The following is a 461,373-nucleotide window of genomic DNA, read 5'->3' as shown; positions in this document are numbered from 1 at the left end:
ATGGAAGATGAAGATTCCAGAAAATGAGTATTTGCAGCTAAATCATAATTAAAAAATAAAATTATTTGAGGTGTTGTTATGTTTAACATTATAATAGGTTTTTTTTTAATTTTAATTTTTATAATAATCTTTGTAAAGTTGACACACTTTGTGGGTTCAGGAATTTTTAACTATATACGTAAAATCTTTAAATAATTTAAATAAATTTAATTTTATCCATGAAAAATGCACCTTCGAATATTAGATTTTTTATCTAACATCTGGGGTGCACTTCATTTTTGCCTATTGTAATGATTTAGCTATTTGTTTCGAAATGCATTTGTCAAGTGAAAAATTTAGTGTAACATAGACAATTTTGCAAAATACCTTATTATCAAGACGATTATTTTATATTAATTCTTTTAATATAAAATCAAGTATTATTTATTATTCATCCATGATATTTTTAAATCCTTATCCCTTTATCCTTACTCATCCTTGAATCCTAATCATAATATATATGTATTTAGTAAATTCCCCAAAAACCTTGAAATTACAGCATTTATATGGATTTTTAAGCGACAAAAATTACTTCAGGATACTGTGAAAAGGATGTACGGATTATGGATTAAGTGCATTCCCTGTATACTCTCCTAAACCCTTTCACCTTATAGAGATTACTTTACAAAAATATCTTATTAAAATTTGATTTAATTCCTAGTAATCCTTATAATGTGAAAAATTTTTTGAAAGGATGAGTTTTATGAGCCAAAATTTATACATAAAAGATTTCAAGAACCTGAAAGTATGGCAGGAATCAGCAGAATTAGCAAGTGAAATATACAAAATTATTAAGAAATTCCCTAAATTTGAAACCCATATAATTGTATCTCAACTTCTAAGGGCGTGTACTAGTATTTGTGCCAATATCGCAGAGGGCAACACACAATTATATAAAAGCAGAGAATACTACCACTACAATCTCGCACTTGGAAGTGCAGGGGAGACCTGTAACTTCCTTGCCATAGCCCTGATGAATGAATATATTACAAAAGAGGAATATGATGCCCTGGAACTAAGACTTATTGAAATTATCAAAATGCTGTATGGGTGTATCAAAAAACTGGAACCTGAGCCAAGTAACGAGTTAAAGGATCCTACTATGGGTTGATTTAATATTACATAAAAATGAGCCTGTAGAATATAGCATTGTACCTATATATTTTATAGGCTCATTCATATAATATCATTTTTTGCCTTTACTATCCCTTAAACAAATGCTTGTTTACTTTTCTTTTGACAGCGTCAAAACAACAATTTCTGGATGGTTGAAAAGGCTTTGGGGAATGATACTGTTTCCAAGCCCCCTGCTTACAATCATAGTGCAGTTCCCTCTTTTATATTCTTCTTATGTATATTGAGGGAAAAAATTCTGATTAGGCGCAATTAATCCGCCTATAAACGGAAGCCTTACCTGCCCTCCATGAGAGCATATTCAGATAAAACTAATATACCTTACTTATTTCACCATAATGTATAAAAAGACCGCTTGATTGAAGTTAATCCTTTTTCTCAAGACCTATAAGAGAAATTAATAAGCCAGAAAGCGCTATTAAATATTCAATACCACCAAGATTAGAATTAGGGTCAACTGCAATTATTCCTCCGAATAAAGTTATATTTATTCCTAAAAGCATTACTTTAAAACCTGAAGCACCCTTCTTTAATCCATGAACAATAAAACCTACAATCAAACTTAATACAACTAAAAATATCGTTGTCGATAGAACATATTTCATTTCACAAAAACTCCTTCCTATAATTTATAATATACTACTAGCAGGTATGAATTTCTATCATAATTGCATTGAATTGTATGATATATCTTAAAAACTTTGTCTTATATAGATTTGAAACATAAACCTTTTTTCTATTGCCCATTTAAAAGTTCCTTCAATATTGCTTTAGATTCCTGCGGAAGTATTTTAATAAAGTGTTCCAGTCCGATGTTGTATACAAGGGCAATTATCATATTTTCCCGTTCTCTTAAATCCCCCAGCGCCTGTCCATCAAAGAGTTCCAATTTGTTTTCGTATGGAGTATACTGAGCCCACTGCTCACAAGTGAGCCTCTGTGGTTCTTTAAGAGGTATTAGTTCTTCCTTATCTTGTGGCGGCATAAAATATTCAAGCGCATTCTCTACCCATTTTATAAAGTCCCGCTCTTCTGGAATTTTACCGCCATTTTCTGCTATTTGCTGATTTACAGTATCCTCTGCTATTTTTCTAATATTTTCTTTGCCATCAAAAACCCGCAAAACAGCACTCTCTGGCAACTCAATAGTCTGTAACACTTGTTTTATACTAAAACCCATTTCTTTTAATTTCTTTACAATTTGCAATGTACAAGACATCTCCCCTACTAACTTACCTATTTTTCTTGCTTCTTCATGCATATCAATTCCCATATGCCCATCCCATTTCTCTTTTATATTTTGTAAGCATAACTGTTACTGCTTTGGCTTACCTTTTATATTACATCATGAGATTTGCAGCATCTTCCATCCGCTGCCTATAAAATAGATTGAAAATGCTATAATAAATATGCCCAACAATAAAATAATCCAGCGATACACTGCATCACTTATCATTTCTTGCCTCTGTAAAATGCTGTGGATATTGCTGTATACCATACAAAGTCCGATAAAATATGTCCTATAAAAAAGAACAAAACACCAATTAACCCTGAAGTATAAGACTGTCGTATTGATTCCATCCCCGTTGACGCCCACCAGAGAATGAAGTATGGATTAGTAGCGCTTACAAGTGCTCCTTCTAATACAAGATTTCTCATACCTGCACTATTCCCTGCTCTTTGATTCTCCAGAAAAACTGATTTATTTATACCAGACTTTATCATTTCATACCCCATCCATGCAAGAAAAGCACCGCCAAATAATCCGATAAGTCCTGCAACTGTCGGATTAGCGAAGAAATCTTTAAGCCCGAATGTCATGATAACAATTAGTATAAGTTCCAGGATTCCATGTCCTAATACTGTCAAAGGGCCTGCTGTCCACCCTTTTTTAAGGCTGCCGTCAATTGTAACCCCCAACATAGGCCCAGGCATCATTGCTCCTGAAAAACCTATTAAAAATGCACTAATGAAAATCCCCCACAGAATCATGTTAATTAACCTCTCTTATAGCCAAAATACCTTGCTGTCAACATCGGCTTCTCTTTTTTAATATCCATGCCCATGAACATAATAACGATAAATTTTCATTATTACTTTAATTTCATTTTAATAAAATTTTACCGTTTATGAAAGCATTATTCTGTTTAAGAACTAACTTTATTATTATAGAATCAACTTTATTATTATAGAATTGACTTTATTATCATAGAACTTACTTTATTATCACAGAGCAAACTTTATTATTTCATATACATCCCCTTAATCCTTATCCCAAAAAATCCTTGCCATTAACTATGTATATTTAAAATAAACTCCACCCACACCCCTCAAACCCTTGATTTTCCTATATCCTAATTTCTACCAGATAATAAAGTCCGCTCTAAAATCTCATATTTTTATCCCATTTATTAACACTTTTTCCTTAATCCTTGTACTAATTTTTAAAATAAAGTCGGTTCCAAATAGGGATGTTTTGAAAGGAAAATAGGGATAAGTTTCATGAGGTAAGGTTTAAGGTTTTATTCCATCCTTTCAGTTGCTATATCAATATTATCTTCAATACTTTCCTCAATCCCTTTAAAATCAATAGTTTGAAGGCTGTAACCAATAAAAATTCTAATCCCTTAACCCTTACACCTTAGCCCTCTCCCCCCTACAAAAAAGCAAACCCCGCAGCAAATCAGGAGTTATCCTGCATCTACTGCGAGGTCTTAGAATAAACTTTATTTTTATAGAGCCAAGTTTATTATCATGGATTGGAATTTATTGTTTATATACACAATGTCAAGTGCCTAGTACCTATTCACTCTGTTGAACAATATCATACAATTACTGTACAACATAAGAATATTGTGACAGAAATTAATTTTTTCTTTATATTATATTGTTACTCCATAATAAACTCTTCTATATTCATAATATCTTGACCATCAAAAGTAAAACAGACAATAAAAGGCATAAGATTCTTAATTCTTTCAAATTCAGTATAACCGAATTCTTTATTAAAATAGTTTATTATTGTACTTAAAGCAGTACCATGGGAGCCTATAACAATATTCTCGTCTGCATTTTCTTTAAGTATATGCATAAGAGCCTTTATATTTCTCTTTTGAACCTCATTTAAACTTTCTCCTTCAGGTAATTTATAATCAAAATTAGTCCACTGCTCTTTTGCAAATTTATCAAAATCCTCTATCCATGTATTACCTATTTTTCTTTCTCTAAAATCGTCAATGACATTAATTTCTAAGTTTAAACTTTCTGTAAAATCCCTTATTGTGTCGATGGCTCTTTTATAAGGACTTGAAAATGCTTTCGTAATATTTTTATCTGATAAAAATTCTGTTACCTTTTTACAGTCATTTATAGCATCTTCAGTAAGTGGCCGCATTAAATCATCTTTAATTGAAAAGTCTGGTTTAGCATGTCTTACAAAATATACTTTTGTCATATAATTTCCTCCAATTCAAATATATTGTTTTTCTCAAAGCCCATAATTATATTTGGAGCATTCCTGTAATAAAAAAATATAAGATTTTAAATAAAAAGTACCTCCTGATAAAATACAAGATGTCGATTGTTCATGAACACGACTCTCAAATAACAAGGAGGTACCTAATATGAAGTATAACCAAAATTTAAAGATATTGCAAATAACAGAAAAGACATTAATTGTAGGTGTAGACATTGCTAAAGAGACACACCACGCAAGAGCTTTTGATTTTAGAGGAATAGAATACGGTAAGCGTATTGAATTTAGCAATGACAGTGATGGAATGGAAAGATTCTTTAAATGGGCTGCAGAGATTATGAATAAAAGCAACAAAGAGCATCTGATGGTTGGTATGGAACCAACAGGCCATTATTGGCTCTGCTTTGCACAGTTTCTTAGAGATAAGAGCCATAAGGTGGTACTGGTAAATCCATTTCACGTAAAGAGAAGTAAGGAATTTGATGATAACTCGCCAACTAAAAATGACAGGAAAGACCCTAAGACAATTGCAATGCTAATTAAAGATGGAAGATATGTTGAACCTAATATACCTGAGGGTATATACAGCGAGCTTAGAATTGCAGTGGACATAAGGGAAAGGCTTACAAAGGACTTAAATAAGATAATGAACCGGGTTGCAAGATGGCTTGATATATATTTCCCTGATGTATATTTAAAATAATCTCCACTCCACCCACACCCCTCAAACCCTTGATTTTCCTATATCCTAATTTCTACCAGATAATAAAGTCCGTTCTAAAATCTCATATTCTTATCCCATTTATTAACATTTTTTCCTTAATCTTTGTAATAATTTTTAAAATAAAGTCGGTTCTTTTCAGGGGCAAGTTGAAAGGAAGAAGGGATAATGTTGCATTTTCTCATATCCTTTTTCTAATTCTTTTTATCCATCGTGGTATCAATATTTCAATCAATATAATAATCAATACTTCTCTCAATCCCTTTAAAATCAGTACTTTCAAGGCTGTAAACATCATAATATTTTAATGCAATATCTATTCTCCTTGACCCTTACACCTTATCCCTGTCTACCCTCCCAAAAAGCAAACCCCGCAGCAAAACAGGAGTTATCCTGCATTTACTGCGAGGTTTTGGAACGAACTTTATTTTTATAGAGCGAAGTTTACTATCATGGAGTGGAGTTTATTTTGTATATACATAGTTGGACCTTGGAATAAGGGTTTAGGTTCAAGTTTCTCTCATTATATATAGCGTAGGTTCAACACTTAACGCATAAGCATTCAGGTAATACCTGAATTACATACATTGATTATGAAATAATAACCTCTTTTACTTTTCCATCTTCAAATTCATTATAGGTATATCTTCGTATTTTTGATTTTGTATTACCATATCTTACAAATTTAAATTCATAGAATTTATCTCTTAGAAAACTAAACTTTCTCTTAAACAATTTGGCCACATTGTAATTTGCAGTAGTGAAGAATATTTGAGTTCCATTTGATATAGCCATTTCTCTTAAAAAATCCAATAGCCCAAGGATATTTAAATCATCAATATTTGAAACAGGTTCATCAAGTAATATAAATTTAGGCACGGTTCTCATACTTATATGCAACTTAAAAAAGATAGATATTACAACTGCCGTTCTCTGTCCTGCGCTCATTAGATATATAGGCACTTCAACTTCAACATCATTTATCTTTCTATATCCAACAATTTCCCCTTTTTCATTCAAAGCAAGTTTATCGAACTCTCTCGGTGAATGTAGACTTATAAATAAATCACTTATGTCACAAATATTTTCCCTGATAAATTCTTCCGCATATTGTGAAGATAGTTTTAGACTATTTAAAACACCGATTGCATGTATACACTTTTCAATTTGTTGTTTCTTTAACCCAATTTGTTGCTTTAATAGTTCTAATTTCTCGGTATCTTCTTTTTGCTTAATAGTATTGTTAACTTTATCAGTAACCATTGAAACTTCATCTAATATTGTCTGTATAAAGTTTCTAACCTTTGTTATAGAAGTATTATTTTCAATACAAATATCATTTTCTTCAATTTCATCAGCAAACTCCTTTAAAATATTGATTTTGGATTCATATGCATCTAGTAATTGCAAATCTTTTTGTAAAGTCTGCTTATTTGTTTCCTCTTCGTTAATCTTTCTTTTTTCATCTTTTATTAAATTTTTTAAATTATCTATTTTATGTTGTAAATTCTCTTTTTTAGTCAGATTCTCTTTTAGTTTTTCTTCCAGGTCATTTTTTGCAAAAGTAATTGTCTCTAAAGTCAGTTTACTATCTTTAGTACCTGCCATATTATTAATATAATCCAGGGCACTCTTTATAAAGTCGTAATTATATCCTGCTAATTCTAAACTGCTTATATCGTATTCCAACTTCCTTAATTGTTGTATATTTACATCTAGTAATCTTAATACTTCATTAACCGCCTGTATCATGTTGTCATTACATCTGTTATTGGGGCAGGTGTTATTTTCCAACAATCTGTTCTCAACAATAAATTTAAAGGCATCATATAGATTATTAATGTATTGTTGTTGAGTAGTGTAATATTCAATTTCTTTATTAACTTTATTCAATTCCTTGTCAACAGCATCTTTTTCCTCAATTAATTTTTTATAGTAAGAATCATCCATTTTTATTTCTTTGTCTATTGCTTCTAGAAACTTTTCTTTAGTGAAAAAATCAGTGCCACATAATGGGCATCTTGTGCTATTACTTCTTTCGTTAAAATATCTCATACCTAATGCTTTTACTTGGATAATTATATTATCTATACTATTCTTTTTTGCTTCCTCAATTTTTATCTTATCACAAATGTTTTTCATTTCTTTTCCCAACTCATCTTTTCTCTTTGACTTTTCAAGTATAAGCATTTCTAAATCATCAAGACTTTTATCAATTATCTGCTCATTAGAAAGATGTCCCCATGTATCTTTAAAGTAACTTAATACGCTGATTTTTTGCTTTAGATTAACTTTTTTATGTTCTAACTCCAATAGTAAATTACATTTTTCAATATCCTTAATTTCTAATACATAATTGTTTAACGTGTTTACTTGATTTTGTGTATCCTCAATAACTCCATTTATTAAAACATCATCACTTATGGCTTGTTGTAATTCATCAGATAGTTTATTAATAACACTATTTATGTTAATTATATTTTTTTCAATTAAAGCGAATTTTTCCTCTAAACTGCTTCTATTTCTCGTAATTCTATCAAGACTATCATTTATATCCTTTTTTGAATCAATCTCTCCACTTTCAGACAAGAAATTTTCCAATAACATTTTTATCTTAGCCAGTTTAGTATTAAGTTGCAGCAACCAATTTGATACTGAATATAAATTTGTTTCATCTTCTACTCTTTCGAAACATAACTTAACTTCGCTTAATAAATTATAAAGTGATTCCAATCTAATCTGGATACTACTACTATCAATTTTTTCTAAGAGTTTAACCTCATCTTCAAGACTGTTTATTTCACTTTCAATAGAGGCTTTCTCCTGCTCAAACTTTTCCTTATAAGTTAACCAATTTTTTTCTATTGTTTTAGTACTTTCACCATAAATTATTTTGCTAAATTCTTCACTATAATTAGGCTGCTCCCCTAAGAAACAAAATGAAAACGTATCCTCAAACGAATAGTAATTATATTGATGAAATGCCTTATTTAATTTTTCTTTTTGCCTTGTTCCCTGTCTATTTTGATAAAAGCGACTCTCTCTTGACTTTCTTTCTCTAATATCATTAGGGATATGTACTGTTTCATCGCCTTCCATTTGTAATGTAATATCACTCTTTAAATCGTTGTAGTAAATATCATTATCTATTTCACCTGTGTTGTTTTTTCTTATTTGCCCTGTCATTACTAATTCTATTGCCTCAAGTATAGAAGTTTTTCCACTTCCATTAGCACCGAAAAGTAAATTAACATCTCCAAATTCAAGTTCTGTATTTAAACCGAAACAATGTGGGCGAAACTGTTCAGTCATTTTTAACTGCTTAATTTTATATAAAGAATGTGTCTTATTTTCTTCATTACTAATTAAAGTTAAATCATAATTGTTTTCACTTTCAACATTCTTGCCTTTTAAAAAAACATCTATTTTATACTTTGAATATGTATCAAGACAAAAAGTCATTCCGTTATCATTTAGTTCTTTATACCAATCATCAATGGGGTCAACAATCTCTTTAGTACTATCCCCTGTGATAACCTTGCCAACAGGGATGAGTTTATTAAAATGCATCTCATTAATTACTAACTTTCGGGCATATTTCTCATTTTTCTCAAACTCAACTAACTCTTCTGATGAAATTTTCTCATATTCTTCGCTTAGTAGCACACATACAAGGTATAGGTTCCAACTCAAATCACCCTCTAATTCAAAAAATATTGGCTCAAGACATTTTTCCTCAATAATTTTTTTATACTGCTCTTTATCAACAATATACTTTTTGTATTGAGAATAGTTTAAGTAAATAAAAATATATTTACTAACTACTTTCTTTTTATATGTATAATTTGCAACAACTACATCAAACTCTACATCCAAGGGATAGTTATTTTCACACTCTAATCCACTTTTAGTAATCAACTCTTTTAATTCCATAATCCTCACCTCAGAATTGATGTTTCATCTACCATACGGTCAGACGAAGTTATTTCTGTCTTATATTCGGGATAACTAATAATTTGTGTTGTCCCCCTCTTTTGGGTAAACACACAAACATATGTATTTGTAATAAATTTACGGATTTCATTTTCTCTTCCCTCAGAGGTTAATTCGTTTATTATATCCATGTTCAGTTCGGCATGTTTATTTTTCTGCTCTTCTTTCATCTTACTACTTACTTTCTTTGCATCTGTTTCGTAAGGTACGTAAGATACTATAGCCTTTGCTCTTACATTATTATCTTTAGATACAAGGTTAAAAATACAATCCTCTAATGAAAACATATGTGAGCGAACCAAATCCTTCATATAAGGAGGAAGTTTTCCTGCTTTTAGAAGGTTGACTAATATATTAAAATGATTTATTAGTTTTAATCTTTGTTCCTCGCATTCATCATCAATATGTATACTAACAATATTACATACTTCATTATCTACTATAGCCAATTGGCCTTTTTCTAAATCTTTTTCTAAATATCCAAGACATACTCCAAAAAATATATCTCTATTTTCTTTATCTGCTCTTAAAGGGAAATTATAATCTATTTCATCTTCCCTTACATCGAGTAATTCCCTTAAATTATTATCTTTCCTTATATAATCCTTCTCTATTAAGTATCTTCTATCTTTCGCTTCATATACTTTATTAACTGTCACATCTTGCTTAGGTTGTGCAACACTAGGTCCAATTCCCTTAGGCTTTTTTATAGTAAGCAAGTGAATAATTTCGTTTTTTAGGCAATACCACACTTTTAATTTATACCTGTTAAAGTATCCAAAGCCTAATCCTTTACTATAATTATGCTTTCTTAAATCCTTTTGCTGTTCTAACCAAGTATTACCTGCATCTTTAACATATATGCAAGACCAAGGATTTATAATACTTAAGGTTGTATCTGCTTGAGGGTTATTTCTATTAATTAACCTGGTACCATATGCCCAATTAGCGGTAATATAAATCAAACTATCGCATTCAATATTACTATAAAGAATATACTTCAAACTACAAAAAGTGCTATTTCTTGGTTTATCGTTGAGTTGAGGATGTAATAAAATAACATTTTCATTTCCATTATTTATGTTATCTAATGAAATATATCTGAAATTAAGTGCATCAGCACAGATTATCGTACATAGTTGATTAGGGCATTCTTTGCCAAATTTATAAACAATATTACCAACGCTCATTCCCATCCCTTCACAAAGCAAATCTCTATCAGCCATTATTTGAGTCTTTAATTGTGGTAATATACATATACTTCCATCAGTAAGCATAAAAACATAAATTAAGGCATTAACAAAATTCTTTATAGTTGCAGTTTCAACAGCAAGTCTTATAACTTTTGCGCCTAATTCTTCAAACCTGTCAAGATATCGTAAGAAATCATAATATTTTGCGCCTTGGCAACATAGGCACCAAATTTTTCCTAAACTTGGTTTTAAAGATTCTGAAGTATCTGAAATTATTTTTGTAATTAAATCTAGGGAAATGCAATATTCTGGAGTTATTAGTATATCAACATTCTCATATTTCGCTTTTTTAATCAAATCTTCACATAATTCGTTAAATGTTTCATCACAAATGACAGGCCCATTAGTCTCATCATATTCGAACTCACCACAAAATTGTGGACGCAGCAAAGTAAAAACATAAGGATTTCCATTACATACATCAAATTCTGGACATACTGGACCTATCTTTTCTGCAATTATATCTTCAACATATATAAACTTATCGTTCATTAACCCAAGACCCCTTATCTAATGTACAATGTTGGATTCAATAACATTATAATCCAATAATCATTTTATTTCCAGTTGTAAATACAACACTATAAATTCATAGAAAAATATAATGCAAAGTCTTTATACTATTTCAACTCTTTATAAGGCTTTTATTTGTTAAATAACCATAAATACTGCAATAATTCAACCTAATATCGGTCTAAATAATGTAAAAATTATCAAGTTTATCCCATGATAAATTTCTCACTACAGTCTCTTTAAGTCTGTTAGATATTCCTCCCTAATTCCAGCCTTCCTCATTATTCTCCATAATTGCAATTCTTGTCCCTCTTTTTCTAACTCTCGAACTGCCCAACAAATCCTCCTTAATCGGAAATCATGATTAGTCTCTTTAACAGAATCCAGATATGCCTTTGTCTTTGGAAGTTTATCTAAATGTTTTTCAAGCAAGCCTCTTATGCCTAATCTACTCCCAACTAAACTAACAGTAATTTTTTCAGGCTTTCCATCTGAATTTAGTATCTTATCAACAATTTCTTTTACCTGAGACAATATCACATTATCCCTTTGGTTCCAATCTACTCTGGTGTTGACAGCATTAGTCACTTTTTTATCAGGCGAGTTCTGGTTTAACCACTCCCTGTCATTCCTATAAAGCCATGCAAATAAAGCCTTATCTATCTACCGTAATTGCGTTTTCCCCATCTCTGGATATTGCTTTCTTAATTCCTTCTACTTTTCTCTGTAGTAATTCCTGTCCAAATTCATTGAAGAATAACTGTTCCTATCATTATCACATTCACTATCGGTCTCACTCCGCTTTTCCCAGTAAGTAGTTAACCCAAGTTTTCGGGCATACTTCTTGACCGTATTAGCGTCTACGCCTAATAACCTCGCTGTTTCTCTTAAACTCAACTTTTGGTTTACTAATTCTTTAAGTCTCTCCTCCCACACTTGCCCAAATTTTTTTATCCTTCCAAACCTATATCTTGCATCCTCAGATTCATCTGGTCCACTTCTTGTATAAACAAAACCGCAAGTACAAGAAAAAGTCCCAACAGGACATTTCAAATCCGTACTGTATGAGACTTTTAAGTCAGAAACAACTGGTTTTAGGTAGTGGTCTACCTGCATTCAGGCAAGGCCATGGTCCATCCCCAAATGGCTTACATTCCATTTTTTTATAAAATAAATCAGGAAGAGAAATACCAAGAAAACGGGACAAAAGCAAATGTCTGATAGGATGAGCAGTCTTGTTTTTCTTTCTTATCATATCCATTAGCCAATTTGAATCGTTATCGATATCAACCCTGGACTGAACAATATAATAATCAATAAACTCTTTTATAAACTCCTTTTGATGCACTTTTCCGTTTGAAGTTGCAAATCCCATTTCCATCATCTTTGCAAGATACTGCTCTTTATACCATTCTATATCTCTCTTTTCAAAGTCGCTGTTAAGCAAAACCTGAGCATCCTCTGCGAGCCTAATCAGTTTTTCAAAAACATCATCAGAGTAGTTGATAACAATATCGGGTTCTACACAGTTCTCCTCGCCAGCAGTCTTATATTCGTGTTTATTATATCCCCTGATAGGCACCTGGCTGTCATATAAAGGAACATGATGTTTTGGACATATCAGTACCCCAGGAATTTGATGAACCCTATGCCAGTATAACTCTCCATACTGTAATTTATCTTCTTTAGCACATACAGGGCAGAACTTAAAATATTGGTTTAATGTAACGGAACTGGCCATAATTCCAGTTCGGCTGTATATGCTCCCTCCGTTATCCCCTTTCATTGATTCAAAAACTTGTTCTGCACGTTTTGGAGGCAAAAAGGCAGAGTAGAAAGGAAAAAGTGTATGGCTTTTTATGAGAAATTCTTCTGTATATCGGGAATTAAGGGGCATATTATTAACAAGGTTCTGTATATTGGAGGGCAGGTCCATCACCGCTGTTACGGAAGTTGAACCGAAAAGGTCTTCCATTGTCGCCTTATAACTTGTATTTCCGCTCCGCACATGGTACCTTGCAAGGACGCTGTATAATACTTCATCCTCATAAGGCACAGGAAAAAACGTCATCATTTTGTGCTACACCGCCTTGAAAAAATCATTTTCCACTTGCCTGATAAGTCCTTTTTCTTTTAACGATTCATAGGCTGATTTTTTATTTCTCCTGCCTTCTTCCACAATAAACCTTATATCATTTTCATCCATCTTCTTTGCTTTACTCTTTTCCCTTTGTTTTGGTTTATCATTGGTTGATATCATCTGCACAGCCTTTATTACAATCTCTGAGACTTCAAGTTCTTCTTCACTATCGAGAACCTGCTCTACTGCTTTTTGAGCCTTTTTTGCATCAATATTTAAGTCTAATAATTTTATAATCGCCTGTTCCTTCCTGGAAAGGTTCACTTCCTTTTCTTTTTCCTTCTGCTGCCTTTGGAGCATCTTCATCCTCATATCCCAGTCTAATGACTGTTTGCTTTTGTCCACAAATCCCAGAAAATCAATGTCTACAGTACAAATATCCTCATACTTGGCGATTTCTTTAATGTTTCCTGTTTTTAAGGCTTCCAGCATGGGGCGAACCAACTTTAAATTATCCTTTGCAACCTGCTTAATCAGATTTACAGTAATATCCTCCCTGCCTGAGAGGATTGCCCGTATTTGGGACATAGCATAAAGTTTTACCGCAATGTCAATGATGCCCTGTGACTCTTCATAAATTACATCGTTTAATTCAGGTGTTAAAGGTACTTCCTTTTTGGTCCACTGATAGTCCCAAAGTGCATTGATTAGCAGTTCCCAACTTTTATCTTTACTCAGCCTCTCCCAAATCATATCCCCTTGACCGCTGCCGCGCCTTGCCTGACGGAATTCTGATTGTAGAACCGATAATGCTTTTGTGGTGCCAATAAGTATGACAGGTACACCAATGGTATTGACAAGGGTTACAAAAAAGTTAAGCATCTTCTCATCCCCACCGCTTTTTGCCCCATTTAAATGCTGAATCTCGTCTATGACCAATACACCCAGCCCTGTATTTCTGGCTATCTGGGATATGATAGAGAGCATATTGTCTACGGTTTTCCTACCTACCCCAAACTTCTTATAATAGTCTGTACCCAACAGGTCGTCTACTTTATGGAAAAACTCTATGCAGAGACCCTTCAAGGAACCGTCAAATGGGCAGTCTAACTTCAGCCAAACCAGTTGGTACATACTAAAATTGATATTCTTATATTGTGAATGAACAATTATCTGAGGAAAAAAGGGATAATACACGGTTGATAGCCGTTGTCTTGCCCATTCCACTTACCCCTATCATCGTGAAACCCGCTGCTGTAATCCTGAAGGACTCATTGCTGCTTAATTCCCATTTGTTGGCTTTGTATCGCCTTATATCCATCCTGAAGACTTTCAGCATAAGAAGGTTTAAATGGGTTACGTGCCAGGTATCCCTGCCTTATAACCCTGCTCACCCTGCTCTCAAGGTTAAGGTGAATACCAAGCGGCTGGAAACACTGGAACAACCGCTGAACCATATGGATGCGGTAGTGGCTTTCCAATTGCCTTTCTTCTGGGTTATAGTGCGGATAAAGTGCAAGTTTCTCTACTATTTCTTCCTGGGAATAAATTGGTGGTAGTGCTTCAATAAATGGATTCCCACTATATTCAGGAATTAATTGTTTCTTGTATTCCGCAATTACAGCATTAGAACCATTAGGTATTATCACTTTATTCATGGATTTTCTTTAAAGCCTCCTTCTGTTTCCTTATTAAAAGGTCTATCGTACTATTCTCATCTGACTGTTCCTTCTGCTTTGTCCTATTAAACGATATAACTTCTGCGTTATTTCCTATATCTTTTTTATCCAGTTCAAAGCCTTCCTTTCCTCTATTTATCATCTTTTCAAGCCTTTTATTATTTCTAATGCCTTTTTTACGCTTCGAATCGCTTTCATTTGACTTTTCTTCTTTAAAGGATTTCTCTGCCTCTTTTGCAATATTTTCAATCTCAGCAATTAAATCAACCTTAGCCTGCAGTTCCTTATCTTCTGCCATTTTTATTTGAAGTTTCTCCTCCTCAAGAAGGTATTGAATTTCCTCAAAATTTTTATCCTTATACCTGTTTTGATGTTCCAGGAGAAAACATTTTTCAAAGTCCATACCATTTTGGTCCTTAATATAAATAAAGTTCATATTGCGGGGGTCATAAGATACACCAATTTTCCATGTCCCTTTATTCCTCGCCTTCTCAAACCATCTCTCCCTGAGAGTCTTGGAAGAGGCATAATACAAGCCCTTAAATTTTATTCCTTTTGCAGTTACTGTTGCCGTATCTGAAGGCATAAGATTTAGTTTAACGATATCCTCTGGTACGCTTCGTAATTTTCCTGCACGGTTTACAATTCCCCAGTTCCATATTTCCCGTGGGATGCATTCTACTTCATCAGCAACCATCATCTCTTCCCTGTCATAATTTTTAAGGTAATACTGGTTATTATGGTACAGGGCACATTTGATAATAATCTGTGTAAACTGGTAAATATCCAGTTTGGCATCTAGTCTGTAATCCCTGTCGCCCCGCTCTCTCACATCTGGGTTTACAGTACTAGGCAAAAGTGGTTTTACTCTTAAATTGGTTACTCTAAAGTGCTGTTCAATGACTGCTTTCCAATCTGCCCTATACGGGGGAGTATTCTGTACTTTTATATGTAAGGAATTTATGATGTTTTCAACATTCTTGCCTTCAAGTTCCCCTCTGTCCGCCAAAATAGCCTCTGGAAGATGATGGACTGGCCAGTCCTTTTCTTCAATATCTATTCCATACTCCCTGCAAAAGGCAACTTTGTCGGATGCTGCATTAGCCAGAGCCATCATGGCTCCTATCCAACTGGGACCCTCTAAACCAACATAAATACCAACAACCATTCTGCTGAAAACATCTATAACCCCATAAATCACTGGTCTTCCAATTATCCAGTTCCTGTTAAAACGGCTCACAAGATAAATATCGCCTACAGTTGCATCGATTTGATAGATGCTTCCTGGCGCAATGGCTTCTGAAGTTGAACTTCCCAGAAGAGGTCTGTGCTGCTGCTCATATTTTTTACTGCTCTGTCTGGATGTGATTTGTTTTTTATAGTTCATATTTTTATAGTACCAATAACGAAATTGTGCATATGTAGGTACATCACCCATAGGTTTTATGATAGGAACTTTTATGCCGTTTTCTATTTTGAATTCATCGCTGAAAAATTCTTTCCTCATCAGTTCATATGCAAGTTTAAGAGTATTTTTAGTACCTGTGTGATAGTTATTTATTGATAGCGATATTAAATATCTTTTTAATTTCTTCATCTACATTGATTCCATCACCCATCAGTTCCGCATTTTTCCGTCTGCGCCCACGCTTTTTATCTCCTGCCCGTCTTTCTTTACCTGGGCCTCCGCATAAATAGTAGTCTGGAAGCAAAGCGTTCTTTATTTTCCCTCTCTTCCAGAATCTTTTAAGATAATTTAAAACAGTTTTTTCATGTAGGTGATAAATAGACGAGGCTTTTAAAACAAGTTCCCTCCGTCTTTCTTATCAAAGATAGCAGGTTCAAGTGTAACGAGTTCCTTAATAACTTCCCATGCTTTATCACGTATTTCTCTTGATTTCTCTGACAATTCTTCTTCATCAACAACCTTAGCAAATGGGTCGTTTTCCAATATAAATGCAATCCCCTGCCCTATGCCTTCTTCAATATCAGAAATACTTCTTGGAAAAGGACTTTCATTTAAATGTATGTTTATAACGTATGCAAGATTTTGCTGTCTATCAAGCCATAAAATCCTTTCCACGCTTTCTTTACCATTATCCTGAACCCACTTAATTAGTGTATTTACTGCTATCAAAGTACCCCCACCCTTTCTGGTAAACTTTGTTGTACAATTTCTATACTTTGGGTCGAATCATTGAGGTCGATTTTCTTATTCATGTCCACCATTATTCTTTTAAGAGCAATTAAACGCTTGAATATATACACCCCTGACCCTGTGTCTAAATTAAACAGCCTATCAAATTGGGTAGTAAAATCTCTAATCGAAGTACTGCTTCCCGCCAATTTTTCAATAAAAGCATTGCAGTAATAGTCTGCTTCTTCATCTGTAAATCCTCTTTCATCAGTAGGATATAAGGATGAGTGAATCCATTCGATATTCTTTGCTTTAACTACTGGAATCTCTTTTTGTGTTACTATTCCCCAATCAATGTTTTGGCTCTGCCAGTATCTTCTTTCAATTTCCAGCCTTTCTAGGGCTGTCTTTCGTTCAAGTTCATAATCCGCTTTAAGACTTCTTGCAAGATACTCTATTTTGCCGTTTGGTTTTTTCAAAGTGATTAAAAATGATGTAGATAAAATATAGGGCGTTCCTATATCTTTATCTTTAAATAAGTGAAAGTTTAAACCAGCCTTATTTTCTATCACTTCTTCACAGTTAAACAAAGGATAGTGCTCCCTGATATCTAAAACATCATCTTCCCATTCAAGTAAATAAAAGTATCTTGTCTCTGTATCCGTAAAAAAGTGATGTGTTCTTTTTGTTTTCCATCCAAATATACGTGTAACCCTTCCTTTAGAAGGGAAGTCCTGGACAGTAAGCCAGGGCTTGTAGTCTTTTCCTTCTCCCTGCCCCCTGCCCTCCTGTATCCATTTATTTAATTTATTTTCATCCCAACTTATATTTCTTTTAGCCATGCAAACACCTCCGTAAGTTAGGGATTAGAGTTTAGGAATCAAGGGTTATGGTAAAAGTATACAGGCAATTAATTTCTACTCATTTTTTTAATCCAGAACTGTTGTTCCTTACCCCTTCTCCCTTTATTCTTCTATCCTCTAAAAAACAAAAATGCCACTGACAACAGTTGAACACCTCTGAGAGTGTCTGTGTCAATGGCACTTAGTCCATTCCTTTATCCTACTCTATTATATCATGGACCAACTTTATTTTAAACGTTAAAATCAGACTTGATTACATTACGTATTGTTGGTTAAATTCTCTTTAACTAAAAATATTGGAGGTATTTTATGAAACACAGCATTTTTAGAACTTTAAAATTGCTTATCTTAGGAAATATATTTTTAATCCCCTTCTCCATTGTTGTAGAAAACCTTATCATACGTTTAATTATCGGCTCTGCAGCAGGTATTTCATTTATTATGCTTCTATCCTTTATTACCAAAATTGAGGCTATATACACAAAAGACAAAAAGTATTAAGTTAAAAGGCATTAGCAGAATATTATTCCCTAATGCCTTTTTTCTTGGTTTAGTGAATAGTATTATCTGTAATTTTGCAGTTCTTTATAAAATCCAAATATACTTTTATCTCATCCTCATCTAGCATCTCATAAATGTTTTCAATATATTCGTAAAACTCTTGATATGACTTTAAAATATATGGCTTCATCTTTGTTTTCAAGTGCAACATGGAATAATTGCAATATACTAAGTCCCACAATACCAGAAATTCTGCTATAGTTGTTTCAAATATAACTTCCTTCTTCTTATATGGCTCGGCCATTAAGATAAACAGTTTAGTCATTATCATTTCCGTATTATTGATATTAACCGCAAAGTTGTTTACGACTTCCTCCTCGTAACTTAGTATTTCATAGTGTCTATTTACCTGTTGTAGCAAAAGCAATAACAGTTTCTTAGGAATCCTAATCTCAATACTTTCCTCATTAAATTTCGTATAAACTTCTTCCGCCTTCAAAACCATATTATAAGCCCTCCCTATTATTATGAAATCCCTGTTTATAGAACTTCACTATAATTATAAAGAGGGCTATATGCTCCTTTCAAGTTTCTCAACTTATTCAAAATAAATATGCGGGACGCACGATATATTTGTTCATATAAAATTAGAAGTAAATCTGTATTTATATCCATATTAGAGATACTTAGGATAAAATCTACTTTTATATTAGCGTTATCATTTAAAATAATGTGTAAATGCCAATAGAAATTGGTTCTTTCCAAAGCTAGTTGAAATCTAATAAATGCATGATATAATAGAATGGTAAGAAAATTAGAAAAGAGGACTCTTAGATGGATGAATTTATTAAGATGCTGGATAAAAATTTAGAATATAAAAGCCATGAAATAATTGATGATACTATATATATCAAAGTGGAATCAAATAGAAAAGAATTAAAATGTCCTTTCTGTTGTCAAACATCTACAAAAGTTCATTCACATTATAAAAGAAGCTTTCAGGATCTTCCGATACAAGGCAAGAAAGTTATAGTTATTCTTAATAATAGAAAAATGTTTTGTACCAATCCGGATTGTCCAGTATTGTAAAGACTATATTATGAAAACTTTAAATCAAAAAGTTTCCGTGCCTTTACCTTTTATTCCAATGAAAAATGCTGATAAAACAGATACAATGAAAAATTCTGCAATTATTAATAAAAAGCTTACCTTAAAAGAAAAATATGAAAGAATAAATCTTCTTCTAATAAAAGGTTATAAAAAATCATACATATGCAAAAAATTAAACTTAGATTCACGCACATTTGATAAGCTAATAAATATGACAGATAAAGAAAGAGAAAAACTGTTTCAAACAAAAATGATGAAAAAGCACGAAGAAACTGTTGCAAGGAAACAAGAAAAAATTGACAAAGTACAAGAAATGTTCAAACATGGTTATTCAAAAGCAGCAATAGCAAGAGAAATAGGAATTGACAAACGTACAGTAAACAAATATCTTGATCCTAACTACTCTGCAGTGCATGCATCATACGGAGTCAAAAAACCAGGTAAATTAAGTCCATTTATAGATGAGATAAATTGTTATATTGAGCAAGGATATACATCAGCAAATATTGATGAGATAATTCGTAAAAAAGGTTACAATGGTTCTATTTCCAGCATACGTCACTATATTAGCGAATGGAAACATCGTTACAAAAAGGAATATGATAAAGATAAATCTAATGATAATGGAGACAAAATTAGCGAACAAATAGAGCGCAAAAATTTAATAAAGTTGCTGTATAAGCCTATCGAGGAAGTAAAAATGATTACTCAAGAGCAATTGGATAGAGTATGTAATGAATATCCATTTTATGCAAGTATATATCATCTTGTAAATGAATTTAGGGAAATACTATTAGAGAAAAATATTAGTAAATTAGAAGAATGGATAGATAAAGCCGATTCGTTAAAAATTCACGAAATAGAAAGTTTTGTGAAAGGGCTGGTAAAAGATATAGATGCTGTTAGAAATGCAATAATATATGATTTTAATAATGGTCTTGCGGAAGGCAGTGTCAATAAGCTTAAAGTAATTAAAAGAATTATGTATAGAAGGTGTAGCTTTGATACGCTAAGAGCTAAAGTGCTTTTGTCTGAACATATGCACAAAATCAACTAACTATGGAAAGAACCAAGGATATATTGACTTTTACACTTTCACCGCAGAAAATTACTTGCAAAAAACTTCTATTATAATTTGACTTTTAACTATCCTTCTATATAATGTGAGAAACTTAATTTGAAAGGTTGGTTTTATGGAACAGAATTTTTATATAAGAGACTTTAAAAGCCTGAAAGTATGGCAGAAATCAGCAGAATTAACAAATGAAATATATAAGATTACTAAAAAGTTTCCGAAATTCGAAACTCATATAATTGTATCACAACTACTCCGTGCCTGCACAAGCATATGCGCCAATATCGCTGAGGACAACTCACAATTATATAAAAGCAGACAATTCTACCATTACAATCTCAGCCTCGGCAGCGCAGGTGAAACCCGCAATTTCCTTGCCATAGCCCTGATAAATGAATATATTACAAAAGAGGAATATGATGTTCTGGAATTAAGACTAATCGGAATTATCAAAATGCTGCATGGATGTATAAAAAAACTGCAATCTGAATCTGGCAGTGAATTAAATGATGCTTCTATGGTCTGATTCAACATTACATAAAAATGAGCCTGTAATAGCGTTATAGTGATATATTTTACAGGCTCATTTAAAAAAAAGATATTATTTTATATGGTCATATCCCACTACAGGCTAAATAAAGATTTTAATACAAAAATATAATTTTTAACAGATTAGAACTCCCTTTTTCGATAGAATTTCAAAGAAAACATATATGAGATAATAAGTAACAAAATCATTATAGCAAATATTTCAATTGCTATCTGCATATCCGATTGGTTGCTTAAAAACTGCAAGATTCCTTGAAAAAATGCTTTGTTTTTATTTTCTATCAATTCAGGCACAAGTATTCCGCTCCCAATGAATACCCCAAAAAATAAAACAAAATTAACAATTTTAGATTTTATGTATCCCACTTTAAAAAATATAGGAAAATATATCCCACTAACTAAAATTAAAGCAAATAGAGTTCCTATAGTGCCTTCAAGCGATACAGGATATACTTTAAAAGGCAGTTCCAATATTTTTATGATACCTGTGAGTAAAATATAATATACAACCGCAATTGCTGCAAAAATAAATGTTGAAAGATATCTCGCAATTACTATAGTATTTCTGTTTAACGGCAGACTGTTTAATAGAATATCTGATTTATTTTTGTCATCATAAGCACAGGCCGACTGAACCATAATATATGAAAACGCAATAACACTTGCTGAAAACATAGGACTTCCAACCTGTTGAAAAGACAATATCATAATCATTATATAGACTATCCCCAAAAAGAAAGTCCTTTTTTGTATTAATATATCCTTTAGAATTAAATTAAACATTTTATACCCTCCTTGCATAATAGAGCATTATATCATCAAGAGACGGTTTATCAATAATAACCCTGTCTCTTAGCATCCTTTTTACCTGCTGCCTGTTTTCTGTAAGTCCCTCAAATCCAAACTGGTTTTCTTTTATTCCAATAAAATACTTCCTTACATCAGCATTAAGTATTTCTTTTGGTCCTTTGACCAATCCGTGCTTTTCAAAGATATCATCTTTGGGACAAGAAAACACAATACTTCCATTATTGATAAATGATATGTAATCCGCTATCTTATCCAAGTCGGATGTAATATGGGTTGAGAAAAATACGCTTTTATTTTCATCTTGTATAAGCAAGGTTAGTATATCCAACAGTTCACTCCGTATAATGGGGTCAAGCCCTGAAGTTGGCTCATCCATTATTAGCAACTCTGCATCATGCGATAATGCAACGGCAATGGAAAATTTCATTTTCATTCCTTTCGATAATTCCTTTATCTTTTTTTTAGAAGGCAGGGAAAACTCCTTAATGTATTTATTGAATAAACTATCATTCCAGTTTTTGTAGAAAGGGGCTATTACTCTTTTCATTTCCATAACAGTTAGTTCTTCATAAAAATAGTTTTCATCAAATACAAATCCGATTCTGTTTTTCACTTCTTTCTCATGCTTAATATTATCCAGTCCAAATATTTTAATTTCCCCATCATCTTTTTTAAGCAAATTCATAATAAATTTTATGGTTGTACTCTTTCCTGCCCCATTTGGGCCAATAAAGCCCATAATATATCCTTTTTCCAAAGTAAAATTTACATTTTTTAGAGCAAAATCTTTGAACTTCTTTTTTAAATTTTTTACTTCTAAAACAGGTGCCATGTTATACCTCCTCATAAAGTATTTTTAACATTTTCTGCATTTCTTCGAGAGACAACTCAATAGACCTACCCGCATCAACTGCTTCTGCCAATTTTTCTTCAACAATTTTTAAGCGCATTTCTTTTAGCAGTTCTTTGTTTTGAGCCGCCACGAAAGAACCTTTACCTTGTACTGTTACTATGTAGCCATCATTCTCCAATTCTTCATATGCTTTTTTTGTGGTAATGACGCTTATCTGCAGGTCTTTGGCCAGACTCCGTATAGAAGGAAGCATCTCATTCTCTGCAAGTTCTCCTCTGATAATCATATTCTTAATCTGTTTGACAATCTGTTCATAAATCGGCTCCTGTGAAGAGTTAGAAATAATAATATTCATCTATGGTCTCTTATCCCTCCCGCATATAAACTATGTATAAATATTATGGTGTATATATACATCATATACACTTATGTTATTTTTGTCAATACAAATGATAAATTAAAAATCATGTCATACTGCCAACCATCTTAAAATCTTACCTTCCTTACCTCAGCCCTATTGCTATAGTTACTTCCATTTAAAAAAATGAACCCATAAAGTGTTTAACCCCTATATTTTACAGGCTCATTTATAAATAATCCCATTATTTTCACTTTTGCTATCTCTTAAACAAATATTTATTTACTTGTCTGCCATGAACATGTCCAGATAAAACTAATATACCTTACTTATTTCACCATATAATATATAAAAAGACCGCTTGATAGAAATTAATCCTTTTTCTCAAGACCTATAAGAGAAATTAATAAGCCAGAAAGCGCTATTAAATATTCAATACCACCAAGATTAGAATTAGGGTCAACTGCAATTATTCCTCCGAATAAAGTTATATTTATTCCTAAAAGCATTACTTTAAAACCTGAAGCACCCTTCTTTAATCCATGAACAATAAAACCTACAATCAAACTTAATACAACTAAAAATATCGTTGTCGATAGAACATATTTCATTTCACAAAAACTCCTTCCTTTAATTTATAATATACTACTAGCAGGTATGAATTTCTATCATAATTGCATTGAATTGTATGATATATCTTAAAAACTTTGTCTTATATAGATTTGAAACATAAACCTTTTTTCTATTGCCCATTTAAAAGTTCCTTCAATATTGCTTTAGATTCCTGCGGAAGTATTTTGACAAAATGTTCCAGCCCGATGTTGTACAAAAGGGCAATTATCATATTTTCCCGTTCTCTTAAATCCGCCAGCGCCTGTCCATCAAAGAGTTCCAATTTGTTTTCGTATGGAGTATACTGAGCCCACTGCTCACAAGTGAGCCTCTGTGGTTCTTTAAGAGGTATTAGTTCTTCCTTATCTTGTGGCGGCATAAAATATTCAAACGCATTCTCTACCCATTTTATAAAGTCCCGCTCTTCTGGAATTTTACCGCCATTTTCTGCTATTTGCTGATTTACAGTGTCTTCTGCTATTTTCTTAATATCTTCTTTGCCGTCAAAAACCCTCAAAACAGTACTCTCGGGCAACTCAATAGTCTGTAATACTTGTTTTATACTAAAACCCATTCCTTTCAACTTCTTTACAATATGCAGTGTACAAGACATTTCTCCTGTTAACTGACCTATTTTTCTTGCTTCTTCATGCATATCAATTCCCATATGCCTTTTCCCTCCCTAAAGTTCATAAGCCGCAATATATAAAAAATGCAGTATTAAATATTAACTGCACTTATTTCATGGATAACCCCTTGTCTATTGCCTCCTGAATTATTTTGTGACAGCATTTCCCTAAGGGGTTATTCTTTTCACATTGGCTGTTTTTCATCGCCCCTGTGATTTCTATAATATCTTTAACTGTTTTTGCACCATCTTTTATTACGGCATCTATTACTTGTTCCTCTGTAACCTTGCTGCAGTAGCAGGCGTAATTAGGATTAGCATCTTTTTTAAACCATATAGGTAGTTTTCACTTGCTGCTTTTCAAACTTAACATCTGATTGTGGATTATAATAAACAACATCACATTCTTCATTTACACATATATAATAATCCATATCTCCGACCGATTCTGCAAGGGTATCAACTACCAAATGCCTGATTGTAATATTTTTTACTTTAATTCCTGATGTTTTACATACAGGACATATATCGTCATTTTCTATTTTATGAGATGTCTCTTTTCCACCACAGCGACAGCAATTATTTATTTTTTCATTTATCATTTTTCACTTCCCTCTCTTATACCAAATTTTTATTATAATTTTAATTTCTATTGTGTATAACTGTCATTTGGTCCTACTTTTTATTAATTCAATAATCGGATTTATTGATTTTTTATTTGTCCAGTCAACAGGATGTTTATAGCATGCAAGCATTCCTTTTTCATCATCAGTAAGTTCATCAGGCTTCTTATGCTCCAGTTTTTTCTTAAGAAGATACATTAAAACCTTATCAATTGGATTTAACTTCTTATAATTGAAGCCACCCCGCAAGTGGAAGAAATGAACTCTTTCCTTCATTTCTTCAGTAAAATTATTATTTTTAATATCGTCTATTGCTTCAGGATATACTGGAGACGCACCTACAGAAAACACTATCACTTTTCTATCTTTTAATTTGTCGAAGTTCTTTTTTATGAGTGAGATACCCAAAATACCAGCAGCATACAACGAACCGCCATAAACAATTGTATCATATTTGAGAATGTCGTTTAATGTAATTTTAGACCTTTCAAATAAATCCGCCTTGACTTCATCTGCAATCCACTGTGCATAGCGTTGTGCACTGCCATATTTTGATTTGTAAATAACAACTACTTTATTACTGTTATCTTCCATAATTTTAACCCCCTTACCAATTAAGTTTTCAGATTAAAACAAACACAAATAATAGTCTTAATCTTCATAAGAGAAAATAACTCAACAATGCAATTGCCGCATCATGTAAGCCATGTGCTACCGATACGGATACTGTTGAGCAGTTTTTCATTTTATACTTTGAAAATCCATAAAACAGTCCCAATATTGTTGTCATTATCACTTGCAAAACATTGCGTCCGTTTGGAAAGTGCCATAATCCAAATAATAATGACGAAAAAATTATGGCGAATAAATCAGATTTTGTTGCTACCGCTAACCTTTGTATGAAATAACCTCTAAAGATAAACTCTTCTCCAAAAACCACAATAAAAAATCATAAATAAGATAAAATAGCAATACCCAAATAGAGGAATATTTAATACTCAATACATCCTCCTTGCTAAATCCAAAAAATAACGGCAAAACAACAAAGGAAATAGTTATACAAAAAATAAAAAAAACAATCTTCAACTGCTTTCCAATATTGTCTTTTGTATACCCTAATTGCGTGAAAGGGATTTTCCTTAAAATAATAATTAGAAACGGAATTGCTGTCACAACTACATATACCAGTAATGTAATTATTATTTTTGTTGGAATGTCTCCTCCCAGCGATACAATCACTGTGCTAAATCCAGCAATAATTAAAGCAGTTATATATACAAATGCTAATTCAAACCATATACCAATCTTTTTTCTCACTTTATCGCCCCCAATAGCATCTTCCAGCCGCTGCCTATAAAATATATTGAAAATGCTATAATAAATATGCCCAACAATAAAATAATCCAGCGATATACAACATCACTTATCAGTTTCTTGCCTTTGGAAAATGCTGTGGAAATTGCTGAATACCAGACAAAGTCTGATAAAACATGTCCGATGAAAAAGAAAAATACACCAATTAAACCTGAAGTATAAGACTGTCGTATTGATTCCATCCCCGTTGACGCCCACCAGAGAATGAAGTAGGGATTAGTAGCACTTACAAGTGCTCCCGCCAATACAAGATTTCTCATGCCTGCACTATTCCCTGCTCTTTGGTTCTCCAGAGAAACTGACTTATTTATACCAGACTTTATCATTCCATACCCCATCCATGCAAGAAAAGCACCGCCAAATAATCCGATAAATCCTGCAACTGTCGGATTAGAGAAGAAATCTTTAAGTCCGAACGTCATGATGATAATTAGTATAAGTTCCAGGATTCCATGTCCTAATACTGTCAAAGGGCCTGCTCTCCACCCTTTTTTAAGACTGCCATCAATCGTGACCCCTAACATAGGCCCAGGCATCATTGCTCCTGAAAAGCCTATTAAAAAAGCACTAATGAAAATTCCCCACAAAACCATGTTAATTAGCCCCTCTTAGTCAAAAGTAAACCCTTAATCTTTACTTTATCATCTTTAACATATTATTGACTTCATCTATGCTAAATTCTTCAGGGTCAAATGAACCTCCTACCCATTCAAGCATGGATTCATGCTCTGGATGCTGCGGGTCTTGGATTGCTTCAAGAAAGTTTTCATATCTCCATGGCCCCCCTACATCTTCAGGCGGGCAATTTCTTTTACCACCGATACATACTGGATATTTAACGCCTTCTTCTGGGTCAAGCACCTTCTCAACAACAATGTCATGCCTCCAATTATCACCAAAATCATAAACATATCTGAATTTATCCTTGGGCGCAAAGTTCATACTGCTTACCTTTACCCTTTTTGCACTTTTTACTTCATATCTGCTACAAAAGTCCCAATCATCATCTTTTTCCCCTATAATTATATCTCCCAGATTGAACTCATAAAGGTGGGATTCAAACCATCCCATTGCATACTGGATTATCCTGTGGAGTTTATAAAATGTGATGTCGTCTCTAACCAATACCCTCCTCCAGACAGGAGGCTTTACGTCTTTTAATGTTATTTTCAACTGAAGAATTTTCATACCCTCACGGCTCCTTTTACTTGTATTGATGCACTTCTATTTTATCATTTCTCTATATTCTGCAATAGTAAAAACAATATCCTATTATCATTATACATTAATATTTATTTATCCAAATACCTTACTATAAATATCGGCTTTTATTTTTTAATATCCATGCTCTGAATCCTGATAATAAATTCCCGTTATAACTTCAATTTTATTTTGATAGAATTTTGCTACTTATGAAACAAGCATTCTGCATTTGTAATTCTTAATCTTTATCCTATTTTCATACCCCTTTATAACCTTTCAATGACATAACTTCATTATTCCAGGACCAACATTATTTCCATGGAAGCAACTTTATTATTACAGAACTGACTTTATTATAATAGAATCAACTTTATTATCACAGAGTCAACTTTATTATTTTATTGACTTTTCCTTATTCCTCATCCAAAAAATCCTTGTCACTAACTATGTATATTTAAAATAATCTCCACTCCACCCACACCCCTCAAACCCTTATCCCTTCTTGCCTTGAACCTATTTCCCTATTTCTTTCCAGATAATAAAGTCCACTCTAAAATTCCATATTTTTATCCCATTTATTAACACTTTTTCCTTAATCCTTGTAATAATTTTTAAAATAAAGTCAGTTTTAAATAGGAGCAAGTTGAAAGGAAAAAGGGATAAGGTTGCATTTTCTCATATTGTTTTTCTAATGCTTTTTATCCATCCTGGTATCAATATCTCAATCAATATAGTAATCAGTACTTCTCTCAATCCCTTTAAAATCAGTACTTTCATGGCTGTAATCATCATAATATTCTAATGCAAAATCTATTCTCCTTAACCCTTACACCTTATCCCTGTCTACCCTCCCAAAAAGCAAACCCCGCAGCAAATCAGGAGTTATCCTGCATCTGCTACGGGATTTTGTAACAAACTTTATTATCATAGAGTCAACTTTATTATTATGGAGTGGAGTTTATTTTAGTTATATAACAACAGAACCTTTCCCATGTGTCATTCTACGGTTACGCTTTTTGCAAGGTTACGAGGTTTATCAACATCGCATCCTTTTTCAACTGCCATGTAGTAGGCTAAAAGCTGCAGCGGTATTACTGTGATTATAGGAGCTACTTCTTCCATCGTCTTCGGTAAATATATGACTTTCTCGACGATTCCTTCTAATTGCTTATTTCCTTCCATTGCAAATGCAAGTACGTAGCCGCCTCTTGTTGTTACTTCTCTTATATTGCTGAGCATCTTCTCAAAAAGGTGTTCCTGTGTTGCCAATGCAATGACTAATGTGCCATTTTCAATCAATGCTAATGTTCCATGTTTTAATTCACCTGCTGCGTATGCTTCTGAATGTATATATGATATTTCTTTAAGCTTTAAAGATCCTTCCATAGCGACAGCGTAGTCAAGACCTCTTCCCAAATAGAATACGTCTTTCGTATTAAAATGATTTGATGCAAATTCTTGAAGCTCATCTTTGTAATTCAATATGCGTTCTGCCTTCTCAGGAAGTTTCTTTAACTCATCGCAGATCTGTTTTGCATATTCTTTTTCTATAGTACCTTTCTTTAATGCAAAGTCAAGTGCTATAAGGTACAGTGCTACAAGCTGTGTCGTATATGCTTTTGTCGATGCGACCGCGATTTCTGGACCTGCCCATGTATAGATTACATCATCTGCTTCTCTCGATATAGAGCTTCCTACGACATTTGTTATGGCAATAACCCTTGATTCATGTCTTTTTGCTTCTTTTAATGCTGCAATCGTATCAGCCGTCTCACCAGACTGGCTTACTACTATTGTAAGGGTTTTTTCGTTTATTATCGGATCTCTATATCTAAATTCTGATGCTATATCTACTTCAACAGGTATTCTTGCAAATTTCTCTATAGCATATTTCCCGACAACACCTGCATGATATGCTGTACCACATGCTACTATGAATATCTTTTCTATTTTATCAAGTTCGTCCTTTGTTATTTTTACTTTATCAAGGATTATCTCATCATCATTTACTATTCTTCCTCTTAAGGTGTCTTTTATAGCGTTTGGCTGTTCATGTATTTCTTTTAACATAAAATGTTCATATCCGCCTTTTTCTGCCGCTTCTACATTCCATTTTACTTCATAAACAGATTTTTCTACATTTTTGCCAAACTCGTCTATAACTTTGACACTGTCTTTTTTTATTATCGCAATTTCTTTATCATCAAGAAAGAATACTTTCCTCGTATGCTTTAATATAGCAGGAACATCCGAAGCTATGAAGTTTTCACCTTCCCCAAGACCTACTATAAGTGGGGCATCCTTTCTTGCAGCAACTATCATATCTGGATGGTCTTTTGAGAGAACACCAAGCGCATAAGAACCCTCTATCCTATCGAGGACTTTCATAACTGCCTCTACAATGTCCCCTTTATAATAGTACTCAAGAAGATTTGCAACAACTTCTGTGTCTGTCTCTGATTTAAAAGTATACCCTTCTTCTATAAGTCTCTTCTTCAATGGTAAATAATTTTCTATTATACCGTTATGGACAACGGCTATTATCCCTGATTGTGATAAATGTGGGTGTGAATTTATATCAGATGGTTCTCCATGTGTTGCCCACCTCGTATGTCCTATTCCAATAGAACCATAAAGATTTTCCTTCTTTAATGCCTCTTCAAGTACGCTGATTCTGCCTTTTGATTTCTTTATACTTATATTTCCGTCATTTAAGACAGCTATACCGGCAGAGTCGTACCCCCTATACTCGAGTTTTTTAAGACCTTCAATCAATATTGGCGTCGCCTGTTCATCACCAATATATCCAACAATTCCACACATAGTAAATCTCCTCTCGATATTTTATATATTTAATTTTCCCTGCTCGAACCGCTCTATGCCAGTGGTCACCCATGGTTTTTCCGGTTCTCTATCGATCGCAGGAGACCGCAGGGCATCCGCCGAAATCTCGATAAACCCTGTCCTCGTCAACTTAAAGTTTCCTTTAAGCCCAGGCGCTTCTATTTAGTTGTCAGTGTCATGGGCATTCCCCCTTTCAATGATTATACTTACTCTTAGGTATTACTTAAAGGTCTGAGATTCTTCGCTTCACTAAGAATAACATCAGAGAAGTATCCTCCTAAATTCGGATTCTCCCTTTTGCTCAGAATAACATATATAAGTTGCATTTTATAATTAATCAGGAAGTGTACTAATATACTTCCTGTATTAATAACAATATTAGTTCAACTTCTTTTCGATTAAACTTGCCAATTCCTTCGCCATTGTTTCAATTTTTTCTTGATCTTTTCCTTCAACCATTACTCTAACGAGTGGCTCTGTTCCTGACGGTCTTATTAAGACACGGCCTTCACCTTTCATTTCATCTTCTAATTTCTTTATTTCCCTCGCTATGACTTCATCATCCATATAATTATGCTTAAGTTCATTTTTTACTTTTGCGTTTATCAGTACCTGTGGGTATGATACCATACTTCCGGCTAATTCTGAAAGATTCTTGCCACTTAATTTGAGTAATTCCGCAACTTTTAATGCAGTAATCTCGCCATCTCCTGTTGTATTGTGGTCAAGAAATATTATATGACCTGATTGCTCGCCACCTATTGAGTAACCGTTTCTAACCATTTCCTCCAATACATATCTGTCGCCGACTTTTGTTTTAACGACATCTATGCCATTTTGCTTAAGTGCGATATCGAGACCTATATTGCTCATTACAGTAACAACTACTGTATTTTTATTAAGTTTACCTATATTCTTTAGATGTATACCACACATTACTATTATATGGTCTCCATCAACAATGTTTCCTTTTTCATCAACGGCAATTAGTCTATCTGCATCACCGTCAAATGCAAATCCTACATCAGCGCCGGATCCTGCAACAATCTCTTGCAATTTTTGAGGATTTGTGGAACCACATTTAACATTGATTTTCTCACCATTCGGCTGTGCACCATACAATATAACATCTGCACCGAGTTCATTAAATAATACCGGTGCAACAGTGCTACTGGCACCATATGCACAGTCAAGAACAACTTTCAATCCTCTTAAGTCACAATTTATCGTGGATTTTAAAAATTCGATGTAGTCTCTTTGTGCGCTTGTATTTTCCTTGTAAATCCCAACACCCATTCCTGTAGGAATCGGTAAATCGATTTTTTCCTTTATAATCTTTTCTATTTTGTCTTCCATTTCATCTGGAAGCTTATAACCATCTTTATTAAAAAACTTTATTCCATTGTATTCGACAGGATTATGTGATGCTGAAATAACGACACCTGCATCCGCATTGTATAACCTCGTAAGATATGCAACAGCAGGTGTTGGTATTATCCCTGCACTTATAACTTCTGCACCTACCGATGTAAGTCCTGCTGTTAGTGCACTCTGCAGCATATCACCTGATATACGGCTGTCTCTTCCTATCAAAATTTTGGGCCTCCTCGTGCCCTCTGTTAAAACAAAGGCGCCGGCTCTTCCAAGCTCGAAAGCGAGATGTGGTGTTAATTCCTTATTTGCAACACCTCTCACTCCATCTGTTCCGAATAATCTCGCCATACAATCCATTCCTTTCACCGTATTTATGACTGAAAAATTCACACGACAATATTTTAACACAATAAAACGTACAATTCAATTTAAGTTATATATTATATAATATGCCATAAAAAACCTCTTTTATTTTTTCATAAAATATCATATACTATTATACGAACAAAAGTTTTGAGAACATTAGTTCATTGGGGTGCTTATATATGAGGAACATTCTTCACGTCGATATGAATGCTTTTTACGCTTCATGCGAACAGTCAAGGGATAAGAGTTTAAAAGGTAAACCAGTACTCATTGCCGGCGACCCTTCAAGGCGCCATGGAATTGTCCTTACTGCTTCATATGAAGCAAGGAAATATGGGATAAAAACGGGTATGGCTAATTGGCAGGCAAGTGTGCTTTGTCCTGATGCAATATTTTTAAAGCCCGACTTCGATAGCTATGTACAGTATTCCATTAAAATGATAAATATTTTAAAAGAATTTTCTCCTTTGGTAGAGCAATTTTCCATTGATGAAGCATGGGTTGATGTTACAGGTTGTGAAGGCTTATTTGGAAATCCCATTGATATTGCTCATAAGATACAAAACAGGATTAAAGACACCCTTGACTTGCCGTGTTCCATAGGTATTTCGGAAAATAAGCTTATCGCGAAAATGGCATCAGAATTAAAAAAGCCTATGGGAATCACATTTCTTCCCATAGACAAAGTAAAAGATGTCCTATGGCCTCTTGACATTGAAGAACTTATGTGGATCGGACATGCGAGGGGAAAAAAATTAAAAAGTCTCGGCATAAATACGATTGGAGACTTAGCACATACTCCCATTACCTTCCTTTCGGATCTTTTTGGAAAGTGCGGGCGCGATATATATTATTTTGCAAATGGCATTGACCTAAGTCCTGTAAAACCTTATGCTATAGATGCCAAATCTTTTGGGAATACTATTACACTTCCGAGAGATTATACAGATATCGAAGATATCAAAAGAGGTATGCTTTCACTTTCTGAAATGGTAGGTTCCCGCATGAGAAAGCAGAACTTCATGGGAAAAACAGTAAGTATAACCGTGAAGGATGCCGATTTTAAGACATTGACCCGATCTCAAACAATTGATTACACAGTTTTGACAGAAGATATCTTTGATGCCGCTATGAAGCTTTTTACGGAGAATTACGGCTTGAGATTTAAAATAAGAATGCTTGGTGTAAGCATATCGAACCTTGTGAAAATCGACCGGGATATTCAATTAAGCTTATTTCAGAATTTGAGATATGAAAAGCTAAAAAAACTCAATTATGCAGTTGATATGATAAGAGATAGATATGGATTTGACAGTATTTCACGAGGGTTAATCCTATCAGGTGAAAGGGTAAAGCAAATTGCGCCCTTATCAGGCATGAAAAATTTTGATCCGAGAGCACACAGTTATTTTGAGCTTTAATATTCTTTATGACAGTATTTCTAATATCGTGTTTATCTTATCCAATGTTGCTGTTGAACCTCTTTTGATACATTCTTCAGCGAGATTGAATTTGTACCACTTCATATCCCTCATATCTGGTTTTATTATGACTATATCATCTGTCATATTCTTTACATAAAAATACCTCTCCGTATCTTCATCGGCAAGTTCTAAGGATTTATATGTATATCTTATTACTTCGGGAATCCTACTTTTTATATTTTTATATATGTCCATATTTCTTCTCCTCTTATTATATCTGTAGCAGTTACGGCAAATGATATCTTAAGTTCTCTATCACGCACTCCTTCATATCAAATAGTTTTATGCTTCAATGAGTTTTTTTACCTTATGCATAACTTTATCTTTCAATGTTTCTATTGATTCATTTTTTGGCAATGACATATCTGGATATATGGCACTTCCTATTTTGACAGATATTTTTCCTTCACCAAGTTTATATTTGCCTAACGGCATTATATCATATGTGCCATTTATTCCTATAGGAACTATAGGTCTTCCAGATTTATATGAAAGGTACATAGCACCTTTATAACCTTCCTTTAGTTCTCCATTTGGTGAGATACCGCCTTCCGGGAATAATGCTATAGAATACCCCTTATTTAAGACATTAAGTGCCCTTTTTATAGCATTTATATCCGCCGATTTTTTCTTTATCGGTATATTACCTGTTGTTATCAATATATAATTTAAAATTGGTATCTTATATAAGTCCTCACTGGCAAGAAAGATGACTTTCCTATTTAGTGCATCAACTACAGCAATTGGATCTAAAAGGCTTTGATGATTCGCCACAAATATACAGGGTTCATCTGGAATCCTGTCTTCGTATATCACTTTAAAGCTGTAAAATAACATAAATAACATGGCTGTTAATATTTTTATAAAATAATATAAGAACATTTATATCACCCCTATCTATAATAGATATTTTTGTCAAAAATGTTCTATTTATGCCCAAAAAAATAACCTCCATATAGGAGGATTATTAATTTTAATTTACTCTATAATTAATTCCGAGTTTATAAAATCTTTCCCTTTATTATATGCCAGCATATTAATTGGTATAAGATTTTCTTTTAGTATTTTTCTAAGTGCATTCATTATTACTTCTTCAGTGACTATATTCTTAGTCATCATTATTGCCCCGATCACAACTATATTGGCAGTCTTTAAATTTCCAAGCTGATTTGCAATATCATTCACAGGTATTCTATATGTCAATATCACTGTATATGCATTTATAAATTTAAATTCACTTTTAGGTTAAAGGTTGAAAAAAACATTTATTTTGCACTTTATAGAAATTAATGTCTATACTACCCTATGTAAAATAAAAAAGGCTATGAAGCCTTTATTTAATGCATTTACGGTATATTTACACTTAAAGTATTTGGACTAATCTTTGTTATTTTTAAGTTTAGATCGGTCGTAACATTGACATTTGCATTTTGCTTACCCGAACTTAAATTCGATATATCGATAGATGCATTGAAGTTATCCGCTGTAGTATTATTGACTACACTTTCAAGTCCTTCAACAGAAATGGTAATTGATGAATTATTAAGTGTTACATTTCTATTATTTGTATCTTTTACTTCAATATTTGTCAATGTTATATCTTTCGTTATTATTTTCTGAATGTCAATATAGACTTTTGCCGTAGAATCTTTTACAAGGCTTACACCCTGTGGCAGGTCAAATTGAACATTTTGTGTAAGTGAGTGGTTCAATCCTGTAATATCAATCTGCTTTGTATTGATATTCTTTATACCATTTAAAACCGCATCTTCCCCTGTCACATAGACATATTCTGGTAGAACATTAACAGCTGCAATATCATAACCATTTTGAGGTTTCCCAAAAATTTTAGCATTTACAGGCACCCTTATGGCTCTGTTTACAGCAATTCCTACGTCAACAAATTTAGGATCTATATTGATTCCCTTAACTTCATTGTTATCCCTATCAACAGCTACGGCAGGTACAGATATCTTTACATCCTTTGTTTTATTTGACATATTCACTTGTGCAATGACATTTTTGACTAAGTTTATTTTGCTCTCAGGCCCACTAATTACGACTTCACCAGGTGTGGAAATTGCCGGCTTCATCGCATAACCATCTGCTACATTGCCACTCACTTTGACACTGACTGGCATCTGTACCTTTGCAATATTATCGATATCTATTTTAATTTCAGAAGGGTTAGCAGAAACAAACGTGATATTCTTTGGAATAGAGCTAATTTCAACCGGAATGACATTCGTACCCTTTGTTGTAACTCTGCTTAAATCAGCTTGTACTTGGATATCAGATGACCTTATACCCATTATATCACTGCGCCTCCCCCTAACCTTAACTGTCACTGTATAATTTTTATTGTCAATTAATGTAAGTCCTTTCTTTTCAAGTGTATTAACATTAACTATATTAACGGGAATATTGCCTATATCAACTGTTATCTCTGGGTTTTTTTCCCCCATAACATAAAGCCATAAAACAAATGCAAGGACAACCGAAAGAATCTTTATGGTTATATTTTTATTCAGCACGTTTATTCCCCCATTTTAACCAATTAGACGCTTTGCTCTCTTTAGCTTTAAACATACTCAAAAGAACTTCTTTTAAGGTCTTTATATCAAGATGCCTTGATATTCTTCCGTTTTGAGCTAATGATATCGTACCAGTTTCTTCAGATACTATGACAGAAACAGCATCGGAAACTTCTGTCACACCTATGGCAGCTCTATGTCTTGTACCAAGTTCTGTACTTAAGTTTTGGTTATCTGTAAGTGGCAGAAAACATCCCGCCGCCATTATCCTGTCACCCCTTATTATGACTGCACCATCATGCAGTGGCGTATTTGGTATAAATGTATTTATCAAAAGCTCACTGGATATCTTTGAATCAAGGGATATACCTGTTTCAATAAGCTCGTTAAGTCCGGTATTTCTCTCTAAAACTATAAGTGCACCTATTTTTGACCTTGAAAGAAATTGTACAGCATCACATATCTCAATTATGACATCTGTTATGTCCTGAACTTCATCATTGATGATGAAAAAATTTCTTCTTATAAATTCGCTTCTGCCAAGTGATTCAAGAGCACGCCGTAATTCCGGCTGAAAAACTATCAAAAGCGCTATTACGCCAACTGTCATAGCATTGCTTAATAAATAATTTACGGTTCTAAGCTGTAGCCATTCGCTTAATTTCGTTAATATTATGAGTATTATAATTCCTTTAAAAAGCTGTTCAGCTCTCGTCTTTCTTATGACTAATATAAGGCGATACATTACATATGCTATGATGGCAATGTCTATTATATCGTTGATTTTCATCGTTTTTATTATTTCTATAAGTCCGCTTAACAAAAAAGCTCACCCCCCGAAGCAAATTATAAATCTAATTAATTGTAGTACTTATTTATAATAATTATACAATACTAGATGATAAAATCCTATAAACTTTGTGTTTTCTAATATAATCTTAATTCCACATACTTTACAATAAATAAAGAAAGTCATAGAATGACAATCATTCTATGACTTCTACCATAATATTGCTTTCTTCAACTCGTTTAATAAGTGGGTTTATTATATCACCATGTAATAGTACATCAAAGGCAGACCTCAGAGATTTACCAACAATTATCTCAGTGATATCGTTTTCCCTGGCGAATTCAGCTAATGTATCGGAAATCTTTTTGCCTACTAAGATAGATACTCTCCCACCTCTCTTTTGTGCCATTTCAAAAAGCTCGAGCAAAATCCTGTGTTCTTTTAAATCTTTGTATATATCGTTATTTTTGTTTACATATACAACACAAAATTCTCCATCTGTTTCCTTAGCTCTTTCAGCTCCTCTTTCAACAAGCCTGCGGCAACTTTTCTGGGGCGTCACGCAAACCATTATTCTGCTCTTTACCCCAGGCTCGTAACTTAAAACCATCAGCAAGCCTCCTATCAGGAGAAATAATTACTTCACTAAATATATTATATATTTAAAAACACATTTATGTCAATCATCGTTTAAACTAATATAATCCTATTAAATTTCTTTTGCTTTGAGATTCTTATTAAGGTAATTCTTTATATATTCAACATCACTTTCAGATGGAATCAAATTTCCATATACCAAATCATTATATATTTTTGTCACCTTGTCAAAGTCGCTAAATCCAGCATCTATTACCTTCTTTTGATATTCTATAGGTGTCTCATTATCATATTTTTTCAATCCTCTTTTTGTAAGTCTCTTTAATATCTTGTTGTAGTAATAGACATATGCAGCTTTACTTGATTCTAAATATTTCTTGAGATAAAAATACCTGTGAATTGCTATTGTCATCGTAAGTATAGCAACTATTAGCATTATCAAAATCGCAATGTATATTTTATTAAGAGGCTTTTTGCTGCCTTGTTGAGCCTTACTTTCCATATTACCATTTTTTATATTATTTTGATTTTCCTCAGTCTTCGGTTTATCGACATTACTTGTGCTATTGTTTGTTTGAGCCATAGAAGGAATCCCAAGATTTACATTTGATGATGTCGAATAAGTTTCTGAATAAATAGCCGTAGGTTCAAACGTGATCCAACCGTAATCTTTAAAGTAAACTTCTACCCATGCATGTGCTAATGACGCCTTAATATCGTAATTATTGCCAAATAACGGTGGCGCTGGCATCTTAAAACCTACAACATATCTTGCAGGAATTCCAATCGTCCTCAGCATAACAACCATTGATGATGCAAAATATGTGCAGTATCCCTTTTTAAGATCAAAGAGAAAATAGTCGACAAAATCTCTTCCCGGTGGTGTTGGCGGCACATCTAAGTCATATGTGTAAGTATTTCTTAAATATTGCTCAATAGCTTTTACTTTGTCATAATCTGTCTTTTTATCCTTCGTAAGATCTTCTGCTAATTTTTTTACTCTTTCTGGTAAATTTGAAGGATACTGCAGATACCTTTTAGTTCTTTGGTCAACAACTGTATTTGAATTTTCAAGGTCCTTAGCATTTATGTTAGGCTTATAATATTCAACAGTATATGGCTTTTGACTGTTTTTTACCTTTGCTATTAATGCTAATGTATTCACATCGTATAAGTTATCAACACTTACATGGTACGGCTGCCATGGTGAAAAGATTATATTCGTATTCATAGAAACAGGATAGATCTCCATCTTTTTAATAGTATATTTTACATTATAAGAGAAAGTCGGCAAAAGATAATTGCCGTCACCAAGTACATGGGAAATCTCCTGGTTTGTCCATCTATTTGATGTATACGTGTCAAAAACTTCTCCTCTTAAATATGTGCTTTCATCAGCTTTTACCCTCATTATAATTTGATCACCTAAGTTCGCTGGGCCACCTAAATCTTGTGAGAAAGATATAAAGTTTGCGTTTGAAAAAGCACTTGCATTGCCTTCTCCTATGCCATTTCTCCATGTTTTTGTAAAGGGAAATAAATCATAAAACTTATCGTTTAATGCCTTCCATTCTACTGGCTCAAACCCCTTCGGCATTGCATATGCGATAGCAGAACTTATTGATGAAAAAATCATAGCTATAATCAAAAGATTTACAACTGCCGCTTTGCCATTGCCTGCTTTTTGGTAGTATTTTAGTGACATATTAACAAAACATACGGCAACATAGAATACTAAGTAGATATACGCTTTATCGACAAAATTATACCATTGGAATATCAAGATTCCCATACCAACAAGCATTGTTAAAAAGTGGCTCTTAATGATGTTGTTTAATAGCGAAATAATCAATGCTATAAGGACACATGTAAGTATTATGGTAAATAATAAATATTTACTTGTTAATCTATCAAAACCATCAGGCCAATTTTTCTCGCTCATATACACTGTTAGCCAATTTACGAACTGGTCAATATATATTACAGCATGTGCCAGCAATTCCTTTTTAACGTAAAACAGGTATGCATCGATAAATATAAATATTGTCAATAATATTATTATGATTTGAGGCCTTTTTAATAGGAAGGTTATGATAGCTGTGAATAAAGAGCATAAGAATATAATGTCATATATGCTGACATTGAAGTTCAACCCATTAAATATCGACAGTGTAAGTATAACAGACAATATAATCGATATAAGGTATTCAAATATATTGAACTTCTTTTTTGTTGGTACTCGCATCTTTAACTCCCCACTGAATAAATTTTACATTTAATTTTTCTAATTTGTCTCTTAATCTTTGATCAATAAGATTTTTATCTGTATAAAATATCATCAGGTCTCTATGAATTCTAATATTTGATAGCCCATTGATGGTACTATCATCAACATGTGGTGTTATAATAGCTATCGTCGAATCATATGGTATGCTTTTAAGACATCTTATAATAAAGTCATTAAAATCATAGCTGAAAACCGGAAATATTGAAAGTGTAGATGTCTTAAATATATCAAAATCCTTTATGCTTTTACCTCTAATGAGTATCTTTCTTGTCTCATAATCCACAAGATTTACTGGTACGTCATTAATAAGACAATATTTTGCAAGTGAGAGCATACACTCTGCACTTCTTTCATCAGTCACACCGTTATAATCATCAGCATAATGTGCTTTATCCAAGTCCCATAGCATATAGACTTCATTTGATGCGGTATATTCATATTCTTTCACGTACAATTTCTGTTTTTTTGCCGATATTCGCCAATGCACTTTCTTTAAGCTATCACCATCAACATATTCACGCAAATTGGATAAATTCGTATAATCTTCATATGACCTATTCTTTACCTCTGTGTTTCCGATCGCGGTCATCGCCGGTAATTTAACTGCGATATTGTATATAAACGGGTATACCGTTATTTTATGATTTGTTTTAAATGTTTTTTTAATTTCAAGGATTCCAAAGGGGTCCCTGATTTTTACCGTTACAGGACCAATTTTATAGATACCCCTTCTTTTGCTTTCAAAAATCCTTTTTACCGCCTTTTTACCAAATGGCTTCAAATTAGTTGTCACAGGTAAAAGCCCTGGATTTTTGTCATCTACAACTATAAATAATATATGGAAAAAACCTTTGTTCCTCAATTTTATCTTATATTTTAGTTTCTCGCCGACATGTGTAACATGGTTTTCTACATCAATATGAAGTTTTACAGATGCGCTAGCTGCCAAAATGTATAAAAGACAAAGTAATAAAAGGGATGAAAGTGCAAAAAAAATGTAATAAATAATTTCTCCACCTGTAAATAATGCAAATAAAAAAGATGCTATTGTCAATGATAAAAGATATATAAAATTACGCATATTTTTTTACCACCGGTACTTTCGTCGTACTTAAGATATCTTCTATTATGCTTTTTTCATCTAAGCCATTTAATTTTGCTTCATTTTTTAATATTATTCTATGTGAAAGAACCGGTACACTTAGATTTTTAACATCATCAGGCAAAACATAATTGCGCCCTTCTATATATGCTTTTGCTTGGGATGCCTTCATTAGATTTATAGCAGCTCTTGGACTTGCTCCCAAAAGGACACTGTTTAAATTTCTTGTATTATTGACGATTGAAATTATATAATTGAGGATACAATCATCAATATACACGGATTTTGCCTCATTCTGCATCTTCTGTATTTCTATTACCGATACAATCGGTTTAATCTCATCTAATGGATCAGACGTTTCGAATCTCTTTAATATTTCTACTTCATGTTTAAGGTCCGGGTAGCCAAGATTGACTTTCATCATAAATCTATCCAGCTGTGCTTCAGGCAATCTAAATGTGCCGTCATATTCTATAGGATTTTGTGTAGCTAATACCATGAAAGGCTCTGGCAATTTATACGTCGTACCATCGACAGTTACCTGCTTTTCCTCCATTGCTTCAAGTAGACTTGACTGTGTCTTAGGTGATGTCCTATTTATCTCGTCAGCAAGCAATATCTGACTCATTATTGGGCCTGGTTTGAATTCAAATTCCCCATTTGCAGGATTATATATAGATACGCCAATTATATCAGATGGTAAAAGATCTGGCGTGAACTGTATCCTTTTAAAGCCGGCGTTTATAGTTTTTGCCAGTGCTTTTACTAAAGAAGTTTTCCCAACACCTGGCACATCCTCAATAAGAACATGTCCACCAGCAACGAGTGTAATAAGGATAAGCTTTATTTCTTCTGTTTTACCTATTATAACTTTGTTTATGTTATCTATTATTTTAACTATGGTTTCCATAATACCTCCCGTATTATAATAGATTTGATATTATTTTCCTCCAATATTTATATTCTAACCAAAATCTATTATCTCATTACTATAAGTATACAAAAAAAAATCTCCTTAAACAAGGAGAGAATGAAGGTAAATTATGAACTTTCTTTAAAATATCTCAATATCCCTTTGTATATTGCCCATGCAACCTTATATTGGTATTTATCATCATTTAATAACCTTTCTTCTTCAGGGTTTGACATGAAACCGCATTCCACTATTACAGCAGGCATTTTTGCATGTCTCAGTATGAAGAATGTGCTGGTCTCTTTTGCCATCCTTTCATTATTTGTATCAAGTGTTTTCTTAAGTTCATCCTGGATTATTTCTGCGAGAAGTTTGCCTTTTTCGGAGTTCTTCTGATAAAATACCTGTGCTCCTTTATATTGTGACTCTGGAAAACTATTTAAATGTATGCTGATAAAAATATCGCCTTTTACATCATTACCAGCATATACTCTGTTTTTTAAGTCTTTCATTAGATTGCTATCTGAAAGTGTATCGTCCTCTCTAGTCATAAGTACTATTCCACCGCTCTCCTCTATCAAATCCTTCAGCTTTGTTGCTATTGCAAGATTTAATTCATCTTCGTCTTTCCCACTTTTCCCTGGTTTCCCGGGGTCATTTCCACCATGGCCGGCATCAATTATTATGATTTTATTCATAACAGGAATGTAAGTTAATGTTTCAATTGATTTATTTAAAACATTATTTAAGAGAATTAGGATAAATAATACAAATGCCAAAATCATGTATTTATTGATTCTCATATACATTTCTCCCTTAATCTATATCATTATAAAATATTCAAATAATAATATAACTATGTCACCATAAAAACTAAATAACATATTATGAATAGAGAAAGGGGGAAATAATATGATTACCTTAGAGTTTACGTATGTTGTACAATCTGGTGATACATTATTTTTAATTGCGAAAAGATTCAACACTTCCGTCGATGCTATCATATCAAGAAACAATATTGTAAATCCATCACTTATATACCCTGGCCAAATATTAATAATACCAGTAAATGGTATATACTACACGGTAATACCAGGTGACAGCGTTTATTTAATAGGGCAACAATTTGGCGTACCTTATGAACCAATAATTTATGTAAATAACATAGTATATCCTTATACAATATATCCGGGACAGGTTTTATTTATACCTAGTGCGGCAGAGCCGGTACCACCTACGCCGCCAACACCACCTACGCCATGTCCATTTTATTATGTCATAAATCCCGGTGATACACTATGGGACATAGCAAATAGATTTGGAGTTTCACTCGATGCTTTAATAAGAGCAAATTATTTGGTAGATCCAAACTTGATTTACCCTGGCCAAACAATCATTATACCATGCCCATCAACACCATCACCAATGCCAGGTGCTCCAACACCTATGCCAGGAACTCCTATGCCTTCACCGGGAACTCCTACACCTACGCCTGGTACACCATTTCCAATGCCACCTGTCACAATACCAATTCCACCGACAACTGGCAGGATGGTTTATATCGTTAAACCTGGTGATACCATCTACACAATTGCAACAAAATTTAACACAACTGTTGATGCTATCTTAAAAGCTAATCCAGAGATAAAAGACCCTTCATTAATTTATCCAGGTCAAAAAATTGTGATACCGGTTATAAAAGAAGATGTTAAAGATGTTGATATGGCAAAAACACAAGAAGATGATATAAACAAAGATGAAACAAAGAGAAAAGAAGATACATCTTTCGAAAATAACAAAAATAATGATACATCAAATGAAAAATAAAACCACCCAAAATGGGTGGTTATTTTTATTCCTCCATACTATCTATATATCTTTCTGCGACATATGCAGCAATTGCTCCATCTGCTGTAGCTGTTACGACCTGTCTTAAAGTTTTCTTTCTTATATCTCCTGCAGCGAAAACACCCGGTACATTTGTCCTCATATCTTCATCCGTCAGTATATAACCATATTCATCTGTATTTACGATACCTTTTATTATCTCAGTATTTGGGCTTAAACCTATTGCAACAAACATTCCATCTACTTTTAAAGAATTTTCCTCATTTGTCTTAACATTTTTTAGTTTCAAGCCTTCTACGCCATATTCGCCTTGTATGTCTGTTACAACAGTATTCCATATAAATTCTATCTTGGAATTTGCAAAAGCTCTATCTTGAAGGGTTTTAGATGCCCTTAACTGATCTCTTCTATGGATAACATAAACCTTTTTTGCAAATTTCGTCAAATAATTGGCGTCTTCCATTGCCGTATCACCGCCGCCTATGACAGCAACGACTTGGTCCTTATAAAATGCTCCATCACATGTTGCACAATAAGAAACACCAGAGCCTCTAAATTTCTTCTCTTTTTCAAGTCCAAGTTCCTTAGGCGTTGCGCCCATTGCCAATATTATAGACTTAGCCTCGTATGTTTTTTTACCGGTGTTGACTTTCTTTACCTTTCCGGTAATATCAAGCCCTACAACTTCTTCATTATATATTTGAAGGCCATATCTCTTTGTCTGTGCCTCCATCTTATTAATAAGGTCTGGGCCGCTAATATCTTCATAGCCAGGATAGTTTTCTATTTCATATGTTGTAACTATCTGACCTCCAAGATACATCTTCTCGATCATAGCTGTATCAAGCTTTGACCGACATGCATAAAGTCCTGCCGCAAGTCCTGCCGGACCACCACCAAGAATAATTAAATCGTACATAAAGATCACTCCTTAACAATAATAATGGAAGTAGTAATACTACTTCCATTATTATATCATATTTTTTTGATTTTACATCATACCTACTGGTTGCCTAAATTTGTTTTTTGCTTCCTGTATATCCTGTGGTTGTGCTGGTTTTACTGCATACCAGCCTCTTTGGTTTATGGCATTCCAAACTTGCTTTTGCTCCTCAAATGTTGAATTTAAGGCATTTATAAAATCTCTTTTGATATTATCATTTGCAGCTTCAATTGCAGCATGTGATAGAGTTACAATCGCAAGCTTGTAATCTCCAAGCACACCCATCATAATATCTTTATCTGTCATGCCCATATTATTTGGCATATGTATACCTCCTTAACCAAGATTTCTTACCATTGAATTGAAATTGTTTTGGCATCTGCTTGACAGATTCTGACATAGCGCCTTTAATTGTTGGTCTTGAAGCCTTGTAGCACAATCACTCAAACATTTTGCCATATGTTCTTGAAGTGAAAGTACATCATCAAGGTACATTAATTCTTTACTTGTTATTTGTGGCAATTCAATTCCTCCTTTCATATAGTTCAAATATAATATGTGCACATGCAAAAAAAATATACGACATTATGTCGTATATGTAGATTTATTTTATGTATCCTTTTTTCTTTAATTTATCAATATGCTCATTAAGCTTTTCTTCTATATTTATACTGTATTGTTCTTCAAGCACAAACATCATAGATACAGCCACTTGTGCAACATCCAAAAGCTCCTCTGAGATTTTCTCGGCTATATCCTTATTGGTCATTTTTACATTTTCACCGTTTAAACCTCTAAATTTGCCTATGACTTGCGCTAATTCACCAGCTTCTTCCATAAGCTTTAATGCAGTAGACTCAAGAGACGGTTTAAGATTATTTAGTCGTGGTAAGCTTATCTCTTTATACTTTGTCTCCATATCAACACCACCTTATGACTGATTTCTTCTGGCAAGAAAACCCGTAAATTCAGGTGTTATCTCTTTTATGATGTCAAGCATTTTGTATGAAATACTTCTTATATCCCATTGTGCTTCAGGTGTGCATCTTAAGTTTGCAAAATGGTCAAATGCCCATAAATCAGTGTCCATCATTATAAGCCTCTTATGTGCATTCGTAACGGTATACGGGCATAACCTCGGTGTTTTTTTGCGCAATTCATTGTATAAGTCTTCAGATGCTTTTATCGCATTTTCAAGAAGTTTAGTGCATCCCGAATTTTCTATATTTGGTGGAATTGTATATCCATTCTCTATAGTTGGCTTAAAAGCATTAAAATTAATCATCCTATGTCTTAGCAATTGATGCCAACCAGCTTCACTTACCATAATCTGAAATTTATACCTTATAGCTCTAAAGGGTTCAATTAAATGGTCATACTGATTTATTTTAGATACAGCGCTATTGACAATATCCATTTTTTCTTCCTTTGATAAATTCTTTATAGCTTTTTCTATAACTTTAATAGGCTTACCTGTATAAGAAAATAAGACATGGCTTATCAATACATCAAGTGGCTTCATATCACTATTTTTGCCTGTATAATCAATAAGCTTAACATCATCTCTTTCGGTTTCATTGCTATATTCATAACTTTGTGCTATATCTTCAAGTTTTTTGTTCACTGTCATTTGATATTGTGATGGGCTCAAATGCCTCATCATACTCGGTGCAATCTTTTCAGCCTCATTAATTATATTTTCGGCTAATAGTTTAGCTTCTTCTGTCTCGTGTGCAAGCAACTTTCTTATAATATCTTGTAGATCAAGAGCATTTAAGGCAACTGCAAAGCTTGTCTTTGTCGACAATAAAAGGGCGTATCTTGCATCTTCAAACGCAATCTTGCTTATTTTACTATTATATGCCTTTTCACTCTCGTTTTCTTTTCTTTTAACAACTTTTTTAAGATAATCTTTCAGTCTCTCTACAAGTGCCTCATATGTATCAAATGAAATATTCCACACTTTTATGAATTTCTCTTTTAGCTCAGGATAATCTTCAAGTTCAGGAGGTATAATAAGTTTATCCCTTGTAGGCCTTTGATACCTTTGACTCCATTCAATAAAAGATGGTCTTTTATTCATTAATTCGATATCGCCTGAAAGATACCTTGAAACATCTTCTATGCATAAGTGCATCAAATGCTGTTCAGCTATTGAGGAATGGCCGAATTTTTCTACCCATTTTTCGTGAAATGCTTTGGCTTTTTGTATAGCTACATCCATAGGAAAATCAGATGATGTCACAAAATCGTTTATGTCTAAGTCGCCTGATGTTAAGGATTCTAATATATTTAACCTCCAACTGGTATCTCTTCTACTTACTTTAGAATTTATAGGTGGTATAATAAATTCCGGTAGTGAATGTATAAAGTAGACAGAGCCATATACATTTGTCACGAACCGTTTTAAAAGTTTCTCTTCACTTTCTGTGAGTTTTTTCATCAGCATAATAAAACTCCTCTCACTTAAAAAATCATCTATAATTATATCATATTAATTGAGAACTTTATATTAATATCGAAAAAAGTCATAAAATGCCGCTCGATATACAAGAAGAAATATGATTTTTTTACCGTAAGTGTATAGGGTATTTATAAGGTTCAATCTATTTATATTTGAGTTTGATTGCATAAAAATAGAATTGAAAAAGAGCTTGATAAATCAAGCCCCTACAAAATTCCTACGGATATCTTACAAATTTTAATTTTCATCGATAATCACAGATTATAAAAAATGGTGACCCATCCGCGATTCGAACGCGGGACACCCTGCTTAAAAGGCAGGTGCTCTGCCGACTGAGCTAATGGGTCATAATGGTGGAGGGAGATGGATTCGAACCAGCGAAGGCGTCAGCCAACAGATTTACAGTCTGCCCCCTTTAGCCACTTGGGTATCCCTCCACGCTATTAATTTAATCATCTATTAACGTCGACTTTTATATTTTATTATAAATCGACGATAATGTCAAGTATTAAGAATTCAAAAATGTCATATTATACTTCCAATCAGACTTACATTTATAAGTGGAACTTTAATGTAAGTTATTTAATTTTTAGACAAAAATTTTATTACAACTAAATTACCCACAGATAAATGATATATTCAATTTAAAAACAGTTTTTGTATATTGACATTACTTCTTTCAATGATAATTTATAAGGATCTACTTCGAAGAGAGACCCCATAGTATCAATAGCATTCTTCGATAATTTTTCAATCTCATTTTCCCTAACTCCAAAGTTTGATAAGTTTAAATCTTCCATGCCAATATTCTTAATCAATTTTTTAAGTCCAGTTATAAAGCATTGTGCCTGTTCTTGTTTGGTACTGCCTTTTATCTCTTCTCCCATTGTTTTAGCAATGTCTATAAACCTATCAGGAACTTTAGATGCCATAAAGCTAAAATACGATACTGAAAGCATTATAAGGCCAGCACCATGTGGTACGTCAGGATGAAACGCACTTATAGCGTGTTCCATTGAGTGATGAGAAATGCATGACGATAAAGATTCTACTATACCTGCCGCTGTACTTGCCCAAGCCAATGCTGTGCGCGCTTCAATATTGCTTCCATCCTCAACTGCCTTTGGAAGATATTCTGTTATAAGACTGATAGATTGAAGTGCAAGAACATCGCTAGCAGGCTGATTGACATTAGCAAGATATCCTTCTACTGAATGGAAGAAAGCATCCATTCCCTGATATGCAGTAAACTTTGGCGGAATTGACACCATTAATTCCGGATCAACTATGGAAAGTGTTGGATATGTATATCTACATCCAAACCCAATCTTTTCATTAGTTTCTGTCTTGGTTATGACAGCCCATGGGTCAGACTCGGTACCCGTACCTGCCGTTGTAGGTATTGCAACTATAGGTAAAGCTCCATTTTTTACCTCCATACCTTTTCCACTACCGCCAGATACATAGTCCCAATAATCACCGGGGTTCTTTGCCATAACAGCAATTGCCTTTGAAGAATCTATAGTACTGCCACCGCCTAGACCTATAATAAAATCACAACCATTTTCTTTAGCTATTTTTGCACCTTCTGCTACATGATCCGATATAGGATTTGGTAAAATCTTATCATATACAGCATACTCAACACTATTTTGCTTTAGATAATCAATAACTCTATCTAAATAACCATGCTTTCTCATAGAGTTTCCGCTTCCAATTACTATTAGGGCTTTCTTTCCTGGCAAAGTGAGTGATGCCAATTTTTCCAATTTGCCAGGACCAAAAACTATCTCTGTAGGCATAAAATATGTAAAATTAGACTTCATGCAAATACCTCCTTAAATTTGTTTTTTTGTTTTATATGCTGTTACAATTTAATAGTTTAATTGTTGTCTATTTTAATTATGATATTATTAAAAATAAAAGTCAATAAAGAATTGATATTAATTAGTGCTAAATATTAATTTATCAAATTCCACAGTAGCACTTCATATTATTCATAATGAAGTGCATCTATTGGCTTTAATCCAGCTGCCTTGTTTGAAGGATATATACCAAAAAATAGCCCTATTAATAGAGAGAAGGAAAATGATAGTATAATCGTAGAAAGCGACGGTTTTACAGTCATATTCATAAAATGCCCTAGTAAATACGTCGCTAAAAATCCAAATAATATTCCAACTATGCCTCCAACTCCACTTATCGTCAATGACTCTATTATAAACTGCAATAGTATGTCTTTTTTCTTAGCACCTAGAGCCTTTCTTATGCCTATCTCCCTTGTTCTCTCTGTTACAGATACAAGCATTATATTCATAATGCCAATACCACCAACGATTAATGAGATACCTGCAATTCCTCCCAGCATCATTGACATTGTATTGCTGACACTATTCATAGTTGATAAAATATCTGATTGATTCATAATCCTATATGCATTTGTATCCCCTTTAAATATGTTGTTTAGCATATTTTCCACGTGATACTGCGCTATATTCACATATTGCTCAGAAGAAGCACTCATATATATTTGCGTTATTCCTCTGTTTCTTTGAAAAACAAACATTGTCTTTATTGGGATAAAAATTGAGTCATCGTATGAATTGGATATTGATGATCCACCTGATGCAAGTACTCCTATTACAGTGAAATTATTTCCATCCAGCTGTATTGTTTTACCTACTGGGTCAGTAAACCCAAATAGATCACTTGCAACATTGCTTCCAATTACGGCTACCTTCTGCCTCATCATATTGTCTATTGATAGTATAAATCTCCCTTCTGCTAATTTAAGGTTTCTTAATGACATGTAATTTTCATTTACGCCATTTATACTTTCCTCATATGATTTATCACCGTACTTTGCATATGCATTTCCGCTCATTATCGGTGATATTTTTGAAATGTAGGCTGAATCCCCTATCGACATGGCTTCGTCATATGACAGGGAATTATCCATACCTCTACCCATTATTGATACCATTATTAAATTTGATCCCATGCTTTTAATCTGTGATGTTACTCCTTCTGTAGCACCTTGTCCTAGGCTCACTAACCCTATAACAGACATGACACCTATCACAATTCCAAGCATTGTCAGGAATGACCTTAATTTATTGTCAATAATACTTTTTAATGACATTTTAATTGCTTGCATCAGACCCATTATATACACTTCCTTCTATTCATATATTTTACCATCCATGATTCTTATTGTTCTTTTTGCCTGATTAGCCACATTGATATCGTGTGTTATCAGAATAATCGTATTACCCCTGTCATTTAATTCTTTTATAATTTTCATGACTTCTTTACCACTTTGGGAATCGAGATTTCCTGTTGGCTCATCAGCTAAAATTAGATGTGGATTGTTCGCAAGGGCTCTTGCAATTGCAACTCTTTGCTGTTGTCCACCCGACAATTCGTTTGGCTTGTGATGGATTCTTTCTTTCAGCCCGACCATAGTTAATAGTTCCACTGCTCTATTATATCTTTCTTTTGCTGGAATACCTTTGTAAATCATCGGTAGTTCGACATTTTCTAATGCCGATAATTTTTGAAGGAGGTTAAAGCTTTGAAATATAAAACCTATCTCGTTTGATCTCAATTCGGCTAATTTATTATCATTTAACTTACTTGTGTCATAACCATTTAAAAAATATTCACCGGATGTCTTAACATCTAGACAGCCTATAATGTTCATTAATGTAGACTTGCCTGAACCAGAAGGTCCAACAATAGAAACAAACTCTCCTTCATCGACGTTCAAATTGATATTGTCAAGCGCTTTAACTATGTTATCACCCATTTTATATATTTTTGAAAGATTTTTTATAACAATCATATTTATACCTTCCATCATTTTGTATTCCTATTTCCACTAGATTGTTGCTTTACCATAAAACCAGCTCCACCAGATCCGTTGCCAAAACTTCTATTTTCAAAACCTCCATTGCCGAATGCTCCATTACTAAATCCACCACGATTATTTGTACTACTTGTCACACTAGCACCTGATATTAAGACTTTATCACCTTCGTTTAATCCGCTCAATATTTCTATGTATTTATCATTATACAATCCAGTCTGCACTTGTCTTATATTATTCCTTGTTCTGCCATTATTTTTAGAATTATTTTCATCGTATAATACTACATATTTATTATTCACATTTGTTTGAACTGCTTCAATCGGCAATAACAAAGTATTATTTTTTTCAGCAACAATAATTGATACATTCATAGTCTGACCAAGTTTAAGTTTATCTGTATACGGCAGTGATACAGTTACATCATACGATGCTACATTGTTTTGTATTGTCGGTATTGATGATATTTCTGTTACAGTGCCATCAAAAGTCTCCCCAGGCAAATCATCTGTTGTGAGTGATGCCTTTTGTCCTATCTTTATTTTATTTATATCTACTTCATCAATAGGTACATCTATTGAAAAGCTGTCATTATTGACTATAACTGCTGTCTCAGCTTGATTAGAAACAGATGAAAGATTACTTATAGTTGTATTACTACTGCTACTATTATTGCCAGAATTAGCATTGCTGGAATTAGAACTAGCACTACCATTAGAACTATAATTTGAACTACTTTGACCGGATAGCTTATCACCTTCATTGATATTTTGTGATAACAATATTCCATCAATTGGCGAATAAATATTCAGGGAATTTATCTGGTTTTGAATCTGATCATAATTATTCTGAGCCTGTTGCAACTTTAAATTGTCATTTTTGATTTGAATGTCATTTACATTACTTGTTAATGTAGCAATAAGAGTTCCTGCATTTATCTTTTGTCCTTCTTTTACATTTATGCTTGCAATTGTACCTTGTACTGATGATGTTATTGTATTTGTATTTTTAACACTTAATGTACCATCTTGAATCGCTCTCTCTGGTCCTTGATCAGTATATACTGTCACTTGAGCCTTAACCCCGTCAGTTAGCGCTCCAGGATTCTTTAAACCCACCGTAACATAGTAATATATTGCTCCATTTACTGGTATACCTTGTGCTGAAACATCTGTCACATTTCCCTTGATTGTTGCATACGAATTGTATAAATAAATATCAGCACTTTGCCCCACTTTTATATTATTTATTTGTGAACCATTAAATGGCACCTTAATTGTTGCATTAGAATAATCTGTTATAACGGCTATTGCTGTACCTGAGTTTACATCTTGGCCTACTTTGACGTTTATGCTATCTACAATACCTGAATATGCCGATACTATATTTTGTTTTGATATAGCGTCATTATATGTCTTTGTATCGTTATCAAGCTGTTCCTTTGCAAGCTCTAAATTGATTGAAGCATTTTGAAGTTGTTGATTTAAATCATCATCTTCAATTTGATAAAGCAATTCCCCTGCTTTTACTTTATCTCCAATTTTATGATAAACTTTTTTAACAACGCCATTACCTTTTAACGTTATTATTCTTTTATTTGTATCAAGATTACCAGTTCCATCGACGTGCATTGATATATTACCTCGTGTGACTATTATATATGGTGTTCGAGTTGTTGTAGCTGAAGATTTTTTTCTTTCAAAATATATAGTAGCACTTATAATAATAATTATAATGATACTAATAATTACGATGTATTTTTTTTTCATATCAATACCATCCTTTCACTGTGCAAAGCACATAATATAATTATAATAATTATACATAATAATTTCATCAAATAATTAAACAATTTGTTAACTTTATGTGGCAAAAATAAATCAATTTTGTACTTGATTAAACTTTATTTTCATGTTATATTATATAAGTGAAATGCTGGCGTAGCTCAGTCGGTAGAGCAGTTGATTCGTAATCAACAGGTCAAGGGTTCAAGTCCCTTTGCCAGCTCCATATTTTAAAATATCAACAAACTCTTTGATTGCGAGTTGAAAAAGTAGAGAAGATAAATTTATGTTGTAAAAAAAGGGCTGTTGCAAAACTACTTTAAAATAGTTTGCAATACCCCTTTTTAATGTAAAAAGGCTGTATAAAAATGAAAAAACAATCATGAAAATATATGTAATTCATCTGATTTTCTATGATTGTTGAGTTTTAGGCGCACTTAAATAAGCCTTGGGCTTTCTGTAATTTTTTTCTTCAAATCTCAGGCTATTTTTATTCCATGAAGGTGCTTTTCACATCTCTCATTCTGTATTTTTGCATGCAGTTTGTTTACATCGTAGGAAAAACATAACAGCATAAACTCCGTTTTTACACTGTTTTTCCCACGTGTTAAAAATCTATTAAATTGGTAATCATTTTTTAGAACTCCAAAAGCACCTTCTACCTGTATTGAACGATTAACTCTCAGGAGAATTCCCTCCTCAGATGTGATATTCTCATAAGATATTTGTCGCTTCTCTACAAATGTTTTTGATACTTGCATCTTTCGGTTGCCTCGTGCTTTTGTACATTTTGATTTATATGGACAATTGTTGCAGTCTTCACATTCGTATACAGTAATTTCTGAACGGTAACCACTTGCTGAAGTCCTATAAATGATTCCAATTGGTCTAAGTTGTTTTCTATTGTGGCAGGTATATTCATCTTTATCTTTATCATAAACCATGTTTTCACGCTTACTAATATCATTTTTAAAACTTTTCTTCTTCCACTTTTCATATGTCTGCGGCTTTATGTAGTATTTTTGATTTTTTTCTTCCAAATACAGATAGTTTTCTTCACTCTCATATCCAGAGTCCGCTATGATATTTTGATATTTGTTTCCTAAATTTGATTCCATATCATTTAGAAATGGAATAAGGGTAGTGTTGTCAGACCTGTCCTGAAATATACCAACACCAGTGACATACTCACTTTCAACCCCAATCTGCACATTGTATCCTGGCTTTAATTGAGAGTTGTTCATGTGGTCATCTTTCATATGCATAAATGTTGCATCTGGATCAGTTTTAGAATAACTATTCCTTCCATCCAATAATTGATTGTGTGTATCATAGTTCTTTTGACGTTCGTAAAACTTCTCTAGCTCTTCATTAAATTTTTGGAGTTTTGACTTGCGTTTCCCTATACCATGAACAAATTCTATCTGCTCTTCTTCTTTTTTCTTTTTAAGATAGTCAATTATCTTTTCTATGTCATCCAATAAAGTTTCTTTAGTAACAGTAAAATTAGTCATATACGTAAGATTAATTGATTCTATGCAAGATTGTATTTTTGTAAACATCTTTGCCTGATTTTTATTAATAGCCTTTTTCCATACAAATGTATAGCGGTTAGCATTGGCTTCAATCTTTGTACCGTCTACGAAGAGATGCTCAAACTTTACTTCACCTATTTCATGGAGATGCTGTACCAACTGATAAAACAAATCTTCCATTGCATCGGCGAGATATTCCTTGCGGAATCTGGCAATAGTAGAGTGGTCAGGTGCTTTGCTTCCTTCAAGCAACCACATAAAATTAATATCCCTTTTGCATGCACTTTCTATCTTTCTGCTGGAATAAATGTTATTCATGTAAGCATAAGTTAATACCTTAAACAGGATTTTTGGCTCTACTGCAGGTTTTCTTCCAGTGAAAGAATATGCCTTGTACAACTTTTCGTAATTCAATCCCTCCAATATTTGGCTAAGCAGGCGAACCGAATCATCCTCTGGTATTAACATTTCACAATTTAATGGAAGAACTAATTGATAACATCCATTAAATTGTGTATAATTCTTATTGTATAATTTACTTTTTTTCATAACTTAATTATACAGTAATTGCAGGTTCCAAAGAACCTGCAATTTTTTTTTGCGTATAAAAAGAGACTGATGCACTATGACCTATTCAGTCAGTTGTGCGACAGCCCCTTATTGTATAATTAAGTTATGCATGTATATGCTAATATAAAAGTGAGCCAAAAAGTGGCTCTGTGCTTACGAATCCCTCCAATGGTACTTTATCCTATATTTTTTAAAATAGTAAAAGTTTCTTTGAGACTTGATATATAAGGCTTTTAAGTACTTTGTTAAGAAATTAAAATTGCTTAAAATAACTTAAGATTTTTTTAGTTCTCATACATTTCGCATACATAAAAATATATTTATTTCAAAAATCAATTTGTCCTAATTCATCAATTTTTTTATCTCCTCTTTTGATAACTCTGTAATTTCTGCTATTCTATCAATGTCCATACTTTCTTTTAATAATTTTTTGGCAATTTTTATACTTTTTTCTTTTTCGCCTTTTTTAATACCTTTTTCTATTATCATTTTGTACGTTTCTGATTCTTCAATCCTAAACATTCTTACCACCTCCATAAAAGCTTTTTCGATAACTTCTCTTTTATAAACTATACCTGACAATATTTCAGCCTTAAATGCTATGTCTTTCTTTTTGTTTATGTCTACAGGAATATTTTTTATAGCTTCAACACATCTTTCCAGATATTTTTCTCCTTCTTCTTTCCTTCTATTTTTGTCCATCAATGGAAGAAGCGAATATAAATCATAATAATCTGTTTTTATAACATCAGTATATTTCAGGTCACCAACACTTATTATTCTGTATCTATAGTTTAATGCGTTTTGTTCTCCAAAGTCGTAGCTTAAGCTATTTGCCATTTTTACATTGTCTTTTCCTATATAAACAACTATCTGATATGGTAAGAGATTATGCTTTTACATTATCTCAAGCGAATATCTTAGCATCCTATAAGGCATTTTTCCGTCATTTTCTGATTGAAATTCAATGTGCACAGCGACTTTCCTTTGTCTGTAGTACATTTGAATATCATGTCGCTGTCTCTTCTCTCAACTCTTGCAAATTCAATATTAAGTTCATCAATCTTTGTATATTGCAATCCAAGAAAATAACTCATTATGTCATCAGCCATATCAGAAAAAATATTTTTCATCGTTATATCGTATTTTTGTGCCATTTTTCTTCCTTCCATTTCTCTTTATCTCACCTTTATTATATCATATGAATATAAAAAATACAGATTATTTTTTTTTTAAGAAATTTACTCAATTATATCATCGGCAAAATTTAGGATAGCAAATTTATAATTTCTTCTTTTGAAGGCATAGATCGCATAGCTCCTCTTCTTGTAGTTATAATTGATGCTGCCGCATTGGCAAATGTCAACATATCCTTCAATGAGGATTCAGTAAGGTTATCCAAGCCATGCTCTAATACATAATTTAAAATACAGCCACAAAAGGTATCCCCTGCTCCAGTTGTGTCAATTGTATTTTCTTGAATAAAGCCAGCTTTTTCAACAGAAAGCCCTTTGTAATAAGCTTTACTCCCATATTTACCCATAGTAACTAAAATTAATTTAATACTATAATTTTTCAGAAGCGATTTTACACCTTCTTCAATGGTTTTACAATCCGTTACAAATTCCAATTCATCATTGGAAATTTTTAATATATCGCACTGACTCAGTCCATATTTTATCATATCCTTAGCCATGTTCAAAGATCTCCAAAGAGGAGGCCGTAAATTAGGATCAAAGGAAATTAATAGATTATTATATTTTGCAATTTTTAAAGCTTTTTCAGTAGCTTTCCTTATACCAACATCAGTCATAGATAAAGTCCCAAAATGAAATATTCTAGCTTTTTTAATAATTTCTTCTCTAATTTCTGATTCATTTAACATCATATCTGCTCCTGGTTGCCTATAAAATGTAAAGCTTCTATCTCCATCCGGCGCAGTATGAACAAAAGCTAATGTTGTATTTACTTCATTATCTATTACTAAATTATCAGTACCTATACCAATTTCTTCTAGGGTTTTTTTCAGTAAAATACCAAACTGATCATTTCCTACCTTGCCTATAAATGAAGTCTTTTTCCCTAAATTATGTAACATAGATAATACATTACAAGGCGCCCCACCAGGATTTGCTTCAAACAACTGATTTCCTCGTTCACTTACTCCATTTATTGTAAAATCTATGAGTAATTCTCCTAATGCAACTACATCCAATTCTCTATCATCCATAATTTTACACCTCTAAAAACAATATAAATTATTATAAATTATTTCATAACAGTTTTCATTCCCCAACTATATAATTTTCTAATAGCTACAGTTCCATTTTTAGCAACTATATAATTTTTATTTTGATTATTTCCTGCAAATATATTTCCAGAATGATTATTCTGATAATTATCAGTAAACACTTCAATAGAGCTTTGATCTGAAAAGATGTGAATATCTAATATATTTTTGTTATTAAGCTTTAACGTACTTCTTGATATACCAGTGCTCCAGTCGTCTGAATTATTTCTATTAAAAGTCAATTCCGATTTCTTTAAATCAAATGTAATTACCGTTTCTTTAACATCAGAACATCTCAACAGTAATTGGAAACTTTCTGCTGTTGTTTTTCCTAAATCAATCTCTATTTTTAATTCATATGCAACTCCATCTCCAGCATGGATTTCGTACTTTTTATATTTCACTTCTATATTTTCTACTTTATTTTCATCATACCGTAGCTGTTGAAATTCTTCTACAGGGATAAACATTAATGTATTATCTTCAAGCAGTTTTACTTCTCTTGGAATTCCAAAAGATCCGCACCAGTTTTCTTTAAAGGTTGGTCCCCAATCTTTCCACCAAGGCATCCAATCCCAAGCATTTGCCCAGCCTACAATTATTCTTCTGCCTTTGTTATCTAAAAATGATTGTGGAGCATAGTAGTCAAAACCCCAGTCAATTTCACCAATAGTTGAATAATTGAATTTTCCTGTTTTGTAATCCATGTCGCCTACCAAATATACTGTTTTACGTTCGTACAGCCCCATTGGAGAGAACATTAAAACGTGCTTATCTCCTATTTGAAAGAAGTCTGGGCACTCCCACATATATCCAAATTCTCCACGACTTTCAGCTAGCACATTAATAAATTCCCAATCTTTTAAATTCAGTGACCTATATAAAAGCGCCTTTGCTAGGTTATCTTTTTGAGCTCCACAAACTAAGTAAAAATAATCTCCATGCTTCCATATCTTTGGATCTCTAAAGTTCGCCTGATCATATCCATTAGGAGCAGTTATTATTGGATTTTTATCATACTTATCAAAATGAATACCATCTTCACTATAAGCTAGACATTGTGTTTGTACAAATCCATCGCCATAGTTGGTTGTCCCAGTATATAGCAAATACAGTTTACCATCATGTTCAATAGAACTACCTGAAAAGCAACCGCCTTTTTCATGATTATCGTAATGTTCACTAGGAGCTAAGGCAATAGGTAAATATTCCCAATGAATCATATCATAACTTACTGCATGTCCCCAGTGCATTGCACCCCAGCAAGTGTCGTATGGATTATATTGATAGAAAAAATGATACTGATTATTAAAAAATATTAAACCATTTGGATCATTCATCCAGCCTTCCTCAGCCATAAAATGATATCTTTGTCTCATCTTCGCATTATTTATAAGAGGCCTTGCCATTTCAATAGCTCTCTGAGCTTTTTCTATATTTTCTAGATGTAATGTTTTTGACATTTTACTCCTCCCAAAGAAATAAATTGTTTTAGTTTAATTCATAAGATTTTCTTAACATTTGTTCCACTTAGTCATCTCGCCTATAACTGTCTCTTAATTTTTTTGCAAATTCTATATTTAATTTTGATTCACGTCTTGCTTTATTTTCTTTTATTCTAAACTGCTCTTCTCTTACGGGTTTATATGTTTCCCAACGTTTTTGGTAAATTTCAAGAGCCTGCTTCATCTCTTCTGTCAAAGGAACTTCCGGCGGCATCCTATTCGGCAAAGCAGGAACTACAGGAAGTCTTTTTTCTACTGGTAGAATTGTTAACGGTTTAGAAGTAGGCAATGTTTGGTACCAGTATGCTGTAGAGCTCCAATCATCAGACAGATGATTCGCATGACCGTGCTCAATAGTTACCTTTAAGCTCTTTTCAAAACGAACAGGATCTAATAAATGAAATCTGTAAGATACATGAAATCCATCTGTATCTCCTTCATGTACAATCGTGCCAAAGAAAGGATAAGCGTTTCTTTGCATTCCCCATGCATGGTTAAAATAATCTTCTGTTCCAGTTCCATTTAAACTTGGATATTCTTCTCCATCAATGAAGAACATATCATCTCCTTCACCCCACCAGCTTCCCTGAAAGTGCCTTACAGTTAAATTGCAACCAACATAATGACCTGTTCCTTCTGTTTCCAAAATTACGTAATTTCCATCGCCCTTTAAGTTAGCTACTCCATTTACCTCTGGCGAATTTACTTGAATATTTGGTCCCCAACCATCACATGGATTTTCTCTTCTCCATGATGCATGGAAATAAGCAGTATCGTTATCTAATGGCTCTTTATACATTTCATAATCAATATTAAAATATAAAATAAATGGAAGCTCATTTTCATTGATAATTTCAATCTTAGCCTTTTTGTTAAATGGCATTGGGAAGTAACAGGATACTGAACAAGGTGCTCCATATTTTCCAGCTTCCTCAGGTTTTAAAGATACATTAAATGGCAGTGATGAAAAGTTGCCTGGATAAGAATTTCCGATACAGAAAAAATCCCCAAACGGTGCCAATACACTTGGTGTATTCTGATCGTCCCATGTAATTTTAATCAGTGCTTTTCTGTAATAAAAAGGATCATAGTCATCCCAAATAACACCTAAAGCAGGGTGAATTTCCATAACCGGCGCTGCTTTAGCAGTTAGTTTTGGATCAAGTATACTTGGAGCTTTTATTCTTCGGCAAGAAGATGTCATCCAAATATGTGTAATGCAGCCTGGTCCCTCAATTTCACCTAATGTTATACTTTCACCAGCCGGAATCTCCCAATAATCTTGATTTCTACCACTATGGTCCCAACTTGACAATCTACCATTTCTAGCTTTTTTAATTTTTGTTAAATCCTTAAACATACCTGATAAGTTACTCATTTTTATTCTCCTTTCTTAGTATGGTTTTGTTATATTCTACCCTTTTATTGCACCGGCAGTTATACCGTCTATAATATTTTTTTGTAAAATTCCATAAAAAACCAGCTGAGGTATAATTATCATAACGCTAGATGCAATTATTCCTGCGTAATCGATATTGTATTTACCTTTAAAGAATGAAGCACCTAAAGATAACGTATAGTCCTCCGGTTTATGAAGAATAACTGATGCAAATGGAAACTCATTCCATATATATAAAACATTAAATATTACAACAGTTGCAATTACCGGCTTGGCCATTGGCACGATTACTTTAATGATTAATTGCCATAAGCTACATCCATCTATTATTGCTGCTTCATCTATCTCTAATGGAAGAGATTTTAAATATCCCACAAATAATAATGTATTAAATGAAATAGAACTTGCTATATATGGCATAACTAATCCCATCTGTTCTTTCAAATGTAAAATTGTATTTATTCTATATACTGGGAATAGCAAAATAAATGGTGAAATTGTTAGTCCACTTATCAAAAATCCATAAATTATAGATTTCAACTTTTTGTTTTGAAATGTCATTTTTGATAAAACAAAAGAACTTGAAAATGTTATTGGTAATTCAATTATCATTGTTACAACAACTATGAAAAAGGTATTTTTATAAAGCTGTAAAAAATCCAAAGTCTCAATCGCATGTTTAAAATTAATAAGGCTTAAACTCTTTGGTAAACCCAATGGATTAGCAAAAATCTCTGAATTTGATTTAAATGACATTAAAAACATCCATAAAAATGGAAGAATTACTAAAAAGGTAACAATCGTTAATAGTATATATTTATAAACTTTTGGCTGTAATTTGATTTTTGTTTTTATTGCTGATGCCATTTTCTATCCTCCTATTTTTCTTTACCACTTGTCACCTTCGAATACACACCAGTAATTATTAATGAAATAATAAATGTGAATGTCGCAATAGACATGCCATAGCCATATTCTCCATTAGTAAATGTTGTTGCATAACTGTAGGTAACTAAATTTTCTGATATATGATTTGGTCCACCATTTGTCAATTGTTGTACAATCTCAAATATTTTAAATGTTCCAGTAATAATCAAAATTGCTACTGTTGAAATGGTTGTTTTAAGCATTGGAATTGTTACAAATATCAACTTTTGACAACTTGATGCCCCGTCTACTTTGGCAGCTTCAAAAACTTCTTCAGGTATCATTTTCAATCCGGCCACAAAAATTGTGGCCAGATATCCTAATTGCTGCCAAAAGTAGATAAATGCAACAGAATATGGTGTTAAAGTTTTTCCACCAATCCATTCAGGTGCGTATTTCCCAAGCCCAATAGCATTAAAAATATTATTGATTAAACCTATTTTGGGATCAAGGATGAAAACCCAAATAATACCTACAATTATTGGTGCAATAATTGCTGGTGAGAATATAAATGCTTTAGCAATTCCATTAAATTTAAGCTTTTCATTTAATAAAAGTGCAACAGCGAATGCGCCAAACATCAACAATAGGAAATCTGCTACAAATATGATCATTGTATTTTTTAACGAATTCATAAAAATTGGATCATTAAATAGCCTAATATAATTATTTAAACCTACATATTTAGCCATTCCTATTCCTGTATAATCCGTGAAACTATACCCTACAGCAACTCCAATTGGTGCGATCATATATATAATGTAAATCAATATGGTTGGTACTAACATTAAAATCATGTATCTTTTTTTGCTCAGCCAATACATTGGGGTCACTCCTTTTTTGAAAATTCCTATTGTTGCTTTAATATCGCATCAAGTTTATCTAATGCTTGATTTGTTGTATATAGCCCTAGCATTGCCCCATACATTGAATCATACAATTGTGCTTGAACAGCTTGATCTAATACTAAATCCGGTTGTGCCATTGGGCTTTTCCATGTTGGGTCCTGAAGGGCTTCCACAAGTTGTTTGAATGCATACTTTCCACTCATATCTACATCTACTTTATAATTAGTAGCAGGTATTACTGAACCAGCATATGATATTTTAGCAGCCTCAGGACCATAATAGAAAGCAAGGAACTTATAAACAGCATCTTTCTTAATTCGGTCTTTACCAACTTTAGCACTCACACATAATGGTGCAGATGGAACATCCATTTTTACTTTTTGATTGTAACTTGAATCTGAAAAAGTTGGTCCCCACCAGAAACCTACATTCTCACCTAGCTTTTCATCAATAGCAGCCGCATCCCACATACCAGAATCGAACATTGCTGCTCTACCTGCTAAAAATTCTTCCTTAGCCTGGAAATATGTCATAGTCGAAGCGTTACTTGGAAATGCTCCATTCTTTCCTAACTCAACTAATTTGTCAAAGAACTTTACGAAATCAGGATTATTGAATTTTGCTTTTCCTGCTAAAATATCATCAATTTTCTCGAAGTATCCATATCTCTCTAGAGCAATTAGAAAGGCCCAAACACTATAAGGATCCTTTGCTCCTTGTACAATTGGTACAATTCCCTTACTCTTCAATACCCTTACGTCATTTAACAGCTCTTCATAAGTTGTACCATTTGTAGGAAATTTTAAACCATTCTTTTCAAAGATTGATTTGTTATACCATATTCCTGTTACTAGCGCCTGATAAGGTAATCCATATTGAACACCATCAGAATTAAAAGCTTTTTTCATGTTATCATTTAATGCTGCAGAAACATTTGGATATTTATTTAAAAAATCATTTAAATCCAATAAATCCCCTGCTTTGTTTAGTTGTGGTGCTACAGAAGAATCCATCCAAAAAATATCTGGTAATTCGCCAGCTTGCGCAGCAATTTTCATATTCTGAACGTGTGTATCTTTATCACTTCCTTGAATCTTTACGATAATATCAGGATTTCGTTTCATAAACTCTTGCACAATATTCCAAGTTACAGGTTCTTGTTTTTGTGTATCTGCAACGTGCATTCCAAGAGTAATTGTTATTTTCCCATTTTTACTCGTTGACTGCTTAGTGGTATTACAGCCGGTTAATATAGAAAAAACTATAACCCCTATTAAAAACATTGCTAACAGTTTTTTAATTTTTTGTTTCATGATAATACTCATTCCTTTCATTTTGTTTCATAATTTTACTCCTTTTTGAGAGTTGTTTATGTTAAAAATTACTCACCATATCTGCTGTGGCATGGATGTTTACGAAAAGCTCTTTGTAGCTGACATTACTATTACTGACCCCAACAATGTTACCACTTATGTTAAACGGCGCTTCTCTACTTTTAACTCTGACCTTAATAGGTTAAAAGATTGGCTTCTAAGTTATAGTTGCTTCGAAGTCTAGGTAAGTATTGAATACATATCTAATCCTAAATATCTCCGTGCTATTAAAGGTCAAAAAAACGATGATAAGAATGCTGCTTGAATTGCTGATTTATTCAAATTCATTTAGTCAAATATTTGATACGAATTAAGGGATGATCAATCAGTCAAGATAAAGGTTTGTAGAAAACACTATGATTTTATTAGCCAATGTTTCTGACTTAAATAAAGCTATTTCACAGTTGGCTAAACATCATCAAGACTTATTTGATAACGCTGTTACTCTTCCCGGCATGACCGAAAAATCGGCAATTTAATGTTATCGCTGAAATTGACACAGACATTGGTTTTTAAATCCGATAAACACCTTGGCTCATGGGCTGAGCTTACTCCACAAAACATCGAAAGTGCAGGTTAGAAGAAATCAGTCCATGTTTCTAGAGCAGGGGTTTACTTAAAACCATTTCTAATACAGTGTGCCAATGCAGCAATTAAGGATAAAAAGAATCCTTATTTTAAGTTTAAATATGACCGTATTAAAAAGCGCCGCGGCTATAAAAGTGCAATTGTTGCTATTGCCCGGATGATGCTTACCTGTCTCTATCATATGTTTTTGAAAAATAAACCTGTTCAATGCTACTGACACTGATTATTCAAACATATCTGAAAAGCTTTATCAAAAACATAAACAGCAGTATATTAAAAACGCTATTATTCTTTTAGAAAAGGAAGTCAGTACCATTATTCCTTCAAAAATAACTTAGTACATTTGTATATTCCATTATTCGTAATTTAAGCAGTATGGTGATCTTTTTGGTGTGCTCAGATTTCAAAATTTTACTTTCACACTAAATCCCATTTCTTTTTATGAAACCCGTTCCACATTCGTGCTAATACAACTTTTTTAAAATAATCCTTACCTTGTGGAGATTTTAAAAAATATTTTAAACCGTTTTAAGTATTTTAGATATTTTTTCAAATGTGGTACCGGTTTCTTATATGTTACAATATATCTTTTTAGTGTTTAAAATTCCTTAAACTGTTCCTTTAATACACATAACACATTTTTATTTTATCATCTTTTAAGTATTTACTATAATTATTCATATTTTATAATTCAATTTTTGCATTTTTAATTTATTATCTTACGTAGTTTCCCCTTCGCGTAACTCAACATCTAATACAACCCTTTTCTTCTTATACACTTTACCATTTATCAAATCCGATACTAAGTGTACACATTCCCTTGCAAGTTGATCAATTGGCTGTACAATTGAAGTTACCGTTGGTGTTACAATTTCTGTAACATATGTTCCGTCATAAGCTACTATTTTCACATCTTCCGGTATTCTTTTACCTTTTTTGATTGCTTCTTTTAAATAGCTTATTGCCAATAAATCTGTTCCAAAGACACCATCAATTTCTGGGTGTTTCTCAAACATTTGATGTACTACTTTTTCGAAGTAAGATTCATCAAATCTGTTCCATTCTAACTCATAAGAATAAACATGTATATGTTCATCCTCCATTACTCGCTTAAAAGAAATATGTCTATCATGAGACGGTGTTTCAACTGCTAATGACCCCTGGAACTGAACTACACATTTGCAGCCACTTTCAATTAATTTTTTTGCCGCCATTTCCCCCCCACGCTTATGATTTGCTCCTACAACCGGTATATTCTCGCCTAAATATCGGTCTAACGCTACAATGGGCTTATTAATTTTTAGATATTCCTCAATTTCCAATGAATGAACTCCAGTAATAATCCCATCTACTATATGCCGATTTAGCATATCCAGATATTCCAACTCATAATTTTGCTCTTTTATTGTATTGCAAATCATAGTTTTAAACCCTGCTTCATACAGTTCCATTTCCACGTACTTTACAAACTCCGAAAAAAAAGGATGCGAAATATCAGGGACTAAAACAGCTACAATTCCTGCCTTTTTGTGGAATAAATTACGAGCTAGTTCATTAGGTGTATAATTTAAATCTTTCATTGCTTTGAGCACTTTTTTTCTAGTATCTTCAGATACATATCCCTTATCGTTTAAAACTCTAGAAACTGTCGTTGCACTAACATCTGCTTTTTTAGCTACATCTCTAATACTTGCCACTATTTCCCCCCTTCTGTGTATTCTATTAATTTTCTGCAAAACTTCAATAAACTCTACAATATTGAGGTTTTGCAATATATTTTTAAAGGATCTCCATCATTTGAATAACATATATTCTTTTCATAAACGGAGATTTCCTCTAAAAGCATTTTAAATTGTTAAATGTCATCAAGCCATTTTCTGACATTCAGCACAATCTTAAAGAAAATAAGCCTCGTTTTATTAAACCTTTTCTTAACTTTCAAAAGCTATCTTTAACTCACTCGAAATCATTTTAAATTATAAAATATTAGTTTTATCAAAACAAATCTTATATTCGCAAATTCTTTCAACATATTAGTTTTATTATAAATCTAAAATTTGCGATTCTAAGCATCTGCAACTTTAAAAAACTTTCGACTTAATCAATATTAAGTTTTAAATAAATCATAATTTTATTCTTTCCAAAAATCTTACAAACTTCTAATCTATTTATGTAATCCCTTGTTGATTTTATTATATATTATTTTATTTATTAAGTCAATAGTTAATCTTAAATTTTGTAATTATTCTGTGATAAGCCTTCATATAAAATTCATTGACCATGTTATATGCTATTTATTGTTTTCCTCTAAATTTATTCTTCAAAATAATCAGTATCAAGACGTTTGATTTCATAAGTTTCTTGAATTGATACACCCACGTTGAAATCAATCATAAATTCCGCTAATTGATATCCATCTATTAAAATTATTTTTTTACTTGTCAATCTTTTTGCATACTCCATAACATCTTCTGAAAATTCAGCAAATTCCTGATATTCTCTGTATTTCATAAGGTACTTCGAATTTATATTTATGTGATTTTCTTTTAATAATTCTTGTCCTCTTTGAGGAAATTCTATGAGACACGCATTTTTTAAATAATTTTTTGCCCAACCTAATCGATTATAGAATACTTTTGCACCGCCCTGAAGTTTTTTATTTAGTTCTTCATCAGTTAAACCAAATTCTTTTGCAAGCTTTTCTTCACAATATTTATTATTATACAGCTTATTATCAGATATTAACTTTAAAAGAGGAAGCATAATTTCTTCATAATTTTATGATATTAAAAGTAATTAATCTGGTATATTTTTTAAATTATTAAGATCTTATTTTAAGGAGGTTTATTATATGAGCAGGCAATGAGGTTCAGTTAAGGAAATCATAAAAGGTAAAAAATATAAAATAAGCTTCTATATTGGACTAGATGCCAATAGAAAAAGGAAATATCACATTGAAACTATTGAGTGTAAAAATAAAGCAGAAGCACATAAATATTCATCAAAAAAACTAGTTGAATTTGATACAGGAAAATTGCCACTAGACGAATCAAACATAATTATAAGAGATTATCTCGACAAGTGGCTTGAAACTAAAAATTTCTCACTGGCATTAAGTACTTATAACAACTTTAATTTTTGAAAAATGTATGAAAACTATAATTCAATTAAAATAATTAATATACACTGCAAAGCTTATTTAAAATAAAAAAAGCTTCAACATATTGTTGAAACTCCTATTTCCTGCTGGTGCCTCGAAGTGGAATCGAACCACTGACACAGGGATTTTCAGTCCCTTGCTCTACCGACTGAGCTATCGAGGCGTATGTATGATAATGGCGACCCAAAAGGGGCTCGAACCCTCGACCTCCAGCGTGACAGGCTGGCGCTCTAACCAACTGAGCTATTGGGCCGCAAATATATTAAATTTATGGTGGGCCTTCAGGGACTCGAACCCCGGACCAATCGGTTATGAGCCGACCGCTCTACCAACTGAGCTAAAGGCCCTTATTTTTTTGGTGACCCCGACGGGATTCGAACCCATGTTACCGCCGTGAAAGGGCGATGTCTTAACCACTTGACCACGGGGCCACATATTGGCTCCTCAGGTAGGGCTCGAACCTACAGCCTACCGGTTAACAGCCGGTTGCTCCACCATTGAGCTACTGAGGACTATTTTAAATCCGGCAGCGACCTACTCTCCCGCAATAGCAGTACCATCGGCGCTGGAGGGCTTCACTTCCGTGTTCGGTATGGGAACGGGTTTTTAACCTCCGCTATTGCCACCGGAAATCTTCTGTTCATTTCTTTGCATATATGTTGATTCTTCTCTTAGAATATATTATTTCCGTTCGCAAATTGTGTTTTCTATATACTTTCGGCTCACTTCGTTTGTTCGGCTAAAGCCGTCTATGCGTTGTGACGTCTTTTGACGCCTCACTGCACTTCGTTCGCCGAGTATATTACGAAAACGCAATTAATCGCTCTCTCCAATAATATTTTCTTCTTTGGATTCTTCACATATATGCTTTTTCTAAATGAACTTTGAATACTGCACAATGCTTCTTTGGTCAAGTCCTCGACTTATTAGTACCGGTCAGCTCAAAGTATTTCTACTCTTACACCTCCGGCCTATCTACCTCGTCTTCTTCAAGGTGTCTTACTCCCTTTCGGTTTGGGAAATCTTATCTTGAGGTGGGTTTCACGCTTAGATGCTTTCAGCGTTTATCCCTTCCGAACTTGGCTACCCAGCTGTGCGTACGGCTACGCAACTGGTACACCATCGGTTCGTCCACCCCGGTCCTCTCGTACTAAGGGCAGCCCCTCTCAAATTTCCTACGCCCGCGACGGATAGGGACCGAACTGTCTCACGACGTTCTGAACCCAGCTCGCGTACCGCTTTAATGGGCGAACAGCCCAACCCTTGGGACCTACTTCAGCCCCAGGATGCGATGAGCCGACATCGAGGTGCCAAACCTCCCCGTCGATGTGGACTCTTGGGGGAGATCAGCCTGTTATCCCCAGGGTAGCTTTTATCCGTTGAGCGACGGCAATCCCATTCTCTACCGCCGGATCACTAAGCCCGACTTTCGTCCCTGCTCGAATTGTTTTTCTCACAGTTAGGCTACCTTCTGCCTTTGCACTCTTACGCGCGATTTCCTTCCGCGCTGAGGTAACCTTTGGACGCCTCCGTTACTTTTTTGGAGGCGACCGCCCCAGTCAAACTGCCCGCCTGTCAGTGTCCATATGCCGGCTTACGGCTCCTATGTTAGAATTTCGGTAATCTCAGGGTGGTATCCCAACGTCGGCTCCAGATAGGCTTGCGCCCATCTTTCTCTGCCTCCCACCTATCCTGTACAGGGATTACTAAAATCCAGTGACAAGCTGCAGTAAAGCTCCATGGGGTCTTTCTGTCCTGTCGCGGGTAACTCGCATCTTCACGAGTACTACAATTTCACCGGGTCCCCCATCTAGACAGCGCCCAAGTCGTTACGCCTTTCGTGCAGGTCGGAACTTACCCGACAAGGAATTTCGCTACCTTAGGACCGTTATAGTTACGGCCGCCGTTTACTGGGGCTTAAGTTCTATGCTTCTCCGGCACTCAACTCTATCTACTAAGAGTTTTTACTTTTGGCTATTCTTTCTTTTAACCATCTTCTTGCGTTATGAGATTCTTTTAATTGTTTTTCTCTTTTTATTGCATCTTCTTTCGCTTTGTATGCTTCATAATAAATTATTTCCCATTTATGCTCTTTTGTGTACTTGTTTAATCCTTTATTATGTGCCTCTACTCTTTTTCGTAGATTCTCTGAATAGCCTGTATATATGCCTCCTTTTTCATTCTTTATTACATAGACATAATACATCTTTTTCACTCCTAATAGGTATAGTTGAGTGCCGGATAACATTTCCCCTTAACCTTCCAGCACCGGGCAGGCGTCAGCTCCTATACTTCGTCTTTCGACTTAGCAGAAACCTGTGTTTTTGGTAAACAGTCGCTTGGGCCTCTTCTCTGCGGCCTTTCGGCACTCCTTCTCCCGAAGTTACGGAGTCTTTTTGCCGAGTTCCTTAATGAGGGTTCTCCCGCTCGTCTTTGGATTCTCTCCTCGCCTACCTGTGTCGGTTTGCGGTACGGGCACCTTTATCCTCGATAGCAATTTTTCTCGGCAGCCCCTTTGAAACTTCGCCTTTCGGCTCCCCGTTACAGCTCTTATGGTATGTGGTACTTCACTCACATCCCTTTTCGTCGCTGCTTGGACGTGCTCTACCAACCGCACGCTTTTCTTATCTCGCTGCGTCCTTGCTTCTCTTTTATCGGATATTGGTGGTACCGGACTCATTACCGGTTGTCCATCGCCTACGCTTTCGCCTCGGCTTAGGTCCCGACTTACCCTGGGCGGATTATCCTTCCCCAGGAATCCTTAGGCTTTCGACGGTAAGGTTTCTCGCCTTACTCTCGTTACTTATACCGGCATTCTCTCTACTGTATTGTCCAGATTCGCTTCCGCTTATCCTTCCCCCTATACAGTACGCTCCCCTACCATTTTTCATCCGAAGCTTCGGTGTCATGTTTTAGCCCCGTTTATTTTCGGCGCAGGATTTCTCGACCAGTGAGCTATTACGCACTCTTTGAATGTATGGCTGCTTCTAAGCCAACATCCTGGTTGTCTTGGAAGTCCTACTTCCTTTCCCACTTAACATGCTCTTTGGGACCTTAGCTGTCGGTCTGGGCTCTTTCCCTTTTGACCACGGATCTTATCACTCGTAGTCTGACTCCCAGGTATCAATATGGCATTCGGAGTTTGATAGGGTTCGGTAGCCTTTTTGGCCCCTAGCCCATTCAGTGCTCTACCTCCATATTTACTCCCTGAGGCTAGCCCTAAAGCTATTTCGGGGAGAACCAGCTATCTCCGAGCTCGATTGGAATTTCTCCTCTACCCACAATTCATCCCATGACTTTTCAACGTCAACGTGGTTCGGGCCTCCACCAGATCTTACTCCGGCTTCACCCTGATCATGGGTAGGTCGCACGGTTTCGGGTCTATGATATGCAACTTCCGCCCTTTTTAGACTCGCTTTCGCTTCGGCTCCGCTTTCGCTTAACCTTGCTGCATATCTATAACTCGCCGGTCCGTTCTACAAAAAGTACGTGGTCGTCTGGCACTCAACCGGACACGCTAGTTCTTTTTTCTCCTCCCTAACATGTTCAGTTGAGTGCCAGACTTCCACTGCTTGTGGACATATGGTTTCAGGTTCTTTTTCACTCCCCTCCCGGGGTTCTTTTCACCTTTCCCTCACGGTACTTTGCGCTATCGGTCACTTAGGAGTATTTAGCCTTGGGAGATGGTCCTCCCGTCTTCCCACCGGGTTGCCTATCCTGTGGTACTCTGGATCCCACCTTGGTATCTTTCTTTCGCCTACTGGGCTTTCACCGTCTTTGGCCGGCCTTTCCAGGTCCGTTCGGCTTCGTCCGATACTCCTTTTGCGTGGTCCTAAACCCCATCACCATAGGTGATGGTTTGGGCTCTTTCCTGTTCGCTCGCCGCTACTTGGGAAATCGATTTTTCTTTCTTTTCCTCGCGCTACTTAGATGTTTCAGTTCGCGCGGTCTCCCTTCCTCATGGCTATGTGTTCACCATGGGATGCTTAAGTATTACCTTAAGCGGGTTTCCCCATTCGGATATCTCCGGATCTCTGCCTGCTTGCGGCTCCCCGGAGCGTTTCGCCGCTCGCTGCGTCCTTCTTCGGCTCTAAGTGCCTGGGCATCCACCATACGCCCTTTGTAACTTGACCTTCTCTTTTTTATACATCGCTTTTCTTTGGAAAATTATTATTAACGCTCACAAATTCCGCTTATCTAATATATCATCGGTTCTCTTCGCTTGTTTGGCTAACGCCGTCTATGCGTTGTGACGGCTTTCGCTTTCGCTCATACGCCAAACTGCGCTACGTTCATCGTGATATATTACGAAAGCTTCATTAATCGTTCGCTTTTAATAATATTTTCCGGACAATGTATATCGGTTCTCATTGTAACTCGTTTTTCTCGTTACCCTTTTTTGCATTGTGCAGTTTTCAAGGTTCACTTATATCATGGTGGGCTTAGATGGACTCGAACCATCGACCTCACGCTTATCAGGCGTGCGCTCTAACCACCTGAGCTATAAGCCCATGGTGGAGATGAGGAGATTCGAACTCCTGACCCCCTGCTTGCAAGGCAGGTGCTCTCCCAACTGAGCTACACCCCCATAACCATGCTGAGGGTTTAACCCTCAAAACTGAACAGTGAGATATGCTCATTGTAATTATTATCGTTCGACAAATTGTGCTTTCTATATACTTTAGGCTCCTTACGCTTGTTCGGCTAACGCCGTCTATGCGTTGTGACGGCTTTCGCTTTCGCTCATACGCCTCACTGCGCTTCACTCGCCTAGTATATTACGAAAGCGCAATTAATCGTCTCTCTCTTAATAATTACAATTCGCCTTTTAATACTTTTTGTAGGATTTTCTCCTTAGAAAGGAGGTGATCCAGCCGCACCTTCCGATACGGCTACCTTGTTACGACTTCACCCCAATCATTTACCCCACCTTCGGCAGCTGCCTCCTTTCGGTTAGCTCACTGACTTCGGGTGTTGTAAACTCTCGTGGTGTGACGGGCGGTGTGTACAAGGCCCGGGAACGTATTCACCGCAGCATGCTGATCTGCGATTACTAGCAACTCCGTCTTCATGCAGGCGGGTTGCAGCCTGCAATCTGAACTGGGACCTGTTTTTTGGGATTCGCTCCGGATCGCTCCTTCGCTCCCCTTTGTTCAGGCCATTGTAGCACGTGTGTAGCCCAGGGCATAAAGGGCATGATGATTTGACGTCATCCCCACCTTCCTCCGTGTTGTCCACGGCAGTCTCGGTAGAGTGCCCGTCTTTACGCTGGCAACTACCAACAGGGGTTGCGCTCGTTGCGGGACTTAACCCAACATCTCACGACACGAGCTGACGACAACCATGCACCACCTGTCTCACAGCTCCTCTTACGAGGCACTCGAGTATTTCTACTCGATTCTGTGGATGTCAAGCCCTGGTAAGGTTCTTCGCGTTGCTTCGAATTAAACCACATGCTCCGCTGCTTGTGCGGGCCCCCGTCAATTCCTTTGAGTTTCAGCCTTGCGGCCGTACTCCCCAGGCGGGATACTTATTGCGTTAACTCCGGCACGGATGATTCCTCACCCACACCTAGTATCCATCGTTTACGGCGTGGACTACCAGGGTATCTAATCCTGTTTGCTCCCCACGCTTTCGCACCTCAGCGTCAGTTCAAGTCCAGAGAGCCGCTTTCGCCACTGGTATTCTTCCTGATCTCTACGCATTTCACCGCTACACCAGGAATTCCGCTCTCCTCTCCTTGACTCAAGCTATATAGTTTCAGTTGCATCCCCTCGGTTAAGCCCAGGTTTTTTACATCTGACTTATATAGCCGCCTACGTGCTCTTTACGCCCAGTAATTCCGGACAACGCTCGCCCCCTACGTATTACCGCGGCTGCTGGCACGTAGTTAGCCGGGGCTTTCGTATGGTACCGTCATTTCTTTCTTCCCATACTATTGAGCTTTACGACCCGAAGGCCTTCTTCGCTCACGCGGCGTTGCTGCGTCAGGGTTCCCCCCATTGCGCAATATTCCCCACTGCTGCCTCCCGTAGGAGTCTGGACCGTCTCTCAGTTCCAGTGTGGCCGTTCACCCTCTCAGGCCGGCTACCCATCGTTGCCTTGGTGGGCCTTTACCTCACCAACTAGCTAATGGGCCGCGGACTCTTCCTTTAGCGGATTTCTCCTTTCTTCACAAGATGATGCCACCTCGTGACATTATCCGGTATTAGCACCCCTTTCGGTGTGTTATCCCGGTCTATAGGGTAGATTGTCCACGTGTTACTCACCCGTCCGCCGCTAAGTAAATACCGTAGTATTTACTCCGCTCGACTTGCATGTGTTAGGCACGCCGCCAGCGTTCGTCCTGAGCCAGGATCAAACTCTCATGTTTAAATCCTTACCTCTTTTTTATTCTCTGGCTTTTTCTCTCACTGTTCGGTTTTCAAGGTTCAACCTGTCGCATCTATTAGCGACTTTTATATAATATCAAATTTTATTCATTATGTCAAGTATTTTTTATTACTAACTTTTTGGTAATTATTTAGTATTTAAAAAGCACTGTCTAATTTATGTGTCACTCTCGCAACGACAGGTATTAATATACCACGATTTTTCTGTCATATCAAGCAATATTATGTCTTATTAAAGCTATTTATCGGCGATTAATACTAAGATATATTCATTATACACAAGTTTACTACTTTTTACTCATTTATATGATTAATTGCATTTAATTCTGATGTAAAAAATTAAAAAGTTAATAAAAAAGAGCGTATATAACGCTCCTTTTATCTTTTTGAGAATTGTGGTGCCTTTCTCGCTTTCTTGAGACCGTATTTTTTTCTTTCCTTCATTCTCGGGTCCCTTGTCACAAAACCAGCTTTCTTTAATACCGGCCTTAATTCATTGTCTGCTCTCATCAGTGCTCTTGTTATACCAAGTCTTATTGCACCTGCTTGGCCTGTCAGTCCGCCACCTTGAACTTTTACATATACATCAAATTTATCTATGTTTTCTGTTAATATCAAAGGCTGTTTAACTGTGTATTTCAATGTGTCCATACCAAAATATTCGTCAATAGTTCTGCCATTTATTATAATATTTCCTTTACCAGGTATCAACCTTACACGTGCAACAGATGTCTTTCTTCTACCTGTACCAAAAAATTGAATTGAAGCCATCCTTTATTTTCCCTCCTTATATATCAAGTTTTTCTGGCTTTTGTGCCTCATGATTATGTTCTGGACCAGCATAAACTCTAAGTTTCTTAATCATTTTCCTACCAAGCTTATTCTTTGGAAGCATTCCACTTACTGCTCTAATTATTGCTTTTTCAGGTTTTGTCTTCATAAGTGTCTTATATTGTATTAACTTCAAACCACCCGGATGTCCTGTATAGTATTTGTATTGCTTTTGTTCTAATTTTTTACCGGTTAAGACAACTTTGTCAGCATTTATCACTATTACATTATCACCTGTATCTACACTTGGTGAATAAATTGGCTTGTTTTTTCCTGATAATATCTTTGCAATTTGACTTGCAAGTCTACCAAGGACTTTGCCTTCGGCATCTATTACATACCATTTTCTTTCTATTTCATTCTTTTTTGGCATGAATGATTTCACTTAATTTACCTCCTTAAATCACATAAACTACAATAAACGGGGCATAACTTTACATAATATTATTTTAATCCACGTCACCTTGCATGTCAATAGTATATTTTTAATAAATACAGCCCTTGTGGTGGTGCAGTTTTCCCCGCCATATTTCTATTTTTTGATTCAATAATATTTTTAATTTCAATTGGCTCTATCTTACCTATTCCAACATCAACTAATGTTCCTACTATTATCCTTACCATGTTGTACAAAAAACCATCAGCTTCTATTTCAAATTTTATAATATCCTCATCTTTTTCTAAACTTATTTCAGTAACAGTCCGTATTGAATCCTTCACAGGGCTTCCACTGGCTTTAAAAGCTGAAAAATCATGTGTCCCTTTAAAATAGCATAAAGAATTTTTCATTTTTTCCAAGCTTAATTTATAGCTTACATGCCAACTATAGTTTCTTAAAATGGGCGACTCAAATTTACGATTAAATATTATATATCTATATCTTTTGCCTTTTGCCGAATATCTAGAATGAAAATTATCTTCAACATCTTTAGCACTTTTAACTACTATATCATCTGGAAGAACACTATTTATCGCATATGGTAGCTTTTCTACAGGAATTTTTGTTTTTGTTTTAAAATTAGCAACCTGATATAGAGCATGTACGCCTGAATCGGTTCTACTAGAACCAATTAAATTTACATTTTCACTTGTTATTTTATTTATCGCCTTTGTAATTATCTCCTGTACTGTTAAAGCATTTTTTTGGTACTGCCATCCATGATAATTCGTACCATCATATTCAATAACTAACATAATATTGCGCATTTTTTCAATAACCATTCTTAAATTCACCATAACCAAAACCTATTCCATATAAGCACCGCTACTAGCAAAACTGTTATTGTAATAGCAGTATAATCTATGTTCCCTACTTTAAGCTGCTTCAATTTCGTCCTATTGATGCCGCCTCTATAGCACCTTGCTTCCATAGCAATTGCAAGTTCATCTGCTCTTCTAAAAGCGCTTATAAATAATGGCACTAATAAGGGAACTAAATTTTTAGCTCTTTTTATAATATTCCCACTTTCAAAATCTGCACCTCTTGCAATTTGAGCCTTCATTATCTTATCAGTTTCTTCAAGCAGTGTAGGTATAAACCGTAGTGCTATTGTCATCATCATCGCCAACTCATGTGATGGCATTCCAATACGCTTAAAAGGGTTTAAAAGACTTTCAATGCCATCTGTTAATGATATTGGTGATGTTGTAAGCGTAAGGAGTGATGTACCTATTATTAAGAATATAAGTCTAAGACCCATAAATAAAGCTAATCTAACTCCATTTGAAGTTATCTTTAGCGGACCTATTGATGCAAGTAATGTCCCACCAGGCGTAAAAAACATATTTAAGCCCACAGTCAAAATAAGTATTATTAAAATTGGTTTTAATCCTTTAAAAATATAACTTAACGGTATTTTCGATACATAGACACTTGCAAGGATAAATAATACAATAAATATATAGCCTGAAAAATTTGTTATTATAAATAATGAGACAATAAATATTATTGAAAGAATAATTTTTACTCTAGGGTCTAATCGATGTATAAAAGTATTGCCAGGTATATATTGACCAATTGTTATATTCTTAAACATCTCTCTTCCCCCTAAGATACTCCAAAATGTATTTTTTTGCCTCATCTACTGTCAATAAGTCATCTGGCAAATCAATGCCATGTCTTTTAAGACTTCTCATTAAATAAGTTATCTGGGGTATACCTAAACCAATTTCTTCTAATCTCTCGACGTTTTTAAATACCTCTCTTGGCGTTCCTATTAACTCGACTTTTCCTTCATGCATAACAATTATTTTATCTACAAGCTTTGCTATATCTTCCATGCTGTGTGAAACAAGTATAGTGGTCATTTTGTATTTTTCGTGAATCTCTTTTATATTTCCAAGTATTTCATCTCTTCCGCGAGGATCAAGTCCTGCCGTTGGTTCATCAAGTATTAGAACTTTTGGCATCATTGATAATACTCCGGCTATAGCTACACGCCTTCTCTGACCACCAGACAACTCAAATGGAGACATATCTTTTATTTTAATGTCGAGCCCAACAATCTTCATCGCCTCAAATACCCTATCTTTTATTTCTTCTTCGCTTAGACCTAAATTTGATGGTCCGAATGCAATATCTCTGTATATAGTTTCTTCAAAAAGTTGGTGTTCAGGGTATTGAAATACGAGTCCGACTTCTCTCCTTACATCTTTTAAATTTTTTTCATTTGTTATATCGATACCATTTATAATAATCTTTCCTGAAGACGGTTTTAATAGTCCATTTAAATGTTGTATAAGCGTTGATTTGCCTGACCCCGTATGACCTATGATGCCAACAAATTCATTATCCTCTATTGTAAAACTAACATCCTTTAATGCTTCTGATTCAAATGGAGTTCCCTCATTATATACAAATGAAATATTTTCTACTTGTATTGACATATAAACCTCACCATCTCATCGACCGTTAAAATTTCAGTGGGTATATCTATTCCATCTTGCCTTAATTTAAATGCCAATTCAGTAACTTGTGGTACATCAAGTCCTAATCTCTTTAGCTTTGTTACCTCCCTAAAGACTTCTTTAGGCGTACCATCGAGCGCTATATTTCCTTCATCCATAACAATTACTCTATCAGCAAGAACGGCCTCTTCCATAAAATGTGTTATTAGAATAATTGTAATACCATCATCTTTGTTCAATTTCAAAATGGTATTGATAACTTCTTTTCTCCCCATAGGATCGAGCATTGCTGTTGGCTCGTCTAATACTATACATTCAGGTCTCATGGCAATAATACCTGCTATAGCTATCCTTTGCTTTTGTCCGCCTGATAACATATGTGGTGCATAATCTTTGAATTTAGCCATATCAACAGCTTCTAAAGCATGATCTACCCTTTTTCTGATTTCTTTTGGCTCAATGCCTAAATTTTCAGGTCCAAATGCCACATCTTCTTCAACAATAGTTGCAACCAACTGGTTATCAGGATTTTGAAAAACCATGCCAGCCGTTTGACGTATATCCCATAGATGTGAAGAATCCTTTGTATTCATTCCCTTAACAAATACATTTCCTTCATTTGGTATCAGCAATGCATTAAAATGTTTTGCAAGAGTAGATTTTCCTGAACCATTATGGCCTATAATTGCTATAAACTGCCCAGCTTTGAGCTCTATATTTAAGGAATTCAATACAATCTTCTTATCATTTCCATTATCTACATCATAGCTAAAAGTAAGGTCTTCTGTCTTTATTATATTTTCCATCTGGACACCTTCTTTATTTAAACCTCAATGTATAAGGTTTAATAAACGTATTTATATAAAATAGGAGTTAAGTCTAAATGATAACTTAACCCCTTTGAGTCTATACAAGTTCTATAATAGCAAGCGGTGCTGCATCGCCTCTACGAGGACCAAGTTTTAATATCCTTGTATAACCGCCATTTCTTTCAGAATATTTAGGAGCGATTTCATCAAATAATTTTTTAACTACTGTTTCATCTGTAAGATATGCTAAAGCTTGTCTCCTTGAATGCAAATCTCCCTTTTTTGCAAGAGTAATCATTTTTTCTGCAATACTTTTTACTTCTTTTGCTCTTGTTTCTGTAGTTTCCATTCTGCCGTAATTTAAAAAGCTCGTTGTAAGATTTCTAAGCATTGCTCTTCTTTGGTCATGTGGTCGACCGAGTTTTCTGTATCCCATTATCTGCCCTCCTTACTCTTCACTCTTTTGCAATGATAGTCCTAAAGCTTTTAATTTTTGTTCTACTTCTACTAAGGATTTCTTCCCAAGATTTCTTACCTTCATCATTTCTTCTTCTGTTTTTTGTACAAGGTCTTGTACAGTATTAATGCCGGCCCTTTTTAGACAATTATAAGACCTTACAGACAGATCCAATTCCTCTATTGTCATATCAAGAGGCTTATCAGCTTTCTTTTCGGGTTTTTCAACCAATACTTCCATATCATTATAGTTGTCTGCAAAAGATGTAAATAAATTAAAATGGTCTATAAGTATTTTGGAAGCTAAGCTAATTGCTTCTTTTGGGCTTATTGTCCCATTTGTCCATATTTCCATAGTAAGCTTGTCATAGTCTGTCACCTGACCAACACGAGTATTCTCTACATTATAGCTTACCTTTTTCACAGGAGTGAATATTGAATCAACCGGTATTATACCTATCGGTTGATTTGGCTCTTTATTTTTATCTGATGGAACATATCCTTTACCACGTACTAATTCAATTTCCATATTGAGTTTAGCATTATCACTTAATGTAGCAATATGGAGATATGGATTCATGATTTCTACATCTCCATCCGCTATAATATCACCAGCAGTAACTTCTCCCTTGCCTTCAGCCTCTATTCTTACAATCTTAGGTTCATCAGTGTAAAGTCTAACAGCTAAATCTTTTAAGTTTAATATAATCTCTGTTACATCTTCCTTTACTCCAGGGACTGTTGAAAATTCATGTAACACACCATCAATTTTTATCGTTTTTGCCGCCGCACCAGGCAATGATGATAAGAGAATACGCCTTAGAGAGTTACCAAGTGTTATTCCGTAACCACGTTCAAGTGGCTCAACAACAAATTTCGCATATGTTTCATCATCAGATTGCTCCACAATTTCTATTTTTGGCTTTTCAATTTCAATCATCATTTAAACCCTCCTTTATTATGTTTATGAGGGTAACCGATTATTATCTTGAATACAACTCAACAATCAAGTGCTCTTCAACTGGTAAGTCTATGTGTTCTCTTGTTGGCAGAGATAAAATTTTACCCTCTATAGAATCTCTGTTAAAATCTAACCAATCAGGTATATTTGTAGATGCCTCAACATTGTTTTTAATTACTTCAAGTGACTTGCTGCTATCTTTTACAGAAATAACGTCACCGGCTTTAACTAAATATGAAGGAATGTCAACTTTTTTGCCATTTACAAGAATATGGCCATGTCTCACAAGCTGTCTTGCTTGTGCCCTTGAAGACGCTATTGAAAGTCTATATACAACATTATCAAGTCTTCTTTCAAGAAGCTGTAGTAGGTTGTCACCTGTTATGCCCTTCATTCTTTCAGCTTCCTCAAAGTATCTCTCAAATTGTCTTTCTAATACTCCATAATATCTCCTGAGCTTTTGCTTTTCTCTAAGCTGTGTAGCATAGTTTGTAAGCTTTTTTCTATTTTGTCCATGCTGTCCAGGTGCATATGGTCTTTTTGCAACTGGGCATTTCTCACTGTAGCATTTGTCACCTTTTAAAAATAATTTCATACCTTCTCTACGACATAATTTGCAAACGGATTCAGTGTATCTAGCCATTCCTGCACCTCCTTATACTCTTCTTCTTTTAGGTGGTCTGCACCCGTTATGTGGAATAGGTGTAACATCTTTTATAAGACTTACTTCTAATCCTGCAGCTTGTAATGCTCTTATTGCAGCTTCTCTTCCAGCACCGGGTCCTTTAACATAAACATCTACAGTTTTTAAGCCATGATCCATTGCTGCTTTAGCAGCTGTTTCAGCAGCCATCTGTGCCGCAAATGGTGTAGATTTTCTTGAACCTTTAAATCCTAATGTACCAGCACTTGACCATGATAATGCATTACCTGCCATGTCTGTCAATGTAACAATTGTATTATTAAATGTTGAATGTATATGTGCAGCACCACGTTCAACATTTTTACGTTCACGACGTTTTGCCGTCTTTTTAACTTTTTTTGCCATAATTTCCCTCCTTATTATTTCTTCTTCTTAGCAACAGTTTTCTTTGGGCCTTTTCTTGTACGCGCATTTGTTCTTGTCCTCTGGCCACGTACAGGGAGGCCTTTCCTATGTCTTATTCCTCTATAACATCCTATATCTATAAGTCTTTTTACGTTAAGAGAAACTTCCCTTCTCAAATCGCCTTCAACTTTATATTCTTTATCAATAATATCTCTAAGTCTTGATATTTCATCTTCTGTTAAATCTTTTACTCTTGTATCAGGATTTACTCCCGCTTTTGATAGTATCTCATTTGAGCGAGAACGCCCAATGCCATATATATAAGTCAATCCTATCTCAACACGTTTTTCTCTTGGCAGGTCAATACCAGCGATTCTTGCCATTTTTCCACCTCCTAACCCTGTTTTTGCTTGTGCTTAGGATTTTCGCAGATTACCATAACTCTGCCTTTTCTCTTTATAACTTTACATTTTTCACAAATCGGTTTAACCGACGGTCTTACTTTCATTATAATACCTCCTTATCACTTACCTCGCCATACGATTCTTCCCCTTGTAAGATCATATGGGGATAATTCCAACGTCACTCTGTCACCCGGTAGAATCCTGATAAAATTCATCCTTAGCTTTCCTGATATATGTGCCAAAACTTTGTGCCCATTATCAAGTTCTACCTGAAACATTGCATTAGGCAAAGCTTCTAAAACTTTACCTTCAACTTCGATAACATCATCCTTAGCCAAGGATATCAAACCCTCCTTATTAAATACACTTATACTGTTTTAAAGCTTTTATTAATTCTGCATTTGTAACAGTTTCTCTCTTTAATAACTTTTGTTTAATATTTTCGTCGACTTCATTATACATTTGAAGATGAATCAATTTTTTCTTTTTTGGTTTTTCAATTTTTCTCAAATCGCCGTCAGCTATAAATACATGTTTTTCATTAGCAATCCCGACAATTATAAAAACTCTTTCTTTATCTCTTCCGGCCTTTGACCGAACTATACGGCCAATTGGAGTATCCTCCATTAAATTCACCTCTTAAATTATTGTCAAAATTTCCGGCTCACCATCCGTAATTATAATTGTGTTTTCGTAATGTGCCGATGGACTGCCATCAACAGTTACAACCGTCCAATTATTGTTAATCACCTTGACATCATATCTTCCCTCATTGACCATAGGTTCTATAGCAAGGGTCATCCCTCTTCTTAATCTTGGCCCCCTTCCCGGAGGACCATAATTAGGTATCTGCGGATCTTCATGCATTCTTCTACCTATTCCATGGCCTACATATTCTCTTACAACTGAAAAACCGTATTTTTCTACATATGTCTGAATAGTATTCGATATATCTGAGAGCCTATATTGTTCGGTTGCTTTTTTAATTCCTTCAAAAAAACTTTGCTTTGTTACTTCAATCAACTTTTTTAGATTATCACTGACCTCGCCTACAGCAAATGTCCTTGCCGCATCGCTATTAAACCCATGGTAAATTGCGCCAGTATCTATACTTATAATATCGCCTTCATTGAGCTTTCTTAAACCTGGTATGCCATGGACTACTTCATTATTTATCGATGCACATATAGTTGCTGGAAATCCATATAATCCCTTAAATGCAGGAACACATCCTTTACTTCTTATATAATCTTCAGCAATTGTATCAAGTTCTTTTGTAGTAATTCCTGGCTTAATTGATTTTTCAAGTATATTTAGTACTTCTGCTGTGACCTTTCCAGCAAAGCGCATCAATTCTATTTCACTTTTTGATTTAATATATATCATTACTTGTCGTCTCCTATTAATGCCTGTATATCATTATAAACTTCATTAACAGGTTTATTTCCATCGATGTTTCGTATTAAATTTGTTTTACTGTAATACTCTATCAAAGGTTTTGTTTCATCTTCATAAACTTCTAATCGCTTTAAAACAGATTCGATGTTATCGTCAGTTCTTTGAATTAATTTTTCTCCGCATTTATCACAAATGCCTTCAATTTTTGGTGGCTTTGTAACAACATGATATGTTGCACCGCAAGATGGACATACTCTTCTTCCGCTCAATCTCTCAACTAAGGAATCTCTATCTACTATTATATTCAGAACGTGATCAATCTTTAAATTTTCATTGGCCAAAAATTTCTCGAGGGATTCAGCCTGTGAAACATTTCTTGGATATCCATCAAGAAGAAAACCATTTTTACAGTCATCCTTTGACAGCCTATCTTCTACTATTTTGTTTGTAACAGCATCAGGTACTAGTAATCCTTTATCGATATACTGTTTCGCAAGCTTGCCAAGTTCAGTATTGTTTTTTATATTGTACCTGAATATGTCACCTGTTGATATATGTGGTATTTTAAAATCATTTGTTATTCTTTCTGCCTGTGTTCCCTTTCCAGCTCCAGGTGGTCCAAGTAAAATAATTCTCATATTCTTACCCCCGAACTATCTTAAAAATCCTTGGTAATTACGCATTATTAACTGTCCTTCTATTTGTTTCATTGTTTCAAGTGCAACACCAACGGCAATTAATAACGCTGTACCACCGAAGTATAGCTGCAAACCTGTCACATTCATCAAAATTACAGGAAGTACAGCAATCGCCGCTAAAAAGATTGAACCAACAAATGTCACTCTATTCATAACCTTTGTAATGAAATCAGTAGTTGGTTTACCTGGTCTTATTCCAGGAATAAATCCACCATACTTCTTCATGTTATCTGATATTTCTATCGGATTAAATATTATCGCCGTATAGAAATAAGTAAAGAATATTATCAATAATACGTTAAGAACATTGTATATCCATCCATTTGTCCCGAGCCATTTTTGTGTAAAATCATAAAATGCCGTTTTCGGGAAAAATGCCGCTATCTGCTGTGGAAATTGTAAAAGTGAAAGCGCAAATATGAGAGGAATAACACCAGCCATATTTATTCTGAGTGGAATATGTGTTGACTGTCCACCATAAACTTTTCTACCTACCACTCTTTTTGCATATTGCACAGGTATTCTTCTTTGGCCTTCAGACATCAATATGATTGAAACAATCATAACAAGTATCGCAATTATAAATGCTATTGCGCCAAAAATGTTTGCAGTACCTGCACCGACATACTGTACTGTAGTATATATCATATTTGGTATTCTTGCAATAATACCCGCAAAGATTATGAGGGAGCTTCCGTTTCCTACTCCGCTTTCTGTTATTCTTTCACCAAGCCACATTAAAAATGATGTACCCGCTGTCAATGTAATAACAATTATCGTAAGGTTAATGAAATTAGGATCTCTAACTGCACTTCTTAAACCAATTGTCATTCCTATGGCCTGTATCAATGCAAGCACTACTGTCATATATCGTGTATATTGGGCAATCTTTTTTCTGCCCTCTTCGCCTTCTTTTGCCATTTGCTCTAAGGATGGTATTGCTATCGTTAAAAGTTGCATTATGATAGATGCATTGATGTATGGAATAATGCTCATAGCAAATATAGTGAAGTCACGAAAAGCACCACCGGATATAATATCAAAAAATCCGAAGAGTGTACCTTGCCCAAGTATATTTTGTATTTGATTTGGATCTATACCTGGAACTGGTATATGTGAACCAAGCCTAAATACTATGAGCATCAATATTGTAAAGATTATTTTTTTTCTAATATCCACAACCTTCCATGCATTGACAAGGGTTTTAAGCATTTATATCACCTCTGCCTTTCCCCCAACGGATTCAATTTTTTCTACTGCTGATTTGCTGAATTTATGTGCTTTAACAGTTAATTTTTTGTTAAGATCACCTGAGCCAAGGATCTTTATGCCATCCTTTACTTTTTTAACAAGGCCTTTCTCTATTAAAAGTTCAGGTGTAACAACACTACCATCTTCAAAATTATCAAGTAAACTTAAATTGACTATCGCATATTCTTTTTTAAATATATTCGTAAAGCCTCTCTTTGGTAAACGTCTTGTTAGAGGCATCTGTCCACCTTCAAAACCAGGTCTTACATTACCACCGCTTCTTGCCTTTTGTCCTTTATGTCCACGTCCAGATGTCTTTCCAAGTCCTGATCCTATACCCCTACCAACTCTTTTTCTTTCACGTTTCGCACCTTCAGCAGGTTTTAAATCATGAAGCCTCAATGTTTACACCTCCTATTCATTTACTTCTTCCACATTTAACAGGTGTTTTACTTTATTAATCATACCTCTTACTTGTGGCGTATCCTCCAAAACTGAACTACTTCCAATTTTATTGAGTTTTAAAGCCTTCACTGTATCAATTTGTGACCTTCCACGTCCTATTGTACTTCTAATTAAAGTAATTTTCAATTTTGCCATTTTAATCCTCCTATCCAAGCAATTGCTCAACAGGAATACCGCGCAATTTTGCAACTTCTTCTACAGTTTTCAATAATTTTAAACCTTCTATTGTAGCATAAACCATATTTGTAGAATTAGCTGAACCTAATGATTTTGTTAAAATATCTTTTATTCCAGCTGATTCAAGGACAGCACGCACTGGACCTCCTGCTATAACTCCTGTACCTTCTTTTGCTGGTTTTAATAAAACTTTTCCTGCACCAAATACTCCTACAACATCATGTGGAATTGTTGTACCTACGATAGGTACTCTTATAAGGTGTTTTTTAGCATCTTCAATGCCTTTTCTGATTGCTTCTGGAATTTCTGTTGATTTACCTGTTCCTACGCCTACATATCCTTTTTCGGCATCTCCAACTACGACCGTTGCGCTAAATCTAAAGTTTCTACCACCTTTAACAACTTTTGCAACACGGTTTAAACTTACAACTTTCTCTTTTAAGTCAAGATTTGATACATCAATACGTGCCATGATTTCCCTCCTTATTAAAAATTTAACCCGCCTTCTCTTGCAGCATCTGCTAATTCTTTTATTGTTCCATGATATATATATCCACCACGGTCAAATACTACATCTTTAATTCCCTTTTCAAGTGCTTTTTTTGCAATCAATTTGCCTACCAATTTAGCAGACTCTTTGTTAGCACCTTTTGCAATATCTTTTAGCTCTGTGTCGAGTGTTGAAGCTTGTGTTATTGTAGTGCCTTTTACGTCATCTATTAGCTGTGCATAAATATGGCTTAAACTTTTATAAACATTAAGCCTTGGTCTTTCACTTGTTCCAGATACTTTCTTCCTTACTCTTAAATGTCGTCTGTTTCGTCTCATATTTCTATCAATTTTTGATATCATCATATCACCCCTTACTTCTTACCTGTTTTACCTTCTTTTAATCTTACATGTTCACCTACATATCTAATGCCCTTTCCTTTATATGCATCAGGCTGTCTTACCTTCCTAATCTTCGCAGCCATTTCACCTACCTGCTGCTTATCAGGCCCTTTAACAATTATTTTATTTGTACCATCAACAGCGAATTCTATACCTGGTTCTTCTTCTATCTCAACAGGATGTGAATAGCCAACTGTTAAAACGATCTTTTTACCTTGTTTTGCTACACGATAGCCTACACCTACAATTTCTAAGCTCTTTTCATATCCTGTGCTTACGCCTTTAACCATATTCTGAATCAATGCCCTTGCAGTTCCATGCATAGCTCTATATTCTTTATCATCGCTGTCTCTTGTAACAATTACTTTATTATCTTCTAATTTTATATTTACTAATTTCGGAAATTCTCTCTCAAGAGTACCTTTCGGTCCCTTAACAACTACATGATTATTATCAACAGTTACTGTTACACCCTTTGGAATCTCTACAGGTTGTCTTCCTATTCTTGACACACGCTACACCTCCTATTATAAATTACCAGATATAGCAGAGAACTTCTCCACCTACTCCTTCTTTTTTTGCTTCCTTATCTGTCAAAATACCCTTTGGTGTTGATATCACTGCCATACCTAATCCGCCTAATACTCTTGGTATTTCGTTATTCCTAGCATATACCCTTAATCCAGGCTTACTTATTCTTTTTAAGCCTGATATTATTCTTTCTTTATTTGGACCGTATTTAAGCGTCAATTTTAATATACCTTGTTTTCCATCATCAATTTCTTCTACTGACTTTATAAAGCCTTCGCGAAGCATAAGCATCGCAATTGCTCTCTTTGTATTTGACGCAGGTATTTCAACTGTTTCATGTTTTACTACATTAGCATTTCTTATGCGTGTAAGCATATCTGCTATTGGATCTGTCATCTTAATACCTCCCCTCTTACCAGCTTGCCTTTTTTACGCCTGGAATTATACCTTGATGTGCATATTCTCTAAAACAAACACGACAAATTCCGTATTTTCTTATATATGCATGTGGTCTACCACAAATTTTACATCTATTGTAGGCTCTTGTACTAAATTTAGGGGTCTTTTTTTGCTTCAATATCAATGCCTTTCTGGCCATTTATATACCTCCTTTACTTAGCAAATGGCAGTCCCATAAGCTCCAAGAGTGTTTTTGCTTCTTCATCATTTTTTGCCGTTGTAACAAATATGATATCCATTCCTCTTACTTTGTCAACTTTGTCATATTCTATCTCAGGGAATATGAGTTGTTCTCTCACACCAAATGAATAATTTCCTCTGCCATCAAATGACTTCGATGGTAGTCCTCTAAAATCCCTAACTCTTGGCAATGCTACGTTAAAAAGTTTGTCAATAAATTCATACATTCTCTCGCCTCTTAATGTAACTTTAATACCTATTGGCATACCTGAACGTATTTTGAAATTTGCAATTGATTTTTTTGCTCTTGTTACAAGCGGCTTTTGTCCTGTGATCAAAGACAAGTCATTAGATGCAGCCTCTATTGCTTTTGGATTTTCCCTTGCTTCACCGAGTCCCATGTTTATAACTACTTTTTCGATTTTTGGTACCTGCATTATATTCTTATAGGAGTATTTTGCCATAAGGGCAGGTATAACTTCATTTATATATTTATCCTTAAGTCTTGCCATATTAAACCTCCTTTCCGAGCTTATAATGTCTCTCCACACTTTTTGCAATATCTAATTTTCTCACCATCACCAAGTATCTTAACACCATATCTTACGCCAGTACCACAGGTGTTACAAAATAGCATAACTTTTGAACTGTATATTGGAGCTTCCTGATGTATTATGCCACCTTGTTGCTGTGGTCCACCTGCTTTTTTATGTTTCGTCACTACATTTACACCTTCAACAATTATTTTCCCTTCTCTTGGTAAGGCCTTTAAAACTTTTCCTTTTTTGCCCTTATCTTTGCCTGAAATAACTGTAACTATATCGCCTTTTTTAACATGAAGTTTTTTTCTCTCCAATTGTTACACCTCCTTATAAAACTTCCGGTGCAAGTGAAATTATCTTCATAAAATCTTTTTCTCTTAATTCTCTCGCTACTGGTCCAAAAATACGAGTTCCCCTAGGTTGTAAATCATCTTTTATAATTACAGCCGCATTATCATCAAATCTTATATATGTCCCATCTTTCCTTGCAATACCCTTTCTCGTTCTTACTATAACGGCTTTGACAACATCGCCTTTTTTTACAACACCTCCGGGTGTTGCACTTTTAACCGAAGCAACTATTATATCACCTATATTTGAGAACTTTCTTGTTGAACCTCCCATTAAGTGAATACACATAATCTCTTTAGCACCTGTATTATCTGCAACTTTTAACAGCGTTTGAGGTTGAATCATCTTAAATACCTCCTTTCAGTCATTCTGCTTTTTTAACTATTTCAACAAGTCTCCACCTTTTTTCTTTGCTTAAAGGCCTTGTTTCCATTATTTTAACAATATCACCAATATTGCATTGATTATTCTCATCATGGGCTTTAAATTTCTTTGTTCTTCTAATTATCTTATTATACAATGGATGTCTTATCCTGTCTTCAACAGCGACAACTATTGTTTTTTGCATCTTATTGCTGACAACTTTACCTATTCTCACTTTTCTTAATGCTCTTTCCAATTTAAATCCTCCTTTCTACGCATTCAACTTACCAAGTTCTCTTTCCCTTAAAATCGTCTTAATTCTGGCTATAGACTTTCGCACATCTCTTACCCTCATAGGATTATCAAGTTGTCCTGTGGCAAGTTGAAATCTAAGGTTAAAAAGTTCTCCCTTTAAATCGGAAAGCTTCTGCATTAATTCTTCATTTGTTAAATCTCTGATCTCTTTAGCCTTCATTCTCTTCACCACCCAATTCTTCACGTTTTATAAACTTTGTTTTAATAGGCAGTTTATGCTTAGCTAATCTCAAAGCTTCCCGCGCTACATCTTCAGTTACACCTGCAATTTCAAAAAGTACTCTGCCAGGTTTAACAACAGCTACCCAATATTCCGGTGAACCCTTTCCAGATCCCATACGTGTTTCTGCAGGTTTTTCTGTCACAGGTTTATCAGGGAATATCTTTATCCAAACTTTTCCGCCTCTTTTAATATACCTTGTCATAGCTACCCTTGCAGCTTCTATCTGTATAGCTGTTATCCAACCACTTTCAAGTGCCTGTAGTCCAAAATCACCATAGCTTAATGTATTTCCTCTCGTTGCATTGCCTTTCATCCTGCCTCTTTGTTGTTTTCTGTATTTGACTCTTTTAGGCATTAACATGATTTATTTGCCTCCTTCCGCTGTTACCTGTTTCTTTGGCTGTGGCAATATCTCTCCTTTATTTATCCATACTTTGACGCCGATCTTGCCATATGTGGTATTTGCTTCTGCAAACCCATAATCTATGTTTGCTCTTAATGTCTGAAGTGGCACAACACCTTCATGATATCTTTCTGTTCGAGCAATTTCTGCACCTGCAAGTCTTCCTGCACATGATACTTTTATGCCTTTAGCGCCGAGTTTCATTGACCTTGATATTGACTGTTTCATCGCTCTTCTAAAGGATATTCTTCTCTCAAGCTGTGAAGCAATATTTTCAGCTACCAGCTGTGCATCGAGTTCAGGATTTTTAACTTCAACAATGTTTATTATGACTTTTTTATTTGTCATTTTTTCAATTTCTTGTCTCAATTCTTCGATTCCTGCGCCGCCTTTTCCTATAACCATACCAGGTTTTGCAGTATAAACATCAATCTTTATTCTATTTGCAGCTCTTTCTATTTCAACCTTCGGAACACCTGAAGTATATATCTTCTTTTTTATAAATTCCCTTATTTTTATATCTTCAATAAGCAAGTTGCTAAAATCTTTATCTTTTGCAAACCATTTTGCATCCCAATCCTGTGATATACCAACTCTTAAGCCATGAGGATTTATTTTTTGACCCATTTTATCCCTCCTTTTTTATTTTTCATTAACAACAACTGTTATGTGACTTGTTCTTCTTCTCATCAAATTGGATCTTCCCATTGCCCTTGGCATCATTCTTTTCATAATAGGTCCTTGATCTGCTACAGCTTTTTGTACATATAAATTATCTCTATCAAGTCCATAATTGTTTTCAGCATTTGCAATAGCTGACTTTAGCACTTTCTCAACGATGCCGGCTGCCTTATTAGGTGTGAATTTTAAAATTGCTAAAGCCTCACTAACGTCTTTACCGCGTATCATATTCATAACAAGGCCAGCTTTCTGTGGTGAAATTCTTATATATTTTGCAACTGCCTTCACTTCCACACTATTACCTCCTTTGCCTATTGAACTTTCGTAGACTTTTCAGTGTCTGAATGGCCATGGAATGTACGTGTTGGGGCAAATTCTCCTAATTTATGACCTACCATATCCTCTGTTATATATATTGGTACATGCTTTCTGCCATCATGTACTGCTATAGTATGGCCAACCATTTGAGGAAATATTGTTGAACTCCTTGACCATGTCTTCAGAACTTTCTTTTCGTTATTTTTATTCATCTCTTCTATTTTTCTTAAAAGTTTTTCATCAACATATGGGCCTTTTTTTAAGGATCTACTCAAAATTATAGCCTCCTTCCTGCATTACGCTTTACGACTTTTTACTATCATTTTATCTGAGGATTTCTTATTTTTACGTGTCTTATAACCTAAGGCTGGTTTACCCCAAGGTGTTAACGGTCCTGGATGTCCAACAGGAGCTTTTCCTTCGCCACCACCGTGTGGGTGATCAACAGGGTTCATAACAGAACCTCTTACTGTCGGCCTAATTCCTAACCATCTTGTTCTGCCAGCTTTGCCTATTGTGACATTTTCGTGGTCAAGATTTGAAACCTGACCAATTGTTGCTCTGCAATTTGATCTAATTCTTCTTACTTCAGATGAAGGCATTCTTATCTGCACATAATTTCCCTCTTTAGCCATAAGTTGAGCCATCGATCCAGCCGCTCTAACCAACTGCCCGCCTTTTCCTGCTGTTAATTCTACATTGTGTATAAATGTACCAACAGGAATATTATAAAGTGGAAGTGCATTGCCTATCTTAATATCGACGTTCTCACCGGATTCTACGATATCACCGACTTTTAAACCGTATGGTGCTATTATATATCTTTTTTCGCCATCTAGATAATGTATTAGAGCAATATATGCAGACCTATTTGGATCATACTCTATTGCTGCAACTTTACCTGGAACACCATCTTTATCTCTTTTAAAATCGATTATTCTATACTTTCTCTTATGGCCGCCACCGCGATGGCGAACTGTTATTCTACCATAAACATTACGTCCACCTGTTTTATTTAGGCTTACTGTAAGTGATTTTTCAGGTTTATCCTTAGTAACTTCTTCGAATGTCAAAACAGACATTTGCCTTCTTCCAGGTGAAGTAGGATTATATTTTTTTATTCCCATTGTATTCCCTCCTTAAATCACAATATTATGCCTGCAATCCTTCAAAAAATTCGATACCTTTGCTGTTCGGCTTTAATTTGATTATCGCTTTTTTATAACTGCTTGTTCTGCCGATATTTTTGCCCATTCTCTTCAACTTCCCAAGGTAATTCATTGTATAAACTTTTTCTACGTTAACACCGAATAATTCCTCAGCAGCTTGCTTAATCTGTATCTTGTTGGCATTTTTATTTACTATAAAGGTGTATTTTCTGTCCGCCATCTGGTTCATACTTTTTTCTGTTACAACTGGTCTTATAATAATATCTCTTGCGTCCATCAAGCATACACCTCCTCAACTTTATTAACTGCATCTTTTGTTATTATAAATCTGTCATATTTTAATATGTCATATATATTTAATCTATTTGCATATACTGCTTTTACATTTGGTATATTCCTTGATGATAATATCACATTTTCCTTACCTTCTGGTATAACAATTAATGCATTTTTAACATTGAAATTATTTAACATTTGAGCAACTTTCTTCGTCTTTGGTTCTTCAATATTTATATCTTCAACAACGATTATTTCATTGTCCCTGACTTTAGATGATAAAGCTGACTTTAATGCAAGTCTTTTCACTTTCTTTGGTATGTCAAAGCTATAGTCTCTCGGTTTTGGCCCGAAAACAACACCACCTTTTATCCACTGTGGTGCTCTTATACTTCCTTGACGTGCCCTGCCTGTGCCTTTTTGTCTCCAAGGCTTAATTCCACCACCTCTAACTTCGCCACGTCTTTTAGTTGAATGGGTTCCTTGCCTCTTACTTGCCATATAGCTTAATACGGCTTCATGCATAACAGGTACATTAACTTCTACACCAAAAACATTATCGCTTAATTCTATTTCACCAATTTGTTCACCATTTATATTAAAAACCGCTACCTTTGGCATCGATTTTCCTCCTTTCACTATTTATTTTTTACGGAATCCCTTATTATAAGAAGCGAGCCTTTTGTACCAGGTACCGAGCCTTTTATAAGTAAAAGATTTTTTTCTGCATCTGCCCTTATTACTTCTAAGTTCTGTACTGTGACTCTTTCATTTCCCATATGTCCAGGCAATTTTTTTCCTTTAAATGTCCTTGACGGGTCAGAACTTGCACCCATAGAACCTGGCCTTCTGTGATATTTAGAACCGTGTGCCATTGGTCCCCTATTTGCATTGTACCTTTTTACAACACCTGCAAATCCTTTACCTTTTGACGTGCCGATTACATCAACCTTATCACCAGTTGCAAATATATCAGCTTTTATTTCGGCGCCTACTTCATATGGTGTTATATCATCTAACCGGAATTCTCTTAAATATCTCTTAAAAGGTACATTTGCTTTTGTAAAATGCCCTTTTAAAGGCTTTATAACTCTCTTCTCCTTGATATCACCGAAGCCGACCTGAATTGCATCATATCCGTCGTTCTCCTTAGTCTTTTTTTGTACTACAACACAAGGTCCAGCTTCAACGACCGTCACAGGTATCAAATCATTTCCAACAAATATCTGTGTCATTCCATGCTTTTTACCAAGTATCGCTTTTTTCATCTTTTAACCTCCTGAAATCATCGGACGCTTTTGCGTCATAATTTCTTTTTTATTTAAAGTTTAATCTCTATATCAACACCGGCTGGTAAATCAAGCCTCATCAGAGCATCTACCGTCTTTGGTGTCGGGCTTAAAATATCAATAAGCCTTTTATGTGTTCTCGTTTCAAATTGTTCGCGTGAATCTTTATATTTATGTGGGGCTCTTAATATCGTTATAACATCCTTTTCTGTTGGAAGTGGTATAGGTCCTGATACTTCAGCACCTGTTCTTTTTGCTGTTTCAACAATTTTCTCAGCAGATTGGTCTAATACCATATGATCAAATGCTTTTAATCTTATACGAATTTTTTGCTTGGGCATGAATTTTCCCTCCTTCTATATAAGCATCTCATTAAACTTCATATACACTCACCCGTGTGTTTTCATCTTACATTTAAAATAAAAAGTCGCTCAACTTCATTAGTTTACCTTAAATGCAGCATCATTTCAAGACTTGACAAAACAATATTTATGTGCTAATAGAAATTCACTATTAGCACATTTTAAACTTAAGCTAGAATCTTCGAAACAACACCGGCTCCTACTGTGTGTCCGCCTTCCCTTATAGCAAATTTTAATCCTTCTTCCATTGCTATCGGTGTTATTAGTTCTATTGTCATCGTTACATGGTCCCCAGGCATTACCATCTCTGTGCCCTCTGGTAAGTCTATTACTCCTGTTACATCTGTCGTTCTGAAATAGAACTGTGGTCTGTATCCATTGAAGAACGGTGTGTGTCTTCCGCCTTCTTCTTTTGTCAGTACGTATACCTGCCCTTCAAACTTCGTATGCGGTTTTACTGAGCCTGGTTTCGCTAATACCTGTCCTCTTTCTACTTCTTCTCTTGTTACACCTCTTAATAGTACTCCTATGTTGTCTCCTGCTTCTGCTTCATCTAGTGTCTTTCTGAACATTTCTACGCCTGTTACTACTGTCTTCTTGTTCTCTTGTGATAATCCTATTATTTCTACTTCGTCTCCTACTTTTAATTTGCCTCTTTCTACTCTTCCTGTTGCAACTGTTCCTCTTCCTGTTATTGTGAATACATCCTCTACAGGCATTAGGAATGGTTTATCTGTATCCCTCTCTGGTGTTGGTATATAACTGTCTACTGCATCCATTAATTCCCATATCTTTCCGCACCACTGGCATTCTCTCTTGCCGCATCCACATTCCATCGCTTTTAATGCAGAACCTACTACTATTGGTGTGTCATCTCCTGGGAATTCATATTCGTTTAATAGCTCTCTTACTTCCATCTCTACTAATTCGATTAATTCTTCGTCATCTACCATGTCTGCTTTGTTTAGAAATACTACGATGTATGGTACTCCAACCTGCCTTGCTAAGAGTATATGCTCTCTCGTCTGTGGCATTGGTCCATCTGCTGCTGATACAACGAGTATTGCTCCATCCATCTGTGCTGCACCTGTTATCATGTTCTTTACGTAGTCTGCATGTCCAGGGCAGTCAACGTGTGCATAGTGCCTTTTTTCTGTCTCGTATTCAACATGCATTGTGTTTATGGTTATTCCTCTTGCTTTTTCTTCTGGCGCTTTATCTATTTCGTCATATGCTGTAGCTTGTGCCATTCCTTGCTTTGATAATACTATTGTTATTGCTGATGTCAGTGTTGTCTTGCCATGGTCAACGTGCCCTATTGTTCCTATGTTTGCATGGGGTTTCTTTCTTTCAAATTTCTGCTTTGCCATCTTTTTATCCTCCTTACGTTTATTTCTTTTCTAATAATTGATCAGCAATATTTTTTGGAACTTCTTCATAATGACTGAACTGCATTGTATAGGTGCCTCTTCCTTGCGTCTTAGAGCGCAGATCTGTTGCATATCCAAACATCTCTGCTAATGGAACCATTCCCTTTATTACTTTGGCCCCCGCTCTATCCATCATTCCTTCTATTCTTCCTCTTCTTGAATTTATATCACCCATGACGTCGCCCATATATTCTTCAGGTACAACAACTTCAACATCCATTATAGGCTCAAGTAATACGGCACCACCTTTCTTCATACCTTCCTTAAAGGCCATAGAACCAGCAATCTTAAATGCCATATCAGATGAGTCAACTTCATGGTATGAACCATCTACTAATGAAACTTTTACATCTACAACTTCGTATCCACCAAGAATTCCATTCTCCATTGCTTCCTGAACACCGGCGTCAACGGCTGGAATATATTCTTTTGGTATTACACCACCGACAATTTTATTTTCAAATTGATAGCCTTGTCCTCTTTCCATAGGCTCTATCTCAAGCCATACGTGACCATATTGACCACGTCCACCTGACTGCCTGATAAATTTGCCTTCTACACGAATTGGCTTCGTGATTGTTTCTTTATATGCAACTTGTGGCTTACCTACGTTACATTCAACATTAAATTCCCTTTTCATTCTGTCAACAATTATCTCAAGGTGTAATTCACCCATACCAGCTATAATCGTTTGTCCCGTCTCTTGGTCAGTATATGTCTTAAATGTTGGATCTTCCTCTGCAAGCTTCATCAATGCAATTGTCATCTTATCTTGTGCAGCCTTTGTTTTAGGCTCTATTGCAACCCTTATAACTGGTTCAGGAAATTCCATTGACTCAAGAAGAATAGGTTGATTTTCATCACACAGCGTATCACCAGTTGTTGTATCTTTTAAACCAACTGCTGCTGCTATATCACCTGTATAAACTTTGTCAATCTCTTTTCTGTGATTTGCATGCATCTGAAGTATTCTTCCTATTCTTTCCTTTTTACCTTTTGTTGAATTCAAAACATATGATCCAGCCTCTAGTGTTCCTGAATATACTCTGAAAAAGGCAAGCTTTCCAACGTATGGATCTGCCATTATCTTAAATGCTAATGCTGAAAACGGCTCATTGTCATCTGCTTTTCTCTCTATTTCTTCATCGCTGTTTAGCTTCATACCTTTGACAGCTGGAATATCAACAGGGGATGGCAGATATCTTACAACAGCATCAAGCATAGGCTGAACACCTTTATTTTTATATGAGGATCCGCATAAAACGCAAACAAGTTCATTATTTATAGTGCCCTTTCTTAATGCAGCATGTATCTCATCAGGTGTAATTTCTTCACCCTCTAAATATTTCTCCATTAAAGCCTCATCTTGTTCAGATACCGCTTCTAATAGTTTTTCTCTGTATTCTTGTGCTAAATCTTTTAAATCATCAGGTATTGCAACTTCCTCTGATACAGTTCCAAGGTCGTCTTCATATATTATTGCATCCATGTTTATCAAATCTACAACACCAATAAATGTATCCTCTTTGCCAATTGGAAGTTGTATTGCAACAGGATTTGTATTTAGTCTTTCCTTCATCATATTAATAACATTAAAAAAGTCCGCACCCATAATATCCATCTTATTAACGTATGCTATTCTCGGTACATTATATTTATCAGCCTGTCTCCAAACTGTCTCTGATTGCGGTTCAACACCGCCCTTTGCGCAAAATACTGCAACTGCTCCGTCGAGCACTCTTAAGGAGCGTTCCACTTCAACCGTAAAGTCCACGTGTCCCGGCGTATCTATAATATTAATCTTATGATCTTTCCAATAGCATGTTGTTGCAGCAGATGTGATTGTAATACCTCTCTCCTGCTCCTGCTCCATCCAGTCCATTGTTGCATTACCTTCATGTACTTCGCCTATCTTGTGAACTTTTCCTGTATAAAACAAAATTCTTTCGGTAGTAGTGGTTTTACCAGCATCAATATGCGCCATAATTCCTATATTTCTAACTTTATCTAAGCTATATTCTCTTGGCATTTATATCCTCCTTTCCTGCCCCCAAAAATACACACTACCTTATTCCTAATAGTTACCATCTGTAATGTGCAAATGCCTTATTAGCTTCTGCCATCTTATGTGTATCTTCTCTCTTCTTAACACTGGCACCTGTATTATTTGCAGCATCCATTATTTCTGCAGCCAATTTTTCAGTCATTGTTCTTCCATTTCTTTTTCTTGCAAAATCTATTAGCCATCTTATACCCAATGTCTGTCTTCTTTCCGGTCTTACTTCAACCGGCACCTGATAAGTAGCACCACCTACACGTCTTGGTTTAACTTCAAGTACAGGCATAACGTTATTCATAGCATCTTCAAATACTTCTAATGGATCTTTACCTGTCTTCTCTTTTATTATTTCAAAAGCACCATAGCATATTCTTTGTGCTACTCCTCTTTTTCCGCTAATCATTATTTTATTGATTAATTTTGTAACCTTTTTGCTGTTGTAGACTGGATCCGGCAGTACATCACGTTTTGCTACATAGCCTTTTCTTGGCATTCATTATCCCTCCTTTATCATTTAGGCTTTTTAGCACCATACTGTGAACGGGCTTGTTTTCTATTTGCCACACCTGCTGCATCAAGTGTGCCTCTTATTATCTTATACCTAACACCAGGCAAATCCTTTACTCTTCCACCTCTTACAAGAACAACAGAGTGTTCCTGAAGATTGTGACCTATACCAGGTATATATGCAGTAACTTCTGTATTATTCACAAGCCTTACTCTGGCTATCTTTCTCAAAGCTGAATTAGGTTTTTTTGGTGTTGTTGTTTTTACAACAGTACAAACACCCCTTTTCTGAGGATTACCCTTTAATGCCGGGGATGTTGATTTAAATTCAACCTTCTTCCTTCCTTGTTTGATAAGCTGATTAATCGTCGGCATCCTTACACCTCCTTCCAAATTTACAGAAGATTTATCCCCTCAAAAAGGGGATAAATCTTTTTACTTTAGTTCAGCTGCAGTAGCTGCGCCAACATCAATACCGCACATTTCGCCCAATTCCTTCATGGTGTCGACATAAATTATATTGATAGATTTAATTTTACAAACATCAATTATTTTTTTTGTAACATGTTCTTCAGCATCTCTAGCAATATACACTTTTAATGCTTTATCATTTGTTACTGCTTTTAATGTTTGTTTTGCTCCTATTACTATTTTAGAAGAACCAATCTTATTTGAACTCATTAAGTTCTTCTCCTCCCTACATGGAAGTAGTTTTTAACACACTTAAATATTTTATCATTAAGGGCATACTCTGTCAATAATTTATATTATTTTACACTAATTTCTGTATTATTGACTTCATCTTCGTCTTCTTTTTCATCTTCAGTCTCTTTAAGTGGCTTTACTACAATATTTCTATATCTCGATAAGCCTGTACCAGCTGGTATTAGCTTACCTATTATGACATTTTCCTTAAGTCCTATTAAAGGATCCACCTTTCCTTTTATAGCCGCATCTGTAAGAACCCTTGTTGTCTCTTGGAAGGACGCAGCCGAAAGGAATGAATCTGTAGCAAGTGCGGCTTTTGTAATACCGAGCAATGCTCTTACACCTGTAGCTGGCTTTAGTCCCTTTTCTTGAGCTTTTCTATTTTCTTCTTCAAACGCGAACATATCCACAAGTTCACCTGGCATCATTGATGTGTCTCCTGAATCTTCAACTTTAATTTTCCGCATCATTTGCCTTATTATGACTTCAATATGTTTATCATTGATTTCAACACCTTGAAGCCTATATACTTTCTGCACTTCCTGCAAGAGATATGTTTGAACCGCAAATAATCCCTTTATCTTTAATATGTCATGTGGATTTACAGAACCTTCTGTGAGTTCATCACCTGCTTCAATATATTGACCATCCTGCACTTTTAACCTCGAGCCATATGGTATAAGGTATGTCTTTGAAATATTATTGTCATTATCTGTTACGACAACTTCCCTTTTCTTCTTTGTTTCATTAATTTTTACAACACCTGGTATTTCTGATATTACCGCAAGCCCCTTTGGTTTTCTTGCCTCAAATAGCTCTTCAACCCTAGGTAAACCTTGTGTTATATCAGCACCGGCAACACCACCGGTATGGAAAGTTCTCATTGTAAGCTGTGTCCCTGGCTCGCCTATAGCTTGAGCAGCTATAATACCGACAGCTTCACCTATCTCAACTTGTGTACCTGTTGCAAGGTTCCTTCCATAGCACATCCTACATACACCATGTTTAGACTTACATGTAAGCAAAGACCTTATCTTTACCTTTTTAATGCCTGACATTTCTATTCTTTCAGCATCTTTTTCCGTAATCATAGTGTTTTTCTTAACAATTATTTCACCTGTATTTGGATCGATGATATCATCTAATGCAACTCTTCCATTTACTCTATCAGATAGCTTTTCTATTACTTCATTGCCTTCCTTTATCTCATTTACATATATGCCTTCATCCGTACCACAGTCTTCTTCACGAATTATTACATCCTGGCTTACATCTACTAGTCTACGTGTTAAATATCCTGAGTCGGCAGTCCTTAACGCTGTATCAGCAAGTCCCTTCCTTGCACCATGTGTTGATATAAAGAATTCAAGAACACTAAGCCCTTCTCTGAAGTTAGACCTTATAGGAAGTTCGATGATCCTTCCTGCAGGATTAGCCATCAATCCTCTCATCCCTGCTAACTGCTTAATCTGATTTTTACTACCTCTCGCACCAGAATGGGCCATCATGAATATAGGGTTAAATTTATCAAGGCTAGACATCAAAGCATCACTTACTTTTTCTGTGGTCATATTCCATGTCCTTATGACACTTTCATATCTTTCCTCTTCTGATATGAGACCACGTCTAAACTGAGTATCAATCTTTGATACCGCGTCATCAGCCTCTTTAAGAAGTATCCTTTTTTCTTCTGGTATTGCCATATCTGATACACTAACAGTAAGTGCCGCCTTTGTGGAATATCTATATCCTAATGCTTTTATTTTATCAAGAGTTTCGGCTGTTTTTGTAGGACCATGTGCTCTATATACTCTATCGAGTATCTTACCGAGTTTTGATTTATCAACAAGCGTTGATATTTCTAAATCAAACATAGTGTCAGGATTTGTCCTATCAACATACCCTAAATCCTGTGGTATTGCAGAATTAAATATCAGCTTGCCGATAGTAGTCTCTATAAGCTTTGACTTTGTTTCACCATTTACTTCTCTTGTCACTCTTACTTTTATTTTTGCATGTATGTGTATCTGGTTCAATTGGTACGCCATTAATGCTTCCTCAAAATCCTTAAATACCCTGCCTTCACCTTTTACACCATCTTCATCACCTGTTAAATAGTAACAACCAAGAACCATATCCTGTGTAGGTGTCATAACAGGTTTACCATCCTGTGGCTTCAAAATATTATTTGCAGCCAACATCAAAAATCTAGCCTCAGCTTGGGCTTCCACAGTCAATGGTACATGGACAGCCATCTGGTCTCCATCGAAATCTGCATTATATGCTGTACATACAAGTGGGTGCAACTTAATTGCTCTGCCTTCAACCAAAACTGGTTCAAATGCTTGTATGCCAAGACGATGTAATGTAGGAGCCCTATTTAAAAGGACTGGATGCTCTTTTATAACATCTTCCAATACATCCCATACTTCCGGACGTACTTTTTCGACCATTCTCTTTGCACTCTTTATATGCTGTGCAACACCTTTATCGACAAGTTTCTTCATTACAAATGGCTTAAACAATTCAAGTGCCATTTCCTTAGGTAAACCACATTGATAAAGTTTCAGCTCAGGACCAACGACAATAACAGAACGTCCTGAATAGTCAACCCTTTTACCAAGCAGATTCTGCCTGAATCTACCTTGTTTACCCTTTAACATGTCTGATAATGATTTAAGTGGTCTATTGCCAGGCCCTGTGACAGGTCTTCCTCTTCTACCATTGTCTATTAATGCATCAACAGCTTCTTGAAGCATTCTCTTTTCATTTCTTACAATAATATCAGGTGCTCCAAGGTCAAGAAGCCTCTTTAGCCTGTTGTTTCTATTTATTACTCTCCTATATAAATCATTTAAATCAGATGTTGCAAATCTTCCACCATCAAGTTGGACCATCGGCCTTAAATCAGGTGGTATTACCGGTATAACATCCAATATCATCCATTCAGGTTTATTTCCGGAATCTAAAAATGCCTGAACAACTTCAAGCCTTCTTATTGCCCTTACACGTTTCTGTCCAGTTGATTCCCTGATTTCAGCCTTTAATTCCTTTGAAAGTTTTTCAAGGTCTATCTCCTGCAATAATTCTTTTATCGATTCTGCACCCATCCCGGCTTTAAACTTATTGCCGTATTTGTCAAGATACTCACGGTATTCCTTCTCATTAAGTAGTTGCTTCTTTGTAAGATTAGTTTCACCAGGATCAATTACAACATAGGATGCAAAATATAAAACTTTCTCAAGAGCCCTCGGTGACATATCCAGTATTAATCCCATACGGCTAGGAATCCCTTTAAAATACCATATATGTGATACAGGTGCAGCGAGTTCAATATGTCCCATTCTTTCACGCCTTACTTTTGCCCGTGTTACTTCAACACCACATCTGTCACATATAACGCCTTTATACCTTACCCTTTTATATTTTCCACAATGACACTCCCAGTCCTTTGTCGGTCCAAATATTTTTTCGCAGAACAGACCTTCCCTTTCGGGTTTTAATGTCCTATAATTTATAGTTTCCGGTTTTTTAACCTCGCCCCTCGACCATTCTCTTATTTTTTCTGGCGAAGCCAACCCTATCTTCATAGAATCAAAATTTTTAAGCTCAAACAAGGAGTTTCGCTCCCTTCATTAAAAATTTTATATATCATAATCATCATCAAAGTTGTCATTTTCATTTAAATCAATATCATCAGGCTCAAAATTTAAATCATCCAAGCTATCTTTATCTTTATCATCATCATAATCATCATTATACTCTTCACCATAGTTTACATCTTCTGGAACATCTTCTCTGCCTTCTATGTTGATATTGATCGTATCATCCGGTATATCATCGTCATCTTCATCCTCAAACTCTTTTAACGCGACTTCTTGATTGTCTTCGGTTAATACCTTGACATCTAGGCATAGACTTTGCAACTCTTTAACAAGTACTTTAAAGGATTCTGGTACACCCGGTTCCGGTATATTCTCACCTTTTACAATTGATTCATATGTCTTTACGCGGCCAGTTATATCATCTGATTTAACTGTTAGGATTTCCTGCAACGTATGTGATGCGCCATACGCCTCCAATGCCCAAACTTCCATCTCACCGAACCTCTGTCCACCAAACTGTGCCTTACCGCCAAGTGGCTGCTGTGTAACAAGTGAATACGGTCCAGTAGACCTTGCATGCATTTTATCATCAACAAGGTGGTGAAGTTTAAGCATATACATATAACCAACTGTTACAGGGTGGTCAAAAGGCTCACCTGTTCTGCCATCATATAATTGTATCTTGCCATCCGGCGAGTACCCTGATTTTTCCAGCAACTCTTGGATGTCTTCCTCATGTGCACCATCAAAAACAGGTGTTGCCATATACCATCCAAGTGCTTTTGCTGCAAGTCCTAAATGCACCTCTAAAACCTGCCCGATATTCATACGGGATGGAACGCCGAGTGGATTTAAGCATATCTGAAGCGGTGTTCCGTCAGGTAAAAATGGCATGTCCTCTTGTGGCAATATCCTAGAAACAACACCTTTATTTCCGTGTCTTCCTGCCATCTTGTCACCGACGGATATCTTTCTTTTCTGCGCTATAAATACCCGAACCATTTCATTTACACCAGGTGGTAATTCATCGCCATTTTCCCTAGTATAAACTTTAACATCTACAATTATACCGCCTTCACCATGTGGAACTCTTAATGATGTATCTCTTACTTCCCTTGCCTTTTCACCGAATATCGCCCTTAATAACCGCTCTTCTGCCGTCAACTCTGTTTCACCTTTTGGTGTTACTTTTCCAACAAGAATATCACCTGCAGTTACTTCAGCACCAATGCGTATGATACCACGTTCATCAAGATCTTTTAGAGCTTCTTCACCTACATTTGGTATATCTCGCGTTATTTCCTCCGGTCCTAACTTTGTATCTCTCGCCTCTGACTCATATTCTTCTATGTGGATTGATGTAAGTGCATCTTCTTTAACAAGTTCCTCGCTAATTAGAATTGCATCTTCATAGTTATAGCCTTCCCACGGCATGAAACCAACAAGGACATTTCTGCCAAGTGCTATTTCACCAAGTTCTGTCGAAGGACCGTCGCTTATTACCTGCCCTTTTTCAACCCTATCGCCTTCATTTATAATCGGTCTTTGGTTTATGCATGTACCTTGGTTTGACCTTTTAAATTTCAGTAAATCATACTCGTCCCGCCTTCCATCATCCGTCCTAATGATAATTTTGTCAGCAGTAACCTTCTCAGCAATTCCACTGTTCCTCGCAATGTCAACAGTCCCAGAATCTCTCGCTGCTTTATACTCAATACCAGTTCCTACAATAGGCGCCTGTGGCATAAGAAGTGGTACAGCCTGTCTCTGCATGTTTGATCCCATCAAAGCTCTATTAGCATCATCATTTTCGAGGAATGGAATCATCGCCGTTGCAACAGATACCACCTGCTTTGGTGAAACGTCCATTAAATCAACTTCTTCTCTCGGGACCGATAAAATGTCGTCCTTCGAACGGACTGTTACCCTTTCATTTACGAATCTATTTTCCTCATCAAGTGGCTCGTCCGCCTGTGCAATCACATATTCATCTTCAACATCGGCGGTCATATAGACTATCTCATCAAGAACCCTACCTGTCTCTTTATCGACTTTTCTATATGGTGCTTCTATAAAACCATACTCGTTAATCCTTGCATATGTTGCAAGTGAACCTATTAGTCCTATATTTGGTCCTTCAGGTGTCTCAATAGGACACATCCTGCTATAATGTGAATGGTGAACATCTCTTACTTCCATACCTGCTCTTTCACGACTTAGACCGCCAGGTCCTAATGCACTTAGCCTTCTTTTATGTGTAAGCTCTGCAAGTGGATTTGTTTGGTCCATAAACTGTGATAGCTGGGAGCTTCCAAAGAACTCCTTAATTGCTGCAACGACAGGTCTTATATTTATAAGGTTCTGAGCTGTTATTTCGCTTACATCTTGAATTGTCATCCTCTCTCTAACAACTCTTTCCATTCTTGAAAGGCCTATTCTAAACTGATTTTGCAAGAGTTCGCCAACTGACCTTAATCTTCTATTTCCAAGATGGTCAATGTCATCAACGAATCCAATACCATTAGAGAGATTCAAGTTGTAATTTATAGATGCAATTATATCTTCCTTTGTAATATGCTTCGGTATTAATTCGTCAATTCTACGCTTTATCTCGTTTTTTATATCTTCTTCACTTGAAAAATCTTTAAGTATTTCTTTTAAAACATTTAATTGAACTTTCTCATGTATATTGAGGTCAGATACTTCAAATGGCAGAGGATATTCATTTATATCAACTGTATTATTTCCTATAATCTTTATTGTTTTTCCTTCAAACGAAATCTCTACAACATTTATGCCACAATCTTGTATCTTTTTTGCCGTCTCTCTAGAAATCTTTTGTCCTTCATCAACAATAACTTCGCCCGTTACGGGATTAACAATCTTTTTAGCAGCTTTATGATTAGCAATTCTTGAACTTAATGCAAGCTTTTTATTAAACTTATAACGTCCTACACGGGCAAGGTCATATCTTTTTGGGTCAAAAAATAAGGAATATAAAAGACTTTTAGCACTTTCAACTGTCGGAGGTTCACCTGGTCTTAATCTTTTATAGATTTCAAGTAAACCTTCTTCTTCAGATTTTGTCGTATCTTTATCAAGTGTAGCCTTTATCCGTTCATCCTCGCCAAGTAGATCTATTATCTGTGCATCCGTACCATATCCTAAAGACCTTAAGAATACAGTTATAGGTACTTTTCTAGTCCTATCAATTCTTACAGAGAAGATGTCATTTGAATCTTCTTCATATTCAAGCCATGCACCTCTATTTGGAATTACTGTCGCAAAGAATAATTTCTTACCTAATTTATCAAACTGTTGCTCATAATAAACACCAGGTGACCTGACAAGCTGACTTACAATTACACGTTCTGCACCATTTATAATAAATGTCCCTTTATCTGTCATAAGAGGAAAATCGCCCATAAATACTTCTGATTCTTTAATTTCCCCTGTATCCTTATTTGTAAGTCTTACTTTTACCCTCATAGGAGCCGCATATGTAGTATCCCTATCTTTGCACTCCTCAACAGAATATTTTGGATTATCATCAAGCTTATAGTCAAGAAATTCTAAAGACAAATTGCCACTAAAGCTCTCAATCGGTGAAATATCCCTAAATACCTCTTTTAAACCCTCATCAAGAAACCATTTGTAAGAATTTTTCTGTACCTCAATGAGATTAGGCATTTCAAGAACTTCCTCGATCTTAGCAAAGCTCATACGCTTCTTATAACCGGCATCAACAGGATGTAACATCCACTTCACCCCTTATAAATTTAAAATAAACAAAAGAGAAAACTTTTGGATAACATACAAAAAGATATAATTATTATCTACCAAAATATTATCAAATATTCAGTTATTAGCATGTTGAATATTTTATATATCGTAAATTACATAGTTCATTTTAAGTAATAAAATGACACTGTTAATGCAATATATAATATTATCACAATAGCTAAACCATGTCAACAAAAAAAAGCATTCTCTCGAATGCTTTTTTGCTTCAATTTTTATTTTTATTATTTTATCTCTACTTTTGCTCCAACTTCTTCGAATTTTGCCTTTATTTGATTTGCTTCGTCCTTGCTTACGCCTTCTTTAATTGGCTTTGGTGCACTCTCAACAAGGTCCTTAGCTTCTTTTAAACCGAGGCTTGTTACTTCTCTTACAACTTTAATAACTTTTATTTTTTCTGAACCTACTTCTGTTAAAACAACATCAAATTCTGTCTTCTCTTCTGCAGGTGCTGCTGCGCCGCCAGCTGCAGGTGCTGCCGCTACTGCAACAGGTGCTGCTGCAGATACTCCAAACTCCTCTTCAAGTGCTTTTACTAAGTCAGCTAATTCCAATACAGTCATACCTTTTATAGCTTCTAAGATTTCTTCTTTATTCATTACAATTTACCTCCATATTTTTATTTTATTAATTTAATTATGCTTGTTTTTTTTCTTTAACTGCATTTAATGCAATTACAAGACTTCTCAATGTACCAGATAATACATAAACAAGATTGTTTATTGGTGCCTTCATGCTACCAAGAGCTTTTGCAATAAGTTCTTCTTTTGATGGTAGCTCTGATAAAGCTTTGATTTCGTCAGGCCCTATCAACTTTCCGTCAACAATTCCTGCTTTTAATTCTAGTCCTTCTTTATTTTTAAGAAATTCAACGAGAATCTTTGCAGGTGTAACAGGATCTTCATATCCAAACGATACTGATGTTGGTCCTTCTAAGTATTGCTTTAAGTCATCATATCCAAGCTCTTTTGCTGCACGCCACATTAAAGTGTTTTTATACACCTTGTATTCGGAATTTGCTTCCTTAAATTTTCTCCTTAAAGCAGTATCATCTTCAACTGTCAATCCACTGTAACTGGTAAAGATGACAGATTGTGCTTTTGATAACTTGTCTTTAAATTCATTAACTACTTTTTGCTTAGCTTCCTTTGTTGTACTCAAATTTACACCTCCCGCCCTAAATATTAAAGGATCCCCCGTAGACATGAGGATCCCTATGAAGCTTTATTAAAAACCTCGGTAGGATTTATGTGTTGCCACACCTACTGTCTACGGTAAATTTTCAATTTTACTTTTAAGAGTATATCATTATTAACATACTATGTCAATATTTTTAAACTGTTTTAAGTGGATTTACTTTAACACCTGGACCCATTGTTGATGACAATACAACACTCTTTAGATATTGTCCCTTAGCAGACGCAGGTTTTGATCTTATTATAGCATCCATAATGGTCTTGAAATTTTCAACTAACTTTTCTTGTCCGAAGGATACTTTCCCAATAGGCACATGTATTATTGAACTTTTATCAAGTCTATATTCTATTTTACCTGCTTTAACATCCTTAACAGCTTTTTCAATATCAAATGTTACTGTACCTGCTTTAGGATTTGGCATTAAACCCTTAGGTCCCAAAACTTTACCGAGTCGTCCAACAACACCCATCATATCAGGTGTAGCTATCACAACATCGTAGTCAAACCAATTTTCATTCTGTATTTTCGCAACAAACTCTTCAGCACCGACATAATCTGCACCAGCAGCTTCAGCCTCTTTTGCTTTATCACCTTTAGCAAAAACCAAAACACGTACAGATTTTCCTGTCCCATGTGGTAATATAACAGTACCTCTGACTTGCTGGTCGGCGTGTCTCGAATCAACACCGAGTCTTACCGATAATTCTACTGTTTCATCAAAATTTGCTTTTGCAGTCTTTAAAACGAGATCAATTGCATCCCGTGAATCATATTGTTTTGTTTTATCTATTAATTTTGCACTTTCTAAATATTTTTTGCCATGTTTCATTTTATTACCTCCTTGTGGTATTATTTGCGGATCAACAAAACTGACCCTCCCACTTAAAATCGTAATAGCATTAGCATTTTAAAACTTTTAATGCTAATTATGATATAGTCTATTGTTCTACTTCTATACCCATACTTCTCGCAGTACCAGCAATCATTCTCATTGCCGCTTCAACATCTGATGCATTAAGATCTTTCATCTTAAGCTCAGCAATTTCTCTGACCTTTTCTTTGCTAACTTTAGCAACCTTTTGTTTATTTGGCTGTGCTGAACCACTCTCGATACCAGCTGCCTTCTTTAATAATACAGCGGCAGGTGGAGTCTTAGTTATAAAAGTAAATGATCTATCTGCATATATTGTTATAACTACAGGAATAATCAGTCCAGCTTGTTTTGCTGTTCTTTCATTGAACTCTTTGCAAAAGCCCATTATATTAACACCGTGTGGTCCAAGTGCTGTACCAACTGGTGGAGCTGGAGTAGCTTTTCCTGCAGGTAACTGGATTTTTACAACAGCAGTAACCTTTTTAGCCATATTTACACCTCCTAAACTTATGTCATATTATTGAATTTTTTGAATCTGGACAAAATCAAATTCAACTGGAGTTTCTCTTCCAAACATCGAAATTAAAACCTTAGCTTTTTGTCTGTCAAGGTAAATTTCTTCAACAACACCGATGAAATTCTCAAGAGGTCCAGCGATAACTCTAACGCTATCACCTGTTTTAATATCAACAGACGGTTGTGCTTCTTTAATACCAAGTGCTTTAACCTCCGCATCGGTAAGTGGCACTGGTTTAGAACCTGGTCCAACAAAACCCGTCACACCTCTTGTATTCCTGACTACGTACCATGAATCATCATTCATTACCATTTTTACAAGCACATAACCAGGAAATACCTTTCTGTCAACGGATTTTTTCTTGCCGTCTTTTATCTCTACAACCTTTTCCGTCGGAACTATAACTTGATGTATCAAATCCTGAAGGTTTCTATTTTCAACAGACTTTTCCAGATTCGCTTTAACTTTGTTTTCATATCCGGAATAGGTATGAACAACATACCATTTAGCTAAATTCGTTTCAGCCATTTTCGACATGGGGGGTAAACCCCGTCCTCCTTTAACCTTTTATAATTAATTTCAATAGGTAGCTAAATGCCGAGTCTGTAATGAATACTAATATAGTAAATGCAATCATGACAACGAGCACAACTTCTGTATATGTTATTAAATCATGGGGAGTCGGCCATGTTACCTTTTTCATCTCGGCTTTTATTTCTCTAAAAAACTTCCCGACTTTTCTCCTTTCATCGGCAGCCATCAAATCACATCCCTTTGTAACATGTATTTTACCTTGTCTCTTTATGCAACGTATGCTTCCTGCAGAATCTACAATATTTCATAAGCTCTATTCTATCAGGATCATTTTTCTTGTTTTTCGTGGTGTTGTAATTTCTTTGCTTACATTCTGTGCAAGCCAATGTAATCTTAACTCGCAACAATTCCACCTCCCGGAATTTAAAACTACTTAAAAACTTTATCATAAATATTAATTTATGTCAATCTTAAAACAATGTAGACTCAAAAAAAGCCAGGTAAAATACCCAGCCCTTTGTTATGACAGAATTTTCGAAACAACACCGGCTCCTACTGTGTGTCCGCCTTCCCTTATAGCAAATTTTAATCCTTCTTCCATTGCTATCGGTGTTATTAGTTCTATTGTCATCGTTACATGGTCCCCAGGCATTACCATCTCTGTGCCCTCTGGTAAGTCTATTACTCCTGTTACATCTGTCGTTCTGAAATAGAACTGTGGTCTGTATCCATTGAAGAACGGTGTGTGTCTTCCGCCTTCTTCTTTTGTCAGTACGTATACCTGCCCTTCAAACTTCGTATGCGGTTTTACTGAGCCTGGTTTCGCTAATACCTGTCCTCTTTCTACTTCTTCTCTTGTTACACCTCTTAATAGTACTCCTATGTTGTCTCCTGCTTCTGCTTCATCTAGTGTCTTTCTGAACATTTCTACGCCTGTTACTACTGTCTTCTTGTTCTCTTGTGATAATCCTATTATTTCTACTTCGTCTCCTACTTTTAATTTGCCTCTTTCTACTCTTCCTGTTGCAACTGTTCCTCTTCCTGTTATTGTGAATACATCCTCTACAGGCATTAGGAATGGTTTATCTGTATCCCTCTCTGGTGTTGGTATATAACTGTCTACTGCATCCATTAATTCCCATATCTTTCCGCACCACTGGCATTCTCTCTTGCCGCATCCACATTCCATCGCTTTTAATGCAGAACCTACTACTATTGGTGTGTCATCTCCTGGGAATTCATATTCGTTTAATAGCTCTCTTACTTCCATCTCTACTAATTCGATTAATTCTTCGTCATCTACCATGTCTGCTTTGTTTAGAAATACTACGATGTATGGTACTCCAACCTGCCTTGCTAAGAGTATATGCTCTCTCGTCTGTGGCATTGGTCCATCTGCTGCTGATACAACGAGTATTGCTCCATCCATCTGTGCTGCACCTGTTATCATGTTCTTTACGTAGTCTGCATGTCCAGGGCAGTCAACGTGTGCATAGTGCCTTTTTTCTGTCTCGTATTCAACATGCATTGTGTTTATGGTTATTCCTCTTGCTTTTTCTTCTGGCGCTTTATCTATTTCGTCATATGCTGTAGCTTGTGCCATTCCTTGCTTTGATAATACTATTGTTATTGCTGATGTCAGTGTTGTCTTGCCATGGTCAACGTGCCCTATTGTTCCTATGTTTGCATGGGGTTTCTTTCTTTCAAATTTCTGCTTTGCCATCTTTTTATCCTCCTACTTTAATAAACTCATCCACGCGTTTCTTAATTTTATGTTTAATAAAAAAAATAAAGTTGGAGCCCATGACCGGGATTGAACCGGTGACCTCCGCCTTACCAAGGCGACGCTCTGCCAACTGAGCTACGTGGGCGCTTAAACCTTAAGCATCGATTTTTAATTTTACTATAAAAATTTTAAAATGTCAATACTTAACTATTTCTCATTTCTAGATATCTTTCAAGCTTCCTTTTGACTCTCTGAAGAGCATTGTCTATAGATTTAACATGTCTTCTTAGGTCTGCAGCAATTTCTTGATATGATTTGCCATCGAGATAAGAGATAAGCACTTCCCACTCGAGGTCACTTAACATCTCTCCGATTTTATTCTCAATGTTAACGTATTCCTCCCGGTTTATTATTAACTCTTCTGGGTCTGAAATACATTCACTTGACACAACATCCATTAAAGTCCTATCGGACTCTTCCTCAAAGATTGGTTTATTAAGAGAAACATATGAGTTCAAGGGAATATGCTTCTGCCTTGTTGCGGTTTTTATAGCTGTTATTATCTGGCGTGTTATGCACAATTCTGCAAAAGCCTTAAAGGATGAAAGTTTATCACTCCTAAAGTCACGGATAGCCTTATATAAGCCTATCATTCCCTCCTGTACTATATCTTCTTTATCAGCACCAATGAGAAAATATGAACGTGCTTTAGCCTTGACAAAAGTATAATACTTATCAATAATAAACTCTAAGGCAGCTTTATTACCGTTCTGGGCTTCTTCTACAACATCGCCTTCATCCATTGATGAATATAAATTGTATAAATTAATTTGTGCCCCCGATTTCACAAAAATCGCCTCCGCTTATTAGGCCAAGTTCACATAATAATTATACATATATTGGACATTGTAGTCAAGGATATTTTAATATTATTCCGACATTTTACGTAATTTTTTTATGACATCATCACTAAGCCTTGATTCAATGCTATCTTTTTGGTTTTCTCTTATGTATAATTTCTTCTTATTCTCTATATATTTATTTAATTCTTCATATAATTCTCTTGAAGACATCCTTGTTGCTCCTTGCCCTAAAACAACCTGTTGCAAAACCCAGTCTGATGTTACAACAACCACTTTGTCATTTTTAATTAGGTGTTTAATTACACCTTCTATATAATGATCAGCGGATTCGCCTTCTTTTGTATAAACAACTTCGAGGTCATCATAAAACTCATGCTTTTGTTGACTTCCCTTGACATACATTGCATCGAAAACCAGTATTATCTTAAACCCAGTATATCCTTTGAAATTTAATAGTGTATCTATTAGTTTTTGCCTCGCATCCTCAAGGCTTTTCTTCGCTTCATATTTTAGCTCCTGCCAGCTGTTTATTATATTATAGCCGTCTATAACCATATACATTAAATCACGCCTTACTGTTCCTCTGCCTTATAGCTTCATAGATAAATAGAGAAGCCGCTACTGATGCATTTAATGAATTCATATGTCCTAACATTGGTATCTTTGTTATATAATCGCAGTTCTTTTTTACAAGTTTCGACATCCCCTCGCCTTCACTTCCTATTACAATAGCTATAGGCAAAGTGTAATCAACATCGCGAAAATCCGTCTTTGCATTTACGCTGCTTCCTACTATCCATACGCCCTGCTTCTTCAATACATTTATAGCATTATTTATATTCGAAACTTTTGCAACTTTAATATATTCTGTCGCACCAGCTGATGTTTTAACGACAGTGCTATTTACGCCAACTGCTCTTCTTTTAGGTATAACAATTCCATGCACAGAAAAGGCCTCAGCACTCCTTATTATAGCGCCAAGATTATGTGTATCTGTTATACCATCAAGTAAAAGGATAAGTGGCTTTTCATTCTTTTCTTCGGCATAATTTAGTATATCTTCAAGCTCAAAATATTTATATACAGAGCAAGATGCTAAAACACCTTGATGGTTATTATAACCTGATAATTTATCAAGTGTCGCATTATCAGTCGTCGACACTATGATATTTTTGTCCCTCGCGGCTTTTATAATCTTTGAAATATTTCCCTTCGCAGTTTTTGATACATATAGCTTTTCAATCTCATGTCCACTTGTAATTGCTTCCATTACAGGATTTCGTCCGTATATTATATTTTCATTCATCTTTTAGCCCTCATTTATATTATATTTTATACACATTTTAAGTATTTCATTTAATCTATCATATCTTCCTAAAAGATATAAATATCCTATTAATGCTTCAAATGCTGTAGCAAGCCGGTATTCGTCAATACCAGCATGCTTTGGTACGGTTGCACTTTTGACATTTCGTCCCCTTCTTATAATATCTTTTTCCTCATCATCAAATATATCATATATTGTTTTTAAAATCTTCGACTGCGATTCTGCCTTAACATATTTTACACATTCTCTGTGAATTTTATTTATTGGCCTGTTACCTTTTACTGCTATATGTGTCCTTATAAATAAATCATAAACACTATCACCTACAAAGGCCATGATTAATGGCGATAGATTCATGACTTCCTGCTTTTTAAGTACAATATTATCTATGTTTGATATATCCATTAAACTCTCTTCCACCTTACTCCATTTGGTGTATCTTCTAATACTATTCCTTGTTCTTTTAGTTCATCTCTTATTTTGTCGGCTATAGACCAATTTTTAGCCTTCCTTGCTTCTTCTCTTTTTTCTATCAATGCTTTTATTTCGTCGTCAAGCAAATCATATTTTTTATACAATATGCCAAGTACTGACGATAGTTTTAAAAATACATCCAATATATATTCTATCAATTTTTTGGGGGAATTTCCATCAATATTTGTATTGACGTCTTTTGCCATCTCAAATAAAACTGAAATGGCATCTGCTGTGTTAAAGTCGTCATCCATAGAAGATTCAAATTTTCTTTTGTAATCTTTATATTTTTCCATGTATGCTTTTTCATCATCATCTAATTCTCTATCATCAACTACATTTAAAAGATATTTTAAATTGTTTATTGTATTGCAAAGCCTTTGAAGGCCGCTTTTTGCCTGCTCTAAGAGTTCAGGGCTGTAGTTTATCGGATTTCTGTAATGCGATGTAAGCATAAAAAATCTTAGTATTTCCGGGTTATATTGTTTTACTACATCCCTTACAGTAAAGAAATTATTCTTGGATTTTGACATCTTCTCATTGTTTATATTGAGATATCCTATGTGCATCCAATACTTAGCAAATTCTGCATTATTTGCAGCTTCACTCTGAGCTATTTCGTTCTCATGATGTGGGAATATTAAGTCAGGACCACCTGCATGTATGTCAAGGGTTTTCCCGAGATATTTTGTTGACATTGTAGAGCATTCAATGTGCCAGCCTGGTCTGCCTTTACCCCATGGGCTCTCCCAGTATGGTTCCCCTTCTTTTGCAGCTTTCCACAGAACAAAATCTATTGGATTTCTTTTATCTTCATTTACTTCTATCCTAGCACCTGCTTTAAGTTCATCGATGTTCTTATGTGAAAGCTTCCCGTAGTCTTTAAATTTTGTTGTATCATAATATACATTGCCATCTATCTCATATGCATACCCTTTTTTAATCAATTTTTCAACAAAATCTATTATTTCTTTGATATTTTCCGTTGCCCTTGGGTGTACAGTTGCTCTTTTTATGCCAAGGCTATCAGCATCTTTAAAATATTCTTCTATATACCTATCAGCAAGTTCTTTAACAGTGGTATTTTCTTCATGAGACTTTTTTATAAGTTTATCATCAATATCTGTAAAATTCTGAACATAGTTTACTTTGTATCCTTTGTATTCGAGATATCTCCTTACAGTATCAAATACAATAAATGCCCTTGCATTTCCTATATGGATATAGTTGTATACAGTAGGACCGCAAACATACATATTAACAACCTTATCATATATTGGAATAAATTCCTCCTTTTTTCTCGTTAGGGTATTATAAATTTTCATCTTCATCATCCTCCATATTCTTTATATATGTTTCTAATTTTTTTATCCTTATTCTTAAGCTTCGTATCTCGTCTTCTATAGGGTCCGGCAATTTGCTATGTTCTAAGTCAACATAATATGATGCTGCAGGTTTTATCCTGATATTTTCCATTTTTACACAATGACCCGGGACACCAACAACAGTGCAGTTAGGTGGCACATCATGTAATACAACAGCACCGGCACCAATTTTTGAATTGTCACCTATATTAATTGGTCCTAAAACTTTGGCACCACTTCCTATTACGACATTATTTCCAACAGTAGGATGCCTTTTACCTTTTTCTTTTCCTGTTCCGCCAAGTGTAACACCTTGATACAATGTCACATTGTCACCTATTTCCGTCGTTTCACCTATTACAACTCCCATGCCATGGTCTATGAAAAGCCCTTTTCCTATCTTAGCGCCTGGATGTATTTCGATTCCTGTTATGAACCTGTTAAACTGCGATATCAATCTTGGAATTAAAATCAGCTTCTTTTTATATAAATAATGCGCAATTCTATGCATTATTATAGCATGTAACCCAGGATAACATAATATAACCTCTAAAATACTTTTTGCCGCAGGATCCCTTTCAAAAATAACTTTGATATCCTCCTTCAAAGTTTTAAACATATAAATCATTCTCCTTCAAAATATGCTTAGTTTGCATGTTTAATTGAGCTAAAAAAAGCCCCCCATCTTCCAGAGACGAGGGGGGCTCGCGGTTCCACTCTGATTGAGTAAACTCCACTTTAAATGATAACGGATATCCGTACACTACGAAAATAGAGTAAAGCTCATGGGTGCACTTCACATAACATATCCTGAAGCTGCTTGCAGCCGGTGACAGCTTCTCTCTTTAGGCTTCTATTATGATACTCTCCCACTCATCGCCTTTATGATATTAAATTCATAGCCTTATTAAGCCTATTTAAAATTTTCTGCTTTCCTAAAAGCGGTATGACCTTTATAAGTTCCGGTCCATGATCTTGACCTGTTATAGCAAATCTTATAGGCATGAAAAACGCTTTGCCTTTAATACCGATCTTCTTTTGCAAAGTTTTTAGTAACGTTTTTATCGCGTCTTCACTAATATCATCCGCTCCCTCTAACTCTTTTTGGAAACTTAAAAGTACATTTTTTGCATCACCTTTTAGTATTTCGCCCTTTAACTGATTGTCATAGTCTATTTCATCCACGAAAAACATTTTAGCATTATCTTTTATTTCAGCTACATAATGCAAACCATCCTTAAATAATAATACAACATCTTTTAACCATTTATACAAGTTATCATCGACAGTATCAATATATCCAGCCTCTTTAAGATGTGGTATTGCAAGGTCTACAATTCGTTCAATAGAGCTCTTTTGTATATAGTGCTCATTCATCCAATTTAATTTTTCTACGTCAAAAACAGGGTTTGCACTGTGAATCCTATTAAAGTCAAATTTTTTTATAATCTCTTCTTTTGACATTAGTTCTACATTATCCTCAGGTGACCAACTTAAAAGGGATAGAAAATTAAACATAGCTTCAGGTAAATATCCTAACTCTCTATATTGTCCTATATAAGTATTCCCATGCCTTTTTGATAGCTTTGTTCTGTCAGGACCCAATATAAGAGGTGCGTGTGCAAATGTCGGTGGAACAAAGCCTAATGCCTTATATATAAGCAATTGCTTTGGTGTATTGTATATATGATCTTCACCCCTTATGACATGGGATATCTTCATAAGTGTGTCATCAATAACGACTGCAAAATTATATGTCGGCATCCCATCTGATTTAACGATTATCATGTCACCGCCAAGTGTGTCAGACTTTATCTCTATTCTACCCTTTATCATATCATCAAATACTATTGTTTCATCATCAGGTATTATAAATCTAATAGAAGGCTTTCTGCCTTGTCTTATAAATTCTTCTTCTTGCTCCTTTGTAAGGTACCTACACCTTCCAGAATACTTCGGAATGTCTCCTTTTGCAACAGATTGCTTTCTATCTTCCTCTAATTCTTCAGGTGTACAGTAACATCTGTATGCCTTACCATCATTGATTAATTGCTCAGCATACTTTTTGTATATTGGAAGCCTCTCGCTCTGCCTATACGGCCCATACTGACCAGGTTTATCAGGGCCTTCATCCCATTCAATTCCGAGCCATTTTAACTCCTTAAATATAAGTTTTTCAAAATCCTTTGATGACCTTGTAAGGTCTGTATCTTCAATTCTCAATATTAATTTTGCGCCTTCGCTTCTTGAAAATAAATAATTAAATAAAGCCGTACGTATATTCCCAATATGGATTGCACCTGTCGGACTTGGTGCAAATCTCACTCTTTTTTCCATCTAAGCCATCTCCATCATTTGTATTCATCATTTTCATTATACAAATTTTATATCTATCTTACAATACCTTTGTAACACAAAAATAATTATTTTTAATCAATCATTACATCTTTATAATAATTTAAGATACATGTTATTATAAGAAAATTGTAAAAATTACAATGTCAATAAATATTTATTTAAAGCTTATGTATAGATTTGCCGGATACATCAAGTACAGCTTCCATCATAGCCTCAGCTGTTGTAGGATGTGCATATATTATGTCTTCAATTTCATTTACCTTAAGTCCTTTTTGCATAGCAAGGGACAATGTCGATATAAGGTCAGATGCATTTGGGCCGACTATCCATACTCCAAGGATATTATCACTGTCACCATCTGTAATTATTTTTACAAATCCTTCTGTTTCGCCATATGTTAATGCTTTGCCATTTGCTGTAAATGGGAATTTGCCAACTTTTAAATTATATTTTTGCTTTGCTTCCTCTTCAGTGATCCCTATATAGCCGATTTCAGGGTGTGTAAATATTACCGCAGGAATCTTTGAGTAATCAATTTTCGCCTCGTATCCCATTATGTTCATGGATGCAACAATCCCCTGTGATGATGCCACATGTGCCAACATCATTTTGCCTGTAACATCACCTATAGCATAGATATTATCAATATTTGTCCTCATATGCTCATCTACCTTAATTGCTTTTCTATCAAATTCAATATTTAAGTTTTCCAAACCTTTGATATCAGTATTTAAAATCCTACCTATTGATACAAAGACTTTATCAGCATATATACTTTTCTCACTCCCTTTAACATCTACAATAACAATAAGTCCACCCGACTCTTCTTTTACTATTCTTTCTACTTTAGAAGATGTGTAAATTTTTATACCTTGTTTTGTTGCACTTCTTTTTATTACTTTCCTAACCTCAACATCAACATTTGGCAGAATTTCACTCATCATCTCTACTACAGTTATTTCAGCGCCAAATTGCCTTAAAATAAATGCAAACTCCATCCCAATAATTCCGCCACCGATTATTAACATCTTTTTGGGCAATTCATTTAGACTCAATATATCATCGCTGTTTAACACATCTTCATTCTCAAAGCCTTCAATTGGCAATTTTGCAGGTTTGGATCCTGTTGCTATTATTATGTATTGTGTTTTAATAGTTATATCTTCTATATTGTTTAAAACTTTTAATGTATTTTTATCAACAAACTGTGCTTCACCTTTAATGACTTCAACATTATTTGATTTAAGTAAAAACTCAATACCTCCAACAAGGCGATCGACAATTTTATTTTTTCTTTCAACTGCATTTTTATATTGTGGTATAAAACTGCCTACTTCTATTCCAAATTCTGCCGCCCTTTTTACAAGGCTAAGAACTTCTGATGACCTTGATAAGGCTTTTGTGGGTATGCATCCTTTATTTAAGCACACCCCTCCAAGCCTGTCTTTCTCAATAAGTACAACTTTCGCTCCTAATTTGGCAGCTTTAATGGCAGCGACATATCCACCTGGTCCACCACCAATTATAGCGATTTTTGTATCTATTGTACGCTCTTTCTTGTCTAAATTTATTTCGATCATCATTTCGCCCTCCTATAATTTTTTCAATAGAGGTAGCAAACGCTACCTCATTTTTAAGTTTCTGTCAAATCATCATATGATTAACTTTAACAGTGGGAATATTTGAAAGCTCACTCGAAAATTCATTAATATATCCTTCATCCCCTCTTACATTCAATGTTATTAGCCCATTATCATTGCCGTCATCATGTATACCAAACCTTGCTAAAATATTATCACCATGCTTTGTCAGCACTTCCTGTACCTTTGGGGCAAAATCAGACCTTTTATCGACGGATATACCCATTATGTAGATTGACATAAAATCGCTCCTTGTATAATATATTTAGGTTAATAAAGGCAACCTATAATCCTTTTTTAGCTGATAAATTATACTTAAAATTGTATAATTAAGTTATTAGATAGAGTATTGTCGTTCACTCCTTGAGATTGAAAGCTCGTACTTGAAAGACTGACACCTCTGTCTGATAAACTGATTACGAATAAGTTGGATGTTGACTAACTCGATTAGTACTTCGAATGTAGAACAAGGCAGTAACGTTTATCAGTTTAGAGGAACTATCTAAAATACATTGATTATGGGTGATTAAAAATGTTTTATTTAGGTATTGATATCGGGAAAAACAATCATGTAGCTTCTTTAATTGATGAAAAATGTAAAATCCTCTTTAAAGCTTTCTCTTTCCCAAACTCTTACGTTGGTGGTGATAGCTTACTTGATAAGCTTGCTTCCTTTAACATCTCTGTTAATAATGTTGAAATTGGTATGGAAGCTACGGGCCACTATTGGTTATCTATTTATTCTTTTCTTGTTGAAAAAGGTTTTGTTATTCATGTTATTAATCCTATTCAAACTGATGGTTGGCGTAAAGGAACTGAAATCAGAAAGCGCAAAACCGACATCATCGATTCTATACTAATTGCAGATCTTATTCGCTACGGTGATTTCTTAGAAACTTCTTTAGCCAACGAAGATACTATCTCTCTTCGCAATCTTTCTCGTTTTAGAAATTACCTCATCAATTCTATAGGTGACCTTAAGCGTAAGACCGTTTGTGTTTTAGATCAAGTTTTCCCCGAATATCAATCTATCTTTTCTAATATCTTTGGACAAACGTCTAAGGAAATCTTACTCCACTTTAATACGCCGGATGATTTTGAAAATATTTCTTCTGAACAATTGCAGCAGGTTTTGTCTGAAATTACTATGAAAAAATTTGCTATGGATAAAATCAATGAAATTTCTTCTGCTGCTAAAAAATCTTTTGGTATTAAGTTTTGTTTGGATAGTTTTTCTCTGCAATTAAGATTATTAATTGAGCAAATTAATTTTATCGAAAAACAGGTCACAGATGTTGAAGAGCAGATATCAGTTTTACTTGATAAAATCAATTCTCCTATTACTACAATACCTGGCATTGGCAATGTAACAGCTGCAACAATTTTAGGAGAAATAGGAGATATTTCAAGGTTTAAAAATCCATCAAAGCTTGTAGCTTATGCCGGTATTGATGCTTCTATATCACAATCAGGAGAATATAACAGTACAAATAACAAAATGAGTAAGCGAGGTTCTCCTTATCTTAGGAAAGCTCTTTTTAGTGCTGCATTAGTTGCTTCTAATTGTGACCCTGTTTTTAAGGCTTTTTACCAAAAGAAACGTTCAGAAGGCAAACATCACCTTACAGCTATTGGAGCTGTAGCACGCAAGCTTTGCTATACTATTTGTGCTATTTTAAAAAACAACTGTGCTTATGAAGTAAAACTTCCTAAAAATGATTGTTAGTAAATCATACTAATTACATATATTTACTTTTAACTTGGTATTACCAGGTTTATTTGTCATGCATTTTTATTCACCCTCTTGGCAAAATTTTTTTATTTTTTTCTATTGACTTTTTATAGTTGGTCTTTCTGATTTATTTTTTAATTTTTTATTAATATTATACTAGTGTTTTATTAAATAAAGGCTTGATAAAAAGCCCTTACAGAAATGTGTAAAGAAACATTATAATATGTAAGCTTTTAATTGAATCAAATATTTAAGGGATTTGATAAATCAAACCCCTACATTAAGTCTTATTAATTCTTTAACTTTATCAAGAACGTCTGATACAGCAATTTCTGTGGCGGTAGCTTCTTTTCTAAGCTTTAATTCTACTATATTGTCAACGGCTTTTTTACCTACTGTAATTCTTATTGGTATGCCCAAAAGATCGGCATCATTAAATTTGACACCTGCTCTTAAATCCCTATCATCGATAACTGTCTCAATGCCTGCATTATTTAATTCATCATAAAGACTTTCAGACAAGTTTTTCTGTGCATCATTTGACATGTTTATAGGAACGATAATGACTTGATATGGTGCAATAGACATCGGCCATATTATGCCTTTTTCATCGTGGTTTTGCTCAATTACGGCTGCTATAGTCCTATTTAAACCTATTCCGTAGCATCCCATTATAATTGGCTTTTCATCGCCATTTTCATCAATATATCTAGCACCAAGTACATCAGTATACTTTGTGCCAAGTTTAAATATATGACCTACTTCGATGCCCCTATCAATTTTCAATGGGTTACCACATACAGGACATTTATCACCTTCAACTGCATTTCTTATGTCTGCAACAACATCTGCCTTGAAGTCCCTTCCATAATTGACATTTTTATAATGATAATCTGTTTCATTTGCACCAACGATAAAATTCCTTAATTCAGGTACTTCTCTATCTACAACAACATAAATGTCATTTTTTAATCCAATCGGACCGGCAAAACCTACATTAGCACCTGTTACATCTTTTACTGTCTCTTCATCAGCCATCTCTAAGTCTTGTTCATTTCCCTTTAATATGTTTATAAGCTTAACCTCGTTAACCTCTCTGTCGCCTCTTACAAGTACCGCTATGACCTTATCTTTGTGTTTGTATATCAAAGTTTTTACAAATTTATCTGCAGTCGTATTTAAAAATGATACAAGTTCATCAATTGTTTTCACATTAGGTGTATTAATCTTTTCTATTGGCTTCATTTCTTCATTGCTTTTATAGTTTACAATGCATTCTGCTTTTTCTTCGTTTGCAGCATAACCACAGCTGTCACAATATGCTATCACGGCTTCACCTACATTTGAAGTAACCATAAATTCTTTTGAATCTTTTCCGCCCATAGCACCTGAATCTGCTTCAACAACCGTATACTTTAAGCCGCACCTATCAAATATACGACAATATGCTTTATACATTTTATTAAATGAAATATCAAGGCCATCCCAATCTGTGTCAAAGCTGTAGGCGTCTTTCATTATAAACTCGCGAGACCTCATGACGCCAAACCTCGGCCTTCTTTCATCCCTGTACTTCGTCTGTATCTGATATATTGTTATAGGTAGCTGTCTATATGATTTTATTTCGTTTCGTACAAGGTCTGTAAATACTTCCTCATGTGTCGGACCAAGGCAGAATTCCCTTTCATTTCTGTCTTTTAATTTAAACATTTCCGGGCCAAAGACGTCCCATCTTCCTGATTCTTTTAAAAGTTCCGAAGGAATTATAGCCGACATCAGTAATTCCTGTGCACCAGCTCTATCCATTTCCTCCCTTACAATCTCCTCTACTTTTTTTAGAACTCTCTTTCCAAGTGGCAAATAAATATATATTCCTGACGCAAGTTTCCTCATCATCGCGGCTTTTAGCATAAGTATATGACTTGGTATTTCCGCTTCTGCCGGCGCTTCTCTCAATGTTGGTATAAGTAATTCTGATAATCTCATCGTTTACCTCCTATTATTTATTATGTTTGTATTTTATTTAATTTAAGTACAACTGTCAATAGATTTCTCTATAATGCTTACTACTGCATATGCAGAAATCCCCTCTTTTCTTCCCGTAAAACCAAGGCCTTCCTCCGTTTTGGCTTTGATGTTTATCCTATTTATGCCAATATTTAATACTTTCGATAGATTCCTTGCTATGGCATCCTTATACGGTGATATTTTAGGTTCCTGTGCAACAATTATGCAATCTATATTATTTATTAGATATTTGCCTTTTATCATATCCAAGGTCTTTTTTAAAAGAATTGTGCTATCTATATCCTTATATACCCTTTCTGAATCCGGGAAATGTGTCCCTATATCGCCAAGTCCTGCTGCACCAAGTATTCCGTCAATTATAGCATGTATCAATACATCTGCATCAGAATGCCCCAATAACCCCTTAACATATGGAATTTGTATACCGCCTAGTATTAGTTTCCTTCCTGCTTCAAGCCTGTGAACATCATATCCAAACCCAACTCTCATATGTCACACCCCTATATTTATTTCAATCTTTTATTTCAAAATTGCCTTTTCTATCGACAAATAAAACTAATTTATTTGATCTAAACCTTCTTGGAGGCCTTATCGTCTTCACAAAATGGCCCTTATTTGTATGAATAAATATGGATTTAGCTGATAAATCAGATGTTTGAAAATGGTACTCACCACTTTCATTAAATCCCATATACCAATTTACTTTTCCAAATACATTGTACTTTTTCAATTTTTGTCCTCTTTCTAAGATTAAAACTTTGTTATCTGTCAATATGCTTATAAAAGAAGCTATTTTTTCAAAAAAACTAAGCTTTGGAGCCTCTTCTAACCCGAGAATCTCCTTTAAGTATAGTATTGAAGCATTTAATATACCACCATGTCCAACATTTAATATATATTGTTTTCCTATAACACCTAATGCACTCTTTTTTAAGACCGTTCCATCACCTTTGTCATCCCTTACAACACCAATAGCAGCACCATCTGGCCAAAGCACATCGTCATTGCTCTCTTTTACTTGTATAAATTTATTAGTATATATCGTATTCCCTGAAAATACATATATATCTTGTACTCTACCATATAACTTATCAATAGAATTATTTAAATCATTGAGAAAATCGTTTTGCTCCTTCATATAAAGGATATTCTTAAATATTATCTTATTGCTTTTAATCGGATATTTAAATATATAATTCCCGTACTCACGTGATGGCATAAGGTCTTTTACAGAAGAAATGTAATTTCTTATTATCATAAGCTCATTCTTTTCACCTTTAATTTTGCCTATTGCCCATAGAAAACCTCTAAGTAGAATATTAATAAAATCCTCATCATTGTCAGGAGGAACCGCTCCACCTTCCCATGCATAGTATGCATTAGCAGAACCATAATGCGGTGTAGCCAAGAAAATAAGCTTATCTATATCGTTTTTGTAAAATCCGCTTTGAACATAACTTCTGGCAAGCAGTCCTCCCATACTGTGGCATATGACATCGACCTTATCAACTCCGTTTTTTATCTTTGCCTCATTAATCTTCGACATGAGGGTATTTATGCAATCAGGTATATTTTTCCACCATTCATAATAGCATATAAATAAATTCTTTCCTTCCGTATATCCTAATGTTTTGAGATTATCAATAAAGGGCTCATAAATATAACTTGCGGGGCCAAACCCCCATGTCTTTCCAACTAATGTAGGAACAAATATTGAGCCAAAAATTCCATGAATAAATACAAGAGGTCTCTTCATAATAACCACCTCATATAATTAGACTGCAGTATTCCTATAATAAATTATATGTGTTATGCTTACAAATGTTATTAATATTATCAAATGGTATTTAAAAGAGCCTCAGCAATAAGCAAATCTTCAGGCGTCGTTATTTTTATGTTTTTATAACTTCCTTCTACAAGCTTTACCTTTGAGCCAATCCTTTCCACAAGAACAGTATCATCTGTTCCAGAAAAACCATCATCTATGGCTTTTAAATGCGCATTATAAATAAGATTATAATCAAATATCTGAGGTGTCTGTATAGCCATAAGGTATTTTCTATCAGGGGTATTTACTACAAAATTATTGCTATCAACCTCTTTAATGGTGTCCTTAACAGGTACTGCTATTCCAACGGCTTTATATATTTTAGCTTCTTCAATGCCTTTAATTATAGTTTTTTCTTCGATTAAAGGCCTTGCACCATCATGTATTAAGACAATATCACAGGGCTTTGTCACGGCTTTAAGCCCGTTAAAAACCGATTCCTGTCTTTCACTTCCTCCTTCAACGATATTTTTTATCTTTTTAAAGCCATATTTATCTATAAATTCCTCTTTACAATATTTTAAATCAGCCTTCGATACAACTAATATTATTTCATCTATTTCCTTCATGCTTTCAAAAACACTTAATGTATAGTAAAGTATTGGCTTGGCATTTATGTTTAATAAAACTTTGTTTGTCTTAGTGCCCATCCTTTTGCCTTTACCTGCGGCAACTATAATTGCGCTTAAAAACATAATTCACCTTCTAATTATAATTATACTGGAATGATTATATCATAATTAGAAAAAATGCGCTATTTAAAAAAGATAAAAGGCACCCTCAATCATTGAGAAATGCCTTAAACATTAATTATATAACTTTTTCCTGTTCCTGTTGTTTCGGTTTTGCAAATATCATTCTTCCAGCCGCAGTCTGCAATACACTTGTAACTAAAACTTCTAATGTATCACCTATGTGTTTTTTGCCACCATCAACAACAATCATTGTTCCATCATCAAGGTATGCTATTCCCTGACCAGATTCCTTTCCGTCTTTTATAACCTGTACTACCATTTCCTCTCCCGGTAGTACCACAGGTTTAACCGCATTTGAAAGTTCATTGATATTTAATACAGGTACACCTTGAAACTCCGCTACTTTATTTAAATTATAATCATTTGTTATAACTTTACCGTTCATAATTTTTGCAAGCCTTAATAGCTTTGTATCAACTTCGGTTGCATCAACATCTTTATCGATGATCTGGACTTTTAAATCAAGCTCTTTTTGTATTTTATTCAATATGTCGAGACCACGCCTTCCTCTATTTCGTTTTAAGGAATCAGATGAATCAGCTATGTGTCTCAGTTCTTCCAATACAAAATTAGGAATAATAAGTGGACCTTCTACAAATCCCGTCTTACATATATCAAATATCCTGCCATCAATTATAACACTCGTATCAAGAATTTTTGGTGTTTCATTCACTTCAATCTTCTGTGCTTTTTGCTGTCCCATCTTTTTTACAATTGTAAATAAATTCATGAATTCGTCTTTCTTCTTAATTGAAATACTTATACCGAGATAACCAAAGAATATGCTTAATACTATGGGAATAATCTTGCCTATTATAGGTAATTGGTATATTGGTGCACTTATGAGATTTGCAAGAATTAAACCAACTATTAGGCCAAATGCCCCTATCAAGATGTCATAAATAGGTGATTTTTGAAGTGCAGCTTCAAGCCATGTTTCAAAATCTTTTCCCCATTTAATTAGTTTAGGAGAAAGAATGAAAAATATAATTCCACCTATTATCGCGCCAAGAACATAGATAATTACAGTTGTAATACTATTTAACTTCAAATTTATCAACTCTTGTAGTCCAAGCACTGCAATTGATAAATAAGATGCCTCAAATCCGAGTCCCATCCCAACTAAAGAAATTATTACTCTAACAATTTTATACAGCATATGTTCACCTCCACTTCTATTATTATCAAATATGTCATTAAATATAAGTCAATGGGGAAATTTAATCAAAATATATAACATATTTTACATGTATAGCACTTCATCAATAAAAGTATACTACTAATAGATAAACATTGTCAATTTACAAAAAATTTTCTCATGATATAATTGTTATTTCGAGTAAATATTGACAACACAGCATCTATAAGTATATAATTAAGCTAAGATTTTAAAATACGGGAGTGGGCATAACCATGAAGGATATAATAGTAGACGATCTACAAAACACAGTAGAAGAATTCCTTATTCGTCACAAAAGCATTTTGGATATTTTGACAAAAATACAAGAAAGCAGTGCCCGTGTCAATAGGGCTGTAGCAAAATCTGTTACAGAATGTGGATGCATAAAGATTAATGCACAAAAGCAGGAATTGCCCGAAGACATAAGCATAGATGATGCACATAAGTACGTAAAAACGCATATCGATGGTGAATTATGCGAAAATTGCAGGGAAGTCATAGAAACAGAAATCGGCAATAACATATTTTACTTAATCGCTATATGCAATGTACTGGGTATTAATTTTTATGACATTCTCCTTAAAAAAGATAAAGAGCTTAATACACTTGGAGTTTTTAATATGTTATGATTTTAAGTGGGGCTTTACCCCACTTATTTAAGTTTTTTTAAGCTATTTAAAACTTCTATTATATTTCTTATCTTAATGATTTCTATATCATCTATACTTTTTACTTTCATATAAGGTACAAATATTTTTTTAAATCCCATCTTTTTTGCTTCACTTATTCTTCTCTCCAAATTTCCTACAGCTCTTACTTCACCAGTTAAGCCAACTTCGCCTGTAAAGCAATAATCATTCGGCACAGGTACGTTTAAGTAGCCTGAAATAACTGCGGCAACAATGCCTAAGTCTACTGCTGGTTCTTGAATCTTCAAACCACCTGCAACATTGAGGTAGACATCTGATTGTGATAAATTAAGACCGCATTTCTTCTCAATGACTGCGAGAATTAGTACAAATTTATTGTAGTCAATACCTGTCGACATCCTTCTTGGCAAGCCAAAATTAGTATGACATATCAAAGACTGAACTTCTAAAAGTAATGGCCTTGTGCCTTCCATAGAGCTTATAACGGCTGTACCTGGAGCATTTGATTCTCTATTTGATAGAAGAAGCTCAGATGGGTTTTTGACCTCTTTCAGTCCGTCCACCATCATCTCAAAAACGCCTATTTCGTTTGTTGAACCAAATCTATTCTTATATGCTCTTAATATCCTAAATGACTGTGTTCTATCACCTTCAAAATAAAGAACAGTATCTACCATGTGTTCTAAAACCCTTGGGCCTGCTATTGAACCTTCTTTTGTTACATGTCCAATTATAAATATTGTAATTCCGTTTTGCTTTGCAAGCTTCATAAGATGCTGTGTTACCTGTCTCACCTGTGAAACACTTCCTGGTATAGTGCTGCTTTCTTCCGTATACATGGTTTGTATAGAATCGATTATCATAAATCCGGGTGATACTTTTTCTATATGCCTCTCAATATTGTTTATATTTGTTTCAGATAAAAGGTATATATCTTCTTTCCCTTTGATGATTCTATCAGCCCTAATCTTAATCTGTCTTGGGGACTCTTCACCTGAAACATAAAGTACTTTTGTAAAATTTGACATAATATCAGATACCTGTAATAGCATTGTGGACTTTCCAATCCCCGGCTCACCACCGATTAAAACCAATGACCCTTGTACAATACCGCCACCTAAGACTCTATCGAATTCACCAATGCCCGTCTTAATCCGATCTTCACCTTTTACCTCAACATCCCTCAAAAGCTCCACATTTGACATTAAGGGTTCACTTTGTTCTATTTTATTATAATTCTCAATAGCCTCTTCCACAAATGTATTCCATTCATCACAGTTTGGGCATCTTCCCATCCATTTTATGCTTTCAAAGCCACATTGTTGGCATACAAATTTCGTCTTTGTTTTCTTCACGATGTCACCGACTTTCTTAACTATACTTAACTATATTTGTATCCATTATATCATTATTAAGTAATAAAAATAAGGACATTCTCTATTGAAAGAATGTCCTTAATAATTTAGAGATTATACTTTAGAGAAGTCGAATTTGCCATCTTTTACATTTACTAATACCTTGTCACCTGCTTTAACTTCGCCTTTTAACATTAGTTCCGAAAGTTCATTTTCTACAACTTTTTGTATCGCACGTCTTAATGGCCTTGCACCATATGTGGCATCATAGCCTTCTTTTAATAATTCTTCCTTAGCATCATTTGTAAATTCTAGGCTTATATTATTATCTTTAAGCCTGCGGTTGAGCTCATCTATCATGAGGTCTGTAATCTTTCTAATGTCGTCCTTTGTTAGTTGGTGGAATACGATGATATCATCTATCCTGTTTAAAAACTCTGGTCTAAATGCTTTTTTAAGCTCTTCAAGGACATTGTCCTTCATTTTTTCATATGATGCTTTATCTGTTTCATCTTTAGGCATGAATCCCAGTGTAGTCTGTTTTTTAATCAATTGTGCGCCGACATTTGATGTCATAATTATTAGAGTATTTTTAAAATCTACTGTTCTACCTTTTGAATCCGTAAGCCTTCCATCCTCAAGGATTTGCAGTAGAATATTGAATACATCCGGATGTGCTTTCTCTATCTCATCAAACAAGACGACGGAATACGGCTTTCTTCTTATTTTTTCAGTCAGCTCTCCACCTTCCTCATAGCCAACATATCCAGGAGGCGAACCAATAAGCCTCGATACAGAGAACTTTTCCATGTATTCTGACATGTCAAGTCTAATTATAGCAGATTCATCTCCAAACATCGCTTCTGCCAATGCTTTGCTAAGCTCAGTTTTACCGACACCAGTCGGTCCTAAGAATATAAAAGATCCAATAGGTCTTTTAGGGTCTTTTAAGCCTACTCTTGCTCTTCTTATAGCCCTTGAAACAGCTTCTACTGCTTCATCTTGACCAATTACACGCTTATGAAGTATTTCTTCTAAGTGTAATAATCTTTCAGATTCTTCCTGCTCTAATTTCTTTGTTGGAATACCAGTCCATAGTGATACAATCTGTGAGATCTCTTCTGGACCTACACTTTTATCCTTAACTAAGGAGTTTTGCTGCCATTTTGATTTTAAGTTTTCCAACTGTTCCTTTATTTTCTGCTCTTCATCTCTAATCTTAGCAGCTTTTTCGTATTCCTGTGTTCTTATAGCTTCTTCCTTATCTTTATTTAGCATATTTATTTTATCTTCAAGCTCCTTAATCTCGGGTGGAGCTGTAACTGTTTTTAGTCTAACTCTTGATGCAGCTTCATCTATAAGGTCTATCGCCTTATCTGGTAAAAATCTATCTGTTATATACCTATGTGATAATTTAGCGGCTGCTACAATTGCCTCATCTGTTATTTTCACTCTATGATGTGCTTCATATTTGTCCCTTAAGCCCTTCAATATCTTTATAGTCTCTTCAACGGTTGGTTCTTCAACTGTTATAGGCTGGAATCTTCTCTCTAATGCAGGATCTTTTTCAACATATTTTCTGTACTCTTCTATTGTTGTTGCCCCTATGACTTGAATTTCACCTCTTGCAAGTGCAGGCTTTAAAATATTAGATGCATCTATTGCACCTTCTGCTGCACCAGCACCTATTATCGTATGCATTTCATCGATAAAAAGTATTACATTTCCTGCCTTTATAACCTCATTTAAAACATTTTTAAGCCTATCTTCAAATTCCCCTCTGTACTTAGTACCTGCTACCATAGATGCCATGTCTAATGTAACAACCCTCTTCCCTTTGAGGATTTCAGGTATTGTACCATTTTCTATTTCTTGGGCAAGGCCTTCTGCAACGGCTGTCTTACCTACACCAGGTTCACCAATAAGGCATGGATTATTCTTTGTTCTTCTGCTTAATATTTGTATTACCCTTTCTATCTCTTTCTCTCGGCCTATTACAGGATCGAGCTTACCTTCCCTTGCTAATTCGGTCAAGTCCCTGCCAAATTGATTCAAATTTGGAGTGTTTGTATTTTTAGCTTTTTGTGTTTTATTAGGTGCACCCGATGGTTCTTCACTAACCATTTTTACTATTTCTTCTCTAACCCTATTAAAATCAATTCCGGATTCCATGAGAATCCTTACAGCAACACCTTCGCCTTCTCTTATCAACCCTAATAAAATGTGTTCTGTACCAATATAATTTGTATTAAATCTTCTAGCCTCCGCAAAACTTAACTCTAAGACTCTTTTCGCCCTTGGAGTATATCCAACAACATCACCAGGAACATTGCCCATACCAATCAATGTTTCTACTTTGGACCTTACGTCATCATAATTTACGCCTAAATTTTTAAGGACCCTTGATGCAATGCCGTCTTCTTCTTTTATAAGCCCTAAAAGAATATGCTCCGTCCCAACATAGTTGTGATAGAGTGATCGTGCTTCTTCCTGTGCTTGATACAAAACTTTCTGTGCTTTTTCTGAAAATCTACCAAACATCGCCATATAAATACACCTCCTGTTTTATCCTCTTATTAATTTTGCTACATATTCAGCTCTCTTTACATCTCTATCATATGGCTCTAATTGCTTCCCTATTATTCTTTGTAAATTTCCCGGTTGAATATGTGTAGTCAGCTCATCAATTTTTTTAAGGTCTATATTTATGATATTAAGAACAGCCCCTAACCTTACATCAGATATAAGTCTCATAAACTCCTGTGTCGACATAACTCTTGCATTTGTAATAAGACCATAAGCTCTACCTACTCTATCTTCAATTTGTATTCTTCTTTTCTTGTACAAATCTTCTCTTGCCTGTCTCTCATTCGTAATTATTTGTTTTACTATCCCTTCTTGGTTCTCAATGATCTCCCTCTCGTTCTGTCCGAGTGTCACTTGATTTGAAAGCTGGTATATATCGCCTAATGATTGTGTTCCTTCACCATACATACCTCTTACAGTTATCCCTATCTTCGATACGGAGTTTAATATATTCCCTATTTGTCCTGTAATTGATAAAGCTGGTAAATGAACCATGACAGATGCCCTTATGCCTGTGCCAACATTTGTTGGACATGATGTAAGGTATCCTAATTTCTCATTAAAGGCATAATTTACATTTTCCTCTATGAGGTCATCTATCTTATCTGCCAAATCCCATGCATCCAATAAATTTAAACCACTAAAGAGAGTCTGTATTCTTAAATGGTCTTCTTCATTTATCATTATGCTAACACTACTATCGTTTTTAATAAGTGCACATCCATTCTTAGTGTTCTGAGCAAGGTCTGGACTTATTAGATGCCTTTCAACAAGTGATTGCCTCTCCAAAGGACTTATTTTATTCATGTCATATTCAGCAAATTGCGTTGAAAGAATAGTTTTACTATCAAATATTGCTTTTTTAATATCCTCTTTTACCTTAAGTGCATCTTTATCACTCATAACAGACGGGAAAGGAATATCCTTTAGATTCCTTGCAAGCCTAATTCTACTCGATAACACTACATCATTGTCATGGTCAAACACTTTTTTCACCTACTTTCCATACTTTTTTTCGAGTTCTCTGATTTTATCTCTAAGCTTAGCAGCCTCCTCATAAGCTTCTTCCTTTACTGCTTTGTCAAGTTTTGCCTTTAATTCTTCTATTTCTCTCTTTGCCCTTAAGATTCCACCAGTTTTTCTTGGAATCTTGCCTCTGTGGCCAATGCTACCGTGAATTCTCCTTATTAAAGGATTTAGTTCATCTGCAAAAAAGTCATAACATCTGCTGCATCCAAGCCTTCCCGTTTCCTTAAATCTATCATATGTCATACCACAATTATCGCATTTTAGCTGCTCCTCTATAAAAGAACCACCTGTATCAGGAAGAAAATTCATAAGTCCAGCTAGTAAATTTTGCACTGAAAATGGGGTGAAATTTGTAAATGGCGAAAAAGTATCGCTACTTAAAAGCCCTTCCTCCTGTGCGCAGTGTTCACATAGATTCATCTCGGTCTTTACACCATTTATTATCTGGGTATAATGTACTGTCGCAGGTCTTTCTTTACATTTATCACACAACATAATAATCACTCCTTTTTAATGATTAGAAAGTTCTGCAAGCATTACTTTTAGAAGTATTGCCCTCAATATTGGCTTTTCATACTGTGCTACGGGCAAAATTTTCTCATTTAGCACAGCTCTCATCATTGCTGCTTCCCTTTCTGTGATAAGATTATGTTCAAATAATGTATCTATATATAGCCTACTTCTGCTTTCTGTAATATTGTCGCCAATGTTGTCAATAAGCTGTGATGCCCAGTCTTTTGATACTGGCTTTTTGATTATTTTTATATAGCCACCACCACCACGTCTGCTTTCAATAATATAGCCATTTGAAAGATTGAATCGTGTCTCGAGCACATAATTTATTTGTGATGGTGCACAGTTAAAAATGTTAGCAAGTTCATTTCTCTGGATTTCTATATATTCCTTATCAGCCTCATCAATCAAGCTTTTTATAAAATCCTCAATTAAATCACTTAATCTAGCCATCCCATCACCACTTCTCTTACTTTGACTTTCTTTGACCTTCACTTATTATTTTATTTTTATTTGGCTATATGTCAATACCAAATTTCAGGCATTACGTATTATAACTATTGAATTCCGCAAATTATATCAATATATCTTAATATTTCTAAATATATCTCATTATTCCACCTTATCGTCATCTGTCTCAATTTCTTCATTGTCACGTATATTCATATAATCATCTTTACTTTTTTCTAATAAATATAAACTTTTATGCTTAGGCATTATCTTTTTTGTCTCATCATCCAATTCATTATATTCTTCATTGTTTTGACCATATATTCTATACAGCCTATGATAAAAAAGCATAAAAAAACCTCCTTTATAAATGCGTTTATACTATATTTTTAGCAAAGGAGGTTAATTCATACTTATAAATTTTTTAATTTTTTCTCTAATTCGTTTAAATCGATTTTAAGCCTTGCAACACCAGTATCCATAGCAGCTTTTGCTACATTAAGAGCAACTTTTTGAGCAACTCTTCTGTCGAAGGCTTTCGGTATTATATAGTCCTCTTTTAATTCATCATCTGAAACAAGGCTTGCTATTGCATAGGATGATTGTATTTTCATCTCTTCATTGATTTCCATAGCTCTAACCTCAAGCGCACCTCTAAAAATTCCCGGAAATGCTAGTACATTATTTATCTGATTTGGAAAATCTGACCTCCCTGTGCCAATTATTTTAGCGCCGCCATCTCTTGCTTCATCAGGATATATTTCAGGTATTGGATTTGCCATTGCAAATACTATTGCATCATGGTTCATAGACTTCACCATTTCACACGTCACAACACCTGGTGCTGATACGCCTATAAACACATCTGCGCCGAACATAGCATCTTTTAATGAACCTTTAAGCTTATCCTTATTAGTAATCTTAGAAATCATAATTTTTGATGGGTCCGAATCCTGCCTTCCATCGAAAATTATGCCCTTTCTATCGCACATAATTACATCGCCTATTCCACCATTTATTAAAAGCTTCGCGATGGCAATTCCAGCAGCACCTGCACCATTTATTACTGCTCTTATGCTTTTAAGTTCTTTGTTCACTATTTTAAGTGCATTTATAAGTCCAGCAAAAACAACTACAGCCGTCCCATGTTGGTCATCATGAAAAACAGGAATTTGAAGAGCTTTTTTGAGCCTTTCTTCAATCTCAAAGCATCTTGGTGCAGAAATATCTTCAAGATTTATGCCGCCAAAGGTAGGCGAAATATTTATGATCGTTTTTACTATCTCATCAACATCTTTTGTGCCTAAACAGATAGGAAAAGCATCGATTCCGCCAAATTCTTTAAATAAAACTGCTTTACCCTCCATTACAGGCATACCTGCCATTGCGCCGATATCACCCAGACCCAATACAGCCGAGCCATCTGTAACAACTGCAACAAAATTGCCCTTGTTTGTGTAATCATATGCAAGATCTGAATTACTATGTATCTCTTTGCAAGGCTCTGCAACACCAGGCGTATACGCTAAAGAAAGGTCCCTTGCATCATTAATTTTGACTTTGCTTACAATACTTATTTTGCCATGATTATCCTTATGTAATTTCAATGCCTCATCTTTTAAATCCATAATTATCCTCCTTAAATGTATTACATATTACAAATATTATATCTCATTATTTTAACAATATCTATTACTAAATAAATGTGATATAATAAAGTTAAAATAAGCCTCTTAAAGGGGGTTTCGATTGCCATGTTGAGGCGTAAAGCAATTTTAATATTATTCTTTATATTCATATTATCTATAATATTAACTGGATCGTACAATAAATCAGTAAATACTTATAAGAAAATACCTAGTATTTCGAATTCAAATACATCATCAAAAACTTCTTTAAAAAAATCTATTGATCCAAATACTGTGGTAAAGAATAATAAAACTAAAAATGATAATACAATTGGTTTAAATGTAACTACACCTAATAGCTTACAAAGTTCACAATCTCTGGATACACAAGAATACGCTACTGAAATTCCAGTTTTAATGTACCATCATATCTTAAAAAAATCTGAAAATAAGTTTAATGACAACGAGGCAATCATCAATGCAGAGGATTTCGAAGAAGAGATGAAAGTTTTGCATGACAATAATTACAAAACAGCTACTTTAAAAGAGCTTGAGCAATTTGTTAAGTGTAACCTCAAACTCCCAAAGAAAACTGTTGTTATAACCTTTGATGATGGCTATCTTAGCAATTACATCTATACATATCCGATCCTAAAAAAATACGGTTTTAAGGCAAGTATATTCGTTATTACCGGTAATTTAAAAAATGAATCATCGCTATTTGACCCATCGGGTATACAGTATCTAAGTTACAAAGAGATGTTGCTTTCAAGTGATGTTTTTTCCTTTGAAAGCCATACGAGGAATCTTCATGACCTTGTTGCACCAGGCAAAACTCGTTTGCTTGCAAGCAGTGACGACATTGTTATAAATGACCTCACATATTCAAGAAATCTATTGAATTCTTCGTATTTCGCATATCCATATGGACTATATACTAATCATTTGATAGACATACTAAAAAATATCGGATATACAATGGCATTTACTATGGAAAAAGGATATGTTAAGCCAAATGACAATCCTTTTACATTGAAAAGGCAATTTATAGGGCCGAAAACAACATTAGATCAATTTAAGAAGATAATTCAACTTAATAATTGACAATAAAATGGAAAGTAACATTTCTAATTATTTTTTAAAAGGTGGTACTTAAGAAAATGAGGCTTAAATATAACTTTAAGCCCCATTTTCTTATTCTTGAACTTTTTTCCTTGCTTCTATGACCTTTTCAGCCACTATAGATGGTGCCTCTTCATACCTTGCAAAAGACATCTTGAATTCCCCTCTTGCTTGTGTTAAAGACCTTAAATCTGTGGCATATTTAGACATTTCCGCTTGTGGAACTTCCGCTGTAACAACCTCTAATCCTTCATTTGATTCCATGCCGAGTATGTGGCCTCTTCTTTTATTTAAATCGCCTATGACGTCCCCCATGTATTCCTCTGGAACTGTTACTTCTACATGCATTATAGGTTCTAGTAGAACTGGACTTGCCTGCTCCATCCCTTTTTTAAATGCTAATGATGCAGCAACTTTAAAGGCCATTTCAGAGGAATCCACTGGATGATATGAACCGTCCAATAGCGTAGCTTTAATATTTACAACAGGATACTTTGCAAGAACGCCTTCTTTTATGCATTCCCTTAATCCTTTCTCAACAGCCGGAATGTACTGCTTTGGTACAGCACCACCAAATATTTTATCCTCAAATTTGAATTCTCCACCCTTATATGGTTCAAATTCGATCCACACATGGCCATATTGTCCATGTCCACCTGTTTGTTTCTTATGCTTTCCTTCAACTTTTGCTTTGCCTTTAATTGTTTCTCTATATGGTATAATAGGCTCTGTCAATTCACAAGCCACACCAAACTTGCTCTCCAGCTTCTTTGATAAAACTTCTATATGCTGTTCACCCATGCCATATACGATAACCTGACCTGTCTCAACATTTTTTTCGACTTTAAATGTCTGGTCTTCATCCTGGAGCCTTTGAAGACCATTGCTTATTTTATCTTCATCGCCTTTTGTTTTAGGCTCAATTGCTAATGCTAAATTTGGCTCAGGAAAATGAATAGGTTCAAATGTCACAGGTTTTCCTGGATCACAAAGGGTATCCCCTGTCATCGTTACCTGTAATTTTGCACAGGCACCAATATCACCTGCGATTAGTTTTTGAATCGGTATCTGCTTTTTCCCTCTTAGAAGGTAAAGCTGCCCGATTTTCTCATTGGTCTTTTTTGTGCCGTTATATATTGTAGAATCTGATGATATGCTACCAGACAGCACTCTAAAAATAGATAATTTACCTACAAAAGGGTCCGCTATCGTTTTAAAAACAAATGCGGAATAGGGCTTATTTATATCAGCAGTAACACCAAAACGACTTACCTCGTCTGGTGATGGAAGTATTTCTACAATGGTATCGAGCAATTTATCAATTGCTATATTTTTTAAACTTGAACCACATAATACAGGTAATATTTCACCTGATTTAACACCTTCTTTTAAAACATGAAGCAATTCATCCTTTGTGAGCTCTTCACCAGAAAAGAATTTCTCCATCAATGCTTCGTCGTTTTCTGCGATGTCTTCAATAAGTTCCTGTCTTATTGTCGATACATTTTCCTTCATATCATCTGGAATAGCAGTTTCCTCAATGCTATTTTGCCCGTAAACGTATGCTTTTTGTGTAATAAGATCTACATACCCTTTAAAACTTTGCTCACTACCTATAGGTAACGTCATAGGAACAACTTTGTTTCCAAACTTCTCTTTCAACTGATTTAAAGTCTTATAAAAATCGGCATTTTCTCTGTCCATCTTGTTAATATAGATTAAAGATGGTAGCTTTTCTTTGCATATTAAGTGAAATGATTTTTCAGTACCAACTTCAACGCCTGATGCTGCGCAAACAACGAGTACCGCACTATCTATAGCCTTAAGTCCACTCACAACCTCGCCAAAAAAATCAAAATACCCAGGTGTATCAAGCACATTTAACTTATTATCTTTCCATTCAATAGGAATAATTGATGTAGATATAGAGAATTGTCTTGATATTTCTTCAGGATCATAATCTGAAACTGTTGTGCCATCCTCAACACGGCCCATTCTGTCTATAGCCTTAGCATTATATAATAGTGCTTCCGTCAGTGTAGTTTTACCTGCTCCACCGTGTGAAATCAATCCTACATTCCTTATTTGATTTGTTTTATAATCTTTCATATATATCCCCCTATCTTATTGCTTATATTATTATTATTCTATATTTTTTTTTAATTTCCTTTCATATTTTAATAGGTTTTTTAAAAAAAAATCTCTGGTACTATTATCTTATACCAGAGATGGAATCTTATTCCTCAATTATACTATTTAAAAGCTTTTTTGATGCAATTTCAATTTCATCAGGCGTAGACATCGTAAGTGCCAATGAAGCAAACTCTTTCGCCCTTTCATATGTCACATTTCTTATGATATTCTTTATATTTGGTATTGAACTTGAGCTCATGGAAAACTCATCAAGCCCTAATCCAAGCAAAATCACTGCCGCAAGAGGATCCCCTGCCATTTCACCACACATAGCCGTAAATATGCCTTCTTTATGGGAGGCATCTATCACATTCTTTATAAGTCGCAATATTGCAGGATTAAATGGCTTATAGTAGTCTTTTATCTTCTCATTCATCCTATCAACAGCAAGAGTATACTGGCAAAGGTCATTTGTTCCTATGCTGAAGAAATCAACCTCTCTAGCAATAATGTCGGCAGTCATTGCAGCAGATGGAATCTCTACCATTATGCCGACTTTTATATCTTTATCATATTTGATGCCTTTAACATCAAGCTCTTCTTTCACCTCATTCAATACAGCATTAGCTTTTCTGACTTCTACAACAGATGATATCATTGGATACATTATCAAGATATTTCCATATGCACTAGCTCTTAAGAGAGCTCTTAACTGTGTTTTAAACATCTCTCTTTCATCAAGGCAAAGCCTTATTGCTCTGTAACCAAGGAAGGGATTCATTTCATCAGGCATATTTAAATACGGTAATTTCTTATCACCGCCTATATCAAGCGTTCTTATTGTAACAGGTTTACCATTCATTTTTTCTGCAACATACTTATATGCCTCAAATTGCTCTTCTTCTGTCGGGAAATCATTCCTATTCATATATAAAAATTCTGTCCTGAATAATCCTATTCCTTCCGCACCGTTATTTAATGCACCTTTAACATCCTCCGGTATCCCAATATTAGCAACGAGCAATGATTTTTTGCCATCGATTGTCATAGCCGGTAAATCTTTTAACTTTTTTAGCTTTTCAACTTTTGTCTTATATTTTATAAGTTTATCTTCATAATCCTTAAGTGTAGTCGAGTCTGGATTTATTATTACAGTTCCTTCATTGCCATCTACTATAGCGGTTTCCCCACCAATTACACTTTGTGTTACATTTCCCGTTCCAACGACAGCAGGTATTTCTAATGAACGTGCCATTATAGCTGTGTGGGATGTTCTTCCACCAACATCTGTCGCAAAACCAAGGACCATTTCTTTTCTCATAGTGGCAGTATCAGATGGTGTCAAGTCCTTTGCAATGATAATCACGTTGTCATCCAATTCTGATAAATTAATATTGACGGTACCAAGTAAATTGTTGATTATACGGGTGCCTACATCTCTTAGGTCAACTGCCCTTTCCTTTAAATATTCATCATCTAAGGACTCCATCATTGATGCATGCTGTTCTATTACTTGATTGACTGCATTATCAGCCGTTATATGCTCATTTTTGATCATATTTATAACAGCGTCAAAAAGCTCCGGGTCATTTGCTAGCATCAGATGTGCCTCGAAAATTTCAGCTTTATCTTTGCCAAATTCTTTTTCTGTCTTTTCTTTGATCTTTTCAATTTGTTCTTTTGTTAATTTAATTGCATTTTCAAATTTTGCGATCTCATCTTCTACCATAGATACATCGATATTTCGGGTATTAATTTCAGCAAATTTTTTTGTGTATAGAAATACTTTGCCTATTGCGATACCCGGTGATGCCGCAACACCTTTTAACATCTTTTTGCCTCCTTATTTTATACTATCGAATATTATAGAATAATTATAATATAAAATATTAATAATTTTCAATAGAACAAAACTATTGTTTGAAATATCTCTTTAAAAACAAATATGTACCGATCGGTATGCGACGGTTCATTAATAATTTAGATTTTGTTTTGCAAACTCATCCGGCTTATGTATTCCTTATGGAGTTTTTGTTCGTCAGGCTGGAATTTTTACCGCTGACTTCTTTCTCCACCCACCTTTAGTGGGTAACGGGTCTTATAATTGACACTCTTGTCTTAGGCTAACAGTTTGTGCTATAAACCACCGCAATAAACTTTCACAGTCAAAGCTGAGCACATACCGTGCACACAAAAAGAGGAAGAATTAACTTCCTCATTTCACATTTAGTAATTTAATTGCATCTTCTACGACAGCTTTTGCATTTTTTATCGCCTTTTGTGCTTCTGTCCTGTATATTGGCTTATCTTTAAATCTTGATTCCTCTTTCACTGGAATATCCGCCGCGAATATTACAAGGTCAGCTTCTTCTGCTTCTTTCTTTGTAATTTTATTTTCTGTACCAATAGACCCTTGGGTTTCTACTTTAATCATATGACCAAGTTCTTTCGCGGCTTTTTCTAAAGCTTCAGCCGCCATATATGTGTGAGCAATTCCTGTAGGACAAGCCGTAACTGCAACTATTTTCATTATATCATCCTCTTCCCTATTATTTTAATTTTTTCCATATAAATTATACCACAATTTAGGTAGTTATTTCCTCTTCATCTTTTTCATCAACATTTTTCTTTAAAGCATTTACTAAAAAAGCAGTTAATGCTATTCCTATTAATACAGCAATAATAAACCCTATTTTATTATCGATAACCGGAAGTACTATTGGTCCTCCATGTGGTGCATGATCACCAACTTTAAATATAGCTGCAACTGCTGCCGATACTGACGAACCAATCATAATAGATGGTATTACTCTCAAAGGATCACCTGCTGCAAACGGTATTGCTCCTTCAGTAATTCCTATTAGTCCCATTGCAAGTGCACCATATCCAGCTTCTCTTTCAGTTTTGGAATATTTTTTTGGTGCTAAAAGAGTAGCAACGCCCATTCCAAGTGGTGGTACGCATATTGCAGCTGCAATTGGTCCCATTACTGTAAACACTCCTTCTCCAATCATGGCTGTGCCAAATAAGAAAGCAACCTTATTAAGAGGACCACCCATGTCAAATGCTATCATCGCACCCATAATCATTGCTAAAACTATAGCATTACCTGTAGACATCGATTTCAGCCAATTTGTTAATCCCGCCATAGCTGCAGCTATAGGATTACCAAGTATATAAATCATTAGTCCACCAACAATCAATGACGTAAGTATAGGTATTACAAAGATAGGCATAAGCGGTCTTAAATTTTTATGAATTTTCCATCCTTTTATCCATCTCGCAATGTAACCTGCAATAAAACCTGCTACTATACCACCTAAGAATCCAGCTTTCAACTGATTCGCTAATACACCACCTACAAGCCCAGGTGCAATACCAGGTCTCTCTGCTATGCCATATGCAATAAATCCCGCAAGAACTGGCACCATCATTGAAAATGCAGCCGAGCCTATATCATTCATATTTTTAAGTACAGGATTTGTTATAACAGCACCTTTACCCGCCTGTACTCCGCTTAGTGCAATGGAAAACGCTATTAAGACACCTCCAATTACAACAATTGGTATCATGTATGATACACCTGTCATCAAGTACTCTCTTACTCTTTTTAATTCTTCCTTCATAACAAAAATCCTCCTTTTTTTAACTAACATCAATGTCATTTAAAGCCTCTAAAATTTCATCTTTTGTTACTGCTTTCTTTTAGCTTTCTACAAAGTCTTCATTCATGAGTTTTCTGGATAATTGTGATAATAGCTTTAAATGAAGATTGTTTACATTTTTGTCGGGAACCCCTAATAAAAAAATAATATTAACTGGTTTTCCATCAAGAGATTCCCATTCTATACCGTCATTTGTTTTTCCGAATACAATCATCGCCTCCTTTACTGCTTCCGATTTACCATGTGGTATTGCTATACCATTGCCAACCCCTGTTGTATATGTTTTTTCTCTATCGAATACACTTTTTGTATAAACATCAATAGAAGTGATTTTTCCTTCTTTTTTAGCAAGCTTTGAAAGTTCTATAATTGCATCTTCTTTACTTTTTGCTTTTAGATTCAGCATAATTAGATTTTCGTTTATTATCATAAATTTTCCCCTCCAAACATTTATTTAACATTCAATATTAATAAATATTATTACCACATCGTATGAGGTAACAATATTTATTAATTTAATGTCACTTCTATTTATATTATACTGCTTAATTGCTTTTATACAATAGGTTGAAACGTAATATTTTATTCCTCATCACTGTGGTAATAGTTTATTAATTATATTCGAGAAATTTCTATTTATTTCTTCCACAATTTTATTTTAGAATTTCTCCTATTATTTTGTATATTATCATTTTCATTTAATTTAAACAATAAAATTTGAGCCGTATCAGTGCCACGAAAATTTGCTTAAAAAGGCTATAATAAACATGTATAAGTATGGTATGAGTACATGAAATGTGAGTACATTTATAAAAAAAACTCAGCTGCTACAACAAACATTACAGTTATGGTTATTAAGTATGTAGAAAAATGAGAACAAAAATACCCTAAGTAAGTAGAATCATGGGAAAGAGACCTACCTGTATTATTAACATTTATGGATTGCCCAACAAGCATAATAAGTGTAATACATACAACAAATTGGATAGAAAAAACATATATAAAGTTTCGTAAAAGATTAAAGGCAATGAATAAGTTTACCTAATGAAAAAGCCATAGAAAAAATAGTTTACATGGTAATACAGGATTATAATGAAAAATGATCAACAAGGAAATTAAAAGGTTTTGCCACAGCATATACACAATTGCAAGAAATGTTTAATAAACGTTATGGTGATAATAAGTAAATTCGTAAAACCGGCTTCATATAGCATATATTTATTTTTTCTTAATTATCAAGCCTAAAATGAACTCCGCAAAGCTTCGGGCTTGTCAAACGAGAAATTAAATAAAATAGTAATCATGCCGGTTATGAATAAGTATATATCACAATATTCTGACATGTATGATATATTATTTTAATTAATAAGTTTTAACAATAATATAAGGTTTGCTTAAAAAAGTTACACAAAAAACTTGACAAAACAATAGAAATTTAGACCTCTCAATTTTCTTTCATTAACATATTTGCTATATCTTTTATGTTATTTGAATTTAATATCATATCTAAAAATTCCTTATTATCAATATTATTATATAATCTTCTGAAAAATTGATTTGCTTTATCAACGTCATTTTTTGCAATGCATATCATTAAAACAACTTTTACATTTTCTTCACCCCATTTTATAGGTTGTTTAAGCCTTGTAAAAGAAATGACTGATTTATTTACATTGTCTGGCTTTCCATGTGGTATAGAAATACCATTGCCAATATATGTTGATGAAACATTCTCTCTATACAAAACGTCTTTTAAGTATTTTTCTTTAACATAACCCTTACGATGCAATACATTTGTGATAGCTTCTAATAACTTTTCTTTATTGCTTATATACTCATTAAAATCAATTATTTCAATATCAGCAAATTTTTGATTTTTATCTTCATAAAAATTTTGAATATAATTTTCTAATTTTTTTATGTCATTTTGAGTTAATAATGGTGTAATATTTATAACTGGTTTATCATTTTCTATGGGAATAGTAGATATTATAAAATCTATGTCATCCATATTTTTATCATGCAAAGCAATTGAAGATATTATATCTTTTATTTCAATTTGCCTAAAACACCTTTCCAACCTCACAGCAAGAAGTTGAGAAGTCCCAATGCCACTTGTGCATACAACCAAAACTTTTAATGGTTTCTTTGCTCTCTCAAAGGCCGCTCCCAAATGCAATGTTATATAACCAAGTTCTTCTTCTCCTACTTTTTTACCGAGATATTTTTCAAAAACAATGCTTGTCATCCAAGCAACCCCAAATATATCTGGATAATTCTCTTTTATTTCATTTAATATTGGATTTCTTAAAGTTAATCCATACCTTAGTCTATTGATAGTCGGTTTTAAATGAAGTATCAATCCATTTAAAAGTTGATTGTCATTGCTGAAATCTATTGATAAAGCCCTTTCCGCAATTTTTATTATTTCCTTTGCCATAGTAACAGCCATATTGATATTTTCATCATTTTCAATGTTAATATTGATATTTTGTAGTTTATTCTGTTGCATTTTTGCGCCAAGAATATGCAACAAAATATACCCTATTTCTGAATCCGGTAAATTAACATCGAAAATTTCTTCAATTTCCTTTGCCATTTCTTCAGCTATCGAATATTCTTCGTTCTGCTTTAAATTTGCAAGAACATCATCTGATAATCTGATATCCTTATTATGTTTCAATCTTTCTATAGATATAGCAACATGAATTATAAGACTTATAAATGCTTCATCAGAAAATCTGAATTTAAGTTTCGATTCTGTATTTGAAACTATCTTTTCAAGTTTTTTATAATCGATATCTATCAGTTCTTTAAGCTGAATCAAAGTCTTATAATCTATTCTGCCAGTATAATCATCATATAAGAGCTCTTTAATTTCATTCTGTTCTTTATTCGCAACAATTAGACTTGCTGCAGCATTACGCCAGTCTTCTTCATTACCTGATATTTCTATTCCATAGTTAGTTTTTTTAATTAAGCTTAAATTATATTTGGATAGCCATTTCTCTACTTCTTCAAGGTCTTTGTGTATAGTTACTCTGCTAACATAAAGTTCTTCAGCAAGTTCTTTTATAGTTATATTTTCTTTGCACATAAAAAGTCGTTTTAATATATAATTTTTTCTCGCCTCAGGTGAAAAAGGTTCTATAAACTTTAAACTATTTTTTAACTCAGTATTTAAATCTAATTTTTTATTTTCAGGTCCTTCAATCATCACACCTATACCTGGCTTTTTTACGATTTTTAAACCTTTTCTGCTTACATAATGTTCTATTTTTTTAAGATCATTTCTTATGGTTTTATTGGAAACATTTAATCTTTCAGCTAACTTATTTACTACTATAGGTTCTTTACTATTTAAAAGTATCTTTATAATTTCAAACTCTCTTTCCATTTTGTTCACCTTTTTACCATATCTATTATGGTAACTTTTAAATTATTTGCTTTAACCTTTAGTTATATTATATTATACTATATAGTCCCAATAATTCAATGCTTGTAAACGTAATTTTTACTTCCACATTATAATGGTAAATATTAATCATTTAAAATTAAGTTTCATATACAGCAACCCTATCTCTTCCCTTTGTCTTACATCCAGCATATAACGCTCTATCTGCATGGCTTATGAGCTTTTCTGCAGATTCGGCTTTATGAGGATAATCTGCAACACCAGCACTTACTGTTATATAGATGTCACCACTATCTGTCTTTATTGGTTTTGATGATACTTCATATCTTATTCTCTCCGCTATAACACAGGCTTGCTCTGCAACAAGATTGGGTAAAATCACGGAAAACTCTTCACCCCCATATCTTGCTACAATGTCATCCCCTCTTACACAACCTTTAATCCTTGATGCTATTTCACACAATACAATATCACCTATCATATGCCCATATGTATCATTGATATTTTTAAATTTGTCCACATCTAACATTATCAAGCTTATCGGTGTTCTATCTTCAGATGACTTTAATATTCCATTACACAATGCTTGATCGAAAAACCTCCTATTGTAGGTTTTTGTAAGTGGATCTGTAATAGATTTTTTACTTATTTCAAAATATCTTTTAGCATTCAATATGGCTATTGCTGATTGCTCTGATAAGGCTTCCATAATCTTCAATGATTCATTATCAAAAGCATTCACCTCATTTTGAAAGACAGAAAGACATCCTATAATTTTATCTGTACTTTTAATTGGCACAACAATAGCAGAATCGTAATATTGTGAGATATCACTATCAAAATAATGCTTTTCACTTTTTAAGTTGCCTATTATAACTGATTTCCCTTCAAATATAATCTTTCCTATTAGGCCCTCATTTTTCATATATGCATCCTTAAATGCGTTTTTTGCATCATCCGCACATTTAATTTTCTGATTAACCGCAAAATCATTGTCATCTTTTATATATACAGCCATAGCAGATATAGCAACAGCTTTCTCTGTAGCATATACAATCGCATCAAGTGTTTTATCAAGATCTAACTTAGAATTTATTATCTTCACCATCTCATATAACGCATTAAGTCTCTGATTTGCTTTAAAAAGGTCTCTAAATACCTTAATAAAATATGCTAATAAGATTATCGGTATTATATGCATAATAAATAATAAAATACCGCATTTCAAATATACATTGGCAATAAATATGCCAACAGGAATCGTTATTAAATATGATATTAATTCAAGTATAGAGCTTTCATTCCAGTACTCTTTAAAGAGTACTTTCCCTTGTGCCCTTAATGCATAATACAATATGAAATAGTTTATAATGTAACTTGATAATACATAGATAATTATATACTTCAATTGACTTATGTTGAATAAACCGATTTTTCCACCTAATAATTCAAAAAGCCTCCCTGAAACGATGTATATAATTGCGAACATAGCTCCATTTAATATCCCATTTTTCAGTTTTTTCCTTATAAATATTGTCTCAATCATAATAGATGCCATACTAATTAATGTAGCAGCAACTGTTCCATATATCAAAAATGTCGCAATTGTTATTATTGGGCTTATAGAAAGTTTAATATCAGTATATCCGATACCAAAATTGTCAAGTATCAACATTGCAGAAAGAAGTAAAAGAAATAATTTTATATCTATTCTAATACCGTAATATATACATGAAAATATTAGTAATAAGAACCCTGTTAAAATTAATAATGTATTAAAAACAAGTTCTTTGTTTCTCCCCATGTTTATCCCCTCTTGGTTTAATATAGAATTATTCGATGCTAATTTAAAAAATTCTTCAATTAATTTTATTAAAATTCATATTAATGAAATTATATCATAGAGATTATTCATAATATGTCGTTTTTTGAAATAGTATTAAAAAAATTCCCCTATCTAGGGAAATTTTTTCCCTGACAGGGGATGGTTCTTTGTCCTAGTTTAAATTTATTTTAGCCGCATTTAGAGTATCCACAATTTTTGCAAACTACACAACCGCCTTCATGCTCAATTTTATTGCCGCATTCCGGACATATATGTTCATTTGCATGTACATCCTCTGTAAATGCTGCTTCTTCTAATTCGGTTTCATTGCCATTATTCCCATTTCCATTGCTGTTTATAGGTACATCGATTGGTGCGAAATGTTCTTCTTCCTCTACTTTTAGCTTCATGACTTTTTCTATCACCTTAGCAATGGCATCGGGACATGACAACACTTTTATATCTTTGTTATTAGCCATCTGTCTTAGGGTCGAATGACATCTTATGCCCTTTAACTGTTCGACAATTGACTTCGCATCTATTCCAGACCTTAGAGCTATTGATGTTAGTCTACTTGTCGCTTCAGATTGTGATGGACATCCACCGGCCCTTCCGAGATTTGTAAACACTTCACATATTCCTTCGTCATCATAATTTACTGTGATGTACAAATTCCCACAGCCAATTCTAACTTTTTCTGTTATGCCTTTTGTAATAGGTGGTCTAGGCCTTGGTACGATGTGATTGTCATTTTCTTTGTCTTTCTTATTTCCCTTTATATCTTCTTTTTTATCCTGTTTAATACCCAGATTCAGTACCTGTGTATCACGGCTACCGTCTCTATAAATTGTTACACCTTTTAATCCTAATTTATATGCAAGTTCATACACTTCTCTGACATCATCAATTGTTGCATCGTGTCTGAAATTAACTGTTTTTGAGACAGCATTATCAACATGCTTTTGGAATGCCGCCTGCATCTTTATATGCCATACAGGGTCAATATCATGCGCTGTTACAAATACTCTCTTTACATCTTCAGGAATGCCTTCTATGTCCTTTAAAGTTCCTTTCTTCGCTATTTCCCTCATCAGTTCCTCTGAATAAAATCCCCTTTTTATTGCAACTTCTTTAAATACAGGATTAACTTCTACAAGCTCAGTATTGTCCATAACATTCCTCGTCATAGCAATGGCAAACAATGGCTCAATGCCGCTGGAAGTTCCTGCTATGATCGATATTGTACCCGTTGGTGCAATCGTCGTTGTCGTAGAATTTCTGAGCTTCAGTCCATTTTCTTTGTATATGCTTTTATCATAGTACTTAAATACGCCTCTTTTTTGTGCAAGTTCTATTGATGCTTCTTTTGACTCATTATCGATAAACTCCATAAGGTGATCTGCAAACTCAACCGCTTCTTCTGAATTATATGGAATCCCCATCATGAGAAGCATATCAGCAAATCCCATGACACCAAGGCCTATTTTTCTGGTTCCTTTTGTCATCTCATCTATCTGTGGTAGTGGATATTTATTTGCATCTATTACATTATCAAGGAAGTGCACAGCATAATGTACTGTATCTTTTAATTTATCATAATCAACAATATATTTACCATCTTCCTCTTTTAGCATATTCTTTAAATTTATTGATCCTAAATTGCAGGATTCATATGGTAAAAGTGGTTGTTCACCACAAGGATTTGTCGATTCAATCTCACCTATTGCAGGTGTCGGGTTTTTCTCATTTATGCGGTCAAGGAACACAATACCTGGTTCACCATTTTTCCAAGCCATCTCAACTATTAGTTTAAACACATCTTTTGCATTAAGCTTATTTACAACCTTTTTCGTGTGTGGATCTATAAGTTCATAATCCTTGTTTTCCTCTACGGCTTTCATGAAGCCTTCTGTCAGTCCAACACTTATATTGAAATTCGTAATCTCATGATTATCCTTCTTGCATTGAATAAATTCCAATATATCAGGATGGTCTATTCTGAGTATCCCCATATTGGCACCCCTTCGTGTCCCCCCCTGTTTCACGGCTTCTGTCGCAGAATTAAATACCTTCATAAAGCTAACAGGGCCTGATGCTACACCACCAGTTGATTTTACGGTTGCACCCTTTGGCCTTAGTCTTGAAAAACTAAAGCCTGTTCCACCACCGCTTTTATGAATAATTGCTGCAAATTTAACCGCGTCAAATATCTCTTCCATCGAATCTCCGACAGGAAGAACAAAACATGCCGAAAGCTGACCCAATGGCCTTCCCGCATTCATGAGCGTCGGTGAATTTGGCAAAAACTCAAGATTTGTCATCATATCATAAAATTTTCTCTTGAGTTTTTCTGTATTAGCATTTTTATCATACTTTTTATCAATCTCAGCGATTGTCTTAGCAACTCTTTCAAAAAGGCCTTCAACAGTCTCGATCAGTTGACCGTTCTCATCTTTTGCAAGATATCTCCTCTCAAGAACCTTCTTAGAATTCTCTGTTATCTTCATATTTAATCTCTCCTCATATGTATAATACACAATATTTTGTATAGGTTATAGTTTTATTATACATCTTATTGTGTATATTTCAAATAGGCATTATCCAAAATACAATTATTTACCCAAGATTTTTACTCAAATATTTTATCTATAACATTTTATCGAGCTTATACTAGTTAAATTGAATTTTTTATTTTGCATATTAAAGTGTAGATATTCCTTTATTTATTATTTTCTGGTATATACGAATAAAAAAGGGCCTTTAATTTTATCTCCAGCTCTGATTTATTAACTTTTTTATACTTGAGATTAAAAGCATTATTAATATTATTAATCCAATTGCATAAAAAATCCCGGTATTACCGGGACAATATTTCTAAAAACTCATTAATAATTTCTTTATCATAAATCCCCTTTATGTAATCAATCCTCCAACTCTCATCGCCCTTTGCTGTAAGTTCTTTTATACTTTTTGGCCTTTCTATCCAAGTTCCTATTATATCGAAATTTTTATCCATAAAAACATATGTTGGAATCCTCGCCTTTCCATCAACATAAAATGGCTCCATATCCTCTATATGACCTTCTCTATTTAATATACTTAAGTTGATTGCATTAATATTGCAGATTTTTGCTATAATAGGTAAGCTGACTTGGCAATCAGGACACCATGTTTCAGCAAAAGCCAAAATATTATTAACCTTAGACGATTTTATTTTATTGATAACAGCAAAATCAAATAATATAGCATCGTATTTCTCTTTTAACTTCTTAGCTGCTATATCTTCACCACAATTTATAAAATCTTTGAATTTAATGCCCTTATCAAATAAACTCATCAATTCCATAATAACTGCCCTTTCTATTATTACCTATTAAAAAGCGAACCAAGCACCGTTTTAGCACTTGAAAGAGTAATGCCAAGTAAGCTTCCGCTTTTTGTCATGATTTCATCTAATGCATCTAATACTTTATCAATCTGTTCTTTAGTCACAATTAGCGGTGGTTCAAACCTTATTACATTTGGATTATTTAATGTATATGCTGTTATAATATGATGCTTATTCTGCAGTTCTCCAGCAACTAGTGAACCTAAGTATTCATTTGATAGCTTTGACACAGCACCGCCTGAAAGTTTATCGATAAAGCCACCTTCAGGCTGGTTAAATTCAACACCTATCATAAGGCCCTTTCCTCTTACATCTTTGATAAGCTTATGCTTTTCCTTTAATGCTTTTAGCTTATTCAAAAAATATTCGCCTTTTTCCTTTGCAGCATCTGGAAGATTTCTATCCATGATCAGCTTAATCACTGTTATACCTGCCGCACATGCCAATGTATTACCGCCAAATGTAGATGTATGTAAGAGACATTTTTCCATTGAACCATAGCCACGTTTCCATACCTCATCTTTTGCAATATATGCACCAATTGGCATAACACCGCCTCCGAGAGATTTTGCCACACACATAATATCAGGTACAACACCTTCATGTTCACAGGCAAACATTTTACCTGTTCTACCAAAGCCAGTCTGCACTTCATCAAATATCAGATATGATTCATATTTTGTTGTAAGTTCCCGTACTTCTTTAAGATACCCATCAGGCGGTACGATGACGCCGCCTTCACCTTGTATGGGTTCAACTATAAATGCCGCAACGTCCTTTCCCTTTAAGGCATTTTCTAAGGATTTTGCATCACCATATTCAACAGGTATTGAATCAGGCACAAGAGGTTTAAAATATTTTTGATATTTTTCACGCCCTGTGACAGATAAGGCACCTGCGGATTTACCATGAAAAGAATTATTGCAATATACAATTTTGTGCTTTCCGGATGCAATCTTTGCAAGCTTCAAAGCTCCTTCAACAGCTTCAGCACCGCTATTGCAAAAAAAGCTCCTCTTAAGATCCCCTGGTGTGATCAATGCAAGGTCATATGCCAATGCACCTGGAAAGTCATTTACAGCCGCCTGCAATATATTGGGAAGGTCTCTTACTTTTTCTATCGCATCATAAATTTCATCTGGGTTATGCCCAAGATTTAATGCGCCATAGCCTCCAAGAAAATCTAAATATTCATTGCCATCGCTGTCCCATACAGATACACCTTTTGCTTTTACAAATAGCTTATCAAACTGAAGCATAGATAGCATAGAAACAAAATTTGCATTTATGTATTCTTTGTAATTTTCTCTTACCTGATTTCTATTTAATTTTAATGCGTCATCACATGTTATGTACTTCATATTATCTTTCATCACAAACATCCTTTCTTTATGTCTATGAAAACAATGAATGAGAGTATAAATTTATCATATCTATAGACAATATAACTGATATATGCTTTAACTATTATGATGATGACAGCATTCATCACTACACTCATGTTCATCGACATACTCTATATTGTCAAGCTGTTCTTTTACTCTATTCCTTATCTCTTTTACGTATTCTTTTCGAAGACTTGCCTGTTCAAGTTTTTCATCTTCTGTTAAGCCATCTTTTTTTGATTTGTGGTATAAAAAATTTATCCTATCAATCATCTCTTTTGTTATCATATATCCACCTCAATATCAATTAATAATTATATTATATGACTTTTTTTAAAAAAAACAAAAGAGACAGTCTCAATATGACCGTCCCAAGAACTATCACTAATTTACACATGTTTAGGTTCAACAGGTAGAATTCCATTTAACTCACTATTTTTTTCTTCAGTTATGGAATTATCAAAATTCCATTCCATATATGCTTTAATCACAACTATAGGTGTCTGCTGTTCAGAATTTCCTGAGGGATTATCTATAAAAAGTTTTTCTACAAAGGATTTTGAAACACCTCGTGATGCACCAATACAGTCTGCACAATGTAAGTCATTTGCATCAATTATAGCCGTATCAACACCTGTTGCTTTCTTTATATCCTCACATACTTTATCAGGGTTTGCTGGTCCTAAAACTATGTACCTATGATATGGCGGCATTGTACCGGCAACATCGTCGATAAGTGCAACTTTTCTTCCCGCTATCTTAAAGAAAAGCCCCTTAATTTTAAACAACTTGCCTATAGCACTTATTATAGATGCGACAAAGATTATGAACAATCCTACTTCATTTATTGCACACTGCATTGCTTGAGGTGACGTCAAACTTCCATTCCTACCAGTATATCTGCACAATAACCTTGCTAAAAATCCTACCTTAACTTCCTCCGGCAAATACGCTCTCCCCTGTGTTATTGCTACAACACTTTCCGCAATGGCTATAAGGTCGCCTTTTTCGGCTATATTATTTGTATATTTCATAACAACGTCTACTATATTATCATCTTTTGTCACGATATGGGTTCTTATAGGTATTTTTCCGCATTTCAATTGGCATAACCTCCCTAAAAAATAGCTTACATTTTCTTCAATTTTATGATATATTATGCTTGTACATTATATTATATCATAATTGTGTCAATATTATGTTAAAAATATAAAAGGAGGGCCCAAATAGATGTTAAATTTTTTAACCAACATAAGACTTGACTCAAATGCGGAAAATCCTTGTATAAAAGGTAATAAGAGCATTATTGGCTTTGACTTTTCATCAAGTATCCCAGAATATCAAATAAAAAATGAAGCAAATGATTATATAATCACATTTAATGATGTTTCATTAAATATGCCGGAGGGTCTTTATAAAGACGATGATGGTATAATAAAGAGTGTTTTGATTAAGGGACAACAAAATAGAATAGACGTATGTATTAAATTGTCACATAAATCAGAGTACGAAATCGAGACCATTAATGGTATACCATCTAAACTCAATTTCTACATCGACAGGACACCACTTATAGGTATTTTAAAAGGCAAGAGGATTCTAATAAACCCTGTCTATAAAGAAACAACAAAGAGCCCGACAAAACTAATGCCACATGTTCCAATGAAGGGTATATCAAACAAACTTAAAACGTTGCTATCACTTTTAGAAGCATATGCAACTATCACGTGGAAGGATTCCTACAATGATAATATATTAAATGGGGATTTCAGTGGCGATATGCTCATTAACTTGTATACTGAGGCTTCTTTAAAAAATGAGAGCGGTTTTAAAGTGTATTATTCAAAAGATAATAAAGAATCAAAAAGATTTGCAGAAATATTAAATAAAACTATTGAGGGAAAGTCCCCCCTGCGAAACCTTGGAATATTCCCAAAGGAATACAATTATAAAAATAAAGATATTTTAATTGTCACAATAGTACCTGCAATCGAAAACAACAGGCTTGATGATGCACATTTAAGAGACATAGACTACAGAAGCAAAATTGCACAGGCGGTTTTTAACGGTATAATAGAATATTATAGTTAACCTTTAAAGATATATAACAGTATACAATTATAGCTTTATTTCAACTTCATCTTTTATGTCTATGTAGTTCTCTTTGACATCACAGCAAAATGCATATGCTTCAACACCAGTATTCACAGCATCCCTTAGGGCATCTGTGAATTTTTTATCTGTTTTTATATTTGGCGTAAAATATTCTATATCATCCATCTGTATAAGAAAGACTACTGCTGCTCTCATGCCGTTTTCCTTAACTTTTTTAAGTTCCATCATGTGTTTTGTGCCTCTTTCTGTTGGTGCATCAGGAAACATTGCAATACCATTCTCCTCAAGTGTTACGCCTTTTACCTCTATATAAAAAATTTCATTATCATTTAAAAGCATTATATCAAATTTGCTGTTTCCAAATGTCTTTTCTCTTTCTATGATATCATAACCTCTAAATTGACTTATCTTTTCACCCTTTATATTTTCTAAAACTACCTTATTAGGTACTTGTGAATCAATTGAAATCAATCTTTCACCTTTATATACAAATTCTATCTCATATGGAGTCTTCCTACCAGGTTTTAGTCTTTTTTCAAGTATGACAGTAGCACCTGGTATAAATATCTCTTTGCACCTACCCGTGTTTGGAACATGTGTAAGTGTTACTTCACCATCTATATCAACATATGCTTCAAATCTATTTATCCTTTTTATAAACTTTCCTTTTATAATGGGATTTTTTATAACCATTAAAACGCCAAACCTTTCTTAACGTTGATATACATTAAGTTTGTCAATCTTTATGATAAACGTCATTAGAAGTTATCTCCGCAAAACTTGTTGGAGTCTCCCATAATTTAATCTTATAAAGTTCATATCTTTCACTTTTTAATTCCGGTTTTAACTCTTTCCACATCCATGTGATTATATTTTCACATGTCGTATTAAACCCAAAAACCTCATTAAGGTAATGATGGTCTAATTTATCTATTATGACTTTATTTACAATATCCTTAAGAATCTCAAAATCTATCACCATTCCTTCATCATCTAATTCACCCTCAACTGTAACTTCAAGCTTGTATGTATGACCATGTAAATTCTCACATTTTCCATTGTATTTCGTAAGATTATGAGCACTATCAAATGTGAATATTTTTGTTACCTTCATGTTTATTCCACCTTATACCAATCTTTTTTATACAATTTAACACCATCTTTATCAGGCAATGCATTTATTAATTCTTCTACCTTTACATCATCTTTAGTAATATTGGGATTTATGTCCTTTAAAGGTATAAGCACGAATGCTCTTTCCCACATCCTTTGATGTGGTATGATTAAATCATTATCATTTAAAGATTTAGCGCCATACAATAGTATATCAATATCAATCGTCCTTGGCCCCCACCTTATAATCCTTTCTCTTCCGAGGCTATTCTCTACAGAGTTTATTGTATTTAAAAGTTCATGTGGCGATAATTTTGTTTCTACAAGAATAGCTATATTTAAAAATTTTCCTTGCTCTTTATAACCAATAGGTTCAGTCTCATAAATTGGTGATACACTTTTAATAACCATAGACCTTTTTGAAAGTTCATAAAGTGCCTTTTTTAGATAACCTTCTCTATTCCCTATATTGGAACCAAGTGATAAATATACATCTGTCATCTTACAATCGCATCCGTCATCATTGCAACGCGGTGCATCTCTTTAACATCATGCACTCTTACAATATCAGCACCTTTTACAATGCCAACTGAAACAGTTGCGGCAGTGCCTTCGACTCTCTCGCCGACATCAAGGTTTAGGACCTTGCCTATCATTGATTTCCTTGATGTGCCGAGAAGTATAGGAAGTCCAAGGCATTTAAGTTCATCAAGCCTTTTCATTAAAGTCAGATTATGTTCAAGGTTTTTGCCGAAACCGATTCCTGGGTCTACCATAATATTCTCATTTTTTATACCAGCTTTTAGTGCAATGTCTATACTTTTCTCCAAGAATTTTATAACTTCCTTAACAACATCATCATATTCTGCCACATCTTTATTGTGCATAATGACAATACCTGCACCATAGTCTGCAACAACTCTCGCCATATCATGGTCTCTTTGCAATCCCCAAATATCGTTTATAATGTGTGCCCCTATCTTCAAACACTCTTCTGCAACATTTGATTTCATTGTATCTATTGAAACTATAGTTTCAGTATTGGAGCATAGGTTTTTAACAATAGGCATAATTCGCTTTAATTCCTCTTCAGCTGATACAGGTGTATAACCTGGCCTTGAGGATTCGCCACCAATATCGATCATATCAGCTCCATCTTGAATCATCTTTAAAGCTCTTTCAATACCTTTATCAAGTGTATTGTACATACCACCATCTGAAAAGGAATCAGGTGTCATGTTCAATATACCCATTATATATGTTTTCTTACCTGTCTCAAGTGTTTTATCTCTCATTTTCAAAATACCTATTGGCATTTAATCATCCCTTTCTAAATTGCATTAAATTATATTCTTAAATAAATATAACAAAAACAATAAAATACTATCATGTAGCATTATTTCGCATTAATAAGCAACATCACTTCTTCTCTTGACCTTTGATCTGTTTTAAAGATACCCCTTAATGCAGATGTTACGGTCTTTGCTCCAGGCTTTTTAATCCCTCTCATCGTCATGCATAGATGCTCTGCTTCAACAACGACAACAACGCCAAGCGGATTTACCGCTTCCATGATGGTGTCAGCAATTTCACTTGTGAGTCTCTCTTGAAGCTGCGGCTTTTTTGCTAGTATATCAACTATTCTTGCAAGTTTTGATAGGCCTAGAATAGTACCTTTTCTTGGAAGATATGCCACATGGGCAACTCCCATAAATGGAAGTAAATGATGCTCACACATAGAATACATAGGAATGTCTTTTACCAAAACTATCTCTTGATGTTCATCTTCTTTAAAAGTCTTTATTACATCCATTACATTAGTATGTAAACCTGAAAATATCTCTTCATACATACGTGCTACTCTATCAGGTGTCTCTTTAAGTCCTTCTCTGTCGGGATCTTCACCAATAGCTTCTATTATGTTCCTAACAGCTTTTTTTATTTTTTCTTTATCAATCATTGTTACGCTCCTTAAATTTAGAAATACATTGTATCATATCAATATATCTTTTTTCAAATATGTGTGCAAGTATAATGAAAGCTTTGTAAAAACTCATGTATACTCTTAAAATCACTATTTTATCGCAAATACATAAAACCGCATAAAATTCAGTACCCCTATTATACCATAAATAAACTAAATGACTACTAAGCACATCGGTTATGCACAAATAAAACGGTTCATATGAACCGTTTTATTTATCATTTTCTAAGATCTGATTATTTTTCATTTTCTACCTCATCTTGCTCTGTCTTTGGCTTCATTGTCGGAAAAAGTATGACATCCCTTATGGAATATGCATCTGTCATGAACATTATAAGCCTGTCAATGCCTATGCCAAGCCCACCTGTTGGAGGCATGCCAACTTCAAGTGCATTAATAAAATCATCGTCCATCATATGTGCCTCTTCATTGCCTGCTTCCCTTTGCTTTAACTGCTCTATAAATCTTTCTTTCTGATCTATCGGATCATTTAATTCTGAAAAGGCATTAGCAATTTCTCTTCCATAGATAAATGCCTCAAACCTTGATGTCAATGCTGGGTTATCATGTTTTCTCTTAGCAAGGGGCGATATCTCTACAGGATAATCTATAATAAATGTCGGCTGTACAAGATATCTTTCACACAGTTCATCAAACACGAGTGCAATAACATCGCCTTTTTTCATACCGTCTTTTACTTCAAGGCGATTTTTCTTAGCAATCTCAATTGCTTCTTCATCTGTTGCTACCTTGTCAAAATCTATATCAAGGAATTCCTTTATAGCATCAACCATAGAAAGCCTTCTCCATGGTGGTGTTAAGTCTATTTCTGTCCCTTGGTATATAATCTTTTTGCTGCCATTGACCTTTTCTGCCACATATGCAAATAAATTTTCTGTTATATCCATCATGCCATGATAATCAGTATATGCCTCATATAATTCCAAGAGAGTAAATTCCGGATTGTGCCTTATATCCATGCCTTCATTTCGGAATACCCTTCCCATTTCATAGACTTTTTCCAATCCTCCGACAATAAGCCTCTTTAAATGAAGCTCTAAAGCGATTCTCAAATACATATTAATGTCAAGCGCATTATGATGTGTAATAAATGGCCTTGCAGCAGCACCGCCTGCAATAGTATGAAGAATCGGCGTCTCAACTTCTATAAATCCTCTATTATCAAGAAACTCTCTTATAGCTTTTATAATAGCAGTCCTCTTTATAAATGTTTCTTTTACATCCGGATTTATTATAAGGTCAACATATCTTTGTCTATACCTTAAATCAGGGTCTTTAAGGCCGTGCCATTTATCTGGCAAAATCTGGAGGGACTTTGATAAAAGCTTAAAATCTTTTACTCTTATTGTTACTTCACCGGTTTTTGACTTAAATACCTCTCCCGTAACGCCTATAATATCTCCAATGTCGAGTATCTTAAATATCTCGTAATTTTTTTCACCTAGTATATCAAGCTTAAAATATAGCTGGATTCTGCCATCCCTGTCCTGCAAGTCAGCAAAAGATGCCTTCCCATGACCCCTTTTAGACATAATACGACCAGCTATAGTTACCATCTTGCCTTCATAGTTATCGTAATCGTTTTTTATGTCCGATGTCATATTAGTCCTGTCAAATCTATCTATCCCGTATGGCTCAACACCAAGATTCTTAAGCTCATTTAGTTTATTTCTTCTAATCTGCAGTAGCTCATTAAGATTTTCACTGTTATTAACATCATTTGTATTCGTCATACTATTCCTCCAAATTTTTATTTGTGTATTTCAATTACTTTAAGTTTTATAATACCAGCTGGAACCTCAACAGTGACAGTTTCTCCTACCTTCTTGCCTATTAGTGCCTTTCCTATAGGTGATTCATCTGAAATCTTATTATTTACCGGGTCTGCTTCAGTCGATCCTACTATCGTGTATTCTACGTTTTCTTTGAATTCTTCGTCATAAACCTTAACTGTGCATCCGACACTAACCTTATCAACTGTTATGTCTTCCTCATCGATAACTTGTGCATTCCTTAGCATAGCTTCTATAGTTGCAATTCTTCCTTCAACAAATGCCTGCTCATTCTTTGCTTCGTCATACTCTGAATTTTCACTTAGGTCACCAAATGCACGTGCCTGTTTTATCTTCTCTGCAACTTCAGGCCTTTTAACAGACTTTAGATAGTCTAATTCTTCCTCTAACTTTTTTAAACCATCATAAGTCAAGATTACTTGCTTTCCCATATTGTCAATCTCCTTTATAAAAATTTTGTATTTCATTCTATGTTATATACGTATTAATTATGATAATATTAATACACAAGCACTGCATCAAGCAGTGCTTGTGTCTATATTTTTATGTGGAATATTATAAAACAGTTTACAAATAAAGTCAAGTATCAAACAGCACTGAATTTATTTTCTTTTAACCTTCTTATAGCATTTTTCTTGACATTTTCTATTGTTTCTTGTGATACAGCCCTCTCAAAGCTTCTAAATCCTCCAAGCTTGAAACCGTGCTTTTTTGCAAGCTTTGCTATTGTATCAACCTGTTCTACTGTTAAGTCTCTTCCAAGTGAATAATTCTCAATTCTACCTTCCATAGCAAGTATCATGGTTTCTGCCATACATGCATAACTTGTTTTAGGAGGAAATCCAAAATTAAAGTGAAAGTCAACATCGCCAGGTACTTCTACAACACCACCTTCTATGACGAGGACATCATTTCTCGCATCAGCAACTTCCTTAGAAACATCCCTCGGCCTTGCAACATCACATACTACAGCACCAGGTTTTAAATATTCCGGTTTTATTACAGTGTCAACCGCACTTGTCACCGTTACAACTATATCAGCGCTTTTCAATGCTTCTTTGACATCAGAGGTGACCCTTGCTGCCATTCCAGTTTTTGTCATGAGGTAATCCTTAAAATTTTCAAGCCTTTCTTTATTTCTGGCAACTAATGTCATATACTTAGCATCCCTCGATAGTATCTCTGCGCAAACCTTGCCGATTGAACCTGTCGCACCGATTACAACAACTTCAGAATCCCTTATATCTTTTCCCATCATTTCAGCCGCTTTTTTCGTTCCCTCAATAGCTGTGGCAATTGTATAGCTGTTACCAGATGTTACCGCAATATTTAAATTTTTTGCGACAGTGATACCTGCGTCACCGACAACAGATGTCAGTGCACCTAGTCCTACGATCTCGGCACCTAGCTTTTCGGCTATCTTGCCAGCTTTTACTATTTTTTTCAACACATATTCTTCAGGTAGACTCATCATTTGGTCTGATATAAGTGGTACAGCTACGAAGTACCCTTCTGTTTGAGCAAATTTACTTTTAACACCGGTAATCTCAGATACTTTGAGTGGTGGAAGCATCCTTGTAAAACCTTCCACAATCTTTCGTGGCAATTTATTCATAACCTTAAATTTTCTGCTAACATCTTCATATTCAATCGGGTGTATTATAAATGCAAATCTATGCATTAAATATCATTCCTTTCATAACTTTTGTAATATGGACAATTCTTTTTAATATTTATTAACCCTTAAACTGTTGCTTTCTCATTCAAATGTTCTATCCATGGTTCAAATCCAATTTTATCAAGCAAGTCATTGTAATCATCAGGTGTCATTTCATCTTGCTTTTTCCCTGCGAGTGATATCAAAACGCCTTCCATGACATTAGTACCGAAAGATCTACCATTTAAATTTGGTGTCGTTGTTATCAATAGCTTTACCCCTCTTTCTTTAAGCATCTTTACATCATCTTTTGTGACAGTATTTGTTACAATTATCTTATCCTTCATATTTTCTGGCATGTATTTCTTTATATATAGATAATCACCTGCTATTATGTCCGCATCATTGTAAAATCTTGCATATTTTTTGCTATTTATCGAAAGCTGCTTATCCCCTGTCGGGTATAGCATCTCAAATGGCATCTTTACAATGATAGGTGCGATAATAGCAGCTAAACCATATAAAAGCTTCAATGAATGTAGTGGAATGGGAATGCCAAGAGCAAATATAATGTCACCCATTGTAAGATTAGCACCGTACTCATAAAAGGCTTGTGTCATTCCAAATCTGTCCATCGCACTTACTATAAGAACTTTTTTACCTTCTATATTAACTATATTATTGTCATGAATATATTTTATTACCCTCCTCTCAAGGGTATTCTTTAAACCTGAACCATCAACAATTGGTGACTTTTTGGCCGCATTTTTTAGCGGCACTGCATCTTTTATGACATACCTTTTTGTCCCCGCATATAGATAAAGGTCAATCCCACCCATACCAAAGGCATCCACTTTTCCATCTAAATCTTTAATAAGTTCTATTGCCTTTTTCATATCACCATCTGTGCCAATTCTTTCAATTATAAATTTCTCACCCATTATTTCCGTTTCAACTTTGTTGTTTCTGGTTGATGAGCCAACGCTTACACTCACTATCCTCTTCATAGAAATCATCTCCTTAAAGTATTTAAAATATCCATTATCAATTGCGGTTTTACAAAAACATCTTCAGTAAGTGGTGAGTGACCAATATCAATGCAAATGACTTCCCTGTCAAAAATAGCCTCAATGAGCTTAGTTCTTTTGTCAGAACCGAGAAAAATCACCGTATCATATGACTGTATTTTTGCAATAAGGTCCATAACTGTGTTAAATAATTCCACACCCGTCATCTTATCTGCTATTCCAAGTCTTTCTTTCTCGGACAATAGTAATGTAAAATCGACACCGTAATCTTTTAATAACTTATCAATCTCCTCTTTATTCTTTATCGGAAAGCCAACAACGGCAATACTGCCTCCCTTCCTTACTTCACCTATATTTTCAAGCCTTGATATAAAACTTCTATCAACTTTAAATTTTGTCGCGGTTTCCTGCTGAGAAAATCCGTTTACCCTCATCTCTATCATTTTATCAATTGTATTATGTAGCTTTTCGAGATTTATAGTCTTTTCACCTATCTTAACAAAATTCATGATCTATGTTTCCTTCCTTTTTACACAGGTTATCATTTTTATATCCGAGCTACCTCAGGATACAATCAAATGAAGCTTAATAAATTTATTGTGCACAAAATGTGCTCATGTTGAATATAATTTTACTACTTCTTGGCATATATTTCAAGAGGTTTCTTAGATACAATGGTAAAAGGTGGAATTTGTGCAGCTTTTTGTCCACCAGCACTATTTGCCCCAAATATTTTCAATTGGTTTAAAGAGCATCTCAATAAATTTATTTGCAGGTGTTATGGCAACATTAAAAACCACAAGCAAATTTAATGTATATCCTATTGCAATCAGTATAAAGAAGACAACAACTTCCTTTGTTTTTTTCTGCTTCAAGAGCCCCGGAACTTCTATCAATGATATCACAATAAAAACAACAGTTACACCCAAAACTTTAAGCATAATATCATCCCTTTTCTATGCGCAAAAACCACATCTTATATTTTTATCTCGGCGTTATAGGTTTTGATGTCAGACCAGACCTTCTTATTACAGCCTTAACACTTACATTTATTTTTACATTAGGGTATATATCATCCCATTTATCTTTAATCTTTTTCCATGCTTTAGGATCTGATTTATGAAGCTTATCACTAAATCCAACAGTATCAACTTTATACTTTTTCTGTATTGTATTTAATGCTGTTTCTATCCTTTCTTTTATCTTGTCCTCCTGAAGTTTTTGGAGTTTTTCAATCATTTTAGGATCTGTAAGGTTATATTTAACTTCCTGTTCAACCATATTTGATTCTTCATATATCTTGACATCAAAAGATACTTTATCACCATTTACATGTGGTATTATATCTGCTTTTGACCTTGATATAGTAAATGTCGTATGGGCCTTTTCACCATTAGGTCCTCTATCAAGTACAAGTGACGCATTTTTTATTAAATTTGTCATCCACATTATACCTTTTGTTTCCTCTTCATCTAAAAAACCAATCATCTTGTCATTCTTAAAGGCAGAAGCACCTAAAAATCTCGCATATTGAGGCTTGCCATTTTTTTTTATTATCTCTAATCTTCCAACAATAGGCTGTTTTTTTTCTGTTTCTAGCGTCTCTATAAGGTAGTTTATATCGCATACGTAGCCTGATGAAGTATTCCTCTGGTTTTGTATCATGCCAAGGATTTCCCTATATGGATATTTTTCAATTCCCCTTGAAAGCTTCATAAGGTCATCAAGTGTGCCACCTGTTACAACAACCAAAAAAGATGTCCTTCTAAACTCTGGATTTCTTGTTATAAAATCTAGCATTTCGTAGATACCAGACTTAGCAAGGTTCTCCCCTATAAAAATTATTTCATTGTGTTGGAGAAAAAGGTTTCTTGAAAGCTCTGTATTGAAATTAGAATATGCTTTTGCAAAATCTACACCTTTTGAGTCGTATACTTCATATGGCTTTCCTGCACCGCCGCCTCCGCCGCCTCCACCTCCACCGCTTCCACCAGCCAATCCAGCTAAAGCACCAGGCTTTAAAACCTGGATAGTAAGATCTGTCATACCATTTTTATCTCTATCAACACCTATACCTTGAACAAATGCAAGTTCATTGATTTCTCTTTTATCCCAGCAACCTGTCAAAAGAATAGAAATAATTATTATAACTAGAATTAATTTTTTCATAGCAAACCTCCATTGAAACATGTTTTATATTAGTTTTTCGTATATTTCTGTCTTTTGACATTCTTGTTAACGATCTGACGTGGTCTTAGAATCTTTGCCCACCATGGTATTCTTATAAATACATCGTTAAATTCTCTTGCATTGCTTGGTGCAAGTGGTGATAGATATGGCACACCAAAGGATTCAAGTGATGACATATGGGCAAGTATCATCATAAGTACCATGATTATGCCGAAAAATCCCAGAGTACCAGCAGCTACAAGCATTATAAATCTTAGAAGTCTAAAAGTTATAGCAACATTAAAAGCCGGTATTGAAAATGATGCTATACCTGTCATAGCAACGACGATAACCATTGCAGCAGATACAAGTCCTGCCTGAACTGCCGCTTGTCCTATGACAAGTGCACCTACTATGCTTACGGCTTGACCTACTTGCATAGGAAGCCTTATTCCCGCTTCTCTTAAGATTTCAAAGAAAAACTCCATAAAAAATGCCTCCAGGAGAGCAGGAAATGGTACACCTTCCCTCTGTGCTGCAACAGAAATAGCTAGTGGCGATGGTATCATTTCCTGGTGGTATGTCACGGCAGCTACATATATCGATGGAAGCAAAAGTGACAAAAACATCGATGCAAGTCTCAATATTCTAAGCAATGTTGAAATAAAGTACCTTTCATAATAGTCTTCTGCAGATTGAAAAAATTGAACAAAAACAGTCGGTACAATAAGTACATTCGGTGAACCATCAGATATTATCGCCACCCTTCCTTCAAGTATCTCTGCCGCGACCTTATCAGGCCTTTCAGAATGCTCCACTTGTGGAAACGGTGAAAAAGGATTATCTTCAATGAATTCCTCAAGATATCCGCTATCAATAATTCCATCTATATCAATTTTATTAAGCCTCTTTTTGACTTCGTCTACTACTTCATTCTTTGCAACATCTTTGATATATGCAATTGCGACATTTGTCTTCGTATATTTACCAATTTTCATACTTTCTATTATAAAATTAGGGTTTTTTATTCTCCTTCTTAGCATGGAAGTATTAATCCTCAACGTTTCAACAAAGGCTTCTTTCGGGCCTCTAACAGTCGCTTCGGAAGTAGGTTCGCTAATGCTTCTTCCTTGCCATCCTCTAGTACTTATTATTATAGATTTTTCAACCCCATCAATAACAAGAGCCGTGTCACCATCAAGTACGCTATCAATAATATCACCAATTTTGGTTTTTTCTTTTATGTCAGCGGTTGTAATAAAATAATCCCATAATGATTCATAAACTTGCTTTTTGGTTAATGCACTTCCATTCAGTTTTCTTGTTTCTATAATAATAGGTTCTATGATATTATCATTTATTACCATCTTATCAACCATTCCATCGAGACACATTAAAAAGCCTTTTATTTTTTTATCTCCTATACTGAATTCACGGAATATCATATCGCTATTTGCCTTTAATATTGTCCTAAATATGTCTATATTTTTATTTAAATCATCATATAATAACATTTCTTTATATTGTTCCTGTAAATCATTAATTCTTTCTCTCATAAAACCATCTCCAAAAATTATTATTCCTAAAATGCAATTAGAATATAATATTATTTTAAACAAATAATATCTATAGATATCTATTTTTTAGGAGAAAGATATGTTCAAAAATTTATTAAATCTAGAATCCGCAGTAGAAAAAAATATTTCTATAAAACAGTTTATTTATCTTATAATTACAATAGTTTTATCAACAGCTACAATTTTTTTACCATCAATTGTGGCTGCGAAAGCTGCACAGGATTCATGGATATCTGTATTTATTGCAACTGCATTTAGTATCCCAGTTTTTTTTCTTTATTATAAACTAGCTTACATGTTTAAAGATAGAATAATTTTTTCATATATTGAAGATATATTAGGTGGCTTTTTGGGAAAAATTGTATCTTTTTTATATCAATTGTTTTTTTTGCATATTGCAACTATAATGCTTCGTGAACTTATAGATATAATGAGAGCAGCATTTATGCCTAAGACACCACCTATTGTATTCTCTATTGTTACAATGATTGTAGTAGCATATGCTGTAACAAAGGGATTCATCGCGATTGTAAGAATGAATGAGATAATATTTCCTTTTGGTATGGCACTTTTAGGTTTCGTTATTTTTTTCTCACTACCATATGTAAAAATGGGAAATTTTCTGCCAATACTAGAATATGGGATAGTCCCGCCTATAAAAGGTTCTATCCCATTAATATCATGGATGCTTGAAAGTGTAGTCCTCCTTGCCATTTTCCCACATATCTCCGATAGCAAAAAAGCTTTTAAAGGTGGTATAATCGCTCTTTTATTAATCTGCTTCGCACTTCTACTTGGTGTATTTGCAATTGGTATTTTTGGTGCTAAAACGACGGCAGATTTTAAATTTGCTGCACTTGAAATGACTCGTATAATAAGATTAAGCAATTATTTTTCAAGGCTTGATTCTATAATAATGGCTATATGGATAGAAGGGATTTATCTAAAGATAACTATATTTACATATATAATTTCGAAGGGTTTTGCAGAAACATTAAAATACTCTGATTATAGATATGCCGTACTTCCAATCGTTACAATTATGGTTCCGCTTTCCATTCTTATATCTTTAAATATCGATGAACTATATAATTTCATGGATAGAATATTCCCATATGAAATGTTTGTTTTTGAAATTTTTCTTCCGCTTTTCATCTACTTCATAGCGAAAATTAAAAAGCTGGACAAAAACAATAATGTCCAGCGAAAAACATAATCATACTCATTCAATATTTCTCTCATATATAATCCTTAAGCCTTCCATTGTAAGCATATCATTAACAGTATCTATAACTTTTGCCTCCTGTGATATAAGCTTTGCGAGGCCACCTGTTGCAACAACATAAGCGTCTTTGGCATACTCATCTTTCATTCTTCCAACGATATATTCAACCATACCTGCATGCCCGTATATTATGCCTGCTTGCATGCTCTCAACGGTGTTTTTGCAAATGACCTTATCTGGTTTTATTAACTCTATCTTTGGAAGCTTCGCCGTCCTCTGAAACAATGCATCTGCTGAAATTATAAGTCCCGGTGCTATAGCGCCGCCTAAGTATTCACAATTTTTCGATACGGCACAAAAAGTAGTAGCTGTTCCAAAGTCGATAATGATGACAGGACCACCATAAAGTTCATATGCAGCAACGGCATTTACTATCCTATCTGCACCAACTTCCCTCGGGTTGTCATACTTTATATTTATTCCCGTTTTTATGCCTGGTCCTACTATAATTGGATATACATTAAAATATTTTATTGTCATGGCTTCAAGTGTATGCATAATCGGTGGGACGACAGAGGATATTATGGCGGCATTGATGTCTTTTAAATGTATATCTTTGTATTCTAAAATTTGCTTAATAAGGATGCCATATTCGTCAGATGTCTTTGCTTTATCTGTTGCGATTCTAAATGAATAAACTAATTTTCTGCCATCGTACACGCCAAGTACAATATTTGTATTTCCTACATCATAAACTAAGAGCACTTAAATACATTCCTTTCTTAATTGCTTTTGATTAATGTTAAAGCAGGCATGTGCCTGCTTTTTTACTTTAATATTTTCTTTACAGATTTAACGACAATTGTTGTAAGAACAACAGCTATTATGATTTCAAAAATTGTATTCTTTAATACAATAAGTAATGCAGCTTGAAGTGGCAAATATCTCATAAGTACAGCAAGTCCTAATACGCCAACGGTATTTGTAAGTGTTCCAGCTGCAGCTGCTATACCTGCACTTTTCGTCATCTTATAAATATAATATGTAACGATACCTATTAAAAGTCTTGGAACTATTGCTATAATTGGATCTGCAAAAAGTGGAGTATTTTGCCTTACAAAGCTTGATACACCGAATATAAGACCTATAAACGTACCAACATAAGGGCCTTCAAGAATAGCGCCTATTATTGTAGGTATGTGCATGGTAGTTGCATTAGCAATCCCGAGCGGTATATATCCTAGTGGTGTCGTTGACATTATAATAGATATAGCTGCAAGCATACCTGCAACAGTAATCTGCTTAATTGAAAGCTTCGATATCATTTTTTACACCTCCAATCCAGTTCCATAATAAGGATACCGGTCGAAATATATTATTTTATCAATTAAAGTCCAGCTCAATTTGATGCCGGCAAATTTATTTTACCAAAAAAAGCTTACCATATCAATATAATTTAGGAATTTTGATTTATCAAACTTTTATTAATACCTATGCAAATCTATTTGACTAATATTTCTAATTACCCCTCATTTTAAGGTAATAAGTATATCACCTGTATTTACGGATGTACCTATTGTTACATTAATTGTCGCTACAGTACCATCAGTTGGCGCCATAATCTCGTTTTCCATCTTCATAGCTTCAAGGATCAACAATACATCACCTTTTTTTACAAATTGTCCTTCGCTTACCTTTATGTCAAGTATAGTTCCAGGCATGGGTGCATTTATCTTACTTGCACCTTCTGGTAGAGGCTCAATCTGTTTTTGAGCTTTTTCTGGCTGTTTCACAGCCTCATGTTTTGTTGTATCAGTTATATTGGTCTTATGTTCAACTTTCGGTTCAAGACTTGTTTTATTATTAGATTCATCGCTTTTTAATTCTTCGACTTCAACATCGTATCGCTTTCCGTTGACAGTAACTATAAACTTCTTCATGTTTTTTCCTCCTATCTTGAATTCATTTGTTCAAATATACCAGCTTTACGCCACTCTGGCATATTATCTTGTATTCTTTTTATTGACTTCACCTTAAATGAGCCAACATCTTTATATGCTGCATAAATCGCTGCTTCTATCACCGCGACAATCTCCTCATTTTCCATTTCTTCGCTTATCGTCTCTTCATTTTCAGGCTTTCTAATATATTGTGAATTTGGTCTATCTATAGGTAAACTGACATTATTATTTTCATTTTTGCTTCCAGAAAACACCTTAAGGCTTTTTGCCAAATATGCGTGCAAAATTAAAACTATAAAAACTATTGTCATTCCCAATATCGTGTAAATCAATCCATTAAGTAAAATATTTAGCGTATTCATGTCAACACCACCTTAAACAGGGAAGTTTCCGTGTTTTTTTGCAGGCCTTGATTCCCTTTTGCTCATTAGCATGTCAAATGCCGATATTAAGCGTGGTCTTGTTTCCGACGGTATTATTACATCATCAACATAGCCCCTCGCTGCAGCCCTATATGGATTTGCGAAATTGTTTCTATACTCTTCGATCTTTTCCTCTCTAGTTTTGGCTGGGTCCGAAGATGCCTTTATCTCATTTTTGAATACTATGTTTGCAGCCCCATCAGGCCCCATAACAGCTATTTCCGCTGTTGGCCATGCTAATACAATATCAGCACCTAAATCTTTGCTACACATTGCAAGGTATGAACCGCCATAAGCTTTTCTAACAATTAATGTTACCTTAGGCACAGTTGCTTCCGAGTATGCATAAAGCATTTTTGCCCCATGTCTTATAATGCCACCGTATTCTTGGTTTGTTCCAGGCAAGAATCCTGGTACATCAACTATATTAAGTAATGGTATGTTAAATGCATCACAGAACCTAATAAATCTTGCTGCTTTATCAGATGCGTTTATGTCAAGGCATCCAGCTAACATCTTCGGTTGATTTGCTATAATTCCTACGGTTCTGCCGTTTAACCTTGCAAATGCTGTTATTATATTCTGTGCATATAATGATTGTGATTCAAAGAATACTCCATCATCAACTATTTCTGATATGACACTCTTCATATCATATGGCTTATTAGGATTATCCGGCATTATATCCATCAGTTTTTCTGATAATCTATTTATATCATCATTTGATTCATATTGCGGTGGATCCTCTAAATTATTTGATGGTAAATAGCTTAACAATGTTTTTACCATATTAAGACACTCATCATCATTGGCCGCTCTAAAATGTGCAACACCACTTTTTATGCTATGTGTCATGGATCCACCAAGGTCTTCTGCTGATACTTCTTCACCCGTGACTGTCTTGATTACCTGCGGACCAGTTATGAACATCTGGCTCGTCTTATCCACCATGAATATAAAGTCTGTTAAGGCAGGTGAATAAACAGCACCACCAGCACTAGGTCCCATTATTACCGATATCTGCGGTATCACGCCAGAAGCTAAAGTGTTTCTTAAAAAAATGTTTCCATAACCTGATAATGCATCAACGCCTTCTTGTATTCTCGCACCACCTGAATCGTTCAAACCAATTAAAGGTGCTCCCATTTTTATTGCCATATCCATGACTTTTGTTATCTTTTTGGCATGGTATTCGCCAAGGGAACCGCCAAGAACCGTAAAGTCCTGTGCATAAACATAGACAAGCCTTCCATTTATTGTCCCATAGCCTGTTACAACACCCTCACCTGGAATCTTTTCCTTCTCCATACCAAAGTCATAACACCTATGTTCGACATATGAGTCTATTTCTACAAAACTATCTCTATCTAAGAGCTTTTCTATTCTTTCTCTTGCGGTAAGTTTGCCCTTTTGATGTTGCTTTTCTATTCTTGTCTCACCGCCTCCGGCCTTTACAACATCTCTTCTTTTACGAAGGTCTTCAATTTTGTCTTCTATTGACATTTATTTACCTCCTTTTCTAATTACACCATTAAAAATTAATATATCATATTATGACCTAATAATAAACCTTTTTTACGTATTTTTTACTCATATTAATGTACACCTAACATTGCTAACATTATTCCACCTGCAATGGCAGTTCCAAACACACCTGCAAGATTAGGCCCCATTGCATGCATTATAAGAAAGTTGTATGGATTTTCTTTTATAGCAACAGAATGTGATACTCTTGCTGCAATCGGAACAGATGCAATACCTGCGGATCCTATCAGTGGATTTATTTTCCCACCTGACAATTTATTTAATAACTTTGCACCTAGTATACCACCAGCAGTACCCGTCATAAATGCTACAAGTCCAAGCAAAATAATCATAAGAGTCTTTATAGTCAAAAATGTTTGAGCATTCATAGTTGAACCAATAGAAATTCCTAATAAAATTGTTATGACGTTCATGAATTCTCCGCTTGCAGTCTTTGCAAGTCTATCGACAACACCAGATTCTTTTAAAAGATTTCCTAACATAAGCATAGTTATAAGTGGTGCAATAGGTGGCAGTAACAAATCTATTATAACAGTAATAATGATCGGAAAGACGATTTTCTCGACCTTTGAAACAGGCCTTAGTTGTTTCATCATTATCTGTCTCTCACTTTTTGTTGTCAATAATTTCATTATTGGTGGTTGAATCAAAGGCATCAAGGCCATGTATGAATATGCCGCAACAGATATCTGTGCCATTAGGTATGGTGCAAGCTTCTGTGTTACGTATATTGCCATTGGTCCATCTGCACCGCCTATTATACCGATAGCACTTGATTCCTGTATAGTAAATCCAAGGGCTTTGGCGCCAATCAATGCGATAAATATCCCTATATGTGCAAAAGCTCCTAAAATCATAAGGCTTGGATTTGCAATCATTGGTCCGAAATCTGTCATAGCACCGACGCCAAGGAAAATAAGGGGCGGATATATAACCTTTTTAACACCAAGATAAAATAAGTTTATTAATCCTCCGGTATTCAATAAATCTGTAGAAGGAAGATTTGCAACAATACATCCAAATCCGATAGGCAAAAGTAAAAATGGCTCATACTTCTTAACTATTGCAAGATAAATAAGAACCATGCCTATTAATATTAAAAATATATTTCCCGCTGTAAGATGTACGAGTCCAGTCGATTGAAGCATAGATTTTAATAATTTTAATATTATCATTTTTTATCTTCCTTCCTGTTAAAAATTCTTATAAATTTATTAATTATAGGAAATAATTTTAAAACCCATCCTATTAGGGTTAAAAAAACAATTAATAATACCATGTCAAGCACAGATAAGTACAATGCCCCATATAGATTATCAGGTATCATAAAATAGCCTCCTTTAAAATTTTTAATTTTATTTTATTTATATTGTTATTTATTATGTTCTTTAAAAAGCTACCTTTTAGAAATAAAAATTATCTTTTCACATCACATAATCTTGTTACCTAAAATCACACATTGATCCCTCCTCATTAAAAAATTAAAAAACGGCTTAAAGAGAGTCTCCCCCCTTCAAGCCGCACATTATCCGTTTATGTAGCAAAAGGTAATTTTGCTGCAACAGATAAATAGGCTATTCTATCTCACAATATTTTGTGTTGCACATCTTCAATGCCGCTATTATTGCCTTTTTGGCTTGGCCAAAGTATTGTTTTTCAAATATTGATATAATATCATCGATATTGTGTATATTCTTACCGATAACAGCCATTTTGAAAAAAGATTTGCCAGCACTTGTCGCCAATGTACAATCGGCATCTTCTATAATTCCACTTTTTGAATGTACAATAAGGCCGACAGCCAAGACTGTATATAGCTCCCTTGCAGTTATGTCATCAGGAAGCTTTGCATAACCTGTAATAAAATATTTATCCTCAACCACTTCTACACATCCTTGGACATATTAATAACAATTCATATTCTATATTTGTTTTATCACTTTTAACAATGTTAGTCAAGTTTGTAAACACTTAATCTTTTCAGTTATTTCGCCTACTATAGATTCTAATCCAAAATATCCCTTCTGCATCTTCAATTTTGATATTAATCCTAAATATTGCTTAAGTGTCCCCATGATTATAACTTGCGACTTATCAATGCTCATATTTACACATCCTCGCTCAATTGCGGCCTCACCGCCTAAAGCCAGCATCTCTTGTTTTATTATATTCGCAGCTGCAGGATGTACATCATACAATTTTATTACGCTAAATAAAGCCTTTGGAGCCATAATCGATATTGACACATCTTCAATATTTAATTTCTTAAGTTCCTCTTTTGCGTCTTTGATATTATCAATTTTTAAAACTTCACTTCTCATATTAAAATAGGCCTACTATTTTGCCCTCCTCATCGATATTCATTCTCTCTGCCGCAGGATGTTTTGGAAGTCCAGGCATCGTCATGATATCCCCAGTCATTGCAACTATAAATCCCGCGCCTGCAGAGATTTTTAATTCTCTGACAGTTATATTAAAGCCTTTTGGTCTTCCTAAAAGATTCGGATTATCTGACAAAGAATACTGGGTCTTTGCTATACATACAGGCATGTCATTAAGTCCTAATTCATCTATATTTTTAATGTCCTTAAGTGCTTCCCTTGTGTATACCACACCGTCTGCGCCATATATTTCCTTCGCTATAATATCAATCTTTTCTTTAATTGGCACATCGGCATCATATAAATTGTGAAAATCCGATGGCATATTACAAGCGTCAATTACCTTTTTTGCTAAATCAATCCCACCATTGCCGCCTTTTCCCCATACATCTGCAAGAGCTACTTCAACTCCGATATTATTGCAAACTTCCTCGATATATGCTATTTCTCTGTCAGTATCAAATGTAAATTTATTTATTGCAACAACTACAGGTATTCCATATTTTTTGACATTTTCGATTTGTTTTACCAAATTGCCAATGCCTTTGCTCAATGCATCAATATCTTCTACTTTCAAGTCATCCTTTTTTAGTCCGCCGTGCATTTTAAGGGCCCTAATCGTTGCTACAATAACTGCTGCATTAGGCTTTAATCCTCCAAAGCGACATTTTATGTCAAAAAATTTCTCAGCTCCAAGGTCTGCACCAAAACCAGCCTCTGTGACAAGATAATCTGCAAGTTTTAGCCCATATTTTGTCGCCATAATGCTATTGCAACCATGTGCAATATTTGCAAAGGGTCCACCGTGTACAAAAGCAGGTACATTTTCAAGTGTTTGTACAAGATTTGGCTTTATCGCATCTTTTAAAAGAAGCGTCATAGCACCATCGGCTTTTAAATCCTTTGCCGTAACTGGCTTCCCATCTTTATCATAGCCTATAATAATCCTGCCGATTCTATCTTTTAAATCTATCAAATCTTTTGCTAAACATAAGATAGCCATTATTTCAGATGCAACTGTTATGATAAAACCATCTTGCCTTGGGTATCCGTTTATTTTGCCACCAAGCCCAACAACTATCTCTCTTAATGCCCTGTCATTCATGTCCATTGCCCTTTTCCATGTTATCCGCCTTACATCAATATTAAGCTCATTTCCTTGGTGAATATGGTTGTCTATCATGGCTGACAAAAGGTTATGTGCCGTTGTTATAGCATGCATATCACCTGTGAAGTGCAGATTAATATCCTCCATCGGTACAACCTGCGAATATCCACCGCCTGCTGCACCACCCTTTATCCCCATGCAAGGTCCTAGGGATGGCTCTCTTAAGGCAATTGCAACTTTCTTACCGAGTCTATTTAATGCTTGTCCGAGTCCAACAGTAACCGTTGATTTGCCTTCACCTGCAGGGGTTGGATTTATAGATGTGACTAAAATTAGCTTCCCATCTTTATTTTCCTTAATTTTGTCCCATATCTTTGATGAAATCTTTGCTTTGTATTTACCATAGTACTCTAAATACTCATCATCAATGCCTATCTTTTTCGCTACCTCTCCTATAGGCAACATTTTAGCTTCCTGTGCAATCTCAATGTCTGTCTTCAAAAAAAATCACCCCAGATATTTTAATCTTTTAATGGTTGTAAATAAATTTTTACTATTGTACCAACACCTTTTTTACTCAAAATTTTTATATTGCCACCATATGTGTCAAGTATGTTTTTACAGACGGATAAGCCAAGCCCCGTTCCGTCTTTTTTGGTTGTAAAAAGTGGCATCATAACCTTTTTTAAATCTTTTTTGTCTATTCCGCAGCCATTATCAGCTATTCTTATTATAACCTTATTTATATAAGAATTAAATCTTGTTGTCAAATATATTTTACCATCTTTGTCTATCGCCTGAAGGGCATTTTGAAAAATATTTAAAAGGATTTGTTTCAATTGATTGTAATCCATCTTAATCAGCGGTGTATTATTTAAATCTTTTATAATCTTCACATGGCGCTGAATGGCCTCTGCATCAATCAACAACATATATTTCTCTATTGCATCATTTAAATCAATTTTGTCATCACTTTTGCTATTTTTTACAACGCCAAGGTAGCTCATTGTAAGGTCTATAATCCTATCTGATTCATTTAACATCGACTCAAAATAGGTATGATTATCCTTATATTTCATCTGCATAAGCTGTAAAAAGCCCTTAATAGATGTAATGGAATTTTTTATCTCGTGTATCAAAGATGCGGCAAGTCCCCCCATTAAATTGTACTTCTCACTCTGTTCAATAATCTCACCCAATTTTATCTTTTCTGTGACATCTTTTAATATGAGGCATTGTAAAGAATCGTCGTATGTATTAGCTATTTCTATAGATAAATGATACTCATTGCCATCATCTTTTACTCTATATATCATCATTCCTTTATTTAGAATCTCATCAATATCAATATTTGAATCTAATCTTTTTATTATTTCATTAATATTCCTCTTAAAAGAATTAGAATAATTAGTCCTTACGAGCTTCAACGCAGCTCTATTCATATATTCTATATTTTTATTTTTATCTAATAAAATTATCCCTGTATCGATCAAATCAACTATTCTAAACCTTTTATAAAGTGTATTAAGGTATATATTAACATCATAAGTTGTTTTACAAGTGTATTTAATAAATTCTAAAAACTCTATGATACAGATTTTATTGCCATTTTCGTCATCTAAATAATTATCAATCACCTTAAATTTAATATCAAAACCGTATTTTGAATTTAAGTTTAATTCAAAAATGTTTTTGCCTACTTTTCTAGCATCACAAAGAAGAACATTATTAAAAAAAGAATTATAATTATTTATAACTTCATCTTCGTAGAAACCTAAGAATCTCAACAAGAATTTATTAATGTATATGACATCATTTTTAAAGTTTTTAATAATAATAAATTCATGTGATGAATTCACTAAATCATATAGCCAACTACCCTCAATATCCTCAAAATTCTCTATCGATTTTGTCATTTCTTCCATGATGATTCCTCTTTTCTTTTGTTGAAATATAAAGCCTTATTTAACTGAAATCTCTACGAAGAAGAAGTTATTAAATAGTAGCTTTTTATTTTGCATATTGCTGAAAGTAATAAATTTTGATATGAATTCTTCATATGCAAAATAAAATAGACAGCAAAAATATAGATACACCTTTATTATTATTTGACATAAATATTAAAAATCCTTCTTTTTTTGACAAATTATTTTCTGAAAAAATAAGTTTTTAAATATTTTGTATAAAAAAGGGCATACAAAACAAAACTTATTTTGTATACCCTTATTACTATGCTTGTTCAATTCCTTCGCTATCGTTAATATTTTCCCCATTAAAATATTTCTCAAATTCTTCGGCATTAAGTTTCTCTTTTACCATCAATGCTTGTGCAACCCTGTGTAATTTGTCTATATTTTCTTTTAAGAGCGTTTCTGCCTTTTTATAGCATTCATCAATGATCTTCTTCATCTCTTTGTCTATGTCATATTGGACTTCTTCACTGTAATTACGTGTTCTGCCTAAGTCACGCCCTATGAATATTTCATCATTATCTGTCCCGAATGTCATTGGGCCCAATTTTTCGCTCATGCCGTATTCTGTTACCATCTTTCTCGCTATACTTGTAGCTCTTTCAATGTCGTTTTGCGCACCTGTTGATATATCATTCAAAATCAAGCTTTCTGAAACACGGCCGCCTAATAAATGTACTATCTCGTCCATCATTTCTGATTTTGACATGTAGTATTTATCTTCCTCAGGCAATAGCATCGTATATCCACCAGCTCTACCTCTCGGAATGATCGTCACTTCATGGACCGGTGGTGTATTTGGAAGAAGTTTTGCAACAACAGCATGACCCGCTTCATGGTATGAAACAAGTTTCTTATCCCTCTCAGATATTACTCTACTTCTCTTTTCAGGTCCTGCTATTACCCTTGTTATGGCTTCCTCTAATTCTACCATGGTTATTTGTCTTAAGCCCTTCCTGGCTGTCAAAAGTGCGGCTTCGTTCATTAAATTCTCAATATCCGCACCTGTAAAACCAGGTGTACGCCTTGCTAATACCTTTAGTGATACATCTGGCGCAAGTGGTTTATTTCTTGAATGGACTTTTAATATTTCTTCTCTACCTTTAATATCCGGTACGCCAACCGTTACGTGTCTATCAAATCTTCCCGGCCTTAAGAGCGCCGGATCAAGTATATCCGGTCTATTTGTTGCAGCTATAACGATAATGCCTTCATTAACGCTAAAACCGTCCATTTCCACAAGTAACTGATTAAGGGTTTGCTCTCTTTCATCATGGCCACCACCAAGACCAGCACCTCTATGACGGCCTACCGCATCAATTTCATCGATAAATATTATACATGGAGAATTCTTTTTAGCTTGTTCAAAAAGATCCCTTACTCTTGATGCACCTACACCAACAAACATCTCAACAAAGTCAGAACCACTTATACTGAAAAATGGTACACCTGCTTCACCAGCAACGGCTTTAGCTAATAATGTTTTTCCTGTACCAGGCGGTCCTACAAGCAATACGCCCTTTGGTATACGTGCACCTAACTCTAAAAACTTCTTTGGGAATTTTAAAAACTCTACTATCTCCTGAAGTTCCTCTTTCTCTTCATCGGCACCTGCAACATCATTAAATGTAACCTTCTTCTTCTCATCCGTAACCATTTTTGCTCGGCTTTTACCAAATGACATGACTCTGTTGCCGCCACCGCCTTGTGCCTGCTGTATAAATACATACCACAATACAATGAGTACAACTACCATAAACAGAGTTGGCAATAAAGAATACCACCACGGTGTATTTTGAGGTGGTTCACTTTTTACGGAAATCTTATTTGCTTCGATATATGGCGTTAATAATTGCATAAACGACGATATATCTGGTACATTGCTGTTAAATGCCGTCCCGTCTTTCAAAGTCCCCGTAATAGTCGTTCCAGATATTGTCAGCCCCGAAATATTTTCTCTTCTCACCTGACTATAAAGTTCTGTAACATCAATAGTTCTCGGTTGTTTTACATTATCAGTATATAATTGTACAATTGCATATAAGGCGATTATTATCAGTATCCAAATAACGATACCTCTGATCGTTTTATTCAAATATGGCCCTCCCTTCAAAAAGCCCTATTACTTAATTAATAATACCATATAGGTTATAAAAAAACAAATTTCAACTATATAATTCCGGTTTTAAAACACCTATAAAAGGAAGATTCCTGTATTTTTCATCATAGTCAAGGCCATAACCAACGACAAATTTATCCGGTATTTTAAATCCTGTATAATCTACTTTTACATCTGTCTCTCTTCTTTCAGGCTTATCCAATATTGTGCAAATCCTTAAGCTATTGGGCTTTCTGCCAAGCAGCGTCTTTCTTAAATATGCTAATGTTAATCCGCTATCAATTATGTCTTCTACAATAAGTACATCTTTTCCCTCGATGCTTATGTCAAGGTCTTTAATAATTTTTACAATACCTGATGAGCGTGTAGAACTTCCATAGCTTGAAACAGCCATATAATCAATTGAAAGAGGTAAATCTATGCATCTGGAGAGGTCTGCCATAAAAGTAACAGCACCTTTTAATACTCCTATAAGCATTAAATTTTTTCCTTCATAGTCTTTTGTAATTTCCTTACCCATTTCTGCAGTCTTCTCTTTTAGCTGTTTTTCCGTTATTAAAACTTCATCAATGTCCTTTTCTAAATTTTCCATCATTCTTCCTCCTTAATTATTTTTAATGTATTCGATTGAAAGTACTCTTTTAGTTTTTTCATTGACTTTGTATTTATCAGACATCCTATATCCTACGATCCACACAATACAATTTCCTATTGCAAGAAGCGGTATCGTATCACGCATCTCTCTTGGCACTTTTTCATCAATAAAATATTCTTTAAGTGTCTTAGTACCTTTCATGTTTAAAGGCGAAATAACATCACCTGTTTTTCTTTTTCTTATTATTACATCGTCATTAATCATATCCATATCAAACAATTTATGATATTTTCCTGTATCAAGTTGACCTACATCTTTGATATCTATAACTTTCGTTTTAAAAGTTCCAAATCTAGATGCGTTTGTTATGCCCGGAATTATGAGTTTTACCTCGATATCCCCCTTATTTTCTGGCTTCCTCTTTCTGAATATAAGATTATTATAGCTTTTTATTACTTCAATTTCAAAGGGCATATCAATTTTTGATGAAGTCTGTTTATCCATGAGCTTAAGCACATCTTCAACATGTTTGTATGTCAAGCCATTTATATCACCCTTTATAGCTTTATATGCCATTCTTATAAGCCTTTTTTTTAATGCATCATGTACTTCTCTAATCCCATCTATATTTAGTAAAAGGCCTTCTTTATTATATGTTGAAATCTTCTTAAATATTTTTTCACATTCAATATTTAGATAATTATCATCATCAGTAATTATCTGTGATGTTCTATATAGATTTTCAACTATGTCTATATTAAAATTCTTTTCAATAAATGGTATTAATTTCAGTCTAATTCGATTTCTCCTGTATATATCCTCATTGTTTGTACTATCTATAACAGGTTTTAGATTTTTTGACTCCAGATACTTTAAAATCTCTCTTCTATCAGTTTCAATCAATGGCCTTATTATATTCCCATTAACAGGTTTAATGCCGATGAGACCCGTAGTACCAGAACCCCTTAATATATTTAAAAGAATTGTCTCTGCAACATCGTTTTTATTGTGGGCAACAGCTATTTTATAAGCATTTTCCTTTTTTAGTATGTCAAAAAATGCCTTATACCTTATTGTGCGCCCAGCAGATTCCTCTGATAGTCCATTTTCCGCAGCATATTTTTTGACATCCACCTTAAATAAAAAAAATGGGATTCCCATCCCTCTACATGTATCTTCTACAAACGCCGCGTCACAGTCGGCTTCCTGCCCTCTTAGCATATGATTTACATGTACTACATATAACTTAAGGTTGTAGTCCACCTTAATTTCATATAATAAATTAAGAAGGCACAATGAATCAGGACCACCTGATACACCTACAACAATACTATCATTTTTCCTAATCATATTGTATTTTTTTATTGTTTTAATTACACTATCAATCATCAATATCCCCTACAAAGCTACTATCAATAGTATTAAAAATATAACACCTGATGCAAAAAGCATATTATTCAAAATAAACGACACTTTTTCATTGAAGCAACAGTTCTTAAGGTTAATATATAACCTATTTAAATCATATGTACCATTTAAAGCTTTCATTATAACTATATAATAATTTCCAAGCCTCTTTTTTGAGTTTCTAAGTATTTGAGCTATTGAATACATGTCATGTCTAACTATTTTCCCCATCACAAGGTATATAAATAACATTCCGACTTCAAATGATAGATATCCCGAATCAGCCTTTCTGAATCCCATTGACCAGCTTGCTCTATCAAAATCCGGTGTAAATTCTTTGATGCCTTCATTTCCTTTTACCGTTGAGCCATAATCAATGAGTACAAGCCTTTTATTTCTTTCATCCATCATGATATTTGATGGTTTAAGGTCCGTATAGTATATGCCAACTCTTTTAAGTGATAAAAGCATATTAGTAACATCAGCACATATAAATGCGGCATTTTCTGCACTTACACCGCTTTTTATTAATCTTCCGAGGTCATAACCCTCTATATATTCAATTACTATATAATGATATAAAGTATTATACAATATTATATCATCCAAATCAAATACTGTTGGAACGAAATTATAATTTTTAAGCATATTAAGCATTTTATGCTCTTTTGTAATACTTATTAGATTATCACATATTTTTAGTGCGAATTTATAATTATTTATATCATGTACTAGAAAAACATTTGCCACACCGCCCCCGCCGAGACTTTTGTCGACTATATATATATTACCATTATAGATGCCTTTTACTGCAGTACCCTTTTTAAGCATTTATACAATGTGCCTTATTGAAAAAATTTCCTTCTTAAAAAGCGATGTGGCTCTTTCAATGGCAGGTGCTGTAGGAGTATTGCCGCCTGGTTTTATATTATTAAGGCTTAGCTCTATATCAAAAGCATTTGATGTAAAAGGACAAACTACCCTCGTATAATCACCATTTTCACCAGGAAAACCGATTAAGCCTATTTCACTTTTACCTTTTCTAACTTTAAAGGTATTTAATAGATCTTTAATACTGCCTTTAGCTTTTTTTAGTTTATTACACATGCTGCCGCTTAAATCAAGTAAAATAACGCATCTAAGGTCTAAAGTGTCTGATAGATTTTCAATAAAATCAATAATTTGTGTCCTTAAAGCTGGATGCAATTCCTCTATACTCTTACCTATAATTGACCTTAATTCATTGTTTATAGTTTTACTCAAAGTCATTTCAATAGATTTTTGAGTAACCATCGTTAAAGATTTAATAAGCTTGTCAGAATATATGATGTCATATATTCCACCGCCATTATTTGCTATAGCTTTTATTTCTTTTTCAGATATATTTTCATCATCTACAATACCTATTGCACTAACTGTGATGCCTTTCTGTCTCGCGTACAATGCTGCAATTGCTGGATTACCACCTACATTTGACTGGCCGTCTGTAATAACAACAATCTGCTTTAATAAAACTTCGGACATAAATATCCCTCCATAAGCATTTTTAATTATTGTTACCAACTTATAGAAGGATTATTCAATTCTATATATGTCTCTTCCATATCTTTGTAACAAGCACCGTCATATCATCTTTTGGTATATTGTTGCAGAGCTCCAAGCATTTCTTCATGATGGTCTCCGCCATATCCTGTGGATTCCTTATATCTAAGTCCTTTAAAAACCTTGAAAAGTTTGCCTCCTTGTCGCCTTCAAAAGAGTCAAGTACACCGTCTGTAGCAAGGATAACAAAATCTCCGTCTTTTAATTTTCTTTCATGTACGTCTGCATCGACATCTTCTAAGATGCCTATGGGTAGTGAACTTGATTCAATGACATCGACATCTTTCCCGCTCTTTATAAAAGTAGCAGACGCACCAATCTTTATAAATTCAGCATCGCCTGAAAACAAATCGATAAAGGATATATCAACTGTAGAAAACATCTCTTCTGCAGACCTTAAGGCGAGGATAGAATTCAAAGTCTGGACGATAAGGCCTTTGTCAAATCCCGCTTCAATAAATCTCTCTAAAAGCGATATTGTTGTACTGCTTTCAGATGCCGCTCTATAACCAAATCCCATACCGTCACTTAATGCAGCCATGTATTTCCCGCCTTCCAATTCCATAAACGAATATGTGTCACCAGAAATCTTATTTGTATTTTTATTGACTTTGCTAATACCGGTCGAGACTTGATAGCTTTCCGCCCTCGTAAGTGTCAGTGTACACCTTCCTTTAGCATTGATAGAGCAAAGGGTATTCTTCCTCTCATACTTCTCACCCATAATCTCTGATACAGCCGGAATTACCTTTCTCTCACATTCTTTTGCGGCATAACATGCTTTTTTGTATATCTTTATAACAACATTGCCATCACCTGTATCATAAACAATGACATCTTCAACGGGAATACCACGTTTATCAAGTTCTACCATGATATGCTGTTCAAGTTCGTCTTTGAATGTAATATTCATGCTTATATCATCGGCCATATTTGATATTGCTGTAGATATACCCTTTAGCTGATTTGATACAATGTTTTTTGCATCTTTTAACCTCTCTCTCCACTGCATGTTGATCTTATACAACTGCAAATTGTGCTTTGTACAATTAAAAAGTTCCGGAAACTTTATACATTTCTTATAAAGCTTATTATTTTCTATACTGCCGCTCCCCTCAAGGTTTTCTACCATCTCAAACATACTCTTATATGTAAAATAAAAATCTTTATCCCAGCATGTTTTATACATTGCACAATCTGTACATGTTTTATTCGCAATCTCTTCAAAAAGATATGATATATCTTTATGATCAAGAATCCTTTCATTGGCCTTTTTAAAACTCTTGCCAAGCTCGTCAAAAACCTCAGAATACTCCTTTAATTTATCTGTGACAACTTCCTTTAATTTTACGCTATAATTCCTTTCACTCAAATCTTTATTGCCTTTCACTATAAATAAAAGCTTGTCCAAATACTTTTTAGGCACTGCAAGAAATAAGGCAGATGCCAATGCCAGATCATATGGATTTATGAGCAATTTTGTTGAGGCATTTATATAAAATGTCATAATAGCGGTAGCTACTAAGAAGCCTAAGACAATTCCAAGTCTATTTAGCTTTTTCATGCTTCCAGATAGCAAACCTGCAAAACCATAGAGTCCAACGGATGTTGGTGTTTGCAATAATGAAAGGCTACCAAGTAATCCAATCGTTGTTCCAACGCTTGTCCCAGTTCCGACACCACCTATATAAGAACTTAGTAAAATGACCAAGATACCAACAGCACTATTTAGAGTGAACTTCCATAGCATAATATTATTAAGCCCCAAGATTATAAGTCCTATCAATATACATAATGAGATAATCTCTTCATTTGAGATTACCTTTCTATTTGTTCTGTTCAAAAGGGATATAGCCTGGTTAAATATAAATACCATAAGCATTGCAACTATCGATTCATAAAATGTCGTCATAATGTCAAAAAGGAGAAATCCGTATGCTTTACTATAGATAATACCTATAGTAAATAATGATAAAAAAGTAATAATTGAAACTTTAAAGATATTTTTACTTTTTACCTTAAATAAAGTTTCTAAAAATAAAATCAAAATAAAGACAAAAAGATATTTTGTGCTATTTACATTAGTAAGTGTCAATGTACCTAAGTAAATTCCAATTCCCGCTATAAAATACTTTCTTCTAAACATGATTAAAACTGCAAAATAGGCCACACCGAAAGGAAGCAAATTTTCGAGAATCTGTGCTCTTCCTATTATGAAACCTATTAATGTAAAAATTATTGCATTTATGATAAACCTAATGTTGCCATTCTGTGTTTTTGTATTGTTTTCCTTTTTTGCAATCCTGCTGTATGGAAGGATATCAGTATTTTGCATTTTTTACCACCACCGTTACTTTTTGACATGATTATAGCATCATGTAATAGGAATAATTTGTAAATTTGTGGTGCAAGAAATAATTTTTTAGCGACATAATCTTTAAGAAAAATAAAAAAAGCTACAAAAGATTGTAGCTTTTAAATTTGAAATCATATGTAATTTTGGTGACCCCGACGGGATTCGAACCCATGTTACCGCCGTGAAAGGGCGATGTCTTAACCACTTGACCACGGGGCCAGAACAAATCATATTTTATCATATTTTGTAGATTTGTCAATTAGTAATTTTTACCTAGTGTAATTATTCTGTGATAATGTCATATTGAATTTATTCTGATAAAATGTCATATATGAGAGAAGGAGATATTCAATATAACTCAAAAAGAAATAACTCGTCTTAGAGTTATCAATCAAACTATTGATAAAGTCATAATCATCAGAGAAGCTGCTGAGCTTCTGGGCTTCAGTGAACGCCAAGTAATTAGGTTAAAAGGAGGGGTTTTAAAAGAAGGACCAGCGTTCATAATTCACAAAAATAGAGGCAGGAAGCCTCAGCACGCTCTTTTGGATGAAATCAGAACTAGAATTGTTGAATAAAGCAATCGAAGTATCAAGAGGCTAATTTCATGTATTTTTCTGAGTTGCTGGAGGAACATGAAAATATTAAACTGAGTTATTCAACAATATATAGGGGCTTGACTCAAGAGGGTATTAAAAGCCCTAAAAAACATCGTAAGCGTAAATCTCATCATCGAAGAAAGAGAAAACCTCAAAAGTAATGCTGGTTCAGATTGATGCTTCTCCGCCATGAGTGGATCATAGGTGGTAAATCATTTACTCTTCATGGAGCAATAGATGACGCTACTAGTGAAATACTTGCCTTTTTCTTTGCTCCAAATGAATGCATGGAAGGGTATTTTGAAATCATAAGACAAATAGTTAAAACCATGGTATTCCAATGAGTATATACTGTGACCGTCACACTATTTTTGTCTCTCCTAATGATAGTAAGCTATCTATAGAAGAACAATTAGAGGGAAAGACAATTAATCTTACACAGTTTGGAAGGGCCATGGATGAACTTGGAATTTATATTATTAAGGCTAATTCTCCACAAGCTAAAGGCCACGTTGAAAAGCTATGGGATACGCTTCAAAACAGGCTTCCTGTTGAATTTAAGATTCATGGGATTGACACTATGGAAGCTGCTTATGCCTTTTTATCGCAATTTATTGTTGCTTATAATAAAAAGTTTGGTGTTGAACCTGAAAATCCTGAACCTGCTTTTAGGCCACTTGATTCTAATATTAACCTTGATTATATCTTATGCGTAAAGGAGGAACGTACTATCATTGAAGGGTCTGCTTTTTCTTACAAGGGTAAGTATTATCAACTTATCAAGAATGGTAAAAAAGGCTCCAGCTATGCCCAAAGCTAAACTTACTGTTTTAAGCAGTTCTAAAATAGGCTTAAAAAGCTTTGTGTGCTGATGTTATATTGATACTTTGCTTCTTGATGAACGTCCGAAAAAAAGAATCTTCAAAATCATCTAAAGAGAAAGCTGTAAAACGGACTATAGTAAAGCCAAGTGCCGATCACCCATGGCGACAAACACAAAAGAAGAAGCCTAATTGCGCGTATGAAGAAAGCGATCGTGAGATCGTTGAAATGCTTAATCAGCTTTTCAATTCTACGCGTACATGGGCATAGAAAAATATTGTCATATATTATGATACTTGCTTTGATGGTATTTATCAAGGCTTAATTTTCTATGCCCTTTTTTAAAATACCTTTAATTTTATATCACTAACCAGCCTTGCCATAGCAGCATATGAAAAAATTCCTAGTTTCAATTCTTATTTTGTTATCATAGTTCCTAATGCTACAACTAAAATTTAAAGCATACCGTAGAGATGACATTTTTTACTAAATAAATTTGTTCTTTTTTAGGTAACATTTTCACAGACTATTGAGACTTTTCTTTTCAATCTTTTTAGAAATCCTATATAAATAGAGCTACTTGTTTGTAACAAGTAACTCTATTTATATTATGCATTTATTTTATTTAATTTTTCTACCAATTCCATTACATTATCTAAGACTTTTTTCTCTGATATATTTATTATTTTTTTATTAACTATACTTTCTTTTCCATCTATTACAACTCTACTAATTGCATTTGGTTGCATAGAATAAACAATATTATTTATTATAGAACTATTAGGAGAAAAAATTGGTTGTAAGGATAAATCTTCTAAGTCTATTCCAACAAAATCCGCCATATAACCTGGTTTAATTTTGCCTATTGGCAAACCTAAAACTTTTCCTCCTTGTTCAGTTCCCATTTTAAATACTTGCTTTGAATCAATTATTGTTGTATCTAATTTATTAATTTTTTGTAATAATGATGTCATTCTCATCTCTTCGAAAACACTAATGCGATTATTACTACATGCACCATCGGTCCCTAATCCAATTGTCATATTATTTTTTAATAACTCAGGAATATCCGTAATACCATCTGCTAAAAACATATTACTAGATGGACAATATGCCAAATTAACTTTATTCTTCTCTAATAATTGCAATTCATCTTTGCTTAACCAAACGGCATGAATCGCTACCATTCTTTCGTCTAAAATCCCGAATTTGTTTAGAAGTTGTATTGGTCTTAATCTGTATTTTTTTAGTATATCATTAACTTCAAACATTTCTTCGGCAACATGGATATGAAAATGTGTATCTAACTCTTTGGCCAAATTATATCCCGCTTTTATCATATCGATGGATGCCCCATGGAGACTATGGGGAGCCGGTGATATTGTAATCATTGCATCACCTTGATATTTTATTGCCAAATATTTTGTATTTTTAACTGCCTGATCTACTGTTTCTTGATAACCTTTAGGTGCTCCATTCCAATCATACATAGCTCTAGCAAGAACCAAGCGAATACCAGTATCCTTAGCAGCTTTAATTATGGCTTCATCACTATTTATCCCATTATTATGTAAATAAAAGAAATCACATACAGTCGTTACACCATATTTCATCATTTCTGTAAATGCAAATAAGGCACACTTGTAAATATCATCATCACTAAGGTAAGGTGAATACTTATATAAAGCAAGATCTCGCCAAACTAAAAATGGTTTATCATCAGCGATACTCCTTAATATACTCTGAAAAGAATGATTATGCGCATTTACAGTACCAGGTATCATAACAAGTTTGTCCCAATTAATTATTTTTGCGTCCGTATATTTATATTTTAATAAGTGAAAATCATTAATTTCGCTTATAATACCATCTGATACAAAAACACCACTATTTCTAATAAAGCCTCTCTCTGTTAGCAATAATTCGGGTTTATATATAATTTTCATTATTGATCTAGCTCCTCATCTAATATAAGAATCGTCTCTAATAATGTATTTGCCGCTTTTATAATATCTTTATTCTTTGTACTTTCCTCCGGACAATGGCTTTTTCCATCAACACTTGCTACAAATAACATTCCGGTCTTAGTAATATCACTCATATGAACCGTATCATGTCCCGCCATACTAACTATTTCTTCAAAAGGTTCATTCATTTTGTATAATGCTTTTTTCATTGCGTCTATAACTGTATTATCCATTTTAACTTCTCTTTGTTTTAATATCGTTTTATTAATTATTTTTACCTTTCTTTCTGTCTCGACATATGAAATACACTCCATAAGTTTACTGTATATTATTCTTGCTAATTCATGATTTGGTGTTCTATATTCCAGTATCATTTTTACATTGCCTGGTATAATATTTACTGAACTAGGTTCAATTACTAAATGCCCTATAGTACCTACAACATAATCATTCTTAAAACTTTTAATTATTCTTTCGAATTTAAGACATATAATTGACGCGGCAATTAAAGCATCGTGTCTTTCATCCATAGCAGTTGTACCGGCATGATTTGACTCACCTATAATTTGTAGAGCTTCTCTATATATTCCTGTTATTTCAGTAACAACACCTACGGATAAGTCCTTTTTAAATAATTTATTTCCTTGTTCAATATGACATTCTATAAAAGCACTTACATCTTTTGTAGACTTTTTTGCAAGGTCTAAATTGTTGATATTACCACCTAATTTAGATATAATATCTTTTAACCAAATGCCATTATTGTCTTTTATATCCTTAATATCTTTTTTGTTCAATTTACCTGCAACGACACGGCTACCTAAAGTTGATAAATTAAATTTATTTGGTTCTTCAGATGCAAATGATACTACCTTTAATGGATGTCTTAAATTAATCTCTTTTTCTTTAATAATTTGTATAACTTCGGTTGCAAGAATAATGCCTAGGGCCCCATCATATCTTCCGCCATTCAAAACCGAGTCATGATGTGACCCTATAATAATAGCAGGTAAATCTAAATTCTCATTTAAGCATCCCCATAAATTTGATATGGGATCTATTATTGTCTTTATTCCTATATCTTTTTCCCAAAGGTTCTTAATCCAATTTCTTGCCTTTATATCAGATTCGCTACCAAAACATCTATCAATCCCTCCATTCTCATTTACACCAAACTGTGATAATATTTTTAACCTTTCAAATATCCTATTACTATTAACTGTTAATATATTTATTGAATAATTATTCAATTTAACTCCTGCCTTTTTTATTTATTTTTGTAAACAACTGCTCCCTTTTTTATTACAGTATCAACAATATTGATTCCAGTGCAATAAGGTAAAAAATTATAATTCGGATATTTCAAAATAACTAAATCACCTTGCTTTCCTTTCTCAATGCTTCCCACTAATTTTTCTCTATCAACTGCAGCAGCACCATTTAATGTTAATGCTGTCAATACTTCTTCAACTGACATATTCATATATATACATGATATAGCAATTATTAGCGGAATAGAATTTGTAAAACAGCTTCCAGGGTTAAAATCACTTGCAAGAGCTACGGCACAACCCTCGTCTATCATTTTTCTTGCATTAGCATATGGTTTATTAAGACAAAAAGCAGTTAAGGGCAATAAAGTTGCTATAACTTTATTTTTTGATAAGGATCTTATACCATCATCAGAAGCATTTAATAGATGATCAGCAGATACAGCATTTAATGATCCTGCAAGCTCGGCTCCACCAGAACTAGTAATTTCGTCAGCATGAATTTTTAATTTTAAGCTATTCTTTCTTGCATTAATAAGTAATTTTTCTGATAAATTAATTGAAATAACATCTTTTTCACAAAATACATCACAAAATTCTGCTAGTTTATATTTTGCTATATATGGAATCACATATTTAATAATATAATTTATATAATCGGCATCTTTTCCTTCATATTCTTTTGGTATAGAGTGTGCTCCTAAATAAGTTTCGACAATATCTATTGGATGATTTTCATTTAATTCCTTCATAACTTTTAATTGTTTTATTTCTGTATCAAAATCAAGTCCATACCCACTTTTACCTTCAACCGTTGTTATACCAAATGAAAGCATGTTATTCAATCTTTGATATCCTAACTTATATAATTCAGTAAAAGAGGATTCTCTTGTTTTTGATACGGTATTTTCGATTCCCCCGTGATTTTTCATTATTTCCATATAACTTATACCATTTATTCTAGACATAAATTCTTTTTCCCTATAACCACCGAAAATGAAATGAGTATGTGAATCAACAAAACCAGGAATAACACATTTACTTTTTGCATCGATAATATTAGAACTTCTTGTATTGTATTTATCTAAAATGTAATCTGTTTTTCCAACATCAACTATATTACCATTCTTTATTATAATTGCACCTTTATTAATAATTTTAATATCTTTCATTTCTTTACCATATTTAGCTTCTTTACCAACGGGCGTTGCAATTGTCGCATTTATTATAATTAAATCATCCATTATTGTTCTCTAAAATAGTCATTTACAGACCTTTCAATCAATTCTTCGTCAGCTAAATATGGTAATGTTATTTGAGATGATTCTTTATATGATTTGTTAAATGAAATGGCTGTTTCAATTGAATGTTCGTTTCGTGCCCAACTTCTTCTAGAAACGCCACCAATTACATCCCACATGATTGCGGATTTTATAATATTATCAATTCTTTCACTTCCATCAAGCACAAGTCCAAATCCACCATTTATAGCTTTACCTATACCAACTCCACCACCATTATGAAGTGTGACTAGACTCATACCTCTTGCAGCATTACCAGCAAAACATTGTACTGCCATATCAGCCATCACGTTACTACCATCCTTGATGTTTGCTGTCTCTCTAAAAGGAGAATCAGTACCACTAACATCATGGTGATCTCGGCCAATCATTACTGGACCAATTTCCTTATTTCTCACCATTTCATTAAATTTTAATGCAATTTTTATTCTTCCTTCTGCATCTTGATATAATATTCTTGCCTTTGTTCCTACAACTAGGTTATACTTCTCAGCATTTTTTATCCAATTATAATTATCTCTGTCTTGATACCTTCTATTTATATCAATGCAGTCCATGGCAGCTTTATCAGTTTTAATTAAATCTTCATTCTTTCCGCTTAAACATACCCATCTAAATGGTCCATAACCATAATCGAATAATTGTGGACCCATTATATCTTCAACATATGATGGCAAAATAAAACCGTCTTTTTCATCTACACCATTTTTTGATATTTCTTTTACTCCTGCGTCATATACGGCTTTTAAAAACGAATTGCCGTAATCAAAAAAATATGATCCACGATTAACACACTGTTTAATTAATTCATAATGTTTCCTAAGGCTTTTATTTACTAGATTTTTAAATAATTCCCTATCTTCACTTAAAAGCCGCGTTCTTTCCTCAAAACTTATACCTTGTGGGCAGTATCCTCCTTCATATACAGCATGACATGAAGTCTGATCAGATAAAAGATCTACTTTAATATTATTTCTTACCACATATTCTAGTAAATCAACAACATTCCCGTAATAAGCTATTGAAATTGGTTGCTTATTTTTTAAATATTTTTCTGCAATATTAAATATTTCATCAAGATTTGATGAAACCTTAGATACCCATCCTTGTTTAAATCTTGTGTCTATTCGTGATTTATCAACCTCAGCAATAATTCCTACTCCATTTGCTATTTCAATTGCTTTAGCCTGAGCACCACTCATTCCGCCAAGTCCAGAACTTATAAATAAATGTCCTCTTAAGTCACTATTATTGGGAATATTTAATTTTAATCTTCCTGCATTTAATAGTGTATTGTATGTTCCATGAACAATTCCCTGCGGTCCTATATACATCCAACCACCAGCTGTCATCTGACCATAGTTTGCCACTCCCATCTGTTCTGCAATTTCCCAGTCATCCATATTATCAAACATACCTACCATTAAACCATTAGTTATTATAACCCTTGGAGCATCTTCTTTTGTTTTAAATAAACCCAAAGGATGTCCTGACTCAATAACAAGAGTTTGATCAGATTCCATTGCTTGTAAATACTTTTTTATAAGTCTATATTGCATCCAATTTTGACACACACTCCCTGTTTCACCATATGTAACTAGTTCATATGGATATAAGGCTACATCGAAATCTAAATTATTATCTATCATTACCTGAAATGCCTTACCTTCAATGCATTTACCAGGATATTCATCAATTGGCTTGCCATAAATTCTTCCTTCAGGTCTGAATCTATATCCATATATTCTTCCACGTGTAGTTAACTCTTCTAAGAACTCGGGGATAAGTTCTTTATGATATCTTTCAGGAATATATCTTAATGCGTTTTTTAAAGCAATCTTCGTTTGACTTTTATTAAGCCTAAAGCCTCTATCTGGGGCTCTTCTTACTCCCTCTACAAACTTCGGCATTTTTGGCAATTCTTCATCCAATGATATTCTCATCGCTTTTGAAATTATATTATTAATATCCATTTTTATCCTCTCCTTTTTTACTTTTTACTGTTAACAAAACTGTCATTAATTAATGCTTCAGTTTCTGGTCTATTGTTTATTAGTTTTTCTTTATACCAGAAATCTATTGCTTTTGATGTAACTTTACGTATTAATCCAGGATTTTCTTTCGTACCAAAATATTCTTCATTTTTCTTTTTATCATAAAATTCTACGTCCGGTAATGTATTCTCGAAATCCTTAACAGATTGATTCATAGCTTTAGCCATTATCTGATTACCTTCTTTTGGATGATTTTTAATAAAATCTAATGCATCAAACCAACCATTAACAATATTTTGTACCAGGTCTGGGTGATTTTTAATAAAATCTTTACGAAAACCAAGTGAATCAACGATGAGACCAGGAGTCTCCTTACTTGATATCAATACATGACCAAAATCTGTTTGTTCTGCTTTTGTAAGCCATGGTTGCCATGTGACTGCCGCGTCTACTTTCCCAGAAACGAATGCCGATCCTGCATCACCAGCACTCATATTAATTGCTTTAACATCTTTTAACTTCATTCCGTTTTTATCTAATAAGTATAAAAACCAGAAATAACTGGCACCTCCACTCATATCTATAGCAACAGATTTGCCTTTTAAATCGGCAAATGTTTTAATACTTTTTTTTGCAACTACACCATCTCCTCCGAAAGAAGTATCCAAAGCTAATACTTGTTCTACTGGAATTCCTGCAGCGGCCGTCATAACATGTGTATCAACGGTAGTAACAAACCCTTGAATTTTATTTGCAGCCATAGCAGTTCTTCTGTCCGTAGCACTTTGTATAGTTTCCAATTTGACATTAACACCATCTTTTTTGAAAATACCTTTTTCACTAGCAACATAAAGTGGTGCGAAACCTACCCATGAAGAAACACCTATTTTTACAACTATATCTTTATTTTTATCTCCTTGATTTGAAGCCGTACTTTTACTGCTATTACATGAAGTTAAAAGGAGGGATATTATTAGAAGAATAGATATCACTATTATACTTTTTTTCATTTTTTATTCACCCTTTCTTAAATAAATAATTTTTATTAGCAATAGATTTTAATCTTTTGAACTATTTTACTAAATCTTCAATTTGTTCGCCTTTTAAAGCTTTAACAACATTATTGACAGCTCTTATTTTTAATTCTTCAATAGATTCCTTAGATAAATACGATATATGAGGCGTTACAAGAATATTTTTACATTTAAATATCCCCTCTCCAATTTTAGGTGGCTCGTTTTCTACAACGTCTAATGCTGCACCAGCAATTGTCCCATTTTCAACCGCTTGAATTAAATCATCTTGTACGATGACACCTCCTCTCGAAGTGTTTATTATAATAGCTGTATTTTTCATCAACTTAAATTCTTTCATTGAAATTAAAGCTTTTGTTTCCTCATAATATCTTGTATTAATGCTAATATAATCTGCATTCTTAAGTCCTACTTCTAAATCGACCCTTTTTACATTATATTCCTTTATTATATTATTACTAACATATGGATCATAAACTATAACATTTAAGTCTAAGGAATTAGCTTTTTTCGCTACTAATCGTCCAATTCTTCCAAATCCAATTATAAAAAGGGTAGAATTTTTTATCCGTCTATTTAAATGAGTTATTGCTTGAGCACCCCATTGTCCTTTCTCCAAACTATTGAATGCCGTATTATTCAATTGTTTGTTAAAGTAATAAATACACGCAATCACGTAATCCGAGACATCCTCAACACAATAACCGGGAACAAAAGTAACTTTTATATCTTTAGATTTTGCGGCATTTATGTCAACTCTATCATATCCTCCTCCATATATTGAGATAACTTTACAGTTTTTTAAAGCTTCTATTGTTTCATTTGTTATATTTACATATATCTGACACAAAATGGCATCTGCATATTGTCCAAATTCATTTAAATCTTTATGATAATTGTTTTTTGAGTGTTTAATCATACAGTCGGGAAAGTTTTGCCTTAATAAATTCTCTTCGATATCGTAATTAGACCATTCTTCATCAATTATCCATATTAATGGCTTCACATTATCAACTCCAAGTTTATATTATTAATTTTAATATTTCATGCTCCTTATACTTTCTTCTCTTATTAGATCTACTGCAATTTTTTTATATTTTAAAAAGCTTGTTGATGTTTTTACCTGATAATTTCTTGGTCTATCTAAATTTATATCAATAACTTCTTTTATTTGACCAGGACGAGAAGTCATAACAAATACCCTGTCTGCCATAAAAATTGCTTCATCTACATCATGTGTAACTAAAATTATCGTTTTTTGTGATTTTTGCCAGAGATTTAATAATAATTCCTGCATTAAGCTACGAGTTTGCATATCTAGTGCGCCAAAGGGTTCATCCAGAAGAATTATTTTTGGATCGTTAGCTAAAGCTCTCGCAATAGCTACCCTTTGCTTCATCCCTCCAGAAAGAGATTTGGGAAAAACATTTTCGAACCCTTTTAATCCTACAGCATTGATAAATTCATGTGCTATTTTTTTTCGTTCATTAGGATTTATACCTCTTTCTCTAAGTCCATACTCTATATTTTTTTCAACAGTCAACCATGGAAATAATGTATATGATTGGAAAACCATACCTCTGTCAATTCCTGGTCCTTTTATTTTTTTACCGTCTAATTTGATATAACCTGTGGAAGGCTCAATAAGGCCTCCAATAATTCTTAATAATGTAGATTTTCCACATCCTGATGGGCCAAGAATTGAAATAATTTCTTTTTCTTTTACTGTAAAATTTATTTGTTCTAATGCTTCTAAGGATTTCATATGTGTATTAAATGTCTTTTTAATATTATAAACTTCCAAATATCCGCTGTTATTGTCCATTAATATTCATCTCCTAGTATAATATATTTGTAACAAAGTTACATGATTTACATCAAATCGGGAGTTAATACATCGAACAATAATTTAATATAGCTTTTCTATGTTCGGATTTATTCCAATACTCAACTTCCATGTTATGCATATCTTCCCTTAAATTACTTTATATGTCACATCTTAAAAGTCATTTAAGTTGTTTTTAAATAAATAATTTGGGATATCCTTTAAGCCGGTATAGACTTAAGCTTTAACTTTGTGTACAATCTTCTCTGAATAGAGGATAGATGTATCACCTCCTGGGAAACCATCTGGATGGTCTATACCTGTGGCTGAGCTAGTTTTATTCCATTTAGTGAGGATTAATGTTTCGGCTGGTTGGGAGCGGCTTTCCGGGATACCCGCGTCACATGCAAGGAATTATCCCATTTTCGTAGTAAGTTCGGCTCTTAATTGAGTTTGTTTGTTATGCCCTTTTTTGCAAAGTAAGAAGTTTAAATTTTTCTCTAAAACCTATTGACTTTTACTAGCTGGTCTTTATATCTAACATTAGATCCATGGAAATAGCCTATTGTAAAGATATTTAAAAAAATAATCAAATAAAAGTCCAATTAACCCAATTACTACAATTCCAACAAAAATTTCTGATGTACGAAGCATCCTCTGAGCATTAATAATAACATAACCTATACCAGAAGAAGCACCAACTAATTCCGCAACGATTATATATGTCCATGCCCATCCTAATATTAATCTCAGTGAATCAATAATTGCAGGTAAACTGGAAGGTAATATTATCCTCCATAGCACAGAAGATTGCGAAGTCCCAAGTGTATATGCCACATCTAATAAATCCTCTCTTACATTTCTAATAGTAGTTGAAATCATTAAAACTAATTGTGGAAAGCTCCCAATAAAAATTATTGCTATCTTTTGTACTTCATTAACACCAATCCACAATATAAATAAAGGGATAAATGCTGATGCCGGTAAGTAACGTACAAATGACATTAATGGCTCTAAAAATGCCTCTATAGGTTTGTAAGTACCAATTAATATCCCTAATGGAATTGCTATTAAAGCCGATATTAAAAAACCCATCAATACACGAAAAATTGTAATTCCTATATCATGTATGAAATTAAATTCTGTGAAAAGTCTTATAGCAGCTTGAATTGTTTCCGTAGGAGTCGGCAAAAAGATTTTGGGAACTAAACCACTATACGATAAAATAGACCATAATATAAAGAATATAACGAAACTGCTACATCCTATTATAAAATAATTTCGTTGTTTTAATGCAGCTTTAGGATTAAAAGCTTTGCCTAATTTCATCATAAATGTAATTGGTTCGGCTTTTATATCATCACTATACATTCCCTTATACCTCCTAGTATAATATATTTGTAACAAAGTTACATGATTTACATCAAATCGGGAGTTAATACATCGAACAATAATTTAATATAGCTTTTCTATGTTCGGATTTATTCTAATACTTAACTCCCATATTATGCATATCTTCCCTTAAATTACTTTATATGTCACATCTTAAAAGTCATTTAAGTTGTTTTTAAATAAATAATTTGGGATATCCTTTAAGCCGGTATAGACTTAAGCTTTAACTTTGTGTACAATCTTCTCTGAATAGAGGATAGATGTATCACCTCCTGGGAAACCATCTGGATGGTCTATACCTGTGGCTGAGCTAGTTTTATTCCATTTAGTGAGGATTAATGTTTCGGCTGGTTGGGACCGGCTTTCCGGGATACCTACGTCACATGCTGGGTTGTTTACTCACTAAATAGAATGGATACTCTTATTCACTTTTACTTAAAGGAGTTGTTGCTTAATGAATTTTTTGCCTAATTATATTAGTGTTGGTATTGATGTTGCAGCTGATTTTAGCTGGTTTTGCATCTTGACGCCTGATGGAAAGGAGTTTAAAAAGCCATTTAAAGTTGAACACGATAATTCTGATTCCATGAAGAATGCTGTTCTGACAATTAAAAAGGCAGAAGAGCAATTCTCCATGAAATCTAAGATATTTCTGGAGTCTACGGGAATCTACCATTTCCCACTCTTCTGCCACCTAAAAGAATTAGGATTTGAGGTTTTTGTTATTAATCCTCTTATTACTAATTCTAACAAAAATATTGGCATAAGAAAAGTAAAAAATGATAGATTTGATGCAAAACGTATTGCTGCTATTGGTTATTCGCCTGACACCAAAGTTTCTGTTATGCCCGCTGAGTTAATTTTATATCTTAGATGTTTATGCGAGAGTACTATAGCCTTGTCGATAATCGTAGTTCTTATGTGAATAAGCTTAAAGCTCAATTGCATATTGTTTTTCCTGGCTTTTGCAAGGTTTTTTCTGATATTACTGGTGTTACGGCTGTTGCTGTGTTAAAGAGATTCCCAACGCCAGAAGATGTTATAAATGCCCAACCTGATGAAATTATTAAGCTTATCTCATTATCATCAAGAAAAGGCTTAAACTACGCTAAAGCTAAGTATGATAAACTATTTAAAGCTGCTAAAAATGCCTTAAATTTCAGGTATAATTTATCTTCTGTATATGATGTACTTAAAATCAATGTCTATCTTATTGAAGAATTTGATAAAAAGATTAACCTGATATTATCTGAAATCAAAGCATTTGTGGATAAAAATAAGTCTGAGAAATTTGTGCAGCAAATTTATTATCTTGATTCTATACCTGGTGTAGGCTTTCTTTCAGCGGTTACTCTTATGTGTGAAATAGGCGATTTTTCAGCATTTAGCAAACCCAAGCAGCTTTTTGCATATTTTGGTGTAGATCCTTCTCAATGAATCTGTGCATTTTAAAGGTACTGACAATAAAATGTCCAAAATATGATTATTATCAGAAAAAGAAAGAATCTAAACCTAAAAAGGTGGCTCTTGGAGCAATTATGCACAAGATTTCAGACATTGTATTTGCTGTTCTAAGAGACAATAAGCCTTTTGTAATAAAGACGCCTGATGAACACAAATTACAATATCAGAACATTCATAAAGCTGCTTAAAGTTTTGCATTATGCCTGGAAATAACGATTAAGCTCTATTAAGTTTTCAAAGTTCGGCTCTTAATTGAGTTTGTTTGTTATGCCCTTTTTGCAATGTAAAAAGTTTAAATTTTTCTCTAAAACCTATTGACTTTTACTAGCTGGTCTTTAAAAATAACTCTTATTAGTTTTGTTTTGTTAAAGATATTATTTCGTTGTAAGCATCAACTTCAATAATATCTCCATTTTGCAAAGTTTCATAAAATTCTTTATCTACTTTGTCAACCATTGGCATCTCCATAATAATTGAACTAGCAACTAAAACGGGATCTGGATATTTTATAATGAGTGCCTTTGGTGCTGTTCCATTTAAGCTCAATTGGTACATTCCATCAGCCTGAACAACAGAACTAGCTTTGCCACTTGGAAAAACAAGTATTTTCCCCGATATACACTTACCTTCAAGATCATGATTTTTTTCAATAACAATACCTGTTTTTGGTTCTACCAAATAGAAGCAAAAATCATCTTTTGATATAATAACTTCACCTTTTGCTTTCCCTTCTGAAATTTTATGGCATTTAAATTTTAATGTTTTTATATTCATCATATCTCCCCCTTTAAAGCAGCATCAACACATTCTGGTAATCTTCTTATAACAAATGTGATATTCCTTCTTTTGGTATAATAAGCACATTTTGGAGAATCTGTAACACCTCTCTTCCCATACAAAAAATTCCAACATGGCTGATCCATGCAAGTATCATCCACAATATCACCTCCCGCTTCATTTATTATCTGGAGGTAACCCATTCTCTTGGCTAATTCCTTTGTCAGGAAGGATGTCATGATCCATAATTTAACAGCTAGCTTTTTTCCTGCTATTTGCCTAGCTACTTGTCCAACTTGATTAATAGTAAAATGTGGACATCCAAATAAAGCAAAATCAATTTTTCCTCCACTTTCTGAAATAGTATCTTGTATTGACCTTAAATCATCATCTGTAACTGTTACAAATTTCTTTGGTTTATCACCTTTAAAAGCATCATCTAAAGTTTTTGCTTCTGGTGTAATTCCAACAATATGAAACATTGATATATTTCCAGCAGTGTTTAGTTGAGCTCCTAAATTCATCAAAGATTCATTTGATATAATTGAAGGTAAACCAACAAAAACTGGTGTTTTGAATCCTATCTTTTTGGGTAATAAATATCCTAAAAGTTGATAATCAAATTCATCCTTAATATTTGCTTTTACATCAACCAAAACCTGACCTTTCCTATTATTATCAATTAAAAATCCATATAATGGTGTTCGACCTGTTATAGAAGCACATAAAGCACTTTGAGCTGATTCTCTATTCGTTCTCGCTCCATATACTGAATTTATAAAAGGTGTTGCACTAGATTCAGAAAATGCTGTTATCTCCCCAAATCTTGGTATGTTCTTTTCTAAATACGGTGTGCAATTATATGTTAAAGTTGCTCCAATATCTTTATAAACTTGTCGTGTACGCCTTATCATCTTTTCGTCTTCGATAGAAATATCCGTTAAATTTTTAAAATACTCTAAATTAAACCCGGGATTTACTGTAGGCGAAATTTTACACTTTGCCCCAGCCTTTACTAATTTCTCAGCAAACCATAAATCGGCTTCCTGATTGCTTAAAGCTACATGTGCACGAGAAATTGGTACCATTTTTTCAGCACCTAATGCATCGCCAATAGCCACTTGTATTTTCATTGCTAGCGCAGTACCTTCACCATATTTACCATAAAGCATATCTTTCTCTTCATCAGTAAGAGTCATATATTTAACCTCCAATACTATAATTTTAAATAAAAAAGATGCCTTTCATTTTTAAATGAAAAGCATCTTTGCTTTATCTTAATAAATAATTTTATTATTATTTTTTAAAAAAATTACATAATATTAAGAAATTTTTACTAATCCTCAGTAAAATAAATATTGTTTTTTTGTTCATACTCATCAATTTCTTTAAATCTTTCATCAATTTCTTTTATTCCCTTTGCAACATCACGTAGTAATAAATTAAAAAACAACATTGGTGTACTATAAACATCAAATATTGATATATTTGTAATTGGAACAATTATAATCGGATTTGCAAAATTAATAACTGGCGAAAACATTCTATCCGTAATAGCTGCAACAGAAAAGCCCTTTTTACCCAATTCGTCTAATTTATTAATTAATATGTTAGGATACCTTGGAAATATTATTGTAATAATTTGGGTTTCTTTAGGGTTTAGTAAATTAATACTATCCCATAAAGATGTTCCCGGTGTAACACAAGTAATGCCACCTCTTATTTTATTTAGTATATAAAATATATAGGGTAATAGAGTTGCAGACATCCTTGCAGACAATAGAACTAAATTTTTAGCATTAATTATTTTTTTAACTAATTCTTTATATGATTTTTGGTTAATTATATATTTTAGCTCGTCAGCATTAGTCTTTTCACTATTAATTATATCTATTATACCCTCGTCATTATTTATATATTTCAACCTTTCTGGTGTTGTAATTTCTTGTCTAACATATTCTTTCAAATGTCGCAAAAAATCACTATAACCATGGTAGCCTAATAAAGTACAAAACCTAGAAATACTAGCTTGGCTAATATTTAAATCTTTTGCTACCTCACTTGCAGTCATAAATGTTACATGTTTATAATTTTCTTTAAAATAATGTGCGATTTTTTTAAAAATAGGCGATTTTTCTGAAACTAAAAATAAATTCTTCTCAAACTCTTCAATACTATTAATATTTGATTTTACTTTTATAACTTTGGTTACCTCCTTTAAATACTATTAAATAATATTTAAGCTAAAGTAATTTAAAATCTAGCAATTAATGAATCCATTCTTTATGTAATATATTTTGAATGTTCTTATTCTTAATTATATCACTAAAATATTATTTGTCAATAGAAAAATATAAATTGTGTAATTATTCTGTGATAATGTCATATCCCCAATTTTGCAGCAAATTTTTATGTAATGTAATCCGAAACCATTTATTCTACTAATGATTTCGGGTATTTTTATTTTAAAATTTTGTCAAATTTTAATGTCGTTTTCTAGAGGATTGTGGTATAATAAAAGAGTAATTCTTTGATATCACAAGACTGTAGAGGTATTTAATTTTGTATCTAAAAAAAGTACAAACCATAAAACAGGAAGAACCTATTTGTCAATTGTTAACAGTTATTATGATAAGCAAACAAAGCAATCTCGCACAGCCACGGTTCGCTCTATTGGTTATCTGGATGAACTTGAAAAAGAATATGATGACCCAATTGCATTTTTTACTGAAGAAGTTCGAAAAATGAATGAAAAGAATAATGACAAGAAGCTTCCTGTTAATCTCCAAATTGCCTTAAATGAATCTATGAATTCTAATTACAACGCTCGCAAGAATTTTGGCTATGCAGCTTTGATAAAATTTATCATGAACTTGAAATAGATAAATTCCTCAGAAACAGACAACGGCACTCAAAAGAAGAATATGATGCAAATGCTATTATGAAACTTCTGGTATTCTCACTCTTGCTTTATCCCGCTTCAAAGAAAAAGACTTATGAAAACAGAGATATATTCTTTGAAAAATTTGATTTCTCTTTGGATGATATATATAGGTGTCTTACTCTGTTTAACAAACACAGTGATTCTCTTCAGCTTTGGTTACATGAGCATATTAAAAACCAGTATAATCGAAATACAGATTTGGTTTACTATGATGTCACAAATTATTACTTTGAAATAGATGAACAGGATGATCTGCGTAAAAAGGGAGTTTCAAAAGAACACCGTCCAGATCCAATTGTACAGATGGGCTTATTCATGGACACAAATGGTATGCCTATTACATATAAGCTTTTTCCTGGTAATGCGCCTGATAAAACTACTTTGATTCCAGCTTTAAGCAGGATCCAACGAGAATATTCTTTAGGTAGAATAATTATTGTAGCAGACAAAGGATTAACTACTGGAGATAACATTTGGCATATTTTATCTGCTAAAAATGGATATGTATTAAGTTATTCTGTTCGTGGTGCAGATAAAGATTTTCAGGATTATGTTCTTGATGAAAATGGATATATTAACAAAGGTAATGGTTTTAAAATTAAATCAAGACTTTATCCTAGGGAAATTCAAGTGACTGCAACGAATGGTAAAAAGATAAAAAAGGTAGTACATGAAAAACAGGTTATTTTCTATAGTCCTGAATATGCAGCAAAGGCCAAGCAAGATCGTGCTGCTGTACTAGCTAAAGCAATGGACCTGATTAAAAATCCTGGAAAGTATAATAAATCTATATCTTATGGTACAGCCAAATATGTGAAAAACCTTACATTTGATGCTGATACAGGTGAAATATCTGAGAACGTACATCAAAGCTTGACTTTTGACGAAGAAAAATTACGTGAAGAAGAAAAATTCGACGGTTATTATGCTATTGTTACAAGTGAATACAAAGAGGTACCTGAGAAAATCATTGAGATGTACCGTGGACTTTGGAAGATAGAAGAGTCCTTCAAGGTAACAAAAAGTGATTTTGAGAGTAGGCCAGTTTATTTATCGTTGAAGGAGCATATTGATGCTCATTTTCTGACATGTTTTATAGCTCTTGTAATTGTAAGGATACTGGAACACAGATCGAAGGGCAAATATTCAGTAACAGAAATGCTTGAAAGCTTAAGTAAAGCATCTTGTAGTCATGTTAAGGAGAACTATTATCTTTTTGATTTTTATAATGATGTACTTGAAGATATCGGAAAAGAGTTAAACATTGATTTTAGTAAAAAGTTTATGACACTTGGAGAGATTAAAAAAATTTTAGGAGAAACGAAAAAAAGTTAATTTTCACTACATCTTTGGGACAAATTTAAAAAGCCCGAAACCCTTTATTTTAAAGAGGTTTAAGGCTTTTTTTATCTCTTTTTGCTGCAAAAGTCAGGGTATTTATCAAGGCTTAATTTCCTATGCCCTTTTTTAAAATACCTTTAATTTTATATCACTAACCAACCTTGCCATAGCAACATATGAAAAAATTCCTAGTTTCAATTCTTATTTTGTTATCATAGTTCCTAATGCTACAACTAAAATATAAAGCATACCGTAGAGATGACATTTTTACTAAATAAATTTGTTCTTTTTTAGGTAACATTTTTACAGACTATTGACATTAATAATTTTTACCTAGAGCTAATTCATTACCTTTACTGAGAATTTCTATAGCAGATTTTACATCCATCTCTATATTTTTTGCCATATATATCACCTCAAGTACATTTTAAAGCGTCTCTATGGCTTTTTTTAATTTTTCTGTTACAACATTAGCGACATCTTTTAACTCGTCATTGTCTATCATGCCTATTACCTCCTCAGGATTTATTGCCGATACAACTGTTTTGCCATTATCTTCATATACAATTACATTACATGGTAGCATAAGTCCTACAATAGGTTCTTTTGATAGTACTTCATATGCATGATTTGGATTGCAGGCACCGAGAATTACGTAATTTTTAAAGTCTTTATTAATCTTTTTCTTAATAGTCTCTTTAAGATTAATTTCAGTAAGAACACCGAATCCAACAGCTTTTAAAGCCTCTTTAACCTTAGTTATGGTCTCCTCAAATGAATAATCTACCTTTTTTGTTATACCCAATTCCATAATAATCACATTCCTTTCTTATTCCTGTATTTACACCCTATATAGCATTCCCGGTTTATCTTAGAATAATTACACTTATTCTCCCTTTTGAAACCCTTTGGAAATCTAATGTCAAATTCCATTTCAAAAAATTTTACGGCCTCCTCTATGGAAATTCTTGTACATTTTTTACAGCACCTAGCACCACCAGCTTCTCCAATTCTTTTAAGCGCATTTGCTACCGCTAAATGGGCTTTCGAGCGTTTTAAAGGTGTATAAGGTGTAGCTTTATAAATAACACTAATAGCAACGCCAACACCTACGCCTGCACCACATGCACCGTAATATCCGCACACACCACCAGGTACTTCTTTACCTCTATTAATTGTTTCAATTATATCATCGTCAGATGCCTTTCCTGTTAAATTTTTATATGCAGTAACAATTGCAGCTGGCACCAATGCATGGTGTTCTGGTCCATGCATTGGTATCCTACTATCAGCCATTATATTTTCAACTATTTCCATAGGATCTCTTGATTTTGTATTAAGACAATATTCTTTTATTACTTCAATGCCGTCCTTTGCGTGACAACTGTCGCAGACGTAATGCCCATCCATACAGTGGGCACGAGTTAATTCTTCTATACCACAGTACTCGCATTTTTTCAAAACCGGCTTTTCTAAATAAATAAGCGGCTTTCCGCATACCATGCAGTTTTCCATATATTTTTTCTCGCAGCACTCCATAATTATCTCCCTTCATACAAATATAGAAATTGATTAGTGGCGGTTTTCCATCCAACGTTTTAGAAAATTATATTACATACCCGCTTTTAACTTATAATTCTGATATATACCTTTCTGCATTTATCGCTGCTACAGCACCATCACCTGCAGCTGTTACTACTTGCCTTATTTTTTTATCTCTAATATCACCAGCAGCAAAAACGCCTTTTACATTTGTCATAAGGTCATCATCGGTCTTTATATAACTATATTTATTTAAATTTAGTACACCTTTAAACAAATCTGTTTTAGGTGTAAGACCAATATATACAAATGCACCATCAACTGAAACATCATTCAGAACTCCAGTCTTGAGATTTTTATATGTTAGGGACTTTAACATTCCATCACCATTGGCCTTTATGACATGTGATTCCCAGATAAAATTTATTTTAGGATTAGAAAAAGCTTTATCTTGTAATATGTTTGATGCTTGAAGATTATCAAATTCGTGTATTACTGTAATTTTATCAGCAATCTTTGCAAGGTACAATGCTTCCTGGATTGCAGAGTTTCCTCCACCAATTACTGCCACATGTTTACCTTCATACATTGCACCATCACATATAGCACAGTAGTGGATGCCTTTACCTCTAAATTCAACTTCACCTTCTGCAGGAAGCTTTCTCGGCTGTGCTCCCATAGCAACGATAACTGCCTTTGAATAATATATCTTATCTTCTGTCCTTACGTATTTCTCGCTATCCGTAAGATTTATCTCAAATACTTCTTTCAAATCATCTATCTTCGCACCAAAGCTTTCTGCTTGCTTTCTCATATTATCTGTCAATTTTTTCCCTTCTATTTGCCCGTCTGTCCCTGGATAATTCTCTATAAAATAGGTATTTGCCGTCTGTCCTCCTGTTATACCCTCTTCTAAAACTATAGTATTGAGATTTGCTCTTGCTGAATAAAGTGCTGCTGTTAAACCTGCAGGACCACCACCCATTATAAGAACATCACACTCAACCTTTTCGGGTTCTTTATCAAGAAGTGAGAAACCTATTATACTCTCAATTGCTTTGCGTAAATCGGGTTTTGATATATAGCCGTTTAATCTTTTCCCAGTTTCTTTACCATCTTTAAAAAATACCAATGTTGGGCTTCCTTTAACACCAAGGCTTAATGCGAAATCTTTATTCCCTTGCCTATATATTTCAATAAAATCCATGTATTCACCATATGCTTCGGCTAATCTATGAAATATAGGCTTCAGTTGAGCACATGGTGGACAATCTGTCGAATAGAAATCTACAACGATCGGCCTTTTTGATTTTAATACAACTTCATCGAAGTCATTGGCATTAATCTCTCTTACCATAATTATAACCTCCTAATTTTCAAATCATTATAAGAACATATTTGAAAGATTTATAAAAAATTTTCTATTCATATCTGCAGAGCTAAATTACCGATAATAAATCATCTTTGTAATATTCAATTCCCAATTTATATAGTTTTTCAATATCTCTACAGTCTGTTGACAATACACTTCCATTCTTCTCATTCGCAACAACGCCACACCCACCACCACATACAAGGCTTACCGGGCATTCCTTACACTGTGGAATATTTAGTATATTTCTTTCTTTCCACAAACTTAACTTATCGTCAAAAATCTCTCTTTCAGGATAAAACGTACCGAGCCTGTAATCCTTTCTTCCACAGCTAGCAGTACAACCATAAATATCACCATATAAATCATAAAGCCATTCTTTTTTACCCGCAGGACATGTATCAAATGTCGGAGTATACATCGTACCTGAAATTACTGCATTTCTTATCCCTTTAAATTCTGGTTTATGAAATTTCTTTAATATGGGATATTTTTCAGATAACCTAACAAATGTAGCCCACTGTTCTACTTGTGTCATAAGGCTTTGATGATTTAGAGAACATTCAAATAATTCATAATTTCTGCCTACCTGCGTTTTAAATTTATCAGAAGGTAAATCGAGATAACCTTTTTTGTCAAGAATAACCGCAAGTTCTGGTAAATATTCATAATTGTCCTTATCAACAACAACCCTTAAATTTACTGGTATATTATTTTTTATAAGACTATCCATCCCTTTTAATATTTTTTCAAAGCTATCTCCACCACCTAATAACCTTCTTCTTTTATTATGAATGCCTGGTGGTCCATCAAGAGTTACTTGTATTTCCTTTATATTTGCTTTTTTTAGAATATCCATATATTCTAATAGATTGTATCCATTTGTGACCGCAGCAATTTCATATCCTAATTCACTGCTTTTATTGATAATATAAGATATTATTTCTTTTTGTTCTTTTGTATCTATAAATGGTTCGCCGCCGAATAAAGTAATATACGGTTTTACTTTCTCTCTCCCAAGCCTTTCATTTATATCATCAAAAAAGGCATCAACAGCATCAATAGTTATTAAATCCTTTTTACCAGGTATACCCCTTTCATAGCAGTAAATACAAGAAAAATTGCAACCGTATGTCGGAACAAGCAAAACCTGTGTAGGAGATTCTTCCATGATGTTTTTAAATTCTTCATATGCTTCATTTAGCCTTAAATCTTCGTATTTTTTGTCTTCGTATATATATCCTCTATCAATTACATAATCTAAAAAATCAATGTCTTTAATATTGCTTCCTGATTTTATTTTATTTAATTTATCTATTTCATCTTTTGAAGCAATATCAAAGCTACCCGATAATAAATTTAATAAAATGTAACTTTTTAGCTCTTCACTAAAAGGCAAAATCATGTTATACTTACTAAAGTACAATAAAATCACTCCTTAATTTATGCGGTAGATAATCTACCGCATCTTTCAATCATGGCAGCCAACTACAAGCTTTGAAGATTTTGAGCAGCACTGTGCAACAGTATTCTTTTGCGTACAGCAGTTTTCTGCTTTATTTGTAATTGCCTTCATTCATATCACCTCCTTTAATTAGCAAAAATAATTTTATTTTTTGATGCCTTTTATTGTTATACTTGCAACAAGATAGCCTTCTTTTTTATATTCGCGCCTTTTTAAATATTGAACTTCTCTAAATCCGGCATTTTTGATCGCCTTAATATAATCTTCCTCAGGTATCGCACCACCGAAGCAATCTGCCCATGCATTTGGATCATTTATTATTTCATCCGGAAGTTTATCAATTGATACAACATCAGATACGATAAATCTACCACCATCTTTTAATACCCTATGTATTTCTCTATACACTTTTTCTTTATCTTTTGCATGATTTATAACACAGTCACTTATGACTGCATCAAATTTGTCATCAGGAAGTGGTATGTTTTCAACATCACCTACGATAAATTCAGCATTTTTTATATTGTGATTCATTCTACTTTTTTCTGCTTCATCTATCATCTTTTTTGTCAAATCAAGCCCTACTGCAACGCCATTTTCACCAATTATTTGTGCAGCATTTAAAACGTCGTTCCCTCTTCCACAGCCAAGGTCAAGGACATTCTCACCTTCTTTTAATTCGGCAAGTGTGATATTTTTACCGCCACAACTTAAATTATCTTCATCATTTGCTAATTTCTCATATCTACTTATGATGTTTTCTTTTATATTCATTGAGTCACCGCCTTGTAAATTTCTTTATTTCAATTTTAAGCATTACAACCCCCATATGGAGGGGTGGTACTTTTACAAAAAGTATACCACATAAATTATTTAATGTAAATATTAAAAATCTTTTTTAACATTTATAACACATGAAAAATTTGGCTTGAATCTTATTTATAATAAACATTTAAATGTGGGATATTACTAATGGAGGTGTTTTTATGAAGATCACTGCTGTTTTGCCAAGGCAAGACCAAGCTAGTGCACTAGTTGATACGCTTAAAAAAATGGGCTTTGATAGAAAAGATATGATTATAGCAGTAAAAGATATGGACTTCATGGTTGACAACACAATAGACCTTAAATCAGAAAGAGAAGGCTTCGGCGAAAGGAAGCCATATACTGATTTTTATCTTGATGATGCAGAATCAGGCATTTTAGTAACATTAGAAGCTCCCAAAAAAGAACTATCTAAAATTAGAGAGACAATGGAACAATGTGGGGCTACCAACGTAATCCAGGATTAGTATAAATGTTGGACAGGAATAGCTATTCATTTGAAACTGAAAGAATAATTCATCCCTGTCTCAACTTTTTTACTGTAATAGTTTGTACCCCATACACCGATTAGTATCATTATGCCGCCAAGTATGTGAAACCAGTAGAAGCTTTCATGCCTTATAAAGACTCCTGCGATAACAGATATAACCGTTGTAAGATTTGCAAAAACCGTTGCCTGACTTGCCGGAAGCTTTGATAGAGCAAAATTATTTAATATGTATGCAATAACTGATGATGCTACACCAAGGTATAATACTGGAATATATACATTGTAATTAGCTATATCAATAAAATAATGATCAATACTGTTATTTACAATTCTTTCCGCAATATCAATTACATTGAAAGATATTGCACCGAACCACATCATGACAAAGGTTATCTCAATTGGTGTAAAGTTTTTTGAGGATTTTCTCGACAATATGCTGTAAAACCCTGCTGATAAAACCGCACCCAATAAATATACAAATCCAATTAATTTTGAATTGCCACCTTCCATACCATTCAATAAAACAATAATAGCAACACCTAAAACAGATAAAATAATAAATAATACCTGATAAATAGACGGTCGTTCTTTCAGAAAAATTGCAGCAAATATTGTCACAACAACAGGTATCAATGCTATCATTAATCCCGATTGTGATGATGTAGTGTTTTTTATGCCATATGTCTCAAATATAAAATAAATTACCGGCTCGCATAGTGACAGCAATACTACAGATGTCAAATTTTTTCCTTTGTAATCTAATTTAATAAGCCTCATCGCCCATAAAACAGTCATTACAATAGCAGCCGCTAAAAATCTGTATGCAATTAAGTCCATCGGTTTTACAATTTGAAGCCCGATAGATGTAAACATAAAAGAAAATCCAAATATTGTTGATGTCGTAATAGCTGATAAATACGGAATGTAATTTTTAAGCCTCATCATTTAACCTCCAATTCTTATCTCTTTTATTTTTCTTTTTTTATTATGTATAAAATAAATAACAAAATTATAGAATGAAAAAAGTCTTTTGTTTTACTAAGACACCATTATTAATTATATTACACTCATTATTAAAATCATAGTTTTATGTATTGCATACATGTTCATCATATAGTATACTATGTACAAATATGAAGGGAGTGTTTCTACATGGATGTACAAAAGGCTATAATATCCGTTATTGGCGTTGACAGAGTTGGAATAATCTATTCTGTTTCGAAATTATTAGCAGAAAGCAATGTAAATATCCTCGATATTAGCCAGACAATTTTGAAGGATATTTTTACTATGATAATGATAGTTGATTTAAGAAAGTCAACAAAAGAATTTGGTATTCTAAAACAGAATCTTAATAAGCTCGGCGAAGAGATGGGAGTTAAGATCGATATCCAGAAAGAAGATATCTTTAGAGCTATGCATAGACTTTGATGTAAAAAGGATTTGATAAATCGAATTCTTAACACAATGCAATACATATGACGTGTTTTGAAAGGGATGATATAATTTGGGATTTGCATTTGACGAAATAAAAGAAACCATCCGAATGGTTCAATCAGAAAAGCTCGATATAAGGACAATAACGATGGGAATTAGTTTGAGAGATTGTACGGGCAATGACGCCAATACCATATCAAGAAAAATTTATGATAAAGTGACAAAAAGAGCAGAAAATTTAGTTAAAGTAGCGGAAGACCTTGAATCCGAGTTCGGTATCCCTATTGTTAATAAGCGTATATCTGTTACACCTATAGCAATTGTGGCAGAAAGTCTTAAATCAACCGATGATTTTGTTAAAGTAGCAGCATCGCTTGATTTTGCTGCTAAAGCTGTTGGTGTAAATTTCATTGGAGGCTATTCAGCACTTGTACACAAGGGCTTTACAAATGGTGATATAAATCTTATTAATTCGATACCAAAAGCACTTTCATCAACTGAAAGAGTGTGTTCATCTGTAAACCTTGCGACGACTAAAGCAGGCATAAACATGGATGCAGTAGCTTTAATGGGAAAAATAATAAAAGACACAGCAGAGCTTACAAAAGAAAATGACGGTATAGGTGCTGCCAAGCTCGTTGTGTTCTGCAATGCACCTGAAGATAACCCCTTTATGGCAGGAGCATTTCACGGCGTCGGCGAAGGAGAATGTGTCATAAATGTCGGTGTTAGCGGACCAGGTGTAGTTCTCGCGGCATTATCAAAGCTTGACAAAAAATCAGATTTCGGTCAAATATCTGAAACAATCAAGAAGACATCTTTCAAAATAACGCGTGCTGGTGAACTCATAGGACGTCTTGCTGCAGAGCGACTAGGTACATCATTTGGAATACTTGACTTATCTTTGGCTCCGACTCCAGAAATAGGTGACAGCATAGCAAACATACTTGAGTCAATGGGGCTTTCAAAATGCGGTTCACATGGAACTACAGCAGCACTAGCCCTTTTAAACGACGCTGTAAAAAAAGGCGGTGTCATGGCATCATCATACGTTGGAGGCTTAAGCGGTGCATTCATACCTGTAAGTGAAGACGCTGGAATGATAGACGCTGTTGAAGCGGGTGCCTTATCACTAGAAAAACTAGAAGCCATGACATGTGTATGCTCTGTAGGCCTTGACATGATCGCAATTCCGGGAGACACACCTTACGAGACCATATCAGCCATAATAGCCGACGAAATGGCAATAGGCATGATAAACAAGAAGACGACTGCTGTAAGAATCATTCCAGCTCCCGGCAAAAAAGAAGGTGACCACGTAGAATTTGGCGGTCTTTTAGGCCATGCACCTGTTATGAAAGTAAACAGCTTCTCACCGAAAGATTTCATAGAAAGAGGCGGAAGAATCCCTGCACCACTTCACAGCTTAAACAATTAATGATATAATATAGGCAAATTTAAAAAGAACATATTACAAATAGAAGTACAATACATTATATGTTTGGGTAGGGGATAGTGTTTGTAGTGATAAAAAAAGCCCAACGGCATCCGTCAGGCTTTTCCTACAAAGTATATGTTAAGCATATCTCAAAACTCCGTCATCTGAAAATACAAATTTCTGTCCATTAACATAAAATGGTCTTGAAGTATCTATCCCCATTTTATCCAAACCTGTTTTGATTTTTTCATACACGTCATGACTTAACGAAGCCATTGGCATTTGGCCATTCGCTACACGTATTAAGCAGTCTACTGCACCGCCTATTTTGGTTAAATAATCATATTCTTCTGGTCCCCCTAATTTATATATAACATTTTGTTGATTCTTTTCAACTTTCCAAAGTTGAGCGACTTGTTCTTTCGTTAATTTTGACATGTCAGGGAATCCGTATTTATCAACAGCATAATTTATCATCTGATTTATATAATCCGTGATTCTTTTGCTATAATCACTGCCTATCGGATTTGAACCCCAAAACATGCTAATAGAACTATCACCAACATGCAATACAACATCCTGCCCAGAATATTCACCAAGGCTTACTGTGGTTCCGGGTGTTAAGTTAATAGAATTTTCTTGAACTTGTGCTGATTCAATAGCTTTTGAATTTGTGTATGTTGTACCTAAAAAATTCAAAGGGTTAAATTCACTCACGTCGTAATATACATTTTTAAGCTGTTTAGATTCGTCGTTTAGACTCTCTGCATATAAACTGTCTTGTGGCGCAAAGTTAGGCATTCTTTTGTTAACTTTATTGCCTTGGTAAATTATTGATGCATACGTATTATAAGCTTCTACTCTCAAAACATTCACCTCCATATTTTTTAAAGGGGATATACCCTATTATTTAAACAACATATCCTCATCTTACACAAATATATTTTGTTTTCATTTGATTTTTTATATTTTAGTACGATTTACACCGCATTTTATATATCGGCACATTAGCGTAAATACCTACACTGTCATTGAATAATATATTTATACGCGAAATAAATATTCGGAGTCCATTTTGCGGTTGGAGTAAAAAGATGTTCTATTCCAGTTGAAATACCCCATTGTTGTTTTACAGATAAAGTATTTTCAGGAATATTTAGAACATAATCCAATCCTGGATAAGTTTCATATCGAACTCGTGTCTGTGGTGAATAAATGTATTTATGCTGTCCTGACCAACTTCCAACACCAGTACTATCGATCTGTATATACTGTACTACGGCTGTGTCTGGGATACTTGTGTCATTGCTTAAATCAAATATCTGATATGGTAAAATTGTACCTACATTACTAGATGTAAAATTAAATGTCATATTTGTTGACCTCCATCCTGTTGTCCCGTTCTGCCATGCATCTCCTACAAAAAGTTTATAATTCGCATTGTCATCGTATCCACTATAAGGTACTACGACAACATACCATGTTCCTGTTGTTTGTACCTGTATATATATCCTTTCATCGCTATTACCAGAATTTTGTGACGCTGCATAATTGAAATTAGGATCGAATACATATAAATCATAATCACAGCCAGCAGGAATATCTTTAAGTAAAAATGCAACTATTTGATTAGGATCAGAACTAGCATTCAAATATATCTTATACCAGTCCTCATCGCCTACGGTATCAATATTTGCAAGTATATACTGGTTATATGAAATGGATTTAGCACTGTCAGAATTATTGTTTGGTTCATACGGATCTGTTAAAGCTTGAGACACAACACTATTCATTTCATTTTTAGAGTTTACCGCAATTTGAAGTCCTTTCTTTATAGTCTCAATGTTTACACCTTTTGAAAGCTGAGCATTGTCACTTACTTCTGATAATTCAAATTTAAATTTAGCAGTAGTATCCGTATCAAAGTTTAACATTGATGTAGGCAATTGCTCCACATTTTGTGTTTTATTTTCGCTCGCAAACGCTGATAAATTCGAGCTAATTATAAGCACTATAGTACAAATAACCGCTAATAGTTTTATAAAAAAATGCTTCATAAAAAAACCTCCTAAATTTTTATTGACATCCAAAATTTTATGGTACACGCATTTAGACTATAAAGCTCTATACTTATCGCGCAAAAACACATTTTGAAAATCAAATTGCAAGTATTATAATCATTGTATTTTGAAGGTTTTCTTAAATCTTTAATGCATTGTTAGGCTTTACTTTTGATGCCCGAGAGCTTACCGGTAATTCTCTTAATAATTATAATAGACTATTACATAAATTTGTCAACTGTCCAAAAGTACTAATTTTTTATGTCACAAAATACGGTTCAGATGTGTTTATATTATGTAAGTCTCATGTGGGAGGTGTTCAAAATACCAGATTCATTCAAAGATATCTTTGAAAAATACTACAGTAAGATCTATCGACAAATAGCTCTTATTATAAACGATGAAGATAAAGCACAAGACATTGCGCAGGAAGTCTTCATCAAATTGATTAAAAACCCTCCCCACAATGATGAAAATATAGGAGGCTGGTTATCGAAAGTGGCTATTAATCAAGCACTAAACTTCATCCGCTCAGAAAAAAACCTTAAATCAAGGGAATTAAAAGTATCTCAGTTTAATGGCGATTTTATATCACCTGAGGACATAGCAATTGAAAAAATAGAGATAGACAAAGTTAGAAAAGTTTTGTCTAAAATGGATAGACGAGATATGCTTTGTCTCGTGCTGAAACACTCAGGATACAATTACGAGGAAATTTCCATATCGCTTGGAATAAAAAAATCATCTGTCGGAACAACAATAGCAAGAGCACACAAAAAATTTAAAGAGCTTTATGAAAAGGGGGTGTAGCACATGTGCTTCGATGAAGGGACACTGCAATCATACTTAGACGGTGAAATAGATGATTCACTAAAAGAACAGATAAAAAAGCATCTTGATACGTGCAAAAAGTGTTCAAGTAAGCTTAATGAGCTTAAAAATTTAAATAGCTTTTTAGATAAAGCCTTAAAAACAAGTTCTATCGATCTCAATGAAGCATGGCAAAATCTGAATAAAAAGATCAATAAAGAAGAAAGAGGTGTATTCTATATGTTTAAAAAATACAAAAAGTATGTGGCAGCAGCCGCTGCGGTAGCTGTAATCACAGCATCTATAGCATTGCCACCTATACAAAAAGTAGAAGCAGAGATATTGAGCCTATTTAGACTCAACAACTTTAAAACTGTCACAATAACACCTGATGATATACAAAATATCAAAAATAAATTTTATCAGACTGGAAATAAGGATATCGACTTAAAACAATACGGTGATATAAAAGTAATTGGTGGTGATAATTCTAAGGAATTTAATAAAGACAATTTAAATGAAATAAAATCTTATGTTGGCTACAATTTTAAAATCCCTCAAGATGTGGACAGCTTCAAAATAAGAGACAGCATTTATGTGGAAAAAGGTCAAACTGTTGAATTTAAATTAAATGTAGATAAGATAAATAATCTAATAAAGACATTTGGAGGAAATAAGCTGCTGCCAGAGAACTTAAATGAAAAGACATTTAAAATAATTTTAGGCAATAGTGTGCATATATCTTCTACAGATAAAAATGAATCAGATTCTCCAAAAAATATAAGCTACGGACTTGATATAATGAAAACCCCTGAAATAATCGTACCTGAAGGTGTCGATATTGAAAAAGTCAGAGATGCCGTCATCAACATGCCATTCATTCCAGACGACATTCGAAATCAAATAGCCAGCATAAAAGACTGGAAAACCACAATACCATTTCCTGTGTCAGATACAGATGATATAAAAGACGTTACTATAAACGGCAGTAAAGGAATTGTAATATCAAAAAAATTCCAAGGTTCCGATATTTTAGAAGTATATTCAAATCTTGCGTTAAATAATAATGGTGTAATATATTTGTTCAGTGGAAACAATATTTCACCAGACGAGCTTATAAAAATAGCAGAATCAATGAGGTGATGAAATGATACTGGAAACGCAGAACCTTACAAAACAGTTTGATGGTAAAGGCGGATTTAAAGATGTAAATATATCTGTTGATAATGGTATGGTTTTTGGATTCCTTGGCCCAAATGGCGCCGGCAAAAGCACCTTTGTAAAAACTATGGTGGGGCTTTTATACCCCACCTCTGGTTTTGCATGGATTATGGGAGAACCTATTGGTACTATTGAATCAAAAAGAAAAATCGGATTTTTGCCTGAAAACTTCAAATATTACGGCTGGATGACAGGTAAAGAATTAATGAAATTTCATGCAGAATTATACAAAATGAAAAATCCAGATAAAAAAATCGAAGAACTTCTCGAGCTTGTTAAGCTTAAAGGACATGAAAACAAGAAAATAAAGAACTATAGCAAGGGTATGCAGCAGAGGATCGGCCTTGCCATAGCTCTTTTAAATGACCCAGAAATAATTTTTCTTGATGAACCAACCTCTGCACTTGACCCAGTTGGCAGAATTGATGTTAGAGAAATAATAAAAAGATTAAAAGATAATGGTAAAACAGTATTTTTAAACAGCCACCTTTTAAGTGAAGTTGAAATGGTATGTGATGAAGTCGCAATTATAAACCACGGGCATGTAATAGCAGATGGAAAGCTTGAAAACTTGTTAAGTAAAAACACTTATGTAGAGATGGTTATATCAGATTATAATAGCGAATTAATCGAAAAGATATCTAACTTAGCGTATGACACTGTATTTAAAGATGGCAAACTTACATTTAAAGTAAAAGATAAAGATAGTATTCCTAAGATCGCAAAAACTGTCGTAGATTCCGGAGCAAAACTGTATCAATTGGATTCAAAAACAAGTTCATTGGAAGATCTATTTATAAATATAGTTGGAAAGGATGAGGATGTATGCTGACAATAACGAAATACACCATCAAAGAGATGATTAAAAAGCGTGCATTCCTCCTAATTGCAATACTTACAGTAGGATATCTTTTTATTTATGGCTATGGATTGAGTTTAGCTTTTCATAGCAGCAGTTCCTTTATAGGCAATGTACCAGACATAGGCAAAATTTTACTTGCATCACAGCTTCTCTCTGCAGGGCTTTATTTTTCAAATTTTATAATCGCATTTTTGATAGTACTTACATCTGTAGGTGCCGTGTCAGGCGATGTGGAAAGTGGTGCTATATATGCTTTACTGTATAAACCTCTAAAAAGGTATGAATACGTACTTGGCAAATTTATAGGGCTTGGCATAATCATCACTGTATACAGCACATTGTTGTTTCTTTCAGTAATAGGGCTTAATATCGTTTTTGGCACGAAAGTATACTTAGGATTAGGAAACGTCTTCCGTGCATTATTCTTTTTTGACCTTGGTCCAGTAGTCCTTTTATCCTTAGTAATCGCTTCAAGTTCAATAATGTCAACTGTAAATACAGGTGTTTTAGCTGTAATGACATACGGCATCGCAATGATAGGAGGCATACTCGAACAAATGGGATCATTTTTCACAGATGCGACAAGTCAAGGTCTTTCAAATGTTGGTATTATCACAAGCTTAATTTTACCTACAGATGTGATATTTAGAAAGATGAATGTAGAACTTCTTACTCAAAATACAGGCTTAAGCTTTCTTGCACAAGGGCCCTTTGGCGGTACTTCACAGCCAAGTCCTATTATGTTTGTGTATATCATCTTCTACGTTTGTTTTTTGCTGTATTACGGAACAAAGAAATTTGAAAAAAGAGATTTGTAATGTGGACATTAATAAATAAAAAAATTAAATTTTGGAGGGTAAAATTTATGAAAAGTATACTGTCTGTTGAAAAAGGATGTGAAGAATTAATTAATTCATACGGAGAGTCATTACTCATAAATGTAAGCCCAAATATAAAGTTCTTTGATAAAGTACTGTCTAATGAAGAACTTGCAATACGTAAAGACAAAAATAAGCACATAATCTCAATAATAGAAAATTTAATAAGGAAAAATCATATATATGACAACTTAGTAAAAAAAGGTTATTTTTTTATAATATGCGATACAGATGGTTATGTGGTTAAGTTAATATATGATGAACAGCTAAAAAATTACTTTGATGCATTGCACTTTACGGAAGGTATTAGCATGAGACTTAAAGATTGCGGTACAAATGCAATTAATTTAGCAATAAAAACGAATAAGCAAGTTGAAATAAATGGAAAAGATCATTATTGCAGATTATTCAGTAATTGGTACTGTACTGCAGCACCTATCATAGATTACTACAGTGAAAAAATAATTGCATACATTGACATGACTGTAGTAAACAAATCATACAACAAACTACGAAATATTATATTAAGTAATATCTCAAATTATATTGAAGAAATAATTATGTATAGACATGAGATTTATACTACTATCAACAGTAGACTAAGTCTATCAGATAAATTGATTTTAACATATTTAGCAAATGGCTTGAATAGGAAAGAAATTATTAAGGAAATGAATATATCTGAAGCTACATTAAGAAGGTATATTGAAAAATTAAAAATCAAGTTAAAAGCACAAAATGATATTGTTTTAATTTTAAACGCCATAAATGCCGGTATTTTAGATACTTGTGGAAATATACTGTAATAAAAATAATCACATTTTTGAACGAAATCGCTTAAACTTACGACATAGTTCGACATATATTGATAAAAAAATCGGCGAATTCAATAACTTCTCAACTGCATGATTAGAATATATAATATTAATTGAACATATGAATGGCCATTCTGAGTTCAATAATAGTTGAAGGGATGGTTTAAATGAAAAAGTTAGTATCAATTTTGCTATGTTTAGTGTTACTTATGTCAACATCGGTTGCACTTGCATCGGATAATTTAAATAAAAGTACTGCAGATTCTATAATAACTGTTAATCCGCAGAAAGGAGATGTCCGACCGAACAATGCTAATTCCATTGAGCCTCAAACAGCATATAATTATTCAATACCTAACTTCTACCTAGTAAAAGGCGAAGTGGCTTGGACGACGCAAAGTGGAATTGGCTTTTATTCTGATGGATCAGATCTTCCATTTTATGAGGACGATTTCCATATTTCTTTTAAGGCAAGTGGAAATCCCGTTAATTTATTCTTAGGTGTATACAAAATAGATGACTATGTAAACCACAGGACTGAAATAGAAAAAGATCCGACAAAATATGTGATTAGTTATAGCATTATATATTCTGCTGGTGATCATAAAGTAAATTTTATGAATTTACCAAAAGGAAAATATGTATTTCTTTGGAAAAACATGAATAGCAGTAATTCTCGAATTGATATAGCAAATGCCGTACTAACTAGTTATTAAATTGTTTAATTTATGTTTCATTTTACAAAAATAGCAGATAAGAAATAACGGATATTTCTTATCTGCCTTATTTTAATACCATAAATACATAGAAAGGAAATTAATTTATGATTAAAAAACATAGAACTGCATTAATAGGAATAGGATTTGCTGTTGTTATAGTATTGTTGTCCATATTCCCAAATACGGGGAATTTTTTAAACAATTTAAGAGCATATGATTACCAGACTGATTACATATCACCTGACTATTTTGATAAAATAATGTTGCAATTATCTGAAGATGGAAATAAATATATTGATCTCAAACAATTAGGGTATTTAAAGGTAAATAAAGATAATAAAGAAAAAAAATATGAATATAAACTAAACGATTTATACAAGCTCAAATCTGACGTAAATTATAATTTCAAACTGCCACAGGAAAATAACATTCTGAGCGATCTTAATAAGATAGAAAGTAGTATTTATGGAAATCAAATAATCGAATTTAATTTAAATATAGATGCTATTAATAAACTTATAAAATCATATAAAAGCAATAATGTATTCCCAGAAAACTTAAAAGGTAAAAACTTCAGAATAGATTTTTATAAAATAGTATATATTCACATGGATAATAGTAATGAATATAATTTTCCGGGTTCAATAACTTTTAGCCTTGAAATTAGAAAAATTCCAAAAATAGACGTTCCAGCTGGAGTTGATAAAAACAAAGTTAAATGCGCTGTATCAAGTTTGCCTTTTTTACCGTATTATTTACAAAGCCAAATCGCGAGTACAATAGATCTAAAAAATTTATTAGACATACCAGAATCAGCAAAAAGAGAAAAACTGGATTACACCACAATTAATAAAAATAAAGGTATTATAGTGTCGTACTATTTAAAAGATGCAAATGCTTTAAATAAAGACAAAGAAAAAAGCGTAAAATATCTCCAGATAGTCTGGATAGAAGATGATATTATATACCAAATGGAAGCAAAAGGCATTTCAGAAGAACAATTATTAAAAATAGCAGAATCAATGAAGTAATCCCAATCCTATTGCGATTATCTCAGCTATATTCATCATCAAAAAGTTTTTGACAGACAGTGGAAATGTATCTTTCTTTGTCTGGACTTTGTAAAATTTTCTTATGTTTTTATTCACAGGCACAAACGTCAACAACACAATAAGCGCCAATAAAGGCAGCACCTTTAAAACTACAAGAACCACAATGTCAATGTATGAAATATAATATTAAGGGGCTGTTGCAAAACTACTTTAAAGTAGTTTGCAATACCCCTTTTTAATGTAAAAAGGCTGTATAAAAATGAAAAAACAATCATGAAAATATATGTAATTCATCTGATTTTCTATGATTGTTGAGTTTTAGGCGCACTTAAATAAGCCTTGGGCTTTCTGTAATTTTTTTCTTCAAATCTCAGGCTATTTTTATTCCATGAAGGTGCTTTTCACATCTCTCATTCTGTATTTTTGCATGCAGTTTGTTTACATCGTAGGAAAAACATAACAGCATAAACTCCGTTTTTACACTGTTTTTCCCACGTGTTAAAAATCTATTAAATTGGTAATCATTTTTTAGAACTCCAAAAGCACCTTCTACCTGTATTGAACGATTAACTCTCAGGAGAATTCCCTCCTCAGATGTGATATTCTCATAAGATATTTGTCGCTTCTCTACAAATGTTTTTGATACTTGCATCTTTCGGTTGCCTCGTGCTTTTGTACATTTTGATTTATATGGACAATTGTTGCAGTCTTCACATTCGTATACAGTAATTTCTGAACGGTAGCCACTTGCTGAAGTCCTATAAATGATTCCAATTGGTCTAAGTTGTTTTCTATTGTGGCAGGTATATTCATCTTTATCTTTATCATAAACCATGTTTTCACGCTTACTAATATCATTTTTAAAACTTTTTTTCTTCCACTTTTCATATGTCTGCGGCTTTATGTAGTATTTTTGATTTTTTTCTTCCAAATACAGATAGTTTTCTTCACTCTCATATCCAGAGTCCGCTATGATATTTTGATATTTGTTTCCTAAATTTGATTCCATATCATTTAGAAATGGAATAAGGGTAGTGTTGTCAGACCTGTCCTGAAATATACCAACACCAGTGACATACTCACTTTCAACCCCAATCTGCACATTGTATCCTGGCTTTAATTGAGAGTTGTTCATGTGGTCATCTTTCATATGCATAAATGTTGCATCTGGATCAGTTTTAGAATAACTATTCCTTCCATCCAATAATTGATTGTGTGTATCATAGTTCTTTTGACGTTCGTAAAACTTCTCTAGCTCTTCATTAAATTTTTGGAGTTTTGACTTGCGTTTCCCTATACCATGAACAAATTCTATCTGCTCTTCTTCTTTTTTCTTTTTAAGATAGTCAATTATCTTTTCTATGTCATCCAATAAAGTTTCTTTAGTAACAGTAAAATTAGTCATATACGTAAGATTAATTGATTCTATGCAAGATTGTATTTTTGTAAACATCTTTGCTTGATTTTTATTAATAGCCTTTTTCCATACAAATGTATAGCGGTTAGCATTGGCTTCAATCTTTGTACCGTCTACGAAGAGATGCTCAAACTTTACTTCACCTATTTCATGGAGATGCTGTACCAACTGATAAAACAAATCTTCCATTGCATCGGCGAGATATTCCTTGCGGAATCTGGCAATAGTAGAGTGGTCAGGTGCTTTGCTTCCTTCAAGCAACCACATAAAATTAATATCCCTTTTGCATGCACTTTCTATCTTTCTGCTGGAATAAATGTTATTCATGTAAGCATAAGTTAATACCTTAAACAGGATTTTTGGCTCTACTGCAGGTTTTCTTCCAGTGAAAGAATATGCCTTGTACAACTTTTCGTAATTCAATCCCTCCAATATTTGGCTAAGCAGGCGAACCGAATCATCCTCTGGTATTAACATTTCACAATTTAATGGAAGAACTAATTGATAACATCCATTAAATTGTGTATAATTCTTATTGTATAATTTACTTTTTTGCATAACTTAATTATACAGTAATTGCAGGTTCTTTGGAACCTGTAATTTCTTTTTTGTGTATAAAAAGAGACTGATGCACTATGACCTATTCAGTCAGTTGTGCAACAGCCCCTTTTATATTTAATGTGAAGAAGAACGAGGTGCCCTTATTTATTTCGCTTTCAAAAAAGTATTTACTTCCATGCAAATCAAGGATTTCTTTTACTATCGCAAGTCCAAGTCCTGTACCTGATTGTTCACCCTTATAAAATTTTTTAAAGATATTTTGAAGGTCTTCTTTGCTCATACCTTTACCTGTGTCAGATATCTTAATTTTTACATATCCATCATCTTGCATTGAAGTAATTGTAATAACCCCTGAATCCTTTATGCTTTTTATAGAGTTGCTTATGATATTTATAAAAACTCTTCTTATTAATTCCTTATCAGCATTTACCATTACATCAATATTATCCATTTTGATATTTATATTTTTTTCGCGTAATAATGGTTCAAAGCTATTTACTACTTCCTCAACTAAACTTTTCAAATTAAATGATGATATGTTCAATTTAATAAGACCCGATTGAAGTTTTGATAGCGATAAAACATTATCTATCATCTTTGACATCCTATCAACTTCTTTAATCATAGTATTTAAATATGCATCTCTTTTATGTTTATCATCACCATAAAAATCTAATAACATTTCGCAATAACCTTTAATAAGACCAAGGGGCGTTTTTAGATCATGGGTAATATTAGCTATTAAATCCTTTCTGAATTTTTCGGCCCTATTGAGATTTACCGCCATATCATTCATTGATGCTGCTAGGTCTTCTATTTCATCACTTGTTTTTAAATCTATTTTTACATTAAGGTTACCTGAAGCAATGTCATGTGCTGCCTTTTTTAAATTATTAATCGGTTTTGTGAGTTTTTTTGACATGATAGATGATACAATAATTATTATAATAATAGAAATCAATAGAATAAGGAAAAATTCCTCTTTAAATATTGCAGCGGTATCAGTAATTATAGACATAGGTATACTCATTATTAATTTTGCACCTTGCGATTTATAAGTAAATGAATTAATAACAGCAAGGTATTTTACACCAAGTACCGGATGAGTAAATTCTATGACACTTATTTTTTTATCAGTATTTAAATAAATTCTGGGAATCCCCAAGCCGCCACCTGGACCATTTCCATGCGATCCTAATATTATATTACCTTCGTCAGTTATTACCGAAACTTTGGCATTTGATTCGTCAATAAGCTCATTTATGGTTTTATCATTGTTTTTGTTAATTGAATTTATAATTTTAGAACTATAACTTTTTAACTGGTTAACTTTATAATATGTATATATTTTTTCAATAAATACAACCTGTGATAAATAGAACAATAAAAATATCAATCCTGTTATTATTATATATGTCATAAACAATTTTCCCCTGATGCCTTTCAAATTAATCACCACCCAATTTATATCCATATCCCCAAACAGTTTTTATCAGATCTCTTTTTTTTCCGAGTTTTTCTCTTAATTGTTTTATATGTGTATCTACTGTTCGCAAATCACCATAGAATTCATAACCCCAAACATTATTAAGGCATTTCTCCCGTGTTACAACTTTCCCTATGTTTTTTGCTAATAAGCTTAAAAGATCAAATTCTTTTGGTGTTAGCTCTATTTTTTTCTTATCTACATAAACATCCCTTGAATCTAAATCAATAGTTATGCCTGAATATGATATAGTACTATTTGGCTCTTTACAGTTTGATCTTGATAAAATAGCCTTTATCCTTGCCACAACTTCTCTTGGACTAAATGGTTTAACAACATAATCATCTGCTCCAAGGTCAAAACCTAAAAGCCTGTCATATTCTTCACTGCGGGCAGTTATCATCATTACTGGTACCTTTGATGTTTCCCTTATTGTTTTTAAAACATTCCATCCACTTATATCTGGAAGCATTACATCAAGTAAAACTATATCGATAGAATTATTTTTAAAAATATTTATGCCTGTTTTGCCATCTTCAGCAAAATATACTTTATAATCATTATTTTCAAGATATGTTTTTAATATATCCCTCATACCTTCTTCATCTTCAATGACCAGTACTTTTTGCGGCATTTTTTACACCTCCAATTTAAGTTTACAAATTTTTTAAATGATTTACAATATGACAAAAAAATCCTCACAAAATCCTCACATTTTCATTAAAAATGTATCATATTTAAAGGATAAAATAAAAAATGTAAGATAAATAAATTTTGAAAGGAGATGTTTTTATGAACATCAAAAAAACAATTGCATCATTACTTATAGGAAGCATTCTTTTAACAGGAATTGCTGCATATGCAGGAACTGCAAATGAGAATACAACACAAAAAACACAAGTAAATTCATCTTATGTACCGCCGAGATATGGAAGGACACAAATGGTTGATTTTCTCTCTAACCTCTTAGGAAAGACTAAAGAAGAAGTACTAAAACTTCTCGACTCCAACAAAACATTAGCACAAATAGCCGTAGAAAATGGTGTAAAATTAGAAGACTTCAAAAAGGCTATGCTTCAAGAAAGAACAGATTATATCGATCAAATGGTTAAAGACGGTATTTTAACAGAAGAAAGAGCAAAAGAAATTAAGGACTTGCTAAAGAAAAGAATAAATGCATGTGATGGCACAGGAAATTGTGGAGCAGGACTTGGTATAGGATATGGAAGAGGCAATGGATTTGGCAGAGGACGTGGAGCAGGTTTAGGCCGAAATATACAGTAGCATAAAACAAAAGCATTTACTTCCATTTAATAATTTATTGAAGAATATTATTTAATGGAATGGCTTAATTTATTAAGCCATTCCTATTCCATGCAAAAACAAGAACTGTATATGAGTTGAATTAATTTATAATTTCTTTGTTGCTTCATAACTTGCTTAAATAATAATTACATGATGAAAATGTAACAAGAGGTTTTGTTGGCATGATAGAAATTGGTAATTTTGTGAAAGCTTAAATATAACTTATTTTAAGCAATGTTTCTCATTTTTATTTTATATTTATTTTTAACTTATTAACAAAGTTTTCAACCATCAATTTTATATCTATAAATATAATATAACTAAAGATCAAACCTCTACATCAGCACGATCTATTAAAAACTAAAAAATTAATGATTACCTAATACAGCTGGTAATGATACTAAGAAAATCCGCAATACAGCTAAAATATTTAAACTCACATTGGCCATTTCATTATTATATGCAATTAATACAATATTTATGCATATATATGAATAAATATCGACAAAAACACTATGACAAAGCCCATGAAAAGGCCGGAAAAATTTTCTCTGAGCGGCATCCTTGATATAGGTATAGGGCCAAATGAATACAAAATTCCTACTAGGAAAGATAACATGCCGATAAATAAAACAACTATACTCGTATGAAGAAATAATATAAAACCTGATATGGATGCTATCGCTAAAAGAATAAAAATTACAGCTACTACAGTCGATTCTTTTAAATTATCTCTTACGACTGCATTATGCTTTTCATAATTTTATACCAGTGTGTCTTGTTTGCCTTCTTATATATAATTGTTAATTGCTGTCGTTGCCATATCAAATGAAAACAATGATATAAACATATATAAGAAATTCATAATATTAAATCTATGAAAACCGTATCTAGTATAAAGACTGTACCGAGTGCAAATGGTGTTACATTAGCAACTTTTGTTTGAATCTTTACCAATTTTAAAAAGCTTTTTAACTTCATCTTATTTCATTCATCTTTTTATTGCGTATTTAATTTTATTTTAGCATCAAAATAATTAATAAAATATCAAAATCTCTAATTATCTCAAATTCTTCAATCCTTCTATGCAACAACCATATCCTTTCCAAGTGCAATTACAGCATATATCATCCATAGCCTCTTCTGTCATTAATAGCTTTATTTTGTCCAAAACATCATCATATTTCATCAAAGTATTAGGTTTTATTTCAAGGATATTAAGTACACTGTCATCCATTTCCTTTATGCTACCTTGATGATGTTCATTTTTGCACTTCCCATCAATATTGTTTGGACATTTCTCGCAAATGTTATCCACACTATCCACAAGCTTTATCAACATATCTTGTTCGTTATTTAGCTTTTTAATGATGTTGTTCATATTATTAACAAAGTATTCATCATATCCATATCCTCTAAAACCTAGTATACATAATAGATGATGCCCTCTTATAAGCATTTATTTATTCTCCTTCAAAATAAAATGTCATTAAATTTAAATAATAAAATAATACACAATGATTATACTACATTATGAGGAGTGATACTATGATAAGAAAAAGCAAAAAATACTCTAAAGAACCAATAGAAAAACATGAAACAGCTTCATGGGCTAATATAAAAGAGACAACAGAAAAAGCAAATGTACCTATACCAAGTGAAATGGAAGTTATAAATGCAAAAAAATGGGTCGACGAAAACGAAAAATAATCAGCAAAAAAGGCACATCCTCCAATATTGGAAGATATGCCTTTTTTTCATTGTGCAAGGGTTTTGTACCTTTCGTAGCGCTCTTTTGCATTTTTCTCTGCTTCATCAAACATTTGCTGTGCTTTATCAGGAAACAATGTTGCAAGTGATGAATATCTAATTTCGCCTTTGATGAAGTCTTGATATGATGCTGTCGGTTCTTTCGAATCAAGTGTAAATGGATTTTTACCTTGTTCTCTAAGTTCAGGATTGTACCTATATAGATGCCAATATCCCGCTTCAACAGCCTTTCTTTCTTCAGCAATGCTAGTTCCCATGCCGGATTTTATACCATGGTTAATGCACGGTGCATATGCAATGATAAGTGATGGACCTTTGTATTTCTCTGCTTCGGCAATTGCCCTAATCGTGTGGTTCATATTTGCACCTAGTGCTATTTGTGCAACATATACATAGCCATAACTTATAGCCATCATGCCAAGGTCTTTCTTCCTTGTCTTCTTACCTGCCGCAGCAAATTTTGCTATTGCTGCTGTTGGAGTAGATTTTGATGATTGTCCACCTGTATTTGAATATACTTCTGTATCAAGTACAAGCACATTGATATCTTCACCAGAAGCTAATACATGGTCAAGCCCTCCAAATCCTATATCATATGCCCAACCATCACCACCTATTATCCACTGTGATTTCTTTACAAGGTAATCTTTCATATCATAAATATCTTGTATAATCTTATTTCGTTTAAAATCCTCATGACAAATAATATTTATTATCTTTGCAGATGGAAGCTCAGAGTCTTCACCATTATCCATGTTTTCTAGCCACTCGTAAAATGCTGCTTTAAGTTCATCAGATATCTGTGTATTTAAAGCTTGACTTATTAAATCTGCAAGCCTTTCCCTTATCTGTTTATTCGCAAGGTATATCCCATACCCATATTCAGCATTGTCCTCAAAAAGTGAGTTTGCCCATGCAGGTCCTTTACCTAGGTTATTTGTTGTATACGGTATAGATGGTGCACTAGCACCGTATATGGAAGAACATCCCGTCGCATTTGCTATTATCATTCTATCGCCAAATAGCTGTGTCAAAAGTTTGATATACGGTGTTTCACCACAGCCCGGACATGCACCATTAAATTCAAATAGTGGTTTAACAAATTGGCTTCCCTTAAGCATTGTCTTTTCCATGATATTGTCTTTTGGTTTTAGTTTAATTGCATATTCCCAATTATCAGCCTGACTCTCTATTTCTCCTTCTGCCGGCATCATTACAAGTGCTTTTCCAGGTGCGGGGCATACATCTGCACAGTTTCCACAGCCCGTACAGTCCAATGGACTTACCTGTATGCGGTACTGAAATGCTTCAAGCCCTTTGCCTACCGCCTTTTTAGTCTCAAACGTTTTGGGAGCATTTTTAACCTCATCGTTATTTAACAAAAATGGACGTATAACGGCATGCGGGCATACAAATGAGCACTGATTGCACTGTATACATTTTTCAATCTGCCACTGTGGTATCATGACAGCAATTCCACGTTTTTCATACGCTGTCGTACCTGTTGGGAATGTGCCATCCTCCATGCCATTAAATGTGCTTACCGGTAAATCATCGCCTTCGTTTTTCGCCATAGGCCTTTGTATTTTCGTGACAAATGCTGGCTCATCTTTGGCAAAATCCTCATCAACTGAAGTTGCCCATGATGTCGGAACATTAACTTTTTTAAGCGACTCAAGGCTTCTATCGACAGCCTTTATATTCATATCAACTATGTTTGGGCCTTTTCTCCCATACGTCTTTTGAATAGATTCTTTTAAATATCTTATAGCATCTTCAAATGGTATAATATTTATAAGTCTAAAAAATGCTGTCTGCATAATCATATTTATTCTACCGCCAAGTCCTACTTCCCTTGCAATTGATACTGCATCAATTATATAAAAATTAATATTGTTTTTTGCAATATACTTCTTCATTGATGCTGGTAACTTCTCATCAAGCTCTGACTCTGTCCAAGGACAGTTTAATACAAAAGTACCGCCTTTTTTTAACCCTTTTAATAAGTCATAATTATATATAAAGGATTTGTTGTGGCATGCAATATAATCCGCATTGCTTACCAGATAGCTGGATTTAATCGGTTTATGTCCAAACCTTAAATGGGATATCGTTGTACCACCTGATTTTTTACTGTCATATTGAAAATATCCCTGTACAAAAAGGTCTGTATTATCGCCGATAATCTTTATTGCAGATTTGTTCGCTCCAACTGTACCGTCTGAACCAAGACCCCAGAATTTGCAGCTTATTGTACCCACCGGTGTTGTCTCAATTAGCTCTCCTATCTCAAGAGATGTTTTTGTGACATCATCTTTTATGCCAATTGTAAATCTATCAAGCGGTTTATATTTTTTAAGATTCTCATATACGGCTATAATTTGTGATGGCGTTGTATCCTTTGAGCCAAGCCCATACCTTCCACCTACAATCAAAGGCTTATTTGGCTTATCAAAGAATACCTTTGATACATCTAAATATAGTGGCTCACCAATAGATCCTGGTTCCTTTGTTCTATCTAGTACTGCAATTCTTTTAACTGTGTTTGGAAGAACACTGAAAAAATATTTTTCAGAAAACGGCCTGTATAAGTGAACTTTAAGCAATCCTACCTTTTCTCCTAGTCCTGATAGATAATCAATAGTCTCCTCAATCGTCTCACATACAGATCCCATTGCTACAATTACATATTCTGCATCTTTTGCCCCATAATAATCAAACGGGTGATATTCTCTCCCCGTTAATTCTTTAATTTTTTCCATATATTCTTCGACTATATCTGGTATCTTTTCATAAAACTTATTTGATGCTTCTCTGCCTTGAAAGTATATATCCGGGTTTTGAGCTGTTCCTCTTATAACGGGATGTTCAGAATTTAACGCTCTATTTCTGAATTCTTTCAATGCTTCATAGTCTACAAGTTTTTTTAGATCTTCATAATCTATAACTTCAATTTTTTTAATTTCATGAGATGTCCTAAATCCGTCAAAAAAGTGCAAAAAGGGAACTCTTGATTTAATTGCACTAAGGTGTGCAATACATCCTAAGTCCATAGCTTCCTGTACACCATTTGATACCAGAAGTGCAAATCCAGTCTGTCTTGTCGCCATAACATCTTGATGATCACCAAAGATAGATAACGCATGTGCTGAAACTGCACGAGCGCTTACATGAAATACGCCAGGCAAAAGCTCACCGGCTATTTTGTACATATTCGGTATCATAAGTAATAATCCCTGTGATGCTGTATATGTAGTCGTTAATGCACCACCCTGAAGTGAGCCATGTACAGCACCAGCAGCTCCAGCTTCTGACTGCATTTCAACAACCCTAACTGGTTGTCCAAAGATGTTCTTTTTGCCATGTGCCGACCATTCATCGACACTTTCAGCCATCGGTGATGACGGCGTAATCGGATATATTGCTGCAACTTCTGTAAATGCATATGATGCATATGCAGCAGCACCATTTCCATCCATTGATTTCATATTATTCGGCATAAAAAAATCCTCCTTTTTATTTTTCTAAAACTATTATTCCTTAATGGAATATTGTAATACATTTTATACATATCTTTTACATATCAACTATAAATGTAAAATATTAATTTTTAATATGTACTTAATACTTCTCGAAAGCATTTAGTACTTTGTCGAAAATATATTTTTAAAGTCTAAAATACTTTCATTACAAACCATTGACATATTTTTCTTATGGATTATAATTAATTTGTAATGAGTAAGTACTCACATTCTTCGGAGGGATGATTAATGGATAATGATCAAAAAAGTACAGAAGAAAAAATTTTTGAATCAGCAGTAGATCTTTTCTGCGAGAAGGGCTTTGACAGAACTACAACTAGTGAAATAGCAAAAAAAGCTGGTGTCGCAGAAGGTACAATTTTCAGGTATTTCAAGACTAAAAAAGATATTCTATCGTCAATCGCTTCAAAGGCAATGGATATTTTAACGAATATCTTGGTTATAAAACCTATTAATAAGATTATTAAAAGCAATAAAAAAGAAGAAGAGATAATGTACGAAATTTTAAGAGATAGATATGATATCATAACAAGAAACTTCTCAATAATAAAAATCTTAGGAACTGAAGCGATGACAAAAAAACAGTTAAGGGATAATATTGTCAAGGCAATTCCTTTAAAGGCAATCAAAATGGGTGAGAAATTCTACAAAGCCGGTTTTGAAAGAGGAGTTTTTCGTGAATTACCCCCACGTGCAGTCGTGCGCTCATTTGTTGGCTCACTTTTTATGCTGATTGCCGAGCAGCAGTTTCTCCCTGATGACTATAAATCAAAAGATGTCGATAAAGAGCTTAGAACAATTGTTGATATATATATGAACGGTATAAAAAAGAAAGGAGAATAAATCATGAAACGTATTTTAATATCTGTGTTAATAATTTTTTCACTGGCATTTATTTTTGCAGGATGTTCTACAAAAGCTTCTGATATCAATACTTATACAGGAACAATAGAGTCTTCGACTGTCAATATTCAGCCTGAAATTGCTGGCAGAATAATAAATCTCTATGTAAATAATGGTGACACAGTTAAAAAAGGTGATAAAATTGCTTTGCTCGATGTGAGCCAGTATAAAGAGCAAGCTAGAACAGCAAAAGATGCCCTCGATATAGCGAATATAAAATATAATACTATTAAAAAAAGCAATACAATGGAAGCAGATATAGCAAAGTTAAATGTTGACCAAGCTCAATCAGCTTATAATCTAGCTAATTTAATGATAGAAAAAGGCACAATAACATCTCCTATTGATGGTATTGTTACAGATATAAATTTAAACAAAGGAGAAATGGTTGTACCTGGGAGTAATATTGCGCAAGTATCTGATTTAAATAATTTATATATAAAAATATATGTACCGGAAAAATATTTAAGTAAAGTATCATTAAATAAAGATGTCACAATTAAAGTTGATTCTATTAATAATTCAATTAAGGGTAAAGTAATATTTATAGCATCGGAAGGAGAATTTACACCTAAAAATACAGTAACAAAAGCTTCAAAAGAAGACATTGTATTTGAGGTTAAAATCCAGATTAAAGACCATATAAACAATTTGAAACCCGGAATGTTAGCAGATGTGACATTATAGGGGTGTGATATAGATGAAATATGTTATAGAATTAGACAATCTTACAAAACGTTTTGAAAATATCACCGCTGTCGAAAAACTGTCATTAAAGGTCCCTTCTGGTACAATTTTAGGGCTATTAGGGCCAAACGGCTCAGGCAAGTCAACAACGATAAGAATGATATGTGGAATATTAAAACCTACCTCTGGAAAAGGAATGGTGCTTGGTTACGACATAGAAAGGGAAAGTGAAAAGATTAAAAGCTCTATTGGATATATGTCGCAAAAATTCAGTCTTTATGAAGATTTGACAGTTAAAGAAAATTTGGATTTTTATTCAAGCATATATGGTCTAAAAAAAGATGAAAGGCTCGACAGAGAAAAATATATTATAGATTTGATGGAATTAAATAAAAGGGAAAAACAATTAGTTTCTACACTTTCTGGTGGATGGAAACAAAGATTGGCACTCGGTTGTGCATTACTTCATAACCCAAAGCTTGTTATACTCGATGAACCAACATCGGGTGTTGACCCCGTTTCAAGAAGATTGTTCTGGGATATCATTAAAAAACTATCATCTGAAGGCCTTTCTGTTCTTGTTACTACACATTACATTGAAGAGGCTGGGCAAAGCGATTATATTGCATTTATGTTTAACGGTCATCTTATGACATATGGTACACCACATGATATTGTCATGGAGAATAATTTAAATAATCTTGAGGATGTCTTTATTAAGTATGTAAATGAGCATGGTGGTATTGATAAATTGTAATGAAAGGATGGTGTAAATGAACATATTAAGACTTTTAGCTATTATAAAAAAGGAATTTATACAAATAAAAAGGGATAAGCCGAGTTTAATCATATCTGTAGTAATGCCTTTAGCAATGCTTTTTCTCTTTGGCTATGCCGTTTCAACAGAAGTCGATCATATACCAATGGCAGTTTTAGACCAAAGCAAAACACAGGAAAGCAGAGCTTTTATTGATGCATATAAAAATTCATTGTATTTCGATCCAGACTTTTATGTAAATAATATTAATGACCTTAATGCACTCCTTGATAAAGGTACAGTTAGAGCAGGTTTAATTATCCCGCCTGGTTTTTCTATGTATAATAATAAATCAGCGCAGGTATTATTGAAAATTGACGGTTCAGACCCTACAACAGCAAGAACAGCTTTATCAAGTGGGATAATGGTTTCACAATATTTTTCAAGTAAAAATTTGCAAAACGAACTATCTAAAAAAGGTTTAAAATTGCCAGATTCAGGGATAGATATTAGGACAAAGGTCGAATACAATCCAGATTTAAATACATTAATTTTTACTATACCGGGACTTCTAGGATTAGTAATGCAGAATATCACGATAATATTAACAGCTTTTTCATTGGTTAGAGAAAAGGAAAAAGGTACGATGGAACAGCTTATTGTCACACCCATAAAATCAGCAGAATTAATGATAGGAAAGCTTATACCATATGTATTAATCGGATATGCAGATTTTCTTATGGTCCTGGCATTAAGCATGTACTGGTTTCATGTCCCTGTAAACGGCAATATATTTTTGCTTTTACTGCTGGGCTTTGACTTCATAATATGTGCACTTGCAATCGGTATGCTTATATCAACAGTTGCCAAGACGCAAACACAGGCAATGCAGGGTGTTTTTATGATATTATTGCCTACTATAATATTATCAGGCTTCATATTTCCACGTGAACAGATGCCCTTAATTATAAGGGCAATAAGCAATATCATTCCATTAACATATTTTCTAAATATATTGAGGGGAATTATAATAAAAGGCGTAGGTGCAGATATAATTTTAAATCAAATCATTATATTGACAGCAATGGGTCTTATGCTATTAACATTAGCAGTATTAAGATTTAGAAAGAGACTTGATTAAAATTTTAAATTATTATGTAGACAATGTTTTTTAGATATGTTATCCTGACTTTTGCAGTAAAAAGGGACAAAAAATGCCCATAACCTCTTTAAAATAAAGGGTTTTGGGCTTTTTGCTTTTGTCAAAGATTCATGGTGAGATCAGAACTTTTTTGTCTGTGCTAAAGATTTTTTTATTTCCCCAAGACTCATAATTTTTTTTCTAAAATCAATGTTTAACTCTTTTCCAATATCTTCAAGAGCATTATTACAAAAATCAAATAAATAATAATTCTCTTTGATATGACTGCAGCATGCCTTACCAAGACTTTCAAGTATTTCTGTTACCGAATATTTGCCTTTCAATCTATATTCTAATATCCTTACAATTACAAGTGCTATAAAGCATATCAAAAAGTGAGCATCAATATGCTCTTTTAGCGACAAATAGACAGGTCTACTTTCAAAATCACTTTTCGTTACTTTGAAGGATTCTTCTATCTTCCAAAGCCCACGATACATGTCAATTATTTTTTCAGGCGTCTCTTTGTATTCACTGGTCACTATAGCATAATAGCCATCAAATTTTTCTTCTTCACGTAATTTTTCTTCGTCAAAAGCCAAATGCTGACGCACACTCTCGGATATTTCCCCTGTATCAGCATCAAAAACAAGATTCTTTACATATTTAGCTGCACCATATGATATAGATTTATTGTACTTCCCAGGATTTTTAATCATATCCATTGCTTTAGCTATTGAAGCAGTACGATCTATCTTGGCTTTAGCTGCATATTCAGGACTATAGAAAATAACTTGTCTCTCATCTACTACCTTTTTTATTTTTTTGCCATTCGTTGCAGTTACTTGAATTTCCCTAGGGTAAAGTCTTGATTTGATTTTAAAGCCATTACCCTTATTAATATATCCGCTTTCATCAAGAACATAATCCTGAAAATCTTTGTCTGCACTACGAATAGAATAACTTAATACATAGCCGTTCTTAGCTGATAGAATATACCAGATATTATCACCAGTAGTTAATCCTCTATCTGCTACAATAATTATTCTACCTAAAGAATATTCTCGTTGGATCCTGCTTAAAGCTGGAATCAAAGTAGTTTTATCAGGCACATTACCAGGAAAAAGCTTATATGTAATGGGGATACCATTGGTATCCATAAATAATCCCATCTGTACAATCGGATCCGGTCTGTGTTCTTTAGAAACTCCTTTTTTACGCAATTCATCCTGCTCATCAATTTCAAAATAATAGTTAGTAACATCATAGTAAACCAAATCTGTATTACGATCATACAAAGATTTAATGTGCTCATGAATCCAAAGTTGTAAAGCTTCACTATGCTTGTTGAAAAAAGTAAGACATCTATAAACATCATCCAAAGAAAAATCAAATTTCTCAAAGAATATATCTTTATTCTCATAAGTCTTTTTCTTTGAAGCAGGATACAATAAGCGTGAGAATACAAGAAGTTTCATGATAGCATTAGCATCATATTCTTCTTTTGAGTGACGTTGTCTGTTTTTTAGAAATTTATCTATTTCAAGCTCATGATAAATTTTACTAAAAGCTGCATAGCCAAAGTTTTTACGATTAACAGAGTTAGAAGGTATCAACTCATTTTTAGCAATAGTAAACGTAAGATGAGCATTTTCAGATAATCTTTGTTCCTCTAACTTTTTCGCTTCGTGAGTAAAAAATTCAATAGGATTCTCATACTTTTTTTCCAATTCATCAAGGTAACCAAGAGATTCAATGGTTACAGATCTTGTGGTTTTGGTATTTTTATCCCAATAATTATGAACAATAGATAAGTATGTACGGCCAGTTTTTTTATTTGTAGCTTTTCTAAGATACATAGTAGCATCGCTCCCCCTTTAATACTAATTATAACACAATAATCCAGAAAAATCCATATAAAAATGACAAAATTTTAAAATAAATTTACCCGAAATCATCAGTGAAATTAATGGTTTCGGGTTACGTTACATAAAAATTTGCTGCAAAACTAGGGCAATGGGTCTTATGCTATTAACATTAGCAGTATTAAGATTTAAAAAGAGACTTGATTAAAATTTTAAATTATTATGTAGACAATGTTTTTTAGATATGTTATAATCTTTGTAGTTTAATAAGACCCTTTAAATTTAGTCCAGCGAGGCTAAAAAGGAGGAGCGGAATATTTTTATATCCTCCTTTGGAGGGTTTTTTTATGCCGAAAATTAAAAGGAGGTTATAAAATGAAAGACAAAGTTTATGGTATTCAGGATGTTCCACCAATTAATCAATCAATTCCACTGTCATTTCAGCACGTTTTTGCGATGTTTGGTGCAACAATATTAGTGCCGCTTCTGACAGGACTCGATCCTGCAGTTACATTATTTACATCAGGACTTGGTACATTGATATTTCATCTTATAACAAAAGGAAAGATACCAGCTTATCTTGGCTCATCTTTTGCCTTTATAGCACCAATAATTGCAGCTACAAAGGCATTCGGTGTAAGAGGTGCTTTTACAGGTATGATTGCCGCTGGCCTTGTTTATGTAGCAGTTTTTGCAATAATAAGCGTTACAGGAATTAACTGGATCGAAAAGATATTACCGTCTGTTGTAGTAGGTCCAGTCGTTATGATAATAGGTTTAAGCTTAGCACCAACAGCTATAGGTGAAGCACAAAAAGATTTACCGACAGCACTTGTTACAGCGGCATTAGTCATAATTTTTAGCATGTTCGGCAAAGGCTTTATTAAAGTAATACCAATCCTCCTCGGCACTATAGGAGGATATCTATTTGCAATAGCAAGAGGTCTTGTAGATTTTGGGCCTGTTGCTAAGGCATCTTGGATAGCACTGCCCAAGTTTTCATTTATGATAGGTCATTCACCTGTCCTTGCATGGGGTGCAGTGACGTTAATAGCACCACTCGCATTCGTTGCAATAATTGAGGATTTAGGCCATGTGCTTGTAATAGGGAATATCGTGGATAAAGATTTAGTAAAAGACCCCGGTTTCCATAGAGTCATGCTTGGAAATGGTCTTGCAACGTCAATCGCGGCGTTATTCGGTGGACCACCAAGCACAACATATGGCGAAAATATTGGTGTTCTTGCTGTGACAAAAGTCTACAGCTCAAGAGTCATAGAAGGAGCTGCAGTCATAGCAATACTTTTAAGCTTTGTACAAAAAATCGGTGCTTTAATACAAGTTATCCCTCAACCTGTTATGGGCGGTGTAACAATAATACTCTTCGGTATGATAGCTGCAGCTGGTATAAGGACATTGGTAGAAAATAAAGTAGATTTTTCAGACAGCAGAAACTTAATAATAGCATCAGTAATTCTGACACTTGGTGTTGGTGGAATTAAGATAGGTTCCGGTAACTTCATATTCGAAGGTGTTGGACCAGCAACATTGGCAGGGATACTTCTAAACCTTGTATTACCTAATTTGAAGTTAACAAAATCGACACCTAAAGATGAGAAGGTAAAAAATGCAAATGTAGGCAATAGTAATATTGTAAGTGAAGTTTAATAGATTAAAACTTAGAGAAGTGTTCATTTATGTGTACTCTACATGGATTAGTATTTATGTTACGAAAAAGTATAACCGTCAACCGGTTATACTTTTTTGCTCATGCTTTGTATTCCTTTTAAGTTTAAAATATAGTTCATTTCAAAAACGGCCGCTTCAATTAACTTATCTATTTCTTCGTCAGAAAGCATATTACCTGTTATTTTCTTTAATAAATTAAAAACTTCTACTTTTTTATCCGCTCCATTTCCAGATCCAAATTCCTGCTCTACACCTCTTACAAGCATCTTTGCAATATCAAAATACTTCTTTGTCTTTTCAGTTCCTATTTTTGCATATAAAAAATTTATAAAGTATCCAAGTGCAACCATTATTACAAGTTGTACGCCGGCAGTCAATATCGTCATTATAAGGTCTCTCATTTCTTATAACCTCCTATTAATTTTAATATAACTGATGCAAAGTCCTTCCATTTTACATAGCTTTCAGGATCATGGTAATCATTTATTAAACCACCTTGATGTAATTTTTCAATATCATCGGAAATACTTACTCCTTGTAATCCAAGAAAATTAAAAATACCATTTGAAATAGCTGTAGCAAAAAGATTTGGTTTATTTACAAGTAAATTTACATCTTCAAAGTGTGTTATAAATCCCGTTTCAATTAATATTGCAGGCATATCTGTATGATGAAGCACATAAAAATTTGCTGTCTTCGTACCTCTATCAATTGTATTTAACATCGAAACAATCGATCTTTGTATAGATACTGCCAATTTTGCCCCGATGATACTTCCGGGATATGAGTATGTCTCTGTACCTTTCGCAGAAGTGTCTTTAAAACCATTGCAATGGATAGATATAAAATAGTCTGCTTTATTTTTATTTGCTATATCACACCTTTCCTGTAGCCCTAATGAGATATCTTTATCTCTTGTCATGATAACATTGATATTTTTGGATTTTACAATATCTTTTAATTTAAGTGATATATTTAAGTTTATGTCCTTTTCAAGAAAATTATTGCCTACAGCTCCGCTGTCGTTTCCTCCGTGCCCGGGATCTAAAACTATTAGCATATAAAATACCACCTTCCTTTATATATATAATCATCATATATAATATGTTAAAAAGTGAAAAAAGTTATATATTGAAAAAAGCTAAATAAAAATAACGGATATATCCTCAATAGAATTATATACCCGTTATCGTTAATAATTTTCACAAATTTAAGTTATTTTTAAAACATTACAGCTTTAGTTAATTTTTTAAATTTCTATTTATTACATCCCACAAATTAAAGTCAGGCAGCTGGCCTTCCGTAATCGTTCCAATCCTCCAAGTTGATTAGTATCACCCAAAATTGGATTTATTGTATTTTTCTACCGAGAAACATAGCAGATAACTTTGTCCTGCTTTTATCTATGATTTGCTTTACAGCTTCATATCCATCTGGTAATGATATTAACACTTCCATCTTTACCTATACCAAACCAATTTGTAGAAACTTCGGAGAAACTCGTAGTTCTTATTGCGCACTGAGAATATGACCTCACTGCTATAATTTACTGCAACTCCGAGCTTTTCAAATATGTCTCTATAATGAACCATAGTCCTGCTGTTTTGAATAACTGCAGACTAGGTAAAATTTATTAACTGCCCATCAATATAAACTTTTACCCCTTGGTCAGTAAATATATTCATTGGAATTAAACCAATTAAAAGAATAATGATAACAGCAAATTTTATGATATTTTTAATCCGTTTTACTAAATAGTCATCTCGATTATCTTCTTTCATATTATCCGTTAATCTAATTTCTTTCGGTTTTATCAACATTTTCTAAAAGATACTCCAAGATTCTCAATGTGCTGTTCAATTTTTTCCCTCATCTCCGGAATTATTATTTTAATCATCTTTTCACCTTCTCTTTATTTTCTTAACCTTTTACTTTCTTACGCGGCGGCAGTATTACGACCGCTTTAGTTACCTCGCCCAATTTTGCCAGCGCCTTTTAAATCATATCCTATATAAGTAATTTCATTATTATTTGCAAATTCGCCTCTAATATTATTAGCCCAAAAAGACCCTAATTCTGTAAATACTATATTCTTATCATCTATGATAATAAAACCATCTTCTTGTAACTGTAGTAATAATTTTTATACATATCTATTGCGCTTATTCCGCATTGTTGAATACTTTTAGATAAATTACATTTAATTAACCTTAATGGCATTAGCATAAATCTTCTTAATATTTAATCATCATCACATTGGTGTTAATGGTTTGTTATCAATAAAAATGTAGTAATCTGGCAATTCATAACTTTTCATATTTGCTTTCCAATATTCTTCTAATTCTTGAATAATAATATTTGATTTATCTTTAGTAACAATAAATGCATAAACTTTATCATTTGTATAAATATTTTTTAATAACACAAGTATCTATGCAACATTGATTATTTAATATTTTTTCAATATCATATGTAAATATTACATATGACGATTTTTTGATTAAATCACTTTTTCGGCCTAAGACCCTTAAACAACCGTTATCAGTAATGTACCCTACATCATTTGTCATAAACCAACCACAATCTTTATGTATGGGTTAAACACCTTTTTCATCTAAATAGTAATCTGCGATAGATGGACTTCTACACACAATATCCCCAATAAATATATCTTGATATTTTTGTAAATTAATAATTTTGATTTCAGTATTGTCTACGGGTGGACCAACTGTACATGACCACTCTTCTATATTCGATGATAACCTTACTAAAGCTAATACTCCTGCTACCTCGGTCATTTCCTAAAAATACTTTAGATTTTAGTGAACCCATCCTTCTTAAAAAATTTCTGTTGGAAGTTGATATACATACTTCATCATCACCAATAAGCCCTTTGCCAATGTTAAAACAGATGTGTTCCATATAAAATCTGGTTTGATAATCTTTAGCAGAAGCTGTAATAATAGGCAAAAATAGAAAACAATCCTGACGCAATATTTTAAGAGATTATCCATCATCATAATCTAGATATATATTCTACTTATATAGCTGTTGCCAACAATAGCAAGAGGCCAAACTTGATATATTTGGCAGTATATTGTTGGAGTTATTTGAACTTGCCGGTTATGAAGAATTGGGGGAAAAATACTGAAATATTTGTAAGAATAAATAACCCGATGACATTAAGACGTTTTGCAATCCAAAATTATTTTAACTTGATTTTGACTGAGATTGAAATGAAGAGAAAAAGGCCTCAGGAAGTGCTTATAGAATTTATGAGCAGCAATTTATCTGATGAAGAAAGATATAACGTAATTAAAAATGATTTTCTGGGTAGAGATGATGAAGTAACTAGACTCTTAAAATAAAAAGAATGAAGCATAGAGATGGTTTATTTGCTTTCTTTTTTGGAACCTAATAGGAGATTATGTCGTACCAAGGTAAGAACTTGAAAAAGTAAATGAACTGTCACCAGATGTATGAATTTTGTCGTCGACCTCCAGTAGTGCAAAAAGTGTTGGTGAGCGACGACATTTTTTATAATTTTATTTTTTAAAAAATTATCGACTTTACTATATTTTGTGGTATAATCAAGTTAAACAGACTGACAAGCAACAGAAGTTTGTATAAAGTTAAATGCTTTTGTAAAGCCTTTTAAATGAGTTTTTAGCCTACCTATCAGGAATTGAAACAAGACTATTTTAAAGACAAAAAGATTAGAGAAAGTCAGTTTTTAGCCTACCTATCAGGAATTGAAACCAAATTAACGATATTAATACTAATATCAATACTTTAACGTTTTTAGCCTACCTATCAGGAATTGAAACTAACGTATTTGAGGGTGGAAATATGAAAGTTGATGACGGTTTTTAGCCTACCTATCAGGAATTGAAACTCCAAAAAAGATAAATCTAAATTATAAGTATTTATTTGTTTTTAGCCTACCTATCAGGAATTGAAACTGATAACAGATGGCATGTTCACATGCACATGCTACGTTTTTAGCCTACCTATCAGGAATTGAAACTTTTAAAAGCATACGAAAAACACCAAATATTTTATTGTTTTTAGCCTACCTATCAGGAATTGAAACACAATCGCTCTAATCTGCCTATCGAGCATCCTATCATGTTTTTAGCCTACCTATCAGGAATTGAAACTATATAAAGCTTAAATAAGCCTTATATCATTTTAAAAGTTTTTAGCCTACCTATCAGGAATTGAAACATAGAATTAGAAAAAAAGAAGTTTCATTAGAGGAATGTTTTTAGCCTACCTATCAGGAATTGAAACTAGTAAAATGGAACTTGTATAATTTAATAGGTGTTTCGTTTTTAGCCTACCTATCAGGAATTGAAACCTATACCTTCATTAATACAATCCTTTTTTGCTATCCCGTTTTTAGCCTACCTATCAGGAATTGAAACTTTATAGATTCGCTTTTTTCATAATTATTATTACTGTTTTTAGCCTACCTATCAGGAATTGAAACAAAGTTTTAAGGCTCTCTATGCAAGGCTTAGAGAGGTTTTTAGCCTACCTATCAGGAATTGAAACTTTTACAAACGTGTAAAAGATTATTTAGCATCTTTGGTTTTTAGCCTACCTATCAGGAATTGAAACCTTTATCAATTTGTTCAAGTCTGACCCTATCAGGCAGTTTTTAGCCTACCTATCAGGAATTGAAACAAATTTATTCTATATTGATACGTTCTGTCATATTTGTTTTTAGCCTACCTATCAGGAATTGAAACGTATCAAATCTCTCCTCAACATAGTAAATTGTCCAGGTTTTTAGCCTACCTATCAGGAATTGAAACTTTTTTTGGGACGTAGGACGGCCCGTGGCAATTGAAAGTTTTTAGCCTACCTATCAGGAATTGAAACCAAAACAATATAGGGCAGCAAGATGTTAATAATACAAGTTTTTAGCCTACCTATCAGGAATTGAAACCGTCTTGTAAAAAAAATTCTAATCTTGCAGGGTTCATGTTTTTAGCCTACCTATCAGGAATTGAAACTTGTTTCCTTCGTAGTTCCTTCGTACGGATTTCGTAGTTTTTAGCCTACCTATCAGGAATTGAAACAACATTTCAGGGTAATTAACGTTCTTGTATGAAATGTGTTTTTAGCCTACCTATCAGGAATTGAAACAAAAATGTTGGGAAATAAACTAACTGTTGATGAAATGTTTTTAGCCTACCTATCAGGAATTGAAACCCATATCATTTATACAATATTCCTATTCCTCGTCTTGTTTTTAGCCTACCTATCAGGAATTGAAACTACGCTTCAAACCCTTCTTCTGGGTTTGTATAATTTGGTTTTTAGCCTACCTATCAGGAATTGAAACTACTCTTCTCCATCTGTGGGTAAAACGTTAGGGCGGTTTTTAGCCTACCTATCAGGAATTGAAACGTCTATAAAATATCCCGCATCAATAAGCTCATTTTCTGTTTTTAGCCTACCTATCAGGAATTGAAACTGGCATCTAAAAATCTTAAAAAAGACTCTTTTTTAGGTTTTTAGCCTACCTATCAGGAATTGAAACTACTCTTCTCCATCTGTGGGTAAAACGTTAGGGCGGTTTTTAGCCTACCTATCAGGAATTGAAACGTCTATAAAATATCCCGCATCAATAAGCTCATTTTCTGTTTTTAGCCTACCTATCAGGAATTGAAACTTAAAATGATTCAAAAAGTAATTGGGAATAAGTTAAGTTTTTAGCCTACCTATCAGGAATTGAAACTAAGCTCTTATTTGGTCATCAGTCCAAATATCCGTTGTTTTTAGCCTACCTATCAGGAATTGAAACGAGCATGACGTAAATCATGCTCTTTTAAGAGGGTTTCGTTTTTAGCCTACCTATCAGGAATTGAAACTTATAGCTAATGTATTACATATAGTCATTGAAGCTATGTTTTTAGCCTACCTATCAGGAATTGAAACGGAGACAATATCCCGCCTCCCTTTTTATATACAGCGCGTTTTTAGCCTACCTATCAGGAATTGAAACTAAGAATGACCTATAAAAATATGCTGTGCTTTTGGGTTTTTAGCCTACCTATCAGGAATTGAAACTTTTCTGCTATCTCCATTCTTAAAGCCTGTTCTGCAGTTTTTAGCCTACCTATCAGGAATTGAAACTGCTTGTAATTGTGTTCCACAAATTTGTGAAAAAGCTGTTTTTAGCCTACCTATCAGGAATTGAAACAGGAATTAGCATTGTGGATGACAAGGAAAATACTTGGTGTTTTTAGCCTACCTATCAGGAATTGAAACCCAATTCAAAAAAATTGCAGAGAAAAAAGACGTAAGCGTTTTTAGCCTACCTATCAGGAATTGAAACGAACAAATTGGAATTCCATACTGCAAATTGCTGAAAGCGTTTTTAGCCTACCTATCAGGAATTGAAACAAGATGTTAATATTTGTATTATGTATTCTAATTTCGTTTTTAGCCTACCTATCAGGAATTGAAACCAGATGACAATATAATCGACTATAAGCCAGAACTAAAGTTTTTAGCCTACCTATCAGGAATTGAAACATTACATCTGTTAAATCGTATCCATCCTGCAATGTTAAGTTTTTAGCCTACCTATCAGGAATTGAAACATTTATACCTATATTGATATTTACTTTTGCTTCTATGGTTTTTAGCCTACCTATCAGGAATTGAAACTGGTGATTATGACTCCATTGTGTACTGGCAAGATGATGTTTTTAGCCTACCTATCAGGAATTGAAACAAGAAATCTTCGTTGTCTACACTCCAAATATGCAGCGTTTTTAGCCTACCTATCAGGAATTGAAACGCACTATCCCTATATCGTGTTCGCTTATACCTGCTTGGTTTTTAGCCTACCTATCAGGAATTGAAACTCCTTTTTTAATCTTCTTAACATTATCAGCTTTAAGTTTTTAGCCTACCTATCAGGAATTGAAACCGGAGTAGGATGGGGATTTGTTAGCATCGAATACCAGTTTTTAGCCTACCTATCAGGAATTGAAACCAGCAATAGGATGTTCATCTGTACATGTTATTTTATTGTTTTTAGCCTACCTATCAGGAATTGAAACCAAAGTCAATAGTTTTTATAATTTTTTTAAAAAATTTTGTTTTTAGCCTACCTATCAGGAATTGAAACAATTAGGTTTTGAAGGTAATACAATAGTAACAGAAAACGTTTTTAGCCTACCTATCAGGAATTGAAACAATAGATGGATTATTATATTCGATGGGTGCAAAAACAAGTTTTTAGCCTACCTATCAGGAATTGAAACGGATATTGAGTAATATCATATCCTGCCTTTTTAAGCTGTTTTTAGCCTACCTATCAGGAATTGAAACGAAGTAGTCCTCCCCCTCAACCTTCTTAATGAAGTAGGTTTTTAGCCTACCTATCAGGAATTGAAACAATACCTGGATGGATGATATAAACGTGGTAATCGTGAAGTTTTTAGCCTACCTATCAGGAATTGAAACCCTCTTTGAAATTATAGTTGAGTTGCTGCTTGTTCGTTTTTAGCCTACCTATCAGGAATTGAAACTTACATACCCTTATTAATTCACCATTAACGCTTTCCGTTTTTAGCCTACCTATCAGGAATTGAAACTAAATATTAGAGTAGGGGGTCATAATCTAACACCACCCGTTTTTAGCCTACCTATCAGGAATTGAAACTTTCCTCCTTATTTTTTTCTTATAAAACAATAACAGGTGTTTTTAGCCTACCTATCAGGAATTGAAACAAGATTACTCTTAATTTTTATGAACGAAAATTTTATCGTTTTTAGCCTACCTATCAGGAATTGAAACTTACATACCCTTATTAATTCACCATTAACGCTTTCCGTTTTTAGCCTACCTATCAGGAATTGAAACTTGCTTAAATCAATCTCAACCCTCCCTTCTTCCCAAAATGTTTTTAGCCTACCTATCAGGAATTGAAACATGCTGTGTGTCGATACTGCTACACTATTATAAATACGTTTTTAGCCTACCTATCAGGAATTGAAACCTTAAAAACTTCTATTTCATCGATCGCAAAACTTCTGTTTTTAGCCTACCTATCAGGAATTGAAACAATTCCTTAGCTTCTTCACGTCGGCTATTAAATATAGTTTTTAGCCTACCTATCAGGAATTGAAACTACTTTCCTGTCCAAAGAAGTAATTCAACCCTGTCAAAGTTTTTAGCCTACCTATCAGGAATTGAAACAAGATGACATCGCCGAGAAAAAAAACTGGAAAGGCGACGGTTTTTAGCCTACCTATCAGGAATTGAAACACTGCTAGTGTCAATTTCATTCCTTTTTTAAGTGTTCTTGTTTTTAGCCTACCTATCAGGAATTGAAACAAGGCTTGAACGTAATCTTTGTCTGGTGATGATAAAGTTTCTAGCCTACCTATCAGGAATTGAAACATATTCTCAGAATGAATAAGATTATTAATTTCTTTAGTGTTTTTAGCCTACCTATCAGGAATTGAAACGATAATCTAACTTCTATAAATTTTATTTCAATACCTTGTTTTTAGCCTACCTATCAGGAATTGATGAAAATGATAAAATAAGAATGTACGAAAAGTGGAAAATAAAAATGTACAAATTTGTACATAAATTTGGTATCCTTCTGTTCGTAGGAGGGATACCAGCAATGAAAAATCTATTAGGTTAAATTAGCATATTAAAGGCTATGGAGATAAAACCTAATTTTTCAGAGATAGCAAGGGAATATGGAGTAGACAGAAGAACTGTTAAAAAGTATTATGAAGGATATGAAAGCAAACCAAAAACAAGAAACAAACAAAGCAAATTAGACAAATACTACGATGAAATAAAAGCAAAACTTGAAATAAAGGGGGTTACGGTAAAGGGAGTATACGAATACTTTGTTTCTAAAAATTATGATATTGGAACATATTCTAATTTCAACAAATATGTAAATCGAAAAGGCTTGAAACCTGCTAAAAAAGTAAGTGGTCATCCACGATTTGAAACTCCTGCGGGAAAGCAAGCCCAGGTAGATTGGAAAGAAGAGATAAAATTAGTTTCTAAATATGGAGAAGAATTCATTTTTAATGTTTTTAACTATAAGCTTGGATATTCAAGATATTGCTACTTTGAATATAGGAAAGCAAAAACACAACAAGATGTAATTGAATGCTTGATAAACGCTTTTAAAGCTACAGGAGGCGTTCCAGATGAAATACTTTTTGACAAAGGGATACAACCTATAATATTATTCCAAAAAGAAAAGGCGTATCTATCTCCTCTGCCAAGTAATGATATCATAGAAGGTTATATGAACTTCGAACAAAAAGCAACTGTCCATAAAGATTCTATGATATATTACAAAGGTAGTAGATACTCAATAAATAAAACTGTAACTCTTAAAACAGTAGAAAATGAGTTACATGTATATTTTAACACAGACTTGATATCTGTCCATATATTAATTGATAAAAAGATAAATTATCACGAATCTCATTATAAAGAATTAATGGAATATCTTATCAAAAACAAAGAGGACATTGAACAAATATGCACAAACAATTGTTAAACAGTAAGATATCACATCCTGAAAAATAGAGATTAATTAAGCTGACTTATCCTAAAAAGTATAAAGATTAAACAATCACTAAACAGAGTTTTTACTTAAAAATTTACATTATACAATCTATAAGATCATATTATTCTAAAATCATATACATATAGCTTTAAGTATATCCATTTTTGGGTTTTACGCTTTTTGGGTAAATGCCATCTTGAATGTACCTTCTCCCCCGGATTGAACCGGGAGAAAGTTGTTTTATGGCACCAATCCTCTCCAAAGTGCTCAGGTTGCACCCCTGCATTTCCCTATCCCCTCCGGAGAAGAAGATACACTCATATATCCAATTATTCTGTAATATTTATATCACTTTGAGCTCTAAATACTAGCTCACCATTTATAGTTTTTTGACTTTCTTTAGCTCCTAATATCATTGACATTTCTGCAAGTAAATTAATTTTTCTTAAATATCCATTTGTGCTTGAATATATTAATTCAATTGCGTCATCAGTAAATATTGTTTCATTGCATCCTGCACATTTTAATCTGGATGTTATATATTCTTTTGTTTCATCTTTGTTTAAACCCTTAAATGAATAATTTAAAACTATTCGCTGCCTTAATGCTTCATGGGCTTGTCTATTCAACTGTATTATTAATTGTGTCTGTCCAGATAATATAAGTAATGCATAATTTTTTGTGTCCATTGTGTCTATGTTACCCTAAAAGTACCCCAGTATTTCAGTTGAAAAATCCCCCACATTAAGATAAAATTTCCCTCATGTAATAAAATACATGAGGGAGTAGTGGAGTTTAATCAATTGTTAAACAAGCAAGAAATCATATTATCATATATAAGAGATGGTAAATCTCAAAGACAGATATCTAGAGAAACTGGTATTGATAGAAAAGTTATTAGAAAATATATTAAAAAATATGAAGAAAAGAGAAGAGACTTGATAAATGAATGGAAAATAGATGGAAATACAGATATTCAAGAGATTATTGATGACATAATTGAGAAACCTAAGTACAATATCGAAAACAGGCATAAGATAAAGTTAACTGAGGAAGTGATAAATCGCATAAAATTTTATCTTAGAGAAAATGAGCAAAAAAGGTATTTAGGACAGTCCAAACAACAAAAAAAGAAAATTGATATATATAATGCCTTAAGAGAAGAAGGCTATGACATCGGTTATACATCCGTTTGTCAAGCAAAAAATGAAATATTAAATGACCAAAAAGAAGCATATATAAAGGCGGAATATCAACTTGGAGATGTGTGTGAATTCGACTGGGGCGAAGTCAAATTATTTATAAAAAGCGAGTTAAAAACATTTCAGATGGCGGTATTTACAAGTGCCAAAGGCAATTACAGATTTGCAAAACTTTTTCCAAAACAAGATACTTCATGCTTTCAAGAAGCACATGTATCATTCTTTGAAGATATAAAAGGCGTTTATCATACTGTAGTATATGACAATGCAAAAGTTATGGTTAAAAAATTTGTAGGAAGACCAACTATAAAAAGTCAATAGAAAAAAATAAAAAAATTTTGCCAAGAGGGTGAATAAAAATGCATGACAAATAAACCTGGTAATACCAAGTTAAAAGTAAATATATGTAATTAGTATGATTTACTAACAATCATTTTTAGGAAGTTTTACTTCATAAGCACAGTTGTTTTTTAAAATAGCACAAATAGTATAGCAAAGCTTGCGTGCTACAGCTCCAATAGCTGTAAGGTGATGTTTGCCTTCTGAACGTTTCTTTTGGTAAAAAGCCTTAAAAACAGGGTCACAATTAGAAGCAACTAATGCAGCACTAAAAAGAGCTTTCCTAAGATAAGGAGAACCTCGCTTACTCATTTTGTTATTTGTACTGTTATATTCTCCTGATTGTGATATAGAAGCATCAATACCGGCATAAGCTACAAGCTTTGATGGATTTTTAAACCTTGAAATATCTCCTATTTCTCCTAAAATTGTTGCAGCTGTTACATTGCCAATGCCAGGTATTGTAGTAATAGGAGAATTGATTTTATCAAGTAAAACTGATATCTGCTCTTCAACATCTGTGACCTGTTTTTCGATAAAATTAATTTGCTCAATTAATAATCTTAATTGCAGAGAAAAACTATCCAAACAAAACTTAATACCAAAAGATTTTTTAGCAGCAGAAGAAATTTCATTGATTTTATCCATAGCAAATTTTTTCATAGTAATTTCAGACAAAACCTGCTGCAATTGTTCAGAAGAAATATTTTCAAAATCATCCGGCGTATTAAAGTGGAGTAAGATTTCCTTAGACGTTTGTCCAAAGATATTAGAAAAGATAGATTGATATTCGGGGAAAACTTGATCTAAAACACAAACGGTCTTACGCTTAAGGTCACCTATAGAATTGATGAGGTAATTTCTAAAACGAGAAAGATTGCGAAGAGAGATAGTATCTTCGTTGGCTAAAGAAGTTTCTAAGAAATCACCGTAGCGAATAAGATCTGCAATTAGTATAGAATCGATGATGTCGGTTTTGCGCTTTCTGATTTCAGTTCCTTTACGCCAACCATCAGTTTGAATAGGATTAATAACATGAATAACAAAACCTTTTTCAACAAGAAAAGAATAAATAGATAACCAATAGTGGCCCGTAGCTTCCATACCAATTTCAACATTATTAACAGAGATGTTAAAGGAAGCAAGCTTATCAAGTAAGCTATCACCACCAACGTAAGAGTTTGGGAAAGAGAAAGCTTTAAAGAGGATTTTACATTTTTCATCAATTAAAGAAGCTACATGATTGTTTTTCCCGATATCAATACCTAAATAAAACATTTTTAATCACCCATAATCAATGTATTTTAGATAGTTCCTCTAAACTGATAAACGTTACTGCCTTGTTCTACATTCGAAGTACTAATCGAGTTAGTCAACATCCAACTTATTCGTAATCAGTTTATCAGACAGAGGTGTCAGTCTTTCAAGTACGAGCTTTCAATCTCAAGGAGTGAACGACAATACTCTATCTAATAACTTAATTATACAATTTTAAGTATAATTTATCAGCTAAAAAAGGATTATAGGTTGCCTTTATTAACCTAAATATATTATACAAGGAGTGAAAAAGAACCAACAAAAGGACTTTTAAAACTATCAATATATTACTGCTTTAAATTTAGATTTTGCAATACATATCGAGGCAATGAAAAAGGACACGTTGAAAGAAGCGTAGAATTTATAAGAAGAAAGGCATTTTCTAATAAAGACTACTTTGACTCATTGGAAGAAGCTAATAACTATCTTTATGAAGTATGTAAAAAGCTGAATAATACAAAAAACTATTTAAAAGACAATAAGTCACCTGCAGAGATACTTGAAGAAGAGAGACCGTATTTGCTGCCGCAATTACCACCATTTGATGCAGCAAGATGTGAAGACTTGCGGGTAGATAAATATTCAACAATAGTTATAGACTCATGTCATTATTCTGTACCTGATGCTTATGTCGGTAAAATCATATTTACAAAAATATATTCGCATAAAATACTTTGCTATTATGACAATGTAAAAATTGCCGAACATGAGCGAATATACGGATTTAACGAATGGTCAATAAAAATAGAGCACTACTTGAATACACTAAAGAAAAAACCTGGGGCCCTGCCTTCAAGCACAGCGCTTAAACAGGCAGACCCAAGGTTGCAAAATATCTACCATACCTATTATACCACCAGGGAGAAAGAATTCATAGATCTCTTGCAATATGTAGGTATAGTAGGTATGCAAAAAATACTTGATGCTATTGAGAAATTGAGAAAAATAGATCCAATTGATATTACAACAGATAAAATAAAAATAATATGCGAAAGAAAGGTTGATGAATATATAGAAAAGACAAAAACAAATAATGAAATAGAAGATAAATCAAAAGAAATGCTGAAAGAATTCGGCAATTTAATACCTAAAGAGGCCGAAAATTTCAAAGAGGAGGCCGTCATTTAAAATGAATAAAAAAGAAATATTTTAGAGAAGATACAAAAGATGCTGCAGCAAGAGATATAAGCTATGAAGAATACTTATACGGATTGCTCCAGAAAGAATATGATCTAAGACAGGAACATGCGAAAGAAAATCGTATAAGACTAGCTAATTTTCCATACAAAAAATATCTAGAAGACCTAAAAGTAGAGTATCTACCAGATGATGCGAATAGAAAATTAAAGATATTAAGTTCACTTGAATTTATTAAGAATGGACAAAATGTAATACTTGCAGGAAATCCAGGTACAGGCAAAACACATATAGCAATAGGACTAGGCATAAAAGCTTGTTTAGCAGGATATAGAGTACTATTCACAGCAATTCCAACTTTAATAAATCAATTAAAAGAAAATAGGTCAGAGAGAACATTACATACTTTTGAAAACAAATTTGCAAAATACGATCTTGTGATAGCGGATAAACTCAGGTTTATCTCTTTTGATAAAGAAGGGTCTGAGTTTTTATTTACAAACTTATCATTAAGAGCAGGAAGAAAATCAACGATAATAACAACAAACTTATCATTTGAAAGGTGGGCTGAAATATTCCAAGACCCAGTTATGACAGCAGCGATGGTAGATAGACTAACACATAAAGCCTATTTAGTAAATATGAATGGAAATTCATATAGACTTAAAGAAACGGAGGAATGGATAAAGAGTCAGAATATTGCTTAATTTTTTATACACTAAGTGGAGGAAAATTCGATTGAAATTTGGAGTATTTTTCACTTGACAAATGCAATGGATAAAGTTAAATTATTTTGCTTTTTATAGCACTTTTTATATTGAAATAATTTGCTGTATAACAAGATGCTGGAATACAAAAGTAATCTGAGTTTGTTGCTTCATTATTTTTAAATATATGTTCTTCTGACTGGGAGTGGCTTGTAAGCCTTTCTTTTCATTCTTCCCACCAGATCTTCTAAATTGCTGTTTAAAGTACATGTCATATTCACCTTTTGTGATTTTATCTATGCCTGGCACTTTTCTCGCACCTATATCTATTTGCTTTTCTTTTAATTTCTCTTCATTGATATAATATACGAGTGTTTGTAGTTTGTCATTTGGATGTTTTGCTACAACTTCGGCTATCCTCGTTAGTTCCGTTTTCATCTTTATTGTGCCTTCAATGTGTAAGATGTTTCTCTTTAAAGGTCGATGATATGTTACAGCCTTCCCTCTGCTGGCATTACCCAGCTTCATCAGCACTATACTGTAATCCAACTCCTTGCTAACCATCCAACTTACTTGTTACTTGTGTTTTGGACTTGTAATGTCGTACCCTCTTCGGGAGCTTGCAGAGCCTTCCGAATTCCCTAGTGCTAATATTGTATAGCATACCAAGGCCTACGGCCCCGAGGAAGTTCTATTATTCTTGCCATAATAACTAATAGAATTCTGTCTTTAGCTCATCCCAGAGCATGGGCCTTCCCAATTGAAATTTCGTAGCTCAACACCTTCAATCTTTCGATTTTCAGCCTATTATCTTCTCTACCTACACTTAATATTCGTCGCCATATATCGCCCAATACTAAGTACGGCTGCTGGTTAAACTTTATCAAGCTAGATTCACATCCACTTTAGCACCTAAGCTTTGCTCCGCGCACAAAACCATCCCTGAGTTAAATATTATTTTAAAATTAGATTAACTGTATCTCCAATCGAAAAACGATCATATACATTTTCAATTGCATTTATATATTGATCATATGCTTTTACCGTAACTAAAAATTCTTTTCCTTGATATTGTATATTTGTTATTCTTCCCTTGATACCAACACCATTTCTTTTTATTTTGAATTGTTCTGGCCTAACTGGGTATATAGCTTTATTGCGGAATTCTTCTGCTATGTTTTCCCCATTCCATTTTATTTCTTTATTTAAATCGGGTATAAATATATCATTCGTCCAATGACCTTTTATTAAATTTGCTTTGCCAACAAATTTCGCAACAAATTCATTTTGCGGATTAGTATATATTTCTTCTGGATTTCCAATTTGTTGAATCTTTCCATCCTTCATTACAACTATACGATCAGCCATAGCCAATGCTTCTGCCTGATCATGTGTAACATATATTATCGTTGTTTTGGTAATATCATGTATTTTTTTTATTTCTTTTCTCATATCAATTCTAAGCTCTGCATCTAGACTGCTTAGAGGTTCATCCATCAAAAGAAGGGATGGTTTCGGTGATATTGCTCTTGCTAGAGCAACTCTTTGCTTTTGCCCCCCAGATAATTGATATGGCTTTCTGTCATATAAATTCTGCAGTCCTACAATATTTAAAACTTCGTCAGCTCTTTTGTTTATATCTTCTTTTAAATCACTCGTTATAAATTTATGGTACCTTAACGGGAAAAGAATATGCTCCTTCACATTCATATGAGGCCATAATGCAAATGATTGAAATACCATTCCTATATTTCGTTTTTCTGGTGGTTCCGAGTAAGACTTATTTGCAACAAGTTTGTCATTTATTCTTATTTCACCAGATGTAGGTACATCAAAGCCAGCTATTAATCTCAATAATGTAGTTTTACCACAACCAGATGGCCCTAATATTGCTAGAAATTCTCCCATTTCAACTGATAATCTAATAGAATTTAGTGCCGTAAAGTCGCCAAACTTTTTTAATAAATCATTAATTTCTACCATCATGTAATATCACCCTTCTATTCCAAAAACGCTGTATAAAAAACAAAAATAAACTACCAATTACGATTAACAGTAATACAAAACTCGAAAATGCCGTTGAATTCGTAGTATATCCGCCTTGTTCAAAATTAAATATAACTACACCGATTGTTTCTGATCCGCTTGACCATAAAAGAGATGATACAGTCAACTCAGTTAACGACGTAATAAATACTAAAAAGGCTCCACTTAATATGCCCGGTAAAATCAATGGAAGTAATATTTTACGCCATTTTATTAATTGATCTGCACCGCAAATTGAAGCGGCCTCTTCAACGGATGTATCAACTTGTAATATTGCTGTTATGCTTCCTCTTACTTGTAATATCATAAATCTTGTTATATATGCTATAAATAATATCTTTATGGTCCCATATATCCCGGGATTCCAACCTGGTAAAGGCTCCATCCAGCTTAATATAATAGATAAAGCCATTACAATTCCAGGCAGTGCATATGGAAGTCCAATTACCATTTCTAGGAGTTTAATTAATTTGCTTGGTTTGCGGACTATACTATAAGCGACATGAGTACCAATTATTAGGCATATAAATGTCGTAACTATTGAAAGTATAAAACTATTTACGATAGCATTTTTAGTTTTATCATCTGATAAAATAAATCTATAATGATTAAATGTTAGATTTGAAAAATCTATATCGAGTCCGTAAGCTTTAAGGAAAGATGTAATTAGCATTGAAAATAAAGGTAAAAAAATTGTTATTATTAAAAAACCCCATATCAATGTTTCAACTATTTTTCGATAATTCCTCAAATGATATCTAGGGTTTAAATCTTCCGTCACAGTTTCCATCTGCTTAAAGTTTCTAAGTATTAACCAAATAAAAAACGTGCCAATTAATGCAATAATACCCAATATAACCGATAAAACTGCACCTTTTGCAAATGCAGTTGGACCGAACCCGATTATTTGCTGATATATATATGTACTAAGCACTGTTATATTTGCTTGAATACCTAAAAAAGCCGGTACACCAAAGTTATCCAAACTAGCTAAAAATGCTAACAATGCTCCATTTAAAATCCCAGGGAGAGATAATGGAATAATAATTTTAAATAATATTGTTAATCTATCTGCACCAGATGCTCTAGCAGCCATTTCTAAGTCTCTTGGAATTCTCCTCAGTACACTAGCCGTTAGTAAATATACAAGTGGGTAATTTACAAGTCCCATTATAAAAATTATTCCACCCATACTGTATAAATTGATACTGATTGATTTTCCAATAATCATTTTAGATAATATAGATATTAAACCATTGCTATATGTTAATTGCGTCCATGATAAAGTAAAAATGTATGACGGAATAAGAAAACTTGATAAAATTAACATATTTATAAATTTTTTGTGTTTGATATCGCTATATGCCACAATCCACGCCATTACAGTACCAATGAATATCGATATAATTAATGAACCAATAATCATTATTAAAGTATTCCTTATTACGTACCATGTTTCGTGGTCGCTAAAAATGGTAATATAATTGTTTAATGTTAATAATCCTTTAGAGAAACTGAAACTTAAATATATCAATTTGATTATTGGCAATAGAAAAAATACAAAAACAATTATAAAGCCAATAGGCCTTATACTTTTGTTTAAATTTAAACTGACTGAATGATTTTTTTGCATAATATTAACACCTACAATTATTTAGAGAAAATTTCGCTAAATTTCTTTTTGTCTTCTTCTCTGCTTTTATAAAGTTCTTGTATGTTGTAATCCAAAACTTTTAATTTTGATATTTCTTCTAATCCAGCAGGTGGTTTAACACCTTCTCTTAATGGGTTATATCCCATACTTGCTTCTAATGATTGTCCTTCCTTTGATAATATAAAATCCACAAATGCTTTAGCAGCATTTTCATTGCTTGTGCCTTTTATTATGCCGACAGGTTCAGTTATCGCTAGTACACCTTCTTTAGGGTATACCAAATTAATTAGAGAACCTTTTGCTTTTTCTCTTGCAGCCATAAAATCAACAACAACACCATATGGTTTTTCACCAGATGCAACTGCTTTAATAACTCCACCATTTCCTTGTGTAACTGATGCGCCATTAGACTTCAACTTTTTATAAAAGTCCCATCCAAAGTCCTTTTGCCTCACCAATACTCCAATATTATATGCAGCTGCACCAGAATATAATGGACTTGGCATGATAACTTGTCCTTTTGCAGCTGGATCTATTAATGATTTCCATGAATCTGGAGTAGTTTTAACTTTTTGCGTATTAATTGCAATGATTGTTGATATCAATTTTGTTCCATAATACATTTTGTCTTTATCAATAAATTGCTTAGGAATTTTCGTAGCTTCAGGAGAATCATATGATTGTAAAAGATCATTTTCTTTTAAAGTTTCAAATGTTACAGCATCTGCTAATAAAACTACATCTGCCATGACTTTGCCAGATTTCTTTTCAGCTAATATTTTACTCACAACTTCTTCTGTACCAGAACGAAAAACATTTACTTTGACATCTGGATATTTTTCATTAAAAGCCTTAACAAGACCTTGTGCATCTTGATCAGGTTGTGATGTATATAATGTTAGATTCCCGGAAATATTTGTTTGTGTTGGACTATTGCTTGATGTACTTGTATTTTTGCTATTTTGCTTACACGATGTAAAAACAATTAATGATATGGTTAATAAGAGCAAAACGACAAACTCTTTTTTTAATCTTTTCAAGACATATACCTCCAATCAAAATATTGTTTATTTTGTAATTATATATCTTGATTGTAAAGTATAAATTAAATTTGTGTAAAACTTACGTTAATTATAATGCCCCATCTGTCAAGACAGTTTTTTAAAATGCTTTTTGCTTTGTAGCACTTTTTTAAAAAATTTACTAAAAAAATGAGGCCTAAAGAACTAAACCTCTTTTAATTTTTTCACTCGGAGATATTTTCTCCTTCAAAAAATACATAAACTCAGAGTATATGTCCTCATCCTTTCTGAAAAAGACAATAACCCCCTAACCCTAACCCCGCCATTAAATGACAGGAAAGAGTTTTTTCGCGTGTCACACCACATCCTCGGCAATGTTTCATTGCATTCCGCAGTATGTTTCTTGTACTTTTTTTTGTGGATCATTTATTCAAATCTCTGTAGATTTTTTATGCCGTTTTTACCAGGCTTCTCATTTTTTCCTGCTGCTTTTCTTTTATCCTGCCAACTGCCATCGCAAGCATTATACATAATGCAATCCCACATCTTACTGTCATTTTCTTTTTACCTCTTATGTAATGCTTCTCGAATCCGAATGTTTCATCTATTCTGCTATTTACTCTTTCTACTGATGTACGCTTGTTATAGTACTTTTCCCATTTGTAACTGGCACGGTCTATTGGTGTGAATATTCTCCGGTCTACATCTAGCTTAATTCGGATTCCTTTTTTCGCAGAACACCTATCTATGTATTTACATTTTAATCCATACTGTTTTGCAGGGCATAGTTTTTTTAATGTCTTCCTATCTTCTTCAAAACCTCCTACTGCCATTTCTCTCTTTTCGCCTGTATCAAGGCAATAACAGTATACATTGCCTTTATAGTTATATACTACGTTCTCATGTCCTTCTAACGGCCTTGTCCCGTCAGAATCTTTCCATTGTTGCAGATATCTATTACAGGCTTTATTTTGTATTCATCCCATAGCTTTTTTATCAACTTTGTATCATCATAACCACGGTCTGCTTCCATCGTTTCACACGCTTCAAGTATTTCAGGTCTTTCTTCCGCTATTTTTTCAATCATCCTGTGTGCTTCTTTTACATCAGCTTGAGAAGCTTTTGTTACACTGAATGCCACCGGCAGTTCGTAGTTAGCATCCACTATTAGGTGCAGCTTATATCCAAACCATTTGACTATTTTCTCCCAAGCAGTTCCGTCTTCCCTGATTTCTCGATACTCCTTTTTGCCCCAGTCGGCATCTTTGTCCCTTCGTCCATCAGCTTCCCTATTTTTATTCTCTCTTTTCGCCAGTGATTTTATTGCCTTACTGTCTATAGCCAAATCCTTGCCAAAGTCCGGTAGAAGCCTTTTTAGCTCTTCTACAAGTTTTTCGAATATCTTGTTTATTCTTCCTCATGTTCATAAAGCTTTTTTAAAAATCTTGTGAATACCCATGCTGGTGGTACTATTTCCGTCTTCTTCTCACCTCTATATTTTTTTGTTTTTGCAGTGTGAAGTCCACACATAATCCTTAGTTGCCCATTCCGCGATAGCTCTCGTCTTAAGCTTTCCACGGATATATGTTGGTATACTACTCCTGCCAATATGGCATTCCACATTGCTCTCACGGGATAATCATCTCGACCGTTCTTGCGTTCTTTTTCAAGCTTTTCCATCAGTTCTTCATCGGGCATATACTCTATTACCAATCTTAATCTTTCCAGATCGCCTAAATTTTCAATTTTATTCCACACAAATAGTGTTTGTTGTGGTATAATAGCCATATGTGAAACCCTTTTGCTTTAGTGTTTATTTTTGTTTTCAACTACCATTTTACACTATAGAAAAGTGGGTTTCACACTTTTAGAGAAAATTTTTTGTTCCTGGGTGTAATTTTTACGTTTTTCATTCTTCATGCACTTCAAAGTTGCATTTCTTTACGTTTTTTTGGGGTTGTAAATTGCAATATTAAATGCAACACTTTTTAAATAATTGATAAAACCATAATTTTCTAACCATGTATGATATATCTGTTTGCCCTATAGGGAAAACAGCGGCCTTAATTTTGCATTTTGCCATGGTTGAACTATTTCATCGTAATCATTGTGCATAATTGATAACTTTGCTAACCTCATCTAAAAAACATTCCTCAGGTGTCTTGTATCTTAAGATCCTCCTTGGAAGTTGATTGCACCAATTTTGCACTAGTCTTATAGCCCACTCTGATAAGTCAGCTATCGTTTTTCCTTTAGGTATAAACCTCCTTATTAACCCATTATGACGCTCGTTTGTCACTCTCTCAAATGCAGAATATGGGTGACTAAAATATGCCTTGCTTTCACATTCCTTTAATATCTTACTCAATTCGGCAAATTCCGCGCCATTGTCTGCCGTTATACTCTTAAATATCTTTGAAAAATTCTCCTTATATTGTGCTTTGAGTTCATCAAATACCTTCTTGATTGATAAGCTGTCTTTTCCATCTATCACAAAAATATATTGTTAAACAGTAAGATATCACATCCTGAAAAATTGAGATTAAATAAGCTGACTTATCATAAAAAGTATAAAGATTAAACAATCACTAAACAGAGTTTTTACTTAAAAATTTACATTATACAATCTATAAGATCATATTATTCTAAATCATATACATATAGCTTTAAGTATATCCATTTTTGGGTTTTACGCTTTTTGGGTAAATGCCATCTTGAATGTACCTTCTCCCCCGGATTGAACCGGGAGAAAGTTGTTTATGGCACCAACCCTCTCCGAAGTGCTCAGGTTGCACCCCTGCATTTCCCTATCCCCTCCGGAGAAGAAGATACACTCATATATCCAATTATTCTGTAATATTTATATCACTTTGAGCTCTAAATACTAGCTCACCATTTATAGTTTTTTGACTTTCTTTAGCTCCTAATATCATTGACATTTCTGCAAGTAAATTAATTTTTCTTAAATATCCATTTGTGCTTGAATATATTAATTCAATTGCGTCATCAGTAAATATTGTTTCATTGCATCCTGCACATTTTAATCTGGATGTTATATATTCTTTTGTTTCATCTTTGTTTAAACCCTTAAATGAATAATTTAAAACTATTCGCTGCCTTAATGCTTCATGTGCTTGTCTATTCAACTGTATAATTAATTGTGTTTGTCCAGACAATATAAGTAATGCATAATTTTTTGTGTCCATGTCAAAATTAAATATAATGCGTAAATCATCAAGGATTGAGTTGCTTATGAACTGAGCCTCATCAACAATGATAACAGGAATTATGTTTTTTGAATGATAACTTAATATTACATCCTGTATCTGGCGAAACATATCACATTTTCTATGCTTCGGTATTAATCCTAAACCGTCAGATAAATACCTGTAAAAATCCATAACGGTAAGTGTTGATATTGGTATGTACACAACCTTGTACATATTAGGATTTAAAGAAGTTACAAAACATTTTAGTGTATATGACTTACCAGATCCAGGATCTCCTGTTATTAACCCAAATCCTTTTTTATCTTTTAAAAATTCTAATCTGCTCATTGCTTGTATATAATCCTGTGATTTGTAGTGATATTTTACATCACAGTCTTTAGAAAATGGATTAAATGTTAATCCATAATATACATTGAACATTGTTTTTCCTTCTTTCTTCATTTACAAAGAAAAGTCTATTTCTTTTCTTCTTATCTTAGAATTATCAATTTTATTTACTGGATGTATTGTTTGTAAGAGTTTACCGTCTTCGCTAAAAATATATGCTTTATCAAGTGATTTAGGGTAATATCGTATATTTGCATAATCCCCAATATATACTGCATTGGTACTTCAAATTTAATTTTTTCTATTGACACTGTGGCATCTTTAATTACACGCCTTTTAACTCTATAGAGAAATATGTTATCAAGTTCTTCCTTAGAATTTATGAATTTCATCGTGTCTGTATATTTAATGAATTTCTCTATGGGCTTCATATTTATTGATGAATGTACTTGATGATATATTCCTTCGATATATTTATTCAAGTTCTCATTCAATTCGTCTATGTAAGATATTTTCTGCCAATCAAATCCATACATCCATTGGTCTTTTAATGTCCTGAAAAACCTTTCAATTTTTCCTTTTTTATGTTAAGATTAACATAAGAAAGGTAAGATTAACCAATCTTATACATGATTATGAAAATTAATTAGTTTTACATAATGGATAAAGTTAAATTATTTTGCTTTTTATAGCGCTTTTTATATTGAAATAATTTGCTGTATAACACAGTTCTTCTAATGCATCTTATTAGTATATTTTTTGTACAAAATTATATTCCACTTTTTGTACAAGGATATATTGACTTTTACACTAAGGAGGTTATTATTATAAAAATGAAATACAAAATATTGTTATTATTTATTTTAATAACCTGTTTTTTGATATTACTTTTTTTTAAACAAATACAAGCCATTTCTCTAGTTATTTATGAAGGACATTCAATTAAAATTACTTCTTTACATTTTAATAATATTGGTAGACCATTAACTGTTGTAAATGCTATTGACAATAAAGGTAATAGGAATATTTATTTTATAAATCAAATTCATTTTTTTAATCCACATTTAGAATATACGGTTAACTCCAAAGATGGTATTTCAAGAGAAAAAGCAATATCAATTGTAAATAATAATAAGTTATGCGATGAGATTTTGAAAATAGAGTTGAAACACGAGACAACAGAAAATCCTAGAAAAGAATTAGTTTATTGGGAAGTATTGTAAAATAAACACAGCTCATATCCAATGATTGTTATTGATTTTTATAGGGGGAAATATAAAGTTATAAATAAAAATGGTAAAATAATAAAAAGTAATATGTAAAAATATGATTGTTTGCGTTAAAAAAGAGAATTAAGTTGAATTTTAACCCACGCTAAACCATTGTATGGACTAAATAAATTATCTTCTTGTAAAATTACTTTTAAACGCCATAGTAGCCTTATAGACATGCTTTATATAATTACCTTTTTTAAATTTAGAAAGCATTGTAGGACAAAGGGGAGGCATATTTTATAAATATCAATAAAGATCATTACTGCGACTTATTCAAGGATTGGTATTGTACTGAAATGCTGATATGAGATAATTACAACGGCAAAATAGTCGGATATCTTAATATTTCACGTATTGGGATTTCTAACATCAGTGAACAAAGTACTGTCCTGAATAATATAGCAGTTTATCTGCTTTGAAACAAAATTAAAAAGCCCAAAATCCTTTATTTTAAAGAAGTTTATAGCTTTTTTTATCTCTTTTTGCTGCAAAAGTCAGGATAAAACTGTACTTAAAAATTATATAAAAAAAGTCATCCTCCATCCAGAAGAAATAAAATGCTAATTCTATTCTTGGATAGGTGATGATTTCCGCTCTTTATTGGTAGCGGCGAACCGCTACCTTTTGCGCGCAAACTTTAGGAAAAAACAGGTTATATAAAAAAAGCATGTATAAGAAAGAAAATCATACATAAAATTTTAGTTATAATTCATGACAGTGATAACACATCTTTTCTTTATAAACCTTAAAAACGCCTAAAAATAGGCTTTTTTTATTTTTAAAACTGGAAATTGTTAGGTTTATTTCACGTCTAATTTTAAGTAATTTTATTTATTACGTTAGCAAAATGTTAGCAAGTTTCGTTAGCATGTTTGCGACTTGAAATAACCAATATATTTATTTAAGAAACACATTAGGAAACATCCAAAAAGCTATTAGAAACAAAACACACAAAATCAAAGAATAATACAAAAGATATTTCCAGTTTTTGCTTATAACTTGAGTATTTTTATGAAAAATTAATTCAAAAATGAATCCTGCAACAAAAGTTATTATCATTGTACCAATAAAAATTAATAAGTAGTGCAACTTTAAAAACCTCCATTTAAATACATATTAATACTCCGATATGTACATTTTACCGCACCTTTTACACTGTACTATACAATGCTGCACGCTATCGTCCTTAAAATAGTCTGCCTTAACAGGCTCTACAGCAAGTGTTACAAGTACATTTTCGCCACATGTACAGGGCTTAAAAGGTTCTATATAGTCATGTACAGTTTTTATTAAGTCTTGATAGGTTTTTACCATTTTTATTACCGCCTTTCTGAATGTTTGTTATTTTTGGTGTAAAATTCTTCCTTTATCCATATTTATATTTTAACTTATTTTTGTCTTTTTGTCTGTCTAGTTTTCTGGTAGCATTATAATATTTATCTTAAAATTGTCTTAACAGATGGGAGCATTACACATAATTTATATAATTTAACACAAAATAAAAATTTATTGAACTCGTGGATTTACTAGAGGGATATTAACTTTAAATACGTTCATTGAATTTGAGCAAACCGTAAATATTCTTAATATTTTAACTCCTGTAACATCAATTGTACATTGTTTAGCACCATCAGAAGTTGACATTTCAATGGTTTTTAATAGTTGACCATCGCCTTCAATCTTTAGAGCACACTTGTTGTAATTAGCATTATCCGGTATTCCAGTTGAAAATGTCAAAGTTGTATATTTACCATTTAAATTCCACCACAAATCACCTAGAACATCAGGCCATTCGGCATAACAACTATAACCGTGGTTGTATTCTACTCCTGCAATTGAGACTGGTTTTAATTTTAATAAAACAGTATTTGTTGAACCTATTTTAAATGGCTTTAAATCATCAACAAGGTCTATTCCTTCTGGAACTGTACCGACATACACAGTAGACGTAGTACCATCCCATTTTATTGGAACTCCTAATGCCTCGGATATGGCTCGTAATGGAACTAGCGTTCTCCCGTTTTCTACAAGAGGAGGAACATCTGTTGATATTGTATTTCCATTAACTACAATTTTTATACTGTTACTTTGAGCATAAGCAAAACCCATCACAAAGCCGAATGTTAAAAGTAAAATAACAAATATTATAATTGTTTTAGTTTTACTCATAAAATTTCCTCCTTATTTTTATTTATAATTTAAGTTTTTTAAAAAAATCGAAGTCATTAATTTTAAATTACCTTGTCTTATATGTTAACAGAATTTTCCTCCACTTTCATCAAATTGTTATAATGCTCCCATCTGTTAAAATAATTTTTAAAAAGAAAAATTGAATTTTCTTACATACTCATATAATTATCATTAAAGACAATATATTTGTTTCATATCTTAAAAATTTAACAAAGTTCAGCAAGAAGTCTCCATCTTTTATAAGGTGAAGACAAATTAAGACTTTTTCAACCTTCTGATTTTACAAATAGGTGGAGTTATGACAAATAGCAAACATACAATAGAATAGCAAGTCCTATGAGAAATACTACACTATGCCACATATAAATATTTTTAGGTATGACATCTAATGGCTCTTTTATATCTTTTTTATGTCGTAAAAAATTCAGTATAACAATATCAAATACAATCGCAGTGATAAATAATACAATGTCTATTGTTCCTATTAACGTACTACTGTCTAGCAAAAATTTTGTTGCTATAAAAATAAAAAATCCACTTGCAAGTATATTTAACACATACAAAAAGATTAATTTTGGTCTTATATTTTTTTGTTCTTTTATCATTTTGCTGGTCGATATCCTGCTGCCTGAGCTTCGGCTTCCGTCTTAAACCATGCTTCTGCTTTTGTTCTGTCATACCACGGATCTCCAGGCAAGTGATATATCTTCTCTCCTTTGCTGTTTATATTGCCTTTAATAAGTCCATGCCCATTCGCGTCAACGTACACTTTCTCAGTACTCGTATTGCCTGTACTATTATCATCTGTAGTATTGGTGGGATTAACGTTGAACGAAATTGTATTACCGTCTGTTGTTGCTACCACAGTGCCATTTAAGTCTGTTCTAAAAATTTTTATGCCTGCATTGTTAAGCCTGTCTAATACAGACTGATTAGGATGTCCGTAGTCATTGTTTTTTCCAACGCTTATTACTGCGTATTTAGGACTTACTGCTTTAAGGAAATCTGCTGTTGTTGACGTATCAGAACCATGATGGCCTACTTTAAGTACGTCTGCTTTTAAGTTGTATCCTTTATTAAGCATTTCTTGTTCTGATTCCTTTTCTGCATCACCTGTAAATAGGAAAGATACATTCTTGTATGTTAATTTAACAACTGCTGAATAATTGTTAAGATTGTCGTAACTGCTGCTGTTAGGCGCAAGAAATTTTGCTGTTATGTCACTGCCTAAATCTATATTGTTTCCTGCTTTTACATACACTGAATTAACGTTTTTATTTTTAAGTGCATTTAATAGGTTCTCAAAGGCGTTTGTATTAGTTGTTGTGTTAGGCATATAGAATGTATCTATAGTGAACGTATTGATAACGTCAGGCATACCGCCTATATGGTCGTCATGTGGATGTGTTGCAATAACTACATCAAGCTTACTTATGCCTTTGCTTTTTAAATAAGATACTACTGTACTGCCCATTTCAGGTACTCCTGCATCTATAAGCATGTTTTTGCCTGATGGCGTCTGTACAAGTATGCTGTCGCCTTGACCTACATCAATATAGCTTACTATTAGCTTACCTATAGGTGGTGCCTTATTTGAATTGATTGTTATTACTCCATTGCTGTAATTTACTTCATCTCCAAGTGCTTCGCCAACAAACCTTAAAGGTATATATGTATAGCCATTGATAATCTGTGCTTCTACTGCAAGAGCATGATTTTGTCCGTTGACTTTGCCTATTTTAGATCCTATTGTGAGCTGTACGGTTGTATTGTCACGTGTCCCTGTTACTGTTTGTGTGCTCTGATCCCAGTTTACTTTTGCGCCTAATGCTTCAAAAAATGCACGCATTGGAACTAACGTTGTTCCATTTTTGATGATTGGTTGTTGAGCGAATGTTACATTTTGACCGTTAATTATGATTGTGATATTATTTGCATAAATTTGTATTGGACCTGCAAAAGAAAGTAATAAAAGAACTGTTAAAAGAACTGACAGAAACTTTTTATACACTTTATACCCTCCCTTACCATATTTTCACAATAATATTATAACATATTTAATGTCCTTATTACGTCCTTAAATAAAAAATCGAGTTATTTACTATCCTGTCACATTACCGTACGTACCGTTCAATATACGGTTGTTCATTAAGACTTAATAATATGTTGCTTATTAGATATTTTGTCCTTTAACATATAAATAAAAGCATTTTTATCCATATATAAAACATCTTTTACACTTATTGTTATTATTTTTTTTGTACCATAACATTTTGGATATAAGGAACAACCTAGAAATATTTCATTGTCTTTTTTGGATTTTCTAAAAACCATATCCGACCCACAAATTGGACAATTAGAATAATAATTTTTCCAATAACTAATATGTATTTGTTTCCCTTGTTTCGTGACAAAATAATTATAAAGAATTGTTAGTCTATCAATTTTATCCTTATTATCTCTTTGTTGAATCATTAGTTTTGTTATATATTCTAAAGCTTGCTTATCTTGATTTTTAATAGCAAAATCAAGTAATTGATGTCTTTCTTTTTTATCTTCTACACATTCAATAATTTTTTGTTTTTTATCATTAATATTAAAGTCATCATATTTAATAAAACTAATATATTTTGAAGGTCCAATAGGCTCATTTACTTTGCAGGAATCGCATTTATAATAATAATGATCATCTGCTTTATTAATGCTCATAATTCCATCACATTGAGAACATTCTTTAGGCAAAATTATTGCAACTTTATATTTTTGTTCAAAATCTTCAGCAATTTTTTGTTTAAAAAGAAATAATTCCTTTCTTTTTCTTAGCATCGATCTTCTTTTTTCTTCTTTTATACTTATTTCTTCAAACTTTCTATCCTCATACGCATTGTATGCCCATTCTTTAAAATCAGTTTTATGTAGAATAATATCTTCTAAGTCCTTTTTGTCAAAATTATAAAAATCGAAATTACTATCACAAATATTTATTTGCAATACAGAAATACCCATATTAATAATTTTTTCTAGCTTATCATCATCTATAGGATGCGTTACATTGACTTCTATTAAAAGTGGTTTGCTTTGTTTTCCAGCATATATAGCAATATCAGGTATAATTCCTCCAAACCTTGTTTCTAGTTCTACTCTATTATAGTGCAAATACATTTCTTTTGCAAAATTATGTCCAGGCACATAAATTTTATTGTTTTTACTTAAAATTTCTTTTATGTACATGTGAATAGATGTTTCAAAAGCATATTTACATTCTTCTTTTACATGAGCAAAGTGATGCGATCTTATATTTCCTTTTTTAGCAAGTAAATCTTGTCCACAATAAGGACAAATGCAATTACATTCTTTCCCTTGTTTGACTTCGGAAATATGATAAATTTTATTATCATATTTTCCTAAACCAAAAGGTAATTTAATATTATCCATGATAAAGACTCCTAATTTTATAGCCTTTCTATTTTTTCTTTAATTATTCTTGAACGTTCTGCAAGAGCAGAAACTTCTATAATAGTAACTCTTATATCCAAATCATACTTGCAAAAATAATACCTTAATTGATATGGATTATTAGGTTATACTTTTGCAATATAACAATGACATATGTCACAGTATCAAATCCTTTCTTTTACTGAATTGTTAATATTAATACTTAATTCGCCATATTGCTTTAAAATTCCTTCTTGTTTAGATGAAATTTTTAGAAATTTTATATTTGGATATAAAAAAATACCTGCAATTTGCAGGCAGTATTTAATGTTATAATATATTTTTCTTATTTTTGTTTTTTGTCTGCTAGTTTTCGGGTATCATTATATTTTTACAGTATAGTAACAGCCATCCTTGTCATGATTACTGGTAAAATAACATTTATAATTTCTATTATATTTTAAATTACTACTCGTTACTAGATTTTAAATATATGTTCTAAGACCATTTTGACGTATAAAAATATCATTCTTTTCTTGTATTTTATTTAATAACTTTTCAGTCATGTTTTCACAATTATTTGCAGAACTTAATATGTCTTCGGAAAACTGATTCAAATATTCTGCAAAGATACTATTTTTTTTATTAAAATTATTTAGTTCATCATTCCAGTTGTCTTTTACTTTATTGTAAGCCAACTGACAGCCTATTAAACTACCATAAAAATCAATAATTTGTTCATCTGAATACTCTTTTTGACGTAAGTCAAGGCTTTTTTCTATTGGCTTTGGTTTTTTAATTTTATCTTCTCCATATAATTCACTACTTCCATGTATGTTTTTAACCACATCTATTAAATCGAGTAATCTAGATTTTATAATAGAAAATTTAATTCTATTATTTTTATGATAGTTAATATACTGCTTGTAATTAACAATTGCTTCACTCAAGAAGAGATATTCCGCATATTTTAAGCAATTAATATAACCATATTTTGCTACTATATTTTTTTCAATATCGTGATGAATTAATTCATGGTCAAGAATATAAGAAATACAATCGTATAGAGTAAAATCACAAAATTTATTATCTTTTACTATTTCTATACATTTATCGTAGAATTCTTTCACTTGTGGTAAGTAGACTCTTATTAAATTATCGTTATATGTTCCACATGAATTACCATTTTCATCTATTATTTCAAAATGAACAAAAGGATGATTTTCTTCGTATGAATCCAATATCTTTTCTCTGTTGATGTTATCCATTTTTAAAACATCTCCTTCTAAACAAGTTTATATTTTACTTTTACAACAAAATACATATGGGATAACATATTTTGTTTTGTCGTACCACGGATCCACGAAATGTGGTATATCTTACCCCTTTTACTGTTAATATTGCCCCTTGATTAACCCTCTGACATTAGAATCAACGTATATTTTACCCGGTTTTCCATAATAGCTTTATAGTAGACTCTGATTTGAATCACTGGCAGAAGTCTTTGACGAAGATGTACTTGATGTACTGCTGTTTCCACTGATGCCAGCCGTGTAACCTTCCGACCTGACATTGAACAAAATTATATATCGTCACTGGAAGCAATAACTGTTTCGTATTCATTCGTCATGTATACTACTACGTCATTATTCTTACTGACTGAAATTTACAATGTTCCCATCTATCAAGACAATTTTTTAAAAATCTAAGTTAATTTTTGAATTTCCTTTATTTATATAAATTTATACATAATGTAAATTAATATATTAAATGACAAATTATGCTTTCCAGCGACTAATTATATTCGGATATATTTCATATTCAGCAGCGATTTCATTAAGCGTTTTTTCTTCTCGCAATACCTCTAATACAATTTTTGTTTTTTGTTCTGGTGTAAAATTTCTTCTCTTATTCATAACTATATTCTAACTTATTTTTGACTTTTTGTCTGTCTAGTTTTCTGGTATCATTATAAATAAGAAAAAAGATATAAATATATACAATTGTTTGATTTTTTTTAGTTCAATCAATGCGATATAATATATATTGTTATATAAGAAAAAATTTATTAGATATGAGTATAATTAAAAAATCGTTCAAAGATTAAAAAGTTTCATCGAAAATTATATCCGAGTTGAACTAAATTAGAAGGCGGGAATCCAGAAATAGAAAACAAATTAAGATTATTAAATAAAGAAATATAAAAATCATTTTAGGCTGAAAAGTAAAAAGATTGATATTGTTCAAAACTTGTTGAAGCTGGTAAAAGTAGGGTTTTCTCCTTTAATGTTTAATGATGTTAATAATAAAATAATTCGATATAAAAGACAGGAAATCCTACATATCAGGTAAAAAATTTTTAAGTGATAAGAAAAAAGCATATCTTAAAAATAGCTTAAATCAAGGCTTTTAGGATATGCACAAGTCTGTAAAGAGGTGATACAAATGAGTGAGGAGCTTATACAAATAAGTCCAATAAACTTAGGTAGATATAATTATTATAAATTAGGGCAAACTACTTTAAGTCAACTAAAAAAAGCAAAAATAATTAATAAAATTAATAATAAAATCAAAGATAAAAAACCCGATGGTTTAATAGTTCTTCCTGGAGGAATAGTCAAAGCAGTTGTTGAATATAAAACTCCAGAAGAACTGTCAAGTGTCAAAAAAATACAAGATGCAATTCAACAAGAATTAGAAGTAGCCAAAGAATTATGTAAATTATTAATTGTAACAGATGGTTCAAAAACATTTTGGATAAATGCTTTAAATGGACAAGAAATTATTAATGAAAAAGGTAATAAAATATCTATTATTTTTAATGGACAAAAGATTTTTTCAGGAATGTTAATAGCAGAAGAAATAATTGATTTAGAAAATCTTATTGATAAAATAGACTATTCATTAACGGAAAATAGCAATGTTTTAAAAGAACCTGAGATAATTGATCCTACACCTTTGGCAAAAGAAGTGTGGCAAAAAATATGGATTAATACAGGAAAAGAGCCTGAAAAATGTTTATATAATGTAGTTGAAATTTTTGTATTTAAGTTTTTAAGCGATATAGGTGTTTTAAAAAATTATAATAATTTTGATAGTGTTTATCAAATAAAAGAACAACTTTCTGATGTTGAAGCATTAAAACATTATGCGAATAGTTGTAGAAAAGATATAAAAGAAATGTTTCCAAAAGGAGAAGATGGAACAACAATTATTAATGGGACTATATTTGTTAATGAAAATGGTGAACCCAATATATCCCAAGCTACTTTATTTGGACAAGTATTAGAAAGTTTTAAAAAATTTGAAGAAAAAAATGGTTCATTTAAATATGTAAGTAGAGAATTTAAAACAAGATTATATGAAACATTTTTAAGACAAAGTGCTGGAGTTAAAAGCTTGGGACAATATTTTACTCCAAGAAATGTTGTTCAAGCTATGGTTAAAATGTCAAATGCTTATTTACTTAAAGAAGGCTCTAAAATATGCGATCCTTTTTGTGGTGTTGGTGGCTTTATATTAGAAACAATTATGTTAAACAAAAATATTTGGAAAGAATTTGAACCTAAAAATCAAAAGATTCAACCTAAAATTACTTTAGTAGGTTATGATAAAGGAACTGATGAAAAAGATGATGAAAGAACTATAATACTTGCAAAAGCAAATATGTTAATATATTTTTCTGATTTATTATCGAAGTATCATTCAAAAGAACATTTAATGGAATTTGCAAATAATGCATTTAATAAAGTTTTTAAGTTGTTAAGGACTAATTTAGGAACGTTTGGATTAAAGCATGAAGAAGAATACGATTTGATATTAACAAATCCTCCATATGTTACAAATGGTAGTAGTAGTTTAAAAGAAATAATTCAAAAAGAAGGTTTAAGTGACTATTATACTGCAAATGGCAGAGGAACAGAATCATTAGCAATTGAATGGATAATAAAAAGTTTAAAAAAAGGTGGCGAAGCATTAGTTATAGTTCCAGATGGATTGTTAAATCAAGCAAATATGATTGATTATATAAAAAAGCATTGTGTTATTAAAGGAATAATATCCCTTCCTGTAAGAACATTTTATGCAACACCTAAAAAAACTTATATATTAATACTTGAAAAGAAACATGATAATAATGTTCAAACAGAGCCTGTTTTTCTATATCTTGTTAGTGAAATAGGGGAAACTCGTGATGCCAAAAGATTTCCTATTCAAGAAAATAATTTAATAGAGGCAGTAAAACTGTTTAATAGTTTTAAAGTAGGTTTAGAAATAACAAATAATTTAAGATGTAAAATTATGAATTTTGAAGAATTTGATAAATTGAAACATTGGATGATAGATAAATATTGGACAACAGAAGAAAGAGAACAACTTGGAATAGAAGAAGAAAAAAATGAAGTTTCAGAAGAAGATTTTTATAGTTTATTAGCAAGCATTAGAGATTTTTTAAATAATGAATTAAAAGGTGGTGTATTATAAAATATGAGTCACAAAGAAATATTCCTTTTAGATGAATTATTTGATTTTCCTGCTATAAAAGGAATTACAGAAGATTTTATATTAAATAATCCTGGCAACATACCTGTTTATGGTGGAAAAAAAACAGAAACACCTATTGGTTATGTAAGAGATAATTTACCTCAAGTTAAATATTTTGAAAACTGTTTAGCTTGGAATAGAGAAGGCTCTGTAGGTTATGTATTTTACCACAAACATAAATTCACAACAAATGATCATCATAGACCAATGATTTTAAAAGAAGAATATAGAGATGCTATAAACCTTGAATACATTAGAATTGTTATTGAAAAAGAATTATTAAATTTAGGGTTGTCATGGAGCAAAACTGCAAGTAAAGAAAAACTAAAAGAACTTGAAATTGAGATTTTTATAGATTTAGAAAAGCAAAATGAAATAGCTAATAAGTATAAAAAATTTCAAAAAATAAAGAAAAAAATAGAGGAATATAGTGAAAAATTAAAAAATATTTCTGTAAAAATCTTAAACAATTGCAAAATGATTACAATTAATTTATCCGATGTAACTCTTTTTTCTTTGTTTATAGGGAAAAGAATATTAAAGCAAGATTTAATAAAAAATAATAATAAAAAACTATTAGTTCCTATCTACAGTGCAAATGTATTTAAACCTTTTGGTTATACTAATAATACATTTATTGATGATTTTTCTACTCCTTCATTAATATGGGGAATAGATGGAATCTTTGATTGGAATTATATCCCTAAAAATCAACCTTTTTATCCAACAGATCATTGTGGTGTCTTAAAGGTTAAAAATAGTAATATAAACCCAGAATATCTTTTATATGCATTAAGGAGTAACAAAGACGATTATGGTTTTAATAGAACTTTTCGTGCTTCTTTGGCAAATATAAAAGAATATGTAACTGTAGAAATACCTATAAAAGAAAATGGAGAATTTGATATTGATAAACAGAATGAAATAGTTGAAAAATATAAAAAAATTGAAAATCTAAGAATAAAAACTTTAAAAATGTTAGAAGAATTAAAATATATTGAAATAGATATAGAAAGTTAGTTTTAAGAAAAATAAGAATAAAGGATATAGAAAAACCTGAGTTTAAAACCCTTGTATATATATAAGCAAATAAAAAAGGCACGATAGCTTTTGCCATCATGCCTATGAACGCACCTTAAAAACAAATTCACATACAAAAACAAGTCTTATAATATTTCTCTTGCATTTTTTATTCTCATCTCAAAGTCATTAACAGTCGGATCAATTTCATTGATAAGTTTGTCTAATAAACTTTGGTTTTTTATTTTTCGCTTATATTGTTTTGGCAATGTTTTAATGTATTTTTTTAATTGCAATAGAGAATAGAAAAAGTTTCTACTTTCTTCGCAACCGAAAATAAGTTCCTTTAAGTCATCCATGTCGATTTTTTCGTTTTCGCCAAAAACCTGTGCAATGTTTAGGTTCGTCCAAAGTGAGTATTCAGGAAAATATATGTCTGATAAAATTTCTTTAAAGTTTTGTATATCTAATTCATTGGCAAATTCGTCTATTTGTTCCATTATATATTCAATTCTTTCCTGAACATCTGAAACTGATAACATAGGAATTGAATTTTTCGCTACATACTCAGCTTCTTCCTTTATAGACTTTCCTTTTAAGAGTTCAGGTATTGAAATATCTATAGTTATTTCCATAGGCTCTTGAGGTGCATTTAAAAGTTCTTCATAAAGTTCTTTTGTATCATAGTCGAAGGACTCAAAGTTGCTTGGCATGTATGATACAAAGCCTCTGTCGAAGTATCCCTTTCTTCCTGCACGTCCTGCCATTTGTACAAATTCATTTTTTGTTATAGGTCCATCGTAGTATTTTGCAAGCTGTGCAAATACTACTGTTTCGGCAGGTAGATTAACACCTAATGCAAGTGCATCGGTACCAACCATAATATTCAAAATACCATTTCTGAAACCAGTCTCCATAAATAACTTTTCTTTTGGCAAAAGTGAACCGACATATATTCCCACACCTTTATAGCAAATTTCAGGAATATCAGAAACCGAAAAGATTTCTGCAAGTTTTTCTAATGTACGGACTTTTTCGGTTGCAATTCTGTTTCTGTTTTGCGCTATATCGTAGGCAATAGATTCAACACCACGCCTTGAAAAAACAAACACAAGTGCATTTTGCAGTTTGTCTAATATAACAGGTTTTTCGGTAAATACTAATGATGTTGCTCTTTCGTTTGTCACATACATTGAAAATTGTCTGTTAGAAAGTCTTTCAAGATATTTTTTGACAGTTTCAGGATGTCCAAAAGTTGCCGACATAACAAGTATCTTTGATGTCGGATTGCTGTTTGCAATTCCGTCTATATATGCTCTTGCTCTTTCAGGATCAGTAGATACATAATGAAATTCATCAATAACAACCTTAAGATTCGGACATTGAGCATATTTGTTCGTATATATTTCTTGAGTGCAGCATATAACAGGTGCTTCTATATTTTTCTTAAAATCACCTGTTTCTAACCCTACATTAATATTCATATTTTTTAATTCCATATATCTCTCGTTGCTTAACGCTTTAATCGGTGCAGTAAATATTATTTTGGTTTTTGGCTGCAAAATTTTCTCGTCTTTATCTATTAAACCTGCCCACATATATGCAACTTTCGTCTTACCTGAACCTGTAGGTGCTGATAATAATGCATTTTCTCCTTGTATTTTTTCTATTGCTTCTTTTTGCCAATTATATAACATAGTAAAATTCCTCCTTCAATTTCTTTTTATTATGAAAAAAGGTATAGGAACAAAGTCCTATACCACTTTTTGGCGTTTTTTCCAAAGCAAATAATCGTCAATGCCTTTTCCTAAACGCTCATCCCACGTCTTTGTATGCACCTCAAAACCTGCCTGTATAAGCTTTTTTTCAAGCCTTTCTTTAGCCTTTTGTACGTTCTTATTGCTTTTTAAGTCCATATCATATGCAATAAAGACACGTTTAGTATCAAGTTCTTTCAAAACTTGTTCAATGCCTTTTGTTGCGTCTACGCCTGCAACTGACACAAACGTAAAGCGACTTAAAAAATGTGCAATATCAGCTTTTAATGGGCCTTCAGTAACTAATACAGTTTTTGAAGGTACTCCATGTACGCCTATCCATGCATGTGCACCAGTTCCACTCGATTTTCCACGTGACGAAAACCACACATATTTTCGTTCATGGTCATCATCAAGACGTATCTGCATACCTTGAATACGTCCTTGAATGTCACGTACAGGTATGAAAAAGCCGTTGTCAGAGTAAAAATCCCAGTACGTTTGATTTTCTTTCTGGACTTGAAAGAAGCCTGGTATGCCATTGAGGTTTAATCCTTCTTGCAACAGTTCATTGCATATTCTTAAGCGTTCCTGAGGAATTGTTGGTATTGACTTGTATAGATTTCTGCCAATTTCTTCCCACGATAGTCCTCTGCGGATAAGGTTCTGTAAATGTTCGCCTTTAAGAGTTAACTTATCCAAAAATGCCCTATATACTTTGTCACGTTCATTAATGCTTGCAATAGGGCTTTGTGGCATTTTTTTAGTTTCAATTTTAGGTATTGTTTCAGGTATCATGTTCATAAGTTCTTTAAACGCTTCACTATTATTTATTCGATGTAGTCGTGCATAAAGTCCTATTGCAAATCCTTTTTCACCGCATCTCGTGCAGTGGTATGCATCTTTCTCTATGTTAAGCATAAGATGTCCGTGTTTTGGATTTTTTTCTGAATCGCCACAAAACGGACATCTTGCCATAAATTCCTCGTTTGATACTTGTCTTAAAATTACTATGCCTGATTTTTGAGCAACATTTAAAATTGACAGACGTGGATCTCTATAATCGCACATATTCAGCAACTCCTTTCTATATATTGAAATAGATAGCATTTTCACTGTCAAAGCCTTGATTATACTGCCATGACGGTATCAGAACAGGCTTACCTATAGAAAGGAGTTTTGATATTTGTTGAGGATCATCTTCCAGATAAACGTCAGCCTCAAGAATGTGTTTTGAGGCAGTGAAGTAAACTGCATGTTTGTTGTATATGCCTTGCTTTTCGATCCACTTCCTTGTAAGTTCTCTTAATCTTATGTTTCTGCTGGTTGCAAAAAACACATCTGCGCCAAGTCCATTAAAAACATCTAAAATTTTTGATGTATTTTTAATTTTTTTTGCTCTAATAAGTATGTCAAGACCTTCATAAGACGTCCAAAAATCCTCATTAAGTACAGGATTGGGATATTGAGAAATATTATATCCTGCCTTTAACAATTGTGTATTGATGTCAGCAAGCGTGTTGTCAATATCACAGCATATTAGTTTACCTTTAACGTTTGTTAAGAGACTTGTAAATTTTTGTAGATCCTTGACTTTTCCTGAAAAATACATTATATTTAACATAATTTCATCGTTCTCCTTTCATCTTTAATTAAAAAAAGTAGGGATAAAAACTTCCCTACTTTTTAAAGCTCAATTTTGAACAATTCTAATGCTTTATTACCATTTAGTTCTGCCATGTGTCTAAAATAGTAGTAACTCTTTTTGTTGTTTTTCTAAATTTGCATATTCTTTCATTATTTCTTTATATTTTTTGTGTGCCTTCTTATAATCTTTGTAAATTGTGTGCATTTTAAAGGCACATAAAATTTTTTGATATTGTGGTATTTCTTTAATTTTTTCTTGTATATAATCTAAATAAATTTCTGCTGTCACAAGTTCTTCGTATTTTTGTAACATCCTTTTACTTAATTCCATATCACGCAAATATATATTGCGTGACACTTCTTGTATCTTTCCTTCTGCAAGAAGTCTTTTTATTTCAATATTCCCTTTCCATGAAATTTCTGTCAAATCTTTTGTAGCAGAAGAAAAAGAAATATTTAAAGAAATATTTTTTGTTGAAATAATCAAATAATCTCCTTGACTTGGATACGGGATATCTATACTTTCATAATACCCATATCCTTCTAGATCGTCATACATAGGCATCATTTTATAAAAGTAGATGTCTATGTTGCCGACTATTTTAAAGTACTTTTTTTCCATAAAAAATCTCTCCTTTACTTAAAATAAAAATAAAGACAAGAATCGTTGAATTTTTGCCTTTCAGTCAGCGCACACGTACCTGTGCACCTCTCGCTTTGTTTTTGTTATCAAGTCCAATTTTCCTTCAGTCCACACATCAACACCGTCCAAAACTGTTACAATACTTAACTTATGTGGATTGTCAAAAGCTAATATACAGGCATTATTATAAGCATAGTCAAGAAGTGTAAACCTTTGGCGTGAATATCTCAAGTCCTTTATACGATCCTGACATGACATAATGGACTGAACAATGCTTTTTGGATTTTTTTGTCTTTGTTTGCACCTTAAAATAGAATGGGGCGAAAAACTTATTTTCAAAGTTTCGCCCCATAAAGTAATCAAATATTCGTATTTATTTAACTGAACCATCATTACCTCCTCCTTTTCCAATTTTATACACGGAATTTTTCGTGTACAGTACTGTTGCCCGTCCATTGTCATAGTAGTGATAGGTAAGGCTTTGAAGTTATCTTTGCCTTTTCCCCCACTCCAAACCGTACGTGAGACTTTCGCCTCATACGGCTTTCCAACGATTAGTCGCCTTTACGGGGACAGGCGTTAGTGTCGCCACTATTACCTGCTTGCAATAATTCTCTGAATTTATTGATTTTCACTTTCTGTCTATCCGTATAGTTGCTTGGAATTGGACTTCCATGTACAATATGATGGCATTGTTCGCACAACCATGCTAGGTTAGGCACCTTGTTTACCTTATCAGATTTTAGTTGTGGTTGGATATGATGACATTCCATGTTGCATTTTTCCAGCCATTTTCCGCATATCCTGCATTTGCCTTTATCACGATTATAGGCGTATTCTCTATTCATAAAATATTCAAAATTATATAGTTTATTATTTTTGTGGTGTATTAGAGTCTTTATATCGTATAGTGGCGGTCTATCCAAAGGTACTTTCTCTTTCTTTTTAAACTGCTTTAAATACAGGTTTCTGCCTTCTTCCGTATATGGCGTCATCTTTTGGTTGAACGGATATTTTGTCCACTGGCTATGAGTGATAAATGTTTTGGTGATGCCAATGTACTGGTCTTTAACTTTGACCGCAAATGTTTTGGTCTTGTAGCCTTGATGTCTCTGCGGTCTGTTTGCCAATTTTTCCAGTTCAACTTGATGTTCCATATACGTTTTAGGATAGAGCTTTTGGAAAGTTCGGAATGCACAGCGATATATTTTATTGTCGATATATTGATAAGTGTTGCTGCATATTCCTGTTTTCCAATATTCTGCCATGCCTATAATCATAGAGTTAACCTTCTCAATTTGGATGGCTCTGTCAAGCTCTTTAGGTACATCTTTCAATTTACGTATCTCCTTATTGATTATTTTGACCTGCTCTTTGACTTTCTTGAAGTCAGGTCTTGATTTACCTACGAGCTTGGTAGGATGTGGATTGTCCGGAGATGGCCGCTTATAGTCCGCCTGTATAAGGAAGCCTAAAAATTTGACATATTTTTGTGTCATATCCGTTATGATCGTCTTTTCTTCGGAAAGTTCAAGTTTAAGCTTATGCTTAAAGTATTTCCGGAGATACTTTAACAGTCTGTTGGCTTCTTTTTCAGTCGTTGTCATTATTATCCAATCGTCAGCGTATCTGACTAGGTACTTTGGTATTGTGCCCTGATTCTTAAGTCTTGCTCTATCATGGTTTAGTCTTTGATATTGTTGCTTTGGTTCCTGATACATTCTACCAATGGTCCAGTCAAAATTGTTTAGATATATATTCGCTAAGATTGGTGATATAATACCACCTTGTGGCGTTCCTAGTTCTGTTAGGTGTTTAAGGTCTGTTTCTATATAACCAGCCTTGAGCATTTGTTTAATTAGCATCAATATTCGTTTATCATGTATACCTATGCGATAGCATTTGTTTAATAATATGCGATGGTTGATGTTGTCAAAGCAACCTTTGATATCGCCTTCTATTGCATATTTAGGTACATCCTTTTTGGCCTTGTTGATGTTATTAATGATATCAGCTATTGCATGTTTGGTAGCACGATAAGGTCTAAAACCATAACTGTGAGGATAAAATTTTGCCTCACAAACAGGTTCTATGACTATGTGGATACATTCCTGAATTATTCTGTCTAACATGGTAGGAATACCCAGCGGTCTCTTCTTGCCATTCTTTTTAGGAATATATATCCTTCTGACTGGTTGTGGCTGGTAGTTTTTAGCTGTGTTTTGCACAAGTTCTATGAGTTCCTGATATGGCATTTGCAAGTAATAGTTTATGTTGTTTTTATCCACACCGGGAGTGCTAGAACCTTTGTTGGCTTTGATGTTGTGTATGGCTGTGACTATCGTTATAGGATTAAATGCCAATTCATAAAGTCCATGAAAGCTTCTTCCTTCTTTACTTTTAGCGTAAATTAAATCAAGCCTTTCTTTAAGCTGTCCTTCACTTGCAATCTTGTTGTTTATATGCATAAGGCAACACCTCCTTATGGTTCATTACCTATATTTCAAGGACTTTCAAGATTGCGGTGAGAATTATTTGCAAGAACTAACCGTCTGGTGTCCTTCGTTCAGTATCATTTGTGTTATGATACATCATTACTACTATGACACCTCCGACTTCCTACATGCTTCATCATGTCGCTACATTCCACATGTAGGCTCTCCTGCGTTCCAGCTCATCTATCCTTAAATGTGACCTTTAGGAGGGTACTTTACTCCGGGAAGCTCACACCAATGTTTGAGTTACAGTTATTCATTGGCTCTTACAGGCTATTTCATGCTTGTACTTGTATAATGAAGTATCAACATTATACAAAGCTTCCATCGTTTCCACGTTTCCATGGCACATTTTGTCGGAGCTTTAATCATACCTTTCTTGCGTCTCCATAGGTCACGGATGTCCGCACCATTATTATCCATGCCTTACATGATGTAAGGTTTAGGTTTTCAGGTTACGACTTTACCTGGCTTCTGACAATAGTGTGTAGCGACACACTGTTGCCAGCAGGAGTCTCAACACGCACACCGTTTCGGCTTTGATTTGCCTCATTAGCGTTAACTCTGTGTGGCAGAGGAATTTCACCTCTGATTTTGATGAGCTAGTTATCATGTCATTTCTGACATGTTGGCGTTTTTCTTACCTTATCAGGGCAAGATTATCGCGCAAACGCAGCGCACGATGCTATAAATGTACCTGACAGGACTTGTAGTCAGGACTTTACTATTATTTAGTTTGATTACTGCTGGATAACCTGGACAGGCATTTAATATTTCGCCTTGAAGTTCCTTGAAATTTCGTGACGTTGTAGTTTCTTGATTGATGACTGCTTCATACCAGTCATTTATATCGTCTGCAACATCAGAAAAAGACTTGACGAACGGATATTTAGTAGCGTACAAGTCGTGAGTATTATTATTTGAATCGTATTTTTCAAGCATTTCAGCAAACCTATATGCAGCTTTTTTGAAGTCTTGAAATGCTTGAAGTAAGTCTGAAGGCAGTTCGTGAATTTCTGTAACTGATATAATCTTTTCTTCAGCACCATTTTCAAGCCTTTTTTCGAAGTTTCTTAATTGTCCTTCCGACATTGTTTCCGTCCATTCTTTGTTACCTAAATAATAATTTACTCTATATTTCTTCATTTCAATTCCTCCTTTAAAAGTTCAGGATTTTCGTAAATATTGCCAATTATTTTAACGCCATCTATAAAAATCCATGAGAGATCGGCAAAATTATGTCTTATATCTTGGAATTTCCAACTGCCAACAGATTGATTCCATACAACTATCACTTCTAATACACAATCACGTTGGCATGACATAGGATTCCATATTTTGCAGCGCAATATATCTCCTTCAAAAACTTCCTTCCCATATTTGTCTTTAAAGCCTGTGTATTCCATTAATTCATAATCTTCTTCTGGATTACACCAATTTATATAATCTGCACTACAGCCATAGTTACACATAACACCAGTTGAACCTGTTGCAAATATTTTTCCGTCAAATCCAATCATATTAGGTTCATGTTGTCTATCGCCGTAATACATCTTTTTTTCTTTTTTACTCCACACTCTAAACTTTATCTCTCGCATTTTAATTCCTCCTTCACTCAATCATATCAATCAACTTCGTTTTATCATACAAGACAATCTCCCTAAAAATGTCCTCCTTACGGTCTCTTATAATGTCACTTAAAGGACCTTGTTCGTCAAAAAATGTGCATTGATAACGCCCTGGCTGTTTTGCACAAGGTGAAACAATGCAACAAAGTCCGTTTCCAAGATCGAAAGAAACTGCGGTACAATTGACGTACCGCAACAACTTTCTATATTGCTTATCGTACTTTTTAGCGTACTTTTCAAGTAGCACATTATCACTCCTTTACAATTTTGAGGACATACCAAAAACTGTTCTCATGCTCAATTTTAAAAGGCATGGCATACTTCTTAAGTATGCTTACATATTTTTGCAGATGATCTTTACCGACGTGAATGTATCCATGCCTGTATAGAGTATTAAAGAAGCAGGAATAAGGTTTTTGTCTTACGTCCTCAAAAATTTTTGCAAACTTTTCTTCTTGATTTTTAGAGTATGGCCACATTAAACTCATCTCCATTTTCTAAATATTCATATCTATTGAGAGTTGCATCATCTAAAAAGCTTTCAAAGCTAAAATAGCTTTCATAATCTTTTTCGCAAGCATCAAGCCATGCGTCTAAACAACGTTTGAGCAAGGCATAAAAAGTTATATTTTCAGGCTTTATCAAAAATTTATATATTGGTCCAAGAATTGCTTCGTCCGTATAATATCCAGTTAATGCATAATCAAAGCTATAAATAATTTTTGATTTCCTTTTTTTTGATTTTCCATAAAAAATTTTTTTGCTTGAAATATAGTCAAAATAATTATTATACAAATATTTTAATAGCCTTATGCCTGAAAGATTTTTTATGTCTCTACGTTCAGTAAACAAAAAACGAATATAATTATAACTTCCGCCATACTCAAATTCATGAATTTTTACTGGAAATATCTCTTCAAATTTTCTTAACGTCTTTACATTGTCGTCATGCCACGGATATTCTGCTTTTTCCAGCCAATGCTCATAAGCTCTCCTTTGTGCCTTTCTTGAAAGTTCGTCAATCTTATAAATATTAACTGTTACTGTTCTCATAAAAAATCCTCCTTTTTTCTTTTTAAAATTTTAAAAGGCATATCCAAAAACCTTACTTTAGTTTTGAATATGCCTTAATTGACGTTTATATATTAGCATATGTCATATTAACTGTAGCTATATTTTTTACTTTTAAACGTCCTCCAACTTTACCAAAATCTATTGTCCAAATTCCTTTGTATACCTCTAAATATGGATAGTTAGCATACCATCTTTGTCTCCATTTGCCATCAATAAAAAACAGATATTTCCCATAATGATTTTTATACGTACCTTCGGCGAACAAAAAATTTCTTTTGTTAAATTTAGCTTTATAGACTTTCCAGCCAGTCCAATTTAAATCATTTTCTTCAGGATACCAAAGGTAATTCTCAATAGCAGGAGATATATATGCTAGTTCATCTAAAGCCTTTTCTATTTCCTTTTTGCTAACATTTGTAAAAATTGCATTAGCAAGTTTTAAATCAATATTATCATTTTCTTTGTTTTCTATCTTAAAGATTTTATTTATTCTTTTTACACATTTTTCAAGTAGCATAATAAAATCCTCCTTTATTTTTTAAAAATTAAAAAAAGGCATATTCAAAAACCTTATTTTAGTTTTGAATATGCATTGATTTAACGCTGAATTTCGCATTAACTCCATTTATCTTCTTCGTACATTTGTCGGAGAGTTTTAATTCTGCTGCTTATAACAGGTAAACCTAATTCTGAATATTGAATTATAGGAGTTGGCTTGTTTTTATGTTTATTATTTTTAATCCTTTTATTGTTGTCTTTAAAATTATTTTTATGTGTAAGTTTTTTCATAAAGTCCAATCATCCTTTAATACACGTTCAAAAATTTCATGGCTATCGCTTATTATCGGCAAGCCTAATTTTGAATAACGTATTATCGGAGTGTTTTTTTCAATTTCTATTTTTGACTTAAACTTCTTGGAAGCTTTTTTCTTTTTCTTTTTCAATCTTATCGCCTCCATCTCAATTTCTTCTTCTATTTTATCATTTACATAAGCTTTTGTTAACATAAAAATTCTCCTTTCTTTTTTATAATATTTTTGTAATATCGGAAGCAACTATGCCAAGGTTCTTGATAGCATTGTTTAAATTATTGCTAATTTCAGGTATATCAGCAAAATCTACGCTGTTTGTCTGTTTGCTGTCTGTCCACTTATTATAAGTTTGATTGTCAATGCCTACTTCAATAAGATAACCATTTGGTTTGATTAAGACAATTACGTAATTGTTACTCATAAAAAATTCTCCTTTCTTTTAAAAAATATAAAAAGGTATGCGCATACCTTGAAAATTCTGGAAGTATACACGCATACCTTTCTTTCTGAACAATATCCACCTTTTAAATCACTGTGTACCAAAACATCAGGTCAGGCAGTGGTACACATTTATGCCTTCCTCCAAAATATAGCATGTCTTTAAAATATGCACAGATACCTAATTATTACGGCAGTGGGTATCATACCGTCAAGTTCGCTAGCAACCACTCTTTCGATTTCCTCCTCCGCAGTGAGAGTGGTACGGATAATATGGAGGATCGTACTTTTTATGCTAGGTTGCCTTGAAATTCTAATTCATTATAAGCTCAAAAATCTTTAAATGTCAAGGAAAAAATAAAAAAGCAGGCTTATTATGCCTGCTGTAAAGCGTCAAAATCAAAACAAAGCTGCTCGACTATTTGAGATTTTTTCTTTTTAGAATAATTGACTTTGACACTTTTGAAGAATGTTGATAGGTCAATGACATTATCGCTTTGAGACTGCCAAATCTTTTCTATGCTGATGTTCTCGTCAAGTCCATTTACAAGACTTTTTGCAAGCTCAACCATGATGTTGCTTGTATTGGATAAAGCTCGCAAGCCTTCTTCTGAAAACTTTCCTTCAATGTTCATTGCAGCTTCGAGTTTATTGCCCATTAAGGCAAGCGCATTGTATTGCAACGTATCTTTATAGACCATGAATACGACTTTAACAGGTTTTGTCTGTCCGATTCGCCATGATCTCTTACTTGCTTGTCTTAAAGTGAACGTGTTGTAGCCTGTTTCATAGAAAATTATTGTAGGAAAGTCCAGAAGATCAAGTCCTGTTTTGACAAGCTCAAAGTTGGAAATAATGCATCTGTATCCGTCCTTGATTTTTTCGTTAAGCCATTCTTCACGCTTTTCTTGCTTTACCGAGGTTTTAAGCGTGCATGTTTTTACGCCTATACCATTTAATAGATTTTCTAGACGTTTTGTGACGTCTTTTTGTCCTGTGAATTGTGCATATATAAACACGTTCCTGCCTTTATTGGTTTCATCTAAAACATAATTTAAAAGGTGTTGCTCTTTGTTATAAATAAAATCTTCAGGCAGGTCTTTTGGAACAATTTGATAATAGTCTGTTACAGGTATAGGTTCGTTGTTAAAAGGACTGTCAGGATACCTTAAAAGTGTCATTAAGTACGTTGACAGCATGTTTTTATCTGCATTGAAAATTGCATTTTTCAGTTCGTTTGCCAGATCGTTATATGCTTCTTTAAGTTCTTCATCAGGTTCTATAATTTGTACTTCTTCAGTGTACTTTGGCAAGCTTTGTTGCAAGTCTGACAACTGAAGAAATACGCACTGGTCAAGCAGGAATTTTGAGAAAATCAATGGTGAAATAACAGGCAACATACGCTTTCTGGTACTTTTTTGTTTGCCTTTTGATGTTCTGTTGTATTCGCTGTCTTTTTCTTTTATTATTGTTTCTATTGCACCATAGCGTTCTACAAAAAGAGTTGTGTCATTATAGCTTATACCGTCTCTTAACATTGCTTTTGGATTAAGCCTGTATAGAAGATAAAATACATCTGTTGGATAACCTCCAAGCAATGTTCCAGTTAGTGCTATTGTCTTTTTGCATGAACCTGACAGAGTGCCAAAACTGTTGCCTTGCGCTGTATCTCCGCCTTTAAGTTCGTGTACTTCGTCAGCGATGAAATAGTCAAAAAAACCTTTCATGTGACGCTTTATATATTCAGCTACAGGATACCTGCGGAAGCTGTCTTTATCTGCCTGCCATAGTTTTGTTTTGCAGTACGGGCATTTATCGTTTTTTGTCGTATGCGACTTGAAATAATCTTCTGTCAGTGGAATATCATCTTTGTCTACAAATTTTTTCCCGCATACAGGACAAGATATATGTCCGTTTAGATGTTTTACTATAGCAGGTTTTTCGGCATATCCGAGTTTTGCTTTATCTTTTGATATTATATAGTACCTTATTTTGTTCTTTGTTTTCGGTATTTTAAAAATGTCTTTCCAGCTTTCCATTATCACTGCATCTGCATCAGGTACTGTCGCTTCTATTTGCCTTTTCCACTTGTTGACAAGGTGACCAGGACACATGACAAGTGCGTTATAAGGCTTGCCATCAGCATGGATATATGGTATTGGCGGTCCTATCAATGCTGTCTTGCCAGTTCCCATTTCACCTACAACAACAATGCTGTTTTTCTTTTTTAGTGTTTCGACTGACGCCATTATAACGTCCTCTTGTGCCTTGAAAGGTTTTGTTTTTAAAGTCTTTATAAGTACATTATTTTTAGGCTTAAGAGGATCGTATAAAGGCTTGTAAGTTTCCTCTATTTTTTGAGAGAATACATTTGAATATTTTTTTAGATAGTCTGCCATTGTTATGTTATATACGTCAAAGTCAAGATCACCATTAATTGTTATATTTCCGCAATCAAGTCCGTTCAAAACTATTTTTGTCAGTTCATCTTCTGTTATATCAAGTCTATATACATCTATATCAATGCCATATACATATTGATATAACAGATAATTCTGATTTATAAGTTGTTTTACAAGCCAGTCTGCCCACCTGTCCAACAATGGCACACTGAATTTTTCCTGCAAGACTTTCATAACTGCTTGTGTTTTATCGTTGTTCCATATAATGATAAGTGGTCTTTCAGTTTGTACATTAAAGGCATCTTCAGAGATCATTACTGTATGTGTATATTCGTCAATTTTTTCTGAAAATGTTCTGTATTCTCCATTTGGATAATAATAGCCATAATTAAGGTTTATTGTTTTGCGTTTCCATATAGCAGCTTTAATGCTTTGCACAGCACTGTCAAAGCCTGCAAAGCTAATAAAATTAAGCTGTTTTGGATCGTATGAATAAAAATCGGCGTATGCAGAAACATACGCCTTTTTTTCGCTATCATAAACACTTAAATTATACATCTCAAAATTCCTCCTTAAATTAATTCCTTTATCTCGCCAAATTTTGTCAGTATTTTAATGCTGACGCTTAATTCCTCTGTAGTTTTGGTTGTTTGTTCACCTGTTTCCTCATCTTCCTCGATAATTTTTTTTTCGCTTTTTTTAACTATGCCTTTTACAACATGTCCGTTCATCTCACCATTAAGACTGCCTGTTGCCAACAATAGACCTATATGTGCCATGTGCAGTGGCAATGGCGGATGTTTTTCTTCCTGTTCCTCTAATGTTTCTAATTGTTTCTTAATATTAGACAATAAATTTGATTCTGAAAGTTTTTTCTCCAGATACTCTCTGTCAACATATCCATTATTAAAGTACTTTTGAGGAAGTGTTACAGGAACTTTATAGACAGGTTCGGATAAAAGTGGAATTTCTTCTAAATCTGTACCTGATTTTTCTGCCTTTAAGAGCTTTTCGATATCATTTGCAATGACTTTTCTGTCTTTTTTTTTGATGCCGAATATTACAACCTGCTTATATGCTTTGTATTCTTCATTAGTAAAGCGGTATATTTTTATGTCAGCAAAAGCATAACTCAAAAGCTTTGCCACGATAGATATAATATACTGCGGAATTATATAAACCAGTATACCGCCTGTCGTCAGGTACTTTATTGTCTTTTTAAGAAAAATTAATTCTTTTCTTTCACCATTTTCGTCAGTATCATATGGCGGATTTAGAAAAAGTACAGAAAAGGCATTGTTTTGTGTTATCATTTCTTCATATCCGCCATATAAAGTACGTGTAAGTTTTTCACAGGCTTTGCTATATCTTTGATAGTCCAGTTCCACGCCATAAGTGCGTCCGTTATTGTCTATTAAATTACTTATTGCATCACCTTCACCGCAGCATGGATCAAGGACGTTATATTGCGTTGGAAAATCTAAAAAAGACTTAATGCGATCTACTATACTATTGGGCGTAGGATAATAGCCCATCTTATATTTTCCTTCAATTCTCATTTTAATTCCTCCTTTAACATTTTTTGTAGAAACTTTGGCAGCTTTTTTATTTGTCCTTTTTGCCACAATGTATATATTTCCGCACACTTGCATTGAAACTGACCATCATTAAGTGCGCTTAAAGCCACTTCTGTTTCTAATTCTTCCTGCGTATGATCTGAAAATATAAGTTGTCTGTTTTTGACTCCGATTTTATGAATTTCTCCGTTGCACCACAGAAAACAGTACATTTCATATCCTCCTTTATAAAAAACATAAAGGTGCAGCCAAAGTCTTAATAGCTTTAGTTGCACCTTTTGATGGTTATTTTATGTTGTATTTTTGTGCAAAGTAGTTGACAACGTCAGGCACGTACTTTTTGTAGCCTGGTTGATTGTCTTTGCACCACTTTTTAAGTTCTTCTTTTGTTTTTATAGGTTCTATAAAGCTTCTGCCTGACTGTATAAGGTCTAATTGTGGTTCTAGTACCTCTATTAAATCTCTGACAGTCCAGCCTTCATAAATTTCCTTATCAAAATTTATTTTTGCCATTATAATTCCTCCTTTTTACTTTTTTGTAAAAATGTGCTTTGCAACCTTTTGAAAAGTTTTGACGCACTTTTAGGATCACTGTAACTAATTCCGTATCCTTCACCAAAGTTGCAGTGATCCCAGTCTAAAAAATTATCCCAGTCCAAGTAGATTATGCCTTTAAGTCTACTCTTTCTACCAGTTGTCAATGAACGGAACTCTTTTTCAGACAAATAATGTCTGACTATTTTTTTAAACCAACGTGGATGGTCTAATCTAAACAATTCCTCGCCTGTACCTAAGTCTATAATAGATGTACCATCCGCCAAATTGTTAAAATATATTAACAGGTTGTCTTCTGTGACAATGGCATAATCATATACGCCATCATACACATCGCAACCATATATTACGCCTTTTTGCATTTTATCTAAATTTCCTATGCTGACTGCCATTACAATTCCTCCTTTGGAAATCTCCAACATCCTTTTTCTTCAGTCCAGTCACATTCCTTATAACCATCCAAATGGTCATAGCAGGTTGAACAAGGATTTAGAATATGACCGCAATTAGGACAAGGTGTAGGCTTGTTTGAAGAGATTTCTGATTTTGTTCCACACCACGGACAATACTCGTACGTTTTTTCTTCCATCATTCTTCCTCCTTTACGCCTAATATATAGTCAACAGCCTTCTGTGCCTTGCCTGATGCGTGCACGATTAATGTCATGTCATCTTTTAAAACCTTAATCCAGCTTTGCAGGTATGCAGCAGAATTGTCAATAATCCTGTTCAAAATACCAACATGTTCGCAAAGCATAGCAGCACCAAGCTCTGCGACAAGTTCCTCTTTAGAATAGCTGTCACTGCCGAACATGTGCTCATCAGGACTGTTGCTAAACCTTTTAAGTCTTGTTTCATGTCCTGTTGAATGGATCATTTCATGGAAAAGTGTTGAATAATATTCGTTAATATCCTTAAAAAAGCCTTTTTCAGGTACATTTATGATGTCTTTAAGTGGAAAATAGCAGGCTTTATCAGGATTTTCATGGACTATTTCAGGACATTGTTTGTAGCCTGATATAACCTGTTCAGCTTCCTTAATAGGTTCATGTTCGATCTTTTTAAGTTTAGACGGTATACCTTCAACGTTTTTTAAGTTAAAGACGTTATAGTATTTAAGAACTGGTATTGTGATTTCTTTTTCCTCTTCCTGTCCTGTTTCTGTGTTTGTGATTTTTTCTGTTTTTGTATAGGTCGTGTAAAAGACAACTATTTCAGCCTTTGCGCCTTTTTTGATTTTACCTTTTAGTTGCTGGACTTGATTAAACGTAAGATATTCTCCGCCGTCCAAAAGCAATTTGTTTATGCCTTTATACGGTTTCCTTGTTACATAATTTAAGGCTGGTGTGTTCATCCAGCCTTTTTTCCACGGTATTTCGCCTTGTTCCATTTTTTTGATGATACGTTCTGTCACGTACTGATAGACTTTATTCATAATCTAATTCCTCCTTTTGATTTTTAAAAATAAAAAAGGCACGTATCTAAAACTTTTCTCATTTTAGATACGTGCCTTGATTACAGACTATTTATGTTTATTTAACGCATAAAGAAAAGTTCTTCCCTTGCTTTAAAAATGGTAGTCTATTGCTGAACCAAAGTAGTATTTTTTTTCTTCTTCCATGTTTCGTACAAACTCATCCAGCGTTATATAGACATTATCAAAATAGATATACGTGCCATATTTGTCCTCTATAGTTTTTTTGATGCAATATAGAGGAAATGTATCTGTACTGCCTGAAAATTCTTCTAAAGTAAGTTTTGAAACGTACTTTTTTAAATTTGTATAACGCTCTTTGAAAAATGCTTCTTTAAAGCCTTGTCTAAAAGTAATTGATTGTTCTGTAGGGTCGTAAATTATGCCATAAGGTGTTAACGAAATGACAAGTTCGTTAATTGCTGCATTTCTGTCAATGTCACCATTAACATAATCGGCTACTTCACCTACAAAGCCGTCATATAATTCTTCTTCTGTCAAAAAATCATCGCTTTCAATAATTTTGTCATTTAACTGATAAATTAAACCATGCATAAAAATTCTCCTTTCATTGATTTTTAAGTATTTTTTAAACATCGATTAGAAAATCAATTACACTTTCATTTACTATTCCAAATCCAACTGCAAATATCAAAAAACCTACCCTAATTCCATATGAATATCGTTCTAATCTTGGAACCCACCAAATAGGTAAGCTACTCTCAAAAGTAAACCATATATATCTATTTTGAGAGATATTATAATAATGAATCGGTAAGCCTAATCTTGTTTTATCTGCTTTCAAATTAGCACCTTCCTTCTTCCTTTTTTTTTTAATATAAAAAGGTATGCGCATACCTGTGAAATTCTGGAAGTATGTACGCATACCTTTCTTTCTAGACTAGTATTTCACCTTTTATCACTGTGTACCAAAACATCAGGTCAGACAGGTACACATTTATGCTCTCCTCCAAATATAGCATGTCTTAACATGCCGATACCTAATATTACGGCAGTGGGTATCATACCGTTCAAGTACACTATCAACCACTCTTTCGATTTCCTCCTCCGCAACGAGAGTGGAACGGAATATATAGAGGATCGTACTTTTTACGATAGGTTAACCTTGAAATCTAACTTATTATATGTTCAAAAAAATTATTTTGTCAAGGAAATATTTTTTAGAAAGCAAAAAATAAGCAGGCGGTTAAGCCTGCAATGACAAGCAAAAAAGAGTCGAAAAAAATTTCTCTAGAGATGTTATTATATTATATTTTGCCATTTATATTTATATTTTTTATATATATGTAATCGTTTGTTTTTAACCTGAAACATAAATATTTTTGATATGTATATAAATTTTTGCAGTCTATATAAAGTCTTTGTTAGATTTTTTGAGGATTTTGATAAATCCTCTATATCTGTTCTTTTTCTTTGGCTCTACGTTGGAGAATCTCTTTTATAGTCAACTTACTTTCATAATAAGTTTTCCACTGTCCGTTATCAAATACAAATATCTGTATATCCACTAATACAGCCTTAAGTTCTTCTTTGCTGTTAGATATAATATCCCACGTTAATATATGCTTTTTGCCGTCTCTGTAAGCAACTTGTTCATGTCTGTTAACAAAATCATAAGGAATACTTTTGTTCAGATATGTTTTTTCAGACATAAACTTAAAACCTGCTTTTATAAAATCCATCTCAATATCGTCATGCATAAAAATAATATCAACTTTTCTCATAATATATCATCCTTTCTAACTTCGGACATAATAAAAGATGGTATAATACCTCTGTCCGAAGTATTATACCACCTGTGATGATGAATATAATTAAGAATGTGTCTGAATCGTCATTGAACTTATTTGCGAAGCCAAATTCTATCCGCATTACATTGGCATTGCCAAAGCCTTCATAAGTTATGATATAATATTTTTGTGTTTTGTCAAATAAAAAAATGCCAGTATAGAATTATACTGGCTGTTTGTTTTGCTTTTTAGCTTTTTCTAAACATATTTCTTTAATGGTTCTATTATCATCTATTTTTTCTCTTATATACACACAATCTATATCTTTATGGTTAATAGATGTACCATAATCTACAAAAAAAGTTTTATTATTTTTAACAATTTCAGCACTTATGAATGTATAAGTTTCAGGATATTCAGAAAAAAGTTCATACATTTTATTAATTAAATCTTGTTTTGTTATTAATTTATTTTTCTTTAAAAAATCTTTTACTTCTGGATCAAGTATTAATTTCATAGACAACACTCTCTTTCTTTTTTGTATTATCGAAAGAGTGCATAAAACATAAAAAGGGTATGCACTTTTTCGACCCAATGCATACCCTCTATTTACTTAATTATATTTTAGCATTATTAATAGATTTGTCAAGATATTTTTATAATTATGTCATTTTCTTTTGGAATAAAGTTATCGCCTTTATCGACAATTGTTTTTATTACAATTTTATTTTGTTTTTCAAAAGTACCTACTATTGTTATGTTTGCAAAAGTATTGATAATAACAAAATCGTTGTTAATTTTAACATCTCCTAGTTCTTCTTCAACACTTTTGATGCTATCAGGTATTAATTCCATTACAATGTTTCTGTCATCAACTCTTTTGAAAGCATGATCTGAAAAAACAATCCAAACATCACAGCCCCACAATTCCATTAACATCTTTTTTCTCCTTTCCTTCACAATATTAAAGGCACGTATTAAGCCTTGGTAAAGACTTTTACGTGCCTTTTCTCCTTCGTTTTTATTTATGGTTCATAATTGATAGTATCATCAGGAGTTCCTAATGAACCTGTTGAAAATGAATTTGTTTCACACCACTTATTATTTTTATAAATAAGGGTTCTTCCAATTAGTCCCTTGTAAACGCCTTTAGCAATTATTTTTGGACCTAATGAATAAATTTTCCAGCCAGACCAACTGTTGCTAAAAATTGGATATGTGTAGTCACGTTTAGCAGGACAAATATTTTGCAATTCTTCTTTTATTTTTTCTAAATTATTTTTCATTTATTTTTCTCCTTTCCTTCACAATATTAAAGACACGTATTAAGCCTTATTAAAGACTTTTACGTGCCTTTTTCATCTTTATATATTTTTTTATGATGCTTTTTGAGCCTGATTGTAGGCTTCTATAATTTTTTCTATGATCTCGTCAAACTCAATCAAGCCCATAAAAAACATGTTACGATCATGTTCATGAAATGCTCGATCCACTTTTGCCATAGCCTTGTCATGCAAATTTGAAAGTTTTTTATTATTGCCAGAAGTCCATGCAATAGCCTGAACATTCTGTCCTTGATATTTTTTAGAAAGCCTTTGTAGGTACGTTGATAGGTACTCAAAGGCTTTATCAGTATTCCATTCAGGCATAAAAAGCAGCAACTCCTGCTTTTCTAACTGCCTGATTTTATTTTTGTATTGTAATATTTTTTGATAAGGCATAGAATAGGCATAAGCAAGTTTGTTTTGGACTTGTTCTAACTGTGTCATGAATTTTCCTCCTTTACTAATTTATGAAACAAAATCAACAGAAACAAATTTGTCTTTTCCCTTAAAATGCTGTAATTCTTCGAGTGATAATATTCCATCAGGATCGGACAAATCTGTGTCATGATCTAAAACAAGGACTTTTACATCCTTGAAATTGGCATAAATATTTGTCACGAGACCTCTCTCAACTTCAACAATTATTTTTTTCATAAAAATCCTCCTTTTTTTAGATGGCTTTCTTGTTTGTTCTGATAATGCGTCTAAATTCTTCTACAGTCAGCATATCTTCAAGCATCTGATACGCAGCAATTTCTATATAACTGCGTATCTTGCTCTTTTTATATCTTTCTTTAAGCTCGTCCAATGTCGTAACAGAATCACAGTCATGGCAGTAAATGGCTCTTATACGTCCTTTACCACCGATATAAGCCCAATCTTTGCAGGCGTGAAGTGAACCGCAAGCAGGACATATAGCGTCGTACTTAATTTTCGGTTTTGTACTCATAAAAAAATTCCTCCTTTAAATTTATTTTTTTTAAAAAAAGTGCAGGATTTTAGGTTTCCTGCATTTCCTCCTTTATAATTTCAATAAGGTTGCCTTCAAGGTCTCTGTAAAAACCTTCCTTGTTAGGCTTTTCTCGTAGTTGAAAAGCTTGATAAACAGCTTTTAAACTACTGCAATTTATTTTAGTTATAAACATATGGTGTATTATTTTTATTTGTTTATCTTTTTTGACTTCAATCAAATCATTGGTGAAAATATCACGATAAAAGCCTTCTTTAGTAGGCTTTTCTAAAAATTGAAAGTCTTGTACAATTTCTTCTATTTTTGAATATTGTTTTGGAAGAGTTTCAGAAAGATAAGTTCTGACTATATACATATAAAAATTCCTCCTTAAAATTTATTTTTAAAGCAATGTGCAGGAATTAGGCTTCCTGCACATCTTCCAAAATCTTGTATGAAATAAGTTTTTCTAAATGGTCATTAACAGGCTCAAGTTCGTATTCAATTAAACTCTTGCCTGTTAATTGTTTCACATTGTCTTGACTGACAAGATTATGTTGAATATTTTTATTATCAACACAGGTTAAACCATAAAAAATTTCACCTGTATTATTGTTTTTTAAAGTTTTTACATGCGTAACTTTTAGTTGTCCATACTTTGCGTTTGTTGCAGTTTCTGTAAATGGATCTTCAATACTGTCTACAGGCTCAAAATCTGGTAAATTGTTTGGTATATCTTCTAAATTTACATTATCGGGAAACAGATCTTCAGGCACATCATCAGTATCAGGCAATATATTAGGTTCTTTAGGCTCTTTATTATGTTCTGATTGAGATAGTTTAAGCACATATATTGTTTTAGGATAGCCATTTACTGTGACCTGTATTGGATGTAGTGACAATTTTAATGGTATGTTTGCAATATGTCCATTATTTTGTGCTTTAATAAGGTCTATTGCTGAATTTAATTCAATGATGCTGTTACCTGAAGATGTATCGATTTGCCATACTCCTCCAGGGATCTCATTTAGATAAAATTGCAGATTTCCAATTTTACGACATTGCTTTTTTTGGTAATAAGGGCAGTTTTTGTATAAACAAGTGATTTCTTTTCTTTCACCTGTTTTTACATCTACTTCGACTGCCTTTTCTCCGTCACCTTTGCACAAAAGCATACTTTTTGAATATCTTTTTAACCACTGTGGAAAGAACTTCTCTGGATCATCTAAAGGAAATACGATATTCAATTCTTTAGGATGATCTCCATACACATTATGAAATTTTTCTGCCATTTCTTTTGAAGTATTATTATCTTGGTGTACAACGAAATAACTTGTTGCTGATGGATATAAATTATCACTTTTTTCTGATTTCTTTTTTTCGCCCAAGTGAATCTTTCCTAATCTTGGTATTCTTCTAATCTCTGATAAGCCTTTTATCATACAAATCCTCTCCTTTTAATTTTTTATTAAAAAGAGAAACAGGCTTGTTTTAAACCTGTTTCTCCTTAATTTGATTGATTGTGTGTTCTACCCATTCAGAAATATCATGACAAACTTCTAAAAAACCTTTTCTGAACGGGTATTTTTCTGATATTATGTCTTTTATGTCGCTGTCTTCTGGTAGTGAATCCCAGTCTGACAGCAACATATATGCTGCTTGTTCAAACCTTACAAGCGAATCTTTGAAATTATTTGCTGCGATTTCGTTGTTCATCGCAGCAAGAATTTCGTCTACTTCTTTATCCATGATTATTCCTCCTTTAATCGATTTTAAATTCCGCAGGCTTATTTTCAACAGCAATACCTTCGACAACCTCGCCTGTATCGGACAGAATTGCTTTATTGCCATTCACGTTCAATTTTTTCTTCAATTCTGCCCAATCTACGTCTTTTTTGATTTTGATGTATTCAGGTGCATTTTGTTCGATCCACGGCAATAAAGCTTCGTCATTACGCCTAAATTCAGGCTTCTCAAATTTCTTAACAAGCTTGCCTGAAGGCAGGCTATAAGACAATTGCGTTTTGCCTTTAGTAAGCAGTGATGGATCGAGACTGTCAAAGTATTGCTGAAGGCGTGATGTGTAGAAGGCAATATCCTGATTGATTGATTTTGCCTGCTGTTCGTACCACTCATCTAATGCTGCTTTTTTGTTCTTGATAAACATCTTTTTTCTTTCTAAGTCTGCCTGAAGGTTTTTAATTTTGGCGATAGTCCAGTCGGCATAACTATCATTATGAATACCGTCATCATCATTAAATTGTCTTTCAGTTTCTTCTAAAAACTCCTTTTCAAGCTCGATAAAATCTTCCATCATTTAACATCCTCCTTTAAAATTTTTATAAATTAGGTTTAGAAATTACTTGAAATTTATCTTTGTCAGGAAGTAAACTTAAGCTACTTCCGTTTTCCCATTCGACTAATATATTGCCAAGATCATCTACTCCAATTACAGTACCACACGTACCAACAGGTGGTGCCTGTATATCATCCATGTAGATTAATTTTATCTTTGTCCCAACAGGGTACATATTTCTTAAAACTTTTGCTTTTGTATCATCATAAAACATACTATTAAAAAACATTATTTAACTTCCTCCTTTTCATTTTTTTGATTGTCTAATTTTCCGATATAATAAACAACGCCAAATGCTAAAGCAATTAATATCGGTAATGGCATTTTAACAAAAATCATATCAATTTCTCCTTTCATGTTTTTTAAAAAAAATAAAAGGCGAACCTAATTAAGTCCGCCTTTTATTTGCGCAAGAATTTCTTCGATGTTTTGCGTTTTAAAACTTTTATATTCCAAAAATTCGAATAACAACAGCAATATCAGAGCCGAGATGTATACGTGCCTTTCAACCGGTTCTTTGTAAGCTTGCGTTTTTAACATTGCTTTTCCTACAGCAAATGCCTTATCAATGTCGTTTGCAAGACCTGTCATAGACAATGTCATTTTAACGAAATTCAAAAGTTCTTCATCCAAGTTTCCATTAAAAAAATCATCAAGAATTTTTTCATCAATGACCATTTATATTTCTCCTTTCAAAAATTATTTGCACATTGACCAGCCACAAAACGGACAGTACATGCAACCTGACTCTGGCACTAATAATGCACCGCAGTCAGGACAGGTAGCAAGGCTATTTTGTGTCCGTGTTTGTTCTTGTTTTTGTGAGTTTGTTTGCGTGTTAACCATGTTTTTATCCTCCTTTTTTGGAAATTAGTAAAGGTACGCTTGCAACTGTTTGCGTACCTTTTGATTTTGTTTGTGTCTGTTGTATGCCTTTTTAGATCTTACAATTCGTGTGACTGGATTTAAATCGCCCCAATCGCCACGAATGGACTTATAAATGTCTATTTGAGTTTTGTTAAGTCTTATAACTTCCTTTTTCATTTTTTTAACACTCTCCTTTGTTTAAAAAATAAAAAAGGCATATTCAAAAACCTGTTTCGCCTTTGAATATGCCTTATATAAAAAGGTATGCGCATACCTTGAAAATTCTGGTAATACATGCACATACCTTTCTTCCTAGATCAATATTCCACTTTTTATCACTGTGTACCAAATCATCAAGCAAAGCGGTACACATTTATGCCTTCCTCCGAATATACATATCCGCTTTTTACGGCAGAGGGATATGATGCCGTCAAGTACACTATCAACCACTCTTTCGATTTCCTCCTCCGCAGTGAGAGTGGAACGGATAATATGGAGGATCGTGCTTTTTATGATAGGTTAACCTTGAAATCTAACTTATTATAGGATCAAAATTTTTTAAATGTCAAGGAAAAATTAACAAAAAAAATAAGCAGGCGATTAAACCTGCTTAAGCCATTTAAGACTTTTGTTATTTTTATTTATTTTTGCCTTGCAAGGTTCTATAGAAAAGCCACGACCTTTTTTCCCTGCAAGTACTATAAAATGGTCTGGTGCTTCTTCTAAAATGTCCAGTATAAAAGTACCGTCTACAAGTGCTAATCCTTTTTGATAAATGTGGTTGTACCAATGTACAAGTGGTACTGACACTGTTATTTCCGTTGAGTTACCAGACCATTTACCATTACGACTCCATATGCGCCAACTCTTTTGGTTTATATCAGGGGTCTCGGCGTTTATGATAGTAATTAGATTTTCAGAGTCTACCCATCGGTTATTAGCAAATCGATAAGTAGATTGCTTTAAAAAGAGATCTTTTATTGTTTTTTTAATTCTGCTGTAAATTTTTGATCTTAATTGTCCTTTTATACTTATGCAAGTATTTTTTTGCTTCTTAAGATCTCTTTTTGCATGAAGTGTTTGTTTTTCTATGATAAAGGTTTTTAAGTCTTTTTCTTCTTTTGCAAAATTTATTTTGACATCTTTTGGCAGATGTCTAATTTGATATAGCACTTTTGCACATTTGCTGATTTTATTTGTGCCCAATTGCATAAGTGCTATTTCAGTTTCCAGTTCTTCTTTTGTATGATCTAAAAAGATCAGTTGTCCTTTGTCATTAACCGTTATTGTGTGTTTTTTACGCATACAATTAATTACAAAGGTTTGCATTTTCTTGTTTCCTCCTTTTTATATAACGTTGAATTCTTTTAGCTTCTGTTTTGTCATATTCGATTAGTAATTCTGTTGGCAGATCGCCACCATTACGCCAGTTTTGTAATATCATATAGCATTTGCAAGGCGTTCCTCCAAGCTTTTCTAATGCACCTTCAGCCTTAAGTTCTTCTTTTGTGTGATTGTAAAAAATTAACTGACCTTTTTTATTAATGCCTATTTCATGAACTTCACCAAGACAAAGAATTGTTGTTTTCATTACAATTCCTCCTCATATTCATGAAAATTAATTATACAATCAGGATACTTGTTGCGTATATATTCGCAAAAGTATTCCATATCTTCTTCAGTTTTAACACCATATCCCGAAAGGATTTCAGATACTTGAGTGAAGCTTGAAAAGTATCTTTGTGCATCTAGTGAATTTAGTTTATTAACAAGAAGATTATAAGGAATATAGGAATTGCAAAAAAATTCAAAAATATAACGCTCTGGAAAGTATTTTCCTGTTGCGTCAGTATTAAGATATATTTCTTGTCCTGGTTCTTCCGCCTTTACAACGAAGTTTAAATTATACATGTCAGCGATTTTGTTATATGCATCTATCACAGGTTTCCATGCGTCTAAAGTCGACATAAGTAAAGTATCTTTTTGCGTCATATGAATGTCATTAATAAAACTTCTGCAATATGGCTCTTTAAATAATCTTCCTAATATTTCTGCTTTTTCATTACTTTGTATAGGCATGGTAACGTTTCTGTACATAAATAATCTTCCTAACCAACCTTGATCTCCTTCTTTTTTAAATTTTTTATTAGCTTTTTGCCAGTCGTTATAAAGTTTTTCAACATTTTCACCTATAAAAACAACTTCAGTATTGCACCAATTAGGCATAATCAATTCCTCCTTTTAAAAATTAAAGGGCAGTTAGTCTGCCCTTATAATAACTTTTTTAGCCCATTTAGGTACTTGCCATGTTGCATTTTCTTCTGACAGCAAACCTGCAATGACCTTCATTTTTTGTGGAGGTGTATCTGGCCACGGAGTATATCCATCTGTTAGGACTATACATACGTTTGGTCTCGGCTTAAGACTCATAGCAGCTTTAATGCCAACTCCCATGTCTGTTCCTCCACCGCCTTCAAGTTCTGCATGTTTAATATCAGTGATCTTTTTACTGATATGCACTTCCGCATCACAGGCAATATAATGAACGCCATCTTTTAGACCAACCGACTTTAATATTCCGTCAACTTCTGCAAGTGCCTGTGAAAGCATGTTGTCAGATACACTTCCTGACGTATCTATGACAACTGCTACACTCACAGAAGGCTGCCTTAAAGACGGCATTATAATATCCTTATATGGACGCCTTGAAGGTTTGCTATATGAATAATCAATGCAGCCTGCCACGTTTGATATAGTGTTTTTTATCGCAGTGGCAAGTTCTTTTCTCCAGTTTATTTTAGGTTTTAATTTCTTGTCTGCCCATCTTTTTAGATGAGCAGGTACGCTACCACGTTGCCTGCATGCTTCTTGAATTGCAACTGCAACGCTTCTGCGTATAAGTTCTGCTTCTGTTTCTGTAATGCCTGTCTGTTCTCCTTTTCCCTCAGGCAGTTCCCATTCTTCTAGTTGTCCTGTTGCACATGAACCGCAACGTCCTGCACCTGGAAGTGGAGACTTTTGATCTTTGTCTTGTTTGTCCTGTAGGTTTTGTTGATCTTGTTCTTGTGAATCTTGTTCTTGCTGATCTTGTAAACTTTGCTGGTCTTGTCCTTGCTGACCTTGCAAGTTTTGTTGATCTTGCTGGTCTTGGTTTTGCTGGTCTTTTTTTCGTAGTTCTTGTTTTATTTGCATAAGCAAAACAGCATATTCTTCCGCAAGCAAGTTATCAGGCAAACCAAAAAGTTCACGTGTTATAATGCCTTTTGGCATAGTTACTCCTTCATCTATTAGATCGTTGTTCACTTCAATATCTGCTGCAATGTTTGCTATGTTTTTAGGAAAGTTTTTCATACGGACATTGTGTTGCCTCAAGAGGTGACTTATTTCGTGATAAAGTACTCCAGCAAGTTCGTCTATCGTCCATGTATTAACGACTTTAGGATCATAATAAAGTCGCCAGTACATATCAACCGCCATCGTGCCTTTTTTAAATTCCACTGGCTGAAGTGCCCATAAGGCGCTTGCAAGATACGGTCTCTCCTTTGCCAGTTTTAGACGTGCTGCCTGTAATTGCAATGGAAGTGTCATGTTAATTCCTCCTTTATTATTTTCCATTTTTGGTTGTCTTTATTAATTTCAATTTTATAAATTTTATGTTTAACAAGAAGGTCTATTGCCGATACTATATATGAAGTGGAATGGCTTTCGATGTGTGTAAAATTGCTTTTTTCTCCACTTTTCTAAAAACTTTAGACATCTGCAAGGCTCTGCACCAAGTTCGTATAAAGCCTGTTCAGCTTTAATTTCAGCTTTTGTATGATTAAAAAATATTAATTGTCCTTTTTGATTTAAGCCTATTTTATGTAGATGCCCTGAACATCTAACACGAATTTTTTTGATAACCTTGTTGGACATTTTAATCCTCCTTAAAAAAAACTATAAGGCAGGACTTAAACCTGCCTGTTGTTTAATTGTCTCCGCTCAATGCCTTCATTGATTTTATAGCTTCTATTGTTTCAAGTAGTCCTGAAGGTGTAGACGGAGGTATAAATTCATGTTCGTTAAATGTAGGTGTATATGCATATATATAATCAGGTTCAGAAGAATTATACTTTTTAAGTATTTCATTTAATAGTGGCGGTATATCACCTAACCACAAATTTAAATCTTCATTTAATTTTCCGTACATACTAATGTGAATATGCGCTGTATTATATGCGCATTTCCATACAGAATTTGACAATACAGTCAAATAATAATCTTCTGCGCCTGAAGTATTGACATACCTTGACACTAGCCAAGGATTTTTTCTTGACAAATGCAGTTTTTCTGCTTCTTTCTCCCATCCTTCTTTTAAACCTGCATTTAAAATTGATAACAAAAATTCGACTGGCAAAGCATTGCCTCTTAATGAAGCAATTGTAACTTTATTTGTTGCTTCATCACGCTTAAGCCCTAAAATACCACCTTGTTCTTTATTTTTGTTTTCCCAATGAATATTTTTAATCATTATCATTTTGAAATTCCTCCTTTAATCATTTCCGCTTAATACCTTGATCGATTTTATAGCATCTACTGTTTCAAGCAATCCAGAAGGTGTAGATGGTTCGTTAAACGGTCCTTCTTCTTTTGGATCAATTACTTCTAGATATGATGGACTACAAGAAACGCAATCCTCCAATATTTTGTTTAATAGTGGAGATAGCTTACTTAAATCGACATATATACCCTCGTTTAATGCACCACTCATACTTATATGAATATGAGCAGTTACCGGAGAGTAATTAAATTCTTCGTTTATTTTTTCTATCAGGAAGTAATCAGACCTTCCTGACATTCCTGTGGTTACCTTAACCTTCCAAGGATATCCTCGAGATAGGAACATTTCCTCTGCTTTGTTTTTCCAATCCTCTCCTAATGCTGCGTCTAAAACTGGCAAAAGAAAATCCACAGGAAGGTCGTCACCCTTTAATGTAACGATTTTTAAAAAATCTATTTCATCAAGTTTAACACCTATTATCCCACGGATTCTTCCACTCGCCCATTTTACAAATTTTATCATTTTGCAATTCCTCCTTTTTTATTTTTAAAAAAAGTAAGGCAGGACTTAAGCCCGCCTTACAGTAATCCAGACTCCCTTAGTAACGGGATAAATTCCTGTATTTGTTTTGTTGGCAATGGCAAATTGGACTTGCGTGACTGTGCTAACGTCTTTACAGACGCAGCAGCTACGTCCTTTCCGCCTTGCTTTGCAGCACTTGCAAAAATGTCCCATGCAGCGATCCAACGTTCTTTTGTCAGATTTTCAACTGCTGCTGTTGCAACCGATGAAAGTACTGCATAGGCTTTGTCGCCACGTGTTGGAAGCTTGAAGCTGGCAGGATTTTTTAGCAAATCTTCAGGATCAGGCAGATCAAGGTCTTTCAGCCACGATAAAAATTCAATGCCTGTTCCTTCGCCTACACATCCTGTGACAAGCGTATTTTTTACGTCATCGTCAGCATTGATTGAATCACACGCTGTCATAAGATACGCTGCCATTTCCCATGAACGTGGGCTTGCCCATGCACGCACTTCCTCTTTTGGAACTTGCAAAAGCAAATGCGGACGCAAATGAATGAAGCTTGAAATAAGGCTCTTATTTTGTCTTAACGATTTTTGCCAGTCTTTTGGTAGTTTCTTGATTTTGCTCGTTTCAAAACCATTTGTAAAGCCTTCTATCCATGCTTCTGCATTTATAGTCCAGTCAATATGGCAGAATCTGTTTGCAAGCGGAGGCGTTAAATCCCAACCTCCTGCTGCTTCTTCTGGAGGGTTTGCCGCTGCAACAACTGAAACTCCATCAGGAAGTTTTAAATCTCCAACAGTCCTATCAAGGACGACCCTTAAAAGTGCTGCCTGAACTGCTGGAGGTGCTGTTGAAATTTCGTCCAGAAACAATAAGCCTTTTCCTTCTTCCGCCAGATTCTTCGCCCATGCAGGAGGTGCCATTTTCACGCTGCCATCAGTAACAATAGGCAGTCCTGAAAAGTCACTGGGCTCTCTGATGGACGCTATAACTACTTCCGTCAACAAGCCTAATTGTTCACCTAATGCTGTTATAGCACTGGTTTTGCCAGTGCCTGGTGAACCCCATAATAGTACTGGAACACCTGCCTGTACTGCAATTGATAATGCTTCAACTTTATTTTTCATACAAAATTCCTCCTTTAATTTTTTTAGAAAATAAAAAAGGCTTTTTGTTAAGCCTTATTTCCTTTTGAAATTTAGAATAGTGAAAATTGATAATATCTTGAGTTGCCTTGTTTGTTTTGTTGTTCATCAAAATAATGAATTATTACATACTGAACAGGATCTTTTTTGTGCTTTTTTAAGAATTTTTCTGCTTCTTTTTTTGTTTTAAATTTAAGAGCATTGTTGATGTCATCATCCCACCATGTATTCCGGCCATATATGCGTGTCAAATAATAGTCATCTTTGATAACATAGGGATATTCTGACAAATTTCTTGTTGTTAGGACATTGCCTATTTTAAAATCACGTTCTGAAAAATATAAATTAATTTTTGTACTTGCTAATGCAGCAAAAATTAATTCGTTTTTTAATTCTTTTGTTGTTTGTGGATATTTTATATTGTCAGATGTTCGCAGAATTAAGTTATTTCCCCATTTAATATAAATTTCAAGAGATTTAGCATTTTTGATGCCAGACATGATATATTTTACAAATTCATCTTTCTCAAAAGATCTGTATCGTGACTTATAAATTCCACCACATTCATCTAATTCTTTTGCAGTTTGCAAAATTTCTTCTTTGCTGTACAAATATTTGTTTTTGTCACAAACAAGTTCCATCCAGTACTTTTCAGGTATTTCACGACCTGAAGCAGAAATCTCAAAAGTATTGTTGGAACCTATTTCGATCATTGGAACGTACAAATCATCTACTTTTATAAAACGCCTGTCATAGATTATGTCATAACTCATAAAAATCCTCCTTTAACTTTTTAAAAAATTGTCCACCAAACATCGTATATTTTCTTATACGACGTGTTATTAATTTCATCTGCTTTATTTGTATTATTGTACCATCTGCGTGCTTTTCTTCTGGCATAAAATCTATATTTGCCAGAAGAAATATAATTTCTTTTCCATGGTTTATTGCTTTGTATCCACCATGGAACATTTGATTGTAAGTGTTTGTATTTACTTGCAAGTTTTTGTTTTCTTTGTTTTGATTTTTTTACTTTTTTGTTTAAATGATTAGTAAGTTTTTCTTGATTGATTTCTTCGATTTTATTAAACATTCTTTATTCTCCTTTAATTTTTAAATAAGGCACATCGGCTGTGCCTTATAAAATACTGACCTTCACAAACTGGAAAGAAAAACCGTCAGGCAGCTTTGTACTGCCTTCAGGCAGCCTTCCGCCGACAAGCTGTGAAACCACAAGAACGTCATCTGGTGTAAGATGAACATTTATGCGGTTGCATGGGACGTCAAGACCAAGCATGTCCGAAAGGACTGCTGGTAGTGATAGGTCAGGCTTTGATGTTATCTCTGCCTTTTCCCCCACTCCAAACCGTACGTGAGACTTTCGCCTCATACGGCTTTCCAACGATTAGTCGCCTTTACGGAGACAAGTTTTAGCGTCGCCGCTATCGCTTGCTTGCAATAATTCTCTAAATTTATTGATCTTAGATTTCTGTCTGTCTGTGTAGCTGTTCGGAATTGGACTTCCATGTACAACATGATGGCATTGTTCACACAGCCATGTCAGATTAGGTACCTTATTTGCCTTGTCAGGTTTAAGTTGCGGTTGGATATGATGACATTCCATGTCGCCTTTTTCCAGCCATTTTCCACATATTCTACATCTGCCTTTGTCTCGATTATAGGCATATTCTCTATTCATGTAGTATTCAAAATTATATAGTTTGTCATTTTTGTGTTGAACTAGAATATCTACATCATAGAGCGGTGGTCTATTCAAAGGCAGTTTCTTTTTCATATCAAATTGTTTTAGGTATAAGTTTCTGCCTTCTTCTGTATATGGGGTCATCTTTTGATTGAATGGATATTTTAGCCATTGGCTATGAGTGATGAAGGCTTTAGTAATGCCAATGTATTGGTCTTTAATTTTAACCGCAAATGTTTTAGTCTTATAACCTTGATGTCTTTGCGGTCTATTTGAGAGTTTGTCCAATTCAATCTTGTACTCCATATACGTTTTGGGATAGAGTTTTTGGAATGTTCGGCATGCACAGCGTTCTATTTTGTCATCAATGTAACTGAAGGTATTGCTGCTTATTCCTGTTTTCCAATACTCCACTACGCCTATAATCATGGAGTTTATTTTTTCTATTTGTATGGCTCTGTCCAGTTCTTTTGGAATGTCTTTTAGTTTGCTAATTTCTTTATTAATAGTTTTGACTTGTTCCTTGACTTTTTTGAAGTCTGGTCTGGGTTTGCCTACTAATTTGGTTGGATGCGGATTGTCTGGTGTAGGTCTTTTATAGTCTGCCTGTATTAGGAAGCCTAAAAATTTAATGTATCTTTGTGTCATGTCTGTTATAACTGTCTTTTCTTCGGAAAGTTCCAATTTGAGTTTGTATCTGAAGTATTTCCGGAGGTATTTTAACAGTCTGTTGGCTTCCTTTTCTGTTGTTGTCATTATTATCCAGTCATCGGCATATCTGACTAGGTATTTAGGTACCACGCCATGTAGCTTAAGCCTTCTTCTGTCCGTGTACACATTTTGACATTGTTGTTTTGGTTCTTGATACATTCTACCGACCATCCAGTCAAAATTATTTAGATATATATTTGCCAATAATGGTGAAATGATGCCGCCTTGGGGTGTTCCTATTTCTGTTATATGTTTAAGGTCAGATTCTATATAACCTGCCTTGAGCATTTGCTTGATTAGCATTAGTATCCGTTTGTCATGTATTCCTATGCGATAACATTTGTTTAGCAGGATGTGATGATTTATGTTGTCAAAGCAGCCTTTAATATCACCTTCTATTACATATTTGGGTACATCATTTTTGGCTGAATTAATGTTATTTACAACATCCTTTATGGCGTGTTTTGTTGCTCTATATGGTCTGAAACCGTAACTGTGTGGGTAGAATTTTGCTTCACATATAGGCTCAATGACTATTCGAATACATTCTTGAATTATCCTGTCTAACATAGTAGGAATACCTAATGGTCTCATTTTGCCATTTTTCTTCGGAATATATATCCTTCTGACTGGTTTTGGTTGATAGTTTTTAGCTGTGCTTTGCACGAGCTCTATTAGCTCCTGATATGGCATTTGCAAGTAATAGTTTATGTTGTTTTTATCCACACCAGGTGTATAGGAACCTTTATTGGACTTAATGTTGTGAATTGCAGTAACTATTGTTACTGGATTGAAAGCCAACTCATACAGTCCATGGAATGATCGTCCTTCTTTACTTCTGGCATAAATTAAGTCTAGTCTTTCCTTAAGCTGTCCTTCACTTGCAACCTTGCTGTTTATATGCATAAGGTATCGCCTCCTTATGGTTCATTACCTATATTTCAAGGACTCTCAAGATTGCGGTGAGAATTATTTACAAGAACTAACCGTCTGGTGTCCTTCGCTCAATACCATTTATGTTATGGTATATCATTACTACTATGACACCTCCGACTTCCTATATGCTTCATTATGTCGCTACATTCCACATATAGGCTCTCCTGCGTTCCGACTCATCTATCCTTAATTGTGACCTTTAGGAGGGTACTCTACTCCGGGAAGTTTACACCAATGTTTGAGTTACAGTTATGCATTGGCTATTACAGGTTATTTCAAGCCTGTACAGATATAATGAACACAGAGCATTATATTTGACTTCCATTGTTTCCTTGTTTCCAAGGCACATCATGACGGAGCTTCAGGTATACCTTTCTTGCGTCTCCATGGGTCACGGATGTCCGCACCATTATTATCCATGCCTTGTATTTCTACAAGGTTTAGGTTTTCAGGCTACGACTTTACCTGGCTTCTGACACCAATATATAGCGATATACTAATGCCAGCAGGAGTCTCAACACGCACACCGCTTTGGCTTTGATATGCTTCATCAGCGTTAACTCTGTGTGGCAGAGGAATTTCACCTCTGATTTCGATGAGTCAGTTGTCATGTCATTTCTGACATGCTGGCGTTTTTCCTACCTTATCAGGGTAGGATTATCGCGCAAACGCAGCGCACCTGTGTCTTGATGTCCTACAGCAGAAACAAAGCCCTCACTTAAAAGATTTTTAACCTCATCCAACGTCAAAGGAGTGACCTCGACATTAGATTTTCTCTGTAAATCTAACATTTGCAGAGAAAAAGCATTTCCTAAAATTGTTCTCATCATAATTCCTCCTTGTTTTTTTTTAAATTTTATTCTGAAGATTGGGACTTGAAAGAGTTTATAATATCCTCGTCCCAATCTTCCTCGCTTACAAGGCAAAAATTGCCTTGTAAGCCTAACATATTCCGCAGTTCTTTTCCTGTCACCTCTTCTGGTACGGAGGTAATGAAACTCCGTACCAGGTACTGTGATGGGTCTTGAAAATACTGTAGAATAGCCCAATTTTTTGTTGACATTTTTAATTCCTCCTTCTATTCTTCAAAGGCACGGGAATGTTCCCATGCCTTTATTTCTGCGAGGGTCTTATCCTCGCCTAATTCTACTTCGTGGAGGAGTTTTTGAAAAAGATTATTCGCTTTTCCAAGCCAGCCTCCACGTTTCCTTGCAGCAAATACAGCAACGCAAGGCAGGTATAACGGATCGTGGAAACTGCCATTCCAGCCTTTTGTTACGACAACGCCGAGACCAGTGTTGTCGTCATATACAAAGACTTCTTTTTTAGGAAGTCTTTGTAATATTTTTGCACGGAAATAAAACTTTTTCCTTCCGTGCTTTAACAATGTTTCTGTAACTATATCGGATTCTGGATAAAACAGAAACCCGTTACAAGTTTCAAAATCATATTGCAACCTTTCAGTTGCAAGACTGTAAAATTTCCCGCTCATCCAAAATTCCTCCTTATTATTTCTTATAGGTTGACAGGTATGCGTTGATTTGTCAACAAGTCAACAACTATTCCCCAGTATGGCTCCTGACATTTAGAGAGTCCTTCTTTTACAGCCTGGATAGCCTCGTTTAGGTTGGTAAATGCGCCAGCGTTGAATATCCCATTGTCTTTCCCTGTGTCGCCAGCGTATTCTCCCCAGTATCTACGAGCTAAATGCCCTTTCAGATACTGACACTTTTCAGGAACACAATGCAAGTACTCCTGAAAATTTTGGGCAAGGCATAATCCTGTATTGGTGAACTGACAAGAATAACTATGCTTCATTCGTTTTTTCCTCCTTAAATTCTATTTTAAAAAGACACAGATAAATTTTTTAAAAATAAAAAAAGGACCTACAAAAATTTGTAAGTCCTTGAATGTTCAGTTGGCAGCGGGTACGGGAATCGAACCCGTTTCAGCAGGTTGAAAGCCTACTATCCTAACCAATGAACGAACCCGCCTTAAAATATAAAAAAGGCTTTTACAAAGTTTTTCATACCTTGTAAAAGCTTTTCCGCCGCTGATACGTCCCGCTCAACGACATGCCCATGCAAGCAACTTGCCTCGTCAAACATTAGGTAGGCAGATTTCTCTGTAGGGCGACAGTTCTGCCATTATGACCTTTGAAGCTGCGCTAACGGGTGGACGTCCAACCCGCCTTCTACTGCTGGCATTTCCCTCCCCTGATATATAGCTTCTGTCACAAGGGAGTCCTGTGGATGCCCTCCGTACTGGCACTGTCCACAGCCTTGTCGGAATGATTTCTCGGTAGGAGGACCGTCCCGACTCTGATGAACCCTCCTTTACTACCCAGTTGGTTTACGACCTAGGATCTAGACATGATGTATAAACATCATGCAGCCTCCTGTGCAAGCTACCAACAAACATGCACGGTGAAGTGCCATTCCACCTTTATATTAAGTGCAAATGCAGCGGTCTCCTTTACTGACCTAACCTGCATTGATATGAACATTCCAGCTCATATCTTTTTCCTAAATCAGGAATTGCACGTACAGGATTTGCACCTGTGTTTCTACACTGCATCTAAAGCTCCGTTTTATCGGTGCGATTGAGCCACCGCTAATGTCTAATCAACAACCGTTCTTAGGCTTTCTTTTACGCCTATTACTGTAGTTGAACGGTACAGTATAGGCAACCTTGATGGAAAAGATACCTACGTTTTTATGCTGATCTCAACATTAGATTTTCTAATTTAGTATAAACATAAAATTTCCAAAAATCAATACTTTTTTTAAATTTCTTTTTGATAATTATTCTCAATACGTTTTGCAAAAAAAAGCAGGCTTTATGCCTGCAATTAAGCTTTTCTGATAATTCTTTTTAATATTCCGCTTACGTACTGTTTATTTTTGTCAATGTACGTTATACGTACTGTCACTTTGTCACCACGTTTAGGCATGTCTTTCCAGTACGTGTTAGGACATAAAACGTCTATACCTTGTTCCAAATTTACAAAATAGCCATATCTCTTTACGCCTTTTACTGTGCCCAAATATTCACCGCCTTTTACGTATTTTGTGCCTACTGTTAAAAATGGATTAGGCTTTGTTTCTTTTACTGAAACTTTTATTATGCCTTTTTCAATGTCTAATTCTGTTATTTTTGCCTGAACCTTATCACCCACTTGCAAGAGATCGTTAATGTTGTCTATATAACCATAGTCTATATCTTCTTTTGGTATTCTTACTTCAACGCCATAGACTTCTGCTATTACACTGTTTTTGCCAACAGCATCAATTCTGATTTGTATAATGTCGCCTACATTGTGTTTTGGTAATTCAAGTTTCCTTCTCAATGCCATTGCGAATTTTCTTGAACCTACTGCTATTTCTCTGTCAGTGTCAATGCCACGTACAACAAAGTCTATCTCTGCACCTATCATTGAACGTACTATTGTGACATCTTCTCTCGGCAGTCCCATCTCTTCAAATGGAATCAATACCTTTGCACCATTGTAGAAAACTACCGCACATTCCTTTGCTTCGTCACCTCCTATCTTTACTCTTTCAATTGCGTTTAATTCACCTGTCAGGATTTTGTTTGTCTGTCTTGACGCATAAATGTCTTGCCATCTTTCATCTATCATTGTTCATCTCTCCTTTACAAAATTTTTTTAGACATAAAAAAAGACAGGCGTTAAACCTGTCTTATCCACAGAAAAAGGTATGCGCATACCTTAGTTGTTTTTGTAGCATTGCAGTACTGTTTCTGACTGTACCATTTTTGCTATCCATTGTACACGCATTTCATGCAGCTTTTCAGCAAATGCTGGTCCTTTTGCATTGATTCTTACTGTTTTCCCGTTTATTTCAGAAAACATTTTTTCTGAATATTTTTTGATATATTTTGTTTTTGCTTTATGTGACGTATCTACGTCTATTATTTTTGCAATCCCATCTGCCTTAAGAGGTGTTTTATCTATATTTTCAAGAAAAGTGACTTTTTTGCCTGGACGCATTTCCATGAAACGCTGTCCTTGCATGTGATATTCCGCAGCAGCGATACCACATTTCTCCCATGTCTTTGGTGCTTTTATACGCTCACAAAAACTTTTCACAAGTTCGGGACCACGTTTGTCGTGACCAAAATGGTGAGGAAGAATTTCTTTTGGAGTTGTTGCTTTTCCAAGATCATGTACCAACGCTGAAAATCTTAATTCCTCACTTTTTGTTTCTTTTGCCATTCTGTCTAACACGAGCATTGTATGCTCAAAGGCATCTCCTTCAGGATGGTATTTTTCAGGCTGCGGTATACCACGCAAATCATTAAGTTCTTTAAAATGCACATCCAAAACTTCTGCCTGTGCTAATGATCTGAAATATCTTGATGGTGTGTCTGTGTTAAGTGCTTTTCTTGTTTCCTCAAAAACTCTTTCGGTAGGTAGTGTCTTAAGTTCGTCTTTAAGCTCATGCATCATTTTCATTGTATCTGTTTCTATATAAAAGTTATATTTTGCTGAAAATCTTGCAGCACGGTATACTCTCAACGGATCTTCAGCAAAGGCTTTGGTTGTTGCTCTTATTATGCCTTTTTTTAAGTCTTTTTGTCCTCCATACGGGTCTATTATTCTGCCTGTTTCCATATCTCTTGCCATTGCATTTATAGTTAGATCACGTCTTGCAAGATCTTCTTCTATTGTTATGTCAGGAGACGTATATATTTCGAAGCCTTTATATCCGACACCATTTTTCTTTTCAGAGCGTGCTAGAGCATATTCGTCACCATTGATTCTGAACACAGGAAAGTCTTTGCCTGTTATCTCTGCATCAGGAAACAATTCCAAAACTTTTTTTACTGTAAGTCCTGTTATGCAATAGTCTATATCATGTGGTTTTATGCCCATTAGGTTGTCACGAACACAACCGCCAACCTGATACAGTTTTCCTCCTGCGTCAAGTATTTTTTGCAGTACTTCCACATGCTCACCTCATTTCAAGCATCAAAATGTTCTCCATTGTTTCACTAACATTTGAAAGGACTATTTTGAAATTTTCTAAAGTTTCAGGATCACATTCTTTTATGTCCTCAGGATTGATTTCCATAAGCTTTAAATGCACTTCATCAAGAATTTTTATAACATCTTTTATTTTTCTATTGTCTTTGATTTCAATCTTGCTGTTTTTAAGTTTTTCATACTCACGCTTCAAACTTAAAAGTTCATTATACGTTTCTTTAAATCTTTCTTCAGACTCAATCTGTGCTTTTTTAAGTCTTTCAAGTTCCTGTTTTATGCTGTCAGGTACTACTTCAACTTTTTCAACAGTTTTATTTTCAAGTTCTTTTAATTTCTTTTTGTTAAGCTCTATTGCTGCTTCATACTGCTTGATTAAGTTTTCTTTCTGGCTTATTTCATTTTCCTTGTTTTTTAATTCAAGTTCTTTTGCTTTATATGCCTTTTCAAGATCGTTTATTTTATTTAAAAGTGCCTGCTGGTCTCGTTCAGCTTCTTCTTTAATTTCTTTTATTTGTTCTGCTGTCATTTTGTTTATGTCATCGCCAAGAGCATAATAGAGTTTGCTTTGTACTTCTTCATCTAACAGTGCAAGCTGCATCGCTTCTGTTGTTGTCAGTTTCTTTTCTTCTACAAGCTGTTGGAGTTCTGGAATTAGGTTATTAAGCCTATACAAGCGTTGTAATTGTCTTACAGAAATACCTAACAAATCAGCTAAATAATTTTGATATTTTTTATCATTAAATTGCGACATTATGTCGTGTTTTTCTATGCCATTATTGTTATTATTTGTATTTGGTCTACCTCTCCTAATTCCATAAATTTCATAAAGCTTCAGTAAACATTTCGCTGATTTCATATCATTAAGATTGCCTTTGCCACGCTGCCTTAAATTCGTTTCAATTAATTCCTTTAAAATCCAATCATTTGCAGTAATACCGTCTTTATCTACGTACTCATGCACTTCGCATGGCACTTTAGTTAAACCTAATTCTTTTGCTGCTCTTAATCTCTGATGTCCTGCTACAACCACATAGCAGTTTTTTAATTCTTCTTCAGTCAGTTCTGTTATTTCTACGTTTTGGTCTGTTTCATTTTCTTTAAGATGTTCAGGTTTATAGCTTTTTGTAACAATTAAAGGTTCTATTATTCCGCTTGTTTCTACGCTTTCCAAAAAGTCCAGCCATGCCTGTCCTTCTATGTCGTCAAAGTACAGTTTGTTCAAAGGGTGCGGTTTAAGTACATTAACGTCCAACATTTCAGTTTGTCTAATATTTTCCATAAAGCAAAACTCCTTTCCGAAAAAAATTTTTTATATAAAAAAATAACAGGCTTGTTTTTTAAGCCTGTTTAGAAATTTTTGTATATAAAGTCTATAAATTCTTTTTCGCTTATTTCTTTTCCATTAAACCACGCCTTACCATCATACCAGCAAGTACCTTGAAACTTTAATATGCAAAAACCAAAGTATGTGAAACTTTTTGGCTTACCTTTTTTGATAATTCCATCTAGAAAGGCAAATAGCTTGTTTTGGAATGGACGCAAGCTGCTGTTATGTTGTTTAACCTCCAAAAGCATTAATGTCCGTTTCTTACCATTGAAAAAAATAAAGTCTATATCGCTTACCCAAAAGCCTGTTTTGCTGTCAGGCAACTTTTCACGGACCCAACCGCTGAACGTCAGGTCTCTTTTATGTGTTATTTCAGGACGTGTCATGAACCTACACGTCCTATTGCTATTTTATATGTTTCTTCATCTATCTCTGCGCCTACAAACTTCCTTTTTAACTGTTTGCAGGCTTTTGGTGTTGTTCCACTGCCAGTGAACGGATCACATACAGTATCATTTACGTCTGTGAAAAGCTCTATGAACTTCTTTACACCTGACATGCTTTGTTGCCAGTCATGTCCGTCTTTTTCACGTGCTTCTGATATAATATAGTCCTGAATTGTTTTTGTGAATTTTGTTTTGCCTTTTTGGAATATCAAGACAGGCTTCCATCTGCATATAACGTTAACTCCGTTGACTATTTGTGTTTGACCTTCGTGGTATAGGCAAAACGTCCACACGTAGTCTAAATATTTAGAAAGCAAGGCAAAGACTTCAGGCAAGTGGAATTGTCCTGTATACGCTACAAGATAACCGCCTTCTTTAAGTTTTTCTGCCGCAAACTTGCCCAAATCTTCCCAAAGTGGGAGAAATTCTTTTGGATACGGTGGATCTGTTATTATTGCGTCTACTTGCTCAATATTTTTTAAGACGTTCCTGAAATCGCCGTGCCTTATATCAATCGCTGCTGGAGGAAGTGTTACAACTTCGGCTTTTTTGATTTCTTCTTGTTTGTTAATTTCTTTAACTGCATCTTTAACTTTTTGGCTTCCTTGTTCTATTTTTTTGACAACTTCAGGCAACTTTTCAGGTTCTTTTTTGGCTATTTGTGGCAAGGCGGTGACAGCGTCTTTGACTTCTCCTTGCAATATTTTTTGCGCTGCAACCGGAGAAATTTCTCTGACCTTTTCGACTGCTTCGGCAAAATCACCACATCTTTTTATTGTTATTGGTGCATATTTTATAGCTTTAGAAATTTTTGTAGCAGTTTCTTTTTTGGTATTTTCTGTGTTTGGCAAAGTATCAATTTGATACTTTGCCATTTCCGAATTTTTTCCAGTATATTGGTTCCCTCTGTTTCCGCCATGTTTTTCTTTTTGCTGATTGTAGAGTTTGCCTATCAAATATTTTCTTTGTTCGTCTGTCAGATTTCTTCTGCCTAATTGATTTCTGTTGATCCAGTCAATTGCTTCGTCTATGTCGGCAAAGTCTTTTGTTATGGTTGTGAAACTTAAATTATGTTTTTGTGCAATTTCGTACCTGTTATGTCCGTCTACCAATATTTGTTTGTCATTATTATTCCAAACAATAAGCGGTTCTCTTATGCCTTCTTTTAAAATACTTTCTTCTAATAGTTCCATTTCTTCCTTTTGCAGAGGGAATAATTGTTTTTTAATTTCATCCAAAATTATAAGTTCCATATTTAAAAACTCCTTTCTCAAAATTTTTTCAGGCATAAAAAAAGCAGGCTTAATGCCCGCTTATGCACAGTTTAAGGTATGCGCATACCTACCACACGCTTTTCTTTTTTCTTTTAGGTTTTTGTTTAGGTTCTGTCTCATGGTTCGTTTCAGGCTCTATATTTGTTTCTTTTACGATCTCGTCAAGTTCTTTTACCTCTTTTGCAATAGGTTCATTACTAATATAGAAGGTGAGTTGTTCAGGATCTGTTTCCTTTTCACGTTTTATATCAGGTTCTGTTTTAGATTTTTTATCAGGTTTTTCTTTGCTCTTTAAAAGCCTTTCTTTAACTCTAATGTCCCATACGGGACTGTAATCTCCGCCTTCCTGCTGTACCCATTCAGGATTGTATTCACTTATCGGAATAGGCTTTATCTGTTTTGATAACGGGTGTTTTGTATAGTCCATTTTCTCAACCTTAAACGGTTTTTGTCCACGTAGTATTAAAAGCGCACTCATAGGTTCAAGCCTTAATATTTCATCAGGATTTAACAAGGCACGTTTTTGTGTGCTTATTGACACGTCTCCGAAGTCAAACATACCTTCAAAACCTGCTTTTTTTCTTATTGACTGCGACTGTACTGTTGCCTGTCCTAACAAGGCAGACACAAATTCTGCCGTTGCTGTATCTGTACAGCCTAAAAACAGTCTTGTGTCACAGTTGCCTATAATTTCCTGCCATGCATCATTTGGATACCTGTTTTTTAACTGTGCTATGTTCTGAAATATTACGCTTGAATGTATACCTCTTGAACGCATTGTACTTATCTTTTTTGTAAAGTCTGGTATTGCACCTATATTAGGAAATTCATCAAGCAGGAAATAAACGTTAGGATCACAATGTCCTCCGTTCATGTCAGCGTACCTTATAAGTTTTATAAACAAAAACGAGAAGAAAAGTCCTGCCAAAAAGTCGAATGTTGAGTCCATATCACTGGATACACAGAAGTATGCACACTTATCTTTACCAGGCAGTTCAAGGTCTATGTCACTTTCTTCAGTAAGTCTTTGTACAAGCCTGTTTTGAAACACCTGAAGCCTTGTTCCAAGTCCTATTACAACGCCTGTACGGATTGTGTCATTAGCCTGTGCATAAATGTTATATGGCATTTTTGCTGGATGCCCGTTAGGAAGTCCTTTAAAGATCATGTCTATCTGTTTTGGATCTGAACTTGCCAGAAGCGAATAGACACTTGCCAGATTTCTTTCACGTCCTGAATATTCTGTTGCTACGTACAATACAAGTGCCTTTAAAAGATTCTGCTCTGCCCTATCCCAGAACGGATCTCCTGATTTTGAACCTGCTATCTTTGTGTTTGATATAACTACTTCGGCAAATGTCTGTGCGTCTATATCGTCCTGTATCACGTCTACTGGATTCCATCTGTCAGAGTGTATCATGCTTACAAGATTGAATATTTTTACGTTATATCCCATGTCTCTTAAAAACTGTGCCATGTCGTTAAACAATTCGCCTTTTGGATCTGTTACTACTATGCTCTGTCCTTCTTTTGCAAGCTGCAATATATTAGTCCTTACGTATGACCTTGATTTCATGCTGCCAGGTGCGCCGAATACTGCTACGTTTCTATTGAAGTACGTCTTTTTTGGAAGCGTTACTGTTCTGCCATTTATTCTGCCTAATATCAAGCCTTCATTTGTACCTATGCCTAATACTTTTTTTGCTTCTCCTTCTGTCATCCAGTTTGCTGTACCGTGTGTACCATTATCTTTGAGATATTTTACACCTTCATCGTTTATTGCACTGTTTTTTGCTGCAATTATCAGAAATACTATCGCCAAAGTCAACAGCATCAACGCAACAAGATACCCCTTAAACATGATTGGATCTAGCAGCGATTTAAAATCCAAAAACGGATTCAGATACATTTGCTTTATCACTGAAAAATCCACTTTTGAATTGACATTTTGATTTAAATTCACTGCAAGTTGATAAAGTTTAACTAGTGGCATTAAAAGCCACACGCTTGCTAACAGGTATGTTATAGCACCTATAAAGCCTAATATTACTTTGTTTTTAAAATCCATCAATATCCAACTCCTTTTTTTTAATTTTTGCACATAAAAAAAGCAGGCATTTAAGCCTGTTTGATATTTTATACGCATTTTATATTGACAAGTGCGTATAATGAGAGTATAATACAATTGTAAAAGATCATCGCCACCTGCAAGGCGAATATAAGTATTGCAGGAAACGAAAGGAGTTTATCATGGAAAGCAAAATGTTTAAGGAAATTGTAAGTTCACTTGAAAAAGCATGTCAGGAACATAAAAGAGTTACTTCAACGTTAATTGAGAACCTTGACAGTATCAGTAACGGTATTGTTGATATTTTAAAAGACAACGACGCTTTAAAGTTTGCAAAAAAGTTTATTTATAAAGGCATAAGAATTGCATATGTCTCTTCCAGGCTTGGAGGTTTCTGGAGGATCGTATTAGATGATGATGACAGATTTTCTATATTGCCCTTTTCCTACGGCGATATAGGTACTCAGCAGTATCTGCACGGAGACTTCAGCTCACGTGTAAGTTACATGTCTCGTGATGAAGTCCTTTATGTAAGCCGTAACATAGCGGACTACATAAAAGGACTTGTAGAGTATTTAAAAAACTTAACAGAAGATACTGAAAAAGAGCTTTTAAAGTATGCAAACCAGGCTTAATGCCTGGTTTTATAATAGAAATTAAAAGGAGATGTTTTTATGCCACGTGAAAAATTTTCTATTACGCTTGATGACGTAATGATAGAACGTATCAATAATTTTGTTTCAAGAGAAAAAAGCATGTCAGGCAAATTCAATGAAATTCTTCGTGCTTATTTTGCCATGCTTGACAGAGTTAAAAAAGAAGTTTTGCATGTTTTTACAGAAAATGAATTTAATTATATTTATGATGCGTTTAATGGCACTATTTTATTGCCAGAGTTGTCCTTTAAAACACTTCTTATAGCTAAAGTTGAAGATGCTGACAGATTTGACAGGCTTTCTGAAAAATGGAATGTTGATATGGATGCTTTTTTAAGCAAACTTAATGCTTTGTCTGAATTTGAGTGTTATGCTGTCTGCAAGATTGCAGAAGAATTTTGGAGTAAGAATTAAGAGGTGTTTTTTAAAATGGACCAGGAGATACGTATTAATATTTTGCCATTTTTGACTGAAGCATTAAGTACAAAACGAACAATCAGAAAAGATATTGATATGCTGTATGAATCGGACAAATACAGGTTTTATAAAAAAGCAAAGGAATCAGAGTGGTATAATAACTTTATCGTGAAAGAAGGTGATATTTATCGTGAGGTTTATGCAAAAAAAGCACTTGGTATAATTTTGTGTGCGGTTAATGACATTGATCTTTTTCAGAAGTTCCTGCGAATCATAAAAAAAGGATGGCCACGTGCTTTTTCTTATGTTGAGAAACATGATAATATTGATATTGAACAGTACATATTTAATTTAAGATCAGAAATTGATAATATGCATATTGATATTTTTAATTCAGAACTTACTGTTTTATATTTTCTTACAATAAATTTTAATAAAAAATTTGTTATAAATGAAGGACTTAGTGTTCTTGAAAAGAACTTGTTGCAGCGTGAAAAACATTACCTTGGTTTAGAACCAACTTCATATTCTTTCGACAAACTACCTGATGAAATAAAAAATCATGCTGTGGATTTAAGAAAACAAATTTATTTTAAAATTGGAGAAATATCTACGTACAAGCAGCTTTTTGACAGCAAAGCTGATATTGTAAGACGTGAAATAGATTTTGTGTCCTTTTTATTTGATTCTGAGAAGTTAAGCATGGATGCTCTTTTTTTTGAAAATGATATCAGTAAAAAAGATATTATTGAAATTTTTACATTGTACTATGCTATTTTTAAAGACATGAATGTGGAAAGTGCAACTAAACATTTTGTGTCAGGAACAATTATAAAGTGTCTGCTTAAAGCATATAAACAGGTTAAAACGTATTTTTTTGAGCATAATCAAGAGACTATGTTTCTCGAAATGGAGAGACGTGACGAGGAAATAGAAAAACTTAAATCCGAAAACAATATGCTTAAAAATAAAATCAATGAACTTTCTCAAACTCTTGCGGATCATAAAAAAACACTGGAAAACAAATATATGCAAGAAATCAAGATGCTTAACAAAACTGTTGAGGATCTTAAAATGCAGCTTGATGAGGAACATCAAAAGGACAAAGAGCTTAATGCACTACGTGAATTTATGTTTTTACTGGACACAAAAGAAGCCTATTCTAATTCTGCAGAGGATACTGATTTTTCATCTATCAAAGGTCTTATAGTAGGCGGTTACGAAATGTGGCAAAAAGAACTTAAAAAAAGTTTGCCTAATTTTACTTTTATTAATTCTGAAAATTTTGATATAAAAGTTTTGGATAATATTGATATTGTGTTTTTCTTTCCTAATTTTTTAAGCCATGCGCTTTATTATAAGGTTATTAATGAAGTACGTAAAAGAAACATTAAAGTCGGATATATTTCCAAACTCAACAAGGAACTTGCATTAGAAGAAATCAAAAGGCAGGTGTAGGCTATGAAATATTCTGACGAGGAACTTATTGAATATTTGAAAGAGCTTTATGCAGAACTTGGCAGGCCACCTGTAAAAAGAGATTTAAAAAAGTACAGCTATGATGCCTATAGAAAACATTTTGGCAGCTTTAATAATGCTTTAATTAAGGCTGGTTTGCCTGTAAATCGGCGTTTTTATTCTGATGCTGATATACTAGGCTGGATTCAGAATTTTTATAAAACCAATGGACGTTCTCCGCATGTGTCTGATTTTATTAAGCAATTTGGAGATTCAAAACTTTTCAGAAACCGCTGGGGCACCTGGGCAAATACTCTTAAGACTGCAAAAGTGCCTGTCAGAGCTTCTTTTAAGTCTTTATCTGACGATGAAATGTTAGACAGGTTAATTGAAGTTTGCAAGATGTTAGGACGTGTACCTAAAAGGCTTGAATTTTCTAAGTACGGACTTCCTAGCCCTACTACATATATAGAACATTTTGGCATGTCTGCTGCTAATTTGCTTAAGAAACATGGATATATTTTTATATATTCTTTTCGTAAAAATATGTCTGAAGATAAGCTAATTGACGAACTTAAAGAAATTGCTGAACTTTTGGGACATGTTCCATCTACGCTTGAAATGGATCGTTTGGCAAAAAACAGCCTTTATTCTACAACTTATATTTATAAAAAGGTTTTTGGTTCTTGGAACAATGCTTTAAAAAAAGCTGGTTTTAAGCCTAATTCAGAAGTGCATAAAGGTCTTTCTGATGAAGAAATTTTAGACATTGCGAAAAAAATTTATGAAGCTTATAGTACGCTAAATGCAAAGCTAATGGTTGAACATGGTGTAACAATATCTCAAATTGGTCGTCATGGTGGCATTACAAGGATTAAAAAAACTTTAAATATACCTTGTAATGACCGAACCAAATATACGAAAAATGATTGTATTAATGGACTTAATGAGGCTTACCAATATTTCGGGCATTTGCCGAGCATTAATGAGTACAATAGCAGACATTTTAAGCCTTCATACAAAACTATTATTAAGCATTTTAGGACGTGGAACAAAGCGTTAGAAGAACTTAAAAAATTTATTAATTTTTTAAGTCAAACTTAAAATTTTTCTTAATTTTTCTTAATTTGCTTTACTTTTCTTATGTATTTTTTATATAATATCGTTAAAAGTTCTTTTAGAGGAGGTTGTTATACATTGAGAAAATTTTTTGTAGGTTTATTGATTTTAACTTTGTTCTTAAGCGGGTGCGGAACTAATATTAAAAACAATAATGCAAATTCAAATAAACATAACAAGACAGTTAGTGAAAATGTCAAAACTAATAAGAATTTAAATACAAACAAAAATTCATATATAACTCAAAATTCCAATATTGTAACTGCTAAAAATTTAAACGCACCACATATCAGCACAAATATTCCACAGTTTATTACATATAACGGTGATCATGTATCCGTTTGGGTGAATCAACTCTTATTTGTTGAAAATGGTGATTTAAAAGAAAGTTATGACGGTAATAAAAGTTATATAAAACTTAACTATGCAAAGGATAATGTCATAAAGACTATTGATTTAACTTCATATGCGTTAAAGTACGATTTGTTCAATGGCATTGACTATATAACTGCTTCTCCGTCAGGAAAATATATTGTTTTGGAATTTTCTCAAGACGTTCCAATTAGTGTCATTGTTGATACTGACACAAATAAAAGCAACATACTATGGTATGACGAATCAAAAAAAGAAAGCATGATGAGAATTTCATTTAACCCCAATAATGAAGATGAGTTTGCCTTTTTGCCGTCAGCAGAAATAAATGGTCCTAATGGAAGTCACTCTTTGAAGCTTTATGAAATAAAAACTCATAATATAAATACGGTAGGTGAAATCTCAGAGAAAGATATAACGATGCAAAATTCAATGATACAATGGGGAAAAAACACAATTAACATTATTTCACTGGATAAAAACAAAATATTTAATTTTAACTACTATAAATCGTAAAAAAAAAGGAATAGGACTATTGAAAGATTTTGTTAGTCCTATTCCCCTTTTTTAACCCAAATCTTCACTTATTATTACTACTCCATGACCACCACCATTGCTGTTAATTAAGCTAACCAAGGATTTTTCATCATTATCATATACCCTTATACATCCATCTGTCTGATATAATGGAGGTTCATAATCAGCTCTACCGCCGTGAATCATGAAACCACTTCTTCCATAAGTATGTTCAGCAATATAAGCATTACCGCTTATAGACGATAAAGCTATCCTTGGATTAGGTCCATATTCTCGGTATCGCCGATTGAATCAACAACAGCATCCCAAGTTCCAGTAGGAGTGTTACCATTAATATATCTCCAACTATCAGGAGAGCTTGGTAAAGTTACTCCTCTGCCTAGACAAGGGCAATTATATTTTTCAATATATTTTCCTAATGTTGAAGAATAAATCCAAAGATGCAAAACACCTTCTTTATATCTATCAGAATATAAATCAATTGTTATTTTCCACATATTCATTTTCACCTCACTTTCTTTCATTAGTTTTTTTCAGAAGGATTTTATCGGCCAACTTATCCCTCTATATATTAAAGAGTGTTTTTATATCAATTTTACAACCTCCCATTAAAAAATTTTTTCATTTTTTCTAAAGCCTTGTTTTTTGCCTTGCTTACTGCCTGTTGAGAAATATTCAAGTCACTTGCAATGTCCTTTTCTTTTTCGTTATTAATAACCGATCGTATTATTATTTCTCTCTGCAACGACGTCAATTGGTTTAATGCTTGCCTAATAGTTGTTTTTATGTTTATTTCATCATAGACATCTCTCTTGTCTGGCATATCATCATCCAATATTAATAATTCGCTTTTTTGCATTTTGTTTTGATTTTTTGACAGCCTTATATATTCGTTTTTTATACATGTTTCTATATATTTGATTAATTGTTTTTCAGTTGTTATACTTACCGTTTTTTCGCTTTTTGCGATTTCAATAAATTTGATTAATAAATCCGTTTCTGATCCGTCACAATTCAGTTTTCTTTTATACTTGTTTATAAGTGGCATAAATTGTTCTATTAGCATCAACAAGGCATCTTTATTGCCTTCTTGTGCTTTTTGGATAAGGTCTCTAAGTTTGTTTTCCATTTTTTATGTCAGTTATGCTATGCCAGCTTCCAATTGCTGATGTTGTTGCTAATAGTGAGTTTATAAGATACAAGGGAATGTTTTTTATAGAAAATTGTTTTGTTATTAAAGATGTTATTAAAATGATTGTGAATGATACAATTAAGACCAAAAGTCTTGTTGGTATTTGCTTAAATGGTTTTAAATCTTTTATAAATTGTACTATTAACGTCGTTGCTGTTATTGTTCCTGCCAATGTGCCTAATGTAGCATAGGTGAAAAAATCACTCAAGGCTATCACCTCCAACAAAAAGGCTCACAAATACAATATGGAAGTGCAAGCCTTTTGTTGGAAAAATTTGCCGACAGATATGCGCAATATATCTGCAAACAAGAAATAAGCCTTGCATTATCCTATTGGACAAGCAAGGCTTATTTCACCCTTATAGGTAGACTAAAAATTTTTTAAAAACCTTAAAAGGTAGACTAAAAAATATTTTTTGTAATTTTTAGTGATTTTTTAAAAATGTTTCAATCCCTTATAGGTAGACTAAAAAACTTAACTTGATTTTATTCTAGCACATTTTTTGTTTTTGTCAATACAATTTTAAAAAAATTGTGGACAGGTATTATGCCTGTCCTATTTCTATTTGACCAATATCCTCGATCATGCTACCATAACCTTTGATTGACATTGCAATATACTCAAGCACTGTTTCAGACCAACCGTAGATATAATGAGTATTTTTGTCAGTTGGCGGAACCATTGAAGAACGATATGGTGCAATGTCTATGACAAAGGCTTTTGTGTTTGGATTGATTGAGCGACGGTACTTTTCTAATTCCTTGTAGAATGGTGAACCAGTGTTTTGCTGTTCGTCTGTGATAATTATTATGTTATCTACATAGACATTATCTTTTCTTAATTTTTCCACTGGTGCACCTGTGTCTGTGCCTCCTCTAGCCTCTATCCTTTCAGCTTGCGTTAAAATTGAGTCGTACATGGAAGGTTGTGGATCATATACTCTTGTATCAAACGTCCAGAATATGCCATTGCCATTTGTTTTCTTATAAAGAGCAAGTGCGAATACTGAACCTGTTCGTAAATAATCACCATCCATTGATTCTGACACGTCTAAAAACACTGCTGTTTTCCCAGGAATATCAGGCAAGTTATCAAATGTGAGTTCCACTGCCTGTCTTAATGCGTCTTTTATCCATGCCTTTTTCACCTGATAAAAGGCAGTGACGAACCTAAATGGCAATATTTTGGATTTTGCAAGTCTTTCTGGATCGTTTAGAACAGACGTTATATATTCTCTGTTTTCATCAAGTACTCCTGCTCTGTCTAACGTGTTCAAATTTCTCAACAAAGCAAATATTGGCATTTGATGGAGAATAGCGTTCCAGATTTCTTTATCAGGCTTTATAACACCTGTTACCACCTCATGTGGAAGTCTGCCTTCTTGTATAAGAGAGATCTGTTCTTTTGTATCTGTCGTTTTCTTTAAAGCTTCATAAGCTGATATTTGCGGTACTTGCATCTTGTCATATTCCTTGCCGACAAGATATGCAAATATAGCTTTTTGCTTATCAGAAATAGGCTTTGGATGTGCTGTCTTTACAATATCGCCAAGACTGTATCCACGACCATGCCCATTGTATTTAATTGCCCAGTATTCAGAAACAGAGTTAAGGAACTTTGATACTTGTCGCTTTACAGCACGTCCTCCCTGTCCTCTGCCTTGTCCTTCTAATATCATCATAAAGTCTTGCAAGTCAGAAGGAATAAGTATTACATTAGTGAAAATCTTCGAAAACAATTCTGGTGATACAGAAGATAACTTTGCAAGTCCAAATATAGGCTGCAATCTCATCAATCCTCTGTTGCGTGCAAAGATTAATGCCTTTGCAACAAAGTTTGGATTTTTTTCTAACATCTGATCGTGCAATGCATTAGCTTCACTCAACAATGTATTACTATCGGCATAAAATGTGTTTCCGATAGTGTTTGTGAGCAATGTCTGTACATATTGTTCTTCCAGTGATCTAGTATAAGCTGGATAACCTTCTCTATTTGTTGTGTCTGCCATTTTTACTGAAAATAATTCTTTTGCTCTTGACATAAAAATAACCTCCTTTTTATCTTTGGAGGCGCATTTCTATTTTACATGGAATACGAGGAATGAAGCGGACAGGTACATAACGGTGCCTTACCTCTTGGCTACCGCAGGATTTCCTGCGGGCAGGATTCGAACCTGCGATTCCCGGCTTAACAAGCGAAGTATCCCGTCCTAACGCCTCGTGCATATGTAAAATATCAAATGAGGAAAATTTTTAAGAGGTACTAATAATATACATCCAAAAGTATACGAAGTAACCCCTTAATGCGCCTCATCTTTGTCTTACATGTTTATTATAGCATGTATTGTTTACTTTGTATACGCTCATAATATGTGATTTTACACAATAATTCATTGTTATAATTGATTATTTGATATTATATTTAATTTTGTTTATTTTTCTCGTTTTTTCTCTCAATATTTATAACATTTGCATTTTCCGTATAAATAACATTAATAACATCATAATTGTGTTGATTAACATACTTATTAATTTTGTCTTTTATTATATCTTCTTCAATAGATACATTGCCTATTACATAAATATTGTTTCTGTCATAAAAAATGTTTGAAGTTTCGTTGTAAGTCTTATAAATTTTTTCAGTAGTACATATATTTCCCCCATCTACAGATTTTTCTAAAAGATCTCTTAAGAAAGATGATGGTGTTGTGTGCATTTCTCGGCACTGATTTTGCAGTTTAATTAACGTGCTATAGTCAATCCTTGTGTTGACTGTAAATTTTTTTATTGCCATACCACTTCTCCTTAATTATTTCCTGACACTGCTTTTTTTAGTTCTGTACCTGCTTTAAACGCAGGTGCTTTTGTTGCTGGTATTGTTATTTCTTCTCCTGTCTGCGGATTCCTGCCTTTTCTCTTTGCCCTGTTACGGATCTCAAACGTACCAAAACCTACTAGTTGTACCTTGTCGCCATTTTGCAACGCTTCCATAATGCTTTCTACAAAAGCGTCTAATGCCTTTTCAGAATCTTTTTTGGTTAAGCCTGATTTTTCGGCTATTTTGCTGACTAATTCACTTTTGTTCATAAAAAACGCCTCCTTAATGTTTTTGGTCTTGCTTTATTATAGCCTGATTTTAAGCCTTTTACAAGTGTTTTGACGTACATGCAAAGTACGTTTTGTTTTTTTGATTGATTTGATAAACTTTTTATAGGTATATGAAACCTTCAGGTTCCCATTTTGCTCTTATCCCAATTTTTAAATTTGGTATTTCTTTTTTAACTATTTCTAACATTTTTAATGTATTTTCTTCTTTTAATGTTTTCTTATTTGACCCTTTAATCTCATCATATAACCTTATAGTCCAAAACTTATTTGCAATATTTCCACTTTCTTGTATTCTCTTTCCTATTATCAATAAATCTTCTATTGTTGTATCAGCGAATACGCATGTTCTTATATCTACCAATACTCCATTTTCTGATAGTATTTTTTGGACCTTATATGAATTATTTAGCATTTTTTCTGATTTGCTTTTGGTTAGACCTGTAAGCTCTGCAAATTTTGCTGCATTAGATGCTTTTACGTCTATTGATGCAAAATCAAGATAAGGATATATTATTTTTGCTAGTTCTACAGATGATCCATTATGTGCTATGCTTGTTATTCCACCTTTTTGTTTTGCATATTTGAGCATTTCTAATGATAATCTTTTGTACATACACGGATCTCCTCCTGACAATCTTATAACTTGTCGTGAACTTATTGTTTCGTCTATTTTTTTATATAGGATATTTTCTTCTACTTGTACAGCATATAAAATGCTGCCATCTTCATTTTTCCATTGCCCTCCTCTTTTGCAATACTCGCAGTTAAAATTACATTTGCCAAAAGAAAATATTCGCATTGGTAACGGTTCCTTTCCGAAAGCCTTTAAAAAATAAGCTGGACGTATTTCGCTTATTATTTCACCTTTATATGGCAATATGAATATTTTAGACATCTTTATCTCTCCTTTTTTTTTATTTTTTGTAAATAAAAAAAACGAACTTATTTAAGTCCGTTTAATATTTTATTAAGTTTTTGTATAATTTTTTATAATGTCTTTGTATGATGGATATAAACTCTGTATTTTTCTATACATGTCCTTATATTGTGTACTTTTTATACATTTACTGCATATTTTCGGTATGCGCATACCTTGTAATATTTGTTAATTAATTCGGCAAAAAGTTCTTATTTATTCATTAATTCCTGCTATAATTAATATATAACCACTGCAAGGGAGGAATATATTGATGGAAGAAGAAAAGCAAAAGGCATTAGAAAAGGCTATAATGCAAATAGAGAAGCAATTTGGCAAAGGTTCTATTATGCGTCTTGGAGATACTCCCAAAGCTAACATAGAAGTTATCCCTACAGGCTGTCTTGAACTTGACATTGCTTTAGGTGTTGGAGGAATTCCTAGAGGACGCATAATTGAAATTTTCGGTCCTGAATCTTCTGGCAAAACCACTCTGGCATTGCACATGATTGCTGAAGCACAGAAATTAGGAGGTACCAGTGCCTTTATTGATGCTGAACATGCACTTGACCCTACGTATGCCCAAAAGTTAGGCATTGATCTTGTTAATTTATTGGTTTCACAGCCTGACACAGGCGAACAAGCTCTTGAAATTGTTGATGCGCTTGTTCACAGTTCTGCTGTTGACCTTGTTGTTGTTGATTCAGTCGCTGCTCTTGTACCTAAAGCTGAAATTGATGGTGACATGGGCGACTCTCATGTCGGACTTCAGGCAAGGCTTATGTCACAAGCCTTAAGAAAACTTGCTGGAATTGTCAGTAAAACAAGGTCCACTGTTATTTTTATTAATCAGTTACGTGAAAAAGTCGGTGTTTCTTTTGGAAATCCTGAAACAACACCTGGCGGACGTGCACTCAAGTTTTATGCAACTATTAGACTGGACGTCAGGAAAGTTGATGGTATAAAACAAGGCAATGATATTGTAGGAAACCGAACACGTATAAAGGTTGTGAAAAATAAGGTTGCACCGCCTTTTAAGCAGGCTGAAGTGGACATCATGTACGGTGAAGGCATTTCTAAAGAAGGAAGTTTATTAGACATTGGAACGAACATTGAAATAATTGAGAAAAGCGGTGCTTGGTACTCTTATGGTGACCTTAAGCTTGGACAAGGCAGAGAAAATGCCAAACAGTATTTAAAAGATCACAAAGAGCTTGCTGACGAAATTGAAAAGAAAATAAGAGAAAACTATAATCTAGCTTTTGATAAAATTAAATCTTCCGCTGATGACAGCATGATAGAAAATTAGGTATGCGTGTTTATGCGCATACCTTTTTTGGCGGGAGGAACAATCGGAGAAAAAAGTCCCTCTTATTAAACATTATACTATATCACATTAACTTTCCGCAATTTTTTCTGAATATTTTATTTGTTTTTATCCAATAGCAAAATTGCACCAATGTTTGACTTCTTCAGGTTCTTCTATAGGCTCATATATGCCTTTATCACAATCAAATTTATAAAACCAACGTTTTTCATAAGAAGTTTGATAAAGTCCTTCTTCTATTTTCTCTATTACTGCATAATTATAGCATGTTTCCCATAGATCGCATTTGTTTTCTCGCACTGCTTTATTAGCCTTCTCAAACGTGTTATAATAGCCTACACATCGGCTGCATCCTTTGACGCCATAATCTTTATCAAAGTCTTCTATGACTGTGATAAAATACATTTTTTCACCTCATTTCCTATTATATCGGATATATAATAATAATATTTATATAGCTCTTGATTCTTTTTTCTCCAGTCTTTCGGAAATATAACTGACTTTATTATTTGTGAATCCTTATAGCATATTATTTTGCAGTCTGTGTCTATTTTGTCAGACTTGATATGGCAATGATAGACCTTGCTCCACGTACTTGGTTCCGTGATTTTGATTATTGATATTTGCATGTTTTCCGTATGTTTTTGCGCCATTAGTTTAACATGTTTCTCTATTATATAGGCTACTGGAAGAAGCAATATAAGCAGTATTATAGGTGCTATCATTATACCTAACATAATTTCTTCAGGCAAACTTAATGGTTTATTAATTAACCTTATACTGAACGGAAAATTGAACGTCAAGTAGTGAGGAAGTATCAATGTCACAATAAATCCTAAATATGCTGCTATTAATGGCGTGATATTTATCATGCCTTTTTTGTTCATACTTCCTCCACCGTCCTTATGCTGCACTCAGGAAACATTTCTCTGAACATTTCTTCTTGTTCTTCCAGACACAATATTTCGATTTCCTCCGTTCTCGTATACCTGTATTGCGCCAGTTCAAAGTAATTCTTTATTTTTGCGATCTTTTCCACATCGTTCATTACAAGCACCATTACCTGTTTATTATCTACAGTGTAATCTGCTTCCTTCCAGTCAGGCTCTTTTAAGTTCTTTCCGTAAACCTTTACAGCTACTTCCTCTACTAAATCACGCTCTCCATGTTTCTTTACAAGTTCTATTCCATACGGATAAGGCAGCAGCAATTGCTCTTTCAAGCCTATGCCTTCTGTTCCGTACATTTCACGTGCCTGCGAATCTTCATAAAACACTATCGTTCTGTATATGCCTATTCTATGCAGCTTTTCCTGTTCCTTTTTTATGAGCGTTATTTTCTTTTCGTCAGGTCTTTTCCCTATGTTATATATGGCATATTCTGTGCGTCCTACTAAAAGCCCTAAAAAGTTACTTCCTCTATCCAATGACTTTTTCTGCTCTTTTACTTTTCGGCTGTCTATAAACGTCCATTCACTTCCTTTAAAGTCATAATACAGATCACTTATTTTTTGCACACGTTCCTTTTGCCCATGTTCTGAAGGCGCATGTTTTACTTCCCATCCTTGCTCTTTAGCATATTTCATTCCGTTTACTCCAAGCATCACGTAGCCTTTCAAGCGTCTTACATAATGTGCCTTTTTTAAGTCCAACAGTCTTTTTAAATAGTACGCATTTGACTCATATATTTTATTTACATTTTCTACTTTTATTACACTTAATTCTGCAAGATCTTTTAAAAGTTTTACATCACGTTCTGTTAGTTCTATGTTTTTGTCCATTATCGTTTCTCCTTTCATGTTAAATTTTTAACATTTACCGTACTTTTTATTGCTTTTACTCTAATTATACATTTTGCATTACGCCAAATCACCTTTATTTCAAGCCTTTTTAAAATATATTTAAGTTTGTTTTATTTTTAACAAAGTCTTATATTAGATTTTATTTTTAGTTTTATCAGGTTTATTTTCAGGCTTATCAGCAGCTTTATTAAGGCTTGTATCAAAGCCTTATTCTGGATTTTATTTAGAAACTTTTAGGTTTTTTATCACTGCTTTTTTAAGTGCCTGTTATTAAAGATTTTTTCACTGAATTTTTTATTCTTGTTTCACACTTTTTATCACTTCCGCCTTGACCTTTATGTTTTGCGTGCATTAGAAGCCTTACCTCTTACCTTTTTTCAGCCTTACCTCTGCCTTTTTTATGCTTGATTTCGTGCCATATCTCGCCATGCTTGAAATTGGCTTTAATTGTGCTTTTTTCGTTGCCTTTTTACATTCGGCATCAGCCTGCTTCGGCGTTTTTTGCTCTTCTCTCTGCCTTCTTTCCTGCCTGTCTCTTGCGTGCATTGACAAACTTTTTTTTTGCGTTATTTCGCTTTTCCCTCTGCCTTCTTTTAAGTTTGTACTTTGCGTGCATCAAATACTTTTTGTCTGCCTGCATCAATTTTTTTTCTCTGCTTTTCTCTAATCTTATGTCTTGCGTGCATTGAAAGCATATTTTCTATTGTCATTTTATTTTTCCTCTGCCTTATTTAAAGGTAATTTTTTGCATAAAACTTTATTATTTTTTCCAGCGGTCATTTCTTTTTTATCACTGCATTTTTAAGCGTGTCTTTGTGGTCTCGATTTTTTAGTGTACCTTCGGAAGTACTTCGATAATTTTTTATGCTTTTAAATTGAGACGTTTTTTTAATTTTTCAATACTTTGAGAACAATTTTTAACCTATCTTTTTTACTACCTATCATTTTTTATGCGTTTTTAGACATTTTTTCAAGGCTTAAAAATGGCAATTTTTCATTTAGAAAAAGGATAGGTTATTTTTAAGATTCTTGCAGGATTTTAGGCAGAATTTTTTCCAGTTTATTATAGTCAAAAATGTAAATTTCTGTTTTAGGCTCTTCACTAAATCTTGCATTAAAACCAAATGATAAATAATCGTAAGTATCATCAGGTATAATTTCAGAATGTTTAATACCGTCTATAATAGGCTTTATATCCCAATTGTCTATATCAGAATTTTTAACTGGCATATAAAACTTAATAAAGATAAAAGCCTTTTCAAAATATATGCTTTCATTAAGGTTTTTTAAAGCATACATAATATTATCAGTCCATCTGCTTTTTTCTATTTTTTTAATAGACATTAACCTAGCAGGGAAATCAGGCACAATAACTTTAACAATGTCATCTGTCATTTCAGCCTTAACGTCGTCACATGGCAATACAATATCAGGTTTCTCACCGCTTCTTAAACACTTATTGACAGCCCAATACAGGTTCATTCTTGCTTTTTCAATATCGTTATAAGTATTTAACAAGTATTTTAAATCAACTTTTATTTCCCGACTCATCTTTATCCTTCCTTTCAATCTCTTTTAAGATGTATTCTATCTTGTCCAAAACATTGTTTGTAGTATGCCAAAAGGTATAATAGAAATCCAAAGCCTTGCGTGTAGTTTCGCTCATGTTCCTTTCATGCCAGATTGGTGAGTCCACATCAACACGTACATTAAGCCTTCTTTTCTGTTCCATATCATACACACCCCTTTCCTTATAAATGTACAACTCAAGCACAGTAAACACATTTTGCAATACATAAAAAAATAAGGCTCAAAGCCTTACAGATTTAAAAAACTATTTACCATCTCGTTCAAAATATCGTTAGAGTCTGAAATATCTTTTTCAGGTTCTTTTAAATCCTCTTTAACATTTACACCAGTTCTTTTAATTTCATTCAATATTTTTTTAATGTCTGCAATATCATTGTATAAATTATTTATTATATCTTTATTTTTAACATAAAAATATAAGGCATTCCTAATAAAATCAGCTCTTTCTGTTCCTTGCAATGAAGATAATATTTCATCAAGTTCTTTATCGTCAACCTTTGTTCTAAAAGTATATTTTGCCATAATGTCGACACCATCCTTCTCAATATATTACAACATAATACCAATAGCAAAAACAAATATGTCGACAATTTTATCTTTTGTTTTAATATAGTTGTCGACATATTTAATTATTTTACAATTACTTGTTCAGTATATCACCATTTTTTCGTGTCGACAATCCTTTAGTAAAAATGTCGACTTTATACCTTTTTAAAAGCCTAAAAACAGTAGCAATTAAGAAATTAAAATGTCGACAAGATATTAATTTTCGTCTTTGTCATCCCATCCATCACAAGGATCCAATAAATCTCTGCTTTCTTTTAAAAGTTTTTTTAAATCAGTTAATGTTTCTTCGCCATCTAAAAAACTTTTTACACCATCATATAAAGTACTATATGCTTCAACATCTTTCTCGGCACGTTCTCCTTCAAAAGCAGCCATATGACTTGTTATAATTAACAATACTTGATCTTCTGACAAATCCAAATCTCTGGCAATATCTTCTATTTGATGTTCAGCATAATATAACGACATTACTTCACAACATTTTTCTATTCCAAACTTTTTTACAATATTAAGATCTGAATTTTTATCTTTGGAATCATAAAAAGTATATTTTTTTCTCATTACATATTCCTCCTGAAAAAATTTTACTGCATCTGACATACCTTCAAAAAACCATAAGCGTTAGCAAACTGTGCATCTTTAACAAGCTCAACATTTGCATGCGCATCTTTAAAAAACGGGTACAGATCTTTGCCACCGCCACCTGCTATAAACATTGTGCTAATTTTTTCATATTCGTCCTTAAGTTTGTCTAAAATACCCTTCTTAACAAGTCTTGCTAATTCATTTTTTAAGATATTAACTTCTTTTTCAAAGCTTATATACTGCCCTCTAAAATATATGTTATTGTCTTTTAAAATTTCCATAAGTCCTTCTGTGTTTGTACTTGCACCTGTTTTTTGTGTATAGAGTTTACCAAGAGCTGTAAATATTTTTGATATGCCTGTATCTATTGTACCTGAAAAGTCTGGCAAAAAGCGAAGGCGATTATCTATTAAGAATGTTACGTAGTCAGTTGTTTTAAAACCTATATCCACTAAAACTATATATGAATTTTTAATCATGTACTTGTTAATATTATCCATGAGTGCATGATATACTGCACCCGCTGCCTGAGGAAATATTATAACCTTATCGAACTTAACGATTCTTGTTAGGTTGTATTCTGGAAATGATACTATTGCCTTATATCCTTCAATCTCTTCCTGAAATTGTTTTTTGTACGTTTGATATTGTTCTAAAGGCAATCCTGTTGCTATATTGATTGTGTTATCATCATCTGACATTAGGAGTGCAGTCGCTGCTGCAAGTAGAGCTTTTGTTTCTTCCTGATTATGCTTATCTATATCTAGTAAAAATGCATCTGAAAAGCCTTCTCTTTTTGCCAGTTCGCCAATGTAGTAGCTTTTTTCACCGTCATCGTCAGCAATCTTTACATACATATTTTCAACAATACTTTCGTTGGAATTAAATAGACCTGAAAGAAGTCTGTCAAAGCCTATGCTGACTATTGAAGGGAAAAGTATTCTTTTGCCTTTGTCATTTACGCCCTTCACGTAGCCATAACCTAAATCAAGACCTATGTTCATACATAAAACCTCCTATTAAGTTGATTTATAAAGGAGAAGGATACACCTTCTCCAGCGATTAAAATGGCAAACCTTCTGTATTAATTTCTTCAAAGCCGTCAAAGTTAAAATCGTCATCACTGTTTTTAGCATTATTTTTTGCACCTTTATTGCTGTCACTATTGCCTTTTGGATCGGACAGAAGCTGTATATCCTCTACTACCACATCAGTCGTGTATCTTTTCTGTCCGTCCTGTCCTGTATAACTGCCTGTCTGCAATCGCCCAACTATTGCTATTTCTTTGCCTTTCTTGCAATACTTAACAATAAAGTCCGCAAGCTGGTTCCATGCAACTACACTTATAAAGTCAGCTTGCTTATTTCCGTTAGCGTCCTTAAAATTTCTGTCAACGGCCAATGTAAAGCGCACTGCCTTATGACCACTCTGTGTGTTATGTTCCACAGGGTCTTTTGTCAAACGTCCTATTAATATGACTTTGTTTAACATAATATCAACTCCCTTTCCTATTATTATAGTACATCTATTTATGTGTAAAGTCAATAAACAGATATACTATAAAAATAGCAGGTATCAAAACCTGCTATTCCAAAGTGAATATTCTGTTTATATCAACTCCAAGTGCATAGGCTATTTTTAAACCTGTTTCAATTTGCATATTTTCTTTTGTAATATTAAGGATTTTGTACAAACTTGCTTTTGCTATTCCTAATCTCCTCGCAAGTTGAATTTTTTGCAAGCCTTTTTCTTTAAGAACATCTTCTATATAAATTTTTACATTAAGCCTTTTTAACTCTTCTTTTAATTTCTTATCATCTTCAGTTATTTTACAGATACAAACTAATGCCCTGTCTGTATTTTTATTTTCCTTTTCAAGTGTATACAGTTCACTTATGTTAACACCTAGAGCATAAGCGATCTTTAAGGCTGTTTTTATCCTTATCGATCTGTTATTTGTTGCAATATCACGAATGTAATTACTTGAAACACCTAATATATAAGCAAGCCAGTGATAAGACAGTTTTTTCTCATTTAAAATTTCTCTTATGTGATTTTGTGCTTTGTATTGTTCTAAAACATTTCTTATTTCTTCGTCAGTTTTAGCTTCTTTCAGTTCTTCTAAAATCTCATCTTTATTTTCTAATTTAGACCTCTCCGTTATGTTTATCAAAAGGTCTGTATTAACCAATGAAATGTTGCATTTAGGACACATTATTACAGGAACATTTTCAACCTTGTCTTTACCATCTACCTCAAAAGTTTTATATACAGTTACTAATTCTCCACCACATACAGGACATCTACGTTCTGCCATTTAACTCTCTCCTTGTTATGTTTTTTTCTCTACATCATTGTATACCTATTTATTTATTTTGTCTATAAACAGGCTTACTATTTCACGATCAAACTGTGTTCCTGCATTGTTTTTGAGTTCCTTTAAAGCTTCTTCTACGCTTAACGCTTTTTTATAGACACGCTCATTAATCATAACATCATAGGCGTCTGCAATAGTTATAATACGTGCAAAATACGGTATATCATTTCCTTTTAAGCCTTGTGGATAGCCTTTTCCATCATAACGCTCATGGTGGTGCAAAACAGCATTAGCAACCATATCGTCCATTTTCATTTCTTTGATTTTCTCAAAGCCCCATATAGTATGTTTTTTCATGATCTCCATTTCTTTTTCAGTCAACTTGTTAGGCTTTAATAAAATTTTTTCAGGTACTTTAAGTTTGCCTATATCATGCAACTGTGCAGCAAGAAGAAGATTAATCAGATCGTTATATGGCATATTGAGTTCCTTTGCAATTTCCTCACAAAGCTTTGCTGTCCGTATATGGTGTTTTTTCAGTTCTTGTTCTATTGTCATTTCATCACCTCGAAAAAATATAAGGCGGAACATTGTCCGCCTGTTATTATGCTTCTTTATATGCTTTTAAAACTGCTTCTATTATTGCATTTCTCATCTCCTTTGTTAGAGGATATGCTGTATTCCTATGTTTTCCTTCTTTATTAGTGTAAACAGGTAATGATACAAAAACTCCATTTTTGCCTTGAATTAGGCGTGTTTCGATTGCAAAACAGTCGTCAAAAACGACCCTGCAAAAGCCTTTAAGATTGCCTCCTTTATCGTATTTTCTGAATTCTGTTTTTGTGATTTGCATACATATCATCCTTTCTATGAATTTTTATAATTTTTTGTGTACATAAAAAAAGACAGGCGTTAAACCTGTCTAATTACCTTGAAGCTTAGCAGAAAGCCTCATCACTTGTGATGGGGATGAATGCTTATGTATTCTTAAATAGATTTGACGACACTTGAATTATTATCACTTAAATAGTATAATAATTTCAGGGGTTATTAATTATGAATACACAATACAAGACAACAAGACATGCAAAATTTTTGATCAACTATCATTTTGTTTGGATACCAAAATATAGGAGAAAAATATTAGATGATCCTAAAGTTATTGATCTAATAAAAAACACAATAATAGAATTAAGCGAAAAATACAATTATGAAATACTTGCAATGGAGATAATGCCAGATCACATACATTTGCAAATCAGTGTAGTTCCACAATACAGCCCTGCTGAATTAATGAATAAAATAAAAGGTGTAACAGGATTTAGAATATCAAAACAATTTCCTGACTTAAAAGCAAGAGGGAAAATATGGACTAATTCATATTTTTGTGCAACAACAGGTAATGTAAGCACTGAAACAATAAAAAAGTATATAGAAGAACAATGGTCAAAAATAAAATGAGGCGATATTATGACAAGGAATAAGACACCTTCTTTTGTTTTAACCCTGAACTTAAAAACACAAAAATATCAAGAAGATATTCTTGATAAAAGGTTTAAAATAGGCAGACTGATATACAATGCGTGTTTAGCTGAAGCATATAAAAATTATAAACTCATGTTAGAAAGTAAAGAATATCGGAAAGTTTGTAAAATGCCAAAAGGCAAAAAACGAAATGAGAAATTTAATGCATTAAGAAAAAAATATAAATTAACAATATCATATATAGATTCCTATGTTGCACCAATGCAAAATAAATTCAAGAAGAATATTGACAGTTTAACTGCTCAAAAGCTAACCGAAAGAGCATTGGACGCAGTTAACAAATTAATTTTCGGTAAAGCTAAAAAAGTACATTTCAAAAGATATGATGAAGACATTTCGCTGGAGGGTAAAACAAACACCTCTGGAATAAGATATAAAGATGGATATATAGAATGGAACAATCTCAAAATACCAATTGTTATAAAATCAAATGATAAATATGCACAGACAGCAATTCAAAGCAGAGTTAAATATTGCAGGGTATTCCGTCAATATGTTAAAAATAGGTACAAGTATTATGTACAACTAATTTTAGAAGGTATACCTCCTCTTAAAGAAAGAGAAATAGGGAATGGTGATATTGGCCTTGATGCAGGAACACAGACAATAGCTATTGTAACAGACACCTTAGTTAATCTCCTTGAATTATCTCCTGAAACAGAAGGTGTAGACAAAGAAATTATAAAACTGCAAAGAAAATTGGACAGAAGCAGAAGAACAACGAACCCAGATAATTATAATGAAAATGGTACAGTTAAAAAAGGTACGAAAGGCAAATGGAAGAAAAGTAAAAAATATATAAAAACGCAAATGCAGTTAAGAGACAGATACCGAAAGAGAGCGGAAATAAGACAGCAAAGTCATAATAAACTGGCAAATTATATCATATCATTAGGAGATAATATAAAAGTGGAAGACATGGATTATAGCGCATTGCAAAAGAAGACAAAACAAACAACTGTAAACAGGAAAACTAAAAGATTTAATAGAAAAAAACGCTTTGGAAATTCTCTTTTAAATAAAGCACCAAAAAAATTGCTTAATAACATAGAAATAAAGTTATCTTATTTTGGGAAAAAATTAATTAAAGTAAACAAAACTAAAGTCAAGGCAAGTCAATATAACCATATAGAAGACACTTATATTAAAAAAGAGCTCTCAGATAGATGGAATTATTTCAGCTATAAAGGAAAAACAATAAAGGTGCAACGTGATTTGTATTCAGCTTATCTTCTACAAAATACAGAAAACGACAAAATAGACAGAAACAAATGTATTGAAAAATTTGATAACTTTCTTAAACTCCATGCCGAAGAAATAAACAGGTTAAAAGAAATGAAAAAAACAAAAAAATTAGTAAAAAGTATAGATATTTAGAAAAAACTTTTAAGGGATGTAGACTCCATGCCTTAAGCTATCGCTAATATCTCATAAGAGATATAGATAGTAAAGTCTGTTGAAAGAGGTCAGTACTTGTATGATGTAGAAGATGCAATATGCAGATTAATCGTACAACGCATCTTGAGAGTACAAGAGAAGCCTTCAAGTAAACAGAACCTCTGTCACTTGTGGCGGAGAGCAGTCAGTACTATTGCATATGGCCATCTAGCATTTATTGCATTTAATAATTCATTTGATATATAATATCTACCTTGCCTTATAGGAATATTGTCAGACTTTTGCCCATAGCTTGCAGGATCAAATATTTCAAAATAAGTATTATTGCCAGCTTTTGCATATCCCATTAATACTATGAAATGTCCTGTATCAGTCGGATAAATATCTCCAATTCTATTATACCCTTTTGATATTTTGATTGGATTTATATCTAATATTGCAATATTTCCATCATCTATAATATTTTGTAGATCTTTAGCATCATTTATATGTTTATAAGCTGCATCTACCTTATTTTTCTTTAAATAATTGTATATATCATACGTCCACCACCACGATCCATCTGGATGTATTTCTTCTCTTTCTTGTTCTACCGTTATTTTTGTATTTGGATAGACCCATCTTAATGCCATTAGGGTTGTTGCAGGACCACAATTAGAATCGTTGTATTTTCCTGTAAAGCCTTGATCCACGTACCAATCATAAGTACGAGTATTAAGTACAGTTATATCTGGAATACTTGTAAAACCTGCTTCTTGATATTCTTTATAGATATACTCATAATCAAATGGCAAAATATATTTTTTTATACCTTGTTTTAAAAACAAAAAAGTTCCTAAATATTCCTGTTTATTACTATTAATTACTGTTAGTTGAGTTCCGTTTTCCAAATTTTTTATAATATACGAATTTCCTTGTTTAATTGTTTGTAAAACATCGATATAATTACTCGAAACTGTAGTGCAATTTTCTAAAGATTGATCTACAAATGTCAATTGGTATGCAAAAGCTTCTGAAAAGATTATCAGAAAAAACAAAGCTAAAACTACAATTTTTCTTATATTTTTACTCATTCCATTACCTCCATAAAAAAAGACAGGCGTTAAACCTGTCTTTATCCACAGAAAAAGGTATGCGCATACCTTATAAGCTTCCTATTACTTTGTATGTTTTTACAATACCGCTGATTAACACTGTTATATCCAAAAACAATACAATTACCCGTAAAAAAGTCAAATCAAAAAATCTGCTTGCACTAAATAAAAAGTTAAAAAATAAAATAACTGAAAAATATAAAGTTATATATATGAGTTGTTTGGTATTTCTTTGACGCTGTATAGGGTTTGTCACAAATAATCCACCTTCTCTCCAAAACTTTTATTCCAAGTCCTTATAATACTTGAATTTTTGCTTGCAGTTTTTGCACCTGACCTTAAACCAGTACATGCCAAGTTCCATTTTGTCAGAAACATTGTAGTCTATAATAATATAATCACGTTTGCCACATTTAGGACATACAGGCTTGTCTGCATGTCCCAGATTAATTGTCTTATTGCTCACATTATCACCTTCATCAACGGTATGGTAAGCACTGTTGCAGCGAAAATTGCAGGTGCAAAAACTGTTTCAGTTTTCAAATATGTCTTTTCTTTAATGCCTTTCACAATTCCATATAAAAAAGCAATAACACTTGACAAAAACAGCAATACAACAATCTTATCAGAAAAATAAAAAGCTAAAGCCGTAAGAAGTTTAACATCACCACCGCCAATGCTGCCGTTAGTAATCAAATATACAAGGTATAGTGATACAAATATTACAAATGCATAAAACAAACTTTCAATTAATTTTGAACGATCCAAAATTGAGTTAACAATAAAACCATAAACGACAATGACTATTGACACCCAATCATCTATTTCTTTTCTTTTTATGTCTGTATAAGCTGCATAAGCCGTCAGAAGCACTACAGGTATGCTAAAAAGTATGTTCACAACATCACCCTTTCAATATTTTTGGTAAAATAAAAGATACGTCAAGATCATTAACCTTTATATAAGCCATATTTAGCGTATTCGCAATTTCACTATATCCTTGCACAGGTTTTTTAAAAACAACAATATAATTCAATCCATTCAAATTTTCTTTAATACGTTTCAATTCAGAAGGATAGCCTGATGAAAGAACCACAATTTTCGTAGATTGTTCCAAAGCCGTCATAACAAAAGAATTTTTGCTGTTAGGCAGATCCAACAGTATTATGTCAAACTCACTTCTTGCATAGGTTATAATGTCTATAATGTCTTTATCTGTTATGTCATCTATCAAATTGATTTTAGGCGGAGACTGCATCACATATATATTGTCTTTGTAATAAACGAGATTTTCTATAAAACTTTTTTTGCTTCTGTCCTTTAAATACATTCCTAAATGAGGAATAACAGGAAGATTAAGCATATAGCTCAAATCAGAACCGCCATCAGAAAAATTTAAGTCTATTATCAAGACTTTTAATGTCTTTTGAAAACTTTCCGAGAACTTTTTTACCAAAGTTGTTTTTCCTAAACCACCTTTTTGAGAATACACAGAAATGACTTCTTGCTTAAAAAGCTTTATGTCAGTTTTAATATCCTTTGCATAATCTTTAATGTCTATAACGTTGTTAAAATTTAACTCTCTAATATCAATGTTATCTTTAATTACAGTATCATATTTTTTGGTATCAAGCTTTAATTGTGCAGATGTTTTTGACAAAGCAACGTCAATATCCTTTTCTTTAAGTTTTTTTATATTTTCAACATTAGTTGACACTAAAAGTTTCATATTTTTAGTAAAGGCATACCTTTTATGGTATGCCTTATCCTCCTTTCTAAAAGCTTGATAATAATTCTTTAAACTGTTCCACTGCTTTTTTCTTTCTGTCCAAATCACTCTTTAATGCCTCAATTTCTTTATTCTTTAGTTCCAAACTTTCTTTTAATTGTTCATTTTCCTGACGCAAATTATTTATTTCAGCAGTCATTTTGCTTTTTTCTTCATTAATTCTTTTTTCCACATAGTTGCCAACTAATACAGTTATTTCTTCCAATGTCATAGCATCTGGCTGCTTTATTTCTGGATTTATTTCTAATCGTGTGTCTGGTTCATTTTCTGATTTTATTTCGTCTGCGCTATTTTGAATATTATTAGGCGCAATATTGTAGTTCTCTTCTTGTGATTTGCCAATCATATTCTCTGTTGCATAAACAATATCAGAAATAGAACATTCACCAGCATACACGTATTTAATGCCTTTTTTAAGTGCATATTCTTTTAAATCATTTCTATTTGGTGACAAGAAAATTACGAGATTTTTATTGCTATCAACAAGTTTGTCAATTTCTTCTTTTGAACTTGCTGATACTATAGCAATACTGCATTTGTCAAAGTCATCAGTTATACCTCCTATATTTTCATTATTTGACATTTCATTTTTTAATACATTATTAAGCGATTCAATATTTGTTTTGATATATACCAAATTGCATGCCTCCTTTTCTTCACTCTGAATAACAGCAACATTTTTATTATTATCAATGGTGATATTTAATTCTTCAAAATTGTCATCTTCAACAACTTCCTGTGTTTTTTCCTGTACGAATTTTTCTATGTCTTTAATATCAATTGTTTTACGTGATTTTTTGAATAAACCTTTTTTGTCACGCTCTAAAATCACATCCACAAGTCCTAACATTTGCTTTAATAGTACATTGGATTGAAATGTAATTTTATTACCAAGATAAGGAACAATATATTCTACAATATTATCAGGAATATTTTTTAAATTTCCTTTTGCCATATTTACAAGTATATGAACTTTATTTATATCTATTGTGCTGTTTAACATCCCCCAATTAAGTATCCGTGCAGTTCTAACTGATACAGGTATCTTATCTTCCATGATTATTAAAATTTTGTCTGAACGTTTTAAAATATCTACACTGTTTTTTATCAAGCCTGGCTGTATATCAAATATAGCAACTTCATATTCATTAACAAGTTCATCTATAAGCTTATTAAGTTTATCTGAATCTATTTTTTCATGCGTATCTGGATAACCGCCTGCAATTACATCAAAGTTTTGCTTATAAGGTCTTTGAATTGTTTCTTTTATACCGAAATTAATTGCTTTTAATATATTTTTGTTTTTATCAACATCTAATGTTGCAGGAAAATCGCCAGGAGAAAAGTCAAACTCCACTGCACATGTTTTTTTCTCCTTTGACATACATTCTGCCAGCGACAATGTTAAAGTTGTTTTTCCTACTCCACCTTTTGGTGAAAATATTGATATTAGCAAATTTATCACTCTCCTTAATAAGCTATAAAGTATATTGAGCCTTGACTTTCATAATTTTTAAGTTTAACAGCATCATCATCTGACATTAGAAGAACCACACTTGCAGGAGTGGAATTAGCATAAGCGTTTGTACTGTGTCCTATCTCTTGTCCGTTATTATCAAGAAGCGTAAGAACCTGTACATGCTTTAATATAATTCCTGGCTGTAATGACGAAGGCTGTCCGTTGTTTTGTTTAGGCTCAAAGCCTATATCAACATAGGAACCTTGTTTGACATAACCTGTTACTGCACTTGTTAAATCAACCTTTACGGAAACCTTTTTTAAATCACTGTTATACGATTGATCTTTTACCATTTCATCAGTTATTAAAGAACCTTTTTTTATTTTAACTGCTGCATAGCCTTTAGGACTGTTAAGCACATTTCCTGCTGTTGAATAAGCTTTTACAATAGCGGTTTTGCCTTGCAAAGATTCATTAGGCATTATGTCTTGTGTTGCTACGACCACATTAACAGTTTTTTGTTGCCCTGTAAGATAAACATATTCACCTCCTACTATCAAGATTGCTAAAACTGCTGAAATGAACATCATGTATGTTTTTTTCACATTACCAACTCCTTTAATTAATATTTGTATTTAATTGATAATCTATATCAACTATTTTTTGTACATTTAAAGTTACATTTTTATTTAATATATTTGTTACTACAACATCCATACTTACGTAAATCGAAGGTTTCGCTGCAATTAATCCATTGTACATTGTATCACCTGGATAATATACTTTTACGTCATTTATATTTATATACTTTATTATGCTTTTATTATCTATGGGATTTAAATTTTGATCCAGATTGAGATTTTTTTCTAAATATGACAAAAATGGATTGCTATAACTTTGCCAATCTTCAACTGCTTGATTATCAAATTGTATTTTTCCGTATGCCATTTGTACCGGATCTATTACATTTAATGTTGCTAATGCCGATGTTGTAATTGCATCATCGACCATATCTCTTTTCGCTAACAATACTCTGTAATTTACATAAGCTATATTTGCAAGCAAGAGAATTATTGTTATTAAAAGAGCAAATATCAATACGGCAGATCCTTTTTTATCTCTGATAATGCTTGCTGATGGATGTGATTGGTCCGTATGCCATTGTAATATTTTGAACATTTTTCATAAGACCTCCTAACCCAATAGTAAAGCTTGTTATTTGTGTGCTGTATTGTATTCTCACTGATACCTCACCTCCATAATTCACTGGTGCTGGCGTATAATCTATGTGTACTTTACTTGTATCAAAGCCTTTCATTTTAAGTGTATTCATAATTTCGGTGACATCATTTGGCGTTAACCCTCCGTCCGTTTCTGCCCTTAATATTGCAAGTCTTGTAACTTGTTTCAAAGCATCACTCCTATTTAACGCTATATAGTTTTGCAGCGAATTAAATAATGGTAAAAGCAAAAATGGTAAAATCAGAAGAAAAGCAATTATTTCAGCACTTCCTTTTTTGTTTTTCACAATCTTAATCACCTCCAAGATAAATGCACTCACAAAGGAGTGCATTTAAAAATTAATATGTGCCAAGAGTCTGCTGTACTTGCGTGTTAGTGCTTGTTACACCTGATACCACTGTCTGACCCAGTTTTTTAATCTCTGGTCCTGCTGCTACCACAATGAAGATTAAAAGTACTGCAAAAGCGACTATTTCAGCAGAACCTTTCTTTGATTTTTTGAGTAAATTTGTTAAATTCATAAAACTACCTCCTAAAAATTTTTTACTGGCACTTTTACGTGCATAAAAAAAGGCAGGCATTAAGCCTGCTTAATTGTTAATTTCGCTATGGTAGTAATCATATATCGATCCTTTTACCGTTATTGGTATTGTTATTGACTTTGTGTCCGTTGTTCCATCAGGATATTTTGCATACGCCGTAATGATTATATTATACGTTCCATCTGGAGTATTTTTAGGAATTATTACTACTGTGTCATACCCTTCAGAACTGCTTTGTCTTGTATGCCAACTTCCATTACCACCTACAAGATCAGTTATACCAGTAGAAGAATATTCATTTGATGAATACCACATTTGTGCTGTTACTCTATACACTGGTCCTGTTGTCGTTATATTAACTTTTATTGCCTGACCTGCTGCATAAGTTGTTTGCATATTAGTTGATATTGTTATTGGTGATTGTACAAAAAACTGGTATGTTGCTGTTTGAGAAGCATTGCCAGCATTATCTATTGCTTTTATATGAATATAATATGTTCCTTCTTTATTAATAGATACTGTTATATTGTTTAATGTTGTATCTATAGTATTATCAGGCTCTGTATTAGGATTTTGATCTATTACATAAGAATAACCTTTTATACCTGTTGTAATTGTTGCACTTACTGTGTCGGATAGTCTTTTTAAATTATCAGAATTACCTGTCGCCTGCACATAATACTCATATGTGTTTCCATTATCTTTCGGAACATTCCAACTAATATTAATCTGATTGTCTTTTTGTGATGCTGTTATACCACTAACTGTATCAGGAGGTGTCAAGTCTTGAGCTGAATGGTCTAACCAACTTGTATCTGTTGTTACTTGCCCAAGATAAAATATAGTATTTGCTATTAGTTTTTGTTCATCTTCAGTAGCATATTGTGATGGAGGTACACCTGGATAAATACTATGTCCCGTCTGTATCATAGCTGTATTGTTCCACGTTGTTAGATAAAAATTAGCATTGTTCGTCATATTAGGATCATTTTGATCTACAAACTTCATCCATATATCACCATTAGCTACTTGATATACATCATGTGTATAAGGTACCACAAGATCAGTTCCAACATCTCCAATTTGCCAAGGATAATTGGTTAAAAGTCCTTTTTTTGTGATTCTAACCAGCGAATGTCCTGACCAATTATTTCCAGCAACACCATCATTCATATATCCGTTAACCCAAGGTATCCCACTTGAACTATCAAAAGATTGCATATTAATAAATGTATCTAATGAAGTAAAATTAGGCAATGCAAAAACTCTAATCGTATCATGCCCAAATAGGACACCTCTCCCACTTTCAATATAATTTGTCAATTCATTTTTTGCTTGAATATTTATATCTTTAGAATTATTGCTATCAGCAAATCCAAAAACAGCAACATCATAATTCCATATAATCGAAGGATTGCTATTGAAAGTATCAATCGACACACTATCAACTGATATTTTACCTTGTCCGTAATTATTCATCCAATCTTGCAATATAGGTATATAAGGATATACATTTAAAACCTTTAAGTGATCTTTAACAGGTATAGTTTGAAATTCCGAATCATTAACATCTTTCTTATATACCATGTATAAATATGTCTGCGAAGTATCATTTATGCCCCAATTGAGCTGTATAGCATTTTGAGAAGGCACTGGAATTGCTGTAATAAATGGTTTTGAATAACAATACGTATATACATCAGATACATTACCTGCATTATCAATAGCTTTTACGTGTACATAAAAATTACTTCCTGAATATGTGGTTGAAAAGTTGGAACTTGTTGTATCAATAGTATTATCAGGAACAGTATTAGGATTATTATCTATTACGACTGAATAACCTTTTATACCTGATGTTATTGTGGTTGTTACCGTATTAGAATCTATTTTTGTACCATTGTTCATTCCAGTTGCTTCTACATAATAACTATATGTTGTGCCTTCATCATTATCAGAAAGAGTAATATTAATATTATTACCATTCTTTTGGATATTCGTTATTTTAGGTTTATCTGGTGATGTTACATCTTGTCCCATGTGATCATCCCAACTTGTTTGGTCTGTTACTTGTGCAAGGTAAAATAAAGTATTTGCAAGTATTTTTTGTTCATCAGGTGTTGCATCACCGTTACTATGACCTGTCTGAATCATGGCTGTATTGTTCCATGTTGTAAGATACCAATTCATATTCAGTGCAGGATTTTGCTGCCATGCATTTATAATAGAATCTGTCCAACCTATATTAGGATAATATGGACTTCCATTAATATCATAAGCAATAAAAGGTTCTATATCAGCAAATCTTAACCATATATCGCCATTAGCAATTTCAAAACCTGTATGTGTATATGGTACACTTAAAATAGTTCCAACATCGCCAATTTGCCACGGATAATTGGTAAGCAAACCTTTTTTGCTGATAGTTACTTTTGTACTACCCCATGTTTGATAAGTATTAGGTAGTTGCGGTGGTGCCATACCGTTATATTGTGACGGTACTTCCTGAATGTTTAAGTATTGTGCTAATTTTTGGAAATTCTGTTCAAATGGAGTTGCATTATATGGTAAACTAACAGCATGAGCAATGGTATCATGTCCTAATAATATGCCTCTGCCATTCTGTATAAATGTTTCTACCATATTTTCAGCAGAAGCACTTAAATCAAAACCATTATTATTATCCCAGGCACCAAAATATACAACATCATATTTCCAAGAGCCATCAGTATTTTTAAGATAAGCATTAGGATTATTATTAAAATCTGTTATAGATACTGCATCAACACTTATTAAACCCTTGCCATAACCTTTGGGATCATCACTATTAGGCTGTTCCATCCACATCTTTAAACTTGCTGACTTTGGCAATGTATATGTTTGTCCTTGCCAGTTTGTAAATGTGATATTAGGTATTTGCCCACCTATTTGCAGTGAGTCTGAACTTTCAAATGTAAAAGTACCTATACCTGTTATACTGACATTGTCAATATAAGCAGTATCATTATAACTGCTTACTGATATATCTTTTGTATACGACCATGTAAATGTATGCTGTCCTGCTGATACAGAAAATGATACTTGTTGCCAGCCCAAATTACCACTGTTTTCAAGTTTTTCCTGCCCGTCAATATAGAAGTGAATAAAATCATAATTAGTTTCACTACTAACCATATACCAAAAAGATATTGTTCCTGATGATGGCATGTTTACTGTTAATGATGTTGAAGAAGTTGATTTATTTGTATGATTAGTACTTTCGTATCCATATTGACTGTTATACCCATATCCACTTGCTCTTGTCCAATTTCCTGAAAATGATATTGTATAAGCAGAAGGTGGATATACGTTCAAAACTTTAACTTGACTTTTTGCAGGTATTGTTTGAAATCCTGAATCTCCAGGTTTTTTCATATACAACATATAGGTATATGGTTGTGTACTATCAGGTACATTCCACTGCAAATGAATATAATTTCCTTGTGAATTAGGCGTTGCAGTTAATGTTAGACTACTACTTGCATAAGCGAAAATCAAAATTATAACAAATAATAAAATAATTAAAGATACTATAAAATATTTTTTCTTTTCTTTTAATGTACTTATAATCTTCACAATTCTCACCTCCTAACAAAAAAGGACAGGCTCAACACCTGTCCTCAACACTTATTCTTTGCGCTTAATCAAAGCCACAGCAAGCACTCCTAATGCCCATAAAGCAACAACAATTCTTGATATTGTAACTGACACGTGCGGTGCAACATAAGCATACGCACCTATAAAAGCAACAAGACCCATCAATACATACCATTTAGTTTTTTGATTCATAAAATATCTCCTCCATTTTTTTAATTTTTCACAATAAAAAAAAGCACGCTTTGACACGTGCTTAAAAGATTGTTTTAAGTCCACTCATAAGTTCAGGCATATATGAAGTCATGTATATTGCAAAAATACCAACAGTTATCAAAAATACAGCAGCCATAACCTTATAATCTGACGCCTTATTCTCTTTTTGTGCATGTGCTATTACTGAACTGAACATTAATTGTGATAAAGCCTGAAGCATTTCCTTTGACCTGCCAGTGACATCTTTCTGTTCAAGTGCGCTTACAAATACATCTATTTCATATATATCTGCAAGGTTTTTTAGTGATTTTATCATTTTATCTTTATCTTTGCTAACAAAATATTCAGCACTTATTTTATTAAGCCTTCTCTTTAACCAGTCCGATTTTACTGAATTTGCACATATCAAAAGAACATCACCATAGTCCATGTTTGTTGTAGAACCAATTTCAAATATGTCTACTATTGTAGGCAATTCCTTTTTTACAATACTTCTTATATCACGCTCTTTTAAGTACAAATAAATATCAATTAAAAAGAACATGCCAATTATAAATATAACCGCTTGAATTCCTTGAACTTTATTCATATATAAATACCATAAGCCCAAAACTGTTAAAGTAAATTTATAAAGTACATATTTATCAGCGTTCATACCAAAAGGATAATCAAGCCTTTCAAGTCTCTTATTAATCTTTGCACGTGTACCTTCATTCATGTATTTAAACTTTAAATCTTCTTTATCACCGTATTTCTTTTTATTTGCAAAAACATTATATGAGCTTAAAAACAAATATATAAGGATCATTAAAAGCAGTATCAAAGCTATATAAAAAAACAAAACATATCACCTCTTTTTCAGCTTTGTGCAATATTTTTAATTACATATATGCCAGCAATATAAGCAAATATATTAAATCCGATAACTGCCCAGCCTTGTATTGTATGTGTCAGCACATCTATATCCATCTGGTTTAAACCTATAAGTGAAAGTAAACTTAATGCTATTGTTCCGCCTATTACAAAAGTTGCAGTAGTTGCATTTGACTCTCTTTCAGTTCTTATCTGCATATTTTTCAATGCCTGCTCTCTTAAATGAGTTAATATTTCATTATAATTTCCGCCATATTTTTCATATATTTTTGTAAAACTCACAAACTTTCTGAATTCAGCATTTAAAACGCTGTTATTAATAGCGTCTAATGTTTCTAAAAATGTCTTTGACGATGTGTCATATAAAAGCATATTACGCTTAATAATGCTTTTTAAAGGTTCGCCTACAAATTTTCCAGCTTCTCTCAAAGCGTCAGGACAATTATTGTACGTATTAAAAAAATTCGTATACACGTTTAAAAAGTTTAAATAAATTTTGTCTATTTTTTTTGTTTTGTTCTCTATAATCATATTAAGCACATAATTTAAAGCGTACATAGCAACGCCTAAAACTAATATACCCATATAAAAACCTGTAAAAAGCATTTTAAAAACAATTGCAGTTAACAAAACTATTAATATTACAAAAACTGTTTTGCCGTTTAATTTGTATTTATTTAAACCAAAGACATTAATTACAGCATCTAATTTATTTGTTATGCTGTTATCTTTTATCTCAAGATTAGTTAAAACAAGATAAATAACAACCGCTGCAACAGGAATCAGGGCAAGTATTATCATCATCTCAACTCCTTTATTTCCTTGATTTTATATTTTTCAAGGAATATTACTACGTCAAGTGAATTTTCAAGCATTTCTCTTAACGTATCTTCTTTCATATCTGAATCGGCTCTGCTCATCAAATAAAGAAGTCTGTTTATAACTTCGTCTGCTGAATTAGCGTGTATTGTTGCCATTGAACCTTTATGTCCTGTATAAACGGCATTAAAAAAGTCAAAAGCTTCTTTATCTTTCATTTCACCTATAAAAATCCTGTCAAGGCTCTGTAACAATGCTGCACGTGTCAAATCAAACAATGTATAATTTTTGACTTCAGGATTATCTGATATTCTGACTAACTGTGTTATTATATCTGGATGCTTTGGTACGATCTCCATTGTTTCCTGTATCAACAACGCTCTGTCATTTAAAGGAATTTCATTAATTAATGCACCCATTAAAGTAGTTTTGCCTGAACCGCCTTTGCCAGCTATAATTATTGTCTTGTAGTTTTTTACCATTTGTTTTAAGCGTTCTCTTGTGTTTCCATCAAACATTCCTGACTTCTCTAAATTTAACAAGCTTTGTGACGCAGAAGGCTTTCTAATGCAGATAGTAGGTGATTTCGCAGCGATAGGAGGCAGACTAACTACAATCCTCAAATTTCTTAATCTGTCTGTTACAACCGCCTGTGCTTGATTTTGATTTATTGTACCGCCGTTCATTGCAACTATTTTTTGACAGTATTTCAATAGTTCCTGTTCACTCTTAAAGCTTTTATTTACCTTCATTTTATTTCCGTACTTTTTTATAAATATTGTTTCAGGATCATTAACTAATGTATCAGTAATATCTGGATCATCAATATAAGGCTGCAATATACCATATCCAAAAAGCATATCCTTAACATCTTTTAATTTTTCGCTTGATATTTTCCTTTCTGCTAAAAACGCAATAATTTCATTGTCTAATGCACTTTCACTGATCCTATTGCTGGAATAGTCGTTTATTACTTTTGATTTTTCGTAAGTGAATTTGTCAGATATTTCCTTTATGTCAACATCTTGAGCTTTATCTAAATCTACTTCATAAGGATTTATTAGCACATTAACACCCTCTTTACACTTTTTTAACTTTTATGCCTGTTATTTCTTTTGCGCTATCAACGTCTGCATGTTTTCCTGCTATAAGTCCTGTCATTTTAGCTTTGTCTATTTTCCAGTTGTCACATACAAACTTTATCATTTCAGCATTAATGTAATAAGACAAATTGTCAGGTTCCATCACCACGTTTATTTCATCAGCATATTTCAAGGCAACATAAGTATCAGTAAAATATATACCTGCATTTACATCAAATACAGCCATATCAAAATCGAGAACGCTTATTATATATGCCAAATGTTCAGGAGTAAATTTCATGTACTCATACTTATCAAAACCTGTAAAAACATACATAGAATTTTTTTTATTAAGAAATTGAGATATGTCACTTTGTCCTCCTTCATACATTGCAATAAGTTCTGTTTTAGACTTATATTCAAGTCCGTAATATCTATATATGTCAGGTATAAACTCTTTAAAGTCAATTAACACCGTTCTGCCTTTTTCCTTTTCAGCTCTTTTTATTGCAAGTTCTGTTTTTGAAGTCAGCTCTGCTGCACTCCAATACACTATTTTTTGCAAGTTTCAACACCTCACTTTACATTATTTAACAGAGAATTATTAATTGAAATCTTTGCGGTTTTTCTTAAATTGTAAGTAAAATCTTTAAGTGCATTTTGTTTTTTTACATCAAGAAGTGTTTCTTTTATAGAATCTTTAATATCATCAAGCGATTTTGTTCCTATATTATCAACTTTTACTATCTCATATATGCCTGAAATAAGTTTTACTTCTACCACACCATTAGACTTTAAATTATAATTTATTGTTGCAGAATATTGACTTAATGGAAGATTTCCTACATAACCGCCATTATCTTTCGTTGCAGTATCTATTGAATACTTTTTAGCCAAGTCAGAAAAATTACTGCCTTTGTTTAGCATATTTAAAACATTGTCTGCATCTTTTTCATTTTTTAAATCTATCCTATATATATCTGCGTATACATAGTCATTTTTATGCTGTTCATAATACTTTTTAATTTCATCATCAGATACACCTACATAACTTGTTTTTTTTGCAATCAGTTTATTTATTATATCAGTGTCATTTTTTCCTTTAATTCCTTCTTTAAGTGACTTATTAAGCATCAACTTTTTATTTATCATGTTGTTTAATAATTGTTCCTTATATATTTCTTTAAACGTCTTTCCATTAATCTTTTGGTTTTTAACACCTTGAATTTTTTGTTCTGTCTTGCTTAATGCTTTTTTAAACTCATAAACAGTTATTTTTTCTCCATTTACATTTGCAACAGGCAGTGAATTGTAATATACCAGATAGCCACCTGCAAAAGCAATAATAGCAAGCAAAGTAATTATTATCTTTTTCAATTTTGCACCTCCTCAAAAAGTTAATTCATATACATATACATATTCACGCTTAAATACCTGTTTATAAAAATCAGGATTAAATAAATTTTTTAATACAGTCTTTGAACTCATTAACACAAGTTTTTCTGACGGTTGAGGAATAATCATTAAGGTATCATCTAATCTTTTACATGTAAGAATATGTTCTTGTTCAAGTTTTAAAAGCACGTTTTTATATATAAACATATTAGTCGCAAATTTATAAGTTTTGCCTTTATTCTTTTCAGCTATATCCTTAAAAGAGCCTATATAATCATTTATGATATTTTTGCGTACCACATCTTTATTCTTAAAATAATCATAACGTCTGTAAGTTTTATATAAATGTTTCAAGCTCATGCCCTGTTTGATTTCTCCAAAAGTCAAAACAAATACAGGAGTAAGCCTTTTAAAAAACATTTCAATAAAGGCTGTTAAAATATCAAACAGAAAGTCAAAAACATATATTACTTTTACCAGCATATAAAAAATACCACCTAAATAATATATCATTATCTCACGGTCTTTCCTCTATAATCTGCATACTTTGTCCTTTAACATAATCAGTGCTTGGTCGCTTTAAAATATTTGTGTAAAATGCGTATTTAGGAAATATATAATGTATTGTTACTGTGACCTCACTGCCTGGATTGGTATCAGGATAACTAACATTTATTGTTGATTTATCACTCCAATCAGGAAGAAATTTGCCTGCAAAATTATCTGCTGCCTGCTGTGCTGAAACTTCTATTGTGTCAGGATTTTGTGCAGCACTCTTTGCAGCAACAAGAGACGTTTCCTGTACGACGACTTGATCATAGCCCATTATAGCTATCTGTGAAATAACGACAATTAATATAAGCAAAAACGGTACCCATACTATAAAATTTATAAATTCAGAGCCTTTTTTGTCTTTTAAAAACTTTTTAAACACAAATTACACCTCCTAAAAAAAAAATTAAGGCACTTTTTACGTGCCTTAATTTCCTACTGCTGTACTTGTTAACTTTGACATTACATTTGAAACAAAGTTTACTATTGCTTCTCTTGTTGTAGGAAGTGCAAAAAGTATTACTGCTACTGCAAATGCTATTATTGCGACTACTGTTACCACATCAGAACCTTTCCTGTCTGAAATAAATTTTACAGCTTTGTTTTTTATGTTTGTTAACATTTTAAAACCTCCTTAAAATTTTTTTACAAAAATAATGCACCCGCAAAGGAGTGCATATAAAAATTAATGAGTACCTAATGTTTGTTGCACTTGTGTATTGGTATTTGAAACGCCATTAACAACTGTCTGACCAAGCTGCTTAATCTGTGGTCCTGCTGCAACTACTATAAAGATTAAGAGTATTGCAAAGGCAACTATTTCAGCAGAGCCTTTCTTTGATTTTTTAAGTAAATTTGTTAAATCTATAAAACTACCTCCTAAAATTTTTTTATTGGCACTTTTACGTGCCTTAATTTCCTACTGCTGTACTTGTTAACTTTGACATTACATTTGAAACAAAGTTTACTATTGCATCTCTTGTTGTAGGAAGTGCAAAAAGTATTACTGCTACTGCAAATGCTATTATTGCGACTACTGTTACCACATCAGAACCTTTCCTGTCTGAAATAAATTTTACAACTTTGTTTTTTATGTTTGTTAACATTTTAAAACCTCCTTAAAATTTTTTTACAAAAATAATGCACCCACAAAGGAGTGCATATAAAAATTAATGAGTACCTAATGTTTGTTGCACTTGTGTATTGGTATTTGAAACGCCATTAACAACTGTCTGACCAAGCTGCTTAATCTGTGGTCCTGCTGCAACTACTATAAAGATTAAGAGTATTGCAAAGGCAACTATTTCAGCAGAGCCTTTCTTTGATTTCTTGAGTAAACCTGTTAAACTCATAGCAACACCTCCTAAACTTTATGTGTTATTGTTAATTTGTGCCAAGAGTCTGTTGTACCTGTGTGTTAGTGTTTGTTACACCTGATACTACTGTCTGACCAAGCTGCTTAATCTGTGGTCCTGCTGCAACTACAATGAAGATCAAAAGTATTGCAAAGGCAACTATTTCAGCAGAGCCTTTCTTTGATTTCTTGAGTAAACCTGTTAAACTCATAGCAACACCTCCTAAACTTTATGTGTTATTGTTAATTTGTGCCAAGAGTCTGTTGTACCTGTGTGTTAGTGTTTGTTACACCTGATACTACTGTCTGACCAAGCTGCTTAATCTGTGGTCCTGCTGCAACTACAATGAAGATCAAAAGTATTGCAAAAGCAACTATCTCCGCAGAACCTTTCTTTGATTTTTTGAGTAAATTTGTTAAATTCATAAAACTACCTCCTAAAAATTTTTTATTGGCACTTTTACGTGCACAAAAAAAAAGGCACTCAAAAGAGTGCGTGAACCTCTCTCTACTAAAGTAGAGAGCATCAGATTAAGCCCCTTCTGTATCGTCCTCGGTTCTATGGAACATACCCATAGATGATTTACCTACCTCGATACAAACAGTAACCAATCTGTTGTGCTATATCGGCTATCTGCAAATGAGCAAATAATCTCGATACTTCATCCCCGTATGGAAGGTAAGAGGTTCATATGGCTATTATTTGCGTAATAGCTACGCTATCCATATATTTATTATGTCTTTCATTAAGCAACATTTTTAGCTTATTATGCCTATATTTTTTATTATATTTGTATTTCTCCACTATTTCTGCTATTTCTTTGTCTTCAGCTCTCTTTGCTATATTTATTGCACCTACGTGATCTGCGTCATCTTCATATCCGCAACATATACATTTGAATTGTTTACCGTTTCGATTTTTCTTGTTTGCATTATGACATATGGGACATTCCTGTGATGTATATGCAGGTTCGACTCCTACAAATTTTACCCCGTGCCATTCCAGTTTTTCCTGCATCTTTTTAAGCAGCTGTCCTCTTGCCCAGTTAGTATCACGTCTGTTGCTTTTCCTGCCACGGTCAAATTCCAGTATATTCAGATCTTCCATTGATACAAGTATTTCTTTACCTTTTACGTCATTTATAAATCCTTTAATGGCAGAAGATATTTCTTTATTGACTGCATGATTATATGATCTCAGAACACGGTTCAGAGACTTTCTTCCTTGCAGCATTTTATTAATATTCCCTATTTTTTCCCTTAGTTTCTGTTTTTTGTTTTCATCATTCGCCTTTTTGATTTCTTTCCTGTATTTTCTCATTAGTGCTTTTAATTTGCTTCTGTTCGATAATTTAGGAAGAACAGTTAAATCATATATTTCTATCATTTGTTTGAAACTGCCATATATTTTGTTTTCTGATGTATGAATAAGTTCTGTTTCTCCGACATCTATACCAATGATTTTGTCATATTTATATTCTTTTGTTTTCTTTTCTACTGGCACGCTTACTCTTATCAAACCTGATTTTAAGACTTTTATTGTGGGTGATCCATTTTTATATTGGTTAAGCCTTCTCGCCGAATCATTGGATGTCTTGAGTGGTATGTCAATCCATTTTCCTTTTTTGAGTGTTTTAACACGTATTACATAATCCGCTTTTATATGATCTGCCTTTTCTATCTTGCACAGTCTTGAATCTAATTGTATTGGTGCGTCTTTTATTTCAGGCATTTTTCTTGCAGCAAGTTCTTCAAAAAATGTTGTGCGTACTGTTGACATCATGAATTGTATTTCTTCACTAGTATGCTTATAAAGCATAGCAAGCAATTCTTTATAGAACAATATCTTATTTTCATATTCTTTTGTGCATTTACCATTTTTCTCATCAATAATTTTTTGATTAACATCTATTAATCGATTTAATTCAGCGTAAGGATTGAGTTTAAGTAATGAAGCATTTAATAATGTCGTTGATGATATAAAATTGCTAATATCGCCCTTATTCACGTATAAGCCATACATATAGTTTTTTATTCTGATAAAATGATTATGCAACTCTTTTAATGCATGATCAAATGCGTTTTGTCCCAAAGCCGAACCAAGATAATTTAATCCACACTTATTTCGCTGATTTTTTTCGAATTGACGTATCTCACTATCTTTTTTATTGTTAAGAAAAATTGTTAAGTATAAATTTTTATTATTAATTAAAAGGTCAATGTAAGTATTAACAAGTTGGGTATACAGTTTTTGCATAGTTAATATTTCAGTTAATTTTATATTGGTAGGTTTACCATACAAAAATACACTTTTAGTTTTTGCACTCATATCATTTCACCCCCTTGTCTTTTGATGTTCAATGTATTTTTTTATTACATCTTCAGATATGGAACCAATTGTTTCGATATAGAATGATGAATTCCAAAGATGTCCTTTCCATAATTGTTTTGTCAGTTCAGGATACTTCATTAATGTTCTTCTGGCACTTATTCCTTTAAGCATTTTAACAATGTATGAAGGTGCTACTTGCGGATGTGCGGATACAAATACATGTACATGGTCTGGCATTATTTCCATTGAAGCTATTATAAATCCCTTGTCATTTGCTATTTCACCAAACAACGATTTGAGATATTCTTGTATATCTTCAGTCAATACCTCCTTTCTATATTTTGTAGACCAAACGATGTGATAATTAACATTGTATACACATGTCCTTGCATGAATTAAGTTATTCTTTTCCATACATATAGTATACTATATTTTTCACTTATATTCAATATCTATATTCATTATGATTCTACACATGGTATTGTAATAATAAAAAAACGGCTTTCATCTCTCCAATGAATTGGAGAGGATTCCCGCCTATGATCCTAAAAAAACAAAAGCAGGAATACATTAAGTACTCCTGCTTTCTAGTAAGGATAAACCTGATGGTCTACATCATATTCAAGTTTATTGTCTATTTGAGTATCTTTCCGTCCAATAAAAGGCACAGGTTTCATTAAAGGATCAGGCTGCATTTTAAGGTACAGTTTGTTGTCCTTTAACAAGTAATGATCCACACGTGCTATTCCAAGTCCATGTATACGCTCAAAATAGGTCACATCAGGTCCAGGAGGATTCGCAAACGTCGGATCAAAAGCATTGATTGCAACATTGTCTTTTACAAGCGTGTCTACTTTCCCGTACTTTTCTACCTCAAACGGAAATACCATCTTTGTATCTTTTGTGTACGGATTTATACCTTGATTAGCATAGTAAATGTCATTTAAGTCAATCTGTCCTGCTTTAGGATACTCAAAATACGCATCATATTCAAAACTATTTTTGTCCTGTTTCAGGTTTTTAACGTATTTAGGCGTTATCGTTTGTCTGCCTGCGTCCTTATAACGCACCACGAGTGTTTCAGGTTCATCTACTTTAGTCAAATCAAGCGGTACAAATCTCAATATTTTCTCTCCATTTACTCCGTATTCATACGTCCAATAGCCTATGTCAGTTACTTTTACATGCACTTTTAAGAATGAATGTTGTTCACTGTCTATTGCTATTGAAGGTACTGACGGATGCCATAACGTATATACCACATCTCTGTCAAACGTTATTTGTGCCTTATATGACACTGGAGAGTTGTTTTCAGGATATATCTGAAGTGTTTTCATATATACGTCAGACCATCTTGCTTTTAATCTTGAATACCTGCCTGTTGGATTGTCCTCAACTGATAGCTTTATTAGATGATAGCCTGGCTGATTTACCGCAACCGTATTTAAGTAATTTTCTGCTGCTGTTTTGTCTGTAAACACATTTCCGTCTATATTCCATTTCCAAGCTACAATAGGATCAAAATCAGGATCATATGACAGGTCTTGCAGAGATATTTTATTATTTTTATTAACGCCGTTTACATCACCTACAACTGAAAAATAAGCTACAGGCGCATTGTTGTAATATACTCTTAACGGCTTTTTATCCATGCCGAAGTGCTGCGGTATACCTGTCCAGTACATTTGATTTTTGTAATAATCCCAATCTGTCAATGTTACCCACATATCATATGAATAACTTTCTATGTTATAATGATCGTCATCATATCTTTTGCCAGATACAGGCAGCAGATTAATCTGACCCCATGAAACATTGTAATTTGTTACTCCAGTTGACGTATATTCAGGATTGCCTAAATCTTGATACGTTATAGGACCGGATGATACTTTTACAGGTACAGGATGATATAAACTATATGAGCCAAAATGTACGTTGCCATCACTATCAGTCCACGAATAATATTCTGTCGTCCAATATCCATAATCTTCCCACCAAGAGTTCACATAAGAACCTGTTATTACGTTCCACTGATAATAATCAGTCCAATAATTTGTATTTGAACCGCTTGATCCTTGCATTACTGGAAGTGTCGTAAACGATATTGATTCTTGATTTAATGGTCCGCCTGGATAAGGACTTGTAGGCAAGTACCAATTAAAGTTATCTGTATAAGACGCATTTTCTGGATTTACAAGCACCTTATGGCTTGTCGGATTTTCCTGATGAGTGCCCCAAGGACTGCTATTTGCAACGTAGTGATTAAGGCTTTCAACAATATACCTGTCATAAACCCAGTTTGAATCCTCTGTATAATTTACAGTGCCTATACTGTCACCTACCATAGCCTCGTCCATGTTGTTATAAGGATTTTTTGTAGTTCCTGTAAAATCAAATTTTACATCTAATGTACCTCCAGATACTTCTTTCTGTCCGCCTTCAAGCTGTTTATTAAGGACATTGTCTTTGTATTGTGTTTCTTTTAAAAGCCTGTCATTGTCCGTGTTATGGAACATTTCACCTGCTTTAGAACCATCATTATCGCCCTGATATACTGGATTGTTATAGTCGATTGTCGCTGTTATCAGTTCTGTACCTGTCAAATAGTACGAACCGAAATCGACTGATTTTTCACCGAATGGATCATAGTTTACTATTTGAGTGTTTACTAGATTATGATTTATATACAGCCTTGCAGTTGCTGTTCCATGAAACTGATAAAGCGATTTTGTATCAACAGCTATATGGACGTATTGAGGTTTGCTTATAATTGCTGTGTCATGGTTGTTTTGGTCAAATGTATGGATTTCTGATACTGTCAGGTTTCCAGTTGCCTGATAATCACCGACAAATATTGTTGCAGAAGCTGCCTTATTATTTACCACTGCACTATTTACGTATTCACCGTTGCTTACTGCAATTACATTTGCTTTCAATATAGCAGTCTGATTAGGCTCTAACGTACCTATATACCACATATATCCATTGTAATAGCCAATTGAAGGCTCAATGCTTACATATTTAAGTCCTTGTGGCATTTGGTCAGTTACAACAACATTGTCAACAGGCTTATCTGATGTATTTTTAACTGTCACCTCATAGTAGTCGCTCTCTCCAATGTTTATATAAGGTCTGTCTACTGTCTTTGTTATCACTAGTCCACTGCCATTTGAGTATGTTATTTTAAGCGTTACATCAGTATCAAAAATGTACTTATTAGATTTCATTACACGTACATCAATACCAAAATCAAAGCCTACATCTGTGTTATACACAAAGGCTTTTATTTTATGTCCTTTATATTGAGGAGGAAGTAAAATATATGACGCACCTATTATTTGAGCATTAGGTACTCCATCACCATATACAATTTGCACAGGACTGCCATTAGGATATCTTAAGTCTGTTAAAGGTACATATTTTCCTGTTGTTTCATCATACACATATCTCAAAAAGTACCATCCATTAGAACCCCATTGTCCGTTAGGCTGAACCTGATAGTACATGCCTGTATTTGGATCACGTCTTAAATCATACTTACTGCCAGTCAAAGGATTTATTTGATCTGCTAGTGTTGTTGGTATCCAATTATTATAGTCATGTCCTATTAATTCTTTTGGAACATTATTTGAATTTGGATCGCCTAAATAGAGATATTCTCCGTTGCTTTCTTTATGAAGCGGAAAATACAGTGCTACATAGTTTGTATCGTATCGTGACGCTGCTGTTTTGCCTTCTGTCATAAGGTAAAAGTCAAATTGAGGATATACCTGCATATTTGATATTTGCTTGCCTTTACCAAATTGATAATCTCCACTATCAGTTTTTTGTACCCATGAAGCATAATTAACATTATCGCTGCCTTCCGTATTGCTCCACACAGGCGGTGCATCATTGACAAAATATTTACCTTGATCACTTACATAACCTTGAGGCGATGTATAATCTTTATCTGGATTTAAGAGTATTGCAGGTATTCCATCTTTTTTATATGTTGTACTTGTTTTTGCCTGATCTATATTGGACGCATCAAATGTTGCAACTTGCCAGCCTGCTTTATCACTATCACTATTTGCACCATCTATTGTTATACTAGGATTTTCTGGATTTTGTGCGTAATTTTTTAAGATACTGTTTATTCCAGGCGGATTTGTTATTTGCATAAACAGTTGATCATATCCTAATGTACGTGGCATCTTAAAGTGATCATCTTGACCTATCAAAGTAGATGAATATGCCATATAGCTATAGTAGTGCTTTATATGCGCCCAAGAAAACTGGAGACTGTTCATATCAGGCTCTACATTTCCGCCCCATGTTCCTATTGTCAATCCACTGTCTGATGTTGACATCACTCTTGCCTGTCCGTTTGACGAACTTGTTACTTCTGCCGATACAATTCTTTCACCATCAGGTATTACTGCACCTGCTTTTATCAGGTCATCTATTGAAAAAGTATTGTCTGTGAAGTGTGATGGATCACCGCCTGAAGCTTTTATTTTTTGATATTGTTCTGCTGTAAGCTCTCTGTGAATATGGACTGTCACGTATGTTGTACCATTGTCTGATATTGCAGGAGTATCCGCTTTTGCTTTCACAGGAGTATATGCTATGCTGCCAAATATCATTATTCCTGATAATATTAGCGGTATTGCTTTTTTCGTTTTGTTTTTCACCTCCTCTCTTTCTTTAAATATTAGAAGGTCTTTTATCATTAAAAATCACCTCCATAAAAAAGAGGACTTATGTCCTCAAAAAAATAAGACAGGATATTCCCTGCCTTATTTCCACGGTTCTACATATTGAGTTGTGTAATTTCCATAAGTATCTGTCATAGTATATAATTGACCTGTGTTACCGTCAAATGCTATAACTCCAACATTACCAGATATCATACCATTAGGCGGTACAACATCAGTAATTTTTTTGAACTGATCTCCATATTCTATTGGCAAGTTTTTGCTTATATATATTGAATTCGTTGCCTGATCAAACTTTACGCCATATCCAAAGGCATTTGCTTCAGCTCTCAACGGCAAGTATGTCACACCATCGTCCATTATTAAAGGTGGCACATCAGTCTTAAATAACATATAATGATATGGATTGTCTATAGCTTTAACTATATATGGCATTCTTATAAAAAAGCCTAACTTCCACGGATCAGCAGGCATTGGATAACCAGAACCATTTAATTCATTATCATACCTTACAGAGTTAATTATAAATCCATCAGGTCTGTTTGATTTATATCCAGGATCCCAGTATACAATATCAGGAGGTCCAACAGCACCGCCCACCTGACTTTTAACCACGTTCACATAATTTGTAATGTAATATATAAAAGCTCTCAAAGGCATCATTACACGTCCACGAACAATTAATATAGGTCTGTTAACTGTTACAACCTGATATGTTCCATTAACCTTTTGTATTTCCTGAGTATTTCTAAAGTCAACCTTTTTGCCTTCTATATATATGTTCGGATTAGACTCATATACAGGCTCATTAGGAAGTCCTGCTATATGATGTGAACTTGCTGCTGGCGTATTAGTTGTCGTGCTTGCTGTACTTGTCGTTGTCATTGTTGTAGACGTTAATGTTACGCTATTTGATGTTTTATCTGCAAAGCCTGCTGCTGGTATTAACATCGTGCTTATTAATAATGCACTTAATGCTACTTTTAATGTTTTCTTCATATGTGGCATCACTCCTTCATTAATATTTTACTACAACTTTTATGTCTTACAACATTTTTCCTTACAAGATATAGTGTACACCTATTTATAGTTTTTGTCAATATATAGATGTACTAAAACTTAACAAGCATTAAAAAAGGCAGGCATCAAGCCTGCTCTTATTCCTGATAGTTTTTAAATATTCTGCTATGGTAATTTATAGGTACATATAAAGTTTGATTTCTTGTAAGTTTGTTTAAAACATTTTTAGTTTTTAATGCAACGTTGCCTGTTATTGTAAGAGTATAGTCATTTAAAGAAACATCAACGTTATTAATAGTATATCCATATTCATTGAATACTTGAGTTACAATGTTTATAGCATTTTGCTTGTCAAAGTATAATGAATTAGAAACTATATGCTTATTATCGTACTCATTTCCGCTCTGTCCATCTTGAGATTTCAATATAGAATACTGGATTTTTTCTGAAGATTGTACACACGCAGTATTAATATTTGCTCTTTCTGTTCCTACCTGATAAAATAAATCAACGCCTATAATCAAAAGTCCAAATATTAGCACAAGATAAAAAACTGTAAACAGCATACCAGAACCTTTCTCATCTTTTAACATGTCTTGTTCCTCCTCAACTGACTTGACCCATGAACTTGAATATCATCAATATCAGAGGATACACAATTACAAGTATAAACGGAATTACGTAGCCTACAAATATATGAAGTGTATATTTTATAGGCGCATTTTCTGCCATAGATATTATTTTTGTTTCAAGCTCAAGTTCCATGTTTTCCTGAAGTCTTTCTAATGAACTCACTATATCTGTTGTTGTTTGAGATCTCATTGACAAAATCCTTGCTATACGCTGAAAATCAGGCGACAATGTCTTTGGTGAAACATTGTCTAAAGCGTCACGAAGAGATTCTCCTGCATTTATCCTCATAACTACCTCTTTTAAAAAAGGAGTAACTATGCTCTTTTTAGATTTTGATACATAATCTAAAACACTTTCAACAGGCGTTCCAACCTTCAAGCCTTGAAGCATAGCATCTATTACATCAGGAAGCTCTCTTTGAAACTGATCTTTAAACTTTTTAAGTTTGCCTGTATATCTTGAAAGTGTCAATGCTATAAGTGCAATTGCCATTACAATACCGTTTGCTGCCATACCTCTCAAAATACCTAACATAATAAAAACAACAGATAAAAATATCATCACTGCAAGGACAGAAAGCATTTCGTACACGTCTTTAACACGAAAAACAAAAACTTGAAGATAACCTTTCGTATCAGGCAAAGCTATGTCTACACCTGCTATTGTTTTTATGTTCCGATCCATTGAACTCAAAAAATCTTCAGAAATTCTCCTTTTTATAAAAGGCTTAAAAAAACTTGTCAATTTATCTATCATAAAGAACACCTCACATTTTTACCATCTTGTCTATTGATTTCAAAATCAAGTAAGTCGTAATCACAAAACTGCCTAAAACAATGGATAGAATTATATGACCCATTACTGTTGAATACGCCGATTGAAAGTCAGGAGAACTTGAAATCAAAATTGGTATAAATATTAAGATAATGCCTAAAATAGCAATTATTAAACCTTTTGTATTTGATGTAAGAGATTTTACCTTAAGACCTCTTTGCAGTTTTTTATTTACTTTTTCAGCCGAACTTGCACATACATCAATTAAATTTGCACCTGTCTCCATAGCATATAAGATACTGTCAATCCACGAAGTTATTATGCTTGAATATATAACATCGTCTTTAAACCTTAACAGTGCATCTTCTATAGTCATACCTGAATTAACATTTGTTATTACCTTGTCTAAATGCTCTCTTAATATAGGTTTAGTATACTTTGTTACATCAGAAATAGCAGATAAAAAATTAGGATTGACACGCAGCACAACAGCCAAATCAGTTGCAAAAACGCCAAATTCCTGTTCAGTCTTAAATCTTATGCTTGATTTTCTGTTATTTAAGAAAAATTTAATCAGTACCACTAACACAACTATAGAAAGTATTGAATACATCAAACCAAACTTAATCATAGTAATAACAAAAAGTGTCAGTGAAACATATAAAAAATAAAGTATAAAATCATCAGTTTTTATTTTTATACCAGCACTGACAAGGCTTTCAGTAAGCTTATCATAAAACTTTCCAAGTCCTTGAAACATACTGTAATGTACTTCTTCAGGCTTTATTAATTGCCTGTTTAAACGTATCTGTATGCGGTACTTTTTATAATCGTTTATTGCAAGAAAAGTAAGTCCTAATAAAAAGACCAATACAGCAGCAAACACACTTATTATCAAAATATCACCTGCTTTCTTCGTATTTATAAACATAATCTAAATCATACGTGTTATCAGAATTTAGTCCTTTTACCTCAACTATTTCTTTTATAACTCTGCCAATATTGTCGCCTTCCTCATTTTCTAAAACATCAAGATATACTATTACGTCAATTGTATTTGATATTAATGTCCTTAAAGAACGGTCATCCATGTCTTTATACTCTTTTATCTTCATCTCAAGCTTTTGAAGTGCTAATACCGTACTTGAAGCATGTATTGTTGTCATTGAACCTTTATGTCCTGAATTTAAAGTATCCAAAAATTCATAAGCAGCTTCAGGAGTACGTATTTCTGCTATTATAATTCTGTTAGGATTCGCTCTTAAACAATCATTAAGTATATCTGTCCATGTAATAGGCTTTGTATCTTCTGTTCCTTTCCTTATTTTGAAGCTGTACACATACTTTAAAGGTATGCTCATTTCTCTTGTATCTTCAAGCAGTGCTACAACGTGTTTAGGCTGAATATAAAATGTAAGGCCATTCAAAAATGTTGTTTTACCCGAACCTGTCTGTCCTACCGCAAGTATGTTTTTTCTTTCCGTTACAATATTTTTAAAATACTCTATCATGTCATCTGTCAAGTTTATATATCCGCTTTTCAATTCTTCCAAGCTTTTTGCATTGCTTGTATGCTTTCTTATTGTAATCACTGGTACTAACGATTCAGGAGGTACTATCAAAAGTGCACGTGAACCGTCGTATAGCTCAACATCTGCCGAAGGGAACTGTGCATTAATAGTCTGTGGAGGTTTTGTCTGTCCTGCAATTTTTTCTATTACACGGATCACATCTTCATTACTCATAAAAGTTTCTGTGTCATCTTTTTTCTCACCGTTTTCCATATAGATAATGTTCGTTCCCATTACCCATATATCAGTTACATCAGGATTTTTTAAGTGCTTTTCAACAGGTCCTAATCCGAATAATAGATTATACACATAATCATACAAGTTTTTATCAGGCACATCCGTGTAGTGTTCATTGCAATATTCTTCAACAAACTTATCACACAACTTTCTAGTTTCCGTCACATTGCCTGCGACATCATACTGCAAAACCTTATTACGTACATATTCCAGCAACATTTTATCCTTATAGAAATTTACACCTTTTTTTATTTCTGAAATTCTTTCTGTTAAGCTCACAAGATTGCCTCCTTTGCTTTCGTCATGTATTTTATTAAATGTTTGTCATCTATACCTTTTAACTTTTTTATGAAAGGCACAGAATACAAAATCGGAAGTTTATAACGTATCTTGTCAATGTATTGTAACTGATTAGACACGCTTTTGTTTTTAATGTAAAAATAATTGCTTAAATCACTTAATTCGTTAATTTTTAGCCAATCCAAAAAACTATTTACTCTTGCAGCGACTCTTAATTCATCTTCTACTACCAATATAACTTTTTCGGATTTTCCCATGACGTCTATACAGCTTTCTATAAAGCCTGGTTGAATATCAAATAAGACTACATCATATCTTTTTTCTAATTCAGTTACAAGCCGTATAACATCATTTGAACCAATTTTTTCATAGTCATCAGGATATGCACCTACTATGACATCATAATTTCTTCCTTCTGGTCTTTGTATTGAACCATCTAAATCATTTAACGCATTTAAAATATTTTTAGTTTCAGAAACACTTAATAAAGCAGGAAAATCACCAGGAGAAAAGTCATATTCAACCACACATGTTCTTTTCTCTTTTGAAATTACATTTGCAAGTGCCAAAGTTAACGTTGTTTTTCCTACTCCACCTTTTGGTGAAAATATTGATATTATCATTTTTCTTATTACACCTCCAAAAAAATAGACAGGTCAAAGCCTGTCTATTGTCCATTGGTCTCACTATGATAGTAGTCATATATTGTTCCTTTTACTGTTATTGGTATTGTTATTGATTTTGTTATTAATTGACCGTTTACGCTCTTGTTGGCTGTAACTGTTATGTTATAAGTTCCATCAGGAGTATTTTTAGGAATTATAACAACTGTATCGTAACCTTCAGATGAATTGTGCCTTGTACTCCACAGACCGTTTCCTCTATTTACAAGAGATGTTGTACCAGTATTTCCGTAATCATTTGAATTATACCACATTTGAGCTGTTACTCTGTCAGGATTTCCAGTGACATTTACTTGCACTATCATTGCCTGCCCTGCTGCATAAACAGTTTGCATTGATGGAGTTAATGACATTGGAACTACGGTAAGTGTAGTAGTTGCCTTATTGCCTGCATAGTCATATGCATCAATTGTATAAGTTTGCTGAACTAAAGGTACAGTAAATGTTGCCGTATATGGATTTACTTTGTTTGAATTATTAGACGTTCCAATACCTTCTACAGTAATATATTGCACTCCTGTAGTCTGATCAGAAGCTGTTACATTTATTGTTATGTTATTGCTGTTAATAGTGTATGAAGCATTTATTGTAGGTGCTGTTACGTCAACTGTATAAGGTCCAAAATATCCATAAGTTTCGTTGCCAAGTTTATCAATTGCATGATAATGTATATACCAAGTACCATCTCGATTAATTGTATTAGTTATTGTTTGATAAGGCACAGCAGTCTGCCATGTTTGTGGCTTTGATGATGAATTAGTTACTGCATATTCGGCTGTTTGAACATTATTAGGAAAATCATCAATAATATAGTAGTAAGCAGTCAGACTGTTGTCTGAATTTTTCTTTGCTTGCAATAATGTTGCATGTGGTTTGACAACGTCAATATTAACAAGTAATTGTGTCTGGTCTGTACTTGATATTGTTGATTGTACTACCGTTGCACCTGCTGGCTTTGTACAGTTAGAGTCAAGAAAATCCTGCACTTTTAATACAACTTTTGCATTTTTATAGCTTATACCTTGTGAAGTAAATGCACTTGCTGGTATAAAAGCGTAACCTGTTTTATTCTGTCCGTCTGAAGCAGTTATTGTGCTTCCATTGTCCCAAACAATGTCTACTGTAGTATTAGGAATAACTGAACCATCGCTGGAAATCAAATATGCCTGTCCTTTCTGCCAATTGTCAGTATCTGGATCATTCATTGTAAATTTTACAAATATACAATTTTGATAATTATTCATTAGACTATTTGTATTGTTATGTTGCGAGGGTTGGTCAGTATGGATTGATGTCGTATCTTGATGTTGTGATGCTATATCAATATGTTGTGACATATTATCAGCATGTTGAGTTGCAGGAGTATTAGTATGAGGTGTTATATCTTGATGAGCATAACTCTTACCTATATCTTGGTGCACAACATCATCATTATGCTGTGATGCTGGTATATCTGCATGTTGTGACTGAATATCCTGATGCGGTTGTATAATATTATCTGTGTGTGTTGATATATCATTATGTGGTGTTATTATTACATCATTATGAATCTGTGGCAGATCTGGATATAATTTATCATATGTTTTATATTCACCAGACGGATTAACTGCACCATCATAACTAAATATAAAGTTAATGAATTCATTTCCGTTTTGAACTGTAATCTCGGGTGCTGCATTTTGTTGTATTAATACTGTTATTACCTTTTCTGAACTTTGGAAAGTTACCCCGTTTAGTGGAGAATTTCTTGCTACTGCTTTGATTTCATAATATCCATCACATGCACCTACTACAGTATTTCCAATTCCTAAAGGATCAACAGTATTTAGATTATACGTAAGTCCTCCATCTGCATCCTGAATTAGATTATTTATAAGCGTTTGCCATGCTGATACACTGCTGGAACCATCCAAATTCATCACTTTTCTTATATATAAATCATAATATACTGTTTTACTTTCTGTATCTTGTGTTCCATACCCATCTATATTTTTGTCATAACTATAAAGACCAATTGTTACAGTTCCCTTTAACACTGAATCTACATTGAAAAATGCTGGCGATGACGGAACAAAATTATCATGGTTAAATCCAGTATTGTTATGTGTTGCTGTATCTGTATGTGTTGTTGTATCTGTATGCGGAGTATAATCAGTATGCGGATTGGAATCACTATGAGTAGAAGGACTGTCACTATGACTGCCGGGATAATCATTATGTGATGTACTGTCAGTATGAGTTCCGTTAGTATCTGTATGAGTATTCCATTGATTATACCTATCAGTATGAGCATATCCATCACTATGGACAGCACGATCATCATGTGTATTATAATGTGTTCCAGTAGCTTGACCATTATCCATGTGTGTATTACCATCATAATGCGTATTTGTATGACTGCCACCTGGCGAATCATAATGATCTGAATTATTATTGCTATAACTATTGGAATTTGAATGTGTATCTGTATGAGGAGTGCTGTCAGTATGACTTCCTGGACTGTCAGCATGTGGTGTACTGTCAGAATGATAATGTCCTGTATCACTGTGCTGTGAATACTGATTATACGTACCGAGATTGTCAGTATGAGGATTAGTATCTGTATGCGGATTAGTATCCGTATGCGTGTTTACTATTTCAGTCTGCGGTTGACTTCTTTGAGTATCTTGCACACTTTTAATGAAATTTTGAAAAGCAGTAGTATCAAACACTGCCATTACTGCAAAATTCTGAAACTCGGTCATTATAGGCATCTTTTGCCACCTCCATCAAATATTTTATCAAGTCCTCCTTTCGCTTTTGTTCATTAACTTTTATATCTTTAGTTTTCTGCGATTTAATAATATCAACATGAAAACTATACTTTGTACCTGTATCTGTCATAAAATTAATGCCTCTAAAAACTTTATATTCAGAACAATTTAAAAGATCATTTTTATCATATGTTAATGTGATATTCCTGCCAAGTTCTTCTAATACATCATAAATATCCTTAACGCTATAAAATCCTTTATTTATCATAATATCTCTTGCATAGGGATTTAGGTTTTCATCGTGTATTATATCCACATCTCTTAAAATATCATAGACATCATTATATGCACGCCTAAAAAACTCACAATAGTTTTTTTCAACTCCAGCAGCACTTCCAGTAGACTCGATAGCAGAAGCATTACAACTTCCATGACAGGCAAACCAATAACCGCACTTTTTGCAAGTTGTATCAAAACGCTGTTGTATTTCTTTTACAAAAGTTTCATAGCCTTTAGTGTTAAATGCTTCATCAATACTATTTATATCAAATACTGTAGTCATTTTATATTTTTCAGGATAGTATCTGTCACAAGGATAAATTTCTCCTAATGGATTTATACCTATCCAATGATAACGGCAATCGTGGTTTCTGCAAGTTGCGCCATTCATATCGCCAATAACAATTGAAAGCATTTCAGCAGCGGAACGTTCATAAGTACCATTTTTATCATACAGCCAGTATTTAAAATACTTTATAAATTCCTTTTCATATTTTTCAGGCGATAATTCTAGATCATTTTTTTCTGTCTGTTTTGTATGAAATACCATATTCATACTGGTACTAATGCCAATTTTTTTATAGTATTCATATATTTGAATTTGATCCTTATAATTTTCTTTTGTTATTACATCTATTGTACCTATTTTAGGACCAATTTCAGAAGAAAGTTTTAATATATCTTCCAACTTTTGATTTATTTTTTTATCAGCTTCTGAATTTTGATTTTTCTGATTCGATACTCTTAATTTTTCTTGATACATTGCATTGTAAGACATACCAGGAGAAATCTTATATTGCTTAAAAATGTTAAACCATTTTTCATTATAATTGATACCATTAGACATTATATAAGAATCTATTTCAAGCATCGGATATTTTGATATTACTTCTTCATAAGCTTTTATATACCACTGTATACCAACCATAGTAGGCTCTCCACCATGCCAAATAAGCTGCAATCGTTCTGTGTATTCTGACAAAAGTTTAAATATCCTGTCTAATGTTATAAATGACATGTCATTTTTTATTCTCTCTCTGTAAGGTTTATCATAACAGTATTTGCAGTCAAGATTACATCGGTGCGTAGGTTTTATCAAAACTGAAAAATATTTTAATTTTGGCGCAACAGTGTAATATTTTTTTAAAAGTGCATTGTAAAACCGCTGATATGCACTCTTGTTCTTCTTATCAAATATTACTTCAATATGTTCTTTATCTGCACTTTTAACATTTATAATTTTATTATTTTCATTTACACGTTTTGCAAAATAGAACCATTTATCTTGTTTATCTGTTATAATTATTATTTTTGTAAAACTATTATCTGTGTCAAACTCTATTTTATTGTCAGATAGGTATTCTTTTATTATTTTTTTATAATTCATCATAACACCTCCAAAAAAAAAAGAACCACTTCTAAAGTGATTCTTTTTTTGGAGGAATTATTTATATCTTACTTTCCGTCCCATATTGGAATATTTTTTATTTGACCGTTTTGAAGATAAGTACCATAATTCATATACATATTGACATTCTCACCAACATACTGATCTTGATATTGTGGATCATTTTTTAATAGTTCTATGCCATCTCCAAATTCCTGTGGTATATCTTTACTTATATAAACTGCATTATTCTGTGCATCATACTTAACACCAAAACCAAATAAATATGCTTGCACTCTTAATGGTAAATATGTTGTTCCACCATCTATATCAGTTACTAAAGGAGGAATATCCATTTTGTATGTTTTATGAGAAATCTCAAATCCATTGCCATGTTTTTGGTAATAAGACGTTGCACACTGAAAGTTTTGTATCATATTAGCATGATATTCATATTCTGAATTAGGTACATTATATTGCAACATAATCCATGTACCGCTTTTTATACCATCTGTTCTCATCATCTTAGGCATATCTGTTTTAAATTGTACGTCTGGATAGTATTGAACATACGTTGAATTATGTGGTGTACCATCCGAATTACTCATTATGCCGTCATTATAATAAGTAAATGCTCTTGCAGGAAGCATTATTCTTCCATTAATACTTATTAGAGATGCACCATAAATCTTTTCAAAATCAACCAGTTTATTTTCAATATATATTTTAATATTGGACTTATAAATTTTTATATCAGGATATCCTGCAACTTTATTAAGAAGTAAATCCGATACACTAACAGGTGTTGTAATAGAATTAGAAGTTTTTTGACCGTTACTTTCCGCATAAGCAAATGAAAAAATTATGATTGATAAAATAAAAAGTGAAATAATTATTATTCTTCTCATCAAATATCAACCTCCCCATCTAATTTTATCAATTTTGGCAGTAGCAAAATGATTTTCAATCAGTTCCAAAGTGATGTCTTTAAACTTATCGACTTGCTTATTGCATATTCTTTCATACTCGGTTATAGCATCTTTTTCAGATAAATTATAATACTGCAAATAATGCTTTATATCTTCCATATCACTTCGTAATAATAAATATTGCTCACTTATAATAAAATCGACAAGACTTAAATAAAGTTTAGTAGAAAGTTCTTTTCCAAATGATAAATAATTATTGTATACTGATTTTTTGATTTTTTTATTTTCCACGTCTTTCAAAATAAAATTCATATCTTTTTCTTTTAAATATTCCTTCCATGCTTCAATAGATAATTTTTGCTGCTCTAATATAAAATCCAAAATGTAATTTATTTTACGTACTTTATAGTTTCTTAAATTTATATCTTTTTGTATTTTATCTAATATCTTTGTTATATTTATTTTAGTAGTTTTAATAGACTTGATAAATTTTTTATATTCGCTGCTATTCATATAATTAAATATGTCATCTTCCAAAGATATATAAAATATGCATTCGCCAATATCACCTTGTCTAGCTGTACGTCCTCTGACTTGATCATCGATTCTTTTATCTAAAAACCTATTTAAACATATCAGTTTTAAACCATTTTTCTTTTTTGTTTCTTCATCAATTTTTATATCAGTTCCTCTCCCAACCATGTTTGTTGATACTGTAATTGCACCGTGTATTCCAGCTTTTCTTATTATTTCATCTTCCAAATCTTCTGTATATGAATTTAAGAGATTAGAGTGAATATTATTATTTTTAAGCATTTCATGTACTTTATTTGATTCCTCATCATTTCCTGTTATTATTAGTATAGGCTGATTTTTATTTCTTTTATATTTTAAACTATAAAGCAAATATTCATATTTTTCTTTTTTTGTATTAAATATTAAATCTGCATAATCTATTCTTTTACTTTCATTATGACTTGGTATAACAACTGTAGGTACTTTATACAATTCTTCAAATTCTTTATATGCTGAATATATAGTACCACTCATACCAACCATATTTTTATATTTTTTAAAGAATACCTGATATGACATACTATAATTAAGAGAGTTTTTTAATGTCACTGGAACATTTTCCTTTATTTCTATTGCTGTATGAAGTTGAGCATCAAGTTTACTATTAACCATTTTTCTTCCATTTGCACGATTTATCAATACAATTTGATTATCCTGAATTATATAATCTTTTCCGTTTTTAAACAATAAATTTGCTTCAATTGTAGCAAGAAGTGCTTTATATAAATCAATGTTTTTATAAAACGTATCTTTACCAAAAATTTTCTCGATTAGTTTCATTCCTTCTTCTGTGAAATATGCAGTACCATAATATTCTGAATAAACACAATGTACATCTTCTTCTTCAACATAGTTGTTAAAATTTCTTCTGCTAACTTCTTTGCACTTAAACATAGGCATTATTTCTTTTGCTATTTTAAAATTTTTTATATTTATATTTTCGTATTTACTTGTTGCAATTGAAAATTTTGATAATGCATTATCTAACAAAACAAAATCTATTTCATCTATTATCACGTTGTTTAAAGGAAATTGAAATACAGGTTTTAATTCATTCCTTAAATAGTCAAATATGAGTTCACTGCTTGATGTATATATCACTTGATTAGCATACAAATTCTTCTTGTTTTTGTTTTTGCAATTATAATCAACTGTAACATCAAAGAAATCATAAAGTGGTTTCATTAATATATAATCTCTTTTAGCGAGATAGTCATTAACTGTCACTATATGAACGATATCATTTAATAAAAGTGCTACTATCGCTGCCACCAAAGTTTTTCCTTCTCCTGTAGGCATTTCTGCTATATGTCCTTTATATAAAGCATAAGCACACATTAACTGTTCTTTATAAGGTCTTATTTTTAATATCCTATATACTGCTTCTTGTACAACAGCAAGTTTGCAAATAATATTTTGAGATTCTTTATATGCTTGTTTCAAATCTTCATTAGACATATTTTCGACGTTATATTTCTCTACTTTTTTAATTTGTCTATAAATATTTTTTAGTCTTATTTTATTTATAAATTTATAAAGCATAGCAACTTTCCTCCAAAAGAAATAGCAAGGCTTATTTTTGCCTTGCTATTTTTCTACAATCACTTGATAGCTTTTATTGCTTAAAAATGGTGCTAAAGCAACAGATTTATCCTTAGTTGTTTTTAATATTGCATATATGTGTTTGCCTGATGAGTCATTTACATTAATTACTGTTTCTACTGTTAAGTCTTCAATTGTTTGTGCTGGTACATCAGGTGAATTTGATAATGTCTGTACTGTTAAAACTGAATTGCCTGCAATAAAGTCTTTTAAAGAAGCTGGTATTTCAACAGGTATTAAAACATCTCCAGTTTTAAGTTCTGTTTTAGCTTCCTGAAAAGTACTTTTAAAAATATAGTCACCTTTCAAACGTGTTACATTAATTTTTTTATTTAATGCATCTTTTGTACTTTTAATAACGCCTTCTGGAACGTTTGATGTAGGAACAGTCTTTGTAGTTAACAGCTCATTTACATTGTCATTTGTTATTATTGTTCCTGAACTTATATTTGCTTTGGCAATTACTATTGTACTTGTTGATGTTTGTGTACTGATTATTACAAATGTTATTACCAGTACTATTAGAGCAGGCAATATTGCCAACTTAAATATTTTACTTTTCAAATTATCACCTCCATAAAAAAAGCAGGCATCGAGCCTGCTTGTTCACACTTCTTATTAACTTATTAACATACTTATGCACATACTTGTCCACAATTTAAGGTATGCGCATACCATTTACAGCAGCCTTTCCAGCTCTTTTGCTTCTTCTACTTGATATTTAACTTTATTATACAAATCTTGAATTGCTTCTTCAGAAGTTTTGCCAGAGCCTGAATATCGAGGATAGTCAATCAAGCTAGCAAAAAAAAGCTCATCTTCACAACCCTTAAAATTGATTTTGACAACCTTAATTCTTGCATTATCTGCAAACATTTATATCACCTTAACTTTTTCCAGTTCCTTTGCAGTCTTAATTAAGTATTTGATAGTATCATTAAGATTCCTTAAGGCTTCTTCAGGCGTCTTGCCATAACTCATACAGTTAGGCGGTTTAGACACATACACCAAATAGCCTTCGTCATCTTCCAGTTTCATAATCTCAACCTTGTTGTCTTTTTTAGGCATTGTCATCACCTCTTTTCTACGTCAACAGCAACAATTCTGAATTTTGTATATCCATCAAATTTTGCCTAATAGCCTTTTCATATTTCAAATAACATTTCTGTTCAGGTTTATCAGCATACAACTGAAAGGCATTTTTAAGAGCCTCTTTAAATACATGCTCAACAATGTCGGTCATATCTTCCTTAAGATCGCTTATGTCGTGGTTCTTGCCATCTCTGCCTATTATCTTTCCAACTCTGGAAAGCATCTGTCTTACAAGCTTGACTTCTCTTATATACGCTCTTGCAGTATCAGTCAGCAGTGCATGTCTGTCATACAAGTCCTCCAAAAGCTTTGCACCTGAAACAGCAACAGCAGAATTGTACCACTCATCATTCTGAAAAGATCTTTTAAAGGTATCTGCAATCTCCTGTTTTTTGGTATACTGTTTATCCAGCAAAGTTTCTTTCATGAACAATATAAAATTGCAAAATGAGCTTGCCTGCCATATACCATTCGTGAAGTATTGAGGATTTTTTTCTCTATACAAAGTTATTACGCCTTTTCTCGATATTTTCCCTTTATATTTGGCATCATTAAGCCATTTTATCAACCTATCTTTTGAAGCAAGTCCTTCGGGAATGTCGTCCATCAGTTCAGAATAATGAATACATGAATATTGTCTTGCTATGAATATCTCAAAAGCTATATTGAGTTCTTTTCTGACTTTTTCTTCAGCTTGCTTAAATATATATGAATCAGGATTAATTGCCAATAATTCGGTATTCAACATTCATCACTCCTTTTGTATTCCATTTATCAATTCTCTGCAAAGCTTCATCAAGCGTATTTGCAAGTCTTTGTACAAGTATTTCAACATTTTTATCTTGCAAGTCTCCTTTACTGGTTAAAAGCACATCTATTTTTTCAGTATAGTCTTTAATAATTCCAATAAAGTCCGATATTTCTCTTGTCAGATTATAATTAATTCTTTGTTCTGCATACACATGGTCATAATCAGTTAACTTATTAAGATATTCCTGATTTTCTTTTTCAAGTTTCTTGTTTTTTGTCTTTAAATCCTCAAGTGCCTTTAAATATTCTTGTTTTTCTTTCTCAAGATTTTGGCGTTCACTTTCAAGCTCTTTTAGACGTTCCTCAACGTGTTTTGATTGTTCTTTTACAATTCTCAATGTTTCTTTTAAGTCCTGATAATCGTCAGGTACTTTTTCTATTACTTCAGGTTTTATGTTTTTAAGCTTTTGCTCAAGTTCTGTTTTCTGCTTTTCTAATTCTTGTTTCTGTTGTGTCAATGACCTTGTTAGGTTTTGCATATCAGACATTTTCCTGCGCATTTCTTCCATATCTTTTTGATATTGCTCGATTTCTGTTTTTTTGTACTTGCCTATCGTGTCACCGAATACTTGATAAAGTTCTTCTTGTTCTTCTTTGGTACGTGAAGCAAGAAAATATGCTAATTTTAATGGCAGGCTATTTTCACCACTGCCGAACTCAACAAGGTTTTGGAACGGCTGTATCAAATTGTTGAGTTGATTTAATTCTTTTAAATGGCTTTCTGATATTCCTAAATTGTCAGCAAGTTCTTTTTGTGTTTTAATAAAATAGACGCCAGGCGTCTGTTTTTCTGTTCCATTATTGTTATTATTTGGTCTGCCTTTCTTAATATCATAGATTCTTTTAAGTTCACCGATGCATCTCGCCGACTTCATAGGATTGATGTTTCCTATGCCTCTCTGCATTAAATTTGATTCAAGCAAATCCTTAAGTTTCCAATCTTCCGCAGTGATACCATCTTTGTCAGTATACTCATGTATTTCACAAGGTACCTCTTTCATGTCTAACTCTTTCGCAGCCTTAAGTCTCTGATGTCCTGAAATAACAATGTAATCATCAGTTACTATTAAAGGCTGTATAATACCACTTGTCTTGATACTTTCAACAAAGTCTTTCCACTTGTCGCCTTCCATGTCATCAAAAAATTCTTTGTTGCGTGGATGTACCTTTAAAAGTTCAACTTTAATCATCTGCATTGTCTATCATTCCTTTCCAAAAAAATATGTACATAAAAAAAGAAAGCAGGCGTTAAACCTGCTTATTGGAGGTACTATTAACGGAAAGAAGCAAAACCATAGCACATTTAAAAAGCAGGCATCAAACCTGCTCGTCAAAGGAGTTAAATTTCTCATTTTCTTTTTCTCTCATCAATCTAAATATCATTTCTTCTTCATTTTCTTCATACATGTCATCGCAACACTCGTTTAATGACTTTAAAAGATCTTCATCAGACAAATTATCAATATATTGATTAACATAATCAAAATAGTCCTTAACGTCCTCTTGCATTTTATCACCTTCATTTAAAAATCTTTTAAAAAAAAGTCAGGTTAACTATACCTGTCCAGTGAAGGGCTGAATCATTTTTACTATTAATCAGCATAACATATTTTTACTAAAGAAACATTTTTTTTAATAAAAACAACAACAATAAAGGCAAAGGATAGAACCAATAAAACATATATTTATATTTTTTAATGTCTATATCCTTCGGTATATTTTCTAATAAGCCTATCAAAGGTATTGATAAAATCGCAAATATCTGCAAAACATTAAAATAAGAATAAACGAACGTTGCTAGAATAAATAGAATTGTGCCTATCATTTTGCTATAATAAACATAAACATACATAAAGAAAATCACAAAAACGCCATAAATGCCATAATCGACATGTGCAAATACAGCAAAACAAAAAACAATAATTACATATAAGTTTTCTTTTTTCTCAAAAAACATTATTGCCATAAGACGTGAACCTCATCTCCACTGAAGTGGAGAGCTTCTGATACAGTGCCTTCTGTATCGTCTTCGGTCTATGATACATACCATAGATACACTACCTCGATACAAACAGCAACCTATCAGTGTGCCAACTGCGGCACAGCTATATCGGCCATATGCAAATGAGCATATAGACTCGATACTTTATCCACAAATGAATGTATAAGAGGTTCATATAGTTGCGCCTGCAACTGCGCTATCCAAATATGCTTTATGTCTTGCATTTAATAACTTCTTTAGGTGACTATGTCTTTTTTCTTTATTATATTGGTACTTTTTAACTATTTCTTTTATTTCTTCATCTTCTGCTCTGTTTTTTATATTTATTGCACCAACGTGATCCGCATCATCTTCATATCCGCAATACTGGCATTTGAAGTGCTTACCGTTACGGTTTTTTCTATCAGTATAGTGGCATACTGGACATTCTTGCGATGAATATGCCGGTTCCACTTCAACTATTTTTTTACCTATCCATGTTAGTTTTTCTTTTATTTTTTCAAGTAATTGTCCTCTTGCCCAATTTGAATCACGTCTGTTGTTTTTTCTTCCTCTGTCAAATTCCAATATATTTAAGTTTTCTATAGACACTAGAACATTTCTATCTTTTATGTCGTTGACAAAGGATTTAACAGCACAGGAGATTTCACATTCTACTGCATGGCTATACTTTCTCAGAACACGGTTCAAAGATTTCTTGCCTTGCAGCATTTTGTTTATATTTCCAATCTTTTTTCTTAATTTATGTTTTCTCTCTTCCGATGTTGTTTTCTTTAATTCTTTTCTGTATTTCCGCATCAATGCTTTTAACTTGCTTCTATTGCCCAGTTTGGGCAGTACTATATTATCATATAATGCTGTCATTTCCTTGAAACTGCCATATGATATATCATCTGATGTATGAATCAACTCTGTCTCACCAATATCAACACCAATTATTTCGGTATATTCATAATCATCAGTTTTCTTTTCTACAGGAATGCTTACCTTTATTAACCTATTTTTTAATATTTGTATTGTTGGCGAGCATTTTTTATAATTGTCAAGTCTCCATTTTCCGTGTCTTGATACTTTCAATGGTATATCCATCCATTTGCCTCTTTGTAATGTTTTGACACGTATTACATAATCAGAATCAATATGATTAGCTTCCTGTATTTCGCATACTCTTGAATCTAACTGTATAGGTGCGTCTTTAACAAATGGCACTTTCCTCGATTCCAGCTCTTCAAAAAATGTTGTGCGTACCATTGACATTATTTCGTATATTTCTTTATGAGTATGTTTTTGCAGCATATTAATCAAATCATTATAATGTTTTATATTGTTTTCATATTTTTTCTTTACATCAGCTTTTTCTATTTTCAGCATTTTATTCTTATTTACATCTATAAGTTTATTTAATTCTACAAATGGATCAAGATTTAATATAGAGGCATTAAGCAGACAAACAGATGAAACAAAATGCTGAATATCACCACTATCAATGTATAGACCATACATATAATTTTTAATCCGTGTAAAATGGTTGTACAATTCTTTAAATGCATGGTCAAAAGCATTTTGCCCCAATGCCGATCCAAGATAATTCAGCTTTTTATGTCTTATCTCTTTTTCAAACTTTCTTACATTAGAATCTTTTTTATTGTTTTGAAAAATGTAAAGATATATATTGGGATTGTTCAAAAGGCATTCAATATAAGAATTGATTAATTGTGAATATTGTTTTTGCATAATTGATAATTCGTTAATCTTGACTTTTGTAGGCTTGCCATATAAAAATACACTTTTTGTGTTGTCACTCATAGGCATTACCCTCTCGTTTTCTGATTTTCAATATATTTCTTTATGACATCTTCCGATATCGAACCAATTGTTTCAATATAGAAAGATGAATTCCATAAATGTCCCTTCCACAACTGTTTTGTCAATTCTGGATATTGCATCAATGTTTTTCTCGCACTTATTCCTTTCAACATTTTTGCAATATATGAAGGAGATATTTTCGGATGTGCAGAAACAAAAACATGTACATGATCTGGCATTATTTCCATTGCAGCGATTTTAAAGTCTTTATCGTGTGCTATTTCATCAAACAAAGATTTTAAATATGATTGAATATTTTCTGTTAACACTTCCTTTCTATATTTTGTTGACCACACGATATGATAATTGACGTTATATACACATGTTCTTGCATGGATTATGTTATCCTTTTTCATACGTATAGTATAACATAAATTTATATTTATTTCAAATATTACTGGTATAATTCATTATACATATAGTAATGTTTTATTAAAAACTGGCTTTCATCTCTCCAATGAATTGGAGAGGATTCCCGCCGTTCGATCCTAAAGCAAGTGTAAAAAATATGTTTAAATTATCGCTATTAAATGCCAAAATATAAGGTATTTCTGATAACAAACCAAACAATAATAATCTTTTTAAATATTTTTTTGCATCATGTGTACTTTTATAACCTAAAGCTAACAAATATGCAAAAATAGGAAAACTGATTCTTCCTATCATTCTCAAAACAATGATATTAGGATATAAAACCGCACCAACATGATCTATAACCATTGTCAGAAGTGCAATCAATTTTAAGACATTTCTCATTTCACTGTTTATTTCTCCTTATAATAAGCATCATACAAAGCTTTTAAGTTTTCATCTTCTATTTCAGCAACATAGACCTCACTTCCACATTCTGTACATATAGCTCTTTTTCCAATATACTTATATTCTGCACCTTTAAGTTTTCCTTTAAGTTCAGCAACTTCCGTCAAATACTCAACATCTTTTCTACATTCTTCGCAAAACGTCTTATTCTCGTTCACTTAATAACCTCCTTACGCATTTTTTCTAATCAAATTATTTCCTCAATCAAAGCCTGTTCAAGTTCCAATAAAGCACCATTAACGTCCTTTTTCTCTTTCAATTTATATCCTAAAAGTTTCATCATGCCTTCAATCTGGTCTATTGCCATATTCTGCTTATTTACGTCAATTTCAATTACATTTTTAACAATTTCAGGTTCCTTTTTAGGTTCTATAATAGGCTTTATTTCAGATTTAATTTCAGACTTTATTTTATGTTCACTTTCTACCTTTACAACAGGTTCTTCATCAGGCTTTGTTATTTCTTCACCAGAGAAATTTACCTTACCCCTTAAGCCTAAATAAAGTCCTTGTACATCTGAAAATTTAGCAGGATTTTTTACACGGTTTATAATTTTATCAGGCGTTATTGGATCAAATACAATATCATAAATACCTAATGCAAGTGCATAGCCTAAATGTTCAGATTTATCATTATCCAAAAGTAAAATTACACGTCTATCACGCTGTCTTAAAGCAAACAAATAGTCCTTTAAAGGCAACTTTATATCTATGTGAGGTGACACCACGACCATATCACATTTCTCTTCATTCAATGGATAATCTTCATAAAAAGCTATTCTTGAGTCTATTTTTTCTTTATCAAGTTCCTGTTTTAATACATTATCAAGTGTTTCAATACCTGTAAAGAGAATTACCATTTTTGTATCACTCCTTTGCTTTTATTTTTTTCAAACACCGCCACGTCTCCAATAGGCTCTATATTATGATAGCCAACATACTTATATCCAGCTTTTTCAGCACGTTTAACAAGACCAACAAGTTCTTTCCACGTTCTTATACCTTGTATGAAAATTGTATCGCCTTTTTTGTATGTTTTGACCATGTCTTATCAAAACCTTTTAATGTTTTTTTGTGTCCGTACAGGCAGTATGTCAACGTTCCTGCCTGTTCCTCTCTGACAGACACAAAAAAAACAGGCACCTTTTAAGTGCCTGTATTCTCCTTTTCCGCTATCTTTAGTTCTGTATCATTTAAGCCACAAAATTCTTCTGCAAACATAGGAAATGCTGCACCTTTATATGTGCACATACCTATTTGATGAAAGTTATCTACAATCTCATTATCTTGTTTAACCAGCTTCCAATATTTGCAGTTTTTGCATTTAAGTTTAGTCCTTGTCAATACGCATTTCATGTCTGCATTAACGATAAGAAACGGTACACTGTCCTTATATTTTTGGCAGAAACCTTTGCCAGAATCTACATTATCAAAATACTTGCAGTCTTTGCAGTACATCTATATCACCAACTTTAAAAAATTTTAACAGGCACAATTAAGTGCCTGTTTTTTTATTATTAACATTTTTAATTTGTTCCTTAAAGGCTTTTCTTCTTTCTTCCCAGCCTTCAGGAAAATAAACATCAAAATGTGCTTTTGTAAAACCTCCAGTAGGGTCATAAGTGTTATTATCTTGCTGTACATTTTGATTACTGCTTATAACTCTGTTTTTCCGTTCCTGTCTATAATTATATATATCTATAAAATGATAACATGCAAAACCTATCAAATATACAAACAAAAGATTTCTGATAAAAATGTGTGTCTGCAAATATGCTGTTGCAGTCTGAATCCAATTAGGTATTTTTGATGGAAGTTGTTCAAAATATGTTCTCATGTCACCTGCAAGTCCTACAAAATTATTTTTCGCTTCTGCTGTATCGCCTACCATAAGCATGAAAGAAATAGATACTATATATATGAACATCAAACCGCCAAAAGCATAAGCAATTATCTTTCCAACTTCCTGTAAAAGACGATTCAATACAAGATAAATAAAAATGAAAGGCATCATTATTTTGCTTAAAAGATCAAGTAATGCATTTAATATTCCCATATTATCACTTCTTTCAAAAATATTTGCTACATATATAGTACATCTAATTATATGTTTTGTCAATATATAGATGTATTATTGTGCATTATATTTTTGTGCATATTTATCTGCAATTGACATTACTTGATCTACATACCACCAAGCATGGTTATAATCCCATATTGCTTTCCTTAAAGCATCATCACTACTCATATCTTGTGCCTTATAACGTCTGTAATTAGAACTTAAATAATTTGCTGCGGTATATATAGCATCTTCAGGTTCAAATACACTTTTTACGCCATCATTATTCCCATCAACAGCAAATGCCTGAAAAGTAGACGGCAAAAACTGCATCATTCCTTCTGCACTTGTATTAAAATCCACTAAATATGGTCCAATAGCATTTGGATTAAAGCTTGATTCTCTATATGCTATCGCTGCTAATACAACCCATGGTATGTTATATTTTGAACCTGCTGCTTTGAATACAGGTAATAATTCTTGTGGTACTTCACCGGGATTAACATTATAAACTTGATGTGGATCGCTTCCAGCGTTTGAATCAAAGCTTACATTATCAGAAAGAAGCCATTCTACATTTTGCTGCTTCGTCATTAAAGACTCTGAAGTTTCTAATAACATTACTCTATTCAGTTCTGTTACATAGTTTACTTCACCGCCACTAAAACTATCAACTCCTGATAAATAACTTGACGGATCAACAGGTTGACCATTTTGACGTATTTCAAAATGTAAATGTGGTCCATTTGACCTTCCTGTGTTTCCTGATAATCCAATTACATCAACTTGCTTAACTTTTTGACCTTCAGAAACCATCACTTTTGATAAATGTCCATATAATGTTATCATTCCACCGCCATGATCTATAGTTACTGAATTACCATACCCATCATTAGACCCAGCTTGTACAACAACACCGTCTGCCACTGCTTTTATCGGCGTTCCTAGCGGTACTCCGAAATCTATTCCTGTATGAAATTCAACGTTATTTTGTTTCATAGGATCATTTCTTGAACCGAAAGGTGATGTTACTTGATAATCGCCATCAAAAGGATATATAATCTGTCCTCCTTTTACTACAGTTTTTTGAAATGGTATATTCTTTGAAGCATATTTTGCAATAACTGCATCTAGTCTAGTCCAGTCAGGTGAAAAATCCATACCAACTCTTTGAAGATATGTCGTAATAATGGTTTGATGAACGTCAGAACTGTCATTCTCTTCTTTTTTATTCATAACCTTATATTGCATTGTATAAACACCTGCATAGGTATTTGCAACTGTAATAAATTTTTGTGGAATCTTTTGTATTGTCTGTGTAGTATGCCATTCACCTTTACTATCTTTAGTGCTAGTTATTGTTTCTATTGTTTCTGTGAAGTCTGTATAAGTAAAAATAGGATTTAATTCTTTTGTTATACTAGAAACCATCTCTTTATTAAGTGTATCATTCCAGTCTGTTGCATATAGCTCTATTGCATAAGGTATTCCATAAGGCAAGAAAAATTGTTTTTCCATTTTGTCAGTTGACAAGATAGGCGGATTTAAAGATGTTTCGATTTCTTGCGCTCTAGCACCATTCTTATTTACTGTACCGTCATCATAAGCTGTACCGAATATCCCCAAAAGCAAAAATACACCTAATAAAATAAGAAAAAAAATACCTGCTATAGCTAAAACATGAGGTTGCAATAAAAAAGCCAATACTTTTTTCTTTGCTTTATTCTTAAAAAGATTTTTAAGTTTTTCTCCCGTATCAATCACCACCCAAAAAAATACGCTGACTTAACAGCGTATTATTGCTTCCATCTGAAATTATCAGGATCATCGGATATATTTTTTATCCATTGATATCCTTTTTGCACACCAGATACTACTGCACCTCCTACTTTTCTTGTTCCTCTTGCAAAACCTTCGCCGACATTACCTCCTATATTTGCAGCTTTTGTACCTAAAGGTGATGCCAATGTTGCACCTATCATTTTACCTGCACCATCATAAGGATGTTCTGAACCAGTGATATTTTTTATTCTGTCTCCAATACCTGCTCTGCTGTAAGGTCTATATCCAGCACTATAAGCTTGTGCTTCTGTAGCAAACGTTGCTGACGGCTGAATGTCTGCATATCCTTCATCATCAGGCATATAATACATCATACCATCATCAGTCTGCACACCTTTTATAAGTCCGTTACCACTCTCATCTACATACTTTCTGTTTGGATCATCTGTAGCATATTTATAGCCTATTGTCTGTGCAGCAAAACTTCCGACAGTACCAATTGCACCTCCTGCTGCACCTGTTGTCACACTTCCAACACCGCTTCCAATTTTAGCAAAGTTATTTATCATACCTGCACCTAAAGGAAGTCCCATGGCTGCACCCGCTATAGTTCCTACTGCATGACCTACAGGACTTAGTTTGCTGCTTATTTTTGATGCAGTACTCAATGCTGTTTTAAAGCCTTGCCCAGGCACATTAACTCTGCTATTATTAGAGGAAGGTATTGAAACAAACGAACTGTTTTCTGATACTGCATGAGCAGGTGAACTATTACCTATCACGCCAGTCATATTTTCTCTATTGCTTTGCACTTTCGGCATGGTCATTAATGCTGATATGCCACTGTCTGAAGGAACTTCTTGCCCTCCATAGATACCACCGCCAGCAGTACCTCCTCCAGTACCTCCTCCAGTACCGTTTCCGCCGTTGCCAGAACCTGCAACACCGCCATTACTGCCACTAACTTTTTCAGGATTAAGTCCTGATTTTTTCTTAAATCCTGCACTTGCTATGCTTGCAATAGAACCTAAACTTGACAATGCACCCATAGCCATTCCTGCATATCCTTCTTCATTAACTCCAAGCCACCTCAAAAAGCCCATAAACAGATTTCTTAAGGCAGCTGTAGTAGGTATTATAGCCACCATGCCAAATATTTGCGCCCACCATGTAGAAAAATCTGATGATATGCCTTTTGAAATAAGTATTGTATATAGGCACAATGCAAGTGCATGTGAAGCCTGCATAAAAGCATTAGAAACAATTTCACTTACTACTATTTCAAGTCCTTGCCTATGTCCTGTTATGCCCCAACCCCACACAGCAATAGGCGTTACAACAAGCATAGCTATTAAAACAAACTTTCTTATTGTGTATAAAAAATTGAAGTACATCATTAAACCTATATAGCCAAATCTTACAATTGCATCAGCTAACACATTTCCTGTATTTATATTGTCAATAAAATCAGTACTGTTAAAACTAAAACTGCCATAAGACTGCATTATGTTTTTAAACAATTCAGTTAAATGTGCATTTGCCATAAATACTAATTGCGAAAGCATAGGCAAAAACCATATAACGGCATAAGCTAAAATTGTCAAATTTATTTTCTCCATTGCATCAGCTCTTTTAGAAGGATTTCCGCTTGCAGCCATAATTCTGTATCCTTCAACAATTACTGATACAACTGCAAGACCTCCAGTTGCTATCTCTATTGCATGATACCAGTACATGGCAAGATTCCATTCATCTGATGTAAAAGGTGCCGTTGTTGTATTAGGTAAATTAAATACCAAATCATTTAATGATTTAAAGCCAAGTGATTTAAAGAGCGTAATTAACCCATTAAAAGGTGCTGCCAAAACCCTGTCAATAAAAGTCACTTCAGCAAAAGCAAAAGTAGGAATAAAGGAAGATACCAATAAAGTAAAAACAAATAATTTAGCTCTGTTCATTCGGATTAGTCGTAATAAACGCTCTCTCATAATCTGACGCCACCACCTTTAACGCTGTCGAATTTCTTCCAGACTTTATTAAAGCGTCACCTATTCCACACGACAGCAAAAATTCTCTTTCTCCTTGCGAAAGATGAAATACTTCCTGTACAGAATCAATATCAGTCGGAGATTGTCTCAAAAGAAGCACAGTAGCTGCATTAGTGAGGACTGCACGTCCTTCATTAGTTGATGAAAATTCTATAAAGCTCTGTGAAGCTAATGTCAATGATGTATTTCTTTTTCTTGCTCTCCTTGCAAGATTTTCAAGAAAGTTCGCAGTATATTTATATTTCATAAACATCCATGCTTCATCAACGATAACTATCTTTCTTGTTTTTATGTCTTGTTTTACAAATCTCTCCCACACCCAATTGGTAACAACAGACAAGGCATATGTTTTTAAAAATTCATCAGTTATAGAAGATACATCGAAAGATATTAATAAACTATCTTTCAAATCAACATTGGACTGTCCGTCAAATAAGCCCATTGTACCACCTTTTAAATAAGGCTTTAATATTTGTGCTATATTTTCTCCACCGCTTTTTGTTTTGAGTCTTTCTACAAATGATGATAATGTCGGCATATTCTTTCTTTTTTGTCCTATATAGTATTTTCCATCAACTTCTTTAAAGGTCTGTTCATACAAGCTTTTTGGATCTTTAGTAATGCCTAATGCCCTGTATTCTTCTAATACACAATCCTCTATAAGTGACAATTCAAATGCACTTATAGGCGTTTTACTAATTTTTTCTACAATTAAACTGATGAGTGATTTAATTTCATTCGTTTTTTGCAAAAGATTAACATATTCAGCACCATCATCATCAATATCAACTTCTATGTCAAACGGATTTATAACATATTTACAGTTAGGTTCAAGATTTATATATACACCACCGACCCTATTTACAACCGACTTATACTCTCCTTCAGGATCAATAAATACCGTTCTCACTCCTAATAACGCACTTCTTAAGGCTATCAATTTCATGGTAAATGATTTTCCTGCACCAGCCTGTGCAAAAACTGCTATATTAGCATTAGTTAAAGTAGGTGGTCCAATGAATGGATCATAAATAACAGGCGAACCTGTAAACAAATTTATTCCTAACGGTATACCCTGCTTATGAGAAAATTCAGGAGAAGCAAAAGGAAACAATGAAATCCCTGCACCAACATTAAAATTCCTTGATGAATCTGCCAGGTAATTTTCTGATATAGGAACTAAACTTTTATAGCCTTGATCCTGCCGAAACATTGCTGAACGTGCTCTGATAGATTTACCTGTCAGTACTTCTTCAAGTGTTTTTGAGCTATGATCCAACTCTTCAAGTGTGTCTGCGTATATTGTCATAACAATAGTTACATAAAACAACTTATCTCTGTTCATCTGAATATTTTCACGAAACATTTCAAGGCTTCCTGATGCTTTCTGCAATATGCCTAACTCTGCTATATTGCCATGTCGTTGGTCTATTATTAACTGTGACTGATACTGTGAAATTTTTTTAGTCAGCTTATTGATAGCTGTTCCATTATTTTCAGGATAAACATGTATTGATATGTTTGCATTTGAAAATAATTTTATATCATCCAGCCAGCCAATTCTGACTGATGCAGGATAATCTGTAAAGTAATATACTCTTATATACTTGTTGTTTATCTTAATATAATCTTTGTCAACAAATATACCATCAGGTGATATTATCTCTTTTATGTCTGTTACATGCTTAAATAAATCATGAAAATTATCTGTTTTTTCTTTTTTCTTGTCTGTTCCATCTTTTACATCATCAGCTTTATTTTTTTTCTTAAACAGGCTGAACTTCAAGTGACACACCTTCTTTCATAAGGCTTAAAGCACCATTCTTTACTAAATCAGAAGCATATACCCTACTCATTGGATTTAAAACTGCATACAATAAGTCCATAAGCTCATTAGTATTTAACAGTCTTGGAGTCAGGTTGCATTTAAGCAATCCTTCAGTTACAATCTGTATTCTCCTTGACATTTCACCTCTTGCTTTTGCATAGTTATTTTCAGTGTCATCATACGTTATTACTAAATAATTTTCATTTATCATAGTGTTTTCAGCATAGTATGACAGAAACCTTTCTAATTCCTGTTCATATATAACCATTGATTCAGGCATCTTGCTTCTATTCGCCTTAAATGATGCTATTGAGTCGCTTAAATTAACATGCTGTGTCAATGATAATATTTGTATTGGAAATGTAATACTTAAAAGCATTGACGCAAAAGCATCTTCTAATGAATTCTGTTCTGTTGGAGAAAGCAAAGCAAAATTTATCGGATCTGAAGTGATTATTGCTCTGTATCTGTTGTTTTTAAGTATAATCAGATTATCCTTTATGTCCTGAATATCTAAAAATTCAACTGTCTTTTTCACTATCTGCACTTCCTTTCCACAGGTATTTCTTTTCGCCTAACGCATAAGACAAAAAATATATTATATACCTATCAATAGTCATTCCATCCTTGTTAAAATTTGCTGCAATAAAACCTAAAACAGCTATTATTGCAGCAATAATTATGGCAAATGTAATATTAAAAATTTTATATGTTTCAATAAAAGCTACCATACCTAAACCTACACCAACTATAAAAATAATAGCTTGTCTTAATGAAAATTTCCCGCCAAATATTTTATCTTCTTTATCAAGTTCCAAAGGCATTGGATAAACACGCACAAAAATCACCTCCTAAAAAGAAGAAAAGGCTGTTAGTGATGACAGCCTTTTCTTAAAATTTAAGCGTTAGGTTTGAAACCTAATGCAACTCCTACAAACCACTTTGCACCAATTGCAACAATTGCACCTAAAATTGCCCATAAAAGTCCTGACATTGCTTCTGCTCTCCTTGAAGGATTAGTTGAACTAGACATTATTTTATAACCATTCCACGCAACGAAACCTATTGCGACAACTGTTGCAACATTTGTCAATGCACTTACAATATTCCAAACAAAATTTTTAATTCCATCCGTCTCAATTTTCGTAGGATCAGAATAAGTATCTGCATATACTTTAGACATCATTACATATGCAAAAACAGGCAAATACAATAATGTCTTTTTAAAAGGCTTTTTAACCTTTTCCAACATATATAGCCACCTCCTTTTACTGAAATAAAGCAGCCATTGACTTTATAAAACCAACAATTACAGGTATTGAAAAATACACGAGCATACCAAATCCAGCACCAAAAAATCCGCCCATGCCCATTTTTCTCAAATGTGATGAATGAAACAAAGCACCGATCATGAAAATTATCAGTGACACTAACATTAAAAACATTGCAAGCGGTGCTAATATACCTGACAGTGCATTGTAGAGCATCATAATTGCATGAGTTATTACATCAGCAAACTGTTGCGGAGACACAGACTTGATATTTGTAACGCTGGAATTAGTCGTGCTTGTTATTAAATTGCTGCTGTTCATGCCACCACCTTCTTTTTTAAGCTTTTCAGGAAGGTTGTTCTTTCGCATTAGCAGTCCTGATTTAATGCCTAAAAACTCACCTCCTTGCAGGCATAAAAAAAGCAGGCATTAAGCCTGTTTTAAAATATCCTAAAAAATTTTTATAATAACATTTCCAATCTAACTTTAAGTCCTATCAAAGTACCTATTTTTATCATATTATTAGCTTGTGCATAAATATCATATGGTATCTTCGCAGGATGTTCATTAGGAAGATTTGCAAATATTTCATCTATTTGTTGTGAATTTAAAAGAGAATAGACACTTGTCAAGTTTCTTTTTTCTTTTGGATATTTCGCCATTACATATAAAGCAAGTGCCTTTAATAAGTTTTGTTCTGCCCTATCCCAAAAGGGATCACTTTTTATTTTTGATTTTCTTAATATTTCTTCAGAAAAATTTTGTATATTTGCAATATCTTCTTTAATGTTTTCCATATATTTCATCTCCTTTCGATTTTATAAAAAAAGCAGGCATTTAAGCCTGTTTTACAAGTTTCTGATACCTCTCTATGTTTCTTTTTATGAGAGAAACATCATTTTCTCTTTCCAAATTATACTTGTACATATCTTCGTACATCTTAAGCATCACTGCTGGATCATCAACATATCCAAAACATTCCCGTCCATCTCTCCATTGAAATACAGGTGACACAAAAACTGTACATTGTCCTTTTTCTGCCTTAAAGCAGCCTTCACATTTTTCACGCAACATGCTAAAAACCTCCTTTAAAAAAATTTTTTAGGTATAAAAAAAACAAGCATTTAAGCCTGCTTACAAATTTTTTGCAATGAAAAATAAGGACTTGACGTCCTCCCCCACTTATAGAAGTGGAGGATTCCCTGTGCGTACTTCAAAGAAAGATACGCCCAGAGTGGTTGTGTTCTGCATCAGAGCAAACATTTCTGCTGCTTATCATCTGCTCACACGTTAGGCTGCGTCAATTCAGCCCACCTCTCATGGTTCGTTACCCACCCATAAGAGCAACTGCACTGTTACCATGCAGTCAAGAAGCTATTCCACTTATCGCTTCCGCTATATTCCTCGCTGCATTAGCATCTATATGTCTTATACTTCCGCAGGAAGGACACTCGAACATTCTGCCTTTTGGTCTTGACGTGAATTTATGACCACATACACTGCATATCATGCTTGTATTGTCTTTATTCACATATTCCACTTCTATTCCTGTAAGTGTCGCTTTATATTCTATGAATTCCTGCAACTGATAGAAAGACCAACTTTGCAGGCTTCTTCCACTATCCTGTTTCTGTTTCTTCCTCTGTTTCATTTCCCATCTTGCACCTGTCAAATCTTCCATTCTTATTTTTGCTACTCCTTGCTCTTTTGCAAATTCTATTACTGCTCTGCTGATCTTATGGTTAATATCAGTTGCAATTCTATGTTCTTTGTCTCCTAATTCTTTCAGTTTCTTATACGCTCTCGCCTTCATAAGCCTACTCCGTAGACTCTTGAAGTGTCTGCGCATATATGCAAGTTTTCCTCCAGAAAAGAATAGTGTCTGTCCTTCAGTCTCTGCAACAAGTATGTCTATCAGTCCCAAATCTATGCCCATTATCTTTTCTTTCTCTTTTTTCTTTTCTTCAATGTATACTTCAAAGCTTAAATGTATATACCATCTGCCACGTCTTTTCACTAACATTGCAGTGCCTTGCTTCACTTCACCATTAATCAGTTTCTCAAGACAGTCATTCTGTCTTTCGCTTGTTTCAATCGGAACGCCTATTCTTTTCTCCAATGTCGGAAATGACACTTTCCAGTTGCCATCTTCTTTTTCTACTTTAAAATTCTGATTGTTGAAGTTACACCACAATCTTTTGAAATATTTCGGATCTTTCTTGCCGTTAATATCTCGTATTGCCTGTGTTAATACTGCTGACGGCAGAGGTTCAGAATATTGTTTTGCCTGTTTTGATGTTTTAGGTCTGTCTTTCTTCTCCAGTGAGATATACTTATTTGCAAAGGCTGTTACCCTGTCAGTCATCAACTGATACATCTTCTCTTTTTCATGCGTAGGTCTATACAGTTTCAGTTTTATCGTTATTGTTTGTGTCATCACTCTCACCTCCTTTTTTCGCACAAAAAAAAAAGGAGAGACCGCTTTTACGATCTCTCCTTTGCCGATTCATCTCCTACCTACAGAGGTAGGAGTATTCTCGACTATTGTTGATAAATAATACACCTAGAAAACATCCAACAAACAAACCCATCACAAAACCTAACAACAAAATCCATCACTCCTTTTTATCAACAGAAAAAGGTATGCGCATACCTTGTAATAACTTCCAATTTCAAATATCGTGTCCTCGTAAAGTGGATACAAACCCGCATATTTTTAATACATGTCCTTGTATCACGTACATTATAGTTCCTGCCAATACTCTTTTAATTTCTGGCAAGTCTTCTCATGTCTTAACTTTTTCAAAGCTTTTATTTCTATTTGTCTTATCCGCTCTCTTGTCAATCCAAGCATATTTCCTATCTGTTCCAAAGTCATAGGATCAGTACCAATTCCAAAGCGCAATTCTAATACAAGACGTTCCCTTTCAGGCAGTATATCAAGTACCTTATCAATTTCCTGTTTAAGCTGCTCATTTATCGTTTCATTTTCTATGTCAACTTCTTCGTCTACCAAAAAATCAATAAGTTCTGTATCACATTTTTCATCATCCATATACTGATTCAAGCTAATAACACTTTCAGCAAGCTTTAAATACTTTCCAACAATATTCTCATCAAGTTTCATTTCACCAGCAATTTCCTTCACAGTAGGTTTTTCACCATTTTTCTGTTCAAGATCATACATAGTTGACAATACTTTATTTATTTTTTCTTGGATGTGAATAGGAAGTCTGACGCTTTTAGATGTATTTTTCATATAACGCTGTATTCTTTGCCTTATATACCACACTGAATATGTAGAAAACTTATATCCTCTTGTATAATCATATTTATCTATCGCTATAATTAAGCCTATTAAGCCTTCTTGAACAAGATCATCAATCTCAAATCCAGGTTTTGATAGTTTGCTTGCCATCTTCCATACAAGTCTCATATTATGTTCTACCAATATATCTTTTGCTGTACTATCACCATTTCGTAATCTTTTAAAAAGTTCAACTTCTTCTTTACGTGTCAAGACTTTATTCATACTTTTTTCTCCCTCCATAACAAGCTTTATATACACATGAAAAAAGACAGGTTTTTAAGCCTGTCAAAATACAACAAATGAATTTATTTGAAAAATATCATTCTTTAAATTAATACCAGAAAACTCTTTAACATTTTGTCCTTTAATCAAAATATCAAAATCAGAACATTGTTTATACAAATCAACATTAAAAACTTCCTTATCAACTAACATTATTTTATATCTATCTTGAATCAAATCCTTTTTAGGTACATCAAAAGTAAAAATAGCATACGGATGTACTCTTGAACTCGATCTCAAATCAAAAAATTGTTTTTCTCTGTACCACAACAGCACAAACGGCTCTGCCAATTTTGTTTCCAATACGTCATCTAATATACGAGGATTTTTTATTCTTATTTTTTCGCTGCAAAAGCAAAAATAATTTCCTTTGCACGTAACTACTGGAATATTCTGAATCTGCTCTTTCACTTCTTTCATCAATTTATCAATTTTATTTTCTTTCGTCAGTACCAATACGCCATATCGTACTACATCAAATGCTAATTTAATTTTCTTATTATTGAGAATGATTGCAAATTCTTGTTGCAACAACTTTTCTTGTTCTTCTTCATTCATTAACTCATAGCTTTTCATGTCTTTTCATCTCCTAAACTAAAATAAGAGCCTCATTATATTTTCTATCAAAGTCTGTATTAAATTTAACTTTAACTTTAAATCCGTCAAATTCATATTCAGCATTCCAACTCGTTTCCAATACATTTTCAACATTTTCAACATCAGAAATAACTACAGGAAACTTTAAAGCTTGCCATCTTCTGTATTCATCTACAGTTGAAACAATGAATAAAGGTCTCATTTTGTCTGAATACAGTTTAACAAACAAATCATTGTCATCAAACGAAACTATTTCAGCATCATTGTTTTGTTTATGTATTTCATTCCTCATGTTTTCTACGTCATTAGTCAGTACCAAAATACCTTGTTTTGCAATATCTGCTTTTAAAATCAGTTTAACATCTTTTAACTTTAATGATATTTTCTCCATACCTTCTTCTCCTTTCACGCACTTTTTACGAACTCCACAAACTCATTGACGTTCATGTTAAGCTTTTTACCAAGCATCTTGCAAGCCTTATCAGTTATTGATTGCCTGCTATATTCCTCAAAATCATCATGTTTAACAATATACAATCCATTAGACTTCCAAAAAGCAAAAATTATAAAAGCCTTTCCTCCAGCTTTCTCAAAATCTGACAGAAAAGCTTTTTCTTTGCCTGAAAAGTGTGTTTCAGAAAACTGTATCCTGTCCGATACTGTTTCTTTGCACTCTATTGCAACAGGTATGCCTTTTACAACGCCTAAAAAATCAACAGGCGCACCTTTTTTAGGAAATGTCCTGTTGCCATACGTTACCCATAGTACATTCTGCTTAAGCAAGACTCCTTGTCCAAGTATCCTTAACTGTGTTCCTATGTTTTCGATTAATTCTTCCAATGCACCGCCTTTTTGCATCTTATTTTCCTCCAATCTTATCAACATATAACACATAGTCTTTATACATTACCACTTTAGCAGTTTCGCCTTCTTTCAGGTCACTCAACGCTTCAACAAAAAACGGTATGTCATCAATAACAATTGGCATACGTTCAGACTTATGTATATTAAAAGGTATCTCTATGTCCTTGTTGACAAATTTCTTCGCTTTTAAATCAAAAGTAAATTCAAACACAAAGCCTAAAACAAAATAAGATACAAAAAAACCTAACGCAAGTAACTGCAACTGCACCACAACAGGCTTATTAACAGCAAAACAAGCTAATACAATACCCAAAATCGCAGGTCTAATATATTCCGAATACATGCCAAATGTTTTCTCATCAAAAAACAACAAAGCAAAAATCAAAATCAAATAATCAACCAACAAGCGTTCCTCCTTCCATTATGTTTTTAAGTCTCTCCATACATATATTCCAACTTTCCAAATCTTTTTCAAAGCCATAACAGTCCATACCCAATTCATTTGCAGCTAACGCAGTAGTTCCGCTGCCGATGAACGGATCAAGGACACTGCTGCAATCCTTAAACATCTTTAATACTGAAATATACAGAAAAAGCGGATCTTGATATTTATGAATTTTATCTTTGTTTTTGATAGGTGCAATTCCAAATGTATCTGTGTAGATATATTTATTGACTTTATACTTGTCAGTTTTTTGATATACAAAGACAGGATTGTATCTGTAGGCAGGTGCTATAATACCTTTACCCCATATCAAAGTACGTTTTGGTGGCCAACGCTTAATTATCTCATTCATTTTTGTAGAGCTATGTATAATGATTACTGCTTTAGATGCTATCCTGTACATTTCGTTAAAGGCTTCTTCGTAAAATCTCCAATAATCGCCTTCTACATTTTCATCTTTAAAAGGCGGACTTGTGAATATTAAGTCAACAGAATTATCCTCAAACATTTTTGAGCCTTTTAAAAAGTCCATTTGATATATGTTAACCATACTTTAACACGTCCTTTTTTAAGTTTTTACATACAAAAAAAAGACTGCTTTTTGCAGTCTCATCAGTCTCACTATCACACTATTTCAGGCTTTTCATCAAGCACTTTAAAACTCACATAATTGCCGTTTATATAAGGTCTCACAACAAGCTTTATTTTATTGCCTGCTTTATAAGTTTCATTTACAAACACATTAAATTCGTTATTAATGTTTATCATACGCCATTTTACAGTTTCCTTAATGTCCGTAACAGTTCCATCAATCAGAAATGCAGGTTCAGGATTTTTGTATCCAAAAGGCTCAAAATTATCAAAGCTTTGCAATTCTTCTAAAGCAGGCTTTTTTAAAAGTACGCCATCAAGCAAGTTAATTTCCTGCTTTATCGGATTTTCTTCAACATACTTATTCAAAGCCTCCTGAAGCCTTTTGGCATCTCTTATATTAAAGGAAACTCCGCAAGCTGCCTTATGTCCGCCATACACTACATCAAGATGTTTTGACGCATATTCAAAAGCCTGCAACAAATCAAACTCACCGTATGTTCTTACTGAAGCTGTTACCTGTTCGTATTGTAATGTGCCTATTAATACAGGCTTCTGATACATTTCTGCAACACGTCCAGCGACAAGTCCTATTATGCCTTTAGGACAATTCTTAAATATGTACATCAAAAATTTGTTGTCATTGTCCTTAATGTTCTCAATATATTCTTTAACAAGTTTTAATCGTTCCTGATTAAATTCTTCAATTTTTTCAACACCAGTACCATGTAAAAGCAAATTTAACCCTAATACAGGACTTTTTAAACGTCCGCAAGCGTTAATCCGAGGTGCTATTACCCAGCCTAAATCAAATCCATTGACTTCTTCAGGCTTTCTGTCTGCTATCCTCAAAATTTCTTTAATGCCATTTATAGGGCTCTTTCTTATATATTCAAGTCCTTTACGTGCAATATACCAGTTGTTTGAATCCAAAGGCACTATATCCGCAACAGTAGCAAGTCCTGCCAACTCAATCATATCAACCGTAACAGGTACATCTTTTGCCTTTAACAACTCTCTTGCAATCAAAAATGCTATGCCTGCACCTGCATAGTCTTTATATGCATCATGATAAAGTTTTGGATCGAATATTTTATATGCTTTTGGCAGTACACTTTTAGGTTCGTGATGATCTGTTACTATCAATTTAACGCCAAGCTTTTCTGCTTCTTCTGCTGCATCAAAGGCTGTTATACCGTTATCTACTGTTATAATGGTATCAAAGCCTTTCTGTTTAAGTTCATGAATATGTTCTGGCTTTAATCCGTAGCCTTCTGAACGCTCTGGAAGGCGTATTATATTTTTTATACCAAGCCTGTCTAAAGCCTTTTTCAGTATTAAAGATGAACATATACCATCTACGTCATAGTCACCGAATATTGCGACCTTATCAAAGCTTAATATTGCCTGTACTAAATCATTAATAGGCATGTTATTAGGCTGTACTGGATACGTCCTATTAAGTTCTACTTTTGTATTGAAATTATACTGCCAAAGCATATATTTATCATCTCCTATTATTTGCTCTCAGTACTTTTTAACGCATGTGTAAAAGAATCCAAAGCCAGCAAAAAATATATTAATTCTATAGCTATTTTTGTTGGTCTATATTGTCCTAAAACAATTTCTACAAGAAGAAAAGACCAACAAAAGGTAAGAAAAAAATATGTCAATGTATCTATTTTTCTATCTTTCAGATACTTAATTACATTACGCATAACAACATCCTTTCTACCGATATTTACATTTCATCAACTGTGAAAAACAATTATGTTACAATTAATGCAGAAAGTTAATTTTTGCAAAACCGCACAAAACGTCTGATTTAGAAACTGTTGTGCGATATTTTGGCAGTTGGATCAAATAGAAATGTTCGTATTCTTTTATCGCTACTTAGCAGAAGACTCCTACCTCTATAGGTAGGAGATGAATGCTTATACTGCACAAAGTCCTTTTCTAAACATGTATGGTTTGATTAATTCAGTTTTAACAGGTTTAGATATCCCGTGAAGTTTAATATAGCTACCTTTGTTTTGAACACCTTTGACTATATATTTGTTGTTCTCAAATATAACAATATCTTTCGGTTGATAGAAATATCTTTGTTTCCTAGTACTCCTTCTGCCTTTGGATATCTTTTGTTCCCTGTATTTGTGCAAATTTTCTGTATTATAGTTTTTGTTTCGTGTTCTTCTGCCATTGAAAAGTTCCTGCCCTGTCTTGATTTTTTTGTCTCTTGCATCAACGTATTTTGCATCATAGAATTTCTCCAGTGATCTGTTATTTCTTCTAATCTGTTCAAAGAAAACAGGCATTACTCTTTCTTGATTACTTCCTCTTGCTATTACAAAAGCGTCATTATAATGTGTTTTTTTAAGTTTTAATTCTTCTCTTTTAGCATTAGTAACATAGCCAAAGGTATATTTGCATTTAAGCGTATCAACTAATTTCCATCTCACTGTTGTCATAAAAGTTTCTGCTTTGAAACTTTTTAATTTAGGCTGCCACTTATATAAAAATCCTGTTTTCTTATGATTTTTAGGTACATGGCATTTACTGCATAATGTTATCAAATTAGAAGGTCTATTGCTATAATCATTTTTCCAATAGCCTATATGATGTACTTGAAGTTTTTTCTTTTTTGACTTGTTCTGGCAGTTAGGATTTTGACATTCGTAATTGTCTCTATACATTACGTATTCTCTTACATTCCAAAATCCTTTCTGTTTGCCTTCTTGATATTCACTGCCTTTAATATCTGGATTCTTGATTTTTTGTATATCAAATTTCGCTACTTCTATAATTACTTCAGTTATAGGAAGTATCTTTTTTATGAAATCAACAAATCTTATATGACTGTCAAATTTATGCTGTATTGAAGGAGGAAGCCAGCCTTCGTCCTTTTTTCTATTGTCAAAGCGAGGCGGCCTATAACGAAGTCTGTTCCTTCTTTGCCTTCTGTACATTCTTCTTTCTTTAAGTCTTTCAGACATACTTTTAAGCAATTCAACTTCTCCAGAAATAAGTTCTTCTTTTTCTGTTACTGCTGAAAATCCTATATGATCATATCCGCTATCTATTCCTAATGTTACAGGTTGTGTGTATTTTGTCGTGTCATACAGCAATTGTATTGTAAAAGGTTTAGTTCTTATGACTTTAGCCTTTCCGTCTTTAAGCAGATGTCTTGCTTTTCCATGCCTTTTTGTCGGCATCAAAGGTTTGCCTTCTTTTGAAATGACATATACCACTTTAAAATCTCCTTTCGGAAATAACTCGCCTTTCGGCGTAAGTCCACATCGCCAATGTTATGCAAGGTTTTCAGCAGCAGCACTTCTCCTACCCCTTCAGAGATGTTTAACCACTGCACGCAGAGCACAGGACTTGTGGAGTATCCTATGGTGCCTATATCATTCTTGCATAACGTAGCCACTTTTGTGACTCAGGCTAATCAACCAAGGCTTTCTTTCAAGCCTCCGCTTCTATAAGCGGGGGTAGTTGACTTAAAAAAGGCATCATTTAAATTCCTCCTTTACACACATTAACGTATACCTACATACGTTGCTATAATTCCAACACTACATATAAACACCACGCCCAAAAGAACTATTATCAAAAATCCTAATTGTTCACCAAGAATTTCACCACGTGTCACAACAGCAAAGCCAGTAACAAAAATCAAAGCAAAAACTGAAAGCAATAATAATGTTATTAAAGACATCCAAAATTCCTCCTTTTTACACTTAATTTTTTAACTATACATTAAACTGTATTCTTCAATCTGTCCTTCAAACCTGTATAACGCTTTGAACTGTCAATTGTACGCACCGCAATGCTTACCGCCTGTTTACTTCCAAATATCTTGACGACTCTTTTTGCTCTCGTAACACCTGTATAAATTAAATTACGTTTCAACATGATGTAATGACTGGTTGTTATAGGCATTATAACAGTGTCATACTCACTGCCTTGACTCTTATGGACAGTAATAGCATAGGCTAACATTATGTCTTTCAGTTCTTCCTCAATAAGTTCAATATTACGTCCATCAAAGTCAACTTCGACACGCCTGACACCGTCATCATCTACATAAGCACGTTTTATATATCCTGTATCTCCGTTAAAAATCTCTTTTTCATAGTTATTTGAAGTCTGCATTACTTTGTCTCCAACTCTAAATAGTTTTTCGCCATACCTTATTTCTTCCTTACTAGGACATGCTGGATTTACAACTTCCTGCACTAATCTGTTTAGTTCCAATGAACCTATATCAGTCTTTTTCATAGGCGTTAGGATCTGTACATCATCAAGTGATTTACCGCTTTTAATTTCTTTCACAAACTCTTTGACAATTTGTTCAGGACTTATTAAGTCATAAAAAATGAAGTCTTTGTTGTTAAATTCAGGCATTTTGCCTTCGTTAATAAGTTTTGAATTAGTTATTATTGAGGACATTTCTTTCTGCCTGAATATTACATCAAGCTTCGTCACAGGTACTTTTTCAGACTCTATTATGTCTTTTAAAATGTTGCCTGCACCTACAGATGGCAGCTGGTCCACATCTCCGACAAGAATTAATTTTGTATTATCTCTTAAGGCTTTTAGAAAGTGGTACATAAGATCGTTGTCTATCATAGAAGTTTCATCAATTATCACCGCATCAACATCAAGAGGATTTTGCTCATTGCGGTCAAATCTAACATGTTTCATTTTTTCATCAAATTTGCACTCTAATAGCCTATGAATTGTTTTTGCTTCTTCTCCAGTGGTTTCTTCAAGCCTTTTAGCTGCTTTGCCTGTCGGAGAAGCAAGGGCAAAACTTTGATGATTAAACTTTAATATTGATATTATTGCTTTGATAATGCTTGTTTTGCCTGTTCCAGGTGAACCTGTTATAACTGATATATTGCTGTTTAATGACTTCTTTATAGCTTCTATCTGTTTGTCCGCATATTTAATATTATTTTTAAATTCAACTTCTTGAATCAACCTATCAACATTCCTAACTTCCTTTACATTTGTATTTAACATTCTTAAAAGTTTTTCAGCTATAAAGGTTTCTTCAGCATAATTAAAAGCTAAATATACATTTCCGTTGTCATCATATACGTCCTTAATATGGTTTAGATATTGTGCCTGTTCAAAAACCTTCATATAGCTTATTCCAAGCAGTTTTGACGCTGTATTGCAAAGCGTCGTTATAGGCAAATATAAATGTCCTTGTATACCTGCCTGATACAAGCAATATTTCAAGCCTGACTGGATTCTATAAACATTATCATGCTCTATTCCAACCTTTTTGGCAATTTCATCGGCTTTTATAAAGCCTATGCCTGAAATATCTTCAGCTACTTTATATGGATTCTGTTTTATCATGTTTAATGTGTTTTCTTTATATTTGTCGTAAGCTTTTTTAATAGTATTTAGCGACAAGCCTAATGGAAGAAGTGATAATTTGACCTTATTGAACTCTTTGTTGTCAATTATTTCTTTATATATCCGCTCTATAGTGCTTTCTGGTATACCTATTTCCTTAAGTCTTGCAGGTTCTTTTTCGATTATTTCAATTGAATCTCTGCCAAACGTATCGGCTATTTTCTTTGCACGTTTCGGTCCTATTCCTTTTATATTCTGCAAAAATATCTCAACATCTGTACTTGTAATATTTTCAGGTATTTCTGTCTGTATTACTTTGAATTGCCTGCCATATTTTTTATGTACTACCCAATCGCCGTGCAGGTTCATCTTCTGTCCTTTACGGCAGCGTTGATTGAGTGTTGCAATAAACCTGTTATTTGACGTTTTTACAGACGCTACTGTGAAGTTATCTGCTTCATAAATTATTCTGTCGATCACTGCATTGGCAATTTCCATAAAATCACCTTCTTAAAAAATTTGGCTTCTCAATCTCATTTATCAATCCAAGCAATATTTTATTGCCAATAATAGGAACAAAATATAAAAACAAAAAAATTAAAAGCATAACAGCATTAACTATCTTAAAATCATACAGTGAACTAAAATAAGAAAGAAATTCTACTACAACAATAAAAGGTACAAAAAATTCTCCAATTACAGATGAGATATCCAAAAAAAGATAAACATAATAAAGTCCAAAAACTACATTAATAGATGCATACATATATATCAAAAATAAATCAAATCTTTGTTGTATCAGAGATATGATTACAGAAATTATAAAACCTGCTATAAAAATTCCAATCAAGCCTAATATCTTTTTCTTAAACGAATTTCTATAATTATAAGCAAAATCAAAACATTCAAGAGCATCATCTAAAACAGAATCATTGTCACGTTGTTCAAACCAATAAGAATCATTTCTCCATGTATTGTTTTTCCAAGCTTTTTGTATCTTAATACACTCTGGAAGCTCACCGCCAAGCTTTTCAAGTGCCAATTCAGCTTCTATCTCATCATCAGTATGTTCCCAAAGCTTCAGTTTTCCTTCTTTCGTCAGACTTATTCGATGTTTTTCGCCACTACAAGGAACAGTTAAAGTATAAATTGACTTATCTTTATTGTTCATATTAAAGCACCTCTAAAAATCTATATTTAACAAACGCCGTTGAAGTATGTGAAAAGCTAATTTAAGATATGTAAGAGCATACTCTAAAACAGGATCATTAGAGCGAAAATCACTTTTACATAGATTATTTTCCCATGCTCTTTTAATTTTCAGGCACTCTGGAAGCTCACCGCCAAGTATTCCAAATGCTAATTCAATCTCTATCTCATCATCAGTATGATTTAAAAGTTTTAGTTTTCCTTCTTTTGTCAGGCTTATTTGATGTTTTTCGCCACCGCAAGGAATAGTCAAAGTATAAATTGATTTATCTTTATTGTTCATATTAAAGCACCTCTACGCCCATGAAAGTCCACGGTTATTAATCAAAAGGTCATACAAACTTCTAATTAAAGTATCAAAATCTCCATCAGGCGCACCACAATGCGTATGCATATCATCTAAATATATTGTTATTGTATTTCCACCCAAATCTTCCTCAAAAGATACTGTATGTCCTTCGTTAACCAAGTCTAATATCTTTTTTAAAATTTCTCTTTCCATTTATTCACACCTCTTTTGAATTTCCTCGAAAATCCACCTTCCAAGCTCTGCGTTCTTTTTCTGAACGTCCTCAAAAGCCTTTACAATTTTTTCTGCCTTTTCTTTAAGCTTTTCTTCTTCTGTTAAAGGCTGTTTTTCAGCTTCTTTTATGGCTTTTGTAAGTTCCCGTGTGCTTAATTCATGGCTTGCTGCATACTCGATCCATTTCTGCGGATCATCTGTATTGGCAGCTATTCTGTGATGGAACCATGATAAAGTCGGTATCCTTAAACTTTCGTCAGGAAAAGCTCTGTACACTTTTGCTAACTCTCTTATCTGTGCTGGACTGTCACCTGTCTGACTCGAAATCCAAGTTGCTTTTACATTGTTTTGCAAAAGCACATCCGCTATACGTCCTTTCTCCCAGCGACAGTCTATTTCCTGCTCATTCAAACTTATATATGCCTGAATGAGTTCTTCTAGGGAAGGCTCATTTATCTTTTTAAAATTAGGAAATTTATCAGGTATAGGAAGCTTTATAATTCTACATATTTCTTCAGGCGTTTTCTTTTCACGTATAGAAACTATAATTACAAGATCATATCTATCTATATTTCCATTGTGAACTTTTGCGTGACATTCAGGACACAGGCTAATCAAATTTTCTTTAACATCGTCTCCGCCTGCGCCACGTGTCTTAATATGGTGAACGTGTGTTTTGCCAGGTTTTCCGCAATACTCACAATAGTCCTTTCTAACTTCTTGAATAACAGAATCATCAACTATACGGCTATTCTTTTTAAGTGATATTACATCTCCCATCAAAATCACCTTTAACTATATAGTATATCTATTTATATATTTTGTCAATATGTAGATTTACTATTAACTAATTTTTTCTAACTGTTCGTAATTGAAGTCTACTTTTGTTTCTCTGTCAAACATTGTTAAGTAAACACTTACGCCATTTTTATTAAGTTCTTTGACAGTTCCTATACAGCCTGTAAAAGGTCCGTCTTTCACAAGCACATTATCATTTACATTAAACAGTCCATAATTTTCAGTATCATAAACAAAAATACGCCTTAATTCCTCGTTTGAAAGAGGAACAGGCTGCCTATCTGGTCCTACATATCCTACAACACCTTTAATGTTCCTTATTACATACCATGTATCACGTGTCATAACCATTTTTACGAGTACATAACTAGGCAATAACTTTTTTTCAACTTCTTTTATTTTTCCATTTTGTCTAACTGTCTCTTTTTGTGTAGGAACTTCAGCACGCAATATTAAGTTTTTATAAGTACCGTTTTGAATTATCATATCTATTTTTTGTTTCACTTTATTTTCATGGTTAGTTAAGGTTTGTACTGCATACCACTTTGGCTTTTCTTTCGTTTCTATCATGTTTTTCAATCCTTTCTCTTTATTTAAAATTGAATGTCCTTTTTGATGTTTTTAGGCACAAAAAAAGAGACTGTTTCTTTTTGCAGCCTCTTTCTGTTAATTTGCCTTTTTCTAATCTTCTTTGTTCTCGTTATACTCTCTGACAGTACCGCCAAAATACCAATGATTTTCTTCTATCCACTCAATGAACTTATCAAGAAAATTATCGGCACTCATAGGATTTTCTCTTGTATCCACTACGCCGTCTATGACTATTTCCATGATTTTTCACCTCCGTTTTAAAATTAATAATTAAACATCTGACTGATATGGATAATCTAACAGATCGATAGCGAAATCTATGGCATTTTTGACATCTTCTTCAGTTAATGAATATTCACTGCATATCTCCTCAATTGACATATTATCTTTTAGACATGACAATATTAATGAAACAGGTATTCTCCTGCCACTTATAGTTGGCATACCAGCAAGTATATCATTGTCTACAACTATTCCTTTATACTTCTTTGCTACTGACTTAAAATAATTTTTAATGAAATATTCATTTTCCATGTTTTTAGTCCTTTCTAAAATATTCATCAATAATACGCTGCATATATTCTTGACCTGCTTCTTGTCTTATTACAAAACGCAAATATTCATCTACTATACACTGCGTATATTGTTTACTTATACCTCTATTTTTGCTCTCAAAATGCCTCTTTCTCATAGTAATTAATCTTTCTTTTGAAGATTTATAAACAGACTTATCCATTTTTTATCATTCCTTTTAGACAAAAAAAATAAAGCCTGCATTTGGCTTACTTTATAGCAGGATGTGAATAATTTTTCTTATATGGAATGTGAAGATAATACTGTTTGATTAGTATTATTTTCTACGATTAATCAATCTTACACATTTTTTCACAGATGCCACTATATATACATCGTTAACTTTCCACACACATGCTGCTAATTGAACCACTGCATCCTCACATTGTGAAAATACTTCCCACTTCATTGACAACAGTTCTGCAATCATCTCATTTGGAATATTTTTATCAAATAATATCTCAACGACTGTAAATTTATCATTTTTACGGATTGTACACACCGTAATTCTATAATCTATACCATTGAAAGTATAAATTATAGAATAGTCAATCGTATCTTTGATAAAACTGCCTTCTATAAAATTCACAGCATCACAATCATTATATTTTACAAAAACCACAAAACTCACATAGTATATAATAATTTGAATTTTTTTAGCACTACAATTTCATCACCTTAAGCACAGGAAACTCTATCTAAAAATCATTTAGCTGAAGAAAAATGTACCTTTACCTCCTTCCTACTCTCTGCTTAACTTATACACAGCTAAAGGTATGCGCATACCTTGTTAATGTTTTTGTTTTTTTCTTTTATTGATAATAATTTTATAAAGAATAAAATCAGAAATTATAAAAAGTAAAGACAATAAAATTACCTGTAATTTTATTTGAAAATTAACATCTGAAAATATTATTGATATACCAGTAAAACCAATCAATAAAGCATACAATAAAGCAGATATTTCAGGTATTGTTTGAAAATGTGGCAATATCACTATCAACAAAAATAAATACGTAACGGATAAGTATATGATTACCACTGGAAAACCATGAAAAAACATATTATTGAACACTCCATTCTAAAATTATACATATTTTAAAATACTTTTACAAATTTTATTAAGTTTCTTTTTATTTCTTAATTTTTTAACCCACCTTTTTGGAATTTCTTTATAACCCCAATAAACACCTGCAAGTCCACCTGCAATCGCACCTATTGTATCTGCATCACCACCTAAATTAACAGCATTTATTATTGCTTGTTCAGGATTTTCTGACTCCAAAAAAGCCCATAAAGCACATTTTAAAGTATTAATTGTATAACCATTAGGTATTAAATCATTTTTATTAATCTCTATTATATCTTCAAAAATTTTCGTTATTTCATCATTAACTACAATTGATTCCGATATGAAATTTATACTTTTATTTAATACTCTTAATTTATCTTTTTCACCATATAAAATATAATGAACCATAAGCGAATATATAGCACATGTCAAACCTGCTTTTGGATCAAAATGTGTCATTTTTGCTATTGCTACTGAACGTTTTATTATATCTATCTCATCCTTATAAACAATTCCAACAGGTATTGTACGCATCAATGCACCATTACCTGCACTTTTCCCGTCTAACCATTCATGTGCTTTTTTAGCAGCAATTTCCCACTCATAATTAGACAAATTATATATCCACATAGATCTAATAGCCGTCTTAACAGTACCACCAATATCGTATGGATTTGTTGCTGCCCATCGTAAAAAATGTTCACCAATTTTAGGAACTGGATCAGCCTTATTTTCAATTATACCTTCTGCAACTGCCAACGTCATTTCAGTATCATCTGTCCATTCTCCAGGTTTTAAATTTAACCAACCACCACCAATAATATCCTTTAAAACACCGTATTTAGATACAATATTTTCCTTGCGTTCATGCTCTACCGTAGCACCCAAGGCATCTCCTATAGCAACACCGTAGAACGCACCGTATATTTTATCTGTTATGTTATTAATCATAAAAAACTCCTTTCTTTCATTTAACGTTATTAACATCTGCATTAAATTTAACCTTTATCGTTCCTCTAGGCACATACAAGGTTGACGTAGCTTCTGTACTGACATACAATGTTTGATTTTTACCTATTTTAACGTGTTGTGCAACAATGTCATAATTATCATTAAACGCATCATTAGATGTATATTCTACATTTCCAACATAAAAAAACGGTAATGGCCAACCTTGCTTTCTGAATTTAATTCCATCTACAGTGAAATTATCAGAACCATTATCAGTTATGAAATACTTGATAATTTTCTCAAATCTCGGCTGTCCATCTGTTTCTTGCAAGTACGTTGTTTCCGCATCATATTTCTTTAAAATATATCTCCCATTTCCAGCATCGGCATAAACATAATAATACGTGTTTGTATCAAGACTGCCAAAGCCTACAAAAAATGCGCCAGAAAAAGAACCTGAAACGTCATTGTTAAGTCCTAATGATTTAATTGGATAAGAAACGACATAAGTTCTGCTCGTATAATGATACTCTTTTCCACATCCAGACACAGCCAAAACCAAGCTTACTAACAGCATTATTAACACAAACTTTTTAATTTTCACAACAAACATCCTCTTTCACGTTTTAACAAGTCTTTTCAACTCATTCGCAATGTGCGTCCATATTGCTGTATTAACCTTGTCCTTCTGACTTATAGCCTTTGATAGATGCTTTAAGGCATTGTAATAGTACTTCTTGATGTTATCAGTCTGCTTTTTAGAAAGCCTTTCTAAATCCTGCATAGACATTGAACTAACAATATCATTTACACTGCTTGCCATTTACCGCACCTCCTAAAGCATCAGAAATGTTTAAAACTTTGCCTTTTGTAAGCTTGTCTATACGCCTTTTTAAAAAACTTGGCATAAACATTTCCTGCTCTTTACGTTGCCTTGCCGTACCATATAGCCTTATAAACTGTTCACGTACAAGCTCTATATTCCTTGACAAACATATTTCCGACCAGCCAATAGCCTTGACAACATCACGTACAACTTCTGACATACTGCCAAAGGCTTCTTCAGGTCTGTAATAACCATATAGCCTTATTGCACGTGCAACCTCATACCATGCCTTATCTTCATCAGGAATATCAGGTTTCGTAAAAGCCATAACCTCCTTGTAAAGATCATGTACCGTAGGAGGATACGGACTTTCAAGTATGAACTTTTGAAGTGCACAATTAACAACCTCATAAGGCACGTCTTTAAACATGAAAGCAAACAGGCTAATCATGCCTTGTTTATTCTCCTGTATTTGTTCAGCATAGCGAGGATAAGCAACTTTAAGTGCATTGACAATCTTTGTTGTTTCTTGCACTGTCATTTCAGTTTCCTCCTTCACAGGCAAAAGTCAAATTTCGGTGCTTTTGTTTGCTCACTACAAGCAGATTTCTAAACATCTCTTTGGCAGGAGGAGAACCGCTGGATATACTCTTTCGTTTCCGCATACCTGCATTAACTGCCAATTCCAATCCTTCAAAGCCTGTACAAGGCACTCTTTTTCCCACTGCGGTTGTCAAACTGTCTGCATTGCAGGAAGGACATTCTTGCAATGCGTTTGTGTGTCTATTGACAAAGGCTATTTGACTTTGCCGCCGATTCACAGTTTTTTCAAGCAGTTTTTCAGGCTTATCTGTTTGCCTTAATGATTTCTGATAACGCCTGTCGGCAAGACTGATAACTTTGGATTTGCGTACTTCGTCAGGTTTACTGTCAGTTTCATCAATAGGCACTTTTTTAAGCTTGTTATGGTCAACAATACGCACTTTTTCAGGCTCATTGAGGTTTCTGCCAACTTCTGCAACAAGCACCTCGTCAGGCTTGTCAGCATCAAGCATTTTTTCAGGCTCACTTAAAAGGCTTTCAGGCAATGCGTCAAGCTCATCAGTAAGCCTAACATCATGTAGTTTTTCACGCTTTTCAGTGCCATTTACGACACTGGCAATATCATTTTCGGTGTCGTCAACAACTTTTGCGTTAAATGCATTTTCAAGCATTTTGACAAGTTCCTGTTCAGTGTTATCAACATGCTTTTCAGGCATATCTGAAGCAGTGTCAACGTCACTTTCAGCATCATCAATGACCTTTGCATTGAACGCTTCTTCGAGCATTCTGACAAAATCCTGTTCGGTGCTGTCAGCATGCTTTTCAGGTACATTTTTAGCATCAGGCTGCATTGTGTTGTCAAGCTCACCAACAACAGAAAAGCCAGCTTCTTCAAGAATTTTGATGTCAGCATCACTTAACTTGTCTTTCGCAAGAATTTTGACGACATCATCGCTCAAATCGCTCAAAAAAGCATCACAAGAATCTTTGCAGTCTTTTTCAGATGCATTTTGCGCATTTACCTGTGCCTTTGTGCTATTTTCTTCGTCAATGACCGTAAAACCATATTCTTCAAGCATTTTCCAGTCACCATCAAAATCCTCAAAGGCATCACAGTCTTGCACAAATTGACCTGATGAGATTATCATGCCATCATCGTCAGTTTCTTCAAGGCTGTAGTCGTTCCAGTTGCCATAGCCGTAATTGACTTCTTCGCCTTCAGGAACAAAGTCAAAGCCTTGTTCTGTCCTTGCTGTGACAAAGTGGTGCAGCATTAAGTCGGCATTGCTGTCAGCATTTTGATTGCCTTCTGACTCGGTGACATCGGCTTTGTCGAGTACATGTAGCACATGGCTGTCAGTATCGCAGTCTGTTTTTTCCGCTGCGGAAGTGAAACTGCTTGTGTCCTCCGCATAAAGACATTCTTGCAAGTCAGTGCTGTCCTGCAAAGTTTGTTCTGCATCCATGCCAGCAGGCTCATTTTCAAGTTCAATCAAGTCGGCATCAGGCATGATAACGTTTCTTTCAGGTTCTCTTTCAGGTGCATTAAGGCTTGTATCAGGCTTTTGGTTAGACACTGTTTTAAGCTCTCTATCAAGTTCACTATAGCTCATTTCAAGGCTTGCTTTAGATGCATCATCAGGATTAGGCATAGCATCAAGCATAGCGAAAAACTCTTTGTATTCTTCGCTCTCAAAAAGCTCATCATCAAGCTTTAAAAAGTCGTCATCAAGGTCATCAACGTTTATAGCATCAGGCTCTTTTACAGCATCATTAGGCATATCTAAAGCATTATTCAGGTCTTTTTCAGGCTTATTCAGGTTGCTATTCAAGATTTTACCAGTCTTATCTTCAAGCATAGTTACTGTGCTTAATACAGGCTTATTTACAGGCTCTTTATCAGGTTCTCTATCAAGCTCTTTAAAGCTTATATCAGGCTCTATTACAGGTACCTTAAGGCTTATTTCAGGCTTTATATGCTCTATATCAAGTGCTTTATTAAGGCTTATATCACGCTTATTATTATCAAGTATACATACAGTATCTTTAGGTGTATTATCCGTATTAAGATTATCTATCTTAGTATCACTACACCATAGAGATGACTTCCACAGTGATCTTTTAGATCTAGTAACTAGCTTATTATCACTAGATTTACTTGAGAGAGAGACACTATCAGGTAAGATAGTCTCTGATGTAGTCTGTGATGTATTCTCTGTATTGGTCTCACGTTCAGGTGCTTGACCTCCTACGTTTGTTGTAGGTACCTCCTCCGTTCTATCGTAGGAGGTATTACGTTGCGTTGTAGTATCAACTATTTCACGTCCTACCTCTTTCGTTTTATCGTAGGAGGTATTATAATGTACTGAATTATCATCTGAATCATCAATTTCTTTAATGTTGTTATAAGTTATTTCTTCAATTCTTTCAGGAACTGGTTCAATAAACATAACATTTGTTAATTTTAGACCAGATGTAGGCATTGTAATAGTTCTGAATTCAAGTGTAATTAATCCTAAATCACGAAGCAGTTTTATTGCATCTTGTGCTTGGCGTTTTGAAATTCCAAATTGGTCTGCAAAACTTTGATATGATCTTTGTAATTTGTCTGCATTAAATTTTGTTTTATATCCTTTTATTTCTCCTGTTGCTGGATCTCTTATAATTGTTGGTCTATACCAATAGACAATTTCAGCTAATATTATTATTGCATTTAAGTTAGGTTTACCTGACTGAAAAGTAATATGTTTATACCAATTTGCAGGTATAATATTCCCTTCAAAATTAATTTTTCCTATTTGTTCTACAATTTTGTTCATTTTATTCACTCCTTTTTATTTTAGTTTTTGCAAACGGTCGTATGTTTACAACAAAAATGGCAGCCTTTAGTTTGGCTGCCATTTTTGCCGACTGTTTGCAATTTTTTAAAAGGAGTGTACAAAAAAAAGGCAGCCTTAAAGCTGCCAAAACACGAACAAATGTTTAAAGGAGGAATTTTGTGTGATATGCCCGTAGGAACGAAGTTCAGATCGGGAGGTCAATCTGTTTCGTTCCACAAAAAAAATAGGACGCTTTTGACGTCCTATCATGCAGGAAAAAGTTCCTCAATGTCCTTTTCAGTTTCTTTAAGTTTTTTCGCAGCGACAAGATGTTTACAGTCGCCTTCATAGTACTTAAATGCAGGACAGGTGCACACATTGTGAAGCAGGTCTACCGCATAGTCTTCTGTACCATGTGCAATATATATGTCATTTGTTATTTTCTCAAGGTTGTTTATGTCAAAAACACCACGATGATAATTGCAAAAATCAGAGGTTTGTTTTAAAGCTTCATTGGAAAGTTTGTCGGCTTGCTTGTTCTGTTCACGTGGAATCCACTTAAAACTTGCATGCATATAAAACAACATGTCTTTGCATTGATTGTAATAAGGTCTTAAGCTTTCCTGTTTAAGTTTCCAGTTGCCTGTTATTTGTTCTATGACAAGCTGACTGTCACCGTGTATTAAAATTTCTTTAACACCATGTCGATATGCTGAATTAAGTAGTTCTAATAGTGCCATGTATTCTGCTTCGTTGTTTGTATGTATGCCAATATATTTGCTTATCTTTTCTACTATCTCACCGTTTTCGTCTATCAGTACACCACCAACACCGCTGTCACCAGGATTGCCTTTCGAGCAGCCGTCAAAGTATCCATACCACATGCGCTTACCTTCCTTCTATAAGATTTTATTTTTCAGGCATTTGAAAAATTTTGTTTCCAGTTTTGATTGCATTATATAAGTTTTGTATTATTTCTTTTGCTCTTTTTTCATCAGCATATTTGCCTAAAGTTACATAGTTGTTTGCCATAATACTCCACGTAGTTTCACTGCTTGTATCTTTAGGCTCTATCCAAACTTCTGTAATTTGCTCAATGAAATTCTTATTTTGTCCTAATACCCACATTAATATCATTCCTCCTTATTCAATTCCTAATTGTTCTGCTATCGTGTTCCAGTCGTTAAGAATTTTTGCATATCTGTCAGTATAGTTGATATTTTCTGTTGCATGTTTTGTTGCATTTTTGATACGTGATATGTACATGCAAAGCATTTTGTATTGTTCATCTGTAAGTTCTAATTTGATTTTGTACGTTGCCATGTTTGCATCACCTCAAAAAAAAAAGAGCCTTAAAGGCTCCAATTAAGTTTTTGTTGTAAAAAATATATTATTAATATTACAATGAATTTACCGATTCTAATAAATATTTAAGAAATAGTGTAATCAATGTAAAAAATATTTTACTATGGTTAACTATAATTGTTTTAAATTTATTTATAGTATCAGGTTTTTTCCTTCAATTTCTAAATTGGCATATTGAATAAGTAAAAATTAATATAATTGTTGGTAGCACATACCAAATTAATTTTCCAGGTATGGTTTTATATTTTTTGCTTATAAGATATGTAGCATAATATACGTTCACAAACAAAAGTATTATTGAAAAATCAATATCTGTTAAATCTTTCAATGAAAGTGAAAGCAAGATGCTTGCAAGATTAATCTGGTAAACTGAAATTAAATCACCGTTTTCGATTTTTTTTATTTTATTTTTATTTTCTTTTATTTTTTTAAACAAGGTCATGTTTGCATCACCTCAAAAGAAAGAGCCTTAAAGGCTCCAAAGTTAGGGGGTTTTGGTTGCAAAAAAAAAAGACGTTCACAAACGAGTGAACGTCTTAAAAGGTATGCGCATACCTGTAAAGTTATGGTAAAGCATAGCAAAGAATATAAAAGTTGCTATAAGTCCTATAGATTGGTCTATAATAGAACCTGTATTAAACAAATGGAATCCAAAACGTCTTTCATAAGGATATAAAAGCTCAATGCCTGCATTTGTCATTAAGTCTGCTACAAGGTGCATACCATAGCCTATTATGGCAGGTATAAGAAGCATTTTATCGGACAATACAAGTATTAATATGAACGTTGCAAAACCTGCAAACGAGTGAGTAAAACCTCTGTGTTTCGTGAAGTACGCAAAGCCTATATAAACTGCAAACAAGATCGCTGCAAGCAACGAAAAGTATTTATAATGCCATAAAAAATAATCTGCTATTAATAGTAACGGAAAGCCTAATGGCAAGCCTGGAATAATGTCTATTTTACGTCTTATTAGGCTGTGTTCTTCGTCTATGTCAGGCAACAATGAACTTATTCCTGCTGTTATAAGTGCCTGAGGTAGTGCGTGCGGATTTGTTATTACCGTTGCTGTTGTTGCAAGACCTATTGCAAGGTGTGTACGTCCTAACATTTTATCACGTCCTTTTTAAATTTTCTTCTAATTGCAATCTCAAAACTTCTTCATTAGTTAGCGGTGCAGGTATAGCATCAACGTTAGTAAACCACATTACTTCTTGAATATTTTTTATTTTATGCCAGTTTTGAGCTGTCATTTCAGCTTTAAAAAAAACATAATTAGGATACTTTTTTATTGTTTTTATTTTTTCTTTACCATTTTTAGTTATTATTTCTGTAGTTGTAGGAATGGCAACATTAATTATACCAAGTTTAATTAATTTTTCACGTACTTTTTCTTCCTGATTTGTGAATGTTTGAACTGCATACCATTTCTCCAATTTAATCTTCCTTTCTTTTTGCAAAAAAAATAAAGCTATTTTAAAGCTTTCTTTTCAACATTGCTGGTCCATTTTTCAGATTCTATATTTTGTGAATATTGAACAAACTGGTTTAACGTAGATTTATGTACTTTTATTGTACGTGGAAGATCGACAAGTTTTCTGCCACATGCTTCGTTAAAAATTAATTTTTGATTATTTGGATTGTAGTCATAGTGCGTAATTGACATTGCAATTAATGTATCAGTACCAAGTTTACGTTTTTTTGATAAAATTACTGTTGCGTGTATTTCTTGCTGTCGTTTTAAAGCTTCCATTAACATATTATCTTCTTCATTTTTTTGTTTGCGCTTTTGATTTGCAATTTTTCCAACCTGTTGATTGTGTTTTTTATGGTTTTGTGCTTTACGTCTTTCTTTTTCTTCGATGTATTCAGGAAATTGTTTTAGAATTTTAGATATTGCCTGTTTGCTTACATTTTCTTCTTTGGCAATATCAACAGCTTTTTTGTGTTCTATAAAATATGAGTGATAGACTTTATTTTTATCACACATTATTAGTCCTCCCATTTAATTTTGGTTGACTTTTTGTTAAGTCATTTTTTGGACATAGTACGACCTATATATGTCTATTGCTTATCTTCATTTGATGATGTTTCAAGAAAATTTTCATTTTTTATTTTGTCAAAAACAAATTTAGCAATAGGATCATAATATTTGTTTTCATCTATTTCTTCATATCCGATTATTTCTTGTTCATCTGGCTTGTATATTTCTTGTTTAAGTTTATTTCTACTTATTGTTGTTTTTATTATTGCAACTTGCATTTTTTACCTCCTTTTAAAGAATATTTTTTATATTTTTGTTTCTACCCAAATTATTCAAACAGCTTTTTGCGACGAATCGTCCAATTTATCAATAGAAAAAAGTTCTTCAATTGTACTTCCTAATATTTTAGATAATTTTATACTTGTTTCAAGATTAGGATTTCTAATTCCTTCTTCAATTTTATAATAATGTGACATTGATATTCCTAATAAATTTGCAATATCTTTTACTTTTAATCCATTGTTTTTCCTTATTCTTATTAGATTTATTCTTTTCGTATTTTTCATGCAAACACCTCCATTGGACGTTTTGTCTTGCGATTTAATTATATTATATGCGACTATTCGTCCAATGTCAATAGTTTTTTGCCCATTTTGGACAAAAATGTTTATTTTTTGGACTTATTGTGATAAAATATTTTTTGGACTCATTGTGATAAAATATTAAAATATATTAGGAGGTGGACATTTTGGAATTTAAAGATAGATTAAAAGAATTAAGAAAAGAATTAAAAAAAGACAGATATGAGATAGCAAAATTTTTAAATGTTTCTTATTCTACAATTGCGAAATATGAATCAGGTGTACGTTCTCCAGATAAAGAAACTCTTGATAAGTTAGCAAATTACTTTAATGTTAGTGTAGACTATCTGTTAGGAAGAACTAACATACGCAATCCAGAAAGAATGAACAATGACAAACTTACCGCAAAAGATGAAAGAGATATTGCAAAAGATCTCGAAAAGATGATGAATGATTTAGAACATGCAGATGGACTGATGTTTTATAACGAGCCGATTTCAGACGAAGACAGAGAATTGTTAAAACAGGCTTTAGAATTTGGATTACGTTTAGCAAAAATAAAAAACAAAGAGAAATATACGCCTAAAAAATATCGCAAGAGGTGATCTTTTTGTACTCACGTGAGCAAATAATATTAATCACAAAGAAGCTGACTAAAAAGTACAAAACTAATAATCCTCTTGAATTATCTGAGTGTTTGAATGTAGATATTATTGCACTCCCGCTAGGGAACATATACGGATTTTATAAATACACACATCGTAACAAACAAATATATGTTAATAGCGACTTAGATTATAGAGATAAAATTATAGTTTGCTCTCACGAACTTGGACATGCTGTATTACATCCACGTGAAAATTGTCCTTTTTTAAAAACATATACATATTTTGGAGATAGACTAGAAATAGAAGCTAATTTATTTGGTACATATTTATTAATTCAGACAATAAATGAAGATTTTATGACATACGAACAAATCCTAAATGCTTTTAATGTCGCTGAAGAAATAGCAGCATATAAAATGATATGATAAAAAATAAAATTGTTTAAATTATAATTTATAGCAAAATATTGAGGTGATAATAAATGAAAGCAGTAGCATATTGTAGATATAGTTCAGATAATCAACGTGAAGAATCAATTGAAGCACAAGCTAGAGCAATAAAAGAATATGCAGAAAAAAATAATATTGAAATTATTAAAATATACGCAGATGAAGCAAAATCAGCAACTACTGACGATAGACCACAATTTTTACAAATGATTAAAGATAGTGAAATGAACATATTTCAAGCTGTTATTGTACATAAGTTAGATAGATTCGCAAGAAATAGATATGATAGTGCTTTTTATAAACGTCTGCTTAAAAAGAATGGTGTTAGACTTATATCTGTATTAGAACAACTTGATGATAGTCCTGAAAGTATAATACTTGAAAGTGTTCTCGAAGGTATGGCTGAATATTATTCAAGAAATCTTGCAAGAGAGGTTATGAAAGGATTAAAAGAAAATGCATTTCAAGCAAGATTTAATGGAGGCATACCGCCTTTTGGGTATGATATTATAAATGGACATTATGTTATTAATGAAAAAGAAGCTGAAGCTGTTAGACTTATATTTAAAATGTATAATGATGGCTATGGTTATAGACATATTATAGATGAATTAAATCTGCATGGTTATAAAACTAAAAAAGGTAATACTTTTAGCAAAAATAGTTTGCATGATATTTTAAAAAACGAAAAATATATTGGAAAATACATATTTAATAAAGGTACTAAATATAAGCATAATATTTGCAAAGAAGATGTAATTATAATAGATAATGCTATTCCCGCAATAATAGATAAAGATTTATTTGAGGAGGTACAAAAAAAGATGGAAAAAGCAAAAAGGACACAAGCTGCACATAATGTAAAAAGAATATATTTGCTTTCTGGACTTATAGAATGTGGTATTTGTGGTGCAAGTATGACAGGCTGTTTAGGAAAACAAAAGTATACATATTACAGATGCAATAATAAACAACGTACAAAGCAATGTGATAATAAAGATATAAACCAAGATATGATAGAAAATTACATTTTGAGTGAATTGCAGGAAAAAATTTTTAATGATGATATTATACCTCAAATTGCCAAATCTTTAAACAAAGAAAATCAAGAAATTATAAGTGATAGGCAAAATATGCAAAAAACACTTTTAAAAAGGAAAGAAGAAATAGATAAAAGTATTTCTACTATTGTAGATGCTATTGCAGCAGGACATTTTCATCCGAGCCTTGATGCTAAATTGACCGAGCTTGAGCAACAGAAGAATGAAGTTGAAATACGATTAAGAGAATTGGAATTAAAACCTGATGTAAGTATTATAACAGAAGATATGATAACAGCATATTTAATAAAAGATAAAGATATTTTGACCAAAGGAGACAGAAAGAAAATAAAAGCTATGCTACCTACATATATAAAAAAAATTACCGTCTACCATGATAAGGTTGAGGCAATTTTGAAAATCTCGATTAATCAAAAAGTTTGTACATGGATGGTAGCGGCGAGTGGAGTCGAACCACCGACACTGCGGGTATGAACCGCATGCTCTAGCCAACTGAGCTACGCCGCCATATTTGGTTGCGGGGGCAGGACTTGAACCTGCGACCTCCGGGTTATGAGCCCGACGAGCTGCCAACTGCTCCACCCCGCGATATTAAGCTGGTGCCGGAGACCGGAATCGAACCGGTACGAGCTTTAAAGGCCCGCAGGATTTTAAGTCCTGTGCGTCTGCCAGTTCCGCCACTCCGGCACGTCACTATCATTAGCGACATCATTTATTATATTACATAATATATTATAAGTCAAGACTTTTTGCTTTGATATTTTAGCTAATTAATATTATTTTTTTTAAGAAATCTATTTATCACAGCGCCCTCCAAATTGTCCCACTCACTTGCGGAAATCGAATTAACATTTAAAAGCTCTAATATTGTAATAAGTATTATTGTTCCGGCTATAATTATATCTGCCCTTTCAGGCTGCAACCCATTTATCAATTTTCTTTCTCCAAGTTTAACTGACATAAGTAATTCAAGGAGTCTCTTTACCTCGTTTTTGGAAAGAACATATCCATGAACTTTTTCCCTCGAATAAACTTTTAAGCCCTGTGACATTGCTGCCAATGTCGTTATTGTTCCTCCTATGCCTATAATGTTACATGTTATATTTTCATTATTTTCGATAAATGGTAACAACATATCTATTATATACAGTCTCATATTGTTGTATTCATCGATTGTTGGCGGGTCATTTTTAATAAACCTTTCCGTCAATCTGACAGCACCTATATCAAAACTTTTCTTTATAAGATTATCATTGTAATATGAAAATTCTGTACTACCTCCACCAATATCCAATACCAATGCATCTTTTTTATTTATACCATATGAGGCACCCAAATAACCATATAAACTCTCAGTTTCACCATCTATAATATCTGTATTTAATCCTATTTTAGATAATTCATCTAAGAAATAGTCAGAATCTTTTGCATCTCTCATTGCTGAAGTCGCGAATGCATAGATATCAGTTACATTATAATCTTTCGCATCATCTAAATATTTTCTTATAATATCGATACTTCTTATAACAGCATCATTGTTTAATCTGCCACTTTTTGACACGCCTTCACCAAGTCGTGTTATTTTAACATCTTTTTTTACTGTCTTAATCAATTCACCATCAATATCACATATAAGATGGCGTACAGAATTAGTACCTATATCAATAACAGAGCACCTCATTGTAGTCCTCCTGAATTGAAAATCTTCGGGTAGTCCCCGAATATTAATAATTAGCGTTTCTTTTGTAACCGCCGCCTCTTCGTTTTGATTCGAAATTCTTTTTAAGCTGTTGTTGCCTTTCATCAGAGTCTTTCAGAAATTTAGAAATTCTTTCTTCAAAAGAAATATTATTATTCCGATTGCTATGATGCTCAAATTCATAGCTCCTATTGCTTTTTTCGGATTTGGGCTTTGGCAAAGCTTTCTTTATTGACAAGCTTATGCGTCCTTCCCTATCCATTGAAAGGACCTTTACTTTTACTTTATCATTTTCCTTTAAAAATTCATTAATATCTTTGACATAAGTATTCGCGATCTCTGATATATGAACCAAACCCGTCTTGCCTTCCGGTAATTGAATAAACGCTCCAAAATCAGTGATATTGAGAACAGTTCCTTCAACTACCTCTCCTACCTGAAATGGCATATAAATATTTATCCTCCCTTTAACTTATTTAATACTAATATGTTTATTATATATTAAAAAACATATACTATCAAGTGTGTAATTTTGTAAAAATAAAGTCTTTATTCTATTTTGTTGAATCTTTGTTTTCCTTTGATGTATCTATGTACATTATCTCGCCTTTTTTAATAAGTCCAAGCTTTTGTCTTGCTTCGTTTTCTATAAACTTATCTGTTTCTATATATTTTATCTGATTATTTAATTCTTTATTCTCGATTTGTACAGCAATCTCTTTGGATTTAATTTCATTATACTTCTCATCTAACATATTCAATGTAATTTGCTGCTTGACAAATGTAAATGCAACATAGATAATAAAAATGCCTATCAATATTGTTTTAATTCTAATCTTATTCGTTACCTTCATCATTGGAACAGACCTCTCATCATTTTGTTCTTCTAGTATATATTCGACATTTTGATGAAAAATCCTCTATTTTTTTTTCTTAAAAAGATTAAAATGTGAAACAATGTTATCAATTAGCATTTTTAGAATAGAAAATATCTTTGCTAAATATCTATATGGTACAAGGAGTGCTTTATATAAAATTACAATTGGATAGCTAATCATTTTAAATGTTTTTATTACTATTTTAAATAAAATTCTATAAATAAAAAGTAATGTTTTTACAACAAAAGGACTTAATACAACATTATAGGCTAAAGCACCTATTATAAATCCGAGAAATGTGTAAAATCTTATCTCAACATAATTGCTAATATATAAAAAAAATATAAAAACAATAGTACCAATAATCCAAAAGGTAATATCTCCTATATCTGTAGCAATTCTCTTCGGTTTTATAATTATCCTTATAACTTTATAAACATCGTATATAATTGCAATTATTATGCCACCATATAACATAACAAAGAAAGAATAAAGCTGGTTTTGTACATTCATTACCATTTACATATTACCTCCTCCTGTTATATTATATTAGTATGAAAGACTTATATGATTATCTTTAAGCCTTTCATATATTATTGAATAAATTGTAAGAATATAATTTTAAATGTTATTATTATATAAATATAAAGGAGAAGTTGCATATGAGTACTATTTACGTTTCCGGTCATAAGAACCCAGATACAGATTCAATTTGTTCTGCAATAGCATATGCTAATTTAAAAAGGAGATCAGAAAATATTGAAGCGATACCGGTAAGGCTTGGACCTATAAATAGAGAAACGCAATTTGTATTAAATTATTTTAATGTTAAAGAGCCTGATTTAATTGAAAATGTATATACGCAGGTTAGCGATATATCTTATGATAAGCCTTTAACAATTAAAGAAAATGCTCCTATGTATGAAGCATGGAATATGTTACTTGATAAAAATTTTAAGACTATTGCCATCGTCGATGAAGAAAATAGACTTAAGGGAGTAGCTACAATGGGTGACCTTGCAAAAGCATACCTTACATCATCACAAGAATTATCAAATTATAGCATACCTATTAAAAATATTCTAAAAACCTTAAATGGCCGAATAATTGTCAAAAACGAAGATTTTATAAAAGGAGACATTATTGTTGCCGCAATGCAAACAGATTATGTTATTGGTAAGATTCGTGATGGGGTAACATTGATCGTTGAAAATAGAGAGAACATCCAATTGGAATCTATAAAAAATGGTGCTAAAACAATAATAATAACAGGCGATAGCAATCCATCCGACAGTGTTATAAAAGAAGCCAAAAAGTATAATTCAACAATAATTGTTGTTCCTTGTGATACCTTTGACACCATTAAACTCATAAATCAATGTCTTCCAATGTCACACATTATGATAAAAGATGATATTGTGACATTTAAAGATAGTGATTATATTGATGATGTAAGGCAAACAATGTTAAAGTATAGATACCGTAACTTTCCTGTCGTAAATAGTGAAGGTAAAGTTTTGGGACTTTTAGCAAGACGTCATATATTAAACTATGAAAGAAAAAAAATCATACTTGTGGACCATAACGAATTGTCACAAGCAGTTGACGGTATTGAGGATGCCACAATTCTTGAAATTATCGACCATCATAGAATCGGCGGTGTTGAAACAAACCAGCCAATATTATTTAGAAATCAGCCAGTTGGTTGTTCATCGACAATAATAAATAAGATTTTTGAGGAACGTGGCTTGATACCGGAAAGGCATATCGCTGGGCTTATGTGTGCTGCAATATTGTCTGACACATTAGTATTTAAATCGCCAACCTGTACACCGGAGGATATAAGGGCAGCGAGAAAATTATCTGAAATAGCCGAGATTGATATTGAGACTTTTGGTAAACAAATGTTTGAAGCTGGGACATCCTTAAAGGGTAAAACTGTTGAAGAAATATTTTATATGGATTTTAAAGAATTCATAATCAACAATTTTAAAATCGGAATTGGTCAAGTAACCACATTATCAAGTGTTGGAAATCTTAAAGAAGATTTATTAAAATTCATGGAGAAAGAAAGAAAAAATAAAAATTACGACATGCTTTTATTAATGCTTACTGATATTATTAACGAAGGTTCTTTGGTATTGTTTGCTGGCAATCACAAAGATTTATTAGCTAAGGCATTCAATATTGACATAACGGATAATAATTTTTATCTTCCATATGTCATATCAAGAAAAAAGCAGATTGTACCACCAATAGCAAAAGCGATAAACTCAAAATAGGTTTATCGCTTTATTTCTTCTATCACATCTTTAAAATTATTAAACGGTATATGGGGAATATTATTTTCTATACAATATTTTAGCAGTGTATCACGTGCAAATAGTTTATCTGCATATTTTGCTACACATATGTCTGAATAACCATCACCAATAAAAATAACTTCTGTATTGTCATTTTTGTATTTTTTTAATATCTCAAGTTTGCATGAACCACATTTATCACATTCCGATGATGTATTAAATTTAGCAACAATATTCCCATCTTTAAAATATAGTCTATTGCTATAATATTCAAGATGTATATTGTACTTGTTAAGAATAGTTTTAATATTAAAATCATATCCATCGCTTGCAATTATGACTTTGTATCCTCTCTTGTTACATAAGTTTAAAAAGTCCTTAAAATACTCATCTATTTCTATTTTATTAAGAAGTTTTTTTAGCTTTTCTTCATCCATATCCATAAGCTTAAACGTCTCAAGTGCACATTCTTCGGTACTAATCAAACCTGTCTCCCATTTTCTTTCTATCTCCTGCCAGCCATCCTTTGCAAATGCCTTAACCATTGCATAACAAGTATCTTCTTTTGTTATGGTGCCATCAAAATCAACAAGTATATAGGTACACATAATGCATCCCCTTTACATCATTTTAATACAATGATACACGAAAAGGGATAACTTTTCAATGTTGGCATCACTTCACTTTTATTTAAACATCCTACTTAAAAATCCTCCAGATTTACCCATTATTCCACTTCTATCGCTGTATGTAAGGCTTACAAGTTCTCCATCAATAGATACATTTCCTTCATCTAAATTAAGTTTATTTATATGAAGGTCCTGTCCTTTTATTGTTAAAAGTCCCAGTGCCGTTTCAAGTATAACCAATTCATCATCAAAACTTACTACATTATCTACACCAGTTACCTGCATCTTTTCTCTGTTTTGTATTGTGATGTTCTGTTGTTTATTACTGTTTGTCCCTCTTCTATCCTCCATCATAACACCTCCTCTTTTTATCTAATTTTATGAAGGTGTATGGTATTTTAGAACAAATATCAATAAAAGAGGGTTTTAATCATAACCCTCTTCGCGTTCCAATTACCATAGTTTTACAATATTCAAATTTTTAAAGTAATGCATAATTATATCTTTAGCTTTCGAACCTTGTTTTGCCATTTGATATGCGCCCCATTGCGACATGCCGACTCCATGACCAAATCCCCTTCCTTTTATAAGGAGATTGCTGCCATCATATTTTACACTGTCAAGCATTGTAGATTTCATTTTTTCACTGCCAATAGCTATTCTAAAGTCTGGTGCATTTACAGGAGTTTTATCAAAATTAAGATTTACAGTCCTTCCCGATCCACCTTTTGTCCCTATAGTAACTGAACTAAAATCCTTTATGTTCACACCCATCTTATTAAGTGCATTTAAAACATCTTGTTTTGTAAATGTCGCAGTCCAGTTTTTTATATTTGCGGGGGCATCTTTACTATCATTTGACTTCACACTTTCAATATACGGCGGTTCTGGCTTTTTATAATTTAACCCTTCTTTTGCCATAGCAGTTCTACCTGCTGCATCTGAATGAAACCATGCATCTATATATTTACCATTGAATATAGCGACAGTCCCCCTTGTATCATTTACAGCTTTTCTGATTCTTAAGTTTATGTTTGCTGGATTCCATGCCTGCGCTTCTTCAAAATCTGTTGATATATCTGCTCCGTCATATTTCGACTTTTTAGTATCAACGAAGTTCAATACATAACTTCTAGCTAGAATGGCTTGTGCTTTTAATGCCTCTATCGGCCAATCATTTTTTATCTCCCCCGCAACAGTACCCATAACATATTGCTCAAGTGGCATAGTTTCTATCTTTCCTGTTTGACTTATATATACCTTTAAAACAGGTTCCTTTTTATTACCACGGCTAATCTTTGCCGGTATTGCAGGTAATAACACTTGTGGTTTTCTTTTTTGCAATGGTTTTTTAGATGGTGTTGTACAAGATGTCAAAGCAAATATAGCTGTCATAACCAATAATAATAATTTTAATTTATTTCGCAAAAAAATCCCTCCTATGCTAAACTTAACGTATAAATATATATATACTTTTATGTTAGTATAGGAAGGATTATTGAGATGTATTCATATTTATAAATATTTAATACTTTAACTTAAATAAAATAATACATCTTTAAAGTAACTTATACATATTCTCTGCTTCGTCTTTTAATACATGTTCTTTTAGATCGACAACTTCAGCCTTTATAGCTTTACTTCCGAAATTGATTTCAATGATATCCCCTTCTTTAAGGACATCACCGGCCTTAGCTACTTTTCCGTTAATTGATATCATGCCTTTATCACATGCTTCTTTTGCTATTGTTCTTCTTTTTATAAGCCGTGACACTTTAAGAAATTTATCTAACCGCATTGATTTCCGTCTCCTTAAAAGATAAATCAGGTCATACGACCTGATTTACGCATTCACCAAATCTTTTAAAGCTTTGCCTGCTTTAAATACTGGTGCCTTCGATGCAGGAATTGTTATTTCTTCTTTTGTCTGAGGATTCCTGCCCTTTCTTTCTGCTCTTTCTCTTACCTCAAATGTTCCGAAGCCAACCAACTGCACTTTATCACCTTGCTGGAGTGCTTCTTGCACTGCATCTACGAAAGCATTTAACGCTTTCTCTGCTTCTTTCTTCGTTAATTCGCTTTTTTCTGCAATCTTTGTAACAAGATCTGCTTTATTCACGATTATACCTCCTTAGTAAAATATACTACACTTATTTATTCTTCACAAATTTAAAAAATCCTTCTAATTTAAGCTTATTTTTAATCTTTTTTATCAAAATTATGCATTTTTGCTTCATTCCAGAGCAAATCCATCTCAGATAATGTCATATTTTCCATCCTTTGCCCCATTGTATTTGCGGAATCTTCAATGTACTTGAATCTTTTTATGAATTTATCAACAGTTTTATGCACAGCAAGCTCGGGGTCAATGCTTAAAAATCTGGCTACATTTACTACAGCAAAAATCAAATCCCCTAATTCTTCAATTTTTCTATCCTTATCTTTCCCTTTATACACCTCCTTAAATTCATTTAACTCCTCATAGACCTTTAATATGGCATCATCGACATGATTCCAGTCAAACCCAACTTTTGCCGCTTTTTCTTGAACTTTGTAACCTCGAATTAGAGCTGGCATAGACCGCGGGACATCTTTTAATTCATCTGTATGAGATTTAAGACCTTTTTCGCCTTTTTTTATCTCATCCCACCTCTTTAAAACAGCATCTGATGTTTTTATTTCTTCTTCACCAAAAATATGTGGGTGTCTAAACACCATCTTTTTACATTCGCCATCGCAAACATCATGAAAATCAAACGCCCCTCTTTCGCTTGCTATTTGTGAATGAAAAACAACTTGTAAAAGAACGTCACCGAGTTCCTCAAGCAGATTTTCGTCCGACTTTTTATTAATTGCATCAATTACCTCATAACATTCTTCGATTAAATATCTCTTTAATTTATCGTGATCCTGTTCTTTATCCCATGGGCAGCCATTTTCACTTCTAAGTATCGCCATTATCTCGATTAGATCATTAATATCATACCTTTCTTGTACAATATTTTTAACAGGTGGAATATAAATAGATGTAAGGTAATCTATCCAATCAATCCTATCAATCATATATAATGGCATTGCTTCGATTCTTTGCTCGTCTTTTAATCCAGCTCTTTTTATAACTGTAACTTCAAAAACATCACCGTAAATCTCCATAAGCTTAAGTTTTATATTTGATGCTACCATTCTGCTATATACCTGTGTTATTAAATTGTTGCATTTTTTGTCAGGTTTTATACTATCTATTGACAAAGCATCGATAATTTTTAGTCCATATACAGGATCAATTTTTAACTCGTTTATAACTACATCTATAAAACTCATAGCTGGAATGATTTCCAAATTTATATCGACATTTTCCCTCGAAAACTTTAATATACATTCGACAGATTTTTCAGCAACAAGGGGATTTCCAGGAACAGCATATACTATATTATTATATTTTTCAGCAATATCTATTATTTCCCGAGCAATAGTGTCATAAACCTCTTCAAATGTTGAGCTTTCTTCATATATTTTGTCAAATGTGGTGTATTGTAAACCTAATTTCCTTAAATATTCAGCAGCTGGATGCTTTGCTGTTCTCAAAAATAGCTTATCTGCATTTTTAATCTTTTCAAGTGTTCCAAGTGTAATTTGATCATATGAACCGGGTCCAAGACCCACTATTATTAGCTTACCCATTATTTCACCTCCATTATTCTTTATTATACCATGAGATTGCAATAAAAAAACAATATAGGAATACATAATTATTAGCAAAAATATTTATTTATCTTAAAATTTATTAATAAATTTAATTTATATAATTGAAAAACGTCATAAGTTAAATTATAATATAATTTATAATCATTAAGGGGGGCAGATTTTATAATGGATGTAGTAAAGCTCGGGAAAAAAATTAGAGAAGAAAGGAAAAAGCTTTTTTTAAAGCAAGGCGACATATCTGGTGATGAATTTTCTAAAGGCTATATCAGCTTAATTGAAAAGGGAAAAATTAACCCGTCCCTCAAAGCCTTGAACTTTATAGCAAATAAATTAAATAAGCCATTAGTATATTTTCTTGATGATGATTATAAAGAAAAAGCCGAACTTTTAGAAGAAATTAATATGTATAAAAAAGCATTTAAATTGATAATTGATGGTAGAAGAGCAATCGACAGTGGAAATTACGAGGATGCCATAAATATATATAAAAAGGTTCTTGAATGTAATCTTGACAATTTTTCTTTAAAAATAGTTAGCTTTTATCTTGGCAGGACTTATGTTTATTTAAAAAATTATAAATCTGCATTGAATATATTTGAAGAATGCTTGCCATATTTTACTGAAAACTCAGCATATGAAATCTTGGTAGAAATTTATTACCATCTTGGCCTTTGCTATGGTAATCTGCAAAACTTTTCTACATCCCTTTCATATTATCTAAAAGCGGCTGATGAATTCGAGAAAAGCAGCATTATAAATTATGAACTTAAATGTAGGATATTATACAGCATAGGAACTCTCTATAACAAAATGGGCGAACTAATTAAAGCGAGGGACTATTATCTAAAGTGTTTAAGCTATGCAACTAAAACTAAAACAGTTGATTATATTGCAAAGTGCAATAATGGACTTGGACTTGTTAGCTACAGACTCAAAGAATACAAAGATGCACTGAAGTACATTAGAAAATCTCTTGTTATTAGTAAAGCATTAAACGCAAAAAGCGATATTGCTAATGAATACAATTATATGGGATTTGTTTATACAGATTTAAAAAAGTATGATATTGCAAAAAAATATTTTTTCTACAGTTATGCGATTTACAAGGACTTAAACGACAGATTGGGCATGGCATATAATTTGACTGAATTAGGCAGAATCGATTTTTATATGGAAAATTTTGAGAAAGCAATAGATCATTTAAATGCCTCTATGGAAATTGTAAAAGAATTAAATGAAGAGGAGGAAATAGGGAGGTTATATACATTATTAGGAAGTATTCATTTAAAACTTAATGATTTTGAAAAATCAAAATCAGAGCTTATTAAATCTGTTGAAATACTCAGAAAGCTGGGGCTTAAAAGAGATTTATCAGACGCATACAAAGCATTGGGAAATCTATATATAACAATTGGTGAACCGGACCTTGCAAGTGAGAATTTTAATAAATCTATTGAACTATTATGTGATTATTATAAATAGGAGGACTTTTAAGTGAAGACATTTGTATTATTCTTTGATAGAGTCGTCGACCATATGTTTCCTGCACTAAGGCATAGAAATTTTAAATTATTTTGGTTTGGGCAAATGATATCTCTCATAGGAACATGGATGCAAAATATTGGGCAGGGTTGGTTAGTCCTTAAATTGACAAATTCCCCATTCTTGCTTGGCCTTGTAAGTGCCCTACAATTTTTGCCTATGCTTTTTTTGTCATTATTTGCAGGTGTAATCATAGATAGATTTCCAAAAAGGAAAATATTGATATTCACCCAGACATGCCTTATGTTAACTGCCTTTGTATTAGCAACGCTTACAGCGCTTAAAATGATAACATACTGGGAGATAGTTTTTTTAGCAACAATCATGGGTTTTATCAATACTATAGACAATCCTACTAGACAGTCATTTATAATCGATTTGGTTGGTAAAGAAGACCTAATGAATGCCATTTCCCTTAATTCATCCATATTTAATGGTGCAAGGATAGTAGGCCCTGGAATAGCCGGCATATTAATTGGTATTCTAGGGTATTCCATATGTTTTTATCTCAATGCGCTTAGTTTTATTGCGGTAATCGTTGGTTTAATATTGATTGATGTTAACGGTGGTACAAGCAGGGCTATCTTACAAAAGAAAGAGGTTTTGAATGATATAAAAGAGGGTTTAAAGTATATAAAAAATACACCTGTTATAATCGTTACAATACTTATGATCGCAGTTTTAAGCACATTTTCTATGAATTTTAATGTTTTAGTCCCAGTATTTGCTAAAAATATACTGCATGAAGAAGCGGCTGGATATGGCTTTTTGATGTCTGCGATGGGAGTTGGAGCTTTATGCGGGGCACTATTATTGGCTACTTTAAGCAGCAAAGGTGCAAAACCATTTTATCTTATTGCAGGTGGATTTGGATTGGGATTATTTCAGATTATAATTGGCTTTCAGAGTTATTACTGGTCGTCGATAGTGCTTCTTGCATTATCAGGTTTTTCAATGATAACTTTCTCTGCATCTGCTAATACAACAATACAGCTTAATTCAGAGAATAAATATAGAGGGAGAGTTATGAGTGTATATTCTTTAGTGTTTGGCGGGGTTACACCTATAGGTGCATTATACGCTGGCGGCCTCGCAGAAAAATTCGGAGCTCATATTGCATTCATTATAAGTGGTGTCATCGGTGCAGTTTATGTGTTGTATGTCATAGGATTTCAGTATAAATATAGTTTTGGAAAAGGTGTAAACATTCAAGATGAATAAAAATCCGGGAATGAATTTATTCCCCTTGACCTTCTTTATAGATAAGTCTTGCTGATGGGAACATTTCAATAGCTCTTGGCAATATTCCCTGTACATATGCAATTAAAAGGCCATAATTGACAATTGGTACATTTTTCCCCTTCGCATACGATATTCTGTACATCATTTCTCTTCTATTAAGCATACATCCACCGCAATGTACTATAAGCTTGTATTTTTCTAAATTATCCGGAAATGTCATACCGCTTGCATAGTCAAACTGGATATCGCCACCGACGATCTGCCTTATCCATCTTGGTATTTTTACTTTACCGATATCGTCAGATTGCCTATGGTGTGTACATCCTTCTGCAATCAAGACTTTATCACCTGGTTTTAATCTTTCTAAGGCTTTTAACCCCCTTGTCATTTCATCAAGGTCACCTTTATACCTTGCAAAAAGTATTGAAAATGAAGTAAGTGGTATGTCTTTCGGCGTATCTGCGCTTACTTTTAAGAAGGCTTGAGAATCTGTTATGAGTAAGGTTGGCTTCTTATTCAGGTTTTCAATTGTCTCTTTTAATTCATACTCTTTTGTCACAATGGCGATAGCATCATTTTCTATGACATCTCTTATTACCTGCTGTTGTGGTAATATAAGCCTCCCCTTTGGTGCAGCTTTATCTATTGGCACAACTAAAACTACAAAATCCCCCGGATTTATTAAATCTGATATGATTGATAATTCTCTTTCGTCATATGGGGCTTTTTTTATGATCTGCCTTTTTAGCTCATCAATTCCATAGCCGCTTTCCGTAGATGTTTCAACAAGCTCTAATTTAAGTTTTCTCTCCCAATCAGCTTTCTCATTTTCATCATAATTCGTCAAATCTCTTTTATTTATAACCCCTACAACTGGTATATTTTTTTCTCTTATTTTTTCTAATATTTCCTCTTCAAATTTCGAAGGGCCAATTGTACCATCTATCACCAAGAGTGCTAAATCCGTCCTATTCAGTACCTCGTATGTCTTCTTTATCCTTAATTCTCCTAGCTCTCCCGTATCATCGAGACCGGCTGTATCAATGATTACAACAGGTCCAATCGGAAGTATCTCCATGGCCTTCTGTACAGGATCTGTTGTAGTTCCCGCGATCTCGGATACGATTGCGATATTTTGATTCGTCAGCGCATTTATGATGCTAGATTTTCCCGCATTTCTCCTCCCAAATAGTGCTATATGAAGCCTCGATGAGGTCGGTGTTGTATTCATCTGTTTTCTCCTTTCAATTTTTTAAACCCCGGTATTCCCGGCTTTGTCATCTCATATTCATTAAATATTATATTAAGTTCTTCACTCGTTAAAAAGCCTGATTCTATCGCAGCTTCCCTAACAGTTTTACCCTCATTTTTTGCCTTTTTCGCTATAATAGATGCATTTTCGTAACCGATATAAGGGCTTAAAGCTGTTGCATATGAAAGACTGTTTTCTGCCATTTCTTTTAGATGATCACGATTAGCTTTTATTCCTTTGATACACTTATCTATAAATAGACTTATCGCATTATTTAATAAATCTATTTCAGTAAAAAGATTATACGCAATCAACGGTAGCGTAAAATTTAGCTCAAATTCTCCAGATTGAGCCCCAAGTGTTATAGCATTATCACAGGATATAACTTGAAAAGCAGCCTGTTTTACAGCCTCTGGCACGACAGGATTAACCTTACCAGGCATAATCGATGAGCCTGCCTGTATCTCAGGTATCGCTATTTCCATAAATCCACATCTCGGGCCAGATGACATTAGCCTTATATCATTTGATATTTTTATAAGATTTACTGCAGCGGCCTTTAAAAGGCCTGATACTTCAACAAAAACATCGTTATTCTGAGTGGGATCCATCATGTATTCCGCTCTCGCAAGGCCCAATCCTGTTATATCTCTTAATACCTCTATAACAGAGTAAATATACCTTAAATCAGCATTTAATCCAGTACCTACAGCAGTGCCACCGATATTTACTTGTCTTAACCTTTCCTCGACTTTATATATCCTCCATCTGTCTCTCGCAATTGCCTGTGCATACGCCCCGAATTCCTGACCTAACATTATAGGTACAGCATCCTGAAGCTCTGTCCTCCCAACTTTTATAACATCGCTAAATTCGTCTTCTTTTTCTTGCAATGCTGTTTGAAGTCTCGCAAAATTTTCACTTAACGGTTTCAAAAGTCTAATAGCCGCTATCCTTACAGCAGTTGGAAAGACATCATTTGTAGATTGGCTTAAATTAACATGTTCAAGTGGATTAACTACTTTATAATTACCTTTCTTACCGCCAAGAATCTCTATAGCTCTATTTGCTATAACCTCATTTGCATTCATATTTGATGATGTACCTGCACCGCCTTGAAGTGCATCGACAATAAATTGGTCATGGAATTTCCCCTCTATAATTTCATCACATGCATTTATTATAGCACCAGCAATCTTTTTATCAAGTTTTTTAATATTGGAATTTGCAATGGCAGCCGCTTTCTTTACCATAGCAAGTGATATAATAAGCTCTTTATGTATTGGACGGCCTGTTATATGAAAATTTTCATATGCTCTTAAACTATGAATACCGTAATATGCATCACAAGGTACATCCATATCTCCTAAAAGGTCATGTTCTACTCTATATTTCATCTTTTCCCTCCTAACATATGGTAAATCGATATTTGTATTTAATTTTTAGGTAAAGTAATGGTGAACGTCGTACCCTTTCCGACTTCACTTTCAACATTAATTTCTCCCTTATGTGCTTCAATAATTCCTTTTACTATAGAAAGTCCGAGACCTGTCCCACTATAACGGCTATTTTTAGAACGATAAAATTTCTCAAATATTTTTGAAAGCTCATCGCAAGGTATTCCGCTCCCTTCATCTATAACCTTTATCATAACTTTATCACTTATATTTAGCACAATGTTTATGTTGTTTCCACATTGGCTCGCTTTTGCAGAATTGTCAATAAGGTTAACAAGGACTTGCTTTATTCTATCTTTGTCACCATTTATAATATAATTTTCAGGTCCGGAATATTTTATATTGATACCAGCTCTATTTATTGCAGGTTTAAGCATAGATATAGTTTCTTTGATTAAGTTTACTATATCGAATTTTTGATATGACATCTTCAATCTATTTGACTGAATTCTTGAAAAATCTAAAAGTTCTTCTACAAGAGATGTCAGCCTATCCGCTTCACTGTTTATAATACTCAAATATTCAAAAAGACCATTATCTTTATCAATATCATCGAGTGCCGTTACAGCAAAGCCTTTAATAGACGTAAGTGGTGTCCTAAGTTCATGTGATATATTGCTTATAAATTCATTTTTTATGTTATCAAGTTGACTTAGCTCTTCCGCCATTTTATTAAAAGAATCCGCTAGCATACCTATTTCATCGTTAGTTATTTTCTTTGCCCTTACATTGAAATTTCCCTTTGCCATCTTGATTGTTGCATCCTTTACCATATTTAATGGTTTTGTTATCCTCGCAGCGAAAACAATTCCTATAAGGTATGAAAGTAATATTGATGCCAAAAGGACACCTACAATGATATATGATACTTTTCTTACTAAATCTGACACATTATTTAATGATGTAGATAGCCTTAAGACAGCGACGTAATTCAGGCTATTTTTAATAGGGACAGATACATTAAGTATTTTCTCACCATATTCTGAGTCAATATATGTACCAGTATTTCCCTTTATCGCCGCACTTACATCTGGCGTATTTATTTTTAATGGATATGGCTTTGCATTTACACTAGAATCACCCAATAATAAGCCTTCGATATTTAAAACCTGTACTTTTGCATTTATATCCTTAGAAAGCTTTTTAGCAACATCCTGACCTATGGTATATATATCTGCATCAATGTAACTGTCAAAAACATGTGAAAATGTCGCACCTTGTGATTCAAGAATATATGTCATGTTTGTTATGTAGTATTTTTCAAGGCTTATAAGTATAATAGCACCAAAAAAAGATATTATTATAGTTATAAGTAGAATATATGAAGCTATAATTTTGCTTTTAATGCTCACTTCTACTTCCCCCAATATAATAACCAATACCCCACTGTGTCTTTACATAGTTAGGGCTTTTTGTATTTATTTCTATCTTTTCCCGCAGCCTTTTTATATGAACATCAAGCGTTTTTGTATCGCCATCGTATTTATCGCCCCAGACAGAGTCAATCAGTTCTTCTCGTGTCACAACTCTATCTTTATTAAGCATTAGAACTTTTAATAGTTCAAATTCCCTTTTTGTTAGGTTTATGTCTTTGCCATTTATCGTAACGGTATTATTATCAAGGTCCATTTTAATATCACCATAGCTTAAGATTCCATTAGACTGGATAGATTTATTACCATTAAATTCATAAATCCTTCTAATTAATGCCTTGACTCTTGCTGTAAGTTCCCTTGGATTAAATGGCTTCGTTATATAGTCATCTGCACCAAGTTCAAGTCCTAATATTTTGTCTACATCCTGACTTTTAGCAGTAAGCATGATAACAGGTACATCTATATTTAAATTTCTTATCGTTCTTAAAACATCGTATCCATTCATTTTAGGAAGCATAATATCAAGAATCATAAGCGATGGTCTTCTTTCACTTACCATTTCAATTGCGGTTTCGCCGTCATAAGCAACTTCGATATCATAATATTTTTCAAGGTTAATTTTTATTAGTTTTGAAATATTAATTTCATCTTCAACAATAAGTATACTGTACATTTTACCACCCCTTACAAATATATTAACATATTATTAATAAAAAAGTTTATAATATATTGTTGAGAATTTTAATTAATACTTGATTTTCAATTTCAACTGTTGTATTATATTAATGTAAGGATAATGCTTATTAATTGATATGTATTATCTTATAAAACGAATATTATATTAAGGAGGAAAATGTTATGACAGATTTGTTTGGAGTTTATAAATGTAAAGAATGTGGAAATACTGTAGAAGTCTTAAATGCTGGTGGTGGCACATTGACATGTTGTGAAAAGGCAATGGAGAAACAAGCTGCTAATACGGTTGATGCAAGTAAGGAAAAGCATGTACCTGTAATATTGAAAAATAGTGACACTGTAACAGTAAAAGTTGGTAGTGTAGAACACCCAATGGAAGAAAAACACTACATAGAATGGATTTCAATTCTCGCAGATGGAATATACATGAGAAAGATGCTAAAACCTGGTGAGAAGCCAGAAGCTACATTTAAGACCGATGCTTCAAAGATTCAAGCATGGGCATATTGTAACTTGCATGGCTTATGGGCAGCAGAAGTTTAACAAATATCCATTAACCCCTCCCCTTTCATAATATAAAAACCTCAACAAATTATCCTGGATTTTATCCAGGATGATTTGTTTCTATAAATCGTAATTCCTTTGGTAAAATACATCAATGAGACTTTTATTCCGCATTTTAAAGAAAGCAAAACTTACTTATAAAATGCGTATATTTTTATATAAATTTTAAATATCCTTCTTTTATTATACACGGCCCGTAATCGTCATGTATATAAGTACGACATTTAAAGTAATTATCAATGATGATATAAACCAACCTATAATATTCGTTATGAATTTATTAACAAAATCACCCATATGCTCTCTTCTACCTGTTATTATAATCATCGGTATAATTGCAAATGGAAGTGCAAAGCTTAAAGATACCTGGCTTATTACAAGTGCCTTCATGGGATTAATACCCGAACATATGACTAGCATCGCAGGTATTATTGTAACAAGCCTCTTTATGTTTGGTGGAAATTTTATGTTTATAAAACCATCCATGACGGTTTCACCTGCCATAGCACCAACCGCTGATGAGGAAAATCCAGATGCCAATAGTGCAATAGCAAATGCTACACTTGATAGTGTACCTAGCAATGGTTCGAGTGACCGATGCGCTTCTTCGATAGTATTTACAATAAGGCCTTCTTTGAAAAATACCGCAGCTGAAACAATAACCATTGCCACATTTACTATGAAAGCTATATTCATGGCGATTAATATGTCAATCTTCTCCATTTTTAAATGGCGCTTTTTTTGATCTATATTAAGGTCATGATTTCTTTTCTGAACTAATTGTGAATGTAGATATATTACATGGGGCATGACAGTTGCACCGAGCATTCCTGCAGCAATAAGTAAAGCCTCTCCATTTGTCAATGTCGGTACAAATGTATGGATCCCTACTTGTATCCAATCCGGTTTTGCCAAAAATATCTCAATCGCATATGCTATACATATTACACCAATTAAAAATGTTATCACAACTTCTACGATACGCTGCCCACATTTCTGTAAATATGTTATAGCAAATGTTATTATACCTGTTATTGTTCCAGCAATAGAAAGCGGTATTTTAAATAAAAGATAAATCCCAAGAGCTCCCCCTAAGAATTCTGCCATTGTCGTTGCAATTGCGGCAAGCTCAGCAACACACCAAAAGAGTATGTTTGTTTTTTTAGAGAAAACTTCCCCACACATTTCTGATAAATTTTTTTCAGTCGCTATTCCTAATTTTGCTGATAAATACTGTAAGAAAATCGCCATCAAGTTGCTCCATAAAATTACCCATATAAGACTATAATTAAATGTTGAACCACCACTTATATTTGTCGCAAAATTACCTGGATCGATGTACGCTACACTTACAATAAATGCAGGACCTAAATACCTTAATAATGTTTTTAGTCTCATTAAGATATCGTAGTTATTTGTTTTTACATCTTTTAAATTAACACTTGTTAAGCCTATTTCATTTACACTCCTCATAAAATCACTTCCTTTAAATCTTTCATTTAAATAAAAGTTTTAATAGCATATAAAATTTTTAGCTTATGCTAAAATTCAACCATCTATCATAGAATATGTAAGAGGGAATTATTATGTTACGATTCGAGTTTAAAAGAAGGTGATAATTTGCATAAAGATTTTTTTACATTTAGTGAATATATGAAAAAAGAAGATAAATCATTAACAGCATCTATGGAAGATTATCTTGAAATGATTTATAGATTATCTAGAAAAACAGGATTCGTAAGATTGCACGAATTATCAGATGCATTAAATGTACAACCTCCATCCGCAACAAAAATGGTTCAAAAATTAGCTGAACTCAATTTAATAAATTATGAAAAATATGGTGTTATTACGCTAGGGGATTCAGGTAAAGTTCTCGGTGAGAGACTTATTAAAAGGCATAATATAATCTCAGATTTTTTACGTGCAATTGATGTTACTGAATCAGAAATCCTTGAAGAAACAGAGAAGATAGAGCATACTATAAGCGCTAATACTTTAGATCGCTTTAATGGTTTTATAGAATTTTTAAACTATAATCCGGATATTAAATTAAAATTAAAATCATATATGGAATCAAAGCAAAAATCCTCCAACAAAGAATAAAACCATGATTATTAAAATTTCATTAAATATCAATGTAATAATAAAAATAAATTTTATATTATGTTATAATATAACAGTCAAATAAATTTTATAGGAGGATTTATAATAGATGCAACTATTAAAAACAGGAATTGATATTATACTTCATCTTGATAAATACTTAGGTTCGATAATTCAAACATATGGTATAACAACATATCTGATATTATTTTTTATAATCTTTTTTGAAACAGGTCTTGTTGTAACACCATTTCTTCCTGGTGACTCCCTTATATTTGCTGCCGGTGCCTTTGCAGCAATCGGTTCTCTAAATGTATTTACTTTATTTATTTTATTATCTATTGCAGCCATCCTCGGTGATACAGTAAATTATCATATAGGCAAATTTATCGGTGCAAAGATATATGAAGCTGAGAATATAAAATTTATAAAAAAAGAGCATCTCATAGAAGCTCGAAACTTTTATGAAAAATATGGAAATATGACGATTGTCCTCGGAAGATTTATACCTATAATTAGGACATTTGTACCATTTGTTGCTGGTATCGGTGAGATGAACTATCTTCACTTCTTAACTTACAATGCAATAGGTGGTATAACATGGGTCGCCTTATTTACATTTGGTGGTTACTATTTTGGAAATCTTGAAGTTGTAAAAACCCACTTTGGATTTGTAACAATCGCAATCATATTGATATCCTTGATACCTGCCGTTATAACATTTATTAAGAAAAAATGATAAAGGGACAAGTTTGCAATTAAGCAAATACTTGTCCTTTTATTTTTATGTATCACCAGTCCTTAAGACATCTATTATCTTCTCACTTTTTTACTCCATTGTTTGTAGGTATTTCTATATATTGTATATCATAAAGGCACTAAAAGCAGGTTTTATTTTAGTTAAATTATTGACAAATAAATTTATATATTGTAATATTATAATATAATAATAAATAAATAAAGGAGATGGAATTATGAAGGTTTTGATTGTCGGAGGCGTTGCCGGAGGCGCTTCTGCAGCAGCAAGATTAAGAAGACTGGACGAAAATGCTGAAATTATACTCTTTGAAAAGGGCGAATATATTTCCTTCGCTAATTGCGGATTGCCATATTATATCGGAGAAGTAATAAAAGATCGTGAAAAATTAATCGTTGAGACACCTGAAGCCATGTCAAAAAGATTTAAAATCGATGTGAGAATTAATAGTGAGGTAACAAAAATACTGCCGAACGAAAAAGCTGTAATTGTATATGATAAATTACATGACAAAACATATAAAGAATCATATGATAAATTGATCTTATCACCTGGCGCAGAGCCTATAAAGCCACCTATGCCTGGAATAGATGGAGAAAATGTATTTACACTGAGAAATATTCCAGATACTTATATGATTAAAGACTATGTTGATAATAATAAACCTCAAAGGGCTGTAGTCGTTGGCGGCGGTTTTATAGGATTAGAGGTAGCAGAAAATCTGCACAAACGCGGATTAGATGTTACAGTTGTAGAACTTGCCGACCATGTTATAGCACCATTGGATTATGAAATGGCAGCTATTGTTCATCAACATTTAAGAGACAAGGGCGTAAATCTTATATTAAAAGATGGAGTAAAGGAACTCATTCATAAAGAAAAATATACACAAGTTCTATTGAATAGTGGTAAAATTATTGATACAGATATGGTCGTTTTAGGAATAGGTGTAAAACCTGATATAAAGCTTGCTTTGGATGCAGGTCTGACCATAGGTAATACACATGGTATAAAAGTAAATCAATACATGCAAACATCTGATCCAAATATTTATGCCGTAGGCGATGCCGTTGAGGTCAAAGACTATATAAATGGCAATGATGCCTTAATACCATTGGCAGGTCCAGCAAATAAGCAAGGACGAATAGCAGCGGATAATATAGCTGGAAGAAAATCAACTTATAATGGCACACAAGGCACATCTGTCGTTAAAATATTCGATCTGACAGTCGCAACGACAGGTAATAATGAAAGACTATTAAAAAAGTTCGGTATCAATTACGAAAAAACTATTATACATCCAAATTCCCATGCAAGCTATTATCCTGACGCATTACCTATGTCGATAAAGCTATTGTTTTCTAAAGATGATGGTAAAATCCTCGGCGCACAGATAGTCGGATTTGATGGTGTTGACAAGAGAATAGACGTAATTGCGACGGCAATACGTTCAGGAATGACTGTATATGATTTGGAAAAATTGGAGCTTTCATATGCACCACCATATTCATCTGCAAAAGACCCTGTAAATATGGCTGGTTTTGTAGCTTCAAATATTTTAAAAGGCGATGTCAATGTATTTCATTGGGATGATGTTAGCAAAATAGATAAAGCCAAGACTTTCTTGCTTGATGTTAGAACGAATATGGAATACAGTCTTGGAAATATAGATGGCTCAGTCAACATTCCCGTTGATGAATTGAGGGACAGATTAGATGAAATTCCAAAGGATAAGGAGATATTAGTTTATTGTCAAGTTGGTTTAAGAGGTTATTTAGCTTGTAGAATACTATCACAGCATGGCTTTAAATTTGTAAAAAACCTCAGCGGTGGCTATAAGACATATAAGGCCGCTACTACTAATTCCAGTGAATTAACTATAAAGTATGATGATCAGCAAACAGAATGCGGTATGAGCATAACTACTGATAAAAAAAAACTAAATGATATTGGTGAAATTAACAGTAGCAATATTACATTAGAAGTTGATGCATGCGGCCTGCAATGTCCTGGTCCAATAATGCAGACATTTAATGCAATCAAAAATCTAAAAAACGGAGAAATATTAGAAATCAAAGCTTCTGATCCGGGCTTCGAAAATGATATAAAAATTTGGTGCCAGAGAACTGGAAACGAGCTTATTAAACTTTATCATGAAGGTAAAACTATTGTTGCAAGAATAAAGAAGCATGATTCACACATAGAAGTAAAAGCCGAAACAAGCAATCATGATAAAGCAATTATTGTTTTTAGCGGCGATCTTGATAAAGCTATTGCAGCTTTTATCATAGCAAATGGTGCTGCAGCTATGGGTAGGAAAGTCACGCTATTCTTCACTTTCTGGGGTTTAAATATATTGAGAAAACCGCAGAAAGTATCCGTAACAAAGGATTTTATTAGCAAGATGTTCGGTATTATGATGCCAAGAGGATCTAGTAGATTAAAACTATCAAAGATGAATATGTTTGGCATAGGTCCTAAATTGATAAGGCACATTATGAACAAAAAACACGTAGCTTCATTAGAAGATCTAATACAACAGGCACTTAAAAACGGCGTAAGAATAGTCGCATGCAATATGTCATCAGACATAATGGGAATAACTAAAGAAGAACTTATAGATGGTGTTGAAATTGGTGGTGTAGCATCATTTATCGGTGCAGCCGAACAGTCTGATACAACACTGTTTATATAACATTCAAAGGAGTGATTTAACTGATAAATCATAAAATAGATATACAAAAGGATTTTAAAAAATATGAAGACATTTCAGAAAAGCTAAAGGTGATCGCCCATCCATATAGGTTATGTATTGTGAAAGGTCTTTTGGATGGTGGCTGTAACGTAACAACAATACAAGAGTGTTTAAATCTGCCACAGTCCACTGTTTCACAGCATCTTTCAAAACTAAAAGCGGCGGGCATAATAAAGGGTGAACGAAATGGACTTGAAATATGTTATAAAGTAGTTGATCAAGATATAATAAATGTTATAAATATATTGTTGAAAGAATAATATATCAGACAAAGGGACAGCGTACCTGTCCCATTTTTTAATATCATATTTTAGGTGCGCCAATGGTTTTTTTCTTTTTTAATGTATTTCTCAATTCTATTGCATTATATACGTCAATGTCAACGACATCCGAAAACTTTTTTAAATCTTCCAATGATAAATCTTCTATAGCACAGTTTTTATCTATTGCGTATAAGACTACCTTTCCTGATATCTCATGCGCTTTTCTAAAGGGAATCCCTTTTGATACAAGGTAGTCCGCAAAATCTGTTGCATTCATGTAACCGTATTTTGCAGCCTTTTCCATGTTATCCTCTTTAACATGTATAGTTTCCATCATCCCTGTAAATACTTTTATACACATCTTCAATGTATCTATACCGTCAAATAAAGCTTCTTTGTCCTCCTGCATATCTTTGTTGTATGCAAGTGGAAGTCCTTTCATCACTGTAAGTATAGTTATCAAATCTCCATATACTCTACCTGTCTTACCACGTATCAGTTCTGCTGCATCAGGATTCTTCTTCTGTGGCATCATGCTACTGCCTGTCGAATATCTATCGTCAAGTTCAATGAAATTGAATTCTCGACTTGACCACAGTATAATTTCTTCGCAAAAACGGCTTAAATGCATCATTACAATAGATGCAAAGCTTAAAAATTCTATGATAAAGTCCCTGTCGCTAACGCCATCCATGCTGTTTTGCGTTATATCATCAAAACCTAAAAGCTCAGCAATAAATTTTCTATCTATATCATATGTCGTTCCAGCAAGTGCACCAGATCCAAGCGGCATTACATTTACTCTTTTATACATATCATCAAGCCTTGATAGATCCCGATTAAACATTTCAACATACGCAAGCATATGATGTCCGAATGTAACAGGCTGGGCTCTCTGCAAATGTGTGTAACCAGGCATAATTGTTTTTTCATATTTTTGAGAAAGGCCTTTTAATATATCAATAAGTTTAAATAAATACTCCCTTATTTCTTTGATTTCATCTCTTAGATATAACCTTACATCTGTCGCAATTTGGTCATTGCGGCTTCTACCGGTATGGAGTTTTCGCCCAGCATCACCGATTTTCTCTGTCAAAAGTCTCTCAACATATGTGTGTACATCTTCATCATTTGGTATATCATTTATATCGGCCGTTTCAAGTATTTCATTCAAGCCTTTTATAATAAAATTTAATTCATTATTGCTTAATATGCCTGCTTTATTTAATCCCTTTGCATGTGCTATAGAACCTTCAATATCATTTTTCAAAAGCCTTATATCAAAAGAAATGGAGGAATTAAACTCCTCCATAAGCTTATCTTCGCTATCTTTGAACCTACCTCCCCACAACTTCATTAGCATCTTCCTTTCTATTCATCTCCATCAATGCTTTTATCTTAAGCGGCAAACCAAATAAGTTTATAAATCCTTCTGCATCCTTCTGGTTGTATACCTCGTCTTCACCAAATGTCACAAATTCCTCGTTGTATAGTGAATAAGGTGACTTTGAACCCGCATTTATTATACTGCCTTTATAAAGTTTCAGTCTGACAGTTCCAGTGACATTTTGCTGTGTCACATCGACAAATGCATCAAGGGATTCTCTAAGTGGCGAAAACCACAATCCATTGTACACAAGATCAGCATATTTCTGAGCTACTATATCTTTAAACCTCATGGTTTCCTTATCCAGCACAAGATACTCCAATTCTTTGTGGGCTGCATAAAGAACTGTACCTGCAGGTGTTTCGTAAACACCACGGGATTTCATACCTACAAGTCTATTTTCTACAATATCAGCTATCCCTATTCCATTTCTTCCGGCAATCAAATTAAGCTCTTCTATCATCTTTGCTGAGCTGCTGTAAGATTTTCCATTTACTTTTACAGGCAGTCCCTTCTCAAACTCTAAGACAACGTACTCCGGCTCATCTGGTGCTTTTTCTGGTGGTACTATAATGTCATATAGGCTGCTTTTAGGCTCATTCCACGGTTCCTCCAAATCACCGCCTTCGTGGCTTATGTGCCATATATTATTGTCAACGCTGTATATCTTTTCTTTTGTAACCGGTACAGGTATGCCTTTCTTTTTTGCATAGTCTATCTCTTGCTCTCTTGATTTGAATTCCCATATCCTCCACGGCGCTATTATCTCAATTGATGGGTCCAGCGCTCGTATGGACACTTCAAATCTCACTTGATCATTGCCTTTTCCTGTGGCGCCATGAGCAATAGCCTTCGCTCCTTCTTTATGTGCTATCTCTACAAGTTTTTTGGCAATAAGAGGCCTTGCAAATGATGTACCTAAAAGGTACTTGCCTTCATATACAGCACCTGCTTTTAATGTAGGGAAAATATAGTTTTCCACAAACTCATCCTTAACATCTTCAATATATATTTTGCTAGCACCACTTAATAGAGCTTTTTCTTTTACACTTTTAAGTTCGCTTCCCTGCCCCACATCTATACAAGCAGCTATTATCTCGCATTCATAATTTTCTTTAAGCCATGGTATTATAACTGATGTATCAAGACCACCTGAATATGCTAATACTACCTTTTCACCTTTTAACATTTTTATCTCTCCTCTATAATACTAATTTTTTTACATTTTCAAACTGAATATTCTGGTATTCATTTAATGATAATATTGATAGACCATTTATATTTACCTTCTGTACCGCTGACAGTGCTGCCTTTGCAGTATCCAGTGAAGTAAACAAGGGGATTCTGTACTCACATGCTGTACGCCTCAACTTAAAACCTTCGTTGTCAGGCTTTTTGCCTTTTGTTGGTATATTTATAACAAGCGAAAAATATCCTTCCTTCAATAGCCTTATGGCATCTTTTATATCAATTGACTTAACATGCAGTCCCATTGAAGTAAAATACCTCGTCGTACCCAGAGTTCCAAATAATTCATACCCGGCATCATCGTACTTTTTGACAATCGTTAATGCTTCATTTACATCTTTCTTTGATATAGATAATAGAACTCTGCCCGTCTTTGGTATATTTAAATTTGCACCAACCATTGCTTTATACAATGCACCTTCATAGCTCAAGTCCATGCCCATTATCTCGCCTGTTGATTTCATCTCAGGTCCCAGCATTACCTCAACATCTGTTAGCTTCTCCATAGAAAATACCGGAGCTTTTACGATCGTGTGGGCTGTCTCAGGCCATAGTGTTTCATTATACCCAAGCTCTTTTAAGCTTTTCCCCATAGAAACTTTTACTGCAATATCTACCATAGGAACCCCTGTTGCCTTACTTATAACAGGTATTGTTCTTGATGCTCGTGGATTAACCTCTATTACATAAACTGTACCGTCTTTTACGACAAATTGTATATTAATAAGACCCTTAACTTTCAATGCCTTTGAAATTCTTTTTGTAAAATCTATAATTGTATCAATTTCACGCTCGGTCAGATTCCTTGCAGGATATACTGAAAAACTATCACCTGAATGAATACCTGCTCTTTCGATATGCTCCATAATTCCAGGTATTAATACATTATTTCCATCAGCTACAGCATCAACTTCAACTTCTCTTCCTTCAATATATTTATCAACTAATACTGGCTTACCTGGCGATACTTTTATTGCATTTGATACATAATCAATTATCTCTTGAAGTGTATTTACTTTTTCCATAGATTGACCTCCAATAACATATGAAGGTCTTACAAGCAATGGAAAGCCTAATCTTAGAGCAGTATCCTTGGCATCTCCAACAGATAGTGCATATCCGCCCTTTGGCTGGTTTATATTAAGCTCCTTTAAGAGCATTGAGAACTTCTCTCTATCCTCACTTATATCTATGCTTTCATAAGATGTACCTAAAATATTAACGCCGTAATCTTTTAATCCTTGTGTTAAATTAATTGCTGTCTGTCCGCCGAACATTACCATGACACCAAGAGGATTTTCTTTTTCAACTATGTTCAGTACATCTTCCAGTGTCAGTGGTTCAAAATACAGCCTATCACCTGTATCAAAGTCAGTACTTACAGTTTCAGGATTGTTATTAATTATAATAGATTTTATTCCCATATTCTTTAAAGCCCAGAGAGCTTTAACTGAACAATAGTCAAATTCTACACCTTGGCCAATCCTTATAGGTCCTGATCCTAAAACTATTACTTTCTTTATATCACGATGTATAGGTACTTCATCATATTCTTCATATGTTGAATAAATATATTGCGTAACTGACTCAAATTCAGCTGCACATGTATCTACCATCTTATATGACGGTAATATACCGTATTCTTTTCTTAAATTCCTTACATCTTTTTCTTCGATTCCTTTTATCTTAGCTATTTCCTTATCTGAAAAACCCATTTTTTTGGCCTTTTTCAGTATTTTTTCATTTAAATCGCTCTTATAAAGTTCTTTTTCCATATTGATTATATTTAAAAGTTTGTTTAAAAACCATATATCAATCTTTGTTAATTCGCTAATATAATTTACTGTAACACCGCGGCGAAGTGCCTCGGCTATATAAAATAGCCTCATATCATTCGGCTTCTTTATCTTTTCTATTATTTCATAATCGCTAGCAGCTTTAATATTTTCATTAATTAATCCGTATGCTTTAATCTCCAGTGACCTGATAGCTTTTAAAAGCGATGCCTCAAAACTTCTATCAATCGCCATCGTTTCACCGGTGGCTTTCATTTGCGTACTAATCTTTCTATCCGTTCCATAGAATTTATCAAATGGCCATCTCGGTATCTTTGTAACAACATAATCTAACGCTGGTTCAAAAAATGCCGTTGTTTTACCTGTTACCGGATTTTTTATTTCATCGAGTGTAAGACCTATCGCAATTTTAGCAGCTATTTTCGCTATAGGATAGCCTGTTGCTTTCGATGCAAGTGCACTTGAGCGGCTTACCCTTGGATTTACCTCAATTACATAATATTGATGGCTATATGGGTCAAGTGCAAATTGAATATTACATCCACCTTCTATACCAAGTGCCTTTATTATTTTTATGCTGGCAGTTCTTAACATTTGATATTCATAATCAGTAAGAGTCTGAGATGGTGCAACAACGATACTATCACCTGTGTGTATACCTACCGGATCGAAATTTTCCATGTTGCATATTGTAATACAATTATCTGCTTTATCTCTCATTACTTCATATTCTATTTCTTTAAATCCATAAAGGGATTTCTCTATCAATACTTCATGTGCCATGCTTTTTTTAAGTCCCATATCAACAATTATTTTAAGCTCTTCATCGTTATTCGCTATGCCGCCGCCGGTACCTCCGAGAGTATAGGCCGGCCTAACAATTAGGGGATAACCACATATTTTTGCAAACTTAAGTGCGTCATCGATATTATTTACCGTCGCGCTTTTCGCAACAGGTTCATTTATCTCTTCCATTTTCTTTTTAAATAATTCTCTGTCTTCAGCGGTTTTTATAGATTCGATTGATGTACCAAGAACCTTAATGCCGTATTTATCAATTATTCCACACTCTTTTAATTTAACAACTACATTAAGCCCTGTCTGCCCACCAATTGTACCAAGTATCCCGTCAGGCAGTTCTTTTTCAATTATCGCTTCAAGTACATCTACTTCCGGATTTTCCATATACACAATATCAGCTATTTCTGTATCTGTCATTATTGTCGCTGGATTGTTATTCACTAAGATAACTTTTAATCCTTCTTCTTTTAATGATTTACAGGCCTGTGTTCCGGAATAGTCAAATTCTGCCGCTTGACCTATTACAATAGGACCAGAGCCTATAACAAGAACTTTGCTTATTCCTTCATATTTCGGCAAGATAAGACCTCCTTTTATAAATGTATGTTATATCCATGAATTTATCAAAAAGATACATAGAATCATGTGGACCTGGACATGCTTCAGGGTGATACTGCACTGAAAAAACGGGTAAGTATTTATGTTTTAGTCCTTCAACAGTATTGTCATTTAAATTAATATGCGTTATGACAATTTCATCACTGTTTATTGAGGCTTTTTCGACTGCATAACCATGGTTCTGTGATGTAATATATGATTTTCCTGTTGTTAACTCTTTAACTGGATGATTTGAACCTCTATGGCCGAATTTCATCTTAACTGTGTTGCACCCCATTGCAAGTGCTATAACCTGATGCCCCAAGCAAATCCCAAGTACAGGCTTTTTCCCGATAAAATATTTTGCAAGTGAAATGGCATCAATTGCATCCTTAGGATCACCAGGACCATTCGAGAAGAATATAGCATCTGGTTCTATAGGCATCACATCATCGTGACTTGCATTGTATGGAAATACATATATGTCAAAGCCTACCCCATTAAGCATTTTTAATATGTTATTTTTTGTTCCAAGGTCTATAAAAGCAAGTTTCGGACCTTCACCTGGTATATGGTACACTTTCCTTGTTGATACTTCTCTAAGTAAGTCCTCCTTATTTTCGGAAATTACATCATCTTTTTTATTTGTAATAATGCCTTTCATCGTACCATATGACCTTAATTTCTTTGTAAGTTCTCTTGTATCTATCCCTGTTAATACAGGTATATTATTTCTATCGAGGTATTCAATAAGTTTTTCTTCATGTAGATAATTGCTTGGCATATCACAGTGTTCTTTTATGACATATCCTCTTATATACGGTTTTTGTGATTGAAAATCATATTTATTTATACCATAATTTCCTATAAGAGGATATGTCATTACCACAATCTGACCTGCATATGAGGGGTCAGTTATTATTTCCTGATACCCTGTCATGCCAGTATTAAACACAACTTCACCAAAACCTTTTATATTGCTGCTAATTATATTACCTTCAAAAATGCTGCCATCTTCAAGTTTCAGATAGCCTATCATTAAATCATTCCTTTCTTATGAGCAGTATCATTTAAAGGATTATTAACCATAAATGAAATATCGAAGATCAATGTAGTTTGGTTAATAATTCAACACCTCATAAACTCATTTCCTGCAACACATCATCGAGAATAATAAGAGCAGTATCTATCTCTTCTTTTGTTACAATTAAAGGTGGTACAAATCTAAGTACATTATGATTTACGCAATTTATAAGAAGTCCCTTATTCATAGCATTCATTACAATGTCACCAGCGTCATCAAGATTTATTTCACATCCTATCATAAGACCTTTGCCTCTTACATCTTTAATAATGCTATATTTTTCTTTTAAGCCTTTGAGACCGTCCTTAAAATACTCACCTTTATATAAAACATCATCGAGAAAACCTTCTTTTGTTATTTCTTTCATAACTGCAAGTCCAGCGGCACATGCTAAGGGATTTCCGCCAAATGTCGATGCATGGTCACCCGGTTTAAATACAGATACCCCTTCTTTCGCAACTATTGCACCTATTGGAACACCCCCACCTAAGGCCTTTGCCACTGTCATAATATCAGGTGTTATATCATAGTGTTCATATGCAAAGAGTTTCCCTGTACGACCGATACCTGTCTGCACTTCATCTATTATGAGCAATATATCATTTTTGTCACATATTTCTCTCGCTGTTTTTAAATACTCTATATTCCCTTCATATATGCCACCTTCACCTTGTATAACCTCAAGCATAATCGCGCATACCTCATCATCAATAGCACTGTATAATGCATCAGCATCGTTATATGGCACATATTTGAACCCTTCAAGAAGCGGTCCAAATCCTTTGTGGTATTTTTCCTGTCCTGTTGCAGTTAAAGCACCGAATGTTCTACCATGAAAAGAATTCTTAGCTGATATAACTTTATACCTTTTATCACCATATTTGAGTGAAGCATATTTTCTTGCAAGCTTTATTGCACCTTCATTCGCTTCTGCACCGCTGTTGGCAAAAAACACTTTATCACCAAAGGAATTCTCTGCGATCATTTTCGCAAGTTCTATTTGATTTTCATTCCAGTAAAGATTTGAGCAATGTATCAATGTCTCAGCCTGCTTTTTTATTGCCTCAACAATAGCAGGGTAACAGTGCCCAAATGCATTCACTGCAATGCCAGCAACGAAATCGAGATATATATTTCCTTTATCATCCCAAGCCTTAGTACCATTTCCTTTAACTAATGTTAAAGGATACCTGCCATAAGTATTCATGACATAATTTTTATCATCAGAGGTTATCATCATCAAAACACTCCTTTCCAATCATTGTACCAATACCTTCATCAGTGAAAATTTCGAGTAATAGCGAATGTGTAAGCCTACCATCTATAATATGGGCTCTTTTAACACCATTTTCAACCGCCTGTACACAGCAGTTGAGTTTCGGTATCATGCCGCCCGTTATTTGCCCAGTACTTAGAAGTTCTTTTGCATTATCTAAATTTATTCTTGATATAACACTATTCTTGTCATTAATATCAGATAGAATGCCTTCTACATCTGTCAGCAATATGAACTTCTCCGCCTTTAATGCCTCTGCAATCTTTCCTGCTGCTGTATCTGCATTTACATTATAGGTTTTCCCCTCTGGCCCAACAGCACATGGAGCAATAACTGGTATATAACCCTTTTCGAGCATCATTTTTATTACATCAATATTTACCTTATCTATTTTTCCAACATATCCTATATCGCCATTTTTTGTTTCTTTCTCAGCCTTTAATAGTTCTCCATCTTTACCACTTATCCCTATTGCACGGCCACCTAGATCATTTATGAGAGATACAATCTCTTTATTTATCTTTCCTGTCAAAACCATCTCAACAACTTCCATCGTCTTTTCGTCGGTTACCCTTAATCCATTTACAAATTTTGATTCTATATCAAGCTTTTCAAGCATCTTGTTTATATCAGGTCCACCGCCATGAACTATAACAGGATTTAATCCAACAAATTTCAATAGTACTATGTCTTCCATAACCATTCTCTTAATTTTACAGTCGACCATGGCGTTGCCGCCGTATTTTATAACAATTGTTGCGCCGGAAAATTTCTTTATATATGGGAGAGCTTCTATTAATATCTCTGCCTTTGCGATTTCATCGCCGTATTTCTGCCTCTTTATCATGACCTGTAGCTCCCGTTTATTTTCACATAATCATAGCTTAAATCGCAACCATATGCTACTGCATTATATTTTCCGGCATTTAAATCGATAATAACGCTTATATCCTTTTCCTTAAGTATCTCTTTTGCAAAATCTTCATCAAACTGTATATATCCACCATTTTCACAGACTTTTATTTCACCTATTTTACTTTTTAAATATATATCAGTTTTTTCTGGTATGAAATCTGCTCCTGAATATCCAACAGCGGCAATAATCCTTCCCCAATTGGCATCCTCACCAAAAATTGCAGTCTTTACGAGACTTGAGTTTACAGTAGCCTTTGCCGCAATTATCGCATCATCTTCTGTTAATGCATGAAGAACATTTACCTCCATGAACTTTGTAGCGCCCTCTCCATCTTTTGCTATCTGCTTTGCTAAATTCTTATTCACATATTCAAGCGCTTTATAGAAAATTTCATAATCATCTGTGCCATCTTCTATAACAGGATTGCCGGCCTCGCCATTTGCTAGTATTATCACCGTATCATTTGTGCTCATGTCTCCATCGACAGATATCATGTTGTAAGATCTCTTTACAGTATCCTTTAAAGCTCTATTTAAAGCATTTTTTGTTATATTGGCATCTGTAGTAATAAAAGACAGCATAGTCGCCATATTTGGCGATATCATTCCAGAACCTTTAGCAATGCCGCCTATCGTAACTTCCACACCTTTTATAGCGAATTTTACGGCTACTTCTTTTGAAAATGTATCTGTAGTAAGAATTGCTTTTGCAGCTTCTTTGCCGCCATCTCTTGATAAGCTTTGAACCGCCAACTCTATTCCCTTAGCAACTTTATCCATTGGAAGTGTTACACCTATAACACCTGTTGAACAGACAAGCACATCATCACTGTCTATATTTAGGTGCTTGGCTGCTGTATCAGCCGTAGCACACGCATCTTCGTAGCCTCTTTTCCCAGTGCAAGCATTGGCATTGCCGCTGTTTATGACTATGGCTTGTGCTTCACCATTTTTTATTTTCTCCATGTCTAATAACACAGGTGCAGCTTTCACTTTGTTTGTCGTAAATGACGCTGCTACATTTGCTTTTTTTTCTGAATATATCAAAGCAAAATCTTTTTTAGCTTTTTTTATGCCGGCAAAAACACCTGAAGCTAAAAATCCCTTAGGTGATGTGACATTGCCTTCTATAACCTCAAAATCTCCCATTATCAAGTCCTCCTCAATTTTAGTAAGCATTTTATCTCTATCTTCTTTCAGAATAACACTTTAAAACATATTTCTAAGGAAAAATTGGTATCATATTAAGTCCCCTTGTCTCTTCAATTCCAAACATTATATTCATATTTTGTACAGCTTGCCCTGATGCACCTTTTACTAAATTGTCTATTGCTGACATGATTATCAGTGTTTTTGAATGTTTATCAATTTCAAATCCTATGTGGCAAAAATTTGAGCCGTATACATTTTTTGTTGATGGATATTCACCGATATCTAATATTTTTACAAAATACTCATCTTTGTAGAATTCATTATATATCTCATATATATCTTCTGCTGAAATTTCTTTTATTAACCTGCAGTACATGGTGCTTAATATTCCTCTAGTCATTGGCGTTAAATGAGGTGTGAAAACAACTTTTGTCTCTTTGCGATTCACATGTGAAAGCTCTTGCTCTATCTCGGGTATGTGTCTGTGCTTAGCAACATTGTAAGGCTTTATATTGTCATTGCATTCTGCATACATATTGCCCTGTTTTGGGCTGTGGCCGGCACCGGACACTCCAGATTTAGAATCGATTATGATAAAATTTTCTATTATTCTGCTTTTTAAAGCAGGTGACAGACCAAGTATTGCAGAAGTAGGATAACATCCGGGATTTCCTACCGCTAAAGCATCCTTAATCTCTTGTCTATGAAGTTCCGGAAGCCCATACGCCCTTTTAATATCGCCATATCCATTTTTATCGCTTCCATACCAATCTCTGTATGTTTCAAAATTATCAAACCTAAAATCTGCGCCGAGGTCAATAAGCTTTACTCCATTTTTGCATAATTTTTCAGCTATATTTACTGCATACCCCGATGGAAGTGCTGTAAATACCACATCACAATTCTCAATAATTTTATCAGTGTCATATTCCTGAAGCTTCTCGCTGCAAAACCCTTTTAATGAAGGATATACATCTTCAATCTTTTTACCATTAAAATTTTGAGATGATAAATATTTTATCTGAACATCTTCATGATTAGATAAGATCCTTATAAGCTCTGCACCAGTATAGCCGGTTGCCCCAAGTATGCCGACTCTCACCATTGAGATCCGCCTCCAATGTTTTATATATATTAATTTCTATTAATATTTATGCATTAAATATTAAAAAAATAATGAGCAATATGCATAATTAGTATTTTATTATATTTATTCACTGTTTTTATTATTATATCATCTTCTAAAATTTTTGCAAGTATTTTTCATAAAAATGTAGTTAAATTTCCGTTCAGTTATAGTAAAATATAAATGAAGTCTAAAACTTTTCAGGAGGTTTAATCATGGGAAAGAAAATAATCGGAATTGTACTTATATTGCTTGGGCTTATATATCTTAATGACAACCTTGGCTTTTTATCGAGATATGGAATAACATTAGATATGTCTAATGTATGGCCTCTTTTTATATTGATACCAGGGATCATGATGGAAGTAAGCTACTTAAAGCAAAGAAAAAATCCCGAAATATTAGTTCCAGGCGGAATACTTACATCAATGGGCATAATTTTTTACTTTGATATCTTTACAAACTGGATTTACTCTGAATACACATGGCCTTTATACATTCTATCTGTTGCAATAGGTCTTTTTCAGCTTTACATCATAAGCAGAGATTTTGTGCTAATGGGCTTAGTCATGGTCATAACGGCTGCTGTAATATTAAGCTATGTATCAATTTTGTACAACCAATTCTCCATCGCATGGCTTAATCCAAACTTGATAATCTCAATAATGATAATCTTATTGGGCCTTGCTTTAGTCATAAGAAGCCGGAGAAAATAGCAGTAAAAAAGACTGAAATAAATTCAGCCTTCTTAATCCGGATCAAGATAAGACAACTTTGTATATATTTTTATAGCTGTAAAAATATATAACGTTCGAGTTTGTAGCATCAAAAATCAGATTTGGAAGAGTACTATATTTACTCTTAATATTAGTTACTTTGTTAAAAGAATCATTTTTAATGTAATATAAAGTAGTATCATACATAGAATTGCTTTCATTTTGCCGTATTACTATAACATAAACTTTTCCTGTACTGCTTTGATAAGCAATTCCAACGTTGTAAATTAACTCTCCCATGTTTGGGATGCTAATCTTTTTTATTTTTCCATTATTTAATTCATATATACATCCTTCATTAATGGATTCCATAGTTGTGAAGTACACATTATCATTTTTGGAAAGAGCAAAAATAGCTGTCAAAGACTCTGAGGTAGTTATTTGTTTCCACGAAACACCTCCATCAATGCTCTCCCAAAGACCATTTGAAGCAGAAACTAAAAAATGCTTAGAATTATTAGGATCAATCACAAGATGAGTAGACATAATAATCTCTTTTGTAGAATTTGCTTTGCTCCAATGAATCCCTGAATCATGGCTTTCTATTATTTCAATGCCATGTTCTTTATCATTTTTAACTAAAAATATTTCGTTTCTATTGGAAGGACTAAATGTCATATCAGCTAGCATCATACTATCATCTGAATTATAATAAACTTGCCCCCAACTTTTTCCGCCATCGTTGCTTTTGAAAACAATTTGCTCTGTGCCTTCTTTCCCTTCAGTAGACATAAAAAATATTTCTTTTGAATTATACGGTGAAACATAAAATTGTCCAAAATGACCTTCAAATAAAGCTATTTTATTGTATTTCTTAAAATCTTTACTAGAATACAAAGTCATATTTGTTAAATCCCTTGGTGTATCTTGTCCTTGCTGTGCTACAACCTCTTTCCCTTGAAAAAAAATCGGACAGAAATATCCGAAATTCGGAACAGAATATTTGATTACTTTGACTTGATTTTTATCAAAAATATGATACCGGCATCCATATAAAAAAAGTAAAAGTAAAAATAAAACCAATATCGTTAATTTTTTTATTCGCATTGACAATACCTCCTAAACTTTAAAATTGAGTAGGAAAATATAAATTATTCCTACTCAATTAAATAATCTCTAATAGTAAAAGAAATGTATTGGCTGAGTTGACGATCTGTCCCAATAATAATGGCACATGTAAGTATAGCCTTTACCTTGTTTTGCCCAATATAACGTTCCATATTGCCACATCGTACCACTATATTGCCCGCCTGGTCCTTCAGTTCCTGCTACGTAATGCACTTCAAATAGAACATAAGCCGATCCACTGAGTATATCGACACCAATCCCTCCAACATCATTAACTGCACTATTAAAATTAGTTGTCGCTGAATTGTATTTATATACTTGGTCATTTATATTATCTTGTACGTCAGCATAGTAAGGGCTAAAATTCCATTTTGGATGATACACATGGTACCAACCATACATTTTTACAGCTATAGCTCCTGCTTGAACTGCTGTTTTAGCCGTATTGTACCAGTCGCCCCATTCATTTGGCAGTACATTATACACATAATCTCCAAAATCAACAAGGTGAGTTCCGGAACCATAATGATTTATATTTACTGAGTTTGTCATGTAAACCCTGATATTAGAAGGCCTCGTATGTTCATCAACTGCTGTGCTATCTATGCCTATTTCAGGTTCAATAGCTCTAGGATTTAATTTCTCATCTTTTAGCTGTTTTTCACTTGCAGCAATATTATCAATAACCGCACCTTTCATATTCATTATTTGTCCTTTTTTATCAAGAGTACTTTCGATTTTAGCAGCAATATTTTCGTCATCTGAATTAAATCCATTGCCAGTATCTTTTAAGTATTCTATAGATGGGACTGATAGCCTTACTATTTTCCAGCTTCCATCTTCTTTTGTGACAACAATAACACGATGGTTTGTACCATTATATAGCCATTTATCTTCTCTATCCACTTTAAAGTTAATTTCGGCATAAAAAACACGTGTATCATCCAAATTTAAGTTTTCTCCAGATGAAATACCTGCAGCTACTACACCTACTTCCTTTGGAAGCTCTTTAATTTGAATCAACTTAGCCTCTTTCTCTTTAAAGAATGATTCTGACTTATTAGTTGAAAGAAATTGTGTCATGGCTGTGCGATTAGAATCGGTAAAATAGTTCATATACTCATAAGGATCCTGATCGTTAATTGCTTGAATCATCCCTTTAATTACTGCAATAGGGTCATCAAAATTTGTTATATTGCTCAGACTAACCGATTCTTTTGCGCTTGCTTTCGGTATTGAAGTAAATCCTGTAATCACTATACCTATTAAAAATGTTGTTATAAGCAGTACTGCTGTTAATCTTATTAGATGTTTCATAAAAGATCTCCCTCCTTAATATTTTTGGGGAATATTTCATAATCTTTTTTCACCTCCATCTTCTGTATTGCCCCTTCTACTTATATAAAAGCTAAATTATTCTAAAAATATTCCACATCATAAAAATTATTTTTATCATTTTGCATATTATGCTCTTAACCTCCCATACCTCACCTCTATTATAAAATTAAAAATTATAAATTTTATTAATTATTCCTTAATTTTCTATTACAATCTTGTAACATAAAAAAAGCATGGCAAATGCCATGACAAATTCAACAATTAGACTATCTTTCATTTTTAACATAATAAATGCTGGATTTTTTATAATTCACATATACAGTTAAGGATTTCCCTTCTTTATCAACACCTTTTATTATCCAATAAACGGGGCAAGGAGATTTTCCCATAAGTTTTGGATCATCAAAAAATTTGTCCAGATCAACTTCTAAATTTTTAAGCTCTTTTGATTCTACTTTAGTAATTTTTGCTTTTTCTTTAGCCACTTTCAAAGCTTCATTATCAGATATTCCACCAACCACATCTCCTTGTTTTTCTAGATTTGAACATCCTGCGAGAGCCAAAATAAGTAGCATTGTCATTATCCATTTTTTTGATATCATAAATATCACCTTTTTATGGAATAAATATATGTGTGTATATGAAAGTATTCCCAATATCATATACAATCCAATCCCCATCCAACCCTGGCTGTCCGAATTCTCCGTCTTCAACATTTAATCTATTAATCAATCCATGCCGTTCACATTTGGAAAATAGACATCATTTTCGCCAATTAAAGTTTTCGCTTTAGGCATATTATATTTTGATGCAACATTTCCTGCCGCATCAATTATTTCAATATCATTTATCGTTCTGTGCATAATCCCTATAAGTTTATCATCCTTCACAGCAAATATATACAATTCTGTCCCTTCATTTTTATGCACTGGTATACTTAAAAACAAAATATCATTATAGCTTCCTAAAATATCTATATATTCAGGAAATTCACTATTTAATGTTTCAGGTGCGTATTTCTTCCGAAGATCATATATGTTATTTATAATCTTATAACCTACTTTTTCGGTATACACTTCTATAGGATTAGTCTGCGTTCTTATGATAAAATTATCTCCGATAGTAGCTGTATGATTAGCCAATGGCGGAAAGCTAGGTGATAACTCTATACCTTTAATAGGTCCAACTTCTTGCCATTTGATACTTTCTGATGCGTTATCATACTTTACAATGAATAATTTTCCGCCACCTAATGTGAAGCAAGGATAGAGCATTGCTGCACCATAACTTGTCTTAACTACCGATGTTACTGTTCCGCATTTTGTTGCTTCATACCCTTTACCATCTTCACCTTTAAAAGTATGAAGAGGAATTGTTATTTCTTTCTCCTCAGTCTTACCGCCATCTATTAATGTTAACTTATATCTATTTTCTTCATCGCTTTTTACCAACTTTACGTCTTGCCCCCATATCGTCTTTGGTTGAAAATAAAAATCCGCTTTTTTAACAAAGTTTTTGAATTTATCTGATACTTCTAAATAAGAAGGCAAAACTGCATGATTCTGTTCATCCCAAGCCATAGGGAATATCGTATATAATTCTTTATTTGTTATTATATTTTGTGGAATCTTATATAAATTTTCATTTGTTTCTTTTATTTTATTAGTTTTTATATTCCAGTAATATATATCTGCCTTAAAGTTTCCATCATCATTATTTAAGACAACAAATGGCACTTCAGTATTATTTTTCACTGTGTCAGAACAGCCAGAGAATACAACAGACATAAGTAATAAAAATACAACAGCTAATAAAGTTTTAAACGATTTAATCACATTATCTACCTCCCCTATATAGCTTTTCTTAAAAAAAATTTATGGTGATGAAGCAATATAACTTATACACCAACCACCATATAAAGGTGACTTAGAAACTGCAATAAATCTGGTGAAGTACCCCTCTTCAGGAAATTTGTTAATATCATTCGATTTTTGCATATAATAAACACAGTAAAGCTTAGAAGGTTTTTCTATATTTTCGCTGTCATTCTTTTTTATCGTATCTGGATATATTTCTATTGATTTGATATCAATACTTTTTATATTTTTCAAATACTCTATATGTTCATTATACACATAACTAATATCTTCAGATGATTTATTTGCTGCATTATTTAAAAAATTGGAAGCACAAACAACGGCGAGATTATAATTTTTATCATTTATGCTATTATAATAGATGTTTATTATTTCTTCCGGAGACGCCTTTGAAATTCTAATTATATCTTCCTTCGTCAGCATATTGAAATACTTCTGTGCTATTGAATTATTTCCCTTTTCTTTAATGGCAATGTTGTTATTTGGAACCGAACATCCGACCACAATAAAGGCAAAAAATATCAAAAAACACAAAACAATTTTTTTAAATAATACCACTACCGATCACCTCCATTGAAAATTGTTTAAAAAACACTGCATACTCTTTACTATGTTATTTAGAGTATGCAGAAATCAGATATAAATTTACAATTTGAATTCAATTTTAAATATAAGAGTACATAAAAATTGCCTTATATTTATAAGGGTTAAAATCAATGCAACACATTAACATATTAAATATAATTATTAATGTGTATGCAACTATATTTGCAAGAACTTCCACCATAATTCCATTTTATATTGTGATAATCGGTAGTATGACAGCTAACAAGGGGAGCGCCAGAACTATCAAAGCCTGTTACTATAGCAACGTGATCCCATATACCATCTCCAGCCCAATCATAATATATAATGTCTCCTCTTGATAAACTTGATGAAGTTGTTTCACTACCCCACCCTGATAGTATAAAAGGTCTTTGAGAAGGACAATATGTCCATGTAGTAGATGCAACATCATCTGTAGTTAAAGAAGTATTTTTATTATCATACCACCAGTTTGTACTACTATTAATCCCAAATCCAATATAATAGGCCCCACCAGCATATAAGCACTGAGAAACAAAATTTGCACAGTCACCACCAACTGAATCATAGCTTTTATAACTAGGATTATATTTCAAACAATAATTTTCTGCATAGTTAGCAGCTGCATTTCTATTATAAGGAGTTGATCCTGGTGGTGAATATGGAACTACATTATCATGCGTTATTTCAGGTACACTCAGTGATTTTAATTGTGAAACATCAAAATCCGGAGAAGTAACATTTGTTAAATATCCTTCAGTATATTCATCTTTTTGTATTTTCCATTCATTATCTTTCTTAATTAATGTAACTTTATGATCAATACCCATATCAGATTTGTTAGTCTTAGAATTAATTGGATCATCATTTGAATTTATCCAGTCAAAACTTATAATCTCTTTTAAATCAACTTGACATTCATCATTGTTTTTTAACTTAATATTACTAATTTCTACATTGGATTTAATGTTTAATATTTTTATATTCAGTCTATCTGCCATCTCAATATAATTTTTATATCTATTCTTTTCGAAATTATAAATTTTTGTATATTTTGCATAAAACAACTCCAATTTATCTATATAAGACGGATCAACTATTGATTTTGTCCTATATTGATATGCTTCTGTAATTATATTAGTGATTTCTTTACTGTTCATATTTTCGTTATTTGTGTATGCATTTACATTAATAACTGCCCCACATATAAAGAGTATCATTAAAATAAAAATTGAGAAAATCTTTTTCATAATCTTATTTCCCTCTCTCATATTTTAGGGGAATATTTCATAATCTCTTTCCTCACCTCCATTTTCCGTATTTCCCCTTCTACTTATATAAAAGCTAATTTTTTCTAAAAATATTCCACATCATAAAAATTATTTTTATCATTTACGAATGTTATGCTTCATTTTATACTTTATACATACCTGCCTCACCTAATATTATAAAATTAAAAATCATGATTAAGGTGTCAAAAGTATTTTTCCTTCATGATAAACTAAAAATATGGTAAAATAGAAATACAAACAAAAGGAAATAGAAGGAGCGATACATAGCCATGGCATTCAAACCAAACGAATATCAACAAATCACAATTGATGATAGATTCTTAAACTTGGATGAAAGAACAAAAACGTTTGTTTTAAATTCATGGGCAAAAGGCTTTGCTGAAATCATATTTCCAGCAATCAATGAGAAACGCTTTTCCGTATTGTACAGTGACAATCCCGCTTCTCGTCCAAACAGTCCTGTAAACGCAATAATTGGAGCCCTAATACTAAAAGAAATGTTTAATCTCACAGATGACGAACTATTAGCAAGCATCCTATGTGATGTCCGTTTCCAATACGCCCTTCACACTACAAGCTTCAAAAGTCAACCTTTCAGTGATAGGACTTTTAGCCGTTTTCGTGAAAGGCTATATCTTTACAATCTAGAAACAGGAAGAGACCTTCTTCATGAAGAAATGGAAGCCATGGCAAACGTATTTGTAAAATACTTTAATATAAATCCATCAGTAAAAAGAATGGACAGCATTATGGTATCATCCAGTTGCAAAAAAATGTCCAGATTAGAAATACTATACACATGCGTAGCAAATATGGTCAAGGCAGTATACAAAACAGGAGAATATCAACACCTCAAAAACATGGAACACTACCTAGATGAAGACGACAGAAACAAAACAATCTATCATAGAAAAAACGAAGAAATAACAAAAAGACTTCAAGAAATAATTGAAGATGCCTATACACTAATAAAAGAATTAGGAGAAGCATACGCTGAATTACCAGAATATCAGCTATTACAGCGTGTACTAAAAGAACAAACAGAAATAACAGAAGAAGGCAAGATAGTACCAGTAGAAAAAGAAAAAATAAGCCCTGATAGTCTTCAAAACCCAAGCGACCCAGATGCAACATATCGCAAAAAAGCAGGAAAAGACCATAAAGGCTATGTAGCTAACATAGTAGAAACAATAGACGAAAAAGGCTCCATAATAACCAGCTATGACTATGATGTAAACACACACAGCGATAGCAGCTTTTGCAAAGAAACAATAGAAAAGCTAGGGAAACAAGAAAAAGAAATAACAATAATAGCAGATGGAGCTTACAGCAGCATTGAAAACATAGAACTTGCAGATAAAAACAATATCGAACTAATAACAACAGCTCTTATAGGGAAATTGCCAGATGAAATACAAAGCGAATTTGAATTAGATGAAACGACCCATGAAATAATCAAATGCCCAAGAGGAGAAAAACCATACAAAACAAGATACTATGAAAAAACAGGATTATATAGAGCATCCTTCAATAAAAAAACATGTGAACATTGTCCACTAAGAGAAAAATGTGGAGCGAAGCTACAAAAGAAATCGGCATATGTACTGATAACAGCAAAAACAATACAAAGAGCAAGCTATTTGAAAAAGATGTCAACAGAAGAATACAGTGTACTTCAAAAGATAAGAAATGGAGTGGAGGGTATTCCATCAATACTAAGGCGCAAATATTATGTAGATGTGATACCTGTAAGGGGATTAGTGCGCTCAAAAATCTGGTTTTCATTCAAAATAGGAGCCATAAATGCAAAAAAAATACTGAAAATGGCAGCGGAGATGGCTGCAACTTTGTATAAAAATATCAAAATCAAATTTATTCTTACAAAATCAGGTAAAAATCAAGCAAAGTTATCATTAGCAGCTTAAAAAAATGCTTCTTATGACACTTGAATCAAATCATAAATTTTATTAATTATTCCTTAATTTTTTATTACAATCTTGTAACATAATTGGCAGAAAAATTTTATTGGTCCCTTAACTTATCAGATAAACACTTACATCCTGATTGCCTATGCAAAATAAAAAATAAAAGACACCAACTATTTTTGATGGGTGTCTAACATAGAATTTTAATATTCCACCTTAGATTCGCTTATTTACTTATAACTGTATTTTCGTTTCAATCTAATAAAGTGAAAAATTGTTATAAAGGCAATAAAAATTGTCAATACAATTAAATAGTATACTTGATTGCCAAGATATTTCCCATTAACCGACGGGCGGCCTGTTGTCATTCCCGTATCTTTCAAACCAGCTTTAAGAGTATGACCAACAGCGGAAATTATCTCGTCTTTTGTATATATTTTTTTGTCTTTAAGACCATAAAGCTCACTTTTACCTTCGCCGTGAATAACAGGGATAAAATATTCTCCACTATTTGCTTCAATATAAAGAAAATCGGAATGCAACGAAGGTATTCTGAAATGAATAAATGTTTTTGCTTCTTTTAAATTATTGTTATCAAGATATGAAGTTATATCATCAGGATTGCTTACAAAATCAATAGAATTAGGCGAAAGATAGCCGCCAATTTCACCAACATTCCATCTATTGTCCAAAAAAGATACGGTAATTGACGCTACACTTTTATTATTAAATTTTACAGGCACTTCCCACTCATAAGGTGCATTTAACAGAACATTAGAAATATTTTTCCCTTCTATTAGATCTTGAATAACTTCTTTATTAGCAATATACACTTTATATGCTTTCCCGTATATTAAATCGTCAGGATTACTTACATCCATTAACTCTTTACGTCCCAGCTCATGTTTGTTATCGAATAAAAATTTTTTAGGATTTGACTGGCTATCGCTAATTGCACGTTCTACCTGATCTTTTTCTTTAGCTAGATCTAATTGTTGTTGAACCAGAGTATTTATTGGAGTAGCTGCAAAAGCCGGAAAAGTTGATATTAATATCAATATAGCAATCACAACAAAAGTAAGAACCTTTTTCAAAATAATTCACCTCCTCATTCATACTATTCCCAAAATAGAGAATCTGTCCAGTACCAGCTACTGTTACTTACATAATATGAGTAAGTTGCGCCATGCCCGTATCCATCCCAAGGATCGTTATAAATAACATAATTCGTGCTGGTATCATAACCTTTAATAACCATAGCGTGTCCTACTCCGGAAGTCCACTGTATTCTCGTATAGTATATGGAATTTCTTTGCTGCTATTTTGTGAATAACCTGTAGAAGTTATGACAATACTTCCTTTGCTGATGTCTAAAATAACAAAACTTTCATTTGCTGATGCTATATTTGATAGATGTGACAATAGCATTACAATTATAAAAAGCGCAAACATAATTTTATAAGGTATATATTTACATGTACTAGTAATTTTTATCATAAATCTCACTCCAATATGATTAAAAAGCATTCAGTAATTTCATTCAATCTAAAGTAATCCACTCTGATTTGCACTTTTCTCCTTTGACGTACCACCACAGTATATTGCCTGAAATATTACCACCGCTTGTAATACCTGAATCTTTTAACTTCAATATCTCTCCTCTTTCTATAGAGTAAATGTATAAACCATCACCGTTTGTATTCCATGAAATAAACTTATCATTAAGTGAGCTATTCCAAACGCCTGTCATACCCCAATTTACAATAGTTTTTTCTTCTTTTGTCTTTATATTGTATAATTTTAGAATAGAATCGCCTGAATTCCATACTACATATGGATATTTAATTGATGCACCGCTAACTCTTAATCCTTCATCTAATATTCTTTTCTCGTTATTCTTAAGATTTACAAGGACCAATTTCCCATTTCTCGCCAGTGCTTTCATATCGATTTTTCCAATATCATATACAAGCCAATCCCCATCCAACCCTGGCTGCCCAAATTCTCCGTCTTCAACATTTAATTTATCAACGATTTTATAAGTATTGTTTTCAATATCGTATAATTTGACAATTGCATTAACAGATTTCTCATCTTTTTCAAAAGCTGTCCAAACAATTTTGTCGTTAGATGCAGATATCAACGCTCCTAACAAAGTAGGCGTTTTTACTTTTGCATTTACAACATTTCCCTTATCAATTTCTATGCGACGATTGTCATCTATATTTTTGGCATACAAAGCCCAATCGCTTTTTGTCATATCGTTGCTGGATTCAACATACACGATCCAATTCCCCATGACTTTTGCATCATAAATATTTTTAGAAATTTCAGCATTAATTTTAAGCACTATTGAGCCATCGATTGAAGTGACAAAAATACTGTTGTCTACTTCAGGATTAACCTGCAAAAACACTTTTCTGCCATCATCAAGCACAGCTATTGGATGTGCATTTTCAATCGATGAGGTTTTTTTAGCTTCTAACTCATCAAGTATATTACCATTTGTTTTATCAATAATTATATTCTCATTGCTTAAGTCTGTACTTGTACTATTAATACTACAGCCACCAATTATTAAGATTACGATGATTAATAAACATAGTTTCACTTTATTCATAATAGCCTCCCAGACAAAGTGACTTTTATCTATATAGATTATGGTATTCCTTAAGTAAAACACTTAAGGAATACCATGAAATCACCAAACTATTCCTCTTTCTGATACTAATTTTACCCATTTGGGCAGTTCCAAAGAATGCTGGCCAAAAGTACCCACACGTCCATCATACGGATCAAAGTATATTCCATATTTACTATTGTCTGAATTTAAATTATAGCCACTATATCCAATTCCTGTTACATAATGCCACCATGTTGATCCAGAATAACCTTCAAGATAACCATTTTCAGACGACATATGTGTATCTAATATAAATGGGTGTCCATCAATTGTGTCCCCAACGAAAGCATTCCAAATTGTTGTCTGACTAGGGCTCCAAGTAACTACATAATAAGTTGAATTTGTATAATTATTAAGCGTCGTTTTCCATGCATCTCCAAAAGGAGTTTGACCATTATATCCCAAATCTTTCTTCAGTGTATCTATAGATATATTTTTACCCCAGCTTAAGAGCAGATTATGAGCAGAAGTAGGTCCACATGTACTATTATCAGGTTGTGCAATATATCCGGAAGTACTTAATATTTTGCTTGGTGGTATTTGTGGATCACTCATAGGATTTACTTGTCCATTAGAAACTTTTTTGTTTAACACTTCTAACCGCTTTGCCGTTTCAACTATTTTTTGATCAGAAAGTTTTTTTGACTCAGCTGATACTTCACCTATTGATTGTTCATTAGTAGAAAGATCTGCATAAGCGATTGTCACAGATAAAGCTAAAGATAAGCATAAAATGAGCGATACTAACCTTTTCATTTAAATCCAATCCTCCCTCATATTTAAGGGGAATATTTCATAATCTTTTTTCACCTCCATTTTCCGTATTTCTCCTTCTACTTATATAAAAGCTAACTTTTTCTAAAAATATTCCACATCATAAAAATTATTTTTATCATCTCCGAATGTTATGCTTCATTTTATATCAAATTTTTTGATTGCTTTTATTATTACCTCAACAATATCCTGACTTATATCATCTTTTATGTCCATATCAACATTTCTCATGTTTTTCTTTATAAGAGGCTGAAATCGCAATATTATCTCTTGCATAGCATCTTTATCACCTTCTTTAGCCTTTAAAATAATTTCAAAAAGGCTTTTATTTTTACACATACTTTCAAGAACCCTCCATAAACTTTCTTATTTTCTTAAGGGCTTTTTTCTTAATCTTGCTTATGGATGATTGTGATTTATTTAACATTTTAGCTACCTCTTTTTGTGGTATATCTTGCATTATATTTAGCATTACAACATTAAATTCTTCCGCTTCCAACAGTTCCTTGCA

General features: G+C 33.3%; 484 protein-coding genes, 16 tRNA genes, 3 rRNA genes, 11 pseudogenes, 1 CRISPR repeat array and 2 other annotated features (1 of these 517 only partly in view). Of the genes and pseudogenes, 65 read left to right on the top strand and 449 right to left on the bottom strand.

Annotated elements, in window-relative coordinates; genetic code table 11:
- Positions 1-742 precede the first annotated feature (742 nt).
- Positions 743-1,150: a four helix bundle protein gene (locus CPG45_RS10360; RefSeq protein WP_096231818.1), complete on the top strand. Its 408-nt coding sequence runs from the start codon at positions 743-745 to the stop codon at positions 1,148-1,150.
- 388 nt (positions 1,151-1,538) lie between these two features.
- Here the strand turns inward: CPG45_RS10360 and CPG45_RS10350 are convergent, their stop codons facing one another.
- The 4 genes from CPG45_RS10350 to CPG45_RS10335 form a co-directional block, all read right to left on the bottom strand.
- On the bottom strand, positions 1,539-1,778 hold the full coding sequence (locus tag CPG45_RS10350; protein ID WP_096231805.1) for a hypothetical protein: 240 nt from the start codon (positions 1,776-1,778) through the stop codon (positions 1,539-1,541).
- Positions 1,779-1,909: 131 nt separating this feature from the next.
- Positions 1,910-2,446: a hypothetical protein gene (locus tag CPG45_RS10345; RefSeq protein ID WP_096231817.1), complete on the bottom strand. Its 537-nt coding sequence runs from the start codon at positions 2,444-2,446 to the stop codon at positions 1,910-1,912.
- A 179-nt stretch (positions 2,447-2,625) separates the two neighbouring features.
- Positions 2,626-3,165, bottom strand: coding sequence for a LysE family transporter (locus CPG45_RS10340; protein ID WP_197702793.1), 540 nt, complete (start codon positions 3,163-3,165; stop codon positions 2,626-2,628).
- An 898-nt stretch (positions 3,166-4,063) separates the two neighbouring features.
- Positions 4,064-4,627, bottom strand: a complete 564-nt coding sequence (locus tag CPG45_RS10335) for a histidine phosphatase family protein (protein ID WP_096231816.1) — start codon at positions 4,625-4,627, stop codon at positions 4,064-4,066.
- Positions 4,628-4,796: 169 nt separating this feature from the next.
- Between CPG45_RS10335 and CPG45_RS10330 the strand changes: the two are divergent.
- Positions 4,797-5,336: pseudogene (locus CPG45_RS10330) on the top strand (IS110 family transposase); the annotation flags it as partial.
- A gap of 624 nt (positions 5,337-5,960) precedes the next feature.
- Here the strand turns inward: CPG45_RS10330 and CPG45_RS10325 are convergent.
- The 10 genes and pseudogenes from CPG45_RS10325 to CPG45_RS10300 all read right to left on the bottom strand — a co-directional run bounded on the left by CPG45_RS10325 (position 5,961) and on the right by CPG45_RS10300 (position 17,866).
- Complete coding sequence (locus CPG45_RS10325; RefSeq protein ID WP_096231815.1) at positions 5,961-9,302, bottom strand: AAA family ATPase; 3,342 nt, start codon at positions 9,300-9,302, stop codon at positions 5,961-5,963.
- Positions 9,303-9,307: 5 nt separating this feature from the next.
- Positions 9,308-11,107: a hypothetical protein gene (locus CPG45_RS10320; protein ID WP_096231814.1), complete on the bottom strand. Its 1,800-nt coding sequence runs from the start codon at positions 11,105-11,107 to the stop codon at positions 9,308-9,310.
- A 249-nt stretch (positions 11,108-11,356) separates the two neighbouring features.
- A pseudogene (locus CPG45_RS17910) lies at positions 11,357-12,244 on the bottom strand (TnsD family Tn7-like transposition protein).
- Positions 12,207-13,202: a TnsD family Tn7-like transposition protein gene (locus CPG45_RS17905; RefSeq protein WP_255405055.1), complete on the bottom strand. Its 996-nt coding sequence runs from the start codon at positions 13,200-13,202 to the stop codon at positions 12,207-12,209. Before CPG45_RS17905 ends, CPG45_RS17910 begins: the two are co-directional and overlap by 38 nt.
- 6 nt (positions 13,203-13,208) lie before the next feature.
- Positions 13,209-14,342 (bottom strand): AAA family ATPase, encoded by a 1,134-nt coding sequence (locus CPG45_RS10310; protein ID WP_231968703.1) that lies wholly within the window; start codon positions 14,340-14,342, stop codon positions 13,209-13,211.
- Positions 14,343-14,479: 137 nt separating this feature from the next.
- The gene (locus CPG45_RS17520) at positions 14,480-14,866 is read right to left on the bottom strand and encodes a hypothetical protein (protein ID WP_231968701.1); all 387 of its coding nucleotides are present in this window, start codon (positions 14,864-14,866) and stop codon (positions 14,480-14,482) included.
- Positions 14,859-16,484 (bottom strand): TnsB C-terminal domain-containing protein, encoded by a 1,626-nt coding sequence (locus CPG45_RS10305; RefSeq protein ID WP_231968700.1) that lies wholly within the window; start codon positions 16,482-16,484, stop codon positions 14,859-14,861. Before CPG45_RS10305 ends, CPG45_RS17520 begins: the two co-directional genes overlap by 8 nt.
- Positions 16,441-16,674 (bottom strand): hypothetical protein, encoded by a 234-nt coding sequence (locus tag CPG45_RS18505; RefSeq protein ID WP_502695818.1) that lies wholly within the window; start codon positions 16,672-16,674, stop codon positions 16,441-16,443. The genes CPG45_RS10305 and CPG45_RS18505 overlap by 44 nt, the downstream gene beginning before the upstream one ends.
- An 11-nt stretch (positions 16,675-16,685) precedes the next feature.
- Complete coding sequence (locus tag CPG45_RS17515; protein WP_231968698.1) at positions 16,686-17,024, bottom strand: hypothetical protein; 339 nt, start codon at positions 17,022-17,024, stop codon at positions 16,686-16,688.
- A complete protein-coding gene (locus CPG45_RS10300) occupies positions 17,021-17,866 on the bottom strand; it encodes a TnsA endonuclease C-terminal domain-containing protein (protein WP_096231813.1) in 846 nt (281 codons plus the stop codon). The genes CPG45_RS17515 and CPG45_RS10300 overlap by 4 nt, the downstream gene beginning before the upstream one ends.
- 330 nt (positions 17,867-18,196) lie before the next feature.
- Here CPG45_RS10300 and CPG45_RS10295 point away from each other — a divergent pair, with 330 nt between their 5' ends.
- Positions 18,197-18,388 (top strand): ribonuclease BN, encoded by a 192-nt coding sequence (locus CPG45_RS10295; protein ID WP_096231812.1) that lies wholly within the window; start codon positions 18,197-18,199, stop codon positions 18,386-18,388.
- A gap of 49 nt (positions 18,389-18,437) precedes the next feature.
- Here CPG45_RS10295 and CPG45_RS17510 read toward each other — a convergent pair whose 3' ends face one another.
- On the bottom strand, positions 18,438-18,893 hold the full coding sequence (locus CPG45_RS17510; RefSeq protein ID WP_231968696.1) for a hypothetical protein: 456 nt from the start codon (positions 18,891-18,893) through the stop codon (positions 18,438-18,440).
- A 347-nt stretch (positions 18,894-19,240) separates the two neighbouring features.
- Between CPG45_RS17510 and CPG45_RS10285 the strand changes: the two are divergent.
- From CPG45_RS10285 to CPG45_RS10275, 3 genes and pseudogenes are all read left to right on the top strand, one after another.
- A pseudogene (locus tag CPG45_RS10285) lies at positions 19,241-19,465 on the top strand (transposase family protein); the annotation flags it as partial.
- 22 nt (positions 19,466-19,487) lie between these two features.
- Positions 19,488-20,555: a transposase gene (locus CPG45_RS10280; RefSeq protein WP_096231810.1), complete on the top strand. Its 1,068-nt coding sequence runs from the start codon at positions 19,488-19,490 to the stop codon at positions 20,553-20,555.
- Positions 20,556-20,691: 136 nt separating this feature from the next.
- On the top strand, positions 20,692-21,099 hold the full coding sequence (locus tag CPG45_RS10275) for a four helix bundle protein (RefSeq protein ID WP_096231809.1): 408 nt from the start codon (positions 20,692-20,694) through the stop codon (positions 21,097-21,099).
- A gap of 146 nt (positions 21,100-21,245) precedes the next feature.
- Here the strand turns inward: CPG45_RS10275 and CPG45_RS10270 are convergent, their stop codons facing one another.
- From CPG45_RS10270 to glmM, 13 genes and pseudogenes are all read right to left on the bottom strand, one after another.
- Positions 21,246-21,905: an ABC-2 transporter permease gene (locus CPG45_RS10270; protein ID WP_157732379.1), complete on the bottom strand. Its 660-nt coding sequence runs from the start codon at positions 21,903-21,905 to the stop codon at positions 21,246-21,248.
- A gap of 1 nt (position 21,906) precedes the next feature.
- A complete protein-coding gene (locus CPG45_RS10265; RefSeq protein ID WP_096231807.1) occupies positions 21,907-22,764 on the bottom strand; it encodes an ABC transporter ATP-binding protein in 858 nt (285 codons plus the stop codon).
- A gap of 1 nt (position 22,765) precedes the next feature.
- On the bottom strand, positions 22,766-23,140 hold the full coding sequence (locus tag CPG45_RS10260; protein WP_096231806.1) for a GntR family transcriptional regulator: 375 nt from the start codon (positions 23,138-23,140) through the stop codon (positions 22,766-22,768).
- 374 nt (positions 23,141-23,514) lie between these two features.
- Positions 23,515-23,754, bottom strand: coding sequence for a hypothetical protein (locus CPG45_RS10255; protein ID WP_096231805.1), 240 nt, complete (start codon positions 23,752-23,754; stop codon positions 23,515-23,517).
- Positions 23,755-23,885: 131 nt separating this feature from the next.
- Positions 23,886-24,422 (bottom strand): hypothetical protein, encoded by a 537-nt coding sequence (locus tag CPG45_RS10250; protein ID WP_096231804.1) that lies wholly within the window; start codon positions 24,420-24,422, stop codon positions 23,886-23,888.
- Positions 24,423-24,492: 70 nt separating this feature from the next.
- Positions 24,493-24,985, bottom strand: a pseudogene (locus CPG45_RS18020) (Csac_0668 family 2Fe-2S cluster-binding (seleno)protein).
- A 63-nt stretch (positions 24,986-25,048) separates the two neighbouring features.
- The gene (locus CPG45_RS10240; protein WP_096231803.1) at positions 25,049-25,600 is read right to left on the bottom strand and encodes a flavodoxin domain-containing protein; all 552 of its coding nucleotides are present in this window, start codon (positions 25,598-25,600) and stop codon (positions 25,049-25,051) included.
- A gap of 64 nt (positions 25,601-25,664) precedes the next feature.
- Entirely contained in the window at positions 25,665-25,946 is a 282-nt protein-coding gene (locus CPG45_RS18210) for a CPBP family intramembrane glutamic endopeptidase (protein WP_157732378.1), read from the bottom strand.
- Complete coding sequence (locus CPG45_RS10230; RefSeq protein ID WP_096231801.1) at positions 25,895-26,323, bottom strand: hypothetical protein; 429 nt, start codon at positions 26,321-26,323, stop codon at positions 25,895-25,897. Before CPG45_RS10230 ends, CPG45_RS18210 begins: the two co-directional genes overlap by 52 nt.
- Positions 26,320-26,973 (bottom strand): LysE family transporter, encoded by a 654-nt coding sequence (locus tag CPG45_RS10225; protein ID WP_096231800.1) that lies wholly within the window; start codon positions 26,971-26,973, stop codon positions 26,320-26,322. Before CPG45_RS10225 ends, CPG45_RS10230 begins: the two co-directional genes overlap by 4 nt.
- Before the next feature lie 40 nt (positions 26,974-27,013).
- Positions 27,014-27,568 (bottom strand): plasmid pRiA4b ORF-3 family protein, encoded by a 555-nt coding sequence (locus CPG45_RS10220; protein WP_096231799.1) that lies wholly within the window; start codon positions 27,566-27,568, stop codon positions 27,014-27,016.
- A 1,011-nt stretch (positions 27,569-28,579) separates the two neighbouring features.
- A complete protein-coding gene (gene glmS / locus CPG45_RS10215; protein WP_096231798.1) occupies positions 28,580-30,406 on the bottom strand; it encodes a glutamine--fructose-6-phosphate transaminase (isomerizing) in 1,827 nt (608 codons plus the stop codon).
- Positions 30,407-30,805: 399 nt separating this feature from the next.
- Positions 30,806-32,149, bottom strand: a complete 1,344-nt coding sequence (glmM, locus tag CPG45_RS10210; RefSeq protein WP_096231797.1) for a phosphoglucosamine mutase — start codon at positions 32,147-32,149, stop codon at positions 30,806-30,808.
- Between the two features lie 197 nt (positions 32,150-32,346).
- On the opposite strand from glmM, the gene dinB reads away from it, so the two are divergent.
- Positions 32,347-33,588: a DNA polymerase IV gene (gene dinB, locus CPG45_RS10205; protein WP_096231796.1), complete on the top strand. Its 1,242-nt coding sequence runs from the start codon at positions 32,347-32,349 to the stop codon at positions 33,586-33,588.
- A 6-nt stretch (positions 33,589-33,594) separates the two neighbouring features.
- Here the strand turns inward: dinB and CPG45_RS10200 are convergent, their stop codons facing one another.
- The 10 genes from CPG45_RS10200 to cwlD form a co-directional block, all read right to left on the bottom strand.
- Positions 33,595-33,846 carry a hypothetical protein gene (locus tag CPG45_RS10200; RefSeq protein WP_096231795.1) on the bottom strand — a complete coding sequence of 84 codons (252 nt, stop codon included), beginning with the start codon at positions 33,844-33,846 and terminating at the stop codon, positions 33,595-33,597.
- An 87-nt stretch (positions 33,847-33,933) separates the two neighbouring features.
- On the bottom strand, positions 33,934-34,533 hold the full coding sequence (locus CPG45_RS10195; RefSeq protein WP_096231794.1) for a lysophospholipid acyltransferase family protein: 600 nt from the start codon (positions 34,531-34,533) through the stop codon (positions 33,934-33,936).
- Positions 34,534-34,629: 96 nt separating this feature from the next.
- Positions 34,630-34,860 (bottom strand): 2-oxoacid:acceptor oxidoreductase family protein, encoded by a 231-nt coding sequence (locus CPG45_RS10190; RefSeq protein WP_096231793.1) that lies wholly within the window; start codon positions 34,858-34,860, stop codon positions 34,630-34,632.
- Positions 34,861-34,997: 137 nt separating this feature from the next.
- Complete coding sequence (locus tag CPG45_RS10185; RefSeq protein WP_096231792.1) at positions 34,998-36,185, bottom strand: CdaR family protein; 1,188 nt, start codon at positions 36,183-36,185, stop codon at positions 34,998-35,000.
- On the bottom strand, positions 36,175-37,008 hold the full coding sequence (cdaA, locus tag CPG45_RS10180) for a diadenylate cyclase CdaA (protein ID WP_096231791.1): 834 nt from the start codon (positions 37,006-37,008) through the stop codon (positions 36,175-36,177). Before cdaA ends, CPG45_RS10185 begins: the two co-directional genes overlap by 11 nt.
- 163 nt (positions 37,009-37,171) lie before the next feature.
- Entirely contained in the window at positions 37,172-37,585 is a 414-nt protein-coding gene (locus tag CPG45_RS10175) for a universal stress protein (protein WP_096231790.1), read from the bottom strand.
- A gap of 99 nt (positions 37,586-37,684) precedes the next feature.
- A complete protein-coding gene (locus tag CPG45_RS10170) occupies positions 37,685-39,817 on the bottom strand; it encodes a transglutaminase TgpA family protein (protein WP_096231789.1) in 2,133 nt (710 codons plus the stop codon).
- Positions 39,780-40,940, bottom strand: coding sequence for a DUF58 domain-containing protein (locus tag CPG45_RS10165; RefSeq protein ID WP_096231788.1), 1,161 nt, complete (start codon positions 40,938-40,940; stop codon positions 39,780-39,782). Before CPG45_RS10165 ends, CPG45_RS10170 begins: the two co-directional genes overlap by 38 nt.
- Positions 40,933-41,871, bottom strand: a complete 939-nt coding sequence (locus CPG45_RS10160; RefSeq protein ID WP_096231787.1) for an AAA family ATPase — start codon at positions 41,869-41,871, stop codon at positions 40,933-40,935. Before CPG45_RS10160 ends, CPG45_RS10165 begins: the two co-directional genes overlap by 8 nt.
- A 131-nt stretch (positions 41,872-42,002) precedes the next feature.
- A complete protein-coding gene (gene cwlD / locus CPG45_RS10155) occupies positions 42,003-42,677 on the bottom strand; it encodes an N-acetylmuramoyl-L-alanine amidase CwlD (RefSeq protein WP_096231786.1) in 675 nt (224 codons plus the stop codon).
- A 109-nt stretch (positions 42,678-42,786) separates the two neighbouring features.
- Between cwlD and CPG45_RS10150 the strand changes: the two genes are divergently transcribed.
- Positions 42,787-43,701, top strand: coding sequence for a LysM peptidoglycan-binding domain-containing protein (locus CPG45_RS10150; protein WP_096231785.1), 915 nt, complete (start codon positions 42,787-42,789; stop codon positions 43,699-43,701).
- 25 nt (positions 43,702-43,726) lie between these two features.
- On the opposite strand, the gene trxB (CPG45_RS10145) is transcribed toward CPG45_RS10150, so the two are convergent.
- From trxB (CPG45_RS10145) to CPG45_RS10095, 11 genes are all read right to left on the bottom strand, one after another.
- Positions 43,727-44,641, bottom strand: a complete 915-nt coding sequence (trxB, locus tag CPG45_RS10145) for a thioredoxin-disulfide reductase (protein WP_096231784.1) — start codon at positions 44,639-44,641, stop codon at positions 43,727-43,729.
- A gap of 72 nt (positions 44,642-44,713) precedes the next feature.
- Positions 44,714-44,989, bottom strand: a complete 276-nt coding sequence (locus CPG45_RS10140; protein ID WP_096231783.1) for a spore coat protein — start codon at positions 44,987-44,989, stop codon at positions 44,714-44,716.
- A 12-nt stretch (positions 44,990-45,001) separates the two neighbouring features.
- Complete coding sequence (locus CPG45_RS10135) at positions 45,002-45,187, bottom strand: spore coat protein (RefSeq protein ID WP_096231782.1); 186 nt, start codon at positions 45,185-45,187, stop codon at positions 45,002-45,004.
- Positions 45,188-45,269: 82 nt separating this feature from the next.
- The gene (locus tag CPG45_RS10130) at positions 45,270-45,584 is read right to left on the bottom strand and encodes a MazG-like family protein (protein WP_096231781.1); all 315 of its coding nucleotides are present in this window, start codon (positions 45,582-45,584) and stop codon (positions 45,270-45,272) included.
- 12 nt (positions 45,585-45,596) lie between these two features.
- Positions 45,597-47,114, bottom strand: coding sequence for an FAD-dependent thymidylate synthase (locus CPG45_RS10125; RefSeq protein ID WP_096231780.1), 1,518 nt, complete (start codon positions 47,112-47,114; stop codon positions 45,597-45,599).
- 286 nt (positions 47,115-47,400) lie between these two features.
- Positions 47,401-47,476 (bottom strand) — tRNA-Lys (locus tag CPG45_RS10120).
- Positions 47,477-47,480: 4 nt separating this feature from the next.
- Positions 47,481-47,566 (bottom strand) — tRNA-Tyr (locus CPG45_RS10115).
- Between the two features lie 207 nt (positions 47,567-47,773).
- Positions 47,774-48,955, bottom strand: coding sequence for an iron-containing alcohol dehydrogenase (locus tag CPG45_RS10110; protein WP_096231779.1), 1,182 nt, complete (start codon positions 48,953-48,955; stop codon positions 47,774-47,776).
- Positions 48,956-49,122: 167 nt separating this feature from the next.
- Positions 49,123-50,295, bottom strand: a complete 1,173-nt coding sequence (locus tag CPG45_RS10105) for an ABC transporter permease (RefSeq protein WP_096231778.1) — start codon at positions 50,293-50,295, stop codon at positions 49,123-49,125.
- Between the two features lie 15 nt (positions 50,296-50,310).
- On the bottom strand, positions 50,311-50,973 hold the full coding sequence (locus tag CPG45_RS10100; protein WP_502695786.1) for an ABC transporter ATP-binding protein: 663 nt from the start codon (positions 50,971-50,973) through the stop codon (positions 50,311-50,313).
- 14 nt (positions 50,974-50,987) lie between these two features.
- A complete protein-coding gene (locus CPG45_RS10095; RefSeq protein ID WP_096231777.1) occupies positions 50,988-52,766 on the bottom strand; it encodes an efflux RND transporter periplasmic adaptor subunit in 1,779 nt (592 codons plus the stop codon).
- A 165-nt stretch (positions 52,767-52,931) separates the two neighbouring features.
- Between CPG45_RS10095 and CPG45_RS10090 the strand changes: the two genes are divergently transcribed.
- A tRNA-Thr gene (locus CPG45_RS10090) sits at positions 52,932-53,007 on the top strand.
- A 253-nt stretch (positions 53,008-53,260) separates the two neighbouring features.
- Here CPG45_RS10090 and CPG45_RS10085 read toward each other — a convergent pair.
- The 83 genes and pseudogenes from CPG45_RS10085 to CPG45_RS09665 all read right to left on the bottom strand — a co-directional run bounded on the left by CPG45_RS10085 (position 53,261) and on the right by CPG45_RS09665 (position 118,351).
- Positions 53,261-54,865, bottom strand: a complete 1,605-nt coding sequence (locus CPG45_RS10085) for an IS1182 family transposase (RefSeq protein WP_096231776.1) — start codon at positions 54,863-54,865, stop codon at positions 53,261-53,263.
- Positions 54,866-55,228: 363 nt separating this feature from the next.
- Positions 55,229-56,043, bottom strand: a pseudogene (locus tag CPG45_RS10080) (Rpn family recombination-promoting nuclease/putative transposase).
- Between the two features lie 110 nt (positions 56,044-56,153).
- A complete protein-coding gene (locus tag CPG45_RS10075) occupies positions 56,154-57,116 on the bottom strand; it encodes a carbohydrate kinase family protein (RefSeq protein ID WP_015310911.1) in 963 nt (320 codons plus the stop codon).
- Positions 57,117-57,154: 38 nt separating this feature from the next.
- Positions 57,155-58,639, bottom strand: a complete 1,485-nt coding sequence (locus CPG45_RS10070) for a glycoside hydrolase family 32 protein (RefSeq protein ID WP_096231775.1) — start codon at positions 58,637-58,639, stop codon at positions 57,155-57,157.
- 67 nt (positions 58,640-58,706) lie between these two features.
- Entirely contained in the window at positions 58,707-60,059 is a 1,353-nt protein-coding gene (locus CPG45_RS10065; protein ID WP_096231774.1) for a glycoside hydrolase family 172 protein, read from the bottom strand.
- A 36-nt stretch (positions 60,060-60,095) separates the two neighbouring features.
- A complete protein-coding gene (locus CPG45_RS10060) occupies positions 60,096-60,947 on the bottom strand; it encodes a carbohydrate ABC transporter permease (RefSeq protein WP_015310908.1) in 852 nt (283 codons plus the stop codon).
- Positions 60,948-60,958: 11 nt separating this feature from the next.
- Complete coding sequence (locus CPG45_RS10055) at positions 60,959-61,831, bottom strand: carbohydrate ABC transporter permease (RefSeq protein ID WP_096231773.1); 873 nt, start codon at positions 61,829-61,831, stop codon at positions 60,959-60,961.
- A gap of 26 nt (positions 61,832-61,857) precedes the next feature.
- Positions 61,858-63,168, bottom strand: a complete 1,311-nt coding sequence (locus tag CPG45_RS10050) for an ABC transporter substrate-binding protein (RefSeq protein WP_172856539.1) — start codon at positions 63,166-63,168, stop codon at positions 61,858-61,860.
- 1,367 nt (positions 63,169-64,535) lie between these two features.
- Complete coding sequence (locus CPG45_RS10040; RefSeq protein WP_096231771.1) at positions 64,536-65,513, bottom strand: LacI family DNA-binding transcriptional regulator; 978 nt, start codon at positions 65,511-65,513, stop codon at positions 64,536-64,538.
- 616 nt (positions 65,514-66,129) lie between these two features.
- Positions 66,130-66,579 carry a winged helix-turn-helix domain-containing protein gene (locus tag CPG45_RS10035; protein WP_096231770.1) on the bottom strand — a complete coding sequence of 150 codons (450 nt, stop codon included), beginning with the start codon at positions 66,577-66,579 and terminating at the stop codon, positions 66,130-66,132.
- A 484-nt stretch (positions 66,580-67,063) separates the two neighbouring features.
- A tRNA-Phe gene (locus tag CPG45_RS10025) sits at positions 67,064-67,139 on the bottom strand.
- A 13-nt stretch (positions 67,140-67,152) separates the two neighbouring features.
- A tRNA-Asp gene (locus CPG45_RS10020) sits at positions 67,153-67,229 on the bottom strand.
- An 18-nt stretch (positions 67,230-67,247) separates the two neighbouring features.
- Positions 67,248-67,323: transfer RNA gene (locus CPG45_RS10015), tRNA-Ile, on the bottom strand.
- Between the two features lie 9 nt (positions 67,324-67,332).
- Positions 67,333-67,407 (bottom strand) — tRNA-Glu (locus CPG45_RS10010).
- Between the two features lie 6 nt (positions 67,408-67,413).
- Positions 67,414-67,488 (bottom strand) — tRNA-Asn (locus CPG45_RS10005).
- A gap of 9 nt (positions 67,489-67,497) precedes the next feature.
- A 5S ribosomal RNA gene (rrf, locus tag CPG45_RS10000) occupies positions 67,498-67,606 on the bottom strand.
- Positions 67,607-67,882: 276 nt separating this feature from the next.
- Positions 67,883-71,109: ribosomal RNA gene (locus tag CPG45_RS09995) — 23S ribosomal RNA — on the bottom strand.
- A 301-nt stretch (positions 71,110-71,410) separates the two neighbouring features.
- Positions 71,411-71,487: transfer RNA gene (locus tag CPG45_RS09990), tRNA-Ile, on the bottom strand.
- 1 nt (position 71,488) lies between these two features.
- Positions 71,489-71,564, bottom strand: a tRNA-Ala gene (locus CPG45_RS09985).
- A gap of 270 nt (positions 71,565-71,834) precedes the next feature.
- Positions 71,835-73,349: ribosomal RNA gene (locus CPG45_RS09980) — 16S ribosomal RNA — on the bottom strand.
- The 16S, 23S and 5S rRNA genes sit together here with 7 tRNA genes alongside, the layout of an rRNA operon.
- A gap of 397 nt (positions 73,350-73,746) precedes the next feature.
- Positions 73,747-74,139 carry a 30S ribosomal protein S9 gene (rpsI, locus tag CPG45_RS09975; protein WP_096231769.1) on the bottom strand — a complete coding sequence of 131 codons (393 nt, stop codon included), beginning with the start codon at positions 74,137-74,139 and terminating at the stop codon, positions 73,747-73,749.
- Between the two features lie 16 nt (positions 74,140-74,155).
- On the bottom strand, positions 74,156-74,584 hold the full coding sequence (rplM, locus tag CPG45_RS09970) for a 50S ribosomal protein L13 (protein WP_096231768.1): 429 nt from the start codon (positions 74,582-74,584) through the stop codon (positions 74,156-74,158).
- 86 nt (positions 74,585-74,670) lie between these two features.
- Positions 74,671-75,405, bottom strand: coding sequence for a tRNA pseudouridine(38-40) synthase TruA (gene truA, locus CPG45_RS09965; protein ID WP_096233557.1), 735 nt, complete (start codon positions 75,403-75,405; stop codon positions 74,671-74,673).
- Between the two features lie 23 nt (positions 75,406-75,428).
- Entirely contained in the window at positions 75,429-76,235 is an 807-nt protein-coding gene (locus CPG45_RS09960) for an energy-coupling factor transporter transmembrane component T family protein (RefSeq protein ID WP_096231767.1), read from the bottom strand.
- The gene (locus CPG45_RS09955) at positions 76,228-77,085 is read right to left on the bottom strand and encodes an energy-coupling factor transporter ATPase (protein ID WP_096231766.1); all 858 of its coding nucleotides are present in this window, start codon (positions 77,083-77,085) and stop codon (positions 76,228-76,230) included. The genes CPG45_RS09960 and CPG45_RS09955 overlap by 8 nt, the downstream gene beginning before the upstream one ends.
- Entirely contained in the window at positions 77,070-77,912 is an 843-nt protein-coding gene (locus CPG45_RS09950; protein ID WP_096231765.1) for an energy-coupling factor transporter ATPase, read from the bottom strand. Before CPG45_RS09950 ends, CPG45_RS09955 begins: the two co-directional genes overlap by 16 nt.
- A 100-nt stretch (positions 77,913-78,012) precedes the next feature.
- Positions 78,013-78,351, bottom strand: a complete 339-nt coding sequence (gene rplQ, locus CPG45_RS09945; protein ID WP_096231764.1) for a 50S ribosomal protein L17 — start codon at positions 78,349-78,351, stop codon at positions 78,013-78,015.
- Positions 78,352-78,363: 12 nt separating this feature from the next.
- A complete protein-coding gene (locus CPG45_RS09940; RefSeq protein ID WP_157732445.1) occupies positions 78,364-79,311 on the bottom strand; it encodes a DNA-directed RNA polymerase subunit alpha in 948 nt (315 codons plus the stop codon).
- Positions 79,312-79,354: 43 nt separating this feature from the next.
- Positions 79,355-79,975 carry a 30S ribosomal protein S4 gene (gene rpsD / locus CPG45_RS09935; protein ID WP_096231762.1) on the bottom strand — a complete coding sequence of 207 codons (621 nt, stop codon included), beginning with the start codon at positions 79,973-79,975 and terminating at the stop codon, positions 79,355-79,357.
- 12 nt (positions 79,976-79,987) lie between these two features.
- Positions 79,988-80,380, bottom strand: a complete 393-nt coding sequence (rpsK, locus tag CPG45_RS09930) for a 30S ribosomal protein S11 (RefSeq protein WP_096231761.1) — start codon at positions 80,378-80,380, stop codon at positions 79,988-79,990.
- A 14-nt stretch (positions 80,381-80,394) separates the two neighbouring features.
- Positions 80,395-80,763, bottom strand: coding sequence for a 30S ribosomal protein S13 (rpsM, locus tag CPG45_RS09925; protein ID WP_096231760.1), 369 nt, complete (start codon positions 80,761-80,763; stop codon positions 80,395-80,397).
- A gap of 11 nt (positions 80,764-80,774) precedes the next feature.
- Complete coding sequence (gene rpmJ, locus CPG45_RS09920) at positions 80,775-80,888, bottom strand: 50S ribosomal protein L36 (protein WP_003373491.1); 114 nt, start codon at positions 80,886-80,888, stop codon at positions 80,775-80,777.
- A 15-nt stretch (positions 80,889-80,903) separates the two neighbouring features.
- Positions 80,904-81,122: a translation initiation factor IF-1 gene (gene infA, locus CPG45_RS09915; protein WP_096231759.1), complete on the bottom strand. Its 219-nt coding sequence runs from the start codon at positions 81,120-81,122 to the stop codon at positions 80,904-80,906.
- A gap of 19 nt (positions 81,123-81,141) precedes the next feature.
- Complete coding sequence (locus tag CPG45_RS09910) at positions 81,142-81,411, bottom strand: KOW domain-containing RNA-binding protein (protein ID WP_096231758.1); 270 nt, start codon at positions 81,409-81,411, stop codon at positions 81,142-81,144.
- Between the two features lie 12 nt (positions 81,412-81,423).
- Positions 81,424-82,170, bottom strand: a complete 747-nt coding sequence (gene map, locus CPG45_RS09905) for a type I methionyl aminopeptidase (RefSeq protein WP_096231757.1) — start codon at positions 82,168-82,170, stop codon at positions 81,424-81,426.
- Positions 82,170-82,820: an adenylate kinase gene (locus CPG45_RS09900; RefSeq protein WP_096231756.1), complete on the bottom strand. Its 651-nt coding sequence runs from the start codon at positions 82,818-82,820 to the stop codon at positions 82,170-82,172. The genes map and CPG45_RS09900 overlap by 1 nt, the downstream gene beginning before the upstream one ends.
- A gap of 15 nt (positions 82,821-82,835) precedes the next feature.
- On the bottom strand, positions 82,836-84,092 hold the full coding sequence (secY, locus tag CPG45_RS09895) for a preprotein translocase subunit SecY (RefSeq protein ID WP_096231755.1): 1,257 nt from the start codon (positions 84,090-84,092) through the stop codon (positions 82,836-82,838).
- A complete protein-coding gene (rplO, locus tag CPG45_RS09890) occupies positions 84,093-84,533 on the bottom strand; it encodes a 50S ribosomal protein L15 (RefSeq protein ID WP_096231754.1) in 441 nt (146 codons plus the stop codon).
- Between the two features lie 12 nt (positions 84,534-84,545).
- Positions 84,546-84,731 carry a 50S ribosomal protein L30 gene (gene rpmD, locus CPG45_RS09885; RefSeq protein ID WP_096231753.1) on the bottom strand — a complete coding sequence of 62 codons (186 nt, stop codon included), beginning with the start codon at positions 84,729-84,731 and terminating at the stop codon, positions 84,546-84,548.
- A 10-nt stretch (positions 84,732-84,741) separates the two neighbouring features.
- Entirely contained in the window at positions 84,742-85,245 is a 504-nt protein-coding gene (gene rpsE / locus CPG45_RS09880; RefSeq protein WP_096231752.1) for a 30S ribosomal protein S5, read from the bottom strand.
- Positions 85,246-85,259: 14 nt separating this feature from the next.
- Positions 85,260-85,625, bottom strand: a complete 366-nt coding sequence (rplR, locus tag CPG45_RS09875; protein ID WP_096231751.1) for a 50S ribosomal protein L18 — start codon at positions 85,623-85,625, stop codon at positions 85,260-85,262.
- Positions 85,626-85,636: 11 nt separating this feature from the next.
- Positions 85,637-86,176, bottom strand: a complete 540-nt coding sequence (rplF, locus tag CPG45_RS09870) for a 50S ribosomal protein L6 (protein ID WP_096231750.1) — start codon at positions 86,174-86,176, stop codon at positions 85,637-85,639.
- 22 nt (positions 86,177-86,198) lie between these two features.
- Positions 86,199-86,597, bottom strand: a complete 399-nt coding sequence (rpsH, locus tag CPG45_RS09865; RefSeq protein ID WP_172856638.1) for a 30S ribosomal protein S8 — start codon at positions 86,595-86,597, stop codon at positions 86,199-86,201.
- Between the two features lie 10 nt (positions 86,598-86,607).
- Positions 86,608-86,793: a type Z 30S ribosomal protein S14 gene (locus CPG45_RS09860; protein ID WP_013296990.1), complete on the bottom strand. Its 186-nt coding sequence runs from the start codon at positions 86,791-86,793 to the stop codon at positions 86,608-86,610.
- Positions 86,794-86,806: 13 nt separating this feature from the next.
- Positions 86,807-87,346, bottom strand: a complete 540-nt coding sequence (gene rplE / locus CPG45_RS09855) for a 50S ribosomal protein L5 (RefSeq protein WP_096231748.1) — start codon at positions 87,344-87,346, stop codon at positions 86,807-86,809.
- 20 nt (positions 87,347-87,366) lie between these two features.
- Entirely contained in the window at positions 87,367-87,690 is a 324-nt protein-coding gene (gene rplX, locus CPG45_RS09850) for a 50S ribosomal protein L24 (RefSeq protein WP_096231747.1), read from the bottom strand.
- Positions 87,691-87,703: 13 nt separating this feature from the next.
- Positions 87,704-88,072: a 50S ribosomal protein L14 gene (gene rplN, locus CPG45_RS09845; protein ID WP_096231746.1), complete on the bottom strand. Its 369-nt coding sequence runs from the start codon at positions 88,070-88,072 to the stop codon at positions 87,704-87,706.
- 19 nt (positions 88,073-88,091) lie between these two features.
- A complete protein-coding gene (gene rpsQ / locus CPG45_RS09840; RefSeq protein ID WP_096231745.1) occupies positions 88,092-88,346 on the bottom strand; it encodes a 30S ribosomal protein S17 in 255 nt (84 codons plus the stop codon).
- 15 nt (positions 88,347-88,361) lie between these two features.
- On the bottom strand, positions 88,362-88,565 hold the full coding sequence (gene rpmC / locus CPG45_RS09835; RefSeq protein ID WP_096231744.1) for a 50S ribosomal protein L29: 204 nt from the start codon (positions 88,563-88,565) through the stop codon (positions 88,362-88,364).
- On the bottom strand, positions 88,555-88,989 hold the full coding sequence (gene rplP / locus CPG45_RS09830) for a 50S ribosomal protein L16 (protein WP_096231743.1): 435 nt from the start codon (positions 88,987-88,989) through the stop codon (positions 88,555-88,557). Before rplP ends, rpmC begins: the two co-directional genes overlap by 11 nt.
- Positions 88,990-88,992: 3 nt before the next feature.
- Positions 88,993-89,658: a 30S ribosomal protein S3 gene (gene rpsC, locus CPG45_RS09825; RefSeq protein WP_096231742.1), complete on the bottom strand. Its 666-nt coding sequence runs from the start codon at positions 89,656-89,658 to the stop codon at positions 88,993-88,995.
- Positions 89,659-89,673: 15 nt separating this feature from the next.
- Entirely contained in the window at positions 89,674-90,006 is a 333-nt protein-coding gene (rplV, locus tag CPG45_RS09820) for a 50S ribosomal protein L22 (protein ID WP_096231741.1), read from the bottom strand.
- 17 nt (positions 90,007-90,023) lie between these two features.
- Positions 90,024-90,305, bottom strand: a complete 282-nt coding sequence (gene rpsS, locus CPG45_RS09815) for a 30S ribosomal protein S19 (protein ID WP_096231740.1) — start codon at positions 90,303-90,305, stop codon at positions 90,024-90,026.
- A gap of 21 nt (positions 90,306-90,326) precedes the next feature.
- Complete coding sequence (gene rplB / locus CPG45_RS09810) at positions 90,327-91,157, bottom strand: 50S ribosomal protein L2 (protein ID WP_096231739.1); 831 nt, start codon at positions 91,155-91,157, stop codon at positions 90,327-90,329.
- Positions 91,158-91,182: 25 nt separating this feature from the next.
- Entirely contained in the window at positions 91,183-91,476 is a 294-nt protein-coding gene (gene rplW / locus CPG45_RS09805; protein ID WP_096231738.1) for a 50S ribosomal protein L23, read from the bottom strand.
- A complete protein-coding gene (rplD, locus tag CPG45_RS09800; protein ID WP_096231737.1) occupies positions 91,476-92,096 on the bottom strand; it encodes a 50S ribosomal protein L4 in 621 nt (206 codons plus the stop codon). Before rplD ends, rplW begins: the two co-directional genes overlap by 1 nt.
- 17 nt (positions 92,097-92,113) lie before the next feature.
- Complete coding sequence (rplC, locus tag CPG45_RS09795; RefSeq protein ID WP_096231736.1) at positions 92,114-92,743, bottom strand: 50S ribosomal protein L3; 630 nt, start codon at positions 92,741-92,743, stop codon at positions 92,114-92,116.
- Positions 92,744-92,796: 53 nt separating this feature from the next.
- The gene (gene rpsJ, locus CPG45_RS09790) at positions 92,797-93,105 is read right to left on the bottom strand and encodes a 30S ribosomal protein S10 (RefSeq protein ID WP_096231735.1); all 309 of its coding nucleotides are present in this window, start codon (positions 93,103-93,105) and stop codon (positions 92,797-92,799) included.
- Positions 93,106-93,293: 188 nt separating this feature from the next.
- A complete protein-coding gene (tuf, locus tag CPG45_RS09785; protein ID WP_096231734.1) occupies positions 93,294-94,496 on the bottom strand; it encodes an elongation factor Tu in 1,203 nt (400 codons plus the stop codon).
- A gap of 19 nt (positions 94,497-94,515) precedes the next feature.
- Positions 94,516-96,585, bottom strand: coding sequence for an elongation factor G (fusA, locus tag CPG45_RS09780; protein WP_096231733.1), 2,070 nt, complete (start codon positions 96,583-96,585; stop codon positions 94,516-94,518).
- A 52-nt stretch (positions 96,586-96,637) separates the two neighbouring features.
- Positions 96,638-97,108 carry a 30S ribosomal protein S7 gene (gene rpsG / locus CPG45_RS09775; RefSeq protein ID WP_096231732.1) on the bottom strand — a complete coding sequence of 157 codons (471 nt, stop codon included), beginning with the start codon at positions 97,106-97,108 and terminating at the stop codon, positions 96,638-96,640.
- Positions 97,109-97,125: 17 nt separating this feature from the next.
- Positions 97,126-97,497, bottom strand: a complete 372-nt coding sequence (rpsL, locus tag CPG45_RS09770; protein ID WP_096231731.1) for a 30S ribosomal protein S12 — start codon at positions 97,495-97,497, stop codon at positions 97,126-97,128.
- Between the two features lie 60 nt (positions 97,498-97,557).
- Positions 97,558-97,803: a ribosomal L7Ae/L30e/S12e/Gadd45 family protein gene (locus CPG45_RS09765; protein WP_096231730.1), complete on the bottom strand. Its 246-nt coding sequence runs from the start codon at positions 97,801-97,803 to the stop codon at positions 97,558-97,560.
- 86 nt (positions 97,804-97,889) lie between these two features.
- Positions 97,890-101,447 (bottom strand): DNA-directed RNA polymerase subunit beta', encoded by a 3,558-nt coding sequence (rpoC, locus tag CPG45_RS09760; protein WP_096231729.1) that lies wholly within the window; start codon positions 101,445-101,447, stop codon positions 97,890-97,892.
- Positions 101,448-101,474: 27 nt separating this feature from the next.
- Complete coding sequence (gene rpoB / locus CPG45_RS09755; protein ID WP_096231728.1) at positions 101,475-105,194, bottom strand: DNA-directed RNA polymerase subunit beta; 3,720 nt, start codon at positions 105,192-105,194, stop codon at positions 101,475-101,477.
- Positions 105,195-105,460: 266 nt separating this feature from the next.
- Positions 105,461-105,835 carry a 50S ribosomal protein L7/L12 gene (rplL, locus tag CPG45_RS09750; RefSeq protein WP_096231727.1) on the bottom strand — a complete coding sequence of 125 codons (375 nt, stop codon included), beginning with the start codon at positions 105,833-105,835 and terminating at the stop codon, positions 105,461-105,463.
- A gap of 37 nt (positions 105,836-105,872) precedes the next feature.
- Positions 105,873-106,397 (bottom strand): 50S ribosomal protein L10, encoded by a 525-nt coding sequence (rplJ, locus tag CPG45_RS09745; protein WP_096231726.1) that lies wholly within the window; start codon positions 106,395-106,397, stop codon positions 105,873-105,875.
- Positions 106,398-106,411: 14 nt separating this feature from the next.
- Positions 106,412-106,529: a sequence feature (ribosomal protein L10 leader region), on the bottom strand.
- A gap of 40 nt (positions 106,530-106,569) precedes the next feature.
- Complete coding sequence (gene rplA / locus CPG45_RS09740; RefSeq protein WP_096231725.1) at positions 106,570-107,262, bottom strand: 50S ribosomal protein L1; 693 nt, start codon at positions 107,260-107,262, stop codon at positions 106,570-106,572.
- A 109-nt stretch (positions 107,263-107,371) separates the two neighbouring features.
- Positions 107,372-107,797: a 50S ribosomal protein L11 gene (rplK, locus tag CPG45_RS09735; protein ID WP_096231724.1), complete on the bottom strand. Its 426-nt coding sequence runs from the start codon at positions 107,795-107,797 to the stop codon at positions 107,372-107,374.
- 27 nt (positions 107,798-107,824) lie between these two features.
- Positions 107,825-108,352, bottom strand: coding sequence for a transcription termination/antitermination protein NusG (nusG, locus tag CPG45_RS09730; protein WP_096231723.1), 528 nt, complete (start codon positions 108,350-108,352; stop codon positions 107,825-107,827).
- A 31-nt stretch (positions 108,353-108,383) separates the two neighbouring features.
- The gene (gene secE, locus CPG45_RS09725) at positions 108,384-108,584 is read right to left on the bottom strand and encodes a preprotein translocase subunit SecE (RefSeq protein ID WP_096231722.1); all 201 of its coding nucleotides are present in this window, start codon (positions 108,582-108,584) and stop codon (positions 108,384-108,386) included.
- Between the two features lie 28 nt (positions 108,585-108,612).
- Positions 108,613-108,762, bottom strand: a complete 150-nt coding sequence (gene rpmG / locus CPG45_RS09720; RefSeq protein WP_013296962.1) for a 50S ribosomal protein L33 — start codon at positions 108,760-108,762, stop codon at positions 108,613-108,615.
- Between the two features lie 116 nt (positions 108,763-108,878).
- A complete protein-coding gene (tuf, locus tag CPG45_RS09715) occupies positions 108,879-110,081 on the bottom strand; it encodes an elongation factor Tu (protein WP_096231721.1) in 1,203 nt (400 codons plus the stop codon).
- A 72-nt stretch (positions 110,082-110,153) separates the two neighbouring features.
- Positions 110,154-110,229 (bottom strand) — tRNA-Thr (locus tag CPG45_RS09710).
- Positions 110,230-110,287: 58 nt separating this feature from the next.
- On the bottom strand, positions 110,288-110,932 hold the full coding sequence (sigH, locus tag CPG45_RS09705) for an RNA polymerase sporulation sigma factor SigH (protein WP_096231720.1): 645 nt from the start codon (positions 110,930-110,932) through the stop codon (positions 110,288-110,290).
- A gap of 81 nt (positions 110,933-111,013) precedes the next feature.
- Positions 111,014-111,508, bottom strand: a complete 495-nt coding sequence (locus CPG45_RS09700; protein WP_096231719.1) for an NYN domain-containing protein — start codon at positions 111,506-111,508, stop codon at positions 111,014-111,016.
- Positions 111,509-111,512: 4 nt separating this feature from the next.
- Positions 111,513-112,253 (bottom strand): 23S rRNA (guanosine(2251)-2'-O)-methyltransferase RlmB, encoded by a 741-nt coding sequence (rlmB, locus tag CPG45_RS09695; RefSeq protein ID WP_096231718.1) that lies wholly within the window; start codon positions 112,251-112,253, stop codon positions 111,513-111,515.
- 3 nt (positions 112,254-112,256) lie between these two features.
- Positions 112,257-112,679: a Mini-ribonuclease 3 gene (locus CPG45_RS09690; protein WP_096231717.1), complete on the bottom strand. Its 423-nt coding sequence runs from the start codon at positions 112,677-112,679 to the stop codon at positions 112,257-112,259.
- Positions 112,679-114,073 (bottom strand): cysteine--tRNA ligase, encoded by a 1,395-nt coding sequence (gene cysS, locus CPG45_RS09685; protein ID WP_096231716.1) that lies wholly within the window; start codon positions 114,071-114,073, stop codon positions 112,679-112,681. Before cysS ends, CPG45_RS09690 begins: the two co-directional genes overlap by 1 nt.
- Entirely contained in the window at positions 114,060-114,731 is a 672-nt protein-coding gene (gene epsC / locus CPG45_RS09680; protein WP_096231715.1) for a serine O-acetyltransferase, read from the bottom strand. The genes cysS and epsC overlap by 14 nt, the downstream gene beginning before the upstream one ends.
- A gap of 68 nt (positions 114,732-114,799) precedes the next feature.
- Positions 114,800-114,998: a binding site (T-box leader), on the bottom strand.
- Positions 114,995-116,449 (bottom strand): glutamate--tRNA ligase, encoded by a 1,455-nt coding sequence (gene gltX / locus CPG45_RS09675; RefSeq protein WP_096231714.1) that lies wholly within the window; start codon positions 116,447-116,449, stop codon positions 114,995-114,997. Its footprint overlaps the feature before it by 4 nt.
- A gap of 179 nt (positions 116,450-116,628) precedes the next feature.
- Positions 116,629-118,053, bottom strand: coding sequence for a dihydrolipoyl dehydrogenase (lpdA, locus tag CPG45_RS09670; RefSeq protein ID WP_096231713.1), 1,425 nt, complete (start codon positions 118,051-118,053; stop codon positions 116,629-116,631).
- A gap of 61 nt (positions 118,054-118,114) precedes the next feature.
- Positions 118,115-118,351: a hypothetical protein gene (locus CPG45_RS09665; RefSeq protein WP_096231712.1), complete on the bottom strand. Its 237-nt coding sequence runs from the start codon at positions 118,349-118,351 to the stop codon at positions 118,115-118,117.
- Between the two features lie 291 nt (positions 118,352-118,642).
- Here CPG45_RS09665 and CPG45_RS09660 point away from each other — a divergent pair, with 291 nt between their 5' ends.
- On the top strand, positions 118,643-119,836 hold the full coding sequence (locus CPG45_RS09660; protein WP_096230805.1) for an IS110 family RNA-guided transposase: 1,194 nt from the start codon (positions 118,643-118,645) through the stop codon (positions 119,834-119,836).
- A gap of 273 nt (positions 119,837-120,109) precedes the next feature.
- On the opposite strand, the gene CPG45_RS09655 is transcribed toward CPG45_RS09660, so the two are convergent.
- From CPG45_RS09655 to CPG45_RS09635, 5 genes are all read right to left on the bottom strand, one after another.
- Positions 120,110-121,828 (bottom strand): proline--tRNA ligase, encoded by a 1,719-nt coding sequence (locus CPG45_RS09655; RefSeq protein WP_096231711.1) that lies wholly within the window; start codon positions 121,826-121,828, stop codon positions 120,110-120,112.
- A 42-nt stretch (positions 121,829-121,870) separates the two neighbouring features.
- A complete protein-coding gene (ispF, locus tag CPG45_RS09650; RefSeq protein WP_096231710.1) occupies positions 121,871-122,359 on the bottom strand; it encodes a 2-C-methyl-D-erythritol 2,4-cyclodiphosphate synthase in 489 nt (162 codons plus the stop codon).
- A gap of 22 nt (positions 122,360-122,381) precedes the next feature.
- A complete protein-coding gene (locus tag CPG45_RS09645) occupies positions 122,382-123,626 on the bottom strand; it encodes a PGAP1-like alpha/beta domain-containing protein (RefSeq protein ID WP_096231709.1) in 1,245 nt (414 codons plus the stop codon).
- Positions 123,627-123,706: 80 nt separating this feature from the next.
- Entirely contained in the window at positions 123,707-124,393 is a 687-nt protein-coding gene (gene ispD / locus CPG45_RS09640; protein WP_096231708.1) for a 2-C-methyl-D-erythritol 4-phosphate cytidylyltransferase, read from the bottom strand.
- A 115-nt stretch (positions 124,394-124,508) separates the two neighbouring features.
- Positions 124,509-125,612 carry a PIN/TRAM domain-containing protein gene (locus CPG45_RS09635; protein WP_096231707.1) on the bottom strand — a complete coding sequence of 368 codons (1,104 nt, stop codon included), beginning with the start codon at positions 125,610-125,612 and terminating at the stop codon, positions 124,509-124,511.
- A 254-nt stretch (positions 125,613-125,866) separates the two neighbouring features.
- On the opposite strand from CPG45_RS09635, the gene CPG45_RS09630 reads away from it, so the two are divergent.
- Positions 125,867-126,262, top strand: a complete 396-nt coding sequence (locus CPG45_RS09630) for a nucleoside triphosphate pyrophosphohydrolase family protein (RefSeq protein WP_096231706.1) — start codon at positions 125,867-125,869, stop codon at positions 126,260-126,262.
- Positions 126,263-126,285: 23 nt separating this feature from the next.
- On the opposite strand, the gene radA is transcribed toward CPG45_RS09630, so the two are convergent.
- The 7 genes from radA to CPG45_RS09595 form a co-directional block, all read right to left on the bottom strand.
- Positions 126,286-127,638 carry a DNA repair protein RadA gene (gene radA / locus CPG45_RS09625; protein ID WP_096231705.1) on the bottom strand — a complete coding sequence of 451 codons (1,353 nt, stop codon included), beginning with the start codon at positions 127,636-127,638 and terminating at the stop codon, positions 126,286-126,288.
- A gap of 114 nt (positions 127,639-127,752) precedes the next feature.
- Positions 127,753-130,185 carry an ATP-dependent Clp protease ATP-binding subunit gene (locus CPG45_RS09620; protein WP_096231704.1) on the bottom strand — a complete coding sequence of 811 codons (2,433 nt, stop codon included), beginning with the start codon at positions 130,183-130,185 and terminating at the stop codon, positions 127,753-127,755.
- An 18-nt stretch (positions 130,186-130,203) separates the two neighbouring features.
- A complete protein-coding gene (locus CPG45_RS09615) occupies positions 130,204-131,211 on the bottom strand; it encodes a protein arginine kinase (protein ID WP_096231703.1) in 1,008 nt (335 codons plus the stop codon).
- Between the two features lie 9 nt (positions 131,212-131,220).
- A complete protein-coding gene (locus tag CPG45_RS09610; protein ID WP_096231702.1) occupies positions 131,221-131,748 on the bottom strand; it encodes a UvrB/UvrC motif-containing protein in 528 nt (175 codons plus the stop codon).
- A 15-nt stretch (positions 131,749-131,763) separates the two neighbouring features.
- A complete protein-coding gene (locus tag CPG45_RS09605; RefSeq protein ID WP_096231701.1) occupies positions 131,764-132,219 on the bottom strand; it encodes a CtsR family transcriptional regulator in 456 nt (151 codons plus the stop codon).
- A 159-nt stretch (positions 132,220-132,378) separates the two neighbouring features.
- Positions 132,379-132,567, bottom strand: a complete 189-nt coding sequence (locus tag CPG45_RS09600; RefSeq protein WP_096231700.1) for a hypothetical protein — start codon at positions 132,565-132,567, stop codon at positions 132,379-132,381.
- Positions 132,568-132,629: 62 nt separating this feature from the next.
- Entirely contained in the window at positions 132,630-133,844 is a 1,215-nt protein-coding gene (locus tag CPG45_RS09595; RefSeq protein WP_096231699.1) for an NAD(P)-dependent malic enzyme, read from the bottom strand.
- A gap of 126 nt (positions 133,845-133,970) precedes the next feature.
- On the opposite strand from CPG45_RS09595, the gene CPG45_RS09590 reads away from it, so the two are divergent.
- Positions 133,971-134,948, top strand: coding sequence for a polysaccharide deacetylase family protein (locus CPG45_RS09590; protein WP_096231698.1), 978 nt, complete (start codon positions 133,971-133,973; stop codon positions 134,946-134,948).
- 90 nt (positions 134,949-135,038) lie between these two features.
- Here CPG45_RS09590 and fusA (CPG45_RS09585) read toward each other — a convergent pair whose 3' ends face one another.
- The 12 genes from fusA (CPG45_RS09585) to CPG45_RS09530 form a co-directional block, all read right to left on the bottom strand.
- The gene (gene fusA, locus CPG45_RS09585) at positions 135,039-137,075 is read right to left on the bottom strand and encodes an elongation factor G (RefSeq protein ID WP_096231697.1); all 2,037 of its coding nucleotides are present in this window, start codon (positions 137,073-137,075) and stop codon (positions 135,039-135,041) included.
- A 127-nt stretch (positions 137,076-137,202) separates the two neighbouring features.
- Positions 137,203-138,930: a phosphoenolpyruvate--protein phosphotransferase gene (ptsP, locus tag CPG45_RS09580; protein ID WP_096231696.1), complete on the bottom strand. Its 1,728-nt coding sequence runs from the start codon at positions 138,928-138,930 to the stop codon at positions 137,203-137,205.
- Between the two features lie 384 nt (positions 138,931-139,314).
- Positions 139,315-139,629, bottom strand: a complete 315-nt coding sequence (locus tag CPG45_RS09575) for a PTS fructose transporter subunit IIB (protein ID WP_096231695.1) — start codon at positions 139,627-139,629, stop codon at positions 139,315-139,317.
- A gap of 55 nt (positions 139,630-139,684) precedes the next feature.
- Complete coding sequence (locus CPG45_RS09570; RefSeq protein ID WP_096231694.1) at positions 139,685-140,725, bottom strand: PTS fructose transporter subunit IIC; 1,041 nt, start codon at positions 140,723-140,725, stop codon at positions 139,685-139,687.
- A gap of 79 nt (positions 140,726-140,804) precedes the next feature.
- Positions 140,805-141,194: a PTS sugar transporter subunit IIA gene (locus CPG45_RS09565; RefSeq protein WP_096231693.1), complete on the bottom strand. Its 390-nt coding sequence runs from the start codon at positions 141,192-141,194 to the stop codon at positions 140,805-140,807.
- Positions 141,195-142,208: 1,014 nt separating this feature from the next.
- On the bottom strand, positions 142,209-144,161 hold the full coding sequence (locus CPG45_RS09560; RefSeq protein ID WP_096231692.1) for a BglG family transcription antiterminator: 1,953 nt from the start codon (positions 144,159-144,161) through the stop codon (positions 142,209-142,211).
- A 157-nt stretch (positions 144,162-144,318) separates the two neighbouring features.
- Complete coding sequence (locus CPG45_RS09555; protein WP_096231691.1) at positions 144,319-145,983, bottom strand: sensor domain-containing diguanylate cyclase; 1,665 nt, start codon at positions 145,981-145,983, stop codon at positions 144,319-144,321.
- A gap of 209 nt (positions 145,984-146,192) precedes the next feature.
- A complete protein-coding gene (locus CPG45_RS09550) occupies positions 146,193-148,511 on the bottom strand; it encodes a vitamin B12-dependent ribonucleotide reductase (protein ID WP_096231690.1) in 2,319 nt (772 codons plus the stop codon).
- A gap of 350 nt (positions 148,512-148,861) precedes the next feature.
- Positions 148,862-149,350, bottom strand: coding sequence for a thioredoxin family protein (locus CPG45_RS09545; RefSeq protein WP_096231689.1), 489 nt, complete (start codon positions 149,348-149,350; stop codon positions 148,862-148,864).
- A gap of 20 nt (positions 149,351-149,370) precedes the next feature.
- Complete coding sequence (locus CPG45_RS09540; RefSeq protein ID WP_096231688.1) at positions 149,371-150,765, bottom strand: aspartate aminotransferase family protein; 1,395 nt, start codon at positions 150,763-150,765, stop codon at positions 149,371-149,373.
- A gap of 87 nt (positions 150,766-150,852) precedes the next feature.
- Positions 150,853-151,065: a DUF896 domain-containing protein gene (locus CPG45_RS09535; protein WP_096231687.1), complete on the bottom strand. Its 213-nt coding sequence runs from the start codon at positions 151,063-151,065 to the stop codon at positions 150,853-150,855.
- Positions 151,066-151,166: 101 nt separating this feature from the next.
- Positions 151,167-151,880, bottom strand: coding sequence for a coenzyme F420-0:L-glutamate ligase (locus CPG45_RS09530; protein ID WP_096231686.1), 714 nt, complete (start codon positions 151,878-151,880; stop codon positions 151,167-151,169).
- Positions 151,881-152,007: 127 nt separating this feature from the next.
- Here CPG45_RS09530 and CPG45_RS09525 point away from each other — a divergent pair, with 127 nt between their 5' ends.
- Entirely contained in the window at positions 152,008-152,868 is an 861-nt protein-coding gene (locus tag CPG45_RS09525) for an N-acetylmuramoyl-L-alanine amidase family protein (RefSeq protein ID WP_096231685.1), read from the top strand.
- Positions 152,869-152,895: 27 nt separating this feature from the next.
- Here the strand turns inward: CPG45_RS09525 and sfsA are convergent, their stop codons facing one another.
- The 13 genes from sfsA to CPG45_RS09460 form a co-directional block, all read right to left on the bottom strand.
- Positions 152,896-153,585 (bottom strand): DNA/RNA nuclease SfsA, encoded by a 690-nt coding sequence (gene sfsA / locus CPG45_RS09520; protein ID WP_096231684.1) that lies wholly within the window; start codon positions 153,583-153,585, stop codon positions 152,896-152,898.
- Between the two features lie 43 nt (positions 153,586-153,628).
- Positions 153,629-154,006 carry a 6-carboxytetrahydropterin synthase QueD gene (queD, locus tag CPG45_RS09515; RefSeq protein WP_096231683.1) on the bottom strand — a complete coding sequence of 126 codons (378 nt, stop codon included), beginning with the start codon at positions 154,004-154,006 and terminating at the stop codon, positions 153,629-153,631.
- 2 nt (positions 154,007-154,008) lie between these two features.
- Positions 154,009-154,506, bottom strand: coding sequence for a 2-amino-4-hydroxy-6-hydroxymethyldihydropteridine diphosphokinase (gene folK, locus CPG45_RS09510; RefSeq protein WP_096231682.1), 498 nt, complete (start codon positions 154,504-154,506; stop codon positions 154,009-154,011).
- Positions 154,503-155,321: a dihydropteroate synthase gene (gene folP, locus CPG45_RS09505; RefSeq protein WP_096231681.1), complete on the bottom strand. Its 819-nt coding sequence runs from the start codon at positions 155,319-155,321 to the stop codon at positions 154,503-154,505. The genes folK and folP overlap by 4 nt, the downstream gene beginning before the upstream one ends.
- Positions 155,322-155,401: 80 nt before the next feature.
- Positions 155,402-155,965, bottom strand: a complete 564-nt coding sequence (gene folE, locus CPG45_RS09500; RefSeq protein WP_096231680.1) for a GTP cyclohydrolase I FolE — start codon at positions 155,963-155,965, stop codon at positions 155,402-155,404.
- A 260-nt stretch (positions 155,966-156,225) separates the two neighbouring features.
- Positions 156,226-157,743: a lysine--tRNA ligase gene (gene lysS, locus CPG45_RS09495; RefSeq protein WP_096231679.1), complete on the bottom strand. Its 1,518-nt coding sequence runs from the start codon at positions 157,741-157,743 to the stop codon at positions 156,226-156,228.
- A gap of 17 nt (positions 157,744-157,760) precedes the next feature.
- On the bottom strand, positions 157,761-158,234 hold the full coding sequence (greA, locus tag CPG45_RS09490) for a transcription elongation factor GreA (RefSeq protein ID WP_096231678.1): 474 nt from the start codon (positions 158,232-158,234) through the stop codon (positions 157,761-157,763).
- A gap of 155 nt (positions 158,235-158,389) precedes the next feature.
- The gene (locus CPG45_RS09485) at positions 158,390-159,484 is read right to left on the bottom strand and encodes an NAD(P)H-binding protein (protein WP_096231677.1); all 1,095 of its coding nucleotides are present in this window, start codon (positions 159,482-159,484) and stop codon (positions 158,390-158,392) included.
- A gap of 62 nt (positions 159,485-159,546) precedes the next feature.
- A complete protein-coding gene (locus CPG45_RS09480) occupies positions 159,547-160,467 on the bottom strand; it encodes a DUF8754 domain-containing protein (RefSeq protein ID WP_096231676.1) in 921 nt (306 codons plus the stop codon).
- A 5-nt stretch (positions 160,468-160,472) separates the two neighbouring features.
- Positions 160,473-160,997 carry a transcriptional regulator gene (locus CPG45_RS09475; RefSeq protein ID WP_096231675.1) on the bottom strand — a complete coding sequence of 175 codons (525 nt, stop codon included), beginning with the start codon at positions 160,995-160,997 and terminating at the stop codon, positions 160,473-160,475.
- Between the two features lie 207 nt (positions 160,998-161,204).
- Complete coding sequence (locus CPG45_RS09470; RefSeq protein ID WP_096231674.1) at positions 161,205-161,429, bottom strand: hypothetical protein; 225 nt, start codon at positions 161,427-161,429, stop codon at positions 161,205-161,207.
- 43 nt (positions 161,430-161,472) lie between these two features.
- Entirely contained in the window at positions 161,473-162,657 is a 1,185-nt protein-coding gene (locus tag CPG45_RS09465) for a Ger(x)C family spore germination protein (protein ID WP_096231673.1), read from the bottom strand.
- A gap of 29 nt (positions 162,658-162,686) precedes the next feature.
- Positions 162,687-164,213 carry a spore germination protein gene (locus CPG45_RS09460; protein WP_096231672.1) on the bottom strand — a complete coding sequence of 509 codons (1,527 nt, stop codon included), beginning with the start codon at positions 164,211-164,213 and terminating at the stop codon, positions 162,687-162,689.
- 100 nt (positions 164,214-164,313) lie between these two features.
- On the opposite strand from CPG45_RS09460, the gene CPG45_RS09455 reads away from it, so the two are divergent.
- Positions 164,314-165,450: a GerAB/ArcD/ProY family transporter gene (locus CPG45_RS09455; RefSeq protein WP_096231671.1), complete on the top strand. Its 1,137-nt coding sequence runs from the start codon at positions 164,314-164,316 to the stop codon at positions 165,448-165,450.
- Between the two features lie 6 nt (positions 165,451-165,456).
- Here the strand turns inward: CPG45_RS09455 and CPG45_RS09450 are convergent, their stop codons facing one another.
- The 18 genes from CPG45_RS09450 to CPG45_RS09370 form a co-directional block, all read right to left on the bottom strand.
- The gene (locus CPG45_RS09450) at positions 165,457-166,224 is read right to left on the bottom strand and encodes a type III pantothenate kinase (RefSeq protein ID WP_096231670.1); all 768 of its coding nucleotides are present in this window, start codon (positions 166,222-166,224) and stop codon (positions 165,457-165,459) included.
- Between the two features lie 62 nt (positions 166,225-166,286).
- The gene (locus tag CPG45_RS09445; protein ID WP_096231669.1) at positions 166,287-166,784 is read right to left on the bottom strand and encodes an ECF transporter S component; all 498 of its coding nucleotides are present in this window, start codon (positions 166,782-166,784) and stop codon (positions 166,287-166,289) included.
- Positions 166,785-166,988: 204 nt separating this feature from the next.
- Complete coding sequence (locus CPG45_RS09440) at positions 166,989-167,399, bottom strand: biotin/lipoyl-containing protein (RefSeq protein WP_096231668.1); 411 nt, start codon at positions 167,397-167,399, stop codon at positions 166,989-166,991.
- 11 nt (positions 167,400-167,410) lie between these two features.
- Positions 167,411-167,782 (bottom strand): OadG family protein, encoded by a 372-nt coding sequence (locus CPG45_RS09435; protein ID WP_096231667.1) that lies wholly within the window; start codon positions 167,780-167,782, stop codon positions 167,411-167,413.
- Between the two features lie 12 nt (positions 167,783-167,794).
- Entirely contained in the window at positions 167,795-169,345 is a 1,551-nt protein-coding gene (locus CPG45_RS09430) for an acyl-CoA carboxylase subunit beta (RefSeq protein ID WP_096231666.1), read from the bottom strand.
- Positions 169,346-169,437: 92 nt separating this feature from the next.
- Positions 169,438-170,562: a sodium ion-translocating decarboxylase subunit beta gene (locus CPG45_RS09425; RefSeq protein WP_096231665.1), complete on the bottom strand. Its 1,125-nt coding sequence runs from the start codon at positions 170,560-170,562 to the stop codon at positions 169,438-169,440.
- Entirely contained in the window at positions 170,559-170,714 is a 156-nt protein-coding gene (locus tag CPG45_RS17030; protein ID WP_172856537.1) for a hypothetical protein, read from the bottom strand. The genes CPG45_RS09425 and CPG45_RS17030 overlap by 4 nt, the downstream gene beginning before the upstream one ends.
- A gap of 247 nt (positions 170,715-170,961) precedes the next feature.
- Entirely contained in the window at positions 170,962-171,270 is a 309-nt protein-coding gene (locus CPG45_RS09420) for a DUF3870 domain-containing protein (protein ID WP_096231664.1), read from the bottom strand.
- A 72-nt stretch (positions 171,271-171,342) separates the two neighbouring features.
- A complete protein-coding gene (locus CPG45_RS09415; protein WP_096231663.1) occupies positions 171,343-171,708 on the bottom strand; it encodes a hypothetical protein in 366 nt (121 codons plus the stop codon).
- Between the two features lies 1 nt (position 171,709).
- Positions 171,710-173,377, bottom strand: a complete 1,668-nt coding sequence (locus CPG45_RS09410) for a formate--tetrahydrofolate ligase (RefSeq protein WP_096231662.1) — start codon at positions 173,375-173,377, stop codon at positions 171,710-171,712.
- Between the two features lie 20 nt (positions 173,378-173,397).
- Entirely contained in the window at positions 173,398-174,801 is a 1,404-nt protein-coding gene (locus CPG45_RS09405) for an ATP-binding protein (RefSeq protein ID WP_096231661.1), read from the bottom strand.
- 304 nt (positions 174,802-175,105) lie between these two features.
- Positions 175,106-176,941 (bottom strand): ATP-dependent zinc metalloprotease FtsH, encoded by a 1,836-nt coding sequence (ftsH, locus tag CPG45_RS09400; RefSeq protein WP_096231660.1) that lies wholly within the window; start codon positions 176,939-176,941, stop codon positions 175,106-175,108.
- Between the two features lie 70 nt (positions 176,942-177,011).
- Positions 177,012-177,557, bottom strand: coding sequence for a hypoxanthine phosphoribosyltransferase (hpt, locus tag CPG45_RS09395; protein ID WP_096231659.1), 546 nt, complete (start codon positions 177,555-177,557; stop codon positions 177,012-177,014).
- 12 nt (positions 177,558-177,569) lie between these two features.
- Positions 177,570-178,949, bottom strand: coding sequence for a tRNA lysidine(34) synthetase TilS (gene tilS, locus CPG45_RS09390; RefSeq protein WP_096231658.1), 1,380 nt, complete (start codon positions 178,947-178,949; stop codon positions 177,570-177,572).
- A 9-nt stretch (positions 178,950-178,958) separates the two neighbouring features.
- Complete coding sequence (locus tag CPG45_RS09385; protein WP_096231657.1) at positions 178,959-179,798, bottom strand: protein kinase domain-containing protein; 840 nt, start codon at positions 179,796-179,798, stop codon at positions 178,959-178,961.
- Positions 179,799-180,491, bottom strand: a complete 693-nt coding sequence (locus tag CPG45_RS09380; RefSeq protein ID WP_096231656.1) for a vWA domain-containing protein — start codon at positions 180,489-180,491, stop codon at positions 179,799-179,801.
- 61 nt (positions 180,492-180,552) lie between these two features.
- Positions 180,553-182,904, bottom strand: a complete 2,352-nt coding sequence (gene spoIIE, locus CPG45_RS09375) for a stage II sporulation protein E (RefSeq protein WP_096231655.1) — start codon at positions 182,902-182,904, stop codon at positions 180,553-180,555.
- Between the two features lie 165 nt (positions 182,905-183,069).
- Positions 183,070-183,144: transfer RNA gene (locus CPG45_RS09370), tRNA-Glu, on the bottom strand.
- Between the two features lie 125 nt (positions 183,145-183,269).
- Here CPG45_RS09370 and CPG45_RS18500 point away from each other — a divergent pair.
- From CPG45_RS18500 to CPG45_RS17110, 3 genes are all read left to right on the top strand, one after another.
- Positions 183,270-183,503: a helix-turn-helix domain-containing protein gene (locus tag CPG45_RS18500; RefSeq protein ID WP_502695817.1), complete on the top strand. Its 234-nt coding sequence runs from the start codon at positions 183,270-183,272 to the stop codon at positions 183,501-183,503.
- A 194-nt stretch (positions 183,504-183,697) separates the two neighbouring features.
- Positions 183,698-183,868 (top strand): hypothetical protein, encoded by a 171-nt coding sequence (locus tag CPG45_RS17115; RefSeq protein WP_197702792.1) that lies wholly within the window; start codon positions 183,698-183,700, stop codon positions 183,866-183,868.
- A complete protein-coding gene (locus CPG45_RS17110) occupies positions 183,865-184,344 on the top strand; it encodes a hypothetical protein (protein WP_197702791.1) in 480 nt (159 codons plus the stop codon). The genes CPG45_RS17115 and CPG45_RS17110 overlap by 4 nt, the downstream gene beginning before the upstream one ends.
- 610 nt (positions 184,345-184,954) lie before the next feature.
- Here the strand turns inward: CPG45_RS17110 and CPG45_RS09360 are convergent.
- The 8 genes from CPG45_RS09360 to CPG45_RS09325 form a co-directional block, all read right to left on the bottom strand.
- Positions 184,955-186,292, bottom strand: coding sequence for an amidohydrolase family protein (locus CPG45_RS09360; RefSeq protein WP_096231654.1), 1,338 nt, complete (start codon positions 186,290-186,292; stop codon positions 184,955-184,957).
- Complete coding sequence (locus CPG45_RS09355) at positions 186,292-187,563, bottom strand: hydantoinase/carbamoylase family amidase (protein WP_157732376.1); 1,272 nt, start codon at positions 187,561-187,563, stop codon at positions 186,292-186,294. The genes CPG45_RS09360 and CPG45_RS09355 overlap by 1 nt, the downstream gene beginning before the upstream one ends.
- Before the next feature lie 17 nt (positions 187,564-187,580).
- Entirely contained in the window at positions 187,581-188,828 is a 1,248-nt protein-coding gene (gene hutI, locus CPG45_RS09350) for an imidazolonepropionase (protein ID WP_096231652.1), read from the bottom strand.
- Positions 188,828-190,858 (bottom strand): urocanate hydratase, encoded by a 2,031-nt coding sequence (hutU, locus tag CPG45_RS09345; protein ID WP_096231651.1) that lies wholly within the window; start codon positions 190,856-190,858, stop codon positions 188,828-188,830. The genes hutI and hutU overlap by 1 nt, the downstream gene beginning before the upstream one ends.
- Positions 190,859-190,875: 17 nt before the next feature.
- Complete coding sequence (locus CPG45_RS09340) at positions 190,876-191,889, bottom strand: ABC transporter substrate-binding protein (protein ID WP_096231650.1); 1,014 nt, start codon at positions 191,887-191,889, stop codon at positions 190,876-190,878.
- Between the two features lie 61 nt (positions 191,890-191,950).
- On the bottom strand, positions 191,951-192,919 hold the full coding sequence (locus tag CPG45_RS09335; RefSeq protein ID WP_096231649.1) for a C-terminal binding protein: 969 nt from the start codon (positions 192,917-192,919) through the stop codon (positions 191,951-191,953).
- A 30-nt stretch (positions 192,920-192,949) separates the two neighbouring features.
- Positions 192,950-193,738, bottom strand: a complete 789-nt coding sequence (locus tag CPG45_RS09330) for an ABC transporter ATP-binding protein (protein ID WP_096231648.1) — start codon at positions 193,736-193,738, stop codon at positions 192,950-192,952.
- 543 nt (positions 193,739-194,281) lie between these two features.
- Complete coding sequence (locus CPG45_RS09325; RefSeq protein WP_197702790.1) at positions 194,282-195,109, bottom strand: ABC transporter permease; 828 nt, start codon at positions 195,107-195,109, stop codon at positions 194,282-194,284.
- 475 nt (positions 195,110-195,584) lie between these two features.
- Here CPG45_RS09325 and CPG45_RS18495 point away from each other — a divergent pair.
- Positions 195,585-196,782: pseudogene (locus CPG45_RS18495) on the top strand (IS110 family RNA-guided transposase).
- A 163-nt stretch (positions 196,783-196,945) separates the two neighbouring features.
- On the opposite strand, the gene CPG45_RS09315 reads toward CPG45_RS18495, so the two are convergent.
- The 3 genes from CPG45_RS09315 to CPG45_RS09305 form a co-directional block, all read right to left on the bottom strand.
- Positions 196,946-197,368, bottom strand: a complete 423-nt coding sequence (locus CPG45_RS09315) for an aconitase X swivel domain-containing protein (protein ID WP_096231647.1) — start codon at positions 197,366-197,368, stop codon at positions 196,946-196,948.
- Positions 197,368-198,570: an aconitase X catalytic domain-containing protein gene (locus CPG45_RS09310; RefSeq protein WP_096231646.1), complete on the bottom strand. Its 1,203-nt coding sequence runs from the start codon at positions 198,568-198,570 to the stop codon at positions 197,368-197,370. Before CPG45_RS09310 ends, CPG45_RS09315 begins: the two co-directional genes overlap by 1 nt.
- Positions 198,571-198,707: 137 nt before the next feature.
- Positions 198,708-199,484 carry a MurR/RpiR family transcriptional regulator gene (locus tag CPG45_RS09305; RefSeq protein WP_255405172.1) on the bottom strand — a complete coding sequence of 259 codons (777 nt, stop codon included), beginning with the start codon at positions 199,482-199,484 and terminating at the stop codon, positions 198,708-198,710.
- Positions 199,485-199,977: 493 nt separating this feature from the next.
- Between CPG45_RS09305 and CPG45_RS09300 the strand changes: the two are divergent.
- Positions 199,978-201,650, top strand: a pseudogene (locus CPG45_RS09300) (IS1634 family transposase).
- Positions 201,651-202,083: 433 nt separating this feature from the next.
- Here CPG45_RS09300 and CPG45_RS09295 read toward each other — a convergent pair.
- The 5 genes from CPG45_RS09295 to CPG45_RS09275 all read right to left on the bottom strand — a co-directional run bounded on the left by CPG45_RS09295 (position 202,084) and on the right by CPG45_RS09275 (position 206,809).
- Positions 202,084-202,467 carry a DUF302 domain-containing protein gene (locus CPG45_RS09295; RefSeq protein ID WP_096231644.1) on the bottom strand — a complete coding sequence of 128 codons (384 nt, stop codon included), beginning with the start codon at positions 202,465-202,467 and terminating at the stop codon, positions 202,084-202,086.
- 5 nt (positions 202,468-202,472) lie between these two features.
- Positions 202,473-203,195, bottom strand: coding sequence for a DUF5714 domain-containing protein (locus tag CPG45_RS09290; protein WP_096231643.1), 723 nt, complete (start codon positions 203,193-203,195; stop codon positions 202,473-202,475).
- Between the two features lie 91 nt (positions 203,196-203,286).
- The gene (gene trxB / locus CPG45_RS09285; RefSeq protein ID WP_096231642.1) at positions 203,287-204,555 is read right to left on the bottom strand and encodes a thioredoxin-disulfide reductase; all 1,269 of its coding nucleotides are present in this window, start codon (positions 204,553-204,555) and stop codon (positions 203,287-203,289) included.
- 82 nt (positions 204,556-204,637) lie between these two features.
- On the bottom strand, positions 204,638-205,996 hold the full coding sequence (locus CPG45_RS09280; protein ID WP_096231641.1) for a radical SAM/SPASM domain-containing protein: 1,359 nt from the start codon (positions 205,994-205,996) through the stop codon (positions 204,638-204,640).
- A gap of 183 nt (positions 205,997-206,179) precedes the next feature.
- Complete coding sequence (locus CPG45_RS09275) at positions 206,180-206,809, bottom strand: methyltransferase domain-containing protein (RefSeq protein ID WP_096231640.1); 630 nt, start codon at positions 206,807-206,809, stop codon at positions 206,180-206,182.
- 212 nt (positions 206,810-207,021) lie between these two features.
- Between CPG45_RS09275 and CPG45_RS09270 the strand changes: the two genes are divergently transcribed.
- Complete coding sequence (locus tag CPG45_RS09270; protein WP_096231639.1) at positions 207,022-207,327, top strand: hypothetical protein; 306 nt, start codon at positions 207,022-207,024, stop codon at positions 207,325-207,327.
- 26 nt (positions 207,328-207,353) lie between these two features.
- On the opposite strand, the gene CPG45_RS09265 is transcribed toward CPG45_RS09270, so the two are convergent.
- Positions 207,354-208,295, bottom strand: coding sequence for a DMT family transporter (locus CPG45_RS09265; RefSeq protein ID WP_096231638.1), 942 nt, complete (start codon positions 208,293-208,295; stop codon positions 207,354-207,356).
- 207 nt (positions 208,296-208,502) lie between these two features.
- On the opposite strand from CPG45_RS09265, the gene CPG45_RS09260 reads away from it, so the two are divergent.
- Entirely contained in the window at positions 208,503-208,781 is a 279-nt protein-coding gene (locus tag CPG45_RS09260) for an ACT domain-containing protein (RefSeq protein WP_096231637.1), read from the top strand.
- A gap of 76 nt (positions 208,782-208,857) precedes the next feature.
- Positions 208,858-210,225, top strand: a complete 1,368-nt coding sequence (locus CPG45_RS09255) for a PFL family protein (RefSeq protein ID WP_096231636.1) — start codon at positions 208,858-208,860, stop codon at positions 210,223-210,225.
- Between the two features lie 138 nt (positions 210,226-210,363).
- On the opposite strand, the gene CPG45_RS09250 is transcribed toward CPG45_RS09255, so the two are convergent.
- Together CPG45_RS09250 and CPG45_RS09245 are read right to left on the bottom strand one after the other, a co-directional pair.
- Positions 210,364-211,092, bottom strand: a complete 729-nt coding sequence (locus CPG45_RS09250) for a hypothetical protein (RefSeq protein ID WP_096231635.1) — start codon at positions 211,090-211,092, stop codon at positions 210,364-210,366.
- Positions 211,093-211,253: 161 nt separating this feature from the next.
- Complete coding sequence (locus tag CPG45_RS09245; protein ID WP_096231634.1) at positions 211,254-212,282, bottom strand: PPC domain-containing protein; 1,029 nt, start codon at positions 212,280-212,282, stop codon at positions 211,254-211,256.
- A 318-nt stretch (positions 212,283-212,600) separates the two neighbouring features.
- On the opposite strand from CPG45_RS09245, the gene CPG45_RS09240 reads away from it, so the two are divergent.
- The 7 genes from CPG45_RS09240 (at position 212,601) to CPG45_RS09210 (ending at position 218,621) form a co-directional block, all read left to right on the top strand.
- Positions 212,601-213,095 (top strand): RNA polymerase sigma factor SigX, encoded by a 495-nt coding sequence (locus CPG45_RS09240; protein ID WP_096233553.1) that lies wholly within the window; start codon positions 212,601-212,603, stop codon positions 213,093-213,095.
- A 3-nt stretch (positions 213,096-213,098) separates the two neighbouring features.
- Positions 213,099-214,238, top strand: coding sequence for a DUF2275 domain-containing protein (locus tag CPG45_RS09235; protein WP_096231633.1), 1,140 nt, complete (start codon positions 213,099-213,101; stop codon positions 214,236-214,238).
- A 4-nt stretch (positions 214,239-214,242) separates the two neighbouring features.
- Positions 214,243-215,148, top strand: coding sequence for an ABC transporter ATP-binding protein (locus CPG45_RS09230; protein WP_096231632.1), 906 nt, complete (start codon positions 214,243-214,245; stop codon positions 215,146-215,148).
- Positions 215,142-215,996: an ABC transporter permease gene (locus CPG45_RS09225; protein ID WP_096231631.1), complete on the top strand. Its 855-nt coding sequence runs from the start codon at positions 215,142-215,144 to the stop codon at positions 215,994-215,996. Before CPG45_RS09230 ends, CPG45_RS09225 begins: the two co-directional genes overlap by 7 nt.
- A 47-nt stretch (positions 215,997-216,043) precedes the next feature.
- Positions 216,044-216,862, top strand: coding sequence for a LuxR C-terminal-related transcriptional regulator (locus CPG45_RS09220; RefSeq protein ID WP_096233551.1), 819 nt, complete (start codon positions 216,044-216,046; stop codon positions 216,860-216,862).
- 176 nt (positions 216,863-217,038) lie between these two features.
- Complete coding sequence (locus CPG45_RS09215) at positions 217,039-217,587, top strand: hypothetical protein (protein WP_096231630.1); 549 nt, start codon at positions 217,039-217,041, stop codon at positions 217,585-217,587.
- A 107-nt stretch (positions 217,588-217,694) separates the two neighbouring features.
- The gene (locus CPG45_RS09210) at positions 217,695-218,621 is read left to right on the top strand and encodes a hypothetical protein (RefSeq protein WP_096231629.1); all 927 of its coding nucleotides are present in this window, start codon (positions 217,695-217,697) and stop codon (positions 218,619-218,621) included.
- Here the strand turns inward: CPG45_RS09210 and CPG45_RS09205 are convergent.
- The 4 genes from CPG45_RS09205 to CPG45_RS09190 form a co-directional block, all read right to left on the bottom strand.
- On the bottom strand, positions 218,610-218,771 hold the full coding sequence (locus CPG45_RS09205) for a hypothetical protein (protein WP_231968684.1): 162 nt from the start codon (positions 218,769-218,771) through the stop codon (positions 218,610-218,612). The two genes, CPG45_RS09210 and CPG45_RS09205, sit on opposite strands and share 12 nt — an antisense overlap.
- A gap of 241 nt (positions 218,772-219,012) precedes the next feature.
- Positions 219,013-220,617 (bottom strand): IS1182 family transposase, encoded by a 1,605-nt coding sequence (locus tag CPG45_RS09200; RefSeq protein WP_096230102.1) that lies wholly within the window; start codon positions 220,615-220,617, stop codon positions 219,013-219,015.
- A gap of 82 nt (positions 220,618-220,699) precedes the next feature.
- Positions 220,700-222,067, bottom strand: coding sequence for a HAMP domain-containing sensor histidine kinase (locus CPG45_RS09195; RefSeq protein WP_096231628.1), 1,368 nt, complete (start codon positions 222,065-222,067; stop codon positions 220,700-220,702).
- A gap of 1 nt (position 222,068) precedes the next feature.
- Positions 222,069-222,740, bottom strand: coding sequence for a response regulator transcription factor (locus tag CPG45_RS09190; RefSeq protein ID WP_096231627.1), 672 nt, complete (start codon positions 222,738-222,740; stop codon positions 222,069-222,071).
- 158 nt (positions 222,741-222,898) lie between these two features.
- Here CPG45_RS09190 and CPG45_RS09185 point away from each other — a divergent pair, with 158 nt between their 5' ends.
- A complete protein-coding gene (locus tag CPG45_RS09185; RefSeq protein WP_096231626.1) occupies positions 222,899-223,390 on the top strand; it encodes an alkyl sulfatase-like hydrolase in 492 nt (163 codons plus the stop codon).
- A 1,081-nt stretch (positions 223,391-224,471) separates the two neighbouring features.
- Here the strand turns inward: CPG45_RS09185 and CPG45_RS09175 are convergent.
- Positions 224,472-224,870 (bottom strand): DUF1284 domain-containing protein, encoded by a 399-nt coding sequence (locus CPG45_RS09175; RefSeq protein ID WP_096231625.1) that lies wholly within the window; start codon positions 224,868-224,870, stop codon positions 224,472-224,474.
- A gap of 89 nt (positions 224,871-224,959) precedes the next feature.
- Between CPG45_RS09175 and CPG45_RS09170 the strand changes: the two genes are divergently transcribed.
- A complete protein-coding gene (locus CPG45_RS09170) occupies positions 224,960-225,121 on the top strand; it encodes a CDIF630_02480 family spore surface protein (protein ID WP_096231624.1) in 162 nt (53 codons plus the stop codon).
- A 47-nt stretch (positions 225,122-225,168) separates the two neighbouring features.
- On the opposite strand, the gene nifJ is transcribed toward CPG45_RS09170, so the two are convergent.
- Positions 225,169-228,681 carry a pyruvate:ferredoxin (flavodoxin) oxidoreductase gene (gene nifJ / locus CPG45_RS09165; RefSeq protein ID WP_096231623.1) on the bottom strand — a complete coding sequence of 1,171 codons (3,513 nt, stop codon included), beginning with the start codon at positions 228,679-228,681 and terminating at the stop codon, positions 225,169-225,171.
- Positions 228,682-228,951: 270 nt separating this feature from the next.
- On the opposite strand from nifJ, the gene CPG45_RS09160 reads away from it, so the two are divergent.
- The 4 genes from CPG45_RS09160 to CPG45_RS09145 are packed head-to-tail and all read left to right on the top strand — an operon-like array spanning position 228,952 to position 232,211.
- Positions 228,952-229,566, top strand: coding sequence for a TetR/AcrR family transcriptional regulator (locus CPG45_RS09160; RefSeq protein ID WP_096231622.1), 615 nt, complete (start codon positions 228,952-228,954; stop codon positions 229,564-229,566).
- A gap of 3 nt (positions 229,567-229,569) precedes the next feature.
- On the top strand, positions 229,570-230,313 hold the full coding sequence (locus CPG45_RS09155) for an HlyD family secretion protein (protein WP_096231621.1): 744 nt from the start codon (positions 229,570-229,572) through the stop codon (positions 230,311-230,313).
- 13 nt (positions 230,314-230,326) lie between these two features.
- Positions 230,327-231,070 carry an ABC transporter ATP-binding protein gene (locus tag CPG45_RS09150; protein WP_096231620.1) on the top strand — a complete coding sequence of 248 codons (744 nt, stop codon included), beginning with the start codon at positions 230,327-230,329 and terminating at the stop codon, positions 231,068-231,070.
- A 16-nt stretch (positions 231,071-231,086) separates the two neighbouring features.
- Entirely contained in the window at positions 231,087-232,211 is a 1,125-nt protein-coding gene (locus tag CPG45_RS09145) for an ABC transporter permease (protein ID WP_096231619.1), read from the top strand.
- Positions 232,212-232,351: 140 nt separating this feature from the next.
- Here CPG45_RS09145 and CPG45_RS09140 read toward each other — a convergent pair whose 3' ends face one another.
- Complete coding sequence (locus CPG45_RS09140; protein WP_096231618.1) at positions 232,352-234,070, bottom strand: IS1634 family transposase; 1,719 nt, start codon at positions 234,068-234,070, stop codon at positions 232,352-232,354.
- A 381-nt stretch (positions 234,071-234,451) separates the two neighbouring features.
- Between CPG45_RS09140 and CPG45_RS09135 the strand changes: the two genes are divergently transcribed.
- Complete coding sequence (locus tag CPG45_RS09135; RefSeq protein ID WP_096231617.1) at positions 234,452-235,744, top strand: uracil-xanthine permease family protein; 1,293 nt, start codon at positions 234,452-234,454, stop codon at positions 235,742-235,744.
- Positions 235,745-235,830: 86 nt separating this feature from the next.
- Here the strand turns inward: CPG45_RS09135 and CPG45_RS09130 are convergent, their stop codons facing one another.
- The 4 genes from CPG45_RS09130 to CPG45_RS18490 form a co-directional block, all read right to left on the bottom strand.
- Complete coding sequence (locus tag CPG45_RS09130) at positions 235,831-236,166, bottom strand: phage holin (RefSeq protein ID WP_096231616.1); 336 nt, start codon at positions 236,164-236,166, stop codon at positions 235,831-235,833.
- The gene (locus CPG45_RS09125) at positions 236,163-236,825 is read right to left on the bottom strand and encodes an N-acetylmuramoyl-L-alanine amidase family protein (RefSeq protein ID WP_096231615.1); all 663 of its coding nucleotides are present in this window, start codon (positions 236,823-236,825) and stop codon (positions 236,163-236,165) included. Before CPG45_RS09125 ends, CPG45_RS09130 begins: the two co-directional genes overlap by 4 nt.
- 559 nt (positions 236,826-237,384) lie before the next feature.
- Positions 237,385-237,585: a hypothetical protein gene (locus CPG45_RS09120; protein WP_096231614.1), complete on the bottom strand. Its 201-nt coding sequence runs from the start codon at positions 237,583-237,585 to the stop codon at positions 237,385-237,387.
- 777 nt (positions 237,586-238,362) lie between these two features.
- Positions 238,363-238,563 (bottom strand): hypothetical protein, encoded by a 201-nt coding sequence (locus tag CPG45_RS18490; RefSeq protein ID WP_096231613.1) that lies wholly within the window; start codon positions 238,561-238,563, stop codon positions 238,363-238,365.
- 279 nt (positions 238,564-238,842) lie between these two features.
- Between CPG45_RS18490 and CPG45_RS09110 the strand changes: the two genes are divergently transcribed.
- Together CPG45_RS09110 and CPG45_RS09105 are read left to right on the top strand one after the other, a co-directional pair.
- The gene (locus tag CPG45_RS09110; protein ID WP_231968680.1) at positions 238,843-239,133 is read left to right on the top strand and encodes a hypothetical protein; all 291 of its coding nucleotides are present in this window, start codon (positions 238,843-238,845) and stop codon (positions 239,131-239,133) included.
- Between the two features lie 294 nt (positions 239,134-239,427).
- Positions 239,428-244,328: direct repeats of the CRISPR family, unit length 30 nt; unit sequence GTTTTTAGCCTACCTATCAGGAATTGAAAC.
- A 136-nt stretch (positions 244,329-244,464) separates the two neighbouring features.
- A complete protein-coding gene (locus tag CPG45_RS09105; protein ID WP_096231612.1) occupies positions 244,465-245,331 on the top strand; it encodes an IS21 family transposase in 867 nt (288 codons plus the stop codon).
- A 338-nt stretch (positions 245,332-245,669) separates the two neighbouring features.
- On the opposite strand, the gene CPG45_RS09100 is transcribed toward CPG45_RS09105, so the two are convergent.
- Positions 245,670-246,029 carry a hypothetical protein gene (locus CPG45_RS09100; protein ID WP_231968678.1) on the bottom strand — a complete coding sequence of 120 codons (360 nt, stop codon included), beginning with the start codon at positions 246,027-246,029 and terminating at the stop codon, positions 245,670-245,672.
- Positions 246,030-246,143: 114 nt separating this feature from the next.
- Between CPG45_RS09100 and CPG45_RS09095 the strand changes: the two genes are divergently transcribed.
- Entirely contained in the window at positions 246,144-246,863 is a 720-nt protein-coding gene (locus tag CPG45_RS09095) for a helix-turn-helix domain-containing protein (protein WP_231968677.1), read from the top strand.
- A gap of 102 nt (positions 246,864-246,965) precedes the next feature.
- Here the strand turns inward: CPG45_RS09095 and CPG45_RS09090 are convergent, their stop codons facing one another.
- Positions 246,966-248,159 carry an IS110 family RNA-guided transposase gene (locus CPG45_RS09090; protein WP_096230805.1) on the bottom strand — a complete coding sequence of 398 codons (1,194 nt, stop codon included), beginning with the start codon at positions 248,157-248,159 and terminating at the stop codon, positions 246,966-246,968.
- Between the two features lie 444 nt (positions 248,160-248,603).
- On the opposite strand from CPG45_RS09090, the gene CPG45_RS09085 reads away from it, so the two are divergent.
- Both CPG45_RS09085 and istB read left to right on the top strand, forming a co-directional pair.
- Positions 248,604-249,326: a Mu transposase domain-containing protein gene (locus CPG45_RS09085; protein WP_197702789.1), complete on the top strand. Its 723-nt coding sequence runs from the start codon at positions 248,604-248,606 to the stop codon at positions 249,324-249,326.
- 5 nt (positions 249,327-249,331) lie between these two features.
- A complete protein-coding gene (gene istB, locus CPG45_RS09080) occupies positions 249,332-250,042 on the top strand; it encodes an IS21-like element helper ATPase IstB (protein ID WP_096231611.1) in 711 nt (236 codons plus the stop codon).
- Positions 250,043-250,147: 105 nt separating this feature from the next.
- Here the strand turns inward: istB and CPG45_RS09075 are convergent, their stop codons facing one another.
- From CPG45_RS09075 to CPG45_RS09040, 10 genes and pseudogenes are all read right to left on the bottom strand, one after another.
- The gene (locus tag CPG45_RS09075) at positions 250,148-250,591 is read right to left on the bottom strand and encodes a hypothetical protein (protein ID WP_172856535.1); all 444 of its coding nucleotides are present in this window, start codon (positions 250,589-250,591) and stop codon (positions 250,148-250,150) included.
- 405 nt (positions 250,592-250,996) lie between these two features.
- Positions 250,997-252,028 (bottom strand): ABC transporter ATP-binding protein, encoded by a 1,032-nt coding sequence (locus CPG45_RS09070; protein WP_096231609.1) that lies wholly within the window; start codon positions 252,026-252,028, stop codon positions 250,997-250,999.
- Entirely contained in the window at positions 252,012-253,721 is a 1,710-nt protein-coding gene (locus CPG45_RS09065; protein ID WP_096231608.1) for an ABC transporter permease, read from the bottom strand. Before CPG45_RS09065 ends, CPG45_RS09070 begins: the two co-directional genes overlap by 17 nt.
- Before the next feature lie 17 nt (positions 253,722-253,738).
- A complete protein-coding gene (locus CPG45_RS09060; RefSeq protein ID WP_172856533.1) occupies positions 253,739-254,782 on the bottom strand; it encodes an ABC transporter substrate-binding protein in 1,044 nt (347 codons plus the stop codon).
- 431 nt (positions 254,783-255,213) lie between these two features.
- On the bottom strand, positions 255,214-255,597 hold the full coding sequence (locus CPG45_RS18485; RefSeq protein ID WP_231968676.1) for a transposase: 384 nt from the start codon (positions 255,595-255,597) through the stop codon (positions 255,214-255,216).
- A 77-nt stretch (positions 255,598-255,674) separates the two neighbouring features.
- A complete protein-coding gene (locus tag CPG45_RS18480) occupies positions 255,675-256,109 on the bottom strand; it encodes a transposase (RefSeq protein ID WP_231968674.1) in 435 nt (144 codons plus the stop codon).
- A gap of 62 nt (positions 256,110-256,171) precedes the next feature.
- Positions 256,172-256,552: a transposase gene (locus tag CPG45_RS18475; protein ID WP_231968673.1), complete on the bottom strand. Its 381-nt coding sequence runs from the start codon at positions 256,550-256,552 to the stop codon at positions 256,172-256,174.
- A gap of 316 nt (positions 256,553-256,868) precedes the next feature.
- Positions 256,869-257,270, bottom strand: a pseudogene (locus tag CPG45_RS09050) (IS30 family transposase); the annotation flags it as partial.
- A gap of 340 nt (positions 257,271-257,610) precedes the next feature.
- On the bottom strand, positions 257,611-258,414 hold the full coding sequence (locus tag CPG45_RS09045) for an ExeA family protein (protein ID WP_096231606.1): 804 nt from the start codon (positions 258,412-258,414) through the stop codon (positions 257,611-257,613).
- 21 nt (positions 258,415-258,435) lie between these two features.
- Positions 258,436-258,902, bottom strand: a pseudogene (locus tag CPG45_RS09040) (Mu transposase C-terminal domain-containing protein); the annotation flags it as partial.
- A 252-nt stretch (positions 258,903-259,154) separates the two neighbouring features.
- Between CPG45_RS09040 and CPG45_RS09035 the strand changes: the two are divergent.
- Positions 259,155-259,544: a hypothetical protein gene (locus CPG45_RS09035; RefSeq protein ID WP_231968671.1), complete on the top strand. Its 390-nt coding sequence runs from the start codon at positions 259,155-259,157 to the stop codon at positions 259,542-259,544.
- A 1,167-nt stretch (positions 259,545-260,711) separates the two neighbouring features.
- Here CPG45_RS09035 and CPG45_RS09025 read toward each other — a convergent pair.
- The 7 genes and pseudogenes from CPG45_RS09025 to CPG45_RS08995 all read right to left on the bottom strand — a co-directional run.
- Positions 260,712-260,909 (bottom strand): hypothetical protein, encoded by a 198-nt coding sequence (locus CPG45_RS09025; protein WP_096231604.1) that lies wholly within the window; start codon positions 260,907-260,909, stop codon positions 260,712-260,714.
- 192 nt (positions 260,910-261,101) lie between these two features.
- Complete coding sequence (locus tag CPG45_RS09020) at positions 261,102-261,764, bottom strand: stalk domain-containing protein (protein ID WP_096231603.1); 663 nt, start codon at positions 261,762-261,764, stop codon at positions 261,102-261,104.
- Positions 261,765-262,081: 317 nt separating this feature from the next.
- The gene (locus CPG45_RS09015) at positions 262,082-262,390 is read right to left on the bottom strand and encodes a hypothetical protein (protein WP_096231602.1); all 309 of its coding nucleotides are present in this window, start codon (positions 262,388-262,390) and stop codon (positions 262,082-262,084) included.
- Positions 262,387-263,796, bottom strand: a complete 1,410-nt coding sequence (locus tag CPG45_RS09010; protein WP_096231601.1) for a stalk domain-containing protein — start codon at positions 263,794-263,796, stop codon at positions 262,387-262,389. Before CPG45_RS09010 ends, CPG45_RS09015 begins: the two co-directional genes overlap by 4 nt.
- Positions 263,797-263,933: 137 nt before the next feature.
- On the bottom strand, positions 263,934-265,220 hold the full coding sequence (locus CPG45_RS09005) for a topoisomerase DNA-binding C4 zinc finger domain-containing protein (RefSeq protein ID WP_096231600.1): 1,287 nt from the start codon (positions 265,218-265,220) through the stop codon (positions 263,934-263,936).
- Between the two features lie 485 nt (positions 265,221-265,705).
- Positions 265,706-266,488, bottom strand: a complete 783-nt coding sequence (locus tag CPG45_RS09000; RefSeq protein ID WP_096231599.1) for a hypothetical protein — start codon at positions 266,486-266,488, stop codon at positions 265,706-265,708.
- Positions 266,489-267,004: 516 nt separating this feature from the next.
- Positions 267,005-267,136, bottom strand: a pseudogene (locus CPG45_RS08995) (transposase); the annotation flags it as partial.
- A gap of 529 nt (positions 267,137-267,665) precedes the next feature.
- Between CPG45_RS08995 and CPG45_RS08990 the strand changes: the two are divergent.
- Together CPG45_RS08990 and CPG45_RS08985 are read left to right on the top strand one after the other, a co-directional pair.
- The gene (locus CPG45_RS08990) at positions 267,666-269,702 is read left to right on the top strand and encodes an HsdM family class I SAM-dependent methyltransferase (protein WP_096231597.1); all 2,037 of its coding nucleotides are present in this window, start codon (positions 267,666-267,668) and stop codon (positions 269,700-269,702) included.
- 3 nt (positions 269,703-269,705) lie between these two features.
- Positions 269,706-270,782, top strand: coding sequence for a restriction endonuclease subunit S (locus tag CPG45_RS08985; RefSeq protein WP_096231596.1), 1,077 nt, complete (start codon positions 269,706-269,708; stop codon positions 270,780-270,782).
- 146 nt (positions 270,783-270,928) lie between these two features.
- Here CPG45_RS08985 and CPG45_RS08980 read toward each other — a convergent pair whose 3' ends face one another.
- From CPG45_RS08980 to CPG45_RS08690, 58 genes and pseudogenes are all read right to left on the bottom strand, one after another.
- Entirely contained in the window at positions 270,929-272,479 is a 1,551-nt protein-coding gene (locus tag CPG45_RS08980) for a DEAD/DEAH box helicase (RefSeq protein WP_096231595.1), read from the bottom strand.
- 57 nt (positions 272,480-272,536) lie between these two features.
- Positions 272,537-273,610 carry a DUF3854 domain-containing protein gene (locus CPG45_RS08975; protein WP_172856531.1) on the bottom strand — a complete coding sequence of 358 codons (1,074 nt, stop codon included), beginning with the start codon at positions 273,608-273,610 and terminating at the stop codon, positions 272,537-272,539.
- 16 nt (positions 273,611-273,626) lie between these two features.
- Entirely contained in the window at positions 273,627-274,163 is a 537-nt protein-coding gene (locus CPG45_RS08970) for a hypothetical protein (RefSeq protein WP_096231593.1), read from the bottom strand.
- A gap of 120 nt (positions 274,164-274,283) precedes the next feature.
- The gene (locus CPG45_RS08965; RefSeq protein ID WP_096231592.1) at positions 274,284-274,808 is read right to left on the bottom strand and encodes a hypothetical protein; all 525 of its coding nucleotides are present in this window, start codon (positions 274,806-274,808) and stop codon (positions 274,284-274,286) included.
- 60 nt (positions 274,809-274,868) lie between these two features.
- The gene (locus tag CPG45_RS08960; protein ID WP_172856529.1) at positions 274,869-275,222 is read right to left on the bottom strand and encodes a hypothetical protein; all 354 of its coding nucleotides are present in this window, start codon (positions 275,220-275,222) and stop codon (positions 274,869-274,871) included.
- 161 nt (positions 275,223-275,383) lie between these two features.
- A complete protein-coding gene (ltrA, locus tag CPG45_RS08955; RefSeq protein WP_096231590.1) occupies positions 275,384-277,297 on the bottom strand; it encodes a group II intron reverse transcriptase/maturase in 1,914 nt (637 codons plus the stop codon).
- A gap of 675 nt (positions 277,298-277,972) precedes the next feature.
- A complete protein-coding gene (locus CPG45_RS08950) occupies positions 277,973-278,470 on the bottom strand; it encodes a hypothetical protein (protein ID WP_096231589.1) in 498 nt (165 codons plus the stop codon).
- Positions 278,467-278,922, bottom strand: a complete 456-nt coding sequence (locus tag CPG45_RS08945) for a YopX family phage-derived protein (RefSeq protein ID WP_096231588.1) — start codon at positions 278,920-278,922, stop codon at positions 278,467-278,469. Before CPG45_RS08945 ends, CPG45_RS08950 begins: the two co-directional genes overlap by 4 nt.
- A gap of 492 nt (positions 278,923-279,414) precedes the next feature.
- Complete coding sequence (locus tag CPG45_RS08930) at positions 279,415-280,005, bottom strand: hypothetical protein (RefSeq protein WP_096231585.1); 591 nt, start codon at positions 280,003-280,005, stop codon at positions 279,415-279,417.
- 85 nt (positions 280,006-280,090) lie between these two features.
- Positions 280,091-280,543 (bottom strand): hypothetical protein, encoded by a 453-nt coding sequence (locus tag CPG45_RS08925; RefSeq protein WP_096231584.1) that lies wholly within the window; start codon positions 280,541-280,543, stop codon positions 280,091-280,093.
- 98 nt (positions 280,544-280,641) lie between these two features.
- Positions 280,642-280,815, bottom strand: a complete 174-nt coding sequence (locus CPG45_RS16850; RefSeq protein ID WP_157732373.1) for a hypothetical protein — start codon at positions 280,813-280,815, stop codon at positions 280,642-280,644.
- Entirely contained in the window at positions 280,812-281,033 is a 222-nt protein-coding gene (locus tag CPG45_RS08920; RefSeq protein WP_096231583.1) for a hypothetical protein, read from the bottom strand. The genes CPG45_RS16850 and CPG45_RS08920 overlap by 4 nt, the downstream gene beginning before the upstream one ends.
- Positions 281,034-281,052: 19 nt before the next feature.
- Positions 281,053-281,259, bottom strand: coding sequence for a hypothetical protein (locus tag CPG45_RS08915; protein ID WP_096231582.1), 207 nt, complete (start codon positions 281,257-281,259; stop codon positions 281,053-281,055).
- 391 nt (positions 281,260-281,650) lie between these two features.
- Positions 281,651-284,236 (bottom strand): DEAD/DEAH box helicase family protein, encoded by a 2,586-nt coding sequence (locus CPG45_RS08910; RefSeq protein ID WP_096231581.1) that lies wholly within the window; start codon positions 284,234-284,236, stop codon positions 281,651-281,653.
- Positions 284,237-284,250: 14 nt separating this feature from the next.
- A complete protein-coding gene (locus CPG45_RS08905; protein ID WP_096231580.1) occupies positions 284,251-285,237 on the bottom strand; it encodes a DUF6094 domain-containing protein in 987 nt (328 codons plus the stop codon).
- Positions 285,234-285,467: a hypothetical protein gene (locus CPG45_RS08900; RefSeq protein WP_096231579.1), complete on the bottom strand. Its 234-nt coding sequence runs from the start codon at positions 285,465-285,467 to the stop codon at positions 285,234-285,236. Before CPG45_RS08900 ends, CPG45_RS08905 begins: the two co-directional genes overlap by 4 nt.
- A 73-nt stretch (positions 285,468-285,540) precedes the next feature.
- Positions 285,541-285,768 (bottom strand): hypothetical protein, encoded by a 228-nt coding sequence (locus tag CPG45_RS08895; protein ID WP_096231578.1) that lies wholly within the window; start codon positions 285,766-285,768, stop codon positions 285,541-285,543.
- Positions 285,768-286,202, bottom strand: coding sequence for a hypothetical protein (locus CPG45_RS08890; RefSeq protein WP_096231577.1), 435 nt, complete (start codon positions 286,200-286,202; stop codon positions 285,768-285,770). The genes CPG45_RS08895 and CPG45_RS08890 overlap by 1 nt, the downstream gene beginning before the upstream one ends.
- Positions 286,202-286,399, bottom strand: a complete 198-nt coding sequence (locus tag CPG45_RS08885) for a hypothetical protein (RefSeq protein WP_096231576.1) — start codon at positions 286,397-286,399, stop codon at positions 286,202-286,204. The genes CPG45_RS08890 and CPG45_RS08885 overlap by 1 nt, the downstream gene beginning before the upstream one ends.
- Positions 286,399-287,244, bottom strand: coding sequence for an ArdC family protein (locus CPG45_RS08880; protein ID WP_096231575.1), 846 nt, complete (start codon positions 287,242-287,244; stop codon positions 286,399-286,401). Before CPG45_RS08880 ends, CPG45_RS08885 begins: the two co-directional genes overlap by 1 nt.
- 132 nt (positions 287,245-287,376) lie before the next feature.
- Entirely contained in the window at positions 287,377-287,838 is a 462-nt protein-coding gene (locus tag CPG45_RS08875) for a hypothetical protein (RefSeq protein ID WP_096231574.1), read from the bottom strand.
- A 34-nt stretch (positions 287,839-287,872) separates the two neighbouring features.
- Positions 287,873-288,088 (bottom strand): hypothetical protein, encoded by a 216-nt coding sequence (locus tag CPG45_RS08870; protein ID WP_096231573.1) that lies wholly within the window; start codon positions 288,086-288,088, stop codon positions 287,873-287,875.
- A gap of 610 nt (positions 288,089-288,698) precedes the next feature.
- Positions 288,699-289,028, bottom strand: coding sequence for a hypothetical protein (locus tag CPG45_RS08865; protein ID WP_096231572.1), 330 nt, complete (start codon positions 289,026-289,028; stop codon positions 288,699-288,701).
- A gap of 229 nt (positions 289,029-289,257) precedes the next feature.
- Positions 289,258-289,551 carry a hypothetical protein gene (locus CPG45_RS08860; RefSeq protein WP_096231571.1) on the bottom strand — a complete coding sequence of 98 codons (294 nt, stop codon included), beginning with the start codon at positions 289,549-289,551 and terminating at the stop codon, positions 289,258-289,260.
- A 128-nt stretch (positions 289,552-289,679) separates the two neighbouring features.
- Positions 289,680-289,973, bottom strand: coding sequence for a hypothetical protein (locus tag CPG45_RS08855; RefSeq protein WP_096231570.1), 294 nt, complete (start codon positions 289,971-289,973; stop codon positions 289,680-289,682).
- 86 nt (positions 289,974-290,059) lie between these two features.
- The gene (locus CPG45_RS08850; RefSeq protein WP_096231569.1) at positions 290,060-290,320 is read right to left on the bottom strand and encodes a hypothetical protein; all 261 of its coding nucleotides are present in this window, start codon (positions 290,318-290,320) and stop codon (positions 290,060-290,062) included.
- Positions 290,321-290,410: 90 nt separating this feature from the next.
- On the bottom strand, positions 290,411-290,803 hold the full coding sequence (locus tag CPG45_RS08845; protein WP_096231568.1) for a hypothetical protein: 393 nt from the start codon (positions 290,801-290,803) through the stop codon (positions 290,411-290,413).
- A gap of 21 nt (positions 290,804-290,824) precedes the next feature.
- A complete protein-coding gene (locus CPG45_RS08840; RefSeq protein ID WP_096231567.1) occupies positions 290,825-291,013 on the bottom strand; it encodes a hypothetical protein in 189 nt (62 codons plus the stop codon).
- Between the two features lie 16 nt (positions 291,014-291,029).
- Positions 291,030-291,308 (bottom strand): hypothetical protein, encoded by a 279-nt coding sequence (locus CPG45_RS08835; RefSeq protein WP_096231566.1) that lies wholly within the window; start codon positions 291,306-291,308, stop codon positions 291,030-291,032.
- 49 nt (positions 291,309-291,357) lie between these two features.
- Entirely contained in the window at positions 291,358-291,684 is a 327-nt protein-coding gene (locus CPG45_RS08830; RefSeq protein ID WP_096231565.1) for a hypothetical protein, read from the bottom strand.
- Positions 291,685-291,730: 46 nt separating this feature from the next.
- Complete coding sequence (locus tag CPG45_RS08825; protein WP_096231564.1) at positions 291,731-292,750, bottom strand: recombination directionality factor; 1,020 nt, start codon at positions 292,748-292,750, stop codon at positions 291,731-291,733.
- Positions 292,751-292,799: 49 nt separating this feature from the next.
- Positions 292,800-293,057 carry a hypothetical protein gene (locus CPG45_RS08820; protein ID WP_096231563.1) on the bottom strand — a complete coding sequence of 86 codons (258 nt, stop codon included), beginning with the start codon at positions 293,055-293,057 and terminating at the stop codon, positions 292,800-292,802.
- A gap of 13 nt (positions 293,058-293,070) precedes the next feature.
- Positions 293,071-293,625 carry a host-nuclease inhibitor Gam family protein gene (locus CPG45_RS08815; protein WP_096231562.1) on the bottom strand — a complete coding sequence of 185 codons (555 nt, stop codon included), beginning with the start codon at positions 293,623-293,625 and terminating at the stop codon, positions 293,071-293,073.
- Positions 293,626-293,647: 22 nt separating this feature from the next.
- Positions 293,648-293,893, bottom strand: coding sequence for a DUF4314 domain-containing protein (locus CPG45_RS08810; RefSeq protein ID WP_231968670.1), 246 nt, complete (start codon positions 293,891-293,893; stop codon positions 293,648-293,650).
- 155 nt (positions 293,894-294,048) lie between these two features.
- Positions 294,049-294,342 carry a hypothetical protein gene (locus CPG45_RS08805; RefSeq protein ID WP_096231561.1) on the bottom strand — a complete coding sequence of 98 codons (294 nt, stop codon included), beginning with the start codon at positions 294,340-294,342 and terminating at the stop codon, positions 294,049-294,051.
- Between the two features lie 21 nt (positions 294,343-294,363).
- On the bottom strand, positions 294,364-294,510 hold the full coding sequence (locus CPG45_RS17025; protein ID WP_172856527.1) for a hypothetical protein: 147 nt from the start codon (positions 294,508-294,510) through the stop codon (positions 294,364-294,366).
- A 621-nt stretch (positions 294,511-295,131) separates the two neighbouring features.
- Positions 295,132-295,860 (bottom strand): hypothetical protein, encoded by a 729-nt coding sequence (locus tag CPG45_RS08800; RefSeq protein ID WP_096231560.1) that lies wholly within the window; start codon positions 295,858-295,860, stop codon positions 295,132-295,134.
- On the bottom strand, positions 295,841-296,122 hold the full coding sequence (locus CPG45_RS08795) for a hypothetical protein (protein ID WP_096231559.1): 282 nt from the start codon (positions 296,120-296,122) through the stop codon (positions 295,841-295,843). The genes CPG45_RS08800 and CPG45_RS08795 overlap by 20 nt, the downstream gene beginning before the upstream one ends.
- Entirely contained in the window at positions 296,122-296,757 is a 636-nt protein-coding gene (locus CPG45_RS08790; RefSeq protein ID WP_096231558.1) for a hypothetical protein, read from the bottom strand. Before CPG45_RS08790 ends, CPG45_RS08795 begins: the two co-directional genes overlap by 1 nt.
- 33 nt (positions 296,758-296,790) lie before the next feature.
- On the bottom strand, positions 296,791-298,119 hold the full coding sequence (locus CPG45_RS08785) for a vWA domain-containing protein (protein ID WP_096231557.1): 1,329 nt from the start codon (positions 298,117-298,119) through the stop codon (positions 296,791-296,793).
- 69 nt (positions 298,120-298,188) lie between these two features.
- Positions 298,189-298,446 carry a hypothetical protein gene (locus CPG45_RS08780; RefSeq protein ID WP_096231556.1) on the bottom strand — a complete coding sequence of 86 codons (258 nt, stop codon included), beginning with the start codon at positions 298,444-298,446 and terminating at the stop codon, positions 298,189-298,191.
- A 52-nt stretch (positions 298,447-298,498) separates the two neighbouring features.
- Positions 298,499-299,047, bottom strand: a complete 549-nt coding sequence (locus CPG45_RS08775) for a hypothetical protein (RefSeq protein WP_096231555.1) — start codon at positions 299,045-299,047, stop codon at positions 298,499-298,501.
- Positions 299,048-299,062: 15 nt separating this feature from the next.
- Positions 299,063-299,593 (bottom strand): hypothetical protein, encoded by a 531-nt coding sequence (locus tag CPG45_RS08770; RefSeq protein ID WP_096231554.1) that lies wholly within the window; start codon positions 299,591-299,593, stop codon positions 299,063-299,065.
- Between the two features lie 56 nt (positions 299,594-299,649).
- Positions 299,650-300,744 (bottom strand): annotated as a pseudogene (locus CPG45_RS08765) (AAA family ATPase); the annotation flags it as partial.
- A gap of 53 nt (positions 300,745-300,797) precedes the next feature.
- A complete protein-coding gene (locus tag CPG45_RS08760; RefSeq protein WP_096231552.1) occupies positions 300,798-301,517 on the bottom strand; it encodes a hypothetical protein in 720 nt (239 codons plus the stop codon).
- Positions 301,518-301,537: 20 nt separating this feature from the next.
- The gene (locus CPG45_RS08755; protein WP_096231551.1) at positions 301,538-301,837 is read right to left on the bottom strand and encodes a hypothetical protein; all 300 of its coding nucleotides are present in this window, start codon (positions 301,835-301,837) and stop codon (positions 301,538-301,540) included.
- Between the two features lie 45 nt (positions 301,838-301,882).
- Complete coding sequence (locus CPG45_RS08750) at positions 301,883-302,146, bottom strand: STIV orfB116 family protein (RefSeq protein WP_172856431.1); 264 nt, start codon at positions 302,144-302,146, stop codon at positions 301,883-301,885.
- Between the two features lie 3 nt (positions 302,147-302,149).
- Complete coding sequence (gene ltrA, locus CPG45_RS08745) at positions 302,150-304,063, bottom strand: group II intron reverse transcriptase/maturase (protein WP_096231549.1); 1,914 nt, start codon at positions 304,061-304,063, stop codon at positions 302,150-302,152.
- Between the two features lie 668 nt (positions 304,064-304,731).
- Positions 304,732-304,920 carry a DUF1874 domain-containing protein gene (locus CPG45_RS08740; protein WP_096231548.1) on the bottom strand — a complete coding sequence of 63 codons (189 nt, stop codon included), beginning with the start codon at positions 304,918-304,920 and terminating at the stop codon, positions 304,732-304,734.
- A 251-nt stretch (positions 304,921-305,171) separates the two neighbouring features.
- Positions 305,172-305,585: a hypothetical protein gene (locus CPG45_RS08730; RefSeq protein WP_096231546.1), complete on the bottom strand. Its 414-nt coding sequence runs from the start codon at positions 305,583-305,585 to the stop codon at positions 305,172-305,174.
- A gap of 23 nt (positions 305,586-305,608) precedes the next feature.
- On the bottom strand, positions 305,609-305,911 hold the full coding sequence (locus CPG45_RS08725; protein WP_096231545.1) for a hypothetical protein: 303 nt from the start codon (positions 305,909-305,911) through the stop codon (positions 305,609-305,611).
- A gap of 101 nt (positions 305,912-306,012) precedes the next feature.
- A tRNA-Glu gene (locus CPG45_RS08720) sits at positions 306,013-306,087 on the bottom strand.
- An 857-nt stretch (positions 306,088-306,944) separates the two neighbouring features.
- Complete coding sequence (locus CPG45_RS08715) at positions 306,945-307,733, bottom strand: hypothetical protein (RefSeq protein ID WP_231968669.1); 789 nt, start codon at positions 307,731-307,733, stop codon at positions 306,945-306,947.
- 90 nt (positions 307,734-307,823) lie between these two features.
- Complete coding sequence (locus tag CPG45_RS08710; protein ID WP_096231544.1) at positions 307,824-309,065, bottom strand: tRNA nucleotidyltransferase/poly(A) polymerase-related protein; 1,242 nt, start codon at positions 309,063-309,065, stop codon at positions 307,824-307,826.
- 4 nt (positions 309,066-309,069) lie between these two features.
- Positions 309,070-310,380, bottom strand: a complete 1,311-nt coding sequence (locus CPG45_RS08705) for a ParB N-terminal domain-containing protein (RefSeq protein ID WP_096231543.1) — start codon at positions 310,378-310,380, stop codon at positions 309,070-309,072.
- Between the two features lie 68 nt (positions 310,381-310,448).
- Positions 310,449-310,814, bottom strand: a complete 366-nt coding sequence (locus tag CPG45_RS08700) for a hypothetical protein (RefSeq protein ID WP_096231542.1) — start codon at positions 310,812-310,814, stop codon at positions 310,449-310,451.
- Positions 310,811-312,127 carry a DNA modification methylase gene (locus tag CPG45_RS08695; RefSeq protein WP_172856525.1) on the bottom strand — a complete coding sequence of 439 codons (1,317 nt, stop codon included), beginning with the start codon at positions 312,125-312,127 and terminating at the stop codon, positions 310,811-310,813. Before CPG45_RS08695 ends, CPG45_RS08700 begins: the two co-directional genes overlap by 4 nt.
- A gap of 88 nt (positions 312,128-312,215) precedes the next feature.
- Positions 312,216-314,216 carry a VirD4-like conjugal transfer protein, CD1115 family gene (locus CPG45_RS08690; RefSeq protein WP_096231540.1) on the bottom strand — a complete coding sequence of 667 codons (2,001 nt, stop codon included), beginning with the start codon at positions 314,214-314,216 and terminating at the stop codon, positions 312,216-312,218.
- A gap of 182 nt (positions 314,217-314,398) precedes the next feature.
- On the opposite strand from CPG45_RS08690, the gene CPG45_RS08685 reads away from it, so the two are divergent.
- From CPG45_RS08685 to CPG45_RS08665, 5 genes are all read left to right on the top strand, one after another.
- Positions 314,399-314,851 (top strand): hypothetical protein, encoded by a 453-nt coding sequence (locus CPG45_RS08685; protein WP_096231539.1) that lies wholly within the window; start codon positions 314,399-314,401, stop codon positions 314,849-314,851.
- A gap of 39 nt (positions 314,852-314,890) precedes the next feature.
- On the top strand, positions 314,891-315,286 hold the full coding sequence (locus CPG45_RS08680; RefSeq protein ID WP_096231538.1) for a hypothetical protein: 396 nt from the start codon (positions 314,891-314,893) through the stop codon (positions 315,284-315,286).
- Between the two features lie 15 nt (positions 315,287-315,301).
- Complete coding sequence (locus tag CPG45_RS08675) at positions 315,302-316,747, top strand: hypothetical protein (protein WP_096231537.1); 1,446 nt, start codon at positions 315,302-315,304, stop codon at positions 316,745-316,747.
- 3 nt (positions 316,748-316,750) lie between these two features.
- On the top strand, positions 316,751-317,851 hold the full coding sequence (locus CPG45_RS08670; protein ID WP_096231536.1) for a homing endonuclease associated repeat-containing protein: 1,101 nt from the start codon (positions 316,751-316,753) through the stop codon (positions 317,849-317,851).
- Positions 317,852-317,944: 93 nt separating this feature from the next.
- Complete coding sequence (locus CPG45_RS08665) at positions 317,945-318,754, top strand: hypothetical protein (RefSeq protein ID WP_096231535.1); 810 nt, start codon at positions 317,945-317,947, stop codon at positions 318,752-318,754.
- A 51-nt stretch (positions 318,755-318,805) separates the two neighbouring features.
- Here CPG45_RS08665 and CPG45_RS16845 read toward each other — a convergent pair whose 3' ends face one another.
- The 8 genes from CPG45_RS16845 to CPG45_RS08630 form a co-directional block, all read right to left on the bottom strand.
- Positions 318,806-318,961 carry a hypothetical protein gene (locus CPG45_RS16845; RefSeq protein WP_157732370.1) on the bottom strand — a complete coding sequence of 52 codons (156 nt, stop codon included), beginning with the start codon at positions 318,959-318,961 and terminating at the stop codon, positions 318,806-318,808.
- 62 nt (positions 318,962-319,023) lie between these two features.
- On the bottom strand, positions 319,024-319,278 hold the full coding sequence (locus CPG45_RS08660; RefSeq protein ID WP_096231534.1) for a hypothetical protein: 255 nt from the start codon (positions 319,276-319,278) through the stop codon (positions 319,024-319,026).
- A 92-nt stretch (positions 319,279-319,370) separates the two neighbouring features.
- Positions 319,371-319,904 (bottom strand): sigma-70 family RNA polymerase sigma factor, encoded by a 534-nt coding sequence (locus tag CPG45_RS08655; RefSeq protein ID WP_096231533.1) that lies wholly within the window; start codon positions 319,902-319,904, stop codon positions 319,371-319,373.
- Positions 319,888-320,175: a hypothetical protein gene (locus tag CPG45_RS08650; RefSeq protein ID WP_096231532.1), complete on the bottom strand. Its 288-nt coding sequence runs from the start codon at positions 320,173-320,175 to the stop codon at positions 319,888-319,890. The genes CPG45_RS08655 and CPG45_RS08650 overlap by 17 nt, the downstream gene beginning before the upstream one ends.
- Positions 320,176-320,512: 337 nt before the next feature.
- Positions 320,513-322,009 carry a TROVE domain-containing protein gene (locus CPG45_RS08645; protein WP_096231531.1) on the bottom strand — a complete coding sequence of 499 codons (1,497 nt, stop codon included), beginning with the start codon at positions 322,007-322,009 and terminating at the stop codon, positions 320,513-320,515.
- 380 nt (positions 322,010-322,389) lie between these two features.
- Entirely contained in the window at positions 322,390-322,761 is a 372-nt protein-coding gene (locus tag CPG45_RS08640) for a hypothetical protein (RefSeq protein ID WP_096231530.1), read from the bottom strand.
- A gap of 11 nt (positions 322,762-322,772) precedes the next feature.
- Positions 322,773-323,054 carry a non-specific DNA-binding protein Hbs gene (hbs, locus tag CPG45_RS08635; protein WP_096231529.1) on the bottom strand — a complete coding sequence of 94 codons (282 nt, stop codon included), beginning with the start codon at positions 323,052-323,054 and terminating at the stop codon, positions 322,773-322,775.
- A 121-nt stretch (positions 323,055-323,175) separates the two neighbouring features.
- On the bottom strand, positions 323,176-323,970 hold the full coding sequence (locus tag CPG45_RS08630) for a radical SAM protein (protein WP_096231528.1): 795 nt from the start codon (positions 323,968-323,970) through the stop codon (positions 323,176-323,178).
- A gap of 295 nt (positions 323,971-324,265) precedes the next feature.
- Here CPG45_RS08630 and recA point away from each other — a divergent pair, with 295 nt between their 5' ends.
- On the top strand, positions 324,266-325,300 hold the full coding sequence (recA, locus tag CPG45_RS08625) for a recombinase RecA (RefSeq protein WP_096231527.1): 1,035 nt from the start codon (positions 324,266-324,268) through the stop codon (positions 325,298-325,300).
- Positions 325,301-325,426: 126 nt separating this feature from the next.
- On the opposite strand, the gene CPG45_RS08620 is transcribed toward recA, so the two are convergent.
- From CPG45_RS08620 to CPG45_RS08560, 13 genes are all read right to left on the bottom strand, one after another.
- Positions 325,427-325,723, bottom strand: a complete 297-nt coding sequence (locus CPG45_RS08620; RefSeq protein ID WP_096231526.1) for a hypothetical protein — start codon at positions 325,721-325,723, stop codon at positions 325,427-325,429.
- A complete protein-coding gene (locus tag CPG45_RS08615) occupies positions 325,702-326,205 on the bottom strand; it encodes a hypothetical protein (protein ID WP_096231525.1) in 504 nt (167 codons plus the stop codon). The genes CPG45_RS08620 and CPG45_RS08615 overlap by 22 nt, the downstream gene beginning before the upstream one ends.
- Positions 326,202-327,098, bottom strand: coding sequence for a hypothetical protein (locus tag CPG45_RS08610; protein WP_096231524.1), 897 nt, complete (start codon positions 327,096-327,098; stop codon positions 326,202-326,204). Before CPG45_RS08610 ends, CPG45_RS08615 begins: the two co-directional genes overlap by 4 nt.
- Positions 327,099-327,479: 381 nt before the next feature.
- Positions 327,480-327,665, bottom strand: coding sequence for a hypothetical protein (locus CPG45_RS08605; protein WP_096231523.1), 186 nt, complete (start codon positions 327,663-327,665; stop codon positions 327,480-327,482).
- Between the two features lie 474 nt (positions 327,666-328,139).
- Positions 328,140-328,670, bottom strand: a complete 531-nt coding sequence (locus tag CPG45_RS08600; RefSeq protein WP_096231522.1) for a hypothetical protein — start codon at positions 328,668-328,670, stop codon at positions 328,140-328,142.
- Positions 328,648-328,851, bottom strand: coding sequence for a hypothetical protein (locus CPG45_RS08595; RefSeq protein ID WP_096231521.1), 204 nt, complete (start codon positions 328,849-328,851; stop codon positions 328,648-328,650). The genes CPG45_RS08600 and CPG45_RS08595 overlap by 23 nt, the downstream gene beginning before the upstream one ends.
- 86 nt (positions 328,852-328,937) lie before the next feature.
- Complete coding sequence (locus tag CPG45_RS08590; RefSeq protein ID WP_096231520.1) at positions 328,938-329,231, bottom strand: hypothetical protein; 294 nt, start codon at positions 329,229-329,231, stop codon at positions 328,938-328,940.
- A 240-nt stretch (positions 329,232-329,471) separates the two neighbouring features.
- A complete protein-coding gene (locus CPG45_RS08585) occupies positions 329,472-329,837 on the bottom strand; it encodes a hypothetical protein (protein ID WP_096231519.1) in 366 nt (121 codons plus the stop codon).
- A 23-nt stretch (positions 329,838-329,860) separates the two neighbouring features.
- Positions 329,861-330,865, bottom strand: coding sequence for a ParM/StbA family protein (locus CPG45_RS08580; protein WP_096231518.1), 1,005 nt, complete (start codon positions 330,863-330,865; stop codon positions 329,861-329,863).
- 58 nt (positions 330,866-330,923) lie between these two features.
- The gene (locus CPG45_RS08575) at positions 330,924-331,352 is read right to left on the bottom strand and encodes a single-stranded DNA-binding protein (RefSeq protein ID WP_096231517.1); all 429 of its coding nucleotides are present in this window, start codon (positions 331,350-331,352) and stop codon (positions 330,924-330,926) included.
- Between the two features lie 94 nt (positions 331,353-331,446).
- Positions 331,447-332,178 carry a helix-turn-helix domain-containing protein gene (locus CPG45_RS08570; protein ID WP_096231516.1) on the bottom strand — a complete coding sequence of 244 codons (732 nt, stop codon included), beginning with the start codon at positions 332,176-332,178 and terminating at the stop codon, positions 331,447-331,449.
- A gap of 45 nt (positions 332,179-332,223) precedes the next feature.
- Entirely contained in the window at positions 332,224-332,736 is a 513-nt protein-coding gene (locus CPG45_RS08565; RefSeq protein WP_157732367.1) for an HD-GYP domain-containing protein, read from the bottom strand.
- 46 nt (positions 332,737-332,782) lie between these two features.
- Positions 332,783-333,031, bottom strand: coding sequence for a SpoVG family protein (locus CPG45_RS08560; RefSeq protein ID WP_096231514.1), 249 nt, complete (start codon positions 333,029-333,031; stop codon positions 332,783-332,785).
- Positions 333,032-333,234: 203 nt separating this feature from the next.
- Here CPG45_RS08560 and tnpA (CPG45_RS08555) point away from each other — a divergent pair, with 203 nt between their 5' ends.
- Positions 333,235-333,639: an IS200/IS605 family transposase gene (tnpA, locus tag CPG45_RS08555; RefSeq protein ID WP_096231513.1), complete on the top strand. Its 405-nt coding sequence runs from the start codon at positions 333,235-333,237 to the stop codon at positions 333,637-333,639.
- A gap of 9 nt (positions 333,640-333,648) precedes the next feature.
- Positions 333,649-335,100 (top strand): transposase, encoded by a 1,452-nt coding sequence (locus CPG45_RS08550; protein WP_096231512.1) that lies wholly within the window; start codon positions 333,649-333,651, stop codon positions 335,098-335,100.
- Between the two features lie 185 nt (positions 335,101-335,285).
- On the opposite strand, the gene CPG45_RS08545 is transcribed toward CPG45_RS08550, so the two are convergent.
- The 95 genes from CPG45_RS08545 to CPG45_RS08070 form a co-directional block, all read right to left on the bottom strand.
- A complete protein-coding gene (locus CPG45_RS08545; RefSeq protein ID WP_096231511.1) occupies positions 335,286-336,194 on the bottom strand; it encodes a C39 family peptidase in 909 nt (302 codons plus the stop codon).
- Positions 336,195-336,498: 304 nt separating this feature from the next.
- Positions 336,499-336,681, bottom strand: a complete 183-nt coding sequence (locus tag CPG45_RS08535) for a hypothetical protein (protein ID WP_096231509.1) — start codon at positions 336,679-336,681, stop codon at positions 336,499-336,501.
- On the bottom strand, positions 336,678-337,115 hold the full coding sequence (locus tag CPG45_RS08530) for a prepilin peptidase (RefSeq protein ID WP_096231508.1): 438 nt from the start codon (positions 337,113-337,115) through the stop codon (positions 336,678-336,680). Before CPG45_RS08530 ends, CPG45_RS08535 begins: the two co-directional genes overlap by 4 nt.
- A gap of 4 nt (positions 337,116-337,119) precedes the next feature.
- Positions 337,120-338,052: an AAA family ATPase gene (locus CPG45_RS08525; protein WP_096231507.1), complete on the bottom strand. Its 933-nt coding sequence runs from the start codon at positions 338,050-338,052 to the stop codon at positions 337,120-337,122.
- Positions 337,991-339,460 (bottom strand): AAA family ATPase, encoded by a 1,470-nt coding sequence (locus CPG45_RS08520; protein WP_157732366.1) that lies wholly within the window; start codon positions 339,458-339,460, stop codon positions 337,991-337,993. Before CPG45_RS08520 ends, CPG45_RS08525 begins: the two co-directional genes overlap by 62 nt.
- 14 nt (positions 339,461-339,474) lie before the next feature.
- Positions 339,475-340,068 carry an RcpC/CpaB family pilus assembly protein gene (locus tag CPG45_RS08515; protein ID WP_096231505.1) on the bottom strand — a complete coding sequence of 198 codons (594 nt, stop codon included), beginning with the start codon at positions 340,066-340,068 and terminating at the stop codon, positions 339,475-339,477.
- A gap of 13 nt (positions 340,069-340,081) precedes the next feature.
- Positions 340,082-340,642, bottom strand: a complete 561-nt coding sequence (locus CPG45_RS08510) for a hypothetical protein (RefSeq protein WP_096231504.1) — start codon at positions 340,640-340,642, stop codon at positions 340,082-340,084.
- Positions 340,578-340,991, bottom strand: coding sequence for a hypothetical protein (locus tag CPG45_RS08505; protein ID WP_231968668.1), 414 nt, complete (start codon positions 340,989-340,991; stop codon positions 340,578-340,580). Before CPG45_RS08505 ends, CPG45_RS08510 begins: the two co-directional genes overlap by 65 nt.
- Before the next feature lie 52 nt (positions 340,992-341,043).
- Complete coding sequence (locus tag CPG45_RS08500) at positions 341,044-341,226, bottom strand: flagellin (protein ID WP_096231502.1); 183 nt, start codon at positions 341,224-341,226, stop codon at positions 341,044-341,046.
- 69 nt (positions 341,227-341,295) lie between these two features.
- Positions 341,296-344,862, bottom strand: a complete 3,567-nt coding sequence (locus tag CPG45_RS08495; protein WP_096231501.1) for an Ig domain-containing protein — start codon at positions 344,860-344,862, stop codon at positions 341,296-341,298.
- A 51-nt stretch (positions 344,863-344,913) separates the two neighbouring features.
- Positions 344,914-345,075 carry a hypothetical protein gene (locus CPG45_RS16840; protein WP_157732365.1) on the bottom strand — a complete coding sequence of 54 codons (162 nt, stop codon included), beginning with the start codon at positions 345,073-345,075 and terminating at the stop codon, positions 344,914-344,916.
- A 61-nt stretch (positions 345,076-345,136) separates the two neighbouring features.
- Positions 345,137-345,937 (bottom strand): hypothetical protein, encoded by an 801-nt coding sequence (locus CPG45_RS08490; RefSeq protein ID WP_096231500.1) that lies wholly within the window; start codon positions 345,935-345,937, stop codon positions 345,137-345,139.
- 17 nt (positions 345,938-345,954) lie between these two features.
- Positions 345,955-346,770 carry a type II secretion system F family protein gene (locus CPG45_RS08485; protein ID WP_096231499.1) on the bottom strand — a complete coding sequence of 272 codons (816 nt, stop codon included), beginning with the start codon at positions 346,768-346,770 and terminating at the stop codon, positions 345,955-345,957.
- Positions 346,770-347,855, bottom strand: coding sequence for a TadA family conjugal transfer-associated ATPase (locus CPG45_RS08480; protein WP_096231498.1), 1,086 nt, complete (start codon positions 347,853-347,855; stop codon positions 346,770-346,772). The genes CPG45_RS08485 and CPG45_RS08480 overlap by 1 nt, the downstream gene beginning before the upstream one ends.
- A 13-nt stretch (positions 347,856-347,868) precedes the next feature.
- Positions 347,869-348,435, bottom strand: coding sequence for a hypothetical protein (locus tag CPG45_RS08475; RefSeq protein ID WP_096231497.1), 567 nt, complete (start codon positions 348,433-348,435; stop codon positions 347,869-347,871).
- Between the two features lie 11 nt (positions 348,436-348,446).
- Positions 348,447-349,247 carry a peptidylprolyl isomerase gene (locus CPG45_RS08470; protein ID WP_096231496.1) on the bottom strand — a complete coding sequence of 267 codons (801 nt, stop codon included), beginning with the start codon at positions 349,245-349,247 and terminating at the stop codon, positions 348,447-348,449.
- Between the two features lie 12 nt (positions 349,248-349,259).
- Positions 349,260-349,748, bottom strand: a complete 489-nt coding sequence (locus tag CPG45_RS08465) for a hypothetical protein (protein ID WP_157732364.1) — start codon at positions 349,746-349,748, stop codon at positions 349,260-349,262.
- Positions 349,749-349,782: 34 nt separating this feature from the next.
- Positions 349,783-350,199 carry a hypothetical protein gene (locus tag CPG45_RS08460; RefSeq protein WP_096231494.1) on the bottom strand — a complete coding sequence of 139 codons (417 nt, stop codon included), beginning with the start codon at positions 350,197-350,199 and terminating at the stop codon, positions 349,783-349,785.
- Positions 350,200-350,244: 45 nt separating this feature from the next.
- Positions 350,245-350,439 (bottom strand): hypothetical protein, encoded by a 195-nt coding sequence (locus tag CPG45_RS08455; RefSeq protein WP_096231493.1) that lies wholly within the window; start codon positions 350,437-350,439, stop codon positions 350,245-350,247.
- A 289-nt stretch (positions 350,440-350,728) separates the two neighbouring features.
- A complete protein-coding gene (locus CPG45_RS08445) occupies positions 350,729-350,923 on the bottom strand; it encodes a hypothetical protein (RefSeq protein ID WP_096231492.1) in 195 nt (64 codons plus the stop codon).
- Positions 350,924-350,986: 63 nt separating this feature from the next.
- Positions 350,987-351,169: a flagellin gene (locus tag CPG45_RS08440; protein WP_096231491.1), complete on the bottom strand. Its 183-nt coding sequence runs from the start codon at positions 351,167-351,169 to the stop codon at positions 350,987-350,989.
- A gap of 31 nt (positions 351,170-351,200) precedes the next feature.
- Positions 351,201-351,383, bottom strand: coding sequence for a flagellin (locus tag CPG45_RS08435; protein ID WP_096231490.1), 183 nt, complete (start codon positions 351,381-351,383; stop codon positions 351,201-351,203).
- Positions 351,384-351,414: 31 nt separating this feature from the next.
- A complete protein-coding gene (locus tag CPG45_RS08430) occupies positions 351,415-351,597 on the bottom strand; it encodes a flagellin (protein ID WP_096231489.1) in 183 nt (60 codons plus the stop codon).
- A 262-nt stretch (positions 351,598-351,859) separates the two neighbouring features.
- Positions 351,860-353,500 (bottom strand): RNA-guided endonuclease InsQ/TnpB family protein, encoded by a 1,641-nt coding sequence (locus tag CPG45_RS08425; protein ID WP_096231488.1) that lies wholly within the window; start codon positions 353,498-353,500, stop codon positions 351,860-351,862.
- A gap of 6 nt (positions 353,501-353,506) precedes the next feature.
- Positions 353,507-353,917: an IS200/IS605 family transposase gene (tnpA, locus tag CPG45_RS08420; RefSeq protein WP_096231487.1), complete on the bottom strand. Its 411-nt coding sequence runs from the start codon at positions 353,915-353,917 to the stop codon at positions 353,507-353,509.
- A 173-nt stretch (positions 353,918-354,090) separates the two neighbouring features.
- On the bottom strand, positions 354,091-358,218 hold the full coding sequence (locus tag CPG45_RS08415; protein WP_096231486.1) for a DUF11 domain-containing protein: 4,128 nt from the start codon (positions 358,216-358,218) through the stop codon (positions 354,091-354,093).
- A gap of 66 nt (positions 358,219-358,284) precedes the next feature.
- The gene (locus tag CPG45_RS08410) at positions 358,285-359,202 is read right to left on the bottom strand and encodes a stalk domain-containing protein (RefSeq protein WP_157732363.1); all 918 of its coding nucleotides are present in this window, start codon (positions 359,200-359,202) and stop codon (positions 358,285-358,287) included.
- 158 nt (positions 359,203-359,360) lie between these two features.
- Entirely contained in the window at positions 359,361-359,816 is a 456-nt protein-coding gene (locus tag CPG45_RS08405) for a hypothetical protein (RefSeq protein WP_096231484.1), read from the bottom strand.
- A 13-nt stretch (positions 359,817-359,829) separates the two neighbouring features.
- Entirely contained in the window at positions 359,830-360,612 is a 783-nt protein-coding gene (locus CPG45_RS08400; protein WP_096231483.1) for a type II secretion system F family protein, read from the bottom strand.
- Positions 360,613-360,622: 10 nt separating this feature from the next.
- A complete protein-coding gene (locus CPG45_RS08395) occupies positions 360,623-361,528 on the bottom strand; it encodes a type II secretion system F family protein (RefSeq protein ID WP_157732362.1) in 906 nt (301 codons plus the stop codon).
- Positions 361,529-361,532: 4 nt separating this feature from the next.
- On the bottom strand, positions 361,533-362,717 hold the full coding sequence (locus CPG45_RS08390) for a TadA family conjugal transfer-associated ATPase (RefSeq protein ID WP_231968667.1): 1,185 nt from the start codon (positions 362,715-362,717) through the stop codon (positions 361,533-361,535).
- On the bottom strand, positions 362,714-363,361 hold the full coding sequence (locus tag CPG45_RS08385) for an AAA family ATPase (protein ID WP_096231481.1): 648 nt from the start codon (positions 363,359-363,361) through the stop codon (positions 362,714-362,716). Before CPG45_RS08385 ends, CPG45_RS08390 begins: the two co-directional genes overlap by 4 nt.
- A 44-nt stretch (positions 363,362-363,405) precedes the next feature.
- Positions 363,406-366,174, bottom strand: a complete 2,769-nt coding sequence (locus CPG45_RS08380; RefSeq protein ID WP_096231480.1) for a hypothetical protein — start codon at positions 366,172-366,174, stop codon at positions 363,406-363,408.
- Positions 366,125-367,840: a radical SAM/SPASM domain-containing protein gene (locus tag CPG45_RS08375; RefSeq protein ID WP_172856523.1), complete on the bottom strand. Its 1,716-nt coding sequence runs from the start codon at positions 367,838-367,840 to the stop codon at positions 366,125-366,127. Before CPG45_RS08375 ends, CPG45_RS08380 begins: the two co-directional genes overlap by 50 nt.
- A 68-nt stretch (positions 367,841-367,908) precedes the next feature.
- Positions 367,909-368,751, bottom strand: coding sequence for a stalk domain-containing protein (locus CPG45_RS08370; RefSeq protein ID WP_172856520.1), 843 nt, complete (start codon positions 368,749-368,751; stop codon positions 367,909-367,911).
- Positions 368,752-368,754: 3 nt separating this feature from the next.
- Positions 368,755-370,887, bottom strand: coding sequence for a preprotein translocase subunit SecA (locus tag CPG45_RS08365; RefSeq protein WP_096231477.1), 2,133 nt, complete (start codon positions 370,885-370,887; stop codon positions 368,755-368,757).
- A 45-nt stretch (positions 370,888-370,932) separates the two neighbouring features.
- Complete coding sequence (locus CPG45_RS08360; RefSeq protein ID WP_096231476.1) at positions 370,933-371,511, bottom strand: CpaB family protein; 579 nt, start codon at positions 371,509-371,511, stop codon at positions 370,933-370,935.
- 114 nt (positions 371,512-371,625) lie between these two features.
- Positions 371,626-371,823, bottom strand: a complete 198-nt coding sequence (locus tag CPG45_RS08355; protein ID WP_096231475.1) for a hypothetical protein — start codon at positions 371,821-371,823, stop codon at positions 371,626-371,628.
- Complete coding sequence (locus CPG45_RS08350; RefSeq protein ID WP_096231474.1) at positions 371,824-372,015, bottom strand: type II toxin-antitoxin system HicB family antitoxin; 192 nt, start codon at positions 372,013-372,015, stop codon at positions 371,824-371,826.
- A gap of 16 nt (positions 372,016-372,031) precedes the next feature.
- Positions 372,032-372,787, bottom strand: a complete 756-nt coding sequence (locus CPG45_RS08345; RefSeq protein ID WP_096231473.1) for a hypothetical protein — start codon at positions 372,785-372,787, stop codon at positions 372,032-372,034.
- Positions 372,759-374,045: a ParB/RepB/Spo0J family partition protein gene (locus CPG45_RS08340; protein WP_096231472.1), complete on the bottom strand. Its 1,287-nt coding sequence runs from the start codon at positions 374,043-374,045 to the stop codon at positions 372,759-372,761. Before CPG45_RS08340 ends, CPG45_RS08345 begins: the two co-directional genes overlap by 29 nt.
- A gap of 121 nt (positions 374,046-374,166) precedes the next feature.
- Positions 374,167-374,358, bottom strand: a complete 192-nt coding sequence (locus CPG45_RS08335) for a hypothetical protein (RefSeq protein WP_096231471.1) — start codon at positions 374,356-374,358, stop codon at positions 374,167-374,169.
- Positions 374,359-374,464: 106 nt separating this feature from the next.
- Positions 374,465-374,815 (bottom strand): TraX family protein, encoded by a 351-nt coding sequence (locus CPG45_RS08330; RefSeq protein ID WP_096231470.1) that lies wholly within the window; start codon positions 374,813-374,815, stop codon positions 374,465-374,467.
- Between the two features lie 207 nt (positions 374,816-375,022).
- Positions 375,023-376,657: an RNA-guided endonuclease InsQ/TnpB family protein gene (locus CPG45_RS08325; protein ID WP_157732361.1), complete on the bottom strand. Its 1,635-nt coding sequence runs from the start codon at positions 376,655-376,657 to the stop codon at positions 375,023-375,025.
- A 5-nt stretch (positions 376,658-376,662) separates the two neighbouring features.
- The gene (tnpA, locus tag CPG45_RS08320) at positions 376,663-377,073 is read right to left on the bottom strand and encodes an IS200/IS605 family transposase (RefSeq protein ID WP_096231468.1); all 411 of its coding nucleotides are present in this window, start codon (positions 377,071-377,073) and stop codon (positions 376,663-376,665) included.
- Positions 377,074-377,149: 76 nt separating this feature from the next.
- Positions 377,150-377,473 carry a TraX family protein gene (locus CPG45_RS08315; RefSeq protein WP_096231467.1) on the bottom strand — a complete coding sequence of 108 codons (324 nt, stop codon included), beginning with the start codon at positions 377,471-377,473 and terminating at the stop codon, positions 377,150-377,152.
- An 8-nt stretch (positions 377,474-377,481) separates the two neighbouring features.
- Positions 377,482-377,694 carry a hypothetical protein gene (locus CPG45_RS08310; RefSeq protein ID WP_197702787.1) on the bottom strand — a complete coding sequence of 71 codons (213 nt, stop codon included), beginning with the start codon at positions 377,692-377,694 and terminating at the stop codon, positions 377,482-377,484.
- 29 nt (positions 377,695-377,723) lie between these two features.
- A complete protein-coding gene (locus tag CPG45_RS08305) occupies positions 377,724-378,395 on the bottom strand; it encodes a hypothetical protein (protein WP_096231466.1) in 672 nt (223 codons plus the stop codon).
- Positions 378,389-378,580, bottom strand: a complete 192-nt coding sequence (locus CPG45_RS08300) for a hypothetical protein (RefSeq protein WP_096231465.1) — start codon at positions 378,578-378,580, stop codon at positions 378,389-378,391. The genes CPG45_RS08305 and CPG45_RS08300 overlap by 7 nt, the downstream gene beginning before the upstream one ends.
- A 101-nt stretch (positions 378,581-378,681) precedes the next feature.
- Positions 378,682-378,993, bottom strand: a complete 312-nt coding sequence (locus tag CPG45_RS08295; protein ID WP_096231464.1) for a hypothetical protein — start codon at positions 378,991-378,993, stop codon at positions 378,682-378,684.
- Between the two features lie 37 nt (positions 378,994-379,030).
- Positions 379,031-379,591 carry a hypothetical protein gene (locus CPG45_RS08290; protein WP_096231463.1) on the bottom strand — a complete coding sequence of 187 codons (561 nt, stop codon included), beginning with the start codon at positions 379,589-379,591 and terminating at the stop codon, positions 379,031-379,033.
- A 75-nt stretch (positions 379,592-379,666) separates the two neighbouring features.
- A complete protein-coding gene (locus CPG45_RS08285) occupies positions 379,667-381,358 on the bottom strand; it encodes a M23 family metallopeptidase (protein ID WP_096231462.1) in 1,692 nt (563 codons plus the stop codon).
- 32 nt (positions 381,359-381,390) lie between these two features.
- A complete protein-coding gene (locus CPG45_RS08280; RefSeq protein ID WP_157732358.1) occupies positions 381,391-383,364 on the bottom strand; it encodes a sunset domain-containing protein in 1,974 nt (657 codons plus the stop codon).
- Positions 383,321-385,219, bottom strand: coding sequence for a VirB4 family type IV secretion system protein (locus tag CPG45_RS08275; protein ID WP_231968666.1), 1,899 nt, complete (start codon positions 385,217-385,219; stop codon positions 383,321-383,323). Before CPG45_RS08275 ends, CPG45_RS08280 begins: the two co-directional genes overlap by 44 nt.
- Positions 385,191-385,790 carry a TraC-like domain-containing protein gene (locus CPG45_RS08270; RefSeq protein WP_096231459.1) on the bottom strand — a complete coding sequence of 200 codons (600 nt, stop codon included), beginning with the start codon at positions 385,788-385,790 and terminating at the stop codon, positions 385,191-385,193. The genes CPG45_RS08275 and CPG45_RS08270 overlap by 29 nt, the downstream gene beginning before the upstream one ends.
- Positions 385,774-386,091 carry a PrgI family protein gene (locus CPG45_RS08265; protein WP_096231458.1) on the bottom strand — a complete coding sequence of 106 codons (318 nt, stop codon included), beginning with the start codon at positions 386,089-386,091 and terminating at the stop codon, positions 385,774-385,776. Before CPG45_RS08265 ends, CPG45_RS08270 begins: the two co-directional genes overlap by 17 nt.
- 59 nt (positions 386,092-386,150) lie before the next feature.
- Positions 386,151-386,504 carry a pilin gene (locus CPG45_RS08260; RefSeq protein ID WP_096231457.1) on the bottom strand — a complete coding sequence of 118 codons (354 nt, stop codon included), beginning with the start codon at positions 386,502-386,504 and terminating at the stop codon, positions 386,151-386,153.
- A gap of 16 nt (positions 386,505-386,520) precedes the next feature.
- Complete coding sequence (locus CPG45_RS08255) at positions 386,521-386,892, bottom strand: hypothetical protein (protein WP_096231456.1); 372 nt, start codon at positions 386,890-386,892, stop codon at positions 386,521-386,523.
- A 92-nt stretch (positions 386,893-386,984) separates the two neighbouring features.
- Positions 386,985-387,320: a hypothetical protein gene (locus CPG45_RS08250; protein ID WP_096231455.1), complete on the bottom strand. Its 336-nt coding sequence runs from the start codon at positions 387,318-387,320 to the stop codon at positions 386,985-386,987.
- A gap of 40 nt (positions 387,321-387,360) precedes the next feature.
- The gene (locus CPG45_RS08245) at positions 387,361-387,597 is read right to left on the bottom strand and encodes a hypothetical protein (protein WP_096231454.1); all 237 of its coding nucleotides are present in this window, start codon (positions 387,595-387,597) and stop codon (positions 387,361-387,363) included.
- A gap of 292 nt (positions 387,598-387,889) precedes the next feature.
- Positions 387,890-388,960 (bottom strand): RNA-guided endonuclease InsQ/TnpB family protein, encoded by a 1,071-nt coding sequence (locus CPG45_RS08240; RefSeq protein WP_096231453.1) that lies wholly within the window; start codon positions 388,958-388,960, stop codon positions 387,890-387,892.
- Between the two features lie 306 nt (positions 388,961-389,266).
- Entirely contained in the window at positions 389,267-390,055 is a 789-nt protein-coding gene (locus CPG45_RS08235; RefSeq protein WP_157732357.1) for a sigma-70 family RNA polymerase sigma factor, read from the bottom strand.
- 63 nt (positions 390,056-390,118) lie between these two features.
- Positions 390,119-390,691: a hypothetical protein gene (locus CPG45_RS08230; RefSeq protein WP_096231451.1), complete on the bottom strand. Its 573-nt coding sequence runs from the start codon at positions 390,689-390,691 to the stop codon at positions 390,119-390,121.
- A 13-nt stretch (positions 390,692-390,704) separates the two neighbouring features.
- Positions 390,705-391,103 carry a hypothetical protein gene (locus tag CPG45_RS08225; RefSeq protein ID WP_157732356.1) on the bottom strand — a complete coding sequence of 133 codons (399 nt, stop codon included), beginning with the start codon at positions 391,101-391,103 and terminating at the stop codon, positions 390,705-390,707.
- A 14-nt stretch (positions 391,104-391,117) separates the two neighbouring features.
- Positions 391,118-391,570 (bottom strand): Holliday junction resolvase RecU, encoded by a 453-nt coding sequence (locus CPG45_RS08220; protein ID WP_157732355.1) that lies wholly within the window; start codon positions 391,568-391,570, stop codon positions 391,118-391,120.
- A gap of 1 nt (position 391,571) precedes the next feature.
- Positions 391,572-391,979, bottom strand: coding sequence for a hypothetical protein (locus CPG45_RS08215; protein ID WP_096231448.1), 408 nt, complete (start codon positions 391,977-391,979; stop codon positions 391,572-391,574).
- Positions 391,972-392,571 (bottom strand): DNA methyltransferase, encoded by a 600-nt coding sequence (locus tag CPG45_RS08210; RefSeq protein WP_096231447.1) that lies wholly within the window; start codon positions 392,569-392,571, stop codon positions 391,972-391,974. Before CPG45_RS08210 ends, CPG45_RS08215 begins: the two co-directional genes overlap by 8 nt.
- Positions 392,572-392,645: 74 nt before the next feature.
- Positions 392,646-394,112: a DHH family phosphoesterase gene (locus tag CPG45_RS08205; protein ID WP_096231446.1), complete on the bottom strand. Its 1,467-nt coding sequence runs from the start codon at positions 394,110-394,112 to the stop codon at positions 392,646-392,648.
- Between the two features lie 17 nt (positions 394,113-394,129).
- On the bottom strand, positions 394,130-394,330 hold the full coding sequence (locus CPG45_RS08200; protein WP_096231445.1) for a hypothetical protein: 201 nt from the start codon (positions 394,328-394,330) through the stop codon (positions 394,130-394,132).
- Between the two features lie 216 nt (positions 394,331-394,546).
- Positions 394,547-395,860 carry an RNA-guided endonuclease IscB gene (iscB, locus tag CPG45_RS08195; RefSeq protein ID WP_096231444.1) on the bottom strand — a complete coding sequence of 438 codons (1,314 nt, stop codon included), beginning with the start codon at positions 395,858-395,860 and terminating at the stop codon, positions 394,547-394,549.
- Between the two features lie 290 nt (positions 395,861-396,150).
- Positions 396,151-396,330, bottom strand: a complete 180-nt coding sequence (locus CPG45_RS08190) for a hypothetical protein (RefSeq protein WP_096231443.1) — start codon at positions 396,328-396,330, stop codon at positions 396,151-396,153.
- A gap of 41 nt (positions 396,331-396,371) precedes the next feature.
- Positions 396,372-398,483 (bottom strand): SF1B family DNA helicase RecD2, encoded by a 2,112-nt coding sequence (recD2, locus tag CPG45_RS08185; RefSeq protein WP_096231442.1) that lies wholly within the window; start codon positions 398,481-398,483, stop codon positions 396,372-396,374.
- A 4-nt stretch (positions 398,484-398,487) separates the two neighbouring features.
- Positions 398,488-399,156 carry a hypothetical protein gene (locus CPG45_RS08180; RefSeq protein WP_096231441.1) on the bottom strand — a complete coding sequence of 223 codons (669 nt, stop codon included), beginning with the start codon at positions 399,154-399,156 and terminating at the stop codon, positions 398,488-398,490.
- A 12-nt stretch (positions 399,157-399,168) separates the two neighbouring features.
- On the bottom strand, positions 399,169-399,477 hold the full coding sequence (locus tag CPG45_RS08175; RefSeq protein WP_096231440.1) for a hypothetical protein: 309 nt from the start codon (positions 399,475-399,477) through the stop codon (positions 399,169-399,171).
- Between the two features lie 12 nt (positions 399,478-399,489).
- Complete coding sequence (locus CPG45_RS08170) at positions 399,490-399,696, bottom strand: hypothetical protein (protein WP_096231439.1); 207 nt, start codon at positions 399,694-399,696, stop codon at positions 399,490-399,492.
- Positions 399,697-400,497, bottom strand: a complete 801-nt coding sequence (locus CPG45_RS08165) for an HNH endonuclease (protein WP_096231438.1) — start codon at positions 400,495-400,497, stop codon at positions 399,697-399,699.
- A 63-nt stretch (positions 400,498-400,560) separates the two neighbouring features.
- On the bottom strand, positions 400,561-401,085 hold the full coding sequence (gene nusG, locus CPG45_RS08160) for a transcription termination/antitermination protein NusG (RefSeq protein ID WP_096231437.1): 525 nt from the start codon (positions 401,083-401,085) through the stop codon (positions 400,561-400,563).
- A gap of 111 nt (positions 401,086-401,196) precedes the next feature.
- Positions 401,197-401,346 (bottom strand): hypothetical protein, encoded by a 150-nt coding sequence (locus tag CPG45_RS17020; protein WP_172856518.1) that lies wholly within the window; start codon positions 401,344-401,346, stop codon positions 401,197-401,199.
- 30 nt (positions 401,347-401,376) lie between these two features.
- On the bottom strand, positions 401,377-401,640 hold the full coding sequence (locus tag CPG45_RS08155) for a DUF433 domain-containing protein (protein ID WP_172856516.1): 264 nt from the start codon (positions 401,638-401,640) through the stop codon (positions 401,377-401,379).
- A 4-nt stretch (positions 401,641-401,644) separates the two neighbouring features.
- Complete coding sequence (locus CPG45_RS08150; RefSeq protein WP_096231435.1) at positions 401,645-401,842, bottom strand: hypothetical protein; 198 nt, start codon at positions 401,840-401,842, stop codon at positions 401,645-401,647.
- 114 nt (positions 401,843-401,956) lie between these two features.
- Positions 401,957-402,301 (bottom strand): hypothetical protein, encoded by a 345-nt coding sequence (locus tag CPG45_RS08145; protein ID WP_096231434.1) that lies wholly within the window; start codon positions 402,299-402,301, stop codon positions 401,957-401,959.
- Between the two features lie 465 nt (positions 402,302-402,766).
- Complete coding sequence (locus tag CPG45_RS08135; RefSeq protein WP_096233543.1) at positions 402,767-403,702, bottom strand: ADP-ribosylglycohydrolase family protein; 936 nt, start codon at positions 403,700-403,702, stop codon at positions 402,767-402,769.
- Positions 403,703-403,718: 16 nt separating this feature from the next.
- Entirely contained in the window at positions 403,719-404,315 is a 597-nt protein-coding gene (locus CPG45_RS08130; protein WP_231968665.1) for a hypothetical protein, read from the bottom strand.
- A gap of 6 nt (positions 404,316-404,321) precedes the next feature.
- Positions 404,322-404,525, bottom strand: coding sequence for a hypothetical protein (locus tag CPG45_RS08125; protein ID WP_096231431.1), 204 nt, complete (start codon positions 404,523-404,525; stop codon positions 404,322-404,324).
- A complete protein-coding gene (locus CPG45_RS08120; protein WP_096231430.1) occupies positions 404,506-405,069 on the bottom strand; it encodes a replicative helicase loader/inhibitor in 564 nt (187 codons plus the stop codon). Before CPG45_RS08120 ends, CPG45_RS08125 begins: the two co-directional genes overlap by 20 nt.
- A gap of 1 nt (position 405,070) precedes the next feature.
- Positions 405,071-407,890, bottom strand: a complete 2,820-nt coding sequence (locus CPG45_RS08115; RefSeq protein WP_096231429.1) for a hypothetical protein — start codon at positions 407,888-407,890, stop codon at positions 405,071-405,073.
- Positions 407,891-408,156: 266 nt separating this feature from the next.
- On the bottom strand, positions 408,157-408,774 hold the full coding sequence (locus CPG45_RS08110) for a ribonuclease HI family protein (protein WP_096231428.1): 618 nt from the start codon (positions 408,772-408,774) through the stop codon (positions 408,157-408,159).
- 25 nt (positions 408,775-408,799) lie between these two features.
- Positions 408,800-409,027, bottom strand: a complete 228-nt coding sequence (locus tag CPG45_RS08105; protein WP_157732353.1) for a hypothetical protein — start codon at positions 409,025-409,027, stop codon at positions 408,800-408,802.
- Positions 409,028-409,033: 6 nt separating this feature from the next.
- Positions 409,034-409,213: a hypothetical protein gene (locus CPG45_RS08100; protein WP_096231426.1), complete on the bottom strand. Its 180-nt coding sequence runs from the start codon at positions 409,211-409,213 to the stop codon at positions 409,034-409,036.
- Between the two features lie 196 nt (positions 409,214-409,409).
- Positions 409,410-409,697 carry a hypothetical protein gene (locus CPG45_RS08095; protein WP_096231425.1) on the bottom strand — a complete coding sequence of 96 codons (288 nt, stop codon included), beginning with the start codon at positions 409,695-409,697 and terminating at the stop codon, positions 409,410-409,412.
- 75 nt (positions 409,698-409,772) lie between these two features.
- Positions 409,773-410,366, bottom strand: a complete 594-nt coding sequence (locus CPG45_RS08090; protein WP_096231424.1) for a metal-dependent hydrolase — start codon at positions 410,364-410,366, stop codon at positions 409,773-409,775.
- A gap of 4 nt (positions 410,367-410,370) precedes the next feature.
- Positions 410,371-410,691 carry a transcription termination/antitermination NusG family protein gene (locus CPG45_RS08085; protein ID WP_157732352.1) on the bottom strand — a complete coding sequence of 107 codons (321 nt, stop codon included), beginning with the start codon at positions 410,689-410,691 and terminating at the stop codon, positions 410,371-410,373.
- Between the two features lie 35 nt (positions 410,692-410,726).
- Complete coding sequence (locus tag CPG45_RS08080) at positions 410,727-411,245, bottom strand: helix-turn-helix domain-containing protein (RefSeq protein WP_197702786.1); 519 nt, start codon at positions 411,243-411,245, stop codon at positions 410,727-410,729.
- Between the two features lie 74 nt (positions 411,246-411,319).
- A complete protein-coding gene (locus CPG45_RS08075) occupies positions 411,320-411,517 on the bottom strand; it encodes a hypothetical protein (protein WP_096231422.1) in 198 nt (65 codons plus the stop codon).
- A gap of 54 nt (positions 411,518-411,571) precedes the next feature.
- Positions 411,572-411,805 (bottom strand): helix-turn-helix transcriptional regulator, encoded by a 234-nt coding sequence (locus CPG45_RS08070; protein WP_096231421.1) that lies wholly within the window; start codon positions 411,803-411,805, stop codon positions 411,572-411,574.
- A gap of 182 nt (positions 411,806-411,987) precedes the next feature.
- Between CPG45_RS08070 and CPG45_RS08065 the strand changes: the two genes are divergently transcribed.
- From CPG45_RS08065 to CPG45_RS08055, 3 genes are read left to right on the top strand one after another with little or no spacing between them, the layout of a single operon-like run.
- Positions 411,988-412,425 (top strand): helix-turn-helix domain-containing protein, encoded by a 438-nt coding sequence (locus CPG45_RS08065; RefSeq protein ID WP_096231420.1) that lies wholly within the window; start codon positions 411,988-411,990, stop codon positions 412,423-412,425.
- A gap of 5 nt (positions 412,426-412,430) precedes the next feature.
- Complete coding sequence (locus CPG45_RS08060) at positions 412,431-412,853, top strand: ImmA/IrrE family metallo-endopeptidase (protein WP_157732351.1); 423 nt, start codon at positions 412,431-412,433, stop codon at positions 412,851-412,853.
- A 56-nt stretch (positions 412,854-412,909) separates the two neighbouring features.
- On the top strand, positions 412,910-414,412 hold the full coding sequence (locus CPG45_RS08055) for a recombinase family protein (RefSeq protein ID WP_096233541.1): 1,503 nt from the start codon (positions 412,910-412,912) through the stop codon (positions 414,410-414,412).
- Here the strand turns inward: CPG45_RS08055 and CPG45_RS08050 are convergent.
- From CPG45_RS08050 to yabQ, 7 genes are all read right to left on the bottom strand, one after another.
- A tRNA-Met gene (locus CPG45_RS08050) sits at positions 414,369-414,445 on the bottom strand. The genes CPG45_RS08055 and CPG45_RS08050 overlap by 44 nt on opposite strands.
- Positions 414,446-414,450: 5 nt before the next feature.
- A tRNA-Met gene (locus CPG45_RS08045) sits at positions 414,451-414,526 on the bottom strand.
- A 9-nt stretch (positions 414,527-414,535) separates the two neighbouring features.
- Positions 414,536-414,625: transfer RNA gene (locus CPG45_RS08040), tRNA-Leu, on the bottom strand.
- 79 nt (positions 414,626-414,704) lie between these two features.
- Positions 414,705-415,619, bottom strand: coding sequence for a Ppx/GppA phosphatase family protein (locus CPG45_RS08035; protein WP_096231418.1), 915 nt, complete (start codon positions 415,617-415,619; stop codon positions 414,705-414,707).
- A 43-nt stretch (positions 415,620-415,662) separates the two neighbouring features.
- Positions 415,663-416,085, bottom strand: coding sequence for a S1 domain-containing RNA-binding protein (locus CPG45_RS08030; RefSeq protein ID WP_096231417.1), 423 nt, complete (start codon positions 416,083-416,085; stop codon positions 415,663-415,665).
- A gap of 106 nt (positions 416,086-416,191) precedes the next feature.
- Positions 416,192-416,494: an FtsB family cell division protein gene (locus CPG45_RS08025; RefSeq protein ID WP_231968664.1), complete on the bottom strand. Its 303-nt coding sequence runs from the start codon at positions 416,492-416,494 to the stop codon at positions 416,192-416,194.
- Between the two features lie 63 nt (positions 416,495-416,557).
- On the bottom strand, positions 416,558-417,034 hold the full coding sequence (gene yabQ / locus CPG45_RS08020; protein WP_096231416.1) for a spore cortex biosynthesis protein YabQ: 477 nt from the start codon (positions 417,032-417,034) through the stop codon (positions 416,558-416,560).
- 143 nt (positions 417,035-417,177) lie between these two features.
- Between yabQ and CPG45_RS08015 the strand changes: the two genes are divergently transcribed.
- On the top strand, positions 417,178-418,797 hold the full coding sequence (locus tag CPG45_RS08015; RefSeq protein ID WP_096231415.1) for a putative manganese-dependent inorganic diphosphatase: 1,620 nt from the start codon (positions 417,178-417,180) through the stop codon (positions 418,795-418,797).
- Positions 418,798-418,799: 2 nt separating this feature from the next.
- Here CPG45_RS08015 and CPG45_RS08010 read toward each other — a convergent pair whose 3' ends face one another.
- From CPG45_RS08010 to yabN, 6 genes are all read right to left on the bottom strand, one after another.
- Complete coding sequence (locus CPG45_RS08010) at positions 418,800-419,426, bottom strand: MtnX-like HAD-IB family phosphatase (RefSeq protein ID WP_096231414.1); 627 nt, start codon at positions 419,424-419,426, stop codon at positions 418,800-418,802.
- Between the two features lie 78 nt (positions 419,427-419,504).
- Complete coding sequence (gene yabP, locus CPG45_RS08005) at positions 419,505-419,798, bottom strand: sporulation protein YabP (protein ID WP_096231413.1); 294 nt, start codon at positions 419,796-419,798, stop codon at positions 419,505-419,507.
- Between the two features lie 102 nt (positions 419,799-419,900).
- Positions 419,901-420,842, bottom strand: a complete 942-nt coding sequence (locus tag CPG45_RS08000; RefSeq protein ID WP_172856632.1) for a SpoIID/LytB domain-containing protein — start codon at positions 420,840-420,842, stop codon at positions 419,901-419,903.
- A 163-nt stretch (positions 420,843-421,005) separates the two neighbouring features.
- Positions 421,006-421,245: an RNA-binding S4 domain-containing protein gene (locus tag CPG45_RS07995; RefSeq protein WP_096231411.1), complete on the bottom strand. Its 240-nt coding sequence runs from the start codon at positions 421,243-421,245 to the stop codon at positions 421,006-421,008.
- A 45-nt stretch (positions 421,246-421,290) separates the two neighbouring features.
- Complete coding sequence (gene hbs / locus CPG45_RS07990) at positions 421,291-421,566, bottom strand: non-specific DNA-binding protein Hbs (protein WP_096231410.1); 276 nt, start codon at positions 421,564-421,566, stop codon at positions 421,291-421,293.
- An 80-nt stretch (positions 421,567-421,646) separates the two neighbouring features.
- A complete protein-coding gene (gene yabN / locus CPG45_RS07985) occupies positions 421,647-423,128 on the bottom strand; it encodes a bifunctional methyltransferase/pyrophosphohydrolase YabN (protein WP_096231409.1) in 1,482 nt (493 codons plus the stop codon).
- Between the two features lie 189 nt (positions 423,129-423,317).
- Here yabN and CPG45_RS07980 point away from each other — a divergent pair, with 189 nt between their 5' ends.
- Positions 423,318-424,634, top strand: a complete 1,317-nt coding sequence (locus CPG45_RS07980) for a helix-turn-helix transcriptional regulator (protein ID WP_096231408.1) — start codon at positions 423,318-423,320, stop codon at positions 424,632-424,634.
- Positions 424,635-424,688: 54 nt separating this feature from the next.
- Entirely contained in the window at positions 424,689-425,915 is a 1,227-nt protein-coding gene (locus CPG45_RS07975) for an MFS transporter (protein WP_172856630.1), read from the top strand.
- Positions 425,916-425,931: 16 nt separating this feature from the next.
- Here CPG45_RS07975 and hydF read toward each other — a convergent pair whose 3' ends face one another.
- From hydF to CPG45_RS07955, 4 genes are read right to left on the bottom strand one after another with little or no spacing between them, the layout of a single operon-like run.
- Complete coding sequence (hydF, locus tag CPG45_RS07970) at positions 425,932-427,167, bottom strand: [FeFe] hydrogenase H-cluster maturation GTPase HydF (RefSeq protein ID WP_096231406.1); 1,236 nt, start codon at positions 427,165-427,167, stop codon at positions 425,932-425,934.
- The gene (locus tag CPG45_RS07965; RefSeq protein WP_096231405.1) at positions 427,164-428,585 is read right to left on the bottom strand and encodes an aspartate ammonia-lyase; all 1,422 of its coding nucleotides are present in this window, start codon (positions 428,583-428,585) and stop codon (positions 427,164-427,166) included. The genes hydF and CPG45_RS07965 overlap by 4 nt, the downstream gene beginning before the upstream one ends.
- A 38-nt stretch (positions 428,586-428,623) precedes the next feature.
- On the bottom strand, positions 428,624-429,997 hold the full coding sequence (locus tag CPG45_RS07960) for a sensor histidine kinase (RefSeq protein ID WP_096231404.1): 1,374 nt from the start codon (positions 429,995-429,997) through the stop codon (positions 428,624-428,626).
- Positions 429,987-430,694 (bottom strand): response regulator transcription factor, encoded by a 708-nt coding sequence (locus CPG45_RS07955; protein ID WP_096231403.1) that lies wholly within the window; start codon positions 430,692-430,694, stop codon positions 429,987-429,989. Before CPG45_RS07955 ends, CPG45_RS07960 begins: the two co-directional genes overlap by 11 nt.
- Before the next feature lie 185 nt (positions 430,695-430,879).
- Between CPG45_RS07955 and CPG45_RS07950 the strand changes: the two genes are divergently transcribed.
- A complete protein-coding gene (locus tag CPG45_RS07950; RefSeq protein WP_096231402.1) occupies positions 430,880-431,260 on the top strand; it encodes a desulfoferrodoxin in 381 nt (126 codons plus the stop codon).
- Between the two features lie 204 nt (positions 431,261-431,464).
- Here the strand turns inward: CPG45_RS07950 and CPG45_RS07945 are convergent, their stop codons facing one another.
- Positions 431,465-432,679: an Nramp family divalent metal transporter gene (locus CPG45_RS07945; RefSeq protein WP_231969093.1), complete on the bottom strand. Its 1,215-nt coding sequence runs from the start codon at positions 432,677-432,679 to the stop codon at positions 431,465-431,467.
- 222 nt (positions 432,680-432,901) lie between these two features.
- Here CPG45_RS07945 and mntR point away from each other — a divergent pair, with 222 nt between their 5' ends.
- From mntR to CPG45_RS07925, 4 genes are all read left to right on the top strand, one after another.
- Positions 432,902-433,387 (top strand): transcriptional regulator MntR, encoded by a 486-nt coding sequence (mntR, locus tag CPG45_RS07940; RefSeq protein WP_231969055.1) that lies wholly within the window; start codon positions 432,902-432,904, stop codon positions 433,385-433,387.
- A 109-nt stretch (positions 433,388-433,496) separates the two neighbouring features.
- Positions 433,497-434,126 carry a VTT domain-containing protein gene (locus CPG45_RS07935; RefSeq protein WP_096231400.1) on the top strand — a complete coding sequence of 210 codons (630 nt, stop codon included), beginning with the start codon at positions 433,497-433,499 and terminating at the stop codon, positions 434,124-434,126.
- A gap of 235 nt (positions 434,127-434,361) precedes the next feature.
- Positions 434,362-436,839: a CoA-disulfide reductase gene (locus CPG45_RS07930; protein WP_096231399.1), complete on the top strand. Its 2,478-nt coding sequence runs from the start codon at positions 434,362-434,364 to the stop codon at positions 436,837-436,839.
- A gap of 35 nt (positions 436,840-436,874) precedes the next feature.
- Positions 436,875-437,159: an ArsR/SmtB family transcription factor gene (locus CPG45_RS07925; RefSeq protein ID WP_502695816.1), complete on the top strand. Its 285-nt coding sequence runs from the start codon at positions 436,875-436,877 to the stop codon at positions 437,157-437,159.
- Between the two features lie 43 nt (positions 437,160-437,202).
- Here CPG45_RS07925 and argH read toward each other — a convergent pair whose 3' ends face one another.
- From argH to argC, 8 genes are all read right to left on the bottom strand, one after another.
- On the bottom strand, positions 437,203-438,519 hold the full coding sequence (gene argH, locus CPG45_RS07920) for an argininosuccinate lyase (protein WP_096231397.1): 1,317 nt from the start codon (positions 438,517-438,519) through the stop codon (positions 437,203-437,205).
- Positions 438,500-439,738 carry an argininosuccinate synthase gene (locus CPG45_RS07915; RefSeq protein WP_096231396.1) on the bottom strand — a complete coding sequence of 413 codons (1,239 nt, stop codon included), beginning with the start codon at positions 439,736-439,738 and terminating at the stop codon, positions 438,500-438,502. Before CPG45_RS07915 ends, argH begins: the two co-directional genes overlap by 20 nt.
- Before the next feature lie 13 nt (positions 439,739-439,751).
- Positions 439,752-442,973, bottom strand: a complete 3,222-nt coding sequence (gene carB, locus CPG45_RS07910) for a carbamoyl-phosphate synthase (glutamine-hydrolyzing) large subunit (RefSeq protein ID WP_096231395.1) — start codon at positions 442,971-442,973, stop codon at positions 439,752-439,754.
- Entirely contained in the window at positions 442,960-444,030 is a 1,071-nt protein-coding gene (gene carA / locus CPG45_RS07905) for a glutamine-hydrolyzing carbamoyl-phosphate synthase small subunit (RefSeq protein WP_096231394.1), read from the bottom strand. Before carA ends, carB begins: the two co-directional genes overlap by 14 nt.
- Before the next feature lie 97 nt (positions 444,031-444,127).
- Positions 444,128-445,312 carry an acetylornithine transaminase gene (locus tag CPG45_RS07900; RefSeq protein ID WP_096233535.1) on the bottom strand — a complete coding sequence of 395 codons (1,185 nt, stop codon included), beginning with the start codon at positions 445,310-445,312 and terminating at the stop codon, positions 444,128-444,130.
- A complete protein-coding gene (argB, locus tag CPG45_RS07895) occupies positions 445,299-446,198 on the bottom strand; it encodes an acetylglutamate kinase (protein WP_096231393.1) in 900 nt (299 codons plus the stop codon). Before argB ends, CPG45_RS07900 begins: the two co-directional genes overlap by 14 nt.
- Positions 446,195-447,415 carry a bifunctional glutamate N-acetyltransferase/amino-acid acetyltransferase ArgJ gene (gene argJ / locus CPG45_RS07890; protein ID WP_096231392.1) on the bottom strand — a complete coding sequence of 407 codons (1,221 nt, stop codon included), beginning with the start codon at positions 447,413-447,415 and terminating at the stop codon, positions 446,195-446,197. The genes argB and argJ overlap by 4 nt, the downstream gene beginning before the upstream one ends.
- A 73-nt stretch (positions 447,416-447,488) precedes the next feature.
- Positions 447,489-448,523 (bottom strand): N-acetyl-gamma-glutamyl-phosphate reductase, encoded by a 1,035-nt coding sequence (argC, locus tag CPG45_RS07885; protein ID WP_096231391.1) that lies wholly within the window; start codon positions 448,521-448,523, stop codon positions 447,489-447,491.
- Positions 448,524-448,759: 236 nt separating this feature from the next.
- Here argC and CPG45_RS07880 point away from each other — a divergent pair, with 236 nt between their 5' ends.
- Positions 448,760-449,260 carry a LiaF transmembrane domain-containing protein gene (locus tag CPG45_RS07880; protein WP_096231390.1) on the top strand — a complete coding sequence of 167 codons (501 nt, stop codon included), beginning with the start codon at positions 448,760-448,762 and terminating at the stop codon, positions 449,258-449,260.
- Between the two features lie 42 nt (positions 449,261-449,302).
- On the opposite strand, the gene CPG45_RS07875 is transcribed toward CPG45_RS07880, so the two are convergent.
- The 6 genes from CPG45_RS07875 to CPG45_RS07850 all read right to left on the bottom strand — a co-directional run bounded on the left by CPG45_RS07875 (position 449,303) and on the right by CPG45_RS07850 (position 455,438).
- Positions 449,303-450,367, bottom strand: coding sequence for a WD40/YVTN/BNR-like repeat-containing protein (locus CPG45_RS07875; RefSeq protein ID WP_096231389.1), 1,065 nt, complete (start codon positions 450,365-450,367; stop codon positions 449,303-449,305).
- Positions 450,368-450,436: 69 nt separating this feature from the next.
- On the bottom strand, positions 450,437-451,705 hold the full coding sequence (locus tag CPG45_RS16835; protein WP_157732350.1) for a SpoIID/LytB domain-containing protein: 1,269 nt from the start codon (positions 451,703-451,705) through the stop codon (positions 450,437-450,439).
- Positions 451,706-451,992: 287 nt separating this feature from the next.
- Entirely contained in the window at positions 451,993-452,328 is a 336-nt protein-coding gene (locus CPG45_RS07865; protein ID WP_096233533.1) for a hypothetical protein, read from the bottom strand.
- Positions 452,329-452,454: 126 nt separating this feature from the next.
- Positions 452,455-453,561: a hypothetical protein gene (locus CPG45_RS07860; RefSeq protein ID WP_096231388.1), complete on the bottom strand. Its 1,107-nt coding sequence runs from the start codon at positions 453,559-453,561 to the stop codon at positions 452,455-452,457.
- A 39-nt stretch (positions 453,562-453,600) separates the two neighbouring features.
- A complete protein-coding gene (locus CPG45_RS07855; protein WP_096231387.1) occupies positions 453,601-454,161 on the bottom strand; it encodes a hypothetical protein in 561 nt (186 codons plus the stop codon).
- Positions 454,162-454,337: 176 nt separating this feature from the next.
- Positions 454,338-455,438, bottom strand: coding sequence for an amidase domain-containing protein (locus CPG45_RS07850; protein ID WP_172856514.1), 1,101 nt, complete (start codon positions 455,436-455,438; stop codon positions 454,338-454,340).
- Between the two features lie 311 nt (positions 455,439-455,749).
- Here CPG45_RS07850 and CPG45_RS07845 point away from each other — a divergent pair, with 311 nt between their 5' ends.
- Positions 455,750-457,405: a transposase gene (locus tag CPG45_RS07845; RefSeq protein ID WP_096231385.1), complete on the top strand. Its 1,656-nt coding sequence runs from the start codon at positions 455,750-455,752 to the stop codon at positions 457,403-457,405.
- A 230-nt stretch (positions 457,406-457,635) separates the two neighbouring features.
- On the opposite strand, the gene CPG45_RS07840 is transcribed toward CPG45_RS07845, so the two are convergent.
- The 7 genes from CPG45_RS07840 to CPG45_RS07810 all read right to left on the bottom strand — a co-directional run.
- Positions 457,636-458,499 carry a hypothetical protein gene (locus tag CPG45_RS07840; RefSeq protein ID WP_096231384.1) on the bottom strand — a complete coding sequence of 288 codons (864 nt, stop codon included), beginning with the start codon at positions 458,497-458,499 and terminating at the stop codon, positions 457,636-457,638.
- A gap of 23 nt (positions 458,500-458,522) precedes the next feature.
- A complete protein-coding gene (locus CPG45_RS18190) occupies positions 458,523-458,663 on the bottom strand; it encodes a hypothetical protein (RefSeq protein WP_096231383.1) in 141 nt (46 codons plus the stop codon).
- 8 nt (positions 458,664-458,671) lie between these two features.
- Positions 458,672-458,902, bottom strand: a complete 231-nt coding sequence (locus tag CPG45_RS07830; RefSeq protein WP_096231382.1) for a hypothetical protein — start codon at positions 458,900-458,902, stop codon at positions 458,672-458,674.
- 43 nt (positions 458,903-458,945) lie between these two features.
- A complete protein-coding gene (locus CPG45_RS07825) occupies positions 458,946-460,025 on the bottom strand; it encodes a hypothetical protein (RefSeq protein WP_096231381.1) in 1,080 nt (359 codons plus the stop codon).
- Between the two features lie 81 nt (positions 460,026-460,106).
- A complete protein-coding gene (locus tag CPG45_RS07820; protein WP_231969053.1) occupies positions 460,107-460,844 on the bottom strand; it encodes a C39 family peptidase in 738 nt (245 codons plus the stop codon).
- 156 nt (positions 460,845-461,000) lie between these two features.
- Positions 461,001-461,201: a helix-turn-helix domain-containing protein gene (locus CPG45_RS07815; protein ID WP_096231380.1), complete on the bottom strand. Its 201-nt coding sequence runs from the start codon at positions 461,199-461,201 to the stop codon at positions 461,001-461,003.
- A gap of 4 nt (positions 461,202-461,205) precedes the next feature.
- On the bottom strand, positions 461,206-461,373 hold the 3' portion of the coding sequence (locus CPG45_RS07810) for a sigma factor-like helix-turn-helix DNA-binding protein (RefSeq protein WP_096231379.1). It continues 234 nt past the right edge of the window; the window shows 168 of its 402 coding nt (coding positions 235-402); its start codon lies beyond the right edge, outside the window; its stop codon occupies positions 461,206-461,208.

Origin of the sequence: Thermoanaerobacterium sp. RBIITD (assembly GCF_900205865.1) — a bacterium.
In the GTDB taxonomy this organism is placed as follows: domain Bacteria; phylum Bacillota; class Thermoanaerobacteria; order Thermoanaerobacterales; family Thermoanaerobacteraceae; genus Thermoanaerobacterium.
Note: the sequence above shows the minus strand (reverse complement) of the source record. Positions and strands in the feature narration are given on the sequence as shown.

Excerpts from the sequence above, each read along its gene's own strand:
- CPG45_RS10360 (WP_096231818.1), top strand. The coding sequence starts at position 743 with ATGAGCCAAAATTTATACATAAAAGATTTCAAGAACCTGAAAGTATGG.
- CPG45_RS10350 (WP_096231805.1), bottom strand. The coding sequence starts at position 1,778 with ATGAAATATGTTCTATCGACAACGATATTTTTAGTTGTATTAAGTTTG.
- CPG45_RS10345 (WP_096231817.1), bottom strand. The coding sequence starts at position 2,446 with ATGGGAATTGATATGCATGAAGAAGCAAGAAAAATAGGTAAGTTAGTA.
- CPG45_RS10340 (WP_197702793.1), bottom strand. The coding sequence starts at position 3,165 with ATGATTCTGTGGGGGATTTTCATTAGTGCATTTTTAATAGGTTTTTCA.
- CPG45_RS10335 (WP_096231816.1), bottom strand. The coding sequence starts at position 4,627 with ATGACAAAAGTATATTTTGTAAGACATGCTAAACCAGACTTTTCAATT.
- CPG45_RS10325 (WP_096231815.1), bottom strand. The coding sequence starts at position 9,302 with ATGGAATTAAAAGAGTTGATTACTAAAAGTGGATTAGAGTGTGAAAAT.
- CPG45_RS10320 (WP_096231814.1), bottom strand. The coding sequence starts at position 11,107 with ATGAACGATAAGTTTATATATGTTGAAGATATAATTGCAGAAAAGATA.
- CPG45_RS17905 (WP_255405055.1), bottom strand. The coding sequence starts at position 13,202 with ATGATGACGTTTTTTCCTGTGCCTTATGAGGATGAAGTATTATACAGC.
- CPG45_RS10310 (WP_231968703.1), bottom strand. The coding sequence starts at position 14,342 with ATGTACCAACTGGTTTGGCTGAAGTTAGACTGCCCATTTGACGGTTCC.
- CPG45_RS17520 (WP_231968701.1), bottom strand. The coding sequence starts at position 14,866 with ATGAATAAAGTGATAATACCTAATGGTTCTAATGCTGTAATTGCGGAA.
- CPG45_RS10305 (WP_231968700.1), bottom strand. The coding sequence starts at position 16,484 with ATGAAGAAATTAAAAAGATATTTAATATCGCTATCAATAAATAACTAT.
- CPG45_RS10300 (WP_096231813.1), bottom strand. The coding sequence starts at position 17,866 with ATGGCTAAAAGAAATATAAGTTGGGATGAAAATAAATTAAATAAATGG.
- CPG45_RS10295 (WP_096231812.1), top strand. The coding sequence starts at position 18,197 with ATGAAACACAGCATTTTTAGAACTTTAAAATTGCTTATCTTAGGAAAT.
- CPG45_RS17510 (WP_231968696.1), bottom strand. The coding sequence starts at position 18,893 with ATGGTTTTGAAGGCGGAAGAAGTTTATACGAAATTTAATGAGGAAAGT.
- CPG45_RS10280 (WP_096231810.1), top strand. The coding sequence starts at position 19,488 with ATGAAAACTTTAAATCAAAAAGTTTCCGTGCCTTTACCTTTTATTCCA.
- CPG45_RS10275 (WP_096231809.1), top strand. The coding sequence starts at position 20,692 with ATGGAACAGAATTTTTATATAAGAGACTTTAAAAGCCTGAAAGTATGG.
- CPG45_RS10270 (WP_157732379.1), bottom strand. The coding sequence starts at position 21,905 with ATGTTTAATTTAATTCTAAAGGATATATTAATACAAAAAAGGACTTTC.
- CPG45_RS10265 (WP_096231807.1), bottom strand. The coding sequence starts at position 22,764 with ATGGCACCTGTTTTAGAAGTAAAAAATTTAAAAAAGAAGTTCAAAGAT.
- CPG45_RS10260 (WP_096231806.1), bottom strand. The coding sequence starts at position 23,140 with ATGAATATTATTATTTCTAACTCTTCACAGGAGCCGATTTATGAACAG.
- CPG45_RS10255 (WP_096231805.1), bottom strand. The coding sequence starts at position 23,754 with ATGAAATATGTTCTATCGACAACGATATTTTTAGTTGTATTAAGTTTG.
- CPG45_RS10250 (WP_096231804.1), bottom strand. The coding sequence starts at position 24,422 with ATGGGAATTGATATGCATGAAGAAGCAAGAAAAATAGGTCAGTTAACA.
- CPG45_RS10240 (WP_096231803.1), bottom strand. The coding sequence starts at position 25,600 with ATGGAAGATAACAGTAATAAAGTAGTTGTTATTTACAAATCAAAATAT.
- CPG45_RS10225 (WP_096231800.1), bottom strand. The coding sequence starts at position 26,973 with ATGGTTTTGTGGGGAATTTTCATTAGTGCTTTTTTAATAGGCTTTTCA.
- CPG45_RS10220 (WP_096231799.1), bottom strand. The coding sequence starts at position 27,568 with ATGAAAATTCTTCAGTTGAAAATAACATTAAAAGACGTAAAGCCTCCT.
- glmS (WP_096231798.1), bottom strand. The coding sequence starts at position 30,406 with ATGTGTGGAATTGTTGGATATATTGGTGATGAACAGGCGACGCCAATA.
- glmM (WP_096231797.1), bottom strand. The coding sequence starts at position 32,149 with ATGGCGAGATTATTCGGAACAGATGGAGTGAGAGGTGTTGCAAATAAG.
- dinB (WP_096231796.1), top strand. The coding sequence starts at position 32,347 with ATGAGGAACATTCTTCACGTCGATATGAATGCTTTTTACGCTTCATGC.
- CPG45_RS10200 (WP_096231795.1), bottom strand. The coding sequence starts at position 33,846 with ATGGACATATATAAAAATATAAAAAGTAGGATTCCCGAAGTAATAAGA.
- CPG45_RS10195 (WP_096231794.1), bottom strand. The coding sequence starts at position 34,533 with ATGTTCTTATATTATTTTATAAAAATATTAACAGCCATGTTATTTATG.
- CPG45_RS10175 (WP_096231790.1), bottom strand. The coding sequence starts at position 37,585 with ATGGTTTTAAGTTACGAGCCTGGGGTAAAGAGCAGAATAATGGTTTGC.
- CPG45_RS10170 (WP_096231789.1), bottom strand. The coding sequence starts at position 39,817 with ATGCGAGTACCAACAAAAAAGAAGTTCAATATATTTGAATACCTTATA.
- CPG45_RS10165 (WP_096231788.1), bottom strand. The coding sequence starts at position 40,940 with ATGCGTAATTTTATATATCTTTTATCATTGACAATAGCATCTTTTTTA.
- CPG45_RS10160 (WP_096231787.1), bottom strand. The coding sequence starts at position 41,871 with ATGGAAACCATAGTTAAAATAATAGATAACATAAACAAAGTTATAATA.
- cwlD (WP_096231786.1), bottom strand. The coding sequence starts at position 42,677 with ATGAGAATCAATAAATACATGATTTTGGCATTTGTATTATTTATCCTA.
- CPG45_RS10150 (WP_096231785.1), top strand. The coding sequence starts at position 42,787 with ATGATTACCTTAGAGTTTACGTATGTTGTACAATCTGGTGATACATTA.
- trxB (WP_096231784.1), bottom strand. The coding sequence starts at position 44,641 with ATGTACGATTTAATTATTCTTGGTGGTGGTCCGGCAGGACTTGCGGCA.
- CPG45_RS10140 (WP_096231783.1), bottom strand. The coding sequence starts at position 44,989 with ATGCCAAATAATATGGGCATGACAGATAAAGATATTATGATGGGTGTG.
- CPG45_RS10130 (WP_096231781.1), bottom strand. The coding sequence starts at position 45,584 with ATGGAGACAAAGTATAAAGAGATAAGCTTACCACGACTAAATAATCTT.
- CPG45_RS10125 (WP_096231780.1), bottom strand. The coding sequence starts at position 47,114 with ATGCTGATGAAAAAACTCACAGAAAGTGAAGAGAAACTTTTAAAACGG.
- CPG45_RS10110 (WP_096231779.1), bottom strand. The coding sequence starts at position 48,955 with ATGAAGTCTAATTTTACATATTTTATGCCTACAGAGATAGTTTTTGGT.
- CPG45_RS10105 (WP_096231778.1), bottom strand. The coding sequence starts at position 50,295 with ATGGGTCTGATGCAAGCAATTAAAATGTCATTAAAAAGTATTATTGAC.
- CPG45_RS10100 (WP_502695786.1), bottom strand. The coding sequence starts at position 50,973 with ATGATTGTTATAAAAAATCTTTCAAAAATATATAAAATGGGTGATAAC.
- CPG45_RS10095 (WP_096231777.1), bottom strand. The coding sequence starts at position 52,766 with ATGAAAAAAAAATACATCGTAATTATTAGTATCATTATAATTATTATT.
- CPG45_RS10085 (WP_096231776.1), bottom strand. The coding sequence starts at position 54,865 with ATGAAAAAAAGTAAATTATACAATAAGAATTATACACAATTTAATGGA.
- CPG45_RS10075 (WP_015310911.1), bottom strand. The coding sequence starts at position 57,116 with ATGGATGATAGAGAATTGGATGTAGTTGCATTAGGAGAATTACTCATA.
- CPG45_RS10070 (WP_096231775.1), bottom strand. The coding sequence starts at position 58,639 with ATGTCAAAAACATTACATCTAGAAAATATAGAAAAAGCTCAGAGAGCT.
- CPG45_RS10065 (WP_096231774.1), bottom strand. The coding sequence starts at position 60,059 with ATGAGTAACTTATCAGGTATGTTTAAGGATTTAACAAAAATTAAAAAA.
- CPG45_RS10060 (WP_015310908.1), bottom strand. The coding sequence starts at position 60,947 with ATGGCATCAGCAATAAAAACAAAAATCAAATTACAGCCAAAAGTTTAT.
- CPG45_RS10055 (WP_096231773.1), bottom strand. The coding sequence starts at position 61,831 with ATGTATTGGCTGAGCAAAAAAAGATACATGATTTTAATGTTAGTACCA.
- CPG45_RS10050 (WP_172856539.1), bottom strand. The coding sequence starts at position 63,168 with ATGAAACAAAAAATTAAAAAACTGTTAGCAATGTTTTTAATAGGGGTT.
- CPG45_RS10035 (WP_096231770.1), bottom strand. The coding sequence starts at position 66,579 with ATGCTTCCTCTTTTAAAGTTAATATCTGATAATAAGCTGTATAATAAT.
- rpsI (WP_096231769.1), bottom strand. The coding sequence starts at position 74,139 with ATGGCTTCAATTCAATTTTTTGGTACAGGTAGAAGAAAGACATCTGTT.
- truA (WP_096233557.1), bottom strand. The coding sequence starts at position 75,405 with ATGCGCAATATTATGTTAGTTATTGAATATGATGGTACGAATTATCAT.
- CPG45_RS09960 (WP_096231767.1), bottom strand. The coding sequence starts at position 76,235 with ATGTTTAAGAATATAACAATTGGTCAATATATACCTGGCAATACTTTT.
- CPG45_RS09955 (WP_096231766.1), bottom strand. The coding sequence starts at position 77,085 with ATGTCAATACAAGTAGAAAATATTTCATTTGTATATAATGAGGGAACT.
- CPG45_RS09950 (WP_096231765.1), bottom strand. The coding sequence starts at position 77,912 with ATGGAAAATATAATAAAGACAGAAGACCTTACTTTTAGCTATGATGTA.
- rplQ (WP_096231764.1), bottom strand. The coding sequence starts at position 78,351 with ATGGGATACAGAAAACTCGGTCGACCACATGACCAAAGAAGAGCAATG.
- CPG45_RS09940 (WP_157732445.1), bottom strand. The coding sequence starts at position 79,311 with ATGATTGAAATTGAAAAGCCAAAAATAGAAATTGTGGAGCAATCTGAT.
- rpsD (WP_096231762.1), bottom strand. The coding sequence starts at position 79,975 with ATGGCTAGATACACTGAATCCGTTTGCAAATTATGTCGTAGAGAAGGT.
- rpsK (WP_096231761.1), bottom strand. The coding sequence starts at position 80,380 with ATGGCAAAAAAAGTTAAAAAGACGGCAAAACGTCGTGAACGTAAAAAT.
- rpsM (WP_096231760.1), bottom strand. The coding sequence starts at position 80,763 with ATGGCAAGAATCGCTGGTATTGACCTGCCAAGAGAAAAACGTGTTGAG.
- rpmJ (WP_003373491.1), bottom strand. The coding sequence starts at position 80,888 with ATGAAAGTAAGACCGTCGGTTAAACCGATTTGTGAAAAATGTAAAGTT.
- CPG45_RS09910 (WP_096231758.1), bottom strand. The coding sequence starts at position 81,411 with ATGGAGGATACTCCAATTGGCCGTATAGTTCGGTCAAAGGCCGGAAGA.
- map (WP_096231757.1), bottom strand. The coding sequence starts at position 82,170 with ATGATATATATTAAATCAAAAAGTGAAATAGAATTGATGCGCTTTGCT.
- CPG45_RS09900 (WP_096231756.1), bottom strand. The coding sequence starts at position 82,820 with ATGAGAATTATTTTACTTGGACCACCTGGAGCTGGAAAGGGAACACAG.
- secY (WP_096231755.1), bottom strand. The coding sequence starts at position 84,092 with ATGCTTAAAACCCTTGTCAATGCATGGAAGGTTGTGGATATTAGAAAA.
- rpmD (WP_096231753.1), bottom strand. The coding sequence starts at position 84,731 with ATGGCAAAATTGAAAATTACTTTAATTAGAAGTACAATAGGACGTGGA.
- rpsE (WP_096231752.1), bottom strand. The coding sequence starts at position 85,245 with ATGGCACGTATTGATGTATCAAATCTTGACTTAAAAGAGAAAGTTGTA.
- rplR (WP_096231751.1), bottom strand. The coding sequence starts at position 85,625 with ATGATATCAAAAATTGATAGAAATATGAGACGAAACAGACGACATTTA.
- CPG45_RS09860 (WP_013296990.1), bottom strand. The coding sequence starts at position 86,793 with ATGGCCAGAAAGGCATTGATATTGAAGCAAAAAAAGACCCCTAAATTT.
- rplE (WP_096231748.1), bottom strand. The coding sequence starts at position 87,346 with ATGGCAAGACTTAAGGATAAATATATAAATGAAGTTATACCTGCCCTT.
- rplN (WP_096231746.1), bottom strand. The coding sequence starts at position 88,072 with ATGATTCAACCTCAAACGCTGTTAAAAGTTGCAGATAATACAGGTGCT.
- rpmC (WP_096231744.1), bottom strand. The coding sequence starts at position 88,565 with ATGAAGGCTAAAGAGATCAGAGATTTAACAAATGAAGAATTAATGCAG.
- rplP (WP_096231743.1), bottom strand. The coding sequence starts at position 88,989 with ATGTTAATGCCTAAAAGAGTCAAATACAGAAAACAACAAAGAGGCAGG.
- rpsC (WP_096231742.1), bottom strand. The coding sequence starts at position 89,658 with ATGGGTCAAAAAATAAATCCTCATGGCTTAAGAGTTGGTATATCACAG.
- rplB (WP_096231739.1), bottom strand. The coding sequence starts at position 91,157 with ATGGGAATAAAAAAATATAATCCTACTTCACCTGGAAGAAGGCAAATG.
- rplW (WP_096231738.1), bottom strand. The coding sequence starts at position 91,476 with ATGGACGCAAGAGATATTATTATAAGACCAGTTGTAACAGAAAAAAGT.
- rplD (WP_096231737.1), bottom strand. The coding sequence starts at position 92,096 with ATGCCAAAGGTAGCGGTTTTTAATATAAATGGTGAACAAATTGGTGAA.
- rplC (WP_096231736.1), bottom strand. The coding sequence starts at position 92,743 with ATGAAAAAAGCGATACTTGGTAAAAAGCATGGAATGACACAGATATTT.
- rpsJ (WP_096231735.1), bottom strand. The coding sequence starts at position 93,105 with ATGCCCAAGCAAAAAATTCGTATAAGATTAAAAGCATTTGATCATATG.
- tuf (WP_096231734.1), bottom strand. The coding sequence starts at position 94,496 with ATGGCAAAGCAGAAATTTGAAAGAAAGAAACCCCATGCAAACATAGGA.
- fusA (WP_096231733.1), bottom strand. The coding sequence starts at position 96,585 with ATGCCAAGAGAATATAGCTTAGATAAAGTTAGAAATATAGGAATTATG.
- rpsG (WP_096231732.1), bottom strand. The coding sequence starts at position 97,108 with ATGCCAAGAAAAGGCTATGTAGCAAAACGTGATGTACTGCCGGATCCA.
- rpsL (WP_096231731.1), bottom strand. The coding sequence starts at position 97,497 with ATGCCGACGATTAATCAGCTTATCAAACAAGGAAGGAAGAAGGTTGAA.
- CPG45_RS09765 (WP_096231730.1), bottom strand. The coding sequence starts at position 97,803 with ATGAGTTCAAATAAGATTGGTTCTTCTAAAATAGTAATAGGAGCAAAA.
- rpoB (WP_096231728.1), bottom strand. The coding sequence starts at position 105,194 with ATGTTACATCCTGTTGATGCCGGTTATAAGAAGCGTATGAGCTTTGCT.
- rplL (WP_096231727.1), bottom strand. The coding sequence starts at position 105,835 with ATGAATAAAGAAGAAATCTTAGAAGCTATAAAAGGTATGACTGTATTG.
- rplA (WP_096231725.1), bottom strand. The coding sequence starts at position 107,262 with ATGAAACATGGCAAAAAATATTTAGAAAGTGCAAAATTAATAGATAAA.
- rplK (WP_096231724.1), bottom strand. The coding sequence starts at position 107,797 with ATGGCTAAAAAGGTTACTGCTGTTGTAAAAATCCAGTTACCTGCAGGA.
- nusG (WP_096231723.1), bottom strand. The coding sequence starts at position 108,352 with ATGGCTGAAACGAATTTAGCTAAATGGTATGTTGTTCATACCTATTCC.
- secE (WP_096231722.1), bottom strand. The coding sequence starts at position 108,584 with ATGGCTGCCGATGAAAGGAGAAAAGTCGGGAAGTTTTTTAGAGAAATA.
- tuf (WP_096231721.1), bottom strand. The coding sequence starts at position 110,081 with ATGGCAAAGCAGAAATTTGAAAGAAAGAAACCCCATGCAAACATAGGA.
- CPG45_RS09700 (WP_096231719.1), bottom strand. The coding sequence starts at position 111,508 with ATGTATATGGTTATAGACGGCTATAATATAATAAACAGCTGGCAGGAG.
- rlmB (WP_096231718.1), bottom strand. The coding sequence starts at position 112,253 with ATGAATGAAAATATAATATACGGACGAAATCCTGTAATGGAAGCAATT.
- CPG45_RS09690 (WP_096231717.1), bottom strand. The coding sequence starts at position 112,679 with ATGGATATATCAAACATAGATAATATTGTACTTAAAAAGCAGGAAGTC.
- cysS (WP_096231716.1), bottom strand. The coding sequence starts at position 114,073 with ATGAAAATTTATAATACCCTAACGAGAAAAAAGGAGGAATTTATTCCA.
- epsC (WP_096231715.1), bottom strand. The coding sequence starts at position 114,731 with ATGTTTAAAACTTTGAAGGAGGATATCAAAGTTATTTTTGAAAGGGAT.
- gltX (WP_096231714.1), bottom strand. The coding sequence starts at position 116,449 with ATGGAAAAAAGAGTGAGATTTGCACCAAGTCCGACAGGTGCAATCCAT.
- lpdA (WP_096231713.1), bottom strand. The coding sequence starts at position 118,053 with ATGATGATCGAAATAAATTTAGACAAGAAAGAGCGTACAATAGATACA.
- CPG45_RS09665 (WP_096231712.1), bottom strand. The coding sequence starts at position 118,351 with ATGTCAATCTACATAATGGGTATATCCGTCGATAAAAGGTCTGATTTT.
- CPG45_RS09660 (WP_096230805.1), top strand. The coding sequence starts at position 118,643 with ATGTTTTATTTAGGTATTGATATCGGGAAAAACAATCATGTAGCTTCT.
- CPG45_RS09655 (WP_096231711.1), bottom strand. The coding sequence starts at position 121,828 with ATGAGATTATCAGAATTACTTATACCAACATTGAGAGAAGCGCCGGCA.
- ispF (WP_096231710.1), bottom strand. The coding sequence starts at position 122,359 with ATGAGAGTTGGGTTTGGATATGATGTTCACAGGCTTGAAGCAGGAAGG.
- CPG45_RS09645 (WP_096231709.1), bottom strand. The coding sequence starts at position 123,626 with ATGAAGAGACCTCTTGTATTTATTCATGGAATTTTTGGCTCAATATTT.
- ispD (WP_096231708.1), bottom strand. The coding sequence starts at position 124,393 with ATGTTTTTAAGCGCAATTATAGTTGCCGCAGGTAAAGGCAAAAGGATG.
- CPG45_RS09635 (WP_096231707.1), bottom strand. The coding sequence starts at position 125,612 with ATGCTGTATAAAATTGTTAGAGTAATAATTTCTTTAGTTGGGATGGGA.
- CPG45_RS09630 (WP_096231706.1), top strand. The coding sequence starts at position 125,867 with ATGAAGGATATAATAGTAGACGATCTACAAAACACAGTAGAAGAATTC.
- CPG45_RS09620 (WP_096231704.1), bottom strand. The coding sequence starts at position 130,185 with ATGGCGATGTTTGGTAGATTTTCAGAAAAAGCACAGAAAGTTTTGTAT.
- CPG45_RS09610 (WP_096231702.1), bottom strand. The coding sequence starts at position 131,748 with ATGTTGTGTGATAAATGTAAAGAAAGACCTGCGACAGTACATTATACC.
- CPG45_RS09605 (WP_096231701.1), bottom strand. The coding sequence starts at position 132,219 with ATGGCTAGATTAAGTGATTTAATTGAGGATTTTATAAAAAGCTTGATT.
- CPG45_RS09600 (WP_096231700.1), bottom strand. The coding sequence starts at position 132,567 with ATGCTTTTTTATCATAGGCTGTATAGAATATATGGTCAAAACAATGAA.
- CPG45_RS09595 (WP_096231699.1), bottom strand. The coding sequence starts at position 133,844 with ATGGATTTAAAAGATGAGGCATTGAAATTACATAAGGATAATCATGGC.
- CPG45_RS09590 (WP_096231698.1), top strand. The coding sequence starts at position 133,971 with ATGTTGAGGCGTAAAGCAATTTTAATATTATTCTTTATATTCATATTA.
- fusA (WP_096231697.1), bottom strand. The coding sequence starts at position 137,075 with ATGAAAGATTATAAAACAAATCAAATAAGGAATGTAGGATTGATTTCA.
- ptsP (WP_096231696.1), bottom strand. The coding sequence starts at position 138,930 with ATGTTAAAAGGTGTTGCGGCATCACCGGGTATCGCAATAGGCAAAGTA.
- CPG45_RS09575 (WP_096231695.1), bottom strand. The coding sequence starts at position 139,629 with ATGAAAATAGTTGCAGTTACGGCTTGTCCTACAGGAATTGCTCACACA.
- CPG45_RS09570 (WP_096231694.1), bottom strand. The coding sequence starts at position 140,725 with ATGAAGGAAGAATTAAAAAGAGTAAGAGAGTACTTGATGACAGGTGTA.
- CPG45_RS09565 (WP_096231693.1), bottom strand. The coding sequence starts at position 141,194 with ATGATAATAAACGAAAATCTAATTATGCTGAATCTAAAAGCAAAAAGT.
- CPG45_RS09560 (WP_096231692.1), bottom strand. The coding sequence starts at position 144,161 with ATGGAAAGAGAGTTTGAAATTATAAAGATACTTTTAAATAGTAAAGAA.
- CPG45_RS09555 (WP_096231691.1), bottom strand. The coding sequence starts at position 145,983 with ATGGGGAGAAACAAAGAACTTGTTTTTAATACATTATTAATTTTAACA.
- CPG45_RS09550 (WP_096231690.1), bottom strand. The coding sequence starts at position 148,511 with ATGAAGATAACAGAGAATTCTAAGAAGGTTCTTGAGAGGAGATATCTT.
- CPG45_RS09545 (WP_096231689.1), bottom strand. The coding sequence starts at position 149,350 with ATGGAATTGATGAGTTTATTTGATAAGGGCATTAAATTCAAAGATTTT.
- CPG45_RS09540 (WP_096231688.1), bottom strand. The coding sequence starts at position 150,765 with ATGAAAGATAATATGAAGTACATAACATGTGATGACGCATTAAAATTA.
- CPG45_RS09535 (WP_096231687.1), bottom strand. The coding sequence starts at position 151,065 with ATGATAACAAAAGAGATGATTGATAGGATAAATTTTTTATACCACAAA.
- CPG45_RS09525 (WP_096231685.1), top strand. The coding sequence starts at position 152,008 with ATGTTAAATTTTTTAACCAACATAAGACTTGACTCAAATGCGGAAAAT.
- sfsA (WP_096231684.1), bottom strand. The coding sequence starts at position 153,585 with ATGGTTATAAAAAATCCCATTATAAAAGGAAAGTTTATAAAAAGGATA.
- queD (WP_096231683.1), bottom strand. The coding sequence starts at position 154,006 with ATGAAGGTAACAAAAATATTCACATTTGATAGTGCTCATAATCTTACG.
- folK (WP_096231682.1), bottom strand. The coding sequence starts at position 154,506 with ATGACAGATGTATATTTATCACTTGGTTCCAATATAGGGAATAGAGAA.
- folP (WP_096231681.1), bottom strand. The coding sequence starts at position 155,321 with ATGCCAATAGGTATTTTGAAAATGAGAGATAAAACACTTGAGACAGGT.
- folE (WP_096231680.1), bottom strand. The coding sequence starts at position 155,965 with ATGATTGATAAAGAAAAAATAAAAAAAGCTGTTAGGAACATAATAGAA.
- lysS (WP_096231679.1), bottom strand. The coding sequence starts at position 157,743 with ATGACGAATACAAATGATGTTAATAACAGTGAAAATCTTAATGAGCTA.
- greA (WP_096231678.1), bottom strand. The coding sequence starts at position 158,234 with ATGGGAAAGCAAGTAATCTTGACTTATGATGGTTTAAAAAAGTTAGAG.
- CPG45_RS09485 (WP_096231677.1), bottom strand. The coding sequence starts at position 159,484 with ATGCATAGATTTGCATTTATAATACACCCGATTGAATATGAAGATGTT.
- CPG45_RS09480 (WP_096231676.1), bottom strand. The coding sequence starts at position 160,467 with ATGAAGAGGATAGTGAGTGTAAGCGTTGGCTCATCAACCAGAAACAAC.
- CPG45_RS09475 (WP_096231675.1), bottom strand. The coding sequence starts at position 160,997 with ATGAATTTTGTTAAGATAGGTGAAAAGACTATAAATCTCGAAAAGCTA.
- CPG45_RS09470 (WP_096231674.1), bottom strand. The coding sequence starts at position 161,429 with ATGCTTAAAGTTTTGGGTGTAACTGTTGTTTTTATTGTGATATCATTG.
- CPG45_RS09465 (WP_096231673.1), bottom strand. The coding sequence starts at position 162,657 with ATGAAAAAATTAATTCTAGTTATAATAATTATTTCTATTCTTTTGACA.
- CPG45_RS09460 (WP_096231672.1), bottom strand. The coding sequence starts at position 164,213 with ATGAGAGAAAGAATTAATGATTTACAGGAACAATATAAAGAAATGTTA.
- CPG45_RS09455 (WP_096231671.1), top strand. The coding sequence starts at position 164,314 with ATGTTCAAAAATTTATTAAATCTAGAATCCGCAGTAGAAAAAAATATT.
- CPG45_RS09445 (WP_096231669.1), bottom strand. The coding sequence starts at position 166,784 with ATGATATCGAAGCTTTCAATTAAGCAGATTACTGTTGCAGGTATGCTT.
- CPG45_RS09440 (WP_096231668.1), bottom strand. The coding sequence starts at position 167,399 with ATGAAGAAGTTTATAGTTACTGTCAACGGAAAGCGATACGATGTTGAA.
- CPG45_RS09435 (WP_096231667.1), bottom strand. The coding sequence starts at position 167,782 with ATGAATACGCTAAATATTTTACTTAATGGATTGATTTACACGATATTG.
- CPG45_RS09430 (WP_096231666.1), bottom strand. The coding sequence starts at position 169,345 with ATGTCAATAGAAGACAAAATTGAAGACCTTCGTAAAAGAAGAGATGTT.
- CPG45_RS09425 (WP_096231665.1), bottom strand. The coding sequence starts at position 170,562 with ATGATAATATTAAAATTATTAAAATCTATGCTTCAATCGACTGGACTC.
- CPG45_RS17030 (WP_172856537.1), bottom strand. The coding sequence starts at position 170,714 with ATGATACCTGATAATCTATATGGGGCATTGTACTTATCTGTGCTTGAC.
- CPG45_RS09415 (WP_096231663.1), bottom strand. The coding sequence starts at position 171,708 with ATGAGAAGTGAAGTTTTAAAAATTGATAATATCAAAGACGCAAAAGAG.
- CPG45_RS09405 (WP_096231661.1), bottom strand. The coding sequence starts at position 174,801 with ATGGAAGAAATGACAAAATCGATAGAGAATTTTGAGGATATTGAGGGT.
- hpt (WP_096231659.1), bottom strand. The coding sequence starts at position 177,557 with ATGGAAAATTTAGAAAAGGACATTGATGAAGTTTTAATAACGGAAAAA.
- tilS (WP_096231658.1), bottom strand. The coding sequence starts at position 178,949 with ATGATTGATAGTGTAATTAAAACAATAAAAAAATACAATATGATTAGG.
- CPG45_RS09385 (WP_096231657.1), bottom strand. The coding sequence starts at position 179,798 with ATGCTTAAAAAGGGTACTGCAGTAAAAGGCATCTATAATGGTAATATA.
- CPG45_RS09380 (WP_096231656.1), bottom strand. The coding sequence starts at position 180,491 with ATGTCCGAAGTTTTATTAAAGCAGATTGTTGTTATTACAGACGGCCAG.
- spoIIE (WP_096231655.1), bottom strand. The coding sequence starts at position 182,904 with ATGCAAAATACTGATATCCTTCCATACAGCAGGATTGCAAAAAAGGAA.
- CPG45_RS17110 (WP_197702791.1), top strand. The coding sequence starts at position 183,865 with ATGAGTATATACTGTGACCGTCACACTATTTTTGTCTCTCCTAATGAT.
- CPG45_RS09360 (WP_096231654.1), bottom strand. The coding sequence starts at position 186,292 with ATGAAAATTATATATAAACCCGAATTATTGCTAACAGAGAGAGGCTTT.
- hutI (WP_096231652.1), bottom strand. The coding sequence starts at position 188,828 with ATGGATGATTTAATTATAATAAATGCGACAATTGCAACGCCCGTTGGT.
- hutU (WP_096231651.1), bottom strand. The coding sequence starts at position 190,858 with ATGGATATTAATAATATAATTTCAAAAGCGATGAGAATATCATTGGAT.
- CPG45_RS09340 (WP_096231650.1), bottom strand. The coding sequence starts at position 191,889 with ATGAAAAAAAGTATAATAGTGATATCTATTCTTCTAATAATATCCCTC.
- CPG45_RS09330 (WP_096231648.1), bottom strand. The coding sequence starts at position 193,738 with ATGGACAATAACAGCGGATATTTGGAAGTTTATAATATTAAAAAGACA.
- CPG45_RS09325 (WP_197702790.1), bottom strand. The coding sequence starts at position 195,109 with ATGTATAGTGATGATATAAAAGCCGAACCAATTACATTTATGATGAAA.
- CPG45_RS09315 (WP_096231647.1), bottom strand. The coding sequence starts at position 197,368 with ATGAATATAAAAACATTAAAATTTAAATGCCATAAAATTTCAGAAGGG.
- CPG45_RS09310 (WP_096231646.1), bottom strand. The coding sequence starts at position 198,570 with ATGACTCTTACTGATGAAGAGAAAGATATGCTTTATGGTAAATATGGT.
- CPG45_RS09295 (WP_096231644.1), bottom strand. The coding sequence starts at position 202,467 with ATGGAATTGGGTATAACAAAAAAGGTAGATTATTCATTTGAGGAGACC.
- CPG45_RS09290 (WP_096231643.1), bottom strand. The coding sequence starts at position 203,195 with ATGGAGTGCTGCGAGAAAAAATATATGGAAAACTGCATGGTATGCGGA.
- trxB (WP_096231642.1), bottom strand. The coding sequence starts at position 204,555 with ATGGTAAGAGAGATTAATGCCAATGACTTCGATGAAGTTGTATTAAAA.
- CPG45_RS09275 (WP_096231640.1), bottom strand. The coding sequence starts at position 206,809 with ATGAATATAAAAGAAAACATCATAAGTAGATATGAGAAATTAGCAAAT.
- CPG45_RS09270 (WP_096231639.1), top strand. The coding sequence starts at position 207,022 with ATGAAGATCACTGCTGTTTTGCCAAGGCAAGACCAAGCTAGTGCACTA.
- CPG45_RS09265 (WP_096231638.1), bottom strand. The coding sequence starts at position 208,295 with ATGATGAGGCTTAAAAATTACATTCCGTATTTATCAGCTATTACGACA.
- CPG45_RS09260 (WP_096231637.1), top strand. The coding sequence starts at position 208,503 with ATGGATGTACAAAAGGCTATAATATCCGTTATTGGCGTTGACAGAGTT.
- CPG45_RS09245 (WP_096231634.1), bottom strand. The coding sequence starts at position 212,282 with ATGAAGCATTTTTTTATAAAACTATTAGCGGTTATTTGTACTATAGTG.
- CPG45_RS09235 (WP_096231633.1), top strand. The coding sequence starts at position 213,099 with ATGTGCTTCGATGAAGGGACACTGCAATCATACTTAGACGGTGAAATA.
- CPG45_RS09230 (WP_096231632.1), top strand. The coding sequence starts at position 214,243 with ATGATACTGGAAACGCAGAACCTTACAAAACAGTTTGATGGTAAAGGC.
- CPG45_RS09225 (WP_096231631.1), top strand. The coding sequence starts at position 215,142 with ATGCTGACAATAACGAAATACACCATCAAAGAGATGATTAAAAAGCGT.
- CPG45_RS09220 (WP_096233551.1), top strand. The coding sequence starts at position 216,044 with ATGAAAAGTATACTGTCTGTTGAAAAAGGATGTGAAGAATTAATTAAT.
- CPG45_RS09215 (WP_096231630.1), top strand. The coding sequence starts at position 217,039 with ATGAAAAAGTTAGTATCAATTTTGCTATGTTTAGTGTTACTTATGTCA.
- CPG45_RS09210 (WP_096231629.1), top strand. The coding sequence starts at position 217,695 with ATGATTAAAAAACATAGAACTGCATTAATAGGAATAGGATTTGCTGTT.
- CPG45_RS09200 (WP_096230102.1), bottom strand. The coding sequence starts at position 220,617 with ATGCAAAAAAGTAAATTATACAATAAGAATTATACACAATTTAATGGA.
- CPG45_RS09190 (WP_096231627.1), bottom strand. The coding sequence starts at position 222,740 with ATGCCGCAAAAAGTACTGGTCATTGAAGATGAAGAAGGTATGAGGGAT.
- CPG45_RS09185 (WP_096231626.1), top strand. The coding sequence starts at position 222,899 with ATGAACATCAAAAAAACAATTGCATCATTACTTATAGGAAGCATTCTT.
- CPG45_RS09175 (WP_096231625.1), bottom strand. The coding sequence starts at position 224,870 with ATGCTTATAAGAGGGCATCATCTATTATGTATACTAGGTTTTAGAGGA.
- CPG45_RS09170 (WP_096231624.1), top strand. The coding sequence starts at position 224,960 with ATGATAAGAAAAAGCAAAAAATACTCTAAAGAACCAATAGAAAAACAT.
- nifJ (WP_096231623.1), bottom strand. The coding sequence starts at position 228,681 with ATGCCGAATAATATGAAATCAATGGATGGAAATGGTGCTGCTGCATAT.
- CPG45_RS09160 (WP_096231622.1), top strand. The coding sequence starts at position 228,952 with ATGGATAATGATCAAAAAAGTACAGAAGAAAAAATTTTTGAATCAGCA.
- CPG45_RS09155 (WP_096231621.1), top strand. The coding sequence starts at position 229,570 with ATGAAACGTATTTTAATATCTGTGTTAATAATTTTTTCACTGGCATTT.
- CPG45_RS09150 (WP_096231620.1), top strand. The coding sequence starts at position 230,327 with ATGAAATATGTTATAGAATTAGACAATCTTACAAAACGTTTTGAAAAT.
- CPG45_RS09145 (WP_096231619.1), top strand. The coding sequence starts at position 231,087 with ATGAACATATTAAGACTTTTAGCTATTATAAAAAAGGAATTTATACAA.
- CPG45_RS09140 (WP_096231618.1), bottom strand. The coding sequence starts at position 234,070 with ATGTATCTTAGAAAAGCTACAAATAAAAAAACTGGCCGTACATACTTA.
- CPG45_RS09135 (WP_096231617.1), top strand. The coding sequence starts at position 234,452 with ATGAAAGACAAAGTTTATGGTATTCAGGATGTTCCACCAATTAATCAA.
- CPG45_RS09130 (WP_096231616.1), bottom strand. The coding sequence starts at position 236,166 with ATGAGAGACCTTATAATGACGATATTGACTGCCGGCGTACAACTTGTA.
- CPG45_RS09125 (WP_096231615.1), bottom strand. The coding sequence starts at position 236,825 with ATGCTAATAGTTTTAGATCCCGGGCACGGAGGAAACGACAGCGGAGCT.
- CPG45_RS09120 (WP_096231614.1), bottom strand. The coding sequence starts at position 237,585 with ATGTTGATAAAACCGAAAGAAATTAGATTAACGGATAATATGAAAGAA.
- CPG45_RS18490 (WP_096231613.1), bottom strand. The coding sequence starts at position 238,563 with ATGACCGAGGTAGCAGGAGTATTAGCTTTAGTAAGGTTATCATCGAAT.
- CPG45_RS09105 (WP_096231612.1), top strand. The coding sequence starts at position 244,465 with ATGGAGATAAAACCTAATTTTTCAGAGATAGCAAGGGAATATGGAGTA.
- CPG45_RS09100 (WP_231968678.1), bottom strand. The coding sequence starts at position 246,029 with ATGGACACAAAAAATTATGCATTACTTATATTATCTGGACAGACACAA.
- CPG45_RS09090 (WP_096230805.1), bottom strand. The coding sequence starts at position 248,159 with ATGTTTTATTTAGGTATTGATATCGGGAAAAACAATCATGTAGCTTCT.
- CPG45_RS09070 (WP_096231609.1), bottom strand. The coding sequence starts at position 252,028 with ATGATGGTAGAAATTAATGATTTATTAAAAAAGTTTGGCGACTTTACG.
- CPG45_RS09065 (WP_096231608.1), bottom strand. The coding sequence starts at position 253,721 with ATGCAAAAAAATCATTCAGTCAGTTTAAATTTAAACAAAAGTATAAGG.
- CPG45_RS18485 (WP_231968676.1), bottom strand. The coding sequence starts at position 255,597 with ATGGCAGTAGGAGGTTTTGAAGAAGATAGGAAGACATTAAAAAAACTA.
- CPG45_RS18475 (WP_231968673.1), bottom strand. The coding sequence starts at position 256,552 with ATGGCTATTATACCACAACAAACACTATTTGTGTGGAATAAAATTGAA.
- CPG45_RS09045 (WP_096231606.1), bottom strand. The coding sequence starts at position 258,414 with ATGTTCAATGTATATTATGGATTAACATTTAATCCATTTTCTAAAGAC.
- CPG45_RS09035 (WP_231968671.1), top strand. The coding sequence starts at position 259,155 with ATGAAATACAAAATATTGTTATTATTTATTTTAATAACCTGTTTTTTG.
- CPG45_RS09025 (WP_096231604.1), bottom strand. The coding sequence starts at position 260,909 with ATGGTAAAAACCTATCAAGACTTAATAAAAACTGTACATGACTATATA.
- CPG45_RS09020 (WP_096231603.1), bottom strand. The coding sequence starts at position 261,764 with ATGAGTAAAACTAAAACAATTATAATATTTGTTATTTTACTTTTAACA.
- CPG45_RS09015 (WP_096231602.1), bottom strand. The coding sequence starts at position 262,390 with ATGATAAAAGAACAAAAAAATATAAGACCAAAATTAATCTTTTTGTAT.
- CPG45_RS09005 (WP_096231600.1), bottom strand. The coding sequence starts at position 265,220 with ATGGATAATATTAAATTACCTTTTGGTTTAGGAAAATATGATAATAAA.
- CPG45_RS09000 (WP_096231599.1), bottom strand. The coding sequence starts at position 266,488 with ATGGATAACATCAACAGAGAAAAGATATTGGATTCATACGAAGAAAAT.
- CPG45_RS08990 (WP_096231597.1), top strand. The coding sequence starts at position 267,666 with ATGAGTGAGGAGCTTATACAAATAAGTCCAATAAACTTAGGTAGATAT.
- CPG45_RS08985 (WP_096231596.1), top strand. The coding sequence starts at position 269,706 with ATGAGTCACAAAGAAATATTCCTTTTAGATGAATTATTTGATTTTCCT.
- CPG45_RS08980 (WP_096231595.1), bottom strand. The coding sequence starts at position 272,479 with ATGTTATATAATTGGCAAAAAGAAGCAATAGAAAAAATACAAGGAGAA.
- CPG45_RS08975 (WP_172856531.1), bottom strand. The coding sequence starts at position 273,610 with ATGTGCGATTATAGAGATCCACGTCTGTCAATTTTAAATGTTGCTCAA.
- CPG45_RS08970 (WP_096231593.1), bottom strand. The coding sequence starts at position 274,163 with ATGTTAAATATAATGTATTTTTCAGGAAAAGTCAAGGATCTACAAAAA.
- CPG45_RS08965 (WP_096231592.1), bottom strand. The coding sequence starts at position 274,808 with ATGGAAAAAAAGTACTTTAAAATAGTCGGCAACATAGACATCTACTTT.
- CPG45_RS08960 (WP_172856529.1), bottom strand. The coding sequence starts at position 275,222 with ATGATGGTTCAGTTAAATAAATACGAATATTTGATTACTTTATGGGGC.
- ltrA (WP_096231590.1), bottom strand. The coding sequence starts at position 277,297 with ATGCATATAAACAACAAGATTGCAAGTGAAGGACAGCTTAAAGAAAGG.
- CPG45_RS08950 (WP_096231589.1), bottom strand. The coding sequence starts at position 278,470 with ATGAAGAAATATAGAGTAAATTATTATTTAGGTAACAAAGAATGGACG.
- CPG45_RS08945 (WP_096231588.1), bottom strand. The coding sequence starts at position 278,922 with ATGCGAGAGATAAAGTTTAGAGTGTGGAGTAAAAAAGAAAAAAAGATG.
- CPG45_RS08930 (WP_096231585.1), bottom strand. The coding sequence starts at position 280,005 with ATGAGAACAGTAACAGTTAATATTTATAAGATTGACGAACTTTCAAGA.
- CPG45_RS08925 (WP_096231584.1), bottom strand. The coding sequence starts at position 280,543 with ATGCTACTTGAAAAATGTGTAAAAAGAATAAATAAAATCTTTAAGATA.
- CPG45_RS16850 (WP_157732373.1), bottom strand. The coding sequence starts at position 280,815 with ATGAAAAAACTTACACATAAAAATAATTTTAAAGACAACAATAAAAGG.
- CPG45_RS08920 (WP_096231583.1), bottom strand. The coding sequence starts at position 281,033 with ATGTTAACAAAAGCTTATGTAAATGATAAAATAGAAGAAGAAATTGAG.
- CPG45_RS08915 (WP_096231582.1), bottom strand. The coding sequence starts at position 281,259 with ATGAGTAACAATTACGTAATTGTCTTAATCAAACCAAATGGTTATCTT.
- CPG45_RS08910 (WP_096231581.1), bottom strand. The coding sequence starts at position 284,236 with ATGTATAATTTAAGTGTTTATGATAGCGAAAAAAAGGCGTATGTTTCT.
- CPG45_RS08905 (WP_096231580.1), bottom strand. The coding sequence starts at position 285,237 with ATGAGAATTGAAGGAAAATATAAGATGGGCTATTATCCTACGCCCAAT.
- CPG45_RS08900 (WP_096231579.1), bottom strand. The coding sequence starts at position 285,467 with ATGTACTGTTTTCTGTGGTGCAACGGAGAAATTCATAAAATCGGAGTC.
- CPG45_RS08895 (WP_096231578.1), bottom strand. The coding sequence starts at position 285,768 with ATGGCAAAAATAAATTTTGATAAGGAAATTTATGAAGGCTGGACTGTC.
- CPG45_RS08890 (WP_096231577.1), bottom strand. The coding sequence starts at position 286,202 with ATGGCAGTCAGCATAGGAAATTTAGATAAAATGCAAAAAGGCGTAATA.
- CPG45_RS08885 (WP_096231576.1), bottom strand. The coding sequence starts at position 286,399 with ATGGAAGAAAAAACGTACGAGTATTGTCCGTGGTGTGGAACAAAATCA.
- CPG45_RS08880 (WP_096231575.1), bottom strand. The coding sequence starts at position 287,244 with ATGAATAAAGTCTATCAGTACGTGACAGAACGTATCATCAAAAAAATG.
- CPG45_RS08875 (WP_096231574.1), bottom strand. The coding sequence starts at position 287,838 with ATGCATGGTTTAATTTATCAGTTAAATGACAAAATTATTGAAAGCGAT.
- CPG45_RS08865 (WP_096231572.1), bottom strand. The coding sequence starts at position 289,028 with ATGAGAAAAGTTGATATTATTTTTATGCATGACGATATTGAGATGGAT.
- CPG45_RS08860 (WP_096231571.1), bottom strand. The coding sequence starts at position 289,551 with ATGAAATTAATACTTGATCCAGAAGTAAAAGATTTTTTAAAGAAAAAT.
- CPG45_RS08855 (WP_096231570.1), bottom strand. The coding sequence starts at position 289,973 with ATGTTAATGGAATTGTGGGGCTGTGATGTTTGGATTGTTTTTTCAGAT.
- CPG45_RS08850 (WP_096231569.1), bottom strand. The coding sequence starts at position 290,320 with ATGAAAAATAATTTAGAAAAAATAAAAGAAGAATTGCAAAATATTTGT.
- CPG45_RS08845 (WP_096231568.1), bottom strand. The coding sequence starts at position 290,803 with ATGACACAGTTAGAACAAGTCCAAAACAAACTTGCTTATGCCTATTCT.
- CPG45_RS08840 (WP_096231567.1), bottom strand. The coding sequence starts at position 291,013 with ATGAAAAAAATAATTGTTGAAGTTGAGAGAGGTCTCGTGACAAATATT.
- CPG45_RS08835 (WP_096231566.1), bottom strand. The coding sequence starts at position 291,308 with ATGAGTACAAAACCGAAAATTAAGTACGACGCTATATGTCCTGCTTGC.
- CPG45_RS08830 (WP_096231565.1), bottom strand. The coding sequence starts at position 291,684 with ATGTATATAGTCAGAACTTATCTTTCTGAAACTCTTCCAAAACAATAT.
- CPG45_RS08825 (WP_096231564.1), bottom strand. The coding sequence starts at position 292,750 with ATGATAAAAGGCTTATCAGAGATTAGAAGAATACCAAGATTAGGAAAG.
- CPG45_RS08820 (WP_096231563.1), bottom strand. The coding sequence starts at position 293,057 with ATGGATAAAGAAGTAGACGAAATTCTTGCTGCGATGAACAACGAAATC.
- CPG45_RS08815 (WP_096231562.1), bottom strand. The coding sequence starts at position 293,625 with ATGATGGAAGATTTTATCGAGCTTGAAAAGGAGTTTTTAGAAGAAACT.
- CPG45_RS08810 (WP_231968670.1), bottom strand. The coding sequence starts at position 293,893 with ATGTTTTTTAATAGTATGTTTTATGATGATACAAAAGCAAAAGTTTTA.
- CPG45_RS08805 (WP_096231561.1), bottom strand. The coding sequence starts at position 294,342 with ATGGTCATTGATGAAAAAATTCTTGATGATTTTTTTAATGGAAACTTG.
- CPG45_RS17025 (WP_172856527.1), bottom strand. The coding sequence starts at position 294,510 with ATGGTTAACACGCAAACAAACTCACAAAAACAAGAACAAACACGGACA.
- CPG45_RS08800 (WP_096231560.1), bottom strand. The coding sequence starts at position 295,860 with ATGCAAACCTTTGTAATTAATTGTATGCGTAAAAAACACACAATAACG.
- CPG45_RS08795 (WP_096231559.1), bottom strand. The coding sequence starts at position 296,122 with ATGAAAACAACAATTCTTTGTCTTGGTGAAGTTCATGAAATAGGCATT.
- CPG45_RS08790 (WP_096231558.1), bottom strand. The coding sequence starts at position 296,757 with ATGCCTAATTGGTGCAATACTGAAGTTGTTTTTATAGGTGAAAATGTT.
- CPG45_RS08785 (WP_096231557.1), bottom strand. The coding sequence starts at position 298,119 with ATGACACTTCCATTGCAATTACAGGCAGCACGTCTAAAACTGGCAAAG.
- CPG45_RS08780 (WP_096231556.1), bottom strand. The coding sequence starts at position 298,446 with ATGTCCAACAAGGTTATCAAAAAAATTCGTGTTAGATGTTCAGGGCAT.
- CPG45_RS08775 (WP_096231555.1), bottom strand. The coding sequence starts at position 299,047 with ATGATAATGATTAAAAATATTCATTGGGAAAACAAAAATAAAGAACAA.
- CPG45_RS08770 (WP_096231554.1), bottom strand. The coding sequence starts at position 299,593 with ATGATAAAATTTGTAAAATGGGCGAGTGGAAGAATCCGTGGGATAATA.
- CPG45_RS08760 (WP_096231552.1), bottom strand. The coding sequence starts at position 301,517 with ATGAGTTATGACATAATCTATGACAGGCGTTTTATAAAAGTAGATGAT.
- CPG45_RS08755 (WP_096231551.1), bottom strand. The coding sequence starts at position 301,837 with ATGTTTAATAAAATCGAAGAAATCAATCAAGAAAAACTTACTAATCAT.
- ltrA (WP_096231549.1), bottom strand. The coding sequence starts at position 304,063 with ATGCATATAAACAGCAAGGTTGCAAGTGAAGGACAGCTTAAGGAAAGA.
- CPG45_RS08740 (WP_096231548.1), bottom strand. The coding sequence starts at position 304,920 with ATGAGAACAATTTTAGGAAATGCTTTTTCTCTGCAAATGTTAGATTTA.
- CPG45_RS08730 (WP_096231546.1), bottom strand. The coding sequence starts at position 305,585 with ATGAGCGGGAAATTTTACAGTCTTGCAACTGAAAGGTTGCAATATGAT.
- CPG45_RS08725 (WP_096231545.1), bottom strand. The coding sequence starts at position 305,911 with ATGAAGCATAGTTATTCTTGTCAGTTCACCAATACAGGATTATGCCTT.
- CPG45_RS08715 (WP_231968669.1), bottom strand. The coding sequence starts at position 307,733 with ATGATAGATGAAAGATGGCAAGACATTTATGCGTCAAGACAGACAAAC.
- CPG45_RS08705 (WP_096231543.1), bottom strand. The coding sequence starts at position 310,380 with ATGGAAAATATTAGACAAACTGAAATGTTGGACGTTAATGTACTTAAA.
- CPG45_RS08700 (WP_096231542.1), bottom strand. The coding sequence starts at position 310,814 with ATGACACGTCCTGAAATAACACATAAAAGAGACCTGACGTTCAGCGGT.
- CPG45_RS08695 (WP_172856525.1), bottom strand. The coding sequence starts at position 312,127 with ATGGAACTTATAATTTTGGATGAAATTAAAAAACAATTATTCCCTCTG.
- CPG45_RS08690 (WP_096231540.1), bottom strand. The coding sequence starts at position 314,216 with ATGGATTTTAAAAACAAAGTAATATTAGGCTTTATAGGTGCTATAACA.
- CPG45_RS08685 (WP_096231539.1), top strand. The coding sequence starts at position 314,399 with ATGGAAAGCAAAATGTTTAAGGAAATTGTAAGTTCACTTGAAAAAGCA.
- CPG45_RS08680 (WP_096231538.1), top strand. The coding sequence starts at position 314,891 with ATGCCACGTGAAAAATTTTCTATTACGCTTGATGACGTAATGATAGAA.
- CPG45_RS08675 (WP_096231537.1), top strand. The coding sequence starts at position 315,302 with ATGGACCAGGAGATACGTATTAATATTTTGCCATTTTTGACTGAAGCA.
- CPG45_RS08670 (WP_096231536.1), top strand. The coding sequence starts at position 316,751 with ATGAAATATTCTGACGAGGAACTTATTGAATATTTGAAAGAGCTTTAT.
- CPG45_RS16845 (WP_157732370.1), bottom strand. The coding sequence starts at position 318,961 with ATGATTCACGGCGGTAGAGCTGATTATGAACCTCCATTATATCAGACA.
- CPG45_RS08660 (WP_096231534.1), bottom strand. The coding sequence starts at position 319,278 with ATGAATATGTGGAAAATAACAATTGATTTATATTCTGATAGATATAAA.
- CPG45_RS08655 (WP_096231533.1), bottom strand. The coding sequence starts at position 319,904 with ATGGAAAACAAACTTAGAGACCTTATCCAAAAAGCACAAGAAGGCAAT.
- CPG45_RS08645 (WP_096231531.1), bottom strand. The coding sequence starts at position 322,009 with ATGTCAAGAGCAAAAGAATTATTTTCAGTAAAAATGGCAGACACAACA.
- CPG45_RS08640 (WP_096231530.1), bottom strand. The coding sequence starts at position 322,761 with ATGGCAATAAAAAAATTTACAGTCAACACAAGGATTGACTATAGCACG.
- hbs (WP_096231529.1), bottom strand. The coding sequence starts at position 323,054 with ATGAACAAAAGTGAATTAGTCAGCAAAATAGCCGAAAAATCAGGCTTA.
- CPG45_RS08630 (WP_096231528.1), bottom strand. The coding sequence starts at position 323,970 with ATGTCTAAAATATTCATATTGCCATATAAAGGTGAAATAATAAGCGAA.
- recA (WP_096231527.1), top strand. The coding sequence starts at position 324,266 with ATGGAAGAAGAAAAGCAAAAGGCATTAGAAAAGGCTATAATGCAAATA.
- CPG45_RS08620 (WP_096231526.1), bottom strand. The coding sequence starts at position 325,723 with ATGTATTTTATCACAGTCATAGAAGACTTTGATAAAGATTATGGCGTC.
- CPG45_RS08615 (WP_096231525.1), bottom strand. The coding sequence starts at position 326,205 with ATGAACAAAAAAGGCATGATAAATATCACGCCATTAATAGCAGCATAT.
- CPG45_RS08610 (WP_096231524.1), bottom strand. The coding sequence starts at position 327,098 with ATGGACAAAAACATAGAACTAACAGAACGTGATGTAAAACTTTTAAAA.
- CPG45_RS08605 (WP_096231523.1), bottom strand. The coding sequence starts at position 327,665 with ATGCACGCAAGAGACAGGCAGGAAAGAAGGCAGAGAGAAGAGCAAAAA.
- CPG45_RS08600 (WP_096231522.1), bottom strand. The coding sequence starts at position 328,670 with ATGAGTCGGGAAATAAAAGTTGATTTAAAATACTTGTTAAATACTTAT.
- CPG45_RS08595 (WP_096231521.1), bottom strand. The coding sequence starts at position 328,851 with ATGGAACAGAAAAGAAGGCTTAATGTACGTGTTGATGTGGACTCACCA.
- CPG45_RS08590 (WP_096231520.1), bottom strand. The coding sequence starts at position 329,231 with ATGGCAAAATATACTTTTAGAACAAAGGTTGACGATAAAGAACTTGAT.
- CPG45_RS08585 (WP_096231519.1), bottom strand. The coding sequence starts at position 329,837 with ATGAGAAAAAAATATACTTTTTATGATTCCAAAGATAAAAATTCAGAT.
- CPG45_RS08580 (WP_096231518.1), bottom strand. The coding sequence starts at position 330,865 with ATGAACATAGGTCTTGATTTAGGTTATGGCTACGTGAAGGGCGTAAAT.
- CPG45_RS08575 (WP_096231517.1), bottom strand. The coding sequence starts at position 331,352 with ATGTTAAACAAAGTCATATTAATAGGACGTTTGACAAAAGACCCTGTG.
- CPG45_RS08570 (WP_096231516.1), bottom strand. The coding sequence starts at position 332,178 with ATGGCAGAACGTAGATGTCCTGTATGTGGTGGAGAATTAGTAACTGTA.
- CPG45_RS08565 (WP_157732367.1), bottom strand. The coding sequence starts at position 332,736 with ATGACAATAGAACAAGAACTGAAAAAACACCATATACGGACAGCAAAG.
- CPG45_RS08560 (WP_096231514.1), bottom strand. The coding sequence starts at position 333,031 with ATGCAAATCACAAAAACAGAATTCAGAAAATACGATAAAGGAGGCAAT.
- tnpA (WP_096231513.1), top strand. The coding sequence starts at position 333,235 with ATGAATACACAATACAAGACAACAAGACATGCAAAATTTTTGATCAAC.
- CPG45_RS08550 (WP_096231512.1), top strand. The coding sequence starts at position 333,649 with ATGACAAGGAATAAGACACCTTCTTTTGTTTTAACCCTGAACTTAAAA.
- CPG45_RS08545 (WP_096231511.1), bottom strand. The coding sequence starts at position 336,194 with ATGAGTAAAAATATAAGAAAAATTGTAGTTTTAGCTTTGTTTTTTCTG.
- CPG45_RS08510 (WP_096231504.1), bottom strand. The coding sequence starts at position 340,642 with ATGTTCAAAATATTACAATGGCATACGGACCAATCACATCCATCAGCA.
- CPG45_RS08500 (WP_096231502.1), bottom strand. The coding sequence starts at position 341,226 with ATGAATTTAACAAATTTACTCAAAAAATCAAAGAAAGGTTCTGCTGAA.
- CPG45_RS16840 (WP_157732365.1), bottom strand. The coding sequence starts at position 345,075 with ATGAATCAAAAAACTAAATGGTATGTATTGATGGGTCTTGTTGCTTTT.
- CPG45_RS08485 (WP_096231499.1), bottom strand. The coding sequence starts at position 346,770 with ATGATAATACTTGCCCTGATTCCTGTTGCAGCGGTTGTTATTTATCTT.
- CPG45_RS08465 (WP_157732364.1), bottom strand. The coding sequence starts at position 349,748 with ATGCTGGTAAAAGTAATATATGTTTTTGACTTTCTGTTTGATATTTTA.
- CPG45_RS08455 (WP_096231493.1), bottom strand. The coding sequence starts at position 350,439 with ATGTTAACAAACATAAAAAACAAAGCTGTAAAATTTATTTCAGACAGG.
- CPG45_RS08445 (WP_096231492.1), bottom strand. The coding sequence starts at position 350,923 with ATGTTAACAAACATAAAAAACAAAGTTGTAAAATTTATTTCAGACAGG.
- CPG45_RS08440 (WP_096231491.1), bottom strand. The coding sequence starts at position 351,169 with ATGAGTTTAACAGGTTTACTCAAGAAATCAAAGAAAGGCTCTGCTGAA.
- CPG45_RS08435 (WP_096231490.1), bottom strand. The coding sequence starts at position 351,383 with ATGAGTTTAACAGGTTTACTCAAGAAATCAAAGAAAGGCTCTGCTGAA.
- CPG45_RS08430 (WP_096231489.1), bottom strand. The coding sequence starts at position 351,597 with ATGAATTTAACAAATTTACTCAAAAAATCAAAGAAAGGTTCTGCGGAG.
- CPG45_RS08425 (WP_096231488.1), bottom strand. The coding sequence starts at position 353,500 with ATGAGTGCAAAAACTAAAAGTGTATTTTTGTATGGTAAACCTACCAAT.
- tnpA (WP_096231487.1), bottom strand. The coding sequence starts at position 353,917 with ATGGAAAAGAATAACTTAATTCATGCAAGGACATGTGTATACAATGTT.
- CPG45_RS08415 (WP_096231486.1), bottom strand. The coding sequence starts at position 358,218 with ATGATAAAAGACCTTCTAATATTTAAAGAAAGAGAGGAGGTGAAAAAC.
- CPG45_RS08410 (WP_157732363.1), bottom strand. The coding sequence starts at position 359,202 with ATGAAGAAAACATTAAAAGTAGCATTAAGTGCATTATTAATAAGCACG.
- CPG45_RS08405 (WP_096231484.1), bottom strand. The coding sequence starts at position 359,816 with ATGTTAAAAGATGAGAAAGGTTCTGGTATGCTGTTTACAGTTTTTTAT.
- CPG45_RS08400 (WP_096231483.1), bottom strand. The coding sequence starts at position 360,612 with ATGATAGATAAATTGACAAGTTTTTTTAAGCCTTTTATAAAAAGGAGA.
- CPG45_RS08385 (WP_096231481.1), bottom strand. The coding sequence starts at position 363,361 with ATGATAATATCAATATTTTCACCAAAAGGTGGAGTAGGAAAAACAACG.
- CPG45_RS08380 (WP_096231480.1), bottom strand. The coding sequence starts at position 366,174 with ATGCCTATAATGACCGAGTTTCAGAATTTTGCAGTAATGGCAGTGTTT.
- CPG45_RS08375 (WP_172856523.1), bottom strand. The coding sequence starts at position 367,840 with ATGAATTATAAAAAAATAATAAAAGAATACCTATCTGACAATAAAATA.
- CPG45_RS08365 (WP_096231477.1), bottom strand. The coding sequence starts at position 370,887 with ATGCTTTATAAATTTATAAATAAAATAAGACTAAAAAATATTTATAGA.
- CPG45_RS08355 (WP_096231475.1), bottom strand. The coding sequence starts at position 371,823 with ATGTTTGCAGATAATGCAAGAATTAAGGTTGTCAAAATCAATTTTAAG.
- CPG45_RS08350 (WP_096231474.1), bottom strand. The coding sequence starts at position 372,015 with ATGCCTAAAAAAGACAACAAGGTTGAGATTATGAAACTGGAAGATGAC.
- CPG45_RS08345 (WP_096231473.1), bottom strand. The coding sequence starts at position 372,787 with ATGTTGAATACCGAATTATTGGCAATTAATCCTGATTCATATATATTT.
- CPG45_RS08340 (WP_096231472.1), bottom strand. The coding sequence starts at position 374,045 with ATGCAGATGATTAAAGTTGAACTTTTAAAGGTACATCCACGCAACAAA.
- CPG45_RS08335 (WP_096231471.1), bottom strand. The coding sequence starts at position 374,358 with ATGCAAGAGGACGTTAAGGACTATTTTGATTATGTTAATCAATATATT.
- CPG45_RS08330 (WP_096231470.1), bottom strand. The coding sequence starts at position 374,815 with ATGGCAATAATGTTTTTTGAGAAAAAAGAAAACTTATATGTAATTATT.
- CPG45_RS08325 (WP_157732361.1), bottom strand. The coding sequence starts at position 376,657 with ATGAGTGACAACACAAAAAGTGTATTTTTATATGGCAAGCCTACAAAA.
- tnpA (WP_096231468.1), bottom strand. The coding sequence starts at position 377,073 with ATGAAAAAGGATAACATAATCCATGCAAGAACATGTGTATATAACGTC.
- CPG45_RS08315 (WP_096231467.1), bottom strand. The coding sequence starts at position 377,473 with ATGAGAAATGTCTTAAAATTGATTGCACTTCTGACAATGGTTATAGAT.
- CPG45_RS08305 (WP_096231466.1), bottom strand. The coding sequence starts at position 378,395 with ATGGTAATTCTCTTTACAGGTATTGAAACACTTGATAATGTATTAAAA.
- CPG45_RS08300 (WP_096231465.1), bottom strand. The coding sequence starts at position 378,580 with ATGGTCAAAACATACAAAAAAGGCGATACAATTTTCATACAAGGTATA.
- CPG45_RS08295 (WP_096231464.1), bottom strand. The coding sequence starts at position 378,993 with ATGTACTGCAAAGACTGCAAGTATTTTGATAATGTAGATTCTGGCAAA.
- CPG45_RS08290 (WP_096231463.1), bottom strand. The coding sequence starts at position 379,591 with ATGGGAATATTAAATGCATTACTTGATCTTTTAAGCAAAATAATGATG.
- CPG45_RS08280 (WP_157732358.1), bottom strand. The coding sequence starts at position 383,364 with ATGAGAGAGCGTTTATTACGACTAATCCGAATGAACAGAGCTAAATTA.
- CPG45_RS08260 (WP_096231457.1), bottom strand. The coding sequence starts at position 386,504 with ATGTTGGAAAAGGTTAAAAAGCCTTTTAAAAAGACATTATTGTATTTG.
- CPG45_RS08255 (WP_096231456.1), bottom strand. The coding sequence starts at position 386,892 with ATGCGAAAGAACAACCTTCCTGAAAAGCTTAAAAAAGAAGGTGGTGGC.
- CPG45_RS08250 (WP_096231455.1), bottom strand. The coding sequence starts at position 387,320 with ATGGAAAACATTAAAGAAGATATTGCAAATATACAAAATTTTTCTGAA.
- CPG45_RS08245 (WP_096231454.1), bottom strand. The coding sequence starts at position 387,597 with ATGTTGCGTGAAAAATGTGAAGGCTGCTTTAAGGCAGAAAAAGGACAA.
- CPG45_RS08240 (WP_096231453.1), bottom strand. The coding sequence starts at position 388,960 with ATGACACAAACAATAACGATAAAACTGAAACTGTATAGACCTACGCAT.
- CPG45_RS08235 (WP_157732357.1), bottom strand. The coding sequence starts at position 390,055 with ATGAATAAAGTCTTGACACGTAAAGAAGAAGTTGAACTTTTTAAAAGA.
- CPG45_RS08230 (WP_096231451.1), bottom strand. The coding sequence starts at position 390,691 with ATGAAAAGCTATGAGTTAATGAATGAAGAAGAACAAGAAAAGTTGTTG.
- CPG45_RS08225 (WP_157732356.1), bottom strand. The coding sequence starts at position 391,103 with ATGGAGAAAATATCATTAAAGTTAAAAGATGTTAAACTGATTTTAAAA.
- CPG45_RS08220 (WP_157732355.1), bottom strand. The coding sequence starts at position 391,570 with ATGCAAAAAGGCGGTGCATTGGAAGAATTAATCGAAAACATAGGAACA.
- CPG45_RS08210 (WP_096231447.1), bottom strand. The coding sequence starts at position 392,571 with ATGGTTAACATATATCAAATGGACTTTTTAAAAGGCTCAAAAATGTTT.
- CPG45_RS08205 (WP_096231446.1), bottom strand. The coding sequence starts at position 394,112 with ATGCTTTGGCAGTATAATTTCAATACAAAAGTAGAACTTAATAGGACG.
- CPG45_RS08200 (WP_096231445.1), bottom strand. The coding sequence starts at position 394,330 with ATGCGTAATGTAATTAAGTATCTGAAAGATAGAAAAATAGATACATTG.
- CPG45_RS08190 (WP_096231443.1), bottom strand. The coding sequence starts at position 396,330 with ATGTCTTTAATAACATTATTATTGCTTTCAGTTTTTGCTTTGATTTTT.
- recD2 (WP_096231442.1), bottom strand. The coding sequence starts at position 398,483 with ATGGAAATTGCCAATGCAGTGATCGACAGAATAATTTATGAAGCAGAT.
- CPG45_RS08180 (WP_096231441.1), bottom strand. The coding sequence starts at position 399,156 with ATGAACAATAAAGATAAGTCAATTTATACTTTAACTGTTCCTTGTAGT.
- CPG45_RS08175 (WP_096231440.1), bottom strand. The coding sequence starts at position 399,477 with ATGAACAATAAAGATAAATCAATTTATACTTTGACTATTCCTTGCGGT.
- CPG45_RS08170 (WP_096231439.1), bottom strand. The coding sequence starts at position 399,696 with ATGGAAAGAGAAATTTTAAAAAAGATATTAGACTTGGTTAACGAAGGA.
- CPG45_RS08165 (WP_096231438.1), bottom strand. The coding sequence starts at position 400,497 with ATGGGAGATGTAATATCACTTAAAAAGAATAGCCGTATAGTTGATGAT.
- nusG (WP_096231437.1), bottom strand. The coding sequence starts at position 401,085 with ATGATAGAAACGAAAGAAAAGCCAAAGTGGTATGCAGTACAAACCTTA.
- CPG45_RS17020 (WP_172856518.1), bottom strand. The coding sequence starts at position 401,346 with ATGGAAATAGTCATAGACGGCGTAGTGGATACAAGAGAAAATCCTATG.
- CPG45_RS08155 (WP_172856516.1), bottom strand. The coding sequence starts at position 401,640 with ATGGAAAATGAATATTTCATTAAAAATTATTTTAAGTCAGTAGCAAAG.
- CPG45_RS08150 (WP_096231435.1), bottom strand. The coding sequence starts at position 401,842 with ATGGATAAGTCTGTTTATAAATCTTCAAAAGAAAGATTAATTACTATG.
- CPG45_RS08135 (WP_096233543.1), bottom strand. The coding sequence starts at position 403,702 with ATGATTAATAACATAACAGATAAAATATACGGTGCGTTCTACGGTGTT.
- CPG45_RS08130 (WP_231968665.1), bottom strand. The coding sequence starts at position 404,315 with ATGTTTGTTGTGAAAATTAAAAAGTTTGTGTTAATAATGCTGTTAGTA.
- CPG45_RS08125 (WP_096231431.1), bottom strand. The coding sequence starts at position 404,525 with ATGGCAAGCAGTGTAAATGATATTGTTAGTTCAATGTCTATGCAGGAT.
- CPG45_RS08120 (WP_096231430.1), bottom strand. The coding sequence starts at position 405,069 with ATGACAGTGCAAGAAACAACAAAGATTGTCAATGCACTTAAAGTTGCT.
- CPG45_RS08115 (WP_096231429.1), bottom strand. The coding sequence starts at position 407,890 with ATGAACAAAATTGTAGAACAAATAGGAAAAATTAATTTTGAAGGGAAT.
- CPG45_RS08110 (WP_096231428.1), bottom strand. The coding sequence starts at position 408,774 with ATGTGGTATGGATACTTTGACGGCTGCTCGAAAGGCAATCCTGGTGAC.
- CPG45_RS08105 (WP_157732353.1), bottom strand. The coding sequence starts at position 409,027 with ATGATATTAATGTGGGTATTAGGACAAAATAAGAATTTCATTGAGCAA.
- CPG45_RS08100 (WP_096231426.1), bottom strand. The coding sequence starts at position 409,213 with ATGGCAACGTACAAAATCAAATTAGAACTTACAGATGAACAATACAAA.
- CPG45_RS08095 (WP_096231425.1), bottom strand. The coding sequence starts at position 409,697 with ATGACCTTGTTTAAAAAAATAAAAGAAAATAAAAATAAAATAAAAAAA.
- CPG45_RS08090 (WP_096231424.1), bottom strand. The coding sequence starts at position 410,366 with ATGTTAGGACGTACACACCTTGCAATAGGTCTTGCAACAACAGCAACG.
- CPG45_RS08080 (WP_197702786.1), bottom strand. The coding sequence starts at position 411,245 with ATGTGTGATAAAAATAAAGTCTATCACTCATATTTTATAGAACACAAA.
- CPG45_RS08075 (WP_096231422.1), bottom strand. The coding sequence starts at position 411,517 with ATGCAAGTTGCAATAATAAAAACAACAATAAGTAGAAATAAACTTAAA.
- CPG45_RS08070 (WP_096231421.1), bottom strand. The coding sequence starts at position 411,805 with ATGAAAAATACGAAAAGAATAAATCTAATAAGAATAAGGAAAAACAAT.
- CPG45_RS08055 (WP_096233541.1), top strand. The coding sequence starts at position 412,910 with ATGAAAGCAGTAGCATATTGTAGATATAGTTCAGATAATCAACGTGAA.
- CPG45_RS08035 (WP_096231418.1), bottom strand. The coding sequence starts at position 415,619 with ATGAGGTGCTCTGTTATTGATATAGGTACTAATTCTGTACGCCATCTT.
- CPG45_RS08030 (WP_096231417.1), bottom strand. The coding sequence starts at position 416,085 with ATGCCATTTCAGGTAGGAGAGGTAGTTGAAGGAACTGTTCTCAATATC.
- CPG45_RS08025 (WP_231968664.1), bottom strand. The coding sequence starts at position 416,494 with ATGATGAAGGTAACGAATAAGATTAGAATTAAAACAATATTGATAGGC.
- yabQ (WP_096231416.1), bottom strand. The coding sequence starts at position 417,034 with ATGGTAATGAATGTACAAAACCAGCTTTATTCTTTCTTTGTTATGTTA.
- CPG45_RS08015 (WP_096231415.1), top strand. The coding sequence starts at position 417,178 with ATGAGTACTATTTACGTTTCCGGTCATAAGAACCCAGATACAGATTCA.
- CPG45_RS08010 (WP_096231414.1), bottom strand. The coding sequence starts at position 419,426 with ATGTGTACCTATATACTTGTTGATTTTGATGGCACCATAACAAAAGAA.
- yabP (WP_096231413.1), bottom strand. The coding sequence starts at position 419,798 with ATGGAGGATAGAAGAGGGACAAACAGTAATAAACAACAGAACATCACA.
- CPG45_RS08000 (WP_172856632.1), bottom strand. The coding sequence starts at position 420,842 with ATGACAGCTATATTTGCTTTGACATCTTGTACAACACCATCTAAAAAA.
- CPG45_RS07995 (WP_096231411.1), bottom strand. The coding sequence starts at position 421,245 with ATGCGGTTAGATAAATTTCTTAAAGTGTCACGGCTTATAAAAAGAAGA.
- yabN (WP_096231409.1), bottom strand. The coding sequence starts at position 423,128 with ATGGGTAAGCTAATAATAGTGGGTCTTGGACCCGGTTCATATGATCAA.
- CPG45_RS07980 (WP_096231408.1), top strand. The coding sequence starts at position 423,318 with ATGGATGTAGTAAAGCTCGGGAAAAAAATTAGAGAAGAAAGGAAAAAG.
- CPG45_RS07975 (WP_172856630.1), top strand. The coding sequence starts at position 424,689 with ATGTTTCCTGCACTAAGGCATAGAAATTTTAAATTATTTTGGTTTGGG.
- hydF (WP_096231406.1), bottom strand. The coding sequence starts at position 427,167 with ATGAATACAACACCGACCTCATCGAGGCTTCATATAGCACTATTTGGG.
- CPG45_RS07965 (WP_096231405.1), bottom strand. The coding sequence starts at position 428,585 with ATGAAATATAGAGTAGAACATGACCTTTTAGGAGATATGGATGTACCT.
- CPG45_RS07955 (WP_096231403.1), bottom strand. The coding sequence starts at position 430,694 with ATGTACAGTATACTTATTGTTGAAGATGAAATTAATATTTCAAAACTA.
- CPG45_RS07950 (WP_096231402.1), top strand. The coding sequence starts at position 430,880 with ATGACAGATTTGTTTGGAGTTTATAAATGTAAAGAATGTGGAAATACT.
- CPG45_RS07945 (WP_231969093.1), bottom strand. The coding sequence starts at position 432,679 with ATGAGACTAAAAACATTATTAAGGTATTTAGGTCCTGCATTTATTGTA.
- CPG45_RS07935 (WP_096231400.1), top strand. The coding sequence starts at position 433,497 with ATGCAACTATTAAAAACAGGAATTGATATTATACTTCATCTTGATAAA.
- CPG45_RS07930 (WP_096231399.1), top strand. The coding sequence starts at position 434,362 with ATGAAGGTTTTGATTGTCGGAGGCGTTGCCGGAGGCGCTTCTGCAGCA.
- argH (WP_096231397.1), bottom strand. The coding sequence starts at position 438,519 with ATGAAGTTGTGGGGAGGTAGGTTCAAAGATAGCGAAGATAAGCTTATG.
- CPG45_RS07915 (WP_096231396.1), bottom strand. The coding sequence starts at position 439,738 with ATGTTAAAAGGTGAAAAGGTAGTATTAGCATATTCAGGTGGTCTTGAT.
- carA (WP_096231394.1), bottom strand. The coding sequence starts at position 444,030 with ATGATAGGCTATCTGAAACTTGAAGATGGCAGCATTTTTGAAGGTAAT.
- CPG45_RS07900 (WP_096233535.1), bottom strand. The coding sequence starts at position 445,312 with ATGATAACCTCTGATGATAAAAATTATGTCATGAATACTTATGGCAGG.
- argB (WP_096231393.1), bottom strand. The coding sequence starts at position 446,198 with ATGATAAAGAGGCAGAAATACGGCGATGAAATCGCAAAGGCAGAGATA.
- argJ (WP_096231392.1), bottom strand. The coding sequence starts at position 447,415 with ATGGGAGATTTTGAGGTTATAGAAGGCAATGTCACATCACCTAAGGGA.
- argC (WP_096231391.1), bottom strand. The coding sequence starts at position 448,523 with ATGGTGAGAGTCGGCATACTTGGGGCAACCGGCTATACTGGTGCAGAG.
- CPG45_RS07880 (WP_096231390.1), top strand. The coding sequence starts at position 448,760 with ATGGGAAAGAAAATAATCGGAATTGTACTTATATTGCTTGGGCTTATA.
- CPG45_RS07875 (WP_096231389.1), bottom strand. The coding sequence starts at position 450,367 with ATGCGAATAAAAAAATTAACGATATTGGTTTTATTTTTACTTTTACTT.
- CPG45_RS16835 (WP_157732350.1), bottom strand. The coding sequence starts at position 451,705 with ATGAAACATCTAATAAGATTAACAGCAGTACTGCTTATAACAACATTT.
- CPG45_RS07865 (WP_096233533.1), bottom strand. The coding sequence starts at position 452,328 with ATGATATCAAAAAAATGGATAATGACAATGCTACTTATTTTGGCTCTC.
- CPG45_RS07850 (WP_172856514.1), bottom strand. The coding sequence starts at position 455,438 with ATGAAAAAGATTTTCTCAATTTTTATTTTAATGATACTCTTTATATGT.
- CPG45_RS07845 (WP_096231385.1), top strand. The coding sequence starts at position 455,750 with ATGGCATTCAAACCAAACGAATATCAACAAATCACAATTGATGATAGA.
- CPG45_RS18190 (WP_096231383.1), bottom strand. The coding sequence starts at position 458,663 with ATGGTTATTAAAGGTTATGATACCAGCACGAATTATGTTATTTATAAC.
- CPG45_RS07830 (WP_096231382.1), bottom strand. The coding sequence starts at position 458,902 with ATGATAAAAATTACTAGTACATGTAAATATATACCTTATAAAATTATG.
- CPG45_RS07825 (WP_096231381.1), bottom strand. The coding sequence starts at position 460,025 with ATGAATAAAGTGAAACTATGTTTATTAATCATCGTAATCTTAATAATT.
- CPG45_RS07820 (WP_231969053.1), bottom strand. The coding sequence starts at position 460,844 with ATGAAAAGGTTAGTATCGCTCATTTTATGCTTATCTTTAGCTTTATCT.
- CPG45_RS07815 (WP_096231380.1), bottom strand. The coding sequence starts at position 461,201 with ATGTGTAAAAATAAAAGCCTTTTTGAAATTATTTTAAAGGCTAAAGAA.